Origin of the sequence: Methylorubrum sp. Q1 (assembly GCF_004683995.1) — a bacterium.
Lineage (GTDB): Bacteria > Pseudomonadota > Alphaproteobacteria > Rhizobiales > Beijerinckiaceae > Methylobacterium.
This window is the reverse complement of sequence record NZ_SRHQ01000001.1, coordinates 56,366-439,294: the sequence shown is the minus strand read 5'-3', so window position 1 is coordinate 439,294 and position 382,929 is coordinate 56,366. Positions and strand designations below refer to the sequence as shown.

Sequence of the window (382,929 nt, the reverse complement as noted above, 5' to 3'; positions counted from 1 at the left end):
AACCGCAAGCATCATCGACAGGGGACGTAAGAGGGGCGGGCCCTCGCGCCCGCTCCTCAACGTTTCCGCCGAGGTCAGGTCATGAACGGTCAGAACATCCGCATTCGCCTTAAGGCGTTCGATCATCGCATCCTCGATGCGTCCACCAAGGAAATCGTCTCGACCGCGCGCCGGACCGGCGCGCAGATCCGGGGCCCGATCCCGCTGCCGACCCATATCGAGAAGTTCACGGTGAACCGTTCGCCGCACATCGATAAGAAGTCGCGCGAGCAGTTCGAGATGCGCACGCACAAGCGGGTGCTCGATATCGTCGACCCGACGCCGCAGACCGTGGACGCGCTGATGAAGCTCGACCTCGCCGCTGGCGTGGACGTGGAGATCAAGCTCTAAGTCCGCGTCGGATTTAGAGCTTACCGTTTCATCGCGCGAGGGAGAGACCTATGCGCTCAGGCGTCATCGCACGGAAGGTCGGCATGACCCGCGTCTTTACAGACGCTGGCGAGCATGTGCCCGTCACTGTGCTCCAGATTGATCAGTGCCAAGTCGTGGCACACCGCACGACCGAGAAGGATGGCTACGTCGCCCTCCAGGTCGGCGTCGGCAAGGCCAAGGTAAAGAACGTGTCGCAGGCCGAGCGCGGCCGCTTCGCGGTCGCCAAGGTCGAGCCCAAGAAGAAGCTCGCCGAGTTCCGCGTGTCCGAGGACGCGCTGATCCCGGTCGGTGCCGAGATCACGGCCGACCACTTCATCCCGGGCCAGTTCGTCGACGTGACGGGCACCAGCACGGGTAAGGGTTTCGCCGGCGGCATGAAGCGCTGGAACTTCGGCGGTCTGCGCGCCACCCACGGCGTGTCGATCTCCCACCGCTCGATCGGTTCGACCGGTGGCCGTCAGGATCCGGGCAAGACCTTCAAGAACAAGAAGATGCCGGGTCACATGGGCGTCGAGCGCGTGACCACGCAGAACCTCAAGGTCGTCCGCACCGATCCGGAGCGCGGCCTGATCCTCGTCGAAGGCGCCGTCCCCGGTGTCGCCGGCGGCTGGATCCAGGTTCGCGACTCGGTCAAGCGCAAGCTGCCGGCCGATGTGCCGCTGCCGGGCAAGTTCCGTGAGAACGGCTCTGCCGGCGCGTCCCAGGTCGAGGCGGCCCCCGAGGCTCCGGCGTCCGAGGAGAACGCGTGATGAAACTCGATATCACCACGCTCGACGGCGGCTCCGCCGGCTCGGTCGAGCTCAACGAGGCGATCTACGGCCTCGAGCCGCGCGCCGACATCCTGCAGCGGATGGTGCGCTACCAGCTCGCCAAGCGGCGCGCCGGCACGCACGCCGTCAAGAACCGCTCCGACGTCGATCGCACCTCGAAGAAGCTGTACAAGCAGAAGGGCACCGGCAACGCCCGTCACGGCGCTGCCTCCGCTCCTCAGTTTCGCGGCGGCGGCCGGGCCTTCGGTCCGGTGGTGCGCGACCACAGCCACGACCTTCCCAAGAAGGTCCGCGCTCTGGCGCTCAAGCACGCCCTCTCGGCCAAGGCCAAGGCTTCGACCCTGATCGTCGTCGACGACATCAAGGTCGACAACCACAAGACCAAGGCCATGATCGAGCGTTTCGAGAAGCTCGGTCTGTCGAGCGCGCTGATCATCGGCGGCTCTGAAGTGGACGAGAACTTCGGCCGCGCCGCCCGCGCCATTCCGAAGATCGATGTGCTGCCCGTCCAGGGCATCAACGTCTACGACATCCTGCGCCGCGACACGCTCGTGCTGACGCGCGCCGCCGTCGATGCGCTGGAGGAGCGTTTCAAATGAGTGCCGATCCGCGCCACTACGATATCATCGTCTCCCCCGTGATCACGGAGAAGGCGACGAACCTCACCGAGCAGAACAAGGTCGTCTTCCGGGTTGCCCCGAAGGCCACCAAGCCGCAGATCAAGGAAGCGGTCGAGCGTCTGTTCGACGTCAAGGTCACGGGCGTGAACACGCTCACGACCAAGGGCAAGAAGAAGTTCTTCCGCGGGCAGCGCGGGCAGCGTTCGGACGTGAAGAAGGCGATCGTGACCCTCGCCGAGGGTGATACGATCGACGTCACGACCGGCCTCTGAGACTTGAAGCGTTAGGATCAAGCCGATGGCCTTGAAGACATTCAAACCGGTCACGCCGAGCCTGCGCCAGCTCGTGCTCGTCGATCGCCGTGAGCTCTACAAGGGCAAGCCGGTGAAGGCGCTGACCGAGGGCAAGAGCTCCTCGGGCGGCCGCAACAACCTGGGCCGCATCACCGTCCGCTTCCGCGGCGGTGGCCACAAGCGGGTCCTGCGCAACGTCGACTTCAAGCGTCGCGAGAACCTCAACGTTCCCGCGACGGTGGAGCGGATCGAGTACGATCCGAACCGGACGGCGTTCATCGCGCTCATCACCTTCCCCGATGGGAAGCAGAGCTACATCATCGCCCCCCAGCGCCTGTCGCCGGGTGACAAGGTGATCGCCGGTGAGAGCGTCGACGTGAAGCCGGGCAATGCGGCTCCGATCGGCTCCATGCCGGTGGGCACCATCGTCCACAACGTCGAGCTGAAGATCGGCAAGGGCGGCGCGATCGCCCGCTCCGCCGGCAACTACGCTCAGATCGTCGGACGCGACCAGGGCTACGTCACGCTGCGCCTGAACTCGGGCGAGCAGCGCCTGGTGCACGGTCAGTGCTTCGCGACCGTGGGTGCGGTCTCGAACCCGGACCACATGAACATCTCGCTGGGCAAGGCCGGCCGTAACCGCTGGCTCGGCAAGCGCCCGCACGTTCGCGGCGTTGCCATGAACCCGGTGGACCACCCGCACGGCGGCGGCGAGGGTCGTACCTCGGGCGGCCGGAACCCGGTCACGCCCTGGGGCGTGCCCACCAAGGGGAAGAAGACCCGGTCCAACAAGCGGACCGACACCTTCATCCTGTCCAGCCGCCATAACCGCAAGAAGTAACAGCCATGGCACGTTCCCTCTGGAAAGGGCCGTTCGTCGACGGCTACCTCCTCAAGAAGGCCGACGCCGCCCGCGGCGGCAGCCGCAACGAGGTCGTCAAGATCTGGAGCCGTCGCTCCACGATCCTTCCGCAGTTCGTGGGCATCACCTTCGGTGTGCACAACGGACACAAGCATATCCCGGTCTACGTCACCGAGGAGATGGTCGGTCACAAGTTCGGCGAGTTCTCGCCGACCCGCACCTTCCCCGGTCACGCGGCCGACAAGAAGGCAAAGAGGCGCTGAGATGGGCAAGCCTGCCACCCCCCGCGCGCTCCCCGAGAACGAGGCGAAGGCCGTCGCGCGGATGCTCCGCGTGTCGCCCCAGAAGCTCAACCTCGTGGCGGCGCTGATCCGCGGCAAGAAGGTCGATACGGCCCTTGCCGATCTCGAATTCTCCCGCAAGCGCATCGCCCGCGATGTGAAGAAGTGCCTGGAGAGCGCGATCGCCAACGCCGAGAACAACCACGATCTCGACGTGGACGATCTCGTCGTCTCCCAGGCCTTCGTTGGCAAGGCGCTGGTGCTCAAGCGCTTCCACGCCCGTGCCCGCGGTCGCGGCGCGCGCATCCTGAAGCCCTTTGCGAACCTCACGATCGTGGTTCGCGAAGTGCGCGCTGAAGCGGCCTGAGGAGTTTACCGATGGGTCAGAAGATCAATCCGATCGGCCTGCGTCTCGGCATCAACCGGACCTGGGATTCCCGCTGGTTCGCCGAGAAGGGCGAGTACGCCAAGCTGATGCATGAGGACGTGGCCATCCGCGCCGCCCTCATGAAGCAGCTCAAGCAGGCCGCCGTCTCGAAGATCGTCATCGAGCGCCCGCACCGGAAGTGCCGCGTCACCATCCACTCGGGCCGTCCGGGCGTGGTGATCGGCAAGAAGGGCGCGGACATCGAGAAGCTGCGCAAGCTCGTCGGCACGATGACCAAGGCCGACGTGACCATCAACATCGTCGAGGTGCGCAAGCCCGAGATCGACGCGACGCTCGTCGCCGAGTCGATCGCGCAGCAGCTCGAGCGCCGTGTCGCCTTCCGTCGCGCCATGAAGCGCGCCGTGCAGTCGGCCATGCGTCTCGGCGCCGAGGGCATCCGCATCAACTGCGCCGGCCGTCTCGGTGGCGCGGAGATCGCCCGCACGGAGTGGTACCGCGAGGGCCGCGTGCCCCTGCATACGCTTCGCGCGGATGTCGATTACGGCACCGCCACCGCCTTCACGACCTACGGGACGTGCGGCATCAAGGTTTGGGTGTTCAAGGGCGAGATCCTCGAGCACGACCCGATGGCGCAGGACAAGAAGGCCCAGGAAGAGGGTGGCCGTTCCGGCGGGCGCCGCGAGCGTGACGGTGACGACCGGGGTGGCCGCGGCCGCCGCGAGCCGTCGCACGCCTGACGCTCGATCAAGCAGAAATCTTGAGAGGCTGCCATGCTGCAACCCAAGAAGACCAAATTTCGTAAGCAGTTCAAGGGTCGCATCAGTGGCGCGGCCAAGGGCGGCTTCGAGCTGAACTTCGGCCAATTCGGCCTCAAGTGCCTGGAGCCCGAGCGCATCACCGCGCGGCAGATCGAGGCGGCCCGCCGCGCGATCACCCGCGAGATGAAGCGTCAGGGCCGGGTGTGGATCCGGGTGTTCCCGGATCTGCCCGTCACCGCCAAGCCCACCGAGGTCCGCATGGGCTCCGGTAAGGGTGCGCCGGAATACTGGGCGGCCCGGGTTCACCCCGGCCGCATCATGTTCGAGGTGGATGGCGTTGCCGAGGACATCGCCCGCGAGGCCCTGCGCCTCGGAGCCGCGAAGCTGCCGGTGCGCACCCGCGTCATCCAGCGCATCGCTGATTGATAGGAAGAGATCATGAAGTCCGACCAGAGACTGTCTGATCTGCGCGCTCTGTCGGCGGATCAGCTTTCCGACGAGCTCATCAGCCTGAAGAAGGAGCAGTTCAACCTGCGCTTCCAGGGCGCGACGGGCCAACTTGAGAACGTCGCCCGGGTCCGTGAGGTCCGCCGCGACATCGCCCGTGTCCGCACGCTGCAGCGTCAGAAGACGCTGGACGCGGCCAAGGCCTGAGGAGATTCCACATGCCCAAGCGCGTCCTTCAAGGCGTCGTCGTCAGCGACAAGACCGATAAGACCATCGTCGTGAAGGTGGAGCGTCGCTTCACCCATCCGGTGATGAAGAAGACGGTTCGCCGTTCGAAGAACTACCATGCGCACGACGAGGCCAATACGGCCAAGATCGGCCAGACGGTGTTCATCGAGGAGTCCCGTCCCTATTCCAAGACCAAGACCTGGAAGCTGGTCGAGGACCAGGCTGCGGCGGCCGAAGCGGCCGGCACGGCAGCTTAGTAGCCTCCTCCATAAGAGTGACGGTGCGGGCGTGGAGCGAGAGCTCCGCGCCCGTTTTCGTTCGTCTGCGGGAAACGAGCGCTGCATGCCCGCGGCGTGCTGCCTCCGCCCGGCGGTCACGATGCCACGCCTGGCTAGGCTGTCGTTCTTGGTGAGCTGAGGCGCGGATCCGTCGGCCCTGCCGCATTGGTCGGCCGTAGACCTGTAGCAGGGGCGAGAGTCGCTGCCGTGCTCTCGATGCCGGCGCATTTACTGCGCGTTCGGCCGAGCAGGAATTTTCAAGTGCTGCCCGTGTGGAAGGACGCGCGCAGGCCTCGGAACGTGAGCCGGCAAGCACGCAAACGATAAGGGAGCACATCCAAGCATATCAAAAGATCGGTCGGGATCTTGAAGTATTGCACAGAGGCACTATATAACAAACAATATACAACAATTTGGTAGTTTTAGAGATCACTGTTTAAATCGAGTGCTTTTGTAAGCTGCTCACATTCTGGTTTTTGCCGTTCGATCGACAAGCTCCATGAAGGGCCCTGCGAAGATGCAGCGGCTCCTGAAGGAGCGCAGGAATGTCCGGTAACTTCGATCAAGCCTGGGAAGCCCTCGTCGACCATTTCGGTGCCGAGCAGATCAACGGCATCACGAGTTCACGCCGGCAGTTCGGCGACCATCTTTTGCCGGATGCCCAAATCGCGATCGCGGCGCAACTTGCGCCCCATAAGCCGACGCTGCTCGGGGTCCATCAGTTCCACGAACACATCGCTCTCACGATCTCCGGCCTTCTTGTTCGCAGCGGCGAGTATCGGATCTCGATTACGCCGCTCCAGTACCAGGACATGGATGTGGGGGAGGACGATCCGTTCGCGGCTCTGAACAATGGCCTTTGGCTGTTCCAGGTGGAGGGCCGCCCAGTCGCGATCCTGCTCTCCCGCTACATCGACTACTCGGTGCGATCGAGATTTTCGCAGGTCGAGATTGCCACGATGCCGGATCCGGCATCGCTCCAGTTCGCAGCCGGTTTCCTTTCGGAGATCGAGGCGGCAGGAGCACGGTCAACGCTCTACCGTGGCAAGGTTCTCTCCTTCGAGGCCGCGAGCGACAGTTCCGGCATGCGCGCACCGATGCAGGTTCACCGGTTGCCCCGCATCCCTCATGAGGCGGTCATCCTCGGAGCGGACGCGATGGAACGCCTCGACCGGCACGTCTTCGAGTTCGACCGGCACCGGGAGGATTTGAAGCGGCTCGGCCAATCCACCCGTAAGGGCATCCTCCTCTACGGTCCCCCGGGCACCGGCAAGACCCACATCGTCCGCTACATCGCTTCGAACCTGCCGACACGAACGGCGATCTTGATCACCGCCGAGCAGGTCAAGATGCTCGGCCGCTACATGTCGCTCGCACGCACCCTCCAGCCCAGCATCGTCGTGCTGGAGGATGTCGATCTGGTCGGCCGCTCCCGCGAGGGCATGAACAGCCCGAATACCGAGGTGCTCCTCAACCGTCTGCTCAACGAGATGGACGGCTTGCACGACGACGCCGATGTACTGTTCATCCTCACCACCAACCGTCCCGAGGAGATCGAGGAGGCTCTGGCCTCGCGCCCGGGACGCGTGGACGAGGCGATCGAGATCGCAAACCCCGACGCGGCCTGCCGCGCTCGGCTTGTCAGCCTCTATGGAGAGGCCCTCGATTTCGAGGAGAGGGCGATCGATGCCGTCGTCACCCGATCGGAGGGAGCGAGCGCTGCGTTCATCAAGGAGATGGTCCGTCGTCTCGCGCAAGCCACCATCGCCGCGGGGGCGGGCAACCGGATCACGGTCGCGACGGTCGAATCCGTCCTCGGTGAGGCCGTCGGCAGCCGCAACCGCATCGGTCGCCGCATCATCGGCCTGGCGTCCGGCGCGCCCGAGCGTGCGGGAAAGCAGGCGCCACCCTTCGACGGTTGTGGTGACGATCTCTAGATCGGCCGCTGAGTTAAGTCACCGACCAGCGAGCGGCATGGTGGGGTCGGCATCGTCGGCGCCGTTCCTGCAATGGCTGGACGGGGGCGTGAGACGCGCTTGCTCAACCGGCTGGTGCACCACGCCCCGCCCGCTCCAGGCGCCCCTGGGCGCCCCGACACAGCCGTGAGGGTGGGCGCAGCCCCCCGCTCAGCCTTTCCGCTTCGGATCGCGGTTTCCGGCGGCGCGGATCAGGCCGGCGAGACCGGCCTCGATCACCATGTCGGCCGCCTCGGAGGGGGTGAACCAGCGGGCATCGCGCTGGCCACGTTCGGGAAACTTCTTGAGCTGCTTGCGCACCTCCAGAGGAAACACCTTCACTTGGCAGAGAACCGCGTCGCGGTTCTTCAGGCGCTTCTCGTAGAGATAGAAACCGATCGGCCGCTTGCCGACGCGGCCGACGATGCCGGCCTCCTCATAGGCCTCCTGGGCAGCCGCTTCGAAGGGTTTGCGTCCCTTCATCGGCCAGCCCTTCGGGATGACCCAGCGGCGGGTCTCACGCGACGTGACGAGCAGAACCTCCGTGCCACCCTCCGGTGTCCGGCGCATCGGCAGCACGCCGACCTGGGGCCGCGCTTCGCGGCTGCTATCGATCGGGCCCGCCGTCATGCTGCTGAAACGCCCTGCGGCCGGCGCGGTTCGCGCTCAGCGTTTGCCGCCGGGTCTGCTCCGAGCGGGCGCAGACAAGGCCAAACTTCCTTGAAAGATTGATGACGGGAAGGCACGTCGCTGCGATCGGGGCTGCCGTCGCATCCAGACGATGAGCGACAGGGGTCACTAGCGGAATCGTGGGCAGCAACTCAATCGAAATTTACCCGGCAAAATGGACTGGGGACGAGGCGTGCCGGCTCGATCAGCACGCCGTCGAGAGGTTTTCGATGAGCGCATTCAGGTCGGCCCGCATGGCCTGGATCTCGGGCTCCGACATGTTGAGCTGACACATGACGGACTGGCGTACGGCGATCGCCTCCGAGCGGAGAGCACGGCCTTGATCGGTCAGCGCGATCTCGACCTCGCGCTCGTCGGATTGACGGCGATTGCGATTCAGCAATCCGCTCGTCTCCAGCCGTTTGAGCACCGGCGTGAGCGTGCCGGAATCGAGACGAAGGCGCCGGCCGATCTCGGAGACGGTCACGCCGTCGTTCTCCCAGAGCACGAGAAGCACCAGATATTGCGGGTAAGTCAGCCCCATCCGTTCCAGCATCGGCCGATAGGATTTCGTCATCCGGTGGGCCGCGGCGTAGAGCGCGTAGCAGAGCTGATTGTCCAGCAGCAGCGGGTCCCTCAGTACTTCTGCGCTCTCGTTGGGAGCATTCACGGTTCACATCCTGCCGTTCGACAACGCCTTCCGGCCTGCCGCACCGGGGAAGGGGCGCCGGCTTGCCGGTGATCCTCAACCCTGCCGCGCACCCGACGATAGCGGATGCAACACGGCAAGGCACATGCACAATTGTCCCAGTGGCGACGTCCCGGCGCTTTCTCCACCGCCGGTTCGGACACCCGCTTTTAGCGCGCCCGGTCGAACACGCAAAAAGGCGGCCGTATGGCCGCCTTTCGCTCCGATCATAATGTCACGCGTTGCCCCGCAATGCGCGGGACCCCACCTCAGGCGGCGTCGGCCGTCTCGACCGAGGTCGGGCCGGAATCCTTGCCGCGGGCGTCGACGTCACGATCCACGAACTCGATGACGGCCATGGGAGCGTTGTCGCCGTAGCGGAAGCCCGCCTTCATGATGCGGCAGTAGCCACCCGGACGCGACTGGTAGCGCGGGCCGAGGACCAAGAAGAGCTTCTTGACCATGTCCGCATCGCGGATCTGGGCCATGGCGAGGCGGCGGGCATGGATGCTGTCGGTACGGCCGAGCGAGATCAGCTTCTCGATGACCGGACGCAGATCCTTGGCCTTCGGCAGGGTGGTGACGATCTGCTCGTGCTTGATCAGCGCGGCCGACATGTTGGCGAACATCGCCTTACGATGCTCGGTGGTGCGATTGAAGCGGCGACCGCGATAGCCGTGACGCATGGTGGCTGGTCCTTCTCAGTCACGGCCGCCGTGCCACGGTACGGCCGAGTGCCCTAGGGGCTGTTTTCAGAAACTCCGCGTAACCCAGCGGCGGGATTTCTTTCGGGAGTGCCCGAGCCAGCGGCTCAGCACCGGGTCCGAGGCGGCCGAACAAACGACGCCGTGCAGCGCCGCTCAATCAGGCCAGGGGCGGCTTCGCCCCTCAGTAGTGTTCTTCGAAGCGCTTGGCGAGATCCTCGATGTTCTCCGGCGGCCAGCCGGGAACGTCCATGCCGAGGTGCAGGCCCATGCCGGCGAGCACTTCCTTGATCTCGTTGAGCGACTTGCGGCCGAAATTCGGGGTGCGCAGCATCTCGCCCTCCGACTTCTGGATGAGGTCGCCGATATAGACGATGTTGTCGTTCTTCAGGCAGTTCGCCGAACGGACCGACAGTTCGAGCTCGTCCACCTTCTTGAGCAGCGCCGGGTTGAAGGGGAGCTGCGGCGCGAGCGGCGCGGCCTCTTCCTTGCGGGGCTCCTCGAAGTTCACGAAGACCTGGAGCTGGTCCTGGATGATGCGGGCGGCGTAGGCCAGCGCATCCTCCGGCGACACGGCGCCGTTGGTCTCGAGCGTCATCGTCAGCTTGTCCTTGTCGAGATCCTGGCCCTCGCGGGTGGTCTCGACGCGGTAGCTGACCTTGGTCACCGGCGAGTACAGCGCATCGACCGGGATCAGGCCGATCGGCGCATCCTCGGGGCGATTGTGCTCGGCCGGGACGTAGCCCTTGCCGGTGGCGACCGTGAATTCCATGCGGATCTCGGCCCCGTCGTCCAGGGTGCAGATCACGAGGTCGGGGTTCAGGATCTGGATGTCGCCGACGGCGCCGATGTCGCCCGCGGTGACGAGGCCCGGGCCCGTCTTGCGCAGGGTCATGCGCTTGGGCTGATCCGTCTGCGAGCGGATGGCGATGGTCTTGATGTTGAGGACGATGTCGGTCACGTCCTCCCGCACGCCGGGGATGGACGAGAACTCGTGCAGCACGCCGTCGATCTGGACGGAGGTCACGGCGGCGCCCTGAAGCGAGGAGAGCAGCACGCGGCGCAGGCTGTTGCCGAGCGTCGTGCCGAAGCCGCGCTCGAGCGGCTCGGCCACGACGGTGGCGACCCGCTTGGGATCGTCGCCGGCCGTCACCTGCAGCTTGTTCGGCTTGATGAGCTCTTGCCAGTTCTTCTGAATGACCACGGTCCTACCTCTTGCCAAACCCGCGCCGCCGGCGTCCCGGAAAGCGCTACGGCCGGCCCTGGATTGCTCTGGGAGCATCCGGGCCGGTCCCCAAAAATCTAAGTCTTCTCGCCCGCCACCCAGAGCGCGGGAACGAAGCGGTAGCCCGCGCCGTCGCGGGCCACGTATCCCAGCGCCGGAAACTCGAGATGCGAGCCGGCGATGAGGGTTCTCTCCGTCGCCACCTCGTCGAGCACGCGCTTGCGAGTCGCCCGGGCCTGATCCCCGTCCACATCGAAGGCGACGCCCGCCTCCGGCTGCTTGAACTGGATCGCCGGCATATGCACCACGTCGGTCCACATCAGCAGGGACTTGTCCCCCGATACGATCCGCATGCCGCAATGGCCGGGCGTGTGGCCGGGCAGCGGAACGGCGGTGATGCCGGGAACCAGCTCACCACCCTCGTGCTTGCGCAGCCGCGCACCGTAGGGCGCCACCGCCTTGCGGGCGTTCTCGAAATACGGCTTGGCCTCGTCCGGCGCCCGCGACAGCGCCGCATCGGGAAGCCAGTGCGCGGCTTCCGTCGCATGCACGACGAGTTCCGCGTTCGGGTAGGCCGCGCTGCCATCCGCCTTCACCAGCCCGCCCGCATGATCGGGATGGAGATGGGTCAGGAGCACGGTCTCGATCTCCTCCGGCGCGACGCCGGCGAGCCCGAGGGCGGCGGGCACCCGGCCCATGGTGTCGGGGCCGAAATGGCCATACCCGGAATCGATCAGCACCGGCTTGCGGCCGGCGCCGGTGACGAGGAACGCGTTGAGCGTGACGACCGGAGCCTCCGGGCGGAAGCCGGCGCGCTGAAGAGCGCCGGCCTCGTCCTGAGGGATGCCCGTGACGAGATCGAGGGAGCCCTGAAACCAGCCGTCGTTGAGCGCGGTGACCGTGAGGTCGCCGAGGTTCCAACGCAGCGCGCCGGGTAGGGGCTTCGATCCGTCCGCCATGGGCTTCTCCGCTCGGGGATGCTCCGGTGTCGTGCGATCAGACGCGGCGGCGCTTGCGCGGCCGGCAGCCGTTATGCGGGATCGAGGTGACGTCGCGGATCGAGGTCACGGTGAAGCCCGCGGCCTGGAGCGCACGCAGAGCCGACTCACGGCCCGAACCGGGGCCGGAGACCTCGACCTCGAGGGTGCGCATGCCGTGCTCGGACGCCTTGCGGGCCGCGTCCTCGGCGGCAACCTGGGCCGCATACGGGGTCGACTTGCGCGAGCCCTTGAAGCCCATCGCGCCAGCCGACGACCACGAGATCGTGTTGCCCTGCGCGTCGGTGATGGTGATCATCGTGTTGTTGAACGAGGCGGCGACGTGCGCCACGCCCGAGACGATGTTCTTGCGTTCGCGCCGGCGGACGCGGGTCGGTTCCTTAGCCATCTTTTCGCTTTCGTCCTTCAATCACGCCCGTACTTCCAGGCGCTCGGGATTCTTTTGTCACTTGGGCGCGTCCGTCGTGCAGACCCGTCCCGCTCAATCGTCGACGGCCGGGGGGGCACCCAGCGCGACGGAAAGAAGGCCGAGCAAAGCACGGCCTTCCCATGCCAAAAATTACTTCTTCTTGCCGGCGATCGGCTTCGCCTTGCCCTTGCGGGTGCGGGCGTTGGTGTGGGTGCGCTGGCCGCGGACCGGGAGCTGCTTGCGGTGACGCAGGCCGCGGTAGCAGCCGAGATCCATCAGGCGCTTGATGTTCATCGAGACTTCGCGGCGCAGGTCGCCCTCGACGATGTAGTCGCGGTCGATGGCTTCGCGGATCTGAAGCACCTCGGCGTCGGTGAGCTGGTTCACCCGGCGCTCGGCCGGGATGCCGACCTTCTCGGTGATCTCCTCGGCCTTCTTCGGGCCGATGCCGTGGATGTACTGGAGCGCGATGACGACGCGCTTGGCGGTCGGGATGTTGACGCCGGCGATACGAGCCAAGATGTTCTCTCCATGTGGCGGGCACGATCGGCCACGCCTCGGCGGATGAAAGCGCGCGTCCGGTGGAGGCCGGCCCCTGCGCGCCGCCCAGAACGACAAATCGGCCCGAAAGCGCGCTCCGTGAGGCGCCCCGAACCACATCCCGCTTGGACGAAGGGGGTCCACCTAGCGCGGGCCGGATAACTTGTCAACGCTTTGAAAACCGGAATACGGTCCACAGCCGGTAAGACCGTCGCCGAGGCATGAAAAAGCCCGCCCCGTCGGAACGGGAGGCGGGCTTCGAGGTCTGCGCGGTGCCGAGGCTTCAGGAAGAGGCCGTCTCGCGGAAGCTGTCGAGGAGAGCGGTGACATCCCCGGTCACGGCATCGATCGGCTTCATGCCGTCGATCTTCCGCAGCAGACCGGTGCCGGCGTAATAGTCGGAAAGCGGAGCGGTCTGCTTCCTGTAGGCGTCGAGCCGGGTCTTGAAGACCTCCGGCGTGTCGTCCTTCCGCACCGGCTGGCCGCGGGCGGCGGTCTCCTCGGCGCGCTTGGCGATGCGGCCGACGAGGGCGGTCTCGTCGACGACGAATTCCACCACCGCATCGAGGGCGATGCCCTTCTCCGCCAGCATGGCGTCGAGGGCCTTGGCCTGTTCGACCGTGCGGGGGAAGCCGTCGAGGATGAAGCCGTTCTTGGCGTCGGCTTCCTCGATGCGGTCGGCAACGATGCCAACCACGATCGCGTCGGACACGAGGCCGCCGCTCTCCATGATCGCCTTCGCTTCCAGTCCGACCGGCGTCCTGGCGGCGACCGCCGCGCGCAGCATGTCGCCGGTCGAAAGCTGCGGAACGCGGTAGCGCTCCACGATACGCTCGGACTGCGTACCCTTCCCCGCACCCGGCGGTCCGAGCAGAATGATCCGCATAGCGTCTCCCCGTCCTCAAGGCCCGGCGCCGGGCTCGTTCTTCATGGGCGGCGCGCCCACCTTCCTGAGGCCGCGCCGTCGTCACAACGCTGTGATGCGCAATTCCGAACTGCGCGTCCACCAAACCTTTGTCGAAGGGTGCCTTTCGGGGCGCCTCAGCGGCGCCGCGTCGTAGAGGCGCCACGCAGCTTGGCCTTCTTCACGAGGCCCTCGTACTGATGCGCCATCAGGTGCCCGTGGATCTGAGCCACCGTGTCCATGGTGACCGAGACCACGATCAGCAGCGAGGTGCCGCCGAAGCCCAGCACCGCCGAGGTGTAGGAGGCGACGATCTCCGGCACGAGGCAGACGAAGGTGAGGTAGGCCGCGCCGATCACCGTGATGCGCGTCAGCACCTTGTCGATGAAGGCCGCGGTCCGCTCCCCCGGACGGATGCCGGGGATGAAGCCGCCCTGCTTCTTCAGGTTGTCGGCGGTCTCCTGCGGATTGAAGACGATCGCCGTGTAGAAGAACGTGAAGAAGATGATCAGGCCGGCATAGGCGACCATGTAGAGCGGCCTTCCGTGGCCGAGATAGGCCGTCAGCGTGCCGAGGATGCCGGTCGAGCCCTGGTTGGCCGAGAAGCTCGCCACCGTCGTCGGAAGCAGCAGCAGCGACGAGGCGAAGATCGGCGGGATCACGCCCGAGGTATTGAGCTTGAGCGGCAGGAACGAGGACTGGCCCTCGTACATGCGGTTGCCGACCTGGCGCTTGGGGTAGTTGATGAGGAGCCGGCGCTGGGCGCGCTCCATGAACACGATGAAGTAGATCAGCGCGACCGCCGCAAGGCCGGCGCCGAGCAGGATGGCGGGCGAGAGCGCGCCGGTGCGGGTGAGTTCGAGCGCGCCGAAGATCGAGGCCGGCAGGTGGGCGACGATACCGGCGAAGATGATGAGCGAGGAGCCGTTGCCGATGCCGCGCGAGGTGATCTGCTCGCCGATCCACATCAGGAACAGCGTGCCGCCGGTCAACGTCACGACGGTGGAGAGGATGAAGAACGGACCCGGCGTGATGACCGCGTTCGAGCCCTGCAGGCCGAAGGCGATGCCCCAGGACTGAACCAGTGCCAGTACCACCGTGAGGTAGCGGGTGTACTGGTTGATGACCTTGCGGCCCGACTCGCCCTCTTTCTTCAGCGCTTCCAGGGTCGGCACGACCGAGGTCAGAAGCTGAACGATGATGGAGGCCGAGATGTAGGGCATGATGTTGAGCGCGAAGACCGCCATGCGCTCGACGGCACCGCCGGAGAACATGTTGAACATGCCGAGCACGCCGCCGGCCTGGTTCTGGAAGTTCCGCGCGAACTGCTCCGGGTCGATGCCCGGAATCGGGATGTAGGTGCCGAGCCGGAAAACGATGAGCGCGCCCAGGGTGAACCAGATGCGCTTCTTAAGCTCGTCGGCCTTGGCGATGGCGCCGAAATTCAGGTTCGCGGCGAGCTGTTCGGCGGCTGAGGCCATGTCTCGTATCCCAGGAATTGCCGTCGGGACGCGTCTCGAACGGTCCCTGAAAGCGAAAGCGGCGGCCGCGTGCGAGCACGGGCCGCCGCTTCGGCGTTCGACTTAATCGCGGCGTCAGGCCGACGCAACCGCGCCTTCCGCCGCGCCGCGATGGGCGACGCCGGCGGCAAAGGTCGTGGTCACCGAGCCGCCAGCCTTCTCGACGGCCTCGATGGCCGACTTGGAGGCGCGGGTCACCTCGAAGCTGAGCTTCGACGTCAGCTCGCCGACACCGAGCAGCTTCACGCCGTCGCGGGCGCGGGCGATGATGCCGGCCTTGACCAGCGCATCGACCGTGATGGCGGCGTTCGCGTCGAGCTTGCCGGCATCCACGGCCTGCTGCACCCGGCCGAGATTCACCTCGTTCAGGTCATGGGCGTGGATGTTGTTGAAGCCGCGCTTGGGCAGGCGCCGATGCAGCGGCATCTGGCCGCCCTCGAAGCCCTTGATGGACACGCCGCTCCGGGCCTTCTGACCCTTCACGCCGCGGCCACCGGTCTTACCTTTGCCGGAGCCGATGCCCCGGCCGACGCGCATGCGGGCCTTGGTGGCCCCTTCGTTGTCGCGGATCTCGTTGAGCTTCATGGTGGAGCCCTCCTCACGCCGCGGCGTCGTCGAGGACGCGCACGAGGTGCGCGACCTTGCGGATCATTCCGCGGACCGAGGGAGTGTCCTCCAGCTCGGAAACGCGGTGCAGCTTGTTCAGCTTGAGGCCGACCAGCGTCGCACGCTGGGAGGCTTCGCGGCGGATCGGCGAGCCGATCTGCTCGATGCGGACAGTCTTGGTTGCCATGCTGCCCTCCCTTACGCGACGGCCGCTTCGGAGGTATCGGCCGGGTCGGCGTCACGGCGACGGGCCTGGAGGGCCGACACCTTGAGACCGCGACGGGCCGCGACCGAGCGCGGGCTGTCCTCGTTCTTGAGCGCGTCGAAGGTGGCGCGCACGAGGTTGTAGGGGTTGGACGAGCCGAGCGACTTGGCGACGACGTCCTGCATGCCGAGCGTCTCGAACACGGCGCGCATCGGACCACCCGCGATGATGCCGGTGCCCTGGGGCGCGGCGCGCAGGATGACCTTGCCGGCGCCGTGACGCCCGTTGACGTCGTGGTGCAGGGTGCGGCCTTCGCGCAGCGACACCCGGATCAGACCGCGCTTGGCGGCCTCGGTCGCCTTGCGGATCGCCTCCGGCACCTCACGGGCCTTGCCGTGGCCGAAGCCGACGCGGCCCTTCTGGTCGCCGACGACGACGAGCGCCGCGAAGCCGAAGCGACGGCCACCCTTCACCACTTTGGCGACGCGGTTGATGTGGACGAGCTTGTCCACGAACTCGCTGTCGCGCTCCTCGCGGTCGTCGCGGCGACGACCCTCGCGTTCACGTGCCATATCTGATTCCTGTTATCTCACTGACGCGGATCGGAACGACCCGCTCGCTCGATGGGTCCCCTCCCCACGAGGGGGAGGGAACGCGGCGTCTTAGAAGTCCAGGCCACCCTCACGGGCGGCGTCGGCGAGAGCCTTGACGCGACCGTGGAAGATGTAGCCCGAGCGGTCGAAGACGACCTTGGTGACGCCCGCAGCCTTGGCGCGCTCGGCGACGAGCTTGCCGACCGCCTCGGCCGCTGCCTTGTCGGCACCGGTCTTGAGGCTGGACTTCAGATCCTTGTCGAGGCTCGACGCGGCGGCGAGCGTGCGGCCCGCGGCGTCGTCGATGACCTGGACGTAGATCTGCTTGGACGAGCGGAACACCGACAACCGCGGACGGCCGTTGGCGGCAGCTCTGAGGGCCCGACGGACCCGCGCCTTGCGACGCAGGAGGGCTTCGTTCTTGTTCGACATGATCGCCCCCCTTACTTCTTCTTGCCTTCCTTGCGGAAGATGAATTCGCCAGCGTACTTCACGCCCTTGCCCTTATAGGGCTCGGGACCGCGATACTCGCGAATCTCCGCCGCGACCTGACCGACGCGCTGCCGATCAATGCCCGACACCACGATCTCCGTGGGCTTGGGCGTCACGATCGTGATGCCGGCCGGGATCTCGTATTCAATGTCGTGGCTGTAGCCGAGCGAGAGCTTGAGCGCCTTACCGGCCATCGCGGCGCGGTAGCCGACGCCTGTGATCTCCAGCTTCTTCTCGAAACCCTTGGAAACGCCCTCGACGAGGTTCGCCACCTGGGCGCGCGAGGTGCCCCACAGGGAGCGGGCCTGCTTCGACTGGTCCTTGGGCTGCACCGAGACGGCGCCGTCCTTGAACTCGACGACCACCTGGGACGGGACGACGAACTGGAGTTCGCCCTTCGAGCCCTTCACCTTTACCGTCTGACCCGTGACCGTGGCGGTGACGCCAGACGGGACGGGGACGGGCTTCTTGCCTACGCGAGACATGTCGCTGTCCTCCGGATCAGAACACCTTGCAGAGCACTTCACCGCCGACGTTGCGCTCGCGCGCAACGTGATCGGCCATGACGCCCTGCGGGGTCGAGATGATGGTGACGCCGAGGCCGTCGGCGACGCGCGGCAACTCGCCAACCGACGAGTAGACACGGCGGCCGGGCTTCGACACCCGCTTGATCTCCCGGATGACCGGGCGACCGTCGTAGTACTTGAGTTCGATCTGGAACTCCGTGCGGCCGTTGCCGAGGTCCTGCACCGCGTAATCGCGGATGTAGCCCTCGGACTTCAGGACGTCGAGAACCGAGGCGCGCAGGCGCGAGCCGGGGGTCTGGACGACGTTGCGGCGACGGCTCTGACCGTTGCGGATGCGGGTGAGCATGTCACCCACGGGATCGTTCACCATGGATGCCTCCCCTTACCAGCTGGACTTCACGAGGCCGGGGATGAGACCCCGGTTGCCGAGCTCGCGCAGAGCCACGCGTGAGATGCCGAGCTTGCGGTAGTAGGCCCGCGGACGGCCGGTCATCTCGCAACGGTTGCGGATGCGGGTGGCCGACGAGTTGCGCGGCAGTTCCGCGAGCTTCAGGCGCGCCTCGAAGCGCTCCTCCATCTCACGGGACTCGTCGTTGGCGATGGCGAGGAGGGCTTTGCGCTTCTCGGCGAAGCGCTTCACCAGATCCTTGCGGTGGTTGTTCTTCTCGACTGAGCTTTTCTTAGCCATGTCTTTCTCCAGTGTCCGCGTCTAAGCGACGTTGCTGCCGCTTACTGCCGGAACGGGAACTTGAAATGGGCGAGGAGAGCCTTGGCCTCTTCGTCCGTGGTGGCGCTCGTCTGGACGACGATGTCCATGCCCCAGGTCTGCTCCGCCTTGTCGTAGGAGATCTCCGGGAACACGAGGTGCTCCTTGAGGCCCATGGCGTAGTTGCCACGGCCGTCGAAGGAACGCGGGTTCAGGCCGCGGAAGTCGCGGACGCGCGGCAGCGCGATCGTGACGAGACGGTCCATGAACTCGTACATGCGAGCCTTGCGCAGGGTCACCTTGCAGCCGATCGGCATGCCTTCGCGGACCTTGAAGGTCGCGATCGCCTTGCGGGCGCGGGTGATGACCGGCTTCTGGCCGGCGATGAGCGCGAGGTCGCCCGCCGCAACGGTGGCCTTCTTCGAGTCCGCGGTGGACTCGCCGACGCCCATGTTGATGACGATCTTCTCGATCTGCGGGACCTGCATCGGGTTCGCGTACCCGAACTGCTCGATCAGCTTCTGCCGGACAACCTCGTCGTAGTGCTTGCGCAGACGCGGGATGTAGGCGTTCTTGTCGGCCTCAGCCATCGATCTGATCCCCCGTGGTCTTGGCGAACCGGACCTTGCGCCCGTCGTCGAGGATGCGGAACCCAACACGGGTCGGCTTGCCGTTGGCGTCGGCCACCGCGATGTTGGACAGTTGGATGGCAGCTTCCTTGGAGATGATGCCGCCTTCCTGGTTCTGGGTCTGGCGCTGGTGCTTCTTCACCAGGTTGACGCCGCGAACGAAGGCCTTGTCCTCCTTCGGCATGACCTGGATGACCTCGCCGGAGCGACCCGCGTCGCGACCGGTGAGAACGACGACCGTATCGCCCTTCTTGATCTTGGCGGCCATCACAGCACCTCAGGAGCGAGCGAGATGATCTTCATGTGGTTGCGCGCGCGCAGCTCACGCGGCACCGGTCCGAAGATACGGGTGCCGACCGGCTCCTTCTGATTGTTGATCAGAACGGCGGCGTTCTTGTCGAAGCGGATCACCGAACCATCGGCGCGCTTCACGTCCTTGGCGGTGCGCACGACGACCGCCTTCATGACGTCGCCCTTCTTCACGCGGCCGCGCGGGATCGCCTCCTTGACGGAGACGACGATGATGTCGCCGACGCCGGCATATTTGCGCTTCGACCCGCCGAGTACCTTGATGCACATCACGCGGCGCGCACCCGAATTGTCGGCGACGTCCAGATTCGTCTGCATCTGGATCACGGGAGTGACCTTTCCTTGTTTCAGGCGGGTTTCCGCACACGGACGGTATTGCCCGGCGGACGACGCCTGATGGGGATTTGATGTCCCCGGCTCATGTAAGAGACCGCGCTATCGGCGTTGGAATGCCGGCGCGGTCACCGCGTACGAAGGGATGCGAGCACCCCAAGGACTGTCGCGAAGGCGTGCCCGATACTACGGACGCGGGCTCTGTGCAAGTCTGGAGCCGGGTGAATTCGCGCGAGCCTGCTGCTGCCGGGAGGGCCACGCGGAGGATTTCCGGCAGGGTGCCGGCCATGGTTCCGGCGTTGGGGGAGCGGGGTCTGAGCGGCTCTGGTCTTCGTCCGCCGGGGCTCGGGCCGGGGCGGTCAGCAACCTTTGCAGATCGAGCCCATGGTCTTGTTCATCTTCGCGTCCCAAGCCTTGTCGCGCGCCTGCGCGGCGCGCTGGGCCTTGAGCATCTGCTCCTGGGAGACGGACGAGATGTCGCCCTGCGTCTGACCCGGGGCCGGCGGCTTGGTCTGGCCGGTCGCGGTGATGGTGCGGCCGGTCGGGGTGACCCGGATGTCACCCCCATCCTGAGCGAGGACAGGACCGGAGAGCACGAAGCCGGAAAGCAGGAGGGCGGAGACGGCGATCGGGCAACGCATGGCTTCTCATCACTCCCTGGCGCAGGCCGCCGGAACCAGCGGGCTTGAGGCCGCAGCGTCGCGCGGAGGACGAGTCCGGGGGATCGAGTCGGGGGCAACGCTGCGGTCACGTCCCCAGCCGCCCCGTCCGCGCGCCTGGAAGCCTCTACGTGGCACCTGACCGAGCCGGTCGCAAGCGCTGCGGCGACCGCGCGACCGCCGGCTCCGTGCCGATGCACACCGTTGTCGCCCGTGGATCGTTCCCGGCGCCTTGCCGAAGCCGTTCCGCCTTGGGGGTATGGCCCGACTCGCGGGCTCGTCAATGCGCCTCGGGCTGAGCGTCGGCCACCGTATTGGCCTTCGAGTAGCTCGTCCGGGGTCGTTCGGTCGGATCTTCGAAGGAGCCCGCCCACAGGCCGAGGCGCTTGCCCCAGGCCACCGTCTCGGCGCCGACATAGGCGGCGCGCTGGTTGCGCTCGGCCATGGCGAGGCCCTTCTCCGCCATCCAGGCGCTCAGGTCCTCCTTGTCCCGGTGGCAGACGGAGAGCGCACGGCCGTAGCTGTCCGTCTCGCGGATCTGGCAGGTGACGGTGGCATCCTTCAGGTGGGCAGCCAGCGCCTTGGCCGAGTGGGCACCGCAGGCATAGCCGTGGCCCTTGGCGTTCAGGCAGGTTTGCTTCAGGCCGGGCGCCGCCACGCCGTAGAGGCCGACGACGCGCCCGCCGACGACCAGCGTGTCGCCGCTCAGGATCCGCGGCCGACCGCTCACGCTTTCGCTGGCGTGGCCGTCGCCGACGGCACCGGCGCCAAATGCGGCGAGGACGATGACGATGGAGCATCGTCCTCGATAGAGGATCCAGGACGATGCTCTATCCTCTTGTTTTTGCATCATCCTTTTCCGAAAGCCGGCAACCACCTTTCGGGATGATGCTCTAAGGCCGAGAAATCCCGTTCGTCTCATCGAAACACCATGGGTTTCCGACGCTTTTCCTGAGGAGGTTTTCCCTGCGGAGGCGTCGGCAAATCGCTCTACCGAAGACTCTCACGTGTCTGTCGCTCACGTGATGGACGAAACGCCCGATCCCTTCCGCCCCAAAGGGCTTCGACAGGGGAGCGAGCGTCTGTCGGACAACCTAAAGCATGGCTTATGCCCTTTTCGTGGCCTGCGGCATGCCGCGGCGACATGCCGGTGCCGCGCCCCTCGCCGCAGGGTCCGCCTCGGATTCCTTAACCAAGAACTGGCGTTCCGCTGCGTCCGGTCGACAATCAAGCCGGTCGCCGCTGTCGGAACGGCGCATCCGCCCTATCCTTGGCGGCGCCGGTGGGTTCGCTCCCGGTCGCTTGCGCCCACCGGACGGTGATGCCCCCAAACCGTTCGGTGGGCGTGAGCGTAGAGGGCGGCCTCATCGGACCCTGTCTTACTGTCCGCCGCGCACCGGATGCCGGCACATGGAGAGGGCACGCGCTCCAGACTCAAGGCATCGGGATGTCGCCTGCATCCTCGCTTGCGAACGGGATCGCCGCTGCGGACGTTGGCGGGACAGGGTCGAGGCGTCGCGCCTGCCCGAAGGCGAGGAGGGTCGGACGGTGGCGGTGAGCTTGGCAGATCTCGTGCGTGGGGCGTCCGCCGAGGCACGGCGGCTCGCAGCCGCCTTCCCGGCGGACGGGCGGAAGGACGACTTCCCCTGGGCGGTCATCGCCGCCTTCGATGCCGACGTGCGGGGCCATGTCGAGCGCGACCGGCGAATCGAGGATGAGCGCGACCGTGTTCTGATCGCCTCCGTCACCTTGGCCGAGACCTCCGGCGATGCCGAGGCGGACGAGTGGGACCGGGCGCGCCGCCATCTCGTCAGGGCGGTCGACTACCTCGAGGAGACGGTCCTCCGCTTCGGAATCGTCAACCGGGCCGCGGCCCAGCGCGGCTACGGGGCGGCGGGCGATCCGGTCTCGACGTCGCCGGAAGGATAAAGCCGGATTCCTCTTGCCCTGGCTGACATTCGTCATTGAGCAACCGCGTTCCGGTACGCTAACGCTTGCGCAGCAGAGGCTTGACTTGGCGCATCGATGCTACAGCCGATCGAAGCCGGTCTGAGCCGCCCCTGGTACCGGCTCAAGTTTCCGGACGCGCTCGAAGCGCAGTACCGTGCCGAGACCGCCCGGCAGAGCGGTCGCTACGTGCAGTCCTGGCTCGCCGTCTTCACCCTGTTCAACCTCCTCTCCCTCGTCATGGACCGGGAGGTGTTCGGTCCCGAGGGGTTCGTCGTGCCCCTGGCGATGACGCTGGGCGTCTTCTGCCCGGTCGCGCTGGCGGCGATCGTGTCCCTGCGGGGACGGCCGACCATGGTGCGGATCTCCGCTGCCGTCCTCGCCACGGCGCTCGTCGATATCGTCGTCGTCCTCAACAGCGCCCGTCTCGCGCCCGCCCCGCATGCCGACGTCTACATCATCATCGCCACCATCGTTCCGCTGGTGGTGGGGTTGATCGCGCCGATGCCGTTCCGGCACTGCCTGTGGTTCTGCGGTGCCTCGTTCGCCCTCTATGGCGGCCTCGTTCTGGCGTTCGGCCTGTGCAACCCGGAGCGCAGCGGCCTGCCCCTGCTGGTCTCCGGGCTGATCCTGGTGCCGCTGAAGCTCTGCTACTCGCGGGAATGGGAGGCCCGGAAAACCTTCCTCATCGGCTTGCGGATGAAGCTCCAGGGCGAGGCGCTCGCCCGCGCCAATGCGCGCCTCACCGTGCTCTCCGAAACCGACTCGCTCACGGCCCTGTCCAACCGTCGCCACTTCTCGGAGCGCCTGGAGGCGGCATGGGATCTCGCCGGCGAGCGGGATGCGTGGCTCGGCGTCATCCTCATCGACCTCGATCATTTCAAGCTCCTGAACGACACCGCCGGGCACGCGGACGGGGACCTTTGCCTCGTGGCGGTGGCGGAGGCGCTGCAGGCCTCCGTCGCGGCCCATGGCGGTCTGGCCGCGCGCTACGGCGGCGAGGAGTTCGTAGCCCTGCTGCCGGACGCCGACCCGTCCGCGGCGCGGTCGGCCGGCGAGGCGATCCGCGCGGCCGTCACGGATCTCGCCATCCGTCATCCCGGCCTGCCTGCGGGGGCACTGGTGACCGTGAGCGTCGGCACCACCGCCGGGCGGGGGCGGACGCGTGATTTCGGCATCCAGGCCGCCGACCTGTTGAAGGCCGCCGACTTCGCGCTCTACGCAGCCAAGAATGAAGGCCGCAACCGGGTCGAGAGCTTCATGCCCGCTGCGAACGCCAACCGACAGGCCGGCGCCGAGACCCGCGCCGCCATCCCCTCCGCCTGAAAGGGCGGACCTTCCGAACAAAACGCGCGCTGCCGCGTCTTCCCGTCCGGGGGCGGCCGAATGGTGCGGGCCGGAAGGAGCGATCGACGGATGCTGCTCGACGAGGAACGCTGGGCCGGCTCACGCAAGGCTGACGCGCGGGCCGACACACCGTCCGACCTCTCGGGCGGCCCGCGTCTCCGACGGCTGAGTGCGGGCCTCGCGGCGCCCGGTCCCCGGCTCTGGGCCCTCCTCGGCGGCCTGATTCTGCTCGACGCCCTCTGGCTCGCGGTCGTCGGGATCGGCGTCGCCTCGACCGGTCTGTTCGCGGTGCTCGGTGCGGTGACGGTCCTGCTCGGGCTCGCCTTTCTGTTCAGCGCCGTCAAGCCGGAGCCCAAGCTGCGGGCCATGGCCTTGTCGAGCGCCTATCTGGCCGCCTTCACCACCGCGGCGGCTCTCCTGCATTATCTGGGAGCTACCCTGGCGATGCCCTTCGCCGATCCCGCCCTCGCGCGGGTCGAGGCGGCGATGGGCTTCGATTGGCGCGGCTGGGTCGGCGGCCTCGCCGCGCATCCGGACCTGTCCTGGTGGCTGGCGCTCGCCTACCATTCCAGCGGGCCTCAAGTCGGGCTCGTCGTCATCGCTCTGAGTGCGGTGTCGCGGGTCTCGCGCCTTTGGGCCTATGCCCGCCTGTTCAGCCTGGCGCTGCTCGCGTCCATCGCGGTCTCGGCCTTGTTTCCCGCAATCGGGCCCTACGCCTATTACGAGCCGCAGGCCTATCCGCAGGGGCATCTCGAAACGGTCGGCGCCCTCTGGCATCTCGACGCGCTGCATGCCCTGCGCGACGGAACGCTGCCGACGATCGCGCTCTCGGAGATTCGCGGCCTCGTCACCTTCCCCTCGTTCCACGCCTGCCTCGCGGTCCTCACCGCCTGGGCGCTCGCCCCGGTGCCGGTGATCGGGCCGCTGGCACTTCTCCTCAACGCCGCGGTCATCGTCGCCACGCTCGGCGCGGGTGGGCACTACGGGCCGGACGTGCTGGCCGGGGCGCTGATGGGGGTTGTTCTGGTGGCCGCTCACCGGCTCCGGCGGCCGTTCTCGCTCGCGGGCGCAGGGCCCTCGCGCAAAGCGCGGCCGGACAGGGGCGTCGGGCCGCTCCCGCGTCCGCAGACGACGGGTTGACGCTTCGCCCAGAAGGTCGGGCGGGCGAACCGGCCTCTCGAGCATCGTCCCGAAAGGGGGGGCCGGCTTTCGGGACGATGCTTCAGTGAATCTACGGGAGCGCGAGTGCCTCACCCCGCATCGGCGAACAGGTCGAGTTGGGTCGAGGCCGCGGCGCGGCGGCGAGGGCGGGGCGTGACGAAGTGTGGGAGTGATGTGCCGGGCTTGCCATAGAGGGCCGCGCCGACGACGCGGCTGCGGTCCCCATTCAACACGATCGACGCGGTGTGTGGACCGGACCGGGCGACTTCTTCGACGAGCGGTTCCGAGGCCGGAAGCTCGGCCAGCGCACTCAGCAGATCCGACAGGCCCGCGGCCTCGACGCCCATGACGCGAAAGTCGAAACCTCGGCCGGCCCAGGTGTTGCGCGCCGCAGCGGCGCGGGTCGCTGCGAACGGGTTTTCGATGATCTGAGTCGCTGGATCGCGCAGGAAGGCCGCGATGCGCTCACGCTCCGGCACGCGGTGCGCGCTGGCGAGCAACGCGGAAAGTTCGGGCTTGGTGATCGACACCGGGCGAGGCTCGCACGGCTTGACCGGCCGCGTCGAGCCTGGACCGGCCGAGCGCTGTGGAGAGCGCATCATCGTGCGGCTGCTCGACCCGGATGAGGCGGAGGCTCATCTACGCCCTCAGCGACAACGATGCGTTAGATCGCCGGGGTCCAGTATCGAGCAGCCTGCCCACACGCCTTCGCCCTCTGGGGAAGCATCATGGCGTGCGGATCGAAAATGTCTGGGGCCGATCAGCGGCCGGCGGATTTCACCGCTGCGGAGACGAGGTTCTTGGTGGAGGGCGCGGCCGCGATCACCTTCGCGGTCGACTTCTTCGGCTTCTTCGTCTCGCGATTGCCGCGTTTCTTCTCGATGGCCATGTCGATGGCTCCTTCGGGTTCACTTGCGCTAGAAAGGCGTGCTGCGGCTAGTTGAAGACCTTCACCGAGACCGCAATCGGAAGATTTCCCGGCCAGTAGCGAGCGATGAAGCGCATCCTGTCCCAAAGCTCGATGGGATGATCGTTGAGGAGCGCCAAGGCATGAGCCTTCGCTTCGGGGTCGGTTCTGGCGCGGATAAAGCGTCCGGGCCCTTCGGCGCCGGTGCTTCCGACATCATAGAGGCGATAGGACGACGATGCGCCGCCGTGTTCGCTCATTTGAATGATATTGGTCATGATCTCCACCTGTATAATCCAGGCGGGGACATAATTGCCCTCAGCCATCGGAGCCTGAGGGTTGCTCTTCCGATGGTGAGATCATCCTGCGCTTTTCGGAGGCATAAAGATAGTCCTGCGTGAGCCGCCGAGAAACTTAGCTGCAGCCCTGCTCTCCACGACAAAGCCGCTTCAAATGCCGGTCTCTCGCCGTGTCTCCCGGGCGTTCGATGCCGCCCGTCGAGGTCCGTTGCCGATCCGCCATCGTGACCACCGGAACGCATCGTCCCGCACCCTGTTCTCTCGCCGAGATCGCGCGCTCACAGCCGCGCTGATGCGAGGGCCGCCCCTGATGCCGGACAAGCTCAAGAGAACCCTGCTCGGCGCGGTCATCGCGGTGGCGCTCGCCGCGGCCGTCTCCTACGGGCTCATCAGCCAGCAGACCGCCGACAAGCTACAGACCGAGGCCAACCAAGCCCTCAACGAGGGACAGCCGGGAAACCCGCCGCCGCAGCAACCGGCGCCGTCTCCCGAGGCTCAGAATTCCGGCAATCCGCAGCCGGCCCCGCGAGAGCCCGCTCAGCCGAGCCCCGCTCCGGCCACCCGGTGAGACCTGTCGCCCGGTCGGCGCGACACGCGAGGATGCGACCCATCGTGCAGGGACGGGCCCCGCCGAAGCGCAATCCACCCTGCCGAACGGATGATGGGGAATGGGCATGGCGGCCCGGACGCATCCTCAGCGTGACCGTTTGACGTGGATGGGGCGGTTTGCTCTCATCGGCAGCCCGAAAAGTGCCAAGGATGGTTCGATGCCGCGTCTCCTGCCCGTGATCCTCGCTGCGGCGATGGCTCCCCTGGGCATCGCACACGCCGATGAACTCACCATCGAAGGCGTCGGGATCAGTCGCGATGTCGATTGTCACGGGAAGGATGTGGGGGTCTATGGCGCTGAGAATGAGATCGCGCTGACCGGACGATGCGGGGTCATCACCGTGCACGGGTCGAAGCACAAGGTGAGCTTCGAAGAGGGAAGGGCGCTCTTCGTGTCCGGCATGGACAACACGGTGAAGGGCGGCAGGGCCCAGGATGTGACCGTCAGCGTGACTCAGAACATCGTCACGGCGACGCTGGGAGGCGGCAGCGCCCCCGGTAAGCTGGATACGTCGGGTGCCAACAATCGCGTCTCGCTCCTCCTCGCCGGACCCACGCAGCTGCAGGTGAACGGCGCGGACCATGTCGTGGAGTGGACGCGCAGCGAGGGCGCCCCGAACCCCGATGTGACGGCATCCGGAGCCAAGAACGTCATCAAGCGGAAGCCGTAGGGCGCCTCTTTGCGGAAGCCGGAGAGTGGACGGATGATCCCGGCATTCGGCACCATCGCCCGGCTCGGAAGTTAGTCCTGTGAAGCGCGGCTTACCGCCGGCGCACCGATTCCAGGAGCCAACCCGATGAAGCGGCTATTGCTCGCCTCTGCCCTCGTTCTCTCCCCGCTCGCCCTGTCCGCGACGGCCCAGGCTCAGGGGACCCTTCGCGGCGCTGAACGCGGCGTGGAAGACGGCAACCGCGCCGCCGGCCCGGTCGGCGGCGTCGTGGGTGGTGCCGTCGGGGCCGCGACCGGCACGGTCGGCGGCGTGCTCGGGGTCGATCCCGATGCCCGCCGTGAGGATCGCATCGAGCGGCGCGAAGAGCGGACCGTCCGCGAGCGTCCGGCCCGGTAATCGAGGCTGAGAGAGCCGGGGGTGATGGCCGCTCCCGGCTCTTCCAAGAAGACCGCCCGGTGCTCTCGAAATCCTCTGGTGGCCTTCGATCGCAGGTGCAGCCGGCTGTTTAGGCCCCTTTCGCGAGCCCATGCGCTCTCCTCGGCGGAAAACGCAGGAAAATTACCTTCCTGCCCGCCTCTTGCCGGCAAGACTTGCTGGAAAGACTTGGAATTTCAGAAAATTGGTGCGGACGGCGGGACTCGAACCCGCACAGCCTTGCGGCCGCAAGATTTTAAGTCTCGTGCGTCTACCGGTTTCGCCACGTCCGCATCGGCGCAGCGGTAGCGGTCCGGTGAGGCCAGATCAAGCGGGTGGGTGCCAGCCGTAGACCCAGGCGTAGCGCGCGCTCATGCCTTCGGGGCCGGTGCGGCGCATCACCGTGTCCCGGGCGAAGCCGATCAGCCGGCCGGCATGGTAGAAGCGCCCGTTGCGGCGGGCGGCCCGCTGCACCGCCCGCACGCGGGATTGGCGCGCCGCGGCGTAGGCCGAAAGCGATTCGGGCACGCTCGCCCCGGCGGACAGGCTCGCCGCCAGCACCGCAGCATCCTCGATGGCGAGCGCCGCGCCCTGGGCCAGGAACGGCAGCACCGGATGGGCGGCGTCGCCCAGAAGCGCGATCCGGCCCCGCGCCATCGGCCGCACCGCCGGCCGGTCCACCAGCGACCACACCATCCAGCTATCGGGAAGGGTCAGCAACTCCGTCAGCGGCGGGGCCGCATCGGGAAAATGGTCGCGCAGGACCATCGGGTCGCCGATCCGGCCCCAATCCTCGTCGCCCTCGCGCTCGGGGACGATCGCCACCACGTTGAGCCGCTTGCCGCCATTGATCGGATAATGGACGACGTGCCGCCGGTGCCCGAGCCAGAGCCCCGTTTCGGCGCCCTGAAGCGCCTCGGGCGCGGCCTCGCGCGGGATCACCGCCCGCCACGCCGCTTGGCGGTGGAGCCGCAGCGGGCGCGTGTCGAAGTGCTGTCGCAGGCTCGAGCGCACGCCGTCGGCACCGATGACGAGGTCGGCGTCGAGGGTCTCGGTGCGGTCGCCGTCGATGCTGCGCATCGTCAGGCTGACGCCGTCCTCGGTCTCGCCCAGGCCCGACACCTCGCGCCCGACGCAGAGGCGGATGCCGGGGCGCCCGCGCACGGCATCGAGCAGGATCGTCTGCAGGTCGGCGCGATGCAGAACGTAGTAGGGTGCGCCGTGACGCTCGCGGATGCTGGCGCCCAAGCGGATGCCGCCGACGACGCGGCCGGTGGTCAGTGCGCGCACGGTGACGCCCGGCGGCTCGTCGCCCGCCCGGCGCAGGGCCGCGCCGAGCCCGAGGCCGATCAGCACCGCGCTGGCGTTCGGCGAGAGCTGGAGGCCGGCGCCGACCTCGGAGAACCCGGTGCGCCGCTCGATCAGCGTGACGGCGTGGCCGGCCCCGGCGAGCGCCAGCGCGGCGGTGAGCCCGCCGATCCCGGCGCCGACGATGACGATGGAGAGCGCCGCCACGGACGGCCCGGCCCGGTCAGGCGGCCTTGGACGTGTTGTCGGGCGTCTCGTCGTGCCACACGCACCCGGCCGGCTCCGCCGTGCCCGGCGTCAGCTTCGGGTCGTAGCGGAACAGGGTCGAGCAATACTGGCAGATGATCTCGGTGTCGCTGCCCATGTCGAGGAAGACGTGCGGATGATCGAACGGGGGCAGCGCCCCGATGCACATGAACTCCTTCGAGCCCACCGCGATCACGGTCACGCCGGCCTGATTGTGGAAGTGGGGAACCGCCTTGTCAGCCATCGCACGTCCCTGAAACCGAGGCCGTGGTCTAGCGCGTTCGCGGCCGCACGCCTAGGGTCCCGCTTCGATCTGCCGACGGTCTGAAGACGCACGCCTGCGAGGCCGCGGCCTTTCGCGGGAGGCGCCAGCCCGATGCGGTACTCTCTTGTTCGCGTCGCCGAACCGTCCGATCGGCAGGTCTACCATGCCATTCGTCGCTCCTCGTTGTGGGAGGAAAGGGGACGGGTTGGTTATGACGATGCCCGGCCTGAGGAGCTTTTCCCGAACCACCACGCCCTGCTCTTGAAGCGGGATGAAGCGGGCATCGGCACCACGCGCCTCGACGACCTCGGGAACGGGACAGGGATCGTCAGACTCGTGGCCATCACGGCCCCCCTTCGCAGGAGCGGGCATGGCCGCGTGCTCGACGCGATGGTGGCGGATTACGCGAGAGCGCTTGGCCTCGGCAGGCTGTTCGTCAGCGCGGCGTCGGATGCCGAAGGGTTCTATTCGTCGGCGGGATGGATACGACTGACGAGGGATGCGCCGGTCCTCCTCGGACAAGCCGAGGGCTTTGTGGCGATGACCAAACGCATCGTCCGACAAGGTGCGCTGATTTGATGTGACTCCCGATTGGCCGCCCCACTGGCCCGGTCCGGAACGAACCAAGGTGCGGTCGGTCCAATCGAACAGCGCGAAAGGCATTCATGCTCGGGCGCGCGCGGGTTGGCGCCGGCCCTGGGGCGGCGTAAGACGAGAGCGTCCGCCTCGAACGTCCCTCGCTAAGCGCCCGATCTCCCATGAGCCGTGAAGAGCAAGCCGTCGCCGAAGGCGGGCGCCGCGCCCCGGAGCCGCCGATCCACGGACCGGAGGGGTTCGAGGGCATGCGCCGCGCCGGCCGCCTCACCGCGGAGGCGCTCGACATGCTGGTCGAGGCCGCCCAGCCCGGCGTGACGACGGAGCATCTCGATCGGCTCGCCTTCGAGTTCGGCATGGATCACGGCGCCTATCCGGCCTCGCTGTTCTACCGCGGCTACCGCAAATCGATCTGCACCTCGATCAATCACGTCGTCTGCCACGGCATTCCCAACGACAAGCCCCTGCGCGAGGGCGACATCGTCAATCTCGATTGCTGCCTGATCCTCGACGGCTGGCACGGGGATTCGAGCCGCATGGCCTATATCGGCGAGGTGCCGCGCAAGGCGCAGCGCCTGTGCGAGATCACCTACGAGGCGCTGATGCGCGGCATTCGCGCGGTGAAGCCCGGCGGCTCCACCAACGATATCGGCCGTGCGATCCAGACCTACGCGGAATCCGAGCGCTGCTCGGTGGTGCGCGATTTCTGCGGCCACGGGCTCGGCCGCGTCTACCACGACGCGCCGACCATCCTGCACTACGTCGAGGCGAGCTACGATGTGCCGCTCAAAGCCGGCCAGTTCTTCACCATCGAGCCGATGATCAATCTCGGTCGGCCTGCGGTGAAGGTGCTCTCCGACGGATGGACCGCCGTGACCCGCGACCGGTCGCTGTCGGCGCAGTTCGAGCACACGGTGGCGGTGACCGAGGATGGCTACGAGATCTTCACGCTCTCGCCCAAAGGCCTCGATCAGCCCAAGCCGCATGGTCTCGAGGCGCACGGCGCGCAGGCCGACTGACGGCCCGACGGGGATGGCTCGCCGAACGGCCGAACCACCCGGCCCGCCGAGCCTCTCCGAGGCGGGGGCTCCGGCCCCCGCCGGGGAGGCCCGGCATTATCACGGCCACCGCGAGCGCCTGCGCACCCGCTTCGCCGATCACGGCGCCGAGGCACTGGCCGATTACGAACTGCTCGAACTCACCCTGTTCCGGGCAATCCCGCGGCGGGACGTCAAACCGCTCGCCAAGGCGCTGATCCACCGCTTCGGCTCGTTCGCCGAGGTGCTCAGCGCCGATCCCGCCCGGCTCGCGGAGGTCGAGGGGATCAGCGCCGGGGTCGTCGGCGACCTCAAGCTGATCGAGGCCGCGGGCCGGCGGCTCGCCCGCGGCGCCATCGTTGAGCGACCGCTGCTCTCCGCGTGGAGCGCGCTCCTCGAATATCTGCGCGCCACCATGGCGTTCTCGGGCCGCGAGGAGTTCCGCCTGCTGTTCCTCGACCGGCGCAACCACCTCATCGCCGACGAGGTGCAGGGGCGCGGCACCGTCGATCACACCCCGGTCTATCCCCGCGAGGTGGCGCGGCGGGCGCTCGAACTCTCCGCCACCGCGATCATCCTCGCCCACAACCACCCCTCCGGCGATCCGACGCCGTCGAACGCCGATATCCGCATGACCCGGGAGATCGTCTCGGTGCTCGGTCCGCTCGGCATCGTGGTGCACGACCACGTTATCCTGGGCCGCGACGGGCATGCGAGCCTCAAGGGCCTCAAGCTGATCTGAGCCGCAGACGTGCTCCCCGCCGAGCCTGCCAGCCGTGTCGGCAAAATTTTCCATGACTGGTTGTGCGATCCTGCAACGAAGCGTCGCTTCGAGGGATGGGATTGCGCGCGGCTTCCGCTACATCGATCGCAGGGCCGCGGGTGCGGCGTGCCGCGGCGGCGGCGGGGCACGGGGTTGCGGGGCCGGCGGAACGTCCGCCGCGTGGCCTGCCTCTTGCTCCGCTCGGACGACATCGCAGGGGGATTCGCGCGGATGGCGCAGACGGCGTTCGACGAGATGAACGGGACAGGAACGGGCCAGCCCGATCCGGTTGTCGTGCGGGAGGCCTACGACATCCTCAAGTCGTGGCTCGACAAGACGCCGCCGGAGCATTTCAACACCCGCCGCAGCCAGGCCGAGATGCTGTTCCGGCGCATCGGCATCACCTTCGCGGTCTACGGCGCCAACGAATCGACCGAGCGGCTGATCCCGTTCGACATCATCCCGCGGGTGCTGACCAAGCCCGAATGGGACTTCCTCGAGCGGGGCCTGAAGCAGCGGGTCACCGCGCTCAACGCCTTCATCAACGACATCTACGGCGCCGAGGAATGCATCAAGGCCGGTATCATCCCGGCCGACCTCGTCTACCGCAACCCGCATTACCGCATGGAGATGCGCGCCTTCGACGTGCCGCACGATCTCTACGTCCACATCGCCGGCATCGACATCGTGCGGACCGGCGAGAAGGACTTCTTCGTGCTGGAGGACAACGCCCGCACCCCATCCGGCGTCTCCTATATGCTGGAGAACCGCGAGGTGATGATGCGGCTCTTCCCCGAGCTGTTCTCCCGCCATCGCGTCGCGCCGGTCGAGAACTATCCCGACGCCCTGCTTGCGACCCTGCGCAGCCTCGCCCCGGCTTCCGCCACGCGGGACCCGACCGTCGTCCTGCTGACGCCCGGCCGCTACAACTCGGCCTTCTACGAGCACTCCTTCCTGGCCGACAAACTCGGCGTCGAACTGGTGGAGGCGGGCGACCTCTTCACCAAGGACGAGGTCGTCTACATGCGCACCACCGAGGGGCCGCGCCGGGTCGACGTGATCTACCGTCGCCTCGACGACGACTTCCTCGATCCGCTCGTCTTCCGGCCGGACTCGGTGCTTGGCGTGCCCGGGCTGATGAACGCCTACGAGCGGGGCAACGTCACCCTGTCGAACGCCGTCGGCACCGGTATCTCGGACGACAAGGCGGTCTACAGCTACATGCCGGAAATCGTGAAGTTCTTCACCGGTGAGGAGCCGATCCTGCACAACGTGCCGACCCATCGCTGCCGCGAGAAGGACGCCTTCTCCTACGTGATGGACAACCTCAAGGACCTCGTTGTGAAGGAGGTCAACGGCTCGGGCGGCTACGGCATGCTGGTGGGCCCGCACGCGACGCGGCGCGAGATCGACGAATTCGCGAAGAAGCTGCGCCACGCGCCCGACAACTTCATCGCCCAGCCGACGCTCTCGCTCTCCACCTGCCCGACCTTCGTCGCCTCGGGCGTCGCCCCGCGCCACGTCGATCTGCGCCCGTTCGTGCTGGCCGGCGCCGACGAGATCCGCATCGTGCCCGGCGGCCTGACCCGGGTTGCCCTGAAGGAAGGCTCGCTCGTGGTCAATTCGAGCCAGGGCGGCGGCACCAAGGATACCTGGGTGCTCGATGCCTGAGCGCTTCGCCCGATACTTTCGCAATCTTCAGGCGGGCCGGGCAGCGTCGGTGATGAAACACCGCGCATCTGCCGCCCTGGTCGCCAACGCGCCCGCGAGCTGACGCCATGCTGTCCCGGACTGCCGACAACCTCTACTGGCTCTCGCGCTACGCCGAGCGCGCGGATTTCCTGGCCCGCATCCTCGACGCGGCGCTGCGGCTGGCGGCCCTGCCGTCGAGCTACGGCGGACGCACCTCGAACGAGTGGGCCTCCGCCCTGTCCTCGGCGGGCGATCCCGAGCTGTTCAAGACGCTCTACGATTCGGTCAACGAGCACACGGTCTGCAACTTCCTCGCCTTCTCGCCCCACAACCCGTCCTCGATCCGCTCCTGCATCGCCACCGCGCGGGAGAACGCCCGCTCGATCCGCACGGCGCTCACCACCGAGATGTGGGACACGATCAACGGCGCCTATCTCGAACTACGGTCCTACGAGGGCCGCGACCTCTCGCGCGACGAGTTCACGCAGTTCCTCGACTGGGTGAAGCGCGTCTCGCTGACCTTCGACGGCTCGGCCTACCGGACGATGCTGCGCAACGACGCCTACTGGTTCACCCGCGCCGGCACGGCGATCGAGCGGGCGGACAACACCGCGCGCATCCTCGACGTGAAGTACCAGATCCTGCTGCCGGCCTCGGAGCGGGTCGGCGGCTCGCTCGACTACTTCCAGTGGACGACGATCCTGCGCGAGGTCTCGGCCTTCAACGCCTACCACTGGGTCTACCGCGAGAGCATCAAGCCGGTTCTCGTCGCCGACCTGCTGATCCTCAACCCCGAGATGCCGCGCTCGCTCGCGAGTTGCTACCGCATGCTGGTGGAGCATCTCGATCTGATCGCCGACGCCTACGGTCGCCGTGGCGAGAGCCAGCGGCTTGCGAGCAATCTGCGGGCGAAGCTTCGCAGCGCTGAAATCGAGCGCGTCTTCGCCTCCGGCCTCCACGAGTTCATCCAGGGCTTCATCGTCGAGAACAACAGTCTCGGCGCCGCCATCAGCGAGCAGTATCTGGTGTGAGAGAGGCTCCCTGATACGGCCTCCGTTTCGATTCAGCGGACGCCGTATCGGGGAGCCTGCGCTCTGCCCGAGCGAAGCCGAAATCCGCCCTCCCGAAAGGCACCGACCGGTTTCGGGAGAGGCGCTCGAAAGCTGGCCTGAGGGTGATCGTCGACAGGGTTCCGAGGCCGAGCGACCGCGCGGCGCCCCGCCATCGCGCGAAGACGCATGATACCTGTTCTCGGCGTGCAGGGCCAAAGATGGCGGCCGAGATTGCCGCGCCGCATATCGGGTTTGTCGAGTAAAGCACCCGAGCGGGCATAAAACTGGAAAAATGTGTCGGTTCACGGCAAGTTCGGCTCCGACACTCCATCAACATTGTTGCAGGTGGTCGCCTGAGCGGGCGCCCGGCACGGCTGCAAAGCATAAAAATAATCGACCGTGCATTTTGGGGAGACGATCGCCGGCCGTCCTCCGACTGACATCGACTCCCGTTCGACCGCTGCGGCGCTCGAAGAGCGGGCGGCGCATATGCGCGATGAATTTCCTGCCAAAACCTTGTTCCGCTCGGCCGGCCCTGTGAGGATCTGCAAACGATGCTGTCGATGCATGTTGATGCCGAGAAGGATTGGAAGGCCGCGGACTGTACCGTCACCGAGCCGTCGACGATCCGTCGCGCGATCTCGGCGGCTTCGATCGGGAATGTCGCCGAGTGGTATGATTTCGGCGTCTATGCGTTCTTCGAGCCGACGATCCAGAAGGTGTTCTTCTCGAATCTCTCCCACACGATGGGGGAGATCGCGACCTTCGGGCTGTTTGCCGTCGCCTTCCTGATCCGGCCGCTCGGCGGCATGTTCTTCGGCCCGCTGGCCGACCGGATCGGCCGCAACAAGGTTCTTGCGGCCACGATGATCCTGATGGCCGTCGGCACCTTCGCGATCGGCTGCATTCCCAGTCAGGACAGCATCGGCATCGCCGCGCCCCTTCTCCTTCTCGTCGCCCGTCTGATCCAGGGCTTCTCCACCGGCGGCGAGTACGGGAGCGCCATGACCTTCATCGCCGAGTACGCCCCCGACCGGCGGCGGGGCTATCTCGGGAGTTGGTTGGAGTTCGGCACCTTCACCGGCTACCTGCTGGGCGCGATCGTCGTGACCGTGGCGGGTCTCGCCCTGACCGAGCAGCAACTGCTCGATTGGGGCTGGCGTCTGCCCTTCTTTCTGGCCCTGCCGCTCGGCCTCGTCGGCGTCTACCTGCGTTCGCAGCTCGCCGAGACGCCGGCTTTCGCCGCGCTCGAGCAGGAGACGGAGGATCGCGAGAGACGTCTGCGCGCGGGACAGACCGCGAAGGATATTCTGGTCCTCTGGCCCTACGTCCTCGTCTGCATGGGGCTCGCACTGGCCTGGAACGTGCCGAACTACATGCTGACCTCCTACATGCCGACCTACGTCACGCAGACCTTGCCGATGATGCAGCAGGCCGGCGGCATCTCGCCGACGGAGTCTCGGGCTTTGCAGATTACGGTGATGGTGCTCGCGCTCCTGTCGATCCCGTTTATCGGCCGCCTGTCCGACCGCTTCGGACGCAAGCCCTTCGCTCTGATCGGGGCGGTCGGCCTCGTGGTCCTGGCCCTGCCGATGATCCTGCTGATCCGCAGTCAGAGCGAGGCCGCGGTCTTCCTCGGCCTGCTGATCATGGGGCTGCTGCTGATCTGCTTCAGCGCCACGATGCCCTCGACGCTGCCGGCCCTCTTCCCCACGAACCTGCGGGCGAGCGGTCTCTCGATCTCGTTCAACGTGTCCGTCTCGCTCTTCGCCGGAACGACGTCGGTCGTCGTCGGATCGCTCGTGGCGTATACCGGCGACCTCAATTGGCCCGCCTATTACCTGATGATCGCCGGCGTGATCGGCGTGGTCTCGATCCTCCTCATCCGCGAACCCAACGGCAAGCGCATGTGGGGCTCGCCGCCGGCCGCGGCGAGCGAGCAGGAGGCGCACGACCTCGTCCGGAGCGACAACCCAGGTTCGGTCGGCAGCGGACCGGGACTGCCGGGGCCGGGCAGGGCCGTGCGGGGCCAGATGGCCTGAACAGCGGATCCTGCCAGAACCCGTGCCGTCTTCATCGGGCACGGGCTTCTCGCACTCTCGCGTCGCTCAGGGTCGAATCTCGGAGCGCCCCGCTCGAAGCGAAGCGCCGTGCGGTCATTACGGCCAGTCGTATCGCCGCTCCTCGTTGTACCGGGAGCCGCGATACGACCGGCCGTAATGACCGCCGAAATCGTGCTTGCGCCGCCATCCATGGGCCGGGGCCGATCCATGACGGGGGCCGCCGAGAAAACGCGCTCTGCCAAAGCTTTGAGCAAGCTTCCCGATTTCCAAAGTGCCGTCCTTGCCCTAGCTTGCCGCAAGTCGTCCCGGCAGGATCAAGGCATGCGCATCCGGATCGTCCACGATACGGTCTATACCTACCAGCAGCCCGCGCGGGGCCTGATTCAGATCCTGCGGCTGACGCCCCGTGACCATGACGGTCAGCATGTGCGCGAGTGGCGGATCGAGCCCTCCGTCAACGGACGGCTCACCGCCCGCGAGGACGGGTTCGGCAATCTCGTCCACTGGTTCACCGCCGACGATCCCACCGACGCGCTCACCGTGCGGGTGACCGGCGAGATCGAAACCTTCGAGACCAGCGGTGTCGTGCGCGGCGCGGTGGAGCGCCTCCCCGATCTGTTCTACCTGCGCGACACCCCGCTGACCGAGGCGAGCCCGGAACTCAAGGCCTTCGCGGAGAGGGTCGCGGGCAAGGGGGAGCGTGATGCGCTGCCGATGCTGCACCGCTTGCTCGCCGCCGTCCACGACACCGTGACCTTCGAACCGGGCCCGACCAGCGCCAGCACCAGTGCCGCCCAATCCTTCGAGGTCGGGAAGGGCGTGTGCCAGGATCTCACCCACATCTTCCTCGCCGCTGCCCGGCATCTGGAGATCCCGTCGCGCTACGTCTCCGGCTATTTCCGCCGCGACGACGGCGCCGACGACCAGAAGGCGGGGCATGCCTGGGCGGAATCACTGGTGCCGGGCCTCGGCTGGATCGGATTCGACCCGGCCAACGGCATCTCCGCGACCGAGGCGCATGTGCGCGTCGCCGTCGGCCTCGACTATCTCGGCGCCGCGCCGATCCGCGGCAGCCGCGTCGGCGGAGGCACCGAAACCCTCGACGTGGCCCTGCGCGTCGAGCAGGTGCATTCCCAATCGCAGTCTCAGGGCCACGGTCAGCAGAGCCAGAGTCAAAGCTAAAGTCTTGGCCAGAGCTTGGGCCAAGGCCGAGCCGGCACCGGGCCTTGGGTCCGGCTTTTAAAAAAGTTGTCTTGCCGGGCCGGCTCGGAGCGTGCGATGCGAGCCGCCTGAACCTGCCCGGCGCACGGGCTTCTGCCTGAGGCGGCGACCGCCATGACCTACTGCGTCGGAGTGCTCGTCGAGGACGGGCTGGTGATGATCGCCGACACCCGCACCAATGCGGGGCTCGACAACATCTCGACCTTCCGCAAGCTGCACATGTTCAACACGCCGAATGAGCGCGTGATGATGCTGGCCTCGGCCGGCAACCTGTCCATGACGCAATCGGTGCTCAGCATGCTCCGCGAGGGCGTGGACGACATCGAGGGCGAGACGCCGGCCAAGCTCAAGGACGCGGCCACGATGTTCAAGGCGGCCCAGCTCGTCGGCCGGGCGATTCGCCGGGTACGCGAGATCGAGGCGGCCGGGTTCGAGGCGGCCAACCTGCGCATGGAGGTCTCGTTCCTGTTCGGTGGTCAGATCGGCACCGAGCCGATGCGGCTGTTCATGATCTACTCGGCCGGCAATTTCATCGAGTGCAGCCGCGAGGCGCCGTTCCTCCAGATCGGCGAGCACAAATACGGCAAGCCGATCCTCGACCGGGCCGTGACCTTCGAGACCGACCTCTACGACGCGCTGAAGGTGGGCCTCGTCTCGATGGATTCGACCATGCGCTCGAATCTCGGCGTCGGCCTGCCGATCGACATCGCCGTGCAGCGCCGCGGCGCCCTCGACCTCGAAGTGAGCCATCGCATCGAGGCCGGCGAGAGCTACTTTCACGATCTGCGCGAGCGCTGGTCGGCGGCGCTCCGCGCGGCGCACCGCGCGATTCCGCGCCCGCCCTATGGGCCGCAGCGCTAAAGCGCATCCCGACGAAGGGGACGCCTCTTCGGCGAAAGAAGGCGCGTCACAACAAGGGCCGAGAGGCGCCGGCCCGATGCAATGGGGTCGGGTACGGCTCTCGGCGCAGACGCATTAGGCGCCATTCAAGACCTCTTCGACGAAGGCCGGCACGGTTTCGCTCGCGCGCCCGAGCCGGGTCGCCTCGAACAAGCCGGCATTGTCGGCGGCCTCGAGCGTGAGGGCGAGCGTCGGGATGCCGAAGGCGCGGGACTGCGCCACGTAGCCCGCCGCCGGGTAGACCGCGCCGGAGGTGCCGATCGCCACGAACAGGTCGGCCTCGGCCAGCGCCTCGTCGATTGCTTCGAGGTGCTGGGGCATCTCGCCGAACCAAACCACGTCGGGCCGCATCCCGCCGCTATGACCGCAATGCGGGCAGGAGGTCTCGACGGTGAGATCCTCGTGCCAGACGGTGTCCGTCGTGCAGGCGGTGCAGCGGGCCTTCCGCAGCTCGCCGTGCATGTGCACCACGTGGCGCGAGCCGGCCCGCTCGTGCAGATCGTCGATGTTCTGCGTGCACAGGAACAGCCGGCCGCCGCGCTCCGCCAAGCCCGCTTCCAGCCGGGCCAGCGCCCCATGTGCAGGGTTCGGTGCGGCGGCGCGGGCGTCGCGGCGGCGATGATTGTAGAAGTCGTGGACCAGCACCGGATCGGCGGCGAAGCCTTCGGGCGTCGCGAGGCGCATCGGGTCGAACCGGGCCCACGCGCCGTCCGTGTCGCGGAACGTGCCGAGCCCACTTTCGGCGGAGATTCCGGCACCCGTCAGAACGAAGATGTTGGTCATCGAGCGCCTCAAGCGTCCGGCAGGCGCGTGGCGAGGACCTTGTCGATGCGCCGCCCGTCCATGTCGACGACCTCGATCCGCCAGCCCTGGGTCTCGATCGCATCGCCCTCCGTCGGGATGCGTCCGAGCTGGACGATGAAGAAGCCGGCGAGCGTGGAAAAGTCGTCCGAGCGCGGTCGCTCGGGAAAGCCGAGGCGATCGAATGCGTCGGTCGCCGATATCATGCCGTCGATGAGCAGAGAGCCGTCCTCGCGCTCGACCACCATCCGCTCCTCGCCGGGCTCGGGGATCTCGCCGGCCATCGCCTCCAGCAGGTCGGTCTGGGTGACGATGCCCTCCAGGCTGCCGTACTCGTCGACGACGATCGCCATGCGCACCGGCTTGGTCTGGAACATCTCCAGCACCTTGAGAATCGCCAGACCCTCGTGGACGACGATGGGCTCGCGGGTCGCTCCCCTCACATCCAGGGGCTTGCCGTCGAGGAACTGGTCGAGCAGATCCTGCTTGCGCAGCACGCCGACGACGTCGTCGATCTGCGCCCGGCTCACGACGAGCTGCTCGTGGCGGCAGGCGCGCACCGCCTCGATGATCTGCTCCTGGGAATCGTCGAGATCGACCCAGTCCACCTCGTTGCGCGGCGTCATGATCTCGCGGATGCGCCGCTCGCCGATGGCGAGGATGCGCGCCACCGCATCCTCCTGCGCCTCGTGCAGCAGGCCCGCCTCGTGGCTCGCGGTGACGAGCAGGCTGAGTTCTTTCGGGGAGGGAAGGTTTCCCTCGCCCTCGCCGGGCCTCAGGCCGAGGAGCCGCAGCACCCCGTTGCCGAGGCTGTTGAGGAGATGGATCGCCGGGCCGAAGACCAACAGGAACAGGGTCAGCGGCCGCACGATCACGAGTGCGGTGCGCTCGCTGCGCTGGAGTGCGAGGCTTTTCGGCGCCAGCTCGCCCAGCACGATGTGCAACGTGGTGATGACGGCAAAGGCCAGCGCCACGGCCAGCGTATGGGCGCTGAGGCCGGCGGCTTTCTCCGGCAGCCAGTAGAGCAGCGGTTCGATCAGGTGGGCCAGGGCCGGCTCGCCGACCCAGCCGAGCGCCAGCGAGGACAGCGTGATGCCGAGTTGCGTCGCGGCGAGATGCGCGTCGAGCCGGTCGGTGGCGCGCTGAAGCGCCTTGGCATTGAGCCGGCCCTCGTTGACCAGTTCGGCGACCCGGCTGCGCCGCACCGCGACGAGGGAGAATTCCGCCGCGACGAAGAAGCCGTTGGCTAAGACGAGCGCGATGACCGCGACGAGGCCAAGCGCCGAAGACCAGAGACCGTCCGAAATCGTGCCCTCCCGGGGCCAAGCCGCACTGCTGACCGCCCCTGAGGCGGCACCGATGCTGAGTGTCTCTCACAAAATTCCCGCTGCGCCGTCGCGCCCGGAAAACAACCGTCCGGTGATCGGGAGTGTTGTGAGGCACTCTTAGAGCCGAACCCCTCTATGGGGGAAGAGGTTCGGGCGCATTCTCGCGTGGGCGACCTCGCCTGCGTCACCCGATCGGCGCGCGCATCGTCATTTTCGTGGAAGCCGGCCGCTACCCTTCGGTACGATGCTATAGGGGAAGGATGTCGCCCCGGCCGCGCCACACTTCGTTTCCATGCATTTCGAAGGGCCGATCCCAGTGCGGGGCCCGGTCTTGGCGTTGTCGAGGAATGTGGCCGTGATCAAGCTGCCGAAGCTGTTTCGGCCCAAGCGCCGCGATGCCGCGGTGGCCGCCCCCTTCTTCGATCCCGCCTTCTACCGCTCGGCCTATCCCGACGTGGCTTCGGGCGGCGGCGACCCGCTTCGGCACTACCTCGACCATGGCTGGCTGGAGGGCCGCGACCCGTCCGCGGTGTTCTCGACGTTGTTCTACGCCGACTACCACCTCGCTGACCGGGCGTCGATCAATCCGCTTCTCCATTATGCGGGGCTCTCGCCGACCGAGCGGCTGCGGGTCGCGACGCAGCCGGGCCCGGATTTTACGGCGCTCCAGGCCGGCGTGGTCGAGCCCTATTTCGATGCGCCGTATTATGCCCGTCTCGCCGGTCTCGAGGCAGGCGAGGACCCGCTCACCCACTACCTGACCAAGGGCTGGCGGCGCGGGCTCGACCCGAACGACGCCTTCTCGGGTGATGCCTACCTCCAGCGCCACGCGCATATGCGGCGCCTCGGCGTCAGCCCGCTCTATCATTTTGCCGCGACGCGACGGCTCCAGGCCTCGAAGGCTGCAGCCCCGCCCGCGCGGCGCGCCAAGCCGCAGGCCGCAATGCTGCCCGCCGACCCGGCCGAAGCCTCCGACGCGCAGATCTACGAGACGGTGGCGGCGGCCTTCGACCGGGAGCACTACCTCGACACCAATCCCGACATCCGCCGCTCCGGCGTCGATCCGGTCCGCCATTTCCTCGATTTCGGCGCCCGCGAGGACCGCGACCCGAGCCCCGACTTTTCGGTGCGATTCTACCGGAAGCACTACCGGCGGGAGATCGGCGCCGGGGTGAACCCGTTCTTCCACTATCTCGCGGTGGGTCAGCCGCGCGGCTTCCGGCCGACACCGTTCGGTCTCGGCACCTGGCCCGCGCAGGTCGCGCCGACGCCGGCCGAGTGGGAGCAGGCCAAGCCCGCCGCCGACATCGCGGCGGCGCGGGTCGTGCTGATCATGCCCGTCTACAAGGGCTACGACGACACCCTGCGGGCGATCCACTCGGTGCTGAGTGCAGGGCAGGCCACCGCCTTCGCCCTCCTCGTCATCGACGATTGCAGCCCCGATCCGCGCCTGAGCGCGGCTCTGGCCGACCTCGGCGGCCGCGGCCTCTTCACTCACCTCGTCAACGAGGCGAATCTCGGCTTCGTACGGACCTGCAACCGCGGCCTCGAACTCGCCGCAGGCAAGGATGTCGTGCTCCTCAACGCCGACATCGTCGTCTACGGCGACTGGCTCGACCGCCTGCTCTGGCACCTCGACGCCGACCCCCGTGTCGCGACGGTCACGCCGTTCTCCAACAACGCCACGATCTGCAGCTATCCGCGGCCGAACGTCGACAACCAGGCCCGGCTCGAGATCACGCCCGCCGAGATCGACGCCTTCACCCGCGTCTGCAACGCCCGCACGAGTTCGCCGGTGCCGACCGGCGTCGGCTTCTGCATGGCGATGCGCCGGGAGGCGATCGCGGCGGTGGGGCTCCTCGACGCCGAGACCTTCGGGCGCGGCTACGGCGAAGAGAACGACTTCTGCATGCGCGCCCTCAAGGCGGGCTTCACCAATGTGTTGGCCCACGACATCTTCGTGTTCCATTCCGGCAGCGTCTCCTTCGGCGCCCTGCTGGCGACCAAGGGCGCGGACATCCTGCGTGCCCTCCTGACCAAGCACTCCGACTACCAGCGCCGGGTCCACAACCACATCGAGGTCGATCCCGCGCGCTTCGCCCGGCGCCGCCTCGACCTCTACCGCTTCGCCAAGCGCGCCACGGCCAGCGCCGGGCGCGGCATCGCCCTGATCGTGACCCACGATTTCGGCGGCGGGGTCGAGACCCATATCGAGGCGCTGAGCCTCCGGCTCGCCGAGGCCGGTCTCGCCGTCGTCTATCTGCGCACCGACGAGCCCGGTGGGTTCAGGCTCGGCCTGCCCGGATCGGGCGGGATCGACTTCCCCGTCTCGATCCTCGACCCGCTCTCCCTCGACCGGGATGCGGATCTCCTCGCCGAGCTGATCGGCTGGCTCAGTCCGGCAATGGTGCATGTCCACTCGCTGGCGGGGCTCGATGCCCCCTCGACTCGCGCGGCGATGCGGCTGGTCGAGGAGGCGGGCACCGGCTACGACGTGACGCTGCACGACTACGCCTCGGTCTGCCACCGCAACAACCTCGTGCGATCCGACGGCGTCTATTGCGGGTTGGCGGAGCCCTCCGCATGCCGCGACTGCATCCGCCTCGATCGTGACGCCGACGGGATCGTGTTGCCCGATCCCGCCGAGAGGCGGCGGGACTGGGCCGGGTTCCTCGACCGCGCCCGGACGGTGTATGTTCCCTCGGCCGATCTCGCGGATCGAATCGGCAGCACGCTGCACCTCGACTGCCTCGTGCTGCGCCCGCACGAGGAGATGCTTCCCGTGATCGAGCCGCGTCCGCGCCAGCGGAGGGATGGCCCGTTGAGGGTCGCGGTGATCGGATCGATCGGCCAGCAGAAGGGCTACGACGTCGTCCACAACCTCGCCCTCGATGCGAGACTGCGGCAACTGCCGATCGCGTTCACGATCATCGGCTACTCGGCCGAGCCGCGGGCGATGGAGGCGGCGGGCGTGCGCGAGACCGGTCCCTACGGTGGCGACGCGGCGGCGATGACCGAGATCGCCCGGCTCGATCCCGACCTCGTTCTGTTTCCCTCGATCTCGCCGGAGACCTACTGCTACACGCTCTCGCTGGCCCTGGCGGCCGGGGTGCCGCCGGTGGTGTTCGATCTCGGCGCCCAGGCCGAGCGGCTGCGCGCGAGCGGGGCGGGCCATCGCCTCGATCCCGCGCTGGCCGACGACCCGCAGCGGCTGAACGCGGCCCTGCTCGCGCTTCCCATCGACGCGCTCTGGGCCGCCCGCGAGCCGTTTCGGCCGACCGTCTACCCGCGGATCCTGGAAGATTATTATGGCCTCGACGCGGCCGCCCTCTCGAACATCGCGCCCGAGGCGGGGAGGGAAGGGGCCGCTTCGATCGATCACCGGGACGGGCTGCGCGCCGCGCGATCCCGCCACATGTCATAGACGGGGCTGCGACTCAGCGGCTACAACGGTCAAGCTAGGCGAGTCTCGCGCGGTCTCGCCTCGGCGTTCGTTGCAAGCCAAGGGGAAGCCCATGACCACGCAGAACCTCAACGTGACCGCCCGCGAACGCGACACGCTCCTGGCGGCGTTGCGCTACTATCAATTCTACCGGATGCAGGGACATCCGTTCGACCCGCGCAAGGACGACCTGATCGACACCATCGCCGCCAGCAGCGGCGAGGCCCTCGACGTGACCGAGATCGACGATCTCTGCGCGGGCCTGAACGGCAACCGCCACGCCCTGGCCAGCGTGGCCGCCTGAGAAGCCTCCGCGACGCCCGCCGGGGCCCGATCAAGTCACTCAGGTCAGAAGGGCATTGAGGAGAACGGCCGCTCCGAGGCCGAGCACGAACGCCGCCGCGAGCAGCGATGTGTCCGCGGCGGTCATCGGGAGGCTTCGCCCGCCGAGATGCCGACCAGAAGCGGCCGGCGGGTGACCACGACTTGCCCCGGAACCGGCGCTCCGTCGTCGATCCGGGCACTCACCGGAACCGTGCCACCCGCTTGCGGCAGGCGCTGGGTGAAGGCTTTGGCCGAGCCGGCCGGGCTCGGCACCGCTTCGACGAGGGACGGCGCGAGCAGGGCGTAGGCTGCCATCACCGTTCCGGCCGCCGCGATCTTGATCAGGTCCCGCATGATGTCCGCCCCTCCAGACCGGAGCCTTCGGCTCTCGTGTGGGGCGGTTCTACCGACCCCTGGTTGCCGGCGGATTTCCTCGTACGGTTACCGGATTGCGTCGCGCGTGATCGACGAAACATCGGAAACGGAACGTTTGGCCCGCCAGCCCAAGCGCGACCTTAGGGCCGGAACGCGCCCGTGGATGAGCGCCAGCGCACCCGGCATCGCTCGCTCCGCGCCCGCAGAGGCGGAGAGAGCGCTCGCCGAGGCGCCGAGGGAGGCGGTCGGGTGGAAGCCCGTGGGCCTACCCGCCGAACACCGAGGTCAGAACCTCGCCGCCACGGTTGATCGCGACTTCCCACAGGCCGAGATTGCGTTGCGTCACCCGCTCCAGATCCTTGGTCGAGGTGATCGGCATGCCGTTGATCGCCACGATCACGTCACCCTTGCGGAAGCCCGCCCGGCCGGCGAGCGAGCCGTCTTCGACGGTGGTCACCGCCACGCCCTCGTCCGGCAGATCCGCCTGAAGCTCCTCGCCCACCGCGGGCGAGGTGTTGACGAAGGTCGCGCCCGCGAACGGCGTGCGAGTGCGGACCTTGAGGCTGTCGCGGGGCCGCGTCTCCGGCGCCGGTCCGAGCTTGATCTGGATCGTCTGCCGCTTGGTGCCGCGCAGGATGCCGAAATCGGCCGTGCCGGAAATGCCCTTGAGGGCGTAGCGGTAGCCGAAGGCTTCCGGATCTTCGACGGTCTGTCCATCGACCGTGAGGATCACGTCGCCGCGCTTGAGGCCCGCTTCCTCGGCCGGGCTCTTGGCCTGCATGCTCGCCACCAGGACACCGGTCGGCCGGTCGAGCCCCACGCTCTCGGCGATATCCGGGGTCACACCCTGCACGCGTGCCCCGAGCCAGGGCCGGCGCACGAGGCTGCCGCCGCTCTTGGCGGTTTCCACCACGGCGCGGACCATGCTCGCGGGGATGGCGAAGCCGATGCCGTGGCTGCCGCCGGACTGCGAATAGATCGCGGTGTTGATGCCGACGAGATGCCCCTTGAGGTCCACGAGCGCGCCGCCGGAATTGCCTGGATTGATCGCCGCATCGGTCTGGATGAAGAACTGGTAGTCCGACGATCCGACCTGGGTGCGGGCGAGCGCCGAGACGATGCCCTGCGTCACCGTCTGACCGACACCGAAGGGGTTGCCGATCGCCATCACGAAGTCGCCGACCTCCAAGTGGTCGGAATCGCCGATCGGCATCGAGGCGATGTCGGCCGGGCCCTTGATCTTGAGCACGGCGAGATCGGTGCGGGGGTCGCGCAGCACGATCTGCGCCTCGAATTCGCGCTTGTCGGCGAGCGCCACCTTCACCTCGTTCATGTTCTCGATGACGTGGTTGTTGGTGATGACGAGGCCCGAGCCGTCGACGATCACGCCCGAGCCCAGGGAGCGCTGCGCCCGCTCGCCGGGCATGCCGCTGGGGCCGCGGCCCGGACGGTCCTCGCCGAAGAAGCGGCGCATGAACTCCTCCATGGCGTTGGAGCGCGCGGAGCGCTTCTCGACATGGGAGGCATAGACGTTGACCACGGAGGGTGCCGCCCGCTTCACCACGGGGGCGAAGGAGAGCTGGATCTCACCCTTCGAGAGCGGCACCGCCTTGTCCGGGGAGGCCTTCTCCGCGGCGGGCTTTCCGGGCGTGTTCGCCATCTGCGCGCTCGCGGGCGCGGTGGCGAGTAGCACGGATACGAGGCAGGCCGGCAGGAGCGGCGAGGAGGGCATGCGAGGTCTCCGGAGGTCGCTGGAGCGGTGGCGGGGTATGTAGACCCTGGGACCGCAGCGCGCGAGGGGCTGGCGCAGCGTCCGCGCATGCGGCATGGGCCGCCGATGCGATGCCGGCTGCGTGCGCCTTGCCGTCCTGCCCGACCCAAATGCCGGTGCCCGCCTCCGGGAAGGCCTTGTCCTCGGTCGGCTCCGGCTCTGCTCAGGCACAGCTGGAGCTCACGACGCGGGGGGCTTTTCACCGCCGGTTGGCCGCGCGGGGACTGACGAAAAAGGGGCAGCCGCCCGATGGCGACTGCCCCGATCTCATGCCTCGGCCGGTTCTGGTTTCAGTGCCGGCGGGCGGTGTCGTGCAGGCGGTTGGCGCTGCGGACGATCGCGCTGAAGCAGCTCAACGAGGCGTCGGCGGCGCGCTGCATCTCCGTGACCTGAAGGCGGATCGCCTCCGCCGGTGACTTGGCTTGGGCCAGAGCCTGGAAATGGGCGAGCACCGCTTCGCTCTCGCCGCGCGCGAAGGCGAACAGCTTGGCATTGATCTCGGTGAGCGGCGCGAGAGTGGGCGCGAAAGCGAAGTTCACGCCGATGCGGACGCTGTGCCTCTTGGGCCGGGCGTCGTCGGACGGCTTGGTCTCGGCCAGAGTCGTCGGCAGCAGCGCCGTCTGGGCGAGCGTCTCGGTCGCCGTCTCGACGGTTTCGACCGCCTCGGATGCAATGGTTGCCGGTTCGGCGGACAGGGCGGGCGCCTGCTCCGACGCAGCTGTGACCGTCTCCTCGGGAGACGTATCGGAAGACTTGTCCGGCTGCTCGTCCGCATCGGACTGCGGCTCGGCCGGGGCGGGCTCCCCGGACGCTTCGACGGCTTCGACCGCAGCATCGTCTGCGGGAGGCTCTGCCGCTTCCGCGGCCTGAACCTCGGCGGTCTCCGGCACGTCCGTCTCAGGCTCCGTGCCCTCGTCGGCCGGCGTCTCGGCCAACAGCGTGTCGGCCACCTCGGCCGGAGTTGCGGTGACGGTCGGCGGCTGGGTGGTGGCGGGCGCTCCGGGTGAGCGTCCCCTGCGGCGGCTCGACGACATGGGCCTTCTCCTCGTTCGAAACCCTCTGCCTCAGCGCGGATCCGAGCCGAGCCCGGAGCGCTGCGACGGAGCATAGCGTCGGAGCACGAGTGTGCCGAGCCCGCTCATCGCGGATTCGGCCTCTCATGCTCCCCGACGGGCCGGAGCCCGCAGCCGGACCGGATTAGCGGGCGGTGCTCTGAGCGAGGGCACCGTATTCCTTGGCCTGGGCCTGGAACGCGGCGAACTGGGTCTTCAGGAACTCGGACTGGATCTCGAAGGCCTCGCGCGGGTCCTTCGCGCGCACGACGCGCTGCACGTAGTCGAAGGTGGTGTCGGCGTTGGCCTTGACGTGGTCGAGGCTCTTGAGAACCGCCGCGTTCAGCGTCGACTGGACGGTCGAGGCCGAGTTCCGGAGCTGCTCGGAGGTCTTCACCGCACCGTTCAGGAAGGTGCCGAAGGCGTTGCGAGCCTGATCGACGCTCTTGTCGGCGAAGTCGCGGAACTCGGCGGGGATCTCGAAGCTCTGGGTGCTCATCTGTCTCTCCTGTCAGACGGACCGGGAGAATTTGGTGTCGGGGAGCGTACAGAGCATCCCCGCGGCTAACCGGCCCACACCTCATATGTTGCGGTGCAACATGAAAGTCAAGGACAGTTTCGAGCGATCGAACTGCAATGTCCGGCAGCGCCTCGAATCAAAGTAAGCTTTTGTTACAAATTATGATTCCACCGCGTGACAGTCCGAAGGGCCACCGCGGCAATTGGCACTATAATAGCGGAAAACGCCCTTTGCCAAGCGTGCTGCCTATGGAATGGACAACCACAGGCTCGGCGGCAGCCGGGGCCATATCGCACTGCCGCATTTTGTATTCGTCCCCGATCCGCCGATACAGCGCCAGCAGGGCACGAGCGTGGGCGGCGAGCGTCAGCGGCGCCTGCCAATATCTGTCATAGGCCTCCCGGCCGAGGCGGGCGGTCAGCGCGTCGCCCTTGAGCGCCTCGAAGGCGCCGGCCAGCGCTGCCACTTCCGGCTCGACGACGAAACCGGTCTCCCCGTCCGCCACCTTCTCCGCCGCGCCGGAGCGGCGCGACGCCACGACGGGAATCCCCTGGGCCAGTGCCTCGTAGACGGTGAGCGGCCCGGTCTCGACCCAGCGCGAGGGTGCGCAGAGCGCCCGCGCACGGCGGCGCAGGATTGCCTCGACCGCCTCCGGGCTTCTCCAGCCGAGCACCTCGGCGCCCTCCGCCCGCAGACGCGCTTCGAGCGGGCCGGCCCCGATGAACAGCGCGGGCAGTCCGGCCTGTCGCGCGGCCTCGGCGACGAGATCGGCGCCCTTCTCCGGAGTCAGGCGGCCGACATAGACGATCGCATCGCCCGAAGCCGGCATGGCCGGCGCCCGCTTCTCCACCCGCACCGGGTTGTCGATGCGGTGATGGCGCAGGCGCAGGGCCCCGGACCGTCCCGCCACCCGCGCCCGGCTGCCGTCGCAGACATGGATGACGTCAAGGTCAGACCCTCGCGCCGCGACCCGCAGGGCGGCGGCGCGACCGACCCGCACCAGCTTGTGCAGCCGGCTCTTCGGATCGCAGGCGGCCCCAAGGCAGGCGCCGGAGAGCGGGACGAGCGCGCAGGGCTCGGCCCGATCGAAGCGGTAATCGACACCGTTCGGACAGGTGAGGGCGTAATCGTGCAGCGTCAGCACCAGGGGAACGCCGCGGCCGAGCAGCACCGGCAGCACGGCGGGGGAGAGCGCGCGGGTCCACTGGTGGAGGTGAAGACAGTCGGGCGGCATCGGCAGGCCGTCGAGCGCGCTCGCGAGCCGCGCGGCGGCCTCGCCGTTCCAGATTCCCGAGGCCGCGCCGCGCCATGCCGGCAGCGACCACACATCCGGCAGGCCGAGGTCGATGCGGTGCAGGCGCGGATGGTCGAGCAGCGGATCGACGGGTCCGGTGATCGCCTGGATGTAGGTCACCACCGCGCCCGCCTCCGCGAGGCCGCGGGCGGATTCCACCGCAACCTTCTCGGCCCCCCCGCTCGCCGCGGCGAATTCGGCGAGAATCACGACGTGCATGGAAGCGCCCCGTCCGGAAGCGCGGGCACCGTCCCGAAAAGCGATTTTCCGGACGAAACGATGCTCTCGCGGTGAGGCCGCCCTGGCGCGGCGCGTGTCCGTTCAGGGTTTACGGGAGATCAACTGCCGGCTGGTAAACGTCGGCGAAACACCGATCCTCCGTGAGACACCGTGCATCGGGCGTGTCACGAGGTGGCGAGGGAGCGGGAATCGCCGTGCACGTCGTCCTCGTTCTCGACCATGCCCATATCAATGGCGGCCAAGCCAAGGTCGCTCTCGATTCCGCCGTGGGCCTGCGCCAGCGCGGCCACCGGGTCACGGTGTTCGCCGCGGTCGGCCCGGTCGATCCCCGGCTCGCCGAGAGCGGGGCGCGGGTGGTCTGCCTCGGGCAGGACGACATCGCCTCCACCACCAACAAGCTCGCTTTTGCCGCCCAGGCGATCTGGAACCGTAGCGCCACCGCCCGCCTCGCCGCGGAACTGACGCTGTGCGATCCCCGCGACACGCTGGTGCATGTCCACGCCTTCGCCAAGGCCCTCTCGCCCTCGATCGGTACGGCGATCCGGCGCTCGGGTCTCCCGTGCCTCTACACGATGCACGAGTTCTTCCTCGTCTGCCCCAATGGCGGCTTCTACGAATATCCGGCCGACCGGATCTGCCACCGCACCCCGATGTCGGCGGCCTGCCTCACCACGAATTGCGACGCGCGCTCCTACCCGCGCAAGCTCCTGCGGGTGGTGCGCCATCTCGGCCTGGAACACGTCGCCGGCCTGCCCAACCTGTTCCGCCATGTGGTCACGATCAGCGCGCTCCAAGAGCGGGTGATCGCGCCGCTCCTGCCTCCGCGCACGGTGTTCCACCGGATCGACAACCCGATCTCGGTCGAGCGGCAGCCGCCTGCGCACGAGGGACGCGGTGATGTCCTGTTCGTCGGCCGCATCTCGACGGAGAAGGGCGCGCCGGTCTTCGCCGAGGCGGCGCGGCGGGCCGGACTCCGCCCGGTTTTCGTCGGCGACGGTCCGAACGCGGCGGAACTGAAGGCGCGCTATCCCGAGGCGGTGATGCTCGGCTGGAAGACCGGGCCCGAGGTGCAGGCCCTGATGCGGTGCGCCCGCGCCCTGGTGTTCCCGAGCATCTGGTACGAGGGCCAGCCCCTCACGGTCTACGAAGCGCTCGCCTGCGGCTGCCCGGTCATCGTCTCCGATGCCTGCGCCGGGCGCGAGGCGGTGGAGGACGGCGAGAACGGGTTCTGGTTCCGCTCGGGCGATGCCGGCGCGCTCGCCGCCCATCTCACGCGGCTGTCGGACGACGCGCTCGCCGCCCGCATGGCCGAGCGCGCCTACGAGCGCTACTGGTCGGCGCCGCTCAGCGTCGATGCGCATCTCGACCGGCTGGAGCAGGTCTACGGCCTCGTGATGCGCGAGGCGCCTGCTTTTCGCCCAGTCGAGGGACCGGGCTTGCGCGGCGCGGCGTCCGCCGGCCTGTGAGCCGCGACGCAACAGGAACGCCCGCCTCGCGTTGGTGCGCATGAAGGCCGCGACACGCGGCGCGCCCGACAACGGAGACCGATCCCCATGTCCGAGACCACCAAGCAGCCGACCGACGAGACCAAGCCCAAAGGCTTCCAGCAGGACGGCCAGCGGGACGGCAAAGGCGACAAGTCACTGGCCGAGAACCAGAAGGACGAGAAGGACGAGCGCCTCGACGAGGCGTTGGAAGAGACCTTCCCGTCGAGCGATCCGGTCTCGGTGAAGATCACGAAGTAAGGGGCTGGGTGGGCGACCCGCCCGCCCTTCCGCCTCACGCTGCGACGTCCGGTTCCCGCCGAATCGGCCCGACGGCCTGCGGGCCGGGGCTTGGCCGATTCATGGGCCGACCGAACAAATAGCCCTGCACCTCCTCGCAGCCCTTGGCCCGCAAATGGGCGAACTGGGCTTCGGTCTCGACCCCCTCGGCCACGGTGACGATGCCGAGGCTTGCGCCGAGGCCGATCACCGCCTGCACGATCGCGGTCGAGTGCGGATCCTCGCCGAGTCGGCTTACGAACGAGCGGTCGATCTTGATCTTGTCGAAGGGAAACTTCTGCAAGTAGCTCAACGAGCAATAGCCCGTTCCGAAATCGTCCATCGCAATCCGGACGCCGAGATCCCGCAGGGCATGCAGCGTCGCGACGTTGGCCTCGCTCGCGGCCAGCAGCAGCGATTCGGTTACCTCCAGTTCGAGGCGATGTGGTGCGAGCCCGGAAAGGGCAAGCGCCTCGCGCACCGTCGCGACGAGGCCGGGATCGCGGAACTGCACCGGCGAGAGGTTCACCGCGATCCGAACCGGATCGGCCCACAGGCTCGCCTCGGCGCAGGCTTGCCGCAGGACCCAGGCGCCGATCGGGACGATCAGGCCCGCTTCCTCGGCGAGCGGCACGAATTCGGCCGGCGGGATCGCCCCCTCGACAGGATGGTGCCAGCGCAGCAGCGCCTCGAACCCGACGATCGCCCGCGAGCGGTTGGTAGGCGAGCGCGAGATCGCCCCGGGCGAAGGCCTCGTGCAGGTCGGCCTCCCGTCGGCGTCGGGACCGGTCCCAACTGTCCATCGCCGCCTCGAAACAATGGGCGATGCTGCCGCCATCCGCCTTTGCCCGGTAGAGAGCGAGGTCGGCGTGGCGCAGCAGGGTATCGGAATCGGTTCCGTGCTCGGGCAGGCCTGCGATGCCGATGCTCACGCCGATCTGGCACTCCCGGTCGCCGAGCCTGACCGGACGTGACAACGCCTCGATGATCCGGCCGGCGACGGCGGACACGGTCGCGGCGTCGGGGGTGCGCAGCAGCACCGCGAACTCGTCGCCGCCGAGGCGTGCGACCAGATCCTCCCCACGCAGGCACGCCGTGACCCGGTTCGCCACCGCGCGGAGCAGTGCGTCGCCCGCCGGGTGGCCGAGGGTGTCGTTGACGAGCTTGAACTTGTCGAGGTCGAGGCAGAGCAGGGCGGCGCCCGCGCCGGTGCGGGCCTGCTCGGCGATCACTTCCGCGAGGCGGGTCGTGAACAGCGCCCGGTTCGGCAGGCCCGTCAGCGCATCGTGGTGGGCCATGTGGGTGATGCGCGCCTCGGCGCGGCGCTGCTCGGTGACGTCGATGGCCGCGCCGAGCACCGCCGGCCGGCCCTCGAAGGCAAGGCTGCGCTCGAACAGCGTCACTTCGATCAACGAGCCGTCGGCCCGACGATGATGGTGCAGGCGGCCGTCGCGGGCGAATCCGCACGATCCGGCCTCCGACAGGTCCGGCAGGCCCCGGGCCAGGAAGGCTTCGCGGCTGTAGCCATAATGGGCGACCGCCGCCTCGTTCACGGCGACGAAACGGGCCGAATCCTGATCGACCAGCCACATCGGCAGCGGATTGCTCTCGAACAGGAAGCGAAACGAGGCCTCGCGCGCCTTGATGTCCCCGACATCGGTCATGGCGACGGCGACGAGATCGCCGATGGCCTGCGCCTCCACCTTCAGGTGCAGCGTCGTCCCGTCGGCGCGCGGCACGGCGAGTTCGAACGTCGCCCGATCGGTGCATCCCAGGACGCTCGACAGCCGTTGCGTCACACCGAGCCGCGCCGGGACGAGATCGCCCAGCCGCTGCCACTGCAGGCTCGCGACCGGCCGCCCGAGAATCTCTGCGGCGCCCTGATTGAGGGCGACGATCTTGAAGTCCGCGACCGCACCCGATGCCTCGCGGATCGCGCCGAGCGCCATCAGGCCCTGGCCCGTCGCGCCGAACATCGCCTGCATCAGCTCGGTGCGCACGCCCTCACCATCGACGTGGACGAGGAGGAGCGGCGTTCCGCTGCCGTTGGCGAGCGGGACGCCGACGAGATTCCAAGTGGTGACGACACCATCGGTGATGCGGTCGCATCGGGCCCCGGCGGGCTCGCCGGTGCGCAGGGCGGCGACCCCGATCTCCTCGATCGGCCGGCGGATCTCGTCGGGCATCTGCACGAGCGGCCGGTCGCGGATCTCGTCGTCGAACCAGTCGCGAAATCCCGGACCACCCCAGAGGATGCGCTCGGCCCGGCCCTCGCGGGTGGCGACCAGGGCGCAGCGGTCGGCCAGGCGGCCGAGCCTGCCCAGGACGACGGCATCGTAAGCCGGCATCGCTCCGGGACGGGGCCGGCAACTGCGCCAGTGCTGGACCAGCGCGGCGGCGTACGCGTCTGATATCGGGATGGGCAAGCGAAAGCCGTGCTCCGAGAGGATCGGATCACGGCCTAGCCATCATTCGTTGAGGGGGAGTATATGAGCCGGCTCTTCAGGCCGGATCGAAATGATGGGTCGCCCTCGACCAGTATAGTGCCGACCGAGGGCGCGTTGTGTCTTGATTATTGCTCCAGCAGGCGCCGGGCGATGACCTGGGCCTGGATCTCGGCGGCACCCTCGAAGATCGAGAGGATGCGCGCGTCGCAGAGCACGCGGCTGATCTTGTATTCCAGCGCGAAGCCGTTGCCGCCGTGGATCTGCAGGGCGTTGTCGGCCGCCGCCCAGGCGACGCGGGCGCCGAGCAGCTTGGCCATGCCGGCCTCGAGGTCGCAGCGCTTGCCCTCGTCCTTCTCGCGGGCGGAGAAGTAGGTGAGCTGGCGGGCGATGTTGATCTCCACCGCCATCATCGCGAGCTTGTCGGCCACGCGCGGGAACTCGACCAGCGCCTTGCCGAACTGCACCCGCTCCTCGGCGTAGCGCAGGCCGATATCGAGGGCCGACTGCGCCACGCCGATGGCGCGGGCCGCGGTCTGGATGCGGGCCGACTCGAAGGTCTGCATGAGCTGGGCGAACCCCTTGCCCTCGATCTCGCCGAGCAGGTTGTTGGCCGGCACCGCGAAATCCTCGAAGGAGAGTTCGTACTCCTTCATGCCGCGGTAGCCGAGCACCTCGATCTCGCCGCCCGACAGGCCCTCGACCGGGAAGGGCTCCTCGTCCGTGCCGCGGGGCTTCTCGGCGATGAGCATCGAGAGGCCGCGGTGGCCCTTCTCTTCGGGCTTGGTGCGCACGAGCACGGTCATGATGTCGGCGCGCACGGGGTGGGTGATCCAGGTCTTGTTGCCCGAGATCTTCCACTGGTCGCCGTCCTTGACGGCCTTGGTGCGCAAGCTCGCGAGGTCGGAGCCGGTGTTCGGCTCGGTGAAGACGGCGGTCGGCAGGATGTCGCCGCTGGCGATGCCCGGCAGGAAGCGCTGCTTCTGCTCCTCCGTGCCACCGCACAGGATCAGTTCGGCGGCGATCTCCGAGCGGGTGCCGAGCGAGCCGACGCCGATATAGGCGCGCGACAGCTCCTCCGAGACCACGCACATCGCGGCCTTGGGCATGCCCATGCCGCCGTATTCCTCCGGGATGGTGAGGCCGAACACGCCGAGTTCGGCCATCTTCTCGATGATCGACATCGGGATGTAGGCGTTCTCGAGGTGCCACTCATGGGCCTGTTCCACCACCTCGGCCTTGCCGAAGCGGCGCATCTCGGAGCGGATCGCCTCCATGTCCTCGTCGAGGCCCGAAGCGCCGATGGTCGCCGCACCCGCGCTCGTGGCCTCGCGGATCTTGGCCACCAGCGCGGCGCGGTTGGCGGGCGTGTTGCCCTCGGCCACCATGGCGTCGATCGCCGGCGTGCGCAGACCGGCGAGTTCGGCGGCGGTGAAGCCGAGCGCGGTCGGGCGGACCATCTCGCCCTGGCTCATCGGGATGCCGCCGAACATCTGGTCGAGATATTCGCCGATGCCGATCTTCACGAGCAGCGCCTCGGTCTCGCCGAAGCTGCCCTCGCCCTGAAGCCGCTCGGCGTAGTCGGCGAGTTCGCGCACCGCCTCGCCGTAGGTGGCGAGCCAGGAGAGGCCGTGGGCGGCGTGCTGCTCGCGCTCCAGCGCGCCCGCGTCGAGCTTGCCCTCGGGGCCCGTCACGCGCGCCTTCACGCGGGCGGTCGCCTCGGCGACGAGGGCCTTGGCGCCCGCGGCGGCGTCCTTGGCCAGGGCGACGAAATCGTTCGGGTCGTTGGCGGGCTGGACGGCGGGGGAAGCTGCCATGTGGGACTCTCTTCTCAAGCGCTCCGAGCCGAAGTGGATGGCATCACGGAGCGCGGTTCTCAGGAAAACGGTCAGATGCTTCCTTTATAGGTCGGATCGCCGGCACAATAGTGGTTTCTCATCGCCGCATCCCCTGTCTTTAGGCTGAATTCATCATACGGTTCACCGTGTTGCGCGAGTCTGAGGTCCGCTCGCCAAGCCGACGCCGGCGGCCGCCACCACCATGCCGGCGATCTGCACCGGGGTCAGCGCCTCGCCGAACATCACGTAGGCGATCGCCGCCGAAACCGGCGGCACGAGGAAGAGCAGCGAGGCGACGCCGGCCACCGCGCCGCGCCGGATCAGCGCCAGCAGCAGCAGGATGCCGCCGACGGAGTTGACGAGGACCGACCACGCCATGCCGAGGCCGAGCGGCAGGCTCGGGCTCAGATGCGTCTCGCCGGCGATCAGAGCGAGCGGGATCGCGAAGGCGGTGCCGCCGATGAATTGCAGGCAGGCATTGGTGACGAGGTCGGCGCCCGCGCCCTTGCGCTTCTGCCACAGCGTGCCCGCCGTCATGGCCAGCATCGCGGTGAGGCACACCGCGAGCGCGTCCGGCGGGATGCCGGCGGCATCGACCGCCCCGAGCTTCGGCGCGAGCACCAGCCCCGCGCCGAGGAAGCCGAGCCCGATGCCCGCCCAGCGTCGCGGCGCGACCCGCTCGCCGAGCAGCGGCTGCGAGGCGGCCGCGGTGAGGAGCGGCTGGAGGCTGCCGACCAGCGCGGCGATGCCGGCGGGCAGGCCGCGATGCACCGACCAGAACACCCCGGCGACATAGATACCCTGCATCAGCACGCCCGCGACCATCCCGTCGCGCCAGCCGGCGCCCTTGCGGGGCCATCGGGCGCGCAGGACGAAGGCGATGCCGGCCAGAACGAGCGCGACCAGGGCCAGCCGCAGGGCGACGAAGGCCAGCGGCTCGGCATAGGGCGCCACGTAGCGGGCGGCGACGAAACCGCTCGCCCAGATCAGCACGAAGGCGGCCGGGATCAGGCTGGAAAGAAGGCTCGACATGGCGCCCGGCAGGCAGCACGCAACCGACCTCATGGCAATCGGAGAAACCTGAGGGCGGCCATGCTCGGCCCGCGCCCGAGATTGACGCGCACCGCCCATTGGCCCGTATGGAGCGGCCCGCCTCGACTCAGCCGAAGAAGCCGTCTCCTCCCTTGAGCCGCCTAAAAAAGATTCTCGACGTGACGGGCATCGCCGCGCAGCGCTTCGTCGCCCATGACGGTTGGGCGATCGCCAGCCACATCGCGCTGTCGATGCTGACCTCGCTGTTCCCGTTCCTGATCCTGCTCGCGGCGCTCGCCGGCCTGATCGGCAGCAAGTCGCTGGCGGACGAGGCCGGCACGCTGATCTTCGACGCGGTGCCGCGGGAGGTCGCCAAACCCATCGTCGGCGAGGTCCACCGCCTGCTCACCGAGCAGCGCGGCGGCGTGCTGACGATCGGCGCGCTGCTGGCGCTCTACTTCTCGTCCTCCGGGGTCGAGTCGCTGCGGGTCGGTCTCAACCGCGCCTACGGCATCCGCGAGATGCGGCCGTGGTGGCTCACCCGGCTCGAATCGATTGCCTACGTCGTCTGCGGCGCCTTCGCGATGCTGGCCTTCGCGCTGCTCGTGGTGCTCGGGCCGTTGATCTGGCGCCAGCTCGTCTTCGTCGCGCCGGGGCTGGAGCCGCTGGCGCTCACCGTCGCCATCGGCCGCATCGGCGTCACCGCCTTCCTGATCGCGCTGGTGCTGGTGATCGCGCACAAATTCGTCGCGGCCGGGCGGCGGCCGGTGCTGGCGGTGCTGCCGGGCATCGCCGTGACGCTGGGCCTGTGGTTCCTCGCCGGCCTCGGCTTCGGCTACTATCTCGACCGCTTCTCGAACGCCTACGCCTCGACCTACGGGGGCCTCGCCACCGCGATGATCTTCCTCGTGTTCCTCTACTGGCTGGCGGCGATGTTCCTGTTCGGCGGCGAGGTGAACGGCACGGTCATCGCGGCGCGGCGTCAGCGGCTTCAGGGGCGGATGCGGGCGCGGCAGGCGGAAGCGGCGCGGGTGAGCGCGCATCCGCTGCCGTGATCTCGCCCATCAGCTTGCGCTCGCGGGCCAGTTCCGCGAGCCGCTCGATGCGGATGCCGTGGGGCGGCAGGTCGATCACGAAGCGCTCGGCCATCTCGCCGAGGACGAAATCGGGGCGGACGGCTTCGAGATAGTGCCAGTCGATCCCCGTCGACCATAGGAAATGCACTTCGCGGAAGGTGTCGGCCAAGAGCGCGGTGAGCGTCGCGACCGGGCTGTGGGTGGTGTGCTGCGCGTAGGAATCGCCGAAGATCACGAGGCGGCGCGGATCGGCCCCCGGATCGTCGTTGCGGAACACCGCGTGTGCGCCGAGATGGGCGTCGCCGCCGCGCCCGAGCGCCTCCATCTCCAGCAGCAGGGCATTGGCATGGATGCGCCGGGCCTCGCTCGCGATCGCGCTGCCTTCCGCCCATTCCGAGCGGTGGGGCATGAACTTCAGGCCGAGATCGCCCGTGAAGGGGAGGGCGATGCGCTCGCGCCGGGCCTCGATGTCGGCGCGCGCGGGCACGCCCATCCGCGCCAGGATCGTGCGGTAGGCCAGCGCGCAGCCTTGATGCGTCCAGTGGGTGTCGGTGCGCAGGTAGAGCGGCGGGCCGTCCTTCGCCGCGCGGAAGGCGCCCGTGAGATCGACCCAGGCGCGGGAACCCGGCGAGGCGGTGAGCCAGCGGGCGAGCCGGAGCGCGGGGGCGCGGGCCGGATCGAAGGCGAGCCCCTCGGCCCACTCGGGATAGACGGTGAGCTTTTCCGGGGCGAGGGCGTGGAGGTAGGTCGCGCCAAGCCGGGCGCAGCGCCGCATGCGGGTCTCGATGAGCCGCCGCCAGCGCCACAGCGTGGCGCGGGACACGCCCGGCCGGCCATATTGTTCCAGCACCCGGTTGTTGCCGCGGATCAGGAACAGCCAGCCGTCCCGGCCCTCGTACACGTCGGCGGCCGGGTCGGGGGTGGAGGTCATGCGCCGGTTTTAGCGGGTGGCCGAACTGCCGGCCAGGAAAACCCTCTCCCGCAGCGGGGAGGGGGTTTTCCGGTTCGGATTTTACCTGCCGAACAGCCGCTTGATTCCGGCGAGCAGGCCGCCGTTGCGGGCGGGCCCCTGCGTCGTCGTCTCAGACGGGGCCGGGGCGGATGCCCTGGTCGAGGCCACGACGGTCTGGACGAGGCCGAGCGCGGCCGTGTCGGTGGTCTCGCGGTCGATCAGGATCAGGCTGCCGGTGTCGCGGTTCTCGGCATAGGGATCGACGGCGATCTGCCGGTCGAGGGTCAGCGTCACGTCGCCGATATCGTTGACCGCGAGCTTGTCGGCGGGGCCGGCCTGTCCGGTCTCCGGATCGATCCGGCGGTGCACCGCCTTCACCACCGCGTTGACGGTCTGCGTGCCGACCTTCGCCCAGAGGTTGGCGCCGGGGGCAAGATCGGATTCGGCGGCCCAGAACAGGCGCACGTCGAGGCTGTCGGTCAGCGTCAGGGGCGCGTCCGAGGTCGCGATCACCGCGCCGCGCGAGGCATCGATTTCGTCGGCCAGCACCAGCGTGACCGACTGACCCTCGCTCGCCCGCTCCAGATCACCGTCGGCGGTGAAGATGCGGGCGATCGTCGAAGTCTTGCCGGAGGGCGCGACGGTGACGGCATCGCCCGGTGCGACGGAGCCCGAGGCGATCAGTCCCGAGAAGCCGCGGAAGTCCGAGTTCGGGCGGTTCACCCACTGCACCGGCATGCGGAAGGCGGCGGCGCGCTCCTCCGACTTCACCGGGACGTCCTCAAGGTAGCGCAGCAGCGGAACGTCCGTGTACCAAGTCGCGGCGGCACCCGGCAGCACGACGTTGTCGCCGTTCTTGGCCGAGAGCGGGATCGCCCGCACCTCGATGAAGTTCAGCGGCGCGGCAAAGGCCTGGAAGCCGGAGACGATCGCCTCGAACTTGTCTTGCGACCAGCCGACGAGATCCATCTTGTTGATGGCGAGCGCGACGCGGCGGATGCCAAGCAGCGAGACGAGCAGCGCGTGGCGCCGAGTCTGGCGGGTCAGCCCGTGGCGGGCATCGACCAGGATCACGGCGACGTCGGCGGTCGAGGCGCCGGTCGCCATGTTGCGGGTGTACTGCTCGTGGCCGGGGGTGTCGGCGACGATGAACGAGCGCCGGTCCGTCGAGAAGAAGCGGTAGGCCACATCGATGGTGATGCCCTGCTCGCGCTCGGCCTGGAGACCGTCGACCAGCAGCGCGAGATCGACCTCGCCCCCTTGCGTGCCATGCTTGCGCGAATCGCGTTGGAGCGCCGTCACCTGATCGTCGAAGATCTGCTTGGTGTCGTGCAGCAGCCGCCCGATCAAGGTGGACTTGCCGTCATCGACCGAGCCGCAGGTGATGAAGCGCAAGACTTCCTTGTTCTGGTGCTGGCGCAGGAAGGCGTCGTAGCCGAACGCTTCCGGAGACTGATGGATGGTCATCAGAAGTAGCCCTCCTGCTTCTTGCGCTCCATGGCGCCGGCGCCGTCCTTGTCGATGACCCGGCCCTGGCGCTCCGAGGTGCGGGCGGCCAGCGTCTCGCCGATGATCTCCGGCAGGGTCGCAGCCGGACTCTCGACCGCGCCGGTCAGCGGGTAGCAGCCGAGCGTACGGAACCGGACTTGTCGCAGCTCCGGGGTCTCGCCCGGTTCCAGCGGAAAGCGTTCGTCGTCGACCATGATGAGCTGGCCGTCGCGCTCGACGACCGGCCGCTCGGCAGCGAAGTAGAGCGGGACGATCGGAATGTTTTCCTGCTCGATGTAGAGCCAGATATCCAGTTCGGTCCAGTTGGACAGCGGGAACACGCGAAAACTCTCGCCGCGCCGCTTCTTGAAATTGTAGAGGTGCCACGGCTCGGCGCGCTGGCGCTTCGGGTCCCAGCGATGCTGGCCGTTGCGCAGGCTCACGATGCGCTCCTTGGCGCGGCTGGCCTCCTCGTCCCGGCGGGCGCCGCCGAAGGCCACGTCGTATTTGTACTTGTCGAGCGCCTGCCGCAGGGCCTGCGTCTTCATCACGTCGGTGTGCACTTCCGAGCCGTGGCTGACCGGGCCGATGCCCTTGGCGAGCCCGTCCTGATTCGTGTGCACGATGAGTTCGAGGCCGAGTTCCTTGGCGCGCCGATCGCGGAAGGCGATCATCTCGCGGAACTTCCAGGTCGTGTCGATGTGCATCAGGGGGAACGGCAGGCGCCCCGGCGCGAAGGCCTTCAGCGCCAGGTGCAGCAGCACCGACGAATCCTTGCCGATCGAGTAGAGCATCACCGGGTTCTCGGCCTCGGCGACCGCCTCCCGGAAGATGTGGATGCTCTCGGCCTCCAGACGCTGGAGATGCGTCAGGCGGGTGCGCGCGGGCGCGGCGACGGCAGCGCTCATCAGACCAGTTCCCTTCTGTGTTCGCGTGAGGTCGCGGCGCTCGCCGGTTCCTCGAAGGCCGCGGCCTCCTGTCCGGGCGCCACGTCACCGTCCGGCCTGTGCAGGTGCAGGCCGCACTCTTTCTTGGATTCCTGCTCCCACCACCAGCGGCCGGCCCGCTCATCCTCGCCGACCTTGACGGCGCGGGTGCAGGGCGCGCAGCCGATCGAGGGGAAGCCGCGATCGTGCAGCGTGTTGTAGGGAATGAAGTTGTCGCGCACGAAGCGATCGACGTCGGCGCGCGACCAGTCGGCCAGCGGGTTGACCTTGATCAGCCCGCGGCCCTCGTCTGCCTCCGCCAGCGGCGTGTCCGCGCGGTTGGCGGATTGCCCGGCGCGAAGTCCCGTGAACCACGCCGCCGCGCCGGTGAGCGCCCGGCCCAACGGCTCGACCTTGCGGAAGCCGCAGCAGGCCTGCCGCGCGGCGATCGAGTGGCGAAAGCCGTTGATGCCCTCGCGCGCGACGAACTCCTCCTCGGCCACCCGCTCCGGCGCATAGGCGCGGATGCGGATGCCGTAGGCAGCCTCCGTCTCGGTCCAGACGTCGTAGGTCTCGGGGTAGAGGCGGCCGGTATCGAGCGTGACGATCTCGGTGCGGCCCTTGTTCAGGGCGAGCGCGTGCGTGAGCGCCTGATCCTCGATGCCGAGGCTTGTGGTGAAGACGAGCCGGCCCGGGATGCGGTCCTCGACGAGGCGGATGCGCCCCCGGAGGTCCAGCCCCGCCATGGCTTCGGCGAGGTCCCCGGCCGCTCGGACGAGAGCAGCGGTCATGTGCGTAAAATCGGATTGCCTGCTTGTCGGAGCTCTGAAATGTTCGCTATAACGAACGCTGTCAAGGCGCCCGGACCCTTGCGGTGCTTTCGCGCACGCAATCCTCCGCTGCGTTGCGAACGAGCCTGCAACGGCCGCCGCGGCGGATCGTTGCCCAATTAGAAAAGAATCTTCTCAACGAGGCGCCCGATCGGGCTCGTCGCCCGGCGTTTCGGGCGGCGCCCTCTTGAGACCATCCTCGCCACCAATTCCGGAGAGGCCGACCTTGGACTCGATCGACCTGAAGATCCTCGCGCTTCTGCAGAAGGACGCCACGCTCTCCATCGCCGCCATCGGCGAGCAGGTCGGGCTGTCGCAGACCCCGTGCTGGAAGCGGATCCAGCGTCTCGAGGCCGACGGCGTGATCGACCGGCGCGTCGCCGTGCTCGATCCGGTGAAGCTCGGACTCGGCCTCACCGTCTTCGTTTCCATCGAAACAGCCGACCATTCCAAGGACTGGCTGGAGCAATTCGCCGATCGGATCGCGGCGATGCCGGAGGTGCTCGAATTCTACCGCATGGCCGGTGACGTCGATTACATGCTGCGCGTCGTCGTGGCCGACATGGCCGCCTACGACACGTTCTATAAGAACCTGATCGCGACCCTGCCTCTCAAGAACGTGACCTCGCGCTTCGCCATGGAAAAGGTGAAGTCGACGACCGCCCTGCCGTTGCCGGCGCCGCCCCCGCGGGGACGGGCCGAGCCGCGGCTGACAGTGGTCGGAGAATAAAATTCCTTTTTGCAGCGCAACAGCGAACAATCTCTTCTCTCTGCGGGGCGTTCTTTAAAACGGACGTTTCGACGTTGACAGCGGCGCTCCGGCGGACGACATGGCACCCACAATGTCCAGGCAAGCACTCCTCCCCCGTACGGCTCCCTTCGGAGATCAGGAGCGGGCCCATCTCGACGCGGCGCTCGGCGCGGCGACGCCGATTCAGCGCGCGTGGCTGACGGGCTTCCTCGCCGGTCTCGACGCGGCTGCCGGCCAGCCGGCTGCGGCGGCTCCGGCCCCCGCCGCACCCCCGAAGGCGGCCGAGCCGCTGACGATCCTGTTCGCGTCCGAATCGGGCAATTCCGAAAAGCTCGCGAGCGACGTGAGCAAGCTCGCGCGCAAGCAGGGCTTCAAGCCGAAGGTCGTGGATTTCGCCGATCTCGATCTGGCCACCCTGCCGAAGGCCGGCAAGGTCATCGCCATCGCCGCGACCTGGGGCGAGGGCGAGCCGCCCGCCCGCGCGGTGCGGGCCTATGGCGAGCTGATGTCCGATGCCGCGCCGCGCCTCGACGGCCTCGCGTTCGGCGTGCTGGCGCTGGGTGACACCAGCTACGCGGAGTTCTGTGCGATCGGGAAGGCGCTCGACGCGCGCTTCGAGGCGCTCGGCGCCAAGCGTGCCTACGACCGCGCGGATCTCGACCTCGATTTCGAGAAGCCGGCCGCCGAGTGGATCAAGGGGACGCTGAAGGCGCTGGCGCCGGCGGAAGTGCCGGCCGACAACGTGGTGGCCGTCGATTTCCGCGCCGGAGCCGAGGACGAGGACGGCGAAGTCAGCCGCGAGCCTGTGGTGGTCGAGGTGATCGACCACGTGAACCTCAACTCCTCGCGCTCCGACAAGGAGACGATCCACCTCGCCCTCGAATTCGAGGACGGGGCGCCGGCCTACGAGCCCGGCGATTCGCTGGAGATCTTCCCGGAGAACGACCCGCAGCTCGTGGACGAGATCCTGCGCGCGGCCGGGCTCTCGGGTGACGAGGCTCTGCGCAAGGCGCTGCTCGCCGAGCGCGACATCACCACGCTCTCGCCCACCACGGTCGAGCGCTTCGCCAAGGCGACCGGGCACGCCGACGCCCAAAAGTTCGTCGAGAGCGGCGAGGTGAAGGCCTGGATCGAGGGGCGGCACCTGATCGACCTGATCGAGCGCTTCCCCGCCGAACTGACCGCCGAACATCTCAACACCGTGACCCGGCCGCTGCCGCCGCGGGCCTATTCCATCGCCTCCTCGCGTAGGGAAGTCGGCGACGAGGTGCATCTCACCATCGCCGCCGTGCGCTACGAGACCCATGGCCGCGCCCGCTCCGGCGTCGCCTCGGTGCATGTCGCCGACCGGATCAAGAACGGTGCGAAGCTCCGGGTGCGGGTGAAGCCCAACAAGCATTTCCGCCTGCCCTCCGACCCGGCGACCGACATCATCATGGTTGGCCCCGGCACCGGCGTCGCCCCGTTCCGTGCCTTCGTGCAGGAGCGCCGCGCCACGGAGGCCCCCGGCCGCTCCTGGCTGTTCTTCGGCGACCGTCACTTCACCCACGACTTCCTGTACCAGCTCGAATGGCAGGACGCGCTGGAGGACGGCTCGCTGGCCAAGATCGACGTGGCCTTCTCCCGCGACCAGCCGGAGAAGATCTACGTGCAGGACCGGATCGACGCACAGGCCGCCGAGGTGGTGGAATGGCTCGATGGCGGCGCCCATTTCTACGTCTGCGGCGATGCCAAGAACATGGCCAAGGACGTGCGCGCCGCCGTGGTGCGCGCCTTCGAGAGCGTGAAGGGCCTCGGCAGCGCCGACGCCGAGGCGCATGTCGCCTCGCTGGAACGCGCCCGGCGCTACCAGCAGGACGTTTACTGAGGCACGACGTTGACTGAGGAAGGACGGCGTTCCTTCCCGATCTGGACCTCATCCTGAGAGGCTCGCGCCAGCGCGCTTCGCGGGAGGGCTCCAGGGATCGCCGCGAGATCCGGGGCCCTCCTTCGAGGTCTCCGCTTCGTCCGGCACCTCAGGATGAGGTGACGGGCGGGGATGAGCGGCCGAACGCGATCATTGCAGAGATCACCGCCATGGACGACCACAAGCCGATCGACACCCCTGACGGCCCCGCCGTGGACACGCCCGGCATCGGCGCGCGCCGCTACGAGACGCCGCCGACCGAGCTTCCGATCACGGAGGCGGAGGCCGCGCGGGCTGCCGGGCTCGCCCACAACGAGCACCTGAAGATCGCCAGCGGCTACCTGCGCGGCGGGCTCGCCGACGGGCTCCTCAAGCACGCCACCGGCGCGATTTCCGAGGATGACGGCCAGCTCGTCAAGTTCCACGGCATGTACATGCAGGACGACCGGGACATCCGGGCGGAACGCACCAGGAAGAAGCTCGAGAAGGCCTACAGCTTCATGATCCGCCTGCGCATCGCGGGCGGCGTCGTGACGCCCAAGCAGTGGCTGATCCTCGATAACATCGCCACGACCTATGCCGGCAGCGCCCTGCGGGCGACGACCCGGCAGACGTTCCAGTATCACGGCGTCATCAAGTCGAACCTCAAGCGCACGATGGCGGCGATCGACTCGGCGCTGCTCGACACCATCGCCGCCTGCGGCGACGTGAACCGCAACGTCATGGCCGCGACCAACCCGGCCCAGGCCGGCGCCCACAAGATCGCGCTCCAGCTCGCCAAGGACATTTCCGACACCCTGCTGCCGAAGACCGGCGCGTGGCGCGAGATCTGGCTCGACGGCGAGCGCGTGGTCGGCGGCGAGGATGCGGCCGAGGTCGAGCCGATCTACGGCAAGACCTACCTGCCGCGGAAGTTCAAGACCGTGGTCGCGGTGCCGCCCTCCAACGAGGTCGACATCTTCGCCCACGACCTCGGCTTCATCGCCATCCTCGACAAGAAGAACCGGGTCACGGGCTGGAACGTCACCGTCGGCGGCGGCATGGGCATGACCCACGGCGAGACCGACACGTTTCCGCGCACCGCCGACGTGCTCGGCTTCGTGAAGCCCGAGGATGCCTTGAAGGCGGCCGAGGCGGTGATGACGGTCCAGCGCGACTGGGGCAACCGCAAGAACCGTAAGAACGCCCGCCTCAAGTACACGATCGAGCGCTTCGGCCTCGACGCGTTCCGGGCCGAGGTCGAGAAGCGGATCGGCAAGCCGCTGGCTGAGCCGAAGCCTTTCACCTTCGACGGCAACGGCGACCGCTACGGCTGGGTCGAGGGCGATGACGGGCGCCACCACCTCACGCTCTACGTGCCGTCCGGCCGGATCAAGGACATCGAGGGTGGGCCGCAATTCCTCTCGGGCCTGCGTCGCATCGCCGAGGTGCACGAGGGCGATTTCCGGCTGACCGGCAACCAGAACGTCATCATCGCCAACGTGCCGGCGGGCAAGAAGGCCGAGATCGATGCGCTGGTCGACGAGTACGGCCTGACCCGGGGGGCTTCGGCGCTGCGCCGCAACTCCATGGCCTGCGTCGCCCTGCCGACCTGCGGCCTCGCGCTGGCCGAGAGCGAGCGCTACCTGCCCGACCTCCTCACCGAGCTGGAAGAGAGCCTCGCCCGCCACGGGCTGCAGGACGAGCCCATCACCATCCGCTCGACCGGCTGCCCCAATGGCTGCGCCCGGCCCTTCATCTCGGAAATCGGCCTCGTCGGCCGCGGCCCCGAGCGCTACCACCTCTATCTCGGCGCCGCCTTCGACGGCTCCCGGCTGAGCAAGCTCTACCGCGAGGACGTCACCGCCTCCGAGATCAAGGGCACCCTGGATCCGCTCTTCGCCGCCTATGCCAAGGACCGGCAGCCGGGCGAGCACTTCGGGGATTTCGTGATCCGCGCCGGGTACGTTGCCAAGACGAGCAACGGACCGGACTTCCACGAGCGGACGGGTCCCCTGCGGGCGGCCTGACGGCACGTCTCACGCTGATGGCCGGGGCGAACGCCCCGGCAGTCTACGGCCGTCATTCCGTAGGGGCCGCTTCAGGCCGGCACCACCGCCACGTTGTCGATGAGCCGCGTCCTGCCGAGATAGGCCGCCACCAGCACCCGCGCCTCCCGCTCGGCCCTGGCCACGGGGGCCAGCGTCTGCGCATCGCGCACTTCCAGATACTGCACCGGGCCGAAACCCGCCGCCTCCAGCGCCGCGATGCCCTCGCTCACCAGCGGGCCCGCCTCGGCGCCGCGCGCGAGGTGATCGGCGATCTCGGCGAGCACCGCGTGCAGGCGCGGCGCGACCGCCCGCTCATGCGGGTCGAGGTAGCGGTTGCGCGAGGAGAGGGCGAGGCCGTCCGTCTCGCGCAAGGTCGGAACGCCCTCGATCGTGACCGCGATGTCGAGGTCGCGGACGACCGAGCGGATCACCTGCAACTGCTGAAAATCCTTCTCGCCGAACAGGGCGATGTCGGGCCGCACCTGATGAATGAGCTTGGTCACGACGGTGGCGACGCCGGAGAAGTGGCCGGGCCGGACGCTGCCGCACAGACCCTCCGCCGCCGGGCCGGGCTCGATGCGCGTCGAAAAACCCGTCGGGTACATGGTCTCGACGGAGGGGAGCCAAGCGGCGTCGGCACCGGCTTCGGACAAAAGCGCGAGGTCGGCTTGCGTGTCCCGCGGGTAGCGGGAGAAATCCTCGTTCGGGCCGAACTGGGTCGGGTTCACGAAGATGCTGACGATGGCCCGCCGGCCGACCGCCTTGGCATGCGCCACCAGGGCGAGGTGGCCCGCATGCAGCGCGCCCATGGTCGGCACCAGCACGATCCGGTCGCCGCTCCTCCGCCACGCGTCGACCCGTGCACGGAGGGCCTCAAGGGTGTCGAAGCGAAGGGTCGTGTCGGACATCGGGCAGCTCGGAGCAGGGAAACGCGCCGCACAGGTAAGCGCCTGGGCCGCCGGATGCCAGCGGGGCGGCCCCGCATCACGGGCAATAGCGCAGGGGCCGGTCGAACGGGTCGTCGTAGCCGGGGCCGGGACGGAAGCCGTAATAGCTCGGCTTGCCCAGGCCGTATTCCGAGCCGACGTAGCTCGGGTCGTACGGCGCGTTGGTCGGCACCGGCGCGATGCGCGGGGCGCAGCCGACCAGACGACGGGGGAGGGGGCGGGCCGGCCTGTCGCCCTCGGCATCCCCATCCCCACGGGGGAAGAAGCGCGGCGCCGCGGAGGCCATGGGCGGGCCGGGCTCGAACATCGGCAGGTCGGCCGCTGATACGGAGCTGCCGTGGAGACCGGAAAGGGCGAGGAGAGCACCGAGCACCCGCTGCCGACCGGCCGTCATCACATCACTCTCCCGCTCCGCTGCACGATGCCTCGCAGCCTATGGTGAACGGATCGTTACCGCGTGGCGCGCTCACGCCCGCGGATAGACGATGACCGAGAGATAGGTCATCGGCGTCTTGATGAGCTTGGCCGGGCCGTGCAGGCCGTTCGAATCGAACATCAGCGCGTCGCCGGGCTCCAGATGATAGTCCTGGCCCGAATGGTGATACATCACCTCGCCGGTCAGCATGTAGATGAACTCCGTCCCGACATGGCGAAAGCTCGTATAGGCCTCGGCCTCGTCCTGGAGGGTGATGAGGTAGGGCTCCACCACCACGTCGCCGCGGATGCCGGCGCCCAGAAGCTCGTAGAGATGCCCGACTTTGGTGCCGCGCCGCTCGATCGGCACGCCGTGGCCGCGCTTCACGTGGCTGCAGTCACGGGTTTCCTCGAAGGCGGCGAAAAGGCCGGTGATCGGCACGTTGAGGGCCGAGGCGATCGCGTTGATCGAGGCGAGCGAGGGCGAGATCGCACCGTTCTCGATCTTGGAGATCATGCCGGGCGAGATGCCGGCCGCACTGCCGAGATCGGCCACCGACAGGTCGCGCTCCCTCCGAAGCAGGCGAACCTGATGGCCGAGCGCCTTTTCCAGGGGGCGCTCCTCCACGACGGGCGCGTTCGACGCTGTGTTCAGCATGGATCCCTGGCTGCTCCTTTCGCCGTTGCGGCACGAAAATATTATGGTGCAGGATTTCGACACCGCCACCGGGAACGGTCGTTGCGGAGCGCATTTGCCCAGCGGCAATGCCCATTTAACGATGCCGATCATCGGTACGCGGCGGCGAAGAAGTCTCTGTTCCGCCCCCGCATTTGCCCCCGACACCGAAATTTCCGGGGGGTAGTGCGAAGTGAGAGTGTTTCGGGTTCGTGCAGGCTGTCACGGCGATACGTGCCCGCATTCAAGGTTCGTGAAAACACCCTGCCACCAGCGGACGCTTCACTGTCCGATACGAAGAAAGGGCCGGCACTGTCCGCGCCGACCCTCCCCAAAAACGGTCCTCGCTTGAAATCCTAGAAACTGAAACCCCACTGTGCACAGCGACTGTGTGTGTTACTCGTTGTCGCTGCTCTCGGAATTCGGCGGAAGGTAGCTGCGACCGTCTACAAGCGGCACTGTTCTCGGATCAGACACAGGCTTAAGGCGTCGGTCAGCCCTACCTCGCGGCGCATGGAAAAAGGCAACTTTTCCACAGCTGAACTCAGCACATCGGTGCTGCCGACGAGAACCACGCGATCGATCGCTCGTGTGATGGCCGTGTAGATCAACGATCGATCGAGCAGCTTCGATGCGACGATCGGAACTACAACCGTGCCGAAACCGGAGCCCTGGGCCTTGTGAACGGTGATGGCGTAGGCGTGGTCGAGATCCTCGAGGTCGCGGCCCGACAGGTGCTGCTCTGACCCGTCGAAGTCCGCGAGGACGGATCCCTCCGCCTCGACAGCCATCACCTTGCCCAGGCTGCCATTGCGAAGGTCCCGGCGGTAGTCGTTTCGTAGGAAGACCACCGGCTCGCCGGCGACGAACCGGCCGAGCCCGGCTGCCCGGCGTCCCGACGACATGATCCGGTGGAAGTAGGCGTTCATGGCGACGGTGCCGCTGGGGCCTGCCTTCAGGGGCGAGAGGATCCGCACAGCCTCGACACCTCCGAGCTCGGCGACGGCGTCGACCACGCGCTCGGCCACCTCGTCCGGACGGCATTCGATCAAGGAGACGCCGCCGGCGTGCGGTTCGAAGGGGCCAAGGTTGGGAAGCCTGCCTTCGCGGACCGCGGCGGCCGCCACAGGGATACCGGAAGCCGCGGCCTGGCGCCTGATCGTCCGCAGCTCGACCTTCGGTACAGCCGCGACCTGCACGAGCGAGTGGAGCGTAAGGCCGAAGCCGATCGGCGGAAGCTGCGCTGGATCTCCCACCAGCAGGAGGCGCCCGCTCGACGGCATCGCCCGCAGGATCCGATAGAGGGTCGGAAGATCGAGCATCGAGCACTCGTCGACCACGACCAAGGCCTCGGGCCCGACGACGAGCTGATGCACTTCCACGGCCTTCAGAAACGCCGCGATCGTCGATGCCTTCCTGCCGGTCGCTTCGCTCATCCTGACTGCGGCGCGCCCGGCGAGCGCCATCAGGTGGACCGCGCGTCCGAAGTGCTCCGACGTGGCTACGACCGCCTTCAGGGCTGTCGTCTTGCCGACTCCCGCTCCGCCGACGACAAGTCCGAACCGGCTGGTCAGCGCAAGATGGACGGCTGCACGCTGGTCCTCTCCGAGTTCGACATCCGAGGCAGCCGCTGCCCGGTCGAGCCACACGTCCACATCTGCAGGCCTCACGTCTCGAGCTATCAGATCCTCGCTCCCCTGCCCTTCCATCATGGTGGCGACGGCGTCGGCCACGAACGCCTCCATCATGGCCGCACCGGCGGGCTGGAGACCGGCCCCGCTGACGACCGCTGCTCCCGACGCGATAGCGTTCGAGACGGCTTCGGCGGCCTGTCGGCTGGGGCACGAGAGGAGGCTCGCGACCCGCCTCTCGACTTCCTGCCGTCGCGTCCGGGTGTGGTGCTCGTCCAGGCGGCGGTACAGCACGGCCTCGACGGCGGCGACCGATCGGGTCTCCGCATCCAGCGGAAGGCCGAGTCTTCGAGCCGCCGCGTCAACCGCGGCGAAGTTCGCGACAGCCATCATCGGCCAGGGATCTTCGCGCAGACGAATGGCGGCGTCTGCGCCCCAGAGCGCGACGACCCTGCGGGCAAGCCTGCCTTCAAAGTCATTCTCGGCCAGCCAGACGACGATGTCGTTCTCGGCTTGGCGATCACGCCATGCCTCAACGAGAACTTCAGCCCGCTCTATGCCGATCACCTGAGCGAGGCGCGGCACGTCGCCCTCACCCAGGACACGCGAGAGATCGTCGCCCAGCGCCACCTGAAGGCGGCTCGCGGTCGCATAGCCTATACCAGGGAAGGTAGGATCTTCAGCTAGGTGGCGGACCAAGGCATTTTGGCGTTGAACAGACGGCATAAGATAGGGTCCGTCAGGTGCACGACCAACAAGTCGTCAGACGGCGAACGCATCCATCGTGCCCGATGCCGCACCAAAGTGACCGCCGCCCGACAATCAGGAAGACGAGCGACGCAGAGGTTCGTCTCAGAAGATCATGCCATGTTCGTAGATCCAGTTCCGACGGATTAGGGTGATCCACCGGATGCGTGTGCCATTCGCCAACAAAGGTGTCTGTCCCTTCGCTCCGCTCCCAGGCGCCTAGCGCTGCCGCCTGATGTCCAGCGTCCCGCCGGTCGAACAGATTGTTCCGTCGGCAGTCGCCGGGTAGGGGCGTCGTGCACGTGCCGACCACTACGTGCGGCCCACGATAATTGCCAATCAGAATCCCGCCCGCCTCAAGCAGGATTTCCTGTTCCGTCAGGAATATGCCGATCGCAGCTTCCACTTTGGGATCAATCTGGACGAAGCCTTCCGCCGTCCCCAGGATCACGATCTAACTCCGCAGGCAGGGCATGCGTTTAGATATGTTGGACTGCCGTTCTGCACCTGAAATGCCCGGCGACTATCGAGCGTAAGTGAGCGAAACCGGTTGCCGGCATTGCCGTTGACCCAGTCGATGGTGAGTTCGCAGGCCAGCGCTGCCGCCGCCACCGAACGCGACACTGGGAATGGGATGTACTCGGCGTCGCCGCAGCCCAGGTTGGAGATGGTTTCAAGGCTGCTACCTGGCCGTAGAGCCCTGTAGCGAGGAGGACCTGCGAGTTCGGGCTTGAGGCACTTCAGGCAAGCGCGCTCAGGCTCGCCAGTCATGAGGCACTGAGCGATCGCACCATTGCCCAACAACCAGACGAAAAGATGGGGCGGGGAGGAAGGGCGGCTTTGGACCGCGTGCTCATTCAGGGCAAGCGACAGAGCCTCCTCGCCCGTTGCGTCGATTACAAGATCATAGCGGTCCCAGGACAGCTTCTGCGTGAGCACATTGCCAGCATAGCTCTCTATGGCCAGGGGAGGGAGCTGCTCGAGTAGAAACTCCGCGCAGGCCTCCGCCTTATTCCGTCCGAGATAAGGCACTCCTAGGAGGTGCCTGCCGAGATTGCCCGTACTTAGAACGTCGGAATCGACAAGGGATAGATAACCTTGTCCCGCGCCGGCACCGCACTGCGCGAGTTGCTGCGCGAGGAAGCCTCCGATTGTGCCGCATCCGATCAGCAGGATCCGCTTGTCGGTGAGGTTGATCATGCTTCCGAGATTCCGGCTGAAAAGATAGCCTGCGTCGCTACGAACACCGACAAAGCGTTCCAACTGCGTGCTGGACGGGTTCCGTTCCATTACCTCCGGCAGCATCTTGCGCCTGGTCTTCAGGAACTCAGGTTTTTGGAGGTATTGTGGTACGAATGACCTGACCGGCTGGCTTTGGACCGGGCTGATTGAGAGGATCAGCCGGAACTGAAGGAGTCGGACATGCGGCGAGGTCAGAAGACGAGCGCGGAGCAGGTGGTGCTGAAGCTGCGCCAGATCGAGGTGCAGACAGCCCAGGGCAAGAGCTTGGCGCTGGCGTGCAAGGAGGCGGAGATCTCCGAGCAGAGCTATTACCGCTGGCGCAAGGAGTACGGCGGCCTGCAGGTCGATCAAGCCAGGAAGATGAAGGATCTTGAGCGCGAGAACGCTCGGTTGCGCCGGCTCGTGGCTGACCTATCCCTGGAGAAGCAGGTGCTGGCGGACGTCGCCTCGGGAAACTTGTAGCCCCCGAGCGACGCCGGCAGGCAGTGGACGGGATCCGGGAGAAGTATGGTCTGTCCGAGCGTCACGCCTGCCGGATCGTCGGCCAGCACCGCGGCACACAACGCTACGTGCCGACCGTGCCGGCCGACGAGGATGAGCTGACCCGCGCCATCGTTGCCCTGGCGTCTGAGTACGGGCGCTACGGCTACCGCCGTGTCACCGCGCTGCTGCAAGCAGACGGCTGGCAGGTCGGCAAGGATCGGGTTCAGCGCATCTGGCGTCGCGAGGGGCTGAAGGTCCCTAGCCGACAGAGACCCCGCAGCCGCTTGTGGCTGAACGACGGTTCGTGCGTGCGGCTACGACCGCTCCACCGCAATCACGTCTGGAGCTTCGACTTCGTGCGGGCCCAGACGCACGACGGGCGAAGCCTGCGCATTCTGACGCTGATCGACGAGCATAGCCGGACGTGCCTGGCGTTGAAGGTGGCGCGGCGCATCAACAGCCTTGGTGTGATCGAGGCGCTGGCCGACGCGATGTGCCTGCACGGCATCCCGGAGCATATCCGGTGCGACAATGGTCCTGAGATGATCGCCAAGGCACTCCGCAAATGGGTCGCCAAGACAGGCCCTCAGATCCAGTACATCGCCCCGGGCTCGCCGTGGGAGAACGGGTATTGCGAGAGCTTCAACGGCAAGCTGCGCGATGAGTGCCTACGCCAGGAGATCTTCTACTCGCTGAGAGAAGCACAGGTCGTAATTGGCCTATGGCAGAACACCTACAACCGTGTCCGGCCGCATTCGTCGCTGGGCTGCCGGCCGCCCGCGCCTGTCAGCTTCTCGGATCTGGCCTTCCGGCTACCCATGGCCAACACCATGCAGTAGCCTCGCAACTGGCCCGGTCCAAAATACCGGTCAGGTCAGTTCGGGCACAGACCCCTGGCTTCGGCGCACACCTCACGCTTCAGCGCTCTCGCCGCATAGCCATCGACTTTGCCAACAGTGTCCGAAGATTTATCATCCTCTGAAACTTGTAAGGTTTGCGTGCTTGCTAATTAAACGGTGGGGAGCGGACGAAGCTGCATGTGAGTACGGCGACGCCAATCGCTTGGGGTCGTACCCGTCCAGTGCAGGAAGGCCCGGCTGAAATGGGCCGCATCCGCATAGCCGAGTTCGAGTCCGATCCGACCAATCGACTGCGCTTCGTCTGACAGGAGCGCCTTCGCCCGTCGGATCAGCACGCTGCGCTGAAGGTCGGCATACCGCCTACCGGTCTCCTCCAGGCGGCGCTGCAGCGTCCTGCGTGAGAAGCCGAGACGGCCGGCAATGCCATCGATGGTGGGACGGCCCCCATCCACCCCGAGTTCGATCAGGTGTGCAACGCAGGCCGCAAAGTCCTCGCCGATCGGCTCGTCCTCACCCGCATGCGCCTGGGTCGGATCCAAGCGTTTCGGGTTCTCGGCATCGAGATGGTTGGCGGGAAAGACCAGGCCGGCCCGAGCCCCTAGAACTATCTCGCAGCCGAGCATTGCCTCGATCTCGGGACGTTCCGCCAAATGCGCGCCCGTCACTACGGCTCGCTCCGGCCGCCATGCGGGGCCGAGGAAATGGCGTACCGTGCCGAGCAGGTAGCCAAGCGCGAGGATCTCGTTCGCCTGACGCCCGCTGTCTATCCGCTCGGCCACGGCGTAGCCGTAGAACGCGCTCCGATCCTGTCGGCGCAGTCCTGTCCAGGTCGCGGTCTGAAGGAGGAGCGGGGTGACGATTTCGACTCGTGCGATGGCCGCCCCGAGCGTGTCGGCAGACTGAACCTGTTGGCCGATAGGTCCCAGTCCGGTGATCCCGGTGCGCATCGAGAGCTGGGCTGGGAGGGCCGGGTCGCCGATCTCTCGGATCGCCGCATCGACGAGCCGGAGTTGGTCACGCAGCAGGATCAGGCGGTCGGGCGTGTCGAGGAGCGTCAGCGGTATCTCAGCCCGGCCGAACACCCGCGCGACCGAGCCGCCCGCCGCGGTGATGGCCTCGGCGATCGGTCCCATGGTGCGTGCCCGGGTCAGGCCGTGTGCCGGCATAAGCGTCCCCCTACTGCAGGGTCGGTGTGTTGGCACCGAATGGCAAGGGCGTCCGCCGCGATCCGCGTAAGCCTGGATCTGCTCGCGGGGCACACTCGCGGTGGGACGTTCTCAGGCGTCCTGCGCGTCGGCAAGGACAGGACCCATCAGGAGCACGTCATGGCAACGCTCGCATTCGATGACCGCAACATCGTCTGGCGGACGGTCGAAGGCTTCGATCACGCCGCCTATCATATCCTGAGTGTCGATGAGGATGCCCGGATCGTTGACCTGCTGTTCAAGTTTGCGGCGAACGAGCGGATCGCGCTGCATCGACACGCGGCGTCTTACCGGACCCTCGTTCTCCAGGGCGAGTTGCGGATCTACCGGCCTGACGGGGAGCTGAAAGAGGTTCGACCGGTCGGGAGCTATGTCGCGGGTAAAGCCGGAGGCGAGCCCCATACGGAAGGCGGCGGCGACCAAGACGTGATCGTCTACTTCACGAACCGCGATATCGACGGCCCCGTCTACGAGATCCTCGACGAGCACCACCGGGTCGTAGCGACCTTCGGGATCCCGGAGTTCAAGGCGCTCTACGAGGCACAGTCATCATGTGCCGCCTGATCCCTGTGAATCGCCCGCGCCTGAACCCAATCGACAGCCGCGCGCAGATAAGGCCCATCGCGGAGGCTTGGGTCTCGAATGCGTGCCGATCTATGTGGGTCGGCGCGCTCGCGCTTCACCTGATGACACTCGGGCTGTGCCAGGCCGATGTGGCGGAAGCGCAGCCGGTCCGGTTGGCAGTTTTGCCGATCAAGCTCCTCGACACCTCGGGCGAGCCGACGGACCAGTCGAAGCAACATGCGGAACGGATGCAGCGCCTTGCCGAGGATCTGGCGTCCGACCTCACTCGCTCGGGACGATACCAAGCGACGCTGCTGCCCGCCGAACTCCTGCTGAAGGACTGCCCCACCGGTGACGCTCAATGCCTGCTGCGGGCGTCACGGGCGCAGGGAGCCGAGTTGGTTCTCGTCGGCGTCGTGCACAAGAGCAGTACGCTGATCCTGCAGCTCTGGGCCCGGCTGGTGGATGCCCGCACTGGCCGCGATGTCTTCTCGCGCGATCTCAACTTCCGCGGCGATACCGACGAGGCGTGGCGGCGGGCCGAGGCCTTCCTCATCGGCCAAATTCGTGACGGGACAGCAAAAATCCGCTGACTTACTCCTTGGACGTAGCTCACACTTATGGCTCAGCTCTGAAACCTGCGCCTAGTAAACCCGCACCGATCGCCAACCAGACTAGATGCGCGTCGTTTCTAGCTCCAAGCTTAGCCTTGATGCCGTAATGATAGTTCTGGACGGTCTTTGGGCTGAGATGGAGTGCCTTAGCGATAGCTTCCGTCGCCATGCCAGAGGCCACGAGGCGCAGGATCTCCATCTCACGAGGGGCAAGGTCGTCCAGCGGCGAGTTCTTGCCTGCGAGCCGCTCGGCCGCGAGCTCCTGGGCGATGTCGGCGCTGACCGCCTGCCGGCCTCGCGCCACCGCGGTCACCGCGGCGACGAGCTCAGAGGGCGCGCTGCTTTTCGTGACGTAGCCGGCGGCGCCCGCCTCGAACGCCTTGAGGGCGAAGGCCGACCCTTGGTGCATCGTGAAGACTAGGATGCGGGCCTGCCCGTCCCACTGCCGGATGTTGCGAATCGCCTCAAGCCCGCTGGGGCCGCCGAGGCTCAGATCCATGACGACGACGCTTGGTGCCGTCTCGCGAAAGAGGCGGTATGCTTCCGCGGCCGTCTCCGCCTCGGCGACCACCCGGAAGCCCGCCTGCCGTTCGAGGAGGCGGCGGTAGCCCTCGCGGACGACCGGGTGGTCGTCGACGAGCAGGATTGTGACCTCGCTCACGCCGCGACGCGCCCTAAGCTTAGGGAGGTTTCATCCCGGTCGACCGACGCCCGATGCGCCGGCAAGGCCGAGATCGGGACGGAACCGTCCAGGACATGCCTGGCGATGGGGATGACCGCCTCGATGCGAAGGCCGTTTCGGGCTGAGCCGATCCACAGCCGGCCCCCGAGGGCCTCGACGCGCTCGCGCATGCCGAGGAGGCCGTGCCCCTCCGCCCCGTCTGTGTCTGCCGGGACGCCGCCGCCATCGTCGCGCACGACGACGACGACCGCATCGGCGGAAACGCCGAGTTGCACGTTGATCTCCGTTGGTCGGCCGTGGCGCACCGCGTTCGTGAGGCACTCCTGGACGACGCGGTAGACGCTAAGCGCGACCGGCCCCGGCACGCCAGAGAGGTCGTCATCGACCGCGAGCCTGAAGGCGGGTGTCTCGCGTCGCTGCCATGTGGCGACGAGCCGTTGCAGGGCCCGCTGCAAACCGAACTCGTCAAGGTCCGGTGGTCGAAGGTGCGCCAAGGCCTCGCGCAGCGTCTGCATCATCTGCCGGGTGATGCGCGAGATAGCCTGGGCATCCTCGTGCAGGTCCGGCCGGTCCGCTGCTCCAGCCTGGATCGCAGCTGCGAGCGCGCCAGTCGCGGTCAGGCACTGCCCGAACTCGTCGTGCAGCTCGCGGGCGAGCGCCCGGCGCTCCTCCTCCTGGACCTGGAACAGGCGCTGGGTCAGGGCCTTGCGCTCCGCGGTGCTACGCTCAAGTCCGTGCCCGAGCGCGTTGACGGCTCCGGCGATCCGGTCAAATCCGCCGGAGCGGAGACGCGGCAGCCGTGCAGCAAGGTCACCATGCTCCAGCCTGGCCAGGACGCGTGTGATCAGCGCCGCCGGGCGCAGCGTCAGGCCGATCACCACCGTTGCCAGTAGCCCGATGCAGACCGCCATCGCGAAAGCGGTGCCGACCAGGACGCGCACCTGCCGCCAGACCTGGCGTACCATCGCGCCGGGGTCCGGCGTTGCGATGACGGTGCCGGCTTCCCTCCTGTTCAGGGTAATCGACCGTCGAACAGGCACGCTCTGTCCGAGTAGGCGCCGGTGCAGGGCCTCGAACCAGGCCGGGGACGGTCCGCCGGCGGTCTCAAGCCCGCTGCACTGGGTCTGTGTGGCCTCACCCTCCCAGGTCAGCGCTACGCAGTTGCCGGGACTGATGAAGCGGAGCGTGTGCGAGCTCCGCCAGTCCGGGAAGGCGTACTTGGCGTAGCGGCCGGCACTGCCGCGCCAGGTCAGCTCGCGCCAGGCCAGTTCCTGCGCCTCCCGCACCACCCGGTCGGCGGAGCCGACGGCCTCATCATGGATGCCCCGGTGGACTTCGAGCACCATCCAGGCTGTCGCGCCGGCCACGCACAGGGCGACGACGGCCATGACGCGCAGGACCAAACCGACTAACAGGCTCATCCGCGTTCCTCCCAGGGATAGCAGGCGCCGTTCTGTCGATACTGGCAAGGCATGGCCGCTCATCTCGGGCAAAATGCCCAGACCTACGCGGGGAATCTGCCCTACGCCGCCTCTTAGGATTTCCATAACTTCACGAGCGCCGATCCAACCCGACCCGCAGAGGGCACCAGGACGGCACGCGGAGGAAATCCATGCGACAGGCTCATCTCCTCGGTCTGATGCTCGCTTTGGGCACGACTGGGGCACTTGCCAACGAAGACGTTCTGAAGCGCATTCAGGACCCTAATCAGCAGGTGCTTCAAACGCTCGACTACGCCAACACGCGCTACTCGAAGCTCGACCAGATCAACGCATCGAACGTGAAGAACCTCCAGGTGGCCTGGACCTTCTCTACCGGCGTGCTGCGCGGCCACGAAGGCTCGCCGCTGGTCGTGGGTGACATCATGTACGTCCACACACCCTTCCCGAACATCGTCTACGCGCTCGACCTGAACAATGAGGCGAAGATCCTCTGGAAGTACGAGCCCAAGCAGGATCCGTCCGTGATCCCGGTGATGTGCTGCGACACGGTCAACCGTGGCCTGGCCTACGCCGACGGGGCGGTCATCCTGCACCAGGCCGACACCACCCTCGTCTCGCTCGACGCCAAGACTGGCAAGGTCAATTGGTCGGTGAAGAATGGCGACTCAAAGGTTGGCGAGACCAACACGGCCACCGTGCTTCCGGTGAAGGACAAGATCATCGTCGGCATCTCGGGAGCCGAGTACGGCATCCGTGGGCACATGACCGCCTACGATGCCAAGAGCGGCAAGCAGGTCTGGCGCGCCTACAGTGTTGGTCCTGACAACGAGATGCTGGTCGATCCCGAGAAAACCACCTCGCTCGGCAAGCCGATCGGCAAGGACTCCTCGCTGAAGACCTGGGAAGGCGATCAGTGGAAGACTGGTGGCGGGGCGACCTGGGGTTGGTACTCCTACGATCCCAAGCTGGACCTTTTTTACTACGGTACTGCCAATCCCTCGACCTGGAACCCGAAGCAACGCCCAGGCGACAACAAGTGGACGATGGCGATCTTCGCGCGTAACCCGGACACCGGGCAAGCGAAGTGGATCTACCAGATGACTCCGCACGACGAGTGGGACTACGACGGCATCAACGAAATGATCCTCACCGACCAAAAGGTCGACGGCAAGGACCGTCCGCTGCTGACGCACTTCGACCGCAACGGCTTCGCCTACACCCTCGACCGGGCGACCGGAGAGGTCCTGGTGGCTGAGAAGTTCGATCCGGTGGTGAACTGGGCCACCAAGGTTGACCTCGACAAGGGTTCGAAGAACTATGGCCGGCCGCTGGTCGTATCGAAATACTCGACCGACCAGAACGGCGAGGACGTGAACTCGAAAGGCATCTGCCCGGCCGCACTCGGCACCAAGGACCAGCAGCCGGCGGCTTTCTCGCCCAAGACGCAGCTGTTCTACGTGCCGACCAACCACGTCTGCATGGACTACGAGCCCTTCAAGGTGTCCTACACCCCGGGCCAGCCCTACGTCGGTGCGACCCTCTCGATGTATCCGGCTCCCGGTGGCCACGGCGGCATGGGCAACTTCATCGCCTGGGACAACATTTCGGGTAAGATCAAGTGGTCCAACCCCGAGCAGTTCTCGGTGTGGTCGGGTGCGCTCGCCACCGCCGGTGATGTGGTCTTTTACGGCACGCTGGAAGGTTACCTGAAGGCGGTCGACTCGAAGACCGGAAAGGAACTGTACAAGTTCAAGACCGCCTCGGGCGTCATCGGTAACGTGATGACCTACACGCACAAGGGTAAGCAGCACATCGCGGTGCTCTCGGGCGTGGGCGGCTGGGCGGGCATCGGCCTCGCGGCCGGTCTTACCGACCCGAACGCCGGCCTCGGCGCGGTGGGTGGCTACGCGGCCCTGTCCCAGTACACCAATCTTGGCGGCCAGTTGACCGTCTTCGCCCTGCCGAACTGACCGAATCCACCTGCGGCAGCCTAGCGCCGCAGGCGGTCCCCAGATGCAGGAGGCATGTTTGCGACAGACTTGATCCATGGTCCTGGTCGGCATCGAAAACGCTTCGATTCCTCCGGCCTCCTGTTTCTGGCCAGTCATGGATGCGGCCGCTCCTCATGGGGCGCGCCGCTTTTTTTCTTTTCTCCGCTGCCCTCCGATATAGAGAAAAGCCCCGGTCCGGCCGCGATAGGGCTTCGTCGGTTTCACCGATGCGGCAGAGTTCTCCCATGACCGCGGATCGAGTCCGTAGCGAACAGGCTTCGGGCGGGAGGACCTGATCCAGGCGCCCGGGCTCTCGTTCACGGTCTCCACCATCGCGCTCACCATCCCGCTGGCCTCGGGCGGCGTTCTGAGCGTCGGCGTCGCCTGGGTGTCGGCCCTGGCGCTCGTTCCCACGCTCCTCGGCATGAGGCTTGGCGGTTGGGTGCGCGGCCGGATCAGCGAGCCGGTCTTCCAGCGCTGTTTCTTCCTCGGGCTCGTGGGCCTCGGGCTGCATCTCGCCTCGCGGGCCCTGCTCCGACGTGGCAGACGCGTGAAGGTTCATTTCTCCTCGACGGTCTGGCCGTCCGCCTGGACACCGTGCTTCCGGTAAAGCGCATCCTCTGGCCCAGCCTGCCGGCAGGGATCCAGGGCGATGTCAAAGGCTGGCCCGGTATGGGGGCGGCCAGGCGCTGGTGGATACGAGAGCAAGAAACGGAGTGCCTCCGCGGTTCGACCGTGCTCTCCTTCCGCGAAACGGGAGATCTCCGATGCCGTCGATCCGAGTTGGCTGCTGCTTGGCCGCGTTGCTCGCGGGACCGGCCGTCGCGGCTGAACCCATCGTGCTGGAAGGGGGTGCCTACGAGGTCGAGGTGAAGCTCGAACTGCCCCATCTGGATGAGATAACCGGCAAGAAGGTGGCCCGGCTCTGCCTCACCCCGGAGGCCAACGGCAACAACCACGGCATCGCGGTACTGAGCGATAACAACCCGCTGGCCCGTTGCCCCGTCTCGAACGTCCACCAGGACGGGAACGAGCTCACCTTCGACACAGCTTGCGAGGGCAAGAACTCGGCGCACGCGAGCGTGCGCTACCTGCTGGCGCCGACCTCATTCCGCGGCCGCAACGCCATGCAGATGGGCGGCAAGAACATGACCATGACCGAGGTCCAGTCAGGATGTCAGCGCGGGCGCTTCAGCAGCCAGTCGTGGATCAGCTTGGTCTTGTGGGTGGCCGCGCCACCGGCCCCACTGAAGGCGGGCCGCAAGCCGGCGCGCTAATCGGTGTCGCGGCCGGCGTAGCGAACGCAATCTTCAACGCGACGGGGAAACACGTTCGGGATCTACCTATCACTCTGGACAAACTCCTGTAGGTTCGAGCGCACGTGGTGCTACACGGCGCCGCCCGCACCTGGCGCGAGCAGAGCAGCCAGCCCGGGCGCTACTCGAAGGCGGGCGTGGTCACGATCGATCTCGTGTCGCTGACCGCCTCGCAGCGTGACCTGACCGGCTGGCTTTGGACCGGGCTGATTGAGAGGATCAGCCAGGACCGAAGGAGTCGGACATGCGGCGAGGACAGAAGACGAGCGCGGAGCAGGTCGTTTTGAAGCTGCGCCAGATCGAGGTGCAGACAGCTCAGGGCAAGAGTTTGGCGTTGGCGTGCAAGGAGGCGGAGATCTCCGAGCAGAGCTATTACCGCTGGCGCAAGGAGTTCGGCGGCCTGCAGGTCGATCAAGCCAGGAAGATGAAGGACCTAGAGCGCGAGAACGCTCGCTTGCGGCGGCTTGTGGCTGACCTATCCCTGGAGAAGCAGGTGCTGGCGGACGTCGCCTCGGGAAACTTGTAGCCCCCGAGCGACGCCGGCAGGCGGTCGACGGCATTCGGGAGAAGTACGGCCTCTCGGAACGTCACGCTTGCCGGATCGTCGGCCAGCACCGCGGCACGCAACGCTACGTGCCGACCGTGCTGGCCGACGAGGATGATCTGACCCGCGCCGTCATTGCCCTGGCGTCCGAGTACGGACGCTATGGCTACCGCCGCGTCACCGCGCTGCTGCAGGCAGATGGCTGGCAGGTGGGCAAGGATCGGGTTCAGCGCATCTGGCGTCGCGAGGGGCTGAAGGTCCCCAGCCGACATAGACCCCGCAGCCGCCTCTGGCTGAACGACGGCTCGTGCGTGCGACTACGGCCGCTTCGCCGCAATCACGTCTGGAGCTTCGACTTCGTACAGGCCCAGACGCACGATGGGCGAAGCCTCCGCATCCTGACGCTGATCGATGAGCACAGCCGGGCATGCCTCGCGCTGAAGGTGGCGCGGCGCATCAACAGCCTCGGTGTGATCGAGGCGCTGGCCGACGCCATGTGCCTGCATGGCATCCCGGAGCACATCCGCTGCGACAATGGCCCTGAGATGATCTCGAAAGCACTGCGCAAATGGGTCGCCAAAGCTGGCTCGCAAATCCAGTACATCGCGCCGGGCTCGCCGTGGGAGAACGGGTACTGTGAGAGCTTCAACGGTAAGCTGCGGGACGAGTGCCTGCGCCAAGAAATCTTTTACTCGCTCAAGGAAGCCCAGGCCGTGATCGCCCTTTGGCAGAACACCTACAACCGCGTCCGGCCGCACTCGTCCCTGGGCTACCGGCCACCCGCGCCCGTCAGCTTCCCCCACCTGGCCTTCCGGCTACCCATGGCAGCGGCCATGCAGTAGCCTCTCACTCGGCTCGGTCCAAAATATCGGTCAGGTCATCGCTTGGAGGACGTTTCGGCCCTGCGGAGTGGAGCGCCAACGAGCGGTTGGTTTCCACAGTCTTCGGCGTGCAGCAGCAGCTAGTGGATTTCATGATGAAACATGAGTACTCTAATCAGTACTTCCGTATTGACGCAGAAACGTCGGCAGAGCACGCCATTGATCTAGGGCTTGATATTGCGGACAAAGAGCGCCGGGAGACGCTTCAGGGACTTGCAGAAGAAGCTTACCAGCGTGTCTGCACCAATCCTGCGATCTTGAAGGCTCTCGCACATCGTCCTGAGCCACCGGAGTTCGTCAAACAGATGGCACCGAGGGCGTAGTTGCAGTCCGAAGGGCCGCGGCGCTTTCTCGCGCTTGCGCCGCCATGACGATAGTGCCGGTGATTGCTGCGGCCATGCCAGGGGACCACCGTGCTCGTTCCGGCGAAGGGGCAAGCGCAAGCGTCGCTTCGCGACCCCTTCACCTCCACTGCGCGCGGTGGTCTCCGGAACCCAGGTCGGCTCCGAGGGACGGTCTCTTTTCGATCCCACCAAGGGACGGAATTTAGCTGCGCACGCCGCGCCCGGAGATCATAACGTCTTCGACGTGACGGTAGCGGGCGAGCTGCTCCCGCAGACCGCGCACCTCGGCTCTGAGGGCGGCGTTTTGCTGCTCAAGTTGCAGGATGCGGCGGTCCCGCCTGTCGGTCTGTGGCTTTGCCTCGGCTTCCTCGGCGGCCGGCTCGCCGGTTCCAAGGCGGCCGACGGCCTCTTCGAGGAGCGCCCTGGCGGCGGGGTTCTTGTAGAGGGTCTGCCGATCGAACCCGCAGGCGATCGCGATGGCCGAGAGGTTGATCCGACCATTTCGGGTCGGGAGTGGCTCTCCGGCAGCTTCGAGGCCATCGAGCCAGGCGCGGAGGGCCGCGACGTGCCGCTCCCCGATCTCGCGTCCGGATGCTCCGCTCATTTCTTCGTCGGCTGACGCGGCACGTGCTGGGGCATCGGGAGTCCCTTCTTCGCACGCAACTCGAGATCCGTCTGCCCCCTGTCTATCTCGTCCCAGGCCTCGTCGAGCATCTCGACCGTGATGTTCCGGGAATGGGCGCTCTTCTGCCAGACCCGCAGGCGTCGCGTGAGCTTCTCGTTCTCGGCCTGCAGGTCAGCGATGGTTGCAAGCAGCCTCGCGCGGGTGCGCTTCTCGTCGGCTCGTTCCGGATACCTGGGCATTCGGTTCCGTCCGGCGCTCAACTCCGCCGTGCGCTTGGCGAAGGCGGCCGCGATCTCGGGAATGCGTGCGAGGCCACTCCGGCTCCAAGTCCAATAATAGGTGGCGTACCCCTTCGCCACGACGTTCTCCCAGCTCAACGGGAGCTTCGGGTCGTCGGGCCAGACGGCGATCTCTGCCGCGAACCACTGGCGGAGTTCGGCCGTCAGCTGACGGCGCTGGCGAGGCGGCTGCTTCTTCGGGGCCGAGGGAAGACCCGCTTTCCGGCGCATGTTGCGAGGGCTCCCGGCGTACGGGATCAACCTCGGCGATTCCTTCTTTAGGAACGGTGCACACGGACGCACTTGTTCCTTCGGCGCCTGCGTCTGCATGACGTCGCTCCTTCCGAGTTGACGATGGAAGGGAGCCGCGGAGCGGCTAAGGGCGCATCACGATCGCGTCGTGGGCATGGAGGCCTCCTTCGCCGACCGCGTCGGCGATCTCGGGGAAGAGTGCGAGGTGTCCGCGCTCGAACGGTTCGGAGACGATGCCGGCAGCGACGCCGGCGACCGCGGCCGCCTGCTCCGCGAGCCGAGCCGCCGTAGGGTCGTCGGCGACATGGCGCGCCTCGACGGCGGCGAGGACGGCGAAAGCCCTGGGATCGAGTGCCGCTACGGGAGCCGGCGAGCCGTCCCGACCCACCGCCAGCAGCGGGACGGCTTCCGGGACCTCGACGGCCCATCGAAGGGCATTGATCTCGTCCTCTCCGACGCCGACGTGGCTCATGTGCCGAACCCAGCCATCGAGAACGTCCTCGGACAACATCCGCAGCACGATGCCACGTCCGAGTACGAGGCGGTCGCCGTCCGGCTCCACGGGTCCGAAGATCTTGCGGGAGGCGACCGCATCGAACAGCCGCTGGTCACGGACGAACAGCTCCGTCGGCAGCAGGTCGAAATCGGGTTCGTCCTCGGAGCCGACCGTGGGCATCCGAATGCGCGCGCGGACCCCGTAGGCGGCCAGGGCTGCTGCGCCGCCGATGCGGAAGTGGCCGGCGCCGAAGCCTTCGGCGTGGAGCTCGCGGAGGAACCGCGCAGTCAGGCTGGACAGGCGTCCGAGCCGCAGCACCTTGAGCACGCGCCCGTGGATCTCCAGGCGCTCTTGAACTCGAGCGAGCCGCTCGCGGGACCGATCACGACCCTCGCGGAACTCCGCCATCCGACGTTCCGTCTCTTCGGAGCGCGGCCCGAGCGAGCGCGTGCGCTGCCGGTTGCCCTCGTAGCGGAGGTTCACCGTGTGGACGAGGTAGTCCAGGCCGGCGTTGGTCTTCCAGCCGAGGCTCCCATCGTAGCGGGCGGCTTCGGCAGAGATCTTTTCGTAGGCGGACCAGAGCGTCTCGAGCCTGCCGAGCGCTTCACCCTCGTCGAGGCCGAACTCCTCAAGTTCCTGCATGGGTGTACCATATAAAATCTGCTGCCAGATTATTTATGGTAAAAGCGATTCGCAAGTGGCGCCGTCGGCCTACCGGCCTGCATGTCGGACGGACAAGGGGGCGACGCCGCGGCTCCTCATCCAGCAGGGCTGGCAGTTCCAGTTCCAGGATCGGAGAGCGTCGCGATTTCCGGCGTTCCGCCGAGAGAGCGGTGCCTCCGGTCTTCTCCGACATCGAGGAGCTTCTCCGGGCAACATTGCCGGCGTCGCAACGAGCTTAGAGCAACCCGGCGTGCAAGACAGCAAAGCGCCCGGGACGCTCGATGTCGGCTGCAAAGCGCCAGGACGCCTGGGAGACGGGGAGGTGGATATACTCCCGCTCAGGGTCCGGTAGCCGCCGGGCGTGAGGGCCGAAGCGACAGGTCGAACGGCTTCGCTCTGCGACGCCTACGAGAGGAGTTCGGCCTCCTCCAGCAGGCCCCGACGCGCGGGCTCGGGATCAATCTGTACCAGAGTGCCGTCCTCGATCGACGCGTCGTCGTGCGTGGCGAGCATCCGCCGGTAGCCGGCGGCCATCCGGCGATGGTGCTCGACGTAGTTGCTGGCGCCGTACGTCCCGTCGTCCATCTCGGCCGTGGCGCGCGCGATCAGAGTTACCTCGTCCTCGAGCAGTACCTCGATCCGCTCACGGTGGACTGGATCGCCCTTGATGATCGCGCAGTCCCGGCAATCCGCGCAGGCGCCGTGGTGCGGGCAAGGCGCGGTCGCCCAGTCGTGCACGCACAGCCCGATCTCGGTGGTGTGGATCGTGGCCAGATGCACCAGGGAGAAGGCCGAGCGCTCGACCGGTGGCAGTCCTGCGTAGGTGTCGGCGACCGGACCCTGCATCTTTCCTTGCGCGAGCAACGCCCTCGCCTTCTCGGCAAGCTTGTAGCCCGGTTCGTGGTCGTAGGCCGCGTTCGTCTGGATGTCGGTGCGCCCGGACCACTTCGCACGCTCGATTTCCCCGAGGCCACCCTCCGCGGCGACCGTGTTGACGAAGTGTCGAACCTGATGGGTCTTCAGGACGTAGTGTCGGCCGTCAGCATCCCGGAGGTCGAAGCGTTCGAACACCGACTGGACGCCGGGCCGGCTCTGCAGGAAGTCCGTGACGTGGCCGTAATCGACGACCTCGACGATCGAGGCGATCGTCTCCCTGGCGGAGCTGAAGCAGTTGCGCTGCACCAGGAGCAGGTACTCTGAGCGCTCCATGGGGGCGTCGCCCTGGATCGGCTGGTGCTGCCTGAGGAGCGCCGCCTCGACGTCGCCCACCCTGTACCGCCACTTCCGCTCCGTCGAGCAGGGCGAGCGCGGGATGCCGAAGCGGCGCGCGAGCGGCGCGACCAGCTTGACGGCTGGCAGGCCGAGGGCCTCGCGCAGCTCCTCGCGGTTCAGGACGCGGTCCGGAGAGAGGCGATAGGGCTCGGCGAGCCAGGCGCGGCCGGGATTGGCTTCCATCCATTTTGCGACCGTGCGCGCGTCGGCGGTCAGCTCCCGGATCTGCTTGATCGCCCGGCGGGCGACATCGACCATCGCCGTCGGGATCCACTTGATGTCGGCGACGAAGCCCTTGGAACCGCGGTAGCCGATGCCGTAGCGCACGACTTGGTTGCCGTCGGCGTCGAGGACGGGGCGGCCGTTCCGAGTGGCCGGCTCGAACACCTCGCAGTCGACGGGCAGCCGGAGGATGTCGTTGATCCGCCAGGGCGCGCAGGGGAGAAGTTCGACGATCCGCATGCGAAGGACGTCCTTGGGCGTCGTCACGAGCTGCGAGGCCTTCGCCAGCGCCGCCAGGGCGCCCTCTGCGGGCATCCGCCTGTCCTCACCGTCGTCGGAACGGACGTCCTGCGGGCGAGGCGCCGTGTTCCTGAAGTCGATCCTGTGCGGCGTGATGCCGGCATCGGTCATGATCTTCCCGAACTTCTGGAGGTTCACGCCGACCTCGTAGGGCGCGCCGGCCTCGGTCCGCCGCGTCCTGGAGATGTCCAGGGCGCGCTTGAAGGTGGAGGTCGAGAAGAGGCATGGATCGTGGCCGACGTCCGACGAGGCCTCGTGGAGCATGCGGGCGACGGCGATCGTGCGGCGGTGCTTGTTGATCTGCGAGGGCTTCTTCGCGTGATCGAGGCGGACCACGGTCTTGAGGAAGTCGCCGAACCGCTTGTCCAGCGCACGACCGCCCGGATCGATGGAGGTCGAGTGCACCGTAAAGGCGAGCTCGCCGACGGCGGAGCCGCCGGGCAGGTTCGTGCGGGTCGGGACCTTCCAGATCGTGTCGTCGAAAACGATGTCCCCGAACGCGTCGGACAGGCGTCCGGCCTCGACGAAGCGCTCGTAGTTCTGCCTGGGGGTCTGTCCGAGCGTCGCCATGACGGCGCTGCGGACGCGGGAGACGCGATGGCGGCGGACGGTGCGGATCATCGGGCGGCCTCCGGATCTGCGGCGTCGCGCGCACGCTTCGCGTCCTCGCAGAGGCGGACGACGTCGGCGACCGCGAGGATCGTGTTGTCGGTCATGGTGACGAGGCGGCCGTCGAGGCCGCGCTCGCGGCGCTCCTCGCGCTGGCGCAGGAGTCCGTCGAGGACCTGGGTGTGCGGACCTTCGACCCAGGGCTGGAAGCGGATGCAGGTGTAGCAGGCGACAGGCGCGGCGAGGCCGCAGAAGGAGAGGCTCCCGCAGGTGCCGAGCCCCTCCTCCTTGGACGGCCCGGCCCCGAAGATGCGGCTCGCCCGGGTGTCGCCGCGGACGGCCTCGGCCTCGGATCCGACGAGCATGCCCAGGAAGGCCTGGGCCATCGGCGCGAGTTCCATCGCCATGGCCGCGTCGAGCTTCTCGACGAGCTCGCCGCGGAGATTCAGGTACGCACGGATGGTCTGCAGGTCCTTGTGGTCGAGCAGATCCTTGACGACCTCGGCCGAGGCCCCCTCGCGCAGCAGGCGGGTCGCGAAGGTGTAGCGGAAGCGGCGGGGGCCCGCCTTCAGCGTCTCTCCGGTCCGAGGCGACCGGACGCCCAGGGCGACCACCGTCCTCATGACGAGACGGCTGATCAGGGCCGACGACCGGTGCATCGCGTAGGCGTGCTGCGGACGGCCGACGAGCCTCGCATCCGGCTTCGTCCGCGGGAAGAGGGCCTTGCCGTATCGATCGTCGTCCCACGGATGCGCCTTCCGCGCGGCGGCGTTCGCCGCGATCAGCTCCTCGACCAGCGTGGCCGAGGGCTCGTCGAGCTTGCGGGTCTTGAACTGGGTACGGCCGAAAGCATCCTTGCCCTTGATCCTCGGGACGGACAGCTCGGGATGCCTGCCGTCGACCCGGCGGAAGTCCTCCTCGCGCATCATCGAGAGCATGCGCGGGTTCGGCCCGAGTACGATGCAGAGCCAGACCGCGACGAGCCCCTGGATCGGCACGGCGCCCGCCTCGCGGGCGGCCGCCAGCGCCTGGAGCAAGGCCGTGGTCTCGGCATCGTCGAGCGGGCCGCCCTTGGGATCCCGGGTCAACACGGCGACGGCCTTCGGACCGCCGCCGATCGAGATCGCATCGACGATGCTTGCGCTCGTCCGGTTGACGCCCGAGCCCTCCCGCTTGGCGCAGAAGCGGTACCATCGCTGCAGATGGCTGAGCTCGCCGCGGGTGAACTTCGCGACGTCACGGGCCTCGTAGAAGAACGACTGGTTGAGGTCGGCCCTGTTCAAAGAGATCACAGGGTGCGACCACAGCCTAAACGCCCGCAGCGTCTTGAGGCGGGCGATGGCGTTGAAGTGGTTCGCCACGTTGCTGGCCGAGGTCGAGAGAAGATCGACGATGAAGTCCGCAGTGGCCTCGACCATCCCGCGATGGGAGAACTCCAGGGACGCCCAGTCCAGCCTGAGTTCGGGATGGGCGAAGTCGTTCAGCTGCCAGATCGGTCGGTCCAGGAAAACCTCCTTTCCATAGTAGTCGCCGGGATGCGTCTCCCGCGGCGCGGGCACCACGATGGGGATATGCCGCTTCGGCGGACCCTTCAGGGGGGCGTTCATGACCGGGCTGCTCCCTGGGCGCTGAGGTTCTGGAGCTTGAGCAGGAACTCGTGCGCCTTCGTCTGGACGAAGCGCTTCCTGTAGTGCTCGCCCTGATCGGAGGTCGGGCTCCAACCGTTGAGGAAGTTGCGCATCCGCGTCTCGACCGCCGGGCGCAGCAGGTCCTCCGGTAGACCGTCCATCATCTCGGAGAGGCGGTCGTTGAAGGTGTGGCGCAGCTTGTGCGCCGTCAGCCAGTCGGGGATCCCTTCGACCTGTCGCAGGGCGATGAAGATGGACTCGACCGTGTTGGCCGCGATGGGTCTGCCAAGTTCCGACACGAACACGTAGGGGTTCCGCTTCGCGCCGGGATAGAGCCCTGGCTTGTTCCGGTGTCCGGTCATCCAAGTCGAGAGGACGTGCGCGAGCGGTCCGGAAATCGGGAGGCGCCGCGCCTTCGTCTTGGACGCGGGCGGGCGGCTGCGCGTGTCGTCCGGATCGTTGTGGCGGCGATGGATCTCCACCGCAGGCGCTGGGCCGAGGGCGTGGAGGTCCCGTCCCTTGAGGCCGAGGATCTCGCCGTTGCGCGCTCCGATCTCGTAGAGGGTCAGGATCAGCGCGAAGTTCCTGTACTGGTGGCGCTCCTCGAACGGGTTGGTCTCGCTCCCGGGCGTGATCGCCTGCAGCAGCGCGGCGCGCTGTTCCTCGTCGAGCCCCATCACGTCCTGCTCGATGTCCCGTCCGATGCCCGAGAGCAGGGTCTCGCAGAAGCGATCGAGCCCATCGCCCGCCATCGCGTAGAGGTGCGCCGACGCGTCGGACGCGTCCGGCCTCGCGAGCCGCTGCATGGCTTCGCCAGCGCGCCATCGGACGTAGTCGCGTACGGCGCGGCAGCGGGCGTCCCAGTAGCCGTTGCCGACCGGGCGGCGGTGGCCGGTCGCCTCGCCGGAGGCGTCGTACCTGAGTCGGGCCTGAAGGTTCTTGGTCTCGGCGTAGGAGAAGAACTCGAAGGTCGCGATGCGCTCCTCTATGTCGATGCCCTTCTCCGCCGCCCAGTTGAAGGCGATGACGATGGCCGACATCGTCCGCTTCTGGGTCGCGTACGCTCTGCCTGCGTCCCGCACCTCGTAGGCGTGGAACAGGTTCGCCCACCAGACCGGCATGCCGACCCGGTCGACGACCGTGACGATCCTCTCGCCGGGCAGCATCTCGTGGGTCTTCAGGCGCCAGGGCCGAGGTTCGGAATAGGGCGTGGGCATCGGAGCGATCCGTCGTTCCGCAGAAGACTGACTCGCGGCAGCGGACGGAAACAAGCCATCGCCACAGTGGACGCCGGAACGGAAGAAGCACTGAACTAAGGTTATGATTTGGCAGAAGAATTTCGATGCAGTGGACGCGTAAGCGTTCTGGGCGTTCCGAAATCGAGACAAATCGGGAACTTACGGCACCCGAGCTGCGGACATCCGATGAAAATCGTTCGATAGCAGAGGCTTATGTCCGATAGTGGACACGGAACAGGCTGCGGGGATTCTGCCGTCGCGTAGCCCCCGAAAGCCGGGAAGCCATCAAATGCGGCAGCAGAGTGGATGGGGATGACCGTCAGCCGGACTCAAGTATCGGAAATGGAAAGTGAATCCCGTCGGAGTGGACGTTTGCGCCGGCGTATCCGGGATCGCAGCTCCTGAACTCGTCGCCGACGCGCTCCCGAAAGGAGCTCGTCCACTAAATACGATGCCGAAACAATGAGTTGACGGCGTTAGTAGACGGAGATGCGTTGATTGGGGTTTTGTTTTTGAAAATAGTGGACGCCGAAACGCAAGAGGCCAGCGCTAACGCACTGGCCTCGTTGGTGAATCCCGATGTAGTGGACGCCGATATGTTGACTGGGGTTCAGAACGGGATGTCGTCGTCGAGATCGTAGTTCGGCTTGGCGCCGCCGCTGCCCGAGGCCGGCCGGCGATCGCCGCCGCCGCCGCCGCCGGAGCGGCTCGAGCCGTAATCGTCGCGCCCGCCGCGGTCGCCGCCGCGATCACCCCCCCGGTCGCCGCCGCGGCTGATCTGGCCGCCGCCCTCGTCCTCGCCGGCGAAATCGCCGCCGCCGCCGCCCCGGCCGTCGAGAATCGTCATCTCGCCACGGAAGCGCTGAAGCACCACCTCGGTGGTGTACTTCTCCGCGCCCGACTGGTCGGTCCACTTGCGGGTCTGGAGCTGGCCCTCGATGTAGACCTTCGAGCCCTTGCGCAGATACTGCTCCGCAACGCGGGCGAGGTTGTCGTTGTAGATCACGACCGAGTGCCACTCGGTCTTCTCCTTACGCTCGCCCGACGCCTTGTCCTTCCAGGACTCCGACGTCGCGATGCGCAGGTTCACCACGGGATCGCCCGAGGACAGACGCCGGGTCTCGGGATCGCGCCCGAGATTGCCGACCAGAATCACCTTGTTGACGCTGCCCGCCATCTCATCTCTCCATCCGGTCCGATCTCACAGGGCATTCTACGGCACGCCCGCGATGGCCGCGACTCTTGAGCGTGCCGCCTCGTCTCGGCAAGCCGTCCGGGGCCTTTGTGCCCGCTAACCACCGCGTGCCGTCGCCGCCACGAATGTTCTATCTCTGTTCTTGTTGCGCGACAAGCGGCTTACGCGGCAAGCGGCGCCCGTCGAAGCTCGGTTTCGTTCAGGAGACCTTCACGACGAGCTTACCGAAATTGGCGCCCCGCAGCATCCCGGCGAAGGCGGCCGGCGCGTTTTCCAGGCCCTCGACCACGTCCTCGCGCGCCTTGACCCGCCCGGCGCGCAGCCAGCCGCCGACGTCGCGCACGAAATCGCCCTGCATCGCGGCAAAATCCCAGACGATGAAGCCGCGCAGCGTCAGCCGCTTGGTCAGGATGGCGCGCATCAGCACCGGCGAGCGGTCGGGGCCGGGGGGCAGTTCGCTCAGATTGTAGCCCGAGACGAGGCCGCAGACCGGCACCCGCGCGAAGTCGTTGAGAAGCGGCAGCACCGCGTCGAACACCGCCCCGCCGACATTCTCGAAATACACGTCGATCCCATCGGGGCAGGCGCGGGCCAGCGCGTCGGGGAAGTCGGCGGCGCGGTGGTCGACCGCCGCGTCGAAGCCGAGCGTCTCGGTCAGGTAGGCGCATTTCTCCGCGCCCCCGGCGATGCCGACGGCCCGCGCGCCCTTGATGCGGGCGATCTGGCCGACGAGGGAGCCGACCGGTCCCGCGGCGGCGGCCACCACCACGGTCTCCTTCGGCTGTGGCCGGCCAATCTCCAGAAGCCCGGTATAGGCGGTCATGCCGGGCATGCCGAGGATTCCGAGGAATTGGCTCGGCGGCCCGTCGGCGGGGTCGATGCGCTGCAGATTCTTTCCGTCCGAGACGGCGAATTCCTGCCAGCCGGCATTGGCCAGCACGAGATCGCCCTCGGCGAAGGCCGGATTCTCCGAGGCGACCACCTCGCTCACCGTCTGCCCGACCATGGTCTCGCCGATCTCGACGGGCTTGGCATAGGATTTCGCGGCACTCATCCGCCCGCGCATATAGGGGTCGAGGGAGAGCCAGCGGGTCCGAAGCAGCACCTCGCCCTGTTGCGGCGTGGGCGTGCGCCCCTCTTCCAGGCGAAAATGTTCGGGCTTCGGCTCGCCGTGTGGGCGCGCGGCCAGCACGATCCGACGGTTGACGACTGCCATGAAGCCCTCCGGGGTTTGTTCGGGGTGGAACCGGGCAGATGGGTCGCGCGCTGGTTCCGGCAATGCATGGCGGCACAACCGCGGAGGTTCGCGATGGCGTGGAAGACGGTGGCCGTGACGGCGGCGATGCTGGCGGTGGGGGGCGCCGCCGCAGCGGCGGGGGGCGATCCGCTCTCGGGCTATCGCTGGAAATCGCGGGTGCTGGTGCTGGCCGCGCCGGATGCCGATGACGCGCGGTTGCAGGCGCAGCGACAGGCGCTGGCATCGGCGCGGACGGGCGCGTCCGAGCGCGATCTCGTCACGCTCGAGGCGGTGGGGAAGGGTGCGGAGGCATCGGCCTTGCGCCGGCATCTCGGCCTTCCGGACAACGCGTTCCGGGCGGTGCTCGTCGGCAAGGACGGCGGCGCCAAGCTGACCTCGGAGGAGCCGATCCCGCCGCAGCGCCTGTTTTCCACCATCGATGCCATGCCGATGCGGCAGGACGAGGCGAAGCGGCGCTGACCCACACGAGAAGAAGGGGCCGCGAGCGACCCCTTCCTTGTCTTCGATGCGATCAGTAGCAGCGCTCGACCAGAACGCGGCGATAGCCGTAGGGCGTCCAGGTCAGGCGCGGGACGGTGTAGCAGCCACCACCGGCGAAATACGGGTCGTAGCCCACCGTCGTGTAGCCGTAGGGGCCACCCCAGCCGCCGTAACCACCCCAGCCACCATAGCCGCCGTAGAGGCCGCCCGCGGCGAGGCCCAGACCGAGCCCGAGACCGACGCCACCCAGGCCGATGCCACGCCGGTAGCCCCAGCCGCCGCCCCGCCAGCCGCCATATCCGCCGCGCCAGCCGCCGAAGCCGGCACCGCGATAGAAACCGCCCCGGCCGGCAAATCCGCCGCCGAAGCGCGGGCCGCCAAACCCACCACCGCGGAAACCGCCGCCGGCGAAGCCGCCGCGGAAGCCACCGCCGCCGAACCCACCACCGCGGAAGCCGCCGCCACCGAACCCGCCGCCGCGGAAGCCGCCGCCACCGAAGCCCGGACGGGCATCGGCGGTGGCCGGGATCATCATCAGCGCGCTTGCCATCACCGCCGATGCCAGAACAACCCGTTTCATCAGATCGTCTCCACCCGAGAGAGAAAGTGCTCCCCTGTTGGCTTTGAACGTGTGACGGGAAAAATCGGTCCCTGCGACCTCTGGTCCCAAACATCTTGTGATGACGCCGCGAACGACCCGGTCTGTCGTGCCGGCTGCTTGAATGCTGCCATGCTTTCGCGCGAGGAGGGCGGATACGGCCGTGCCTGCCCCGCAGGGGCCGCCTCTTCAGGAACCGCCCGTCCGTGATGCGCCGCCTCGCCGTTCCCGCTCTCGCCGCCGCCTTGGTCTCCGGCTTCGTTCTCGGGCCGCTCGCACCCGTGCCTGTCCGGGCGCAGCCGGCGCCCGTCGCCAAGGGGCCGTGCCAGGGGGTCGAGTTCGAAGGGCAGCCCTACACGGTCTGCACCGTCGATCTGCGGCGCGAGCGCGTGCGGCTGTTCTGGCTCGGAACCGACGGGTTGCCCTACGGTTCGCTGTCGAGCCTCGCCGAGCGCCAGGGCCCGCGCCTCAGCTTCGCGATGAACGCCGGCATGTACGACAAGGGGCAGGCCCCGGTCGGGCTCTACGTCGAGGACGGGCGCGAGTTGAAGGGCGCCTCCACCGCCAACGGGCCGGGCAACTTCCACCTCAAGCCGAACGGCGTCTTCTACGTGAAGGGCGACCGGGCTGGCGTGCTCGATACCGGACGCTACTTGCGCGCCAAGCCGGCGCCCGATTTCGCCACGCAATCGGGGCCGATGCTGGTGATCGAAGGCAAGATTCACCCGAAGATCTCGGCGGACGGCCCGAGCCAGAAGATCCGCAACGGCGTCGGCGTGCGCGACGGCGGACACGTCGCGGTGTTCGCGATCTCGGAGCGCCCGGTGACCTTCGGCGCCTTCGCCCGCCTGTTCAAGGACAGCTTCGGCTGCCGCAACGCCCTGTTCCTCGACGGCAGCGTCTCGAGCCTCTACGCACCGGGCCTCGGCCGCTCCGACCTCAGCCGGCCGCTCGGGCCGCTGGTGGGTGCGGTGGGGCGGTAGGACGCCGTCCTGCCACCCCGCGCCGGCCCTACCGCTGCCCGAAGGCCGAGCTCTTGAACAGATCCTTGTACTGGTGCGGCTGGCTGCGCCAGTACTGCTTGGGTGCCCGCACCTGCGCCCCGAGTTCGGCCGCGGCGTGCCAGGGCCAGCGGGGATCGTAGAGCATCGCGCGGGCGAGCGAGACCGCGTCGGCCTTGCCCTCCGCCAGGATGGCTTCCGCCTGGCGCGGCTCGGTGATGAGGCCGACCGCGATGGTGGTGAGCCCGGTCTCCGCCTTGATCCGCTCGGCGAAGGGCACCTGATAGCCCGGCCCGACCGGGATCTTCTGCGCCGTCGAGAGGCCGCCGGTGGAGACGTGGATGGCGGCTGCGCTGCGGCGCTTGAGGGCGCGGGCGAGTTCCACCGTCTCGTCGAGGGTCCAGCCCGCCTCGACCCAATCGGTCGCCGAGACCCGCATCCAGACCGGCTTGCCCGCGGGCACGACCTCGCGCACCGCCTCGAAGCATTCCAGCGGAAACCGCATCCGGTTCTCCAGGCTGCCGCCGTAGTGGTCGTCCCGCCGGTTGGAGAGCGGCGAGAGGAACTGGTGCAGCAGGTAGCCGTGGGCGCCGTGCAGTTCGACGGCGTCGATGCCGAGGCGCATGGCGCGCTTGGCCGTGGCGACGAAGCCGTCGCGCACCCGCTTCAACCCGCCCGCGTCGAGGGCGTGCGGCGGCACCTCGCCCTCCGCGTGGGGGACCGCCGAGGGTGCCTCGGTCCGCCAGCCGTCGGGGGCGTCCGGGGCGATTTGCGCGCCGCCTTCCCAAGGCGCGCGGCTCGACGCCTTGCGGCCGGCATGGTTGATCTGGATCGCCACCGGGATCGGCGCATAGCCGCGCACCGCGTCGAGCACGCGGGCCAGGGCCCGCTCGGTGGCGTCGTCGTAGAGGCCGAGATCGCCGGGTGAGATCCGCGCCTCGGGCGAGACCGCCGTCGCCTCCAGGGTCAGGAGCCCGGCGCCCGACTGCGCGAGCTGGCCGAGATGCATCAGGTGCCAGTCGGTCGCCGCGCCGGCCAGCGCCGAATACTGGCACATCGGCGCAATGAGGATGCGGTTCTCGAGCTCCAGGTCGTCCAGGCGCAGGGGCTCGAACAGGCGGGCTGACATCGGCAGGCTCCGGTCGCGGTGGCGGCGATTGGCGGCCTATCTGGGATACGCTGCCCCCGGCCGCCAGCCCGAAACCGCGCATGGGACGCCTGAGATCCTTGTTGCAGGCTTCCCCCGGCGGTGGACTCCTCCATCTCACCCGTTGCGTAACGCGGAAGGACCGTTCGGGATGGGATTGCTGGTCGAGGGCGCGTGGCACGACAAGGGCTACGACACTGCCAAGTCCGGCGGGCGCTTCGAGCGCTCGGCCGCCGCCTTCCGGAATTGGGTCACGCCCGATGGCACCCCCGGCCCGACGGGGGAGGGCGGGTTCATCGGCGAGGCGGAACGCTATCATCTCATCGTCGCGCTCGCCTGCCCCTGGGCGCACCGCACGCTGATCGTCCGCCGTCTGAAACGGTTGGAGGCCATCACCGTCTCGGTGGTCTCCCCGTACATGCGCGAGGAGGGCTGGGTCTTCCGGGCCGAGGAGGAGGGCGGGGTGCCGGGCTCGACCGCCGATCCGCTGTTCGGCGCCAAGCGGCTCTACGAGATCTATGTCCGGGCCAAGCCCGACTATTCCGGCCGCGTCACCGTGCCGGTGCTATGGGACAAAGAGCGCGAGACCATCGTCTCGAACGAGTCGGCCGAGATCATCCGCATGCTGAACGGCGCCTTCGGTGCGGGCGGGCCGGACCTCTACCCGGAGGCCCTTCGCAGTGCGATCGATGCCGTCAACGAACGCGTCTACGACCGGGTCAACAACGGCGTCTACAAGGCGGGTTTCGCGACAAAGCAGGACGCTTACGAGGACGCCTTCACCGCCCTGTTCTCGGAGCTCGACGCGCTCGAAGACCGGCTCGGCCGGCAGCGCTACCTCTGCGGATCGGTGCTCACCGAGGCCGATATCCGCCTGTTCACCACGCTGGTGCGGTTCGATGCGGTCTATGTCGGGCACTTCAAGTGCAACCGGCAGCGGATTGCCGACTACCCCAACCTCTCGAACTATCTCCGCGACATCTACGCCCTGCCGGGCGTGGCGGAGACGGTGAACCTCGATCAGATCAAGCGCCACTATTACGGCAGCCATCCCGGCATCAACCCGACCGGGATCGTGCCGCTCGGCCCCGAACTCGATTTCGCTGCGCCCAACGATCGCGCCCTGCGCTTCGGCGGTTGAACCCGAACCGACGCAGGAAATATTCCCAGCGACAACCGGCAGCGAATGCCGATCAGGAGGAACATCACGCCATGACGATCCGCTCGCGCGCACCCCTTCTCGCCCTTCTCGGCCTGATCGCCGCCGGTCCGGCCTCGGCCCAGCAGGGCGCCGAGGTGGCGATCACCGGCCGATGCGAGCGGCTGGTGATCGGCGGTCTCGACATCACGCAGAACTGCAAGGAACAGCTCGTCAACACGGTCTCGCGCGGGCGCACGACCTTCGACTTCGCCGCCTGGGACGGACAATCCCTGAGCTTCAGCGGCGCGGGCACGCAGCACGAGCAGACGGAGGAGACCGAGCAGCTCCAGCCGATCAGCCTCGTCGTGCCCGGCATGAAGAACAAGGAGGGCATCGTCCGCACCCCCGCGCCCGCGGTCGGCGCCTGCAAGTTCTCGAAGCCGGAACCCGGCAAGACCATGATCGCCTGCGAGGCGACCTCGCAGGGCAAGACCTATGCAGGCGTCTTCATCACCGAGACCAAAGCCGGCGCCGAACCGGGCAAGGAGGGCGCGAAGGACGGTTCGGCCAATTCGCCGAAGCCCTGAACCGCCGGTCTTGCCCGACGCGCGTGCCGGCCGTGCGGTGACCGGACACGCGGCGTCGTCCGCGTGACGACACGCGCTCTTTCGCCGAGCCGGCCCCGGTCCGGCGCAAGAGCGCTCCGGCGAGCGCGAAAACGTCTGGTCAGCCGCGCCGCCAAGCCCCATGTAACGGAACGATGCGCCGCACGAACCTGCGCTGCCCGCATCGACGTGCGTTCTGTGAATCTTCCGAGGGCTCCATGCTCGAAGCCAACGCCGCCGCCGGCGCCCCCGTCGACGGCCTCATCAAGGACACCACCACGGCGGGGTTCCGGCAGGATGTCATCGCCGAGTCGATGAACCAGCCGGTGATCGTCGATTTCTGGGCGCCGTGGTGCGGCCCGTGCAAGCAACTCACGCCGGTCCTCGAGAAGGTGGTGCGGGCGTCGGGCGGCCGGGTGAAGCTCGCCAAGCTCAACATCGACGAGCATCCCGGCGTCTGGCAGCAGATCGGCCAGCAGCTCGGCCTGCAATCGATCCCCGCCGTGATCGCGATCGACCGCGGCCGTCCGGTGGATGCCTTCATGGGCGCCGTGCCGGAATCCGAAGTGCGCGCCTTCGTCGATCGGCTCGCCGGCCCTTCCGAGATCGATCAAGTGCTGGAGGAGGCCGCCGCGGTCGCTTCCGCGGGCGATCTTCCCGCCGCCTCCGAACTCTACGCCGCGGTTCTGCGCGAGGAGCCGGAGAACCTGAAGGCCATCGCCGGGCTCGCCAAGACTCAGCTCGAACTCGGTGAGACCGAGGGCGCCAAGCAGGTTCTCGCCATGGCGCCGGCGGACAAGGCCGACGACCCGCTGTTCGCGGGTGTCCGCGCGGCCCTCGAACTCGCCGAACAGGCCGGGAGCCTGGGCGACCTCGCCGCGCTGCAGAAGCGCATCGAGGCCGACCCGAGCGACTTCCAGGCCCGTTTCGATCTCGCACTGGGCCTCAACGCGGCGGGCAAGCGCGAGGAGGCGGTCGATCAGCTCGTCGCCATCGCCCGCGCCGACCGGAGCTGGAACGAGGATGCGGCGCGCAAGCAACTGCTCCAGTTCTTCGAGGCGTGGGGCCTGATGGACCCCGCCGCGATCCGGGGACGCCGCCAGCTCTCGACGCTGCTGTTCTCGTGAGCCACTGCCTCCGCGAGAACGCCGGGGCGACCGAAGCGGCCGGATGCGGTGCTCCCCATCCGGTCCCACAGCAGGAAAGCCGCGCATGAGCCCGCAGCCGAGCTGCAAGTCGCCGGCGGATTGCCCCGCCGTCATCCCGATCTTCCCGCTGCCGGGGGCGCTGCTCCTGCCGCGGGGACAGATGCCGCTCAACATCTTCGAGCCGCGCTATCTCGCCATGGTGGACGACGCGCTGCGCTCCGAGCGGATCATCGGCATGATCCAGCCGGACGCCGACGGGGCCGGCTCGCCGCTCAGCCCCCGGCTCTACCGGGTCGGCTGCGCCGGCCGGATCAGCCAGTTCGCCGAGACCGGCGACGGCCGCTACCTGATCTCGCTCACCGGTGTCAGCCGCTTCCGGGTCGAGAACGAACTCGCCGTCACCACTGCCTACCGCCGCTGCCAAGTCTCCTACGACGCCTTCGCCCAGGATTTCGAGGCGCGGGCGGGGGAGGAGGCGGTCGATCGCGAGAGCGTGCTGCAGACCCTGCGCAACTTCGTCGATGCCAACGAGCTTCAGGTCGATTGGGCCGGCATCGACGAGGCGTCGAACGAGGCTCTGGTCAACGCGCTCTGCATGATGAGTCCGTTCGGCGTGCGCGAGAAACAGGCGATGCTGGAAGCGCCCGACCTGAAGACGCGGGCCGAGGTGCTCGTCGCCGTCACCGAAATGGAGCTGGTGCGCGCCAGCGGCTCCGAGCCGACGCTGCAGTAATATCAAGGGCTCCCGACCTTCTGGCGGTCGGGGAGCCCGCCCACCGGAAGCGAACATCATGGCCGATACGCCTACCCCCACCGTCGAAGCGACCCGGGTCGATCCCCGCCTGCTCGAACTTCTGGTCTGCCCGCTGACCAAGGAGTCGCTGGAATATGACGCCGCCCGCGAGGAGCTGATCAGCCGCTCCGCCAAGCTGGCCTACCCGATCCGCGACGGCATCCCGATCATGCTGCCGGAAGAGGCGCGTTCCCTGACGGAGTAAAGACGCTCGGTTTCCCCCTCTCCCCGCATGCGGGGAGAGGGGGAGCGTTCGGCGGCCCTGGTTTGATTCAACAATAGAGAAAGGGCGCCCGGCTTTCGCCGGACGCCCTTCTTCGTTGGTACGATCGGGACGGTTACCGTCCCTGCTGGATCGCCGAGAGCAGCCACGGGCCGCCGGGCTCGCGCACGAAGGTCCAGAACTCCTTGGCCTCCTGCGGTCCATTCTCGACATGGCGGTTGGAAGCCCGCTCGAACACCTCGTCGCGCAGCGAGAAGCGCATGGCGACGGTGGCGAACTCCACCGGGCCCTCCCGCCACGCCTCGGACAGGTCGCCCTGGAGAAGCTTCACGTCCGAGATCCGGTTGACCACGCCGCGGGCGGCGTTGGCGCGCAGATCTTCCTCGAAGTAGTTCACCATCTCCGGGGTCGCGAGACGGCGCAGGGCAGCCACGTCCTCACGGCCATAGGCACCCTGGATTTCCTGAAGGGAGCGCTCGAAGGCCTGGAAGTCGTCCGGCTGGACCTGGACCGGTTGGACGGGCTGCGGACGGCCGCCGCCACCCAAACCACCTGCGCCCAAGCCGCCGCCCATCGGATTCACACCGGGATTCATGCCGCCCTGCGGCGGCAGGCCGGAGCGGGCATGGGGCGCGTTGCCGGCCATGGCGGGCTGGCCCTCCTGACGGCGACGGAAGAAGCGCACCGCCATCATCACGAGGAAGGCGATCAGGCCGATCTGGAAGATCAGGCCGATGAACGAGCCGATGCCGCCGAGACCGCCGGAGAAGCCGGCACCCAGCAGGGCGCCGAGAAGGCCGGCGCCGAGCATGCCACCGAGAAAGCCGCCGCCGAAGCGCCGACCCTGGCTCGGGGCCGTCATGCCGGGATTGTTGAAGCCGGGGCTCGGGCTCGTCTGCGAGCGCTGGATCGGTCCCATTGCGCCCGGCGAGGTCGCGGTGGAGGGCGGTGCGCTGAAGGTCTTCGAGCCACGCGAGCCCATGCCGCCACCGCCGCCCGGCCGCGCATCGACGGCGGGCGCCGCGAGGGCGAGCGAAGCCGCAAGCGCAAGGAGGGTCACGACGCGCCGACGGCGCGCGGGGGAGGATGCCATGGGTCAAAACCTCGTGGTGAGCGTGAAGGGGAACAATTGCCCCTTTAAGATGGTGGCGTCCGAGCGGGATTTTTAGTCCCGATCCAGGGGTGAGTTTCGAACGGTTAAGAGTGTCTCACGAACCGCCACGCTCTGGCACGTGTCCGTTTTTCCAAAGCGAGCGTCGAGGCGTCCCGAGACGGGCGCCTGCGGGGTCGGGCGTCACCGGGCTGCCGGGAAAACCAGCCGTACGGTCGCGCCCTCGCCGGGCCGGCTCTCGATGGAGATCGTGCCGTTCTGGCGCTTCATCAGGCCGTGCACGATGGCGAGCCCCGCACCGCGGCCGGATTCGCGGGTGGTGGCGAAGGGAGCGAGCGCCCGCGACAGCATCTCCGGGGACAGGCCGTGCCCGGTATCCGCGACCGTGAGACCGACAGCCCCGGCCTCCGGGCGCTGGAGCGAGCGGTCGCCCGGCTCGATGGCGAACAGCGCGACGCGGATGCGGCCGTGACCGGACATCGCCTCGCAGGCATTGGCGAGGATGTGGCCCAGAGCCAGTTCGAGCTGGATCGGGTTGCACAGGGCCGGCGGCAGATCGTCCGGGATCGACAGGTCGAGCTGGATCCCGGCCGGCAGGATGGGGCGCAGCCGGTCGAGACCGAACCGCACCGCCGCGGCGAGATCGACCGGGCGCAGGTCGGGCGCGATCCGCCGGGAATGGGCGAGGAGCTGGCGGGTGAGCACGGCGGCCCGCTCGGACGCCTCGGTGGAGCGGATGATGGCCCGCTGGACGAAGGGCTCGGGCCGGTCGCCGAGGCGCCGCTTGAGCCCGTCGATGTAGCCGATCAGGATTTGCAGGAAGTTGTTGAACTCGTGCGCGACGCTGTTGGTGAGGAGGCCGAGCGCCTCGCGCTGCCGCGACAGGGCGAGGGCGTCCTCGGCATCCCGCCGCCGTGTCACGTCCACGATCTGGCCGAGAAAGCGGGGGGAGCCCTCGCCGGGGAGAACCGTGAGGTGGATCTCGCCCCAGAACGAGGCGCCGCCGTTGCGGCCGAACAGCAGCTCGGCGCTCTGTGCCTCGCCGCGGGCCAGGGCCTCGCGCAAGGGCGCCCAGCCCGCGTGATTGCCGTGGTGGCAGGTAAGCACCTCGATCCCGTGGCCGACCAAAGCAGCCTCGTCGAAGCCGGTCAGCGCCAGCAAGGCGGGGTTGACGCCCGCGATCGTCGGCCCGGCCTCCGATCCCGCCAGGATGAGCGCGGGCAGGGGGAGCAAGGCGAGGAAGCCCGTCTCGGCTCCCCCTTCCGGGGGGGGAGAGGCCGCGGCGCCGGACAACATCATGCGGCGGCGCCGACATGAGAGAGGGCGTTGGCAGGAGGCGACGAGGCCCGGCGGGCGATGGGACGTCTCATGGATGGTCCGGAGCGCGGCAGGGGCATGGCCGTCAACGCTCGAAAGTCGATCCGGATCAGCGGTTGGCGGTGGTGACGGGCGAGGTGCCGTTGTCGAGGCCGACCCAGGCCCGGCCGTCCTGTCCCTCGCGCTTGATGAAGCTGTAGCCGGTGCGCTGCCACGGCAGCACCGCGTTGGTCTTGTTGTCGAGGATCAGGTCGCCCCGGTCGGTGCGCACCATCAGCACCGCGTGGCCCTCGCCGATCTCGTCGATCACCACCGTCATGCGCAGCGCCCGACGCGGCAGGCGCCGCTCCACCAGCATCCGGCGCTTGAGGAGCTGGATGTCCTCGCAATCGCCGAAGCCGTCATCGGGAAAGTCCCAGCGGTCGACGACACCCCAATGGGCCATGTCGGTGATCGGCTTGATGCGGGCGTTGACCCGGCGGTTCACGGTCGTGAGCGTGTTCCACAAAGCGGGCGTCAGGGCGACGAGCGCCGGCTCGGCGGTATCGACCACACATTCCGACGGGTACCGGGCGCAGAAATCGTTCCAGGCGGCCACGGGCCGGGCCGGCGCGCCGGCATCGGCGGCGGTGCCCGCTTCGGGCAGGCTGGCGACGGTGCGGGCTTGGCTCGGCTGGACCGGCGCTGCGGCGCCGCCGAGCAGCAGCGTGGCGCCGACGAGGGACAGATGGGCCGCCCGGCGGAGGCGCCGCCTCACGTTCCCGCGGGGGAACGCCGATCCGTCGCCGACGCTCCGAAGCACCGCGTACCGCATGGCCGACCGTCCTGCCGCCCCTGTTTCCCAGCAAAGCTTGCACGGGCCGGCGCCCGGCTCAATACGAAAGTGACGGAAGGATGAAGGCGGATTGCCGCTTATCCGTGCCACCGTGAAACAACCCCGATCAGGCTGGCAATCCGGTCACACCCGCCCGCCCGATCGGCTTCAGCCGTGCGGGAGCGAGCCGCCGAGCCGGAAGCCGATCAGCGGTTCGCCGTGGTCACGGGCGAGCTGGCCCCGCCGAGCGAAACCCATGCCAGGGCGTCCTGCCCCTCGCGCTTGATGAAGACGTAGCCGGTCTCGTGCCAGGGCATCACGGCGTTGGTCTTGTTGTCGAGGATGTAATCGCCGCGATCGGTGACGAGGGTGAGCACGGCATGGCCCTCGCCCTTCTCGTCGATCACCACCGTCATCCGCATCGCCCGGCGCGGCAGGCCGGCCGCGGCGAGCATCCGGCGCTTGAGGAGCTGGAAGTCCTCGCAATCGCCCGCACCGTCCTCGGCGAGATCCCAGCGGTCGGGGCGGCCCCAATGATCCTGATCGGTGATGGGGTCGATCGTCCGGTTCACGCGGCGATTGACCGAGACGATGCTCGACCAGATGGCGGGGGTGAGGGTGATCCGGGCGGGCTCGTCCCGGTCGAAGGCGCATTCCGCCGGATAGGACTGGCAGAACTCGGTCCAGGCCAGGATCGGCTTGGCCGTGGCGCCGGGGGTGAGGCCGACGGTCGCCGCGGGCAGGGCAGCCATCTGCGAGGCCGTCTGTGCCTCGGCGGCGCCGATGAAGCCGACGCAGAGGGCCAGCAGCGTCAGCATCCCCATCCGGAGACCCGACTTGAAATGACCCGTCCCGGTGGTGCGCATCGTGGCGTTTCCTTCGAACGAGGCCAGGATGTCGCCGCATCTCCTCCGCCGCGCTGAAGCCGATCCGCGCAATTTTATCGATTCGCCCCGGCAACGATCCGCTCCTGCGGGAGGGCGAATTGCGGCTCACGGATCCGCGGCAAATGCCGGGGATCGCGTTAGGGTTCGGGAAACCCTGACTGCCGCCGTCCGACGTGACCGCGAGCGCGCCGGCCACCGCGCTCCGCGCTGGCACGACGAGGGGGGCATGCGGCAGGCTTCGCCGCTCTGCTGCGGACGAGGCGGACCTTGGGAAGATCCGGAAGAGGGGGCCGGCTTGGGAGAGCAGGATCAGCCGCACGCCTCGTTCCGGGTCCGGTCATCCCGCCGGACGACCGGGCACCGTCCCTTCGGGCCGGCGATCCTTCGTGTCCCTCACAACACTCCCGACACGCTGTCATCGCCAGAGCGAGAACGGCCAGGGACCGGGAGTTTTGTGAGGCACTCTTAAACCTCGGACCCGGCGTGGCGGAACGCTCCGTTCAGGAGCCGGCCTGCGGGATCGGGTTGTCGGTCGGGCAAGGGCTCCGATGGGGCGCCCCGTCACGTCAGAGCGTGATGCCCTCGTGGAAGCGGTCGGGCGAGATCGGCAGCATGAACTGGGCGCCGATGCCGCCCTCGAAGTAGCGCACCACCCGCCCGGGCGTGGAGCCGACCAGGATGTGCGTGCCGATCGGCGGCGACGAGGCGGTCGCGAGCGCTACGCCCGACATCGAGATGTCGATGATCCGGGCGGCGATGAACCGACCGCTCTCCAGGCGGAGGGTCACGCCGGGCTGGTTCGGCACAAGGCGCTCGTTGGTCCGGCCCTCCGGCAGGCCGAGGCTCTCGCGGTTGGCGAGCCACATGAGCTGGGACGCGATCTTGTCGCGCTTGCGCGGCGTCGCGTTGATCCGCATGGCAAAACCCCGCGGAGGGTGGCGGACGATCACCCCTTCGAGCCGGCCGATCTGTTCGAGATACAGCACCACGCGCTCGTTGAGCGCGCCGATCACGGCGCAGGTCAGACGGACGCCGCCGGGGGACATGTCCACCGTCTGGCACGGGTATTCGCGACGGTCCGCCAGCATGTAGCGACCGAGCAGAGTCGCGCGCACCCGCTGGTGCCGGCGCTGCTCGGCGGCGTAGTCGGACAGGGTGGGGGCCATCCCGGATCGGGAAAGCTCGGTCATGTCAGCTCGGCGGTCTCGGTGTTCCAGCCGAATCACTAGCCACGTTGCGGTTACAAAAGGCTTGCAGGCACGCCGAACTTGAATCGCGAACGGGTCACGAAAGCGGGATGTGGCAACGAAGACGGTCCGCACCGAGCGTGACGGATCCCGTTTCCTTCGTTGACGCAGACCGATCCACCGTGCGGGGCGACGCCCCGGCCGGCGCGGGGTCAGGCGTTGCCGCGCCCGCCCTCGTGGACCAGCAGATGGCCGAATCGGACGGGACGGGCATCGTTGGCGGGCTCGGGCAGGGCGTCCACGAAGGTTCGCATCGCCGCAGGCTCCGGCGCGACGGTCTCCAGCACCCGCAGGGAAACCGCCTCGAGCCGCAGGATCGGGCGGCTGCCGAGCCAGGTCGGGATGCAATGCGGGCTGAGGGAGCCGAGGATGCGGGCCTGGGTCTTGCCCCTGTGGCGCAGGGGCAGGAGCAGGAGTTCGAGATCGAGGGTCTCATCCCGCGCGGTGAAGCCGGTGAGCCCCGCCACCACGCCCACCGTATCGCCGGTGACGGTTTCGACGAGGTGCCACGGATCGGAGAAGGCCGGCTGCCGCTCGCCCCACAGATCGACGAAGGAGCTGCCGCGCAATTCGCGCCCGAACAGGGCGCACAGGCGCGTGCCGGCGAGGCGCACCGCGCTCGACCGCCGCGCCGGATCGGTTTCCAGAATGAAACTGTCGGCGAGCAGGTTGCGGATTTCGCCGGGCTCGATTTCACCGCGCTCGGGCGCGGACCGCTCTCCGCGCAGCCGGTCCCAGTAGAGGTGAAGCTGACGGCTGGTCGGATGCTTCATGGTGTTCCGCATCGGTACGGCCCGGTTCGAAACGGGCTCGGTTTTCGGTCGGCACGGGACGAAACGCGTCACCATGCGCCGTTCATGGTCCTCGTCCGCACACCCTATGCCGTCGCGTCCCGGCATGCTTGCGCAACCCATCCTTAACCTTAACGAGCAATTTACGAATTCGACGGCAATTGACCGACCCTGTGCCCGATTGGACCTTGCGGCGGCGCACCTCCCCCCGACATGGTGCGGCATGGATGCTTCTCCCGACCTGCCGCACCAGGGCCGCGTTCCCGTCTTCAACCTGCCGGGAGTCGTCACGGTCTCGATCGCGGTTCTGGCCGCGATCCACATCGTTCGCACCGTCCTGCCGGATGAACTCGACCTGTCGGTGCTCCTCAACCTCGCCTTCATCCCCGCCCGCTGGACCGCCGCGTTCGATCCGGCCTCCGCGGCCGAGATCGTCCGGGCGGCGGGGGAGGGGGCGGGTCGGCCCGATATCGCCGCGGCGCGCCAGGAATTCGCCCGCTACCTCGTCGCCGAGCCGTCGGCGATGCCCTGGACCGGCGCGACCTACGCCCTGCTGCACGGCTCGTGGGTGCATCTCATCTTCAACGCGGTGTGGCTCGCCGTCTTCGGCACCCCGGTCGCGCGTCGCTACGGGGTCCTGCGCTACGGCCTGCTGGCGCTCGCCGGCGTCGTGGTCGGTGCGCTCGTCCATCTCTTCGTCGATCCCTACAGCCTGATGCCGCTGGTCGGCGCCTCGGCCGGCATCTCGGCCCTCATGGCGGCGGCGGCCCGCTTCGTGTTCCAGCCCCCGCCGCCCTTCGTGGCCGGGGCGCCCTGGCAGTTGCCGCCGCAGCCGACGCTGCAGACGATTCCGGAATTGCTGCGCAACCGCCCGGCGGTGCTGTTCCTCGGGGTCTGGTTCGTCACCAACCTGCTGTTCGGCGTCCTGGCCCTACCGCTCGGGGGCAGCGAAGGGCCGATCGCCTGGGACGCGCATCTCGGCGGCTTTGCCGCAGGGTTCTTCCTCCTGCCACTGATGGAGCGAGGCGCTCGCCGCGTGCGGCATTAGACGCTTGAGACGCTTGTCGCGAACGCCCAAGACATCGTCGCCGTCAGAGAGGGAATCGAAGATAAAGCGAAGTCACGCCAAAGACTTGTAAGGTCAGCCAAGAAGCGTTGTGGCTTTGGCGCCACGGCGGGGGTTTTTGGACTTGAGGCGGCAATAAAACCGCCAGCTCGACCGTCGATAAAGTGAACGGAAGCGGATTAAAACGAAACTATCAAATGATCGCTTCGTTCCTGATGGAGAGTGGACCCCGGTGAAACATCGAGCAGCCGTCATTGCCCGCCTCGGGCTTGCCCTATCCGCCACCGCGTGGGGCCTCGGCGGCACAGCCGCCCATGCCGCCTCGGCCGCGCAGCCCGGCCAGACCATCGGCGTGCCGTTCGGTGCGCCGTTTCCGAAGGGCTTCTACGCCGTGAACCTTTCGAGCTTCGGCGTGCGCGAGACCGCGCCGCTCGACTCCGAGAGCAACGTCAACCTTCCGACTCTGCTGTGGGCGACGCCCTTCTCCGTTCTCGGTGGGCAGGTGCAGTTCATCTTCGTCGCGCCCATCGCCGCCTCCAGCGTGCGCGGCAACCCCTACAACAGCGGCTGGGGGCAGCCCCTGCTGGCGGGCCAGCTCGCCTGGGATCTCGGCGGTGGCGTCGGCGTCAGCTACCTTCTCGGCGGCTACCTCCCCTGGGACACCCGCTTCCTGACCCAGTCGCCCTCGCTGAGCCACCGCTTCGCGCTCACCTATGCCGCCAACGACTGGGCCATCACCGGTAACCTGCTCTACGGCCACATCCTGGAGCCGCGCTCGCCCAACGGCGTGCTCTATCCCGACTACCTCAACCTCGACGTCACCCTGACCAAGAAGTTCGGCAAGTGGCAGGTCGGCCCCGTGGCCTTCGGCTCGGTCGATCTCACGACCAACGTCGTCGGCTACCGGCAGCAGGGTCAGATCGCGGTCGGCGGCCTCGTCGGCTACAATTTCGGCTTCATGAACGTGCAGGGCTACGTCACCCGCGACGTGGCCGAGCGAAATTACGGCGGCAAGGAAACCCGCGGCTGGCTGCGCGTCATCGTCCCGTTCCTTCAGAACAAGGGTGAGGCCGAGCCGAACCGGACCCTGATCACCCGGCGTCAGGCCCAGGGGCGCTGAGAGACGCTTCACGCGCTGTTACGGCACGACCCGAAGCCGACCCCGATGGCGCTCCGCCATCGTGGTCGGCTTTTTCGTTGCGCGCTGACCCCGGCCGATGCGTCGGTGTCGTGCGATGCCTTGCGGATCCCACCGGCGCATCGGGGCCGGATCGAAACCGCTCCGCCGTCGAACCCCGACCGGCGGAACTGAATTTTTCTTCCGAATTTGTTCTTTCATGAACAATAGCGCCTCGTCCGGCGCTTGCCAGCACGACCAAGGCGCCACACACTCGCCCAGGTCAGAACCGGGGCCAACCCGGTCGTATCCGCTCCCGCACCGCGGGCTGACGGTGTGGGCACCCTTGGGAGGAGACTTCATGACCGTTGCGCGTATCCTGGCAGAGAAAGGCAGCTCAGTGGTCACGGTGCCGCCGCATCGCACCATCGACGAGGCGATCCATCTGCTGGCCGAAAAGAAGATCGGTGCCCTCGTGGTCGGCAATGCCGATGGCCGCGTGATCGGCATTCTGTCCGAGCGCGACGTGATGCGGGCGCTGGCCAGCGAAGGGGCCTCGGCCCTCGACCGCCCGGTCTCGCATCACATGACCACGAAGGTCGTGACCTGCACCCGGCGCGCCAGCATCGAAGACGTGATGGAGACGATGACGGAAGGCCGCTTCCGCCACTTGCCGGTCGTGGAGGACGGGCGTCTCGTCGGCGTCGTCTCGATCGGCGACGTGGTGAAGCGGCGCATCGCCACCGTCGAAGCCGAGCATCAGGCGATGCGCGACTACATCACGATGGCCTGATTTCGGGCCCGTATCGCCCGCGGCGGCTTCAACCGCGCGCCGCCGCACTCGCGATCATGCGCCGGATCTCGGGCAGGGCCGCCCGCACCGCCTGCCGGCCGAGGGCGATTCCATCGGCTGCCCGGTGGAACTCGAACTGCCCGAACTCGGCGAGAAGCGGCCGGATCGCCACGTCCGGCGGTTCGCTCGCCAGCCGTGCCCGTGAGATCCGATCCTGCGTGATGTTGAACGCGTCGAGTATGACACGGGCGACGCCGGGGCTCGGCCGGCCGACGGATGGCGGTGGTTCCGGTCTGCGGCGGCGGCCCATGAGGCGGCGGCTCGCGCCGCTGAGCAGGGCCCAACGGCCCCGGCGGCGCACGGTGGCCTCCAGCGTCTGCTCGATTGCCCGCTCGACCGGCTCCTCGGGAGCGTCGAACATGGGATCGTCCCGCTCGGGGCGGATCACCGTCGCGGGCGCGCGCATCTCGCAGGCGAGGTTCACGCAGATGACGAGGTCGGCGCCGAGTTCGCGGGCCAGGCGGACGGGCACCGGATTCACCAGCGTCCCGTCCATCAGCAGGCGCCCTTCGAGCGCGACGGGCGGGAAGATGCCGGGGATGGCGTAGGACGCCCGCACCGCCTCGACCAAGGGGCCGCGGGACAGCCACACCTCGTGGCCGGTGCCGAGTTCGGTCGCCACGCTGGCGAAGGCGAGGCGCAGATCCTCGATGCGGAAACCGTCGAGTTCGCGTGCGAGACGGCGGCGCAGGCGCTCGCCCGCGATCAGGCCGGATCCGGTGATGCGCGGGTCGAGCAGGCCGACCACCCGGCGCCGGGTGAGCGAGAGCGCGAACGCCTTGAGGGCACCGATGCGGCCCGCAGCGTAGGCCCCGCCGACGACGGCGCCGATGGAGCAGCCCGCGACCACTTCCGGGAAGATCCCGGCTTCCTCCAATCCCTCGATCACGCCGATATGCGACCAGCCGCGGGCCGAGCCGCCGCCGAGCGCGAGACCGATGCGGGGAGAGCGGAAACGCGGCACCACCGGTTCCACGGCCCCGTCCGGAAAATGGGGCACGGCGGAACGGGATGCCTCGAACATCATCGATCCGAGTCGGCCGGCGCGAGGGTGACGGCGCCGGTCGTAGGGTTGCGCTCGACCGCGCGGTAGAAGCAGGAGCGGCGGCCGGTATGGCAGCAGCCGCCGTCGCCGCCGACGTCCACCCGGATCAGGATCGCGTCCTGATCGCAATCGACCCGCATCTCCACGACCCGTTGGATCTGCCCCGAGGTCGCGCCCTTGTGCCAGAGTTCACCGCGGGAGCGCGACCAGTACCACGCCTCGCCGGTCTCCAGGGTGCGGGCGAGGGCCTCGGCGTTCATGTGCGCGAGCATCAGCACGCGCCCGTCATGGGCATCGACGGCGATGCAAGCCACGAGTCCGTCGGGGCCGAAGCGCGGCGTCAGCCTTGCGCCCTCCTCGACCTCGGCGCGGGTGCCGGGGGAAGCGAATCGTTCGGTCATGGCCGCAGGCCCGGGTGCCTGAGTGTCTCCCCCGAAACGCCCGCTCGCCGTTCTGCCTCGAGGGAAAAGCGGCGGTGGCCTGGGGTTTCGTGAGGCACTCCTAGCCCTTCTGGTTCCGAACGAAGGTCAGGAAGCGGACCTGCTCGGACGGATCGTTCTTGTAGACGCCGCGGAACTGCGTGGTGATGGTGGAGACGCCGGCCTTCTGCACGCCGCGCATCGCCATGCAGAGATGCTCGGCCTCGATCATCACGGCGCAGCCGCGGGGCTGAAGGATGCTCTCGATCGTGTCGGCGATCTGCGCCGTCATGGTTTCCTGCGTCTGCAGGCGTCGGGCGAAGGCATCGACCACGCGCGCCAGCTTGGAGAGGCCGACCACGCCCTTGGTGGGGTAATAGGCGATGTGGGCCAGCCCCATGAACGGCACCATGTGGTGCTCGCAATGGGAGTAGAATGGGATGTCGCGCACCAGAACGGCGTCGGAATAGCCCTCGACCTCCTCGAACACCCGCTCCAGCAGCGCGTCCGCGTCGGCGCGATAGCCGCCGAAGAGCTGCTCGTAGGCCTTCACCACGCGGGCGGGGGTCTCGATCAGCCCCTCTCGGGTCGGGTCGTCGCCGGCCCAGCGCAGGAGCGTGCGCACGGCGGCTTCCGCCTCCTGCCGGCTCGGACGGCCGAGCGCCACCTCGTTCGGCACCCGCTGGGCCGATTCGGGCAGGGGCGCGATGTCGGGCGTGAAGTCGGGACGGCCCGGATCGTTGGCGCCGCGCATTTCTTGCAGGCCGACGGCACTCATGCGTCGTTCGTCGTCGCTCATGCCGTAGGACAGGGATTTGAGAGCGGCATCCATGGCATCTCCGGCCTTCGCCACACGCGCCTTCAGGGTGGTGCTGTCGGGCTTGGCGTACATCGTCGATCCGTCCGGGCGTCTTAAACGTTCAAGTGCCGACGCCCTCGAACGATCCGAATCCTGGGCCAGGGCGTGACCGGGGTCGACGGTACCATTCTCGCGGAATGGCGGTGTCGCGCCTATATCGTCGCAATCGCGCCGTCGCGCAATGCATGGCATGCGTATCTGGCGCAACGAATCCTGCGACCTCACTCGAACAGGCGCCGCGAAAGGCGTGTCAGCGATGATCGACGACATCTATAACCGCCGCATCCTGGAACTGGCCGCCGACATTCCCCGCCTCGGCCGGCTGGCGGCACCGGATGCCACCGCCACGGCCCATTCCAAGTTGTGCGGTTCGACCGTCACCGTCGATCTCAGTCTGGAAGCGGACGGCGTCACGGTCGCCGACTTCGCCCACGACGTGAAGGCCTGTGCGCTCGGGCAGGCCTCCTCCTCGCTGATGGCCCGCCACGTCGTCGGCGCGACGGCCGAGGAATTGCGCGCCGTTCGCGCCCGGATGCGGGCGATGCTGAAGGAGAACGGCCCCGCGCCGGAGGGCGAATGGGCGGATCTCGCCGTGCTGGAGCCGGTGCGCGACTTTCGGGCCCGTCACGCCTCCACGCTCCTGACCTTCGACGCCGTTGTGGACGCCCTCGATCAGATCGCCGCCCGCAGGGATGCCGGCAAGAGTTCCGGCAAGGGGGCCGGGGCGCCCGAGGCGGCCTGAGCCTCGCCCCGGACGGTGGCTGCTTCTTTTTCGGACAAAGGATGATGCGACAACAGGAGCCCGGTCGCCGCGTGATTCGCCGGGCGGCGCACGGAGCGATCCGCGCCTACCAGCTCACGCTGTCCGGGCTGATCGGGCGCCAATGCCGGCACTGGCCGTCCTGCTCGGCCTATACCGACGAGGCGATCCAGCGGCACGGCCTCTGGGCCGGCGGATGGATCGGCTTTGCCCGCCTTTGCCGCTGCGGCCCGTTCGGTACGCACGGCATCGACCTCGTTCCCGAACACTTGCCGGAGTCGGCCGTATGGCACCGGCCCTGGTCCTATGGCCGCTGGCGCGGTGTCGAGGCGCCGCCACCCTTGGTGTGTGAGGCGGTGGAAGAGCGTTGCGCGGCCAGCGGGGCTGCGGGCCCGCCGGCCGGGTGACGGCGCACATGAAAAAGCCCCGACCTTTCGGCCGGGGCTTTTTCTCGTTTCGGATACTGCTTCGTCGCTTAGCGGCGGTCGCCGAGCAGCGAGAGCAGGAACTGGAACATGTTGATGAAGTCCAGGTACAGCGTCAGGGCGCCGTTGATGGACATCTTGGCCGCGCCCTCGGCATCGACGCCGCTGTAGAGGTACATCTCCTTGAGCTTCTGCGTGTCGTAGGCGGTCAGGCCGGCGAAGATGAGGACGCCGAGCACCGAGATCGCGAACTGAAGCGCGGAAGAGGCCAGGAAGAGGTTCACCAGCGAGGCGATGATGATGCCGATCAGGCCCATGATCAGGAACGAGCCCATTCCCGACAGGCTGCGCTTCGTGGTGTAGCCGTAGAGGCTCAGACCCGCGAAGGTCGCCGCCGTGATGAAGAACACCCGCACCACGCTGGCGCCCGTGAACACGAGCAGCAGGGTGGACATCGAGGCGCCCATCACCGCCGCGAACGCCCAGAACATCGTGCGTGCCGAGGAGGCCGACATGCGGTCCATCCGGAACGAGAACACGAAGATGAAGGCCAGCGGCGCCAGCATCAGCACCCACTTGAAGGGGCTGGTGTAGAGGAACTGCCCGAACGGGGTCAGGGCGACGCGGCCGGCGCCGGTCTGCGCGACGGCGGCCATGTTGAGGGCCAGTGCCACGAGACCGGAGATCCCGAGGCCGACGACCATGTTGTTGTAGACGCCCAGCATGAAGCTGCGCAGGCCCTGGTCGACTTCGACCTGAGAGCCAGCGTACCCCTGCGGCTGGGCGCCGGCACGGAACGGGCTGTTGTCGAATGCCATGAAAGTTTCCCTTGAAACCTCTCGGCGCGGAGTTGTGACGGGGTCCACGCGCGACCCCTGGCGCATCGGGCGCGCCTTACGCTCGAATATGTTCGCTTGAAGAACCATAAACAAGTGGGCCTTCAGCGCAGGGCCGCGTTTTCAACCCGGCTGGATAACGAAGTTTTTTGTAGTTCGAGCGGGATGAAAATCTTCGCTTAATCGTCGTGGTGCGTTTTCAGAACTGCCGCAGATAGGGGGCCGGCTTCTGTCCCAAGATGCGCCATGTGCCGGTCAGGCCTACGGCCACCGCGAAGACGACCGCGAAGGCGGCGACCGCGAGGGCGCCCATCGGGTCGGGTGCGAAATCGAGGCGCATCACCCGGGACACGATCACCCAGCCCGCGGCCGAGCCGGCCAGGATGCCGAACAGCGCGGTGATGAGCCCGAGGGCGCCGTATTCCAGGGCGTAGGCCGAGAGCAGGCGCATCCGCGTGGCGCCGAGCACCTTCAGCACCACCGCGTCGTAGAGCCGGGCGCGGTGACCGGCGGCGAGCGCGCCGGCCAGAACCAGCAGGCTCGCGAGCACCGCGACGACGCTGGCACCGCGGATCGCCAGGACCAGCTTGTGCACGAGGTCGTTGACCGCATCGAGCGCGTCCTTCACCCGCACGCTCGTCACCGAGGGGAAGGCTTTCGCGGCATCGCGAACCACCTCCGCCTCCAGCTTCGGGTCGGGCCCGTTGGGCAGCGTCAGGGTCGCGAGGTCGGCATGCGGCGCGCCGCGGAAGGTGCCGGGGGAGAACACCATCACGAAGTTGATGCCGAGCGAGCGCCACTCGATCTTGCGCAGGTTGGCGACCCGCGCGGTGATCGGGCGGCCGAGCACATTGACGGTCACGGTGCTGCCGACCTTCAGCCCGAGCGCGCGTGCCAGTTCGAGATCGAAGGAGACCAGCGGCGTGCGGCCCTCGTCCGCGCTCCACCACGCGCCCTCGACGATCGACGAGCCGTCGGGCGGGGTCTCGGCGTAGGTGATGCCCCGGTCGCCGTCGAGCACCCAGGCGGCGTCCTCCGGCGGCTTGATCTGCCCGGCCGGTACGCCGTTCAGCGCCGTGATCCGTCCGCGCATCATCGGCACCCGTTCGATCTTGGCGTCGGGCGCGCGGGCGCCGAGGAAGGCCGAGAAGGCCTCCGCGTCGCGCGAGGGCACGTCGAGGAAGAACAGGCTCGGGGCGCGGCCCGGCAGCGAGCTTTCGAGCGCGCGGGTGATGTTGCTGTCGATGGCGCTGAGCGTCACCAGCAGCGTCGTGCCAAGGCCGAGCGAGAGCACCACCGCCGGGGTCAGTGCGCCGGGGCGGTGGAGGTTGGCCAAAGCCATCCGTGGCACCATCCCCTTCGGCCGCGGCAGGCGCGCGGCCAGCGCCATCAGCCCCGCGGCGACGAGACGCAGGCCGCCGAAGGCGAGGCCGGCCGCCGCCATGAAGATCAGCGCGACCTTGCGGTCGAAGGCGGTGACGAGGGCAAGGCCCGCGAGCGCGAGCAGGGCGGCGGCGAGCACCGCGAGATAGCGCCAGCGCGGGCGGCGCGCGGCCGGATCGACAGCATCGCGGAACAGCCCGGCGACGGAGACGTCGTGGGCGCGGCCCAGCGGCAGGATCGCGAAGGCGAGCGCCGTCAGCAACCCGTAGGCGGCGGCGAGCGCGAGGCGGGCGGGGGCGATCTCGGGGTTGAGCGGCAGCGGAAGCTGGTCGCGGAGCGCAAGGTCGAGGAGGAACGGCAGGGCTGCACCGATGGCGAGACCCAGCACGGTGCTGACCGCGGCGATCAGCATCACCTGGATCAGGTAGAGCGCGACGACCTGCGAGCCCGGCGCGCCGACGCTCTTGAGGGTAGCGATGGACGCCTGCTTGCCATCGACGAAGGCGCGCGCGGCATTCGCCACGCCGACCCCGCCGACGATGAGCGCGGTGAGCCCGACGAGCGTCAGGAACTGCGTGAAGCGCTCGATGCCCTTGGCGAAGCGCGGGTCGGCGTTGTCGCGCGAACGCATCTCGAACCCGGCCTCGGGCAGCGCCGTCTGCACCGCCGTGTTGACCGCCGTCAGGCGCGCGTCGTCGGCACCGGGCATCTGGAGCCGGTAGGTGAAGCGGTTGAGGCTGCCGGGCTGGATCAGGCCGGTGGCGCGCAGCGCGGCGAGTGAGACGAGCAGGCGCGGCCCGAAGCCGATGCCCGAGCCGATCCGGTCGGGCTCCGAGACGAGGGCGGCGCGGATCTCGATGGGAAAGCCGCCGAGCGTCACCCGGTCGCCGGGTTTGAGCCCGAGCCGGGTCAGCAGGGCCGGATCGGCCGCCGCGCCGTAGATGCCGTCCCGTTCCGCGATGAGATCCTGCACCGGCATCTGCGGGTCCGTCTCGACCGTGCCGACCGCCGGATAGCTCGGATCGACCGCCTTCAGCTCGACCAGGGCCGCGCCGCCATCGCCCGCCACCGCCATGGCGCGCAGACTCACCACCTCCGAGACCGGCGCCCGCCCCTCCAGTACGGCGCGCTCGGCCGGCGTCGCCTCGCGGTTGATCAGGCTGTAGGTGATGTCGCCGCCGAGAATCCGCCGGCCCTCGCGCCCGAGCCCGCCCGAGAGCGAGGCGGCAATCGAGGTGACGCCGCTGATCGCCGCGACGCCGAGCGCGATACAGGCGATGAACACCCGGAAGCCGGCGAGCCCGCCGCGCAACTCGCGCAAGGCCAGCCGGAGGGTCAACGGCAGGCGGGAGGCGGGGGCCGGCTTCGAAGAATCCGGCTGGGACAACGTGCCGTGCATGCGGGCTCGAGCGTTTCGCCACCGGTCGGGCCGGCGGGGCCAATCTGGGCATTGACGCGGCGCACGCAACTGCTCGCGCCGCCGCATCGATCCTTGCGGATCAGAACGGCTTCACGACGCGGTCACGGGACAATCGATCGTCACCCCTGTCCCGACCCCCTCCTCGCTCGCGATGGCGATCTGCCCGCGCAGCGTCGAGACGACGAGATTGTAGACGATGTGCAGGCCGAGCCCGGTGCTGCCCTTGTCGCGTCCGGTGGTGAAGAACGGGTCGAAGATCCGCTGCAGGTTCTCCCGCGGGATGCCGCGTCCGTCGTCCCGCACCGTCATCCGGATCTGCGTCTCGCCGAGCCGGCTCACGTCGATGCGGAGCGTGCCGGAGCGGCCCTCGGGAAAGGCGTGCACGACGGCGTTCAGCGCGAGGTTGCTGACGATCTGCGCCAGCGCGCCCGGATAGGAATCGAGGAGGATCCCGTCGGGACAGGTGAGCCTGACCTCGTGGCCCTTGCGCCGCAGGATCGGATCGAGCGTGCTCATCAACTCGGCGAGCCAGGGGCGCATCTCGAAGCGGCGCCGGTCCTCCGTCGCCTGATCGACCGCGACCTGCTTGAAGTTGTGAACCAGATCGGCGGCGCGCGTCAGGTTGGCGAAGACCAAACCCGCGCCCTCGCTCAGCCGATCGACGCTCTGCGTCAGATCGGACCGGCGGATCTGCCCCGAGGCGACGGACCGGCGCAGCTGGGCAAGGTCGTGGTCGAACGCGGTCGCGGTCGTCAGCGCGAGGCCGATGGGCGTGTTGATCTCGTGCGCCACGCCCGCCACGAGCTGGCCGAGCGCGGCGAGCTTCTCGGCCTGAACCAGTTGCGCCTGGGCGGTGCGCAGTTCGGCCAGTGCCGCCTCCGAGCGCTCCTTCTCGACCTGCAACTCCCCCGTGGTCCGGAACTGGCGCCGTGCGCGAAACTCCCGCGCCCCGACCCCATAGAGCGAGAGCGCGTAGGCCGCGCCGATCTCGGCATTGTTCACGAGGGCCAGGCCGGGATTGTCGTGCGTCGCGATGGTCTCGAACAGGGCAAAGCAGGTCCAGGTCAGGACGGCGAACACCGCGAACGAGGGAACCCGCAGCGGCAGCAGCGTCGAGACGAACAGGATCACCACGATCAGGCCCGCCGCGCCGTGGTCGAAGCTCGGCCGCAGGAAGACATAGATCACGCTGAGCATGCAGCCGGGCACGACGCAGTAGACGAGGTAGATCCGTTCCGCGAAAGGCCGGGCGTCCGGCCGGCTGAGCAGGAGGGTCGCCGGCAGCAGGACCAGCACGGCGACGGCGAGCCGCAGCGCGGTGGCCACGGCCCAGGCGTCGGGACTGAGAATCCAGTCCATGGCCGAGAACGAGCAATAGACGAAAGCGCCCAGCACCATCGCGGCCTGCGTGCGGCCGAGATCGTCGAGCGTGAAGCTCCTTACGAACGACCGCTCCTCGTGGGGATCGTCGAAGCGAAGGCCGAGCTGAATCAGCAGCTTGTGCATCGCCTCAGAGCTACACGCCGGCACGGGTTCGGGCGACGTGAAACGCGATCCGTCCCGCGGCTTTCCCCAAACCTTCGACGCGTCGCCGCCGCCCGGCACCCTTCCAAGCACCGGCGCCAGCCGCTACACCGTCAGCCCTTCGATCCGTCGAGCATCGGAAAGCCAGCCGTGTCGTCCCTGCGCCTGGGCGTGAACATCGATCACGTCGCCACCGTCCGCAACGCCCGCGGCGGGATCGCACCCGATCCGGTGCGCGCCGCCCACGAGGCCGTGGCGGCGGGCGCCGACGGCATCACCGCGCATCTGCGCGAGGACCGCCGCCATATCCGCGACGCCGACATCGCGGCGCTGCGGAAGCTGCCGGTGCCGCTCAACCTCGAGATGGCGGCGACCGACGAGATGGTCGGCATCGCGCTCGCCACGCGGCCGCACGCCGCCTGCCTCGTGCCGGAGAAGCGCGAGGAACGCACCACCGAGGGCGGCCTCGATATCATCGCCGGCCGCGCGCATCTGGCCCCGCGCATCGCCACCCTGTCGGAAGCCGGCATCCGCGTCTCGCTGTTCGTCGAACCCGACGAGGCGGTGATGGAGGCTGCCCACGCCCTCCACGCGCCCGTGGTCGAGCTGCATACCGGCTCCTATTGCGAGGCGGTGATCGAGGGCGATCGAGGAAGGATCGCGCACGAACTCGGCCGCATCGTGCGGGCCAGCGCGCATGGCGCCGGCCTCGGCCTCGAGATCCATGCCGGCCACGGCCTCACCGTGGAGAGCGTCGGCCCCGTGGCGGGGCTGCCGCAGATCCGCGAGTTGAACATCGGCCACGCCCTGATCGCCGAGGCGATCTTCGTCGGCCTGCGGCAGGCGGTCCACGACATGCGCGCGGCGATGGACCGGGCGCGGCGGCAGGCCGAACCGTGATCCTCGGCATCGGCACCGATCTCTGCGACATCCGCCGGATCGAGTCCTCGCTCGAACGCTTCGGCGAGCGCTTCACCCACCGCGTCTTCACCGACGGCGAACGGACGAAATGCGACCGGCGCGCCGCGCGTGGGCCCTCCTACGCCCGGCGCTTCGCCGCCAAGGAGGCCTGCGCCAAGGCGCTCGGCACCGGTATGAGCCAGGGCGTGTTCTGGCGCGACATGGAGGTCGTCAACCTGCCCAGCGGCCAACCGACGCTCAACCTGACCGGGGGTGCGCGGGAACACCTCGCTCGCATGGTGCCGGCGGGGCACGAGGCGCGCCTTCACCTGACCCTCACGGACGAACCGCCCCTGGCACAAGCCTTCGTCATCATCGAGGCGGTGCCGGTCGGAGCGGCATCATAGGTTTGTATTCATTCGAGCGCCGCGTTGCGGGGCGGCGCGCCTTAGTCTAGACCCGCCGCCCAGCAGGACAGTCACCGCCACGTGGAACGTGGCTGCGGATCCTACGGCGGGGCCGGAGGCTGTTTCACTCATGAGCATGGGACGCGCGCGCTTGGATCGCGAGGGCAAGACGGAGATCCGGACGGCCGAGCCCGGAACCTGGGCGAGCATCCGGGAAACCGTGAAGGTTGGCGTCCAGGCGCTGCTGATCGCGCTGGTGGTGCGGACGCTGCTGTTCCAGCCGTTCAACATTCCATCGGGTTCGCTGATTCCGACGCTGCTGATCGGCGACTACCTGTTCGTCTCGAAATACACCTACGGCTACTCGAAATACTCCCTGCCGCTCTCCGAGTACCTGCCGTTCCAGGCGCATGGCCGGGTCTGGGCCGCCGAGCCGAAGCGCGGCGACATCGCCGTGTTCAAGCTGCCGAAGGACAACGCGACCGACTACATCAAGCGCGTGATCGGCCTGCCCGGCGACAAGATCCAGGTCATCGAGGGCGTGCTCAACATCAACGGCAAGCCGGTCAAGCGCGAGCGCATCGCCGATTACGAGACCCTGGACGCCTTCGACCAGACGGTGAAGGTCGCGCAGTACAACGAGACGCTGCCCGGCGGCGTGACCCACCGGGTGATCGAGCGCGACGGCGACCGCGGCTTCTGGGACAACACCGAGGTCTACACGGTGCCGCCCGGTCACTTCTTCATGATGGGCGACAACCGCGACAACTCCACCGATTCGCGCGACCTCGCCAGCGTCGGCTACGTGCCGTTCGAGAACTTCGTCGGCCGCGCCGAGATGATCTTCTTCTCCATCGACGAGCGCACCCCCGCTTGGCAGATCTGGCGCTGGCCGTCGGACGTGCGCTGGAGCCGCATCTTCTCGACGATTCACTGATCTTCTTACGAACGTGACAGCGACGGAACGATCCGCCGTTCTGCCTCGGGGCGGGCGGCGATGAGCGAGGACGGCGAAGGCGCCGCTCGCTCCAGCCGCGCCCGGCGTGCGCATCGCCCAAGGCCGAGCCTCGCGGTGCTGGAGGCGCGCATCGGCCATGTCTTCGCCGACCCCACGTTGCTGCCGCTGGCACTCACCCATGTGAGCAAGGCCGGCCAATCCGGCCGGGTCGGCAGCTACCAGCGCCTGGAATTCCTCGGCGACCGGGTGCTCGGGCTCGCGGTTGCCGAGACGCTGTACAAGGCGCTGCCCGGTGCGGAGGAGGGCGAGTTGTCGCGCCGTCTCGCCGGCCTCGTGCGGCGCGAGACCTGCGCCGTGGTGGCCGAGGCCTGGGAGGTTGGGCCGCATCTCAATCTCGGTCCCGGCGAGATCCAGACCGGCGGGCGGCGCAACCAGACCATTCTGGCCGATGTCTGCGAGGCGATCCTCGGCGCGATCTTCCTCGATGCCGGCTACGAGGCGACGCGGGCGATCGTGCAGCGCGCCTTCCGCCCCGGCGAGGAAACCGCCGCGCCGCGCGGGCGCGACGCGAAATCGGCCTTGCAGGAATGGGCGATGGCGCGCAGCCTCGCGATCCCGGTCTACGAGGTGGTGGAGCGCTCGGGGCCCGACCACGCCCCGGTCTTCCGGATCGCGGCGCGGGTCGAGGGCATCGAGCCCGGTTACGGTGAGGGCGCCTCGAAACGCGTCGCCGAGCAGGAGGCGGCCCGCGCCGTGCTTGCCCGCGAGGGCATCGGCGGGACGCAAGGGAAGGATGGATCGAGTGGTTGAGCTGCGGATGGTCGAATCGGATGTCTGAGCACGAGCCGGAACACGAGGCTGACGAAGACGGCGCCCCGCAGGAAAAGCGGCAGGACGCGCCGGACCAGCCGCGCGAAGAAACGCGTGCGGGCTTCGTCGCGCTGATCGGCGTGCCGAATGCGGGCAAGTCGACCCTGCTCAACGCCCTCGTCGGCGCCAAGGTCTCGATCGTTTCGCGAAAGGTCCAGACGACGCGGGCGCTGGTGCGCGGCATCGTCATGGAGGGCAATGCGCAGATCGTGCTGGTGGACACGCCCGGCATCTTCGCCCCGAAGCGCCGTCTCGACCGGGCGATGGTGCACTCCGCATGGAGCGGCGCGGCGGATGCCGACGCGATCTGTCTGCTGATCGATGCCCGGAAAGGCGCGGACGAGGAGGTCGAGACCATCCTGCGCCGCCTGCCCGAGGTGAAGCGCCCCAAGATCCTGATCCTCAACAAGATCGACCTGATCGCCCGCGAGCGCCTGCTCGAACTGGTGGCCAAGCTCAACGCGATGGTGCCATTCGAGGACACCTTCCTGATCTCGGCGCTGAAAGGCGACGGCGTCGCCGACCTGCGCAAGGCGCTGGCCGCACGGATGCCGCCGAGCCCGTGGCTCTACCCGGAGGATCAGATCTCCGACGCGCCGCTGCGCATGCTGGCCGCCGAGATCACCCGGGAAAAGATCTACGACCGCCTGCACGAGGAACTGCCCTACCGCTCCACCGTCGAGACCGACCAGTGGCAGGTGCGGCCCGACGGCTCGGTGCGGATCGAGCAGACGATCTTCGTCGAGCGCGAGAGCCAGCGCTCGATCGTGCTGGGCAAGAACGGCCAGACCATCAAGGCGATCGGGCAGGCGGCCCGCATCGAGATCACCGAGGTGGCCGAGGCGAAGGTGCACCTGTTCCTGCACGTGAAGGTCCGCGAGAACTGGGCCGACGATCCCGCGCGTTATCGCGAGATGGGCCTCGAATTCCCGACGGGCTGACCGATCTTACAGCCGACGGATTTCCACCCACCACCGCATCCCGAGGCGCCCGCGACAGCGGGCCCAAAAGGATCCTTCAGCCCGTTGCGCGATCCCTGAAGCATCCTTCGAGGCTTCGCCTGCGCGTCGCATCTCAGGATGAGGCGGAGTGTGGACCACGCATCCGGCGATCGCGCCGCTCTCAGGCCCAACCCCCATGCCCCCCACCGACTCCGATATCCGGGCCATCCATTACGGCCTCCCGCCGGCCGATCTGGCGGAGGTGCCCGAGGGCGCCGCCCAGGTTTCGCCGCTGATCCCCGGCTCGGCGCGGCTGGAGGACGTCGCCGAAGCGAGCCTCGATGCGGCCCTGCTGCTGGCCCCGCCCGGCACGGCGGAGCGGCGTTACGCCCTGGCGCTCGCGATCCGGGCCGTGAAGCCCGGCGGGCGGCTGGTGGCGATGGCGCCCAAGGACAAGGGCGGCACGCGGCTCGCCAAGGAGCTGCGCGGCTTCGGCTGCGCCGTCACCGACGAGCCGCGCCGCCACCACCGCATCTGCACGGCGACGCGTCCCGAGATGCCCGCCGGCATCGAGACCGCTCTGGCGGGTGGCGCACCGCGCCACATCGACAACCTCGCGCTCTGCACGCAGCCCGGTATCTTCTCCTGGGACCGGCTCGATCCCGGCAGTGCCCTGCTGCTGCGGCACCTGCCCGCTCTCTCGGGGCGCGGGGCCGATTTCGGCTGCGGCCTCGGCATCCTGGCCCGCGCGGTGCTGAAATCGCCGAAAGTCGCGTCGCTCACCCTGATCGACATCGACCGCCGCGCCATCGAGATGGCCCGGCGCAATGTCGAAGACGCGCGGGCCACAGCTCACTGGGCCGACCTGCGTGGGTCGGAGCCGGCGCTGTCGGGCCTCGATTTCGTCGTCACCAACCCGCCCTTCCACGATGGCGGCGCCGAGGATCAGGCGCTCGGCCAAGCCTTCATCACCCGCGCGGCGGCGGTGCTGCGGCCGAGCGGAACGCTCTATCTCGTCGCCAACACCCACCTGCCCTACGAGGCGCCCCTGCGCGCCGCCTTCCGAACCGTCACGACGCTGGCGACGGAGGGGGGCTACAAGCTGTTCGAGGCGCGCAAATGAAGGCGCTCCGCCTCGACCGATTGCTGGCCAATCTCGGCTACGGTTCGCGCCGCGAGGTCGAGGGGCTGGCCCGCGCCGGTCTCGTCCGGCTCGACGGGCAGGCCCTGCGGGACGCTTCGCAGCGCATCCCGCTCGAGCCCGACCTCTCGGCCCGGATGACGGTGCAGGGTGAGGCGCTCGATCCGCTGCCGGGCGTCTGCCTGATGCTGCACAAGCCGCTCGGCGTCACCTGCTCGCACAAGGAGGTCGGGCCGCTGGTCTACAGCCTGCTGCCTGAGCGCTGGCGGCGGCGCGATCCGGCGCTCTCCACGGTCGGGCGCCTCGACAAGGAGACCTCGGGCCTTCTGCTGATGACCGATGACGGCGCGCTCCTGCACCGGATCATCTCGCCGAAGGCCAAGGTCTCCAAGCGCTACCGGGTGACGCTGGCCCGCCCGCTCCAAGGCGACGAGACCGCGATCCTCGCCTCGGGCGAGATGATGCTGGAGGGCGAGGACAAGCCGCTCCTGCCGGTGGAGATGGAGACCGATGACCCGACGCATTGCACGGTGATCCTGCACGAGGGCCGCTACCATCAGGTCCGGCGGATGTTCGCCGCGCTCGGCAACCATGTCGATGCGCTCCACCGCGACCGCGTCGGCGGCCTCGCGCTCCCCGCCGACCTGCCGGCGGGGGAGTTCCGGATCCTGGGGCCGGGCGAGATCGCGACGACGTTCGAAGGGTAGGGCGCTTTCCGACGAACCGGACGCCGGTTCGCGATAAGAATGCGTGTCGACACAAAGATTTGGAGACGCCGGCCTGATGCAATCAGGTCGGATACGGCGCCAGCGGTCTAGCCGGCCACGGCCCTGCGCCGTGCGAGGCGCCGGTCGAGGAGCACCAGCGCCCATCCGACAGCGAGGAAGGCCGCCGCGATCGCCCCGGCATAGGCCGCGACCGGGCCCCAGCCGATCTTGCCCACATCGAGAAACGGGTAGGGATAGCGCGCATCGTAGGCGCCGCGCACGAGCGTGTAGCCGAGGTAGATCAGCGGGTAGCTCGCAAACAGCACGAGGTCGCGCCCTGCGAGGCGCCCCTTCGGCACGAAGGCGAGCCAGAACAGCGGCACCAGCACCGGCAGCGCTTGGTGGAGCAGGATGTCGCCGACGAGGTCGCCCCCGCGCAGCGTCCTGACGCGGTAGAGCAGCAGCCGCTGAACAAGGCCGACGAGCAGGGTCGCGAGCACCGTGGTGGCGACGAGCCGGGGCTGGGCCAGGGCCGGCACCCGCAGGGCGATCCCGCCGAACACCGCGAGGACGAGGAGTCCGGTGAGGTTCGTGAAATAGGCGGCCATGATCCAGGCCGCGAGCGGCACCGAGCCGGTTCGGCCGAACACGGCGGAGAAGCCGAATCCGACGCCGACGGCGGCGCAGAGCGCGATCAGGGCCGCGGCGAGGCGGGCGGTGCGGGAATTCATCGTTCGCGGCGTCGGCATCCGAGACGGGCTTCGTTCTGGCCGCGCTTCGCGACCCGGCGATGACGCGTGCTGATTCCGGTCGCGGCGCTGGGGTGATGAAGCGCCGAGACAAGGGAATTGGGATTCCGGGTCAAGTCGCGAGCGTTGAAATCCGGTTCCGGCAAAGGTGAGGGTCCGGGCGGCACGGCGCATCCTGCATTCTTCGCGCCGGTGCCGCCTTTTCGACCGAGGACACCCCGTCATGCTCGGGCGGATCGCGTCGTCGCGGGGCTGCTTTCTGCCCCACTCCCCGCCCTGGCCGTCGAGACCGCGCCGACCGAAGGCCAGGAACGACGCCGCCGCCAAGGGCTGGTACGAAAAGGCCGCCGCTCTCGGCAACACGGGGGCGATGCAGAAGATCGCCGCCCTCTACGAGAAGGGCACGGGCAAAGCAGGCGCCAAACGCTAGCGCGTCGTCCCGACGAGCGTGGCCGGCTTTCGGAAGAAGCCAATGCCTTCCGGGGATGCCTTGACAGGGGAGGGCGGCTGCCGGAGGCGGTTTCGCCGTGCTGCTCGATCTCCTCCATCTTCTCACCACGCCTGCGCCGCGGGCCCAGCGCCGGCTCGGCTATTTGCGCGATAGCATCTGGCTGATGTCGCGGGCGCGCCGCTGCCGCCGGGCCTGGGCGCCGCATTTGGAGGCGAGCCGGGCGGTGATGCGCGCGGCCATCGCCGCCACCGGGCGGCGCGACACCGCCGTGGTGCTGGGCTCCGGACTTCTGCTCGACGTGCCGCTGGCGGATCTCGCCGCGCGCTTCCGCCGGGTGGTGCTGGTCGATGCCGTGCATCTCACGCCCGCCCGGCGCGCGATCCGCGCCTTCACCAATGTCGAAACGCTGACGGCGGATCTGAGCGGCGCGATGGCACTGATGACCGGCACGGCGCGCGATCTCGATCCCCGCCTGCCATCGGTCTGCGCCGAGCCCGGCACCGGCCTCGTCATCTCGGCCAACCTCCTCTCGCAACTGCCGATCCGCCCGGTCGAGCGGTTGGAGTCATCGCGCCGCCCCTTTGGGCCCTGGACGCCGGAGGACGGCGACGGCTTCGGCCGGCGGATCGTAGAGGGCCATCTCGATGCCCTGGCCGGTCTCACGGCGCGGGTCTGCCTCGTCACCGACCTCGACGAGGCCGAAGAGGACCGAGAGGGACGGGTCCATGCGCGGCACGACCTGCTTTACGGCGTATCGCTTGGAAGCCCTGAACGGGCCTGGAACTGGGAACTCGCGCCGTTCGGGGAGACCGCGCGCCACCGGCGCCTGATGCATCGCGTCGCGGGGTTTTCGGATTGGAGGCCGTGAGCTGAGCGATCGTGCTCATCGCAGCGGGAACCGGTCGAACTCTCAGAGCAAAATAAGAAAAACCATCCGGGTATTCGGCTGTCTGGCCGTCCCCAAGTGTTTATCTGGCGACATCATCCGCTGCTTCCGTCTCGATTCTAGGATCGAAGCGGAGTGTTCGGAAGATTTGACCGGGAAAAACAGAAAAGACCTTCGGGAGGTTTTGGTACGATGCGCCGCTTCTCCGCCCTGTTCCTTGCCGCGACCCTCGTGCCCGGCGCCGCCAGCGCCCTGTCGATGACCGACACGCTGGAGGCCTGGAAGCAGAGCTCGACCATGGATCGCCTCCAGCTCGCGACCCGCTTCGGCAAGTCGTTCGTGTCGGTCAACGAAAGCTTCACCGCGGGCTACTTCGTCAAATGCATCGACGAGGTGGCGGGCTACGCCAACGCGCAGAAGGCCAAGATCGAGGATGCGGTACGCGAATGCGTCGCCTCGCAGCTCCGGATGACGGGCAAGGGACAGGCGGACGATTAGAGCATCATTCCGAAAGGCGGTCGCCGGCTTTTGGAAAAAGACGATGCTCTAGCCCCCTCAGATCTCGATCTCGGTGCCGATCTCGATCACCTGCCGCGCCGGCACGCAGAAATGGGCGCCGGTGTGCTCGGCGTTGTTCTGCATCACCGCGAAGACCGCCTCGCGCCAATCCGACATGCCGCGCTGGTCGGAGACGGGGATGATGGTCTCGTGGCCGACGAAGACGGTGAGATCCTCCGCGAACTCCTTCGGCAGGAGCCCGGCGCCGACGGCGCAATCCAGGCCCTCGGGGATCGAGGCCGATTGCATGAAGCCGTAATGCAGCACCACGCGGCGGATGTCGGGGGTGATCTCGGTGACGCGGGCGCGCTCTTCGCGCGGCACGGTCGGCGTTTCCTCGAACAGAGCGGTCACGATCAGCACGCGGGCGTGGAGCGCGCCCAGGCGCTCGACGAAGCGCATCATCGGCAGCGGGATGCCCTCGGTCGCCGAGGACAGGAAGGCGGCCGAGCCCGGCAGCGTCGTCGGCCGCCCATGGTGCAGGCTCTCGAGGAAGCGCGCCTCCGGCGGGCGCAATTCCACGCGCGCCCGTTCCAGGCAGAGATTGCCCTTGCGCCATGTCAGCATCAGGAAGGCGATGATGCCGGCCAGCAGCAGCGGAAACCAGCCGCCCTCGAACAGCTTCACGCTGTTGGCCGAGAGGAAGATCAGGTCGATCACGAGGAAAAAGCCGTTCACCGCCAGCACGAGGGGCAGGCCGAAGCCCCATTTGCGGGCGACGAGGCCGGCGAGCAGGGTGGTGATCGCCATCAGCAGCGACACGGCGATGCCGTAGGCCCCGGCCAGCGCATCGGAGGAGCGGAAGATCAGGACGGCCGAGAGCGTCGCGGCGGCGAGCATCCAGTTCACCAGAGGCACGTAGATCTGGCCGCTCTCGTCGGAGGCGGTGTGGACGATGCGCAGCGGCGGCAGGAAGCCGAGCTGGATCGATTGCCGGGTCAGGGAGAACACGCCCGAGATCACCGCCTGCGAGGCGATGACGGCGGCCAGCGTCGCCAGCCCGATCAGCGGATAATGCAGGACGCCCGGCGCGAGGCGGTAGAACGGGTTCTCGGCCGCCGACGGATCGACCAGCAGGATCGCGCCCTGCCCGAAATAGTGGATCACCAGCGCCGGCAGCACGAGCACGAACCACGCGACGCGGATCGCCCGCGCGCCGAAATGGCCGAGATCGGCATACATCGCCTCGCCGCCGGTGACCGCGAGGAAGGCCGCGCCCAGCATCGTGAAGCCGACATGCAGGCCGGCATGCGCCGTGAACTCGACCGCGCGCAGCGGATTGACCGCCGCGAGGATCTGCGGCGCCTGCACGATGCCACCGAGGCCGAGGGCGGCCAGCACGAGAAACCAGACCAGCATCACCGGCCCGAAGATCTTGCCGATGAAGGCCGCGCCCCGGCGCTGCACGAGGAACAGGCCGACGAGGATCACCAGCGTGATCGGCACGATGAAGCGGTCGAGGGCGGGGGCATCGACCCGCAGGCCCTCCACCGCCGAAAGCACCGAGATGGCCGGGGTGATCGCCCCGTCGCCGTAGAGCAGGGCGGCGCCGACGAGGCCGACGGTCAGCAGCAGTGCCTGTCGCGAGCCGGGTTGCGCGTGGCGGGCGCCGAGCAGCGCCAGCATCGCCACGATGCCGCCCTCGCCACGGTTGTCGGCCCGCAGGATCAGCACCGCGTATTTCAGCGAGACGACGAGGATCAGCGCCCACAGGATCAACGAGACGGCGCCGGTCACCGCGACCGGGCTCGGATCACCGCCCGGACTCGCGGCGCGCACCGCCTCCTTGAGGGCGTAGAGCGGGCTCGTGCCGATATCGCCGTAGACGACGCCGAGGGTGGCGACCAGCAGGCCCGCCCCGAGGCGGCGGCCCGGCCCGGGCTCCGATTGGCTCGCGTCGGAGGGCTGGGTGGCGGGCTGGCTCACGATTGTGCTCCGGAAAGCGGGGCCATCAGAGCGCTTTCCGACGGAGTGGATGCCGGTTCGGCCAAAGGAAGCGCGCTGAAACGAAAGACCGAGAGCCGTCTCCGGCCTGATGCGATCAGGCCGGAGACGGCTCTCGTGGCGGTTCACCTATGGAGCGGTGGAATAAAAGCCAGGGTCTCTCGTAACGTGCGCCGGGGTTGGTTACGGCTCGCGAGACGGGTGGGCATCCGGCCCGGTCTTGTCGGGGTTGGGGCGGCCGTCGCGCAGACGAGCGGCGGCGGCGGCGGCCTTCTCGCCGATCCGGCGGCGCAGGTCGTCGGACAGCTCGATATCGACGAGGCGCCAGCCCCAGTCGCGCAGGCGCAGGCGGATGCGGAACTGCTCGTGGCGGGGCCGGTCCGGCGGCACGGCGATCAGCACGGAGCGGAAGCCGCGCATGTCGGCGGCGAGATAGTAGCGCAGCAGCCGCTTGAGATCGGGGATGCGCAGGCCGTCGCGCCGCTCGTGCCGGCCGGCCGGCGCGGCGAGGTCGGCGCCCTGCGGCCAGCCATCGTCCAGGAGGTCGATCACCGCCTTCGGCGTCAGCGCCGATTCTATGATCGGGAGCGCGACGGCTGCCGCCGCATCGGCGATGCGCTGCCGTTCGCGTGGATCCAGGGCGTTGCTGTCGGCCTTGACGGCAGCGCTGATCTGCCGGGCGAGCGAGAGGCGCAGCGTGCGGAAGTTGACGCGCTGCTCCACCGCCGCCGCGTCGCCCGCCTGCACCGCCGCGGCGAAGCCGTAGAGCGACCAGAAGGGCGTCAGCGTGTAGGCGAACCAAGCCGCCACCGCGAGAAGGGGAATGAGCCACCACCGCATCGGATCAGCCGCGGATGCGCGGTTGGATCATGCCGGGCTGTCCCCGGTCACATTGTCCCCTGCGCCATGCCAGCCCGTCAAACCGGAGAAGGCCGCGACGACGCCTTCGTAGACCGGACGCTTGAAGGGGACGATGAGATCCGGCAGCGCCTCCAGCCGCTCCCAGCGCCACGCCTCGAATTCGGGCTTGTGGTGACCGCCGCCGGGGGCGTCCACATCGATCACCGATTCGTCGCCGGTGAGCCCGAAGGCGAACCATTTCTGGCGCTGGCCGCGGTAGCGGCCCTTCCAGGCCTGCTTCATCACCGCGGGCGGCAGGTCGTAGGCGAGCCAGTCGCGCGTCTCGCCGAGCAGCGTGACGGCGCTGGCCGGCACGTTGGTCTCCTCGTGGAGTTCGCGCAGGGCCGCAGCGAGAGGCTCTTCCCCCTCGTCGATCCCACCCTGGGGCATCTGCCACGCGCGATCGCCGTCGACATGCTCGGGGCCCGCCTCGCGCTTGCGCCGCCCGATGAAGACGCGGCCGTCACGGTGGAACAGGGCCACGCCCACGCAGGGGCGATAGGGCAGCGCGCTGCTCTCGGGCAGGCGCCGGAGGTCGTCGTCGGGGCGGGTCATGGCGGGCTCGTGCTGGCGGCGCGACCATAGGAGGCCGAACCGGTGCGGGCAACGCCGACCTAACCCGCATCTGAGGCCGTAAAACGAGCGTGGGCGCGGCCGAGGCCGCGCCCACGTCTTTCCCTGCAGTTCCCAAGGTGTGACTTAGGCCGCGCGCACGTTCGCGAGGAAGCGGCCGACTTCCGCCGAGAGATGGTCGGACTGGCGCGACAGCTCGGAGGAGGCGGCGAGCACTTCGGCGGCGGTCGCCCCCGCCTCCTCGGCGGCCTGCGCCACGCCCGTGATATTGTGCGTCACCTCGCCCGCACCCATCGCCGCCTGGGCGACGTTGCGCACGATCTCCTGCGTCGCCGCGCCCTGCTGCTCCACCGCCGCGGCGATCGAGGCCGCCACGGAGCTGATCTCCTCGATGCGCCCGGTGATGCTGCCGATGGCCGAGACCGCGTGGCCGGTGGTCTCCTGAATGCGGCCGATCTGGCCGGAGATTTCCTCGGTCGCCCGCGCGGTCTGGTTGGCGAGTTCCTTGACCTCGGCGGCGACCACCGCGAAGCCGCGGCCTGCGTCACCGGCGCGGGCCGCCTCGATGGTGGCGTTGAGGGCGAGCAGGTTGGTCTGCCCGGCGATCGTGGTGATCATGGTGACAACGTCGCCGATCTTGGAGACGGCTGCGCTGAGTGCCCGGACATGGGCCGCCGTCTGTGCTGCCTCTCCCACCGCCGCCTGGGCGAGCGTCGAGGAGCCGCTGACCTGCCGGCCGATCTCCTGCACCGAGGCGCCCAGTTCCTCGGCCGCCGCCGCCACGGTGTTGACGTTGGTCGCGGCCTCTTCCGCCGCCGCCGCCACGCTGACGGACTGGCCGGCGGTACGGGTCGCGGCACCGGTCATGCCGTGCGCCGAAGCCTGCAACTGGGATGCGGAGGAGGAGACGAGGCTGACGACGCCGCCGACCGCACCCTCGAACCGCTCGGCCATCTCGCGCATCGCCGCCTTGCGCTGCGCCTCCGCCTCGGTGCGGGCTGCGGCGCTCTCCTCCTCGAGATTGCGCATGCGGATCAGCCCCGCCTTGAAGATCTGAACCGCGTCGGCGATCGTCCCGATCTCGGTCCGCTGGCCCTGATGCGGGATCGTGACCGAAAGGTCGCCCGCGGCCAGCGCCTGCATCGGCCCGACCACGGAGGCGATGCCGCGGGTCACGCCGCGGGTCATCAGGACCGCGAGTAGGACCGAGAGGCCGAGCCCGAGGGCGAGGACGGCGAGGCCGATCGTCCGCACCTGCTGGAACACGGCCTCACCCGCCGCCATCGCGCGGGCGGCGCCCTCGTTGTTGAAGGCGACCAGCTTCTCCAGGGCATTCGACATCGCCCGGCGCGGCACAAGGCCCTTCGCCTCGTAATAGGAGAAGGCTTCCGCTTTCCGGCCCTGGCGCGAGAGATCCATGACGATCCGCCGTTCGGTCTCGAAGGCGGCGGCTTCCCGAGCATAGGTCTCGTAGAGCGCCCGCTCCTCGGCATTCGCGATGAGAGGTTCGTAGGCCGCCCGCTTGTCGTCGATCAGCTTGCCGAAACGCTCGAAATCCTTGTCCATGGGCGGGGTCATCTTCGGATCGGCTGCCTGAGTGTGGCGCAGCATCACGCCGTTCATCCGCGCCGCCGCCGTGTCGATCTCGCCGAGCAGGCGGACGCTGGGAAGCCAATTGCGCTCGATATCGAGCGCTTGGTCGCGCATCCTTTGCGTTCCGACGAGACCTAGAACCCCTAAGCTGACGAGGAGGATCGTCAGCACAGTGAATGAAGCGATGAGCTTGCTGCGAATAGGAAGTGTTTGGAGCGACACGGAGGACTCCGCCAGGAGAGGCTCGCGCGAATTCGTTGAGCGAGCGGCGGGAGCTTGGCCCGGAAACACTTACCGGATCACCAACTGTTCATCAGATTTCGCGCCGTGCGGCGGGATTAAAATGGATGTACGTTTCGCAACAAATTGAAGGCTGACTTGGATGATCTGACTGCAATCTGCGCGTGTCCTATACCCTCAACGGGTAGGGTAGGCGTGTCATCGCTGGCCGTCTGGCGGTTTGCCGGGTTCCAATGGCTCGTACGCCGATGAATTCGGCTGATTGCCCGGCTCCAGACCGTTGTCATCGGGGGATCGATTTCGGATCCCTGTCATCCCAACAGCGGCACCCCCCGATCGGGCGATGTCCTAAGGCGCCGCGCTCGACAGCTTGGAGACGCCGCCAGGGCGGCGCAGGATCGCGCTCACCGGCACGAGACGGATGCCGCGTGCCTCCAGATCGCGCGACCAGCGCGACAGGCGCTCGATCGTCAGCGGCGAGGCGCTGGAAGAGGCCAGCACGAGACCCTTCTGCCGGGCCAGGGTCTCCAGGCGGGCGAGTTCCGCGTCGATGGCATCGGGCCGTGCGACGGCGTCGATCACGATCTCGGCCCGCGCGGTCGGCAGCTTGGTCTTCGCCGCGACGGTCGCGACCTGGGTGCCGGGCGCCGCGCCGTCATCGACGAAGCCGAGCCCGCGGGCGGACAGGTCCTTCAGCACCGGTTCCAGGGCCCCGGCCTCGCTCATCAGCTTGGCGCCCATGAAGTTCACGGCCCCGACGAAGCCCGGAAACCGGCTCATCGCCCAGGCGGCCCGGTCGAGGTTCTCGCTGGGGCGGGCCGAGGCCAGGAGCGTCTGCGGACCGGGATCGCTGTCGGGATAGTCGAACGGCTCCATCGGCAATTGGAGCAGGATCTCGTGGCCGGCCTCGCGGGCGCGGGTCGCGGTCTTTTCGAGGTCGGTGCCATAGGGCGAGAGCGCAAGGCTCACCGCAGCGGGAAGCCGGGCGATGGCGCCGAGGGTGGCGTTTTCGCCGATGCCGAGACCGGAGACGAGGACGGCGATGCGCGGCCCGGTGCCGGGCTCGTCCGGGCGGGCATAGACGTCGAGCGGCCGCAGCCGCCCTTCGCCGATCCGGGGCAGGGGGCCGTGGCGCCCGCGCTCGGTCAGGCGTGCATCGGGGGCCGGCGCGAGCTTCACCTGGGCGGCGTTCGGGACGCGGATGATGACCGGCGCATCGGGGGCCGTCGAACCGTCGGGGCGGAACACGCTGACGCCGGACGCCTGCTCGACCTCGCTGGCGGACTGGGCCGGTCCTTTCGAGGGAGGCGGTGCGGCGTCTGCGATGCGGGGGACGGAGGCCGAGGCCTCGCGGATCTCGATGAACGCCTGCGCCCGAGGTTCGCCGCCGCGGGGATCGCCGGTGAGGGCGATGCCGCCGGCGAGCAGGGCCACGACCAGCGCGCCGACGCCCGCCGCCGCACCTGCGGACGGGCGCAGGGAAAAGCGCGGACGCGCCGCCTTGTCCGCGACTCCGAGAGGTTTCGTCAGGATGTCGTCGGCCGCGTCGCTCACCCGCCGTCCTGCCTGTTGGCCCATGCTCGGACGACCGGGCGCGGCCTTGAACGAGAAACGGCCCGCAATCCCGGTCTGAACCGGTATTGCGGGCCGCCATGGTTAATCTTTCCCTAACACCGCAGCGGATGCCCGCGGCGGCCCGGCACAATCAGTTCTGCGTGGCCGGCTTCGTCACGTTGGCCGCACCCTTCTGGATGCCGTGCAGGAAATCGACCGCGGCGATGAGCTGCTTGTCCTTGGCCGGATCCGGCGGGATGTAGGCCGAGGAACCACCGCGCTCCTCGGTATCCTTCTGCTTGAGGTGGCCCTTCAAGCCGGCCTCGCCCTTGGTCTCGTCCTTGCCCTTCAGATCGTCGGGCACCTCCTGCAGCACCTCCTGATCCGGCTCGATGCCCTTCGCCTGGATCGAGCGGCCGGACGGCGTGTAGTAGCGCGCGGTGGTGAGGCGCAGGGCGCCCTGGCCGCCGAGCGGGATGATCGACTGCACCGAGCCCTTGCCGAAGGAGCGCGTGCCCATGATGGTCGCGCGCTTGTGATCCTGCAGGGCGCCGGCCACGATCTCGGAAGCCGAGGCCGCGCCGCCGTTCACCAGCACCACGATCGGCTTGCCCTTGGCGAGGTCGCCGGCCTTGGCGGAGAAGCGCTGCGTCTCGTCCGGGTTGCGGCCGCGGGTCGAGACGATCTCGCCGCGGTCGAGGAAGGCGTCGGAGACCATCACCGCCTGATCGAGCAGGCCGCCGGGGTTGTTGCGCAGGTCGAGCACGTAGCCCTTCAGCTTGTCGCCGCCGATCTCGCTCTGGAGCTTGTCGATCGCCGTCTTGAGGCCGTCGTAGGTCTGCTCGTTGAACTGGGTCAGGCGGACATAGCCGACATCGCCGCTCTCGACCTTCGAGCGCACCGGGCGGATCTTGATCACGTCGCGCGTCAGCGAGACGTCGAGCGGCTCCTTGGCCTCCTTGCGGGAGATCTTCAGCTTCACCGTGGAGTTCACGGGGCCGCGCATCTTGTCGACGGCCTGGTTCAGGGTCAGGCCCTGGACCTGATCCTCGTCGATCTGGGTGATGATGTCGTTGGCGAGCAGGCCGGCCTTGGAGGCGGGCGTGTCGTCGATCGGCGAGACGACCTTGATCAGGCCGTCCTCCATGGTGACCTCGATGCCGAGGCCACCGAACTCGCCCTTCGTCGTCGTCTGCATGTCGCGGAAGGCTTTCGCGTCCATGTAGCTCGAATGCGGATCGAGCGATGTCAGCATGCCGTTGACGGCCGACTCGATCAGCTTCGATTCCTCGGGCTTCTCGACGTAGTCGGTCCGCACCTTCTCGAACACGTCGCCGAACAGGCTCAGTTGCCGGTAGGTTTCCGCCGAGGCCGCGATGGCGCTCGTACCGGACAGGAGCTGGGTCTGGGTCGACAGGGCCGAGGCGCCAATGCCGAGGGCCGCGCCGAGTAACACGAGGGACACTTTGCGCATTATCCGCGAACCTTCTCGCTGGAACTTCTCGCCCACCACGGCTCCGGATCGATAGAGCCGCCGTCTTTCCTGAATTCGACGTACAGGACGGGATCAATCCGATCATCGTCCTTCTGTGACGCAGCCTGCGTCACGTTCGACGGCGTGCTTGCCGGGGTGCCGTTGCCCTCGCCCATCACGGCCACCGGTTCGCCCGCCAGTACGAACTGGCCGACCTCGACGTTGATCTGATCCATCCCCGCGAGCAACAGATAGTAGCCGTCGCCCGCATTGATGATCAAGAGACGCCCGTAGGAGCGAAAGGGTCCGGCGAAGGAAACCCATCCGTCCGCGGGCGAGGAGACCACCGCCTTCGGCCGCGCCCGCAGCGAGATGCCGCGGGTGGTGCCGCCCTGGCCGTCGGGCTGGTTGAAGCCGCGCAGCAGGGGGCCGCTCACCGGCCTGGGCAGATCGCCGCGGGCCTCGGCGAACTTCACCTTGGGCGCGAGCCGCGCCGGATCGCGGGCGCCGGCGGCTGCGAACTTATCCTGGATCGCCCGCTGCTCGCGTTCGGCGGCGGCGCGGACCTCGTCGGCGGCGCGGCGGGCGCTCGACAGCTCGCCCTCCATCCGGTCCACGAGTTCCTTGAGCGATTTGGCCTGCGTGCCGAGTTCGGCGCTCTTGCGGCGCTCGGCGGTGAGGCTGGACTCGACCTCCGCCTGCCGGCTGCGGCGGGCGGCGATCAGCGCGTCGAGGCGCTGGCGCTCGGCGGCCCAGCCCGCGAGATCTTTCTTGAGCGCCTCGCGGTCGGCGGCGATGAGGCCACGCACGCGTACCAGTTCGGTGAGGTCGCCGGCCAGCGTATCGGCCTCGCCGCGCAACTCCGGCACCACCGCGCCGAGCATCATCGAGGTTCGGATCGCCGCCAGCACATCCTCGGGGCGCACCAGAACGGCGGGCGGGGGGCGCCGGCCCATGCGCTGGAGCGCGGCCAGGATCTCGGCGATGACCGCGCGGCGCGCCTCCAGCGACTTGCGGATCGCCGCGTCGCTGTCGGTCAGCGCGCGCAGGCGCTCCTCCAGCCGATTCATCCGGTCCTCGGTCGCCTGGGCTTGGCGTCCGGCATCGAGCAGGGCGGTGCTGAGCTTGGTCCGGTCGGAGCCGATCGCGGCGATCTCGGACTCCAACGCCGCCCGGTTGCCGCTGCTGGCCGCCAGCGCGTCCTCGATCTGCTTGAGGCTCTGGGCGCGGCGGTCCCGCTCCTCCTGCGTGCGCCGCATCGCCTCCGGGTCGGGCGTCGTCTGCGCGCGCACGGGCAGGGCGAGGCCGCCCGCGAGGCAGGCGAGGGCCGTCAGCGCCAGAGCGGACTTGGCCGTCAGGATCTTGGCCGCCAGGATCTTGGCCGCCAGGATCGTCGCCGACCGGGAGTGAGCCGTCACCTTGGATCTCATGCCTCGGGATCGCCCCGGTGATAGGGGTGTCCGGCCAGGATGGTCAGCGCCCGGTAGACCTGCTCGAGGGCGAGCACGCGCACCAAGCCGTGCGGCAGTGTCGCCGCCCCGAAGGCGAGAATATGGTCCGCGCGTCCGCGCACCGTCTCGTGAAGGCCATCCGCACCGCCGATGACGAGGACGAGCGTGCTGCGCCCCGCATCGCGCCACGCCCCGATCTTGTCCGCGATGCGCTCGCTCGGCCAGTCGGAGCGGCCGCGCTCGTCGCAGGCGATCACCGCCGCGTCCGCGGGTACGAGAGCCAGGATCGCCGCCGCCTCCTCGGCGATGCGGTCGGCGCCCCGGCGCGCGCGCGATTCGGGAATCTCGGCGAGATCGCAGGCGGTGACGCCCAGGCCCTTGCCAAGCGCGACCGCGCGCTCGCGGTAGCGGGCGGCGAGATCCCGCTCCGGCCCGTTCTTCAGGCGTCCGATGGCGACGACGAGCAGGCGCAAGGGGGTTGAACGATCCCGGGAGCGAGCGAGGTGTTGGGGCGCGATAGCACGATCACGCCAGGAACGGGGAGCCGATCGCGCGGGAAAACGTCGCCGGCCAGGCAGCCACGGACGGCCCGAGCGCCGAGAGGGTGGGGCCATGAGTGCCGGGATGCGACTCGTCCGGGGTGGCGGCACGGCGGCGGCGACCTACCTGCCGCCCTCACCGACGCCTTCGACCCGGAGCCGGCCTCCCGCCGCGCCTCGATCACCCGGGATCTCACGACAGGATCACGATGCACTCGCCCGCAAGCGCCGCACCGACGCGCCTCGACCGCAAGGCCGTGGGAGCGGTCGTGCTCGGCAACGCCCTCGAATTCTACGATTTCACGATCTACGCCTTCTTCGCCAAGTCGATCGGCGCGACCTTCTTCCCCTCGGACAGCCCGACCGACAGCCTGCTCGCGTCGCTCGCCCTGTTCGGGATCGGCTACGTGATGCGCCCCGTGGGCGGCGTGCTGATCGGTGCCTTCGCCGACCGGGCCGGGCGCAAGCCCGCGATGCTCATCACCATCGCGCTGATGGCGGTGGGCATGCTGATGCTGGCGGCCTGTCCCGGCACGGCGGTCCTCGGCGTCTGGGCACAGGTGATCGTGATTGCCGGGCGGCTGATCCAGGGGCTGGCGCTCGGCGGCGAGGTCGGACCCTCCACCGCCTTCCTGATCGAGGCGGCCCCGGCGCGGCACCGCGGCTTCGTCGCGAGTTGGCAGATCGCGAGCCAGGGCTGCGCCGCCCTGTTCGCCGGCCTGTTCGCCACCGTGCTGACCCTGGTGCTCGGCGATGCGGCCATGGCCAATTGGGGCTGGCGGCTGATGTTCGGCCTCGGACTTCTCGTCGTGCCGGTCGGCCTCGTGATCCGCAGCCATCTGCCGGAGACGGCGGGCGAAGGGCACGATCCCGCCGCCGCCGATTCGACGGGTGCGGTGCTCGGCCGCCTGTTGCGCCAGCACGGCCGGATGCTCGGGCTGACTTTCCTCGTCATCGCCGCCTCGACCGTCTCGAACGCGGTGGGCACCAACATGCCGGTCTATGCGGGGGCGACGCTCGGGCTCTCGGAGATGGCGGCCAACGCCGTGCCGATCGCCCTGGGGCTGGCCTCCGTGATCTTTCCGCTCCTCGGCGGATGGCTCGCCGACCGGTTCGGGCGCAAGCCGGTGATGATCTGGCCGCGCGCGCTGATCCTCGTGCTCGCCGTGCCGGCCTTCCTGTGGATGCTGCAGGTGCCGAGCGCGTTCAGCGTCTACGCCGTGACCTTCCTGCTCTCGGCCCTGTCCTCGATCAACGCGGCGGCGATCATCGTCGCCATCCCCGAAGCCCTGCCGCGGGCAGTGCGCAGTGCCGGGCTGTCGATCGTCTACGCGCTCTCCGTCTCGATCTTCGGCGGCAGCACGAATTACGTCGTGAACTGGCTGATCGCCGCGACCGGCGACCGGATGGCGCCGGCCTACTACCTCGCCGCCTTCAGCCTCGTCGGAACGGTCGCCGCACTGCTGCTGCCGGAGACGCGGGGGCGGGACATCCATGTCGACACGGCCACGCGGAGGTGAAGTCCGGCGGCGCGGACATCGTCGACGGGCAGGCTCTCACGGACCGGAGAGGACCAAATCGAGTCCGGACATCCCGGATGATCGGCGAGAGCACTCTCTCGCCGATCTCGTCGGGCTCGAAGACTGAGTATTTCGATGCAATGAATTATTAGGAAAAATGAGACCTAGTGCATCTCTGGCATAGGGCGCACGACGACCTGTCAATGGCCCGGTGTCCGGTAAGACGAGAATGAAATTCTTTCACGGCCGCCGAGAGCTTCTGAGCGGTATCGTACCGAGCTATACGGACCCGCAAGCCTGCATTCGCCAACTCGCGGAGTTGCGGAAGCAGATCCCGTCACTCTATGCGCTTCTCTCCGTCAACGCCTGCGCCCTCGCTTTCACCCATTACCCTTTTGCGCCAGCTTGGCTGACCGTCGGGCTCCCCGGCGCGATGATCGTCCTGTGTGCGGTACGGGCCGTGCACTGGTGGCATATCCAGCCGCTGGTGCTGTCCGGAGACGAGGCCGTCAAACGGCTGCGCGGCACCAGCCTCCTCACCGTCCTGTTCTCGGCCCTCTTCGTCGGCTGGGCGATGAAGCTTAACGCCTTTGGCGGGTCGTTCGAGCAGGGCCACGTCGCGATCTTCATCGCGATCACCGTCATCGCCTGCATCTTCTGCCTGACGCACCTGCCGGCCGCGGCGCTCCTCGTGACCGTCATCGTCATGGGCAGCTTCCTGATTCACTGCTTCACGAGCGGCAACAGCGTCTTCATCGCGATTGCGCTCAACACGGCCTTCGTCACCGTGGTGATGGTGCGCATCCTCATCAACAATTTCCTGGCCTTCCTCCAACTGGTCGAGTCCAAGGCCGAAGAGCAGCGGCTCGGCGAGGAGAACGAGCGCCTGGCGCATACCGACAGCCTGACCGGGTTGCCCAATCGACGCTATTTCTTCCAGCGCCTCGATGCGCTGATCGCCGCCTCGGCCGACGGAAACGCCGCCTTCGCCCTGGCGATCTTCGACCTCGACCGGTTCAAGCCGATCAACGACACGTTCGGCCACACCGCCGGAGACCGGGTGCTGGAGGAAACCGGGCGTCGTCTCGGCGCCTTCGCCGCGGACGGCGTGACGGTCGCGCGCCTCGGCGGCGACGAGTTCGGCGTGCTGATCCACGCGGCCGACTGTACGGCCGACGCGGTCGAGCTTTGCAGTCGCATCGGTGCGGCGCTGCACGCGCCGATTTCGCTCGGCGAGACCCAGGTCGTGCCGGGATGCTCGGGCGGCTTGGCGCTGTATCCCAGCGCCGGACGGGCCGCGGATGCGCTGTTCGACCGGGCCGACTATGCGCTCTACCACTCCAAGGAGCGAAAGCGCGGGACCACGACGCTGTTTTCGCAGGAGCATGAGGACGCGATCCGGGCCGAGCGCGCGGTGGAGACCGCCCTCCAGAGCGCGGATCTCGCCGCCGAGATGGAGATGCACTACCAGCCGATCCTCGACACGGTGACGGATCGCATCACCACGGTCGAGGCGCTGGCGCGCTGGACGAGCCCGAAGCTCGGGCGTGTGCCGCCCGACCGCTTCATTGCCGTGGCGGAGCGCTGCGGCATGATCCACTCGGTGACGCTGCTTCTCCTGAGCAAGGCGCTCGCCGACGCCGCCCGGCTCCCGCCCGAGATCGGCCTGTCGTTCAACCTCTCCTCGCACGACCTTGCCTCTCCCGAGACGGTCATCGCGATCCTCGCCGCGGTCCGGCAGAGCGGGCTCGATCCCCGGCGAATCACGCTGGAGTTGACGGAAACCGCGCTGATGCGCGACTTCGAGGGGGCGCAGAACGCGATCACGCTCCTGCGCGCACTCGGCATCAAGATCGCGCTGGATGATTTCGGAACGGGGTATTCGAGCCTGAACTACGTCCACCGCCTGCCGCTGGATCGGATCAAGATCGACCGCGGCTTCATGGCCGATGTCGAATCCGACCTGGGGCGCAGCGTCGTGATCACCATCCTCGATCTCTGCCAGAATCTCGGCCTGGACGGCATCGCCGAGGGGATCGAGACCGCGGAGCAACTGAGTGCGGTGCGCCGTCACGGCTGCCGCTACGTTCAAGGCTACCTGATCGGCATGCCGCAGCCGATGACGGAACTGCTGGACGACCTCAGGATGACGGCCCCAGCCGAGAAAATTTCGGTTTGAGAAGCCTCTCCAACTGGGGGTGTTGGTTTCATCACTTTATGTGTGTAAATTGATCATTTCGCTCTACGCTATTTGAGGCCAATCTAATGTTGGCCAAAAGGGTCGGAGCCTAGAGCGTGTTATGAACTGATAGGCAGGATTGGCGTTTTGGATCATGCCTTCTGATCGCCGCTCCTATCCGTCCGACGTGTCTGATGAAGAATGGGCACTGGTAGCGCCCTACCTCGCGCTGCTGCGGGAGGACTCGGCTCAGCGCGACCACGAGTTGCGCGAGGTGTTTAACGGGCTGCGCTACATCGTGAAGACGGGGGCGCCCTGGCGGTTCATGCCGCACGATCTGCCGCCTTGGGCGGCCGTGTATCAGCAGACGCAGCGTTGGCTGTCGGCCGACAGTTTCGCGGACGTGGCCGGCGACCTGCGGGCGGTGCTGCGGATGGCGGCGGAGCGGGAGCCGGAGCCCTCGGCGGTGATCCTCGATAGCCTGACGCTGCGCTCCTCGCCCGAGAGCGGCGAGCGGGCCGGCTATGACGGGGCCAAGCGCAAGCGGGGTGCGAAGCTGCATCTGGCCGTTGACACGCCGGGCCATGTCGTGGCGCTGCACGTGACGCCCGCCGATGTCGACGACCGGGCCGAGGTCGGCCGGCTGGCCGCCGAGGTGCAGGCGGAGACGGCCGACAGCGTCGAGTTGGCCTTTGTCGACCAGGGCTATTCCGGGCCTAAGCCCGCCGCCGCCGCGAGCGCGCACGGCATCGACTTGGAAGTGGTGAAGGCGCCTGAGGCCAAGCGCGGCTTTGTCCTGCTGCCGCGCCGATGGGTGGTGGAGCGCTCGTTTGCCTGGGCCACCCGCTGTCGGCGGCTGGTCAAAGATTACGAGCGCTACGCCAGCACGTTGGCTGGCCTGCACATGGTCGCCTTCGTCTGCCTCATGCTCCGACAAGCTGAAAAGCTTATGACAAGTGCATAACAGGCTCTAAAATTTGCTGCAATTCTCGTGGTAATCAATGTGTTCCACATGATAATATTCGACTAGATCAAAAAATTGCTCTCAGCAGCCTCCGCCTGACCCTCGCATGTCTGTAGAGGGAATTCACCCACTGTAACTATCGATCCAGGCCGGACGACCGTAAATTCGATAAAAATGAATAGCGCTGTCTTTTAGAGTTTTGTGCAGTAAATCTAGACCGTGTCGAATGCAGTATAAATGCAGAAAATTTACAAAACACTGGCGCTACCATGCCGCATCAAATTTTTCTCAATACTTTGCCGTACTCTATCAAAACCACGTTGGGATGGTTTGAGAACATGCAATGGCATCGGGTGCAAGCACCCGATGCCATTGCATGTAAAGCCCAATGCGATAATTTAAATAACTCGGATATTCATATTTCTTATATTTATAAAATGCTCGATATCAATCTTGTCATATGACAGTAAGTGCCCTTCGATTCTGTGTAGATCATCTGAAGAAAATATTGAATTTATTGAGCCAGATGAATTCAAGCTTTGAATCAATATACTAAGCTTGACTCGCCACTCTTCTGTAGGGAGACAATATCTTCTGGTCTCTGTTCCTGTCAATTTATCAATGCAGCTAAATAGCAAGATATTTCCTGCCTCTACATGCTGGCTGAAGCATGCGTCGCCAACATCTTCTGCTGACATGCCTGGCTCGGCAGAAAAAAGGGCAAAAGGCTTTCTTCCGCATAGCATCAACTCTAACTCTATGCCGCGGTGGGGGGCAATTTTTCCGGAAGAAATTGAAGACAGGCTTGTTTCCTTTTCTGAGTTCGATGAAGAATCCTAAGAACGTCCTCAGCATTGCTGGTGCCGTGCGGATCTACTTCCTTGGGCGTCGCTACCAAGTTTGAGTGTCCTCGGCCTCTACAATAATATATCGCCAAGCAAAGCGACGTCCGAAGAAATTCACCGAAGCCCGTCCGGCCGGTCTCCGGCGGCCCAGGCGAGCGCCTGCTCCAGGCGGTCGTTGCCCCAGAACAGCTCGCCGTCCCCGGTGAGGAAGCTCGGCGCGCCGTAGATGCCGCGGGAGCGGGCCTCCTCGCCGGCCACCTTCAGGCGGCCCTTGTTGCCCTCGGAGGCCGCCGCCTTGAGGATCTGGGTGCCGTCGAGCCCGAGCGCATCGAGGATGCGCCCCACCGCCGCCGGCTCGGCGATGGAGCCGCCCTTGGCAAAGCTCGTCTCGAACACCGACTTCGAGAACGGCACCAGCCAGTCCTGGTCGGCGCCGTAGGTCGCCACGCGCACTGCGCTGAGCGAATTCTGCGGAAAAGGGTTCGGGCGCGTGACCGGCGGGAGCCCGAGCCGGGCGGCCTCGCGGTCGAGGTCGCGCCACATGTTGCGGCCCTTGGCCGGGTAGAGGTTGAAGGGCGAATTGGTCCACCCCTGCGTCGCGAAGATCGGCCCGAGCAGGAATGGTCGCCAGCGCAGCTCGACGTCGGCGGCCTTGGCCAGCGCTTCGATGCGCATGGCCGAGAGGTAGGAGTAGGTCGAGGCGAACTCGTACCAGAATTCCAGGGTCGCTCGCCGCGGCATTCGTCGATTCTCCGGGTCATCTGGTCCGTCCTGCCGGTGACCCTACCACGTCTGCGATGACGCGCCGGGGCCGGCTGGATCGGAAACGAGGCAACTTGCATCCCGCCCCGGCGGTTGCGCGCCGCGCGCCTCCGCTGTTAATCCGCCTTCACCCTGTTGCCCGAGCCCAACACCATGTCCGACGCCCCTCCGAACAAATCCGTCAAGAAGGTCGTTCTCGCCTATTCCGGCGGACTCGACACCTCGATCATCCTCAAGTGGCTTCAGACCACCTATGGCTGCGAGGTCGTGACGTTCACCGCCGATCTCGGCCAGGGCGAGGAGCTGGAGCCGGCGCGCCGCAAGGCGGAGCTTCTCGGCATCAAGCCGGAAAACATCTTCATCGAAGACCTGCGCGAGGAATTCGTCCGCGACTACGTCTTCCCGATGTTCCGCGCCAACGCGGTCTACGAGGGGATCTATCTCCTCGGCACGTCGATCGCCCGGCCGCTGATCGCCAAGAAGCAGATCGAGATCGCCGAACGCGTCGGCGCCGACGCGGTGTGCCACGGCGCCACCGGCAAGGGGAACGACCAAGTCCGGTTCGAACTCGGCTACTACGCGCTCAAGCCCGACGTGACGGTGATCGCGCCGTGGCGCGAGTGGGACCTGCGCTCGCGCGAGCAGCTCATCGCGTTCGCCGAGCAGCACCAGATCCCGATCGCCAAGGACAAGCGCGGCGAGAGCCCGTTCTCGGTCGATGCCAACCTCCTGCACGCCTCCTCCGAGGGCAAGGTCCTGGAGGACCCGGCGGTCGAGGTGCCGGATTACGTCTATTCGCGCACCCTCTCGCCGGAAGAGGCGCCGGACACGCCCACGATCGTCACCATCGGCTTCGAGCGGGGGGACGCCGTCTCCATCGACGGCGAGGCGCTCTCGCCCGCCACGCTGCTGGCCAAGCTGAACGAGCTTGGCCGCGCCAACGGCATCGGCCGGCTCGATCTCGTCGAGAACCGCTTCGTCGGCATGAAGAGCCGCGGCATGTACGAGACGCCCGGTGGCACGATCCTGCTGCCGGCCCACCGCGCCATCGAGTCGATCACGCTGGATCGCGGCGCGGCCCATCTCAAGGATCAGCTGATGCCGCAATACGCGGAGCTGATCTACAACGGCTTCTGGTTCTCGCCCGAGCGCGAGATGCTGCAGGCGCTGATCGACAAGAGTCAGGAGAAGGTGACCGGCGAGGTGCGGCTCAAGCTCTACAAGGGCGGCGTCCACGTCATCGGCCGGACGAGCCCGCACTCGCTCTACGATCAGGATCTCGTCACCTTCGAGGAGGGCGCCGTCGCCTACGATCACCGCGACGCGGCCGGCTTCATCAAGCTCAACGCCCTGCGCCTGCGCACCCTGGCACAGCGCAAGAAGCGCGAGGGCTGAACGCCCCGCGTCTCAGCGATCCCCCAGGAAGGCGGGATCGTTCGAGACGAGGAGCACGCGCAGGTCGGAATCCGGGACGTAGTCGCGGGCTTCCCAGACGAAAGTGGTCGGACCCGTCTTGCGCACGCCCTGCCGGCAGAAGCTGACCAGGGCGTCCGCGCGGCCCTTGTCCACTGTCAGGGTGAAGCGGCCGATGCGCCCGGCCCAGTTGCGGGCCGTGGTCACGATGTAGGGCACCTCGAAGGCGCGGGTGTAGCCCTCGGGCTTTGCCGCGGCGAGGCGCCGGATGCCGGCCAAACCGGCCTCGTCGAGGCAGTAGCGCGCACGGAACTCGCGCGCCGCGGCGTCCTTGGGCGAGAGGAACTGATTGCCGGTCACGGGCACGTAGCTGTGGGAGAGGCGCAGCTCTGCGTCGGCCGGAAAGACCTGCTCCCAGTGGAACTTGGCCTCGCTGCGCCACTGCGCGCCGGCGTCGAACGTCGCATCGGACAACAGGTCGGCCTTGTGCAGGGCCTGGAGGTCGGCCGGTGAGAGCCGCTTGAGCGCCGTCTCCAAGTCCTCGCGCCGCAGAGGATTGAGCGGCAGCCCGTGGCGGGTGAGACGCTCGGTGACCTCCTGCGTACCGTGGAAGGCGCGCTCCTCCAGGGCCGGCTCGATCGTTTGGCCGTCCGCCTTGACCGTGAAGCCGACGAAGTTGGCGCTCCCCCGAACCGGCAGCGAGAGGGCGCTGAACGAGAGTTCGGCCCCGTCGATGGGCGGGAGCGGGAAGGCGAGGCGCAGGGTGCGCGGCGCCTTCGAGCGGTTGCGGAAGACGTAATCGACGCCGATGCGGTCGATGGCGATGCGAAGGTCCTCGCTCGCCAGCTCGATCTCGGCATCGCGCACCAGAACGAGGCCGCCCGCGTCGAGGGTGGCCGCGCTGTCGTTCGCCCGGGCGGGTGAGAACGACGATGCCAGGGCCAGGATGAGCGCGCCCGGCACCGTTCCCGCGATCCATCCCCGCTTCATCCGGCCTCTCCCCTTCGGAACCGCTGCACGGCCCGACCGCTGATAGGCGGCCGGCGCAGCGATTCGCAAAGGGGGAGCGGATGCGCTCAGGCCGGCTCCCAGGCGATCGTGCCCTCGGGCTGCCGGAATGGTCCCGGCCCGAGATCGCCGTAGCGCAGGAAGATCTGCATCGCCGGCTGCATCTCGCGGTGCAGGCGCTCCAGGCGGGCCTCCTGTTCGTCGGTCAGGATGGCGCGTCCGTCCGCGTCCTTCTCGGGCGGCTCGCCGAGATGGACTGCCATCTCCACCGTGTACCACGTCATGTGGCCGTAGGGCCGCTTCGGATCGACGCTCGGCACGTCGTATTCCTCGTCCCATTCGAGGCTGAACGCCCGCAGCAGCCGAAGGTGCTCGTCGGTGACTTCGAAGGTGATGTGCTCGGGCGTCTCGCCGGTGGCCTCGTCGCGGAACACGTCGAAGACATCCCCCGGCGCGAGCTTGGCGAGCGGGTTGTGGTACTGGTAGCGGCCGGGCTTCAGCGTCGCGTTCTGCAGGAACACGGCGAGCGCATCGCCCATCGCCCGGTGCTCCTCGTCCGCGCCCTCGTCGTCCCCGGTGACGTTGAAGATGTCGCCGTCGCGGTCGGTGCTGCCGTAGGGCGCATCCGGATGGATCATCGGCGCGCCGGCCTCGGCTCCGTTCCAGGCCACGACCATCCGCCGGATCAGCGCGATGCGCTCCAGCGTCAGGTCGAAGGTGTCCGTCTCGCTCATGTCGCCGGTCTGCCTCTCGCGCCCCTCGGGGCGGTTGAAAGCCCCGTCGCAACGCTCAGTGGCCCAGCGCCCGCGCGGGTGCAAGCCGTGCGATGTCTCGTCAGGCGGCCGGTTTCACGGTCTCGCGGGCGAGGAGGGCGCCGACCGCGTCGGGCAGGGCGTCGAAATGCTCGATGACCCAGTCGGGCGCCAGCTCGCGCATCGGCACGGGGGTGTAGCCGAAGGTCACGCCGACGACCGGGATGCCGGCCGCCTTGGCCGCGGCGACGTCGGCCTTCGAATCACCCACCATCACGGCGCGGTGGAGATCGCCCCCGGCGCGCTCGATGGTCGCGGTGATGTGGCGCGGGTCCGGCTTCGAGAACGCGAAGGTCTCCTTGCCGACGATCGTCCGGAAGCGGTGGCCGATGCCCAGCGCATCGAGCAGCGCCACGGCGTGCGCCTCGACCTTGTTGGTGCAAATCGCGAGGCGGAAGCCCGCCGCTTCCAGCCGGTCCAGCGCCTCGACCACGCCGGGGAAGAGGTGCGAATTGTCGGTGAGATGCGCGCCGTAATAGGAGAGGAAGTCCTGGAACAGCGTCTCCAGCCGTTCCGGCGTCAGGCTTGCGCCCGCGACCGTGAAGCCGCGCTGGATCAGCGCGCGCGCGCCCGCGCCGAGTAGGTCGCGAGCCTGTTCGAGGGGAAGCGGCGCGTGGCCGTTCCGGGCGAGGATGACGTTGAGGGTGCCGATGAGGTCGCCCGCGGTCTCGGCGAGGGTCCCGTCGAGATCGAACACGACGATCGGGGAGCTGTGCGGGTTCATCGGCATCCCGGTGCGTTTCATTGTCAAGCTGGCTAGCGGTCGTCTCTCCTACGATCAACCCTAGCGGTTGATACCCGGTTAGCGCGGACACTCAGTGTTGCCTCTCTGCCCAAGCTCCGCCACGGAGCGGGTGCTTGATCGCGCCGCCGATGATTCGCCGTTTCGCTCTTTCGCAACAAGACGATGTCCCGCCCCATGCGTGTCCCTTCGCGTCTTTCTCTTCCCCGGTTGACCGCCGGCCTGCTCGTCGCGGCCCTGGCCGGATTGCCGTCGGCAGCCGAGGCTGCCGGGCCCTACGAGTTCGTGGCTGCGCCCGCGGTCGATCTGAACCGGATTTACCGGATCGACCGCGCCAACGGCGAGGTCACCTCCTGCCAGTACGGCCTGCGCGACGACAGCGTCGGCGTCACCTTGTGCTTTGCCGCCGGAGAGGGCGCCGGCCCGCAGACGCCGGGCGAGTACGGCCTGATCGCCTCGCGCCACGCCCGCGAGTCGGGGATCTACCGGGTCAACTACCGCACGGGCGAAACCAGCGCCTGCTACGTGCAGATCCGTCAGGAACTCGTCGTCTGCACCGAGCAGGCCGGCCCGCCGCCCGCCGGCACCGCCAGCGGGGCGGGCGCCGCCGCGACCGGTCCGGCCCCCGGCCGCGCCGGCCCGAGCGCCACGCCGCCGCAGGGAACGCGGCCCTGACCGCCGACGCAGCGCCGGACGCCCTCGGGAAGCATCCGTGCTTCTCCGCGTCCGTCTTTTGCGGCGGCGGGGAGGCGTGCTAGGGCCTGCCTCCCCAATCGTCCCAGATTCGCCGCCCCAGCTTCGATGGTCCGAGTGCCCCCGATGAATTCGCTTCCCGAGGACGTTTCGTGAGCGCGCCGGATCTGAAGCGGGCGGCGGCCGAGCGCGCGATCCCCCTGGTCGAGGACGGGATGCGCCTCGGCATCGGCACGGGCAGCACGGCCGCCGCTTTCATCAAGCTGCTGGGCGAACGCGTGCGCGCGGGCCTCACCGTCACCGGGGTGCCGACCTCGGAGGCGACCCGCATCGCTTGCGAGCGCGAGGGCATCCCGCTCGCGACGCTCGAAGACCTGCCCGAACTCGATCTCACCATCGACGGGGCCGACGAGGTCGATGGCAGCTTGCGCCTCATCAAGGGCGGCGGTGCCGCTCTGCTGCGCGAGAAGATCGTCGCGGTCGCAAGCCGCCGCATGGTGGTGATCGCCGACGCCGGAAAGCACGTCGAGACCCTGGGTGCCTTTCCGCTGCCGGTGGAGGTGAACCTGTTCGGCATCGGTGCCACCACCCGCGCCGTCGAGGCGGCGGTGGCACGGGCCGGCTGCGCGGGCGAGATCGTGCGCCGCCACGACGCGTCCGGTGCTCCCCTCCTCACCGATGGCGGCCACGCCATCCTCGATCTTCGGCTCGGCCGCATTCCCGATCCGGAGGCTTTGTCCGCCGGGCTCTGGGCGGTGCCCGGCGTGGTCGAGCACGGCCTGTTCCTCGGCATCGCCGACGCGGCCATCCTCGCCGCGGCCGAAGGCGACGCGGCCGAAGGCGACGCGGCCGTCGTCAGCGTTCTCGGCCGCCTCTGACGCCCGGTCGCCGCTTTTTCCTTTTTCGGAGCTTCTCCCGCATGGTTCTCCGTCTCGCTGCCCTGGGCGGCCCCTTCCTCGCGGCCCTGCTGTCGCAGGCCGTCCTCGTTCCGGCAGCGCAGGCGCAGCAGCCGGCCGCCAAGCCCCCCGCCGCCTCCCCGAAGCCGACGGTGAAGCCCGGCGCGGCCCCGCCGCCGGCCGCCGCGCCGGAGCCGGACCTCAGTGCCGCCCACCTCGCCCTCGCCCGCGAGGTCATGCTGAGTTCCGGCATCGCCCGCTCCTTCGACTCGATCATCCCGACCATGGCCGAGCAGATCCGCAAGAACGCGGTGACGCGGCCCGATCTCGCCAAGGATCTGGACGACGTGCTCAAGGGTCTCGATCCCGAGATGGAGCTGCAGAAGCAGCGGCTGATCACCATCGCCGCGCGGATCTATGCCAAGCGCCTGAACGAGGCCGAGCTGAAGGACATCGTCACTTTCTTCCGCTCGCCCGCGGGCAAGCGCTACGTTGAGACTCAGCCGCAGATCCTCGATGACATGGTCGGCGCCATGCAGGATTGGACGCAAGAAGTCTCGGAATACATCATGGTCCGCACCCGCGCCGAAATGGGCAAGCGCGGCCACCAGCTCCAGTGATCGCCGGCCCTGGCGCGGCGCAGCGGCTCTACGCCGCCGGCGCCGTCGCCCTGGCGCTGGTGGCGCCGATGATGGCGCTCGCCAATCGGTCGAGCCCGCTCGTCCTCGGCATCGCGGCCCTGCTGTTTCTCGCGGGCGCCGTCGCCGAGCATGGCGGGCGCGCTGTCTCGCTCCTGATGGGGCCGCTGCGCTCCCCGCTCGGTCTCGCCGCGCTGGCCTTCCTCGGCTGGTGCCTCGTCTCGCTGGCCTGGAGCCCGTTTCCCGCGCTCTGGGGCCGTGTGCTGTCCGAATTCCTGCCGACGCTCGCCGCCGCGGCGATCCTGGCCCGGCTCGCGCCGGCCCGGCTGCCACCCTGGGCGCTGCCCCTCGGCGCCGGAATGCTCGCTGCCGCCTGCCTTTACATCGCGGGAAGCCTCGCCCTCGGGCTGGCGCCGCAGGCTTGGCTCGGGCAGCGCGTGGCCCTGTTCATGTTCAACCGCCCGCTGCTGACGGTGCTGCTTCTCGCCGGGCCCATCGCCGCCTTCCTCGCCCTGCGCGGCCATCGCCTTGCCGCCGTGATCCTGCTCGCGGTGGCGGCGCTGGCGATCCTGCGCTCGATCAGCGGCGCGGCCATCCTCGGGCTGCTCGCGGGTGCCGCGATGTTCGGGGTCGGGCGCTTGGCTCCCCGATCCATGGCCCTTGCACTCGCGGCGCTGACCCTCGGGCTCGCCTTTGCCCTTGCGCCGGTCGAAGGCGACATCCTCCACCGGCTGATGCCGGAGGCGGCGCACGAGCGGCTGACGCAGAGTTCGTCGCGGGCGCGGGTCGCCATCGCCCAGAGCTTCGGCGCCGCTTTGGCCCAGGCCCCGTGGATCGGCTCCGGCTACGGCATGGGCCTGCGCTTCGCCGAGGTGCCGGCGGCGGCGGCGCTCGAACCGGAGATGCGGGCGATGCTGGCCGTCGGCCACCCGCATAACAGCTTCCTCCAGATTTGGGCCGAACTCGGCCTCGTCGGGGCGGTGCTGGCGGCGCTGGTCGCCTTCCTGGCCCTGCGGGCGGCGGCGGCCCTGCCGCAGCTCCTGTTCGCCACGGCGCTCGGCGTGCTGGGCGCGGCGGTGGCGGTGATGTTCGTCGAGCACGGCGCGTGGCAGGGATGGTGGACGGCGGGCCTCGGGGCCGCCATCACATGGCTGCGGGCGGCGGCTTGCGCCAAGCCCCCATACGAGCCCGCACATGAGAGTGAAGACGCGCGCGCATGAGCAAGACCGAGATGAGTGAGTCCTTCGACGTCGACCTGTTCGTGATCGGCGGCGGTTCGGGCGGGGTGCGGGCGGCCCGCATCGCCGCCGGCCACGGCGCGCGGGTGATGCTGGCCGAGGAGTACCGCGTCGGCGGCACCTGCGTGATCCGCGGCTGCGTCCCGAAGAAGCTGATGGTCTATGCCGGCCGCTTCACCGACGAGTTCGAGGACGCTGCCGGTTTCGGCTGGCACATCGAGACGCCGCGCTTCGACTGGGCCGTGCTGAAGCGCGCCCGCGACGCGGAAGTCGCGCGGCTGGAGGGCATCTACGGCCGTAACCTTGCGGGCGCCGGCGTCGAGGTCGTGGCCGACCGCGCGGTGATCGAGGACCCACACACCGTGCGCCTCGTCGGCGCGGATCGCACGGTCCGGGCCCGCTTCATCCTGATCGCGACCGGCGCGACGCCGGTGCGCGAGCCACTGATCCCCGGTGCGGAACTCGCCATCGATTCGAACGGCGTGTTCGAGCTGGAGCACCAGCCCGAGCGCATCCTCGTGGTCGGCGGCGGCTACATCGCCGTGGAGTTCGCCGGCGTCTTCGCCAGCCTCGGCTCGAAGACGACGCTGCTCCATCGCGGAAAGAGCCTGCTGCGCGGCTTCGATCCCGAGATCGCCGACGCGCTCGGCGAGGCCTATGCCAAGCGGATGGATCTGCGCCTGGAGCAGACCGTCGAGCGCCTGGAGCGCGACGGCTCGGCGATCCGCGCCATCCTGAACGGGGGCGAGAGCCTCACCGTCGATTGCGTGCTGGTGGCCACCGGCCGGCGCCCGAACGTCGCCGGGCTCGGGCTGGAACGGGTCGGGATCGACCTCGACGAACGCGGTGCGATCCCGGTCGAGGCGGATTCGCGCACCAAGGTTCCGTCGATCTACGCCGTCGGCGACGTGAATGGCCGCGCGGCGCTGACGCCGGTCGCGATCCGCGAGGGCCACGCCTTCGCCGACACGGTGTTCGGCGACAAGCCCTGGTGCGTCGATCATCGCCTGATCGCCACCGCCGTATTCTCGACGCCGGAGATCGGCGTGATCGGCCACAACGAGGACGTAGCCCGGCGCTGCTACGGGGACATCGACGTCTACAAGGCGAGCTTCCGCCCGATGAAGGCGACGCTCTCGGGCCGCGACGAGCGGGTGATCATGAAGGTTCTAGTGGACCGTGCCAGCGACCGGGTGGTCGGCGTCCACGTGCTCGGGACGGATGCCGGCGAGATCATCCAGGCCATCGGCATCGCCGTCACCATGGGCGCGACCAAGGCCAATTTCGACCGCACCATCGCCGTGCACCCGACGCTCGGCGAGGAACTGGTGACGATGCGGACGCCGTTCGTGGTGAAGCATCCCGTCGGCGTGGGCTAGAGCCGGCTCGTTCCGGGAGCCGGCAGCGGCCTTTCGGGACGCGGCGCGCCTATTCTGCGGCCGGCAGGCTCAGCGATAACAACCGCGCGGTGCGCGATCGGCTGCCGTTGCTCGGATCGGCGCTGGGTTCGAAGGAGCGGCGGCCATCGTCGAGGGCGCCGTTCACCGCGTCGATGGCGAGGATCAGCGCGCTGATCATCCGCGTATCGATGCTGCGCTCGCGGGCTTGACGCACCACGTCGGCGATCAGCGCATCGGTCTCGCGGGTGAGCGCGCCGAGCGCGGCCGCCGATTGCGCCTCGCGGGCCTCGGCCAGGATGTCGAGCAGGCGGTCGAGGACGATGTCGATCCGCTCGCGCCGCTTGCGGGCGAGCCGCTGGCCGAGCCACGCGACGCCCGAGCCGAGCGTGCCGCCGAAGAAGGCGAACAGGTAGATCCAGTCCTCGTAGCGATCGAGGAAGGTCTGCTGCTCACGCTCGAAATAGTCCACCGCGCCGGGATGGTTGGGAAGCTGCGCACTCGTGGCGGTGACGGTGGTGTCGTAGTCCGGCGGCTTCATCTGGTGGGCGATCGGGGCGGAGGCCGCGAGCCGCGAGCGCCACTCGAACAGGTGCTGCACCACGGAGGCGACGGCGACGCGGCTCACCGCGCCGCGGGCCATCAGCCGGTAGGAGACGCCCACCGTCTCGACATCCTCTTCCGGGCGCTTCGGCCGCCCGCCGAAGGTACCCGCCGAGAGGGTGACGGCCTGGAGCGTCGGCATGCGCTGCACGATCGCCTTGCCGTCCGGCACGCTGACGAGGGTGACCTTGCGCTCCGGCGCCGCCGCCTCGACCGCCCGCAGCATCGCCTGCGCCGGTTTGGCGGTGGGAGCGGCGATGATCGCCACCGCATCGACGCGCTTGCCCTCCAGCGCCGCGGTGATCTCGGAGGCCTTGAGCGGTACGAGGCCGATGCGTCCCACCGCGAGGGGTTCGCTGCCGAGCGCCTCGGCTTCCGGGGCCGCCTTGAAGTCGTAGAAGTCGAGCAGGCTCGTCAGAACCGGCAAGTCGGCCTCATGGCGCGTGACGACGCCGAGGCGCCGGGTCGAGAGATCCGAAAAGCTCTCGATCTCGCCGGCTTCGGGGGCGGCGATGATCAGCGCCTCGTCGTGGAGGATGGCCAGAGTCAGGCCGTTATCCGGCAGCTTCACATCGGGCCGCACCACGGCGAGGTCGGCGCGGCCCTTCTCCAGGGCGGCGGCGCTGTCGCGCACGTCGTCGAAGGGCGCGACCTTCAGGCGCACGTCCTCGTGATTGCGGGTCAGCGCCCGCGCATAGGTCTCGATCAGCCCCGCTTCGACCCCGTCGCGCGGGCCGACCGCCACCGTGAGCAGCGTGGGACGTGATAGGGTGACGACGAGGCCGGCCACGGCCGCGAACCCGAGGGCCAGCAGCACGTAGAGCCATTCGCGCCTCATGAGCGTGGCCACCATGCGGCGGCGGAGCCCTCGAAATCGCGTGCGATCCATCCGAGATTCATGAATCGAAAACCTGTCCGGATCGTGAAGAACGAATGATTGCGCGAACCGTTTCAAACCGACGTGATGGCTCAACAGATGGGCGACATGATGGGCGACCCGAAGCAAGGGCCGAGCCGCCGGTCACGCCTGCGTGGCTGGAACGGGTGACGACGCATTATCTCGACCGCTACGGCGCCTCGTCCGAGATGCTGCGCCGGGTGCTCGCCCGGCGCATCGAGCGCCGCTGCCGCTCCCGAGACGAGGATGCGAGCGCGCATGCCGGGCTGATCGAGGAGACGGTCGCCCGCGCGCAGAAGGCCGGGCTCGTGGACGATGCGCGCTTTGCCGCCGCCCGCCTGCGGGGCTTGAGGCGGCGCGGCACTTCGACCCGGCAGGCGCAGGCGCGGCTCGCCGCCAAGGGGATCGACCGGGAGACGATCGCGGCGACCCTCGCCGAGGAGGACGAGGCGGCCGGGACGCAAGAGGGCGAGGCCGACACCGAGGAGCGGGCGGCCCTCGCCTATGCCCGCCGCCGCCGCCTCGGCCCCTATCGCCGGCCGGAAACCCGCGAGGCCAACCGCGAGCGCGATCTCGCCGCCATGGCGCGGGCCGGTTTCTCCTACGCGCTCGCCAAGGCCGTGCTCGCCGGCGAAGCGCAGGAGCACGAGAACGCGGACGAGACATCCGTCGACCAAGAGTAAGGGCTGCCCCTCGACATGCCCGCCCACCGCTCCACGTCGAAGGCGACGCGGATCGCTTCCGCTTGAAGACGACGAGGACGACAGCATGACCGACCGCCACGCGAGCGCCCACTGGGAAGGCGACGGCAAGACCGGCAAGGGCAAGATCACGACGCAATCCGGCGTGCTCTCGGACAATCCCTACGGTTTCAACACACGCTTCGAGAACGAGCCCGGCACCAACCCGGAAGAGTTGATCGCTGCGGCGCATGCGAGCTGCTTCACCATGGCGCTCGCCTTCCAGCTCCAATCGGCCGGCCTCAAGGCAACCTCCCTCGATACCAAGGCGGTCGTCACGCTCGTGCAGGACGGCGACGGGTTCAAGGTCACGAAGTCGGCCCTCACCCTCAAGGCGGTGATCCCCGGGATCGATGGGGCGAAGTTCGACGAACTCGCCGGCAATGCCGAGAAGGGCTGCCCGATCTCGAAGCTGCTCAACGCCGAGATCACCCTCGACAAAACGCTGAGCCCGAGCTGAGCCTGAGCTGAGTGTTGCCGGCCCTCCCGTCGCGCTGCGCGGCGGGAGGGCGTTTTTCCGGTGCGCGGGCCAACGCGCCGCATTGATCCGGGCGCGTACGCGTTCATCTTCCGTTCGATGGACGAGAAGCTCGCGCGCAAGCTGCGCATCCTCGCGGATGCCGCCAAATACGATGCCTCCTGCTCCTCGTCGGGGGCGCCGAAGCGCAGGGCCGGCGCGGGGGAACTCGGCTCGACCACCGGGGCGGGGATCTGCCACGCCTACACCCCGGACGGGCGTTGCGTCTCGCTGCTGAAGATCCTGCTGACGAATTACTGCCTGTTCGACTGCGCCTATTGCGTGAACCGGCGCTCCTCGAATGTCGCCCGTGCCCGCTTCTCGGTCGAGGAGGTGGTGACGCTGACGATCGAGTTTTACAAGCGCAACTACATCGAGGGTCTGTTTCTCTCGTCGGGCATCATCCGCTCGCCCGACTACACGATGGAGATGCTGACCCGCGTCGCCAAGAAGCTTCGGCGCGAGCACGGCTTTCGCGGCTACATCCACCTGAAGTCGATCCCCGAGGCGAGCCCCTGGCTGATCGAGGAGGCGGGGCTCTACGCCGACCGGCTCTCGATCAATCTCGAACTGCCGACGGAAGCGAGCCTCAACCGCCTCGCGCCGGAGAAGGACGGCGCGGCGATCGAGAGCGCGATGGGCCAGATCGGCGAGCGCATCGTCCAGGCCAAGGAGGAGCGCCGCCGCTTCTCGCCGGCCGGGCAATCGACGCAGGTGATCGTCGGGGCCGATGCCACCACCGACGAGGCGATGATCCGCAAATCCGCGCTGCTCTACGGCACCTACGGCCTCAAGCGCGTCTACTACTCCGCCTTCAGCCCGATCCCCGATGCCTCCGCGGCCCTGCCGCTGCAGGCGCCGCCGCTGCGGCGCGAGCACCGGCTGTATCAGGCCGATTGGCTGATCCGTTATTACGAGTTCTCCCCCGACGACGTGGCCGGGGCGTCCGAGGACGGTATGCTCGCCCTCGACATCGACCCCAAGCTCGCCTGGGCTTTGAAGAACCGGCACCGCTTTCCCGTCGATGTGAACCGCGCCGACCGCGAGATGCTGCTGCGGGTGCCGGGGCTCGGGGCGCGGGCGGTCGATGCCATCATCAAGGCGCGCCGCCACGGCCGCCTGCGCCTCGACGACGTCGCCCGGCTGAGTTCGGGGCTGAAGCGGGCGCGGCCCTTCCTCATCGCCGAGGATTTTCGCCCGACGACGCTGACCGACCGGCTCGATCTGCGGGCGAAGCTCGCGGAGCCGGCCGAGCAGTTGAGTCTGTTCTGATGGGCGAGCCGTCGCGTGACCTTCCCCCCACGGAGCGGGCAGGGGATTTCGGCGGCATCCACGTCGTCAGCCTCGCCCCCGGTGCGGATCTGTCAGGGTTTCGCACCGCGGCGCGCCGCCTGATCGCGGCCGGGATCCCGCCGAAAAACATCGTCTGGCAGACCGAGGCGCCGAGCCTGTTCGGCACCGAGTCCGGCTCCGCGGACGGCCCGCCGTTGCAGCTTCCCCGCGCGGTGACCGAACTGATCCCGATGGTGGTGCCCCACCGCGATCCCGAGCGCTACGGCCTCCTCTACGCCCTGCTCTGGCGCGTCCTGCACGGTGAGCGGGCGTTGATGGATGTCCTGAGCGACCCGCTCGTCCACCGCCTCCACCGGATGCGCAAGGCGATCGGCCGCGACCTGCACAAGATGCACGCCTTCCTGCGCTTCCGCCGTGTGTCGGGGGAGGGGCCTGAGCGCTTCGTGGCGTGGTTCGAGCCCGACCACCACATCCTGGGGGCCGCCGCGCCCTTCTTCGTCGATCGCTTCCGCGCACTGACATGGTCGATCCTGACGCCGGAAGGGTCGGCGCATTGGGACGGCACGCTCCGCTTCGGCCCGCCCGGCCGCCGCGAGGACGTGCCCGACGGCGACGGCTTCGAGGCGGGCTGGCGCGACTACTACGAAAACACCTTCAATCCGGCCCGGCTCAACCTCGATGCCATGCGCGCCGAGATGCCCCGCAAATACTGGCGAAACATGCCGGAGACGGCGGCGATTCCCGCTCTCGTCCGGGCCGCGAGCGCACGCGCGCAGGCGATGATCGAGAAGGAGCCGACGATGCCGGTCAAGCGTGACCCCGTCCGCGCCGTGGCGAAGATGGCCCGGGACGAGCCGGACTCGCTGGAAGCCCTCAACGCGATCATCGCCCGCTCCGAACCGCTGGTGCCCGGCGCCACCCAGGCCGTGCTCGGCCAAGGGCCGGTTGGAGCGCGGATCGCCTTCGTCGGCGAGCAACCGGGCGATCAGGAGGACCGCCAGGGCCGGCCCTTCGTCGGACCGGCGGGGCAGCTTCTCTCCCGCGCGCTGGAAGAGGCGGGGATCGACCGGGGGGAGGCCTACCTCACGAACGCGGTCAAGCACTTCAAGTTCACGCTGCGCGGCAAGCGCCGCATCCACGAGAAGCCGACGGCGGGCGAGGTGAGCCATTACCGCTGGTGGCTCGAGAAGGAGTTGGACTTCGTTGCCCCCAAACTCGTCGTGGCGCTGGGGGCCACCGCGGTGCTGTCGCTGACGGGCAAGCCGATCCCGATCACCCGCGCCCGCGGCCCCGCCGCGTTCGGGCGGCCGTTCGCGGGCTTCATCACGGTCCACCCGTCCTACCTGCTGCGCCTGCCCGACGAGGCAGCGAAGGCGGCGGCCTATCAGGCCTTCGTCGATGACCTGCGGCGGGCCAATGCCCTCGCGGCCTGAAGCGAGCGCGTGTCCCAGAGCGCTTTTCGACGAAGTGGCACCGGTCCGGCGCGAGAAAGCCCGTTGATACAAAGACCAAGCGACGCCGGCCTGAGGCCATCAGGCCAGATACGTTTCTAAGAGGCGCCGGGAAGCTGAAAAACGATCAATTGTAAGCAGCTCCAAACATCATCGATCAAGATCGAAACAAAACCCGCTATCCCGTGGATATACAGGCAGCGTGCGCAAGCATTCGCGCGTGTCCGAAAATAATCCTTGGGAGAGATCCGATGAGAGCCCTCGTCTGGCACGGCACCCAGGACATCCGCTGCGATACGGTTCCCGATCCCGAAATCGAAGACGATCGCGACGCGATCATCAAGGTCACCGCCTGCGCCATCTGCGGCTCGGACCTCCATCTCTACAACCACTTCATCCCGGCGATGAAGAAGGGCGATATCCTCGGCCACGAGTTCATGGGCGAGGTGGTCGAGACCGGCCGCGGCCTGAACGGCGCGCTGAAGAAGGGTGACCGGGTCGTCATCCCGTTCACGATCATCTGCGGCGAGTGCGACCAGTGCAAGCGCGGCTTCTTCTCGGTCTGCGAGCGCTCGAACCGCAACCGGGATCTCGCTGCCAAGGTGTTCGGCCACACCACGGCGGGCCTGTTCGGCTACTCGCACCTCACCGGCGGCTATCCCGGCGGGCAGGCGGAATATGTGCGGGTGCCGTTCGCCGACAAGACGCATATCAAGGTGCCGGATTCGCTCACCGACGAGCAGGTGCTGTTCCTCGGCGACATCTTCCCCACCGGCTGGCAGGCGGCGGTGCAGGCCGACATTCAGCCGCACGACACCGTGGCGATCTGGGGCGCGGGCCCGGTCGGGCAGATGGCGATCCGCTCGGCGATCCTGCTCGGCGCCAAGCAGGTGGTGTGCATCGACAGCGTGCCGGAGCGCCTCGACATGGCGCGGGCGGGTGGTGCGATCGTCATCGACAACAGCCGCGAGAGCGTGGTCGAGCGCTTGAACGAGCTGACCCACGGCAAGGGCCCGGAGAAGTGCATCGACGCGGTCGGCATGGAGGCGCATTCGCCCCGCGCCGTCGAGCAGGTCTATGACCGGGTGAAGCAGGCGATGATGCTGGAGAGCGATCGCGCCTCGGTGCTGCGGGAGATGATCTATGTCTGCCGCCCCGCCGGCATCCTCTCGATTCCCGGCGTCTATGGCGGCCTCGTCGACAAGATGCCGATGGGCGCGTTGATGAACAAGGGCCTGACGATCCGCGCCGGACAGACCCACGTGAACCGCTGGACCGACGACCTCGTGCGGCGGATCGAGGAGGGCCAGATCGATCCCTCCTTCGTCGTCACCCACCGGGCCGGGCTGGAACAGGGCCCTGAGCTGTACCGGACGTTCCGGGACAAGAAGGACAACTGCATCAAGGTCGTGCTGCGGCCCTGACGGGCAAACCGATTCAATCTCGAAAGCGGAGGTGTCATGGCCCGCGACAACGACAGATCGAACGGCGGCGCGCTCGCTCGGATCGCGCCCGATTCCCGACGACGGCCCGATCCGGCGACGGAAGGGCTGGCCCAGGGACTCGGCTGGTTCTCTCTCGGTCTCGGCGCGGCCGAGATCGTCGGCGGCGCGGCGATCGCCCGCTGGCTCGGCAAGCCCGAGCTGACTCCCGTCATCCACGCCTACGGCGTGCGCGAGATCGTCACCGGCGTCGGCATCCTCGGCACGCAGGATCCCACGCCCTGGATCTGGGGGCGGGTCGGGGGTGATGCCGTCGATATCGCCACGGTGCTGCCGGCCCTGGAGGAGACCAACCCGAAACGGGGCAACGCGATGATCGCGCTCATGGCCCTGGCCGGCGTCACCGCCCTCGATGTGGTCTGCGCCCACAACCTGTCGGAGGCGCCGCTCCGTCCCTCACGCCGGGTTCGCAGCGATTATGGGCGCCGCAGCGGCTTCCCGGAATCGCCCGAGGCGATGCGCGGCCGGGCCAGCGATTTCGAGCCGCCGCTCGACATCGTCGGGCCGCAGGCGATGCGGCCTTGGACGTCGGCCGAGGTGTAGGGCGCCGAGGCGGCGTACAAGCCGTCTCCGCGTTAAGGCCGGCTCAGGCGGCGAGGCGCTCCCGGTCCGCGCGGTAGCTGAGGATCAGGTGCTCCGGGATCATGCCGGCGGCCACCGCCACGGCGATCGCGCGCGGGCGTGCGATGCGCTTGGGCGCGACCAAGATCTCGGGCAACGGTTCCGGAACGATCGCCGTCAGCGGCTCCGGCGAGGGCGCGGCGATCAGGGCCGGGATCGGCGCCGAGGCCGCGGCACGGTCGGCCATGAACTGCGCGATGATTGCGTCGGCGAGGCCGGCGAGCACGATCTCGGCCGAATCCGGCACGATCGCCGCGTCCGGCCCGGCCGAGACCACGGTCGCACCGATCCGGTCTTCCGGCCGCGGCGCCAGCGGCCACGCGGTCGAGGCGTCGGGCATGTTCGGCTCCAACGTGGCGGAGGCCGGGGACAGGACGAGGATCTCGGAGGGCGCGGTTGCGGCGACGACCTCCACCGGCGCCGGTGCGGTGAGCAGGATGGCGGCCTCGACCGTTTCCCGCGCCTGCGCCTCGGCCTGTTCGTGCGCCAGGATGCGGGCCTCGTCCCGGGCCGCCTCGGCCTCGAAGCGGGCGAGCAGCGCCATCAGGCCGCGCGCCTCGGCGAAGGGCAGGGTCTCGCAGGCGGTCAGCGCCGCCTCGATCATCGAGCGGGCGAGACGCGGCCCGTCGATGCCGTTGCGGCCGTCGTTGGAATCGCGCCACACGGTCAGCGCGGCGCGCACCGCCGGCAGCAGCAGCTCGGGCAGTCCGGCGCGGCGATGCAGGGCGGAAAAGCCCGCTCCGTGCGGCTCGCGCATCAGCCCGGCGACGCGGGCGCGGCTCAGTCCGCTCAACTCGGCCAGCGCCATCTCCGCGAAGGGCAGGCGCAGGGAGAGAACCGCCCGCAGCATCAGCCCGGCGGTGAGCTGTTCCTGCACCCGCAGATGCGCGACGAGCCGGGCGAGCCCGGCTTCCCCGGCCTCGTCGCTGAGCGCCAGCGCCGCGGCGTCGCGGGCCTCGCGGGCGGTGCGGGCGCCGCGCTCGGAGCTGATCCAGCCGGCATCCTGGCCGAAGCGCGAGAGCTGCTCGGCGATCAGGGTGACGATGGCATGGCGGACCTCGATGGCGAGATCGGTGCGCGCGAGCAGGGCTTGGCGCAGGGTCGCGTCGTCGCCGTGCCGCTCGACCATCCGCAGCAGCGCGGGGGTGCCGATCGCGGCGAAGGGATTCTGTGCCAGGGCGATGAGCGAGGGGGCGCCGCCCACCTCCGCCAGGGCGGCGGCGACCGGTTTCGACAGGTCGAGCCGCCCGGCCACCGCGGTGCGGGTTTCCTCGCAGCCCATCGCGACGCAATCGACGAGGTCGGCATCCATCAGCACGGGTGAGCGCGCCAGGACGAGGCAGGCGATGTCCGGCTGGTCGGAGGCGAGCGCCACGATCAGCGGGCGCGGTGCCTGATCCGAGTCGGCGCAGGCCTGCGCCAGGGCCCGGCGCACCGCCGCGGCGGGGTCGTCGAGCAGGGCGAGCAGGGCCGTCTTGGCTTCCCAAGCCGCCTCCGGGCCCAGCGTGCCCTGGAGGTAGCTGCGCGTCAGCGCGCCCGCGGCCTCGGCGCGCCGCTCGGGGGATGCGTTCTGGGTGAGGGTGAGGAACTGGCGGAGGATCATGAGCCGCTCCTGAGCCGGAAGGCGGAGGGATCGAACAGCGAGTTTTTCGCAGGTGTGGCGGCCGGCCGGTCCGTCGTCGGGCCAGCCATGAAGGTGGTGGTCGTCGCAGCTATCGCCGTCAGTCCGGCGGGCCGGCGCGGCGGCAGCGGCACGACGATGGCCTCCGAGGCGGCGGCGGTTTCCGCCACGGCCGTGCCCACGCTCGCGGCGGAAACCGCCGCCGTGCTCTCGGCCTCGTTCCAGGCGTCGGAGCGCGGGAAGTAGGTCGGGCCGGTGCGCTCCGCATTGCTCGCGGCGGCGCGGTTCTGCCAGAGCTTGGCCACCCCTTCCGAGACCGCGCCCTGGCGCCGGTCGGTCTGGAACAGCGAGCGCAGGCCGCCCTCCAGCGAGGCGTAGGACGTCGGAGGGTTCGCGTCGGCCGCGGCGGTCGCGACCGGGGTCGCCACGCCGGAGGTGGTCTGGCTCAACAATCCGTAGAGTTCGGAGGCGCTGCGCGGGCGCCCGGCGCGGTCGTAGAACAGGCTGCGGTTGGCGGCGGCCGCTTCCGGCATGTCGAGGGCGGCGGGACGGGACGGGTTCGCCTGCGCCGACGCGATCAAGGCGCTCGCACCCTTCGCCCCGAGGACGTGAGCCGCGTAGAGGTCGCCCGCATTCGGCTCACGCCCGAGCGCCGCGCTCAACGCCTCGCCGTTGCGTTGCGTCAGCGCGCCCGCCATCGCCGCCGAGACCTTGGGATCGCGGCGCAGATCGAGGATCGCCTGCCGCGCCGCCGGATCCGCCACGGTGTAGCGGCCATCCGCACCTGAGGAGATCGCGTCGGCGTAGGTGGAGAGGCCGAGCTTGGGCCCGGCATTCTTCATGACGCCGAGCCAGGTCTGCTCGATGAACTGGAACAGGCCGGTCGCCGTGGAGGTGCTCGCCTTGGCCGAGGGGTTGAGGCTCGATTCCCGCTGGGCCGTGGCGAGCAGGTAATCGAAGCCGACGCCGCTCGTCTGCGCCCCTTCGCGGATCGCATCGACGACCTCACCACTCGCCGCGGCGGCACGCGCCGGGGCGGCGGTCTCGCGGGTGGCGACGGGAGAATTGGTGAACAGGAACATGACGTGTCCCGCCGGGACCGTCACTCGGCCCCGCGAGACCCGACTTTCCTGCACATATGGTAAAGGAAGCTTGAATGAGGCCGCTTCCGACCTGTCGCGTCATAAGAAAGCGTAGGTTTTCCGCCCGCTTGGACGGAGGAGGCGCCGTTCTGAATCCGCTCCGATCCATCGAAGGACGCATGCGCCCCGCCTCGCCCCCTTCCGAGCCTGACGCGCTGCGCCGCGCCGTCGCCATCGTGGATGCGGCATCGGCCGCTGCGGCTCTGGCGGCGGGAGCCGATGCGCTGGTGTTCGAAGCGGCGCTGCCTCCGGAGCTCGTGGCGGATCTGCGGGCGCGCCGGCCGGAGCTGACGCTCTACGCCGCGCTCGACGGTCCCGACGATTCCGGCCTCGATGCACTCATGGCGCAAGGGCCGGACGGCGTGCTGCTGCGCGATGCGCGCTCCGGCCGGGACGTGGCCGCCCTCGGGGGCCGGCTCGCCGTCTGCGAGGCGCAGGCCGGCCTGCCCGACGGCGCGACCGTGATCCTCGCCGTGATCGGCCATCCCCTCGGCGTGCTCGACGCCCACAGCTTTGCCGGAGCGAGCCCGCGGCTGACCGGCCTCGGCCTCGACGCGACGGCGCTTGCGGCCGTCCTGGGAGAGGCGGGCGCGCTCGCCCAGGCCCGCAGCCTCGTCCGCCTCGCCGCGGCGGCGGCCGGGGTGGCCGCCTTCGACATGGTGACAGAGGGCGAGGATTGCTCACCCGAACGGCTTGCGGCGGCGCGGCAGGACGGCTTCGAGTGTGTCGTGGTGCGGGCCCCGGCGCGCGTTGCGGCCCGGCCGCGCGACGGCGCCGGATGAGGCCGCCCTCGGCCGCAAGCGAAACAGAAGAGGTCGTCATGTTCACCGTCTACGGCGACCGCAAGTCGGGCAATTGTCTGAAGGTGGCCTGGGTCGCGGCGCATCTCGGGACCGACCTCGACTGGCGCGAGCTCGACATCCTGAAGGGTGAGACGCGCACCCCCGAGTTCCTCGCCCTCAACCCGGACGGGCGCGTGCCGACCCTGGTGCTGGAGGACGGGCGCAGCCTTGCCGAATCGAACGCGATCATCGGCTATCTCGCCCGCGATTCCGCGCTGATCCCGGCGGACGCCTTCGCGCAGGCGAAGATGCGGCAATGGCTGTTCTGGGAGCAGTACAGCCACGAGCCGTACATCGCCGTGCGCCGCTTCCAGCTCCTCTATCTCGGCCGGTCGGAGGCCGAGCTGGAACCGAAGCTGTTCGAGCGGGGCCACGCCGCGCTCGCGCTGATGGAGGGCGCGCTGGCGGAGCGGCCCTTCCTCGTCGGCTCTGGCCTGAGCCTCGCCGACGTGGCCCTCGTGGCCTACACCCGTCTTGCCCACGAGGGCGGCTTCGATCTCACGCCCTATCCGGCTCTGCGGTCCTGGATCGAACGTGTTGAGACCGGGCTCGGGATCGACGCGGCGGGCCTGTCGGCATGAGGTCGTGACCGGCGCTTGCTTCGGATTGAAACCGTTCCATTTCGCGTGGGCCGCCCCATCTCCCATGTCGCGACATGCGCCGAGAGGAATGAATGGTGGTTTCACGATACGGACGTGCGCTGGCTGCGGGTGTCGCGCTGGCTCTCCTCGGCGGCCTTCCGGCCCGAGCGCAAGACAGCTCGACGGCCGAGCAGACCATCGATGTCATGAACACCCTGTTCGGCAAGCATCCCGGAAAGCGCGCCAACCACGCCAAGGGCGTGGTCGCCGAGGGCAGCTTCACCCCCTCCGACGACGCGGCGAAGATCAGCAAAGCGTCCCTGTTCGCGGGGCCGGCCGTGCCGGTGACGATCCGCTTCTCGGATGCGACCGGTGTTCCGACGATCGCGGACGGCGCCGCCAACGCCAATCCCCACGGCATGTCGCTCAAGTTCAAGCTCGGCGACGGCTCGGATATGGACGTCGTCCTGAACGCGCTCGCCTATTTCCCTGTCGCCACCGGCGAGGAATTCCGCGACCTGCTGAAGGCGGTGTCCGAGAGTGGGCCGGACGCGAAGAAGCCGACCGCACTGGAACGCTTCGTCGCCACGCACCCCGCTGCGGCCACCGCCGGCGCCACGGCCAAGACCCCGTCGAGCCTCGCCCGGCAGACCTATAACGGCGTCAACGCCTTCGTGTTCGTCGACAAGGACGGCAAGCGGCAGCCGTTCCGCTTCCGGTTCGTCCCGGTCCAGGGCGAGGAGATTCTGTCTCCCGAGGAGGCGGCCAAGCGGGAGCCGAACTACCTCATGGACGAGATCGGCCCACGCATCGCCAAGGAGCCGGCGAAGTTCCGGGTGCTGGCGCAACTCGCCGAGGCAGGCGATCCCACCAACGACGCCACGAAGCCGTGGCCGGAGAGCCGGAAGACCCTCGACCTCGGCACGCTGACGGTCACCAAGGTCGTGCCGGACAGCGCCGAGGCCGAGAAGGCGCTGCTGTTCATGCCGAACGCGCTCACCGACGGCATCGAGGTATCGGACGATCCGCTCATCGATGCGCGCGTTCAGGCCTACGCGGTGTCGTTCGGCCGGCGCGCGCAGTAGAGGGTCGTCGTGGCCGGGATCGCTCCGTCTAACGGGCGGTCCCGGCGGCCGGAGCCGCGGATCCGGCGGGGCGGGGCGTGTCCGAAGCGCCGGTGCGCGCCCCGTCCTTCGTGGCGCCCGAGCCGGTCAGTCCACCCGCGCCCACGCTGCCCGTGGAGGGGGCGGCCTCGTTCCGGTCTTTCGCCGGGGAGGGGGAGGCAGCCCGTTTGTCCTCAGCCGCCGCGGCGCTCCCGGCGAGACCGGTGAATAGCGCGACACCGAGGAGAATACCGCGTCCAGACAGTCCCATCATGCGTTCGCTCCCGAGTGCGGCAGGTCATGCTGCCGTCCTGCGTGACCAACCGCAGGCCCTCGGCCGTGTTCCGGGGCGCCGTGACGGAGTTCCGCAGACCGAACAGTGATCACGCGGATCGGGATTTCACTTCCCGCGCTCAAGCACCCTTCGGCCGCCGCAGCTCGAACCGGTTCTCGGACTCGGTGGTGAAGTAGTCGAAATAGCCGCCGCGCAGGATCGGGCGCATGGCGCCGGTATCGACCCGGCCGTCCTTCACGAAGCGGTCGTCCACGTAGATCGAGACCACCTGCCCGATCACCATGAAATTCGCCGGCTCGCCGCCGCCGAGCGGCACCAGCGGCACGGTCTGGAGCCACTTGCACTCGATTGCCGCGGGCGATTCCGCGACGCGGGGCGGGCGCACGCGGCGCGAAGGTGCGGGGGTCAAACCGGCAAAGCCGAACTCGCTCTCGCCCCGTGCCAGCGGCGCCGAGGTGGCGTTGACCGCCTCGCGCAGGTCGAAGGTGGCGAGGCTGCACACGAACTCGCCGCCCTCTTCCGCGAAGGTCATCGCGTCCTTGCGGCCCGACGAGGAGAACATCACCATGTCGGGCTCGCCGCCGACCGCGTTGAAGAACGAGTACGGCGCAAGGTTCACCCGCCCCGCCCGGTCCATGGCGCTGATCCAGCCGATCGGGCGCGGGGCGACGATGGCCTTCAGCGGGTTGTGCGGCAGGCTGGGAGCCTCTGCCTCGTAATGCATGGGGCGTCCCTCAGAGCTTGGTGACGATCTGGGCGAGGTCCGGCCGCGGCCGGTCCGACGGCACCTCGCGGGCGCGGCCGATATGGATGAAGCCGGCGATCCGTTCGGCTGGGTCGAGGCCGAGGGCATCGAGCACCCGGCGGTCATAGGCGAACCACTCGGTGAGCCACGAGGTCGCGAAGCCCGCGGCGTTGGCAGCGACCACGAGGTTCATGCAGACGGCGCCGGCCGAGAGCACCTGCTCCCATTCGGGGATTTTGACGTGCGGCCCGGCGCGGGAGACGACACCCACCACCGTCGGCGCGTGGGTGAGGCGCTGCCGCTCCTGCGCACGCCGCTTCTCGTCGGCTTGCGGATAGTCGGCGAGGAAGGTCCGCTCGATGATCGCGCCGACGCGCTCGCGCGCCTCGCCCTCGATCACGAGGAAGCGCCAGGGGCTCAGCTTGCCGTGGTCGGGCACCCGCGCCGCGATCGCGAGCCAGGCGTCGAGCTCCTCCGCCGTGGGGCCAGGCCCGTCGAGCAGCATCGGCGGCACCGAGCGGCGGGTGCGCAGCAGGTCGAGGGTGCCGGCCTGCGCGGCGTCTCGAATCTCGGTCATGGACAATCCGCGTGCGGTGGCTGAAGGATGGGTGAGACTCGGTTCCCGACCGCCATGCCGCCGCCACGGTCGGGTTTCAAGAGCGCGCGGGTGCATCGAGGGCCAAGATGGCCCCGGACGGCGCAGGCAGAAGGATCGAGGGACGATGGGACGCGGGTCCGCAGGCTGCAGAATCGTCGCCTCGGTCGTCGTCTTGGTCGGTGCCTTGGCCGCTCTCCTCACGATTCCGCCCGCCGCCGCGCAAGCGCCGGCGCCGTTCGGGCCGGGCCTGCCCTCGCCGGGCGTCACCGGGCCGGTGCTGCCGCCGCCCGCGGCGGAGGGCGAGGCGGATCTCACCCTCTCGGCGGTTTTCGTCGGCGCGAACGGGCCGATCCGCTCCGGCCTGACCTGGCGCGTCTATGGCGAGAACGGGGACGGCGCCCGCCCGGCCATCGTCGCCCGCTCGAACGATCCCGCCCCGACCTTCAAGCTCGCGGCCGGCGCCTACGTCGCCACCGTCACCTACGGCTATGCCAGCGCCTCGAAGCGGATCACCATGGCGGGCACCGCCAGCACGGATCAGCTCCGCGTGGCCGCGGGCGCCCTCAAGCTGTCGGGGGCGGTCGGCGACCAGAAGATTCCGGGCAACCAGCTCGGCTTCTCGGTCTACGTGCCGATCGGGACGAATTCGGAAGGGCGCCTCGTGCGCAGCGGCATCAAGGCCGGCGAGATCGTGCGGCTGCCCGAGGGCACCTACCACGTCGTGTCGAGCTACGGCGATTCGAACGCGATCCAGCGCGCCGACCTCCGGGTCGAGAACGGCAAGGTCACCGACGCGACCATGAACCACCGCGCCGCGACCGTGACCCTGAAGCTCGTGGCCGCCCCCGGCTCCGAGGCCTTCGCCGGCACCGCCTTCAGCGTACTGACGCCGGGCGGCGACACGATCCGCGAGGCGATCGGCGCCTTCCCGTCCGTCACCCTGGCGGAAGGCGACTACGTGCTCATCGCCCGCCATGACGGGCAGGTCTTCACCCGCGAGTTCAAGGTGGAGAGCGGCATGGACCGCGACATCGAAGTGGTGGCGAAAGGAAGCTGAGTCCGATGCGCCTGCGCAAGACCGCCCTCGCGGCCCTCCTGATTCTGTCCGGCGCGGGTGCGGCGGGGGCTCAGACCGTCGTGGACGGCTCGGAGGCCGGCGTCGGGGCGGAGGCGGCGCGGACCGCGCTGAGCCTGATCGAGCGGCAGATGCGCGACCCCGAGGCGAAGGTGGCCGGTCTGCGGATCGGCCGGGCGGGGGCTTTATGCGGCACGGTCGATCTGCGCAACCGCATGGGCGCCTACACGGGCCCCCGGCCGTTCGTAGCCGACCTGTCCGAACCCTTCCTCGGGCGTCTGCCCGAGGGGCCGGAACTGCGCAGCCCAGGTTCCATGGCGGCGTTCCGGGCCATGGAGCGGGCCAAAGCGCTGTTCGAGGCGAACTGCACCGCCGGCTGATCGCGCAGAGCCGAATCCGGCCCGATCGCGTCAGCCCGGCGTCTCAAGCTCCTTGCTTTCGCATCGTCGCTTTCCGAAAGCCGGCGACCGCCTTTCGGGGCGATGCCCTAGGCGAACGGCACGATCAGCGGCAGGGCGAGCAAGCCGCCGGCGGCCAGGACGATGGCATCGCGCAGGCGCCGGCCGATCCAGGCGCGGGCGTCGGGATGCTGTGCGTGGGTGTCTTCAAAAAACGTCATGGTCTGTCTCCTATCGGGTTCGATGGCACCGATATGACGGCGCCGCCGCTTTCCCGACAGGGACGGTTGCGGTACGATTTCGAAGAACTGTCCGGGACGAGCGCCGGTACAGTTCGAAGGGACAGCCATGACGGTGACGGTCGCGGAACCGGTCCTCTCGCGGGTCGAGACGGTGATGCGCGCCATCGAGGCGCGCATAGAGGGCCGGGCGCTCGGCCCCGGTGCCCGCTTGCCCTCGGTGCGGGGCCTCGCCGACAGCATGCAGGTCTCGAAATCGACCGTGGTCGAGGCCTATGACCGGCTGGCCGCCCGCGGCGCCATCGTCTCGCGGCCGGGCTCCGGCTTCTTCGTCTCCGCCCGCCCGGAGCCGCTCTGCCTCACCGCGATCGGGCCGCGGCTCGACCGGGCGGTCGATCCGATCTGGATCACCCGCCAGTCGCTCGAGGCGCGGCCGGATTCCCTGAGGCCCGGCTGTGGCTGGCTTCCGCCGGATTGGTTGCCGGAGGCGGAGCTGCGCCGGGCCCTGCGCCAGGTCGCCCGCCAGAGCGACGCGGTGATGTTCTACGACACGCCGCAGGGTCATGCGCCCTTGCGACAGCACCTCGCGCTGCGGCTGACCGAGCGCGGCATCCGCGCCCATCCCGATCAGCTCGTGCTGACCGATTCGGTCACCCACGCGCTCGACCTGATCATCCGCTTCCTCGCCGAGCCCGGCGATACGGTGCTGCTCGACGATCCCTGTTACTTCTCGTTCCAGGCGCTCGCCCGCGCCCATCGCCTCAACATGGTCGGCGTGCCGTTCGGGCCGGACGGGCCGGATCTCGCTGCGTTCGAGGGGGCGCTGATCGAGCATCGCCCCCGCTTCTACATCACCAATTCCGCCCTTCAGAACCCGACGGGCGCCACGTTGAGCCCGGTCGCCGTCCACCGCATCCTGCGGCTCGCCGAGATGCACGGCACGCTCATCGTCGAGGACGACGCCTATGCCGATTTCGAGGCGGAGCCGGGACCGCGGCTCGCCGGCTTCGATGGGCTCGACCGGGTGATCCATGTCGGCGGCTTCTCGAAGACGATCTCGACCGGGGCCCGCGTCGGCGCGATCGCGATCCGCGACGACTGGGTCGAGCGCCTCGTCGATCTCAAGCTCGCGGTCTCCTTGAGCGACAACCACCTCACCGCGGCCACCGTCCACCGCTTCCTCGCCGAGGGCAGCTACCGCCACCATGTCGATGCCATGCGCACCCGGCTGGCGGAGGCACGCGGCACGGTCGTGCGGCGGCTCGCGGAGGTCGGCGTCACCGTGCCCTTCGTGCCGAAGGGGGGCATGTTCCTCTGGGCGCGCCTGCCGGACGGCCTCGACGCGGCCGAGATTTCCCGCCGGGCGCTGGCCCGCGGCGTGGTGCTGGCGCCGGGCAACGTGTTCTCGCTGAGCCAGGGCGCCGCCGGCTCCATGCGTTTCAACGTGGCGCAATGCGCCGACCCGCGGGTTTTTTCCGAACTGGCGCGGGCGATGGAGGGCTGAGCCTCACGCTCTGCAATCCAACTTTAAAACTTTGGCGTGCACTCTGATCGGAGGGGTTGAGTTCGGGGGCATAGGATGGCGTTCATCGGCGCATCGCGGGGAGCGGCGCAGGGCAGATCGGCCTCCGCACTGGCGGCGCGGCTCGGCTTCCGCATCGGGCTCGTCGGCCTCTTCTCCGGAACGCTTCTTCTTGCGGCCCTGCTGCTGTTCAGCCTCCAGCCGATGTTCACCAAGCGCGTGCTGCCGATCCTCGGCGGAACGCCCGCGGTTTGGTCCGTGGCGATGGTGGTGTTTCAGGCGCTCCTGCTCGCCGGGTATGCCTACGCCCACGCCCTGACGCGCTGGCTGCAGCCTCGGGCGGCGCTCGCCACGCACGTCCTCGTGCTGCTCGCCGGGGTCGTTTTCCTGCCCGTGGGGATGGCCAAAGGGTTCGGCGCGCCCCCGGCGGAAGGCGAAGCCCTCTGGTTGATCGGTCTGTTCCTCGCCTCGATCGGCCTGCCGTTCTTCGCCCTCTCCGCGAGCGCGCCCCTTCTCCAGGCATGGTTCGCCCGCTCGGGGGACGCGCGCAGCGCCGATCCGTACTTCCTCTACCGCGCCTCAAATATCGGCTCCTTCGCGGCGCTTCTCGCCTACCCGCTTCTGATCGAGCCGCTGCTCGGCCTCGACGCACAGGCGCGCCTCTGGTCGCTGGGTTACGCTGCGATGACCTGCGCCGTGGTGGCGTGCGGGCTGCGCCTGCGCAACGCCGCACCGGTGGCCGCGCCGGTCGAGGCCGAGCTGACGGTCGAAGCCAGCCCCCGCCGTCGTCTCGCCTGGATCGGCCTGTCCGCGGTGCCCTCCGCGCTGCTCGTCGCGGCGACCGCACACATCTCGACCGATGTCGCGGCGATTCCGCTGATCTGGGTCGTGCCGCTCGCGCTCTATCTCGTGAGCTTCATCCTGGCCTTTCGCCCCGCACAACCGGGTCCGGATCGAACGGGTCGCCTGCTCTCCGGCCTCCAGATCGCCGGGACCGGCTGCGCCTTCGCCGTGGTGGTGTTCAAGCAGACGCCGTTCCTGCTCGATCTCGGGCTCACGCTTGGCCTGCTTTTCGTGAACGCCCTGATGGCGCACCGCGCCGTCTACGCCCTCCGGCCCCCCGCGGCGCGGCTCACGGAATTCTATCTCTGCACCTCGTTCGGCGGCATGTGTGGCGGGATCTTCGCCGCCCTCGTGGCGCCGCACCTCTTCTCCGGCGTCTACGAGTATCCGCTGCTCCTCGCCGCCGCCCTCCTGTGCCGGCCCGGTGTCACCGCCGGCGGTCTGCCGGCCGTCCTGCGAGAGGCGCGTCGCTCGGCGGTCCCTCTGATCGGTGCGTTCCTCGCGGCGCTGCTCGCCCTCGTGGCGAGGGGACCGCAATTGGGGATCGAGGTCCTGATGGTCTGTCTCGTGCTCACGCTGGCGGCCGACTGGCGCTCGCCGGCACGGGCGTCGCTGGTGGGGATCGCGATCGGTGTCGCTTGCCTCGCGCTGCAGGCCGCGGTGATGGCGGAGGGCGGCAACCACCGGAGCTTCTTCGGCGTCCACCGCGTGTACACCAGCCCGGACGGTCAGTTTCGCCTGCTGGTGCACGGCACCACGATCCACGGGGCCATGCGCCTGCGCGACGACGAGGGTCGGGCAAGCACCGGGCGTCCCGTCCCCGCGACCTATTTCGCACCGGGCGGTCCGCTCTCGGACGTGTTCGAGATCAGCCGTCGGGTGAACGGGGCGATTCCGGCGGTATCCGTGGTCGGGCTCGGCGCCGGCAGCCTCGCTTGCCATGCGCGAGTGGGGGAGGCCTGGACCTTCTACGAGATCGATCCCGTGGTGATTCGCCTCGCACAGGACGCGAACACCTTCCACTTCCTCTCGGAATGCGCACCGGATGCCCGCGTCGTCCAGGGCGATGCACGTCTGACGCTGTCGGGCCGAACCGAACAGGCGCGGGTGCTCGTCGTCGATGCCTTCTCGTCGGATGCGATCCCGATCCACTTGCTGACCCGCGAGGCGCTCGCCATCGACTTTGCCCATCTCGATGCGCAGGGCCTGCTCGCCTTCCACATCAGCAACCGGGATTTCAGCCTGAGCCACGTGCTGGCGCGGTTGGCCGCCGAGCGGGACCTGACGCTGTTGCAGCGCCTCGATCCGCCGCGGCAGCCATCCGTCGGATTCGCGCACTCGCCCTCCGAGGTCGTCCTGATGAGTCGCGATCCGGCGGTCGTCCGCGAGGCGAAGGCGATGGGCTGGCGGGCGGTGACGCCCGACCTTTCCCGCCGGCCCTGGAGCGACGACTACGCCAACGCCCTGGAGGCGATGCGCGACCGCTGGCGCGAACTGCTTACGTCGGCACGTTGACGATCAGGGCGCCGGAAGCTCGACGTGCTGGCCGTCGAGCACCGCATCGGTGCTCGGATGGCTCTCCGCGGCGGTGTCCGCCCGGCGTCGATCCGGGGAGGTCGCCTCCTCGATGAAGGCGGCGAGCGCGGCATCGAGCGCCATCGTGGTGGTCTTCTGGCTTCCCATGCGGCGCACCGAGACCGTGCGCTCCTCCGCCTCGCGGCGGCCGAGCGCCAGCAGCACCGGCACCTTGGCCAGCGAGTGCTCGCGGACCTTGTAGTTGATCTTTTCGTTGCGCAGGTCGGCCTCGACCCGGAGCCCAGCGCGCTCCAGGACGCGGACCACCTCGCGGGCGTAGGGGTCGGCATCGCTGGTGATCGTCGCCACCACGATCTGCACCGGCGCGAGCCAGAGCGGGAAATGCCCCGCAAAGTGCTCGATCAGGATGCCGGTGAAGCGCTCCATCGAGCCGCAGATGGCGCGGTGGATCATCACCGGCGGCTTCTTCTGGCTGTCGGCGTCGATGTAGCTCGCGTCGAACCGCTCCGGCAGGTTGAAGTCCACCTGCGTGGTGCCGCACTGCCAGTCGCGGCCGATGGCATCGCGCAGCACATACTCGAATTTCGGCCCGTAGAACGCGCCCTCGCCGGGATTGACCGCGGTCTTGATCCGGCCGCCCGACTGCTCCTCGATCTGCGCCAGCACCTGCGTCATCACCGCTTCGGCGTGGTCCCACAGGGCGTCGGAGCCGACGCGCTTCTCGGGCCGCGTCGAGAGCTTCACCAGGATCTGGTCGAAGCCGAAATCGGCGTAGGTCGAGAGGATCAGGTCGTTGATCTTCAGGCACTCGGCGGCGAGCTGGTCCTCGGTGCAGAAGATATGCGCGTCATCCTGGGTGAAGCCGCGCACCCGCATCAGGCCGTGCATCGCGCCGGACGGCTCGTAGCGGTGGACGACGCCGAACTCGGCCATGCGCAGGGGCAGGTCGCGGTAGGATTTCAGCCCGTGCTTGAAGATCTGCACGTGGCCGGGGCAGTTCATCGGCTTCAAGGCGAACCAGCGCTTATCCTCGGCCTCTTCGCCGGCGGATTGGGCCGCGAACATGTTCTCGCGGTACCAGCCCCAGTGGCCGGAGGTCTCCCACAGCGACTTGTCGAGGATCTGCGGGGCGTTCACCTCGGCGTAGTCGCCCTTCAGGCGGCGGCGCATATAGGCGATCAGCTCCTGGAAGATCGTCCAGCCCTTGGCGTGCCAGAACACGACGCCGGGCCCCTCCTCCTGGAAGTGGAAGAGGTCCATCTCCTTGCCGAGCCGCCGGTGGTCGCGGCGCTCCGCCTCCTCCAGCCGGTGCAGGTAGGCGTCGAGATCCTCCTTCGTCGCCCAGGCGGTCCCGTAGATGCGCGTCAGCATCGGGTTGTTGGAATCGCCCCGCCAGTAGGCGCCCGCGACCTTCATCAGTTTGAAGGCGGAGCCCACCTTGCCCGTCGAGGTCATGTGCGGGCCGCGGCAGAGGTCGAACCACTCGCCCTGGCGGTAGATCTTCAGATCCTCGCCCGGCGGAATCGCATCGACCAGCTCGACCTTGTAGCTCTCGCCCTTCTCGGCGAAGAGCGCCTTCACGTCGTCGCGCTTCCAGACTTCCTTCGTGAACGGAGCATCGCGCGAAATGATCTCGCGCATCTTCGCCTCGATCTTCGGGAAGTCCTCCGGCGTGAACGGCTCGTCCTTGGCGAAGTCGTAGTAGAAGCCGTTCTCGATGACGGGGCCGATCGTCACCTGCGTGCCGGGCCAGAGCGCCTGCACGGCTTCCGCCAGCACGTGCGCGCAGTCGTGGCGGATCAGTTCGAGCGCGCGGGCATCATCGCGCGAGATGAACTCGATCGCGGCGTCGCGCGCGATCATGTCGTCGAGGTCGCAGACCGTGCCGTCGAGCGCCATGGCGACCGTGCGCTTGGCGAGCGACTTGGCGATGCCCTCCACCACGGTCCGACCGGTCACCGCGGCGTCGTACGCGCGGGTGTTGCCGTCGGGGAAGGTCAGGATGGGCATGATGGGACCGTGTTTTTCGTCAATGACGCCCCGCGGAGGGGACGGCGGGTTTTCGGAAGGCGGGCGGGTGAAGTCAATGCTGACTCACCACACCAAGAGACAACAGCAGCCGACAGAGCCCGTTTGACGGCGCGCGTTTGGCATCCCGCCGCTGCTCAGGCGCCGCGCAGCGGCGCGAAGCACGCCGCTACGCTGATCCCGCAGACGTGTCCCTTAGGATCGACCGTTCCGGGTTGCTTCGAGGCCGAGCTTTCGCTCGGCGCCTCAGCATGAGGAGCGGGGCGTTTGCCAGACATCCGATCAGACGGGCGCTCTCACAGATCGTCCGGACCCCAGCCGAGGCGCGCAGCGATCGCGCTGGCTTCGGCGTCATCGAGGAACAGAACGAGCCCCGCCCCGCCATCGGCGGCGACCCGGAAGCGCCGCGTCTCGCCCGCCGGACGGCTCGCGTCGAGCCGTTCGAGCAGGCTCCAGTCGAAGTTCTTGTCGGCCGGGAAGGTGAGGGGCGGGATCGGCGGCTGCGTCTCGAACGCGACGCGGAAGCCGTGCCCGTAGGGCCCGAGTCCCGGCACGCGGGAGACGGTGACGCCGCGGCCGGTCCAGACCCCGGCGAGATCGATCAGCCGGGCGAACAGCGCACGATAGGTCTCTTCGTCGGCCCCGTCATAGCCGTGATCTTCGAAGATTGCCGCGTTGGTGAATTCGTCCTCGATCGCGTCGGCGAGGGCGCGGTAACTCCACAGGATGTCGATCGACAGCGCCTCCGGGCTGTGCTCGGTCAGCGGCCGGGTCGCGTTGTCGTCGCCGACCGCGAATTCGGGATGCTCCGCCATCGCTCGCGCGACCGCGCGCCGGTCCATCCCTTCGTAATGGGGCCCGAGCCGGAGGCCCGCCGCGATCAAGCCGTTCAGGGCCGCCGCGACGGCGTCGATCTCCGCCTCGCTGCGGCGTTGCGGCGGCTGCGGTTTCGGCTCCCAGGCCGGCACGGGCGGCGGGGGCGGTCCCGGTTTCCAGGCCGGCACGGGGTGCGGGGGTGGGCGGTCCTGGCCGAGCAGGCGGCGGAGCCAGCCGATCATGTCGTCTCCCACAGCCACGCCGCGCCGCGCACGCCCGAAGCGTCGCCGTGCCGGCTCGCCCGCAGCGGCGTGTCGAAGCGGTCGGAGAAGACGTGCGGTGCGATTGTCTCCGGCAAGGCGGCGACGAGGCCCTCGACCCGCGAGAGGCCGCCGCCGAGCACGATCACGTCGGGGTCGAGGATGTTGACCACCTGGGCGATGGCGCGGCCGAGCCGGTCGCGGTAGCGCGCCATCGCCGCGGCGGCCTCCGCATCCCCGGCCTGCGCCCGGGCGACGATTGCCTCGCCGGTCAGCGTCTGACCCGTACACCGGGAAAAGTCCGCGGTGAGGCCGGGGCCGGAGAGCCAGGTCTCGATGCAACTGTTGCGGCCGCAATAGCAGGCGGGGCCGGGGCGTTCGTCGTCGCGGGGCTGGGGAAGCGGGTTGTGGCCCCATTCCCCGGCGATGGCGTTGCGGCCCGTCAGCGCCTGTCCTCGGACCGCGATGCCTGAACCGACGCCGGTGCCGAGGATGATCGCCCAGACGAGGGTCTCGCCCGCGCCGGCTCCGTCCACCGCCTCCGAGACGGCGAGGCAGTTGGCGTCGTTCTCGACCCGCACCGGGCGGCCAAGCCGGGCGGTAAGATCCGCCGCGAACGGGCGGCCGTTCAGCCAGACCGAGTTGGCGTTCTTGATCAGGCCGGTGGCGCGGGAGACCGCGCCGGGCATGCCGACCCCGACGCTCGCCTCCGTCGCGCCGGCCTGTTGCTCCAAAGCGGCGACGACACCGGCGATGGCGTCGAGGGTTCCGGCATAATCGCCCCGCGGGGTCGGCACGCGGGTCTCCGCCCGCGTCGCCCCGGCGGCGTCGAGCGCGATCCCGGCGATCTTGGTGCCGCCGAGATCGATCCCGATCCGCAACCGGTCGGAGGCCAAAGCGGGCTTACTGCGCCGCCACGACCTTCGGAGCGGGGGTCGGCTCATCCTCGCCGGGGCCTTCCGGCGCCTCGTCGGAGATCTCGGTACCGATCGAGACCGGATGCGCCATCACTTCGGCGAGCTTCTTCCTGTCGAGCTCGCCCTCCCAGCGGGAGACGACGATCGTGGCCACACCGTTGCCGATGAGGTTGGTCAGCGCGCGGCACTCGGACATGAACTTGTCGACGCCGAGCACCAGGGTCATCGCCGCCACCGGCACCGGCGCGCCGGGGATGGCGGCCAGCGTCGCGGCGAGGGTTATGAAGCCCGCGCCGGTGACGCCCGAGGCACCCTTCGAGGTCAGCATCGCGACGAGGAAGATCGTCGCGTACTGCCCGACCGTGAGATCGGCGCCCACTGCCTGCGCCAGGAACAGCGTGGTGAGCGTCATGTAGATGTTGGTGCCGTCGAGGTTGAACGAGTAGCCCGTCGGGATCACGAGGCCGACGACCGAGTCCGAGGCGCCCAGGCGCTTCATCTTGGTCATCATGTGCGGCAGCACGGTCTCCGAGGAGGAGGTGCCGAGCACGATCAGCAGCTCGTCCTTGATGTAGGCGAGGAACTTGATGATCGAGAAGCCGGCAAAGGCCGCGATGCCGCCGAGCACGACGAAGATGAACAGCAGCGAGGTGGTGTAGAACGTGCCCACCAGCCAAGCGAGGTCGATGACCTTGCCGATGCCGTACTGGCCCACCGTGAAGGCCATGGCGCCGAAGGCGCCGAGGGGCGCGAGTTTCACGATGAGGCCGATGATGCGGAAGAAGACCTGACCCGCCGCGTCGATGCCGTGGGTGATGCTCTCGCCCTTCTTGCCCATGCCGGTGAGCACGACGCCGGTCAGCACCGAGATCAGCAGCACCTGCAGCAGGTCGCCCGTGGCGAAGGCGTCGAAGAAGCTCTTGGGAATGATGCCGAGGAGGTGGGCGACGGTCGAATCCGCCGCCGCCTTGCTGGCGTAGCCCTCGACCGCCTTGGCATCGAGCTTCGACACGTCGGCGCCGAAGCCGGCGCCCGGCTGGACCACCTCGCCGACGACGATGCCGATGAGGAGCGCGAGGGAGGAGACGACCTCGAAGTAGATCAGGGCTTTGAGGCCGACGCGGCCGACCTTCTTCAGGTCGCCGATCGAGGCGATGCCGTGGACGATGGTGCAGAAGATGATCGGCGCGATCAGCATCTTGATCAGCGCGATGAAGCCGTCGCCGAGCCATTTGAGCGACTTGCCCCATTCCGGAGAGAGCCAGCCGAGCAGCACGCCGAGCACGATGGCGATCAGCACCTGGATGTAGAGCACCCGGTACCAGGGGGTGTGCGCGCCGGACGTGCCGGGGGCGCCCACATCATGGGTTGCTGAATGGGCCATGTTTCCTCACCGATACCGTGTTGCGCGGCCTCGCCCGGGCGGCTTTGGGCGGACGCTATTCCGTTTGATCCTGGTGCTCAATCGCACCTCGGTAGTCGGCGCGGCGTTTGTAACCGATGGGTCTTTCGACTTGGCCGGGTATCGTGGCGAGCCATCTGTCCGCATAGCGCGGCGAAGTCTCGCGTCACGGCCGCCGTGGCGACGTTCGGGCCGGGCTGATGCCAAGGCGGCGAGGCCGGTGCAAGCCGTCTTCCGTCCGCTGCCGACCCGCGGCGCCCGGACCGTCCCTCCGCTTTGTCCTCCGTCCCCGCGACGAAGCGGCTTCCCCTTGGCGGGCGGGCGCTCTAGAAGCGCTCCATGTTCGGCCTCATGCACATTCCGCTGCGAATTACGGGCCCGGCCTCCGCGTAGGCGCCGCGTTCAGCGGCCGCGCCGGATGCCGGGTGAAGCGCGTCCGCCCGTTTTCCTTCGACCGTCCCCGCGACGAGAGCCCTGCCGAACCCCGCCATGAGCGACCAGACCGACGCCGCCCCCGTGGCCGCCCGCGACTATTCGCGGACCCTGTTCCTGCCGAAGACCGATTTTCCGATGCGCGCGGGGCTACCCACCCGCGAGCCGCTCCTGCTGGAGCGCTGGAAAGACATCGGCCTGTACGAAAAGATCCGCGCCGCCGCGAAGGGCCGCCCGCGCTTCGTGCTGCATGATGGTCCGCCCTACGCCAACGGCAACATCCATATCGGGCACGCGCTCAACAAGATCCTGAAGGACGTCGTCGTCCGCTCGCAGGGCGCGCTCGGCCGCGATGCGAACTACGTTCCGGGCTGGGACTGCCACGGCCTGCCGATCGAGTGGAAGATCGAGGAGCAGTACCGCGCCAAGGGCAAGAACAAGGACGAGGTGCCGGTGCTGGAATTCCGCCAGCAATGCCGGGCATTTGCCGCGGAGTGGCTCGACATCCAGCGTGAGGAGTTCAAGCGCCTCGGCGTCACCGGCGATTGGGATCATCCCTACTCGACCATGGCCTATCCGGCCGAGGCGCGGATCGCAGCGGAGCTGATGAAGTTCGCCGCCTCCGGCCAGCTCTACCGCGGTTCGAAGCCGGTGATGTGGTCGGTGGTGGAGAAGACCGCGCTCGCCGAGGCCGAGGTCGAGTACGAGGAGCATGTCAGCGACACGGTGTTCGTGGCATTCCCGATCCGCGACGGGGCTCCGGCGGACTTGGCCGGCGCCCGCGTCGTGATCTGGACGACCACGCCCTGGACGCTGCCGGCCAACCGCGCCGTCGCCTATTCGAAGCGCGTCGCCTACGGGCTCTACCGCGTCACGCAAGCGGCCGAGGACAACTGGGCGAAGGTCGGCGATACCTATTTGCTCGCCGATGCGCTCGCCGAGGGCGTGTTCAAGGCCGCCCGCGTCGAGGCGTTCGAGCGCGTGGCCGACGTGCCGTCGGCGAGCCTTGCCGGCCTCACCCTCTCGCATCCGCTGAGCACCTTCGATTCCGGCTACGGATTCCCCGTGCCGATGCTGGAGGGCGAGCACGTCACCGACGAGGCCGGTACCGGCTTCGTCCACACGGCGCCGAGCCACGGCCGCGAGGACTTCGAGGTCTGGATGGCCAATGGCCGCCGCCTCACGGAAGCGGGCATCGATACCCGCATCCCCTACACCGTCGATGCCGACGGCCGGCTGACGGAGGAAGCGCCGGGCTTTACCGGCCGCTTCGTCTTCACCGCCAAGGGCGACAAGGGCGACGCCAACAAGGCGCTCATCGCAGCATTGACCGAAGTCGGCGCGCTGGTCGCCCGCGGGGTTCTGCGCCACCAGTACCCGCATTCCTGGCGCTCGAAGAAGCCGGTCCTGTTCCGCAACACGCCGCAATGGTTCATCGCCATGGACCGGACGGTGGATTCGCTCGGCAACCGCACCCTGCGCGAGACGGCGCTCCACGCCATCGAGCAGACGCAGTGGGTGCCGCCGCAAGGAAAAAACCGCATCAACGGCATGGTCGCGGGCCGGCCCGACTGGGTGGTCTCGCGCCAGCGCGCCTGGGGCGTGCCGATCACGGTCTTCGTCGAGCGTGAGACCGGGAAGGTGCTGCGCGATGCGGCGGTGAATGCCCGCATCGCCGAAGCGTTTGCGCAGGACGGCGCGGATGCGTGGTTTGCGGACGGCGCCACCGAGCGCTTCCTTGCGCCCGATCACGATCCGGCGAATTACGAGAAGGTGACCGACGTCCTCGACGTCTGGTTCGATTCCGGCTCGACCCACGCCTTCGTGCTGGACGACGCGCAAGCCTTCCCCGGCCTCGCCGGCATCCGCCGGGCAGTGGACGGCGGCTCCGACACGGTGATGTATCTCGAAGGCTCCGACCAGCATCGCGGCTGGTTCCAGTCCTCGCTGCTCGAATCCTGCGGCACGCGGGGGCACGCACCCTACGACGTGGTGCTGACCCACGGCTTCGTCCTCGATGCCAAGGGCGAGAAGATGTCGAAGTCGCGCGGCAACGTCGTCGCGCCGCAGAACGTCATCAAGGAATCGGGCGCCGACATCCTCCGCCTCTGGGTCGCGGCGGCCGATTACTCCGACGATCTGCGCATCGGCCCGGAGATCGTCAAAACCTTCGCCGAGACCTACCGCAAGCTGCGCAATTCGCTCCGCTGGATGCTCGGCTCGCTCGCCCACCGGGTGCCCGGCGACGACGTGCCGTTCACCGAGATGCCGGAGCTGGAGCGCTTCATCCTGCATCGTCTGGCGCAACTCGACGGCGAGATCCGCGACGCCTACGCGGCGTTCGACACCAAGCGAATCGTCGCGCTGCTCAACGGCTTCATGACCGGCGACCTCTCGGCCTTCTACTTCGATGTGCGCAAGGACGCGCTCTACTGCGATCCGATCTCCTCGGTGACGCGCCGCGCCGCGCTTCAGGTCATCGACGAGGCCTTCCGCCGGGTCGTCATCTGGCTCGCCCCCGTCCTCGCCTTCACGGCGGAGGAGGCGTGGCTCGACCGCTACCCGTCGCAGGACGGCTCGGTGCATCTCCAGACCCTGCCCGAGACGCCCGCCGAATGGCGCGACGAGGCGCTCGCCGCCCGCTGGCAGAAGATCCGCAAGGTCCGTCGCGTCGTTACCGGCGCGCTCGAGATCGAGCGCGCGGCCAAGCGCATCGGCGCCAGCCTCGAGGCGGCGCCGGCCGTCTACGTGTCGGATTCCGATCTGCTCGGCGCGCTCGACGGCGTGGACTTTGCCGATACCTGCATCACCTCGGCGATTACCGTCCGTGCCGGCGAGGGCCCGGCCGACGCCTTCCGCCTCGACGAGGTGAAGGGCGTGGCCGTGGTGCCCGAGCGGGCCGAGGGTATCAAATGCGCCCGCTCTTGGCGGGTCACGCCCGAGGTCGGCAGCGATCCCGACTATCCCGAGGTGACGCCGCGCGACGCCCGGGCCCTGCGGGAGTGGGACGCGGCCCATCCGGAGGCGGCGTGACCGCCTTCCGCTCCGGCCTGATCGCGCTGCTGGCCACGCTGGTCCTCGATCAGGCCTCCAAGCTCTGGCTCTATTTCGGCACCGACCTCGTGATGACGCAGCCCTGGCGGCTGGCGCCGTTCGCGGACTTCGTCGTGGTGTGGAATCGGGGCGTGTCCTACGGCCTGTTCCAGCAGGAGGGCGGGTTCGGGCGCTGGCTGCTCGTGGCCGTCTCGCTCGCCGCCGCCCTCGGCCTGTCGGTGTGGATGTATCGGGCCGGCTCGCGGCTGCTCGCGGTGGCCCTCGGCCTCATCGTCGGCGGCGCGCTCGGCAACGCCATCGACCGGGCGGCCTACGGGGCCGTGTTCGACTTCGTCCACCTGCACGCGGGAACATGGTCCTGGTACGTGTTCAACGTGGCGGATGCGGCCATCGTCGCGGGCGTGATCGGGTTGATCCTCGACAGCCTGCGGCCGACCCAGCGCTCTTCTCCGTCCACGGACGTCGCGGGGAACGGCGGTCGTCCCCAGGCTTGAGGCGCGGCGCATCCGTCCGCGTCAGGGTGCCATACCTTCGCCCGAAACCCGGCTCACCTCGGTTTGCGTGGGCTCGACGCGCGATTCACGATGAAACGCCGTCCGGCTGACCGCCCCGGATCAAAAGCGGGCGGGGCCGGTCCGTAGCCTTGGGGAAATCGGCATGAACGGGCGGCGCAGCGTCACGCGGGCTTTCGGATCGATCCGTCCTCTGGCTTTGAGAACGGCATTGGGCGCGGCCCTGCTGCCCGGCCTCGCCGTCGGCGCGGCCCGCGCCGAGGGCGAATTCATGCGCGACACGCTGAGCAATCTCGGCCTGATCGAGCCGGACCGTCCCGCCATCACCTATCGCGAGCGCGCACCGCTCGCGATGCCGCCCAAGCTCGGCGGCCGGGAGGATCTGACCGCCGGCCTGCCCCCGCCCCGGACCCGCCAGGCCGATCCGGCCTGGCCGAAGGATCCGGAGGTTGTCCAGCGCGAGCGGGCCGCCATCGAGGCGAAGAAGCCGATCGTGCGCGGTGCGCAGGGCCGCATGAACGACAACAACGAGACGCTCTCGGTCTACGAGATGGAGGCCGGCCGCCGCGCGGGCGCCGGGGCGCTCACCGGGCCGGCGAACGCACCCGGCCAGGGCGACACCCGCGATTCGACCTGGCTCAACCCGTTCGAACTGCTCAAGGGCACGCCTGACAGGACCGAGCCGTCGCTGGTCGAGCCCGACCGCGATACGCTGACCGATCCGCCCACCGGCTATCGCAAGGCGCCGATCAAGGTCGCCAAACCGCAGGGCGGCCCTGTCGGTGGTCCGATCAGCGACCGTGAAGAGGCCGACCCGCGTGCCTATATGAGAAATTCGTCCGGGCGCTGAGAGCCGGCCTCCGCCCGGTTCCGTCGATCTCGGCGGGTCGGCGAAGGCGCCCAGCATCCGGATGGACCGTCACCGCGCGGACACGCCGCGCGGTATGGGATTTGCCACCGGCGACCGATCACGGGACAATGCCGGGATTCTTGGGACGGAAAGCGCGGAGGGCGGAAGAGCCCCCGCATAAGGAAAGTGGGATGCACCTCTACCGGAAGGCCATCGCGCCCGTGGGACCGCAGCGAGGCCTGAATCACGCCGGCCGTGTGGACGCCGCCCCGTTCGGGCGCTCCGAGGCCGGCGGCCCGGAGGTCTCCGCCTTCGTGCTCGATAACGGGCTCGACGTGGTGGTGGTGCCCGATCACCGGGCGCCGGTCGCCACGCACATGGTCTGGTACCGTAACGGCTCGGCCGACGATCCGATCGGCCAGTCCGGTATCGCCCACTTCCTCGAACACCTGATGTTCAAGGGCACCGATCGGCACCCGGCCGGCGCCTTCTCGAAGGCGGTCTCGTCGCTCGGCGGCCAGGAGAACGCCTTCACCAGCTACGACTACACCGCCTATTTCCAGCGCGTCGCCCGCGATCACCTCTCGACGATGATGGCCTTCGAGGCCGATCGGATGAGCGGCCTCGTCCTCGACGACGCCGTGGTGGCGCCCGAGCGCGACGTGGTGCTGGAGGAGCGCCGGATGCGGGTCGAGACCGATCCGTCGGCGCAGCTTTCCGAGGCGATGGCCGCCTCGCTGTTCGTGCACCATCCCTACGGCATCCCGATCATCGGCTGGATGCACGAGATCGAGGAGCTGAACCGCACTCACGCCATCGACTACTACAGGCGCTTCTACACCCCCGAGAACGCGATCCTCGTGGTGGCCGGCGACGTGACGCCGGACGAGGTGCGGCGTCTGGCCGAGGAGACCTACGGCCGGGTGACGCCGCAGGGCGCGCGGCCGCTGCGCACCCGCCCGCGCGAGCCGGAGCCGCGGGCGATGCGTCGGATCGCGGTGGCCGACCCGAAGGTCGAGCAGCCGACCCTGCAGCGCCTCTACCTCACCCCCTCCTGCATGACGGCCCGCGACGGCGAGGGCTACGCGCTCGAACTGCTCGCCGAGGTCATCGGCGGCGGCGCGACCTCGTTCCTCTACCGCAAGCTGGTGCTGGAGATGGGCGTCGCGGTGAATGCCGGCGCTTGGTACATGGGCTCGGCGATGGATGACACGCGCTTTGCCGTCTACGCCGTGCCGGCCGAGTGCGTGACCCTGGAAGCTCTGGAAGAGCATATCGATCGCGTGCTGCGCCGCGTCCCCGAGGCGCTCGGCGCGGAGGCGATCGAGCGGGCCAAGATCCGGCTCGTAGCCGAGACGGTCTATTCCTCCGATTCGCAGAGTTCGCTCGCGCGGATCTATGGCTCGGCGCTCGCCATCGGCGAGACCGTCGAGGAGGTACGCCGCTGGCCGGTCGAGATCGAAGCGGTCACCCATGAACGGCTCGTCGCGGTTGCCGCCCGCTATCTCGTGCCAGCCCGCTCGGTGACCGGCTACCTTACGAAGGCGCACGACCCGGACGTGGCGATCGCCTGAGAGTGCCTCGCAAAACTCCCGGTCTCCGACCGTTCTCGTTCTGGCGATGACAGCACAGCGGGAGTTTTGTGAGAGACACGAGGACGACTCTGATTCTTCGCGCCGCCCCCGGTGGCGGCGCCGTTTGCGAAAAGACGCTTTGAGGAACTCCCGATGAATCTCGCCGAGACCGGCACCCGCACCGCGACGTCGCCGACCCAGGCGTTGCCGCTCGCGGCCGCCCCCGGCATCGAGGCTTGGCACGTCGCCTCGCCGGTGGTGCCGATGATCGCGCTCTCCTTCACCTTCGAGGGCGGCGCGGCGCAGGATGCGGAGGGCAAGGCAGGCACCGCGCAGATGATGGCGCGGCTGCTCGACGAGGGCGCGGGCGACCTCGACTCGGATGCCTTCCAGGAGGCGCTCGCGGCCCGCGCGATCGAGCTGAGCTTCCACACCGGCCCCGATTCCATCGGCGGCTCGCTCAAGACGCTGCTCACGCATGCCGACGAGGCGATCCGTCTGCTGGCCCTTTCCCTGGCCGAGCCGCGCTTCGATCAGCCCGCGATCGAGCGCGTCCGGGCGCAGATGATCGCCAGCCTGCGCTACCAGCAGAACGATCCCGGTGTGCTGGCCTCCCGCCGCTACTTCCGCGAGGCCTTCCCCGGTCACGCCTACGGCCGCTCCTCGGCGGGCACCATCGAGACCCTGTCGGCGATCACCCGCGACGACCTCGTGGCCCTGCACCGCGCCGTGATCGGCCGCGGCGGCCTGAAGGTCGCGGCGGTCGGCGCCTTCGACGAGGCGACGATCACCGGCATGATCGCCCGCGCCTTCGGCGCTCTGCCCGAGGCCGGCCCGCTCAAGCCGGTGCCGCCGACCGCGATCAACGAACTCGGCCGCCGCATCGTCGTCGATCTCGATGTGCCGCAATCGGTGATCCGCTTCGGCATGCCGGGCGTGGCGTGGCGCGACCCCGACTTCATCCCGGCCTATGTGCTGAATCACATCCTGGGCGGCGGCGCCTTCACCTCGCGCCTGTTCCAGGAAGTGCGCGAGAAGCGCGGCCTGGCCTACTCGGTCGGCACCTCGCTGACCTCGCATCGCGCGGTCGCCATGACCTGGGGCTACACCGCCACCAAGAACGAGCGCGTGGTCGAGGCGCTCGACGTGATCGGCGACGAGATCCAGCGCCTCATCACCGAAGGCCCCTCGGACGAGGAGTTGCAGAAGGCCAAGGACTACCTCACCGGTTCCTACGCGCTCGGCTTCGACACCTCGACCAAGATCGCCAACCAATTGGTGCAGATCGCCTTCGAGGGTCTCGGTATGGACTACATCGCCCGCCGCAACGACCTCGTGGCGAGCGTCACCCAGGCCGACATCCGCCGGGCCGGCGCCCGCACCCTCGGCGACGGCAAGATGCTGGTGGTCGCCGCAGGGCGGCCCACGGGACTGTAGGCGCCCTTCACCAATTCCACTCACGGCCGGGGCCGGCACGCGGAGACGCGTCGCCGGCCTTTTTCATGTTCGAAATCCCTATTTTTGCTTGTGTATTCTTGTGTAAGAAGCTTGTATCGGTAAGCCGATAACGATAGGAGTTCAGAATGCAGGGCGAGTAGCGACTTCGCGAAGTCGCGAGGCAGGGGGGCCTGGCGGAGACCTCTCGTGTCGAATCGCAACAAGGAAACGCGCGGTCTCATAGCCCGATTGCGCGATGATGGTTGGATCGTTGCCCGGAAGGGGCCGGGTGACCATGTCCAGTACAAGCATCCCGCGAAGCCGGGCCGCGTGACGCTGGATACCGGGCGCCGCGAGCAGGCGTTGGGTACTCTCCGCAGCATCTTCCGGCAGGCGGGTTGGGAATGGTGAGAGCGGGGTTGTTTCGAAGAACACGAGAGAGAAGCCGATGACGCGGGTCGTCATGCTAATTCACGGTGAGGCCGGCAATTACGGCGCGTCTTTCCCGGATTTTCCCGGCGCGACGACGGGCGCCGACGATCTCGACGAGCTCTACCGGAAGGCTGCCGAGATGCTGGCCTTCCATGTCGGCGGCTTGATCGAGGATGGCGAACCGGTGCCGCGGGCCCGTTCGCTCGAAGAACTGCGCGGCGACCCCGTCTTCGTCGAAGACGGCCGGGACGCGATGATTGGCTTGATCGAAGTCGATCTCCCAGGACGGGCTGTGCGGGTGAACATCTCGGTCGAGGAGAGCCTGCTCAAGCGGATCGACCGCGCAGCCGAGGCCGTCGGCGAGAGCCGATCCGGCTTCCTCGCGCGGGCCGCGAAGGCGCGATTGACCTCCACGATGGCCTGATCCGCGCCGCCAACGGCTTGGGCTTGCGCCCGAACCTCCTATCTGGTGGAGGCCGAACCCGCTCCCCGCGCGAGGCCTCAAGCGATGCAGCTCACCGGACTCCACCACGTCACCGCCATCACGGCGCAGGCGGCCGACAACCTCGCCTTCTACACCCGCGTGCTGGGGCTCCGGCTCGTGAAGAAGACCGTCAACCAGGACGACGTCTCGGCCTACCACCTGTTCTACGCCGACGGTCGCGCCTCGCCGGGCACCGACATCACCTTCTTCGATTGGCCAGCACCCGCCGAGCGGCGCGGCACCGACAGCATCTCGCGCACGCTGCTGCGCGTCGGCGGCGCGGGAAGCCTCGACTGGTGGCGCGAGCATCTTGCCCGCCAGGGCGTGAGCCACCATCCGGCGATCGAGCGGGACGGGCGCCTCACCCTCGACTTCGAGGACGGCGAGGGCCAGCGCCTCAGCCTCGTGGACGATGGCGGCGTGGGGCCGGCGCATCCCTGGGAGGGCAGCCCGGTGCCGCCCGAGCACCAGATCCGGGGCCTTGGGCCGATCCGCCTCACGGTCTCGCAGCCCGAGCGCACCGAAGCGGTGCTGACGCAGGTCCTCGGTTTCCGCCGCGCCCGGACCTTCGAACTGCCCGAGGGCGAGGTGACGGTTTTCGAGACCGGCGAGGGCGGTCCCGCCGCGGAGGTCCAGCTTCTTGAAGGTACGGGCGCACCGGCTCGCCAGGGCGCGGGCGCCGTCCACCACGTCGCCTTCCGCATCCCGGACGCCGATTACGAGGCCTGGGCCGACCGCCTCAAGCAGCGCCGCGTCCCGTCCAGCGGTCCCGTGGATCGCTACTACTTCCGCAGCCTGTATTTCCGCGAGCCGAACGGCATCCTGTTCGAGATCGCCACCGACGGGCCGGGCTTCGCCACCGACGAGACGATGGAATCGCTCGGCGAGCGTCTTGCGCTGCCGCCCTTCCTCGAACCGCGCCGGGCGGAGATCGAAGCGGGGCTGAAGCCGTTGTAAGCCCCGTCGGCGATGCGCTCCTGCGGGGTCAGGCATGCGCCGGATTCAAGAACAGTTCCAGGCAAAGTCACATTCCAACCGCTGTGGCAGCGCTGCGTCTTGACGCGGATGCTGCGACTGCGAGAAGAGCCCCGTTTCGACGCTTCCAGAATCGGGAAACCCGCGGCCGATGAGCAAGTACAACGAGGAGCGCGTCCTCTCCGTCCACCACTGGACCGACACGCTCTTCTCCTTCCGCACGACGCGCGATCCCTCGTTCCGCTTCCGCAACGGCGAGTTCACGATGATCGGCATCGAGGTCGAGGGCCGGCCGCTGCTGCGCGCGTACTCGGTGGTCTCGGCCAATTACGAGGAGGAACTGGAGTTCTTCTCGATCAAGGTGCCGAACGGCCCGCTCACGAGCAAGCTGCAGCACCTCAAGGTCGGCGATCCGATCATGATCGGCAAGAAGCCGACCGGCACGCTGGTGCTCGACAACCTCCTGCCCGGCAAGAACCTCTACCTGCTCGGCACCGGCACGGGGCTCGCTCCCTTCCTGTCGATCATCAAGGACCCGGAGACCTACGACCGCTTCGAGAAGGTCGTGCTCGTCCATGGCTGCCGTCAGGTGCAGGAACTGGCCTATGGCGAGACCATCACCGAGACCCTGCCCAAGCACGAGTTCCTCGGCGAGATGATCGCCAACCAGCTGATCTACTACCCGACGGTCACCCGCGAGCCGTTCCGCAACCGCGGCCGGATCACCGACCTGATGACCTCGGGCAAGCTGTTCGAGGATATCGGCCTGCCGAACATGTCGATCGAGAACGACCGCTTCATGCTCTGCGGCTCGCCGGAGATGATCAAGGACACCCGCGAGATGCTGACGAGCCTCGGCTACGAGGAGGGCAACCACGGTGAGGCGGCCCATTACGTGATCGAGAAGGCCTTCGTCGAGAAGTAGCGCCAGCGGAGCGACCGGCCCCGGTCGCTCCGACTCACGCCCTCATCCCGAGGTGCTGCGAAGCAGCCTCGAAGGGCGTTCCAGACATCGCGCGGGAACTGGGCGGTCCTTCGAGGCCCGCTGTCGCGGGCGCCTCAGGATCAGGGCGCAGGGGGACAACGCCGTTTTCGTAACGGAGCGATCCGCACGCCATGTCCCTGCCTGCCATGTCCCTGCCCGCCCTGTTCATCGTCGGCGCCGGTACCGAGATCGGCAAGACCTACACCACCGCCGCCCTCGTCCGCCGGCTGCGCGGTCAGGGCCGGAGGGTGCGGGCTCTGAAACCGCTCGCGAGCGGCGTCCCCCCGCTCGACCACCCGGATTTCGCGGAGAGTGACACCGGGCGCCTGCTCGCGGCCCAGGGGCTCGCTGTCACGCCCGAAACGGTTGCCGCCTGCTCGCCCTGGCGCTTTGCCGCGCCGCTCGCGCCCGACCTCGCCGCCGCCCGCGAAGGGCGCAGCCTCGCGCTGCCTGAGCTTGTCGCGTGGTGCGGCGCGCGTCTGGCCGAGGCCGGTGACGGTGAGACCGTGGTGATCGAGGGCGTCGGCGGCCTGATGAGCCCGATCACCGAGGCCGCGACCGGCCTCGACTGGCTGAAATCTCAAGCGATCCCGGCGCTGCTCGTGTCCGGCAGCTATCTCGGCGCGATCAGCCACGCGCTGACGGCGGTCGAGACGCTGCGGGCGCACGCCATCCCGCTCGCCGGAATCGTGGTCAGCGAGAGCGAGGGCGCGCCGGTCCCGGTCGAGACGGTGGCCGGCCAGATCGCGCGGCACGCGCGCGTGCCGGTCGGCTGCCTATGCCGGGGAGGGGATTTTCCGGGAAACCTTCGCGGGGTTGTCTGAGGCCGTTACCGGCCGGAGCCGCTGCGCTCCTTCGGCGCCTTCGGCTCGCGGGATTCCTGGATCTCCTCGGCCTTCTCCTCGTCTGTGTCGCTGCTGCGCTTGATCGTGTCGTCGGGCTTGGCGGCCAGATCCTTCACGATGGCGACGAGGCGCTTGCACTCGTCCGGGAAGCCGTAGGATTCGAGGACGATCGCGGCGTCGCGCAGGGTGCGCAGGTCGCGCACGATCTGGGCGTTCTTGGTTTCCTGAAGCTCTTTCTTCGCCGCGATCGTCGGTTCGAGCCCGGTATCCTCGACATTGCATTCGGCTCGGGCGGCCGGCATCGCGGCGAGCATCAGGAAGGCGCAGGCGATCAGGCGACGCATGGTCACGTCTCGTATGGGTTGAGGGCGGGGAAACTCAGCCGCGGTGGCGCAGCAGGTCGTTGGTCACGGCCACGAGCTGAGCGGCGCGGTAGGGCTTGGGCATGAACACCGATTCGTTCACGGCCTCGGCGGCGGAGAGGCCGTCGCGGCCGCCTGAGGTGTAGACCACCGGCAGGCGCGGCAGGCTGCGCCGGGCGCTGCGGGCGAGGGCGATGCCGTTCGTGTTGCGGGCCAGATCGATATCGGTGAAGAGCAGGTCCACATGCTCGCTCGACAGGATCGCCTCCGCCTCCTCCGCATCGGCGGCGGTCAGCACCCGGTAGCCTTCGTCGAGCAGCGCCTCGACGGCCAGCTCGCAGACGAAGGACTCGTCCTCGACCACGAGGATCGTGTCGGCGTGGCGCGCCAGGGAGAAAGGCGGCAGGGCAGCGGGGATGCAGGCGAAGGGGATCATGGCAGAACTCCAACTCACCCGTGCTCGGACAACAGCCGAGCTTGCGGATCGCCGGACCAACGGGGCCGTGAAGGGCCTCGTTCACCGTGATTGCTTCGATTTGCGCGCATTTGGTAACCGATCAGTTAACCTTGACGGTACGGTGCAGGAACTGTTTTCAGTCGCGCCTGACGTGGTGGCACGCCTAACCCTTTGTCGGATGAGGCCGTCTTTCGCCCCCGCGCCCGCCTGCTTTTCGAAGGACGCCTTAACGATCGTGCCTGCCCCGTGACCCGACCCTTCCAGATCGGCTTCGGCATCGTGCTCACGGCGCTCGCCGGATTCGTGGACGCGCTCGGCTTCATCCGGCTCGGCGGCCTCTACACCTCGCTCATGAGCGGGAACACGACGCAGCTTGCCGTCTCGCTGGGCCATGGCGAGCCGCTCGGCGCCGTGCTGCCGGCGCTGCTGATCGGCGCCTTCCTCGTCGGCGCGGTCTCGGGGGGCGCCATCGCCGCCCTGTGCCCGCCGCGCTGGGTCACGCCCGCGGTGCTCGGCCTGGAAGCCGTCGCCCTGACCGCGGCGGTCGCCCTGGCCGCCGAGCACGCCCATGTCGGCGTGGCCTCGCTGTTCCTGGCGCTCGCCATGGGCGGGCAGAACGCGGTGCTCGCCCATGTTCAGGGCTTTCGCGCCGGTACCACCTTCGTCACGGGCGCGCTGTTCGCGTTCGGGCAGAAGGCGGCGCTGGCGCTTGCCGGGAGGGGACCGCGGCTGGGCTGGGTCGGCGACGGCTCGGTCTGGCTCTCGCTCCTCGTCGGGGCGGTTGCGGGCACGCTCGCCCATTCGCATCTCGGAATCGCAGCCCTGGCGATTCCCGCCGGCGTGGCGGCCGGGCTATGCCTTGCCGCGACCCTGTTCACTCTGGCGTACCGGCGCTCGCCGGTGGCGCTGACCAAGATCTGAAGGAAGACCCCTCCGGCATGAGCGCCTCCGCTCCCTCCCTTACCGACCACGTCGCGGATATCGCGGCCGGCGCCCACGTCACCGCCGCTCACTGGCTCAAGGGGACATTGGCGCTGGCGCTCGCCGATGGCGGTGTGCTGCTGGCCCGCGACGGTGCGACCGAGACCGTTCCCGCCCACCCGGACAGCAGCATCCTCGTGGCGGCCAGCGACGGCGCCCGGCTCGTGAGCGGGGGCGACGACGGCCGCGTGGTCGCGACGGGGGCGGACGGCCGGTCGAGCGAGCTGGCGCAGGCCAAGGGCGGCGGCTGGATCGACGCGCTGGCGCTCCACGGCGACGGCTCGTTCGCCTTCGCCTCGGGACGTGCGGTCACCGCCCGCGACGCCAAGGGCCGCGAAAAGACCTTCACGGCGCCCACCACGGGCCGCGGCCTCGCCTTCGCGCCGAAGGGCTACCGGCTGGCGGTGGCCCACTACAACGGCGTCAGCCTCTGGTATCCGAACCTCGAGACGCCGCCCGAATTCATCGAGTGGAAGGGCTCGCATCTCGACGTGACGTGGTCGCCCGACGGCCGCTTCGTCGTCTCGACCATGCAGGAGAACGCACTGCATGGCTGGCGCCTCCAGCCCGATCGCGGCCACATGCGGATGTCGGGCTATCCCGCCAAGGTGCGTTCGCTCTCGTGGTCGGCGGATGGCAAGTGGCTCGCCACCAGCGGCGCCGAGGCGGCCATCGTCTGGCCGTTCGACTCGAAGGAGGGCCCCACCGGCAAGGCGCCGCGGGAATGCGGCGTGCGGCCGGCGCGGGTCTCGCAGGTCGCCTTCCACCCGAAGGCGCCGGTTCTGGCGATCGGCTACGAGGATGGCTGCGTGCTGCTGGTGCGCTTCTCCGACGCCTCGGAGCTGCTGGTGCGCCCGGCGGTGAAGGGCAGCGCGATCTCGGCCCTCGCCTGGGACCCGGCCGGCGCCCGCCTCGCCTTCGGCTGCGCCGACGGGCAGGCCGGCCTGCTCACCCTGCCGGCCTGACGCCCGCGCCGTGGCCCTGTTCGGACGCGCTCCGAAGCCGGACGCCGCCGCCCGGCGGCGGGTGGAGGCGTGGCTGCGGAAGGCGGGCGGCTACGGCCCGGAAACGGCGATGAGCGTGAGCGAGATCGTCTGCACCGATCCGGCCTGTCCCGGCACCGAGACCGTGGTCCTGCTGTTCCCGCCCGGCGAGAAGACGCGGGCGGTGAAGATCGCCGGGGCGCTCGACGCCCTGAGCGAGGCGGATGTGGCGGCCGCCCTCGGCCAAGATTGAACCGCGACCCTCCCCGGCGCCGCGGATTGCCCTACAAACCGAGTGGCCCCCGCGAAGGAAGTTTTGATGTTCCGTGTCGTCCGAACGCTCGGCCTTGCCTTCGGACTGCTCGCGGCGGTCATCGCCGCGCAGGCGCCGGAATTCGCCCAGCAATACACCCAGCGCCTCGGCGGGGCCCTGGACGAGCTGCGCCGCTCTATCGCCTCCCTCGATGCCGACGCCCAGGCCACGGGCCGCAGCCGGGACGAGGCGCTGGCGCTGCTACGGACCAACCCGGACGCCTTCATCGCCCGGCGCGGCGAATCGGCCCGGAGCGATGTCGAGCGGCTGAAGCGGCTGGAGGCGCAGAAGCTCGCCCTCGACACGGCGGCGAGCCCGCTCGGACGCCTCAGCGTGATGGCCCGTGATCTCGACATGAGCATCGCCCGCGCCGCCTATCGCGACTATCAGCCGGCGGTGCCGACCACGGCGGACGGCCTCGTCGCCGGGCTGCTCGGCTTCCTCGCCGCCTGGGGCGGCTGGCGCGTCACCAGCGATGTCGGCCGCCACCTCGCCCGCCGTCGGCGGCGCCCGCGGCCGCAAACCACGCCGGTTTGAGGCAAATCGCGCGCTGATCCCGAAGCTCCTGCTTCGGCCCTGCTTCTTGCATCATCTTTTTCTCAAAAGCCGCCAACCACCTTTCGGGATGATGCTCTGGGTGTTGCAGCGCCTCTACAGCCCGGCCCACCCGCCTGCACTAGGTGTAGGCTAAGCGCCCGCACTCCGCAGGGGCGCCGGATCCGGTCCCCCCTGATCATGCCGCGTCCCCCGACCACGACCGTCGATCCCGCCCTCGACGCGGCGGCCCTGCTGCGCCGTATCGGCTTCTTCGGCCTGTTCGTGGTGCTGCCGGTGGCCGCGCAGGTCTCGCGCCGCGCCACCGTGGTGCTGGCACCCATCGCCGTCGTCCTGTTGATCACCGCGAGCGCCATCGACCAGCATCAGCGTGCCATCGGTCCGGCCCTGAAACGGCTGCTGACCGCGCCGTCCTTCCTGGCCGGCATGCTGGTGCTGTTCTGGTCGGCGCTGTCGCTGGTCTGGACACCGTTTCCCGCGCCCGCGAGCGAGCGGCTGGCCAACCTCGTTGCCATCGTCGTGATGACGCTTCTGGCCTATCTCGCGCTCCCTGACCGGATGCGCTCGGCCAACCTCTACCTGCTGCCGCTGGGCGTCGGCGCGGCGGCCATCGTCGCGATTCTGATCAACCTCCTCGGCGACGCGATGCTCAAGGACAACCCGGACGGCGACAGCGCCCTGGAGCGCGGCGCAGTGCTGCTGGCGCTGCTCGCCTGGCCCGCCGTGGCGTGGCTGCGCTCGCGCCGCCGCGACATGGGCTCGCTCGTCGTGGTCGTGCTGGTCGCAGGCGCGCTGCTGCTGGCGCCGGGCGTGACGGCGCTGTTCGCGCTGGCGATCGGGGCGCTCGCCTTCGCGCTGACGCATTGGCGCCTGTCGCTCGGCGTGCGCGTCACCGCGCTCACCGCCGCCGGCCTGCTGGTGGTCGCGCCGCTGCTGCCGTTCCTCGCGCGCCCCATCGGTGTCGCCCTGTTCGGGCCCGTCGCGCCGGGCGTGCTGGCGCTCAAGGCGTGGCAGAAGGTCGTCACCCTGGAGCCGGTGCGCCTCGTCACCGGCCACGGCCTCGAGACGGCCCTGCGCGGAAAGATCTTCGGCATCCTGCCGATCAATGCGCCGACCACGATGCTGTTCGAGTTCTGGTACGAACTCGGCGTCGTCGGCGCCTTCGCCGCGGCCTTCGCCCTCTACGGCGCGATTCACCGCGCGGGCCGCGACGCCACGGTGCTGGCGCCCTGCGCCATGGCGGCCTTCGCCACGGCGTTTGCCATCGGCTGCGTCGGCGTCGGCCTCACCACGATCTGGTGGCTCACCACGCTCGCGCTGGCGATCCTCACCTTCGTGGCGATCGAGCGCGGGCAGTTCCGCTCCCGGCGGCCCAAGGTCGGGCTGATCCCGCGCCTGCCCGCGCGGGGCTGAAGCCTCAGGCGTCCGACGTCTCGGTCGCGTCCGCCGCCGCTTCGATGCCGGCCATGTCGTCGTCGGAGAGGCCGAAATGGTGGCCGATCTCGTGGACGAGGACGTGGGTGACGAGATGGCCCAGCGTCTCGTCGTGCTCGGCCCAGTAATCGAGCAGCGGCCGGCGATAGAGCCAGACCGCGTTGGGCATCTGCCCCGTGGCGACCTCGCCCGCCTGCGCCAGCCCGATGCCGCGGAACAGGCCGAGCAGGTCGAACGCCGACTCGCAACCCATCTCGGTCAGGGTCTCGTCGTCGGGGAAGTCGTCGACGTGGATGCGCACGCCCGCGCAGAGCGCCCGGAATTCCTCCGGCAGGCCGGCGAAGGCGGTCTCGGCCAGCGCCTCGATCTCGGCCAGACTCGGGGCCTTGATCTCGGCCCAGTGGCCCGCGGGTGCATCGCTCACGGCGCGGCGGGCTCGGGTGGGACGACCGGCAGCACGCAGCGCACGAGGAAGGCCGCCAGATTGCTGGTGATGTGGTCGATATGCGGTTCCTGCACCGCTTCCTGCTCGAAGAGCTCGCGGAACGGATCGGGTGTCGGCGGCACCACCAGAACGGTCGCCATGCCGAGGTCGTGCGGCACCACGAGGTTGCGGGCGATATCCTCGAACAGGGCCGAGCGACGGGGATCGACCCCGTGGCGCAGAAGGAAGCGCTCGTAGGTGCCGCGGTCGGGCTTGGGGATGAAGTCGGCGTCGGCGATGTCGAACACGTCCTCGAAATGGTCGAGGATGCCGAGCTTGTCCGCGACCCGTTCCGCGTGGCGGCGCGAGCCGTTGGTGAGGATCAGCTTGCGCCCCGGCAGATGCTCGATCGCCGTGCCGAGCGCTTCGTCGAGCTTGATCGTCGAGTGGTCGATGTCGTGGGCGAAGTCGAGGAAGTCGTGCGGATCGACCCCTTCCTCCACCATCAGCGCCTTCAGGGTGGTGCCGTAGCGGTGGTAGAAATGCTTCTGAAGGGCTCGCGCCGACATCGCGTCGAGCCCGTAGAGCCGCATGACGTAGAGCGTGATCCGCTCGTCCACCTGCGGCCAGACCCGCGCGTCGCTCGGGTAGAGCGTGTTGTCGAGATCGAACACCCAGGTATCGACGTGGGAGAACCCGCGGGCGTCGGAGGTGGTGAAGTGGCTCTCGCCGGGAAGGAGCAAGGGGAAGGTTACGCTTGAAAGGAGAAACGGGACGGGGATGCCCGTCCCGCATGTAGGGAGTTGCAAGCCGCTGGGAAGCGCTGCCGTCAGGTGCGCCGGATCAGGGTGCCCGCACCGAAATCGGTGAACAGCTCGAGCAGCGCCGCGTGCGGGACCTTGCCGTTGAGGATGACCACCGCCTCGACGCCCTGTTCGAGGGCGTAGATGCAGGTCTCGACCTTCGGGATCATGCCGCCGGTGATGGTGCCGTCGGCGATCAGGCGGCGGCAATCCTCGATCGTGAGCTCCTGGATCAGGTTCTTGTCCTTGTCGAGCACGCCGGGCACGTCGGTGAGCAGCAGGAGACGCTTGGCCCGCAGCGCCCCGGCGATGGCGCCGGCGAAGGTGTCGGCGTTGACGTTGTAGGTCTTGCCGTCCTCGCCGTAGGCCACGGGGGCGAGGACCGGGATCAGCTCGGCCTTCAGCACCGCATCGAGCACGCCGCGCTCGACATGCTCCGGCTCGCCGACGAGGCCGAGGTCGATCGCCTGCTCGATGTTGCTGTCCGGGTCCTTGACCGTCCGCATCGCCCGCTTGGCACGGACCATGTTGCCGTCCTTGCCGCACAGGCCGATGGCCCGGCCGCCCTCGGCGGCGATCCAGCCGACGATCTGCTTGTTGATCGAGCCGGCCAGAACCATCTCGACCACCTCGACGGTCGCCTCGTCGGTGACGCGCAACCCGCCGCGGAACTCCGATTCGATGCCGAGCCGGGCCAGCATCTTGCCGATCTGCGGCCCGCCGCCGTGCACGACGATCGGCTTCAGGCCGGATTGCTCCAGCAGCACGATATCCTCGGCGAAGTCCTCCGCCGCCGCCGGGTCGCCCATGGCGTGGCCGCCGTACTTGATGACGACGATCTCCTGATCGTAGCGCTGCATGTGCGGCAGCGCCTGGGTCAGGATCTCGGCGCGCACATGCACGTTCGGCAGCGGATCGGTCATCGCGGTCGTCCTGGCTCTCTCGAGGCGGAGGCGGATTCGGCAGGGCTTCTAGCGCAGGCTTCGTGCCGAGCGAAGAGTCCGCGTGCTCGCGATCCCGCGATGCGTGCCAAGCGAAGAGCGTTGTCAGGGCATCCGATCGGCGCCGGCACGTCGGACGCCGGTGGCCGCCCCATCGAACGATGCTTGAGGCTCTTGTTTTCGCATCATCTTTTTTCCGAAAGCCGGCAACCACCTTTCGGGACGATGCTCTGGCGACGCTTCGTCTCGCTCACAGAACTCCCGCCGCGCTGTCATCGCCGGAGCGAGAACCGCCAGAGACCGGGAGTTTGTGAGGCGCTCTTAAACGACGGTTAACCATCGCGATCAATCATCCCCTGATTGAACCAAGGGGGCGACCATGCTGAATGCCGATCTGGCGATGCCGCGTCCGAGTCTCACGCATCCCGGCCTGCTTGCCCGCATCGTCGAGCGCCTCGGCCAGGGCGCAGGCTCCTCCGCCGACATCTGGCGCCAGCTCACCGAGAACTACGCGGTCGATCTCGATGCCGTGGCCGCGCTCCTGCCATGCGCCGAGCCGGAGCCGCTCTGGCTCACGGCCCGCGCCCAGGCTCGCAAGCGCTGAGTTCGCAAGCGCTGATCCCGCGTCAGCCGATCACCCGCAGGCCGTCGCCCGTCCGCAGCACGCCGCCGGCCAGAACCTCGGCGTAGACGCCGCAATCGGTGTGGCCGACACCCTGCATGAGCGTCTTCGGGATCGACAGATCGCGCTGGCCCGTCTGCGGATCGACATTGGTGGCCGCGCACCGCTGGGTCCGGCTCGTGATCTTCAGCCGGACGTCGCCCGCTTCCAGCACCCGGCCGACCATGTCGAGTTCGGCCCAAGGGGCGAGCCCGTCGAGATAGAGGTTGCCGCGAAAGCGCAGGGGATCGACGGGGGCGCCGACGAGATCCTCGGTCGCCGCCACGCTCGCGCGGTTGATGAGCGAGACGTAGCCGGCCGGCGAATCGGTGAAGCGGTAGCCGGGCGGCGCCGTCAGCACCCGCGCCGCGCCGCGCAATTCCTGCGGTAGGAACCCCTTCATGAACGCGGCGAGCGCCGCGCGCCCCTCCGCCGTGCTCAGGTCCGCATCCACCGCCTGCACCCCGTTCTCCTCGACCGTCAGGCGGTGCGTGGCGTCGTCGAACCGGGTGCGTAGCCGGGCCAGCGCCTCGTTGCGCATCAGCATCAGGTAGGCGACCTTCGGCAGGTGGCGCGGCACGGTCTCGTTGAAGCCGGAGGGGCCGTTCTCGATGGCGTAGAGCCGGTCGCCCGGGAAGTAGCCGCTGGTTTCCAGCTCGGCCGTCTCCAATGCCTCGGGCGAGAGGCCTTTGACCGGATAGCGGTAGAGGGCGGCGATGCGGAGGGCGGGGCTCTGGCTCATCCCCTCTCGCTAAGGCCGGACGCGCCCAGTTTGCAACCGGGCCGGTGGGCCCTGCGCCGTCTACGGAGAATTCCGCATGGTCCGACGCGCCGGTCTCGGTCAGCCTGCCGCCTCGCGTCAGGAGGATGAGGAAAGATGGCCGAGGTTACCGCGCTCTATCGCTATCCGGTCAAGGGCCTCTCGGCCGAGCCGCTTCCGGCACTGACGCTGGCTCGCGCGTCCGGCCTCGCCTTCGACCGCGAATACGCCCTCGCGCTCGGCACCACGGCCTTCGATCCGCAGAATCCGGAGCCGCTCGACAAGGGCTACTTCCTGATGCTGCGCAGCAACGAGGTGCTGGCGGCGCTCGCGACGCGGTTCGATCCCGAGACCGGTCAGCTCACGATCACGCGCGACGGCGCGACGATGCTCAGCGAGGATTTGACCCTGCCTGAGGGCCGCGAGGCGGTCGAGCTTTTCTTCGAGGCCTATGTCGGTCCGGCGGCCAAGGGGCGGCCGCGCCTCGTGCGGGCGGCCGACCACAAGTTCACCGACGGCAGCGTGATCTCGCCGGCCTTCATGCGCGCGGTCTCCCTCATCAACCTCGCTTCGGTCCGCGCCCTGGAAGAGCGGACCGGCGGAGCGGTCCATCCCTTGCGATTCCGCGCCAACATCTACGTCGATGGGCTGGAGCCGTGGGCGGAGATGGATTGGGTCGGCCGGGAGGTGACGGTCGGGCGCTTGCGTCTGCGTGGGCTCGCCCGCACGCCGCGCTGCGCCGCCGTCGATGTGAATCCGGAAACGGCCCGGCGCGACACCAACCTGCCGAAGGCGCTCAAGCGCAACTTTGGCCATGTCGATCTCGGCATCTACCTCGAAGTGCTCAGCGACGGCGCCGTGGCGGTCGGCGACCGGCTCAACGTGATGCCCCAAGCCGAAGACGCCGCCTGAACGGCCACGCATCGGTCGCGCAGGCTTGGTCCGAATGCCCGCCTGGGATGCGTTTTGGGCGCCCTCTCCCTCTTGTGTCACGTATAGGCAACACCAGATCATCCCTACCGGCGGCTCTCGTTAAAGCGCCGGTGTCCCGGTGGGGCTCACCCCGCGGGACAACGCATCGGAGGCTCCGTGCCGCGAAAAGCGGGCGGAAGATCTTCGATCCGGGGAAGGGCAACACGCATGAATTTCGAGAAATACACCGAGCGCGCCCGTGGCTTCGTCCAGGCCGCTCAGAATCTCGCCGTCCGCGAGGGCAACCCGCAACTCGCGCCCGGCCATCTCCTCAAGGTCCTGCTCGACGATCCCGAAGGACTCTGCGCCGGTCTCATTGACCGGGCCGGTGGCCAGTCGCGGGTCGCCCACGCGCAGGTCGAGCAGTGGCTGGCCAAGCAGCCGAAGGTCTCGGGCAATGCCGCGCAGCCGCAAGCGACGCGCGAACTCGTACGCCTGTTCGACACCGCCGAGCAGGCCGCCGAGAAGGCGGGCGATTCCTACGTCACCGTCGAGCGCCTGCTCCTCGCCTTCGCCGTCGAGAAGGACGGGGAGGCCGGCCGCATCCTGACCGCGGCGGGCGTAACCGCGGCCTCGCTCAACGCGGCGATCAACGCGCTGCGCAAGGGCCGCACCGCCGACAATGCCTCGGCCGAGAACGCCTACGACGCGCTGAAGAAATACGCCCGCGACCTCACCGAGGCCGCCCGCGAGGGCAAGCTCGATCCGGTGATCGGCCGCGACGAGGAGATCCGCCGCACGATCCAGGTTCTGTCGCGCCGCACCAAGAACAATCCCGTGCTGATCGGCGAGCCCGGCGTCGGCAAGACCGCCATCGTCGAGGGGCTGGCCCTGCGCATCGTCAACGGCGACGTGCCGGAATCCCTCAAGGAGAAGAGCCTGCTGGCGCTGGACATGGGCGCCCTGATCGCCGGCGCGAAGTATCGCGGCGAGTTCGAGGAGCGTTTGAAGGGCGTGCTCTCGGAGGTGACCGCCGCGGAAGGCCAGATCATCCTGTTCATCGACGAGATGCACACGCTGGTCGGGGCCGGAAAGGCGGATGGGGCGATGGACGCCTCGAACCTGCTGAAGCCCGCGCTGGCCCGCGGCGAGCTGCACTGCGTCGGCGCGACCACGCTCGACGAGTACCGCAAGCATGTCGAGAAGGACGCCGCGCTGGCGCGGCGCTTCCAGCCCGTCTTCGTGTCCGAGCCCACCGTCGAGGACACGGTCTCGATCCTGCGCGGCATCAAGGAGAAGTACGAGCAGCACCACGGCGTCCGTATTCAGGACTCCGCCCTCGTCGCGGCGGCGACCCTGTCGAACCGCTACATCACCGACCGCTTCCTGCCCGACAAGGCCATCGACCTCGTGGACGAGGCCGGCTCGCGCCTGCGCATGCAGGTCGATTCGAAGCCGGAAGAACTCGACAACGTCGACCGTGAGATCGTGCGGCTGAAGATCGAGGGCGAGGCGCTGAAGAAGGAGACGGATTCCGCCTCCCGCGACCGGCTCCAGCGCCTGGAGAAGGAGCTGGCCGATCTCGAGGAGCAGTCCGCCACCATCACGGCGCGCTGGAAGGCCGAGAAGGACAAGCTGGGCGCCGCCGCCGAGCTGAAGAAGAAGCTCGACGAGGCGCGCAACGAACTCGCCTCGGCGCAGCGCCAGGGCCAGTATCAGCGCGCGGGCGAGCTCGCCTACGGCGTGATCCCCGGCCTGGAGAAGCAGCTCTCCGAGATCGAAGCCGCGGCCGAGAACGCGGTCGCCCGCGACGGCATGGTCGAGGAGGCGGTGACGCCGGCCCATATCGCGGGCGTCGTCTCGCGCTGGACCGGCGTGCCGGTGGACAAGATGCTGGAGGGCGAGCGCGAAAAGCTGCTCGCGATGGAAGAGGCGCTCGCCAAGCGCGTCGTCGGCCAGCGCGAGGCGGTGGAGGCGGTCTCGACCGCGGTCCGCCGGGCGCGGGCCGGCCTGCAGGACCCGAACCGGCCGATCGGTTCCTTCATGTTCCTGGGGCCGACGGGCGTCGGCAAGACCGAGCTGACCAAGGCGCTGGCCGGCTTCCTGTTCGACGACGACACCGCGCTCGTGCGCATCGACATGTCCGAGTACATGGAGAAGCACGCGGTCGCCCGCCTCATCGGCGCGCCTCCCGGCTATGTCGGCTACGAGGAGGGCGGTGCGCTGACCGAGGCCGTGCGGCGCCGGCCCTATCAGGTCGTGCTGTTCGACGAGGTGGAGAAGGCCCATCCGGACGTGTTCAACGTCCTGCTGCAGGTGCTCGACGACGGGCGCCTGACGGACGGGCAGGGCCGGACGGTCGACTTCCGCAACACGCTGCTCATCATGACCTCGAACCTCGGCTCGGAGTATCTGGTGAACCAGCCGGCCGGACAGGACACCGACGTGGTGCGTGACGAGGTGATGGGCGTGGTGCGTGGCCACTTCCGACCCGAATTCCTGAACCGGGTGGACGAGATCATCCTGTTCCACCGCCTCGCGCGTTCGGAGATGGGGGCGATCGTCGACATCCAGCTCGGGCGCCTCGCCAAGCTCCTGGAGGATCGCAAGATCACCCTCGACGTGGATGACGAGGCCCGCATTTGGCTCGCCGACAAGGGCTACGATCCGGCCTACGGCGCGCGGCCGCTGAAGCGGGTGATCCAGAAGAACGTGCAGGATCCGCTCGCCGAAGCGATCCTCTCCGGGGTGATCCACGACGGTGAGACGGTGCCGGTCCGCGTCGGCCCGGCCGGGCTGATGATCGGCGACGTCGCCGCCGAGCGACGGCCGGCGGGCGTGCTGCTGAACTGATCCGGTCCACGACAGGCCCTGGTGCGGGAGACCGCGCCGGGGCCGATCCGGAGCGATCCGAAGCGCCCGCGTCGACCGGCCGGCAAGGAGTCTCGATGAGGCGGATCGCTGTCGCGCTCACGCTCTGGACCGCATCGGCGCAGGCGGGCTCCGCCGACGATCCGGCCGCCTTGCGGTCGATCGCCGCCGAGGCCGCGCGCATCACCGCGCTCAAGAACCGTTGCCCGGCGCATGTCGGCATCGATGTCGGCGTCACCGAAACGCTGCAGGGTACCGTTTTGATGGACGGCATCCGGCAGGCGGGAAAGGAGCCCTTCATGCGGATCGTGAAGGCCGAGCAGGCCCGGATCCGCACCGAGATCGAGACGACGGGGGTCGCCGCGTGGTGCCGCGGTCAGAAGTCGCTTCTCGAACGCCCGTATCCGGACGTGTTCCGCCCCTGACAATCGGGGCAGGACGCCCTCGTCTTGCGTTGCAGCGAATTCCCATCGACAACGAGCGGATGACCGCCGAGACGATCACCTACGCCATCGGCGACATCCACGGCTGCGCCGACCTGCTCGACCGCCTGCTCGAACGCATCGAGGCCCATGCGTCGGGGCGAGCCAGGAAGCTCGTCTTCCTCGGCGACTACATCGATCGCGGTCCCGACAGCGCACGCGTGATCGAGACCCTGCGCCGCCTGCAATGGCGCGAGCCGGAGGACGTGATCTGCCTGATGGGCAACCACGAGGAGATGCTGCTCAAAAGCCTGCGCGAGCCCGGCGCCCTCGACCACTGGGTCTATAACGGCGGGGCCGAGACGCTGGCCTCGTTCGACGTTTCGGGGCCCGAGGAGCTGTCCGGCGAGGTGCTCGACTGGATCGAGGCCCTGCCGACCCTGCACGAGGATGCGCAGCGCTGGTACGTCCATGCCGGCTTCCGCCCGGAATCCGCGGTGCCTGACCCCGACCCGCACAACCGGCTCTGGATCCGCGAGCCGTTCCTCTCCGAGGACCACGATTTCGGCCGCCACGTCGTCCACGGCCACACACCGCAGACCCGCGGCGGGCCGGACTGCCGCCGGTTCCGCACCAATCTCGATACCGGGGCGGTCTTCGGCAACGCGCTGACGGCGGGGGTGTTTTCGGACGGGCAGGGGCCGGCGGTGGAATTCCTGCGGGTGCCGGCCCAGGCTTGACCGTCGGAACCGACTCGCCCTAGCTTCGCGTCGTTGGCCCCGTGCGGCCCGCCGCTCGCACCCCTCGGGGAACGGTGAACGCACGGCCGATTCTCGGATCGACCCCTTGTTTGGGCCGCCTGTCAGCAACGCGAGCACTGACGCCGAACGCGCCCAAGCGAAGGCTCGACCATGCTCGATATAGCGAACGCCAAATCGATGGCCAGGACGCTACGGACCTCCCTGTCCGAGCGCCGCATCGACCTACCCCACAGTGCCTGCCTCGAACTGGTCGCCCGCCAATTCGGATTTTCGGACTGGAACGTCCTGTCCGCTCGTCTGGAGAAGCCAGTGGGGCCGGGAAAGGCGCCGCTGACGCTGCCGAAGGATTGGTATGTCGTCGGCTCCGTCAGCGACACCACGCACCGCCTCGGCCTCGATCCCGATCGGCCCGGCGCCGCTTTGATCGAGAGCATCGTCGCGCGCGGCCAGGGCTATGATCTGACCGGGCTGATCGCCGTGCTCATGCAGAGCATCGGCGCGCAGGACTTCCTCGGCCAGCGCCTGAGACTGACGGCTGAGCTGAAAGTCGAAGACGCCGATGGTGCCACGTTGTGGATGCGCGTCGATGGATACGAGCGGCGCGGGCTCAGTTTCGACAACATGATGGAGCGGCAGACCGACGGGCCGCTCAAGGGAACGACGGACTGGACGCGCCGCAGCATCGTCCTCGACGTGACGGAACAGGCCGCCAGTCTCCATTACGGGTTCTTCCTCAAGGGCTACGGGCGAGCTTGGGTGCGGAAGGTCCGGATTGAGACGGTCGGGAAGGAGATTCCGCTGACGACGACCCGGCTCGGTGAGACCCGGAACGTGAACGAGATGCCCCGACGTCCGGCCAATCTCGATTTCTGTGAGCGCTGAGGTTTCGTCACCGGACCGGCTTGAACCCGGCGTCGGCTCCCTCTCTAACAGGGCCTAACCGCGGCCGTTCGCGCCGCGGATGAGGAGCCGACGCCGATGGATGCGCCCGCAGAGCCCCGCAAGCGGACCGAGGAGCGGGCCATGGCCCGCCTCGCACTCCGCTTCACCGATTGGGCGGAGAAGTGGTTTCCCGACGCCTTCGTGTTCGTGGCCCTCGCCGTCGTCATCGTGGCGTCGGCGGCGCTCATCAACGGCGCGCCGGTCCAGGCGGTGTCGAAGAGCTTCGGCGACGGGTTCTGGACCCTGATTCCCTTCACCATGCAAATGGTCTTCGTCACCATCGGCGGCTACGTGGTGGCGACCTCCGCCCCGATGCAGGCCCTGATCGACCGGATGGCGCTGGTGCCCAAGACCGGCCGCGGCGCCATCGGATACGTGGCGCTCGCCACCATGCTCTCCTCGCTCCTGAGCTGGGGGCTCAGCCTGATCTTCGGCGGCCTGCTCGCCCGCGCGCTCGCCCGCCGCACCGACTTGCGGATGGATTACCGCGCGGCGGGCGCCGCTGCCTATCTCGGCCTCGGCGCGACCTGGGCGATGGGCCTGTCCTCGTCTGCGGCGCAGCTTCAGGCCAACCCGAAAAGCCTGCCGCCGGGCCTCTTGCCGATCACCGGCGTGATCCCGTTCAGCGAGACGATCTTCCTGTGGCAGTCGATCCTGATCGCCGCCATCCTCGTGGCGATGTCGGCCATCATCGCGTTCGCCTCCGCGCCGGGCCGTGAGACGGCGGTGACGGCGCAGGATCTCGGCGTCGATGTCTCCAAGCAGGAGGACAGCGTCGCCCCGCCCAAGCAGCCCGGCGAGTGGCTGGAGCACGCGCCCGTCCTGACGATCCTCATCGGCCTGCTGGCGGCGGGCTGGTTGATCCAGGAGTTCGCGCGCCAGGATTGGATGATCGCGATCTCCAACCTCAATACCTACAACTTCCTGTTCCTGATGGCCGGCCTCGTGCTGCACTGGCGGCCCAGGCACTTCCTGGCCGCACTCTCCAAGGCAGTCCCGGCCACCGCCGGCATCCTGATCCAGTTCCCGTTCTACGCCGCCATCGCCGCGATCCTGACGGGCGCCAAGAACGCCGCCGGCCACAGCCTTTCGGACGTCATCGCCCACGCCTTCGTGGCGATGAACACGCAAGGCTCGTTCCCGCTCGCCATGGGCGTCTACTCGGCCCTGCTCGGCTTCTTCATCCCCTCGGGCGGCGGCAAATGGCTTCTTGAAGCCCCCTACGTGATGCAGGCGGCCAACGAGCTGAAGGTGCATCTCGGCTGGGCGGTGCAGGTCTACAATGCGGCCGAGGCCCTGCCGAACCTCATCAATCCGTTCTTCATGCTGCCGCTGCTCGGCATCCTCGGCCTGAAGGCCCGCGACATCGTCGGCTTCAGCTTCCTCCAGCTCATCGTCCACCTGCCGGTGGTGCTGTTCCTGCTCTGGGCGCTGGCCTTCACGCTGGAATATCACCCGCCGGTCCTGCCGGGGTGATGCGGGCTCCGGGCGGTCCCGCTATGGGCCGCCCGTCACGACCGGGGCGTAGCCCCGGGCGCTGACAGGCAGGCGTAATACGGGGTCCGGTCGATCGGCCCGGTTCCCCCCGTCTCGCGAGCCACCGCGAAGCGAATCAGGGCTCCGCCCTGTTCGGAGAGGTCGCGCCCTGGATCGCTGACGCCTCGCCTCGCGATGACGGAGAAGGGCACGAGACCGGAGCGAACGACCGGATGCCGTATGAGACGCCGACGGGGCGAACTCTCAGCGCCGCGCAGGCACCAGCATCGCGACCGCCGCGAGCAGCCAGCCGGCCATCAGCACGACGCCGCCGCTGGGTGCTGCCATCGGAAAGAGCGGTGTGCCCGTCAGCGCCCGCAGGGCGAGATCGCCCGAGAACAGCGCGAGGCCGATGAGCAGCGCCGCCGCCGCGAGGCGGACGAGGCCGCCGCGGACGAAGCCGGTCGCGGCGAGGACCGTGAGTGCCAGCACGGCGGGGGCGTGGAACATCAGGAATTGTGCGGCGGTCTTCAGCGTCTCGCCGCCGCTGGTATGCGCTGCGGCGGCACTCGCCGCGACGCCGAGCCCGCCGGCCAGCGCCGCGAGCGCGGCAAGAAGGCGGTCGAGGCCGGTCACGCGCCGCGCTCCTGCAGCAGCCGGGCGATGCTGGCGCGCAGTTCCGCCACGCCGCGGTCGTCGCGGCTCGAGGTCAGCAGCACTTCGGGATAGGCCGCCGGGCGCTTGGCCAGCGCGGCATGGATGCCGGCGATGCGCCGGTCGATCTCGGCCTTTTTCAGCGCGTCGCCCTTCGTCAGCACGATCTGATAGGAGACCGCAGCCTTGTCGAGCCCGTCGAGCAGATCGGTGTCGATCTCTTTGAGGCCGTGCCGGGAATCGATCAGCAGGTAGACGCGCGCGAGGTTCGACCGGCCCTTGAGGTAGGCGTGAATCAGCTTGGTCCAGGCCTCGACCTTGGCTTTTTCCACCGCTGCGTAACCGTAGCCCGGCATGTCGACGAGGGTCAGGCGCTCGCCGATCCGGAAGAAGTTGAGCTGCTGGGTGCGCCCCGGCGTGTGCGAGGTCCGCGCGAGGGTGTTGCGCCCGGTCAGGGCGTTGACGAGGCTCGACTTGCCGACATTGGAGCGGCCGGCAAAGGCAATCTCGACACCCTCCATCGGCGGCAACGCACCGAGGGCCGGGGCGGCGGTGGCGAAGTCCGCGCTACCGGCAAACAGCAGGCGGCCGGCTTCGAGCAGCTCGGGGGAGGGGGCGTCTGTGGCGTCGTCGGTCATGAGGCTGCGCGCTTCTTCCCCCCTTGCGGGCAAGGGGAGGGATGGGGGGATGCCGGCCGATGCTCGGCGGCGCATTCCGCACCACCCCGCCGCCGACCTCCTCCCCGCTAGAGCATCGTCCCGAAAGGAGGTGGTCGGCTTTCGGATGAAGATGATGCAAAACAATAGTTTAGGGCATCGTCTCGGATCAAGCGTCCAGGACGATGCCCTTGGGGGAGGTCGGCGCTCGGCGGTCGAGCGTCAGCCTTCGATATCAGCCCTTGGCCGCGGCGCTCTTGTTGCCGCGTTTGAACATGCCCTTGAGGTTGTCCCACAACTCCACCTTCACGCCGTTGCGGCGCATGATGACGTATTGCTGGATGACCGAGAGGGTGTTGTTCCAGGCCCAGTAGATCACGAGGCCGGCGGGGAACGAGCCGAGCATGAAGGTGAACACGATCGGCATGAAGGCGAAGACCTGCGCCTGGACCGGGTCCGGCGGCGCGGGATTCATCTTCATCTGGATGAACATCGTGATGCCCATGATGATCGGCCACACGCCCAGATGGATCGGGATATACTCGGGCGGCGTGAACGGAAGCAGGCCGAACAGGTTGACGATGCTCGTCGGATCGGGCGCGGCGAGGTCCTGAATCCATCCGAAGAACGGCGCGTGCCGCATCTCGATGGTGATGAACAGCACCTTGTAGAGCGCGAAGAAGACCGGGATCTGGATCAGCACCGGCCAGCAGCCGGCGACCGGATTGATCTTCTCCTTCTTGTACAGCTCCATCATCGCCTGCTGCTGCTTCGTCCGGTCGTCCTTGTAGCGCTCCCGGATGGAGGTCATCTCCGGCTGCACGGCCTTCATCTTGGCCATGGAGACGTAGGAGCGGTTGGCGATCGGCAGGAAGAACAGCTTCAGGATCAGCGTCACGAGCAGGATCGAGACACCGAAATTGCCAATGAGGTGGAAGAAGAAGTCGAGCGCCCGGAACATCGGCTTGGTCAGGAACCAGAACCAGCCCCAGTCGATCATCAGGTCGAATTGCTTGATGCCGAACTCGCGTTCGTAGGCGTTGATCTGGTTGACCTCCTTGGCGCCCGCGAACAGGCGCTGCGTCGTCACGGACGACGCGTTCGGCGCCACGGTGACGGCGTCGCCGCGCGCGGAGGTCTGGTAGATCTTGGTCGCGCCGTCGGTGCGCTCGGTGAAGGCGCCGGTGAAGGGCTTGTCCTGCTCCGGGATCGCGGCGGCGGCCCAGTACTTGTCGGTGATGCCGACCCAGCCGCCGGTCACGTTCGTCCAGGCCTTGCCCAGCGTGGCGGCTCCGCCATAGGCCGGCTCCTTGCCGACCTTGTCGTAAGTGTATTCCTGCAGGCCGTCGTTGCCGAGCACGCCGATCAGGCCTTCGTGCAGGACGTAATAGCCCTGGGTCTGCGGCTTACCCCAGCGCGAGACGAGGCTGTAGGGATAGAGCGTCACCGGGTTGGCCGAGGTGTTCTCCACCTCGTCGCGCACGGTGAACATGAACTTGTCGTCCACGGCGACGATGCGCTTGAAGACGAGTCCCTGACCGTTCTCCCAGGTCAGCGCCAGCGGCCGGCCGGGCGCCAGCAACTCGCCGTCCGCCTTCCAGAGGGTGTCGGCGTTGGGAAGCGGGCCCGCATTGGCGCCGACCCAGCCGAACTCGGCATAGTACGGGTTGGCGCTGCCGGTGGGCGAGAGCAGCACGATGCGCGGGCTCTCGTCGCTGACGGTCTCGTGGTAGTTCTTCAGGCTCACGTCGTCGATGCGCGCACCCTTGAGGCCGATCGAGCCGTAGAGGGCCGGCGTGTCGATGCGAACGCGCGCGGAACGGGCCAGCGCGTCCTCGCGGGACACGGGCCCCTGCGCCGCGGCACCCGGCAGGGTGCCGGGAGCGGGCGCGTTGGGGCTGCCCTCGCGCGGACTCGGCGACGGGATGCCATCGGCCGTCTGCGGTGCGCCCGTCTGAGCGGTCTGGCTCTGCGCCGCCTGTCGCTGCCGCTCGCTGGCCGGCCCGGTGACGAAGTAATGCCAGCCAAGCAGGACCACCAGCGACAAGGCGATGGCGACGAACATGTTCGTCTTGTCGTTACCCATCGGTCGATCCGTCAGGCGCTTTCGATGTGGGGGGAAGAGGCGGAGGGCCGCCAGTCGACGCACCGCGCCCGGCGCGGGAGCCGCCGCGCCGGGGTGGGGTCGGCCGGGCGGAGTCGCTGGAGCGCGGCGTGGCCGGGCGCGTCACCGCATGGAGCGCGCGGCGCAGATCCGCGACGAGGCTGTCGAACGCGGCGTCGAGGGCGGGGCGCCGGGCGATCACCACGACATCCGCTCCGATCGCAGGCGCATCCGCCGCCACGGCGGCAACGGCGCTGCGCAGGCGTCGCCGTATCCGGTTGCGTTCGGTCGCATGCCCTACGCGCTTGGTGATGGTGAAGCCGAGGAAGAGACCCTCGGCGGTCGCGCCGTCGCGCGTCTCGCCCGGATCGCGCAGGCGCCCTTGGGCGCTCATGCGTTCCGTATGAAAACGCCGGCCCTGGGCGGCTGCCAGGAAATCCGGGCGCCGCCGGAGACGTCCGATCGTCGGCACGGGCGCTCCGATCCCGATTCGCGGGCTCGTGTTGCAAAAGGCGGCGTCGCGCGAAGGGCGTCGCCGCGGGACGTATCAGGCCGAGAGGCGCTTGTCAGGCCGAGAGGCGCTTGCGGCCGTGTGCGCGGCGGGCCGCGATGACCTTGCGGCCGCCGGCGGTGGCCATGCGGGCGCGGAAGCCGTGACGGCGCTTCCGAACGAGCTTGCTGGGCTGATAGGTTCTCTTCATGGTCGGTCTCCGGCGGCCGAGGTATCGGCCCGGCGGCGCTGCCGATGAGCGCGCGGACCGTGCGTAAGCCTCGAAATGGGATCTGCAAACGCGAAGGGCGCCCGGAACGGGGCGCCGCTTCGCAATGGCGCGGCTTATGGCGGAGGGGGCGCCGCAAGTCAATGACGGCGCCCGGCCCATGACGGCACCGCCCGCCGCGGCGCCGCCTTAAGCGATTCCGAGACCGGTTCGGCCGGCAGCGGTGGCTATCGGACCGTAATGTTGCGGTCGGTCGAGTCCTGATTAGGGTCTTCGCGGGCGTGTGCCGCCGAAATCCACGGCCCGCTCCTTAACCGAGCGTTAACCTTTCCGTTCTATCAAGAAGCACATCCAGATTGTCTGGATCCTGATTGGGATCTCTTTCCAGTCTGATTGATGCCTCCCTGTAAGACTCACGAAAGCCGCTCCTCCTGGGGGCGGCTTCTTTTTTTGCCGCACGCCAAGTTTGCCGCACGCCAAGCGCTGCGCTCCCCGCCTGGTGCCGGCCGCTGCCATTAACGTTAAAAAGACCTGAACCTCCTCCCGGCTCGCGTTCGGCGCTACACTTGCCCCACTGGCCGCATTCGCACCGGCATCGTCCCGCTCCGGGGCAGATGGTTCGCTGGCGGTACAGGAGGCAGGATGACCGAGTTCGACGTCACGTTCCGGGACGATCGCGAGTGGGTGAGCTTCGGCGAGTCCTACGTGACCTCGGAAGGCTTCAAGACCCTGTTCCGCGAGGGCATGCTGCTGGTCGAGGAGACGGCGGCTTATCTCGACGGGGAAGGGCGCTCCGAATCGCGGCTGATCTCCCGCGATGCCACGCTCGCCTATGCCAGCGAGAGCATGCGCCTCACGACCCGGCTGATGCAGATCGCCTCGTGGCTGCTGGTGCAGCGCGCGGTCTCCGAGGGTGAGATCTCGCTGGTTCAGGCGCAGGAGGAGAAGACCCGCGTCAAGCTCGCCGAGCCGGAGCGCGCGTTGCCCGAGGCCGGCGATGCCTTCACTGTCCTGCCGCTGCGGCTGCAGGATCTCGTGCGCCGTTCGCGCCGGCTTCACACGCGCATCCTCCACCTCGATGCGCTCATCAGCGAGGATCGCCCCGCTCCGGTGCCGCGGGAAAGCCCGGTGACTGCCCAGTTCGGCCGTCTGCGCGCCGCGTTCGGCGGAGAGTGATTTCGGCCGTCCTTGCCCCGATCCGGCCCGCATTCCGGGCTGGATCCGGAGCGCGCGACACGCTCGGACTGCCCGCGGTCGGTCTCGCGGGCTGACGCCCCGGCCCGGATTATCCCGGCTGAATCGCCTTGCCGTTCGGCTGGCCACGGCAGCGCAGGCCGACGGCCGCGCCCCGCGGCCCGATTGTGCCGATGCGGTTCAGAGTGCCTCGCAAAACTCCCGATCTCTGACCGTTCTCCCTTTGGCGAGGACGGCGCAGCGGGCGTTTTATGAGAGGCACTCAGCCTGCAGCCTGGTCCGCAGACGTCGCACGTGCGGGGCTCGCCGTCAGATCGTCCGCGCAAACGAAAACGGCGCCGCGAGCGGCGCCGTCTGGTCGATTCGGGCTTGCGCCCAAATCCGAACAATCACTTCTTGCCGAAGCCGAGGCCGCCGAAGCGCGAGTTGAAGCGCGAGACGCGCCCGCCGCGATCGAGCATCTTCTGCTCGCCGCCCGTCCAGGCCGGGTGGGTGGACGGGTCGATGTCCAAGTTGAGGACGTCGCCTTCCTTGCCGTAGGTCGAGCGGGTCTTGTAGTCGGAGCCATCGGTCATCACGACCTTGATGAAGTGGTAGTCGGGGTGCTCGGTCCCCTTGGCCTTGGCGGCCTCGTTCTTTGCCATGACGAATTCCTGAGGTAGCACGCCGACCGACCCCGCCACTCAGGGGAGGAGCCAGGGGCAAAACATCGCGCGCATTCCGATGAAGGCGCGCCTATACCTCAGCCTCGGACGAGGAACAAGAGAGCGCGGGCGCATCGGCGGTTTTCCGCGAACCGATGCCATGGATATCGGCCGCGATCTGCCCGCCGGTCCGGCACGAACTGGAAATCCTGGCGGTCGCTGCGTATGCGATGATCCCAGGCAAAGACGACACGACAGAAACGGCACGGAACGGGACGAAACGATGTCGAGGAATGATGGCCCGCAAGCGTGATGCGTCGTCCGGCGCAGGAGACGATCCGCAGGCGGCTCTCCGGGGGCGGGCGCCGCTCGGAGCACTCAAACCGCTGATTCCCTTCGCCAGCCGCTACCGGGGCCGCATCCTCGCGGCGCTGATCTCTTTGATCGCGGCGTCGGGCGCGACGCTCGTCGTGCCGATCGCGATTCGCCGGGTGATCGACCACGGCTTCTCGCCGGAGGGGCAGGCGCTCATCAATTCCTACTTCCTGGCGCTGCTCGTGGTGGTGGCGGTGCTCGCGGTGTCGAGTGCGGGCCGCTACTATTCGGTGGTGACGCTGGGCGAGCGTGTCGTCGCGGATCTGCGCTCGGCCGTGTTCGCGCGGCTGACGAGCCTCGACCCGACCTTCTTCGACAAGTCGCAATCCGGCGAGATCGTCTCGCGGCTCACGGCGGATGCCACGCAGGTCAAGGCGGTGTTCGGGGTCTCGATCTCGATCCTGCTGCGCAACCTGTTCCTTTTCGTCGGTGCCGTGGCGATGATGGTCTGGACGAGCCCCGGCCTGTCGATCCTGGTTCTCGCCGCGATTCCGCTCATCGTGTTTCCGCTGATCCTGTCGGGCCGCGGCGTGCGGCGGCGCTCGCGTGCGGCGCAGGACCGGCTCGCCGACGCCTCGGCCTACGCGGCGGAAGCCGTCGGGGCCGTGCGCACCATGCAGGCCTTCGGCATGGGCCGCGCCACCGCCGAGCGCTTCGCGGAAGCCTCGGAGAACGCCTACCGGGCGGCGCGCGTCTCGATCACGGCCCGCGCCCTGCTCACCGGCGTGGCGATCTTCCTGATCTCGGCCTCGGTCGTCGGCGTGATGTGGTACGGCGCCAAGGGCGTGCTCGCGGGCACCACCAGCGCCGGCCAGCTCTCGCAATTCGTGCTCTATGCCGTGTTCGGCGCCAGCGCCCTCGGCCAGCTCTCCGAGGTCTACGGCGAACTCGCCCAGGCCGCGGGCGCCGCCGAGCGGCTCGGCGAGATCCTGGCCGCCGAGCCGGCGATCAAGTCCCCCGAGCATCCGGTCGCGCTGCCGAGCCCGGCCCGTGGCGCGGTCGCGTTCGAGGCGGTGCGCTTCCGCTACCCGACCCGGCCCGAACACGCGGCGCTGGACGGTATCTCCTTCACGGCGGCGCCCGGCGAGCGGATCGCCCTCGTCGGCCCGTCGGGAGCCGGTAAGACCACGGTGCTGCAATTGCTGCTGCGCTTCTACGACCCCGACGAGGGGCGCGTGACGATCGACGGCGTGCCGCTGCCGCAGGCCGATCTCGACGCCCTGCGCGCTCGCCTCTCCCTGGTGCCGCAGGATCCGGTGGTGTTCTCCGGGACGGTTCTGGAAAACATCCGCTACGGCCGCCCCGGCGCCAGCGAGACGGAGGTCGAGGAGGCGGCGCGCCTCGCCAACGCCGACGGCTTCGTTCGCGCCCTGCCGCAGGGCTACGCAACAATGCTCGGCGAGCGCGGCACCACGCTCTCGGGCGGGCAGCGCCAGCGCATCGCCATCGCCCGCGCCATCCTCAAGGATGCGCCGGTCCTTCTCCTCGACGAGGCGACCTCGGCGCTCGATGCCGAGAGCGAGCGCGCGGTGCAGAACGCCCTCGACCGGCTGATGCAGGGCCGCACCACGCTGGTGATCGCCCACCGGCTCGCGACCATCCGTGCGGCCGACCGCATCCTCGTCTTCGACGGCGGAAGGATCGTCGAGGAGGGCACGCATGAGAGCCTGCTCGCCCGCGGCGCCCTCTATGCGCAGCTCGCGAGCCTGCAATTCGCCGACAGTTTCGACGACAGCGCCCGGGCGCGCGACCCGCGCCCGAAACACGCGGCGGAATAGAGCATCATCCCGAAAGGCGGCCGCCGGCTTTCGGACAAAGATGATGCGCTAACGCAGACGAAGGCGATCGATGGATCTCACCCGCTTCCCCCGTGTCGCACTCACCGATGGGCCGACGCCGATCCGCTCCCTCGACCGTCTCTCGACCCATCTCGGGCCCGAGCTGAACGGCGTCCGCCTGTTCGTGAAACGCGACGACATCGGCCCCGTGGGCCTGGGCGGCAACAAGCTGCGCAAGCTCGAATTCCTGCTCGGGCAGGCGCTGGCGGAGCGGGCGGATACGGTGATCACTGTCGGCGCGCTGCAATCGAACCACGCCCGGCTCACCGCCGCCTCCGCTGCGCGGATGGGGCTGGCCTGCGAGCTGTTCCTCACCCGCAGCGTTCCGCGGGAGGACGCCGATTATACCGCCAACGGCAACCGGCTGTTGCAGGACCTTTTCGGTGCCCGTGTCCATCTGCTGCCGGGCGAGGCGGATTCGCTGCCGCAGGCCGAGGCGCGGGCGGAGGCGTTGAGGGCGGAGGGGCGGCGCGTCTACGTCTTCCCCTCCGGCGGGTCGAGCCCGCTCGGCTGCCTCGGCTACGCGGCTTGCGCCGCCGAGATCCTGGAGCAGGCGGCCAATCTCGGCCTCGCCTTCGCCCGCATCGTCGCGCCGAACGGCAGTTCGGGCACCCATGCGGGGCTCGCCGCCGGCCTCGCTGCCGCCGGCCGCGACCCTCATCTCGCCCAATCCTACACGGTTCTCGCCCCCGAGCCCGAGGCGACGGCCGCGACGCTGGCCAGGGCCCGCGACACCCTGGCGCTGATCGACGGCAGCCAGACGCTCTCCGATGACGCCATTCTCGTGGACGGCGCCCATCGCGGGCCGGGCTACGGCATCCCGACCGAGGGCATGCGCGAGGCGGTGCGGCTGATGGCCCGCACGGAGGGGCTGCTGCTCGATCCCGTCTACAGCGGCAAGGCGTTCGCGGGGCTGCTCCACGACGTGCGCGCCGGCCTGTACGAGCGCGGCGCGGCGGTGCTGTTCGTGATGACCGGCGGCGTGCCGGGGTTGTTCGCCTATCGGAGCGAGTTTTAGCGCATCGCCCCGAAGGGTAATCACCGGCTTTCGGAAAAGGCGCCGCAAAAACAGGCGCTTAGCGACGCTCCTTCAAGGGCACGGCCGTCACGAAATGAGCTGTGTCGTCGGGCAGAAGGCGCCAAACCGTCCGCACGAAGGGCGAGCGGCCATTCGGCGCCTGAAGCGGGCCCTCGTAGATGAGCTTGACGTCACCGAGGGGCGTCAGTCCCTCATTCGCCAAGTGCTCCGGCTTGGCGTGGGCGAGGAGTGCTTGCGCCAGAATCTCGGGTGCATCGCCGGAGAATCCGAAAACCGCCAGGAAGCGGGCCTTCGATCCACCGTCGGGATGCGCTGGGTTCAAGAGATAGCCGCCGATCTTCTCTGAACTGATGGCAAAGGCTGTCGGCGATCGAGTTGGCCTGCTCAAGGCTTCGGGGCCAGGGCGCTCGGCAGTACCGTTGCCAGCCCGGCGACAGGTGTCGTGAATTCCACTTCGTAGGCCGCGCCGTCGCGCCACACGCCGACGATCGTTCCCTCGGAGCCGGCGGCGACCGTGTCGCCGTCATCGGTCGTCACGTCGGCCGTCAGTACGACCCGGTCGAGATCCTTGAAAGCGGATCGCGGTGCCTGTCGGCGCAGGATGTAGAGTGCCTCGACCGTCATGGCCGAAGATTAGGCCGTATGGTGATTTCCGCAAGCCATCGTGCCGCGCCATCACCGCTCCGTCAGCTTCATCTCGATCCGGCGATTTCTGGAATAGGCCTCCTCGCTCGTTCCCGAATCGAGCGGCTGGAACTCGCCGAAGGCGCCGGCCAGGAGGCGCTGCGGCGGCAGGCCCTTGCTCCGCAGATACTGCACCACGGCGATGGCACGCGACGCCGACAGCGCCCAGTTCGAGGGGAATTGCGCCGACTGGATCGGGCGGGCGTCGGTGTGGCCATCCACGCGCAGCACCCAGGGGATGTCGGCGGGGATTTCCCGCGCGATGTCGAGGATCGCCCCGGCGATCCGGTCGAGTTCCGGTCCGGCCTCGGGCTTCAGCGCGGCGGAGCCGGCGGCGAACAGAACCTCGGATTGCAGCACGAAGCGGTCGCCGACGATGCGGACATCGGTACGGGTGCCGATGACCTGACGCAGCCGCCCGAAGAAGTCGGAGCGGTACCGGGCGAGTTCCTGCACCCGCTGGGCGAGCGCCACGTTGAGGCGGCTGCCGAGTTCGGCGATGCGGGCTTGGCTCTCCCGGTCGCGGGATTCGGAGGCCGCCAGCGCGTCTTCGAGCGCCGCGAGCTGTCGGCGCAGGGCACGGATCTGCTCGTTCAGAAGCTCGACCTGATTCTGGGCCCGCTGGGTCGCGCCGCGCTCGGCCGCGAGCTGGGCATCGACGTCGGCGCTCTTGCCCTGGGCCGCCTCGCTGGCATCGGCGAGCGCCCGGAGCCGGTCGCGCTCGGCTTCCGTGGCGGTCAGGGTGTTGCGCAGGCCGGACGCCGCCTCTTCCTGGGCGCGGCGGCCGGACCGCTCCAGCGCCAGCAGGTCGGTCAGGTCGGCGATCTGCCGGTTGAGGCGGGTCAGGACCGCATCGCGTCCCGTCAGCTCCTGCGAGAGGAAGAACTGCCCCACCACGAAGACGGTGAGCAGGAAGACGACGGCGAGCAGGAGCGTTGCCAGCGCATCGACATAGCCCGGCCAGACGTTGAGGCTGCGCTGCGCGCGCGCGCGGATCGACGCCATGCTCTCAGTTGACCTTCTCGCGCGCCAGCCGTTCGAGCACCTGCTTCAGCTCCCGCTCTCGGGCAGCCTGGGCCTCGACCCAGTCGCGGATCATCTGCTGCTCGGCGCGCATGTGCTGCACGAGCCCCTGGATGCCCTCGGCGAGGTTGGTCATGGCCTGGGTCGCACCTCGGCCCCCGGCCCCCTCGGCGATGACGCCGCTCAGGCGGTCCACCGCCGCCTGCAACTCGCGGGCGACGGCGGGGTCGTGCTCCGGCGCCGGGCGTGCCGCGACGGTGGCCGTGGCGACTGCCTGCTCCTCGCCGGAGACGAGCCAATCCTCCAGCTCGTTGTGGAAGCGCGAATGGGCCTGACCTGCCTGAAGGTCGAGGAAGCCGACGATCAGGGAGGAGGCGAGGCCGAACAGCGAGGCGGAGAAGGCGAGGCCGATGCCGGAGAGCGGCACGGCGAGTCCGCTCTTGAGTTCGTCGAACATCACAGCCGCGTCGCCGCCGCCGCGCATGCCGCCGATCACCGAGCCCACCGCCGAGAGCGTCTCGATCAGGCCCCAGAAGGTGCCGAGCAGGCCGAGTAGGATCAGGATGCCGGCGATGTAGCGCAGGATTTCGCGGCCCTCGTCGAGCCGCACGGCGGTGGTGTCGAGATGCGCCCGCGTGCTCGACAGCGTCATCCCCTCGCGCCGCGCCGCGATGGCGGGCAGCAGCGGCCCGAGCAGGGCCGGCCGGTCCTTCGGGTTCTGCCCGGCGGCGACCGCGTTGACGTAGCGCACCTCGCCAAACAGCCGCGTCACCTGCCCGAAGGCAAGCAGCACCGCGATCAGCAGCACGCCAAGGATCAGCCCGTTCAGGCCCGGATTGGCGAGGAAGGCCGGGGTGATCTGCTTGTAGAGGACGAAGGCGAGAAAGCCCGCGAGCGCCAGGAACACCAGCATCCGCACCAGCGTCATGCCGGGCTTGGCGAGGGGAGGCATGTCGAGGGACGCGGAACGGGCCGCCATCGGGTCCATACTCGTGTTGGGCCTGACGCCGGGACCGGCGGCACCGCTGTGTCGAAACCGGCGGCACTGTGGCGGCTCGGCCTGCCGCGATCAAGTCGCGGCCGATCGGGTAATCGGGCCAACGGCAGCCTTCCCTGGTCGCGAATCGTGGCAAGCCGTCCGATCTGTCGAGATCCGCCCGTGACCGATCATCCGGGAGCGGGCTCATGCGCCGTCGATGCGGACGGTGCACTCGCCCGCAAAGCCAGGCTTGCAAGCTAGGCAGAGACGTTAGACAGAAGCCGTGAGCCGTGTGGGTACAAGTGAGATCACGATGAAGAGGTTGGGTTGCCTTCCGATCGTCCTGATCACGGGCGCCTCGTTATGGCTAATTCTTCAGATCTACACGTCTGTTTGGCCTGTGGAGGAAGCTGTCGTGCCTCTTCCAATGGGTAATGCTGTTGCCCGCTTCCAAACGTGGGGAGGTGGATGGGGAACACTGCCTTTTGTTCTGCGTGTAGACACTCCACGCGGAACGATATCGACGAAGCTATGGGCGGATTGGGGGCCGGCTGGCGAAATCAATTTGTATCAAACATCCGAGAATTGGCTTGTTGGCATAGGTGGCGGCGGTGAAACTATCGTTATCGACGTCATGAGTGCGTCGGGGCCGAGGGTTGTGATTGGCGAGGAGCAGAAAACAACAAACGACGAGAATTGGAAATATCTAGGAATTGCTTTTAGAAGTGTTTTTGCTACCCCCGAGTCAGTGCCCGAATGTATAGCATTGCTTGGAGCTGGGTATACACCGTATAGGAAAAAGTTCCAAGTCGATCATTCCTGCTCATGGCCGATTCGTAAGGATTCGTAGAGCCGTCATTGAAGGATCTCTCGAACGACATTTGAGTAAAGGGCCGGATTCCAATGGTATTTTTTTGAGAGCTTCGAGGAGTAGCTCTCTGGACATACGATAGGCGCGGCCTCAATCCCACTCGCGCGGCCAGGTCTCTTCCAGATGCGGTCCGAGGCGCACGGCCCAGACCCGCTTGGCCAGCCCCGTCGCGTCGTCAGTCTCGACCGCGATGCCGCACAAGGTGCCCTCGCCGGTGGCCGCCTCGAGCCGTGAGCCCGGCGTCTTCTGAAGGAAGCGGCGCACCGGCTCGTCCTTCTGCATGCCGAGCACGGAATCGTAGTCGCCGCACATCCCGGCATCCGACAGGTAGGCGGTGCCGCCCGGCAGGATGCGGTGATCGGCGGTCGGCGCATGGGTGTGGGTGCCGACGACGAGGCTCGCGCGGCCGTCGAGGAAATGCCCCATGGCCTGCTTCTCGCTGGTGGCCTCGGCGTGCATGTCGACGATCACCGCATCCGCCGCCGCACCGAGCGGGCAGGCATCGAGTTCCCGGTCGGCCGCGGCGAAGGGGTCGTCGAGCGGGTCGAGATAGATCCGGCCCATCACGTTGACGACGAGGACACGCCCCCCGCGGGGCGTCTCGATCACGGCGGCACCCCGGCCCGGCGTGCCGGGCGGGTAGTTCGCCGGGCGGATCAGACGCGGCTGGCGGGCGATGAAGACGAGCGCCTCGCGCTGGTCGAACGAGTGGTTGCCGAGGGTCACCGCGTCGGCGCCGGCCTGGAGGATCTCGTCGCAGATCGATTCGGTGATGCCGAAACCGCCGGCCGCGTTCTCGCCGTTGATGACGACGCAATCGAGACGCCAGCGCTCGCGTAAGGACGGAAGACGTTCGGTGACGGCGTAGCGGCCGGGACGTCCGACGATGTCGCCGAGGAAGAGGATGCGCATGCAGCATCGGCCCGAAAGATGGTCGCCGGCGTCTCGGAAGAGCCGATGCGAGCGAAATGAAAGGTCTAGCTTTCCCGGAGCGGCACGGGACCGGCCTCGGTCACGAGATGGTCGAGCGGGCGGTCATGCGGTTCGGCCGGGACCTGCGCAATCTCCTGAACGGAGAAGGCGATGCCGACGGTCAGCACCGGGCCGTTCTTCGAGAGCCGCTCGATCGCCTGATCGTAATAGCCCGCGCCGTAGCCGATGCGCTGGCCCGCGCGGTCGAAAGCGGCGAGCGGCACGATCAGGGCGGTGGGGTCGAGCGGGGGCAGGTCGTCGCGGGGCTCGCTGAGGCCGAAGCCGCCGGTCACCAGTTCCTCGCCCGCGCGCCATTCGCGGAAGACGAGGCCCTGCTTGGTGACCTTCGGCAGCGCGACCCGCTGGCCGCGGGCGAACAGGCGCTCGATCAGAGGGCGCGGGTCGATCTCGGAGCGGATCGGCCAGAAGGCGCCGACCAGCGGCGCCCCGGCCAGCTCGGGAATGGCCGCGATGGTCTCGGCGGCGCGCAGCGAGCCGGCCTTGCGGATCTCGGGCGAGAGCGCGTCGCGGCGGCTGAGTGCCTCGGCGCGGAGGCTCGCCTTCAGGGAGCGTTCGGGAGAAGAGTGCGGAGCCACTTGAGCCGTTGGAGTGTCGATCCCGGGAAACCTACAGTGTAGGTGGGCGCCGTGTTGGCCAAGTCCACGGACGAGGCCAGTGACAGCTCCCTGGGGAGTCGATAAGGCCCCGGGGAAAGTTCTCCTGACGAACTCTGCAGCCCCGCCCGCCAGAGATAGACGCGCTCGCGTCCCGGCGCCAGGGGCGATCGCGTCACGCCTCAGATAATTCGAAGCTGGCGCGACGATCCAGCCATCCTCGGGAGGTCCGCGCCCCGGTCATCCGCCGCGCTCGGCCTCGCCCTTGCCACCGGAGGGGCCGCCCGGCTGACCCGCCAGCGCCCGCGCCAGCCGGTCGATCCGCTCGGCGGCGATGCCGACACCGCTCGCGAGCCGGGCCTGATCCGCCACGCCCTGGGCCGCGTGCTGCTCCAGGTCGGCGATGCGGCGGCGCGCTTCGAGCAACTCGTCGGCCAGCGTCAGCGAGGCCATGACGTGCAGGCGCATGTCGCCGATCTCGCCGAAGGTGCCGCGCATCTCGGTGACACGGTCGTCGAGGCTCTTGGCCAGGGCCGCGAGATGGTCCTCCTCGCCGGGGCCGCAGGCCATCCGGTAGCTCTTGCCCGCGATGGTGACGTTGACGTGCGGCATCCGCGTTTGAACCTGACTCGAACTCAGCGCCCGGACGGGCCGGACAGCACGTCTTCCACCGTCTCGATGGCGCGATCGAGGCGGCGGTTGACCTCGCCGGTGGTCGAATTCATCCGGGCGAGCCGCGCGCCCGCCGCATCGAGTTCGGCGGCGAGCCGCACCCGATCCTCCTCCAGCAGGGCGAACTCCGTCTCCCGGTCGCCGCGGCTGCGCTCGGCTTCGAGCTTGCGGGCCACCGCCGTCTCGAGCAGCGCCAGCGCCGTGTCGAGCCGGTGCAGCGCCTCTTCCAGCCCGACGCCGTCCTGCCGTCTGCCCTGCGCAGCCTTCGTATCCGCTCGCGCCATATCTCGCGCCATCTCCACCCGTCGGTTGCCACTCCATCGGAGCCGGCCACGAAACGCGTCCCGCACCGCGACGGCCAGAACGCAAACGGCCGGCGGCGGAAGGACTTTCGCGGTACTCCGAACCCGCGCTGCGAACAGGTTTCAGCCAAGCGCATTCGAAATTCCAGACAATTCACAGGCTTGCCCCCGATCTTTGACAGCCTCGGGCGCCATGTTAGAGAGCCGGCGCCCGGCTCCGATCCCCCGGCGCGGGGCCGCCCTACGGATTCTCAAGACCGTGACTTTCTCCGGCTCCCCGCTCAGACCGTCCGCCGACCGGACGTCTGCGGGCCGCCTCACGGTTCATCCCCCGTTCAGTGCCGCCCCGCTTGGAGCGGTCTCGCCTTCATCGGGCACCGCGCGCGGAAGCCGCCGGCTGGCCCGACCGTTGTCCCATCGGCGCGCGGGTGCGCCCCATTTCGAAGGAGTCACGCCGTGACCGTCAAGGTTGCCATCAACGGGTTCGGGCGCATCGGCCGTAACGTGCTGCGCGCCATCATCGAAGCCGGCCGCACCGATATCGAGGTCGTCGCGATCAACGATCTCGGCCCGGTCGAGACCAATGCCCACTTGCTGCGCTACGATTCCGTGCATGGCCGCTTCCCGGCCGAGGTCGCGGTCGAGGGCGACGACATCGTCATCAACGGCAAGCGCATCCGCGTCACCGCCGTGCGCAACCCGGCCGAGCTGCCCCACCGCGATCTGGGCGTCGACATCGCGCTGGAATGCACCGGCATCTTCACCTCGAAGGACAAGGCGAAGGCCCATCTCGACGCCGGCGCCAAGCGCGTGCTCGTCTCGGCGCCCGCCGACGGCGCCGACCTCACGGTCGTCTACGGCGTGAACCACGACAAGCTCACGGGCGAGCATCTCGTCGTGTCCAACGCCTCCTGCACCACGAACTGCCTCGCGCCGGTGGCACAGGTGCTGAACGATACGGTGGGGATCGAGCGCGGTTTCATGACCACGATCCACTCCTACACCAACGACCAGCCCTCGCTCGACCAGATGCACAAGGATCTCTACCGCGCCCGCGCCGCGGCGCTCTCGATGATCCCGACCTCGACGGGTGCGGCCAAGGCCGTCGGCCTCGTCCTGCCGGAGCTGAAGGGCAAGCTCGACGGCACCGCGATCCGCGTGCCGACCCCGAACGTCTCGGCGGTCGATCTCGTGTTCACGGCCAAGCGCGCGACCTCGGTCCAGGAGATCAACGACGCGATCAAGGCAGCGGCCGCCGGCCCGCTCAAGGGCGTGCTCGGCGTGACCGACCGGCCGAACGTGTCGATCGACTTCAACCACGATCCGCACTCGTCCACCTTCCACCTCGACCAGACCAAGGTCATGGACGGCACCTTCGTGCGCATCCTGTCCTGGTACGACAACGAGTGGGGCTTCTCGAACCGCATGGCCGACACCGCCGTGGCCATGGCCAAGCTGATCTGACGCACTAGCTACGCCTGACGAGGGGCGGCCGGCCGTTCGGGCCGGCCGCCCCGATTGTCTTCGAGTTCCCATAGAGTACCTCACGAAACTCCCGCTGACCGACCGCCTCTCGCCTGCCGTGACGGTGAAGCGAGAGTTTCGTGAGAGACACTCAGGCGAGCCCGGCTCGCCGAAGCTTCAAGGTGCGTACGCGATGACCGAAACCTCGCCGGCCAAGCCTTCCGGGACCGATTTCATCCCCGCCCCCTCTTCCTCCTCCGCGCCGCCCGCCGCCGTGACGCCCGCCGCCGCGCCGCCGACCGTCGGCAAGGCCGAGCTGTCTGCCGCCGGCGCCGTCAACCACGCCGACCAGCTCGCCCGCATCGAGGACAAGACCGCGCGCATCGAGGACAAGTACGCCCGCTCCGAGGCGCTGCTCTCGCGCGTCGAGGAAAAGGTCGAGACGGCCTCGACCCGGATGAACGACGCCGCCCGGCAGGTCGACCTCTCGTCCCTGCGCAGCGAAGTCCGCACCCTGTCCGACCGGGTCGGCCGCCTGCCCGGCACCGGTGCCCTCGTTCTCACCGCCATCATCACCGCCGTGCTCACGGTCGCGCTGATGGTCGCCGTGCAGCGGCTGAACCTCGACCGGATGCTGCCGCACAGCCTCGACGGCAAGAGCCAGACCCAGAGCCAGACGACGCCCGCCAATCCTCCTGCCTCCAACCCGTAGAAATCAGACGCCGCCATGACGGATTTCCGCACCCTCGACGATGCCGGCCCGCTCCCCGGCAAGCGCGTGCTGCTGCGCGTCGATCTCAACGTGCCGATGGAGGGCGGACGCGTCACCGACGCGACCCGGATCGAGCGAGTGGTGCCGACGATCCGCGAGATCGCCGATGCGGGCGGGCGGGTGATCCTGCTGGCGCATTTCGGCCGCCCCAAGGGCAAGCCTGACCCGAAGGACTCGCTCAAGCCCATCCTCTCGACGCTTTCGGAGAAGCTCGGGCGGCCGGTGGCGTTCGGTGAGGATTGCGTCGGCGCGGCCGCCGCTTCCGCCGTCGCGTCGCTCAAGGACGGCGATGTGCTCCTCCTCGAAAACACCCGCTATCACGCGGGCGAGGAGAAGAACGATCCCGACTTCGCCAAGGCGCTCGCCCGGAACGGCGACATCTACGTCAACGAGGCGTTCTCCGCCGCCCACCGCGCGCATGCCTCGACGGAAGGGCTCGCCCGCCTGCTGCCGGCCTATGCCGGCCGCCTGATGCAGGCCGAACTCGATGCCCTGACCAAGGGGCTCGAGGCTCCGGCCCGCCCGGTCATCGCCATCGTCGGCGGCGCCAAGGTCTCCACCAAGATCGACCTGCTCGAAAACCTCGTCGCCAAGGTCGACATGCTGGTGATCGGCGGCGGCATGGCTAACACCTTCCTGCACGCGCAGGGCAAGGATGTCGGCAAGTCGCTCTGCGAGAAGGATCTCGCCGAGACCGCCAAGCGCATCCTGGCCGCGGCCAAGGAGAAGAACTGCACCATCATCCTGCCGGTCGATGCGCTGGTGGCCCGCGAGTTCAAGGCCAATGCCGAGAACGAGACCGTACCGGTCGATGCCGTGCCCTCCGACGCGATGATCCTCGATGTCGGCGCCTCCTCGATCGCCACGATCGACGGCGCCATCGAGGAAGCCCGGACGCTGGTCTGGAACGGCCCGCTCGGCGCCTTCGAGCTGACGCCGTTCGACACGGGCACGGTCGCGGTCGCCCAGCACGCCGCCCGGCGGACCAGGGCCGGCCAGCTCGTCAGCGTCGCCGGCGGCGGCGACACGGTGGCGGCCCTCAACCATGCGGGCGTGGGCGAGGACTTCTCCTACGTCTCGACGGCGGGCGGCGCCTTCCTCGAATGGCTGGAGGGCAAGGCGCTGCCCGGCGTCGAGGCGCTGCGCACGCAGGGCTGAGGCCGGATCGGCCGCACCGCGACGCGGGCGGCGGCGACAAACCCGCGCATATTTCAGCGCCGGGCCGCAGGCTGGCGGCACCGGCGCACCTATATAGGCCGCAGCAAGGGACAGGCCCGGCTGAGGCCGCATCGCACGAGGATCGAACCATGGCACGCATCACCCTCCGGCAGCTCCTCGATCACGCCGCCGAGCACGGCTACGGCGTGCCCGCGTTCAACCTGAACAACATGGAGCAGGGGCTCGCCATCATGGCGGCGGCGGATGCCACCGACTCGCCGGTGATCCTCCAGGCGAGCCGGGGTGCCCGCGCCTATGCCAACGACGTGGTGCTGGCCAAGCTCATCGACGGCCTCGTCGAGATCTATCCGCACATCCCCGTCTGCATGCACCTCGATCACGGCAACAACGAAGCCACCTGCGCCACCGCGATCCAGTACGGCTTCACCTCGGTGATGATGGACGGTTCGCTGAAAGCCGACGGCAAGACCCCGGCGGACTACGATTACAACGTCGAGATCACCCGCAACGTCACGAAGATGGCCCACTGGGCCGGCGTCTCGGTCGAGGGCGAGCTCGGGGTGCTCGGCTCGCTGGAGAGCGGCCAGGGCGAGGCCGAGGATGGTCACGGCGCGGAAGGCGTGCTCTCCCACGACCAGCTCCTGACCGACCCTGACGAGGCGGTGAAGTTCGTGGCCGCCACCAAGGTCGATGCGCTGGCGGTGGCCATGGGCACCAGCCACGGTGCCTACAAGTTCACGCGCAAGCCCGACGGCGACGTGCTCGCCATGGGCGTGATCGAGGAGATCCACCGCCGCCTGCCGACGACCCACCTCGTCATGCACGGCTCCTCCTCGGTGCCGCAGGATCTTCAGGACATCATCAACCAGTATGGCGGCGAGATGAAGCCGACCTGGGGCGTGCCGGTGGAGGAGATCCAGCGCGGCATCAAGCACGGCGTGCGCAAGATCAACATCGACACCGACAACCGCATGGCGATGACCGGTCAGATCCGTAAGGTGCTGTCCGAAAACCCCTCCGAATTCGATCCGCGCAAGTACCTGAAGCCCGCCATGGAGGCGATGACCAAGCTGTGCCGCCAGCGCTTCGAGGAGTTCAACACCGCCGGTCAGGGCTCGAAGATCCGCCCGATCTCGGTGGCCGAGATGGCGAAGCGCTACGCCAACGGCTCGCTCGACCCGAAGATCGACGCGTGATCCGTCATGGCTGAATCAGAGTCGGCCGCGGTCCGGCCCCGCCTCGCCCTCCTCACCCCCTACGGCCTCGGCACGTCCGAGGCCGAGGCGACGGCGCGGGCGCTCGATGCCGCCTGCGCTGCGGGGGATGTCGCGGCGGTGATCCTGCGTCTGGCGGCGTCCGACGAGCGCAGCCTCGTCGCCCTCGTCAAGCGGCTGGCCCCCCCGGCGCAGGAGCGCGGTGCGGCGGTGCTCGTCTGCGTGCCGGGCTTTACCGGCGATATCGTCTCCGTCGCGGCCCGCGGCGGGGCCGACGGGGTGCATCTCGACCGCGCCGACGAAGACGCTCTGCGCGATCTGCGCGGGCGCCTGCGTGATGGGCGCATCCTCGGGACAGGCGGCGTGCTCGGCTCGCGCAACGCGGCGATGGTCGCGGGCGAGACCGGCGTCGATTACCTGATGGTCGGCGGCCTCTTCCCCGACGGCGTCGCCCCCGATGCCGAGGACGTGCGCGAGCGTGCGGCGTGGTGGGCCGAAATCTTCGAGACGCCCTGCATCGCGGTGGCGACCTCCCCAGACGACGTCGCGGCGCTCGTGCTGACGGGTTCCGAGTTCGTCGGGCTGGAAAGCGCCCTGTGGCTCGACGATCCCGAAGGGGTTCGGGCCGCACAGGCGCAGCTCGACCGGGCGCGATGATTTTTTTCGAGGAAAGGACCGTGGCGGTGCCCTTCGAAGCCCTTTCCCCTCTGCGGAGGAAGGGAAGGGCGCGTGGGCGCACGGGGACGGCCGCACTCCGAGCGGGAACCCTGTCCCTCGCGGTCTTAGGCGCCTGTGCCGTCCTCGCGCTCGACATCGGCGCTCTGCACGCGGCCCCGAAGCAGCCGGCCACGAAGGAGCCTGTCGCGCAGACGCCGGCCAAGCCGAACCTGCTCAACCTCAAGCGTGAGCTGCCCTCGCCCTACTCGGCCAATGTCCAGGGGGCGCAGCCCACGACGGCGAACCCGAATGCCGACGCCGCCTACGGCGCCTATCAGCGCGGTCGCTACGTCACCGCCTTCCGCGAGGCGACCAAGCGGATCGAAGCGAACCCCAAGGACGCCGCGGCGATGACGCTGCTCGGCGAACTCTACAATCAGGGCCTCGGGGTCAAGCCGGATCCCAAACGCGCGCACGAATGGTACCGGCTGGCGGCCGTGCAGAACGATCCCAACGCCATGGCCTCCCTCGGTCTGATGGCGATGGACGGGCGCGGACAGCCCAAGGACGAGAAGGCCGGCCGGGCTTGGCTCGAACAAGCGGCCCGCAAGGGACAGCCCACCGCCTGCTACAATCTCGCTCTGATCCAGCTCGCGAGCGACAAGCCGGCGGATCTGGCCGCCGCCCTGGCCAATTTCCGGGCGGCGGCCGAGGCCGAGATCCCAGCCGCGCAATATGCGCTCGGCGTGCTCTACCTCCAGGGCAAGGGGGTCTCCAAGGACACGACGCAGGCCGCGCAATGGTTCCGCCGCGCCGCCGACAACGGCGACCTCGGCGCCGAGGTCGAGTTCGCGATCCGGCTGTTCAACGGCGACGGCGTCCCCAAGGACGAGCCGCGCGCCGCCCGCTACTTCCTGCACGCGGCCCAGCGCGGCAACGCCATCGCCCAGAACCGGATCGCCAAGCTCTACGTCGCCGGCCGCGGCGTGCCCAAGAACCTGATCGAGGCGGCGGCCTGGAACCTCACCGCGGCCTCGCAGGGCCGCGCCGACCCCGGCCTCGATCAGGCGACGGCCGGCCTCAACCCGGACGAGCGCAAGCGCGCCGAGGCGCTGGCGGCGGACCGGGTGAACCTCGCGCCCTAACGTCCGGGATACCCGATCCGGAACGATGCTCCGAGCCGTCGCGCCGGCATCGTCTTTTTCCGAGAGCCCGCAACCCCTTTCGGGACGATGCCCGCAACGATTGCCGAATTGTCGGCGCGTTTGAAACGAAGAAGCGGGGTCGCGGGCTGGCACATCCGGCCGCGCTTGCGCGAGGATGTGACGGTCACGCTGCCATGCGCTCTCGTACAACCGCGTGACAGGAGCCCGAATGACCTCCAGCCTTCTTCGCCGCAAGCCCTTGCATCTGGAGCACGGTGAAGAGCGTCGGCTGGCACGAACGCTCGGCTGGCCGCACCTCATGGCCCTCGGTGTCGGCGCGATCGTCGGAACCGGCATCCTCACGCTCATCGGCGTCGGGGCGGCCAAGGCCGGGCCTGCGGTGATCCTGTCCTTCGCCATCGCCGGCGCCATCTGCGCCTGTGCGGCCCTCGCCTATGCCGAGATGGCGACGATGATCCCGGTCTCGGGCAGCGCCTACACCTACAGCTACGTCGTGCTCGGCGAGATCCTTGCCTGGATCATCGGCTGGAGCCTGATCCTCGAATACTCGCTCGTCGTCAGCGCGGTGGCGGTCGGCTGGTCCGGCTACGCCGCGCCGCTGCTCGAGAACCTGTTCGGGTTTCCCAAGGCGCTGATGCAGGGCCCGGATGCGGGCGGGATCGTCAACCTCCCCGCGGTCGCGATCATCGTCGTCGTCGCCGTGCTGCTCCTGCGCGGCACGCGCGAGAGCGCCACGGTCAACGCCGCGCTGGTGCTGGTGAAGATCGCCGCGCTGATCGTCTTCGTGGTCTTCGCGCTGCCGGCCTTCGACGCCGGCCATCTCGAACCGTTCAACCCGTTCGGCTTCGTGAAGAGCGTGAGCGCCGACGGGGTCGAGCGCGGCATCATGGCGGCGGCGGCGATCATCTTCTTTGCCTTCTACGGATTCGACGCCATCGCCACCGCGGCCGAGGAGACGCGCAACCCAGGGCGCGACCTGATCATCGGCATCGTCGGATCGATGGCGGCCTGCGTCCTGATCTACGTCGCGGTCGCGGTCGCTGCGGTGGGGGCCGTGTCCTACACGCGCTTTGCCGATAGCCCGGAGCCGCTGGCGCTGATCCTACGCGAACTCGGCCGGCCGGTGGTGGCGCAGTATCTCGCGGCCTCGGCGGTGATCGCGTTGCCCACCGTCATCCTCGCCTTCTTCTACGGCCAGAGCCGGATTTTCTTCACCATGGCCCGCGACGGGATGCTGCCGCAGAGCCTGGCAAGACTCTCCTCCGCCGGAACGCCGGTTCGGATCACCCTCTTCACCGCGGCCGTGGTGACCGTGCTCGCCGGGCTCGTCCCGCTGGGCGAACTCGCCGCACTCGCCAATGCCGGGACGCTCGCGGCCTTCGTCGCCGTGGCGGCCTGCATGCTGGTGATGCGCGTCCGTGCGCCGGATGCCGCCCGCACCTTCCGCGCCCCGGCCCCATGGCTCATCGGAGCGATCACGATTCTGGGCTGCGGGTATCTGTTCTTCAGCCTGCCTGCGACCACCCAACTCTGGTTCGCGGTCTGGAACATCCTCGGATTGGTGTTCTACGGGCTCTATGGCCGCAGGAACGCGGTGGTTGCGGGCTGACCGCCTCGGGCGGCGACCGTCAGGCGCGATCGGCGAGGTCGCGCAGAACCGCGGGGATCATCTCCGGCAGATCCTCGGAGATCAGCCCCGGCCCGAACCGCAGGCCCGCATCGCCGTGCAGCCACACGGCGGCGCAGGCCGCCTCGAACGGGTCCAATCCCTGCGCCAGCAACCCGGCGACGAGGCCGCCGAGCACGTCGCCGGAGCCGGCGGTGCCGAGATGCGGCGTGCCGTGGTCGTTGATCGACGCGCGTCCGTCCGGGGCTGCGATCACCGTGTCGGCGCCCTTCAGCACCACGACCGCCCCGGCGATGTCTGCCGCCCGCGCGGCCCGCTCGACTTTCGTCAGCCCCTCCGCCATGGCCTCCGTGCCGGAGAACAGCCGCGCGAACTCGCCCTGGTGCGGCGTGAGCACGGCCCGTGCTTCGCCGTCGCGGATGTGGCGGGCGAGGGTGCGCACCTCGCTGCGAAAGCTCGTGAGCGCGTCGGCGTCGAGCACCAGGGTGCGCCCGGCATTGGCCGCCACCGCGACGAGGTCGCAGGTCGCCGGGCCGGTCCCGAGGCCGGGGCCGAGCAGCAGCGCGTTCAGCCGCTCGTCGGCGAGCATGTCATCGAGGTCGTCGGAGTTCTCGCAAGGGCGCAGCATGATCGCGGTGAGCTGAGCCGCATTCTCCGCCAGCGCCGAAGCGGGTGAAGCCATGGTGACGAGCCCTGCGCCGACCCGCAGCGCTCCGCGGGCGGCGAGCCGGGCCGCACCCGTGCGGTAGGCCGGGCCCGAGAGCACCAGGGCATGGCCGCGGGTGTATTTGTGGCTGCCGGCGGTGAGCCGCGGCAGCGCCCACAGGCCGGGCGCATTGCGATACAGTGCGCGGGTCTCTCCGGCGATCCCGGCGGCGAAAGCGGCCTCGCCCGTGCCGATGTCGGCGACGTGCAGAGCGCCGCAATGGGTCCGGCCGGGCTGGAGCAGGTGGCCGGGCTTCAGCGCGACGAAGGTCACCGTCTCGGTTGCCTCCACCGCGACCCCGCGCACCGCGCCGCGATCGCCGTCGATGCCGCTCGGTACATCCACGGCGAGCACGGGGATGCCCGACCGGTTCACCGCCTCCACGAGGGCGCGGGCCGCCCCTTCCAGATCGCGGCAGAGGCCGGCGCCGAACACGGCGTCGATGATGAGATCGGCCGCCGGAATCCCGGCCTCTACGGCGCCCACCGGGCCGGTCCAGGCCTCGGCGGCGAGCGCGGCATCGCCCTTGAGCACGTCGCGCTCACCGAGCAGACGCAGATCGACGCGGTAGCCGGCCTCATTCAGCAGGCGGGCAGCCACGAACCCATCGCCGCCATTGTTGCCGGGGCCGCACAGCACGAGCATCCGGCCACTTTCCGGGACCAAGGCGCGGGCACGCGCGGCGACGGCGGCGCCCGCCGCCTCCATCAGCGTCAGGCCCGGTGTGCCACCGGCGATCGCTGCGGCATCGACCCGGCGCATCGCCTCAACGGTGAGCAGCCGATGCGAGGCTTGGGGGGATTTCACCGGCTCATGCATGCAACTGGCTCAGCCTATGCCTGTAAATTGATCGTTTTCAGCGAAATTGCCTACACATTCTGCTTTGTTTGCACATTCCGCGAGCAACTTCCCGGCCCCGTCATCCAAATCGCCGTGGCGGTCGCGCGACGGCGATGGTACATAAAAGGCTGACTAAGGGACCAGGCGGATCAGGCTTTTCCGGATGAAGAAGATCGAGGCGATCATCAAGCCGTTCAAGCTCGACGAGGTGAAGGAAGCCCTCCAAGAGGTCGGTCTTCAGGGCATCACCGTGATCGAGGCGAAGGGCTTCGGCCGGCAGAAGGGCCACACCGAACTCTACCGCGGCGCGGAGTACGTCGTGGATTTCCTGCCCAAGGTGAAGCTGGAGATCGTCCTCTCGGACGCCCTTGTCGAGGGTGCCGTGGAAGCGATCCGCAAGTCGGCCCAGACCGGCCGCATCGGCGACGGCAAGATCTTCGTCTCGACGATCGAGGAAGCCATCCGCATCCGCACCGGCGAGACCGGCACCGACGCGATCTGATCCGGGCGCCCCCGCTGCCCTGGCCCGCCTCGTGAAGGGCCGGCCTCGTCCGCGCTTGCCGTGAAGCGCCGTAGCCGAGCGACGCCGTGCCCGATCTCGACAGTATCGTCAAAGACATCGCCGCTGAGATGCGGGCGCGGCCCGATCGCGGCGCGGTGGCGAGCTACATTCCCGAACTGGCTCGCGTCGACGCTCAAGGCTTCGGCCTCGTCGTGATCGACGGTGACGGGCGGGTCGCGGCCGGGGGGGATGCCGACACCCCCTTCTCGATCCAGAGCATCTCCAAGGTCTTCACCCTGACGCTGGCGCTCGGCATGGTCGGCGACAGGCTATGGCGCCGGGTCGGCCGCGAGCCCTCGGGCAGCCCGTTCAACTCCATCGTGCAGTTGGAGCGGGAAAACGGTATCCCGCGCAATCCCTTCATCAATGCCGGCGCCATCGCCGTCACCGACGTGATCCTCTCGGGCCACCAGCCGCGGGAGGCGTTGGGCGAGATCCTGCGCTTCATGCAGTTCGTGGCGCAGGACGACAGCATCACGATCGACGAGCGCGTGGCGGCCTCCGAGAAACGGACGGGCTTCCGCAACGCGGCGCTCGCCAACTACATGCGCTCCTTCGACGTGATCGAGAACCCGGTCGATTACACGTTGGGCGTCTACTTCCATCATTGCGCCATCGCGATGACCTGCCGCCAACTCGCCACTGCCGGGCTGTTCCTGGCCTATTCCGGGCATCACCCGCTGGCCGGCCACTCGGTGATCTCGGCCGAGCGGGCCCGGCGCATCAACGCCATCATGCTCACCTGCGGCCATTACGACGGCTCGGGCGATTTCGCCTACCGCGTCGGCCTACCGGGCAAGAGCGGCGTCGGCGGCGGTATTCTGGCCGTTGCGCCGGGCAAGGCTTCGATCTGCGTCTGGTCGCCGGGGCTGGATGCGGCCGGCAATTCCCATCTCGGGCGCATCGCCCTGGAGATGCTGGTGAAACGGACCGGGTGGTCGATTTTCGGGGCGTGAAGCGCGCCGGCTGCCCTAAGCGTACCGATCCCCGCATCCTTGCCCTCCATCCTGAGGTGGCCGCGTCAGCGGCCCTCGAAGGATTCTCCAGGGATCGCACGGCTACTGAAGGATCCTTCGAGGCCTCCGCTTCGCTGCGGCACCTCAGGATGACGGCGAGGCCGGGATAAGCAAAAACCGCCCCCGCCTTGCGGCGGGAGCGGCTGTCTCAAGCCACGATGTCCGGCCTCGAAAGTCTTACGCGACGGCCCTCTGCGCGGCTTCGCCCGGGAGCGGAACCTCGGAGATCGTCTTCAGAACCTGCGAGGCGATCTGGTAGGGGTCGCCCATGGAGTTCGGGCGGCGATCCTCAAGGTAGCCCTTGTAGCCGTTGTTGACGAAGGAGTGGGGCACGCGCACCGAGGCGCCGCGGTCGGCCACGCCGTAGGAGAATTTGTTCCACGGCGCCGTCTCGTGCTTGCCGGTCAGGCGCATGTGGTTGTCAGGGCCGTAGACGGCGATGTGGTCGTCGAGGTTCTTCTCGAAGCCGGCCATCATCGCTTCGAAATACTCTTTGCCGCCGGTCTCGCGCATGAACGTCGTCGAGAAGTTGCAGTGCATGCCCGAGCCGTTCCAGTCGGTGTCGCCGAGCGGCTTGCAATGGTACTCGATGTCGATCTCGTAGGTCTCGCACAGGCGCTGGAGCAGGTAGCGGGCCATCCACATCTCGTCGGCGGCCTTCTTGGAGCCCTTGCCGAAGATCTGGAATTCCCACTGGCCCTTGGCCACTTCGGCGTTGATGCCTTCGTGGTTGATGCCCGCGGCAAGACAGAGGTCGAGATGCTCCTCGACGATCTTGCGGGCCACGGCGCCGACATTCGATGAGCCGACGCCGCAATAGTACGGGCCCTGCGGGGCCGGGTAGCCGGTCTCGGGGAAGCCGAGCGGGCGGCCGTTCTTGTAGAGGAAGTACTCCTGCTCGAAGCCGAACCACGCGCCGGCGTCGTCGAGCACGGTCGCGCGCTTGTTCGACGGGTGCGGGGTCTTGCCGTCCGGCATCATCACTTCGCACAGCACGAGCACACCGTCGGTGCGGGCCGGGTCGGGGAAGTGGCGCACGGGCTTCAGCACGCAGTCGGAGGAGGAACCCTCGGCCTGCTGCGTCGAGCTGCCGTCGAAGCCCCAGAGCGGGAGCTGCTCGAAGGTCGGGAAGCTGTCGTACTCTTTGATCTGCGTCTTGCCGCGCAGGTTCGGTGTGGGCGTGTAGCCGTCGAGCCAGATGTACTCGAGCTTAAACTTGGTCATTCGCAGTCTCTCGTACCTTGAGGATCCGTGTCCTGACGAAACCTTTGCGGAACCGGCGTCGTTGAGAATCTGCCCGACCGTTGGATCGCGGCGTCCGGCGGGTGACGTCCCCGCCGCATCCGAGACGCCGATCCACCGGCGAGCAGGGCGACAGCCCGACCCCCGAGCGCCCACTGTGCGGGCGGACGCTCCGGTTTCCGCCCAAGCATGTCGCGTGCCAGTCGCCTTGGCTGCGATGCGGTGGACGGTGCGGCCAATATGGCCGTCCGAGGGCCCGTCTTGCAGACGAAACACCCCGAACGTCCCGCGATTGCGCGGTTTTTTGCCTGCCGACGGGTGGCAACGGCGAAGCGCGGACGATATCGTCCCCGCGGCCGGCGAGACCGGCCGGGGACGCGAGAGGGGGCCGGACCCGGATCAGGAGCGACGCCGCGGGCGTGAAGCCGCCCCGTCGAGACGCGCCGCTTTCCCGATCAGCCCATCGCGCCCCAGGAACGGACCGGCTCGGACCGCGCCCGGACGCGGCCGGTGGTTCGCCGCCCCGCTTACAGAATTTGCCGAGGAGACGCACAGCATGAATACGGCCGCCGATGTGCTGAAGGCCATCAAGGACAATGACGTCAAGTACGTCGACTTCCGCTTCACTGACCCGCGCGGCAAGTGGCAGCATGTGACCTTCGACGTCTCCCTGATCGACGAGGAGATGTTCACGGACGGCACCATGTTCGACGGCTCGTCGATCGCCGGCTGGAAGGCGATCAACGAGTCCGACATGCTGCTGATGCCGGACCCGGTCACGGCCTGCATGGACCCGTTCTTCTCCGCCTCCACGATGTCGATCGTCTGCGACGTGCTGGAGCCCTCGACCGGCGAGCCCTATGCCCGCGATCCGCGCTCGACCGCCAAGCTCGCCGAGGCGTATCTGCGCTCCACCGGCATCGGCGACACGATCTATGTCGGCCCAGAGGCCGAGTTCTTCGTGTTCGACGACGTGAAGTTCGGCGCCGACCCCTACCATACCGGCTTCCAGCTCGACTCGACCGAGCTGCCGACCAACGGCTTCACCGATTACGAGGGCGGCAACCTCGGCCACCGGGTGCAGACCAAGGGCGGCTACTTCCCCGTCCCGCCGCAGGATTCGGCCCAGGACATGCGCGGCGAGATGCTGGCCGCGATGCAGTCGATGGGCGTGAAGGTCGAGAAGCACCACCACGAGGTGGCGAGCGCCCAGCACGAACTCGGCATGAAGTTCGACACGCTGACCCTGCTCGCCGACCACATGCAGATCTACAAGTACTGCATCCACAACGTCGCGCAGAGCTACGGCAAGTCGGCGACGTTCATGCCCAAGCCCGTCTACGGCGACAACGGCTCCGGCATGCACGTGCACCAGTCGATCTGGAAGGACGGCAAGCCGCTGTTCGCCGGCGACAAGTACGCCGACCTCTCCCAGGAATGCCTGTGGTACATCGGCGGCATCATCAAGCACGCCAAGGCGCTCAACGCCTTCACCAACCCGTCCACGAACTCCTACAAGCGCCTGGTGCCGGGCTACGAGGCCCCCGTGCTGCTGGCCTACTCGGCCCGCAACCGCTCGGCCTCCTGCCGTATCCCGTGGACGACGAACCCGAAGGCCAAGCGCGTCGAGGTCCGCTTCCCCGATCCGATGGCCAACCCGTATCTCGCCTTCTCGGCGCTGCTGATGGCCGGCCTCGACGGCATCCTCAACAAGATCGATCCGGGCCCGGCGATGGACAAGGATCTCTACGACCTGCCGCCGCGCGAGCTGAAGAAGATCCCGACCGTCTGCGGCTCGCTTCGCGAGGCGCTGCAGAACCTCGACAAGGACCGCGCCTTCCTCAAGGCCGGCGGCGTGTTCTCGGACGACCAGATCGACTCGTTCATCGAGCTGAAGATGACCGAGGTGCTGCGCTACGAGATGACCCCGCACCCGATCGAGTTCGTGAACTACTACTCGTTGTAACGGTCGCGCCGACGGGCGAGGCGGCGTACGCCCGCAGGACGCGGACGCCGTCTCACGAAGCCCGCGCGGTCCCTGGCCCGAGGCGGTCTCCACCGTCCCGAGGGGACCGGGCGGATGCCCTGCGACGTGAGGGGGCCGGAGCGATCCGGCCCCTTTTTATTGGGTCGCTTACGGTTCGGAACGCTTCTAAACGCTCAACCTTTATTAACGCGTCAGTTGTATCATATGATATAGATCGTACGCTCGCTCCGAGAGGCCGCAATGGCCCTGACCAGGCTCCACGCCTTCATCAATACGTTCTCGGCCCGACCAGACGATGCGACCTATACGATTGCTCAGTACCGGGCGCTCAACCGCCAAGTGCTGGTCTTGTATACGACCATCGGTAGCAATGCTCTCGGCCTCGCCTACACTTATTACGGCGCGGCCCCGGACTGGATGACCATCTGGCCGCTGGCGGCCCTTCTTCTGCTCTGCCTCGTGCGCAGCCGTCTCTGGCTGCAATCCCTCGTCTCGCTGCCCGACCTCGAGACCATCGCCAAGCGCCTGAACGCGACCACCTATCTCGCCATCGTCCTGTCGATCATCCTCCCGGTCTGGGCGCTGTCGCTGATGCAGTATGGCGAGCTGCCCGAGAGTATGATCGTGATCTTCTCGCTGACGATCATTATGATCGTCAGCGTGCAGTGTCTGATCCAGCATCCCACGGCCGCCGTCAGCATCTTCATCATCACGCTTCCGCCGGCGGTCTACCTGATCCTGCGCGGCGATACGCTGCTGCACATCATGGCGCTGAACTACGTCATCCTCGTCGGGGGGATGGTGGTGGTGCAGTACTTCTCCTACGGCGATTTCCGCCGCGTCGTCGGCCTGATCGAGGAGAACCGGCGCCTCGCCCTGACCGACTACCTGACGGAGCTGCCCAATCGCCGCGCGTTCTCCGCCGAGATCGAGCGGCGGATCCAACGCCCGGACAGCGTGCCGTTCCATGTCGGCCTGATCGATCTCGACGGCTTCAAGCCGGTCAACGACAGCTTCGGCCACCGGGCCGGCGATGCCGTGCTGCGCGAGGTCGCCCAGCGGCTGAAGGCCAAGAATCTGGGATGGATCGGCCGGCTCGGCGGCGACGAGTTCGGGCTCATCGTCGAGGACGGGGCCGATCTCGCCCGCATCGGGCAGCGGGTCTGCGAAGGACTGGCGCGGCCGTTCCCGTTGCGCGAGGGGATCGCGCAGATCGGCGCGTCGATCGGGTTTGCGCGCTATCCCGATGCCGCCACATCGCCCGAATCGCTGATGGAGCGGGCGGACTTCGCCCTCTACCACGCCAAGAGCCATCAGCGCGGCGCCGCCGTCACCTTCGCGCCGGAGCACGAGGAGCGGCTTCGCGCCCTCGCGGTGATCGAACAGGCGCTGCGGCGGGCCGACCTCGCGGCGGAGTTCGAACTCTACTATCAGCCGATCATCGATATCGTGGAGAACCGGATCGAGGCCTACGAGGCGCTGGCGCGCTGGAACAGCCCGGTCCTCGGACGCGTCGCGCCCGGCGAGTTCATCATCGTCGCCGAGCGGACCGGGCTGATCCGGGATCTCACCCCGGTGCTGTTCGGCAAGGCGCTGACGGCGATGCGGGCGTGGCCGGAGGAGGTGCGCCTGTCGTTCAACCTGTCGGCCCAGGACATCACCTCGCGCGACAGCATCGCGCGGCTCGCCGAACTCGTCGTCGCGAGCGGCATCGATCCGGGCCGGATCGCCTTCGAGGTGACCGAGACGGGGCTGATGCGCGACCTCGGCGATGCCCACCGCTCGCTCATCGCTCTGAAGGCGCTCGGCACGGCGATCGCCCTCGACGATTTCGGAACCGGCTATTCGAGCTTCAGCCATGTCCACCAGCTGCCGCTCGACCGGCTGAAGATCGACCGCAGCTTCGTTCTCGCGCTCGGCGGGGACGCGACCTCCCTCAGCATCATCCGCTCGATCGTCGATATGAGCCGCAACCTCAGCCTCCATTGCGTCGTCGAGGGGGTCGAGACCATCGATCAGATGCTGCTGCTGCGCTCCGCCGGCTGCCGCTCGATGCAGGGCTACCTGTTCGGCAAGCCGATGCCGGAGGCCGCCGTCTCCGGCTTCGATCTCGTCGTGCCGGCGACGGCTCTGGCCTCCTGACGCAGCCGTCGCCGCGCCGATGCCCTATCTTGGCAGGCGTCCTGGCACGAAGGAGGCTACCCGATGACCCTCACCGTCCCCGTAATCCTCGGTTCCGTGCGCGCGGATCGCGCCGGCATCCGCGCCGCCCGTTTCCTGACCGCGCAGCTCGAAGCCCGCGGCCACGCGGCTCCGCTGGTCGATCCCGCCGAGCTGAAGCTCCCGCTCCTCGACCGGATGTACAAGGAATATCCCAAGGGCGAGGCCCCCGAACCGCTGGAGCGGCTGGCGACGCTGTTTCGCGGGGCCGATGCCTTCGTCGTGGTCTCGGCGGAGTACAACCACTCGATCCCGCCCGCGCTCTCCAACACCCTCGACCACTTCCTGGAGGAGTATTTCTGGCGGCCCTCCGCCATCTGCTGCTACTCGGCGGGGCAGTATGGCGGCGTGCGCGCGGCGATGCAGTTGCGGGCGATGCTGGGCGAACTCGGCACGCCGAGCATTCCCTCGCTCCTGCCGATCCCGCGCATCCAGAAGGCGCTGAGCGAGGCGGGCGAGCCGGCCGAGGATTGGCTCGGCCGGGCCGCGAAGAAGTTTCTCGACGAACTGACTTGGTACGCCGAGGCCCTGAAGGCGAAGCGGGCCGGGGGCACGCCGTACTGAACCTTGCGCGCGGCACTCCGTTTGCACCCCTCGCGGCACGGGCGGACGAGGAAAGCGGGCGCATGAACGCGAGTGTCGACAGAGTGAGGGACGCGCTGGCCGAATTGATCAAGGCGGCGCTCGTTTCCGATGACGGCCTGAGCCTCGCCTTCCGGCAGGCAGCGGCGGACAAGATCGCCGCGCTCGCGGCCGATCCGCCGCCGGCGGACGCGGTGCGGATCGATGGCGCCTGGACCCTGGCGATCCGCGCGGCCGAGGCGCCGGAGCTTCAGCCGGAGGAAGGACAGGTGAACCTGACTCTGCCGCGGAGCGCGCCCTTTACCCTCGAAGAGCTGTCGCGGGCCGATTTCGACGTGGATCGGGCCGTGGAGACGATCCGCAAATCGGCTTCCACGGGCTGAGGATCGGACCGAACCTGTTCACGGCCGGTATCGCGGCGTTGTTCTGAGGCGTCCGAGCGCCCATCTTGAAGATGTGCCGGGATCGTCAATGGTCTCCCCAATCAACGAAAAACCGAACGCGCCACGCCTTCCCGGACCGGCGCGGAGAGCCTTGCTCCTTGGCCAGACGCATCAATCCGAAGGCGGGCACCCCCGTTCTTCCCTCCCGCGAGCAGATCCTCGCCTTTGTCGCCGAGACGCCCGGAAAGGTCGGCAAGCGCGAAATCGCCAAGGCCTTCGGCATCTCGGGCGCCGACAAGATCGGCCTCAAGGCGATCCTGAAGGAGATCGAGGCCGAGGGCGCGCTCGAGCGCGACCGCGGCGGCTTGCGGAAGGTCGGCAGCCTGCCGCCGGTCGTGCTGGCCGACATCGTGTCGCGCGACCGCGACGGCGACCTGATCGCCCGCCCGGCGCAGTGGGACGGTGAGGGAGAGGCGCCCCGGATCGCCGTCGAGACCCCGCGTGCCGGCCGAAAGGGCAACCGCCCCGCCCCCGGCATCGGCGACCGGGCACTGGTCCGCGTCGCACCGGACCCGGAAGCGCCCGGCCGCTACACCGGCCGCGTCATCAAGGTGATCGGCAAGAACCGCTCCGAGGTGATCGGCGTCTACCGCGCCGGCCGCGACGGCGGGCGCCTGCTTCCTGTCGAGAAGAAGTCGCAGGGTAAGGAAATCGCGATCCCGCCGGGCGAGGAAGGCGAGGCCCGGGATGGCGACCTCGTCAGCGTCGCGGTGGAGCGCGAGACCCGCTTCGGCCTGCCCCGCGGGCGCGTCACCGAGCGGCTCGGTGCGCTCGGCTCCGAGAAGGCGGTGAGCCTGATCGCGCTGCACATCCACAACATCCCGCACGTCTTCCCCGCCGCCGTGCTGGCGGAGGCGGATGCGGCCAAGCGTGCGACCAAGCGCGGCCGCGAGGATTGGCGCGAGGCGCCGCTGGTCACCATCGACCCGCCCGACGCCAAGGACCACGACGACGCGGTGATGGCCGAGGCCGATCCCGATCCGGCCAACGAGGGCGGCTTCCTCGTCACGGTCGCGATCGCGGATGTGGCCGCCTATATCCGGCCGGATTCGGCCCTCGACCGCGAGGCGCTGCTGCGGGGCAACTCGGTCTACTTCCCCGACCGGGTGGTGCCGATGCTGCCCGAGCGCATCTCGAACGACCTCTGCTCGCTGCGCGAGGGCGAGGACCGTCCGGCGCTCGCCGTGCGGATGACCATCGGCGCCGACGGGGTGAAGCGCAGCCACAGCTTCCACCGCATCCTGATGCGCTCGCACGCCAAGCTCGCCTATGCCCAAGCGCAGGCCGCCATCGACGGCCGGCCGGACGAGAAATCGGGACCGGTGCTGGAGACCGCGCTCCGCCCGCTCTACGCGGCCTATGAGGCGATGAAGCGGGCCCGCGACGCCCGCGGCCCGCTTGCTCTCGACCTGCCCGAGCGCAAGGTGCTGCTCGACGCGGAAGGCGGCGTTGATCGGGTGATCGTGCCGGAGCGGCTGGAGGCGCACCGGCTGATCGAGGAGTTCATGATCCAGGCCAACGTCGCGGCGGCCGAGACCCTGGAGAAGGCGGGCTCGCCGCTGATCTACCGGGTCCACGATGAACCGGCCCTGGAGAAGATGCGCGCCCTTGGCGAGGTGCTCGCCTCGGTCGGCGTCAAGATGACCAAGGGCGGCGTGCTGCGTCCGGACCTGTTCAACCGCGTCCTCGCCCAGGTGGCCGAGAGCGAGCACGCTCCGTTCATCAACGAGGTGGTGCTGCGTTCGCAGGCACAGGCGGTCTACGCTGCACAGAATCTGGGCCATTTCGGCCTCAACCTGCGCCGCTACGCCCACTTCACGTCGCCCATCCGGCGCTACGCGGATCTCATCGTCCACCGTGCTCTCGTGCGTGCCTGCGGATTGGGCAAGGACGGCCTGCCGGTCGACACCACGCCGGGCATGCTCGACGCGGTCTCCGAGCAAATCTCGGCGGCCGAGCGCCGGGCGATGGCAGCCGAGCGCGAGACCATCGACCGGCTCATCGCCGGCTACCTCGCCGACCGGGTCGGCGCGACCTTCTCGGGCCGGATCTCCGGGGTGACGCGCTCGGGGCTGTTCGTGAAGCTCGCCGAGACCGGGGCCGACGGGTTCGTGCCCGTCTCCACCATCGGCCACGAATATTACCGCCACGACGAGGCCCTGCACGCGCTCGTCGGCGACCGCAGCGGCGAGACCTACCGCCTCGGCGACACGGTCGAGGTCCGCCTCGTCGAGGCGGCGGCGGTCGCCGGCGCGCTGCGCTTCGAGATCCTGTCGGAGGGCCGCAGCCGCTCCGGTGCCAAAGGCGGCGGGATCAAGCGCAGCGGGTCCAAGGCAAGTTCGGGCAAGGCGAATCCAGGCAAGGCGAATCCAGGCAAGGCGAAGTTCGGTGCAAAGGCGTCGAAGGGCAAGCCGCGCCCCGGCAAGGCGGCGGCGTCCGAGAGCGATGCGGCGCGGCGCCATCGCGGCTCGCGTCGCTGAGCGGAAGGGGCTAAAGTCGCCTCTATGGAAACCTACGTCTCCCCTCCGGCCTCGGCTCCCCAGGAGCGGACGCGGCTGCTTCCGGCCATGGCCAGCGGCTTCCTCAACCGCTGCCCGCATTGCGGGGAGGGCCACGTCTTCGGCCGGTTCCTCAAGGTGCGGCCCGCCTGCGAGGCCTGCGGCCTCGAGATGGAGGGCCACCGGGCCGACGACCTGCCGCCCTATATCGTGATCTTCCTCGTGGGCCACATCGTCGGCTACCTCGTTCTCGAGATCGAGATGGGCTACGACGTGCCGCTCTGGATCTCGATGACGGTGTGGCCCTTGCTCACGCTCGTCCTGGCGCTCGGGCTGTTGCAGCCGGTCAAGGGCGCGGTGATCGGCCTGCAATACACGTTCGGCATGCACGGTTTCGGCAAGCTGCCCCCCGCGCGCGGCGGGACCGGCACGGGGGAGAGACGCGGCGGTGAGGCAGGAAGCAGAGCGGGCGACGCCCCGGAGCTTGGATCGGCCTGACTCGGATCGGCCTGATCCGCCTGCTGCCCCGCCCCGCCCGGTGCTCTTGCGCCCGCGCGATGCCGCGACGCTGATCATTCTCGACCGGTCACGAAAGAAACTGAAGCTGCTGATGGGCCGGCGCCATGCCGGTCTCGCCTTCATGGGCGGCAAGTTCGTGTTTCCCGGCGGGCGGATCGAGCCGTCCGATCGGATGATGCCGGTGGCCGGCGCCCTGTCGCAGCGAGCCGACGACGCCTTGCGCGCCAAGCTGCCGCGCGCACCCCACCATCTCGGCCGATCCCTCGCGCTCGCCGCGATCCGCGAGACCTACGAGGAGACCGGACTTCTCATCGGCACCCGCGATTATGGCCCACCGGAGACGGCGCCTGAGGGTGCGTGGCAGGCTTTTGCCGACGAAGGGGTGATGCCCGACCTCGAAGCCCTGCATCTGGTGGCGCGGGCGATCACGCCGCCGAGGCGCCCCCGCCGCTTCGATACCCGCTTCTTCGCCATCGATCGCAAGGCGGTGGTCGCCGAGCGGCCCGGTATCGTCGGGCCGGATGCGGAATTGACCGAACTCGCCTGGGTCGATCTCGACGCCGCGCGCAAGCTCGACCTGCCGCGCATCACCCGCGTGATCCTCGACGATCTGGAAGCGGCGGCCGACGCCGGCTTCCCGCCCTACCGGCCGATCCCGTTCTACTTCGAGCGCCGCGGCAAAGGGGTGCGGGAGGAGATCTGAGCGGGACGGTCGCTGCCCTTCAGCGCGGCGAGATGCGCCACCTCACGTTCACCGTGGCGTTGAAAGAATTTGATCTTATTAAACAATTAGATCATTCCAATATAATCAAATTATCCCATCCCGCCTTCAAATTCATAGACGTCAACATGTCCGTCAAATCTGTCCACGTACAAGAGCTGATTTCGGTTTCATTGTTCCACGCTGCGTCGCATTCGTCGCAAACAAATATTTTATTTCCTGTGCAGCGTATTATGGCTTTAATGATTATTCCTTGTCCGTCACAGCGAGGGCATATCATCATATTCACCTGATGGTGTAGGATAGGCATTTATAATATGTGTTGTCCCAGGCGGTTGCGGCGCGTTGCCCGCCGGGTAGGTGTCGCTGCCCACGGCCCCGGTATGGTCTCCGGCGGCACGATTTGGATGCGGCGGAGCGATCGCGGCATGTCGGCCTCTCCCACTTCGGAAGGGCTGGCTTCTCCGTCTGTGATCGCATTGATCTCGACGAGCGTGACGTCGGCCGCCTCCGCGTAGACCTTGGCTTGTTGGCGGGCATCAAGCATGGCCGCACGGCGCGCTTCGAGCAACGCGGCCCGCTCATTCTCGACATTGAACCTCACCGACTGAACCCGAAGCAGGCCCGTTTCCGCAATCCGACTCATGGTTGCGTTCAACTGATCGATCCCGTTGGCCTTCAAAATGAAGGTGGTCGTTGCGGTGAACGGAGTGGTCGATTTCTTGGGTGGCGGCGGCGGATGTCCGGGATCTTGTGGTGGCTGATAACCGCCGGATCGATCCTCATCGAGTCGGAAGCGACTTCTCTCGATTTTCACGCCGGCTTGCTCGAACCGACGCAGGACCTCTATCGCCGAGCCCGCTCGCTCTTCATGCGCCGAGACGGTTGCCTCCAACGTCTTGTCCTGCGTGACCAGACTGACCTCGAAGCGCCCGTAATCGGGCTTCTGTTCGAACGAGCCCGCGCCGCGGACGGTCAGAACGGATCCGCGTGATGGCGGAGAACTCTCGTTCGAAGACTGCGCTGCGGCTGACCCAAGCAGAAGGGTGGCCATGAAGGCGGCCAAGGCTGGAGCCTTGAACGGCAGGGGATGGATCATGAGAGCCATTCGAACAGATTGCTGATGTCCGATGGACGGACCGTCGGACGGAGGGATCACAATCTCCGGTCGAGTTGATGCCTGCATGCGCCCAGGAAGATGGCTGAAGTTTGACCGCTTGCGGAAGCCTGCCCAGTCCGCACGGACAGAAATGCATCCTTCGATCCCACAAAGGAGATTCTTAAGCGGCATCGGCCATCCTGGGACGGCAAGTGGAGCCGAAATCACCGATGCTCTCCATCCTTCGTCGCTCCGATGCCGCGTCCATCTTCGACGCGCTCAACCGCTCCCAGGCGGTCATCACCTTCGCCGTCGATGGTACGGTGCTCGACGCTAACGACAATTTTCTCTCACTGATGGGCTACACCCTCGGTGAGGTGCGCGGGCGTCATCATCGCCTGTTCGTGGACCCGAAGGAGGCGGAGAGTGCGGAGTACGAGGCGTTCTGGCAGGGTCTGCGCCGCGGCGCGTTTCAGACCGCGGCCTATGGGCGTCTCGCTAAGGACGGACGCAAGGTCTGGATTCGGGCGAGTTACAATCCGGTCCTCGACGCCGCCGGCCGCGTTCGGAAGATCGTCAAATTCGCCCTCGACGTGACGACCGAGCGGCTTGTCGCCGCCGAGACGGCGGGCCAGATCGCCGCGATCAGCCGGTCGCAGGCGGTGATCCAGTTCGACCTCGACGGGACGGTGCTCAGCGCCAACGCCAACTTCCTCGAAGCCCTCGGCTACGCGCCGCACGAGGTGGAGGGCCGCCACCACAGCCAGTTCGTGCGGCCGGAAGAGGCGGCATCCGCGGAGTACCGCGCCTTCTGGGAGGCGCTCGCCCGCGGCGAGTACCGGGCCGGCGAGTTCCTGCGCGTCGGCAAGGACGGGCGCGAGGTCTGGATCCAGGCGACCTACAACCCGATCCTCGATCCGTCCGGGCGCCCGTTCAAGGTCGTCAAATACGCCTCCGACATCACGGCGGCCAAGCGCGTCGCCGCGGACATGGCCGGGAAGGTCGAGGCCGCCCGCCGCTCGCAGGCGGTGATCGAGTTCGACTTGGATGGCTCCGTCCTCGACGCCAACGACAACTTCCTGAACGCCCTGGGCTATACCCTTCCCGAGGTACGGGGCCGAAATCACCGGATGTTCGTGACGCCCGATTACGCCGCGAGCCCGGCTTATGCCGCGTTCTGGGCGACGCTGCGGGCGGGGCAGTTTACCTCCGCCGTCTACCAGCGGGTGGCCAAGGACGGCCACGATGTCTGGATTCAGGCCTCCTACAACCCGGTTCTCGACGCGGCCGGGCGCCCGTTCAAGATCGTGAAGTACGCCTTCGACATCAGCCAGAGCATGGCGGTGCGCGCCGGCGCCCTCGCCATGGCCGAGCAGACGCTGGGCCGGGTGCGGGCGGTGGCCGGCGCGTCCAAGGAGATGCACCGGATCTCGGAATCGATCGCCGAGCAGATGAACCGCTCGCACGATGCGGTCGGCGAGATTCAGGCCCGTATGAACGCCGCCGGCATCCTCTCGGCAAAGCTCGACGACGCGGCCGCCGCGATGACCGGCGTGGTCGAGGTCATCACAGGCATCGCCGAGCAGATCAACCTGCTCGCCCTCAACGCCACGATCGAGGCCGCCCGCGCCGGTGCGGCCGGCCGCGGCTTCGCCGTCGTCGCCACCGAAGTGAAGAGCCTCGCCGAGCAGGCGCGCTCCGCCACCGCGCGCATCACCGGCGAGATCGGCGCCATGCAGGCGGTCTCGCGGGATGTCGGCGCGGCGCTGGTCTCGACCGCGGCGGTGGTCGACACCGTGCAGGGTTTCATCGCGCAGACGACGGAGGACAGCACGCGGCAGCGCGCGACCACCGGTCAGGTCAACACCGACATGCAGGCCACCGCCGCGAGCGTGGCGGAATTCGAGAGCCGTCTCGACGCCTGGAAGGTCGGGCTGGAGGATCGGCGGAGCGAGGAGCGCCACCGTTCCTCGCTTGCCGGCCATGTCGCGTTCGTGCCGGAGCGTGGGCGGAAGGCGGGGGAGCCGCAGAGCCGGCCCTGCACCGTTCTCACCATCTCGGAGGGCGGCGCCAAGCTGGCACTCGAGGCCGCGGACCTGCCGGAGGTCGTCACGCTTCACATCGACGGTGAGCCGTCCCGACGCTGCCGCGTCATACGGCGTGCCGCCGACGGGATCGGCGTTCGGTTCGTCTGATCCCGAGCCTCGTCCCGAACATGCGTGGCCAGCTCTCGGGAGGCTGCGCGACGGGACGCCTACCGGCCTGCGTCGGAGACCAGCGCGGCCAACCCTTCGCGATAGGTCGGGAAGGCAAGCTGTACGCCCAGTTCCTCGCGGATCAAGCGGTTACGCACCCGCTTGTTCTCGCCGTAGAAGCTGCGCGCCATCGGGCTGAGATCGGCGGTCTCGAAATCGATTTCCGGCGGCAGGGGCAGTCCGGTGAGCGCTGCGGCGTGCTCGGTCACCGTCTGCGGCGGGGCGGGCTCGTCGTCGGTGACGTTGTAGACCGCGCCCCCCCGCGGGTGCTCGATCGAGGCGGCCAGCGTCGCGGCGATGTCGGCGACGTGGATGCGGTTGAACACCTGCCCGGGCTTGACGATGCGCTGGGTGCGGCCGTCGCGCAGCTTCACGATCGGGTTGCGGCCGGGGCCGTAGATGCCCGAGAGGCGAAACACCTGCACCGCCTTGCCGGTCTCAGCGCCCAGCGCGAGCCACGCATTCTCGACGGCGAGGCGGTCGCGCGAGCGGGCGCTCTTCGGGGTGGCGGGCGTCGTCTCGTCGATCCAGTCACCCCCTTGGTCGCCGTAGACGCCGATGGTCGAGAGATAGCCGATCCAACCGATGCGGCTTTTCGCGATGGCGTCGCGGTAGCGGGCGAGCACGGTGTCGCCGTCCCGGCCCGGCGGGGCGGAGATCAGCAGGACATCGGTGTCGGCAAGGTCGCCGGCGATACGGGGATCGTCCGTGTCCGGCCCGAACGAACGCAGGGTGAACCCGGTCTCGGCGGCGAGGTTTCGGGCCCGCTCGGGCTCGGTCACCGTCGCCCGCACAGCGTTGAAGCGCGCCCGTTCACGCTCGGCAAAATGCCGGGCGGAGAAGCCGAGGCCGAAGACGAACAGGTTCATGCGATGTCAGGTCTCCCGTAGGCCGTCCGCTTCCATAGGGAGGGCGGCGGCCTCACGCCATTCCTCCCTCACATGCGCCTCCGTTTCCCCGTGTCCATGGGCGGCGAAGAGTTCGTGCAGCCGCTCCCGCGGCAGCAACCGTCCGCAGGCCCAGACGGCGGCACCGCGCACCACCGGATCCGGCTCGGCGAGGCAGGCCACCGCCTCCGCGGCAAGCGTGACGTCGCCGGAATTGCCGATGGCGATCAGCACGTTGCGCAGGAAGCGGTCTCGCCCGGTCCGCTTGATCGGCGTGCCGGCAAAGCGGGCGCGAAACCCCGCATCGTCGAGGCGGGCGAGTTCGGCGAGCGGCGGCGCGGCGAGATCGTCGCGGGCGGCCATGCGGGTCTCCCGCGCCGCAACCGCGAACTTGTTCCAGGGGCAGACCGCGAGGCAGTCGTCGCAGCCGAACACCCGGTTGCCGATCTGTTCGCGATATTCGGCGGGGATCGGGCCCTGATGCTCGATGGTGAGGTAGGCGATGCAGCGGCGCGCATCGAGCTGGTAAGGGGCCGGGAACGCATCCGTCGGGCAGATGTCGAGGCAGCGGCGGCAGGAGCCGCAATGGTCGGTCTCGGGCGCGTCGGGCTCGAGTTCGGCACGGGCGAAGATCGCTCCGAGCATCAGCCAGTTGCCGTGCTCGCGCGAGATCAGCACCGTGTGCTTGCCCTGCCAGCCGAGCCCTGCGGCCTGGGCCAGCGGCTTCTCCATGACCGGCGCGGTATCGACGAAGACTTTTACCGGCTGGCCGGAGCGGGCGGAGAGGAAGCCGCCGAGTTCCTTCAGCTTGCCCTTGATGACGTCGTGATAGTCGCGCCGTTGCGCGTAGGCGGCGATGGCGGCGCGATCCTTCAGCCGCACGAGTTCGAGGGGGTCGCGCTCCGGGCCCGCATTCATGCCGAGCATGACGATGCTGCGGGTCTCGGCCCAAAGGGCGGAGGGCGCGGCGCGCTGGTCGGCCCGCTCCTCCATCCAGTCCATCGTGCCGTGATGGCCCGCCGCGAGCCATGCCGGCAAGCGCTCACGCAAGTCCGGCACGGCATCGGGGCGGGTGACGCGGAACGCCCCGAAGCCGAGACGGCGCGCGCGCGCCTCGATGGTCTCGCGCAGGGCGCGGCCCGTGAGAACGGCCTTTTCGGGCTTCAGAAATCCAGATCCGTGTAGTGGGCGGCCGCCGGCATCCCCGGTGCCCGGTCGGCCAGCAGCGCGCGGAAGGACGGGCGGGATTTCACCCGCGCGTACCAGTCCTTCGCCATCTCGTCCTCGTCCCATGGCACGTCGCCGAGATAGTCCACGCAGGAAAGGTGGGCCGCCGCCGCGAGGTCGGCATAGGTCAGGTCGTTGCCCGCCAGCCAGCGGCGCTGCCCGATCAGGTAGCCGACATATTGGAGGTGATAGCGCACGTTGGTGCGCGCCGCACGAATGGCGTTCATGTCCGGCGGGCCGCCTCCGGCGGCGGAGGGCATGAAGCGCTTGTCGATCTTCTCGGTGACGAGATACTCGGTCACCTCGTTGTTGAACTTGACGAGGAACCAGTCGAGCAGGCGCCGCACCTCCACCCGCGCCTGGGTGGTGTCGGGCAAAAGCCGCCGTCCGGCGAGGCCGAGCCCCCGCGTCTCGTCGAGATATTCCGCGATCACGCCCGCGCCGGGAATGGCGAGCCCGGTCTGCTCCACCAGCACCGGCGTGGTGCCGGCCGGGTTGACGATGAGGAAGTCGCGGCGGCGCTCCCAGGCCCGTTCCTCGACGAGGGTCGGCTCCATCCCCATCTCGGCCAGGACGAGGCGGATGAAGCGCGAGTTCGGGCAGAACGGGGAGTGATAGAGCGTCGCCATCGAGGCCGTGGTTCAGCGGAAAGAAGGCAGAGCCCTGGGGCAGACCGTGTCGCACGGGCGAAATTGGGGCGACACGCCAGGATTATTTCTCCAACGTTGCCACCTCATTAACAAACGCGCTGCAACCCGGTAACCGCCCGTCAACCCTGCCGCCGCAAAGCTGCCGCATCGCCGTCGTCTGCCGCGCCCTGTTGTCGGCACATCGGCGTGGGGAATGGCAGGCTTATGGATCTCGTCCTGATCGCGAAGGCGCTCGTGCTCGCCGTGGTGGAAGGCGCCACCGAGTTCATCCCGGTCTCCTCGACCGGGCATCAGCTCCTCATTGGCCACTTCATCGGCTTCCACTCGCCCAACAACACCTTCGAGGTGCTGATCCAACTCGGCGCGATCCTGGCGATCCTGTTCGTCTATTTCGGCCGGCTGTGGAACATTGCCACCGCACTGCCGAACGATCCGCGGGCGCGCCGCTTCGTGCTCGCCATCCTCATCGCCTTCCTGCCCGCCGCGATCGTCGGCGGCCTGTTCTCGAAATACATCAAACTTTATCTGTTCAACCCGTGGATCGTCTGCGCCACGCTGGTGGCCGGCGGCATCGTGCTGCTCGTCATCGACGACACGGTCGGCGAGCCGAAGACCGCCCCCGGCGACGGGCCGACCGAGCATCCGCGCAAGACCGACGTGTTCGAGTTCAGCCTGCCGATGGCGCTCAAGATCGGCCTGTTCCAGTGCATCGCGATGATTCCCGGCGTGTCGCGCTCCGGTGCCACCATCGTCGGCGCGATGCTGATGGGGGCAAGCAAGCGCTCGGCCACCGAGTTCTCGTTCTACCTCGCCATGCCGACCATGGCCGGGGCCTTCGCCAAGGACCTTCTCGACAACTACAAGAACCTTTCCTCGAACGACGCGCTGCTGATCGTCATCGGCTTCGTCGCGGCCTTCATCTCGGCCTTGATCGTGGTGCGCACGGTGCTCGACTACGTCTCCCGCCACGGCTTCTGGCTGTTCGCGTGGTGGCGCATCATCGTCGGCTCGCTCGGCTTTGCCGGACTGATTCTTTTTAGCTGACCCTTCAGGATTTTGAACGAGGCGGGGGCGGCAACCTGGACTAAAGTCGGTTGTCGCCTGCCCGCACCCCGTGCGAGGGCTTGCGGCCAAGTCGCCGCTCTCTCAAGAAGCGGTCGGGAAACGCCGAATCGTCAAGGTCTCGCCCAAGATGGAAGATCGTCCGCTCGCCGAATTGTTCGAGCCCGCCACCCGCGAGCGCTGGCGCCAAGCGGTCGAGGCCGCATTGAAGGGAGCCGACTTCGAGAAGCGCCTCGTTGCGAAGACCGCCGACGGCCTGCGCATCGAGCCCTTCTACGAGCCGGCCTCTGCGGTGGCCCAGCCGGTGCGGTCGCCCGGCCCCTGGCGTCTGGCGCAGCGCATCGACCATCCCGACGCCGAGAAGGCCGGGACACAGGCACTGGCCGACCTCGAAGGTGGTGCCGATGCGCTGGTCCTCGTCCACCGCGACGCCCCCGCCGCCCGCGGCTTCGGCCTCGATCTCTCGTCCGTCGATACGCTGGACGCGGCACTGAAGGGCGTGATGCTGCCGCTCATCGCCCTGCGGCTCGATGCCGGTCCGGCCGGATTCGAGACGGCGGCGCTTCTCAAACAGCTGATCGAGCGCCGCGGCGACGACCCGTCCGCGCTCGACCTCGATCTCGGCCTCGACCCGATCGGCACCCGCGCCGCCACCGGCCGGCTCGACCAGGGATGGGAGGCGCGCCTCTCCGAGACCGTCACCGCCTTCGCCGGCATGCGCGGGCGCGCGGCCTTGGCCGATGCCCGGCCCTATCATGAGGCGGGGGCGAGCGAGGTGCAGGAACTGGCCGCCGTGCTCGCGACGGCAGTCGCCTATCTGCGGGCGCTGGAGGCCGGCGGCCACGATCTGGCGCTCGCGCGCGACCAGATCGCGGTCCTCCTCGTGGCGGATGCCGATGAATTCCTGACCATCGCCAAGTTCCGGGCGATCCGGCGGCTCTGGGCCCGGGTCGAGCAGGCCTGCGGCCTCGAGCCGAAGCCGCTTCGGGTCCTGGCCGAGACCGCGTGGCGGATGATGAGCCGCCGCGACCCCTTCGTGAACATCCTGCGCACCACCATGGCCTCGGCCTCCGCCGGCCTCGGCGGGGCGGATTCGGTGACCGCGCTGCCCTACACCCTGGCGCTCGGCCTGCCCGACGCCTTTGCCCGGCGGGTGGTGCGCAACAGCCAGATCGTGCTGATCGAGGAATCGAACCTCGCCAAGGTCTCCGATCCGGCGGCCGGCGCGGGCGGCTTCGAGGCGCTGACCGCCGAACTGACCGAGAAGGCCTGGGCGGCCTTCCAGGAGATCGAGCGGGAGGGCGGGATTGCCGCGAGCCTGGAGGCCGGCGCCTTCGCAGGTCGGATCGCGGCGGTGGCCCAGGCGCGGGCACGGGCGGTCGCGACCCGCAAGGAGCCGTTGACCGGCGCCAGCGAGTTCCCCTTCCTCGCCGAGAAGCCGGTGACGGTGCTCGATATGGCGCCGAACCCCGCCGCTTGCCCGGAGGGGGCCTTGCCCTCGCAACGCCTCGCCGAACCCTACGAGGCTCTGCGCGACGCCTCCGACGCCGTCCTCGCGCAGACGGGCAGGCGTCCGGCGGTCTTCCTGGCCAATCTCGGTCCCGTGGCGGTCCACAATGCCCGCTCGACCTTCGCCGCCAACGCCTTCGCCGCGGGCGGCATCGAGGCCATCGGCAATGACGGCTTCTCCGACAGGCAGGCCCTGGCCGATGCCTTCAAGGCGTCGGGCGCGCGGATCGCCTGCCTATGCTCGTCCGACACCGTCTACCAGACCGAGGCCGGGCCCGTGGCCGAGGCGCTGAAGGCGGCCGGCGCCGGTACGATCTACCTCGCCGGCAAACCCGCCGAGGCGGAGGCTCTGCGCCAAGCGGGCGTGGGAGGCTTCCTGTTCGCCGGTTGCGATCTTTTGGCGCTCCTGCGGGAGGCGGCCGAGCGCGCGAGGGGCTGACGCTCAAGGCCTCGTGAGCAACCTTGACACTGCGGGACGCAAGACGATCTTCCGACTGAAACGGGCCGACACGGCCCCATTCCCTCAGTCGGACTTTATCCCCATGCGCCTTCCGATCCTTGCCGTCGCCACCTTCGCCGTCGCCATGGGGAGCGCCGGGACATCGGAGGCGGCCAAGCGCAAGGTGCAGGTGCCGCACCGCTACGATGGCCGCTGGAGCATCGAGGTCGTGACCCTCGAAGGACCCTGTGACCGGGCCTATCGCTACGGTATCCAGATTCAACGGGGCGAGGCCGTCTACGGCGGCGGCGAGGTCGGGATCAGCGGGCGCGTCGCGACGAACGGGACGGTGCGCGGCACCATCTCCCGCGGCAGCAACGCCGCGCAGGTGTTCGGACGGTTGTCGTCCGATGGGACCGGCACCGGCCGCTGGTCGACCCTCGGCGACGGCCCGATCAGTTGCAGCGGCAGTTGGAACGCGATGCGGCGCGGATGAACTCGCCGTTCAGGCTGCGTCGGTGCGGAGGGGGTCGCATGGGTCGCCCTGTGGCGGTCCGGCGACAGGTTCGGATTTGTTCCGCGCTGCGGCATGGGCGACCGGTTTTCGCCCTAGATCCGGCATGATCTTCGGCGAACACTGGTGGCGTTCCATACGCGTTCGAGGCGCCCCATGAGAGCCGTGATGAGAGCCGTGCCGTTCGTTGGTCTTGCCTTCGTCCTGCTCGGCCCCGCGGCCGAGGCGCGTCCGGCCCGGCAGCATGTGGCCGGCTCCGAGCACACGGTGCTGGCACCGCTCGAGGAAGCGGCGACGGCGTGCTTCGCCGAAACCGTGATCTCCAATCCGAAGGCGATGCGGCTCGCACGGGACGGGCGTTGGTACGAGGCGGCCGGAGTGACCGGCTTCCTGTGCCGCCCGGAGGTCGATCGCATGGCGGTCGCCCACGACCGGATCTACGGCCGCGGCACCGGCGCCCGCTACTTCAAGGGAGCCTACGCCCGCCACCTCGACAAGCAGCTCGCCGCCCGCCTGCAGCACCTTCTGGAGACGAAGGCCATGGCGAGCGCCGAGCCGCCGGCCGAGAAGGCCGCGCTCGTCGATGGTGCGATGGACTCCGCGCCCGGAAGCGCGGATCACTGAGCCGGGGAAGCGGGGTTTCGCTTACCGGACCCGCCGCCAGGTTTGGCGCTTGCACAGAACGCTGAGCACGCAGCCCGCCACCTCGATGGTGTCGGGCCCCTTCGGCGTCACGCTGCCCGAATAGGTCTTGCCGTCCTTCGGATTATAGAGGCTGCCCTCGAAGCCGTCGCCGCTCGGGGTTCCGGCCTGCATGATCTGCACGCCGACGAGCTTGCGCGAGCGCAGCGCCGGATCGGGGTTCTGCGCGTCGAGGCCGGCCCCGGCGGTCGAGGCGATCACGCCACAATAGCCGCCGCCGCAACGGGCGATGCGCACGGTCGAGCCCGCCGTCTCCGTCTGCCAGATGCCGGAGAGGTCCGAGGCCTTTTGCGCCAGAGCGCCTGTGCCGGACACGGCGAGCAGCAGCGCCGCGGCGAAGACATGCGTCGGGCGATGGCGTGAACGGTTGGCACGCGGCGTCGTCATTCGAGCTTCCCTCCTCGCCGGACAGTGACCGCCGGCCGGGGCGAGCGGTAGTCAGGCCGCCGGGGTTACGCAAGGAGCGGGGTATGAGGCCGCATGACGATGCAGCCTTGACTTCGCCGCCTTCACGCGGCCTACGCCCACGGCGAGCCGGTACGGACGCGTCAGGAGCGGCGGATGCAGGTCATCGATACGGACATTCCGGCGGTCAAGCGGGTGATCCCGAAGCGCCACGGCGACGATCGCGGCTGGTTCTCCGAAGTCTACCGCGCCGACATCCTGTCGGAGCACGGGATCGCCAACGCCTTCGTGCAGGACAACCAATCCTTCTCCGCGCCCGCGGGCACGATCCGGGGCCTGCACTTCCAGGTCGCGCCCAACGCCCAGGCCAAGCTGATCCGGGTGCTGGCCGGGGCGATCCTCGATGTCGCCGTCGATCTGCGCTCCGACTCCCCGAGCTACGGCCGCCACGTCGCCGTGCGGCTCGATGCAACGGGCGGTGAGCAGCTCTTCGTGCCCGCCGGCTTTGCCCACGGCTTCTGCACCCTGGAGCCGGACACCATGGTCGCCTACAAGGTCGACGCCTATTACAGTCCGGCCGACGACCGGAACCTGCGCTGGAACGATCCGGCGATCGGCATCGCGTGGCCGGTCGCGGAAGCGGATGCGATCCTCTCGGGCAAGGACAAGGCCGCGCCGCTTCTGGCCGATCTCGGGCGGGTGTTCTGATTCAAGGTATCGAGATCGTTCGATCGAGTGGATTGAGCTCGACCTCAGGTTGGCGTAGGCGCGGCCAGGCATGGCCCTTGCCCATCCCGCGGATGCCGACCCCGCGGACAGGAATTGGACGGAGTTGGGATCGATGCGCATTCTGGTAACGGGCGGCTGCGGCTTCATCGGCTCCGCCCTGGTGCTGCATCTGGTGCAGGATCTCGGCCACGAGGTGCTGACCCTCGATGCCATGACCTACGCCGCCAACCCGATCTCGCTTCAGCCGCTGGCGGACGACCCGCGTCATCGCCTGGAGCAGGCCGACATCTGTGACCCGGCCCGCGTCCACGCGCTCTACGCCGAGTTCAGGCCTGAGGCGGTGATGCATCTGGCCGCCGAGAGCCATGTCGATCGCTCGATCACCGATCCGGGCGCCTTCGTGCGCACCAACGTGATCGGCACCCAGGTGATGCTCGACGGCGCCCGCACCCACTGGGAGAGCCTCTCCGGTGAGGCGAAGGCGACGTTCCGCTTCCTCCACGTCTCGACCGACGAGGTCTACGGCTCGCTGCCGCCGGACGCGTTCTTCACCGAGGAGAGCCGCTACGATCCGCGCTCGCCCTACTCGGCATCAAAAGCGGCCTCCGACCATCTCGCCCGGGCCTGGCACGAGACCTACGGCCTGCCGGTGCTCGTCACCAACTGCTCGAACAATTACGGCCCGCGCCACTTCCCCGAGAAGCTGATCCCGCTGATGATTCTGGCCGCCCTCGAGGGCAAGCCGCTCCCGGTCTACGGCGACGGGCTGAACGAGCGCGACTGGATCCATGTCGAGGACCATGCCCGCGGCCTCGTCGCGGTGCTGGAGCGCGGCCGGCTCGGCGAGACCTACCTGCTGGGCGGGCGCTCGGTGCGCAACAACCTCGCCGTGGTGAAGGCCCTCTGCGCCGCCTTCGACCAACTCAAGCCCGAGAACGGCCCGCACGAGCGCCTGATCACCTTCGTCGCCGACCGGCCCGGCCATGACCGCCGCTACGCGATCGACCCGTCGAAAGCCGAACGTGAAGTCGGCTGGCAGCCGACCAAGGTGTTCGAGGAGGCGCTGACGGAGACCGTGCGCTGGTACCTCGACAACGAGGCGTGGTGGCGCCCGATCCGCGAGGGCCGCTATTCCGGCGAGCGCCTCGGCCTCGCGCCCAAGAGCGCCTGAACATGGACATCCTGATCCTCGGCGGCGCCGGCCAGGTCGGCACGGAGCTTCAGGCCTTGTCCTGGCCGGACGGCATGCAGGTCCACGCACCCGACCGCCAGAGCCTCGACATCACCGACGAGGCCGCCATGGCCGCCGCGCTCGATGCGCGCGCCTATGCGGCGGTGATCAACACGGCCGCCTACACCGCCGTCGACAAGGCCGAGAGCGAGGTCGCGGCCGCATGGCGCCTCAACGCGCTGGCCCCGGCCATCCTCGCGGCCGAGACGAAGCGGCGGGCCATCCCGCTCGTCCACGTCTCGACCGACTACGTGTTCGATGGGGCGGGCGAGGGCTTCTACGCCCCCGATGCGCCGGTGAACCCGAGAAGCGTCTACGGCGCCAGCAAGGCTGCCGGCGAGATGGCGGTGCGAAGCGCCAATCCGCGCCATGCCATCGTCCGCACCGCCTGGGTGGTGAGCCCGCACCGGGGCAACTTCGTGAAGACGATGCTGCGGCTCTCGGGCGAGCGGGACAAACTCGCCGTTGTCGATGACCAGCACGGCTGCCCGACCTCCGCGGCCGATCTCGCGCACGCGCTCGCCACGATCGCCCTGCGGCTGGCGGGCGACGAGGCCGCGCCGACCGGCACTTTTCACTGCGTCAACGACGGCGCGACGACGTGGTGCGACTTCGCCCGCGCGATCGTTGCGGGGTCGGCCCGGCGCGGCGGTCGCTCGGTGCCGGTCGAGGGCATCCCGAGTTCGGCCTACCCGACGCCGGCCCGGCGTCCGGTGAACTCGCGCCTCTCCACCCAGAGCCTGACCGACGCCTACGGACTCGCGCCGCGCTCGTGGGAGCAGGCGCTCGACGACATCCTCGACCGGCTGGTCGGGCCGGCTCGCTCCCACTGATCAGGACGTATTTCGCATGAAGGGCATCGTGCTCGCCGGCGGCTCCGGCACAAGGCTCCACCCGGCCACGCTGGCGATCAACAAGCAGCTGCTGCCGGTCTACGACAAGCCGATGATCTACTACCCGATCTCGGTGCTGATGCTGGCCGGCATCCGCGAGATCCTGATCATTTCCTCGCCTGAGCACCTCGGCAACTACCAACGCCTGCTCGGCACCGGCGAGCAATTCGGCCTGACCTTCTCCTACGCGGTGCAGCCGCGGCCCGAGGGGCTGGCCCAGGCCTTCATCATCGGCCGCGATTTCGTCGGCACCGACGACGTGGCGCTGGTGCTCGGCGACAACCTGTTCTTCGGCAACGGCATGAGCGACCTGCTCGCCAAGGCCCGCACCCGCAAGAGCGGGGCGACGGTGTTCGCCTACCACGTCGATCATCCGGAGGCCTACGGCGTCGTCACCCTCGACGAGTCCGGCCGGCCCTTGCGGCTGGTGGAGAAGCCCAAGACCCCCGAAAGCCCCTGGGCGGTGACGGGGCTGTACTTCTACGACAACCAAGTGCTCGACATCGCCGCGGAGGTGAAGCCCTCCGACCGGGGCGAACTCGAGATCACATCCGTCAATCAGGCCTATCTCGAACGCGGCCAGCTCCATGTCGAGCGGATGAGCCGCGGCTACGCGTGGCTCGACACCGGCACGCATGACAGCTTGCTGGAAGCGGGCGAGTTCGTGCGCGTGCTGCAGCGTCGGCAGGGCCTTCAGGTCGCCTGCCTCGAAGAGATCGCCTACCTCCAGGGCTTCATCGGCCGCGAGCAGTTGCAGGCCCGCGGCGAGCTGTTCGCCAAGACCAGCTATGGCCAGAACCTGCTGCGCCTCGCCCGCGAGGGCCGCCGGGCCGATCAGGACTTTTGACCAACGAACCTTGATCCCGTCACTGCGAGGCAAAGCCGTCCAACGCACCGATCTCTCCGGAACGGTCGCGGTTCCGGATCACTTCGCGTCCGCGCGATGACGGATGGGACAAACCGGGATCCAAAGCATCGTCCTGGATACCTGATCCAGGACGATGCTTGAGGCTCCTGTTTTCGCATCATCTTTTTTTCGAAAGCCGGCACCCACCTTTCGGGACGATGCTCCAGCCGGGCGTCGCGTCAGCGCTCGCCCTGAATGAGCACGGCTCCGGTATAGGTCTCGGCGACTTCGCAGAATGGCACGCCGCCCGCCGTCAGCACCGCCTCGACGGAAAACAGCGGCTCACCGGGCCCCGGCACGCCGCCGGATTCGGGCCGCCACAGCATCGTCAGCGACCGGTTGCGCCGGCTTGGACCCAGCGGGCGCACGACGTGGCCGAAGGGAGCCTGCGTGCCGTCCAGCGCCGCGTTCATCGCGGGCGTCAGGCGGTTCGGAACATACCAGTTGTCGGCCTCGGACAGGACATGGGTGCCGCAGGTGAGCCGCACCCGGCGGTAGCGCACGGGCTCGTCCGGGCCAACGGCCAGCCGCTCGCGCCGGGCCGCGCCGGGGGGCTTGTCCGGGCCGGGGACGCGCACGGCGACGATCCGCGGATCGGGGCTGAGCCCGCGCTCCGCGCACCACGCTTCGAGAACGGCGGTGGCGCTCGGCGCGGCGAGAAGGCGGGCGCTCAGCGTTTCGATCAAGGCGCGTGCCTCGGACCCATCCTGGGCCTCCCGGCCTGTCTCGGCGGTTCCGGCCGCTTGCGCCCGCGCGCTGCCCGCGTCGGCGGGCGGCACGGCGGCGCCAAGCGCCGCGAGTCCCACCGTCAGCATCCGTGTCGCCGTCCGCTCCATCGTGCAGCGCAATACGTCGATGGCGGGCAAAGGTCCATCGCGTCGGGCAACCGGTCCCCGATTCGCGGCCTACTTGGTGTCGGGGGGCAGGGCGGTCGCGAGCGGGCCGGCGGGGGGAAGCGGGAAGGCGACCTTGCAGCGCTGGCCGCCGGGCAGCTTGAAGTCCGGGTTCGGCAGTTCGAGGCGCACGCCGAAGGTGCCGCTCGCCGCGTCGAAGACTTGGTCGACCACGCTGACCTTGGCCTCGTAGGCGCCGCCGATCGGCTGATCGAGCACGACGGTCGCCGGCATGCCGAGCGCGATCTCCTTCCAGCGGGAGACCGGCAGGTAGGCCTCGACGTAGAGCGGATCGAGTTGGACCAGGGTGAAGATAGCACTGTCCTGGCGCACGAACTCGCCCGCCGACATCAGCCGCTCGGTGACGATGCCGCGGATCGGGCTGCGGATCATCCGCAATTCGAGCTGCGCCTCGGCGCGCTTGAGTTCGATGCCGTTGAGCTTGTGCTTGAGAATCTCGGTCTGGAGGTCGCGCCGGCCGATCTCGTAATCGGCCTCGACCTGATCGAGCTTCTCCTGAGTGACGATCCCCTTCGAAAGCTGGTTCTGGCGTTCGAGGCGGCGCTTGTAGAGCTCGACGCGGGTCTGTTGCGCCTCGATGCCGGCGGTCGATTCCGCCTGCGCCCGCGACAGGGCGACGTTGGCCTCTTCCACGCTCGAATCGAGCTGGGCGATGATGTCGCCGGCCTTGACCGCCGCGCCCCGGTTGACCGGCACGCTCTTGAGGATGCCGAGCGTGGCCGAACCGATCTTCAATTTCTGCGCCGGCTCCACCACGCAATCGACGCGGGTGTCCTGGGCGCTCGCTGCGCAGGCGGAGAGGAAGAGGGCGGCGAGCGCCGCGCAGATCCGGGCTTGCCGCGTTCCAGCCTGAAGGGTCATCGCGAAACAGTCCTCACTCGGCATGGCCGGCAAAAGCCAGAATACGGTCCTGCATCTGGTCGGATTGCAGCAGGTCGGCGCGCATGCGCCCGTGCAGCCGCTCGGTGCGCCACTGCGCGTGGCGCAGCAGGCGCGCGCCGAAGACCCGGCCCCGCTCGGGGCCGAGCAGCGCCATGATGCGGCGGGCGAGCCCGCGGCTGATGACGCTGCCATCCAGCAGCGGATCGTCGAGGGAGAGGATCGCCTGGAAACAGCCCGGCTCGCCCTGGCGCCCGCTGCGGCCGGCGAGTTGGTCGTCGATGCGCTGCGCGTCCTGCCGTTCGACCATGATGACGTGCAGGCCGCCGCTTTCGGCCACGCCAGGGCCGAGCTTGATGTCGGTGCCGCGCCCGGCCATGTTCGTCGCCACCGTGATGCGGCCGCGCTGCCCGGCCTGCGCCACGATGGCCGCCTCCTGCCCATCCTGGGCGGCGCTGAGCACCGTGTGCGGCAGTCCGGCTTCCGTGAGATATGCGCTCGCCCGCACGGAGGCCCCCACCGAGCGGGTGCCGACCAGAACGGGGCAGCCCTTCGCATGGAGTTTGGCGATGCGCGCCGTCACCCGTCGCCATTTCGCCGCCTCGTCGGGAAGCACCTCGTCGGGCAGGTGGCGCCGCTGCACCGGCCGGTGCGTCGGGATGCGCACCACCGGCAGCCGATAGACCGTCCAGAATTCGGCGGCGACGCCGCGGGTCGTGCCGGTCATACCCGCGAGCCGGGGATACCGGCGGAAGAAGCGCTGGTAGGTCATGCGGGCCAGCGTCGAGCGGGCGCCGGAGAGTTCGCAGCCCTCCTTGTGCTCGACCATCTGGTGCAGGCCGTCGCTCCAGCTCCGGTCCGGCATCACCCGGCCGGTATTGGCATCGACGATCACCACCTTGCCGTCGCGCAGGATGTAGTGCTCGTCCCGGTGGAACAGGTGCAGGGCCGAGAGCGCTTGGCGCACCAGCCCCTCGCGTGTGACGCGCCCGCGCCAGGCCGAGGCCTCGCTGCGCCCGTCGCTCGTGGCGAGACCCGTGATCCGCTCGCGGCCGGCATCGGTGAGGATGATCCGGTGCTCGGCCGCCTCGATCCCGTAATCCTCGGGGTTCTTCAACTCCGCGGCGATCTCCATGGCGCGGGCGAGCACCTCCGTGCCGAACTGCGAGCCGGCCGGGGCCGAGATGATGAGCGGCGTGCGCGCCTCGTCGATCAGCACGCTGTCGGCCTCGTCGACGATGGCGAAGTGCAGTCCGCGCAGGCGGAGCTGGGCGAGCCGGCTCGCACTCGCGTGAAGGCTTTCGAGCTTGAGGCGTACGTCGCTGGCGCGCTGGCCCAGTGCGATGCGGTCGCGCAGGTAGTCGAAGGCGAGGTCCTTGTTGGTGCAGTAGGTGATGTGGCAGCCGTAGGCCTGCGCCCGCTCCGGCTGCTCCTGCTTCTCCTTGATGACGCCGACCGTCAGACCCAGCGCGGCGTAGAGCGGACGCATCTCCTCGGCGTCGCGCTCGGCGAGGTAGTCGTTGACCGTGACGACGTGGACCGGAAGGCCGGCCAGCGCCGCCGCGCCTGCGGCCAGCGTCGCCGTGAGGGTCTTGCCCTCGCCGGTGGCCATCTGGGCGACGCGCCCGTCGAGGATGGCGGCAGCACCCATCATCTGCACGCCGTAATGGCGCTGCCCCTTCACCCGTCCCGACATCTCGCGGATCAGCGCGAAGGCCTCCGCGATGTCGGCGTCGCGAAAGGTTTTCCGGGCGCGCAGAGTGCCGGTGATCGCCCGAATGCGGAAGTGCAGCGCCTCTTCGGACAGCTCGGCGATGTCCTCGGCCTGCGCCAGGGCGGCGCGGGCGATCCGCGCGTAGCGGCGGGCGGCCCAGCCGGCGAGCCCGACGCGCACGCGGCCGATCACCCGCGCGGCGGCCTGATCGAGCCGGCTCGCCTTGAGCGGTCTGCGCTCGGAATAGGCGCGGGCCGGCGGCACGCGGAAGGCGGTTCCGGGCGCCGAGCCGGCGGAAAGGGCGAGGGGGTCAGACACGGAACTGGCTCAGGAACACCTGCCGCAGGCTGCGCAGCGCGCGCCACGCGATCGGCTCCGCCCCGTGATCGAACCGGATATAGACCCGTTCGCCGAGCACGTTGAAGGGGAGGCCGCCAGCGAGCTGGACGTCGAAGACGAAGATGCTCTGGAGCGCCACCGGCTTCTGCGGGTTGCTGGCGTCCACGGCGATGATGCCGCCGCCCTGCGTCGCGAGGGCGAGACTCGGGATCTCCTGCTGCGCGCCGGGCACCTCGCGCAGGATCGAGCCGGCGCGCACTTCCTCGGGCTTCTCGGCCAGCCGCGCGGCGACGCCCTGCGTCCGGCTGCGGATCAGGTCCACATCCGTCTGCGGCACCACCACCCGCACCACGGGGTCGTCGGCGGTGAGCACGTAGCCGATGCGTTCGCCCCGGCGCAGATACCGCCCCGGCAGATCGACGGCACCCGGCACGATCAGCCGGCCGGCCTGGGACGCCCGCACGATGAGGCCGGCCTGCCGCTCGCGGTAGACCCGCAGGATCTCCTGCGTGCTGGCGATCTGCTCCTGGAGGATCTGCGCCTGCACCCGGTCGCCGAGCCGGGCGGCGTCGTAGCGCAGGCGCAGTTCGGCGAGCTGCGCCTCCAGCACCGCGACGCGGCTGTCGAGGCTCGGGTCTTCGAGCGTCGCCAGGGCCTCGCCGGCCTGCGCGTCGCGGCCGGGCTCCACCAGCAGCGTGGTCAGGATGCCGTCGGTCTTGGTGCGGATCTGCGTGTCGTCGGGCGCCCAGACGACGCCCTGGGCCATTGTCGTATAGGGCAGGGGCACCACGAACAGCAGGGCAAGGATCGCACCCGTGGCGACGCTCGTGAGGGTCACGGCGCGGCTCCGGCGCCGGTTCAGCTTCGGATCCGTGAGGATGAACTTGAGCCCCTTCACGAGGGGCGAGACGACGGTGCCGAACAGGGCGAGCCCGGCCAGCAGCACGCCGAAGACGAAGTACTGCGTCGCGATGAAGCTGGCGATCGCGATCGAGACGGTGGTGCGGTAGACGAAGGCGGCCACCGCGTAGACGAACAGCCAGGGCCGCTCGCCGTCCGCCGTCACCGGACTCTTCGCGCCCTCGATCTTCAGCGCGTAGCGCTCGATCAGGTAGAAGACGTAGCGGTTGGCCCGCGAGCCGAGATTCGGGATCTCGATGAGGTCGGCGAAGATGTAGTAGCCGTCGAAGCGCAGCAGCGGGTTGCCGTTGAACAGCAGCGTCGAGACGCTGCCGATCACCATCACGTTGAAGGCCGCCGCGCGCACGAGGCCCGGCTCGGCCGTGGCCCAGACGATGGCGGCGAGGCCCGCCAGGAACAGCTCGACGAAGATGCCGCCTGCCGCCACCATCATCCGCTGCCACTTGCTGGGGAAGGCGGCGGAGGTCGAGGCATCGACGTAGGGCGCCGGGAACATCACGAGCAGCATGATGCCGACCTCGTGCACCTCGCCGCCCCAGGCCTTGGCGGCGCAGGCATGCCCCGCTTCGTGCAGGGCCTTGATGACCGGGTACAGGCACATCATCAGCGCGACGTTCTGCGCCGAGAGCATCTGGCCCGCGACGTCGCCCGTCAGCTCCCCCGCGTGCAGTCCGGCCACGACGAGGCCGGAGATCACCACTGCGAGCCAGACCGCGAGCCCCCAGACCGAGAAGAGCGGCCGGAAGTAAGGCGCGAGCCGGTCGAGCAACGGATCGGGGTCGAAGAGCGGGAAGCGCAGGGCCAGCGGGTTCTTCACCCGGGCGATCAGGGTGCGGCGCGCGGTCGATTCCGAGCGCTCGGCGAGTTCGGCGAGATCGGGAGGCAGGTCGCCCTGGAGCAGGTCCGAGCCGTGGAGCTGCGAGATCAGGCGGATCGTGTCGTCCTGGGTCGGCGGGTCATCCTCGTTGCGGCGCGCGGCCGCCTCCCATACCTCGTGCAGGGTGCGGCGCCCGTCCATCATGCAGAGGATCAGGTTGGCGGCCGGCGAGAGGCGGTGGAAGCGCCCGGTCTGGTGATCCTGAAGGACGTACCAGACCTCGCCGCGAAAGCTCTGCCGGTGGATCTCGGCGTGGCGGCGCAGGCGCGGGCGCAGGGCCGCCACGCGGTACCACGATTGGCTGAACAGGGACTGGGACATGCCTCAACCCCTCACGGCCACCAGTGCCAGAGGGCGAGGCGCACCCAATCGACGATCGGCCGGGCCCAGACCCAGGCGAGCAGCCGCCGGTCGACATCGACCTTGGCGATGCCCTCCATGCCCGGCCGCAGCCGTGTGGCGCCGTCCTCGATCCGGCCCTCGACCCGGAACAGGTTGCGGCCGTTCTTGGCCTCGGCCACGGGGGTGATGGTCTGGATCGTCAGCACCTGCGGCTGGTCGGGCAGGGAGGTCGCGAGCACGTGCCCGGTCTGGCCCTCGCGCAGGTCGGCGATCAGGCGCTCGTCCACGCTGAGGACGACGCGGTAGCTGTCGAGCGGGGCGATCTCGAACAGCACCTGTCCGCGGCTGATGGCGCCGCCGATGGATTGCGAGAGATCGCCGGAGACGATCAAGCCGTCGAAGGGCGCGGTGAATTTCGAGCGGGCGATCTGCTCGTCGAGCAGGCGGATCTGCGCGTCGGCCTGGTCGATCTGGCTCTTCACCACGTTGATCGTGGCGGGCTGCCGGGTGGCGAGCGCCTTGTCGTACTCGTAGGTGCGCTGCTGGCGTTCGGTGACCCAGCGCAGGCGCTCCAGGGCGAGATCGCGGTCTTCCAGGGCGGCGAGGAGATCGCCCTTGCGCACCGTGTCGCCGGCGCGGTGCCCCGCGGTCTTGAGATAGCCGTCGTAGGAGGCGACGACGGAACGGCGCACGAGGCCCTCGACGCGGGCATCGGCGGTCACGCGGTAATCGATCTTGATCACCGAGAGCGCCAGGACCACCGCCAGCGTCGCGGCGAGGCCGAGCTTGAGCCCGGTATGGTTCGGGCCGAAGATCAGCCGCGCGCCGTTCATCACCGCGTCGGTGGCCTTCAGCACCAGCCAGCGGTCGTTCTGCCGCTTGTCTTCCAGAACCGGGCCGATGGCGGCGGCGCAGGCGCCGACCTGCTCCACGGTCTCCAGGCTGAACGGCTGGTCGGCGGGCCGCTCCAGAGTGATGGCACCGACGAAGCGGTCGTCGACGAGCATCGGCACGGTCAGCACCCGGCCGCCATATTGCAGGCGGGCGAGGTCGGCATGCGCCGTCGTGACGGTGGCTTCGTTCTCGGGCGGCGGGAATAGGATCAGGCTGCGCTGGTCGATCGCCTCGTTCATGCAGGCGCCGAGGCGGCGCACGAGGTTCATCTCGCGGCCGAACTGCGCCGAGTGCGAGATCGCCGTGATCCGGGCGCTGCCGCGCCGCACGAAGCCGATCGCCGCGCGCTGGCAGGAAAAGGCGATGGCGAGGTCCGTCACCGCGGCGGTGCAGGCGGCGGAGAAGCGCGATTGCTCGAGCACCCCGGCGAGCAGGTCGAGAACGGAGCGCGAGCGGGCCAGCGTCCGGCGCTCGCCCCGCCCAACCAGCTCGGCCTGCTTGGCGACGAGCCACGCACTGCCCCACTGCACCTGACGGATCGCGGCGCGCAGCTCGTCCTTGTCGAGGCTGTCGAGGGCGAAGGCGGTGACGGCGAAGCACGCGTCGTCCAGAACCAGCGGCAGCGCGATCCACGCCCCCGGCCCCTGCGGCGCGGCACCCGGATGCGGCCCGGCCTCCGCCATCGCCTGTACGACCGGGCGGTTCTCGCGAAAGGCGGCCTCAGCGGTCTCGCGCAGGCCGGCTTCGCACTCGGACTGAGCCGGGAACACGGCGAGCGGGGCGAGCCCCACCGACGTGCCGGGAAGCAGGACGCAGGCCCTCGGGGCGCCGAGCATCGGCGCCTGGAGCGTGAGCCACGCTTCCGCCGCCGTCTGAAGCGTGTGGGAGGTCCGGAGCACCTGCCACAGGGCCGGCTCCAGCAGTGAGAGGCGCGCGGCCGCGCCCGCTGCGGACACACCCGCCGCGGACGAGCCCTCCACCGCCAAACGCTCGCTCATGGCCCCCGGATTCCTTGAATGACGGCGCTCAGGGTCTTGTTAGGGAAAGGGCTGCACCGCCACGCCGTTCGGCGCGGCGGCGGAGCCGGATGGTCAGGCGTCGAGGTCGAGGCGCCCGTGCCGGTTCTCGTACTCGGTCAGCACGCCGCCGAGGACGGAGTGGAGACGCTTGGCCGCGAGCGGCGTGAGGATCACGCGGTTCGAGAGATCGACCACCACGCTCTCGGTCTCGGCGAGGTTCCAGGTCCGGTTGGTGCCGAAGAACAGATCCACCTGCTCGCGGGTGCCCTGCACGTTCACGACGTTGGCGAACTGCGTCGACATGCTGTCTTCACGCCATTCGATCGCACGCACCTGATCGGCGGCACCGGGCTTGCTGCTCTCGCTCACGACTGCTCCCTCATCTGCGCGCATCACCGCGCGACGTTTCCTCGGGCTCCTCGACATCACCGCCGGGCTGGTGCCAGGCTGGATCGCGAAGCCTAAGTCCTCGTCAAGACATTGCACGAATAAAGCCGTCGTTGAACGACGGCTTGCCTTGCCAACCCAGCGAAACCAAGTCGCCTTGCATTTATGGCACACAGGGCGATAGGAGCTATTGCACGGTTTGTGCGATTCGATCACGAATGGAATGTGGCGGCGGCAATGGCCACGAAGAAAAATGCGTTGATCCAGCGTCTCAATTCAAAGCCTCCTTCATTCCAGAGGTTTGACCGGGTCTCGCGCCGCAGCCTGAGCTTGGCGTCACGCTGATGCCGGATGGGGGAGGGCGCGGGACGTCGGAGCCGGAAGTGCCGGGCCCGGAATTTCCGCGCGTGGACCGCTTCCTCGAAAGCGAGGCCGCCGCGCACGCCCTCAGCTTCGCCTTCACATCCGGGCTGATCGACCGGCTCGCCCGCCGCTCGGACATTGTAGCGGCCGGATTGACCGACGAGTTTCGGCTCGAGGGGCCGCAACTTGCCTGCCTGACCGGCCTCCTTGTCGGCGCCGGGATCGCCGCCGAGCCCGCGCCGGGCCGGATCGGGCTGAGCGAGGCGTTCCGCGCCGTGCTGCCCTGCCGCGACCTCATCGAGGCGAAGCTCGCCTTCGCCGCCGCCGCGTCCGAGGATCTGCGCCGGCATTTTCCCGCCTTCGTCGCCGACCTGCCGGCCTTCATGGCGGCCTCGCGCACCTTCGAGCTGTTCCGCTACGACCGCTGCTTCGAGATCACGCCGGACAACCTCGACGCGACCCGGCGCTGGGTCGCCTACACCACCTGCCTGACGCGCTATGAGGCCGGGCCGGGCCTCGACCGGATCGAGCCCGGTCTGCATCGGCGTCTGCTCGATCTCGGCGGCAACAGCGGCGAGTTCGCCGCCCAGGCCTGCCGCCGCGCCCCGAACCTGACCGCCACGGTGTTCGATCTGCCCGTCGTCTCCGCGCTCGGCCGCGAGAACCTCGCGGACCGGCCGGAAGGCGCCCGCGTCACGTTCCAGGCCGGCGACATGCGGCGCGATCCCCTGCCCGAGGGGCACGACCTCGTGACCTTCAAGTCGGTCCTGCACGATTGGCCGGCCGAGGAGGCCCGTGCCCTGCTCGAACGCGCGGCGCGCGCGCTCGCCCCCGGCGGGCGTCTCGTGATCTATGAGCGGGCACCCATGGCTCTGCGCGAGCGCCCCCTCGGCTACGTCCAATCCGCCGACCTCGTGTTCCAGCCCTTCTTCCGGGATGCGGACCTCTATACCGAGACGCTGGCTGCTCTCGGCTTCGTCGATTGCACCGTCCGCCGCCTCGCGCTCGAAACGCCGTTCCACCTGATCGAGGCGCGCAAGCCCGGCGGTGCGCTGTGAGCGCGCCCTTCGTCCTCGCCGTCAGCGGACCGCCGGGCAGCGGCAAGACCACGCTGTCCCACGCTCTGTCGGAGCGCTTCGGCGGCGCACCGGTGCTCGCCTACGACGCCTACGAGGAAATCACCGGTTGGCCGCCGGAACGGGTGGCGGCGTGGCTCGCGGGCGGCGCGCCCCTCGACGCGGTGCCCGTACCGGGGCTCACCGAGGATCTGGCCCGGCTGCGGCGCGGTGAGCCGGTGCCGGACCGGGAGCGCGGCGGCACGCTGCGCCTGTCGCGGCGCGCGCCGCGGCCCGTGATCGTTCTCGACACCCTGCTCGGCCGGGCCCATCCCGGAACGGGGGCACAGATCGACCATCTGGTCTGGCTCGATCTGCCCCTGGACGTCGCGCTGGCGCGCAAGCTGCGCAGCTTCACCGCGGCGGCACGGCGCGATCCGACGGCCGCCCCCGGGCTTCTCGAAGCGCTCGATGCCTATCTCGGACGCTACGACGCCCTGCTGCACCCGACCTACGCGCTGCAGCGCGAACGGGTCCGGCCGGCGGCCGACCAGATCCTCGGTGCGGGCACGCTCGCCGGGCACCTCGCCGCCATTCAGTCCGAAATCCAATCCACTCTCCACGCCACCCTTACGGCCGTCCCGACGCCGACGGCGTGAGGGGCGACGCTCGCGGAGCCGACAACTCGATGTTCAGGTCCGAACGCTCCGCGCCTCCGCGCTTGGTCGTTGCCGGCGGCGGTCCCGCCGGCTGGATGGCCGCGCTCTATCTGAAACGCGTCCTGCGCCGGGCGGGCTGGACGGTCACCCTCGTCGGGTCGGCCCCGGCCGCGGGGGCCTCCGCCGCCCTGGCGACGCGCCCGGCCTTCACCCGCTTCCTCACGGGTATCGGCATCGACGAGGCGATCTTCATGCGCCGCTGCGCGGCGACCTATCGGCTCGCCAGCCGCTACGACGACTGGTTCGCCGAGGGCCAGGGCCACTGGCATCCCTTCGGTGCCTGCGGCCCGCGGATCGCCGGCCGCGACCTGTTCCACTACTGGATGAAGCTTCGCCAAGAGAGCACCGAAGAGGGCGCCGAGGTCGAGGCCGGGAGCTACGCCGATTATGCACCCCAGGCGCTGATGGCGGCCGCAGGGCGCGGGCCCCGTCCCATGGCAGACCGGTCCTCGCTCACCGAATCCGGCGATTACGGCTATCACCTCGACCGGACCGCCCTCGTCCGTTTCCTGCGCGATTTGGCCCTCTCCGAAGGCGTGCGCGGGGTAGCCGGGCGGGTCCGCGAGATCGAGCGCGACCTGTACGGTGATGTCGGCGCCGTCGTCCTCGACGGAGGGCAGAAGGTCGAGGGCGACATCTTCCTCGATTGTACCGGTGCCACCGGGCAGCTCATCGGCACCGCGCTCGGCGAGGCCTGGGTCGCGGGCAGCGGCCCCGGAAACCGCATGGCCCGCCTGTCCTTGCCGCAATCGCCGGAGGTGCCGCCCTTCACCGCCTATCGCGGCCGGGCGGAGGGCTGGACGGCATCGCTGCCGCTGGCCGACCGCACGGAGCACCTCTACGTCTACGATAGCCGGACCACGCCGCCGGATGCGGCGGCGGCCACCCTGCGATGCGCCTTCGATAGCGAGGCGGGCATCGTCGATGCGGAACTAAGGCACGGTCGCCGCGCCTCACCGTGGCAGCGCAACGTCGTCGCCCTCGGCGCGGCGGCCGGAGCGGTCGAGCCGCTCCTCGGCTTCGATCTCGATCTCGTCCTGGCCGGACTCGAGACCTTCCTCGCCACCCTGCCGCGCCAGGGGGACGGCGGTGACGTGCTGCGCCGTGCCTATGCCGCGCGCCTGAACCGCTTCCACGACGACGCGGCCGAGGCGGTGGCCGCGCATTACGTTCTCGGCCGCCGGTCGGAACCGTTCTGGGCGGCGGCCCGCGCGGTGACGATCCCCGACCGGCTCGCCGACCGCCTCGACCTCTACGAGTTGGCCGGACATGTCGCGTTGAGCGAGGAGGCGCCGTTCAGCGAGGGCGATCACTACCTCCTGTTCTCCGGCGCCGATTTCCTGCCGCGCCGGCCCTTCGCTCCGGTCGATGTCGCCGACGGCCGCGAGATCGCCCGACTGCTCGCCAGCATCCGTGCGCAGTCGGCCCAGATCGCCGAGGCGATGGCGCCGCATGGCCGCCTGATGGACGCGTTGCACGGTAAGGTACCCGTCGCCGGGCCTTCGGTACGCATCGCGGCGGCTTCGGCGCCGGTCGGCCCGGCGGGTCTACGCCGGACGCCGGAGGGCGCGCGTCTCGCCGATCTGGTGGCGGGGCTCGGCCAGCCCTTCGGCTACGAGCGCTCGGTGAAAGCCTCCCCGGCGGGACTGCAGACCGACCGCTTCCTCATGAGCCTTCACCGCGCGAGCCTCGGCCTTACGCCCGAGACGACGCTCGACCGGCTGGCCGCCGGGCTCGGATTGCCGGAGCGGGAGCGCGCGGAGGCCGCCGGCCTGATCGGCGGGGCGGACATCCTCCATCTCGGCTACGAGGACGGCCCGCCGGGCGCGCTCTACAAGCTCTATGTCGAATGGTCGTCGCGCACCGACGCCGCCTGGACCGGAGCGGACGAGGCGGGCGCGGAGCCGATGCTTGTCCATCGCGCCTATAAGTGGACGCCTGGGGGAACGCATCCGCCCGTCGTCACCCTCTACCACTGGCCACGGGTGCGCGGCCCCGAGGAGATCGGGGCGCGGCTGAACCGGATGGCCGGCGAGTGGGGTGCGGCTGGCGCGCCCGCGCGCGACACCGCCCATGCGATCCTGCGGCTGGCGCAGGAGAGGGGGCGCGGTGCGGTCCACTATCTCGAAGCCCGCGAGGAGCCGGGACGGCGCCTGTCCTACGACCTCAACCTCTATGCCTGCGGCCTGACCGTGGCCGATGCGGAGCCGCTGCTCGGCCAAGCCTTCGTCAATCTCGGCGTGCCGCGCGAGGCGGCCGCAAGGGTCCTGAGAGAGAGGCTTCAGGAGACCCTAGGCCATGTCGCCGGCGGCGTCGGGCGGGACGGCCAGCCCTTCATCACCGTATATTCCGGCGTCGCCGGCGGATGACCGGCCTTGACCCCGCCCGCCTGGAGCTGTCCGCGCCGGGTGACCGCTACGCCGATTACTGTCTGTGGGACTACGAGCCCGTCGGGCCGACGGCGGGACGCCTGCGGCAGGCGAGCCTGCTCTGGCACTCGCTGGCCTGCGCGGGCGCGGATCCGAAGCTGTTCGCGATCTGCGACGCGCTGCGCGACAGCCTCGGCCCCGGCCGCAGTGTCTGGGGCGCCAAGCTCCGGGACGGCGTCACCACCTGGGAGTTCTATTTCTACGACTACGGCCGGCTCGAGCGCACGGTCTCGATCGAGCGCGTGCTGGCGATCCTGGCGCCGTTCGCGCCCTGCGATCTGCGCTATGCGGGCGCGCGGCCCTACTTCATGTTCTCGCTCGACCTCGACGACGCCCTGGCCCGGGGCGAGCGGAGCTTTGACCGCCTCAACATCTATGTCGGCAATCCCGGCAGCAGCGTCTCGTCCGGTCTCAGCTACGGGCTCACTGCCGACGGCCTCGTCTTCGACAACCTCTACAGCTTCTTCGACGCGGCCCGCGAGCGCGACGCGATTGCGGCCAAGGCCGCCTGTTCGGCCCATTTCGATCTGCCCGGCCTCGATCTCGACGCGATCCTGTGGCCCGAACTGATGCGCTGCGGCGTCGTGGTCGTGGCCAACAAGCGCCTGTGCGACGGCGTCTATTTCTCGCGGGTGGGCATCGACGGCCTCGTCGCCTTCCTCGACCGGCTCGCCTATCCGCCCACGATCCGCGACTTCGTGCGTTCGGAGCGGCGGCGCCTGTCGCACCTGCTATTCGATGTCGGGATCGACTACGCGGTGATCGACGGCAGGCTGACCGTGACGAAGAGCGCGTATTACGGTCTGCTCTGAAGGGCTGAGACGACGCCATGGGACGCTACGACCACGCCGCCTACGTCTCCCTGACGATGGAGTTTCGCTGCAACCTCAAATGCGTCCACTGCATGATCGAGGGCACGATGGATCGGCTCGCGCCGGAATCGGACGCGCATTTCGAGGAGATCCTCGCCCTCAACGCCCGCGAGCGGCGCTGGAGCGGCCTGATCCTGACCGGGTCCGAGATCACCCTGCGGCGCGACCTGCCCGAATTGGCGCGCCGGGCGCGGGCGAGCGGCTTTGCGCATGTCCGCATTCAGACCCACGGCATGCATCTCGGCCAGCCGAGCTACTGCCGCCGGCTGGTCGAGGCCGGCGTCGACGAGTTCTTCGTCTCCATCGCCGGCAGCGATGCGGCGAGCCACGACGCGCTGACCCTGGTGCCGGGCTCGTTCGAGCGCGCCCTGCGCGGCTTGGAGACCCTCGACGCGATGGAGGGCGTCGAGACCCTTACCAACACCGTGGTCACCGAGCGGAGCTACCGCCTGCTGCCCGATCTCGTCACGCGGCTCGGCCATCTCCAGCGCCTGACCCAGATGGAGTTCTGGGTCTACTTCCCGATGTCCGAGCGCGACGAGAAGGGCCTCGTCGCCCGCCACGCCGACGTCCTGCCTCATCTGCGCGAGGCGGTCCTGCGTGCCCGCGCGCTCGGACGCGCCGTCGAGGTGAAGAACTTCCCCGAATGCCTGCTCGGCGATCTCGGCGATGCCCTCGTCAACGGCCAGCCCGAACTGCACATCGACCCGGATTTCTGGCGGGAATTCGAGCGCAACGGCTTCTATCAATGCGCCCACCGAGAGGCCTGCAGCTCTCGTGAATGCCTCGGCTTGAACACGGCCTACGTCGCGAAATTCGGGCTCGAAGCCGACCTTGTTCACCCGTTGCCCGCGCCCCGGCGGCAGGCCTGGAGCCGGGCTTCGGGTTGATCCGGCAGTGCCGCGTCTCCGGCACGCTTTTTTGAGGAGAGAGGCCGGTTCGCCGGCAAAGGACGCGTCGAAAACAAGGACTCTTCGGGACGATGCCCTATCGGTTCCCGAGCCGGGGCCACCAGTCGTACAGGACGTCGAGATCGGCCCGCGCATCCCTCTGGGCGAGGGCCACCTGCTCGGCCCTGAACTCGCTCGCGGTAATGCCGAACTGGGCGCGGAAGCTGCGGCTGAAATGGACCTTGCCGCGAAACCCGAAATCGGTCGCGAGCCGGGAGAGGCGGCGGGTCTCCAGCGGGTCGCTGAGGGCGGCCCGGACCGCCAGGAGCCGCCGTTCCTGGACCGAGCGCATGATGCCGCCATAGGGGGCGAACATCCGGTAGAGGGTCGCGCGCGACACGCCGATCTCGTTGGCGATCATCTCCGGCGATAGGTCCGGCGAGGCGAGGTGGGTGCGGATCGTCTGCTCGGCGAGCGTGAGGTGACAGGTGGCGAGCGTCGGCGTCGCGGCGGTCTCCTCGGCGCGGGCGGGATCGAGCAGAGCGCGCAGGAAGTCGAGCGTCTGCGTCACGACCTCCTCGGCATCCGGTTCTTCGATGAGCGTGCTGCGTTCACGCAGCGCGATCAGATGGGCGGCCAGAAGCCGGTTGCGCCCCGCATCGAGCCGTGGCGGCAGCGGGTTCTCGGCCAGGCCCGGCAGCAAGGCCCGCGGGACGACGAGCGCGACCGTGTCCGACGAGGCCGCGAGCGTGTCGACCTCCTGGGCGAGGTCGATGATCGCGACCTGCGACGACCAGATCGTGGTTTGCTGCCCGTTGATGAAGCCGCTGAAACCGCCGACGTTGTAGAGATGGAAGAGGATGTGATCCGGCGTGCGGGCGATGAGATCCCGGTCGCGGCGGTAGCTCTGCGCCCCGAACACCACCCGTGCCACCATGATGTCGCCGATGACGGCACCGCTCGCCGAGCCGGTGGGGCTTTGCTGACCGGGATGGAAGGCCCGCGGCTCGAACAGGGGGCCGACGACGCCTTTCCAGATTTCGGCCGCGGTCTCGTGGGGCATCCCGGTCGTGAGGTAATCCAGCCGCTGGAGTGAGGTCACGGGACAATCGACTTCCAAGAAAACGATCGGGATGCTTTCCCCATTCCGGCAATGCTCGCCGAAAGTCGCGGAAAAGGGGGTGACTGTGTGATCACGCCGTTCCTGAACGAAGTTTATCAACAATGATACGATTGATATTACTCAATATCCCGGCACAGATCGCGAATCCTCGCCCGCATCCTTGCCAAAATATCCTGGATTGGCTGCCGCCACCGAAGACGCGTACAGCTAAAGTCGCCCATTCAGGTTTCAAGAGCTGATGTGCTCATCAGTGATCGCTCGGACGATCGAAGGGGGCATTCGTTGATGGCAACTTTCTGGTTTAAATTCGCTCGTTGAAATTACATCTTCTTTTTAATTCGCCAAAAACGAATTATAGAATTCGAAATTTGGCGTCTCTTCGAAGTGATCGCACGAAATTTGAAAAAATTTGACTGTTTTTCATGATTGGCGAATTTTAAGTGATGCTGCTTGTGTCGGTCACCGACAAGTATCGCGCGCGCCGTTCGGTGAGGCCTGTCGATCGCGAAGCTTGGCTTTAGTGAGCCGCTGGTTTGTTGGAACGCAAGGCCCGGCTTCGGCACCGTGTCGAGCCGGGTACAGCCCTGTGACTCTTTTTTCGACGACCCCGATCGCGATTGCTTCCGAGCCCTGTGCCCCTGAGAATGGATGGCCAGGATTGATCCTCTCGAATGACGCCGTCGCGACCGCGCTGGCGAGGTTGCATCTGAGACGCTGGATCAATCGAAAAAATGGAACCATCCCTCCGCAGCGAGGGGCTGTCCTGATATGCAGCAGCAGGCGAAGATGCGGGAATCGCACGAGCGCCGCAACGTGGGGTCGGAATGAGTAAGCAGCTTCTCATCTACGAGCGTGCCGTGCCGGTCACCCGGCAGCGTCACGGATCATGGTCCGTGAAGGCCGGTGCGTCGTTCGACTTCGCGCGCGGCGTCAATTCGGTGCCGCTCATGGTCGCCGAGTTTCCGAATTCGGCGGCCGAATATGCCATCGTGTTCGGCGGCGCTGCCGACGAGATCATTCCGGTGGCGCTCCTCGGCATTCGCGACAACGAGAACCTGTACGTATCCGAATCAGGTTCGTGGTCTGGTTCGTATGTCCCGGCCTTCCTGCGCCGCTACCCGTTCGTGTTTTCCAGCGACAACGCGAACGACGCCGATGCCACCTTCACGCTCTGCGTCGATGAGGATTTCTCGGGTTGCAACGACGAGGGCCGCGGCGAGCGCCTGTTCGACGCCGACGGCGAGCGGACACAGTATCTGCAGAACGTCCTGGGCTTCCTTCAGGCCTACCAGGTGCAGTTCCAGCGCACGAAGCTGTTCGTGAAACGCCTGCAGGAGTTCGGCCTTCTGGAGCCGATGCAGGCGCAGTTCACGCTTCGCAGCGGTCAGCGCTCGACGCTGTCCGGCTTCAGCGTGGTCAGCCGTGATCGCCTGAAGGCTCTGTCGGCCGAGCAGCTCGCCGAGCTGATGCAGGCGGACGAGATGGAGCTGATCTACCTGCATCTCGCTTCGCTGCGGAACCTTGCGCCGATTGCCGAGCGCATCGGTGCCCCGGCCGAGACGGCGCAGGCGGACGAGACCGCCCCGGCTTCTCCGGCCGACTTCGAGACCTCGGGCAACGCCTGATCCCGAAGGGCTCCCGGTCGAGGCCGGGAGCCATGGGCCGATGCGCAGCCGCTGAGCGCCGGCCGAAATCTGAAAATCGCGGTGACGATGATCCCGGCGGCCCTCTTGCCTGCCGGGACGCTGTGTCTTTGCGCGCCAGGTCAGGCCGCGCAGGTTCCGGTTGGAGAGAGCGGCAATGGCTTTTCCGTTCAAGTCGGAAGGCTTCTGGGGTCCCCTGTTCCGCCGCCGCGATCGTGCGCGCATGGCCGTGGAGACACCGCGCCCGTCGCGTCCGTCGAAGCGTCAGCTCGTCCTTCATCTGAAGACGAAGGCCGGAAAGCTCTTCAACCGCGATCGATTGATTTTCGATCCGTTGGAGCCGCGCGTTCTTCTCAACTCCGACATCACCTATCAGATCGGGGCACCGTCCGACGCTGCGACCGTCGAGCATCAGCTTCTCGTCAAGCTGATCCAGCAGGACGAGACCATCAACAGCACCACGAAGACGGTGCAGCGTATTCAAGTATTTGATTACACGAATGGAACGCAGGGCGCGAACCCGCTCCATACGTTCGGCATCATCGATGCGAGTTCAAACCAAGCTTACACGCTTCAAGGGTCGGGCGGCAAAGAGATCATTACGGTCGATGCCGATTCCTTCAAGCTTCTCGGCAATACTCAGAAGCCGATCCTCGCGTTCACCGATCCGACCAATACCGGGGTGAATCCGAACAACAATCTCGACAACACGATTGCCCTCCTGAACACGCCGACCGGGTCCGCGCTATCGGGCGCCGAGTTCAAGCTGACGGGCGCCAATGCCGGTGAGATCGCATCCGGCAAGTTCGCGGGAAGCTTCTCGAACGTCGCCAACCTCGTCGGTGCCGCTGCGGCCGACGACAAGCTGACGATCGGTGCCAACGGCAGCCTCAGCGGAACGTTCGGCGGCGGCAAGAAGAGCCTGCAACTCGACATCTCGTCGATCGTGGCTGGAAGCATCGACGCGACGCTGTCCGGCGGCGGAAGCAGCTACACGCTGGCCAGGACCAGCGGCTCCTCGGCGGCGACCTTCGGCAGCCTCGCCTTCACCGCGCCGACCACGAGCCTCGGTGTGATCCTGGGCAGCGGCGACGACACGCTCCACTTGGCCAGCCTGCCGCCCGCACCCTCCTTCTCGGTCAGCGGCGGCGCGGGCGCGGACCGAATCGTCTTCGACACCGATCTCAACGCAGCATCCGGAAATCTCGCCGTCACCTTCGAAGGCGGCGCGGGCGACGATAGCATCGCCGTATCGGCCAACCTGAGCGCGCTGGCGGGCGATCTCGGCATCGTCTTCAAGGGCGGTGAGGGGGCCAACACCCTGAGCGTCGCATCGGGCAAGACGCTGTCTGCCAGCGGACAAGTCACGATCGCGGCCGACGCGACCGTGACGCCCGTCCTCACCACATCCGGATTCGATCGTTCCGGCGGCGCGACGGCGCAGATGGCCGTCACCGTCAACGACGGGGCCGTCATCCGCGGAACCGGCGTGAAGGTTGCCGTCCGCAGCGACATCACGATCGCCGACACGGCGCCGGCCGACACCTCGATCATCAGCGTCACCGCCAACGGGCTCGCCGGAATCACCCTCGCCGGTACGGTCGATGCGGGGACGGGCGACGCTGTCCTGACGACAGATGTCAACAACGCCGTCACGCTGACCTCGACCCTGACCTCGCAGCTCAAGAGCGTCACGCCGAGGCAGACCAACAGCTCCACGATCGCTGTCGGCGCCAAGGGGGCGGTGAACGGCGGGACCGTGAAGATCGCCGCCAACACGGTGGCCAAGGTCGACGTGAAGGCCATCGGGCTCGTTCTGCCCGGCCTCCTGACGGTGACCGACGCCGCGGCCGGCACCTTCGACAAGGTCAAGAGCGCGATCAAGGGCGAGGGCAGCTTCAGCGACATCTTCACGCCCGCCGAACTGGCCGCCAAGGCCCTCATCAAATCGGCCGAGACGACGATCAACAACACGACGCAGGTGACGGTCGCTCCGAGTGCGGTGATCACGGACCCGCGGATCGTTCAGACCGGCGCCGGTACCCTTGCCGGCAGCGATCCTGCCCTCGCGCTCCAGATCTCGGCCGACGACAAGACCGACTCGACGATCACGCTCGTCGCACGGGATGCCACGTCGGTGCCGGGCTTCCAGTTCGATGACCCGGCGCTGGACGCTGCGGCGAGCGCGGCCGCGAAGGCCGCTGCCGCCATCAACATCCTCAACCTGTTCGGCCTGACCGGCACGCAGAACGTCACGCGCCTCACCAGCGTCGATCTCGGCGTGCCGGCCGCGGGAAGCCTTCCCGCCGGAGCGCCCGCCGCGAACGATCTCGCCCTCGTGTCGGCGCAGGGCGCCGCCGGGATCCATGCCGCCAACGCCGGCACCCTGGCCGTGCGCATCCGCGCCGCCACCGACGCGACCGATCCGGCCAACCCGGAGACGGGCCTCGTCGCGGGCGACGGCGAGACCGACAATTCGCTGCCCGCGCCGATGAAGGCGGGTGCGGCCCAGATCAATGTGAACGACACCGTGCGGGTCGCCGTGCGCGGCGTCTCCGTCGCCGCCGCGTCCCTCGCCGTCGCGGCCACCAACGACACCACGATCGAGTCGCGCGCCGTCCAGGCCCGCAACCTGCTGACCGGCTCCACCAAGGCCCTCGTCGAGACGGCGCGCCTGACCGCCACCGGCGGCGGCATCTCCGTCGTCGCGATGGATGCGACCAAGGCGCAGGCCATCGTCGAGCCGATCCGGACCGACACCCTCGAGGATGAGAGCGATGCCGAGGAGGCGAAGCGCGAGCTGATCGGGATCGCCCGCAGTTCCGCCGTCAACACGGTCGAGCGCGACATCACGGCGACCGTCGCGGATTCGGTGGTCACGGGCGCGCAGGGCGTCGCGCTGACCGCGCAGAACGCCCTCGATCTGACCACCAACGCGAAGGCCGTCGTCGCGGCGAGCAAGCTCGGTGTGGCCGGCTCCTACGCCGTCAACATCGTGCTCGGCAGCACCACGGCGACCGTCCGGGGCGGAAGCATGAGCGCCGCGACCGGCGACATCTCCGTCAACGCGTCCGACGTGACCAACATCGATTCGCGAGTGCAGACCTCGGTCGGGGGTGAGAGCAAGTCCGGCGGCACCGCCATCGGCGGTGCGGCGGCCTTCAACATCGTCGGCTACCGGCCGGACGGCCTGACCGGCAGCGACAAGCTCGCCGACAAGGTCGTGGGGATGGCCCTCGACGCCATTCTCGGCAGCGGGTTCTTCACCTTTGCCGCCACCCAGGCGACCCGTGCACGGATCGAGGCGGCCACCGTCACGGCCACGGCTGGCGGCGTCGGCGTGAAGGCGATCAGCGCCGGCACGGTGAACGCCACGGTCAGCAACACCGTGACCGTTTCGACCCCGGAGCAGTCGCGTCTCGACGAAGCGAAGGCGCAGGCGACGCGCACGGCGATCAACAAGGCCCGGACCTTCCTCGGCAAGGCGACGCTGAGCAGCGAGCCGGGCGCGGTGACGAGCGCGGGCTCGCGCAGCATCGGCGGCCTCATCGCGACCAACCGCATGAATCGTTCGGCCACCGCCGAAGTGATCAGCGGCGCGACCATCACCAGCGGGGGGGAACTCGGCGTCCGTGCGACGGACATGTCGACGATCAACGCCAACGTGAAGCTCGTGGCCTCGAGCCAGGCTGCCAGCGACGGCGGCCTGCCGACGAAACAGCCGCAGATCAAGTCCGACTACAAGCTGAGCGAAAGCCAGCCGGTGGCGATCACCCTCGGCCAGCGCGTGGCCGTCGATTTCTCGACCCTGCTCGGCGAGCAGGCGATCAAGACGGTCAACACCCTCGACGCGATCAAGTCGAACCTGCCGTCGACGACGAAGCAGGCCCAGAGCGGTACGACGCCGGGCAAGGCTCCGACGCTGAAGGCGGTCAAGACGGGCGATGTCGTCCTCGTGAGCCCCGGCCATCCGGCCGGCAGCGGCGAGGTCGGCTCCTATTACCGCTACATCAAGACGCCGACCGCACCGGCGACGTCGGATTCGATCGACCTGTCGAAAGAGAATTTCACCGGCCCGAGCTGGGAACTGATCGGCGCGAAGGGTGACGTTTACGCCTATATGGGCGCGGATCGCACCGCCGCGAACAAGCTCGACCTCAAGACGGTCAAGTTCACGGATCGAGACCTCTGGCGCCGGGTCAGCGAGACCGAGGCCGCGCCGGCCAAGACGACCGGATCCGGCGGGACCTCGGCCGGCGGCATCGTCGTGCGCAACGAGATCAAGGGCGGCGTTACGGCCGCGATCAGCAATTCCTCCGCCACGACGATGGTGAATGGCGGCGTCGTGGTCTCGGCCGAGCGCGGCGCGACGATCACGTCGAAGGCCGATGCCACCGTCGAGGCGATCGCCACGATCCGTGAGCAGACCGGCGAGACGGCCGAAGGCACGGCCGGCAGCGGGACGGCGAGCACGGTTCCGGGCCAGACCTCGGCCTTCGACAAGTCCAGCACGTCGAATTCGAGCGCGCTCGCGATCAACGCGGTGATCGCGACCAACACCATCCTGTCGGCCGCCGACGCCTCCATCACCGACGCCGAGGTCGCGACTGCCGGCGACGATGGCGCGGTCACGGTCGAGGCGAAGACGACCGGCTCGATCGAGGCCGAAGTTCAGGCGCAGATCACCGCGCTGTCGAGCGGCCCCTCCGGTACCGAAGACGCCGCCGCCGACCCCGCCGCCGGCGGCTCGACCGGTGGCACCACGACGCCGACGACGGGCACCACCACGCCGACGACGGGGTCGGGGCAAACGACCGCGCCGACGACCACGGCACGGGCGGGCGGCATCCAGCTCGCCTTCAACGCGATCGGCTACGAGAGCAGCAATCTCGGCTTCGACACCCTCAACGCCCTGGTCGGGACCAATCTCGGCAACCCGGCGACGGCGCAGGCGAGCGCGCGCATTACCAACACCCGGGTCACGGCTACGGGTGCGGTCAGCGCGACGGCCGAATCGTCCGGCACGATCGCCTCGACCCTGAGCAACGAGGTCACCGCCGCGGCCAAGGCCGCGAGCGTGAACTCCCTGGCGGTCTCCGGTCTCGTTGCGATGAACCGCGTCAGCGGCGCCGCCGAGGCGGTGATCGATGCGCGGACCAAGACGGTCTCGGGCACGGATGTCACGGTCTCCGCCACCGATACGGTCGGCATCGAGGCGGAGACCGCCGTGGCGGCCTCGGCTTCGGCCGAGAAGACCGGCTCGGTCAGCGGCCTCGGCAAGAACGCCGAGGCGCTGCTCGGCGACTACACCTACACCACCGCGTCCGGCAGCCGGCAGGTGAAGTTCGGCGAGAAGATCCGCCTCAGCGATACCTGGGCCGGCAAGGGCGAGAAGGGCGCCGTGTACCAGTACATGGGCGCGGACTTCACCGCCGCCGAGGATCTCGGCAACACGGCGCGGGACTTTGCCGACTTCGCGCTCTGGAAGAAGCTCGACGCCACCAATGTCGTGCCGGGTGCGACCGGCGGCTCGGCCGCTCCGACCGGAAAGATCACGGCGGCGAAATCCTCGGCCACCGCGCTGGGCGGCATCTTCGCCCGCAACGACGTGTCGGGTCAAGCCACGGCCCGGATCGTCAACACCACCGTTCAGGCCAGCGGCGACGTCAGCGTCAGCGCGAAGTCGGAGGCGTCCATCAACGCCACCGACGAGAGCGAGGTCGAGGCCGAGGGCGGTTCGGCCGCCAACGGCGTGCTCGTCTCCAACAACGTGCAGAACGGCGCGCTCGCCTACATCAAGGACAGCACCGTCACGAGTGACGACGGAGGCGTGAGCGTCTCCGCCGAGAACACATCGACGATCGAGGCGAGTGCGGCCGGGTCCGTTGCCGGCGAAACGACGGCGGTCGGCTTTACGCTCGCCTTCAACACGGTCGGATTCCGGCAGCAGAACCCGCTCTTCAACGCCGTCGATACGATCGTCGGCGATCCGCTCATCGCCACCGCCACCAACGGCGAAAACCCGGCCGGCGCAAAGGCCTACATCACCGGCTCCACCGTCACGGCCAAGCGCGACGTCTCCGTCACCGCCGACAGCCAGGCCAAGATCACCGCCGAGGCCGGCAACAAGGCCGAGCAGGCGGATTCCGAGGAAACCGTCCACAAGGCGGAAACCGGCGCGCGCGGAATCTCCGCGGGTGCGGTGCTCGCCATGAACAAGGTCAGCGCCCGCGCCGAGGCATTCATCGGCGCGGAAACCGTCGCCGCTCAGGCCCCGGCTCAGACCGCCGCCACCGTCGCCTCGACCGATGGCGGCGTGACCGTTTCGGCAAAGAATCAGGCCGGCATCGAATCGACCAGCACGATGATCGGTGCGTCGTCGGTCTCCGGCAGCGTCGCCGAACTGGCCAAGAAGGCGGTCGCCACTGCCCTCAACATCTACGATTACACCTCGAAATCCGGCACCAAGGCGCTGAAGGCCGGTGACCGCGTGCGGCTGGCTGCCGATTTCGCCACCCCGGCCGGATCGAGCTCGAACACCGACGCCAAGCGGACCGAAGAGCCCGCTCTGAAGGGCCGGGTGTTCATCTTCGTCGCTGCGTCCGACGCCTCGGTCAACCTCGCGACCGAGGATTACACCAACGCCGCCCGTTGGTTCGCGGTCGATGACGGGGCCATCGTGTCCACCAAGCCGACGGCGGCCGGCACGACGCCCGGCACCACGACCGGCGACACGCTGGACAAAGACACGACGACCATCAAGACCGCGGAAGGCACCACGACGATCACGCGCCAGAAGGCGCGCTACACGTCGAACGGCGGCTTCCAGTACATGATGGCCGGCCAGGGCGTACTGCTCTCGAAGACCGATACGCTCTCGAAGGGCGAGCCGGGCACGATCTACATCTGGCGCGGGGCGGACAACACGAAGGTCACGCTCCACGGCGAGGATTACACCAGCGCGAACTGGATTCCCGCGGCGGCCAAGACGGTCATGCCGAAGCTCGATACGGTGGCCAACCCGCCGGCGGCCCCGGCGCCCGCCGCGGGCTCGACGGATCCGACCCCGACCGCCCGCACGCCCGGCTCGTCGTCCAAGGCCTTCGGCGGCCTGATCGTGTTCAACGAGGTGACCGGCGGCGCGGGCGCTCGCATCACCGATGCCACGGTGACGTCCGCTCTCGACCTGACGGTCCACGCCGCGGATGCCGCCGACATCTCGGCCACCCTCCTCAGCACCGTGACGTCGTCCGGCGGCACCTCCTTCCAGTCGAAGACCGGCGCGGCCGGCACCGGTGGCGGCACGCTCATCGCGGCCAACGGCATCGCGGCGACCAACGTCGTGCGCGGCGGCGCCGATGCCAGCGTCCTGCGTTCGACGGTGGAATCCACGACCGGCAATCTCGAAGTCAGCGCCGAGAACGAGTCCGGCGTCGATGCGCGTATCCGGGCTTCATCGACCACGTCGGGTGGCGAGGGCGTTTCCGGCGCGGTGACGCTCGCCTTCAACTCGGTGGGTTACGAGACCCAGAACCTGCTCTTCAACACCATCGACACGCTGATCGGGCAGTCGGCCATCTCGAAGGCCTTCGGCGGCGAGGTCGGCGCGGGCGCAAAGGCGACGATCGTCCAATCCTCGGCGAAGGCCGGCGGCGACCTCATCGTCACGGCGACCTCGGCGGCCAAGATCAACGCGACCGTCAGCAATGCCGCGACCTCCTCGGCCGATGTCGCGATGGTCTCGGGCGGCGCCGGCACCGGCTTCGGTGTCGTTCTCGCGTCGAACAAGGTGAGCGGCAGCGCCGTCGCCCTCATCGACAACACCGGCGTGACCCGGGACATCACGGCCGGCGGCGCTCTGGCGGTCACGGCGACGGATGCGGCCGGCATCACCTCGAACGTCCAGATCGTGACGAGCTCGACCGTCACGAAGAGCGACGGCGGCGCCGTCACCAATCAGTCGAAGCTCAACAAGTACCTCCCGTCGGACTTCTCGACCAACCCGAACGAAGTTCAGTCGGCTACGATTCAATCGAACATCATCAAGAACCGCGCCGATTGGGCGCCGGCCGAATTGCTGGCCTTCGAGGAGAAGGTCACCGCGCAGATCACCCGCGTGAAGGGACTGATCGAGGAGCTTCAGGCCGGTCCTGCGACGCTGCTCAAGCAGGTCGAGACGAAGCTGCTCGAACTCAGGGCAGGCAAGGTCACGACCGAGTATCTGCTCAAGATCAACCAGACCCTCGTCGACGCTCTCAACGGAATCGATCTCTCCAAGATCCCGAGCACCGATCAGACCGGTCTCGCGACGCGAATCGGGGATGCGGCCGACGCGCTGTCGGGGCACCTGACGTCGGCCTCGATCAACACGGCCGGTGCCGACGAGGCGCGGCTCGAGGCGCTGAAGGTCGCCGCCGAGGCAGCGCGCCTCGGCTATCTCGACGAGGCCGTCCTGCGCAACAGTTCCGATCCGGCCGAAAAGAGCGTCGGTCAGTTGATCCGCCTGCAGGTCGCCGTCGACCGCGCGGTCATCGAAACCGCCGGCAAGATCCTGGAGCTGAAGGATGGGCTCAACAACTTCCTGAAGCCGTTCGGCCTCAGCACCGACAGCATCGGCGCCGTCGACCTCTCGGCCTACGGCCAGCTTCCGAAGACCGCGAACGCGCAGGACGTCACCTTCGGCACGCGGGTGCGGATCGCGGACGGCTATGCCAAGCCGACCTACAAGGCCGGACAGGGCGAGATCACGGTCAAGACCGGCGAAACGATCGAAGATCTCTCGGGCAAGATCTATAAGTATGTCGGTGCCGACATCCTGGTCGAGATCAACGCGCTCGATCCAGATTTCACGGACGGGGCGAAGTGGAAGCTGATCGCCGACAAGTCCAGCGCCTACAAGGCTGGCGACATCTTCATTTACATGGGCGGCAACGCGACAATCGATCTCGCAGCCACCGACTACACCAATAAGCTCCTCTGGAAGCGGGCCCTCGAGTCCAACTTCATCCCGGACGGCCTGAAGCTGCCGACCACCGGTTCCGGAACGGGGACGGGCACCGCGACGCCGGCCCCGGCCACGTCTTCGACCGAGACGGTGGCACCCACGGGCGACCCGTCGGCCAACAACGCCGCCAAGACCGGCACGGTCGCGGCGCAGCCTTCCGCCTCGCTGGCGATCGGCGGGCTGGTCGTGCTCAACAGCGTCCATGCGGACGCCGTCGCGCGCATCACCGGCGTCACCGCCACGGCGGGCGGCACGGTCACGGTGCAGGCGAACGAGACCGCCACGATCAAGGCGACCGCCGACAGCGCCGCCAACGTCAAGTCCGCCGCCTCCTACAAGCCGACGACCGACGTCAGCACCCCGGCCCCGTCCACGCCGAGCGATCCGTCCACGGACCGGACCCTCGGCACGAAGAGCCAGCCGACGAGCCTCGCGCTCGGCGGCATCATCGCCACCAACGCCGTCCTCGGCACGGCGCGGGCCGAGATCGTCGACAGCACCGTCACCGGCGGCGGGATCAAGGTCGATGCGGCCAACACCGCCACCATCGACGCCACGGCCAAGACCGCGACCTCCAGCGACCAGGGCGCGGTGTCGATCACGCTCGCCTTCAACACCATCGGCTGGAAGGAGCAGAACATCCTGTTCCGCGCCGCCGACACGATCACGGGTCAGCCGCTGATCGCCGCCGGCAGCGGGAACGACGCCGACCCGTCGGGGGCGCGCGCGCAGATCCTGCGCAGCAATGTCACGACGACGGACGCCAAGGATGCGCTCGCCGTGACCGCGCGTTCGGACGCATCGATCAACGCCCAGCTCACCAACAAGGCCAGCGCCTCGCAGGCGGTGCTCAAGGATGCGAGCGCCTACGCGATCGGCTTCGCGCTCTCCGGCAACCTCGTGAATTCCGAGGCGGTGGCGCGGATCGACAGCAGCAACGCGGCCGGCACCGCCATCGACCCGACGAAGACGCTCGACGCCGCCGGGGCGGTGACGATCTCGGCGACCAGCAACGGCAGCATCACCTCGCTGAACAACCTCTCGGCGATCGCCAGCCTGACCAAGCCGAGCGTGCTGGAGGACTTCGCCAATAAGATCCTCGGCAATTATACCTACACCACCGAGTCGGGCTCGAAGACCGTTACGTTCGGCGACATCGTGTTCGCGAAGGTCGGTGGTGTCGAGAAGCTCTACGTCTATTTCGGCGATACCAAGCTCGTCTCCGACCTGAAGACGGAGGCCTACACGGAGCCCAATGGCTGGCGGGAGAACAATCTCCGCGAATTCGTGAAGTTCCTGCCGCCGGGTGTGCTCAACCTCGGCGACAGCAAGGATGTCGCCGGCTCGGCGACGCCGCCGGCCGGCAACACGAACACCACCAGCGGCCAGACCCCGTCGAAGCCCTACGCCGTCGCCGTCAGCGGCATCCTCGTGACCAACGACGTGCGCAGCACCGCCACGGCGACGCTCACCGGCATGACCGTCGCCAAGGCCGGCGACATCAGCGTCCAGGCGGAGCAGAGCGGGACGATCACCGCGACGGTGAACAGCAAGGTCGAGTCGAAGCTGAAGCCGGGCACCAAGGCCGGCGACAAGCAGTCCATCGCGGCCCAGGCGGTGATCGCCTCGAACGTCGTGATGGGCGCGAGCACCGCCACGATCGACCGCAGCCCGCTCGGCGACGCGAACGCGACCGTCGGCAATGTCGCGGTGGGCGCCCGCAACACCGGCGCGATCACCGCCACGATCGACAGCACGGTCGATTCGAGCGAGACCGCCGTCGGCATCACCGCCGCCTTCAACAAGATCGGCAGCCCGAGCACCAACGCGGTGTTCGACCTCGCCGAGTTGCTGGCCGGGATCGATCTCGACAGCCAGATGACCAAGGGCGGCCAGTTCGCCGCGACCGCCTCGATCTCGGGCCAGCCGATCAACGCCACCGGCAAGGTTTCGGTGGAGGCGCGATCCGAGGCCAAGATCAAGGCCACCATCGAGAACGCCGTCACCTCGATCGGCTCGGCCGCGACCACCGTCGGCGCCGTCGCCGGCCTGAACTTCGTGCGTGTCGGCACCTCGGCCACCATTGCCGACGTGACGAGCCTCAAGGCGGCGGGCGGCGTGGCCGTCAACGCCCGGAGTGCGTCCACCATCGAGGCCGTGGTCAAGGCCCCCGTCACGGCGGTGGTCTACAACATGCCCGACACGAGCGGCACCTCGGGCGGCACCAACACCTCCGGTAACACCGGCAATACGGGCAACACCGGCGGGACCGGCACCCCGACGACCACGCGCTCGATCTCCGTCGCCGCCAGCTTCGCCCGCAACACCATCCTCGACGTCGTGCTCGAAGCCGGCCTCGACCGGATCGGCGACCTCACGGCGAGCGCCGGCGACGTCAGCGTCACCGCTGCCAACACCGCCACCATCACCGCGAAGGTCGCGGCCACCGCCATTGCCGTGCTGCTGAGCACCGAGGACGGCAAGAATCTCGGCGTCTCCGGCAGCGGCGCCTTCGGCGTCAACACGATCCTCGGCGGCGTCGAGGCGCGGATCGCCGACAGCCGGATCACCGCGTCCGGAAGCCAGGCTCCGAGCGTCACTGACGGAACCGGCGGCCAGGGCAACATCACCGTCTCCGCCAAGAGCGCTGCCACCATCACGGCCTCGGTCGAGGCCGCCGCGGCGGCCGTCATCGTCGGCAAGGGCACAGCCCAGGCGGTGGCGATCGGCGTCTCGCTCGCCTTCAACATGATCGGCTACAACCTCAGCCTGATCCCGGTCGATGGCACCAGCAGCCTCGCGGCCGACAAGGCGCGCTCCCTCGACGTCAAGGCGAACGTCACCAAGTCGCGGCTGAGCGCCGGGCGTCGGGTGTCGGTCGAGGCCGAGTCGGGCGGCCGGATCGAGGCCCGGACGCTGGCCACCGCCATGGCGGTCGGCGTTTCGACGGGTGGCAGCTCCGGCGGCTCCAGCACCGACGGCAACGTCGCGCTGTCCGGCGGCGGCCTATTCGTGCGCAACAAGGTCGTGACCTCGGCCTCCGCCGTCATCGACGGCACCGGCAGCAGCGACGACGCGGTCACCTCCGGCACGGGCGGGATCAACGTCTCGGCCAAGGACACCGCCGTCATCCGGGCGACCTCCGTCGCCCTCGGCCTCTCGGCCAACCTGAGCGCGGATGCGAGCAACACCGCCTCGAAGTCGACCCTCGCCATCGCCCTGTCGCTCGCCGACAATTCGATCACCAGCGAGGTGGCCGCGCGGATCACGCAGGTCGCCAATCTCGCGACCCTCGGCGACGTCACCGTGGCCGCGAACCGCAGCGCCGACATCTTCGCGCAGACCTACGCCGCCGCCGTCGGCGCGCAGATCTCCTCGAAGGGCGACGGCGCCTCGGTGAGCGGCGGCGGCGCGCTCTCGATCAACACGGTCAAGGGATCGACGATCGCCGAGATCACCGATTCCAAGGTCGGGGACAGCGCCAATGGCGGCGCCAAGGTCGGCAGCCTCTCCGTCTCGGCCACGGACAGCGCCAAGATCGCTGCGCTCACCGGCGCGGCCGCGATCACCCTCGCCGGTACGGCCGAGGGCAAGGCCACGGGCGTCGCCTTTGGTGTCTCCGCCGCACAGAACGTCATCGGCGGTTCGGGCACGGCGGTTCGGGCGACGGTGGCCGGCACGCCGGTGCGGTCCACCGGCGCCGTCGGCGTGCGCGCCGAGTCCAAGGCCGATATCGATGCGACGACCGTGACGGTCTCGGTCGGCGTCTCGGGCAGCGGGACCGGTGACGCGCGTACGGCGAGCCTCGGCGGCTCGGGCGCGCGCAACGCCGTCAACGTCGCCACCACGGCGGAGCTTTACGCGGCGGATGGCGCGTCGGTCGCGATCGAGGCCGGTAGCCTCGCGGTGACCGCCAAGAACACTTCGACCATTTCGTCGGATGTCGGCGCGGCCTCGGTGGCCGGCTCGTTCGGCCAGGGCAAGTCGGTTGCGGTCGCACTCGCGGCCAGCGTCGCGATCAACGAGATCGGCGGCAACGTCACGGCGACCGTGAAGAACGCCGATGTCACCACCCTCACCGGCGGCGTGACCATCGACGCGTCGCGGCAGGGCACCATCGAGACGCGCGCCGCAGCGGCCAGCGTTGCGGTGAGCGCAAGCGCCGACAAGAGCATCGCCGTCTCCGGTGCCGGCGTCGCCGCGGTCAACAAGATCAACAGCAGCACCACGGCGACGGGCCAGAACGCGTCGATCGACGCGAAGGGCGATGTCACCGTCTCGGCGAGCAGCAGCGCCACGATCAAGTCCCTGGTCGTCGGCGCCGCGGCATCCATCGGCGGCGGGGCCGGCGATGGCGGCGCGGGCGCGCTCGGCGTCTCCATCGCCTATAACGAGATCGGTGCCTGGACCGCCTATGACGAGACGGCCCACACGCTGAGCGAGGCGCCGTCGCTCGGAAGCCGCGCCAACGTCTCGGCCACGCTGGTGGGCAGCCCTGTTACGACGACGGGAGCGCTCTCCGTCGCGGCGAGCGCCAACAACACCATCACGACCGACATCGTCGCGATCGCGGCCGGCGTCACCGTCGCCGGCGGCAAGGCCGGCGCGGTCAGCGTCGGCGGCACCTTCGCGATGAGCAATATCGGTCTCGCGGTCGCGGCTTCGATCGATGGCGACAAGACCGGCGCGACGCCCGGATTCCAGGCCGCGAGCGCCACCGTTTCGGCCCAGGACATCTCGACCATCACGACGCGGGCGCTCTCGGCGAGCCTCTCGCTCGCCGCCGCGTCCGGCAACGCCGTCTCGATCGCCGTCGGCGGCAGCATCGCCCTCAACGCCATCGCCAACGATGTCTCGGCGACGGTGAGGAACCTCGATCGCGGTCTGCAGACCGTCGGCGCGATCCTCATCTCCGCGAAATCGGCGGGCACCATCACGGCGAACGCCGCCTCGGCCGCGATCGCCGTGGCCGCATCCGGTTCGAACGCCGTTCCCGTCAGCGCGGCGGTGACCTATGCGCGCAACGTCATCACCACCAGCACCCGTGCGCAGGCGAGCGAGAGCAAGCTGGCCACGACCGGCGCGAGCGGTAACATCAGCGTCAAGGCCGAGGCCTCGGCCGCGATCAACGCCGCGATCCTGGCGGCTTCGCTGGCCGCCGGCGTCGGTGGCAGCAATGCCGCGGGCGTCGGGCTCGGCGCCGCCATCGCCGAAAACCGCATCGGCGTCTGGTCCTCCTCGGGCACCGATGCCACCACCAGCTATGCCCTGGCCACGAACGGCGGCACCGTCGTCGAGGCGTCCCTGACCCGCGTCGGCGTCGATGCGAAGGGCGCTCTGGCGGTCGAGGCGACGTCGAAGAACGTCATCAAGGCGAACATCGCGGCGATCTCGGCCGGCCTCGCGGGCGGCGGCTCCAACGCCGTCGGCGTCAGCGGCGGCGCCACGGCCGTCATCAACGCCATCGGTGTCACCACGCAGGCCTTCATCGAGGGCAACGGCGTGGGTGGTAGCGCGATCGCGAGCAACGCGATCAAGGCCGGCGCCGTCACCGTGAAGGCGGCCGATACCTCGAGCATCACCGCCAACGCGCTCACCGCCGCGGTCAGCGCCGCCTTCGGCGGCTCGAACGGCGTCGCGGTCTCGATCGGCTTCGCGCTTGCGCTCAACACCATCAACGCGGCCACCCGGGCCAGCGTGAACAATGTCGGCGACGGGATCGACGCCGGCACCGGTGCGGTCCTGGTCGATGCCCTCAGCAACGCGACCATCACGGGGACGACAACGGCGGCCGCCGTCAGCATCGGCGGCGGCGGCTCGGGCGGAATCGCCATCGCCGGTGGCGGTGCGCTCGCCTTCAACACCATCCGCCCCGTCACCCGGGCCGTGATGGCCGCCAGCACGATCACGCAGAGCGGCACCATCACCGTGACCGCCGCGGCCACGTCGAAGATCTCGGCTCTCGTCGCGGCCGCCTCCCTCGCCGTCGGTGTCGGCGGTTCGGCCGGCGTCGGCGTGGCGATCGGTGTGTCCGTCGCAGCCAACCAGATCGGCGACTGGACGTCGTCCGGCGAGGGGCGCAACCGCGTCGATACCGCGGCCGCGACCCAGGGCTCCGTCGTCGAGGCGCTTCTCACGGGCAGCAGCGTCAAGACGAGCGGCGCGCTGACGGTCGGGGCCAGCTCGGCTCAGGCGATCGCGGCGCAGGTGGCCGCTGCGGCGGCCTCCATCGGCGGCGGCGGTTCGGCCGGCGTCGGCGTCTCGGCGGCCGGCGTCTCGGTCACGAACGCCATCGCGGTGGCAACCCGCGCCGTCATCGACGGCGACGGTGCGACCGGTATCGAGGCCGGCAGCGTCTCGGTCCGCGCCTCCGACATCTCCACGATCGACGCCTTCGCCGGGTCCGCCTCACTCGCGGGCTCGGGCGGTGGCGCGGCCGGCGTCTCCGTGGCGGTCGGCTTCACGCTGGCGCTCAACAGCATCGCCGGCAACGTCGAAGCGGCGATCAAGAACGCCGACACCCTCCTGCGCACGACCGGACCGCTCGGCGTCTCGGTCAGCGCCTCGCGCGCCGGCCGCATCAACGCGGCGGCCGCGGCGGCGGCGATCAGCATCGCGGGCGGCGGCTCGGCCGGCGTCGGCGTGTCCGGCGGCGGTGCCTTCGCCTCGAACCGGATCCTCGGCTCGGTCAGCGCGATGGTGGATGCGAGCCGCATCACCACGACCGGCAGTGGCGGCCTCACGGTGACGGCGGCCGGTTCGTCCGAAATCACGGCGATCATCTCGGCATTGGCCGCGTCCGGCGGCGGCGGCGGTGCAGCCGGCGTCGGCGTCGCGTTGGGCGTCAGCGGTGCCGAGAACCGCATCGGCGAATGGTCCAGCACGGGCCAGAATGCCGAGCGCGTGGACACGCTCGGCAGCGGCGGTGCCACGGCCGTCCAGGCCTCGGTCAGGAACTCTCCCCTCGACATCGCTGCGGCCCTGACGGTTCAGGCGACGGCGAGCCAGAAGATCACAGCGACCGTCGTGGCGGCATCCGCCGCGATCCAGGGCGGCGGCGCGGCCGGTGTCGCGGGCGCTGCAGCCGGTTCGGTGGCTGCCAACGCCATCGGGGTCGAAACCTCGGCCACGATCGACGGTGACGGCGCCGGCACGGACGGCATCAAGGCGGGCAGCGTGACCGTCTCGGCCGCCAACACGGCCCAGATCACCGCCGTCACCGGCGCCGCGTCGCTCTCCGGGGCGGGCGGCGGCGCAGCCGGCGTCGGCGTGGCGATCGGCTTCGCGCTCGCCATCAACAGCATCGCGGGCGGCATCCAGGCGTCGATCTCGAACGTCGATGCCGGCCTGACCACCCGCAGCGGCGGCGTTTCGGTCGGCGCGCGTAACGATGCGCGCATCCGGGCCAGCTCCGCGGCGGCAGCCGTCTCGATCGGCGGCGGTGGTGCCGCGGGCGTCTCGGTGAGCGGCGGCGGCGCCGGGGCGTCGAACGTCATCACGGTGCGCACGAACGCCTTCGTCGCCAACAGCGCGCTGATTGTGCGCGGCGGCAAGTCCACGGTGTCGGCCGTCTCGAACGCCGACATCCAGGCCCTGATCGTCGCGGCGGCTGCGGCCGCCGGCGGCGGTGGCGCGGCGGGCGTCGGTGTCTCGGTCGGCGTCGGTGCGGCGGCCAACACCATCGGTGCCGGCAACCAGATCCAGGCCTATCTCAGCAATGCGAGCGTCGATTCCGACAACGCGCTCGACGTGACGGCGGTCTCGAACCAGACGATCCGGGCGGATGTCGGGGCGGTCTCGGCCTCGATCCAGGGCGGCGGCGCAGCGGCCGTCAGCGTGGCGGGCTCCGGCACCGGCGCCTCCAACACCATCGCCGTCGCGACGCGCGCCTATATCGACGGCGACGGCGCGACCGGCATCACGGCGACGCAGATCGCGGTGTCCGCCAAGGACACCTCCGCGATCACGGCCTCCGTCAGTTCGGCGGGCATTGCGGGCGGCGGCGCCGGAGCGGCCAGCGTCGGCGTTACGGTCTCGGTCTCGATGGCGACCAACCGCATCGGCAACACGGTCGAGGCGCTCATCCGCAACGCCGATACCGGCGTCACCACGACTTCCGGCGACATCGCGGTCGAGGCCGAGAGCAGCGGGTCGATCCAGGCGATCGCCACGGCGGCCTCCGTCAGCGTCGGCGGTGCCGGCGGCGTCAGCGTGCAGGTGGCCGGCGGCGGCGCGGGCGCCCTCAACGTCATCACCACGAGCACCCGCGCGGCGATCGAGCGGGCGGCCGGGCAATCGTCCCTCAACCGCGTCACGAGCGCTGCGGGCCTGCGGGTCGGCGCCAAGAGCAGCCAGGACATCGACGCCAAGGTGGTCGCGCTCTCCGCGGCCGGCGGCGGCGCGGGTCTCGCCAGCGTTCCGGTGGCGATCGGGCTTTCGGGCGCCCAGAACATCATCGGAAGCTGGAAGACCACCGACGCGAACGGCAACCGGCTCGATCAGCCGACGCTCGACACCGATGGCGGCGCCAGGGTCGAGGCTCTGATCGCCGACACGGTCGCGGCGGTGCAGGGATCGCTCGCGGTCACCGCGACCTCTTCGAGCACCATCGACGCGACCGTCGCGGCGGCCTCGGCCGTCGCCACGGGGGGAACCGTCGCGGTCGGCGTCGCCGGCTCGGGCAGCTACTCGGGCAACGCGATCAGCTTTGCCACCAACGCGGCGATCACCGGCGCTTCGACGAGCGTCACGGCCGGCGACGTCACGGTCCGCGCCAAGGATCAGGCCACGATCAACGTCGATGTCGGCGCAGCCGCCATCGCAGCCGCGGGCGGCGCCGTCGGCGTGGCGCCGGCGATCGGCGTCGCCGTGGCCCTGAACGTGATCAACAATGCCGTGACCGCAATCGTCGACGGGGCCACCGTCACGACGCGCACAGGCGGAATCCGCGTCGAAGCCACGGTTCCGTCCGACAATGGCGGGTCCAGCATCAATGCGCGCGTCGCCGCGGCGGCCGTGGCGCTCTCGGGCGGCGGCGTCGCCGTCTCGGTGGCTGGCGGCGGTGCCATCGCCACCAACATGATCGGCGGCTCGACCCGCGCGCGGGTCAGCAACGCCCGCCTGAATGCCGCCGGTGACGTGGCGGTCGCTGCCGCGAACAACAGCCGGATCGTGGCGGAGGTCGCCGCACTCGCGGCCGGCGTCAGCATCGGCGGTGTCGCGGTCGGGGCCAGCATCGGCACCGGCGTGGCCACCAACCTGATCGGCAGCGAGATCACGCAGCGGGTCAACGGCCAGAACAAGACGACGAAGTCAGCCGCACTCCTCATCGAGGCTCTATCGCAGAACACGACGATCGAGGCGGGCGGCAACCTGTCCGTCACCGCCAATTCCGGCCAGACGATCCGGGCGACGGTCGCGGCCGGCTCCGTGGCGATCTCCGGCGGTGCCGTCGCCGTCAGCGCCGCGGGCGCCGGCGCGGGCACCCATAACCGGATCGGCGCGATCGTGAGCGCGGCGATCGACGGCGACGGAGCCGGCGACAAGATCACCGCCGGCACCGTGACCGTCTCGGCGCGCGACACGTCCAGCCTCAGCGTCGACACCGGCGCGGCCTCGGTGGCCGCCTCGTTCGGCGTCTTCGGCAGCGGCTCGTTCGCCCTCGCCGTCGCGGCGGCGGACAATGTGATCGCCAACAACGTCACGGCCGCGATCCGCAACCTCGGCACGACCGGCGGTCTCATCACCCGTGGCTCCGTCGCGGTCACGGCGACTGAGAGCGCGACCCTGACGAGCCGCGCGCGTGCCGCGGCCATGTCCGGCAGCGTTTCGGCCTTCAGCGTCTCCGTCTCGGGCGGCGGCGCGGGCACCGGCGACACCGTCACGAGCACGACGAGCGCCAGCATCACCAACAGCCGCGTCACGTCCGCGGGCGATGTCGCCGTCAGCGCCAGCGACACCACGACGATCGACTCGCAGGTGCTCGGCATTTCGGTCGCCGGCGGGCTGCTCGCCCTCGCGGCCGGCGGCTCCGTCGCCAAGGTCGAGGCGCGCCCGACGGTCACCGCCGCCATCGAGGGCGGTTCGGTCTCCGCCGCGAATGTGAGCGTGGTCGCGACCGCCCTTCCGTCCGTCAATGCCGTGGCTCATGGCATCAATGCCGGCACCGCCGCCATCGGTGCCTCGGTGGCCGAGGCCAAGGTCGCCGCCACGGTCGGAGCCTCGACGAAGAACGTCTCGATCACGGCCGGAAGCCTCTCGGTGCTCGGCAACCTCGCCCGTCAGGCGGGCCGCGACTCCGCGACGGCAACCGCCTCCGGCTCCGTCGGCGGCCTGATCGGCCTGAACTCGACGGTGACCCTGGCTGAGAACAGCAGCACGGTCAGCGGCCTGCTCGATGTCGGCACGGTGCTGGCCGTCAGCGGCGCGGTCGCCGTCAGCGCGACGAGCAGCACGCGGCAGACCTCGACCGCCAGCAGCGCCAGCATCGGCCTCGTCGCGGCCGGTGCGACCGTCTCGTCGGCGAATTCGGCAACCGTGACCAGCGCCCGCGTCGTGTCCCTCGGCGCGCTCAATGCCGGCTCGATGACCGTCACCGCCTCCGGCATCGACGACAACTTCGCCAAGGGCATTTCCGGCAGCGGCGGCCTCGTCTCGGGCACCGCCGCCAGCGCCGGCACCAGCATGGGCGGCAGCACGCGGGCCGAACTCGGCACGGGCGTCACCATCGACCTGACGAAGAGCGGCGACAGCACCGGTCTGTTCTATCTCTCCGCCGATCACGTCGGCACGATGAACGGCCAGATCATCACCGACAGCTACGGCGCCCTCGCCGGAGCGGGCGCCGTCGTGAACAACACGATCACGCACGCGGTGATCGCCGCATTCGGGATCAATTCCCGCGTCACGGCCCGCGACATCCTCGCCACCGCAACGAACACCGTGAACAAGCCGCAGCTCGGACAGGCCAACATCGTCGGCTCGACCGGCGGTCTGGCCAGCGGCGCGGCGGCGTACAGCACGACGGTTCTCGACATCACCACGCGGGTCGATGTCGGCAGCAACGCCGACCTGATCACCGTCGCCCGTGCCGGAACCGCAGGCGGAATCCGTCTGGCCGCGAACAACAGCATCAACATCTACGACAAGGTTTCGCTGACCACCGGCGGCGCGCTGTCGGGCGCCGGCGCCTATTCCAGCATCGAGACCCGGAACTTCGTCGCGCAGGTCAATATCGGCGCCAACGCGACTCTGTTCACGCTCGGAAACCTGACCCTTTCGGCCAATGGCGGCGGCAATGCCTATGCGGTCTCGAACTCCGAGACCTACGGTGCGGCCACCGTCGCCAGCGGCAGCACCACCGTCATCATCCGGCCGAACAACGCGGTGAACATCGGCGCGGGTGCCGACATCACCGCCTATGGCGATGCGGATCTCCTGGTCGGCACCAACAAGAAGGCTTACGACGACGCCTACGACGCGTCGGCGACGACCGACAATTTCGCCGGCAGCGCGATCCCGATCACCTCGCTGGCGGCCAAGATCCGCGTCGAGGAGATCAACACGATCAAGATCGATGGCGGCGCCACGATCAAGACCGCGGGCAACGCCAACCTGTTCACGAACCGCCAGGGCAATTCCAATGCCGTGGCCCGCATGAAGGGCACGAACTGGACGACCGCCGTCGCCGGCGCCATCGACAGCCTGCTCGGCGGCTCGGCCATCACCCCGGTCGGCGATACGCAGACGGGCTCGATCGGCACCGTGATCGTCGACGGCACGGTCGTCACCGGCATCACCCGCAACATCTCCATCGTCATCGACGACATGACGCGGGCGCCGGGCAACGGCGCCGCGACCCTGATCACGGGAACCGTCAAGCTCAACGGCCAGAAGTACGATGCCGCCGGCAACCCGATCGCGGATTCGGACAACACCAAGAGCTTCACGATCACCCTGCCGGATGGTGCGACCTCGGCTTCGGCGACGCTGCCGAAGCTGCCCATCACCATCAGCCTCGGCTTCGCCAACGCCCAGTCGAACCTGATCAAGGCCTACGAGGAAGCGACGAAGGGCCTGTCGACCTACAAGGACAACGCCACGCTCCAGGCCTACTACCAGGGCGAGGTGAACCGGATCAAAGCCGAGCTTCTGGCCGACGGGCTCGCGGAGTTCCAGACGACCTACGACGGCAAGCAGGTCCTCATCCCGATCTACAAGCAGGTCCAGGCCATCACGGTCAGCCCGTTCTCGGCGGGTGCCGGCGGCATCATCGTGCGCGCCGACGCCCTGCTCGGCTCGGGCAAGCTCGATGCCGCCTCCGACACGAAGGTCGAGATCACCAACAACTCGGTGGCGAGCCTCGTCATCGCCGGCATCACGATGCCGGAATCGAATGGCGGCACCTTCTTCAACGACGCACAGATCCCGGTGACGTCGAGCGACGACTTCAACACCCGTCGCCAAGCGATCATCACGAAGAACGCGGCGAGCCCGGATGCCGCCGCCGCAAAGGCGATCGCCGGTGGCCGTGACGTCAACTTCCAGGTTCTGACCGCCGGCGGTGTCGTCACGAAGGACAGCAAGAGCGACATCTCACTCAAGAACACCACAGGCGCGCGCAACGGCAATTCTGCGCCGGCCATTCTCATCGTCGGCGACATCTACGCGCCGACGGCGATCCTCAATGTGGCGACGGCCGCGGGCGGTGACCTCACCATCACGGCCAAGACCACGATCAAGGAGCTGAAGACCGATGTCGGCGGCGCCGTCGCGATCGGCCTGACCGAGGATCTGCGCACCTACTCCGTCGGCGGCGACCCCTACGGCCAGATCAAGGGGGTGCTCGAAGCGGGCTCCGGTCCGATGACCGGCAAGTCCGCCTCCGACATCGCTCGGGCGCTGTCCGGCTCGCAGTCGAGCGTCATCGCCAGCGGTGCGGTGACGATCAAGGCGCAGTACCTGAACCTCAACGGCCTCGTGCAGAGCGGACGTGACCTCTACAGAATCGTCATCGATCAGTCGGTCGAGAACGAGATTCAGGAGATCATCCGCAATCCCTATCGCACCGCGAACCTGAGCACGCTGACCCGCGACGGCTACTCCGCCAGCTACAACCGGCAGACCGGCGCCATCGAGATCGACGAGGTCGTCTCGACCGGCGGCCAGATCAACCTGACCGGCATCATGCTCAACACCAATGCGGGCGTCGGCGAGCTGCGGGCGCTGGGCGGTTACGCCAAGGTCGAGGTCGTCAATCAGCTCAACCGTGACGTCGTCCTCAACCGCATCGACCTCTCACGGCGCGGCATCGGCACGATCGATATCAAGGATCTCGCCTACAAGACCGACGTGAACGGCAACGGCATCGCCGATGCCAACGACATCGCCTTCCGCCAAACCCTGATCCGGCAGGACGCCGACGGCGTCGTCACGCGCTACAGCGCCGATCTGAACAGCACCGGCGCCGAGATCACCAAGTATAACGGCAGCAGCACGACACAGTACGATCCGAAGACCGGATACCGCTACGCTTTCACCATCGGCCAGGGCGCCAAGAACACCTACACGCTGACGAGGGGCACATCGGCTTGGCTCGGTATTGATGCCTTCGCCAAGGATCCGCCCCCCCTGAGCGACTTCAACAAGGAGATCACCGAGCCGGCCGCTCTGCAGCCCGAATCGGCCTATTACTATATCGATACCAGCAAGTCGGGCTACGCCTTCCTGGGCGCACCCGAATATACGCGCTCGGCCGAGAAGCCGAAGGAAGTCGCGAGCTGGACGACGAGCACTTGGTACGGAAAGAAGACCTATTACACCAAGTTGCAGGCGATCGATTATACCGAGAAACAGGCGACTCATAGCCTGCAGGCCGATTACGGCATCAAGATCAATTTCACCGGCGACCGCACCGGCACCGTCAGCATCGACTCGCAGGGTTCCGGCCGCGTGCTGATCGCCGGCGGCATCAAGAACGACAACGGCACCACGACGATCACCTCTGGCGGGACGATCCAGCATCTCAGCTCGACCGCGGCCATCACCGGATCGCGCGTCACGTTGCAGGCGGCGCGCGGCATCGGGGTCGGCAATGGCAGCAACGTCACCGATCAGGCGCTCAACGTCACGACCATCGGGGCCGGCAACACGCTCAAGGCCACGACCACCGCGGGCAACATCAACCTCAACGTCCGGACCGTCGACAACGAACTCGGGATCGACACGATCGCGGCGGGTGGCGGCTTCGACGTGAAGCTCGTGTCCACGAGCGGCGTCACCATAGCCGGCGAAGGTGTGGTTTCGGGCGGCTCCATCAAGGTGATCGCGGGCGGTCGCTTCGGCTCCGAGGCGGCCCCGATCAAGCTCGACGGCGGCACCACCGCCCGCGACAAGACCGACATCACGGCGGCCCGTTCGGTCGGCATCCGTGAACTCTCGGGCGACCTGCGCCTGAACAGCCTGACGGCCAACGGCGACGTCTACATCAAGGTCGACGCCGGGAATCTGCTCAACGTCAACAACGTCGTCGTGCGCGACGACCGCGTGGCGTCCCAGCTCATCAACGGCGTGTGGAAGGATCTCGCCCTCACCACCGAGGATGCGAAGCTGAAGTTCGAGCGCACGCTCAGCGCCTACGAGAGCACCCGTGAGCGCGATTACAACGCTTACTGGGGGTATCGGAACCAGCAGGCCGACCCCTCCCGCTACGACAGCCGCTTCGAGGTTACCCTCAGCGAGAAGACCGGCGAGCGCGCCTACTATACCGCCTTGTTCACGAGCCAGGCGAATGATGCGGGCATCACCGAAGCCGGCGCGGTGAAGACCTACGTCGACAACGCGGTCAAGACGCTCGAAACCAACCGGACGCTGCAGTACCGGGTGCTGCACGCCCAGTACGGCCAGTACGGCGACGTCTATCACGCCGACCTCTCGGGTGATTACGCCACCTATTGGGCGATCCGCGGCACGCAGCCGAACAGCGGCAGCTTCGATTCGGCCTACACGGTTCAGGCGACCGCGTCGGCGCTCGCCAAGATGCAGGCCGCGACGCGTGCCGCCCCGATTTCCGGCGATGCGCTGATCGCGCGCGTCACGGCCCAGATCACGCAGCTCGAGACCGATCAGGGCACCCGTCTGACCGAGGCCCAGATCGGGCAGCTCTACACCACGGCCATCGAGGCCGAGGCGCGCGGAACCAAGCTTTCGGGGACCGTGCTGACGGATTACGTCACCGCGCAGATCAAGCAGATCAGCGACTCGCGGACCATCGATTTCAACAACTTGAAGCTGGTCTTCGACGGGTTCGACGCTACGAAGGTCTCGAACTTCAGCGCCCAGTACGACCAGTATTGGCAGATGCGTGAGGCGGGTGACGCGACGACGCTGCAATCGCAGGCCTACACGGATCTCGATGCCGTCTTCGCAGGCTTCGGCAATCACTACGTGGTGAAGCTCGGCGCGGCCTACGACCTCTACAGCACCTATCTCGCGAACGGGTCGAGCCGGATCAGCGGCGCCGAGCTGACCGCCCTGACCGCGCAATTCACCGAGGAGGCGCTTTCGCAGACCCTCGGCGAGGCAGCCCTGCGTCTGGCCACTTCCGGCAAGGTGGCGGCGGCGGAAGCCGCGCTCAAGGCGACCTATGCGGCGCTTCATCTCCGCTTCGGCGGGCTGGGCGACAGCTACGACGCCTCGACGGTCGCGGCCGAGACGACGGCCGTGCAGGCCGATTACGAAGCCTACTGGAGCTACCGCAACCAGCAGGTCGATCCGAGCGTCTACAACGCCGCCTTCGCGCCGCGCCTCGCCGGTCAGGCGCTCATCGACGCCGTGGCCGCGGCCCGCACCGCGGCGGAGACGGAGAACCTCAGCTCAGCCGCCATCGACGCGGCCCGCACCGCGGCGCAGGGTCTGCGGTCGGCGGCGCTCACGGCGCAGTACCGCTCGCTCAACGCCTTCTTCAACAGCCTGCCGGGCTCCTACAACACGGCCGACACGCCCAATACGAACAAGCTGACCGCCGCGAAGCAGACGGCCCCCGCCTTCTTCATCGACAAGGCGACGGCCGATGCCATCGACGCCGGCATCAAGCGCTGGACGCAGGACGAATTGCTGAGCGCCGTCGGCCAGGGGCTGCTCAAGGAGACGACCAGCACGATCGTCGACAAGCAGGACCCGATCATCAAGGGCGCCAACATCAGAATCGTCACCTCGGGCAATGTCGGTTCCGTGAGCGGAACCAGCCTGATCGATATCGGCCCCGGTGCCGCGCCGCTCACCCCGGATCAGCAGATCGATCTCGGCGCCGCCGAGCGGAGCGACCTCGTCTTCCTGACGAAGGCTCCGATCACCACCAACGTCATCTTCGGCCAGTCCGGTAACAACGGCACCGTGACCCGCCAGGACGGCGCGAACTGGGATACGAGCGTCTTCTTCGACAAGAACGGCAAGCTCTACGACGGCACGCTCTACATCGGGGGCGTGACGCCGAATGCATCGGCCGAGAGCTCGGTCGGCTACAAGATCATCAGCGTCGTCGGGAACGTCATCACCGTCGACAAGGTCTTCGGCAGCCAGGGCGTCGCCCGCAACATCGATATCGGGGTCAGTATCGCCGTCACCGGCGAGGCGCCGCGCGTGACCGCCGAAGTCGCCTTCGACCTGCTCAAGGCGGCCCCGACCACCCTGACCGTCAACTTCAGCAACGATACGGCGACCAACCAGGGTGTTCTGACCCGCACCGACGGCACGGCGTGGGACAGCACCTACACGGTCGGCAGCACGCTCTACATCGCCGGCGGCACCGCCAACACCAGCGCGGCCTCCACGAGCGTCTACCGCATCGCGTCCGTCAACGGCTCCGTGATCCGGCTCGAGGCGACGCAGCTCTTCGTGGCCGAGACCGGCGTCACCGTGAATGTGGGTGTGCGTTCCACCGACGGGACCGGTGTGTCCGTCATCACCCGCGCGTCGGGCAATTTCCTCGGCGACGGCTTCAAGGACGGCATGCTGATCGGCGTCGCCGGCACCTTCGGCGTGACGTCGGGTAACGCGACCACCAAGGACACCAGCTTCACCATCAAGCAGGCGAGCGCTTCGACGCTCATCCTCGAGAGCGCAAGCACGTTCAAGACGGAGAGCGCCCGCAGCGTCGTGCTGTTCCAGTCGGCCAAGGATGCCGGCAATCCGTTCAATCAGATCACCAAGCTGCTCATTCAGAAGCGCAAGGCGGTCGTCATCGAGGGCACCGGTGCCCTCGATGTGACGGCGAACACCCAGATCTTCATCAATACCGCCGCCGTGCTGACCGTGGGCCGCGTGGAATCGGTCTCCGGCAAGGAGATCCGCCTGAAGTCCTCCACGGGCCTTCTCAACGGCGGCGCGGCGGATGCGGTGAACATCAAGGGCGGCGACACCGTCCTCGAAGGCGGGGACGGCAGCGTCGGCACCGCGACGCGGGTGATCGGCATCGATCTGACGACGGGCTCGACCCTGGCGGTCCGTGCGGCGCGCGACATCTTCGTCACCGCCCGCAACGGCGATCTGAACCTGGAATCCGCCTTCTCGCAGGGCGGCAACGTCACCTTCGTCTCGGATAAGGGCAGCATCCTCGACGGTGTCCACACGGACACCAACAAGATCGTCGCGGCCAACGTCTACCTGAAGGCCGCCGGCTCGATCGGCGCCAAGGGCGACGCCATCGAGATGAAGCTGACCGGCACCGTCCGGGCCGGCGCCACGGGCGACATCGTTCTGACCGAGACGGAAACCAGCATGAAGGTGCTGGCCGTCACCACCAAGGGTGACGTGGTTCTGGCGGCCAAGGCCTCGATCCTCGACGCGGGCGATCTCTCCGACCCGCGCGACATCGACTCCGCACCGGTGGCCGGTTCGGGCCGTGCCAATGTGAGCGGCCACTCGATCACGCTCACCGCCCTCGACGGCATCGGCGTCGCCGGCGACGAGTTCGAGATCGACAGCAACGTCGATCGCACGACCGACGGCGTCGTCACGCTTCAGAGCGGCCTGAGCAACCTCTACGTGCTGGAGAGTGCGGGCGATCTCTACCTCGCCAGCGTCGGCACCGACGCGCAGCGCACGGCCTTCGTCACGGCGGTGGCCGGCAGCATCCTCAACGGATCGACCAACTACAACGAGACCACCGGCGGCAGCTCCAACCTCCGTTCCGGCAAGGCCTATCTCGTCGCCTCCGGCAGCATCGGCTCGGAAACCAAGCGCATCGTCGCCAACATGCGCAGCCTCGACGGCGATCAGTATGGTGGTCTCGAAGCCCGCTCGATCAACGGCGATATCTGGCTGTGGAACATCGGCGGCCTGCGTGTCGGCGGCGTCACCAGCGAAACCACCGGTCTGCAGGCGGCTCGGGGCCGGATCGGCATCCGCACGTCGAGCCCGCTGACGATCGACAAGGACATCATCTCGTCCGGCGACATCATCGAGCAGGCCGGTGAAACGGGTTCGTCCGGCGACGACCTGACCGTCAAGGCCGGCGTCACGATCTTCTCGACCGGCGGCTCGGTGACGCTGAACGCCGGCGACAACCTCGTGGTCGAGGCCGGCGCGGTCGTGAAGGCGAAGGGCACCATCACCCTGCGCTCGGACTTCAGCGCGAGCGGCACGCCCGACAACACGGCCTCCCAGATTACGCTGTCCGGCACCTTCGTCGGTTCCTCGATCCTGATCGAGTCCGGGGGCAACGGCGACGAGATCGTGCTGGACGGCACCTTCACGACGGGGCAGCGCACGATCGGCGGTGGGGCGACGGCCGCGACGGTCACGGAAGGCGCGATCACGCGCAGCGGCACCATCGAGTTGCGCGCCGGCGAGGGCGACAACAAGATCACGATGGTGGGCGCCTACTCCACCGGCGCGCTGATCATCGGCGCCGGTTCGGGCAGCGACACGCTCGCCGACACGCAGGTGACCGGCGGCATCACGCACAAGGCCGAGGTCGGCGCGGATTCGGTGACGATCGCGCTCGGGGCGGGCGCGAACACGGTCGGGCTCGGCGGCACCTATGTCGTGACCAATGCCGTGCAGCTCACGACGCTGGGCGGCGCCGACATCATCGGTCTGACGGGCAACGTCGATGCCGGAAGCGTCACCCTCGACGCGGGCGAGGGGGATAACCGTCTCACGCTCTCCGGTGTCTACAAGGCGCGGAACGCCCTCACGATCCGCACCGGCGCGGGCAACGACCGGATCGACCTTCAGGGCAGCTACACGGCCGGCTCGATGGAAATCTCCGCCGGGACTGGGGCCGGCAGGAACGACCTGACGCTGGATGGCACCTATCGGATCACTGGCGCCCTCACGATCGTGGGCGGGTCGGGCATCGACACCCTGTCCGACACGCTCACGACCGACATCACGGCCGGCTCGCTGTCGATCAACCTCGGCGACGGCGTCAACACGGCCGATCTCGTCGGCGGCTACGACATCGCGGGGGCGATGGCGTTCATCACCGGCAGCGCCGACGACGTCATCACCCTCAACGGCGGGATCAAGGCCGCCAGCTACACCCTCGATGCGGGCGCCGGGAACAACAGGATCACCCTGGCCGGCACCTACACGGTCACGAACGCGCTCACGATCAGGACCGGTGCGGGCAACGACATCATCGACCTGAAGGGCAACTACAGGGCCGGTTCGATGTCCGTGGATGCGGGCGCGGGCGACAACGCGCTGACGTTGACCGGCACCTACAAGATCGACGACGCCTTCACGATCACCGCCGCGGGCGGCACCGATACGCTGACCGACCTGCGGGTCGCGAATGGCGCGGTGGAGAAGGCCAGCGTCGAGGCGAAGTCGCTCGCGATCGACCTCGGCGACGGTGCCAATACGGTCACCCTCGCCGGTATCTACCGCATCGCCGCCGCCTTCCGTCTCACCACCGGTTCGGGCCTCGACATCGTCAGCGATTACCGCAAGGTCGGCCAAACGGTCACGGATGCGCTCGACCTGACGGCCGGCACCATCACGATCGCGCTCGGCGACGGAAATAACGAGATCGCACTCGCCGGCACGCTTGCCGCCGCGGACAGCTTCAGCCTGGTCTCCGGCTCGGGCAACGACACCGTGGTCGATGCGGCGCTCGACGGCACGACACCGCTCCGGACCGCGACGATCACGGGCAAGACCATCGATGTGCATCTCGGCGCGGGGAACAACACCCTCACGCTGCTCGGCACCACGATCGCCACTTCGACCCTGGCGCTGACCAGCCTCAGCGGCCAGGACCGGTTCGCCCTGCGCGGCCGGGTCCGCGCTGCGGCCACGGCCATTCGCCTCGGTTCTGGCGACGACAGGCTCGACCTCGCCGTCAGCGAGATCGCCGGCAACACGAAGGTCTTCGGTGAGGACGGCGCCGACACGATCAACGTCGATCGCCTGCCCTCGCTCACCAGCAAGACCGGTAGCGCCACCGATACGCTCGACATCGACGGCGGCCAGGACACGGACACGATCCGCATCCAGGTGGCCGGCGCCTCGTCCTACCGCATCAACGTGACGGATTCCGGCAATCCCGACCGTGGTGTCGACACCCTGACGATCCTCGGCACCGATGCCGCCGACCAGTTCCTGATGCGCCGGAACTTCGTCGCGCTCGTCCATCCGAATGCCGACGGCACCTACCCGGTGAACGCCGTCGTCGAGCGGATCAACTACGACATGAGCATCAACGGGCGCATTATCGTCGAAGGCGGCAAGGGTAACGACCGCTTCGCGATGGACGACAACGCCGCGCTGATGACCATCGATGGCGGCGAGGGCAACGACTTCTTCCAAGTGGGCCAGGTCTTCGCGACGCCGCGCGACGTCCCCAACGGGCTGCTCGTGGAGGACGCCTTCGAGACGACGAAACTGTCCTTCGGCGGCTACCTGTCCCGCGGCATCTCGATCCCGACGGTGATCTACGGCGGTGTCGGCGACGACACCTTCCAGATCTACTCGAACAAGGCCGATCTGCGTCTCGAGGGCGAGGACGGCGACGACGTCTTCATCGTGCGCGCCTTCGCCACCGCATCCGAGAACAAGATCAAGCTCAATGCCGGTGCCGGCAACGACCGGATCGAGTACAACATCAACGCGCCGCTCGACATCGATGGCGGCTCCGGCTTCAATAAGATCGTCGCGCTCGGCACCGAGTTCGCCGACACCTTCGTGGTGACGCGCGACGGCATCTTCGGTGCCGGCCTGTCGATCCGCTTCACCAACATCCAAGCGGTCGAGGTCGACGGCCTGGAGGGCGACGACACCTTCTACGTGCTCTCCACCCCGGCGGGCGTCGTCACCACGCTGATCGGCGGCCTGGGCAGCGACACCTTCCACGTCGCCGGCGACGTCAGCGGCGAGGTCGTCGCCCGCGACGCCAAGGGCAACGCGGCGGTCATCAATCACACCATCAGCAGCACCGACCCGGCCTTCAACGGCCTGTTCGTGCCCGGCATCAACGCGTCGGTCTCGGCGGCCGATGCGGGCTCCGTCAGCGACGGCGGCGGGCTGACCCTGCGCGAGGATTCCGGCAATACGACCCCCGATGCCACCGGCAGCAGTGTCGGTACCTACAAGATCGCACCGCCCGCGCCGAAGACGACTGCCCTGACCAGCACCGATTGGGCCGTGGTCACGGTCTCGGCCGCGCAATCCTCGGCGCAGATGCGCGCATTGGCCGGCAACGCGGGCACTGTCGAGATCTCGACGGACGGCATCAATTGGGCGGATGCGCTGACGCTGCGCTTCACCGCCGTCTTCGACAACGCCAGCAACACCTACGTCTGGACGGCCGACCGGACGGTCTTCGTCCGTGCCAAGTCGGACACGGCGCTCGAGGGCGACCAGAACGTGGCGATCGGCCACTCGGTGATCAGCTCCAACGCGGAGGTGAACGGCACCTTTGTCCGCAACACGCTGGTCAAGGTCATCGACAACGACAAGCCTGGGCTGATCATCACCGAGAGCGGCGGCGCGACGTCGGTCATCGAGGGCAACGGCAACAAGCCCCAGAACAGGGACAGCTACACCGTCGTCCTCAACAATGCCCCGCTGGTCGGCGAGGAGGTGCGCGTCACGCTCAACGTGTCGAGCACGGAAGTCGTCTTCTCCGACGGCAACGGCAACCTGCTGCCGCGGGACGGCAACGGTCGCGCCTATCTCATCTTCACCCTGGCCAACTGGAACCAGCCGCAGACGGTGCTGGTCTCCTCCCCGGCAGACCTGAAGCCCGAGAACCGCTTCGTCGCGGAGATTACCCACACCGTCACCAGCACCATGAACGGCGGAGCCACGGAGGGCTTCTTCAAGGCGGCGCTCGTCGGCCAGCCAGTGGTGCGGGTGCAGGTGACCGACGGCAACACCGCCGGCGTGGTGGTGACGCCCAAGGAGGGCGGCGTCGTCGTGACGCCCAACCAGACGTCCTACTACGACGTCGTCCTGACCATGCCGCCGAAGGCGCCGGTGACGATCACGCTGGCCGGAGACGGCCAGACGATCACGTCGAGCGCGGACAGCCGGTTCAAGGCGGCCGACGGCACCAACCCGGCCACCATCACCTTCACCGCGACGGATTGGGACCAGGCCGTTCGGGTCACCGTGGCGCGCGATCCCAACGGCGCGCGGACGACCTCGGACCTCAAGACCTTCTCGCGTCAGCCGCACGAGCTCAGCGGCATCGAGGGACCGCTGGTTCTGGAGGGCGGTGTCGGCCCCGAGAGCCGTTCGCTGACCCCGGCCATCGTCCTGCCGGGCGAGAACAATCCGGTCGTCGACCGCAACATCGTCGATGACGGGCTGCCCGACTTCGACAAGGTGACGCTCTACAACGACTCCACGACGGCGGGCGTCTCCGGCACGGTGAGTGCCACGCATATCGACGGCTTCGGCATGTCGACGAACGACGTCACCACGGCCACGAGCAGCAACAACACCGTGCGCACCTTCGAGGGCGGCGTGACCTATAGCGGCATGCGGTCGGTCGAGCTGCTGCTCGGCTCCGGCGCCGACACGGTCACGGTGACCGGCACGGCCGTCGGCACCCTCACCGCCATCCATGGCGGCGGCGGCGCTGATACGATCACGGTGACCGGCTCGCAGGGCACGCTCGCCCTGTTCGGCGATACCACCGCCGACGGCAGCCGCTACGACTCCACCTTCGAGAAGCAGACCGGACGCGGCTACGGCTTCCGCGATGAGGGGACCCTGGATCGCGACAACACGGTCGTCAGCCTCAACGACATCATCGATGCCTCGGGCGCGACCGGCCTCGTCATCATCGACGGCGGCGCCGGCAACGACACGATCACCGGCGGCAAGGGGCGCAACATCATCGCCGGCGGCACCGGCAACGACACGATCGTCGGCGGACCGGCTGCGGACACCATCCTCGGCGATTCCAGCCTCAACCTCGACGACGTCCGCCGCATCGTGACGATCGCCGATCCCTTCATCGATCAGGCGCGGGCCGCGGGCACCGACACGATCGACGCCAAGGGCGGCGACAACGTCATCGTCGGCGATCACGGCCAGATCTACCAGGACGGCTCGGCCACCGCGGGCATCGCGCTCGAGGGAACCCACGTCGTCAGCCGGATCGTCTCGACCCATACCGGCATCGGCGGCGGCGACCTGATCACCGCGACCGACGGCAACAACATCATCATCGGCGGCTTCGGAGCCGACACGATCACCGCGGGCGCGGGCAACCACGTCATCCTCGGCGACAACGGCGAGGCGGTGTTCGACAGCGGCGTCCTGACCAGCCTGCGCAGCACCGCCGGGACGACCGGCGGCGCCGACACGATCAAGGCGAGCGACGGCGACACCACGATCATCGGCGGCGCCGGCAAGGACGGCATCACCGTCGGCAAGGGCACGCATGTCATCCTCGGCGATACCGGCGAGGCGCGCTTCGTCCCGGGCACGCGGATCATCAACGGCGTGACCGTGCCGGTTCCGGTCCTGACCAGCATCAAGACCACGGACGACGAAGCGGCCGTCGGTGACGACGACAGCATCGAGACCGGCGACGGCAACGTCACCGTCATCGGCGGCGCGGGCGCGGACACGATCACGCTCGGCAAGGGCACGCAGGTCGTGCTCGGCGACAGCGGTTCGGCCACCTTCACGAACGGCAAGATCGCGGCCATCACCTCGGTGGCGACCGAGGTCGGCGGCAACGACACGATCAAGGCGTCCGATGGCGACACCACGATCATCGGCGGCGCAGGCGCCGACACGATCGATGTCGGCGCGGGCAACCACGTCATCCTCGGCGACAACGGTCGGGCCGTGTTCACCGCGGGCGCACTGGTCTCGATCGAGAGCATCGATCCCGAAACCGGCGACAACGACACCGTGTCGGCCAAGGACGGCAACGCCACGGTGATCGGCGGCGTGGGCGCGGACCGGATCACGCTCGGCAAGGGCACGCAGGTCGTGCTCGGCGATAGCGGTTCGGCCACCTTCGTCGACGGCAAGATCGCGACCGTCACCTCGATCGCGACCGCGATCGGCGGCAGCGACACGATCACCGCATCCGACGGTGACACGACCATCATCGGCGGCGCGGGTGCCGACACGATCGATGTCGGCGCGGGCAACCACGTGATCCTCGGCGACAACGGCAAGGCCGTGTTCACCGCGGGCGCGCTGGTCTCGATCGAGAGCATCGATCCCGGCATCGGCGGCAACGACGTCATTACCGCCAAGGACGGCAACGTCACGGCGCTCGGCGGCGCCGGTGCGGACCGGATCACGCTCGGCAAGGGCACGCAGGTCGTGCTCGGCGACAGCGGCTCGGCCACCTTCGCGAACGGCAAGATCCAGGACATCACCTCGATCGCGACCGAGATCGGCGGCAACGACACGATCACGGCGGCCGACGGCGACACCACCATCATCGGCGGTGCCGGCTCGGACGGCATCGATGTGGGGGCGGGCAACCACGTCATCCTCGGCGACAGCGGCAAGGCCCGCTTCGCCGCGGGCGCGCTGGTCTCGATCGAGAGCATCGATCCCGGCATCGGCGGCGACGACACCGTCACCGCCAAGGACGGCAACGTCACGGTCATCGGCGGCGCCGGCGCGGACCGGATCACGCTCGGCAAGGGCACGCAGGTCGTGCTCGGCGACAGCGGCTCGGCCACCTTCGTTGATGGCATCATCGCGACGGTGACCTCGACGGCGACCGAGATCGGCGGCAACGACACGATCGAGGCCACCGAGGGCGACACCACGATCCTCGGCGGTGCGGGCGCGGACACGATCAAGGTCGGCGCGGGCAACCACGTGATCCTGGGCGACAGCGGCAAGGCGGTGTTCCGCAACGGCCGTGCCCAGCGCATCGAATCGATCACGCCCGAGGTCGGCGGTGCCGACATCATCACGGCTGAGGACGGCGCCTCGCGGATCATCGGCGGCGCGGGTGGCGACACCATCACCACCGGCGCGGGCAACCACGTCATCCTCGGTGACAGCGGCGAGGCCGACTTCACCGTGACGGTGACGGACGGGTTCACGACCAGCGTGCTGGCGCGGATCGCCACCACCGCGCCCTCCATCGGCGGCGGCGACACGATCACCTTCGGCGCGGGCAACAACGTCGTGCTCGGCGGCATGGGTGGCGATACGATCAAGGGCGGCGACAGGGGCGCGGTCATCCTGGGCGACAACGGCATCGTCACCTTCGATGCCCTCGGCCGGATCCAGCGGGCGCTCTCCTTCGACACCGCGATCGGCGGTGACGACACGATCACCATCGGCGACGGTAACAACGTCGTGCTCGGCGGTACGGGCCGCGACACGATCACGATCGGCGACGGCAACAACGTCGTGCTCGGCGACAGCGGTCAGGCCGATTTCGAGGCCGGCATCATCGTCGAGATCGCCAGCATCAGCCCGGAGGTCGGCGACACGGACACGATCGCTTTCGGCAGCGGACGCAACACCGTCGTCGGCGGTGCCGGCGGCGACAGCATCACCGCGGGCATCCGCAACGGCGTGAAGCTCGGCACCGGCACCAACGTCATCCTCGGCGATGCCGGCCATGCCCGGCTCACGACCGCCGGCCTGCCGATCGTGGTCGAGACGACCTACGACAACGTCGGCGGTGACGACACGATCACCGTGGGTGACGGCGTGGCCGTGATCCTCGGCGGCTCGGGCAGCGACATCATCTCGGCCGGCGACGGCCGCAGCACGGTGCTCGGCGACAACGGTCAGGCGACCTTCGACGCGCAGGGCCGCGTGCTCCAGGCGGCGACCACCGCCGCCACGGCCGGCGCACGCGACGAGATCACCCTCGGCGATGGCGGCAGCGTCGTCATCGGCGGCGTCGGGGCCGACAAGATCCAGACGGGATCGGGCGCGGACGTGATCCTCGGCGATAACGGCAGCGCCGTGTTCCTGAACGGGGTCCTGGTCTCGATCGAGACGATGGAATCCACCTTCGGCGGTGGCGACGCCATCGTGGCGGGCGAGGGCGACAACGTGGTGTTCGGCGGCGTCGGCGCCGACGACATCACCACGGGGGCCGGTCTCGACATCATCCTCGGCGACGACGGTGCGGCGACCTTCGCGCAGGGCAGGCTGGTGCGTGTCTCGACCAAGAACGAGAGCGTGGCGGGCGACGACACGATTCGCGCGGGCAACGGCGACAACGTCGTGCTCGGTGGCTCGGGCAGCGACACCATCACCACCGGCATCGGCGCCGACCTCGTGTTCGGCGACAACGGCGTCGTCGACTTCGTGGACGGCGTCCTGCGCGAGGCTCTCAGCGAGCGCGCCGGCGGCGGCGGTCGCGACATCATCGTCACCGGCGCGGGGGCCGACCTCGTCATCGGCGGCCTCGGCGGCGACACGATCGATGCCGGCAAGGACGATACGGACGCTGACATCGTCTTCGGCGACAACGGCCACATCACCTTCGATGCCCTCGGCCGCGTCTCGCTCGCCGAGACCGTCGATCCGACGCTCGGCGGCGACGACGAAATCCTGGGCGGCGCGGGTGCCAACCTGATCCTCGGCGGCGCGGGCTCGGACACGATCACCACGGGGGCCGGCGCGGATATCGTGCTGGGCGACAACGGCAGTGTGATCTTCGCAGGCGGAATCCGCTTCGAGGCCAAGAGCGACCTGTCGGGCGGCGCGCGCGACACCATCGTCACCGGTGCCGGCGCCGACCTCGTCATCGGCGGTCTCGGTGGCGACACGATCGATGCCGGCAAGCTCGATGCCGACGACGACATCGTCATCGGCGACAGCGGCCACATCACGTTCGACGGCCTCGGCCGCGTGATCCGCGCGGAGGCGACCGATCCGACAGCCGGCGGCGACGACAGCATCGACGTCGGTGGCGGCAGCAACATCGTCATCGGCGGCGCGGGCTCCGACACGATCACCGCAGGCGGTGGCGCGGATGTGGTCCTGGGCGACAACGGCTTCGTGACGTTCACAGGCGGAATCCGCCTGGAGGCCAAGAGCGATCCGGCCGGCGGCGCACGCGATACGATCCGGACCGGTGCCGGCGCCGACCTCGTCATCGGTGGCCTGGGCGGCGACATGATCGATGCCGGCCAAGACGATGCGGACGACGACATCGTCTTCGGTGACAACGGCCACGTCACCTTCGACGAGCTGGGGCGCGTCAAGCTCGCTCAGAGCGTTGATCCGACCAGCGGCGGCGACGACAGCATCGAGGCCGGCTCCGGCAACAACATCATCCTCGGTGGCGCCGGTTCCGACACCATCACCACGGGTTCGGGTGACGATGTCGTGCTGGGCGACAACGGTGCGGTGACCTTCTCAGGTGGAATCCGCCTCGAACTGACGAGCGGCCGTGACGGCGGTGCTGCCGACACCATCATCACCGGAGCCGGCGCGGACCTCGTCCTCGGCGGTCTGGGCGCCGACACGATCGATGCCGGAAAGAATGATGCCGACGCCGACATCGTCTTCGGCGACAACGGCCACGTCACCTTCGACGGCCAGGGCCGCGTGAAGCGCGCCGAGAGCCTGGATTTCGGCCTCGGTGACGACGACAGCATCGATGTCGGCGGCGGCGACAACATCGTCGTCGGCGGCACCGGTGCCGACCGGATCACGGCGCTCGGCGGTAACGACGTGGTGCTCGGCGACGACGGTCGCGCCACCTTCGAGACCAGCGGTCGCGTGAAGCGGGCCGAGAGCTTCGACCTCGGCTTCGGCGGCAACGACACGATCGATGTCGGAGCCGGCGACAACGTGGTCATCGCCGGAGCCGGCAGCGACGTCGTGACCGCACGCGGCGGCAACGACGCGGTGATCGGCGATGGCGGCTACGCCGAGTTCGAGGCCGGCGTACGCGTGGTCTTCGTCTCGGCCGATGCCACGGGCGCCGGCAACGACCGGATCGAGGTCGGCGACGGCGACAACGTCGTGCTGGGTGGCTCGGGCACCGACACCATTACGACCGGCGCGGGCGCCGACGTCGTGCTGGGCGACAACGGCACGATCCGCTTTGCAGGCGGAATCCGTCTGGAGATCGTCAGCGACCGGATCGGTGGTGCCTCCGACACGATCACCACCGGAGCCGGCGCGGATCTCGTGCTCGGCGGCCTCGGTGGCGACACGATCGATGCCGGCCAGGCCGACACCGACGCCGACATCGTGTTCGGCGATAACGGCCACGTCACCTTCGACGCGACCGGTGGCGTGATCCGTGCCGAGAGCTTCGATGCCGGCTTCGGCGGAAACGACGAGATCAAGGTCGGCGGCGGCGACAACCTCGTCATCGGCGGCACCGGGGCCGACACGGTCACGGCGCTCGGCGGCGGCGACATCGTCATCGGCGACAACGGCTACGCGGTGTTCGAGGCCGGCGTGCGGATCGAGTTCGCCTCGACCGAGACCGCCGACGGCGGCAACGACCGGATCGAGGCCGGTGACGGCGACAACGTCGTGATCGGCGGCTCGGGCAGCGACACCGTCACCACGGGCGCGGGCGGCGACATCGTTCTCGGCGACAACGGTCTCGTCGCCTACGAGCTCGGCATCCGGGCGCGGGTGGTCAGCGACCGCAACGGCGGGGCGCGCGACCTCATCGCCACGGGTGCGGGCGCCGACGTGGTGCTCGGCGGCCTGGGCGCCGACACGATCGATGCGGGCCGGCTGGATACGGATGCCGATGTCGTGTTCGGCGACGACGGCCACGTGACCTTCGATGGTCAGGGCCGCGTGAAGCGGGCCGAGAGCCTCGATCCGGGCTTTGGCGGCGACGACACCATCGACGTCGGCGGCGGCGACAACCTCGTCATCGGCGGCGCGGGCAATGATGTCGTCACGGCTTTGGGCGGCAACGACGTCGTCATCGGCGACCATGGCTACGCCGTGTTCGAGGCCGGCGTGCGCGTCGCGTTCGCCTCGACCGACACGACGGATGCCGGCAACGACCGGATCGAGGCCGGCGACGGCGAGAACATCGTGCTCGGCGGTTCGGGCAGCGACACGGTCGTCACGGGCATCGGCGGCGACATCGTGCTCGGCGATAACGGCCTCGTCCGGTTCGAACTCGGGATCCGTGCTGTCGTCCAGAGCAGCCGCGATGGCGGAACGCGAGACGTCCTCAGGTCCGGTGCGGGCGCCGACGTGGTGCTCGGCGGCCTCGGCGCCGACACGATCGATGCCGGCCGGGACGATTCCGATGCCGACATCGTGCTGGGCGATGACGGCCGCCTCACCTTCGACGCTCAGGGCCGCCTGACGCGCGCCGAGAGCCTCGACCCGACCTTCGGTGACGACGACGTGATCGAGGCGGGCGGTGGCGACAACGTCGTTATCGGTGGCACGGGCACGGACACGATCACCACGCTCGGCGGCAACGACGTGATCCTCGGCGACAACGGTTATGCGCTGTTCGAGCAGGGCGTGCGCGTGGCGTTCGCCTCGACCGATCCGGATGACGGCGCCCGCGACGTGATCAAGGGCGGCGACGGCAACAACATCGTGATCGGCTCCGCCGGCTCGGACGACATCACCACAGGCTCGGGCGCCGATCTCGTACTCGGCGACATGGGCGTCGTGACCTTCGAGAACGGTCTCGTCCGCGAGATCTACACCACCGATGAGCGCCGCGGCGCAGGCGACGTCATCCGCGGCGGCGACGGCGACAACATCGTCTTCGGCGGCGCGGGCCGTGACGAGATCACCACCGGCACGGGTGCGGATCTCATCCTCGGCGACTTCGGCGAGGCAAGCTTCACCGGCGGGCGTCTCGTGCGCGTGGCCACGCTGAACCCGAACCGCGGCGACGACGACACGATCGTGGCGGGCGACGGCGACAACGTCATCCTCGGCGGCTTCGGCAGTGACACCATCACCGCCGGCTCCGGCGCGGACGTGGTGCTCGGCGACAACGGCCTTGCCACCTTCCGCACCGACGGCAAGCGGATCCTCGTTCGTACGACGGATGTGGAGATCGGCGCGACCGACACGATCGCAGCGGGCGACGGCGACAACCTCGTTATCGGCGGCACGGATGCCGACACGATCGCCACCGGCAAGGGCGCCGACGTGATCCTCGGCGACTTCGGTTCGGTCAGCTACGACGCGGCCGGGCTGCTCGCGCAGATCCTGTCCAGCGATACGGGTCTGGGCGGCAACGACACGATCACGGCGGGCGACGGCAGCGATACGATCCTCGGCGGCTTCGGCTCCGATACGATCACCGCGGCCGACGGCAGCAAGACCGTGCTCGGCGACAGCGGCCAGCTCGACTACGCGGCGGGCGTGCCGACCCTGGTGCAGAGCCTGACCCCGGCTCTCGGCGCGGCCGATACGATCAAGCTCGGCAACGGCCGCAAGCTCGTCATCGGCGGCGCCGGCGGCGACCTCATCGACGGCGGGTCCGGCGATGCGGTGATGCTCGGCGATGCTGGCTTGGTGCGGCTCGCCGATGGCAGCCCGGATCGGGTCGAGAGCACGGATGTCGCCGTGTCCGGCGACGACACCGTCACGCTCGGCGCCGGCAACGGCGTGGTGCTCGGCGGCTCGGGTGCCGACAAGCTGACGCTCGGCGCGGGCCGCTCGGCGGTGCTCGGCGACAACGGCAGCGTCGATCTCGACGCGTCCGCGCGGCCGGTGGAGATCACCTCGACGGCGCCGGAGGTCGGCGGCCGCGACGTGATCGTGGTCGGCGATGGCGGCTCGGTGGTGATCGGCGGCGTCGGCGCCGACACGATCAGCACGGGCTCGGGCTCGGACGTGATCCTCGGCGACAACGGGGCGGTGACGCTCTCGACCCTCATTCCGGTCTTCGTGCGCACGACGAATGCGGGTGTGGGCGATGCGGACGAGATCCGGGCGGGCGAGGGCGACAACGTCGTGCTCGGCGGCGCCGGTGGCGATACGATCGTGACGGGTTCGGGCCGCGACACGGTGTTCGGCGATGCCGGACAGGTCCGCTTCGACGCGAAGGGCCTGGTCGAGCGGGCCGAGAGCCTGGACACGGCCATCGGCGGTGACGACACCATCGAGGCGGGCGCGGGCGACAACCTCGTCCTCGGCGGCTTCGGCTCCGACACGATCACGACGCTTGGCGGCAACGATGCTGTGCTCGGCGACAACGGTGTGGCGGTCTTCGCGGGCGGCGTGCGGGTGAGCCTTGCCAGCACGGCTCCGACCGAGGGCGGCAAGGATACGCTCCTCCTCGGCGACGGCGACAACCTCGTTATCGGCGGCACGGATGCCGACACGATCGCCACCGGCAAGGGCGCCGACGTGATCCTCGGCGACTTCGGTTCGGTCAGCTACGACGCGGCCGGGCTGCTCGCGCAGATCCTGTCCAGCGATACGGGTCTGGGCGGCAACGACACGATCACGGCGGGCGACGGCAGCGATACGATCCTCGGCGGCTTCGGCTCCGATACGATCACCGCGGCCGACGGCAGCAAGACCGTGCTCGGCGACAGCGGCCAGCTCGACTACGCGGCGGGCGTGCCGACCCTGGTGCAGAGCCTGACCCCGGCTCTCGGCGCGGCCGATACGATCAAGCTCGGCAACGGCCGCAAGCTCGTCATCGGCGGCGCCGGCGGCGACCTCATCGACGGCGGGTCCGGCGATGCGGTGATGCTCGGCGATGCTGGCTTGGTGCGGCTCGCCGATGGCAGCCCGGATCGGGTCGAGAGCACGGATGTCGCCGTGTCCGGCGACGACACCGTCACGCTCGGCGCCGGCAACGGCGTGGTGCTCGGCGGCTCGGGTGCCGACAAGCTGACGCTCGGCGCGGGCCGCTCGGCGGTGCTCGGCGACAACGGCAGCGTCGATCTCGACGCGTCCGCGCGGCCGGTGGAGATCACCTCGACGGCGCCGGAGGTCGGCGGCCGCGACGTGATCGTGGTCGGCGATGGCGGCTCGGTGGTGATCGGCGGCGTCGGCGCCGACACGATCAGCACGGGCTCGGGCTCGGACGTGATCCTCGGCGACAACGGGGCGGTGACGCTCTCGACCCTCATTCCGGTCTTCGTGCGCACGACGAATGCGGGTGTGGGCGATGCGGACGAGATCCGGGCGGGCGAGGGCGACAACGTCGTGCTCGGCGGCGCCGGTGGCGATACGATCGTGACGGGTTCGGGCCGCGACACGGTGTTCGGCGATGCCGGACAGGTCCGCTTCGATGCGAAGGGCCTGGTCGAGCGGGCCGAGAGCCTGGACACGGCCATCGGCGGCGACGACACCATCGAGGCGGGCGCGGGCGACAACCTCGTCCTCGGCGGCGCAGGCGCCGACACGATCACGACCGAAATCGGTGCGGACGTCATCCTCGGCGACAGCGGCGAGGTGCTCTACGCGGGCGGCCGTCTCGTCCAGGCGCGCAGCCTGGATGCCGGGATCGGCGGCCGGGATGCGATCAAGGCGGGTGAGGGTGTCAACATCGTCATCGGCGGCATGGATGCCGACGTGATCGAGACCGGCTCCGGCCGCGACGTGATCCTGGGCGACAGCGGCCTCGTGCGCCGCGACGCCGACGGCCTCGCGCAGGCGGTCTCGACCGACACCGCTCTGGGTGGCGACGACACGATCCGGGCGGGCGAGGGCGACAACCTCGTCCTCGGTGGTGTCGGCGCGGACACGATCGACACCGGAGCCGGCGCGGACATCGTGCTGGGCGACAGCGGTGACGCTCGGTTTGAGCTCGGTGTGATCACCTCGGTGACGACACTCGACGCGCTCAACGGCGCGGGCGACACGATCCGGGCGGGCGAGGGCGACAACCTCGTCCTCGGCGGTCTGGGCGGTGACGCGATCGCCACCGGCACGGGCAACGACACCATCGTCGGCGACCAGGGCCGGGCCGGCTTCTCCGGCGGCGTCATGGTCGTGCTCGAAACGATCGACCCGAGCGCGGGCGGCGACGACCAGATCGTGGCGGGCAACGGCGACAATCTCGTCCTGGGCGGTGTCGGTGCGGACCGCATCATCACCGGCACGGGCGCCGACATGATCCTCGGCGACAACGGCCGGGCGGATCTCGCCCTGGCCGCGGGTCGCGCGGTGATCCGGCGTGTGGCCTCCACCGATCCGCTCGCGGGCGGCGACGACCGCATCGAAGCCGGCGACGGCAACGACTTCGTGGCCGGCGGCACCGGGGCCGACGTGATCCTCGGCGGCGGCGGACACGACGTACTGTTCGGCGATCACATGCTGTACGACCGGGCGCTGCCGGTGAACCAGCGCGCGGTCTCGATCTTTGCCGCTGCGACCGATGGCGGGGGCAACGACACGATCGAGGGCGGCGCCGGCGACGACTTCCTCTACGGCCAGCAGGGCGACGATACGCTCCGCGGCGGCGAGGGGGACGACGACATCACCGGCGGTCACAACGTGCTCGGCGGGGCCGACGGCGACGACCTCATCAACGGCGGCGTCGGCGCGGATGTGATCCTTGGCGACAACGGCGTCATCACCCGCAACGTGCTCGTAGACGACGTGAAGTCGGTCACGTGGCAGCGCAATCCCGGCACCTTCGCCGACACGGTGATGCGCGACGTGCTGCGCTTCGACCTCATCGACTTCGTCGGCGGCAACGACGCGATTGCCGGCGGCGCGGGGGATGACCGGATCTTCGGTCAGATGGGCGACGACCTCATCTACGGTGAGGAAGGATCCGACGAGATCGTGGGCGGCCTCGGCCGCGACAGGATCGATGGCGGCACCGATGTCGACTATCTCCTCGGTGACGAAGGCCGGATCGTCCGCGCCTTCACCAAGGACGGCGCGGCGGTCCTCAACAGCGACGGCACTTGGCACCGCGACGTGGTGCTGGAGGAGATCGGCACCGTCACCGCTGCCATCGCCACCGACGCGCAGTCGGCCGCCGCACGCACGGCCGACCTCGCCGAGAAGCTGGCGCAGGCGGACCTCGTCCTCGCAGTGGGCGCCCGTGACGGGTCGGGCACGCGCCTGACCGCGGCGGGGGGAGCCTGGGCGACCTCCGCACTGACCGTCTCGCTGGCCAGGGCCGACGACGACATCATCGCGGGCGGCGACGGCAACGACGTGCTGTTCGGCCAGCGCGGCAACGACACCCTGATGGGCGGGGCCGGCGACGACCTGATCTACGGCGACCGCGCCTCGAACCTGTCGGAGATCGCCTCCGACAAGCCGACCATCGTCAACGCCATCCGGCTGATCGGTGCCGCGGCCGAGACCGGCCTCGTTCTGCCGCTCGGCGGCGAGGTCGTGGTGCCGGCCCTCAACCTCCTGCCCGGCGCGTTCGGCGCCGGGGCTCCGCGCATCGAGGTGTATCCCTCGATGGCGGGCGTGGTCTCCGACATCGCCGGGTCCGATCCGATCCGGCGCGGTGATGGCGCGCTGCTCACCGTCACTGCCTCGCTGGTTCCGAGCCTCTACGGCACCAACAATGTGCTGGCGGGCAACGACATCATCGAGGGCGGCGCGGGCAACGACACGATCTACGGGGACAGCAGCGAGACCTACACACTCGACGTGACGGCCTACGCCGCGCTCAACGGCCAGATCGACAAGGTGTCGGCCTCGGTCTCCGATCTGCTCGGCGTCTTCGCCACGCTCAGCCGCGGTGTCGACCTCCTGCACGGCGGCCCGAGCCGGACGATCGCCTATGGCAACGACACCATCACCGGTGGCGAGGGCGACGACTTCATCGTCGGCGATGCCGCCCGCACCATCGTGCAGGGATCGGGGCCGCTGCGCAGCCTGTCCATCGACGCGGCCCTCGCGCTCAGCGATGCCCTTTCCGACATGCGCTCGGTCATCACCGACCTCGCCATGACGGGCCGGGTCGCGCAGGCTGCGGTGACGGTGAAGCTGGAGGCGATGGCGCAACTGCCGCTGAACCAGATCCTCGCCTACGGCCTGCCGGAGGGCATGGGCACGAACCACGTGGTGTCGATCGGCAACGACAGCATCGATGGCGGCGCGGGCGACGACCTCGTGGTCGGCGACACCCTCGTCATGTTCCAGCCCGGCGTGGCGCGCGGCCTCGCCGTCCACGATCCCGCGACCGCGTCCGCTGCGGCCCAGGTCGAGGCGGCCGTGTTCACGCGCGCCGCCGAGCGGTTCTCCGCGATGCAGCAGCACCTCGCGGCGGACTTCCCGGTCGATCTGAAGTCGGTCGCCCTCCACTGGATCGTCTCCATCGCCTCGCGCGGCGACAGCTTCCTGAGCGGGAACGACCGGATCGACGGCGGCGACGGCAACGATCTGCTGATCGGCGATACCGGCTTCATCCAGTTGCCGGCCGCCAATGCGGCGCAGAGCCAGCGCGTGACGGCCGCGACCCTCGCCGAGGATCGTGCCCAGGTCGAAGCCCGCGTGCTCGGCGCCGGTGCGACCGGCCTCGAGGGGGATCTCGATGCCTGGAACCGCTCGGCGTGGGACGCCTTGGCGGGGAGCGTCGTCAGCTGGCGCAACCCGCTCTACGGCGGCCTCGCCTGGAGGAGCCCGTTCGGCTTCGGCGGCCAGCAGAATCTGACTGCGGGCTACCGCGGCTGGATCGCGGCTCCGAGGGATGCCCGGTTCGACCTGCAGAGCGTGCTGTTCGATATCCGCTTCATCCTGGGCGTGCCGGACCTCGCGCAGCCGGCCTCCGGCGTCTATGCCGGCGCGATCAAGGCGGGTGAGGACATCATCGCGGGCGGTGCGGGCAGCAACCGGATCTTCGGTGCGAAGGCGACGCTCGTGCCGACGGTCGATGCCGACGGCCGGATGGTCGGGCCGAACGCCTTCACGGTGCTGCTGCCCACCAACCTCGGGATGCTGCAGGGGAGCTTCACGCCTCTGATGTTCCCGAACAGCATCGGCGTGATCAACACGGCCGGCGTCGGAACGCAGTTCCTCAACTTCCACTACGGCGTTGCCGTCGCCGGGAAATGGGGTGCCTCGTCGCTGGCGACCTACGCTCAGACCTACGGCGCTTCCGCTGCCAACCCGCTCGGGCTCAACGTTGCAGCACCGCAATACGGGGTTCCGCAGGGTTCGCAGACCGGAGCGGATCAGGTCAGCGAAGGCGACAGCGGCATCAAGGTCATCGGCTTCCACAAGAAGCGGGCGATCTGGTCGTTCGATGCCGGGGTGACCCTGCCGTCCTTCTCGGTGACGGCGGCCAACACCCTGACGCCGACCTCGGTCGCCGGTCGCCCGGCCACGATCGAGGCGATCGCCCACAAGCCGCTGCTGGCCAACGAGGTGATCCGTTCCATCGAGGGCGGCGACATCGTCCTGCGCGGCGCCAGCCGGCCGGTCTCCAACCCGTCGAAGTACGACACGTGGTTCTTCGACGAGGCCAAGGGCAGCTTGGTGGAGCAGGCGAAGAGCGAGGACGACATCCTCTTCCTCGCCAAGCGCTTCGGTGATCCGACGCTGCCGATGAAGTGATCGCGGCCCACAAGGCCGTCAGCGAAACCTCGAAGCCGCCGTCCGACTTTGATCGGGCGGCGGCTTCGATCATGGTCGCGGATGCAACGCGGACGGTTCGGCCACCGCGACCGCCGCCGAAACCGGTCTTAGGAGTGCCTTGCAAAACTCCCGATCACCGATCGTTTCCGTTCCGGGCATGGCGGCGCAGCGGGAGTTTTGTGAGAGACACCAGAGCGCATTCCGACGAAGTGGCCACCGGTTCGTCGAAAGAATGCGCGTCAAAACAATGCGCCAGAGACGCCCGCCTGATGCAATGGGGTCGGATACGGCTCTAAGGGTCGAGGAACGCCGGAATCCGGGCGAGGGGATGGGGCGATGCCGTTTCTGCAAACGATCTCGATCGACGCCGCCGAGGCCTCGGCCCATGCCGACGCGCTGACACGGCTGCGGGAGGATGCGCTTCAGGCCGTCGTCATCCGCAACGTCCTGACGCCCGCCGAATGCGCGTCGATCGTCGCGGACCTCGCGGCCAACCGGCAGGGCTTTCCCACGACCTCGTTCCCCGCGCCGTTCCGGTCGCATTTCTACGGGATGAACCTGAACCTCGCGGATCCGGATCTGCGCGCCTACTTCGACATGGCGCCCGGCTTCACGCGCAGCCTCGGGGAACTGATGGCGCCATGGGGCGGATTCGAGACCCGCATCCTCTCACTGCTCTCGCGCCTGGATGGCGATCGGCCCTACAGCCCACCCGCCCTGCATGACGGGCGGACATACATGGCCACGACCCTGCGCTCGCATCACGAGGGCGGCTACATCCCCCCGCATTTCGACAACGAGCAGAAGAATCGTCCGAGTTACCGCCACCTCGAAAGTGTGGTCCAGGGTGACATCTTCTCCTTCGTGCTGACCCTGTCCAAGGCCGAGCGCGGCGGGATGCTCGAAGTGTTCGACGCCAAGGCGGAGGCGTGGTCGGGCCGGTTCCAGAATCGCGATCGCCCGATAGAAAAGCCCGACCTCGCGCGGTTTGCTCGCCACGCCTTCGACGTCGAGGCGGGGACCATCGTGCTCCTGCGCTCGGGCCGCTTCCTCCATCAGGTCACGCCGGTGGAGGGCGCCCGCCTGCGCTGGACCGCCTGCTCCTTCATGGCCCGATCCCGCACCGGTGACGCCGTCCATTGCTGGGGTTAGGCGGGTGGCGCGGATTCCGGCCTATTTCGACGCGTTCCTCGCGGCGGTCGCGGAGGGTGCCGCGATCGATCATGTCCATCTCGGACACTGGGACGAGCCGGGGGCGATCGGTCCGGCCCGGGCGCGGGCGGGTTTCGCGCAGGCGCAGGAACGGTTGAGTGCGGCGCTCGTCGCGTGGCTCGACCTCGCACCGGGCCACAATGTGCTCGATGTCGGCTGCGGCTTCGGCGGGACCCTGCGGGCGATCCGGCGGAGCGATCCCAAGGTGGAGGTGATCGGGCTCAACCTCGATCCGCGCCAACTCGCGGTCGGACTTCGCCATGACGACCGGCCGCATAACGCCGCCTGGGTCGCGGGCGATGCCTGCCGCCTGCCTTTCGCGGAAGCCGCGTTCGATCGGCTCCTTTGCGTCGAAGCGGCGTTCCACTTCGCCTCCCGGCGCGCCTTCTTCGGCGAGGCGCACCGCGTCCTGACCCGAAAGGGCGTTCTCGTGATGAGCGACATCGTCCTCACCCGGCCACCGCTGCCGCCGGAGCGGGTCGCGCTGTTCGCGGACGGGCTCGAGGCCGCCTTCGGCCCCTGGCCCGACAAATGGGCGGGTCTCGACGCGATCCGCCGCGATGCGGAGGCCGCCGGCTTCACCCTGCGGGTGACCGACGCCACCGCGAACATCGAGCCGAGCTATCACACCATCGCCTCGGATCGACGCGGCCAGCCGACCGGGGGTGGCGTCCTGCGGGAACTGCACCGCCTCGGCTGCCTGCACTACCTCTATTGTCGCCTCGACAAACGATGACGCGGATCCGGCTGCCGCAGCCTCAAGACGATGAGAGGGCGCGACGCGTCGATTGGATCTCCCAAGTTCTGCTGAGGCCTTAAATTCGCTTCCCTCACGCCTGATCGCATCGGGCGTCCCTCCGGTCATCGCGAAACCATGCTTGAGCCGTCCTCCCCCACGCATCGGCGCATCGCCCTCGTCTGCATGACGCCGCGCCCCGATGCGCAGGAACTCGGCGAGCTGCTGCTGCCGAGCTACGGCATCCGGCGCATCCACGCGGCCTTGCTCGGCGATCCCGGTCTCGCCGACGCGTCCGTGCGGCTGTTCGACCGGCGCACCGCCGATATCGAGGCTTACGTCGCGGAGATTCTGGATTTCGAGCCCGATCTTGTCGGCTTCTCGATCTATGTCTGGTCGGCGCCGGCCATGATCGCGGTGGCGCGGGCCCTGCGCGCGCGCCGCCCCTCGCTCGCCATCGTCTTCGGCGGTCCCTCGGCGCGATCCGCCTTCTTCGATCTCGAACCCTACCGCCCGGCTCATGCCTATCTCGACGCCGTGGTCGAGGGCGACGGCGAGGAGATCATCTGCGAGATCGCGCGGCTGCCGCAGCGCGACCGGGCCGCGTGGGAGCGGGTGCGCGGGCTGACGCTGCCGACCGCAACCGGCTGGCTGCGGACCGAGCGGCGCCCGCCCATCGCCGCCCTCGACCGGATCGCCTCGCCCTATGCCCACGGGCTGATGCCCCAGGGTGGCGTGGCCTATCTCGAGAGCTTCCGCGGCTGTCCGCTCTCCTGCCGCTTCTGCGAGTGGGGCACGAAGGAGAACAGCAAGGCCTCTTTCTCGGCCGATTACATCGCTCGCGAGCTCGACGCCTTTCGCACCCTGGAGGCGCCGGCGGTGTTCCTGCTCGATGCCGGCCTCAACCTGAACATCGGCGCCTTCCGCAATCTTCGGCTCGCCAACCAGCGCTCGGGCTTCCTCAAGGAAACCCTGCTCTGGGCGGAGATCTATCCGTCGATCGTGCGCGACGAGCACCTCGCCTTCATCGAGGAGATCGGCACCGCCTATCTCGGCGTCGGGATGCAGTCGATGGACCCGGCGGTGCTGCGCCTGCACGACCGCCCCTCGGATTCGCCCCGCTTCGAGGCGGCGGTGCGGGCGCTGGCCCGCGTCACCAATATCGAGTTGCAGATCATCGCGGTTCTGCCCGGCGATACGCCGGAGGGCTTCTTCCGCACCCTGGATTACGCCCTGTCTCTGCCCGCGAGCGTCCGGGTCTATCACTGCCTCGTCCTGCCCGACGCGCTGCTGACCCGCAGCCGGCCCGAATGGAACGTCCGCTTCGACCCGCACACGCTGACGATGCGCTCCTGCGAGGGATGGAACGAGGACGCGGTGGCGCGCACCCGCGCGGAACTGCGCCGCCGGGCGCTCGCCGCCGGCGGCAAGGCTGGTGAGTTCTGGTGGGCGTTCCCGCGCCAGCCCGAGCGCGTCACCCAAGCCCGCGCCTCGTGGCGGCAGGCCGCCGCGCGATGAAAGCGGCCCGCTCCGGCCTGCACATCGCGCTGGTGGCGCAGTACCCGGAGCGCGATCCGGCGATGCCGAGCTTCGTGCCCAATCTCGGCCTGCGCATGGTCGAGGCCACCCTGCGCGCCGCCGCCCTTCCCGGCTTCGTCTGCCGGGTCTGGGATCTGACCGGTGGCGACCCCGAGCGGGTCGCCCGCGAGATCACCGCCTTTGACCCCGACATCGTCGGCTTCTCGGCCTATCTCTGGTCGCTGCCCTTCCTTTGCCGCGTCGCCGTGCTCATCAAGCAAGACGACCCCACGCGGCTCGTCGTCTTCGGCGGCCCCTCCGCGCGGCCGGTCATGTTCGCGCGTCCGCCGTTCTCGAAAGCGGCGGACGACATCGACGTCCTCGTCATCAACGAGGGCGAGGAGACCTTCCTCGAGATCGTCTCGCTTGAACAGCGCACGCCGGCCGCGCTCGGCACCCTGCGCGGCGTTGCCGTCCGGGACGGCGCGGGCTGGCGCGAGACCCCGGCACGCCCGCTCGCCAACCTCGACAGCCTCGCCTCACCCTACGCGCTGAACCTCGTGCAGCACGGCGGCCTCGGCGTGCTCCAGACTTACCGGGGCTGCCCCTTCACCTGCTCGTTCTGCGAGTGGGGCACGATGGAATCACCCAAACGCGTGCGCGCGGTCGATCATCTGACCCAGGAGTTCGAGGCCATCGCCGGCCACGATGTCTACGCGGCGCTCCTCGTCGATGCCGGGTTGAACCTCAACCGCAATGCCTTCCTCAATCTCCGGCGCGCTGCCGAGGAGAGCGGCTTCTTCGAGCGTCATGGGCTGATCTGCGAGGTCTATCCGGCGGCGGTGCGGCAGGAGCACCTCGATTTCCTCGCCACCGTCAGCAACGCCTATGTCGGCATCGGCCTGCAGAGCTTCGACAATGCGGTGCTGGCCCATGTCGATCGCACTTACGACGAACGGCGCTTCGACGAGACCTTCGCCAAGCTCGATGCGGTGGCGAGCCTCGCCGTGGAGATCATCCTGGGATTGCCCGGCGACAATCCCGAAACCTTTCGCCGCAACTTCGAGCGCGCCCGCCGGCTGCCCTGCGCGCTGCGAGTCTATCACTGCGTGGTGCTGCCCTCGGGCCTGATGGTGCGCTCTCCCCCCGAGCATCGCCTCGACTACGACCCGGTCTCCCTGAAGATGCTGTCCTGCACCGGCTGGAGCGAGGCCGCCCTCGCGGCGGAGTGCCGCTTCCTCACCCGGCAGGCCTCGCTCCAGGGCGGACGCTCGGGCGAGTTCTTCTGGACGTTTCCGCCGCCCCGGTGAGAACGTTCAACTCACCTCGAAGCTCGTCCACAGCCCGGTGTCGAACCGCTCCAGCACGGTCGCGCTGAGCAGCCAGCGGCCGGGATTGTCCGCGACGAAGGCGATCTGGGCGCTGCGCCCTTCCGGGATCTGCACGGTGTCGAGCCAGTAGGGCTCCCAGCCGTCATCGAGCTGATGCAGCAGGCGGAAGACGTGGCCGTGCAGGTGCAGGCTCTGGATGAAGCCGGTATCGTTGCGGATCGACAGCACCACGACCCCACCGCGCTTGACCGAGAACAGGGGCGCTGCCCCCGGCGCCCCGCTTGCGCCGTTGATCTGCCAGATCTTGGCGGGATCGCCGGAATAGGGCGTCTCGGCGCCGGGCTTCGTCTTGTCGGGCCGCACGCCGCCCGTCAGCACGAGTTCGCGGCGAAGCGCGCTTTGCAGCCGGATCTCGGCCGGCAGGCGCTTGTTCTCGGGGATCGAGCCGATCACGGCGCGGCCGGATTGCGCCACGGGCTCGCCGGAGGCGGTCAGCGTCGCCAGCGGCAGGCCTTGCCCGACCAGCGCGGTGATCGTGCCGGCCGGTCCCGCCTGCGCGGGGAGATCGAGGAGCAGGTCGTAGCGCGTGCCCGGCGCGAAGGGGAGCGTCGCCTTCAGCGGCTCGAAGGTGTCGGTCGGCTGCCCGTCCACCGCCGCGACATAAGCCTTCAGCCCGTCGAAGCGGATGCGCAGGCTACGCGCGTTGCAGGCATTGGCGAGCCGCAAGCGCAGGCGGCTGCCGGGCCGCGCGTCGAGTGCGAGCGGGATCGGCCGCCCGTTGAGCGTCACGACACTGCCGAGCCGCCCGGCCGCGGCGGCGAAGGCGACCTGCCCGAAGGGTTGGAGCGCGCCGGCCTCATCGAGCCGCCAATCCTGAACGAGCAGGGCAAGATCCCCGTCGACCGGGGGCGGGGAGGGCTCCTCGACGATCAGCATGCCGGCGATGCCCCGGCCCGACGGCTCGCTCGATCCGCCGACGACGAGCGGGCGGATCAGAAAGCTGCCGGCATCCGGGGGCGTGAAGTCGTAGGTGAAGCGCGCGCCCGGCTTGATCGGCTCCTGGGTGACGCCGCCGACGCCGTCCATGGCGTTGACGATCCGCACCCCGTGCCAGTGCAGCGAGAGCGGCTTGTCGGTCCCGTTCTCGACGCGCAGGCGGACCGCCTCGCCGAGCTTGATCCGCAGGATCGGTGCTTCCGCTTCGCCAAGACGCCATACGGCCGTCTCGGGCGCGGGCTCGGGCTTCAGGCGCAGCTTGGCCGGTGCCGCCTTGATGGATTTCGGCTCCGAGGGCGGGGCCTTTCCGGCCGGCGCTTGCGCCGAGGCCGTCCACGGCATCAGGGTGAGGGCGGCGCTGCCCGCGAGCAGATCGCGCCGTGAGAGCGATCCCGGCGCGGGCTGGGCCGTCGGGTCGGGATTTCGCATGGCGTCTCGCGTCGTCGTCCGGTCGGGCTCGCGTTGTAGACAGGCTTCGTCCGAGCCGCCACCGCACGCGGTGCCTCGCAAGTTTTTTGCTGCGGGCTCGGGTGCGCGTGCTATAGACGCGCGCTTCGACGGCCCGGTATCCGGGCTCGTGTCGATGGCGCTCGCGGGCGTGGCGGAACTGGTAGACGCGCTGGATTTAGGTTCCAGTGTCGCAAGACGTGGGGGTTCGAGCCCCTCCGCCCGCACCATGTCCGTATCGGCGTCAGGAACCCGAGCGGTTCCCGCCGGAGCTTCCGCATGGGGGCTTCCCTGGCGCAGCGACACGCGAAGACGAGATTGCGGTTTTAGAAAACAGCGGACGAACGACGATGCAGGTGACCGAGACGACCTCCGAGGGGCTGAAGCGCGAGTTTCAGGTGCTCCTCCCCGCGACCGAGCTTGAGGATCGCCTCAACACCGAGCTCTCGAACATCAAGGGCAAGGTCCAGATCAAGGGCTTCCGCCCCGGCAAGGTGCCGGTTGCGCATCTGCGCAAGGTCTACGGCAAGTCGGTGATGGCCGACGTGCTGCAGAACGCCGTCAACGAGGCCAACCAGCAGATCGTCGCCGACAAGGGCCTGCGCCTCGCGCTCGAGCCGCAGATCGAGTTCCCGAAGGACGAGGAGCAGACCATCATCGAGCGCGCGCTCGATGCCAAGGGCGACCTCGCCTTCAAGGTGAAGCTCGAGGTGCTGCCGAGCTTCGAGCTGGCCGACCTCTCCGACGTGTCGATCAAGAAGCTCGTGCTCAAGCCCTCCGACGAGGAGGTCAACGAGACGCTCGAGCGTATGGCCAAGGACAGCCGCTCCTTCGAGCCGCGCGAGGAGGGGGCCGAGGCCCAATCCGGCGATCGCGTCACCATCGACTTCGTGGGCCGCATCGACGGCACCGAGTTCGAGGGCGGCAAGGGCGAGGACGTCGATCTGGAGCTCGGCTCCAACACCTTCATTCCCGGCTTCGAGGACCAGCTCGTCGGTGCCAAGGTCGGCGACAGCCGTGTCGTGAAGGTGGCCTTCCCGGCCGATTACCAGGCCGAGCAGCTCGCCGGTAAGGACGCCGAGTTCGACGTGACCGTGAAGGCCGTCGCCGCTCCCGGCGAGACCAAGATCGACGACGAGCTCGCCAAGCGCTTCGGCATGGACGACCTCGAGAAGCTGAAGGAGGCCGTCTCCAAGGCCGTCGGCTCCGATTACGAGGCCCAGTCCCGGCGCAAGCTCAAGAAGGAGTTGCTCGACGCGCTCGACGGCAAGTACGCCTTCGACCTGCCCCCGAGCCTCGTCCACCAGGAGTTCGCCGCCGTGTGGGCGCAGGTCGAGCAGGACCTGAAGACCCGCGGCAAGACCTTCGAGGACGAGGGCACCACCGAGGAGGCTTCGCAGGCGGAGTACCGCAAGATCGCCGAGCGCCGCGTGCGGCTCGGTCTGGTGCTTGCGCAAGTCGGCGAGACCGCCGATATCAAGGTCTCGGATGACGAGGTCAATCAGGCCCTGTTCGCCCGGATCCGGCAGTTCCCGGGCCAGGAGAAGCAGGTCTACGACTTCTACCGCAACAATCCGCAGGCGCTCGCCGAGCTTCGCGCGCCGCTGTTCGAGGAGAAGGTCGTCGACCATGTCCTCGGTCAGGTCCAGGTCGTCGAGGAACCCGTCTCCAAGGAGGCGCTCTTCGCCGAAGACGACGAGGCCGACGCCGTGACCGGCGGGGCCGCGACGGACGAGAAGCCGAGCGAGTCCAACAACGAGGCGGCGGCCGACAAGGCTGCCGGCTGATCGCCGACCCACCGGCTCCGCGGCGGGCGGCGATCTTTGAGATCAGGCGGCGTTAACGCTTGCCGTGTTCGCTGTAACCATCCGGCCTCGGGCGATTCGCCCCGGGGCCGGACCCGGAGCCGAGGGCTGAAATGAGAGATCCGGTCGATTACTTCCACAACTCGCTCGTGCCCATGGTGGTCGAGCAGTCGAGCCGCGGCGAACGCGCCTTCGACATCTACTCGCGGCTTCTGCGCGAGCGGATCATCTTCCTCACCGGTCCCGTCGAGGACCAGGGCGCGTCGCTGATCGTCGCCCAGCTTCTGTTCCTGGAAGCCGAGAACCCGAAGAAGGAAATCTCCTTCTACATCAACTCGCCCGGTGGCGTGGTGACCTCGGGCCTGTCGATCTACGACACGATGCAGTTCATCCGCTGCCCCGTCACGACGCTCTGCGTCGGCCAGGCCGCGTCGATGGGCTCGCTCCTGCTGGCCGCGGGTGAGGCCGGCCACCGCTTCGCCCTGCCGAACGCCCGGATCATGGTGCACCAGCCCTCCGGCGGCTTCCAGGGTCAGGCCACCGACATCCTGATCCACGCCCGCGAGATCGAAGCGCTCAAGAAGCGCCTGAACGAGATCTACGTGAAGCATACCGGCCGCGAGTACGAGACGATCCATCAGGCGCTCGAGCGGGACAACTTCATGACCGCCGACGCGGCCAAGGAGTTCGGCCTGATCGACGACATCCTGCACAAGCGTCCCGAGCCGGCCGCCGCCTGAGTAGGACCAGAAACCTGAGGCGCCCCGGGGCCGCTGACCCGACCATGTCGGGTCATGCGTCCTTTGGGCGCCCGCCCCAGCCCATAGGCCGGTTGATCCCGAGCCGGCTGCATGATTGCATCGGGATGACAGTGCCTCAATCCCGACGCATCCGCCCTGTGTGACTGTTTCTTTAGGCGGATGCGCTTACATCGTATGAACGACGCGCGTGTCCTCCTGGCTGGGGCCGCGCCCGCGAACCGGAGACCGACATGAGCAAGACAGGCGGCAACGACTCGAAGAGCACGCTGTACTGCTCGTTCTGCGGCAAGAGCCAGCACGAGGTTCGCAAGCTGATTGCGGGCCCGACGGTGTTCATCTGCGACGAGTGCGTCGAGCTGTGCATGGACATCATCCGCGAGGAATCGAAGTCCTCGCTGGTGAAGTCCCGCGACGGGGTGCCGACCCCCAAGGAGATCCGGCGCGTCCTCGACGACTACGTCATCGGCCAGGACTTCGCCAAGAAGGTTCTCTCGGTCGCCGTGCACAACCACTACAAGCGGCTGGCCCACGCGACGAAGCACAACGACGTCGAACTGGCCAAGTCCAACATCATGCTGATCGGGCCGACGGGCTCGGGCAAGACGCTGCTCGCGCAGACGCTCGCCCGCATCCTCGACGTGCCCTTCACCATGGCCGACGCCACCACGCTGACCGAAGCGGGCTATGTCGGTGAGGACGTCGAGAACATCATCCTCAAGCTGCTCCAGGCCTCCGACTACAACGTCGAGCGGGCGCAGCGCGGCATCGTCTACATCGACGAGATCGACAAGATCTCCCGCAAGTCCGACAACCCCTCGATCACCCGCGACGTCTCGGGCGAGGGCGTGCAGCAGGCGCTCCTGAAGATCATGGAAGGCACCGTCGCCTCCGTGCCTCCGCAGGGCGGCCGCAAGCACCCGCAGCAGGAGTTCCTGCAGGTCGACACCACGAACATCCTGTTCATCTGCGGCGGCGCCTTCGCGGGCCTTGAGCGCATCATCTCCCAGCGCGGCAAGGGAACCTCGATCGGCTTCGGCGCCAGCGTCCAGGCGCCCGACGATCGCCGCACCGGTGAGGTGTTCCGCTCGGTCGAACCCGAGGATCTGCTGAAGTTCGGCTTGATCCCGGAATTCGTCGGCCGTCTGCCGGTTCTGGCGACGCTGGAGGATCTCGATGAGGAGGCCCTCAAGAAGATCCTGCAGGAGCCCAAGAACGCGCTGGTCAAGCAGTACCAGCGGCTGTTCGAGATGGAGAATGTCGAGCTGACCTTCCAGGACGAGGCGCTCAGCCTCGTCGCCCGCAAGGCCATCGAGCGCAAGACCGGCGCCCGCGGCCTGCGCTCGATCCTGGAGACCATCCTCCTCGATACGATGTACGACCTGCCGGGCCTCGATTCCGTCGAGCAGGTGGTCATCGGGCCGGAGGTGGTGGAGGGCAAATCCAGGCCGCTCTTCATCCATGGCGACCGCAACAAGGAAGCCCCGGCCAGCGTCAGCGCCTGACCGGCAAATATCCGGGGCCGCACGGTTTTTGAGCCGGCGGCCCTTTTTCGTTCCGGGGGGTGCCCGCGCTTGAAAGCGCCCGCCGCAACGACCATTTCAGGCTCAACGCAGGGCTCCACGCTTTATCCCCCGAAAGGTCGGGCCCGCGCCACCAGCTGCAAACTGATTATCCGCTTCCGACCCTTCGCGGCCCGGTCGGCACCTGGCAGGATGCTTGCTCGCCGTTGAGGAGCGACTGCCCGGCGTCAACACATAAGGGAAGAACCCATGACCCAGTCGAAATCGCGCCAGCCGGTCGTTCCCGGTTCGACGGGCTCCTACGCCGTCCTGCCGCTGCGCGACATCGTCGTCTTTCCGCACATGATCGTGCCCCTGTTCGTGGGCCGCGAGAAGTCGATCCGCGCGCTCGAAGAGGCCGTGCGCTCGGACCGTCACATCCTGCTCGCGACCCAGATCAACGCCAGCGACGACGATCCGGCCACCGACGCGATCTACACGATCGGTACGCTCGCCTCCGTGCTACAGCTCCTCAAGCTGCCCGACGGCACCGTGAAGGTGCTGGTCGAGGGCGCCGGCCGTGCGCAGATCGAGTCCTTCGTGCGCTCGGACGAGTATTACGAGGCGCAGGCTCTCACGCTCACCGATGACCTCGGCGACCGCGTCGAGGCCGAGGCGCTCGCCCGCTCGGTGATCTCCGAGTTCGAGAACTACGTAAAGCTCAACAAGAAGATCTCCCCCGAGGTCGTCTCCGCCGTCACGCAGATCGACGAGCCGTCCAAGCTCGCCGACACCGTCGGCTCGCACCTCGCGGTCAAGATCGCCGACAAGCAGGCGATCCTCGAAATCCCCACGGTGGCGCAGCGCCTCGAGCGCGTGCTGTCGCTGATGGAGAGCGAGATCTCCGTGTTGCAGGTGGAGAAGCGCATCCGCACCCGCGTCAAGCGGCAGATGGAGAAGACCCAGCGCGAGTACTACCTCAACGAGCAGATGAAGGCGATCCAGAAGGAACTCGGCGACGAGGATGGTCGCGACGAGCTGGCCGAGCTGGAAGACAAGATCGAGAAGACAAAGCTGACGAAGGAGGCCCGCGAGAAGGCCACCGCCGAGCTGAAGAAGCTGCGGCAGATGTCGCCGATGTCGGCCGAGGCCACGGTCGTGCGCAACTACCTCGACTGGATGCTCGGCATCCCGTGGGGCAAGCGCTCGAAGATCAAGAAGGACCTGCTCGGGGCCCAACAGGTCCTCGACTCGGATCACTTCGGCCTCGACAAGGTCAAGGACCGGATCGTCGAGTACCTCGCCGTGCAGCAGCGGGCGAACAAGCTCACCGGCCCGATCCTCTGCCTCGTCGGCCCGCCCGGCGTCGGCAAGACCTCGCTCGGCAAGTCGATCGCCAAGGCCACGGGCCGCGAATTCGTCCGGATGTCGCTCGGCGGCGTGCGTGACGAGGCCGAGATCCGCGGTCACCGTCGGACCTATATCGGTTCGATGCCCGGCAAGATCGTTCAGTCGATGCGCAAGGCCAAGACCTCGAACCCGCTCATCCTGCTCGACGAGATCGACAAGATGGGCATGGACTTCCGCGGCGATCCGTCCGCGGCGCTCCTCGAGGTTCTCGATCCGGAGCAGAACGCGACCTTCAACGACCATTACCTCGAGGTCGATTACGACCTGTCGAACGTGATGTTCGTGACGACGGCGAACACGCTCAACATCCCCGGCCCGCTCATGGACCGGATGGAGGTGATCCGTATCGCCGGCTACACCGAGGAGGAGAAGCTCCAGATCGCCCGCCGCCACTTGATCCCCGAGGCGGTCAAGAAGCACGGGCTCACCCCCGACGAGTGGTCGATCACCGATGACGGCCTGATGATGCTCATCCGCCGCTACACGCGGGAGGCGGGCGTCCGCAACCTGGAGCGCGAGATCTCCAACTTGATCCGTAAGGCGGTGAAGGAGATCCTGATCACCAAGGTGAAGCAGGTCGAGGCCAACCCCGAGACGCTGCCGGAATTCTTGGGGCCCCCGAAGTTCCGCTACGGCGAGATCGACGCGGACGATCAGGTCGGCGTGGTCACGGGTCTGGCCTGGACCGAGGTGGGCGGCGAGTTGCTGACCATCGAGGGCGTCATGATGCCCGGCAAGGGCAAGATGACGGTCACGGGCAACCTGCGCGACGTGATGAAGGAATCGATCTCGGCGGCGGCGTCCTACGTCCGCTCGCGGGCCATCGATTTCGGCATTGAGCCGCCGCTGTTCGAGCGCCGGGACATCCACGTCCACGTTCCGGAGGGGGCGACCCCGAAGGACGGTCCGTCGGCCGGCATCGCCATGGCCACCGCGATCATCTCGACGCTCACCGGCATCCCGGTGCGCCGCGATGTGGCGATGACCGGCGAGGTGACCCTGCGCGGTCGCGTCCTGCCGATCGGCGGCCTGAAGGAGAAGCTGCTCGCCGCACTCCGCGGCGGCATCAAGACGGTGATGATCCCGGAAGAGAACGCCAAGGACATCGCCGAGGTGCCCGACAGCGTGAAGAACGGTCTGGAGATCATCCCCGTCTCGCGGATGGATCAGGTGCTGCAGCACGCCCTCGTGCGCCAGCCCGAGCCCATCGAGTGGGACGAACCCCTCCCGGCCAAAACGCCGAAGCGGGATGAGGACGGCGCGGCGGTCCTCGCCCACTGATCCTCTCGCCCGTATCGAACGGACGAAGCCCCCGGAGCGCCGCTCCGGGGGCTTTTTCGTGCGCCAGTCAGGGGAAGAGCGCGAGCCCGGCCTTGCGCAGCCGCAATCCCTTCCGTAACGCTTCGCGGCGCCGGTTCGGGCGGTTAGCTCAGTTGGTAGAGCGTCTCCTTTACACGGAGAGGGTCGGGGGTTCGAGTCCCTCACCGCCCACCATGCCGTCCCCAACCTATTGCCAGTGCCTAACCTTTTGCACCAAAACGCTTTCCCAGGCGCGTCTGTGACACAGGGCTGTTACACATGACGGATGGGACTGTGGCGCATCAACCGAACCTGACCGAGCGGAACGGGACGTTTTATCTTCGAATGCGCGTGCCGCTCGACGTGGTAGAGGCCGTTGGCCGTACTCACGTCGTTGTGAGCTTAAAAACGAAGGAGCGCCGCGTCGCCCTGACACGATTTCGGCTGGAGCAGGCCAGGGTCGAGCGACAGTTCGAGGCAGCGCGCCAGCAGGCCACGGATACCGCTGCGCTACGACGTTCCCTGGCCTCCGGCCGCTTGGAGAAGCTGGCGCCGGGGGAAGTTGAGGGGCTTGCGCTTCGCTGGTTCGAACATGCCGTGCAACGCGTTGCACGCACTTCGCGTAACACGTTCCAAACCGGCTCCGCGGATTGGGACGCTGTTCTCGCGGAGTTGAAGGCTGAGGGGGACGTTCTCACAAGCCCAGATCCACAAGATTTCGAGCCGACGGTGCGCCACACGGTCGATCATCTCTTACTCGCTGCCGGCGCCCCGCCGGAGCCTATCCGGGGGCGCATTCAGCGGCGTGTCCGGCGGCCTCAGGTTGATGAGGATACGGCCCAGTACCAGCAGTTAGCTGCCCTCGTTCGCCGAGGGCTTGTCGCGCTCAACCGGGATCGGTTGGCCCAGCTCACTGGCGCGGGGGAGGGGGCAATCGCAGTCTCGTCCGGCGGCCTGGAGGTATTGGGTGTCCGGCCACGACGCTCCCTAGACGAACTCATTCGCGCCTTCACAAGCGATCCAGGCCGCGGGAGCCGTACCGCGAAGACCGAAACCGATTACCGCATGGTGTTCGCGGCACTGCGCGAGGTGATCGGGGGCGAAACCGACGTCAGCCGGATCACACGCGATCACATGCGGCGTCTCCGGGACCTGTTCCGGACCCTACCACCCAACGCCACCAAGCGCTTTCGTGGTCGAACGCTAACACAGGCGGCTGAGGTCGCTGTCAGTGAAGGCCTGCCCGCCCTCAGCACGAAGACCGTAAACGGCCACCTGACCATGGTCTCGACCCTGTTCAACTGGGCGGTCAGGGAGGAGTGGGTCGAGAGGAGCCCGGCGAGCGGGCTCACAATCGAGGCTGGGCAGAAAATCACACGGGAGCCGTTCTCGTCGGGGCACCTCAAGGCAATATTTGCTGCGCCCCTCTTCGTGGGATGCCAGAACGACGGATCAGGGTATGCCCAGCCGGGCCCAAATCAACCGCGTGGGGCGCGCTTTTGGGTGCCACTCATAGCGCTGTTTCATGGTCTCAGGCTCAACGAGGCCTGTCAGCTCCGGCCAGACGACATCGCCGAGCGCGACGGCTTCCCGGTGATCCACGTGCGTGCTGCCGATGCCAGTCAGAAAGTTAAAAGCCGAGCTGGCACGCGCATAGTCCCCCTCCACCCGGAGATCATCGCTTGCGGCTTCCTTGGCTTTGTCGCCGAAGCTCGGCACCAGGGACACGCGCGGTTGTTCCACGAGCTTAGCGCGGACGCCCGCGGCTACTTCTCGGATGCGTTCCAGAAGTGGTTTTCTCGCTTCCTCGCTAGCCGGGGCATCGCCCAGCGCGGTGCCAGCTTCCACTCCTTCCGTCATGGCTGGGCGGATCGACTTCGGGAGGCGGGCGTCCCGGAGGATCGACGCCGGGCTCTTGGTGGCTGGGCTGATACTGGCGTTGATGGAAGTTATGGCCGGGGCTTTCCGACTAAGATGCTGGCCGAAGACGTCGGGAAAGTGGAGTATCCGGGGCTGGATCTGAAGTTTTTGCATATCCAATCGTTTGTCAATACTTAGTATGCATGCGGTTTTCTATTGACAATTAGAAAATATGAGATCTCATGGGCTATATTTTGTGCCCTGAGATCAAGTCATGCCCTCCAATCGCGAAATCGTTTACCGCATCAGCGTGAGAAATTTGGCCCGCGAGGCCGTGCGCCAGCTCCACGCGGATCTGGCCGCGATGGGCTCGTCGTTGAAACAAGTTGCACGCCAGCTCCAAGACGTGCAGCAGCAGACTGCGCGCATGGGGCAGGCCGCGACCCAGGCCGACCGCTCGCTGTCCCGGCTGGCCGCCTCCGCTAAGAGCCTCGGGCAGGCGGCGAAGGACGTGGCGTCCTTCGCCAAGGCCATCGCCCAGGCCTCCGGCAGCACCAATGGCTTCCAGGCCATCGAGAAGGCCGTCAACGGCCTCGACAGGGCCTTCCGGACCTCCGGAGGCCTTGGTGTCTATCGTGCCCGTCTCCTGAGCCTCCAGAGCGTCCTGGCGGCCTTGCCGGCCCAGTTCGCGGCTGCCGCGGCGGCTGCGGCCGGTCTGTCCGGCGCAGCCCCGCCCCGCGCGCCCCGCGGCAACGGTTCGGCCGGCGCTCCCCCGCCGAGCAACGGCCCGCCCGGTGGCGGCAACGCGAACAACCAGAACGCCTTCAACAGCTCGCTCGCGACCACCCGGTCGAAGATCGACGAGATCCATTCTCGGCTCAGGCAGGTTGCCGCCCTCACCGTGACGGCCTTCGGCGCCCGGCAGGTGCTCGCCCTGGCCGACGCCTATACGCAGGTGATCGGCCAGCTCAAGCTCGTCACCGACGGCACACTCAACCTGCGGCAGACCTACGACGCGCTCCTCCAGTCGTCGCAGGCCAACTACACCTCGATCGAGGGATCGGCCCAGCTCTACTCCCGCTTCGCCAAGGCGACGAACACGCTCGGCGTGTCGCAGCGCGAGGTGGTCGACGTCACCGATGCGGTCAACAAGTCCATCTCGATCTTTGGCGGCAACGCCCAGTCCGCCGAGGCCGCGCTTGTGCAGTTCGCCCAGGGCCTCGGGGCCGGCGCTCTCCGCGGCGAGGAGCTGAACTCGGTGCTGGAGCAAGCGCCCCGCCTTGCCCAAGCCATCGCCGACGGCCTCAAGAACGACGCCGGCACCATCGGTATCCCGATCGCCGCACTCCGAACCTACGCCGAGCAAGGCAAGCTCACGACCGAAGTCATCTTCCGCGCCCTCCAGAACCAGCGCGGCAAGCTGGAGGAGGAGGCGCAGACGATGGGCCTGACGGTGGGCAAGGCCTTCATCTACGCCCAGACCGCGATGACCGATTTCGTCGGTAAGGCCGACGAGAGCACGGGCGCGTCCCGCAAGGTCGCCCAGGCCATCATCTCGGCCATGGACGCCTTGAAGACGCCGGCCGCGATCTCCGCCGCACAGGGCGCGCTCAGCGCCTTCTCCGGCGTCGTGACGACGGCGGCTTCCGTGCTCCGGGCGATGGTCGACAACCTCCAGCTCGTCGTGACGGCAGCCGTTGCGGTGAAGGCGCTCTCTCTGGCGACGACGTTCGCGGCCATGGGCTCTGCGGCCGGCGCCGCGGCCGGGTCCATGGCCGTCTACAGCGTTGCCACGCGCGGCGTCGCGATCGGCGCCACGGCGGCCAACATCGCGGTCAACGGCCTGAACGCCGCGATGCGGATGCTGGGCGGCCCGGTCGGCATCGCCATGACGCTGGCGGCCACCGCACTCGCCTACTGGGCCACCTCGACCAAGACGTCCGTCGAGGCCGGTACGGATCTCGCAGGTGTCACCGAACGCCTCAAGAAGAACTACGACGAGGCCACCAAGTCCGTGCAGAACCTCACGGAGGCTGAGCGTGCTCGTGATCGCCTCCGCGCAGAGGGGGCGGCCAAGAGCTTCGCCGACGAAGTGGCGTCGCAGACGAAGGCCCTCAACAACGCCCTGGCACCCGGCCTGTTCGAGGGCACGGACGGCTCGCGTCTTGCCCAGCGCTTCATGCCGTTCCGGGAGGAGGTGGAGGCCTTCCGCAAGAGCGTGCGAGATGGCAAAGCCGATTTCGACGGGCTCCAGAAGGCTGTGTCGGTCCGAGCCCGTGGAGACAGCTCCCTCGGCCCGGCAGCGCGCGAGCTGGTGGAGGCCGCTGAGGCGGGTCGGAAGGCTCAGGGAAGCCTCTCCCAAGCGGAGGCGACGCTTCGTGTTCTCGACGGTACGGCAGCCGCGGCCGACGCCTCCGTTGCCGGCCTCACCGACACGCTGGCGGAGACGGCCAAGATCGACGGCAACAAGGCGCTGACGGGCTTCATCGAGAACCTGAAGCAGATCGCGGCCAACGTCCCGCAGCTCGCCGCCGCGGCGGAGGCCCAGGACAAGATCGGCAAGGCGCAGGGCATCTCCGAACAGGCTGTCCGGAACCTGACCGCGGCGTACAAGGCCGGCACGATTTCCCAGGCCGAGTTCGAGAGCAAGGCGGGGGAGCTGGAGCGCACGATGCAGCGCGCCAAGGACGCCATCACTGGAGTTGCCCAGGCGCAGCGAGACATCCGAGATGCCCAGAGGGATCTGGGGCTGGACGGTCTCGTCGATCGGGAGCGGGCCATCGAGAGCATCAACATTAAGTACGATCGCCAGATCAGGACGATCCGCGAGAGCGCCATCGCGCAGGCCGACATGAACCGGCTTGTCGATGAGCAGAACCGGCTTCGCCAGCAGGAAATCGGCAACCTCGATGTCCGCTTTCGCAACAACGATCTCCGGGACCGTGTCCTCTCCCTCCAAACGGAAGCCCGGCTGCTCGACCTGACGGGGGAGGCTCGCGAGCGTGCGAGCAAGCTTCTCGAAGTGGAAGCCGCCGCGCGCCGGGCCGGCGTGTCTAATGTTCAGGGCATGGTCGACGCCTACGGCAAGGAATACGACGCGCTGAAGCGTGCAGAGCAAGCCCGCCAGACCGTCGGCAACGGCTTCCAGCGCGCCGTGACCTCCTACGTCGAAGGCGCGGCCAAGGTGGCCGACGAGAGCGAGCGCATGTTCGGCTCGATGTTCAACACCCTCTCCGACGGGTTCGCAGACACGTTCCGGACCGGCACCAACGGCTTCAAGTCGATGCTGGACAGCCTTGCGTCCGACCTTCTGCGCTTCGCCTCCCGGCAGCTCTTCCGCACCCTCCTGTCGTCGGTGTTCGGCGACGGGCAGGGCGGCATGGGCGGCGAGGGCACCGGCTTCGGCGCGCAGATCATGTCGGCGCTCGGCATGGGCGCGACCAAGGCCGTGGCCGGCACGGGCGTTGGCGGTTCGATCGGCGCCGTGTCGAGCGGCGTCGGCACTGCGCTCAACACCGCGGCCGGCACGGCGGCGAGCGGCGTCGTGCAGCTCTCCTCCGCGGCGACGGAGGCAGCCGGCAGCTTTGGGGACATCCCGTCGAAGATCTCCACCATGCTCAAAGGGCTAGGGGCGACCGATGCGGGCGTGGCCGGTTTCCTCGGCAACATCCAGGCGGAGAGCGGGTTCAAGCCGGGCGTGGTCAACTCTTCCTCCGGCGCCTACGGCCTGATCCAGGCGCTTGGCCCGCGTAAGGCCGAGCTGTTCAAGCAGTACGGCTCCAGCCCGACCTCCGACCAGCAGATCGAGTTCATCCGCAACGAGCTACTGACGACGGAGAAAGCGTCGCTCAACATGCTGCGCAACTCCAGCACGTTGGCCGACGGCGTGAAGGCGGGCATCCGGTTCGAGCGGCCTGAGGGCTACGTTGACGCGCTAAGGGCCGGAGACCTGTCCCAGGTGCCGGATTTCGGCAAGCGCATGGGCTTCGCCGAGCGCTTCGGCGCTACCTCCTCGGGCGTCCCGAGCGTGCCGGACCTAGATGGGGCCACCCTTTCGGACGGCACGATCCAGAAGCTCAACTCCCAGTTCGACGACATCAGCAGCGGCGCCTCCCAGGTGAACACGTCGTTCTCCCGTATGGGTAATGCGCTCGACCAGTCGAACCTCTCGATCGTCAGCAGCGCCAACGGCGTCTCGACCACGCTCTCGAACAGCGGGACGCAGGTGGGCAACGCCCTCTCCCAGGTCTCGACCGACGTCTCGAAGTCGGGCAACGACCTGTTCAATGCCCTATCGGAGGCCGCGAGCCAGCTCGGCGGCTCGGTGACGAAGGGGCTCGGCGGCCTGATCGACATCGGCAAGGGCTGGGCCGGCGACGGCTTCGACCTTGGTGCCGGCAAGCTGTCCGACTGGATGCACACGGGCGGTGTCATCGGCCGCGGGGCGGGCGTGTCGCGGCAGGCCGATACCTCGCTCTGGGACAACGCCCCGAAGTTCCATACGGGCGGCATCGTCGGCGGGCTGAAGAGCCGGGAGCGGGCCATCATCGCCAAGGACGAGGAAGCCATCTTCCCGACGGTCCGGATGTCGGATGGCAACTTCGGCATCCGTGCAACGGGTTTCAACGAAGGCGGCGGAGGCGGCAACACCGTCTCCATCGGCGACATCAACATCACCACCCAGGGCTCTTCCGGGAACTCCGAGCAAGACGCCGAGCACGCCAAGATGATGGCGCGCGAGGTCCGGGCTCAGGTCGAAGATCTCGTGAACGCCGCCCTGATCAAGCAGTCCCGCAGCGGCGGCATGCTTCGAAGAATGTGATCGGGCCCGTGCAACAAGTTGCACGAATTAAACCTAAGTATACCCCATGCACGATCCTTCGTCAGCGATTAATTAATTCCTGAAGAGCGCTGCTAAAAATGCTTGATCCATCACCCATTGCTGTACCATATTAGGGCACTGCTTGCGTTGGTCGCGTGAGTAGTGTCCTCCGCGGGGCCTGGAACAGGAAGCCGGGCCCCGCACAAGACACGGATCGAGCATGAGCAATTCACGCATCGTGAGGCTTCATGCGCCAATCCCGCTTCTCGAAAAAATCGACGCGGTCGCGGCGCAGATGACTTCGCAAAACCTTGGCGGACGCGTCACTCGTTCGGAGGTGATCCGAGCCGCCTGCCTGGAATACGTCGCACGCCGTGCAACGCGTTGCACGGTCTCAGAAGGAACAAGGTCATGAGCACTTCAGATTTGGGCGTAGCTGCCCATCAATTTCGCCAGAGGGGTGCCCAGCCCGGCACCCGCGGGCCGCACCTGAACTTGTTCTCAGGGGGTGCCGTCACGAAGAAGGCCGCTGCGCCGGAACTGACGGTTGCTCAGCGCGTCGGAAAGTTCGCGGAAGCCCGCAAGCTCAAGGACGACACCACGCGGGTCCTGACGCTCGTCATCGAGCACCACGAGCGCAACGGCACGCCGATGCCGATCGACGCGTTCGACATCGCGCAGAAGGCGGATGTCAGTTTCGATCGCGCTTGCGTCATCCGCAGCGAACTGATGCGGGCGAACGCTGTTCGGATCTCCTCCGGCGTGTGGGGCGACGATGGCCTCCTCCCCGGTGACGCTTGGGATTTCCAAAACGGCCGGCGATGATGAACTCCTGCGCACTCGTCATCGTCGAGCGGATGTTTGCGGGGCGCCCGACCTTCGACATCGTCGCAAGCGCTCGTACTCTCGCAAGAGGGCACGCTGCGCACGCCCTGGCACTTCGGCAACTGCCTGAAACCCGCAGGCAGACTTCGCGGAGAAAGAGGGCTGAACACCTCGCAGCGTTCTGGGACGCGGTTGGTCTCCACTATGGCGTACTCGATCTGGTCGAGGAACACGCGGCACTACCTCCCGTGCTCCGGATCAGCCTTGAACGCTACGCTGGACGACAGGGGCGGGACGTCGCGGATCCTCCCGGTCTCGACTACCCATCATTCGACCCGGCCCACCTGCTGCCTCCGGCAGATCAGCTCCCGACAGCCTTACCGGCTGCCCTCATCATGGCCTTCGGCGCGCACCTCCGCCCGGACAACATCCAAGATCGGAACGAAACATGAACGAAAAATCGCCCTATGAGCGGATTGCTGAGTTGCCCTCGGAACAGGCGTTCCGTGGCCGCTTCGTGATCGAGCGCCTTCTCTCCGGGGACAGCCTGCTTGAGGCGGCTGAGGCCGTCGGCATCAGTCCGGACCTGTCGGCAATATTCGCCTCGCACGCGGCATCGGCTGTCGTGGATGCCCTTCAGCCCTTCGTCGATCCCGACGCCGCCAAGCCGCAACCCATGCCGCGCCGATCCAGGCCGGCGAGTTGGCCGCACGGGCTTTGAGCCATTCCCCCCCCTTACTCAAACAGGAGGCCACCGTGGCCCGGAAACAAACTCTCCCGAAAACCCGCCGCGATGCTGGCTCCACCGTCTCGCCCGCTGCCCTTAACGCGATGACGCCGCCGGATCTCACGCGCTCACTTGGCGACACGCTTTCTGCCATCACAGGCGCCGTGCTGATCGACTTGCTGATGGGGCAGGGGAAAACGCTCGACGAAGCGTCCGTACTCACGGGCATCCCCAGGAGCCGCCTCTACGCCGACGGTATCTCCTTCGCGACGGCCTTCATGGCCAAGCTAGACCCGATATTCGGCGCGGCAATGTCCGCTACCCCGGAGGAGAACGCCCGAATGGAGGCCGATGTCCTCGCGCAAATCGCGGCGAACGGTCCGGATGCCCAGTACGTGCCGGGCGCACATTGAGGAGCACCCCATGTCCCCCCAAACCTCCCGCCCTATCAATGCCGGCGCCCGGCCGGATCTCCTGAACGACTTCGGTGTGACCGTAGCTGCTATGCTGTTCCGGGACGGCCTCAGCCTCGACGAGATCGCCAAACGCGGCGGCCTCGAAGTCGTGACTGTCGCTCGCATCGCCGGCCTGTTCATCGCGCGCTTCCAGGCTGCGGTCTTGCCGACACTCATCGCCGCAGAGGAGGCCCGAGGGGAGACCGATCTTTCCGGGGCCGACGATCTCCTAGGCTACGTCAACGCGATCGAGGCGGGCACCAGGGCGCTGGTCTCCTACTGTGCCGACGCGGCAGGCGGCTCTGCCTGACAGCCTTCCGTTCCGGAACGACCCGGAACGCGTTCCGGAACGGGAGATGGAAATGCCGGCCCCATGCTCGATATGCAGTCACCCCCAGCGCGCCGAGATCGACGAGGCCTTACGCGCTGGGGCTTCACTCGCCGCGGTCGCCGCACAATTCGGCCTTCCCTCGCGTACGAGCCTCCATCGGCATCGGACCGGCCACCTCGGTCGCGCGGTTACGTTCATTCTCCCTGCCACCGCAACTCCCCTCCCTGGCGCTGCGCATGCCGTAGGCTCTGCACCGCTAGACGCATCCGCCGAACTCGACCGGCTGTTCGCGCGCGCCGCTGGCAACAGCCGGTCGCTTCAGGAGCACGCCGCGCTCGTCACTGACGGCCTTGCTCACGTCTACGCCGCGGCTGCTTCGGCGGGCGACTGGTCATCCGCCGTTCGGGCGCTGCGGGAGCTGCGGGGTATCCTTCAGTTCCATGCGCTCGTGGCACCGGACAAGCTCCGTCAGCACCCAGGATGGAGGGAGGAGGAGGTGCCTCGCGATCCGGTCTTTGCCCTGGAGCGATTATTACTCGCGCAGATCACGGGCGATCACACAGAGATCGAGGCCGCACGCGCGGAGCTTGAGCTGGTTCGCGCAGGGCTTGGGACCATCACCAACCTTCCCGACGATCCGACTGCGTTCCATTAGATCCTGGGCTAGTGGATCGTTCCACACAGGCGCTTTTCTGGTTCCACAAAAATCGGTTTGCATTTTGGAACGGGTCATGACTCTATGTTCCGGAACCTATTGGAACGGAAGCGTCATGCTGATCGGCTACGCTCGCACCTCAACCCTGGAGCAAGTCGCCGGCTTCGACGCCCAGCTTCGCGACCTTGTGCAACTCGGGTGCGAGAAGGTGTTCCGCGAACAGGTCTCATCGAAGGGGACCCGGCCGCAGCTCGAAGCCGCCCTGGAGTTCGTCCGCCAGGGCGATACCCTCGTGGTCACGAAGCTCGACCGGCTAGCCCGTAGCGTCGTCCACCTCGGCACGATCATCGAGACGCTGGAGGCTAAGGGCGTGGCCCTGCGTATCCTGAACCTCGGCGTGGACACCGCGACGCCCACGGGCAAGCTCATGCTTAACGTGCTGGGCGGCGTCGCTCAGTTCGAACGGGAGATGATGCTGGAGCGGCAGCGGGAGGGCATCGCGAAGGCAAAGGCCGAGGGCGCATACAAGGGCCGTAAGCCGACCGCTCGCGCCAAGACGGCTGAGATCAAGGCCCTGGCGTCCGAGGGGCTGTCCATGGCCGCCATCGCGGCAAAGCTCGGGATCGGCAAAGGCAGCGTACACCGCGCCCTCAACCCGAAGCCATAAACACCCTCGTGCAACGCGTTGCACGGCGCCTGTGTCGAGCGGTGCGCCTCGACTTTCCCAGACAACCGTTATCCAATCGACGGATCGTGCGGATGTTCGTTCCCGACGGCTCTTGCCCGGCTGGCGACAGCCGCGTGTTCACAGCCGGGATATTCGCCTCGGCTGCCGACTATGAGTATCACGCCGGGAGCTACGGCCGCCTTGGGGATGACGTGGCCGGCAGGTGCAGCCAAGTGGTGCGCCCACAGCTACAAGAAACACTAAGCGCTCGGATCCAAAATCGGGCCGCCTGCCCGCGCACCTCAGCCCCATCCAAGATGGGGTTGACGCTCGGACTTAAAGCTTCGGATATAGTTCGGCTGTCGAGGATGGAAATATGTCAGACGAACCCAGCAACATCAAGGCGTTCGAAGTCATTGTCGGGCATGCTCTTTCGCAATTATATCTTAAATTCCCGGAGCCTGTTGAGATAGACGGATCGCCAATCGCCCAAGATCTTGGTGTTGAGGTTGTAGAAAGAGACTTAGGCCTCGGCCGTATCCATTATGAATATGGTCCGCTTTCGGATGGCAGGAGTTTTTTCAGCCTGTGGCAGGCCAGCTTACTTTGGCTCAGAGATGAAGGGTTCATCAGATCTGGTGGGCGAGATTTCGTAACAACTGCCGTGCTGACAAAAGAAGCGCTGATTGTGATGAATAAATTTCCGGAAGGCCTTTCGCATCAGAAAACTATCGGTACTCAAATTACCGAAGCTGCCAAGGGCTCGGGGAAAGCTGCCGGTACGACTGTGATGGGTGAGCTGGTTGGCCAAATCATAGGCGGCGTTACGAAGAGCTTCCTTGGGTGATGCAAACCGATCTGGACCCGGATCAGGCCGTCGGCCACATCCTTGGCGACTGCCGCCCGGTTATCTTGCTGGGCCTCAGTCATCACGCGTCATCCATCTTGAAGGTCACGGCCTGCACGATACCGAAGCCGGTGCCGGCCTCGTCGGCCGGGGGCTGGATCCGGGGCGGCACGTACGGTGCGTTCTCCGCGGCGCGCGGGTGGGGGTTCGCGGCAGTGAAACGCTTTGCACGCCGGGCGTTATCGGCCGCGATTTCGGCAACACGACGGTCGCGCTGGGTATCGGCGCGGATCTTCTCCAGCTTGGTGCGCTCCGCGTCGTTGCGCTGAGCGGCAATCACCTGGGCGAGCGCCACGTCCTCGGACACGCCCTTCGAGCGCATCAGGAACAGGACCGACTGCCGGGTGCCCGGAAGGGTGCCGCGCCAGCGCAGCTCTTCCTTGTCGGCCCAGGCCTCCTGAAACGACGAGATGAACCGGGCCAGGAACTCGATGTCGGGCTGGGTCGGGGAGGGGGTCTTGAGCCGGGCCAGCTTCGTGAGGCGGATGGCGTCCCAGTTGCGGACCGACCAGTCGAGGAAGTCGTGCACGCTGCCGAGCGCCTTCTCCGGCCAGCGGGCGACGGCCTTCTTGAGCATGCCGGCCGATTTCTTCGTCCAGGCGACGCAGGGGCGGCCCTCGTAGGCGTCGGCCCAGGCCGCGGCCCAGGTGCGCTCGAAGGCGTGGGCGTCCTTGCGCTGCCGGAGCGCCTGAAGCCGGGCAACCCGGTCCCCCTGCACCCGGTGGATCGCCTCCTCGACGGTCTCGGCCGGAGGGGGGGCCGCGCAACGGGGGGAGGCTTCAACCTTTCCGAAACCGGAACGTGCCAGAACTGGCACCGGAGACGCTACGGCGCCGGAAGGGCGGCGACGGATGCGAATGCCGGCAATCGTCGCGACCGGCCGCGAAGCGGTCGTGTCGGGTTCTTCGTTTGTAGGTGATGGGTTAGAAGAGGGTCTGTTAGATGGGGGGCAAATTCTGCCGCCCCCTACCGGCAAATTCTGCCGGTCATCACCGGCAAATTCTGCCGGTGCCCCCGCGTCCCACTCTCCATCTTCCGCCGCCTGCATGTGAACGGTCGGCTGGGTTTGAGCGCGCCGAGCGCGCGGCAGGTTCAAAGCCACGACATTGCTCTCTTCGGCTTGCCCGGTTTCCGGGCTCCATGTGGTGATGACGGTGAAGCGTGTGCTCCACTCCCCCGGCTCGGTATGAAGCAGGCCCATGTCCCGGAGACTTTTGACCGCGTCGCGCACGATGCGCTCGGACAAGCCGGTGCCCTCCGCCCACATACCCCCGTTGCGGGAGCGGACACCGGAACAGATCTGGACCTGGGAGTATTCGCCGGAGCGGTGGCCGCGCAGGACGGTGTTACAGATCAGCCAGTGGACGATCTTGAACTCGGATGCCGAGAGGTGCCGCATCCACACAAGCCCGAGGCGGCGTGTGATCTCGACCTGCTCAGGGTACTTGAAATCGTACTTCTCTGGGCGTGCGCCGTCGTACGGCAAACCATGTGCCGGCTCCATCTCGCTCTTGCTCCGGGCAGGCTCGCCTCTTGTGGGGAGATTTTCGGCGTACAACATGGGGCGCCCCGAGATTTATGGGTCTAAAGCCCAAATGCCGAGAGCCTTATAGGCAGTTAATAGCCGGGGCGCAAGCCGCATATACTTGCCAAATCGTTTGTCAACTGCGTTGGCTCGTGTCTGTAAGTTCGGGTTGCCGCCGTGCAACTTGTTGCACTGGCATCCTCGGGGTCGAGGGCGCGCGCGCCTGCCTCGCGAGGTTCTGCCTGCCAAGCGTGATAGCGGACGCTTTCTAGCATGTTCGGTCTGCGCTTGGCTTGGCTCTCGAAGAAGCAACGTCTCTAATAATTCGAATTACGGCGACATGTTGCCTACAAATCGACAGGTTTATTATTGCAGTGGACTGGGCTCTTATGTGCTGATAATATGGCCGGTATCAGTTGGAGCCGTCACATGAGCACGCGCATCTTTGCCATTTCTGCCCCTGAAGAGTTTCTCAAGGAGGTTGACTGCGTGGTCGCCGAGTACAATTCGATCGCTGGCGTATCGACAACTCGGTCGGCCTACATCCGTGCTGTGTTAGAACAGCGCATTCGCCAAGAGCCAGAAATCCTGAGCCGCATGCGAGCGGCTGCCGCGCTGACGCAGCCGCCCCTGGAGCCATTCCGCATCAACGATGCCGCGTGAGCGCCATGGGCAACCTCTTGTCCGATGCTGAACAGGCAGGGCGAGCCGTGCAACAAGTTTCACCGATCGCCACCTTTGAAGCTCTGGTAGGTGCAATCATTGCCCTCAGCCGAACGCCCTTGGGCGTGGATGGATTAGTTTTGCTCGCCGAAATCGACCGGCTCAACCGGAAGGGCGTACATCCCGATCTCGAAATGCTTCGGCGGATCGTCGGTGAGCCGAAAACGAAGTTATGGCTTCTGCTGCACGACATTGAGGGCCAGAAGCTCGTGAAGACGCGCCATTCCCGACGCACTCAACGCCTCGTTCTCGGGATCACCCCTGCGGGGCGGCAAGCTCTCGCCTCCGCGGCACATGAACTGACACAGGGTGATGCGAGTGAGCGAATTGATCAACCGCACCACCCTGTAATTGTTTCTCCTTCCCGGCAAAATTCGCCGGTTACTCAAAGCACAACTCCGTCTCAGCCAGTGGACGCTGTAAGACAGCGTCGTCGTCTGGCCGCTGTGCGTTAAGACGACATGTGAGAAACGCCTATTCGTCTATCAATACTCGTTATTGGCTCGATGGTATTGGGCGCAATTGCATTCGCGATCGGTGTTTTTATTGGTCTCAGGATTTAGAGCGCCTAACAAAACGGGTTATGGCGCGTTGGGGAGGATGGCCAAACCGATTCTCCCCGACGATCTCTGGCAGGAGATCGCCCCGCTTTTTCCTGCCGCGAAGCCTCGTCCACAAGGCGGTCGTCCTCCTCTGGAGAACCGAGCTGCTCTGACTGGCATCCTGTTCGTTCTGCGCACGGGCATTCCGTGGGAGTGGCTGCCGGTCGAGATGAAGTGCGGCTCGGGCATGAGCTGCTGGCGGCGGCTGCGGGACTGGCAAGAGGCCGGCGTGTGGGCTCGGCTGCATCAGGTTCTCCTGAAGCGCCTTCACACAGCCGGCGAGATCGACTGGAGCCGAGCGAGCCTGGACAGCGCCTCCGTCCCGGCGAAAAAAGGGGCTCTGCCACTGGCCCGAACCCGACGGACCGGGGCAAGCCGGGCACGAAACGCCACCTCGTCACCGATGCCCGCGGCACGCCGCTCGGCCTCCTCCTGACGGGCGCCAATCGGCACGACAGCCCACAGATGGCGCCCACCCTCGATGCCATTCCGCCGTTGGGCACGGGTCGGCGCGGCCGGCCGCGGCACCGGCCGGACAAGCTGCACGCCGATAAAGCTTACGACGGGAGGATCCGGCGACAGGAGTGTCGTGCACGCGGCATCGTCCCGCGCATCGCCCGCAAGGGTGTCGAGAGCAGAGAGAAACTCGGCCGTCACCGCTGGGTCGTCGAGCGGACCCACGCTTGGTTCAACCGCTTCCGCCGCCTGCCCGTGCGCTACGAACGCCGACACCACATCTACGAGGCCTTCACGACCCTCGCTGCAAGCCTCATCACCCTGAACCAGATCAGGCGGTTCTGTTAGGCGCTCTTAGCATTTTGCGGGTATTTCGTGGAGCTTTGCCTGCCATGCGAGCGACGTCCACAGTGGTGCCACTCGGAACGAAAGCCCGGCTCGCCCTCGCGCCCGTAGCAGAGATCCCGACTGGCTAGCTGGGAGCTGACGCGCTCGCGGCGCTCACACGCCAGCCACGTGGAGGCCTCGTCCCCTCTGCCGCCGCGGCATGCTCCGTTCTCGACGGCCCAGGCTTGTAGTAGCGCTTCGGCGGAGATCGCTGCCGGTGTGCGTGTTTGTGCGATGGCTCCAGCGAGGGGGGGCGCACACGGCTACGGTAGCGAGAAGTCGGATCATCGAACCCGGAGCCGGAGAATGCCCTGTGCCAAGCCGTAGAAGGCGAGGCACGCCGGCCACAACACGATGAAGAGCCCCTTCACGGTGAGGAAGGCAAGGGCCTCTGCCGTCGATCGGGCGCCATTCAGCTCACACGCGAACAGCGGATCATCGGCGGCAGATCCAACGACCGCGGTCTCCCATAGGGCAAACCCTAGCAGCGTGTAGAAGCCGACGAGCGGAAGCGTGGTAATGAACATGGCGCCTCGCAAGCGTGCGCGGACAGCCGATCACCGGCTGCGCAAGGGGATGTGGAGGGTGGAGAGGCCTTCCGGCGGCTCAGTGCGCGATGCGGGCGCGGATAGTCTGCGCCGCCTGCCAAGCGGCCTTCAGCGAAACCGACATCGCGACGGCCCAGGTAGAGCCGTAGGTAAGCTGGTGGGCCTTCGCAGCAGCGGCGGCGGCGGTCATGATGCCAGCGCGGTCGAAGCTGCCATCGGCCTTGACCAGAACGACCTTGCGAAACCGCACCATGGCCTCAATCCGTCCACGTGCGCCCAGGAAGCCGGCCGGCACTTGCGCTCGATCGTTCCGCATGTCGCGGACTGCGGAGGACCATGAAAGAGAACGGCGAGCAGCCATGGCGTCCATTAGCAACGAATATCGATGCAGATAACGATAATCGTTGCGTATGGCTTCGTCAAACGATTTTCGTTATGGTGGACGAAACAAGACAGGGTGCCCACAGATGCTGACCGCCTCGCAATGCCGTGCTGCCAGGGGGCTTCTAGACTGGTCGCAAGCCGATCTCGCGCAAGCAGCATCCGTCGGCCTGAGCACGGTCCGGAACTTCGAGAAGGGGCGTTCCGCTCCAATTGGAAACAACCTCACTGCCATCGTGCGCGCACTTGAGGCGGCGGGTGTGCAGCTTGTTGGCGACGGCCAAGGTCTCATCGGTGTGCAGATGCGCGAGCCGCGGACGCTGACGACCTGATGTATGGCGGGCGGTGCAACAAGTTTCACCGGATTCTAGAGCGGCATCCGGTCAGGTTGCGCTCACCGAGGTGCTTGCGCTGGAGCCGGTGGACCAGCGGCGGGTGCTGGCGAGCTACGCGGCGCTCGGGCCGGGCGCCTTCCACATCCGGTCGAGCGGATCCGGCAGCAGGTGGACGATGCGGTGAACGATCGCCGCCGCTTCTACCAGGGCGACCCAGCGGACTTGCAGCCTGTCAGCCTACCGCGATCGAGTGAATTGACTCGTATCGATACGCGACACATATATCGCGTGTCAGCCGGCAGAGGGTTTGGGCCACTGAGCCCCAGCGCACCGCAAGGTGACGCGCCGGTTGACCGCCTCAGGTCGGATAGGTCTTGCTGACCACCGTGAGCGCTTGGATCTTCCTCCCAATCTCGTCGACGGATTTCCGCTTCGCGGTCAGTCGCGAAGCGATGTGGTCCTGATAGGCGGGCTTAGGTTCGGGTAGCGCCATGAAAGTGTCGAACGTTTCGACATTCTGGCGGTAGAACTTAAGCGCGAAGTATGCCACCAGATCGACGCACTGAATCAGCAGATTGTTTTTAGACTGAACAAAGTGGATTGAGTCGACAATTTGCTTGATCGGGGTCGGCCTCCAACCCCAGCCAGTGTTCGATTTTTTATACTGCCGAAGATTCTCGATCAGCCGATCCTCAACCTCTTTGCACTCGTCCGCAATGAGCAGGCCGCGTGCCTCTTGCGACCGCAGATAATCCTCAACGCGCTCGACGAGGAACAGGAACGCGAGCTGATGCGGATGCCACGATGAGCGCATCCGAATTTTATCGACAGATGCCCAGACCACCTTCGCGCCAGTCCCTGCGAGTACATCGAGGGTGTCGTGAATCGCCGCGATCCGGTCGATAGGCGGCACGCCTCTGAAGGCGCCATTCCCGCTGTAAAGATCCGCCCCATGCAGCTCGAAGTCGGGCGAGGTGGCCTGCACGGCGAAATGCTTGCGCATGATTCCATCGACCGCATCCTCGATGTTTCGGATGTCCTCCTCCGGTACGATCAGCCCGGCGATGAGGTGATGGGGCTGGTCGGGATCCTTCCGCGTGCCGGTGTTGCCCGACTCGTCGATGTAGATGAGGTGCATGCGCCTGAGGGATGGGTGCGAGAAACTTAAGGTAGCGATCTACTGCCGCCGCCCGTTGGGCAAGGCGCAGCGGTGAGCAGAACCAAATTGCTTCGTGGTGTGTCGCCGCCGCCCGTGCGCTTCTGGTAGTTCGACACTCAGGCGTCCTCGGGCGCATCTGCATCCGGCTGCTTCGGGCCCTCCAGGCGAAGCGGCGGCGGCGTCAGCAGCGGCGTTACGACATCTAGGGCGTCGACCATCCAGCCTCGGTACGTCGAGTAGGCCTGCGAGACGTTCGGCGCCGCGGCGAACACGTCGACCGCCAGTGCGAGCGCGACGCACAGTTTGATGAGACCGGCACGGCGACCGCCCGACGCATTGGCGGCGGCGATTGCGTGATTGGCCGTTGCCAAAAGGGTGAGCAGGCGGCTGACGGCCTCATCATGACCGAAGAGAACAAAGTTCTCCAGCACGAAGAGCAAGTCGCTAATGCCGCTACTTAGAGGCATTGCAGCCCAGAGTGGGATATCCTTGCTTTCAACAATCTCCAGAGACGCTTCGGTCAGTTGTGCAATCAGGGCCTCGATCTCGCTACATTGGACAACCGGCAGCGGGTAATGCCTCGACATGATCGGAGACAGGAATGTTAGCGCCAAAAGGTGTTCTTTCGGCAGGCATTCGATGACTACAGAGTTCCAGTCTTTATGATAAAATTCTGGGCTGAATAGTTTGCCCATTGCAAAAACCGCATTGAGGCCCGCATTTCTGGTGTCATCGTCAATGTCGTGGTCGTCTATCTCAGAGATTTTCGAAGCCAAGTCTTCTACGCGCTTGTTGCCAAATCCATAAATGCGGAGAACTGCACCCCCGTGCTTGTCCCCGTTGATGGCGCCTTGAACCATCTTGTACGCAGCAGCGTGAGGATTGCCCTCTAGCTTTAAAAGGAACTGCGCCAACCGCGCGAACTCGCGGGCCGGGTCGGTGCTGTGTCGCGGTTTGGATGTCACGGCGTTTCCTTAGGCGTTCGCGTCCCTAACCTAGGCGCGACGCCTGACGAGCCGCGACAGGACGCACGCAGCACGAAACCCCGACGCTTTGCCGGGCGCGGTGTGTTCGTGTCATGCTGTCGATGGAGCCTGGGAACTTCCGAGCCGGACCCTACCAGGGGTTGGCGGCTCGGCCTTTGACGGAAGCCCAACACCTTGCCGGGTGATCGGCCCCGATATGAAGGTGCTCACCTCCCAGTAAGCGCGGCCGGCTCACTATGCTGGGAGTGAGGCGATACGGTCAAGCGGAAACACTCGGCCGGGATGCAACGTCCCTTCGGAGTAGAGATCGCCCCACACGTTCTCACAGGCGTGTTCTCAGCCTCCCGGCGCCAGCGCCGTTCGCTGGCACGGCCGAAAGCCCCGGAGAAGGCCCGAATCCTCGGCCCTGAGAAGCCGGTCCGAACCTATAGGCGAGGGGCGAACGCTCGATTTCGACCGATCACGGCTCCACAGTGCATCACAGATGTGTTACACATCCACTCGTCACAGATCTACCAAGCATCTGTTTTAACTGCAATATTTTATGACTGGTTCCCGTCCCTCACCGCCCACCAATCCGGAAGCAGGATGGTCCAGAGGCGGCCGTGATGATGCGTGCCGGCCCGGATGGGTGTCTCCCGCCGGAACATCCTTGTCGAGAAGTTCGTCCGCGATGGATGCGGGCATGCTCCTTGGCTGAACATTCCGCTCAGGAATCATGCGGACGAACCGCATTATCCGGTGCAGGCGAACACTGAGTGTCTCTCAAAAAACTCCCGCCGCGCTGTCATCGCCAGAACGAGTACGGTCAGAGACCCGGCGTTTCGTGAGGCACTCTGAAACCAGAGGCCCCCTCCGCGTTCCTCGTTCAGACATGAGCGGGAAGCGACATGGAAGGTGGGCTGACTGGCTCGGTCTCATCGCCGGCATCCTGGGGTTGAGCGGCGTCGGCTATCTGTTTGCGGCCTGGGCGAAGGCGCGGAGGGAGCCGCTCTGAAACCTGTCGCACCGTAGGGGAGGGGCCCTGGACCCTGCCGCGCGGTTCACCGCGAAGCGAGCGACGCCTGCCGATGGCGCGGGTCGTAGCGGTTCGACGGATCCCGCGCTGCCGCATTGTCATTGTCGCCGGGCTGAAGGCTCGTGTTTCCGGTCCGGTTAGTCTTCGCTTTCCCGCGCAGCAACAGCGGCACGATGCGCGTCGAGCGTCGGTGGATCCAGGCCTCATGCCGGCGGCGCAGGGGACGTCCGTACTGGACGGTTTCTCTTCCACACATAGTCATTCTTCACGGTGACATCTGACTGACGGGCCCCGGACGCTAACCGCGAACTGTCGAGACGCATTGACTGGGCGTCCCAAAATTCGCGCCGCAGCGCTTTGCCGCACGGTCGCGACGCGGTTGCAACGCGATCAAGGCCTGGTCTGATCGGCTGCGGCACCCGCATCGGCGATGAAACGCCTTCATTCGACGCAGATTTTTTGCACTGCCGAAGCGCCGATGCGGATGAATTGCCCCGGCTGAGCCGCTCAACCCTTTGGTGCAGAAGAAGGCGCATGTCGGCGCCCGCTGCGTTGCGCCGGTTGGACAAGAGGGTATCGGCGCGCCGGAATGACGGATTTCCTGTTCGTTCACGACCACTTCCCAGGGCCGTTCGGCTTTCTTGCCGAGGCGCTGATGGATCGAGGACATCGCTGCGCGGCGATCGCCGGAGAGGCGGCACCGGGCTTGGCTGGCTTGCCGATCCTGCGGTGGCGTCCGGGGCGGAAGGTGACGCCGGGCCTGTTCCCGCTGGCCCATCCGACCGAATCGGCGTTTATCAACGCCACCGCCGCCCTGCGATGCGCCCTCGAATTGCGCAAGCACGGCTTCGATCCGGGCGTCATCGTCGGGCATCCGGGGCGCGGGGAATCGCTGCTGCTCAACCAAGTGTTCCCCCGCGCGCGTCGGCTCGCCTATGCGCCGTATTACCGGGCGGACGGGGATGCGCTCGGCTTCGACTCCGAGTGGACGCGCCCCCCCAACCTCGAAGACCGCGTACGCGACCGCGCCGGGAACGCGGCGCTGGCCATGGCCTATGCCGAGGCCGAACGGCTGGTCTGCCCGACGGAGTTCCAGCGCAGCCTGCTGCCGGCGGGCTTGCGGGCGCAGGCCAGCGTGATTCACGAAGGCATCGATACGGACGAGGTCCGTTACGACCCCCATGCCGTCGTGCAACTGCCGAACGGGCGCAAGCTGACCAAGGCCTGGCCGGTCATCACCTTCATCGCCCGGCAATTGGAGCCGCTGCGCGGTTTCCCGACCTTCATGCGCGCTCTGCCAGCGCTGCTCGAAGCCGTGCCCCAGGCCGAGATTCTGGTGGTCGGGAGCGACGGGCGCCGTGATGCTGCGGCAAAGGGGGCCCAACCGCAGACGTGGAAGGAGCGCCTGCTGGCCGAGCTGGACGGCCGGCTCGATCGCGATCGCCTCCACTTCCTCCCCCGCCTCACGCATGAGGAAATGGTGGCCGCCCTCTCCGTGGCTACGGCGCATGTCGCCTACACCTATCCCTTTTCGCTCTCGCGGGTCTTCCTGAAGGCGATGGCATGCGAATGCCTCGTGATCGCCTCGGACACCGCGCCGGTGCGGGAGGTGGTGCGGGACGGCGTGAACGGGATCGTCCGCGATTTCTTCGATGCCGACGCGCTGGCGGAGGCGCTCATCGACGCCTGCCGCGCGCCCGAACGGTGGCGGCCCCTGCGGGAGGCGGCCCGGCGAACGGTGATCGAGCGCTACGACCGGCGGCGTCACTGCTTGCCGACCTGGCTCGCGCTCCTGAGCTACCTTGCCGACGCGCCGGCCCGTGCCTGAGCGCCGCGGGCTATGGCGCCTGGAACAGGTGAAGGCTGAAGCCGCTATCCTCGTCGACCCAGAGGCGAACCGGCTCCCAGCCCTGCGCCGAGGCCAGGGCCCGAAAGGTGTCCGGCGCGTATTTATGGGAGGTGTCGGTGCGGATGCTCTCGCCGGCCGCGAAGCGGATCGTCCGGTCGCCGAGCCGGTAGGCGCCGGTCCGGGTTGCCACGAGATGGGCTTCCACCCGGAACGGGTCGTCGGCAAGCCGTGCCTCGTGACGGAAATTCCCCCGGTCGAAATCGCTACCGAGTTCCCGGTTCATCCGTTCGATCAGGTTGAGGTGCAGCGCGGCCATCAGGCCACCCGCCGCCCCATAGGCGCGGCGCAGGCGGGCCGGGTCGTGCGTCGGATCGGCCCCGACCAGGAAGTGGCTCGGCCCCAGCGTCTCCCGCGCCCGCGCCAGGAAGCCCTCCGCCTGTTCCGGCGTGAAGTTGCCGATGCTGGTGCCGGGAAAGAAGCCGAGGACCGGCGGCACAGCGGCTCCCTGCGGCAGGCGGATCGGCTTGGAGTAATCGGCGCAGACCGGAAGCATCGGCACGTCCGGATAATCCGGGGCGAGGCGCGCGATCGCCGCTTCGAGATAGGCCCCGGAAATGTCGAGGGCGAGGTAGGCGGCCGGCGCCTCCAGGGCGTCGAGCAGGGTGCGGATCTTGCGGCTCGCGCCGCTGCCGAATTCCACGACGCTGACGCCCGGGCCGACCAGCGCTGCCACCTCTGTCGCGACCCGCGGCAGAAGCGCCATTTCCCGCTTCGTCGGGTAGTAGTCCGGATGCGCGCAGATTCGGTCGAACAGATCCGAACCGCTCTCGTCCCAGAGGTATTTTCCGGGCAGGGTCTTCACCGCGCCCGAGAGGCCGGCGAGGGCGTCCCGAAGGAACTCGGCGCGCTCGCTGGCCGCTGCCTCCGCCGCGCTCATCGCGGACCGGTCGGGCGGGTAGCCGTGAGAACGACGAGCGCGATGCGCTCGGCGGCCGCGTAGCCCGGATCGTCGAGTTCCTCGCCGTACGCGTCCGGATCGAACTCGCGGTACGAGACGTCGAGACCGGCCCGTGCGCAGATCGCGCTCGCCTCCTCTCGGAAGCCGTCATGGCCTTCGACGATGGCCGAGCCGGTGAACAGGACAAGGCTGCCACCCGGCGCCAGTCGCTCGGTCGCCGCCTCGACCACGCGCAGCGACAGCCCGGCCCCGAGCGGCCCACCGCCATGCCGGTAGGCCCGACCACCGGGATCCACCATGAAGGGCGGGTTCGAGACGATGAGATCGAACGATCCCTCGACGTCGCTCAGCATGTCGCCGTGAACGGAGCGCACGTTGCTTACGCCCGCGAGCCGGGCATTGATGCGCGCGGCGCGAAGGGCGGCCGGGTTGATGTCGACGAGAACGACCTTAGCCTCCGGCAACCGCTTGGCGACGAGGATGCCCGCCGCGCCCGAGCCGCAGCCGATATCGGCCGCCCGCCGCGGCGCCGGGTGTCCGGCCCTGGCCCGCTCTTCGAGATGAGCGAGGACAGCCTCGGCGAAGCGCATGGTGTCGGGGCCGAAGAACACGGTATCGGCCGCGAGCGGCGGGTAGGCCGCGTGCAGAAACAACGTATCGTCGAGGCTCGACAGCCGAATCCCCGCCTTCATGAGAGAACCGTCCGGCCCTTCCCAGCGGTCCAGCACGCCCGCCCGCTCCATCAGGCCGGTCAGTTCCGCCGGGATCAGCCCGTCGCGAAACGGGCGGCTCCAGCCCAGCACATCCCGTAGTGATCGCGCCAGGGCGTTCTCGGGCCGGGCGTTCACCCGGGCATGGGTGGCGGGCGTGACGGTGGTGAACCGGTAGCCGGTGTCCCGCACAGCACGAGCGAGGGCGAGGAGCGCGCCCTCGCTGCCTATGTCCAGTTCCTGGGAGGCCGAGGGATGCGTTGCAGCATCGGCCACCGTCATCCTCAACCCTCCATCTGTCCGGCGAGAAAGGCACCGGAGCGCAGATCCGCCGCGACCTGCTGCGCATCCCATGCCACCGCCCCCTCCTGGCGGTGGTAGGGGCAGACCCAATCGTCCGGCACGGCCCGCCCGCTGAATTGCCGCGCGGCAGAGCGCTCGCCATGCTGCGCAAGCATCGGGTTGGCGGACCCGGCCCAGGCCACGTCCCGCTCGACGATCGAATCGCGCAGCCGGTCGTAGCGCCCCTCGGCCCGCAGGCGCTCGAACTGGTCGTGCAGATTGAACACCAGCACCGGGTGCTCGAAGCGGCGCGCCTTGCGGCTCGCGCCGGGATGCAGCCCGACAATGAAGAAGCCTTCGCCGCCGAGGCTCATCGAGAAATGCGTGTCGTCCGGGTTGGCCGACACGCGCGGATCCTGGGCATGACCCAGCTCGCTGTCGCGGTCGGACAGCGACTGCATCCGCCGCCAGAGTGCGGCCTCGAACGCCTCCTCCGAGAGGTGGTGTGGGCCTTCGAACACGACGGCGAAGCTCTGGAACTGGTCGCGCCGGGCGCGATAGCGGCAGATGAAGGCCAGGAGCGCCGGGTAGATCCGTGCGTCGTCGCTCTCGGAGGCGACGTCTCGGGCGACCAGAACCTTGAGTTGGCCGCGGGACAGAGCGGATTTGGCGCCGACGCAAGGGAAGGGCTGTTGGCGAATGAAATGCCGGAACCGCTCAGCGAGCGGATGGCCGGTGTCGTCGGTAGGCAGCAGCATGACACCTCGTGGAACGCAGACAAACGAACGACGCGACCGAGCCTGTCGGCCCGGCACGGTGAAGATCGTGGGAGAGAAGGCGACCGCGATGCAGTCCGCCGACCCTCGGAGAAGGTGGACTGCGCGGAGGAACCTCGGTCTGTGCCCATTGTTCCGCCGGGTCTGGGGATAACCAGCGAGCTACGAAGCCGGCTTCATCTATGTATTGTCTTGAGCTGCCGCGGCATCGTAGCGCAGTATTCTACCCGCTGATGACCATGTCTTTGCGGCGAAGCCTCAAGATTCGATCTCGTAATGGATCGGCTTGAAAGAGAAGTTGTTCGACTGCAGGGCCGAGCAGGCTGTCAGGCCGACGACGAGGTCGGTCTCGGCCACGAAACTCACCCGGTCGCCGGCCCGGCTGAGCGGCGGGCGCACCGCGATCTCGCCGCTCTGCCCATCGACGGTGACGTGCATGAACACGTTGAAGGCGACCGGGATGCGGTCCGGCTCGATCCCGTAGGGTGCCAGCGCTGCGGCGAGATTGCCGAAGCAACCCCGGTGGGGGTGTTCGTCGCCGTAGATGATGCGGAAGGTGTCGGCCGAGCAGGGCGTGAGCAGGAAGTCGTGCCGGCCCACCGTGTCCTCGAAGATGCGCAGGAGCACGTTGGAGCGGTTGGAGTAGATCGGGTCGCCCGTCGTCAGGAAAATGCGCGAGGCGTAGTCGATGGTACGGCCCGAGGAGATCACCTCATCGAGGTCGTCTCTGCGGAAGGCCACGAGGTCGGCCACCTGCTCGCCCCGAGGGTCGATCACGGTGAGGCGCTGGCCGCGATCCAGCGTGAAGGCCGCCCCCGAGCGCGGCGGGATCTCATGGCGCACCGGTCGGCTCATCCGTCGTTCTCTCCTTGCAGCGGGTGAAGCCCGCGGGTTCGTGCGCCGATTCGCGGCGGCTCCAAGCTTGGGCGCTGCCGCGTCGCCACGGGGGATCGGACGAGGGGCCCGTTGGGTTCCCGACAAATGTCGACGTCCCGAGCCGCGGGGCGGCACCGGAGGCGCCTGCCCGTGGACGCACGATCCGACGAACGCTGCCCCGCAAATGGCGATGTCGGCGGGAATCACCCTCGCCATGCCGCCGAGCTTACCTTGCGAGGGCTTCTGCTCGGGGCGGTGATCACCGTCGTGTTCATGACCGCCAACCTCTATATGGGGCTGAAGACGGGCGTGACCTTCTCGACCTCGATTCCCGCGGCGATGCTATCGATGGGAGTGCTGCGGCTGTTCGGCGGGTCCGGCATCCTCGAGAACAACATCGTTCAGACCCAAGGGTCGGCAGCCGGCACGCTCTGCAACGTCATCCTCGTCTTGCCGGGTCTCGTGCTGATCGGCCACTGGCACGGTTTCCCGTTCTGGCAGACGACGGCCGTCTGCCTCGTCGGTGGTCTGATCGGCCTCGTCTACTCGATCCCCCTGCGCCGCGCCCTGGTGATGGGCGCCGGGCTTCCGTATCCCGAGGGTACCGCCGCCGCCGAAGTGCTGCATGCGGGTGAGGCCGGCGACCGGGATGGTCTGCGCATCCTGCTGGGTGCGGCGGGAGCGGGCGGGCTGATTGGGTTCGCCACCACCGGCTTGCGCCTTCTCGCCGACGGCCTCCAAACCACCCTTGCCGCGGGGCCGGCCCTGTTCCGGCTCGCCACGGGCTTCTCCCCCGCCCTGGTTGGGGTGGGTTATCTCGTCGGGCTCGGCGCCTGCCTCGCCCTTCTGGCGGGCGTCGCCCTGGCCTGGGGCGCCGCGGTGCCGCTGCTCACGGCCTTCGGTGACGGGGCCGGCTCGGCGGAGGCAACAGCGAGGGCGGTCTGGTCGGAGAAGGTCCGTCTCATTGGCGCCGGCATCATCGCCGTCGGCGCTATCTGGACGGTCGCCTCCCTCGGCCGCTCGATCCTGGGAAGCATCCGTTCCGCCTTCGCTGCGGCGCAGGGCGGCGGGAAGGCTCTGCGCCAGTTGCCACGCCAGGAGCGCGACCTGCCGATCACCTGGGTTGCGGGCACCTCGCTCCTGCTTGCATTGCCCCTGGCCTGGCTGTTCTTCCATTTCAGCGCGGAGGCCGAACTGGGGGGGCTGCGCTTCGCGCTGGTCGCGGTCGCCACCGTCTTCACGGTCGGCTTCGGCTTCCTGATGGCGGCCGCCTGCGGCTATCTCGCGGGCCTTCTCGGCTCGTCCTCCAGCCCGATCTCCGGCATCGGAATCCTGACGACGCTCCTCGCGGCTCTGCTGCTCCCGCTGCTGCTCGGCCGCTCCGCCGGGCCGGAGGGCGAGCGTTTCGTCGTCGCCGCCGTCCTGCTCCTGTCGGCCATCGTCGTCACCACCGCCTCGATCGCCAACGACAACCTTCAGGATCTCAAGACCGGCCAACTCGTCGATGCCACCCCCTGGCGCCAGCAGGTGGCGCTGGCGGCGGGCGTCGCGGTGGGCGCCCTGGTGATCGCCCCACTGCTCGACCTTCTCTACAACGCCTACGGTTTCGTCGGTGCCCTGCCGCGCGAGGGCATGGACGAGGCCGCCGCCCTTCCTGCCCCCCAGGCCGCGCTGATGACGCAGATCGCCGGCGGCATCGTACGCAACGAATTGCCCTGGTCGATGGTGGCGACGGGGGCCGGCCTCGGGGCGATCCTCGTTGCGGCGGAGGCGCGTCTGCGCCGCAGCGGCCGTTCTTTTCCGGCACTCACCGTCGGGATCGGCATGTACCTGCCGCTCGAGGTGGTGGTGACGATCGCCTTCGGCGGCCTCGTCGCCCGCCTCGCCGAGCGTCGGCTGCGCGAGGCGGGCGCCGCGGCGCGGGCCGGAGGACGCCGCCGCGGCGTCCTGCTGGCCTCGGGCTTCCTCGTGGGCGAGAGCGTCGTCGGCGTCCTACTCGCCGCCGCCGACACGCTGAGCGGACGCGGCGGTTCCCTCGCCTTCGCGGCCGAGGCGCTGGGCGGAGCAGGGCCGTGGCTCGGCCTGATCGTCTTCCTGCTGGTGCTGACCGCCTTCTACCGCATCGCTTCGCGCACGGACGAGGCGGGCCGCCGCGGCGACACCTGACCCGTCCTCGATTTCGTCGCGATTGCAAGCGAGCATAACGGCGCGACCGCCCCGTTGCGACGGATACCATGAACGCCCACGCCTCGTCCCTGCCGCGCCGTCAGAGCCATCTCGACGTCTACCTGCGCGTCCTCAGCGCCCTGATGCTGCGCGACATGCGCAGCCGCTTCGGCGGAAACTACTGGGGCTACCTGGTACAGGTGCTCTGGCCCTGCGTGCATCTCGGGATCATCGTCGGCGCCATGACATTCCGCGGAATCAAGTCGCCCATGGGTGACGATCCGATGGTCTTCGTCGCCTCGGGCGCATTGCCGGCCCTCGCCTTCCAGTACATCTCCCGCGAGGTGATGAAGGGCTACATGGTTCACAAGCCGCTGACTTATTTCCCGCAAGTAAAGCGCTTCGATACCGTCGTCGCACGCATCCTTGTCGAGATCGTCAGCAGCTTCCTGGGCGTCTGTATCGTGTGTGTCGTCCTTGTCTGCTTCGGTGCCGACCCCGTTCCGGTCGACATGACGATGGCCATCACTGGCTATCTGACGGCGATTGCGCTCGGGATCGGTGTTGGGACGATCAATGTCGGGATATGTTCGGTCTTTCCTGGATGGGCTCTTGGTTATATATTGGTGACGCTCACATTGTATTTGACGAGCGGTGTGTATTTTATGGCATGTTATATGCCAGACGAAATTTACTACTATATGAAATGGAATCCGATCACGCAGCTCATCGAATGGGTTCGCTTGGGATACGACCCCACGATCCCCGTTCAGATCGATTACCTCTATCTCTTCGGTTGGGTCTTCGGCAGCCTCACCATCGGACTTCTCATGGAGCGCTACATCGTCCGGGCTCAGCAGTAGCCGGACAAAGAGCGCCTCACAAAACTCCCGATCACCGAGCGTCCCCGTTCTGGGCACGGCGGCGCAGCGGGAGTTTTGTGGGAGACACATAGCCAGGATCGGCGTTCCGGCCCGGTCTCGGCGCTTCCAAGGAAGCTCCGCCGTCGGGGCGAGGCTGGTCGCCGACGTTCTGTGCCGGGACTGAGCGGAGATCAGGAGGCGGCTCAAAAATTCGGCCCTGCCTCGAAAAAGGGGGTTGAGTCCCGCCAATCCTCCCCGTATAGAACCGCCCATCGCCGACGCACTCAGCGCCGCCGGCGAGGCCAGAGACCGGAAGCGGTTACGGCAACAATGATGGGGCCTTAGCTCAGCTGGGAGAGCGCTTCCATGGCATGGAAGAGGTCATCGGTTCGATCCCGTTAGGCTCCACCATCATACTTTCCCGAGAATAGCAGAGCGATAGAGCGGTTCGGGCAACAACGCCGACCGCCGCAGTGCGGTTTGAATGATCGCTCGGATGAAGTGCTTGGGCACGACCTTCAGCACTCATCCCATCGCCCCCTCCACCATCGCACATGGTCCGTCGCACGAGACTCGAAGGTTCTGCTCGGCAGGCCCCTCTCGGGCTGGGGTCAACCATTCTTTGGCCGCCGCTTGATGCCCGACCGGGTCTCGTCGCGACCCCCGGACCCTAAAGCATCGTCCTAGATTTGATTTCCAGCACGAGGCCTAGCGGGCGATCTGCCAGGGGCTGATGATGCGGGTGGGTTTCGGGCCGGTCTCGGCGCGAGCCTGTCGGGTCAGGGGCTCGATGACCTCCTGCGGGGCCAGGCGGCGGGCGTTGGCAAGCGTCTTGCGCGCCTCCTCGGCGGGCATGGCGCCGTGCGGCAACATCATCGCCATGAGTTGGCGACGCGTTCTCGCATTGATCGTGCGCGAGTGCTTGACATCCTCGAAGTCGCTCATCCGGTGGCGGGCCGCCTTGGCGCCGCGGCCGCGATCGTCATGGCCCTTGAAGACCTTCGGGCCGGCCGGCATGACCACGATGTCGCCGGGACGTAGGGTCTCGTCGCGTAGCAGCGCCGCGGTCGGATTGGCGGCGATGGCTTTCGAATCGACCGGCTGCTTGCCGCTGATCCCGGCGCCGTCATCCTTCGGCAGGGCGGCGTAACGCACCTTCGGCCGGCTCCGATCCGCCGTACTGCGATGCCGGCGCCAGCGATAACGCTGGTTGACCTCGCCGCCGCCGTAAACCTGAATCGGGGCGACGACTGGAGCGGGCGCCGACCGCTGCGGGGAAAAGAGTTGCTGAAACAGGCCGCCGAGCCCGCCCTCCTGAGCATGAACGCCGGCCGCGGTGGAAAGGATGAAAGCAGAAGAAGCCAGGACGAGCGCGAGGCGTCGTCCGGAGCGGCGCGGGGTCGAAGGCATCGACGGCTCCTGAAGCGAGGCGGTCGCGTTCGACCGATGCGCTGTCAACTGGAGCCGACCTTAACGGTTCCGGCGAGAACTTGGCGCGAATGTGAATTTTTCATGAGTACGCCGATCGAATACGCAGCGGCGAACGGCTGCCGCCGGCATAGTCACGTCACTGTGAACCGAAGCTCGGGCCGGACGGTTGCCGAACAGCGCAGCCTCTTCTTCGCGCGCTGGACGGAGCCAATCCCGCGATGCCTACACCCGATCGCGTCGTTCCCGACGCCGCTGCCGCGGCGGACAACCCCCGCTACCCGGCCTTGTGGACCATGGCACTGGCGACGGCGCTGCTCGGGATTGTCGCTCTCCCACGCCGGTCGGGACGGCCCGCGGATCGTGATGCGAACCGTGACGGGGATCGTGCGCGCGGCTCGTCGGGCGGCGATGCGGCACGCAAGGAATCGCCCTCCCACGAGGGCGCCGACGCCCATCGTGTTGCACGGACCGAGCCGGACCGTGGCCGCTCCGCCGACAAGCCGACGGAGGTGCCGGTCGAAGGGTGGAAGGACATCCTGAAGCGGACTTACCGGGATATCGGCGAGAATCGCCTGACCCTGGTATCGGCGGGTGTGACCTTCTTCGTCCTCCTCGCCATCTTCCCCGCCATTGCCGCACTCGTATCCGTCTATGGCCTGATCGCCGACGTTTCGACCATCAACCACCAGATCGAGGCGTTGCGCGGCGTCCTTCCCTCCGGCGGTGTCGACATCGTCGCCGAGCAGGTGAAGCGTGTGACGGAGAAGGGCGATACGACCTTGGGGCTGACCGCCCTCATCGGCATCGCCCTTTCAGTCTGGAGCGCCAATGGCGGCGTGAAACACGTCTTCGATGCGCTCAACCTCGTCTACAACGAGCGTGAGCGACGCGGCTTCTTCAAGCTCAACCTCGTCTCGCTGGCCTTCACCGCGGGCGCGCTGCTCTTCATCGTGCTGGCGCTCGCCGGTATTGTCGCGGTGCCGGTGGCGATTCAGTTTCTGGGTCTGTCGGGCGACGCGTGGTGGCTGGCTCTGCTGCGCTGGCCGGTCCTGTTCGCAATCGTCCTCCTGATGCTCGCCATGCTCTACCGCTACGGGCCCAGTCGGGACGCGCCGCGTTGGCGTTGGGTGACGCCGGGCGGCATGGTCGCCGCCTTCCTGTGGCTGGCCGGCTCGCTGCTGTTCTCGTGGTACGTCTCGAATTTCGGCAGCTACGATAAGACTTACGGCTCGCTCGGCGCCGCCATCGGATTCATGACCTGGATCTGGATCTCCACCACGATCGTGCTGCTCGGCGCGCAGCTCAACGCCGAACTCGAACACCAGACCGCCAAGGACACCACCGTTGGCGCGCCGAGACCGCTCGGCACGCGTGACGCCCGCATGGCGGACACGGTGGGAGCCGCTGCCTGACGGCGGCCCCTCTTCATCCGTTCTTCGCGTTGCTCGGGTCGCCGGTCGGATTCGGGGTGTTCATGCCGAACGGCGCGCTTCCGTTGATTGAGAGCATCGTCCCGAACGGTGGTTGCCGGCTTTCGGAAAAAGGGATTATGCGAAAACAAGAGCCTCAAGCATCGTCCGGGATCAGGTATCCAGGACGATACTTTAGAGGGCGTGCGGCTTGTTCTCGGGCAGGAACACGAAGCTGCTCGGTGCCTTGATCCGGTCGATCGTGGTGCCGTGCTGGTGAGGGATCGAGCCCGATAGGATCGTCGGCGTCTCGGCCTTCGGGAAACTTGTCCCTGCGCCCTTTCGCGCCCTTCCTATGGCTCGTGCGCAAAGAGAACGGCGGGGCTCGCGCCCCGCCGTCTCGTCGTACTTCAGGAGGAGTTTAGGCTCAGTAGGCGGGGCGGCCGTAGGCGGCGGCGCGATCGACCGGCTGAGCGCCGTCGGTGGCATAACCCGCCGGGCGGCGGACCGAACCCGTGACGATGCTGTCAGCCGCATTGGCCGTACCGCCCACGACACCGCCGACCACGTTGCCGGCCGCATCCACGGTTCCGCCGACGATGTTGCCCGCCGCGCCGAGCGTGCCGCCGACGACATTGCCGACACCGCCGAGGAGGCCGCCGCGCTCACGCACCGGGTCGATATGCGCGCCCCATACGTTGAGGGTGCCATCACGGTTGTAGCTGGCGCTGTCGGAAGCGATGCCCTGAGCGAGGCTCGGGGTCGCGGCGAGGCCGAGGGCCAGAGCGAGGGCCGCGGTGATCTTGGTGCGATGGGTCATGATCAATCCTTTATCCCTTCATGCGGGCGCCGATCACTTAGCCCGATCTTTTGAAGGATCAGGATAGGCCGTCGCCCGTCTTCGATGAACGGGATTTGGGGTCAATCTCTTGGCAGACAATAGCCTGTTTGTCGCACTGCAGCATCGATATATTTCGGATTTGCCGATCGCGCGCGAACTTTCATGCAGCGACATTGCGCGCAGCAAAAAAAGCTCATGGTTGGGAGGGTGTTGCCGCTGACGCTGCGACTCGATTCTGCCCGGTGCACGAACGCACATGGGCTCCGTGTCCGACAGCTTTTTGGGCGTTTCGCCTCTCGCGCGGCGCAGATGCTCGCGCGATGGACAAGACCGGCCCGCCGCCATGCCGGCCGTCGTGGGCCAGAGAACCGGGGACCTGCGGCATTTCCCGGCGCTGGGGCGATGTTCTGAAGCGGCGAAAATGCTCTATGGAACGGCGGCCCCGCCCTTGGGCTTCCCTTCGCCGATGGCTGTTCGACCGATGACCGAAGAGACGCAACTGCAACCGGCCAAGCCCGTCTGCGCCGACGACCGGGTGATCCTCGTTGACGGCTCGTCCTTCATCTTCCGGGCGTACTTCCAGTCGATCAATCAGGACCAGAAGTACAACACGCGGCCCTCCGACGGTCTGCCGACCGGCGCGGTGCGCCTGTTCTGCACCAAGATCGCCCAATTCCTTCAGGAGGGTGCGGCGGGGGTGAAGCCGACCCATCTCGGCATCGTCTTCGACAAGTCCGAGGGCTCGTTCCGCAAGGAGCTGTTCCCCGACTACAAGGGCCACCGCCCCGACGCGCCGGACGACCTCAAGCGCCAGATGCCGCTGATGCGCGACGCGGTTCGCGCCTTCGGGCTGCATGCGGTGGAACTGATGCGCTACGAGGCCGACGACCTGATCGCGACCTACGCGCGGCAGGCCGAGGCGCGCGGCGCCGAGGTCATCATCGTGTCCTCCGACAAGGACCTGATGCAGCTCGTCTCGGATAAGATCCGGTTCTACGATTTCGAGTCGGGCGCCAAGGGCAAGCCCGGCTACCGGCCCGAGCGCAACCTCGACCGCGAGGCGATCATCGCCAAGTGGGAGGGCCTCACGCCCGAGCAGATCGGCGACGCCCTGGCGCTGATCGGCGACACCTCCGACAACGTGCCGGGCGTGCCGGGCATCGGCCTGAAGACGGCGGCCGCGCTCATCAAGGAGTACGGCAGCCTCGAACAGCTCCTAGACCGTGCTGCCGAGATCAAGCAACCCAAGCGCCGGGAGATGCTGCTCGCCAACATCGATCAGGCCAAGCTCTCGCGCCGCCTCGTCGCGCTCGAAGAGAATGTGCCGGTGCCGGTGCCGCTCGACGAACTCGGCGTGCCGCAGCCCGATCCGCAAAAGCTCGTCGGCTTCCTGAAAGCCATGGAGTTCAACACCCTGACCCGGCGCATCGCGCAGATGCTCCATGTCGATCCCGAGGCGGTGAAGCCCGATCCGGCGCTGCTGCCGGGGGCACAGCCCCACGCCTACACCAACGCGGCCGGCGGCAGCGACGCGGTGCCGTTCTTCGGCGACGACGTCCCGGTCGATCCCGAGACCGCCGCCGCCCCCGAGCGGACGGACGGCGCGGCCCCGCCGGAGGCCGGCGAGGCCGACCCGTTCGCCGATCTCGACCTGCCGGATCAGGCGCCGAAGAAGCGCGGTCCCGGCGAGCCGACGCCTTCGACGCTGGTCGCCGCCCGCGCGGCGGAGGCCGTGAAGCCGTTTGACACGTCGGCCTACGAAACCATCGCCACCGTGGAGCAGCTCAAGGCGTGGATCGCCGAGAGCTACGAGGCCGGCGTGATCGCGGTCGATACCGAGACCGACGCGCTCGACGCGGCCAAGGCGGGACTCGTCGGTGTCTCGCTCGCGACCGCGCCGGGGCGGGCCGCCTATATCCCACTCGCCCACGTGAAGCCCGAGGTGAAGGGCGGCGACCTGTTCGGCGAGAGCGGGGCAGGGGCCGATGCCTCCGACCGGCAGCCCGGCCAGATCGATTTCGATACCGCCCTGAAGCTGCTCAAGCCGCTGCTTGAGGATGCCGGCACGCTCAAGGTCGGTCAGAACCTGAAATACGACCTCTCGGTGCTGCACCGCTACGGCATCGACGTGACGCCCTTCGACGACACGATGCTGATCTCCTACGTGCTCGATGCCGGCAAGGGCGGGCACGGCATGGACGAACTCGCCCGGCGCCATCTCGGCCACCAGGCGATCACCTTCGCGGATGTGGCCGGCACCGGCCGCAACAAGGTCACCTTCGACCGCGTGGCGATCGACAAGGCCACGGCCTACGCGGCGGAGGACGCCGACGTCACCTTACGCCTGTGGCGGATGATGAAGCCGCGCCTCGTCGCCGAGCATCGGGTGACCGTCTACGAGACGCTGGAGCGCCCGCTGGTGCCGGTGCTGGCGCGGATGGAGCGGGCCGGCATCGCCATCGACCGCAACATGCTGAGCCGCCTCTCCGGCGACTTCTCGCAGATCCTGGCGCGGCTGGAGGAGGAAATCCAGGACGACGCGGGCGAGCGGTTTCAGGTCTCGTCGCCCAAGCAGATCGGCGACGTGCTGTTCGGCAAGATGGGCCTGCCCGGCGCGAAGAAGACGCCATCCGGCCAGTGGGCCACGCCCGCGACGCTTCTCGAAGAACTGGCCCAGGCCGGCCACGATCTGCCGAAGAAGATCCTCAACTGGCGCCAGCTCTCCAAGCTGAAATCGACCTACACCGATTCGCTGCAGCAGCACGCCGACCGGGGGACCAACCGCGTCCACACCTCGTTCGCGCTCGCGGCGACGACGACCGGCCGGCTTTCCTCCTCGGACCCGAACCTTCAGAACATCCCGATCCGTACGGAGGAGGGGCGGCGCATCCGCCGCGCCTTCGTCGCGCCCGAGGGTAAGAAGCTGATCTCGGCCGATTACAGCCAGATCGAGCTGCGCCTGCTCGCCCACATTGCCGACATTCCGCAACTGCGCGAAGCGTTCGAGCAGGGGATCGACATCCACGCGGCCACGGCCTCCGCCATGTTCGGCGTCGCCCTCGACCAGATGACCGGCGATCTGCGGCGGCGGGCCAAGACGATCAATTTCGGCATCATCTACGGCATCTCGGCCTTCGGTCTCGCCGACCGGCTCGGCATCGGCCGCGAAGAGGCTTCAGCCTTCATCAAGCAGTATTTCGAGCGCTTTCCCGGCATCCGCGACTACATCGACACCACCAAGCGCTCGTGCCGCGAGAAGGGCTACGTGACGACCCTGTTCGGCCGCGTCTGCCACTACCCGCAGATCCGCTCGAACAACCCGTCCGAGCGGGCGAGCGTGGAGCGCCAAGCCATCAACGCCCCCATCCAGGGCACCGCCGCCGACATCATCCGTCGCGCCATGACGCGGATGGAGGATGCGCTGGAGTCCAAGAGGCTCACCGCGCGGATGCTGCTGCAGGTGCACGACGAACTCGTGTTCGAGGTGCCCGACGACGAGGTGGAGGCGACGATTCCCGTGATCGCCGGGGTGATGGAAGAGGCGCCCGCGCCGGCCCTGACGCTGAGGGTGCCGCTGGTGGTCGAGGCGCGGGCGGCGGCCAACTGGGAAGAGGCGCACTGACCTCTTTGCGTCCTTACTTCAGAAGTCGCCCGCCGCCTTGTGCGCGAGGCGGATCGGCTCCGGCAGGCGGTATTTCGGCGAGCAGGCCAGCACGAGTTCGACCGCGCTCGGGATGTCGTCGCGATGGCCCGGCGAGATGAACAGCGGAAGTCTGGCGTTACGCGTGCGGACCACGGCACCGATGGTCTCGCCCCGATCGATCAGGGGGACGTGCGCGCCCTTCTCTTCCGGCAGCGGTGCGTTGGTGCCGACGAGCCGCGTCTTGCCGACGCCGATGGTCGGTCGCTCCAACCACAGGCCCATATGGCTGGCGATGCCGATGCGGCGCGGATGGGCGATGCCCATGCCGTCGAACAGAAAGACGTCCGGCTCCGCACGCAGGCGCCCGAAGGCTTCCTCGAGCACCGGCCCTTCGCGAAAACTCAGGAGGCCGGGAATGTAGGGGAAGGGCGTCGGCCGCTCGGCGAAGGCCGTCTCGACGAGGAGAAAACCCGGAAAGGTCACGACGACGACGGCGGCGCGGGAGCGCTCGTTCTTCACGCTGACATCGACCCCGGCCACCAGCCGCACCGCAGCGAGATCGATGGCCCGGTCGGCCACGATCTCGCTGCGGAGCCGGCGCTGGAGTGCGACCGCCTCGGCCGGCGTCAGGTCCCAGGCATGGCGCGGGTGAAGCTCCATGCCCGGCGCCCGGTCAGTTGGCGAAGCGGAAGTGCAGCACGTCGCCGTCCTGCACCACGTATTCCTTGCCCTCCAGCCGCAGCTTGCCGGCGTCGCGCGCACCCGCCTCGCCGTTCAGAGCGGTGTAGTCCTTGAACGCGATGGTCTCGGCGCGGATGAAGCCCTTCTCGAAGTCGGTATGGATCACGCCGGCCGCCGCCGGGGCGCGGGTGCCCCGGGTGATCGTCCAGGCGCGAGCCTCCTTCGGGCCGACGGTGAAGTAGGTGACGAGACCGAGCAGGTCGTAGCCGGCGCGGATCACCCGGTTCAGGCCGGGCTCGGTCAAGCCGACCGCCTCGAGGAAATCGGCCTGGTCGGCCTCGGGCATCACCGCGATCTCGCTCTCGATCTTGGCCGAGACGACCACGGCGACCGCGCCCTCGGCCTTCGCCCGGTCGAACACTGCCTGAGACTTGGCATTGCCCTTGTCGGCGTCGCTCTCGTCGACGTTGCAGACGTAGAGCACGGGCTTGGCCGTCATCAGGCCGAGCTGCTGGAACAGCCGCTCCTCGTCGGCCTTGCGCTCCACCAGCCGGGCCGGCTTGCCCTCGCGCAGGAGCGGCAGGGCCCGGTTGACGAGGTCGAGGAACTCCTTGGCCTCCTTGTCGGAGCCCTTGGCCCGCTTCTCCAGGGCGACGACGCGCTTCTCGAGGCTGTCGAGGTCGGCCAGCATCAGCTCGGTCTCGATGGTCTCGATGTCGGCGATCGGATCGACCTTGCCCTCGACATGGGTGACGTCGCCGTCCTCGAAGCAGCGCACCACGTGGGCGATGGCATCGACCTCGCGGATATTGGCCAGGAACTGGTTGCCGAGACCCTCGCCTTTCGATGCGCCGCGCACGAGGCCGGCGATGTCGACGAAGGTCAGCCGCGTCGGGATGATCTCCTTCGACGAGGCGATCCGGGCGAGGTCATCGAGGCGCGGATCGGGCACCGCGACCTCGCCCACGTTCGGCTCGATGGTGCAGAACGGGTAGTTCGCGGCCTGGGCCGCGGCGGTCTGCGTGAGCGCGTTGAAGAGGGTCGACTTGCCGACGTTCGGCAGGCCGACGATGCCGCATTTGAAGCCCATGGCTGGTCCTAGAAATCCGTTGTGATCGGTCGGGAGCCGCGCCCGGAAGCAGGCTCCATCGGGGTCCGGCGGCTTCGTGTCAATTCGCGTCGCGCGCTTTGGCCTTGCCGGCCTCGACAGGCGTCTTCACCGTCTCCCAGCCGCGGCCGGCCATGGCGAGATGCACCTTGTTCTGGAAGCTCGCATCCTCGCCGGCCGCCAGCAACGGCGCGTGGTCGGCGGTGGCGCGGCAGAGATCCTCGACCCAAGGCTCCTCCGCCTTGGCGAAGTCGTTGAGGACGTAGGCGTGCACCAGCGCCTTGTCGCCGGGGTGCCCGATGCCGAGGCGGACGCGGCGGTAATCGTTGCCGCACTGCGCCGTGATCGAGCGCAGGCCGTTATGCCCGGCATTGCCGCCGCCGAGCTTCACCCGCAGCTTGGCCGGCGCGAGGTCGAGTTCGTCGTGCAGCACGATCACGTCAGCGAGCGGAATCTTGAAGAAGCGCTGAGCCTCGCCGACCGAGCGGCCGGATTCGTTCATGAAGGTCTGGGGCTTGAGCAGGATCGCACGCTCGGAGCCGAGCATCACCTCGGCCGCCTCGCCCTGGAAGCGGCGGCGGAAGGGGGCCGCCCGGTGGACGCGGGCGATCTCGTCCACGGCCATGAAGCCGATGTTGTGGCGGTTGCGCGCGTAGCGCGCGCCGGGATTTCCCAATCCGACGATGAGCCGCATATGCGCTCCCGATCTCAGCCCCGACAAATGCAAATGCCCCGGCCGGGTGGCCGGGGCATCGCGTGTTTCGCAGAGCGGGCGCTCGCGGCGCCCGCTGCGGCTTACGCCTCGCTCTCGTTCTTCTCGTCGGTGGCCTCGGCCTCGGCTTCCGCCTTCTCCTCGGCGGACTCGGCCGACTGCGCCTCGGCGATCGCGGCTTCCTCGGCCTCGACCTCGGCGCCGAGCACCGTCGGCGGCAGGAGGTTGGCGACCGTGTCGGTCGGCTCGCCCGTGTAGGTGCCGGCCGGCAGGCGCAGGTCGGAGGCGTGGATCACGTCACCGATCTCGCGGCCGGTGAGATCGACCTCGATCGCGTCGGGGATCTGGTCGGGCGCGACCTCGAGGGACACGGTGTGCAGCGCGATGTTGAGGGTGCCGCCCTTCTGCTTGATACCCGGCGCCTGATCCTCGTTCACGAAGTGGACGGGGACATCCACCGTGACGGTCTGGCCGGCGACGATACGCAGGAAATCGACGTGCAGCGGCACGCCGCTGACCGGATCGAGCTGGTAGTCGCGCGGGATCGCGCGGGTCTTCTTGCCGCCCGCATCGATCTCGAACACGGTGGTCTTGAAGCCGCCGGCGTAGATCAGGGTGCGGGCGCGGATGAGGTCGATGGCGATGGCCTGCGGGGCCTGGTTGCCGCCGTAGATGACGGCGGGAATCTGGCCCTGGCGACGAACGGCCCGGGCGGCCCCCTTGCCGACCCGGTCGCGTGCCACGGCCTCAAGCGTCTTGGTGGCGCTCATGGCGTGATCCTTTTGTAAAATATGGAGCCGGGCCAACGACAAAGGCCGCCCAAAGCGGACGGCCCGACCGTTCCCCAGCGCGCCCGTGCCTCCAAGGGTGTCTCAAGGGCGCGGGCGGGCCATACACGCAATGGGGCCTCGTGGCAACGGCGGAAGGCCGGCTCTTATTTTGACGCGCCTTCTTTCGACGAAAGGGTGGCCACTTCGTCGGAATGCGCTCTACCGGTTCTGGGTCGCCATGGTGCGGCGCTGCTCGGCCTGCTTGCTGGTATCGTCGAAATACTTGGCGGCGTCGCCGAGCTGTACCGAGGGCTGGCAGTTCGGGGTGCAGGAATAGGATTCCCGATCCAGGCCGCGCTGCACGGTGATGATCGACGCCTGCGGCGCCTGCACGCTGATGGTCGATTCGGCGAGCATCGCCCCCCTGCCGTCGAGGGCGATCAGGTTGGTCGTACCGAAGCTCTTGCCCGTCAGCACCACGACGCCGTTCTTCTGCAGGGTGATGTCGGCGATCATCGGGTTGCCCACCACGACGGTCTGGGTCTTCTCCGGCAGGCGGATCACCTTCGCGTTGTCGACCTGCACCGAGACGGTGCCCTGCGGCACCGGCTCGTTCGCGCGGACGGGCGCGGCGAGCGCGAGCAGAACCAGGACGGCCGGGCCGGCGCGGAGCGGGAAGGGGTGAGGGCGCAGGCGGGGCATGAAGGGTCGGTCCGATCGCGCGTAGGGCAGCGCTCTCCGCCGAAGGCTGTGCCGTGTCCGCGGCACGAATCCGGAGCGAAGGCGTCTCTCGTCGCGTGAACGGAACAGGAAACTGATGAAGGAAGCGCTAACCCTGTCCGAATGCCCCGCGTTCACGAGCCTGGGACGGCGCCGACGGGTCATTCGATCGATTGCTGAAACGCATCATTAACTGCCGTTCGCGAACGACCGGCCCGCCGCTTGGTTAGGGCGTCGATTTAACCCAAACGCAACGCGTCGGGATTACCACTCGACCTGTCGCCGATCGGGGCCTCTGCAGACTTCCGACGGACGCCCATCGGATCTAATCAAGTGGAGATCATCGTGAAGAATATCGCCAAGCGCTTCATCTCTGACGAGTCTGGCGCGACTGCCATCGAATACGGCATGGTTGCTGCCATGGTCGGCGTTGCCATCGTCGGCATCTTCTCCACCTTCGGCACCAAGCTGAAGACGGCGTTCACGACGCTCGGCGACGGCCTCAACACGCAGACCACGAAGCTCGGCGCCACGAACTAATTTTTCGGCCAAGCGGCGACACCGTTTTTCCAAGGCATGGCGGACCTCTTTCGCCATGCCTCGTAAACGGTGATCAGCCGCGATGGCCGTCTGTCGCGAGCGCCAGTCCCATGGGGAACCGGCTCTAGCAAGATCGTACGCGCCCGGTCAGATCAAAGCTGACGGGGCTTGAGACCCGAACGAACCGACCGATAGGCCGAGATAGAGAGCAGTTTCGTGTCGAGCATGGCGGCCTACCTCCTCCTGTGCATCGTCTTTCCCTTTCTCATGGCCTATGCCGCCGCGAGCGATCTGCTGACAATGCGGATTTCCAACCGCGTGACCGGCCTCGTCTTCGCGGGTTTTATGGTCTACGCGCTCGCGTCCGGCATGGCTTGGGCCGACCTGGTCTGGCACCTCGCGGCTGGCGCGCTGACCCTCGTGATCACCTTCCTCATGTTCGCGCGGGGATGGATCGGCGGAGGCGACGCCAAGCTGGCGGCAAGCACGGCGCTGTGGATCGGCCTTGCCCATCTGCCGGATTATCTCATCCTGGCCTCGCTGCTCGGCGGACCTCTGACGCTCGCGATTCTGTCGGCTCGATCGCTTCCGCTGCCGAAGCTGGCGCTCAAATTTCCTTTCGCGGTGCACCTCCACGACACGAAGACCGGAATTCCCTACGGCATCGCTCTCGCCGCCGCCGCGCTGGTCGTGGTGCCGAGTGCCTTCGGCTTCGACCAACTCGCTCTGCCCTGATCGATCGTCCTGGACGGGTTCGAGGAGGCCGCTTGGCAAAGGCGGCTTTTTCGAGTTGAGGAACTGTGAGCGGGACAGCGGCAGACTGACAATGGTCACGCTCGGTTAACCCTAACTTGACGAATCCCGGGCAAGTCTCGGGACCAGACGGCGACGGAGCCGTCGTCACGGTCCCGCGCCTGCCATGAAACCAGCCCGTCTCGCCGTCTTGGGGATCGCACTCGTTGCCGGCTGCGGCGCCGCCCTGCTGATGCAGGGGGAGGAAAAGGCGCCCGAGCCCACGCCCGTCGCCAAGGCCGAGCCCGTCGCGCCGGTTGCGATGAGCGAGGTCCTCGTCGCCGCCGCCGAACTACCCATGGGGCAGACCCTCAAGCCCGAGGATCTGCGCTGGATAGCCTGGCCCGAACAGGCAATTTCGCCCGGACTGATCGAGCGCCGCGCGGCCCCGAAAGGACTCGAGGACTCCGTCGGCGCGATCATCCGCACCGGCTTCTCGGCCAACGAGCCGATCCGGCCCGAACGCCTGGTCAAAGCCGGCAGCGGCTTCATGTCGGCGATTCTGCCGCCCGGCATGCGGGCGGTCGCGATCACCACGGACACGCGCGGATCGAGTTCGGCGGGCGGCTTCGTCCTGCCGAACGATCATGTCGATGTCATCAAGACCAGCAACGAAGGCACCGAACAGTTCGCCGAAACGCTGCTGACCGACGTGCGCGTGCTCGCCGTCGGGCAGATCGTGCAGGAGAAGAACGGCGCCAACGTCGTGACGGCGGAGACGGCCACCTTGGCCCTCACCCCGGCTCAAGCCGAAACCGTCACGCTGGCGCAGAAGGTCGGACAGCTCTCCCTCGCGCTGCGCAGCATCCAGGATTCCGCCCGAACCGCCGCCCTCTCCGAGGAGGCCGACATGCCGCCCGAGGGACCCATGACCGTGGTGCGATTCGGCGTCGCCAAGCAGCAGCGCCGGTGAGGACAGGACCGATGACGACCGCCCCTCGCTTCCGCGGACTTGCCCTTCTCCTGCTCTCCGGCGCCTGCCTCGCGTCGGCGATGCTGTCCGGCCCGGCCTCGGCTCAAGCCGGCCTTCCCGGTGCCTCCCCCGTCCTGACGATCGGGGCCAACGAGGCGGCGGTGTCCCGGCGGGTCGAGTTGAGCAAGGGCCGCTCGCTCATCGTCGATCTGCCGCGCGACGCCAAGGAGGTCTTCGTCGCCAACCCGGCGGTCGCGAACGCGGTCGTCCGCTCCAGCCGCAAGCTCTTCCTGATCGGCATCGACAACGGCGCCACCTCGATCTTCGTGATGGATGGTGAGGGACGCCAGATCGCGGCGCTCGACGTCACCATCGCCCGCGATATCAACGTCCTGCGGCAGTCGCTGCAGCAGAGCCTGCCCGGCGGTCGGTTCGACGTGAAGGCGGTCGGGGATTCGCTGGTTCTCTCCGGCAGCGTGAACTCGACCTCGGAGGCGCAGCAGGCGCTCGACATCGCCAATGCCTTCGTCGGCATCGCGGCCGGCGGCGGTGTCGCGACCCGCGGCGCCGTCATCAACAACCTGACGATCCGCAACAAGGATCAGGTGATGATCCGCGTCACCGTGGTCGAGGTGGCGCGCACCGTTCTGAAGCAGTTCGGTATCAGCACGAGCGGCAATTGGTCGGCTCTGAACCCGCTGGGCGGCAACTTCCTGACGAACAATACGGGTTTTCCGCTGACCGGATCACGGAGCCCGGACGCCAACGCTCTGACGGCATCCGTTCAGACGGGCGGATTCTCCTTCAAGGCCACCTTGCGCGCCTTCGAACAGGCCGGCGTGTCCCGCATTCTGGCCGAGCCGACGCTGACCGCGATTTCCGGCGAGTCGGCAAAATTCACGGCGGGCGGCGAAATTCCGGTGCCGCTGAGCTGTTCGGCCGCCTCGACCGTCTCGATCGGCACCTCGATCAGCCAGGGCTGCGTCGTCGCGCTGACCTACAAGCCCTACGGCGTGAGCCTGTCGTTCACCCCCGTCGTCATGGCCGAGAACCGCATTTCGGTCCGGATCGCCACCGACGTGGTCGATCTCGATCCCCAGAACAGCTTCACCTACTACCTCAACGACCGTCCGACCCCTGTGCCTGGCACGACGAAGCGCAGCTCCGAGACGACGGTCGAGCTCGCCTCCGGCGCGACGATGATGACCGCCGGCCTGATCCAGCAGAAGAACCGGGCGGCGATCTCCGGTCTGCCCGGGCTGATGAACCTTCCGATCCTCGGCGCCCTGTTCCGCTCCCGCGACTACCAGCGCGACGAGACCGAGCTGATGATCATGGTCACCCCCTACATCGCGCAGCCGATGGAAGCGCGGCAGGTGCAGCGGCCGGACGATGGTTTCGTCGATGCACCGGACGGGCAGGCGGTGCTGCTCGGACGCCTGAACAAGATCTACGGCACGGTCGGCGGCGGCACCCTCGGGCCGGCCTATCGCGGCCGGGTCGGCTTCATCGCCGACTGACCCCGTCCATCAGGATCGAATCACGATGTCCTCCCCCGCCCGCACCCCCGTCTCCCGCGCCTGGCCGGTCGCCGCCGCCGTGCTTCTTGCCGCCGGCCTTGGCGCCTGCCGCGCGGACCGGGTCGCGACCACCGGCTCGACCTACCCGATCGACGTGCGCACCCGCCACCCGATCGTGCTCGCCGATGCCGACCGCAGCCTCGATGTGTTTCCCACGGGAATCGGCCATATCGATCCGCGCCAGCGCGCCGACATCGAGGCCTTCCTCGTCGAGTACCGGCGCTACGGCCGCGGCATCCTCCTCGTCGAGCTGCCGCGCGGCGTATCGCCGGGTTTGGCCGGGCCCGTCGAGCGCACCGGCGCATCGATCCGGCGCCTCGCGGCGGAGATGGGCGTGCCGGCCGGCGGCGTGCGGGTGGCCGGCTACCCGATCGCCAACCCCACATTGGCCTCGCCCCTGCGCCTGAGCTTCCAGCGGATGCAGGCCAAGGTCGCCGACAAGTGCGGGCTCTGGCCGAGAGACCTCGGCGCCAGCGACCTGCGGTCCAACTGGTCGAACGAGCCGACATGGAATCTCGGCTGTGCGATGCAGTCCAATGTCGCCGCCCAAGTCGCCGATCCGATCGACTTCGTGCGCGGCCGGCCCGAGGGCCGTATCGATACGGTCCTGCGCACCAAGGATCTCGGCCAGCTCCGCGAGGGCAAGGATCCGTCAACGCAATGGCGTCAGGATGGGCAGACGAATGTCGGCAGCGAAGTGAAGAGCCAGTAGCCTCGCCGGCCTCTCGCGCGCCGCCTCGAACCCCTGTCGATCACCGGCCGCGCCACTCGGCACAAGAACCGGAAACCACGCATCATGCCGGACACCCACGAGGCTTCAGAGCGGACCATCGCCCCGGTGCCGCGGATCACGATCCAGGCTTTTTGCGACACGCCGGAGACGGCTGCGATGATCGAGGGCATCGCCGCCGAACGCCGGATGCAGAAGGCTCACGTCAAGGTGCAGATGGGCGGGGGGGCGGCAGCTCTGGAGGCTTACCGGCACGCGCCCACGCCCAACGTGATCGTGCTCGAATTCCTGAATCTCAAGTCCCGGCCGCTCGAATGCCTCGACCAGCTCGCCGAGGTCTGCGACGAGGGCACGAAGGTGCTGGTGATCGGCCACGTCAACGACGTGTTGCTCTACCGGCAGTTCATCCAGCGGGGGGTGAGCGAGTACCTGATGGCGCCGGTCGAGCCGGTCGCGATGATCGCCGCGGTCTCCGATCTGTTCGCGGCGCCGGGCGCGAAGCCGGTGGGGCGTACGGTCGCCGTCTACGGCGCGCGCGGCGGCGTCGGCAGCTCGACGGTGGCTCAGAATCTCGCCTGGACGGTGGCCCGCGAGCACGGCACCGCGACGGTGATCGCCGACCTCGACGTCGCCTTCGGCACGGCGAGCCTCAACTTCAACCAGGATCCGCCCCAGGGCATCGCCGAGGCGGTGTTCGCGCCCGAGCGTCTCGATGCCAACCTGCTCGACCGCCTGCTCTCGAAATGCGCCGACAATCTGAGCCTGCTCTCGGCGCCCGCAACCCTCGACCGCACCGTCGACCTGACCGAGCCCGCCTTCGATGCGCTGACCGACCTGCTGCGGGCAGCGGTGCCCTGCATCGTCCTCGACGTGCCGCATCAATGGTCGGCCTGGACCCGCCGCGTGCTGATCAGCGCCGACGAGATCCTGATCGTCGCCCCGCCGGACCTGGCGGGTTTGCGCAACGTCAAGAACCTGCTCGCCCTGCTGCACCAGCAGCGTCCCAACGATGCGCGGGCGCGGATCGTCCTCAACGGCGTCGGCGTGCCCAAGCGGCCCGAGATCGCGGCGGCCGAGTTCTCCAAGGCGCTCGACGTCCCGCTCCAGGCGGTCATCCCCTTCGATCCGGCCCTGTTCGGCACCGCCGCCAATAACGGCCAGATGATCGCCGAGGTCCAGGCCGGCTCCAAGCCGGCGGAGATCTTCTCCGACCTCGCCGCGGCGGTGACCGGCCGGGTCGAGATCCGCCGGGCCCGGGCCAATCTCCTGGAACCGCTTTTCGCCCGGCTGACCCGCAAGAAGGCGTCCTGACGTTGCCCTGCGCTCTTTCCTCCCAAGACTGCTGAAGGCGCGGCGCCATGTTCGGTCGACGCTCCAATACCGCCGCGGCTCCCGCCCCGGCCACTCCCGCAGCCGGACCGGCGAACGTCACCCCGCCGGTCCTGCAGCAGGAGGCGGTGCGCGCGCGTCCCGAGGCGCCGAGCGCCCCGGCGCCGCAGGTGCAGCAGCCGAAATCCGAGGATTACTTCCGCACGAAGAGCATGATCTTCGGCGCGCTGATCGAGGCCATCGACCTCGCCCAGCTCGCACGGCTCGAAGGCGAGGCGGCACGCGAGGAAATCCGCGACATCGTCTCCGAGATCATCGGTCTCAAGAACATCGTGCTGTCGATCGCCGAGCAGGAAGAGCTGCTCGACGACATCTGCAACGACGTGCTCGGCTACGGTCCGCTGGAGCCGCTGCTCGCCCGCGACGACATCGCCGACGTGATGGTCAACGGCGCCGACCGGACCTTCATCGAGGTCGGCGGCAAGATTCAGCTCACCTCCGTGCGCTTCCGCGACAACCAGCAACTGATGAACATCTGCCAGCGGATCGTCAGCCAGGTCGGCCGCCGCGTGGACGAGTCCTCGCCGATCTGCGACGCGCGCCTGCCCGACGGCTCGCGCGTCAACGTCATCGCTCCGCCGCTCGCCATCGACGGGCCGGCGCTGACCATCCGTAAGTTCAAGAAGGACAAGCTCACCCTCGATCAGCTCGTGCGCTTCGGGGCGATCTCGCCGGAGGGCGCCAAGATCCTGCAGATCATCGGCAAGGTCCGCTGCAACGTCGTGATCTCGGGCGGCACCGGATCGGGCAAGACGACCCTGCTCAACTGCCTCACCGCCTTCATCGAGCACGACGAGCGCGTCATCACCTGCGAAGACGCGGCCGAACTTCAACTCCAGCAGCCGCACGTGGTGCGGTTGGAGACCCGGCCTCCGAACCTGGAGGGCCAGGGGCAGGTCACCATGCGCGACTTGGTCAAGAACTGCCTGCGCATGCGCCCCGAGCGCATCATCGTCGGCGAGGTGCGCGGACCGGAAGCCTTCGATCTGCTGCAGGCGATGAACACCGGCCACGACGGCTCGATGGGCACGCTGCACGCCAACTCCCCGCGCGAGTGCCTCGCGCGTATCGAATCGATGATCACGATGGGCGGCTTCTCGCTCCCCTCGCGCACGCTGCGCGAGATGATCACCGGCTCGATCGACGTGATCATCCAGGCCATGCGCATGCGCGACGGCTCCCGGCGCATCACCCACATCACCGAGGTGATGGGGATGGAGGGTGAGGTCATCATCACCCAGGATCTGTTCGTCTACGACGTGCTCGGCGAGGACGCGAACGGGCGCCTGATCGGCCGCCACCGCTCCACCGGAATCGGCCGTCCGCGCTTCTGGGAGCGGGCGCGCTACTACGGCGAGGAGCGGGCGCTGGCCGCCGCCCTCGACGCCGCCGTGACCGAAGGGGAAGCGGCATCGTGAGTGCGTTCAACGCCCCTCTGGCGGTCGGGCTCGTGGCGGTGGCCGCCGGTTCGCTCGCCTACGTGTTCCTGATGCCCGCCCTTTCGGGCGAGCGGCGGGCCGAGCAGCGTCGCAAGGCGCTGGGTCAGCCCCAGGCCCTGCTCGCGGAGCGCGGCGCGGCCGCCAGCCGCCGCGAGCAGGTCGCCAAGAGCCTCAAGGAACTGGAAGCCAAGAAGGACAAGACCAAGGTCACCCTCGAACTGCGCCTCGCCCGCGCCGGCCTCGATTGGAGCCGCCAGAAGTATCAGATCGTCTCGGCGATCTCCGCCGTCGTTCTCGCGCTGGCCGCCTTCTTCGTCTCGCACAATGTGATCGTCGCCGGGCTTGCCCTGTTCGTGGGCGCGCTCGGCCTGCCCGCGTGGTGGCTCAAGCGGCGGCAGAAGCGGCGGGTTGCGGCCTTCATCGAGGAATTGCCCAATGCCATGGATGTGGTGGTGCGCGGTCTGCGCTCCGGCATTCCCCTGGGCGACTGCCTGCGCATGATCGCACGCGAGGCGAAGGAGCCTCTGCGCAGCGAGTTCCGGGTGACGATGGAATCCCAGGCGCTCGGCCTGTCGATGTCCGACGCGATCCTGCGCATGTACGAGCGCGTGCCCGTCACCGAGGTGAATTTCTTCTCCATCGTGATCGGCATTCAGCAGAAGGCCGGCGGCAATCTCTCGGAGGCCTTGGGAAACCTGTCGCGGGTGCTGCGCGAGCGCAAGAAGATGGCCGGCAAGATCCAGGCGATGAGCATGGAGGCCAAGGCATCGGCCGCCATCATCGGTGCCCTGCCGTTCGTGGTCGGCGGGGGGACCTATCTGTCGAGTCCCGATTACACCGCGCTCCTGTGGACCACCTCGGTCGGCAAGATCGCCCTCGTGATCTCGGGTCTGTGGATGTTGGCCGGCATCTTCGTGATGAAGAAGATGATCAATTTCGACATCTGAGTCGCGCGCCGGAAGGCGACGTGAAGGGGCGGTTCGAGCCGCTCCGCAAGGGACGAACTGGGCCGGACACCGATGCTGGATGACTTCGTCAACACCGCGTTCGCGCCCCGCACCATCGCTGCGGTGCTGGCTGGCATCGCCGCGGCGGCCACGGCCTTCACCCTGGTGCAGCCACTGATCGAGAGTGATCCGCTCGCCAAGCGCATGAAGCTCGTGAGCGACGAGCGCGAGCAGATCCGTCAGCGCGAACGCGAGCGGCTGAACAGCCGCGGTACGCTGCGCGTGGAGCCGAAGGCCTACATGAAGCGGGTCGTCGAGCAGTTCAACCTCAGCCGCTGGCTCGGGACGGAGACCGCCAAAGCCAAGTTGGTCCGGGCCGGGTATCGCGGCGCCGGGGCGGAAACCGCGTTCCTCTTCTTCCGCCTCGTGATGCCGATCACCCTCACGGCCGTCGCGCTGTTCTACCTGTTCGTGCTGGAGGTGCTCGACCAGCCGTTCGCCGTTCGCCTCGGCCTCCTGTGCGGCGCCGGCTTCTTCGGCCTCAAGCTGCCGGAGGTGTACCTGTCGAACGTCACCTCCAAGCGGCAAGCGGAGATCCGCCGCGCCTGGCCCGACGCCCTCGACCTGTGCCTGATCTGCGTCGAGTCGGGGATGTCGGTCGAGAATGCCTTCCGTCGGGTCAGCCTGGAGATCGCGAGCCAATCGGTCGTGCTCGCCGAGGAACTGGCACTCCTGACCGCCGAGCTGTCCTTCTTGCCCGAGCGGCGCGTGGCCTACGAGAATCTCGCCCTGCGCACGGGGCTGGAGATCGTCAAGTCGCTGACCACGGCGTTGATGCAGGCCGAGCGCTACGGCACGCCGGTGGGGCAGGCTCTGCGCGTGCTGGCACAGGAGAGCCGGGACCACCGCATGACCGAGGCCGAGAAGAAGGCCGCCTCGCTTCCGCCGAAGCTGACCGTGCCGATGATCCTGTTCTTTCTTCCGGTGCTGTTCGTGGTTCTCCTGACGCCTGCGGGCATCCAGGTCTACGAACTGATGAAGTGAGCAGGTTGGGGCCGGCCGCCCTCTCGGCCCGATCCCCGGATGCACTCGGCCGTTCGATGCTGTAGCCACGCGCGGATCTCCACCGCGACGCGGCACCCCATGGCTCTGCTTTCCCTCGACGATCTCGCACCCGGTCAGGAATACGCCGCCGGGCCGATCACCGTCAGCCGTGACGAACTGATCGCCTTCGCCCGGGCCTACGATCCGCAGCCCTTCCACCTCGATGAGGCGGCCGCGAAGGAGACCTTCGTCGGCACCCTGATCGGCTCGGGCTGGCAGACGGCGGCGCTGGGCATGCGCCTGTTCGCGCAGGCGTTGGTTTCGCAGTCCACCTCAATGGGATCGCCCGGCATCACCGCCCTGCGCTGGCTGAGGCCCGTCCTGCCGGGTGATGCGCTAAGCGCGGTGATCCGTGTCGAGGAAGTCCGCCCGTCATCCTCGAAGCCTGACCGTGGCATGGCGCGGCTCTCGATGACGCTGACGAACGGGCGCGGCGAGGCGGTGATGACCCAGGCCTTCGCGGTGCTGTTCGCGCGCGCCGGCGCCGTGCCCGCACCGCGTCCGGTCGAACTCTCGACGGAGACGGGCCCCGTGGCGGAGCCGGACGACGCGGTGCCGCTGCCCTACCTTGCGCAGGCGGAGCTTGGTGTCACCCGCGGACTCGGCGCCCACCGCTTCGAGGCGGACGACATCATCGCCTTCGCGCGGGCCTACGATCCGCAGATCTTCCATCTCGATGCGGAGGCCGCGCGGGCCACGCATTTCGGCGCGCTCTGCGCCTCGGGCTGGCAGACCGCAGCGGTCTGGATGAAGCGGCTCAACGCGACCTTCGCCCGGGATATCGCGCTCACGGCCCGCTCCGGCCCGGTGCCGCAGCTCGGCCCTTCGCCGGGCTTCAAGGATCTGAAATGGCTGCGGCCGGTCTATGCCGGTGACACGATCCGCTATGCCAGCACGCTCATCGACCGGCGCGCCTCCCGCTCGCGGCCCGGCTGGGGCATCGCCACGCATCACAACACGGCCGAGAATCAACGCGGTGAGCCGGTCTTCGCGTTCACCGGTACGGTGTTCTGGCAGTGGGAGCCTGCGACCGCATGAGCGCTCCGTCCGCCCGCCGGATCCTCGTCGCCAGCTTCGTCGGCACCGCGATCGAGTTCTACGACTTCTACATCTACGCCACCGCCGCCGCTCTGGTGATCGGGCCGATCTTCTTCCCCCATGGCGAGCCCGGCGTGCAGACGCTCCAGGCGTTTGCGACCTTCGCCATCGCGTTCCTTGCCCGGCCGATCGG

At 68.3% G+C, this 382,929-nt stretch carries 324 protein-coding genes, 4 tRNA genes, 1 other RNA gene and 2 pseudogenes (1 of these 331 running past the window's edge); 184 read left to right on the top strand and 147 right to left on the bottom strand.

Going from position 1 to position 382,929, the window contains the following annotated elements; all coding sequences use genetic code 11:
- Nucleotides 1-81: 81 nt before the first annotated feature.
- The 12 genes from rpsJ to E4V01_RS01870 all read left to right on the top strand — a co-directional run bounded on the left by rpsJ (nucleotide 82) and on the right by E4V01_RS01870 (nucleotide 7,294).
- Nucleotides 82-390 (top strand): 30S ribosomal protein S10, encoded by a 309-nt coding sequence (gene rpsJ / locus E4V01_RS01925; protein WP_003597088.1) that lies wholly within the window; start codon nucleotides 82-84, stop codon nucleotides 388-390.
- Between the two features lie 50 nt (nucleotides 391-440).
- Entirely contained in the window at nucleotides 441-1,181 is a 741-nt protein-coding gene (gene rplC, locus E4V01_RS01920; RefSeq protein ID WP_060769712.1) for a 50S ribosomal protein L3, read from the top strand.
- Nucleotides 1,181-1,801, top strand: coding sequence for a 50S ribosomal protein L4 (rplD, locus tag E4V01_RS01915; RefSeq protein ID WP_003597092.1), 621 nt, complete (start codon nucleotides 1,181-1,183; stop codon nucleotides 1,799-1,801). The genes rplC and rplD overlap by 1 nt, the downstream gene beginning before the upstream one ends.
- The gene (locus tag E4V01_RS01910; RefSeq protein ID WP_003597094.1) at nucleotides 1,798-2,094 is read left to right on the top strand and encodes a 50S ribosomal protein L23; all 297 of its coding nucleotides are present in this window, start codon (nucleotides 1,798-1,800) and stop codon (nucleotides 2,092-2,094) included. Before rplD ends, E4V01_RS01910 begins: the two co-directional genes overlap by 4 nt.
- 25 nt (nucleotides 2,095-2,119) lie before the next feature.
- Nucleotides 2,120-2,956: a 50S ribosomal protein L2 gene (gene rplB / locus E4V01_RS01905; RefSeq protein ID WP_060769713.1), complete on the top strand. Its 837-nt coding sequence runs from the start codon at nucleotides 2,120-2,122 to the stop codon at nucleotides 2,954-2,956.
- A 5-nt stretch (nucleotides 2,957-2,961) separates the two neighbouring features.
- Nucleotides 2,962-3,240, top strand: a complete 279-nt coding sequence (gene rpsS, locus E4V01_RS01900; protein WP_003597098.1) for a 30S ribosomal protein S19 — start codon at nucleotides 2,962-2,964, stop codon at nucleotides 3,238-3,240.
- A 1-nt stretch (nucleotide 3,241) separates the two neighbouring features.
- Nucleotides 3,242-3,625 carry a 50S ribosomal protein L22 gene (rplV, locus tag E4V01_RS01895; protein WP_003597100.1) on the top strand — a complete coding sequence of 128 codons (384 nt, stop codon included), beginning with the start codon at nucleotides 3,242-3,244 and terminating at the stop codon, nucleotides 3,623-3,625.
- A gap of 11 nt (nucleotides 3,626-3,636) precedes the next feature.
- The gene (gene rpsC / locus E4V01_RS01890; protein WP_003597102.1) at nucleotides 3,637-4,383 is read left to right on the top strand and encodes a 30S ribosomal protein S3; all 747 of its coding nucleotides are present in this window, start codon (nucleotides 3,637-3,639) and stop codon (nucleotides 4,381-4,383) included.
- Between the two features lie 33 nt (nucleotides 4,384-4,416).
- On the top strand, nucleotides 4,417-4,830 hold the full coding sequence (gene rplP / locus E4V01_RS01885) for a 50S ribosomal protein L16 (protein ID WP_003597105.1): 414 nt from the start codon (nucleotides 4,417-4,419) through the stop codon (nucleotides 4,828-4,830).
- A 12-nt stretch (nucleotides 4,831-4,842) separates the two neighbouring features.
- A complete protein-coding gene (rpmC, locus tag E4V01_RS01880) occupies nucleotides 4,843-5,058 on the top strand; it encodes a 50S ribosomal protein L29 (protein WP_003597107.1) in 216 nt (71 codons plus the stop codon).
- An 11-nt stretch (nucleotides 5,059-5,069) separates the two neighbouring features.
- Complete coding sequence (gene rpsQ, locus E4V01_RS01875; RefSeq protein ID WP_060769714.1) at nucleotides 5,070-5,336, top strand: 30S ribosomal protein S17; 267 nt, start codon at nucleotides 5,070-5,072, stop codon at nucleotides 5,334-5,336.
- Between the two features lie 566 nt (nucleotides 5,337-5,902).
- Nucleotides 5,903-7,294 carry an ATP-binding protein gene (locus E4V01_RS01870; RefSeq protein WP_135297189.1) on the top strand — a complete coding sequence of 464 codons (1,392 nt, stop codon included), beginning with the start codon at nucleotides 5,903-5,905 and terminating at the stop codon, nucleotides 7,292-7,294.
- A gap of 189 nt (nucleotides 7,295-7,483) precedes the next feature.
- On the opposite strand, the gene E4V01_RS01865 is transcribed toward E4V01_RS01870, so the two are convergent.
- The 21 genes from E4V01_RS01865 to E4V01_RS01765 form a co-directional block, all read right to left on the bottom strand.
- Nucleotides 7,484-7,942, bottom strand: coding sequence for an NUDIX hydrolase (locus tag E4V01_RS01865; protein WP_060769716.1), 459 nt, complete (start codon nucleotides 7,940-7,942; stop codon nucleotides 7,484-7,486).
- 244 nt (nucleotides 7,943-8,186) lie between these two features.
- Nucleotides 8,187-8,651, bottom strand: coding sequence for a MarR family winged helix-turn-helix transcriptional regulator (locus E4V01_RS01860; RefSeq protein WP_060769717.1), 465 nt, complete (start codon nucleotides 8,649-8,651; stop codon nucleotides 8,187-8,189).
- Nucleotides 8,652-8,938: 287 nt separating this feature from the next.
- Nucleotides 8,939-9,355: a 50S ribosomal protein L17 gene (gene rplQ, locus E4V01_RS01855; RefSeq protein ID WP_060769718.1), complete on the bottom strand. Its 417-nt coding sequence runs from the start codon at nucleotides 9,353-9,355 to the stop codon at nucleotides 8,939-8,941.
- A gap of 202 nt (nucleotides 9,356-9,557) precedes the next feature.
- The gene (locus E4V01_RS01850) at nucleotides 9,558-10,577 is read right to left on the bottom strand and encodes a DNA-directed RNA polymerase subunit alpha (RefSeq protein ID WP_056198883.1); all 1,020 of its coding nucleotides are present in this window, start codon (nucleotides 10,575-10,577) and stop codon (nucleotides 9,558-9,560) included.
- Between the two features lie 98 nt (nucleotides 10,578-10,675).
- Nucleotides 10,676-11,557 (bottom strand): MBL fold metallo-hydrolase, encoded by an 882-nt coding sequence (locus tag E4V01_RS01845; protein ID WP_135297188.1) that lies wholly within the window; start codon nucleotides 11,555-11,557, stop codon nucleotides 10,676-10,678.
- A 37-nt stretch (nucleotides 11,558-11,594) separates the two neighbouring features.
- Nucleotides 11,595-11,984 carry a 30S ribosomal protein S11 gene (gene rpsK / locus E4V01_RS01840; protein ID WP_003597118.1) on the bottom strand — a complete coding sequence of 130 codons (390 nt, stop codon included), beginning with the start codon at nucleotides 11,982-11,984 and terminating at the stop codon, nucleotides 11,595-11,597.
- A 171-nt stretch (nucleotides 11,985-12,155) separates the two neighbouring features.
- A complete protein-coding gene (rpsM, locus tag E4V01_RS01835) occupies nucleotides 12,156-12,524 on the bottom strand; it encodes a 30S ribosomal protein S13 (RefSeq protein WP_003597120.1) in 369 nt (122 codons plus the stop codon).
- A gap of 304 nt (nucleotides 12,525-12,828) precedes the next feature.
- Complete coding sequence (locus tag E4V01_RS01830; RefSeq protein ID WP_060769720.1) at nucleotides 12,829-13,431, bottom strand: adenylate kinase; 603 nt, start codon at nucleotides 13,429-13,431, stop codon at nucleotides 12,829-12,831.
- Between the two features lie 155 nt (nucleotides 13,432-13,586).
- Nucleotides 13,587-14,930: a preprotein translocase subunit SecY gene (gene secY, locus E4V01_RS01825; RefSeq protein ID WP_135297187.1), complete on the bottom strand. Its 1,344-nt coding sequence runs from the start codon at nucleotides 14,928-14,930 to the stop codon at nucleotides 13,587-13,589.
- Between the two features lie 114 nt (nucleotides 14,931-15,044).
- Entirely contained in the window at nucleotides 15,045-15,554 is a 510-nt protein-coding gene (gene rplO, locus E4V01_RS01820) for a 50S ribosomal protein L15 (RefSeq protein ID WP_056198870.1), read from the bottom strand.
- Between the two features lie 13 nt (nucleotides 15,555-15,567).
- On the bottom strand, nucleotides 15,568-15,762 hold the full coding sequence (gene rpmD / locus E4V01_RS01815; RefSeq protein ID WP_012253651.1) for a 50S ribosomal protein L30: 195 nt from the start codon (nucleotides 15,760-15,762) through the stop codon (nucleotides 15,568-15,570).
- Between the two features lie 11 nt (nucleotides 15,763-15,773).
- Entirely contained in the window at nucleotides 15,774-16,352 is a 579-nt protein-coding gene (gene rpsE / locus E4V01_RS01810; RefSeq protein WP_012253652.1) for a 30S ribosomal protein S5, read from the bottom strand.
- A gap of 90 nt (nucleotides 16,353-16,442) precedes the next feature.
- Nucleotides 16,443-16,805, bottom strand: a complete 363-nt coding sequence (gene rplR, locus E4V01_RS01805) for a 50S ribosomal protein L18 (RefSeq protein WP_003597133.1) — start codon at nucleotides 16,803-16,805, stop codon at nucleotides 16,443-16,445.
- A gap of 11 nt (nucleotides 16,806-16,816) precedes the next feature.
- Entirely contained in the window at nucleotides 16,817-17,350 is a 534-nt protein-coding gene (gene rplF / locus E4V01_RS01800; protein ID WP_012253653.1) for a 50S ribosomal protein L6, read from the bottom strand.
- Between the two features lie 16 nt (nucleotides 17,351-17,366).
- Entirely contained in the window at nucleotides 17,367-17,762 is a 396-nt protein-coding gene (gene rpsH / locus E4V01_RS01795) for a 30S ribosomal protein S8 (protein ID WP_003597138.1), read from the bottom strand.
- A 12-nt stretch (nucleotides 17,763-17,774) separates the two neighbouring features.
- Nucleotides 17,775-18,080 (bottom strand): 30S ribosomal protein S14, encoded by a 306-nt coding sequence (gene rpsN / locus E4V01_RS01790; protein WP_003597141.1) that lies wholly within the window; start codon nucleotides 18,078-18,080, stop codon nucleotides 17,775-17,777.
- A gap of 41 nt (nucleotides 18,081-18,121) precedes the next feature.
- Nucleotides 18,122-18,688, bottom strand: a complete 567-nt coding sequence (rplE, locus tag E4V01_RS01785) for a 50S ribosomal protein L5 (RefSeq protein WP_003597142.1) — start codon at nucleotides 18,686-18,688, stop codon at nucleotides 18,122-18,124.
- A complete protein-coding gene (gene rplX / locus E4V01_RS01780) occupies nucleotides 18,681-18,995 on the bottom strand; it encodes a 50S ribosomal protein L24 (protein WP_003597143.1) in 315 nt (104 codons plus the stop codon). The genes rplE and rplX overlap by 8 nt, the downstream gene beginning before the upstream one ends.
- The gene (gene rplN / locus E4V01_RS01775; RefSeq protein WP_012253654.1) at nucleotides 18,995-19,363 is read right to left on the bottom strand and encodes a 50S ribosomal protein L14; all 369 of its coding nucleotides are present in this window, start codon (nucleotides 19,361-19,363) and stop codon (nucleotides 18,995-18,997) included. The genes rplX and rplN overlap by 1 nt, the downstream gene beginning before the upstream one ends.
- A 365-nt stretch (nucleotides 19,364-19,728) precedes the next feature.
- On the bottom strand, nucleotides 19,729-20,010 hold the full coding sequence (locus E4V01_RS01770) for a hypothetical protein (protein ID WP_135297186.1): 282 nt from the start codon (nucleotides 20,008-20,010) through the stop codon (nucleotides 19,729-19,731).
- Nucleotides 20,011-20,308: 298 nt separating this feature from the next.
- Nucleotides 20,309-20,758 carry a thermonuclease family protein gene (locus E4V01_RS01765; protein WP_245517387.1) on the bottom strand — a complete coding sequence of 150 codons (450 nt, stop codon included), beginning with the start codon at nucleotides 20,756-20,758 and terminating at the stop codon, nucleotides 20,309-20,311.
- Nucleotides 20,759-21,576: 818 nt separating this feature from the next.
- Here E4V01_RS01765 and E4V01_RS01760 point away from each other — a divergent pair.
- The 3 genes from E4V01_RS01760 (at nucleotide 21,577) to E4V01_RS01750 (ending at nucleotide 24,462) form a co-directional block, all read left to right on the top strand.
- Nucleotides 21,577-21,957 carry a hypothetical protein gene (locus E4V01_RS01760; protein ID WP_135297184.1) on the top strand — a complete coding sequence of 127 codons (381 nt, stop codon included), beginning with the start codon at nucleotides 21,577-21,579 and terminating at the stop codon, nucleotides 21,955-21,957.
- A gap of 96 nt (nucleotides 21,958-22,053) precedes the next feature.
- Nucleotides 22,054-23,301 (top strand): diguanylate cyclase, encoded by a 1,248-nt coding sequence (locus tag E4V01_RS01755; RefSeq protein ID WP_135297183.1) that lies wholly within the window; start codon nucleotides 22,054-22,056, stop codon nucleotides 23,299-23,301.
- A 90-nt stretch (nucleotides 23,302-23,391) separates the two neighbouring features.
- Nucleotides 23,392-24,462, top strand: coding sequence for a phosphatase PAP2 family protein (locus E4V01_RS01750; protein ID WP_135297182.1), 1,071 nt, complete (start codon nucleotides 23,392-23,394; stop codon nucleotides 24,460-24,462).
- 110 nt (nucleotides 24,463-24,572) lie between these two features.
- Here the strand turns inward: E4V01_RS01750 and E4V01_RS01745 are convergent, their stop codons facing one another.
- From E4V01_RS01745 to E4V01_RS01740, 3 genes are all read right to left on the bottom strand, one after another.
- The gene (locus E4V01_RS01745; RefSeq protein WP_135297181.1) at nucleotides 24,573-25,013 is read right to left on the bottom strand and encodes a hypothetical protein; all 441 of its coding nucleotides are present in this window, start codon (nucleotides 25,011-25,013) and stop codon (nucleotides 24,573-24,575) included.
- Nucleotides 25,014-25,243: 230 nt separating this feature from the next.
- Complete coding sequence (locus E4V01_RS26485; RefSeq protein WP_256371235.1) at nucleotides 25,244-25,372, bottom strand: hypothetical protein; 129 nt, start codon at nucleotides 25,370-25,372, stop codon at nucleotides 25,244-25,246.
- 47 nt (nucleotides 25,373-25,419) lie between these two features.
- Nucleotides 25,420-25,668 (bottom strand): hypothetical protein, encoded by a 249-nt coding sequence (locus E4V01_RS01740; protein ID WP_245517386.1) that lies wholly within the window; start codon nucleotides 25,666-25,668, stop codon nucleotides 25,420-25,422.
- Between the two features lie 331 nt (nucleotides 25,669-25,999).
- Here E4V01_RS01740 and E4V01_RS01735 point away from each other — a divergent pair, with 331 nt between their 5' ends.
- The 3 genes from E4V01_RS01735 (at nucleotide 26,000) to E4V01_RS01725 (ending at nucleotide 27,365) form a co-directional block, all read left to right on the top strand.
- Nucleotides 26,000-26,257 carry a hypothetical protein gene (locus E4V01_RS01735; RefSeq protein ID WP_135297180.1) on the top strand — a complete coding sequence of 86 codons (258 nt, stop codon included), beginning with the start codon at nucleotides 26,000-26,002 and terminating at the stop codon, nucleotides 26,255-26,257.
- A gap of 100 nt (nucleotides 26,258-26,357) precedes the next feature.
- The gene (locus E4V01_RS01730; RefSeq protein ID WP_245517385.1) at nucleotides 26,358-26,969 is read left to right on the top strand and encodes a DUF3060 domain-containing protein; all 612 of its coding nucleotides are present in this window, start codon (nucleotides 26,358-26,360) and stop codon (nucleotides 26,967-26,969) included.
- A gap of 126 nt (nucleotides 26,970-27,095) precedes the next feature.
- Complete coding sequence (locus tag E4V01_RS01725) at nucleotides 27,096-27,365, top strand: hypothetical protein (protein ID WP_135297178.1); 270 nt, start codon at nucleotides 27,096-27,098, stop codon at nucleotides 27,363-27,365.
- Between the two features lie 224 nt (nucleotides 27,366-27,589).
- Here E4V01_RS01725 and E4V01_RS01720 read toward each other — a convergent pair.
- The 3 genes from E4V01_RS01720 to E4V01_RS01710 all read right to left on the bottom strand — a co-directional run bounded on the left by E4V01_RS01720 (nucleotide 27,590) and on the right by E4V01_RS01710 (nucleotide 29,181).
- A tRNA-Leu gene (locus tag E4V01_RS01720) sits at nucleotides 27,590-27,676 on the bottom strand.
- Between the two features lie 34 nt (nucleotides 27,677-27,710).
- Complete coding sequence (locus E4V01_RS01715) at nucleotides 27,711-28,898, bottom strand: FAD-dependent monooxygenase (protein WP_135297177.1); 1,188 nt, start codon at nucleotides 28,896-28,898, stop codon at nucleotides 27,711-27,713.
- A 16-nt stretch (nucleotides 28,899-28,914) separates the two neighbouring features.
- Nucleotides 28,915-29,181, bottom strand: coding sequence for a zinc-finger domain-containing protein (locus E4V01_RS01710; RefSeq protein WP_135297176.1), 267 nt, complete (start codon nucleotides 29,179-29,181; stop codon nucleotides 28,915-28,917).
- Between the two features lie 132 nt (nucleotides 29,182-29,313).
- Between E4V01_RS01710 and E4V01_RS01705 the strand changes: the two genes are divergently transcribed.
- The 8 genes from E4V01_RS01705 to E4V01_RS01670 all read left to right on the top strand — a co-directional run bounded on the left by E4V01_RS01705 (nucleotide 29,314) and on the right by E4V01_RS01670 (nucleotide 38,485).
- Nucleotides 29,314-29,781, top strand: coding sequence for a GNAT family N-acetyltransferase (locus E4V01_RS01705; protein WP_060769734.1), 468 nt, complete (start codon nucleotides 29,314-29,316; stop codon nucleotides 29,779-29,781).
- Nucleotides 29,782-29,960: 179 nt separating this feature from the next.
- Nucleotides 29,961-30,815 carry a type I methionyl aminopeptidase gene (gene map / locus E4V01_RS01700; protein WP_135297175.1) on the top strand — a complete coding sequence of 285 codons (855 nt, stop codon included), beginning with the start codon at nucleotides 29,961-29,963 and terminating at the stop codon, nucleotides 30,813-30,815.
- A gap of 13 nt (nucleotides 30,816-30,828) precedes the next feature.
- Nucleotides 30,829-31,575, top strand: a complete 747-nt coding sequence (gene radC, locus E4V01_RS01695; RefSeq protein ID WP_135297174.1) for a DNA repair protein RadC — start codon at nucleotides 30,829-30,831, stop codon at nucleotides 31,573-31,575.
- A gap of 252 nt (nucleotides 31,576-31,827) precedes the next feature.
- Nucleotides 31,828-33,267: a circularly permuted type 2 ATP-grasp protein gene (locus E4V01_RS01690; RefSeq protein WP_060772240.1), complete on the top strand. Its 1,440-nt coding sequence runs from the start codon at nucleotides 31,828-31,830 to the stop codon at nucleotides 33,265-33,267.
- Between the two features lie 107 nt (nucleotides 33,268-33,374).
- A complete protein-coding gene (locus E4V01_RS01685; protein ID WP_060769737.1) occupies nucleotides 33,375-34,319 on the top strand; it encodes an alpha-E domain-containing protein in 945 nt (314 codons plus the stop codon).
- A 575-nt stretch (nucleotides 34,320-34,894) separates the two neighbouring features.
- Complete coding sequence (locus tag E4V01_RS01680) at nucleotides 34,895-36,382, top strand: MFS transporter (RefSeq protein WP_245517384.1); 1,488 nt, start codon at nucleotides 34,895-34,897, stop codon at nucleotides 36,380-36,382.
- 342 nt (nucleotides 36,383-36,724) lie between these two features.
- Nucleotides 36,725-37,585, top strand: coding sequence for a transglutaminase family protein (locus E4V01_RS01675; protein WP_060769738.1), 861 nt, complete (start codon nucleotides 36,725-36,727; stop codon nucleotides 37,583-37,585).
- A 153-nt stretch (nucleotides 37,586-37,738) separates the two neighbouring features.
- The gene (locus E4V01_RS01670) at nucleotides 37,739-38,485 is read left to right on the top strand and encodes a peptidase (RefSeq protein WP_012253671.1); all 747 of its coding nucleotides are present in this window, start codon (nucleotides 37,739-37,741) and stop codon (nucleotides 38,483-38,485) included.
- Nucleotides 38,486-38,599: 114 nt separating this feature from the next.
- Here the strand turns inward: E4V01_RS01670 and E4V01_RS01665 are convergent, their stop codons facing one another.
- The gene (locus E4V01_RS01665; RefSeq protein WP_135297173.1) at nucleotides 38,600-39,307 is read right to left on the bottom strand and encodes an NAD-dependent deacylase; all 708 of its coding nucleotides are present in this window, start codon (nucleotides 39,305-39,307) and stop codon (nucleotides 38,600-38,602) included.
- Nucleotides 39,308-39,315: 8 nt separating this feature from the next.
- Nucleotides 39,316-40,587 (bottom strand): hemolysin family protein, encoded by a 1,272-nt coding sequence (locus tag E4V01_RS01660; protein WP_135297172.1) that lies wholly within the window; start codon nucleotides 40,585-40,587, stop codon nucleotides 39,316-39,318.
- 421 nt (nucleotides 40,588-41,008) lie between these two features.
- Here E4V01_RS01660 and E4V01_RS01655 point away from each other — a divergent pair, with 421 nt between their 5' ends.
- A complete protein-coding gene (locus E4V01_RS01655) occupies nucleotides 41,009-44,077 on the top strand; it encodes a glycosyltransferase (protein ID WP_135297171.1) in 3,069 nt (1,022 codons plus the stop codon).
- 91 nt (nucleotides 44,078-44,168) lie between these two features.
- Nucleotides 44,169-44,399, top strand: coding sequence for a hypothetical protein (locus E4V01_RS01650; RefSeq protein WP_003597189.1), 231 nt, complete (start codon nucleotides 44,169-44,171; stop codon nucleotides 44,397-44,399).
- Between the two features lie 122 nt (nucleotides 44,400-44,521).
- On the opposite strand, the gene E4V01_RS01645 is transcribed toward E4V01_RS01650, so the two are convergent.
- The 5 genes from E4V01_RS01645 to E4V01_RS01625 form a co-directional block, all read right to left on the bottom strand.
- Complete coding sequence (locus tag E4V01_RS01645; RefSeq protein WP_060769741.1) at nucleotides 44,522-44,773, bottom strand: hypothetical protein; 252 nt, start codon at nucleotides 44,771-44,773, stop codon at nucleotides 44,522-44,524.
- A 286-nt stretch (nucleotides 44,774-45,059) separates the two neighbouring features.
- Nucleotides 45,060-46,526, bottom strand: a complete 1,467-nt coding sequence (locus E4V01_RS01640) for a DegQ family serine endoprotease (protein ID WP_060769742.1) — start codon at nucleotides 46,524-46,526, stop codon at nucleotides 45,060-45,062.
- 329 nt (nucleotides 46,527-46,855) lie between these two features.
- Nucleotides 46,856-47,599: a phasin family protein gene (locus E4V01_RS01635; protein WP_135297170.1), complete on the bottom strand. Its 744-nt coding sequence runs from the start codon at nucleotides 47,597-47,599 to the stop codon at nucleotides 46,856-46,858.
- A gap of 163 nt (nucleotides 47,600-47,762) precedes the next feature.
- A complete protein-coding gene (locus E4V01_RS01630; protein WP_060769744.1) occupies nucleotides 47,763-48,116 on the bottom strand; it encodes a phasin in 354 nt (117 codons plus the stop codon).
- A gap of 229 nt (nucleotides 48,117-48,345) precedes the next feature.
- Nucleotides 48,346-49,650, bottom strand: coding sequence for a glycosyltransferase (locus tag E4V01_RS01625; RefSeq protein ID WP_135297169.1), 1,305 nt, complete (start codon nucleotides 49,648-49,650; stop codon nucleotides 48,346-48,348).
- Nucleotides 49,651-49,865: 215 nt separating this feature from the next.
- Between E4V01_RS01625 and E4V01_RS01620 the strand changes: the two genes are divergently transcribed.
- The gene (locus E4V01_RS01620) at nucleotides 49,866-51,137 is read left to right on the top strand and encodes a glycosyltransferase family 4 protein (RefSeq protein WP_135297168.1); all 1,272 of its coding nucleotides are present in this window, start codon (nucleotides 49,866-49,868) and stop codon (nucleotides 51,135-51,137) included.
- Between the two features lie 87 nt (nucleotides 51,138-51,224).
- The gene (locus tag E4V01_RS01615) at nucleotides 51,225-51,416 is read left to right on the top strand and encodes a hypothetical protein (RefSeq protein WP_060769747.1); all 192 of its coding nucleotides are present in this window, start codon (nucleotides 51,225-51,227) and stop codon (nucleotides 51,414-51,416) included.
- A 34-nt stretch (nucleotides 51,417-51,450) separates the two neighbouring features.
- Here the strand turns inward: E4V01_RS01615 and E4V01_RS01610 are convergent.
- From E4V01_RS01610 to E4V01_RS01600, 3 genes and pseudogenes are all read right to left on the bottom strand, one after another.
- Nucleotides 51,451-53,860, bottom strand: a pseudogene (locus E4V01_RS01610) (putative bifunctional diguanylate cyclase/phosphodiesterase).
- Nucleotides 53,861-54,006: 146 nt separating this feature from the next.
- Nucleotides 54,007-55,695 (bottom strand): acyl-CoA dehydrogenase family protein, encoded by a 1,689-nt coding sequence (locus E4V01_RS01605; protein ID WP_060769749.1) that lies wholly within the window; start codon nucleotides 55,693-55,695, stop codon nucleotides 54,007-54,009.
- A gap of 162 nt (nucleotides 55,696-55,857) precedes the next feature.
- Nucleotides 55,858-56,748: a DMT family transporter gene (locus E4V01_RS01600; protein WP_060769750.1), complete on the bottom strand. Its 891-nt coding sequence runs from the start codon at nucleotides 56,746-56,748 to the stop codon at nucleotides 55,858-55,860.
- Nucleotides 56,749-56,855: 107 nt separating this feature from the next.
- Between E4V01_RS01600 and E4V01_RS01595 the strand changes: the two genes are divergently transcribed.
- Nucleotides 56,856-57,803, top strand: coding sequence for a YihY/virulence factor BrkB family protein (locus E4V01_RS01595; protein WP_060769751.1), 948 nt, complete (start codon nucleotides 56,856-56,858; stop codon nucleotides 57,801-57,803).
- On the opposite strand, the gene E4V01_RS01590 is transcribed toward E4V01_RS01595, so the two are convergent.
- The 4 genes from E4V01_RS01590 to E4V01_RS01575 all read right to left on the bottom strand — a co-directional run bounded on the left by E4V01_RS01590 (nucleotide 57,715) and on the right by E4V01_RS01575 (nucleotide 61,981).
- A complete protein-coding gene (locus E4V01_RS01590) occupies nucleotides 57,715-58,755 on the bottom strand; it encodes a hypothetical protein (RefSeq protein WP_135297167.1) in 1,041 nt (346 codons plus the stop codon). The genes E4V01_RS01595 and E4V01_RS01590 overlap by 89 nt on opposite strands.
- A gap of 81 nt (nucleotides 58,756-58,836) precedes the next feature.
- Nucleotides 58,837-60,243, bottom strand: coding sequence for a sulfate adenylyltransferase subunit CysN (gene cysN, locus E4V01_RS01585; RefSeq protein WP_135297166.1), 1,407 nt, complete (start codon nucleotides 60,241-60,243; stop codon nucleotides 58,837-58,839).
- The gene (gene cysD / locus E4V01_RS01580; protein WP_060769754.1) at nucleotides 60,243-61,172 is read right to left on the bottom strand and encodes a sulfate adenylyltransferase subunit CysD; all 930 of its coding nucleotides are present in this window, start codon (nucleotides 61,170-61,172) and stop codon (nucleotides 60,243-60,245) included. Before cysD ends, cysN begins: the two co-directional genes overlap by 1 nt.
- Nucleotides 61,172-61,981 (bottom strand): phosphoadenylyl-sulfate reductase, encoded by an 810-nt coding sequence (locus E4V01_RS01575; RefSeq protein WP_060769755.1) that lies wholly within the window; start codon nucleotides 61,979-61,981, stop codon nucleotides 61,172-61,174. Before E4V01_RS01575 ends, cysD begins: the two co-directional genes overlap by 1 nt.
- A gap of 265 nt (nucleotides 61,982-62,246) precedes the next feature.
- On the opposite strand from E4V01_RS01575, the gene E4V01_RS01570 reads away from it, so the two are divergent.
- The 3 genes from E4V01_RS01570 (at nucleotide 62,247) to E4V01_RS01560 (ending at nucleotide 66,686) form a co-directional block, all read left to right on the top strand.
- Nucleotides 62,247-62,750: an Lrp/AsnC family transcriptional regulator gene (locus tag E4V01_RS01570; protein WP_135297165.1), complete on the top strand. Its 504-nt coding sequence runs from the start codon at nucleotides 62,247-62,249 to the stop codon at nucleotides 62,748-62,750.
- Nucleotides 62,751-62,862: 112 nt separating this feature from the next.
- Complete coding sequence (locus E4V01_RS01565) at nucleotides 62,863-64,638, top strand: sulfite reductase flavoprotein subunit alpha (protein WP_060769757.1); 1,776 nt, start codon at nucleotides 62,863-62,865, stop codon at nucleotides 64,636-64,638.
- A gap of 209 nt (nucleotides 64,639-64,847) precedes the next feature.
- Nucleotides 64,848-66,686: an NADPH-dependent assimilatory sulfite reductase hemoprotein subunit gene (locus E4V01_RS01560; protein WP_135297211.1), complete on the top strand. Its 1,839-nt coding sequence runs from the start codon at nucleotides 64,848-64,850 to the stop codon at nucleotides 66,684-66,686.
- Between the two features lie 71 nt (nucleotides 66,687-66,757).
- Here E4V01_RS01560 and panC read toward each other — a convergent pair whose 3' ends face one another.
- From panC to E4V01_RS01525, 6 genes are all read right to left on the bottom strand, one after another.
- Nucleotides 66,758-67,615, bottom strand: a complete 858-nt coding sequence (gene panC / locus E4V01_RS01555; RefSeq protein ID WP_135297164.1) for a pantoate--beta-alanine ligase — start codon at nucleotides 67,613-67,615, stop codon at nucleotides 66,758-66,760.
- Between the two features lie 76 nt (nucleotides 67,616-67,691).
- Entirely contained in the window at nucleotides 67,692-68,048 is a 357-nt protein-coding gene (locus E4V01_RS01550; protein WP_135297163.1) for a hypothetical protein, read from the bottom strand.
- A 72-nt stretch (nucleotides 68,049-68,120) separates the two neighbouring features.
- On the bottom strand, nucleotides 68,121-68,726 hold the full coding sequence (locus E4V01_RS01545) for an XRE family transcriptional regulator (RefSeq protein ID WP_060769760.1): 606 nt from the start codon (nucleotides 68,724-68,726) through the stop codon (nucleotides 68,121-68,123).
- Nucleotides 68,727-69,190: 464 nt separating this feature from the next.
- The gene (locus tag E4V01_RS01535) at nucleotides 69,191-71,005 is read right to left on the bottom strand and encodes an AAA family ATPase (RefSeq protein ID WP_193763124.1); all 1,815 of its coding nucleotides are present in this window, start codon (nucleotides 71,003-71,005) and stop codon (nucleotides 69,191-69,193) included.
- Nucleotides 71,006-71,114: 109 nt separating this feature from the next.
- Nucleotides 71,115-71,573, bottom strand: coding sequence for a Mov34/MPN/PAD-1 family protein (locus E4V01_RS01530; RefSeq protein ID WP_193763123.1), 459 nt, complete (start codon nucleotides 71,571-71,573; stop codon nucleotides 71,115-71,117).
- A complete protein-coding gene (locus E4V01_RS01525) occupies nucleotides 71,570-72,427 on the bottom strand; it encodes a ThiF family adenylyltransferase (RefSeq protein WP_135297160.1) in 858 nt (285 codons plus the stop codon). The genes E4V01_RS01530 and E4V01_RS01525 overlap by 4 nt, the downstream gene beginning before the upstream one ends.
- 117 nt (nucleotides 72,428-72,544) lie before the next feature.
- Here E4V01_RS01525 and E4V01_RS01520 point away from each other — a divergent pair.
- Nucleotides 72,545-73,686 (top strand): IS3 family transposase gene (locus E4V01_RS01520; protein WP_135297159.1). Its coding sequence is split into 2 segments (ribosomal slippage): nucleotides 72,545-72,812 and nucleotides 72,812-73,686, totalling 1,143 coding nucleotides; the frame shifts between segments, so codons are not numbered across the junction.
- A 170-nt stretch (nucleotides 73,687-73,856) separates the two neighbouring features.
- On the opposite strand, the gene E4V01_RS01515 is transcribed toward E4V01_RS01520, so the two are convergent.
- Entirely contained in the window at nucleotides 73,857-74,873 is a 1,017-nt protein-coding gene (locus E4V01_RS01515) for an AraC family transcriptional regulator (protein ID WP_135297158.1), read from the bottom strand.
- Nucleotides 74,874-75,032: 159 nt separating this feature from the next.
- Between E4V01_RS01515 and E4V01_RS01510 the strand changes: the two genes are divergently transcribed.
- Nucleotides 75,033-75,476: a regulator gene (locus E4V01_RS01510; RefSeq protein ID WP_135297157.1), complete on the top strand. Its 444-nt coding sequence runs from the start codon at nucleotides 75,033-75,035 to the stop codon at nucleotides 75,474-75,476.
- Nucleotides 75,464-76,069 (top strand): DUF2380 domain-containing protein, encoded by a 606-nt coding sequence (locus E4V01_RS01505; protein ID WP_245517382.1) that lies wholly within the window; start codon nucleotides 75,464-75,466, stop codon nucleotides 76,067-76,069. Before E4V01_RS01510 ends, E4V01_RS01505 begins: the two co-directional genes overlap by 13 nt.
- A gap of 25 nt (nucleotides 76,070-76,094) precedes the next feature.
- Here the strand turns inward: E4V01_RS01505 and E4V01_RS01500 are convergent, their stop codons facing one another.
- Both E4V01_RS01500 and E4V01_RS01495 read right to left on the bottom strand, forming a co-directional pair.
- Nucleotides 76,095-76,751 carry a response regulator transcription factor gene (locus E4V01_RS01500; RefSeq protein WP_135297156.1) on the bottom strand — a complete coding sequence of 219 codons (657 nt, stop codon included), beginning with the start codon at nucleotides 76,749-76,751 and terminating at the stop codon, nucleotides 76,095-76,097.
- Complete coding sequence (locus E4V01_RS01495) at nucleotides 76,748-78,193, bottom strand: sensor histidine kinase (RefSeq protein WP_135297155.1); 1,446 nt, start codon at nucleotides 78,191-78,193, stop codon at nucleotides 76,748-76,750. The genes E4V01_RS01500 and E4V01_RS01495 overlap by 4 nt, the downstream gene beginning before the upstream one ends.
- Before the next feature lie 191 nt (nucleotides 78,194-78,384).
- On the opposite strand from E4V01_RS01495, the gene E4V01_RS01490 reads away from it, so the two are divergent.
- The 5 genes and pseudogenes from E4V01_RS01490 (at nucleotide 78,385) to E4V01_RS01465 (ending at nucleotide 83,269) form a co-directional block, all read left to right on the top strand.
- A complete protein-coding gene (locus E4V01_RS01490; RefSeq protein ID WP_135297154.1) occupies nucleotides 78,385-80,184 on the top strand; it encodes a methanol/ethanol family PQQ-dependent dehydrogenase in 1,800 nt (599 codons plus the stop codon).
- An 815-nt stretch (nucleotides 80,185-80,999) separates the two neighbouring features.
- On the top strand, nucleotides 81,000-81,482 hold the full coding sequence (locus E4V01_RS01480) for a DUF3617 domain-containing protein (protein WP_371688502.1): 483 nt from the start codon (nucleotides 81,000-81,002) through the stop codon (nucleotides 81,480-81,482).
- Nucleotides 81,479-81,574: pseudogene (locus E4V01_RS26050) on the top strand (aldehyde oxidase); the annotation flags it as partial. The gene E4V01_RS01480 and the pseudogene E4V01_RS26050, both read left to right, overlap by 4 nt.
- 191 nt (nucleotides 81,575-81,765) lie before the next feature.
- Nucleotides 81,766-82,907 (top strand): IS3 family transposase gene (locus tag E4V01_RS01470; RefSeq protein WP_085985057.1). Its coding sequence is split into 2 segments (ribosomal slippage): nucleotides 81,766-82,033 and nucleotides 82,033-82,907, totalling 1,143 coding nucleotides; the frame shifts between segments, so codons are not numbered across the junction.
- An 86-nt stretch (nucleotides 82,908-82,993) separates the two neighbouring features.
- Entirely contained in the window at nucleotides 82,994-83,269 is a 276-nt protein-coding gene (locus E4V01_RS01465) for a hypothetical protein (RefSeq protein WP_135297151.1), read from the top strand.
- Between the two features lie 223 nt (nucleotides 83,270-83,492).
- Here the strand turns inward: E4V01_RS01465 and E4V01_RS01460 are convergent, their stop codons facing one another.
- From E4V01_RS01460 to E4V01_RS01415, 8 genes are all read right to left on the bottom strand, one after another.
- A complete protein-coding gene (locus E4V01_RS01460) occupies nucleotides 83,493-83,894 on the bottom strand; it encodes a DUF6262 family protein (protein WP_135297150.1) in 402 nt (133 codons plus the stop codon).
- The gene (locus tag E4V01_RS01455; protein ID WP_133091132.1) at nucleotides 83,891-84,523 is read right to left on the bottom strand and encodes a hypothetical protein; all 633 of its coding nucleotides are present in this window, start codon (nucleotides 84,521-84,523) and stop codon (nucleotides 83,891-83,893) included. Before E4V01_RS01455 ends, E4V01_RS01460 begins: the two co-directional genes overlap by 4 nt.
- A 46-nt stretch (nucleotides 84,524-84,569) precedes the next feature.
- Complete coding sequence (locus tag E4V01_RS01450; protein WP_135297149.1) at nucleotides 84,570-85,583, bottom strand: GSU2403 family nucleotidyltransferase fold protein; 1,014 nt, start codon at nucleotides 85,581-85,583, stop codon at nucleotides 84,570-84,572.
- Between the two features lie 426 nt (nucleotides 85,584-86,009).
- Nucleotides 86,010-88,019 carry a hypothetical protein gene (locus tag E4V01_RS26045; protein ID WP_245517381.1) on the bottom strand — a complete coding sequence of 670 codons (2,010 nt, stop codon included), beginning with the start codon at nucleotides 88,017-88,019 and terminating at the stop codon, nucleotides 86,010-86,012.
- Nucleotides 88,016-89,614, bottom strand: coding sequence for a tyrosine-type recombinase/integrase (locus E4V01_RS01435; protein WP_245517380.1), 1,599 nt, complete (start codon nucleotides 89,612-89,614; stop codon nucleotides 88,016-88,018). The genes E4V01_RS26045 and E4V01_RS01435 overlap by 4 nt, the downstream gene beginning before the upstream one ends.
- Entirely contained in the window at nucleotides 89,611-90,852 is a 1,242-nt protein-coding gene (locus tag E4V01_RS01425) for a site-specific integrase (RefSeq protein WP_135297145.1), read from the bottom strand. The genes E4V01_RS01435 and E4V01_RS01425 overlap by 4 nt, the downstream gene beginning before the upstream one ends.
- A gap of 631 nt (nucleotides 90,853-91,483) precedes the next feature.
- Nucleotides 91,484-92,050, bottom strand: coding sequence for a single-stranded DNA-binding protein (ssb, locus tag E4V01_RS01420; RefSeq protein ID WP_135297144.1), 567 nt, complete (start codon nucleotides 92,048-92,050; stop codon nucleotides 91,484-91,486).
- Between the two features lie 217 nt (nucleotides 92,051-92,267).
- Nucleotides 92,268-93,284 carry an NADP-dependent oxidoreductase gene (locus tag E4V01_RS01415; RefSeq protein WP_060769762.1) on the bottom strand — a complete coding sequence of 339 codons (1,017 nt, stop codon included), beginning with the start codon at nucleotides 93,282-93,284 and terminating at the stop codon, nucleotides 92,268-92,270.
- Between the two features lie 93 nt (nucleotides 93,285-93,377).
- Here E4V01_RS01415 and E4V01_RS01410 point away from each other — a divergent pair, with 93 nt between their 5' ends.
- Entirely contained in the window at nucleotides 93,378-93,785 is a 408-nt protein-coding gene (locus tag E4V01_RS01410; protein ID WP_135297143.1) for a DUF4174 domain-containing protein, read from the top strand.
- Between the two features lie 52 nt (nucleotides 93,786-93,837).
- Here the strand turns inward: E4V01_RS01410 and E4V01_RS01405 are convergent, their stop codons facing one another.
- Nucleotides 93,838-94,386: a hypothetical protein gene (locus E4V01_RS01405; RefSeq protein ID WP_135297142.1), complete on the bottom strand. Its 549-nt coding sequence runs from the start codon at nucleotides 94,384-94,386 to the stop codon at nucleotides 93,838-93,840.
- A gap of 227 nt (nucleotides 94,387-94,613) precedes the next feature.
- On the opposite strand from E4V01_RS01405, the gene E4V01_RS01400 reads away from it, so the two are divergent.
- The gene (locus tag E4V01_RS01400; protein WP_135297141.1) at nucleotides 94,614-95,387 is read left to right on the top strand and encodes a phosphodiester glycosidase family protein; all 774 of its coding nucleotides are present in this window, start codon (nucleotides 94,614-94,616) and stop codon (nucleotides 95,385-95,387) included.
- A gap of 28 nt (nucleotides 95,388-95,415) precedes the next feature.
- Here E4V01_RS01400 and E4V01_RS01395 read toward each other — a convergent pair whose 3' ends face one another.
- A complete protein-coding gene (locus E4V01_RS01395; RefSeq protein WP_135297140.1) occupies nucleotides 95,416-96,534 on the bottom strand; it encodes an NADH:flavin oxidoreductase/NADH oxidase in 1,119 nt (372 codons plus the stop codon).
- Nucleotides 96,535-96,703: 169 nt separating this feature from the next.
- Between E4V01_RS01395 and E4V01_RS01390 the strand changes: the two genes are divergently transcribed.
- From E4V01_RS01390 to E4V01_RS01370, 5 genes are all read left to right on the top strand, one after another.
- Nucleotides 96,704-97,693 carry a glutathione S-transferase family protein gene (locus E4V01_RS01390; RefSeq protein ID WP_135297139.1) on the top strand — a complete coding sequence of 330 codons (990 nt, stop codon included), beginning with the start codon at nucleotides 96,704-96,706 and terminating at the stop codon, nucleotides 97,691-97,693.
- Between the two features lie 71 nt (nucleotides 97,694-97,764).
- Entirely contained in the window at nucleotides 97,765-98,280 is a 516-nt protein-coding gene (locus E4V01_RS01385) for a hypothetical protein (RefSeq protein ID WP_135297138.1), read from the top strand.
- A 236-nt stretch (nucleotides 98,281-98,516) separates the two neighbouring features.
- Complete coding sequence (locus E4V01_RS01380; protein ID WP_060769769.1) at nucleotides 98,517-99,425, top strand: co-chaperone YbbN; 909 nt, start codon at nucleotides 98,517-98,519, stop codon at nucleotides 99,423-99,425.
- An 85-nt stretch (nucleotides 99,426-99,510) separates the two neighbouring features.
- Complete coding sequence (locus E4V01_RS01375; RefSeq protein WP_135297137.1) at nucleotides 99,511-100,179, top strand: LON peptidase substrate-binding domain-containing protein; 669 nt, start codon at nucleotides 99,511-99,513, stop codon at nucleotides 100,177-100,179.
- 58 nt (nucleotides 100,180-100,237) lie between these two features.
- Entirely contained in the window at nucleotides 100,238-100,444 is a 207-nt protein-coding gene (locus tag E4V01_RS01370) for a Trm112 family protein (RefSeq protein ID WP_060769771.1), read from the top strand.
- Nucleotides 100,445-100,577: 133 nt separating this feature from the next.
- Here E4V01_RS01370 and E4V01_RS01365 read toward each other — a convergent pair whose 3' ends face one another.
- The 6 genes from E4V01_RS01365 to E4V01_RS01340 all read right to left on the bottom strand — a co-directional run bounded on the left by E4V01_RS01365 (nucleotide 100,578) and on the right by E4V01_RS01340 (nucleotide 106,611).
- Complete coding sequence (locus E4V01_RS01365) at nucleotides 100,578-101,555, bottom strand: TIM44-like domain-containing protein (RefSeq protein ID WP_135297136.1); 978 nt, start codon at nucleotides 101,553-101,555, stop codon at nucleotides 100,578-100,580.
- Nucleotides 101,556-101,756: 201 nt separating this feature from the next.
- On the bottom strand, nucleotides 101,757-102,872 hold the full coding sequence (locus E4V01_RS01360) for an ATP-binding protein (RefSeq protein WP_135297135.1): 1,116 nt from the start codon (nucleotides 102,870-102,872) through the stop codon (nucleotides 101,757-101,759).
- A gap of 127 nt (nucleotides 102,873-102,999) precedes the next feature.
- Nucleotides 103,000-103,704 (bottom strand): transglutaminase-like cysteine peptidase, encoded by a 705-nt coding sequence (locus tag E4V01_RS01355; protein WP_060769774.1) that lies wholly within the window; start codon nucleotides 103,702-103,704, stop codon nucleotides 103,000-103,002.
- Nucleotides 103,705-103,910: 206 nt separating this feature from the next.
- Nucleotides 103,911-104,570 carry a transglutaminase-like cysteine peptidase gene (locus E4V01_RS01350; protein WP_060769775.1) on the bottom strand — a complete coding sequence of 220 codons (660 nt, stop codon included), beginning with the start codon at nucleotides 104,568-104,570 and terminating at the stop codon, nucleotides 103,911-103,913.
- 587 nt (nucleotides 104,571-105,157) lie between these two features.
- On the bottom strand, nucleotides 105,158-105,781 hold the full coding sequence (locus tag E4V01_RS01345; protein ID WP_056192118.1) for a PilZ domain-containing protein: 624 nt from the start codon (nucleotides 105,779-105,781) through the stop codon (nucleotides 105,158-105,160).
- A gap of 209 nt (nucleotides 105,782-105,990) precedes the next feature.
- Nucleotides 105,991-106,611 (bottom strand): PAS domain-containing protein, encoded by a 621-nt coding sequence (locus E4V01_RS01340; protein ID WP_135297208.1) that lies wholly within the window; start codon nucleotides 106,609-106,611, stop codon nucleotides 105,991-105,993.
- Nucleotides 106,612-106,852: 241 nt separating this feature from the next.
- On the opposite strand from E4V01_RS01340, the gene E4V01_RS01335 reads away from it, so the two are divergent.
- The 3 genes from E4V01_RS01335 to E4V01_RS01325 all read left to right on the top strand — a co-directional run bounded on the left by E4V01_RS01335 (nucleotide 106,853) and on the right by E4V01_RS01325 (nucleotide 109,605).
- A complete protein-coding gene (locus E4V01_RS01335) occupies nucleotides 106,853-107,677 on the top strand; it encodes a rhomboid family intramembrane serine protease (protein ID WP_135297134.1) in 825 nt (274 codons plus the stop codon).
- A gap of 250 nt (nucleotides 107,678-107,927) precedes the next feature.
- Nucleotides 107,928-108,815, top strand: coding sequence for a transporter (locus E4V01_RS01330; RefSeq protein WP_135297133.1), 888 nt, complete (start codon nucleotides 107,928-107,930; stop codon nucleotides 108,813-108,815).
- Between the two features lie 358 nt (nucleotides 108,816-109,173).
- On the top strand, nucleotides 109,174-109,605 hold the full coding sequence (locus E4V01_RS01325; protein ID WP_060769778.1) for a CBS domain-containing protein: 432 nt from the start codon (nucleotides 109,174-109,176) through the stop codon (nucleotides 109,603-109,605).
- A gap of 28 nt (nucleotides 109,606-109,633) precedes the next feature.
- Here the strand turns inward: E4V01_RS01325 and E4V01_RS01320 are convergent, their stop codons facing one another.
- The 3 genes from E4V01_RS01320 to folE form a co-directional block, all read right to left on the bottom strand.
- The gene (locus tag E4V01_RS01320; protein ID WP_060769779.1) at nucleotides 109,634-110,692 is read right to left on the bottom strand and encodes a patatin-like phospholipase family protein; all 1,059 of its coding nucleotides are present in this window, start codon (nucleotides 110,690-110,692) and stop codon (nucleotides 109,634-109,636) included.
- A complete protein-coding gene (gene hisI / locus E4V01_RS01315; protein ID WP_135297132.1) occupies nucleotides 110,689-111,111 on the bottom strand; it encodes a phosphoribosyl-AMP cyclohydrolase in 423 nt (140 codons plus the stop codon). The genes E4V01_RS01320 and hisI overlap by 4 nt, the downstream gene beginning before the upstream one ends.
- A gap of 100 nt (nucleotides 111,112-111,211) precedes the next feature.
- Nucleotides 111,212-112,021 (bottom strand): GTP cyclohydrolase I FolE, encoded by an 810-nt coding sequence (folE, locus tag E4V01_RS01310; protein WP_060769781.1) that lies wholly within the window; start codon nucleotides 112,019-112,021, stop codon nucleotides 111,212-111,214.
- A gap of 223 nt (nucleotides 112,022-112,244) precedes the next feature.
- On the opposite strand from folE, the gene E4V01_RS01305 reads away from it, so the two are divergent.
- Nucleotides 112,245-112,730: an iron-sulfur cluster assembly scaffold protein gene (locus E4V01_RS01305; protein ID WP_135297131.1), complete on the top strand. Its 486-nt coding sequence runs from the start codon at nucleotides 112,245-112,247 to the stop codon at nucleotides 112,728-112,730.
- 44 nt (nucleotides 112,731-112,774) lie between these two features.
- On the top strand, nucleotides 112,775-113,155 hold the full coding sequence (gene yidD, locus E4V01_RS01300) for a membrane protein insertion efficiency factor YidD (RefSeq protein ID WP_135297207.1): 381 nt from the start codon (nucleotides 112,775-112,777) through the stop codon (nucleotides 113,153-113,155).
- A 68-nt stretch (nucleotides 113,156-113,223) separates the two neighbouring features.
- Here yidD and E4V01_RS01295 read toward each other — a convergent pair whose 3' ends face one another.
- From E4V01_RS01295 to E4V01_RS01285, 3 genes are all read right to left on the bottom strand, one after another.
- Entirely contained in the window at nucleotides 113,224-113,991 is a 768-nt protein-coding gene (locus E4V01_RS01295) for a Bax inhibitor-1/YccA family protein (RefSeq protein ID WP_135297130.1), read from the bottom strand.
- A gap of 217 nt (nucleotides 113,992-114,208) precedes the next feature.
- Complete coding sequence (locus E4V01_RS01290) at nucleotides 114,209-116,791, bottom strand: ABC transporter permease (protein WP_135297129.1); 2,583 nt, start codon at nucleotides 116,789-116,791, stop codon at nucleotides 114,209-114,211.
- A gap of 111 nt (nucleotides 116,792-116,902) precedes the next feature.
- A complete protein-coding gene (locus tag E4V01_RS01285) occupies nucleotides 116,903-118,318 on the bottom strand; it encodes a sensor histidine kinase (protein ID WP_060769785.1) in 1,416 nt (471 codons plus the stop codon).
- Between the two features lie 168 nt (nucleotides 118,319-118,486).
- On the opposite strand from E4V01_RS01285, the gene E4V01_RS01280 reads away from it, so the two are divergent.
- From E4V01_RS01280 to E4V01_RS01250, 7 genes are all read left to right on the top strand, one after another.
- On the top strand, nucleotides 118,487-119,236 hold the full coding sequence (locus E4V01_RS01280) for a pyridoxine 5'-phosphate synthase (RefSeq protein ID WP_135297128.1): 750 nt from the start codon (nucleotides 118,487-118,489) through the stop codon (nucleotides 119,234-119,236).
- Complete coding sequence (gene acpS, locus E4V01_RS01275) at nucleotides 119,233-119,643, top strand: holo-ACP synthase (protein ID WP_060769787.1); 411 nt, start codon at nucleotides 119,233-119,235, stop codon at nucleotides 119,641-119,643. The genes E4V01_RS01280 and acpS overlap by 4 nt, the downstream gene beginning before the upstream one ends.
- A 130-nt stretch (nucleotides 119,644-119,773) precedes the next feature.
- Nucleotides 119,774-120,580: a signal peptidase I gene (lepB, locus tag E4V01_RS01270; RefSeq protein ID WP_083530829.1), complete on the top strand. Its 807-nt coding sequence runs from the start codon at nucleotides 119,774-119,776 to the stop codon at nucleotides 120,578-120,580.
- Nucleotides 120,581-120,640: 60 nt separating this feature from the next.
- Nucleotides 120,641-121,411 (top strand): ribonuclease III, encoded by a 771-nt coding sequence (gene rnc, locus E4V01_RS01265; RefSeq protein ID WP_060769788.1) that lies wholly within the window; start codon nucleotides 120,641-120,643, stop codon nucleotides 121,409-121,411.
- A gap of 20 nt (nucleotides 121,412-121,431) precedes the next feature.
- On the top strand, nucleotides 121,432-122,412 hold the full coding sequence (gene era / locus E4V01_RS01260; RefSeq protein WP_135297127.1) for a GTPase Era: 981 nt from the start codon (nucleotides 121,432-121,434) through the stop codon (nucleotides 122,410-122,412).
- A 196-nt stretch (nucleotides 122,413-122,608) separates the two neighbouring features.
- Nucleotides 122,609-123,535, top strand: coding sequence for a class I SAM-dependent methyltransferase (locus tag E4V01_RS01255; protein ID WP_135297126.1), 927 nt, complete (start codon nucleotides 122,609-122,611; stop codon nucleotides 123,533-123,535).
- Complete coding sequence (locus tag E4V01_RS01250; protein WP_135297125.1) at nucleotides 123,532-124,260, top strand: pseudouridine synthase; 729 nt, start codon at nucleotides 123,532-123,534, stop codon at nucleotides 124,258-124,260. The genes E4V01_RS01255 and E4V01_RS01250 overlap by 4 nt, the downstream gene beginning before the upstream one ends.
- Before the next feature lie 107 nt (nucleotides 124,261-124,367).
- Here the strand turns inward: E4V01_RS01250 and E4V01_RS01245 are convergent, their stop codons facing one another.
- The gene (locus E4V01_RS01245) at nucleotides 124,368-124,991 is read right to left on the bottom strand and encodes a Pr6Pr family membrane protein (protein WP_135297124.1); all 624 of its coding nucleotides are present in this window, start codon (nucleotides 124,989-124,991) and stop codon (nucleotides 124,368-124,370) included.
- A gap of 241 nt (nucleotides 124,992-125,232) precedes the next feature.
- Between E4V01_RS01245 and E4V01_RS01240 the strand changes: the two genes are divergently transcribed.
- The 3 genes from E4V01_RS01240 to E4V01_RS01230 all read left to right on the top strand — a co-directional run bounded on the left by E4V01_RS01240 (nucleotide 125,233) and on the right by E4V01_RS01230 (nucleotide 126,844).
- A complete protein-coding gene (locus E4V01_RS01240) occupies nucleotides 125,233-125,439 on the top strand; it encodes a hypothetical protein (RefSeq protein ID WP_245517379.1) in 207 nt (68 codons plus the stop codon).
- A 97-nt stretch (nucleotides 125,440-125,536) separates the two neighbouring features.
- Nucleotides 125,537-126,328 carry a hypothetical protein gene (locus E4V01_RS01235; RefSeq protein ID WP_135297123.1) on the top strand — a complete coding sequence of 264 codons (792 nt, stop codon included), beginning with the start codon at nucleotides 125,537-125,539 and terminating at the stop codon, nucleotides 126,326-126,328.
- 210 nt (nucleotides 126,329-126,538) lie between these two features.
- Nucleotides 126,539-126,844, top strand: a complete 306-nt coding sequence (locus E4V01_RS01230; RefSeq protein WP_135297122.1) for a hypothetical protein — start codon at nucleotides 126,539-126,541, stop codon at nucleotides 126,842-126,844.
- A 57-nt stretch (nucleotides 126,845-126,901) separates the two neighbouring features.
- Here the strand turns inward: E4V01_RS01230 and E4V01_RS01225 are convergent, their stop codons facing one another.
- From E4V01_RS01225 to rlmH, 8 genes are all read right to left on the bottom strand, one after another.
- Entirely contained in the window at nucleotides 126,902-128,830 is a 1,929-nt protein-coding gene (locus tag E4V01_RS01225; protein ID WP_060769797.1) for a potassium transporter Kup, read from the bottom strand.
- A 201-nt stretch (nucleotides 128,831-129,031) separates the two neighbouring features.
- Complete coding sequence (locus E4V01_RS01220) at nucleotides 129,032-129,688, bottom strand: DUF2939 domain-containing protein (protein WP_135297121.1); 657 nt, start codon at nucleotides 129,686-129,688, stop codon at nucleotides 129,032-129,034.
- 27 nt (nucleotides 129,689-129,715) lie between these two features.
- Nucleotides 129,716-130,303 (bottom strand): RNA pyrophosphohydrolase, encoded by a 588-nt coding sequence (locus E4V01_RS01215; RefSeq protein WP_135297120.1) that lies wholly within the window; start codon nucleotides 130,301-130,303, stop codon nucleotides 129,716-129,718.
- Between the two features lie 144 nt (nucleotides 130,304-130,447).
- Nucleotides 130,448-132,136, bottom strand: a complete 1,689-nt coding sequence (locus E4V01_RS01210; RefSeq protein WP_135297119.1) for a methyl-accepting chemotaxis protein — start codon at nucleotides 132,134-132,136, stop codon at nucleotides 130,448-130,450.
- 366 nt (nucleotides 132,137-132,502) lie between these two features.
- Nucleotides 132,503-133,708 (bottom strand): divergent polysaccharide deacetylase family protein, encoded by a 1,206-nt coding sequence (locus tag E4V01_RS01205; protein WP_135297118.1) that lies wholly within the window; start codon nucleotides 133,706-133,708, stop codon nucleotides 132,503-132,505.
- Between the two features lie 151 nt (nucleotides 133,709-133,859).
- Nucleotides 133,860-135,182, bottom strand: coding sequence for a S41 family peptidase (locus E4V01_RS01200; RefSeq protein ID WP_060769802.1), 1,323 nt, complete (start codon nucleotides 135,180-135,182; stop codon nucleotides 133,860-133,862).
- Nucleotides 135,182-136,612, bottom strand: coding sequence for a murein hydrolase activator EnvC (locus tag E4V01_RS01195; protein WP_135297117.1), 1,431 nt, complete (start codon nucleotides 136,610-136,612; stop codon nucleotides 135,182-135,184). The genes E4V01_RS01200 and E4V01_RS01195 overlap by 1 nt, the downstream gene beginning before the upstream one ends.
- Nucleotides 136,609-137,106, bottom strand: a complete 498-nt coding sequence (rlmH, locus tag E4V01_RS01190; RefSeq protein ID WP_135297116.1) for a 23S rRNA (pseudouridine(1915)-N(3))-methyltransferase RlmH — start codon at nucleotides 137,104-137,106, stop codon at nucleotides 136,609-136,611. Before rlmH ends, E4V01_RS01195 begins: the two co-directional genes overlap by 4 nt.
- Nucleotides 137,107-137,381: 275 nt before the next feature.
- Between rlmH and E4V01_RS01185 the strand changes: the two genes are divergently transcribed.
- The 3 genes from E4V01_RS01185 to E4V01_RS01175 all read left to right on the top strand — a co-directional run bounded on the left by E4V01_RS01185 (nucleotide 137,382) and on the right by E4V01_RS01175 (nucleotide 141,835).
- Nucleotides 137,382-138,692 (top strand): MFS transporter, encoded by a 1,311-nt coding sequence (locus E4V01_RS01185; RefSeq protein ID WP_135297115.1) that lies wholly within the window; start codon nucleotides 137,382-137,384, stop codon nucleotides 138,690-138,692.
- A gap of 229 nt (nucleotides 138,693-138,921) precedes the next feature.
- Nucleotides 138,922-140,871 carry a bifunctional diguanylate cyclase/phosphodiesterase gene (locus tag E4V01_RS01180; protein ID WP_135297114.1) on the top strand — a complete coding sequence of 650 codons (1,950 nt, stop codon included), beginning with the start codon at nucleotides 138,922-138,924 and terminating at the stop codon, nucleotides 140,869-140,871.
- A 154-nt stretch (nucleotides 140,872-141,025) separates the two neighbouring features.
- Nucleotides 141,026-141,835, top strand: a complete 810-nt coding sequence (locus E4V01_RS01175) for an IS5 family transposase (protein ID WP_135297206.1) — start codon at nucleotides 141,026-141,028, stop codon at nucleotides 141,833-141,835.
- Nucleotides 141,836-142,794: 959 nt separating this feature from the next.
- On the opposite strand, the gene E4V01_RS01165 is transcribed toward E4V01_RS01175, so the two are convergent.
- Complete coding sequence (locus E4V01_RS01165) at nucleotides 142,795-143,421, bottom strand: 2-hydroxychromene-2-carboxylate isomerase (RefSeq protein ID WP_060769807.1); 627 nt, start codon at nucleotides 143,419-143,421, stop codon at nucleotides 142,795-142,797.
- A gap of 174 nt (nucleotides 143,422-143,595) precedes the next feature.
- On the opposite strand from E4V01_RS01165, the gene E4V01_RS01160 reads away from it, so the two are divergent.
- Nucleotides 143,596-144,837: an argininosuccinate synthase gene (locus tag E4V01_RS01160; protein ID WP_060769808.1), complete on the top strand. Its 1,242-nt coding sequence runs from the start codon at nucleotides 143,596-143,598 to the stop codon at nucleotides 144,835-144,837.
- Between the two features lie 12 nt (nucleotides 144,838-144,849).
- Here E4V01_RS01160 and E4V01_RS01155 read toward each other — a convergent pair whose 3' ends face one another.
- The 3 genes from E4V01_RS01155 to gph form a co-directional block, all read right to left on the bottom strand.
- Nucleotides 144,850-145,845: a DUF4424 family protein gene (locus tag E4V01_RS01155; protein ID WP_245517378.1), complete on the bottom strand. Its 996-nt coding sequence runs from the start codon at nucleotides 145,843-145,845 to the stop codon at nucleotides 144,850-144,852.
- Nucleotides 145,846-145,931: 86 nt separating this feature from the next.
- Nucleotides 145,932-146,597, bottom strand: a complete 666-nt coding sequence (locus E4V01_RS01150) for a hypothetical protein (RefSeq protein ID WP_060769809.1) — start codon at nucleotides 146,595-146,597, stop codon at nucleotides 145,932-145,934.
- A gap of 100 nt (nucleotides 146,598-146,697) precedes the next feature.
- The gene (gph, locus tag E4V01_RS01145) at nucleotides 146,698-147,399 is read right to left on the bottom strand and encodes a phosphoglycolate phosphatase (RefSeq protein ID WP_135297113.1); all 702 of its coding nucleotides are present in this window, start codon (nucleotides 147,397-147,399) and stop codon (nucleotides 146,698-146,700) included.
- 183 nt (nucleotides 147,400-147,582) lie between these two features.
- Here gph and E4V01_RS01140 point away from each other — a divergent pair, with 183 nt between their 5' ends.
- The 5 genes from E4V01_RS01140 to gorA all read left to right on the top strand — a co-directional run bounded on the left by E4V01_RS01140 (nucleotide 147,583) and on the right by gorA (nucleotide 152,261).
- Nucleotides 147,583-148,092, top strand: coding sequence for a hypothetical protein (locus E4V01_RS01140; protein ID WP_135297112.1), 510 nt, complete (start codon nucleotides 147,583-147,585; stop codon nucleotides 148,090-148,092).
- 170 nt (nucleotides 148,093-148,262) lie between these two features.
- Nucleotides 148,263-148,988 carry a ribose-5-phosphate isomerase RpiA gene (gene rpiA, locus E4V01_RS01135; protein ID WP_135297111.1) on the top strand — a complete coding sequence of 242 codons (726 nt, stop codon included), beginning with the start codon at nucleotides 148,263-148,265 and terminating at the stop codon, nucleotides 148,986-148,988.
- A gap of 41 nt (nucleotides 148,989-149,029) precedes the next feature.
- Entirely contained in the window at nucleotides 149,030-149,626 is a 597-nt protein-coding gene (locus tag E4V01_RS01130; protein WP_135297110.1) for a DUF2059 domain-containing protein, read from the top strand.
- Nucleotides 149,627-149,694: 68 nt separating this feature from the next.
- Nucleotides 149,695-150,864: an O-antigen ligase family protein gene (locus tag E4V01_RS01125; RefSeq protein WP_135297203.1), complete on the top strand. Its 1,170-nt coding sequence runs from the start codon at nucleotides 149,695-149,697 to the stop codon at nucleotides 150,862-150,864.
- Complete coding sequence (gorA, locus tag E4V01_RS01120) at nucleotides 150,861-152,261, top strand: glutathione-disulfide reductase (RefSeq protein WP_135297109.1); 1,401 nt, start codon at nucleotides 150,861-150,863, stop codon at nucleotides 152,259-152,261. The genes E4V01_RS01125 and gorA overlap by 4 nt, the downstream gene beginning before the upstream one ends.
- A 49-nt stretch (nucleotides 152,262-152,310) precedes the next feature.
- On the opposite strand, the gene E4V01_RS01115 is transcribed toward gorA, so the two are convergent.
- Nucleotides 152,311-153,720 carry a TAXI family TRAP transporter solute-binding subunit gene (locus E4V01_RS01115; protein WP_135297202.1) on the bottom strand — a complete coding sequence of 470 codons (1,410 nt, stop codon included), beginning with the start codon at nucleotides 153,718-153,720 and terminating at the stop codon, nucleotides 152,311-152,313.
- A gap of 95 nt (nucleotides 153,721-153,815) precedes the next feature.
- Here E4V01_RS01115 and E4V01_RS01110 point away from each other — a divergent pair, with 95 nt between their 5' ends.
- From E4V01_RS01110 to E4V01_RS01085, 6 genes are all read left to right on the top strand, one after another.
- Nucleotides 153,816-154,463, top strand: coding sequence for a RecX family transcriptional regulator (locus E4V01_RS01110; protein WP_245517377.1), 648 nt, complete (start codon nucleotides 153,816-153,818; stop codon nucleotides 154,461-154,463).
- Between the two features lie 85 nt (nucleotides 154,464-154,548).
- Nucleotides 154,549-154,980: an OsmC family protein gene (locus E4V01_RS01105; protein WP_012253743.1), complete on the top strand. Its 432-nt coding sequence runs from the start codon at nucleotides 154,549-154,551 to the stop codon at nucleotides 154,978-154,980.
- 117 nt (nucleotides 154,981-155,097) lie between these two features.
- Complete coding sequence (locus tag E4V01_RS01100; RefSeq protein WP_060769815.1) at nucleotides 155,098-156,309, top strand: putative DNA modification/repair radical SAM protein; 1,212 nt, start codon at nucleotides 155,098-155,100, stop codon at nucleotides 156,307-156,309.
- The gene (locus E4V01_RS01095) at nucleotides 156,309-157,763 is read left to right on the top strand and encodes a UdgX family uracil-DNA binding protein (RefSeq protein ID WP_135297108.1); all 1,455 of its coding nucleotides are present in this window, start codon (nucleotides 156,309-156,311) and stop codon (nucleotides 157,761-157,763) included. The genes E4V01_RS01100 and E4V01_RS01095 overlap by 1 nt, the downstream gene beginning before the upstream one ends.
- Nucleotides 157,764-158,032: 269 nt before the next feature.
- Entirely contained in the window at nucleotides 158,033-159,205 is a 1,173-nt protein-coding gene (locus E4V01_RS01090; protein WP_135297107.1) for a zinc-dependent alcohol dehydrogenase, read from the top strand.
- A 36-nt stretch (nucleotides 159,206-159,241) separates the two neighbouring features.
- The gene (locus tag E4V01_RS01085; protein WP_060769818.1) at nucleotides 159,242-159,826 is read left to right on the top strand and encodes a hypothetical protein; all 585 of its coding nucleotides are present in this window, start codon (nucleotides 159,242-159,244) and stop codon (nucleotides 159,824-159,826) included.
- Nucleotides 159,827-159,869: 43 nt separating this feature from the next.
- Here the strand turns inward: E4V01_RS01085 and E4V01_RS01080 are convergent, their stop codons facing one another.
- Nucleotides 159,870-161,507, bottom strand: a complete 1,638-nt coding sequence (locus E4V01_RS01080) for a DUF2336 domain-containing protein (RefSeq protein WP_135297106.1) — start codon at nucleotides 161,505-161,507, stop codon at nucleotides 159,870-159,872.
- Nucleotides 161,504-162,607: a transglycosylase SLT domain-containing protein gene (locus E4V01_RS01075; protein ID WP_135297105.1), complete on the bottom strand. Its 1,104-nt coding sequence runs from the start codon at nucleotides 162,605-162,607 to the stop codon at nucleotides 161,504-161,506. Before E4V01_RS01075 ends, E4V01_RS01080 begins: the two co-directional genes overlap by 4 nt.
- Nucleotides 162,608-162,786: 179 nt before the next feature.
- Between E4V01_RS01075 and E4V01_RS01070 the strand changes: the two genes are divergently transcribed.
- The 3 genes from E4V01_RS01070 to E4V01_RS01060 all read left to right on the top strand — a co-directional run bounded on the left by E4V01_RS01070 (nucleotide 162,787) and on the right by E4V01_RS01060 (nucleotide 165,175).
- Nucleotides 162,787-163,449 carry an aldolase/citrate lyase family protein gene (locus E4V01_RS01070; protein WP_135297104.1) on the top strand — a complete coding sequence of 221 codons (663 nt, stop codon included), beginning with the start codon at nucleotides 162,787-162,789 and terminating at the stop codon, nucleotides 163,447-163,449.
- Between the two features lie 38 nt (nucleotides 163,450-163,487).
- Nucleotides 163,488-164,090, top strand: coding sequence for a glutathione S-transferase family protein (locus tag E4V01_RS01065; protein WP_135297103.1), 603 nt, complete (start codon nucleotides 163,488-163,490; stop codon nucleotides 164,088-164,090).
- 92 nt (nucleotides 164,091-164,182) lie between these two features.
- Nucleotides 164,183-165,175 (top strand): catalase family peroxidase, encoded by a 993-nt coding sequence (locus E4V01_RS01060; RefSeq protein WP_135297102.1) that lies wholly within the window; start codon nucleotides 164,183-164,185, stop codon nucleotides 165,173-165,175.
- 431 nt (nucleotides 165,176-165,606) lie between these two features.
- Here the strand turns inward: E4V01_RS01060 and E4V01_RS01050 are convergent, their stop codons facing one another.
- Together E4V01_RS01050 and E4V01_RS01045 are read right to left on the bottom strand one after the other, a co-directional pair.
- Entirely contained in the window at nucleotides 165,607-166,212 is a 606-nt protein-coding gene (locus E4V01_RS01050; protein WP_060769823.1) for a flavin reductase family protein, read from the bottom strand.
- Nucleotides 166,213-166,222: 10 nt separating this feature from the next.
- The gene (locus E4V01_RS01045; RefSeq protein WP_135297100.1) at nucleotides 166,223-166,810 is read right to left on the bottom strand and encodes a nitroreductase; all 588 of its coding nucleotides are present in this window, start codon (nucleotides 166,808-166,810) and stop codon (nucleotides 166,223-166,225) included.
- 145 nt (nucleotides 166,811-166,955) lie between these two features.
- Here E4V01_RS01045 and E4V01_RS01040 point away from each other — a divergent pair, with 145 nt between their 5' ends.
- Nucleotides 166,956-167,888, top strand: a complete 933-nt coding sequence (locus E4V01_RS01040) for a hypothetical protein (RefSeq protein ID WP_060769825.1) — start codon at nucleotides 166,956-166,958, stop codon at nucleotides 167,886-167,888.
- Between the two features lie 5 nt (nucleotides 167,889-167,893).
- Complete coding sequence (locus tag E4V01_RS01035; protein ID WP_135297099.1) at nucleotides 167,894-168,286, top strand: hypothetical protein; 393 nt, start codon at nucleotides 167,894-167,896, stop codon at nucleotides 168,284-168,286.
- A 107-nt stretch (nucleotides 168,287-168,393) separates the two neighbouring features.
- Here the strand turns inward: E4V01_RS01035 and E4V01_RS26480 are convergent, their stop codons facing one another.
- Nucleotides 168,394-168,525 carry a hypothetical protein gene (locus E4V01_RS26480; RefSeq protein WP_256371234.1) on the bottom strand — a complete coding sequence of 44 codons (132 nt, stop codon included), beginning with the start codon at nucleotides 168,523-168,525 and terminating at the stop codon, nucleotides 168,394-168,396.
- A gap of 127 nt (nucleotides 168,526-168,652) precedes the next feature.
- Between E4V01_RS26480 and E4V01_RS01030 the strand changes: the two genes are divergently transcribed.
- Together E4V01_RS01030 and E4V01_RS01025 are read left to right on the top strand one after the other, a co-directional pair.
- Complete coding sequence (locus E4V01_RS01030) at nucleotides 168,653-170,047, top strand: PLP-dependent aminotransferase family protein (protein ID WP_135297098.1); 1,395 nt, start codon at nucleotides 168,653-168,655, stop codon at nucleotides 170,045-170,047.
- A gap of 75 nt (nucleotides 170,048-170,122) precedes the next feature.
- Nucleotides 170,123-172,423: a hypothetical protein gene (locus E4V01_RS01025; protein ID WP_135297097.1), complete on the top strand. Its 2,301-nt coding sequence runs from the start codon at nucleotides 170,123-170,125 to the stop codon at nucleotides 172,421-172,423.
- Between the two features lie 3 nt (nucleotides 172,424-172,426).
- Here E4V01_RS01025 and thrS read toward each other — a convergent pair whose 3' ends face one another.
- The 4 genes from thrS to E4V01_RS01005 all read right to left on the bottom strand — a co-directional run bounded on the left by thrS (nucleotide 172,427) and on the right by E4V01_RS01005 (nucleotide 177,849).
- Nucleotides 172,427-174,454 (bottom strand): threonine--tRNA ligase, encoded by a 2,028-nt coding sequence (gene thrS / locus E4V01_RS01020; protein ID WP_135297096.1) that lies wholly within the window; start codon nucleotides 174,452-174,454, stop codon nucleotides 172,427-172,429.
- A gap of 314 nt (nucleotides 174,455-174,768) precedes the next feature.
- Nucleotides 174,769-175,530: a hypothetical protein gene (locus tag E4V01_RS01015; protein WP_135297095.1), complete on the bottom strand. Its 762-nt coding sequence runs from the start codon at nucleotides 175,528-175,530 to the stop codon at nucleotides 174,769-174,771.
- Entirely contained in the window at nucleotides 175,527-176,492 is a 966-nt protein-coding gene (locus E4V01_RS01010) for an ROK family protein (RefSeq protein ID WP_193763121.1), read from the bottom strand. Before E4V01_RS01010 ends, E4V01_RS01015 begins: the two co-directional genes overlap by 4 nt.
- Nucleotides 176,452-177,849 carry a dicarboxylate/amino acid:cation symporter gene (locus E4V01_RS01005; protein WP_135297093.1) on the bottom strand — a complete coding sequence of 466 codons (1,398 nt, stop codon included), beginning with the start codon at nucleotides 177,847-177,849 and terminating at the stop codon, nucleotides 176,452-176,454. The genes E4V01_RS01010 and E4V01_RS01005 overlap by 41 nt, the downstream gene beginning before the upstream one ends.
- Nucleotides 177,850-178,356: 507 nt before the next feature.
- Here E4V01_RS01005 and ileS point away from each other — a divergent pair.
- From ileS to bioD, 10 genes are all read left to right on the top strand, one after another.
- Nucleotides 178,357-181,332, top strand: coding sequence for an isoleucine--tRNA ligase (gene ileS, locus E4V01_RS01000; RefSeq protein ID WP_135297092.1), 2,976 nt, complete (start codon nucleotides 178,357-178,359; stop codon nucleotides 181,330-181,332).
- On the top strand, nucleotides 181,329-181,847 hold the full coding sequence (gene lspA, locus E4V01_RS00995; protein WP_135297091.1) for a signal peptidase II: 519 nt from the start codon (nucleotides 181,329-181,331) through the stop codon (nucleotides 181,845-181,847). The genes ileS and lspA overlap by 4 nt, the downstream gene beginning before the upstream one ends.
- 163 nt (nucleotides 181,848-182,010) lie before the next feature.
- Nucleotides 182,011-182,715, top strand: a complete 705-nt coding sequence (locus tag E4V01_RS00990; protein ID WP_135297090.1) for a hypothetical protein — start codon at nucleotides 182,011-182,013, stop codon at nucleotides 182,713-182,715.
- Between the two features lie 191 nt (nucleotides 182,716-182,906).
- Nucleotides 182,907-184,289, top strand: coding sequence for a pitrilysin family protein (locus E4V01_RS00985; RefSeq protein WP_135297089.1), 1,383 nt, complete (start codon nucleotides 182,907-182,909; stop codon nucleotides 184,287-184,289).
- A gap of 153 nt (nucleotides 184,290-184,442) precedes the next feature.
- Entirely contained in the window at nucleotides 184,443-185,726 is a 1,284-nt protein-coding gene (locus tag E4V01_RS00980) for a pitrilysin family protein (protein ID WP_060769837.1), read from the top strand.
- 207 nt (nucleotides 185,727-185,933) lie between these two features.
- Entirely contained in the window at nucleotides 185,934-186,137 is a 204-nt protein-coding gene (locus tag E4V01_RS00975; RefSeq protein WP_135297088.1) for a type II toxin-antitoxin system HicA family toxin, read from the top strand.
- A 37-nt stretch (nucleotides 186,138-186,174) separates the two neighbouring features.
- Nucleotides 186,175-186,582: a type II toxin-antitoxin system HicB family antitoxin gene (locus E4V01_RS00970; RefSeq protein WP_135297087.1), complete on the top strand. Its 408-nt coding sequence runs from the start codon at nucleotides 186,175-186,177 to the stop codon at nucleotides 186,580-186,582.
- An 84-nt stretch (nucleotides 186,583-186,666) separates the two neighbouring features.
- On the top strand, nucleotides 186,667-187,599 hold the full coding sequence (locus tag E4V01_RS00965) for a ring-cleaving dioxygenase (RefSeq protein WP_135297086.1): 933 nt from the start codon (nucleotides 186,667-186,669) through the stop codon (nucleotides 187,597-187,599).
- Nucleotides 187,600-187,768: 169 nt separating this feature from the next.
- On the top strand, nucleotides 187,769-188,542 hold the full coding sequence (locus tag E4V01_RS00960) for a ferredoxin--NADP reductase (RefSeq protein WP_012253769.1): 774 nt from the start codon (nucleotides 187,769-187,771) through the stop codon (nucleotides 188,540-188,542).
- A 206-nt stretch (nucleotides 188,543-188,748) separates the two neighbouring features.
- Nucleotides 188,749-189,426: a dethiobiotin synthase gene (gene bioD / locus E4V01_RS00955; protein ID WP_135297200.1), complete on the top strand. Its 678-nt coding sequence runs from the start codon at nucleotides 188,749-188,751 to the stop codon at nucleotides 189,424-189,426.
- A gap of 5 nt (nucleotides 189,427-189,431) precedes the next feature.
- Here bioD and E4V01_RS00950 read toward each other — a convergent pair whose 3' ends face one another.
- Nucleotides 189,432-189,791, bottom strand: a complete 360-nt coding sequence (locus tag E4V01_RS00950) for a hypothetical protein (protein WP_060769842.1) — start codon at nucleotides 189,789-189,791, stop codon at nucleotides 189,432-189,434.
- A 34-nt stretch (nucleotides 189,792-189,825) separates the two neighbouring features.
- The gene (locus E4V01_RS00945; protein WP_060769843.1) at nucleotides 189,826-190,245 is read right to left on the bottom strand and encodes a response regulator; all 420 of its coding nucleotides are present in this window, start codon (nucleotides 190,243-190,245) and stop codon (nucleotides 189,826-189,828) included.
- A gap of 267 nt (nucleotides 190,246-190,512) precedes the next feature.
- Here E4V01_RS00945 and E4V01_RS00940 point away from each other — a divergent pair, with 267 nt between their 5' ends.
- The 5 genes from E4V01_RS00940 (at nucleotide 190,513) to E4V01_RS00920 (ending at nucleotide 194,511) form a co-directional block, all read left to right on the top strand.
- Nucleotides 190,513-191,187 carry a YoaK family protein gene (locus E4V01_RS00940; RefSeq protein ID WP_060769844.1) on the top strand — a complete coding sequence of 225 codons (675 nt, stop codon included), beginning with the start codon at nucleotides 190,513-190,515 and terminating at the stop codon, nucleotides 191,185-191,187.
- Between the two features lie 17 nt (nucleotides 191,188-191,204).
- On the top strand, nucleotides 191,205-192,212 hold the full coding sequence (locus E4V01_RS00935; protein WP_135297085.1) for a WD40 repeat domain-containing protein: 1,008 nt from the start codon (nucleotides 191,205-191,207) through the stop codon (nucleotides 192,210-192,212).
- A gap of 10 nt (nucleotides 192,213-192,222) precedes the next feature.
- Nucleotides 192,223-192,483, top strand: a complete 261-nt coding sequence (locus E4V01_RS00930) for a hypothetical protein (protein WP_060769846.1) — start codon at nucleotides 192,223-192,225, stop codon at nucleotides 192,481-192,483.
- Nucleotides 192,484-192,549: 66 nt separating this feature from the next.
- Nucleotides 192,550-193,080, top strand: coding sequence for a DUF2937 family protein (locus tag E4V01_RS00925; RefSeq protein ID WP_135297084.1), 531 nt, complete (start codon nucleotides 192,550-192,552; stop codon nucleotides 193,078-193,080).
- A gap of 198 nt (nucleotides 193,081-193,278) precedes the next feature.
- Nucleotides 193,279-194,511 (top strand): peptide ABC transporter permease, encoded by a 1,233-nt coding sequence (locus E4V01_RS00920; protein WP_135297083.1) that lies wholly within the window; start codon nucleotides 193,279-193,281, stop codon nucleotides 194,509-194,511.
- A 4-nt stretch (nucleotides 194,512-194,515) separates the two neighbouring features.
- Here the strand turns inward: E4V01_RS00920 and E4V01_RS00915 are convergent, their stop codons facing one another.
- The 3 genes from E4V01_RS00915 to argB form a co-directional block, all read right to left on the bottom strand.
- Nucleotides 194,516-194,956 carry a metallopeptidase family protein gene (locus E4V01_RS00915; RefSeq protein WP_135297082.1) on the bottom strand — a complete coding sequence of 147 codons (441 nt, stop codon included), beginning with the start codon at nucleotides 194,954-194,956 and terminating at the stop codon, nucleotides 194,516-194,518.
- Nucleotides 194,953-195,699 (bottom strand): pyrimidine 5'-nucleotidase, encoded by a 747-nt coding sequence (locus E4V01_RS00910; protein ID WP_135297081.1) that lies wholly within the window; start codon nucleotides 195,697-195,699, stop codon nucleotides 194,953-194,955. Before E4V01_RS00910 ends, E4V01_RS00915 begins: the two co-directional genes overlap by 4 nt.
- Before the next feature lie 86 nt (nucleotides 195,700-195,785).
- Nucleotides 195,786-196,682 (bottom strand): acetylglutamate kinase, encoded by an 897-nt coding sequence (gene argB, locus E4V01_RS00905; protein ID WP_060769851.1) that lies wholly within the window; start codon nucleotides 196,680-196,682, stop codon nucleotides 195,786-195,788.
- A gap of 397 nt (nucleotides 196,683-197,079) precedes the next feature.
- Here argB and E4V01_RS00900 point away from each other — a divergent pair, with 397 nt between their 5' ends.
- Entirely contained in the window at nucleotides 197,080-197,304 is a 225-nt protein-coding gene (locus E4V01_RS00900) for a hypothetical protein (protein ID WP_060769852.1), read from the top strand.
- 22 nt (nucleotides 197,305-197,326) lie between these two features.
- Here E4V01_RS00900 and E4V01_RS00895 read toward each other — a convergent pair whose 3' ends face one another.
- The gene (locus E4V01_RS00895; protein ID WP_135297080.1) at nucleotides 197,327-198,103 is read right to left on the bottom strand and encodes an MOSC domain-containing protein; all 777 of its coding nucleotides are present in this window, start codon (nucleotides 198,101-198,103) and stop codon (nucleotides 197,327-197,329) included.
- Nucleotides 198,104-198,238: 135 nt separating this feature from the next.
- Between E4V01_RS00895 and E4V01_RS00890 the strand changes: the two genes are divergently transcribed.
- The 6 genes from E4V01_RS00890 to E4V01_RS00865 all read left to right on the top strand — a co-directional run bounded on the left by E4V01_RS00890 (nucleotide 198,239) and on the right by E4V01_RS00865 (nucleotide 205,505).
- Nucleotides 198,239-199,033, top strand: a complete 795-nt coding sequence (locus E4V01_RS00890) for an MOSC domain-containing protein (RefSeq protein ID WP_060769854.1) — start codon at nucleotides 198,239-198,241, stop codon at nucleotides 199,031-199,033.
- Between the two features lie 228 nt (nucleotides 199,034-199,261).
- Nucleotides 199,262-201,886, top strand: coding sequence for an ATP-dependent chaperone ClpB (gene clpB / locus E4V01_RS00885; RefSeq protein ID WP_060769855.1), 2,625 nt, complete (start codon nucleotides 199,262-199,264; stop codon nucleotides 201,884-201,886).
- Between the two features lie 95 nt (nucleotides 201,887-201,981).
- Nucleotides 201,982-202,329 carry a hypothetical protein gene (locus E4V01_RS00880; protein ID WP_135297079.1) on the top strand — a complete coding sequence of 116 codons (348 nt, stop codon included), beginning with the start codon at nucleotides 201,982-201,984 and terminating at the stop codon, nucleotides 202,327-202,329.
- Between the two features lie 59 nt (nucleotides 202,330-202,388).
- Nucleotides 202,389-203,066, top strand: coding sequence for a metallophosphoesterase family protein (locus E4V01_RS00875; protein WP_135297199.1), 678 nt, complete (start codon nucleotides 202,389-202,391; stop codon nucleotides 203,064-203,066).
- Nucleotides 203,067-203,237: 171 nt separating this feature from the next.
- Nucleotides 203,238-203,969 carry a glyoxalase superfamily protein gene (locus E4V01_RS00870; RefSeq protein WP_135297078.1) on the top strand — a complete coding sequence of 244 codons (732 nt, stop codon included), beginning with the start codon at nucleotides 203,238-203,240 and terminating at the stop codon, nucleotides 203,967-203,969.
- A gap of 96 nt (nucleotides 203,970-204,065) precedes the next feature.
- Entirely contained in the window at nucleotides 204,066-205,505 is a 1,440-nt protein-coding gene (locus E4V01_RS00865; RefSeq protein WP_060769859.1) for a short-chain fatty acid transporter, read from the top strand.
- A gap of 264 nt (nucleotides 205,506-205,769) precedes the next feature.
- Here E4V01_RS00865 and E4V01_RS00860 read toward each other — a convergent pair whose 3' ends face one another.
- The 5 genes from E4V01_RS00860 to rpmH all read right to left on the bottom strand — a co-directional run bounded on the left by E4V01_RS00860 (nucleotide 205,770) and on the right by rpmH (nucleotide 209,620).
- Entirely contained in the window at nucleotides 205,770-206,141 is a 372-nt protein-coding gene (locus E4V01_RS00860; protein WP_135297077.1) for a DUF423 domain-containing protein, read from the bottom strand.
- A complete protein-coding gene (gene yihA, locus E4V01_RS00855) occupies nucleotides 206,138-206,797 on the bottom strand; it encodes a ribosome biogenesis GTP-binding protein YihA/YsxC (protein ID WP_060769861.1) in 660 nt (219 codons plus the stop codon). The genes E4V01_RS00860 and yihA overlap by 4 nt, the downstream gene beginning before the upstream one ends.
- Before the next feature lie 253 nt (nucleotides 206,798-207,050).
- On the bottom strand, nucleotides 207,051-208,901 hold the full coding sequence (gene yidC, locus E4V01_RS00850) for a membrane protein insertase YidC (protein WP_135297076.1): 1,851 nt from the start codon (nucleotides 208,899-208,901) through the stop codon (nucleotides 207,051-207,053).
- Nucleotides 208,894-209,391 (bottom strand): ribonuclease P protein component, encoded by a 498-nt coding sequence (gene rnpA / locus E4V01_RS00845; RefSeq protein ID WP_135297075.1) that lies wholly within the window; start codon nucleotides 209,389-209,391, stop codon nucleotides 208,894-208,896. Before rnpA ends, yidC begins: the two co-directional genes overlap by 8 nt.
- A 94-nt stretch (nucleotides 209,392-209,485) precedes the next feature.
- Nucleotides 209,486-209,620 carry a 50S ribosomal protein L34 gene (gene rpmH, locus E4V01_RS00840; protein WP_012253788.1) on the bottom strand — a complete coding sequence of 45 codons (135 nt, stop codon included), beginning with the start codon at nucleotides 209,618-209,620 and terminating at the stop codon, nucleotides 209,486-209,488.
- 660 nt (nucleotides 209,621-210,280) lie between these two features.
- Here rpmH and E4V01_RS00835 point away from each other — a divergent pair.
- Nucleotides 210,281-210,814 carry a DUF1465 family protein gene (locus tag E4V01_RS00835; protein ID WP_060769864.1) on the top strand — a complete coding sequence of 178 codons (534 nt, stop codon included), beginning with the start codon at nucleotides 210,281-210,283 and terminating at the stop codon, nucleotides 210,812-210,814.
- Nucleotides 210,815-211,221: 407 nt separating this feature from the next.
- On the opposite strand, the gene rpmE is transcribed toward E4V01_RS00835, so the two are convergent.
- Nucleotides 211,222-211,476, bottom strand: coding sequence for a 50S ribosomal protein L31 (gene rpmE / locus E4V01_RS00830; protein WP_056192368.1), 255 nt, complete (start codon nucleotides 211,474-211,476; stop codon nucleotides 211,222-211,224).
- Between the two features lie 296 nt (nucleotides 211,477-211,772).
- Between rpmE and E4V01_RS00825 the strand changes: the two genes are divergently transcribed.
- Both E4V01_RS00825 and E4V01_RS00820 read left to right on the top strand, forming a co-directional pair.
- Nucleotides 211,773-213,629, top strand: coding sequence for an ABC transporter transmembrane domain-containing protein (locus E4V01_RS00825; protein WP_060772254.1), 1,857 nt, complete (start codon nucleotides 211,773-211,775; stop codon nucleotides 213,627-213,629).
- A 70-nt stretch (nucleotides 213,630-213,699) separates the two neighbouring features.
- Nucleotides 213,700-214,707: a D-cysteine desulfhydrase family protein gene (locus tag E4V01_RS00820; protein ID WP_135297074.1), complete on the top strand. Its 1,008-nt coding sequence runs from the start codon at nucleotides 213,700-213,702 to the stop codon at nucleotides 214,705-214,707.
- Nucleotides 214,708-214,765: 58 nt separating this feature from the next.
- On the opposite strand, the gene E4V01_RS26645 is transcribed toward E4V01_RS00820, so the two are convergent.
- The 9 genes from E4V01_RS26645 to E4V01_RS00775 form a co-directional block, all read right to left on the bottom strand.
- Nucleotides 214,766-215,206 (bottom strand): DUF6883 domain-containing protein, encoded by a 441-nt coding sequence (locus E4V01_RS26645; protein WP_371688501.1) that lies wholly within the window; start codon nucleotides 215,204-215,206, stop codon nucleotides 214,766-214,768.
- A complete protein-coding gene (locus tag E4V01_RS00810; protein ID WP_135297073.1) occupies nucleotides 215,113-215,352 on the bottom strand; it encodes a DUF4926 domain-containing protein in 240 nt (79 codons plus the stop codon). Before E4V01_RS00810 ends, E4V01_RS26645 begins: the two co-directional genes overlap by 94 nt.
- A 51-nt stretch (nucleotides 215,353-215,403) precedes the next feature.
- Nucleotides 215,404-216,417 (bottom strand): peptidoglycan -binding protein, encoded by a 1,014-nt coding sequence (locus E4V01_RS00805; RefSeq protein WP_135297072.1) that lies wholly within the window; start codon nucleotides 216,415-216,417, stop codon nucleotides 215,404-215,406.
- A 4-nt stretch (nucleotides 216,418-216,421) separates the two neighbouring features.
- Nucleotides 216,422-217,414: a MotA/TolQ/ExbB proton channel family protein gene (locus E4V01_RS00800; RefSeq protein ID WP_135297071.1), complete on the bottom strand. Its 993-nt coding sequence runs from the start codon at nucleotides 217,412-217,414 to the stop codon at nucleotides 216,422-216,424.
- Between the two features lie 961 nt (nucleotides 217,415-218,375).
- On the bottom strand, nucleotides 218,376-219,197 hold the full coding sequence (locus E4V01_RS00795; RefSeq protein ID WP_135297070.1) for a TIGR00282 family metallophosphoesterase: 822 nt from the start codon (nucleotides 219,195-219,197) through the stop codon (nucleotides 218,376-218,378).
- Nucleotides 219,198-219,262: 65 nt separating this feature from the next.
- Complete coding sequence (locus E4V01_RS00790; protein WP_135297069.1) at nucleotides 219,263-219,853, bottom strand: 5-formyltetrahydrofolate cyclo-ligase; 591 nt, start codon at nucleotides 219,851-219,853, stop codon at nucleotides 219,263-219,265.
- Nucleotides 219,843-219,999, bottom strand: a non-coding RNA gene (ssrS, locus tag E4V01_RS00785) — 6S RNA. Before ssrS ends, E4V01_RS00790 begins: the two co-directional genes overlap by 11 nt.
- A gap of 112 nt (nucleotides 220,000-220,111) precedes the next feature.
- Nucleotides 220,112-220,483, bottom strand: coding sequence for a cell division protein ZapA (locus E4V01_RS00780; RefSeq protein ID WP_135297068.1), 372 nt, complete (start codon nucleotides 220,481-220,483; stop codon nucleotides 220,112-220,114).
- A gap of 23 nt (nucleotides 220,484-220,506) precedes the next feature.
- Complete coding sequence (locus tag E4V01_RS00775) at nucleotides 220,507-220,827, bottom strand: DUF4164 family protein (RefSeq protein WP_003602920.1); 321 nt, start codon at nucleotides 220,825-220,827, stop codon at nucleotides 220,507-220,509.
- A 474-nt stretch (nucleotides 220,828-221,301) separates the two neighbouring features.
- Here E4V01_RS00775 and gap point away from each other — a divergent pair, with 474 nt between their 5' ends.
- The 7 genes from gap to E4V01_RS00740 all read left to right on the top strand — a co-directional run bounded on the left by gap (nucleotide 221,302) and on the right by E4V01_RS00740 (nucleotide 228,906).
- Nucleotides 221,302-222,309, top strand: a complete 1,008-nt coding sequence (gap, locus tag E4V01_RS00770) for a type I glyceraldehyde-3-phosphate dehydrogenase (protein WP_060769871.1) — start codon at nucleotides 221,302-221,304, stop codon at nucleotides 222,307-222,309.
- Between the two features lie 193 nt (nucleotides 222,310-222,502).
- Entirely contained in the window at nucleotides 222,503-223,021 is a 519-nt protein-coding gene (locus E4V01_RS00765; RefSeq protein ID WP_135297067.1) for a hypothetical protein, read from the top strand.
- Between the two features lie 15 nt (nucleotides 223,022-223,036).
- Complete coding sequence (gene pgk, locus E4V01_RS00760) at nucleotides 223,037-224,239, top strand: phosphoglycerate kinase (RefSeq protein ID WP_135297066.1); 1,203 nt, start codon at nucleotides 223,037-223,039, stop codon at nucleotides 224,237-224,239.
- A gap of 149 nt (nucleotides 224,240-224,388) precedes the next feature.
- Nucleotides 224,389-225,456: a class II fructose-bisphosphate aldolase gene (gene fba / locus E4V01_RS00755; protein ID WP_135297065.1), complete on the top strand. Its 1,068-nt coding sequence runs from the start codon at nucleotides 224,389-224,391 to the stop codon at nucleotides 225,454-225,456.
- A gap of 6 nt (nucleotides 225,457-225,462) precedes the next feature.
- On the top strand, nucleotides 225,463-226,131 hold the full coding sequence (locus E4V01_RS00750) for a thiamine phosphate synthase (RefSeq protein ID WP_135297064.1): 669 nt from the start codon (nucleotides 225,463-225,465) through the stop codon (nucleotides 226,129-226,131).
- Entirely contained in the window at nucleotides 226,128-227,276 is a 1,149-nt protein-coding gene (locus E4V01_RS00745) for a tetratricopeptide repeat protein (RefSeq protein WP_193763119.1), read from the top strand. The genes E4V01_RS00750 and E4V01_RS00745 overlap by 4 nt, the downstream gene beginning before the upstream one ends.
- 229 nt (nucleotides 227,277-227,505) lie before the next feature.
- On the top strand, nucleotides 227,506-228,906 hold the full coding sequence (locus E4V01_RS00740) for an amino acid permease (protein WP_135297063.1): 1,401 nt from the start codon (nucleotides 227,506-227,508) through the stop codon (nucleotides 228,904-228,906).
- Nucleotides 228,907-228,925: 19 nt separating this feature from the next.
- Here the strand turns inward: E4V01_RS00740 and E4V01_RS00735 are convergent, their stop codons facing one another.
- Nucleotides 228,926-230,449, bottom strand: a complete 1,524-nt coding sequence (locus E4V01_RS00735) for an NAD(P)H-hydrate dehydratase (RefSeq protein ID WP_135297062.1) — start codon at nucleotides 230,447-230,449, stop codon at nucleotides 228,926-228,928.
- Nucleotides 230,450-230,633: 184 nt separating this feature from the next.
- Here E4V01_RS00735 and E4V01_RS00730 point away from each other — a divergent pair, with 184 nt between their 5' ends.
- On the top strand, nucleotides 230,634-230,972 hold the full coding sequence (locus tag E4V01_RS00730; protein ID WP_003600526.1) for a P-II family nitrogen regulator: 339 nt from the start codon (nucleotides 230,634-230,636) through the stop codon (nucleotides 230,970-230,972).
- Between the two features lie 86 nt (nucleotides 230,973-231,058).
- A complete protein-coding gene (locus E4V01_RS00725) occupies nucleotides 231,059-231,988 on the top strand; it encodes a glutaminase (protein ID WP_060769878.1) in 930 nt (309 codons plus the stop codon).
- A gap of 237 nt (nucleotides 231,989-232,225) precedes the next feature.
- On the opposite strand, the gene E4V01_RS00720 is transcribed toward E4V01_RS00725, so the two are convergent.
- Complete coding sequence (locus E4V01_RS00720) at nucleotides 232,226-233,272, bottom strand: glutamine synthetase beta-grasp domain-containing protein (protein WP_060769879.1); 1,047 nt, start codon at nucleotides 233,270-233,272, stop codon at nucleotides 232,226-232,228.
- Between the two features lie 574 nt (nucleotides 233,273-233,846).
- Here E4V01_RS00720 and glnA point away from each other — a divergent pair.
- From glnA to E4V01_RS00685, 7 genes are all read left to right on the top strand, one after another.
- Nucleotides 233,847-235,256: a type I glutamate--ammonia ligase gene (gene glnA / locus E4V01_RS00715; RefSeq protein WP_060769880.1), complete on the top strand. Its 1,410-nt coding sequence runs from the start codon at nucleotides 233,847-233,849 to the stop codon at nucleotides 235,254-235,256.
- A gap of 261 nt (nucleotides 235,257-235,517) precedes the next feature.
- Entirely contained in the window at nucleotides 235,518-237,419 is a 1,902-nt protein-coding gene (locus tag E4V01_RS00710) for a bifunctional diguanylate cyclase/phosphodiesterase (protein WP_135297061.1), read from the top strand.
- 63 nt (nucleotides 237,420-237,482) lie between these two features.
- Nucleotides 237,483-238,061, top strand: coding sequence for an NADPH-dependent FMN reductase (locus E4V01_RS00705; protein ID WP_135297060.1), 579 nt, complete (start codon nucleotides 237,483-237,485; stop codon nucleotides 238,059-238,061).
- Between the two features lie 62 nt (nucleotides 238,062-238,123).
- On the top strand, nucleotides 238,124-238,462 hold the full coding sequence (locus E4V01_RS00700; protein ID WP_060769883.1) for a hypothetical protein: 339 nt from the start codon (nucleotides 238,124-238,126) through the stop codon (nucleotides 238,460-238,462).
- Nucleotides 238,463-238,620: 158 nt separating this feature from the next.
- Nucleotides 238,621-241,002: a ribonuclease R gene (gene rnr / locus E4V01_RS00695; RefSeq protein ID WP_135297059.1), complete on the top strand. Its 2,382-nt coding sequence runs from the start codon at nucleotides 238,621-238,623 to the stop codon at nucleotides 241,000-241,002.
- Between the two features lie 24 nt (nucleotides 241,003-241,026).
- Nucleotides 241,027-241,518, top strand: coding sequence for a DUF983 domain-containing protein (locus E4V01_RS00690; RefSeq protein WP_060769885.1), 492 nt, complete (start codon nucleotides 241,027-241,029; stop codon nucleotides 241,516-241,518).
- Nucleotides 241,469-242,242 carry an NUDIX domain-containing protein gene (locus tag E4V01_RS00685; RefSeq protein WP_135297058.1) on the top strand — a complete coding sequence of 258 codons (774 nt, stop codon included), beginning with the start codon at nucleotides 241,469-241,471 and terminating at the stop codon, nucleotides 242,240-242,242. Before E4V01_RS00690 ends, E4V01_RS00685 begins: the two co-directional genes overlap by 50 nt.
- Before the next feature lie 328 nt (nucleotides 242,243-242,570).
- Here E4V01_RS00685 and E4V01_RS00680 read toward each other — a convergent pair whose 3' ends face one another.
- Nucleotides 242,571-243,359, bottom strand: a complete 789-nt coding sequence (locus E4V01_RS00680; RefSeq protein WP_193763118.1) for an SIMPL domain-containing protein — start codon at nucleotides 243,357-243,359, stop codon at nucleotides 242,571-242,573.
- Between the two features lie 230 nt (nucleotides 243,360-243,589).
- Here E4V01_RS00680 and E4V01_RS00675 point away from each other — a divergent pair, with 230 nt between their 5' ends.
- Nucleotides 243,590-245,554 (top strand): PAS domain-containing protein, encoded by a 1,965-nt coding sequence (locus E4V01_RS00675; protein WP_135297056.1) that lies wholly within the window; start codon nucleotides 243,590-243,592, stop codon nucleotides 245,552-245,554.
- Nucleotides 245,555-245,613: 59 nt separating this feature from the next.
- Here the strand turns inward: E4V01_RS00675 and E4V01_RS00670 are convergent, their stop codons facing one another.
- From E4V01_RS00670 to E4V01_RS00660, 3 genes are read right to left on the bottom strand one after another with little or no spacing between them, the layout of a single operon-like run.
- The gene (locus E4V01_RS00670) at nucleotides 245,614-246,483 is read right to left on the bottom strand and encodes an SDR family oxidoreductase (RefSeq protein WP_135297055.1); all 870 of its coding nucleotides are present in this window, start codon (nucleotides 246,481-246,483) and stop codon (nucleotides 245,614-245,616) included.
- Nucleotides 246,484-246,489: 6 nt separating this feature from the next.
- Nucleotides 246,490-247,620, bottom strand: coding sequence for a tRNA epoxyqueuosine(34) reductase QueG (gene queG, locus E4V01_RS00665; RefSeq protein WP_135297197.1), 1,131 nt, complete (start codon nucleotides 247,618-247,620; stop codon nucleotides 246,490-246,492).
- Nucleotides 247,621-247,664: 44 nt separating this feature from the next.
- Nucleotides 247,665-248,357 (bottom strand): glutathione S-transferase family protein, encoded by a 693-nt coding sequence (locus E4V01_RS00660; RefSeq protein ID WP_060769891.1) that lies wholly within the window; start codon nucleotides 248,355-248,357, stop codon nucleotides 247,665-247,667.
- Between the two features lie 225 nt (nucleotides 248,358-248,582).
- Between E4V01_RS00660 and E4V01_RS00655 the strand changes: the two genes are divergently transcribed.
- The 4 genes from E4V01_RS00655 (at nucleotide 248,583) to E4V01_RS00640 (ending at nucleotide 252,526) form a co-directional block, all read left to right on the top strand.
- Complete coding sequence (locus E4V01_RS00655) at nucleotides 248,583-249,422, top strand: undecaprenyl-diphosphate phosphatase (RefSeq protein WP_135297054.1); 840 nt, start codon at nucleotides 248,583-248,585, stop codon at nucleotides 249,420-249,422.
- A gap of 148 nt (nucleotides 249,423-249,570) precedes the next feature.
- Nucleotides 249,571-251,388 (top strand): methylmalonyl-CoA mutase family protein, encoded by a 1,818-nt coding sequence (locus E4V01_RS00650; RefSeq protein WP_135297053.1) that lies wholly within the window; start codon nucleotides 249,571-249,573, stop codon nucleotides 251,386-251,388.
- 103 nt (nucleotides 251,389-251,491) lie between these two features.
- The gene (locus tag E4V01_RS00645) at nucleotides 251,492-251,884 is read left to right on the top strand and encodes a hypothetical protein (RefSeq protein WP_060769894.1); all 393 of its coding nucleotides are present in this window, start codon (nucleotides 251,492-251,494) and stop codon (nucleotides 251,882-251,884) included.
- A 174-nt stretch (nucleotides 251,885-252,058) separates the two neighbouring features.
- Nucleotides 252,059-252,526, top strand: coding sequence for a hypothetical protein (locus tag E4V01_RS00640; protein ID WP_135297052.1), 468 nt, complete (start codon nucleotides 252,059-252,061; stop codon nucleotides 252,524-252,526).
- A gap of 21 nt (nucleotides 252,527-252,547) precedes the next feature.
- On the opposite strand, the gene E4V01_RS00635 is transcribed toward E4V01_RS00640, so the two are convergent.
- Nucleotides 252,548-252,991, bottom strand: coding sequence for a DUF2147 domain-containing protein (locus E4V01_RS00635; RefSeq protein WP_060769896.1), 444 nt, complete (start codon nucleotides 252,989-252,991; stop codon nucleotides 252,548-252,550).
- Nucleotides 252,992-253,165: 174 nt separating this feature from the next.
- Here E4V01_RS00635 and rfbC point away from each other — a divergent pair, with 174 nt between their 5' ends.
- From rfbC to rfbA, 4 genes are all read left to right on the top strand, one after another.
- Complete coding sequence (gene rfbC, locus E4V01_RS00630; RefSeq protein WP_135297051.1) at nucleotides 253,166-253,717, top strand: dTDP-4-dehydrorhamnose 3,5-epimerase; 552 nt, start codon at nucleotides 253,166-253,168, stop codon at nucleotides 253,715-253,717.
- A gap of 133 nt (nucleotides 253,718-253,850) precedes the next feature.
- On the top strand, nucleotides 253,851-254,909 hold the full coding sequence (rfbB, locus tag E4V01_RS00625; RefSeq protein ID WP_135297050.1) for a dTDP-glucose 4,6-dehydratase: 1,059 nt from the start codon (nucleotides 253,851-253,853) through the stop codon (nucleotides 254,907-254,909).
- 2 nt (nucleotides 254,910-254,911) lie between these two features.
- The gene (rfbD, locus tag E4V01_RS00620; protein WP_135297049.1) at nucleotides 254,912-255,802 is read left to right on the top strand and encodes a dTDP-4-dehydrorhamnose reductase; all 891 of its coding nucleotides are present in this window, start codon (nucleotides 254,912-254,914) and stop codon (nucleotides 255,800-255,802) included.
- 16 nt (nucleotides 255,803-255,818) lie between these two features.
- Nucleotides 255,819-256,709 carry a glucose-1-phosphate thymidylyltransferase RfbA gene (rfbA, locus tag E4V01_RS00615; protein WP_060769900.1) on the top strand — a complete coding sequence of 297 codons (891 nt, stop codon included), beginning with the start codon at nucleotides 255,819-255,821 and terminating at the stop codon, nucleotides 256,707-256,709.
- 239 nt (nucleotides 256,710-256,948) lie between these two features.
- Here the strand turns inward: rfbA and E4V01_RS00610 are convergent, their stop codons facing one another.
- The 6 genes from E4V01_RS00610 to E4V01_RS00585 form a co-directional block, all read right to left on the bottom strand.
- Nucleotides 256,949-257,605, bottom strand: a complete 657-nt coding sequence (locus tag E4V01_RS00610; protein WP_193763126.1) for a hypothetical protein — start codon at nucleotides 257,603-257,605, stop codon at nucleotides 256,949-256,951.
- 69 nt (nucleotides 257,606-257,674) lie between these two features.
- Nucleotides 257,675-258,544 carry an efflux RND transporter periplasmic adaptor subunit gene (locus tag E4V01_RS00605; RefSeq protein WP_060769902.1) on the bottom strand — a complete coding sequence of 290 codons (870 nt, stop codon included), beginning with the start codon at nucleotides 258,542-258,544 and terminating at the stop codon, nucleotides 257,675-257,677.
- 13 nt (nucleotides 258,545-258,557) lie between these two features.
- A complete protein-coding gene (locus E4V01_RS00600; protein WP_135297048.1) occupies nucleotides 258,558-260,594 on the bottom strand; it encodes a preprotein translocase subunit SecA in 2,037 nt (678 codons plus the stop codon).
- The gene (locus tag E4V01_RS00595; RefSeq protein WP_135297047.1) at nucleotides 260,587-262,734 is read right to left on the bottom strand and encodes a PqqD family peptide modification chaperone; all 2,148 of its coding nucleotides are present in this window, start codon (nucleotides 262,732-262,734) and stop codon (nucleotides 260,587-260,589) included. The genes E4V01_RS00600 and E4V01_RS00595 overlap by 8 nt, the downstream gene beginning before the upstream one ends.
- Nucleotides 262,735-262,745: 11 nt before the next feature.
- A complete protein-coding gene (locus tag E4V01_RS00590) occupies nucleotides 262,746-264,647 on the bottom strand; it encodes an efflux RND transporter periplasmic adaptor subunit (protein ID WP_135297046.1) in 1,902 nt (633 codons plus the stop codon).
- 93 nt (nucleotides 264,648-264,740) lie between these two features.
- Nucleotides 264,741-265,037, bottom strand: coding sequence for a DUF3467 domain-containing protein (locus tag E4V01_RS00585; RefSeq protein WP_003606160.1), 297 nt, complete (start codon nucleotides 265,035-265,037; stop codon nucleotides 264,741-264,743).
- 425 nt (nucleotides 265,038-265,462) lie between these two features.
- Here E4V01_RS00585 and E4V01_RS00580 point away from each other — a divergent pair, with 425 nt between their 5' ends.
- From E4V01_RS00580 to E4V01_RS00560, 5 genes are read left to right on the top strand one after another with little or no spacing between them, the layout of a single operon-like run.
- On the top strand, nucleotides 265,463-266,476 hold the full coding sequence (locus tag E4V01_RS00580) for a methyltransferase (RefSeq protein ID WP_245517375.1): 1,014 nt from the start codon (nucleotides 265,463-265,465) through the stop codon (nucleotides 266,474-266,476).
- Complete coding sequence (locus tag E4V01_RS00575; protein ID WP_135297044.1) at nucleotides 266,473-267,132, top strand: uridine kinase; 660 nt, start codon at nucleotides 266,473-266,475, stop codon at nucleotides 267,130-267,132. Before E4V01_RS00580 ends, E4V01_RS00575 begins: the two co-directional genes overlap by 4 nt.
- 29 nt (nucleotides 267,133-267,161) lie before the next feature.
- Nucleotides 267,162-269,561, top strand: coding sequence for a tryptophan 7-halogenase (locus E4V01_RS00570; protein ID WP_135297043.1), 2,400 nt, complete (start codon nucleotides 267,162-267,164; stop codon nucleotides 269,559-269,561).
- Entirely contained in the window at nucleotides 269,558-270,433 is an 876-nt protein-coding gene (locus E4V01_RS00565) for a hypothetical protein (RefSeq protein WP_135297042.1), read from the top strand. The genes E4V01_RS00570 and E4V01_RS00565 overlap by 4 nt, the downstream gene beginning before the upstream one ends.
- A gap of 17 nt (nucleotides 270,434-270,450) precedes the next feature.
- Nucleotides 270,451-271,383: a radical SAM protein gene (locus tag E4V01_RS00560; RefSeq protein WP_135297041.1), complete on the top strand. Its 933-nt coding sequence runs from the start codon at nucleotides 270,451-270,453 to the stop codon at nucleotides 271,381-271,383.
- 97 nt (nucleotides 271,384-271,480) lie between these two features.
- Here the strand turns inward: E4V01_RS00560 and E4V01_RS00555 are convergent, their stop codons facing one another.
- On the bottom strand, nucleotides 271,481-272,485 hold the full coding sequence (locus tag E4V01_RS00555) for a helix-turn-helix domain-containing protein (RefSeq protein WP_245517373.1): 1,005 nt from the start codon (nucleotides 272,483-272,485) through the stop codon (nucleotides 271,481-271,483).
- A gap of 845 nt (nucleotides 272,486-273,330) precedes the next feature.
- On the opposite strand from E4V01_RS00555, the gene E4V01_RS00550 reads away from it, so the two are divergent.
- The 6 genes from E4V01_RS00550 to E4V01_RS00525 all read left to right on the top strand — a co-directional run bounded on the left by E4V01_RS00550 (nucleotide 273,331) and on the right by E4V01_RS00525 (nucleotide 324,862).
- A complete protein-coding gene (locus E4V01_RS00550; RefSeq protein ID WP_060769911.1) occupies nucleotides 273,331-274,131 on the top strand; it encodes a SapC family protein in 801 nt (266 codons plus the stop codon).
- Between the two features lie 175 nt (nucleotides 274,132-274,306).
- Complete coding sequence (locus E4V01_RS00545) at nucleotides 274,307-320,065, top strand: LEPR-XLL domain-containing protein (protein ID WP_135297040.1); 45,759 nt, start codon at nucleotides 274,307-274,309, stop codon at nucleotides 320,063-320,065.
- A gap of 357 nt (nucleotides 320,066-320,422) precedes the next feature.
- Nucleotides 320,423-321,238, top strand: a complete 816-nt coding sequence (locus tag E4V01_RS00540; protein ID WP_135297039.1) for a 2OG-Fe(II) oxygenase — start codon at nucleotides 320,423-320,425, stop codon at nucleotides 321,236-321,238.
- A 4-nt stretch (nucleotides 321,239-321,242) separates the two neighbouring features.
- The gene (locus tag E4V01_RS00535; protein WP_135297038.1) at nucleotides 321,243-322,034 is read left to right on the top strand and encodes a class I SAM-dependent methyltransferase; all 792 of its coding nucleotides are present in this window, start codon (nucleotides 321,243-321,245) and stop codon (nucleotides 322,032-322,034) included.
- A gap of 138 nt (nucleotides 322,035-322,172) precedes the next feature.
- Nucleotides 322,173-323,552: a B12-binding domain-containing radical SAM protein gene (locus E4V01_RS00530; RefSeq protein WP_135297037.1), complete on the top strand. Its 1,380-nt coding sequence runs from the start codon at nucleotides 322,173-322,175 to the stop codon at nucleotides 323,550-323,552.
- Entirely contained in the window at nucleotides 323,549-324,862 is a 1,314-nt protein-coding gene (locus tag E4V01_RS00525; protein ID WP_135297036.1) for a B12-binding domain-containing radical SAM protein, read from the top strand. Before E4V01_RS00530 ends, E4V01_RS00525 begins: the two co-directional genes overlap by 4 nt.
- 6 nt (nucleotides 324,863-324,868) lie before the next feature.
- Here E4V01_RS00525 and E4V01_RS00520 read toward each other — a convergent pair whose 3' ends face one another.
- Nucleotides 324,869-326,308 (bottom strand): multicopper oxidase family protein, encoded by a 1,440-nt coding sequence (locus E4V01_RS00520; RefSeq protein ID WP_135297035.1) that lies wholly within the window; start codon nucleotides 326,306-326,308, stop codon nucleotides 324,869-324,871.
- Nucleotides 326,309-326,471: 163 nt separating this feature from the next.
- On the opposite strand from E4V01_RS00520, the gene E4V01_RS00515 reads away from it, so the two are divergent.
- The 15 genes from E4V01_RS00515 (at nucleotide 326,472) to E4V01_RS00445 (ending at nucleotide 344,289) form a co-directional block, all read left to right on the top strand.
- Nucleotides 326,472-326,556: transfer RNA gene (locus tag E4V01_RS00515), tRNA-Leu, on the top strand.
- A 120-nt stretch (nucleotides 326,557-326,676) separates the two neighbouring features.
- A complete protein-coding gene (tig, locus tag E4V01_RS00510; protein ID WP_060769917.1) occupies nucleotides 326,677-328,113 on the top strand; it encodes a trigger factor in 1,437 nt (478 codons plus the stop codon).
- A gap of 131 nt (nucleotides 328,114-328,244) precedes the next feature.
- Nucleotides 328,245-328,871: an ATP-dependent Clp protease proteolytic subunit gene (locus E4V01_RS00505; RefSeq protein ID WP_003600395.1), complete on the top strand. Its 627-nt coding sequence runs from the start codon at nucleotides 328,245-328,247 to the stop codon at nucleotides 328,869-328,871.
- 251 nt (nucleotides 328,872-329,122) lie between these two features.
- Entirely contained in the window at nucleotides 329,123-330,394 is a 1,272-nt protein-coding gene (clpX, locus tag E4V01_RS00500; RefSeq protein ID WP_060769918.1) for an ATP-dependent Clp protease ATP-binding subunit ClpX, read from the top strand.
- A gap of 267 nt (nucleotides 330,395-330,661) precedes the next feature.
- Nucleotides 330,662-333,082: an endopeptidase La gene (lon, locus tag E4V01_RS00495; protein ID WP_060769919.1), complete on the top strand. Its 2,421-nt coding sequence runs from the start codon at nucleotides 330,662-330,664 to the stop codon at nucleotides 333,080-333,082.
- Nucleotides 333,083-333,219: 137 nt separating this feature from the next.
- A tRNA-Val gene (locus E4V01_RS00490) sits at nucleotides 333,220-333,295 on the top strand.
- Between the two features lie 99 nt (nucleotides 333,296-333,394).
- A complete protein-coding gene (locus E4V01_RS00485) occupies nucleotides 333,395-335,158 on the top strand; it encodes a site-specific integrase (protein WP_193763117.1) in 1,764 nt (587 codons plus the stop codon).
- Nucleotides 335,159-335,234: 76 nt separating this feature from the next.
- Nucleotides 335,235-339,782, top strand: a complete 4,548-nt coding sequence (locus tag E4V01_RS00480; protein ID WP_135297033.1) for a phage tail tip lysozyme — start codon at nucleotides 335,235-335,237, stop codon at nucleotides 339,780-339,782.
- Nucleotides 339,783-340,193: 411 nt separating this feature from the next.
- On the top strand, nucleotides 340,194-340,607 hold the full coding sequence (locus E4V01_RS00475) for a hypothetical protein (protein ID WP_135297032.1): 414 nt from the start codon (nucleotides 340,194-340,196) through the stop codon (nucleotides 340,605-340,607).
- Nucleotides 340,608-341,055: 448 nt separating this feature from the next.
- On the top strand, nucleotides 341,056-341,328 hold the full coding sequence (locus E4V01_RS00470; RefSeq protein WP_135297031.1) for a hypothetical protein: 273 nt from the start codon (nucleotides 341,056-341,058) through the stop codon (nucleotides 341,326-341,328).
- A gap of 35 nt (nucleotides 341,329-341,363) precedes the next feature.
- Nucleotides 341,364-341,747: a hypothetical protein gene (locus E4V01_RS00465; protein ID WP_135297030.1), complete on the top strand. Its 384-nt coding sequence runs from the start codon at nucleotides 341,364-341,366 to the stop codon at nucleotides 341,745-341,747.
- A gap of 10 nt (nucleotides 341,748-341,757) precedes the next feature.
- Nucleotides 341,758-342,099: a hypothetical protein gene (locus tag E4V01_RS00460; RefSeq protein ID WP_135297029.1), complete on the top strand. Its 342-nt coding sequence runs from the start codon at nucleotides 341,758-341,760 to the stop codon at nucleotides 342,097-342,099.
- A 46-nt stretch (nucleotides 342,100-342,145) separates the two neighbouring features.
- Entirely contained in the window at nucleotides 342,146-342,775 is a 630-nt protein-coding gene (locus E4V01_RS00455; RefSeq protein ID WP_135297028.1) for a hypothetical protein, read from the top strand.
- 115 nt (nucleotides 342,776-342,890) lie between these two features.
- The gene (locus E4V01_RS00450; RefSeq protein WP_135297027.1) at nucleotides 342,891-343,442 is read left to right on the top strand and encodes a recombinase family protein; all 552 of its coding nucleotides are present in this window, start codon (nucleotides 342,891-342,893) and stop codon (nucleotides 343,440-343,442) included.
- 376 nt (nucleotides 343,443-343,818) lie between these two features.
- Nucleotides 343,819-344,289, top strand: coding sequence for a hypothetical protein (locus E4V01_RS00445; RefSeq protein WP_135297026.1), 471 nt, complete (start codon nucleotides 343,819-343,821; stop codon nucleotides 344,287-344,289).
- 82 nt (nucleotides 344,290-344,371) lie between these two features.
- On the opposite strand, the gene E4V01_RS00440 is transcribed toward E4V01_RS00445, so the two are convergent.
- Nucleotides 344,372-345,853 (bottom strand): hypothetical protein, encoded by a 1,482-nt coding sequence (locus E4V01_RS00440; protein ID WP_135297025.1) that lies wholly within the window; start codon nucleotides 345,851-345,853, stop codon nucleotides 344,372-344,374.
- 450 nt (nucleotides 345,854-346,303) lie between these two features.
- On the opposite strand from E4V01_RS00440, the gene E4V01_RS00435 reads away from it, so the two are divergent.
- The 3 genes from E4V01_RS00435 to E4V01_RS00425 all read left to right on the top strand — a co-directional run bounded on the left by E4V01_RS00435 (nucleotide 346,304) and on the right by E4V01_RS00425 (nucleotide 348,003).
- Nucleotides 346,304-346,537: a hypothetical protein gene (locus E4V01_RS00435; protein ID WP_135297024.1), complete on the top strand. Its 234-nt coding sequence runs from the start codon at nucleotides 346,304-346,306 to the stop codon at nucleotides 346,535-346,537.
- On the top strand, nucleotides 346,534-347,052 hold the full coding sequence (locus E4V01_RS00430) for a hypothetical protein (RefSeq protein WP_135297023.1): 519 nt from the start codon (nucleotides 346,534-346,536) through the stop codon (nucleotides 347,050-347,052). Before E4V01_RS00435 ends, E4V01_RS00430 begins: the two co-directional genes overlap by 4 nt.
- 145 nt (nucleotides 347,053-347,197) lie before the next feature.
- Nucleotides 347,198-348,003 (top strand): IS5 family transposase gene (locus E4V01_RS00425; RefSeq protein WP_135297022.1). Its coding sequence is split into 2 segments (ribosomal slippage): nucleotides 347,198-347,540 and nucleotides 347,540-348,003, totalling 807 coding nucleotides; the frame shifts between segments, so codons are not numbered across the junction.
- A 323-nt stretch (nucleotides 348,004-348,326) separates the two neighbouring features.
- Here E4V01_RS00425 and E4V01_RS00420 read toward each other — a convergent pair.
- Complete coding sequence (locus E4V01_RS00420) at nucleotides 348,327-348,569, bottom strand: hypothetical protein (RefSeq protein ID WP_135297021.1); 243 nt, start codon at nucleotides 348,567-348,569, stop codon at nucleotides 348,327-348,329.
- Between the two features lie 79 nt (nucleotides 348,570-348,648).
- On the bottom strand, nucleotides 348,649-348,843 hold the full coding sequence (locus E4V01_RS26040) for a hypothetical protein (protein ID WP_245517372.1): 195 nt from the start codon (nucleotides 348,841-348,843) through the stop codon (nucleotides 348,649-348,651).
- 214 nt (nucleotides 348,844-349,057) lie between these two features.
- On the opposite strand from E4V01_RS26040, the gene E4V01_RS00410 reads away from it, so the two are divergent.
- Complete coding sequence (locus E4V01_RS00410; RefSeq protein WP_135297020.1) at nucleotides 349,058-349,303, top strand: helix-turn-helix transcriptional regulator; 246 nt, start codon at nucleotides 349,058-349,060, stop codon at nucleotides 349,301-349,303.
- Between the two features lie 13 nt (nucleotides 349,304-349,316).
- Nucleotides 349,317-349,490: a hypothetical protein gene (locus E4V01_RS25525; RefSeq protein ID WP_193763115.1), complete on the top strand. Its 174-nt coding sequence runs from the start codon at nucleotides 349,317-349,319 to the stop codon at nucleotides 349,488-349,490.
- A gap of 174 nt (nucleotides 349,491-349,664) precedes the next feature.
- On the opposite strand, the gene E4V01_RS00405 is transcribed toward E4V01_RS25525, so the two are convergent.
- Both E4V01_RS00405 and E4V01_RS00400 read right to left on the bottom strand, forming a co-directional pair.
- A complete protein-coding gene (locus E4V01_RS00405) occupies nucleotides 349,665-350,444 on the bottom strand; it encodes a DUF3800 domain-containing protein (protein WP_135297019.1) in 780 nt (259 codons plus the stop codon).
- A 137-nt stretch (nucleotides 350,445-350,581) separates the two neighbouring features.
- Nucleotides 350,582-351,430: a hypothetical protein gene (locus E4V01_RS00400; protein WP_135297018.1), complete on the bottom strand. Its 849-nt coding sequence runs from the start codon at nucleotides 351,428-351,430 to the stop codon at nucleotides 350,582-350,584.
- 1,628 nt (nucleotides 351,431-353,058) lie between these two features.
- Here E4V01_RS00400 and E4V01_RS00390 point away from each other — a divergent pair.
- Nucleotides 353,059-354,297, top strand: a complete 1,239-nt coding sequence (locus tag E4V01_RS00390; RefSeq protein ID WP_135297016.1) for a glycosyltransferase — start codon at nucleotides 353,059-353,061, stop codon at nucleotides 354,295-354,297.
- A gap of 10 nt (nucleotides 354,298-354,307) precedes the next feature.
- On the opposite strand, the gene egtD is transcribed toward E4V01_RS00390, so the two are convergent.
- From egtD to E4V01_RS00370, 4 genes are all read right to left on the bottom strand, one after another.
- Nucleotides 354,308-355,255 carry an L-histidine N(alpha)-methyltransferase gene (gene egtD, locus E4V01_RS00385; RefSeq protein ID WP_135297015.1) on the bottom strand — a complete coding sequence of 316 codons (948 nt, stop codon included), beginning with the start codon at nucleotides 355,253-355,255 and terminating at the stop codon, nucleotides 354,308-354,310.
- Nucleotides 355,252-356,268 carry a class I SAM-dependent methyltransferase gene (locus tag E4V01_RS00380; RefSeq protein ID WP_135297014.1) on the bottom strand — a complete coding sequence of 339 codons (1,017 nt, stop codon included), beginning with the start codon at nucleotides 356,266-356,268 and terminating at the stop codon, nucleotides 355,252-355,254. Before E4V01_RS00380 ends, egtD begins: the two co-directional genes overlap by 4 nt.
- A gap of 2 nt (nucleotides 356,269-356,270) precedes the next feature.
- Nucleotides 356,271-357,026: a guanitoxin biosynthesis heme-dependent pre-guanitoxin N-hydroxylase GntA gene (gntA, locus tag E4V01_RS00375; protein ID WP_135297013.1), complete on the bottom strand. Its 756-nt coding sequence runs from the start codon at nucleotides 357,024-357,026 to the stop codon at nucleotides 356,271-356,273.
- A 276-nt stretch (nucleotides 357,027-357,302) separates the two neighbouring features.
- Nucleotides 357,303-357,899 (bottom strand): DUF1989 domain-containing protein, encoded by a 597-nt coding sequence (locus E4V01_RS00370; RefSeq protein ID WP_135297012.1) that lies wholly within the window; start codon nucleotides 357,897-357,899, stop codon nucleotides 357,303-357,305.
- Nucleotides 357,900-358,070: 171 nt separating this feature from the next.
- Between E4V01_RS00370 and E4V01_RS00365 the strand changes: the two genes are divergently transcribed.
- From E4V01_RS00365 to E4V01_RS00355, 3 genes are all read left to right on the top strand, one after another.
- Nucleotides 358,071-360,086: an OPT family oligopeptide transporter gene (locus E4V01_RS00365; RefSeq protein ID WP_135297011.1), complete on the top strand. Its 2,016-nt coding sequence runs from the start codon at nucleotides 358,071-358,073 to the stop codon at nucleotides 360,084-360,086.
- A 68-nt stretch (nucleotides 360,087-360,154) separates the two neighbouring features.
- On the top strand, nucleotides 360,155-360,949 hold the full coding sequence (locus E4V01_RS00360; RefSeq protein ID WP_135297010.1) for an ABC transporter permease: 795 nt from the start codon (nucleotides 360,155-360,157) through the stop codon (nucleotides 360,947-360,949).
- 335 nt (nucleotides 360,950-361,284) lie between these two features.
- Nucleotides 361,285-361,360, top strand: a tRNA-Ala gene (locus tag E4V01_RS00355).
- Between the two features lie 297 nt (nucleotides 361,361-361,657).
- On the opposite strand, the gene E4V01_RS00350 is transcribed toward E4V01_RS00355, so the two are convergent.
- Complete coding sequence (locus tag E4V01_RS00350; protein ID WP_135297009.1) at nucleotides 361,658-362,359, bottom strand: hypothetical protein; 702 nt, start codon at nucleotides 362,357-362,359, stop codon at nucleotides 361,658-361,660.
- Between the two features lie 239 nt (nucleotides 362,360-362,598).
- Between E4V01_RS00350 and E4V01_RS00345 the strand changes: the two genes are divergently transcribed.
- Complete coding sequence (locus E4V01_RS00345) at nucleotides 362,599-363,792, top strand: YihY/virulence factor BrkB family protein (protein ID WP_135297008.1); 1,194 nt, start codon at nucleotides 362,599-362,601, stop codon at nucleotides 363,790-363,792.
- A gap of 424 nt (nucleotides 363,793-364,216) precedes the next feature.
- Here the strand turns inward: E4V01_RS00345 and E4V01_RS00340 are convergent, their stop codons facing one another.
- Complete coding sequence (locus E4V01_RS00340; RefSeq protein ID WP_135297007.1) at nucleotides 364,217-364,609, bottom strand: hypothetical protein; 393 nt, start codon at nucleotides 364,607-364,609, stop codon at nucleotides 364,217-364,219.
- 502 nt (nucleotides 364,610-365,111) lie between these two features.
- Between E4V01_RS00340 and polA the strand changes: the two genes are divergently transcribed.
- On the top strand, nucleotides 365,112-368,252 hold the full coding sequence (gene polA / locus E4V01_RS00335) for a DNA polymerase I (protein WP_135297006.1): 3,141 nt from the start codon (nucleotides 365,112-365,114) through the stop codon (nucleotides 368,250-368,252).
- Between the two features lie 18 nt (nucleotides 368,253-368,270).
- Here polA and nfi read toward each other — a convergent pair whose 3' ends face one another.
- The 5 genes from nfi to E4V01_RS00310 form a co-directional block, all read right to left on the bottom strand.
- Nucleotides 368,271-368,933 carry a deoxyribonuclease V gene (nfi, locus tag E4V01_RS00330; protein WP_135297005.1) on the bottom strand — a complete coding sequence of 221 codons (663 nt, stop codon included), beginning with the start codon at nucleotides 368,931-368,933 and terminating at the stop codon, nucleotides 368,271-368,273.
- A 13-nt stretch (nucleotides 368,934-368,946) separates the two neighbouring features.
- Nucleotides 368,947-370,044: a redox-regulated ATPase YchF gene (gene ychF, locus E4V01_RS00325; protein ID WP_135297004.1), complete on the bottom strand. Its 1,098-nt coding sequence runs from the start codon at nucleotides 370,042-370,044 to the stop codon at nucleotides 368,947-368,949.
- A 79-nt stretch (nucleotides 370,045-370,123) separates the two neighbouring features.
- Nucleotides 370,124-370,756, bottom strand: a complete 633-nt coding sequence (gene pth, locus E4V01_RS00320) for an aminoacyl-tRNA hydrolase (protein ID WP_060769932.1) — start codon at nucleotides 370,754-370,756, stop codon at nucleotides 370,124-370,126.
- A gap of 101 nt (nucleotides 370,757-370,857) precedes the next feature.
- Entirely contained in the window at nucleotides 370,858-371,544 is a 687-nt protein-coding gene (locus E4V01_RS00315) for a 50S ribosomal protein L25/general stress protein Ctc (RefSeq protein ID WP_060769933.1), read from the bottom strand.
- 219 nt (nucleotides 371,545-371,763) lie between these two features.
- Nucleotides 371,764-372,246, bottom strand: coding sequence for a pilus assembly protein N-terminal domain-containing protein (locus E4V01_RS00310; protein WP_060769934.1), 483 nt, complete (start codon nucleotides 372,244-372,246; stop codon nucleotides 371,764-371,766).
- Between the two features lie 351 nt (nucleotides 372,247-372,597).
- Here E4V01_RS00310 and E4V01_RS00305 point away from each other — a divergent pair, with 351 nt between their 5' ends.
- From E4V01_RS00305 to E4V01_RS00255, 11 genes are all read left to right on the top strand, one after another.
- A complete protein-coding gene (locus tag E4V01_RS00305; protein WP_245517371.1) occupies nucleotides 372,598-372,804 on the top strand; it encodes a Flp family type IVb pilin in 207 nt (68 codons plus the stop codon).
- 225 nt (nucleotides 372,805-373,029) lie between these two features.
- Nucleotides 373,030-373,539: a prepilin peptidase gene (locus E4V01_RS00300; RefSeq protein WP_135297003.1), complete on the top strand. Its 510-nt coding sequence runs from the start codon at nucleotides 373,030-373,032 to the stop codon at nucleotides 373,537-373,539.
- Nucleotides 373,540-373,723: 184 nt separating this feature from the next.
- Complete coding sequence (gene cpaB / locus E4V01_RS00295) at nucleotides 373,724-374,509, top strand: Flp pilus assembly protein CpaB (protein ID WP_135297002.1); 786 nt, start codon at nucleotides 373,724-373,726, stop codon at nucleotides 374,507-374,509.
- A gap of 11 nt (nucleotides 374,510-374,520) precedes the next feature.
- Nucleotides 374,521-376,029, top strand: coding sequence for a type II and III secretion system protein family protein (locus tag E4V01_RS00290; protein WP_135297001.1), 1,509 nt, complete (start codon nucleotides 374,521-374,523; stop codon nucleotides 376,027-376,029).
- A 25-nt stretch (nucleotides 376,030-376,054) separates the two neighbouring features.
- The gene (locus E4V01_RS00285) at nucleotides 376,055-376,801 is read left to right on the top strand and encodes a CpaD family pilus assembly protein (RefSeq protein ID WP_135297000.1); all 747 of its coding nucleotides are present in this window, start codon (nucleotides 376,055-376,057) and stop codon (nucleotides 376,799-376,801) included.
- Between the two features lie 84 nt (nucleotides 376,802-376,885).
- Entirely contained in the window at nucleotides 376,886-378,130 is a 1,245-nt protein-coding gene (locus E4V01_RS00280; protein WP_135296999.1) for an AAA family ATPase, read from the top strand.
- 47 nt (nucleotides 378,131-378,177) lie between these two features.
- Nucleotides 378,178-379,626, top strand: a complete 1,449-nt coding sequence (locus E4V01_RS00275; protein ID WP_135296998.1) for a CpaF family protein — start codon at nucleotides 378,178-378,180, stop codon at nucleotides 379,624-379,626.
- A complete protein-coding gene (locus E4V01_RS00270) occupies nucleotides 379,623-380,594 on the top strand; it encodes a type II secretion system F family protein (RefSeq protein ID WP_135296997.1) in 972 nt (323 codons plus the stop codon). The genes E4V01_RS00275 and E4V01_RS00270 overlap by 4 nt, the downstream gene beginning before the upstream one ends.
- A gap of 72 nt (nucleotides 380,595-380,666) precedes the next feature.
- Nucleotides 380,667-381,638 carry a type II secretion system F family protein gene (locus tag E4V01_RS00265; protein WP_135296996.1) on the top strand — a complete coding sequence of 324 codons (972 nt, stop codon included), beginning with the start codon at nucleotides 380,667-380,669 and terminating at the stop codon, nucleotides 381,636-381,638.
- A 99-nt stretch (nucleotides 381,639-381,737) separates the two neighbouring features.
- Nucleotides 381,738-382,736, top strand: a complete 999-nt coding sequence (locus E4V01_RS00260; RefSeq protein ID WP_135296995.1) for a MaoC family dehydratase — start codon at nucleotides 381,738-381,740, stop codon at nucleotides 382,734-382,736.
- Nucleotides 382,733-382,929: the start of an MFS transporter gene (locus E4V01_RS00255; RefSeq protein WP_135296994.1), read on the top strand. 1,066 nt of this gene lie beyond the right edge of the window; 197 of the gene's 1,263 nt are visible here — the first part of the coding sequence; the start codon lies at nucleotides 382,733-382,735; its stop codon lies beyond the right edge, outside the window. Before E4V01_RS00260 ends, E4V01_RS00255 begins: the two co-directional genes overlap by 4 nt.

Bases quoted from the DNA above. Each gene is read 5' to 3' on its own strand.
- rpsJ (WP_003597088.1), top strand. From the start codon at position 82: ATGAACGGTCAGAACATCCGCATTCGCCTTAAGGCGTTCGATCATCGC.
- rplC (WP_060769712.1), top strand. From the start codon at position 441: ATGCGCTCAGGCGTCATCGCACGGAAGGTCGGCATGACCCGCGTCTTT.
- rplD (WP_003597092.1), top strand. From the start codon at position 1,181: ATGAAACTCGATATCACCACGCTCGACGGCGGCTCCGCCGGCTCGGTC.
- E4V01_RS01910 (WP_003597094.1), top strand. From the start codon at position 1,798: ATGAGTGCCGATCCGCGCCACTACGATATCATCGTCTCCCCCGTGATC.
- rplB (WP_060769713.1), top strand. From the start codon at position 2,120: ATGGCCTTGAAGACATTCAAACCGGTCACGCCGAGCCTGCGCCAGCTC.
- rpsS (WP_003597098.1), top strand. From the start codon at position 2,962: ATGGCACGTTCCCTCTGGAAAGGGCCGTTCGTCGACGGCTACCTCCTC.
- rplV (WP_003597100.1), top strand. From the start codon at position 3,242: ATGGGCAAGCCTGCCACCCCCCGCGCGCTCCCCGAGAACGAGGCGAAG.
- rpsC (WP_003597102.1), top strand. From the start codon at position 3,637: ATGGGTCAGAAGATCAATCCGATCGGCCTGCGTCTCGGCATCAACCGG.
- rplP (WP_003597105.1), top strand. From the start codon at position 4,417: ATGCTGCAACCCAAGAAGACCAAATTTCGTAAGCAGTTCAAGGGTCGC.
- rpmC (WP_003597107.1), top strand. From the start codon at position 4,843: ATGAAGTCCGACCAGAGACTGTCTGATCTGCGCGCTCTGTCGGCGGAT.
- rpsQ (WP_060769714.1), top strand. From the start codon at position 5,070: ATGCCCAAGCGCGTCCTTCAAGGCGTCGTCGTCAGCGACAAGACCGAT.
- E4V01_RS01870 (WP_135297189.1), top strand. From the start codon at position 5,903: ATGTCCGGTAACTTCGATCAAGCCTGGGAAGCCCTCGTCGACCATTTC.
- E4V01_RS01865 (WP_060769716.1), bottom strand. From the start codon at position 7,942: ATGACGGCGGGCCCGATCGATAGCAGCCGCGAAGCGCGGCCCCAGGTC.
- rplQ (WP_060769718.1), bottom strand. From the start codon at position 9,355: ATGCGTCACGGCTATCGCGGTCGCCGCTTCAATCGCACCACCGAGCAT.
- E4V01_RS01845 (WP_135297188.1), bottom strand. From the start codon at position 11,557: ATGGCGGACGGATCGAAGCCCCTACCCGGCGCGCTGCGTTGGAACCTC.
- rpsK (WP_003597118.1), bottom strand. From the start codon at position 11,984: ATGGCTAAGGAACCGACCCGCGTCCGCCGGCGCGAACGCAAGAACATC.
- E4V01_RS01830 (WP_060769720.1), bottom strand. From the start codon at position 13,431: ATGCGGATCATTCTGCTCGGACCGCCGGGTGCGGGGAAGGGTACGCAG.
- secY (WP_135297187.1), bottom strand. From the start codon at position 14,930: ATGGCCTCAGCCGCCGAACAGCTCGCCGCGAACCTGAATTTCGGCGCC.
- rplO (WP_056198870.1), bottom strand. From the start codon at position 15,554: ATGAAGCTCAACGAGATCCGCGACAACGAAGGGGCCACCAAGGCCCGC.
- rpmD (WP_012253651.1), bottom strand. From the start codon at position 15,762: ATGGCAACCAAGACTGTCCGCATCGAGCAGATCGGCTCGCCGATCCGC.
- rpsE (WP_012253652.1), bottom strand. From the start codon at position 16,352: ATGGCACGTGAACGCGAGGGTCGTCGCCGCGACGACCGCGAGGAGCGC.
- rplR (WP_003597133.1), bottom strand. From the start codon at position 16,805: ATGTCGAACAAGAACGAAGCCCTCCTGCGTCGCAAGGCGCGGGTCCGT.
- rplF (WP_012253653.1), bottom strand. From the start codon at position 17,350: ATGTCTCGCGTAGGCAAGAAGCCCGTCCCCGTCCCGTCTGGCGTCACC.
- rpsH (WP_003597138.1), bottom strand. From the start codon at position 17,762: ATGGTGAACGATCCCGTGGGTGACATGCTCACCCGCATCCGCAACGGT.
- rpsN (WP_003597141.1), bottom strand. From the start codon at position 18,080: ATGGCTAAGAAAAGCTCAGTCGAGAAGAACAACCACCGCAAGGATCTG.
- rplE (WP_003597142.1), bottom strand. From the start codon at position 18,688: ATGGCTGAGGCCGACAAGAACGCCTACATCCCGCGTCTGCGCAAGCAC.
- rplX (WP_003597143.1), bottom strand. From the start codon at position 18,995: ATGGCCGCCAAGATCAAGAAGGGCGATACGGTCGTCGTTCTCACCGGT.
- E4V01_RS01770 (WP_135297186.1), bottom strand. From the start codon at position 20,010: ATGCGTTGCCCGATCGCCGTCTCCGCCCTCCTGCTTTCCGGCTTCGTG.
- E4V01_RS01755 (WP_135297183.1), top strand. From the start codon at position 22,054: ATGCTACAGCCGATCGAAGCCGGTCTGAGCCGCCCCTGGTACCGGCTC.
- E4V01_RS01750 (WP_135297182.1), top strand. From the start codon at position 23,392: ATGCTGCTCGACGAGGAACGCTGGGCCGGCTCACGCAAGGCTGACGCG.
- E4V01_RS26485 (WP_256371235.1), bottom strand. From the start codon at position 25,372: ATGGCCATCGAGAAGAAACGCGGCAATCGCGAGACGAAGAAGCCGAAG.
- E4V01_RS01740 (WP_245517386.1), bottom strand. From the start codon at position 25,668: ATGACCAATATCATTCAAATGAGCGAACACGGCGGCGCATCGTCGTCC.
- E4V01_RS01735 (WP_135297180.1), top strand. From the start codon at position 26,000: ATGCCGGACAAGCTCAAGAGAACCCTGCTCGGCGCGGTCATCGCGGTG.
- E4V01_RS01730 (WP_245517385.1), top strand. From the start codon at position 26,358: ATGGGCATGGCGGCCCGGACGCATCCTCAGCGTGACCGTTTGACGTGG.
- E4V01_RS01725 (WP_135297178.1), top strand. From the start codon at position 27,096: ATGAAGCGGCTATTGCTCGCCTCTGCCCTCGTTCTCTCCCCGCTCGCC.
- E4V01_RS01710 (WP_135297176.1), bottom strand. From the start codon at position 29,181: ATGGCTGACAAGGCGGTTCCCCACTTCCACAATCAGGCCGGCGTGACC.
- E4V01_RS01705 (WP_060769734.1), top strand. From the start codon at position 29,314: ATGCGGTACTCTCTTGTTCGCGTCGCCGAACCGTCCGATCGGCAGGTC.
- map (WP_135297175.1), top strand. From the start codon at position 29,961: ATGAGCCGTGAAGAGCAAGCCGTCGCCGAAGGCGGGCGCCGCGCCCCG.
- radC (WP_135297174.1), top strand. From the start codon at position 30,829: ATGGCTCGCCGAACGGCCGAACCACCCGGCCCGCCGAGCCTCTCCGAG.
- E4V01_RS01690 (WP_060772240.1), top strand. From the start codon at position 31,828: ATGGCGCAGACGGCGTTCGACGAGATGAACGGGACAGGAACGGGCCAG.
- E4V01_RS01685 (WP_060769737.1), top strand. From the start codon at position 33,375: ATGCTGTCCCGGACTGCCGACAACCTCTACTGGCTCTCGCGCTACGCC.
- E4V01_RS01680 (WP_245517384.1), top strand. From the start codon at position 34,895: ATGCTGTCGATGCATGTTGATGCCGAGAAGGATTGGAAGGCCGCGGAC.
- E4V01_RS01675 (WP_060769738.1), top strand. From the start codon at position 36,725: ATGCGCATCCGGATCGTCCACGATACGGTCTATACCTACCAGCAGCCC.
- E4V01_RS01670 (WP_012253671.1), top strand. From the start codon at position 37,739: ATGACCTACTGCGTCGGAGTGCTCGTCGAGGACGGGCTGGTGATGATC.
- E4V01_RS01665 (WP_135297173.1), bottom strand. From the start codon at position 39,307: ATGACCAACATCTTCGTTCTGACGGGTGCCGGAATCTCCGCCGAAAGT.
- E4V01_RS01650 (WP_003597189.1), top strand. From the start codon at position 44,169: ATGACCACGCAGAACCTCAACGTGACCGCCCGCGAACGCGACACGCTC.
- E4V01_RS01645 (WP_060769741.1), bottom strand. From the start codon at position 44,773: ATGCGGGACCTGATCAAGATCGCGGCGGCCGGAACGGTGATGGCAGCC.
- E4V01_RS01640 (WP_060769742.1), bottom strand. From the start codon at position 46,526: ATGCCCTCCTCGCCGCTCCTGCCGGCCTGCCTCGTATCCGTGCTACTC.
- E4V01_RS01635 (WP_135297170.1), bottom strand. From the start codon at position 47,599: ATGTCGTCGAGCCGCCGCAGGGGACGCTCACCCGGAGCGCCCGCCACC.
- E4V01_RS01630 (WP_060769744.1), bottom strand. From the start codon at position 48,116: ATGAGCACCCAGAGCTTCGAGATCCCCGCCGAGTTCCGCGACTTCGCC.
- E4V01_RS01625 (WP_135297169.1), bottom strand. From the start codon at position 49,650: ATGCACGTCGTGATTCTCGCCGAATTCGCCGCGGCGAGCGGGGGGGCC.
- E4V01_RS01615 (WP_060769747.1), top strand. From the start codon at position 51,225: ATGTCCGAGACCACCAAGCAGCCGACCGACGAGACCAAGCCCAAAGGC.
- E4V01_RS01605 (WP_060769749.1), bottom strand. From the start codon at position 55,695: ATGGCAGCTTCCCCCGCCGTCCAGCCCGCCAACGACCCGAACGATTTC.
- E4V01_RS01600 (WP_060769750.1), bottom strand. From the start codon at position 56,748: ATGTCGAGCCTTCTTTCCAGCCTGATCCCGGCCGCCTTCGTGCTGATC.
- E4V01_RS01595 (WP_060769751.1), top strand. From the start codon at position 56,856: ATGGAGCGGCCCGCCTCGACTCAGCCGAAGAAGCCGTCTCCTCCCTTG.
- E4V01_RS01590 (WP_135297167.1), bottom strand. From the start codon at position 58,755: ATGACCTCCACCCCCGACCCGGCCGCCGACGTGTACGAGGGCCGGGAC.
- cysN (WP_135297166.1), bottom strand. From the start codon at position 60,243: ATGACCATCCATCAGTCTCCGGAAGCGTTCGGCTACGACGCCTTCCTG.
- cysD (WP_060769754.1), bottom strand. From the start codon at position 61,172: ATGAGCGCTGCCGTCGCCGCGCCCGCGCGCACCCGCCTGACGCATCTC.
- E4V01_RS01575 (WP_060769755.1), bottom strand. From the start codon at position 61,981: ATGACCGCTGCTCTCGTCCGAGCGGCCGGGGACCTCGCCGAAGCCATG.
- E4V01_RS01565 (WP_060769757.1), top strand. From the start codon at position 62,863: ATGTCCAGGCAAGCACTCCTCCCCCGTACGGCTCCCTTCGGAGATCAG.
- E4V01_RS01560 (WP_135297211.1), top strand. From the start codon at position 64,848: ATGGACGACCACAAGCCGATCGACACCCCTGACGGCCCCGCCGTGGAC.
- panC (WP_135297164.1), bottom strand. From the start codon at position 67,615: ATGTCCGACACGACCCTTCGCTTCGACACCCTTGAGGCCCTCCGTGCA.
- E4V01_RS01550 (WP_135297163.1), bottom strand. From the start codon at position 68,048: ATGACGGCCGGTCGGCAGCGGGTGCTCGGTGCTCTCCTCGCCCTTTCC.
- E4V01_RS01545 (WP_060769760.1), bottom strand. From the start codon at position 68,726: ATGCTGAACACAGCGTCGAACGCGCCCGTCGTGGAGGAGCGCCCCCTG.
- E4V01_RS01525 (WP_135297160.1), bottom strand. From the start codon at position 72,427: ATGCTGCCGGAGGTAATGGAACGGAACCCGTCCAGCACGCAGTTGGAA.
- E4V01_RS01515 (WP_135297158.1), bottom strand. From the start codon at position 74,873: ATGCCGGCACACGGCCTGACCCGGGCACGCACCATGGGACCGATCGCC.
- E4V01_RS01510 (WP_135297157.1), top strand. From the start codon at position 75,033: ATGGCAACGCTCGCATTCGATGACCGCAACATCGTCTGGCGGACGGTC.
- E4V01_RS01505 (WP_245517382.1), top strand. From the start codon at position 75,464: ATGTGCCGCCTGATCCCTGTGAATCGCCCGCGCCTGAACCCAATCGAC.
- E4V01_RS01495 (WP_135297155.1), bottom strand. From the start codon at position 78,193: ATGAGCCTGTTAGTCGGTTTGGTCCTGCGCGTCATGGCCGTCGTCGCC.
- E4V01_RS01490 (WP_135297154.1), top strand. From the start codon at position 78,385: ATGCGACAGGCTCATCTCCTCGGTCTGATGCTCGCTTTGGGCACGACT.
- E4V01_RS01460 (WP_135297150.1), bottom strand. From the start codon at position 83,894: ATGAGCGGAGCATCCGGACGCGAGATCGGGGAGCGGCACGTCGCGGCC.
- E4V01_RS01455 (WP_133091132.1), bottom strand. From the start codon at position 84,523: ATGCAGACGCAGGCGCCGAAGGAACAAGTGCGTCCGTGTGCACCGTTC.
- E4V01_RS01450 (WP_135297149.1), bottom strand. From the start codon at position 85,583: ATGCAGGAACTTGAGGAGTTCGGCCTCGACGAGGGTGAAGCGCTCGGC.
- E4V01_RS26045 (WP_245517381.1), bottom strand. From the start codon at position 88,019: ATGATCCGCACCGTCCGCCGCCATCGCGTCTCCCGCGTCCGCAGCGCC.
- E4V01_RS01435 (WP_245517380.1), bottom strand. From the start codon at position 89,614: ATGAACGCCCCCCTGAAGGGTCCGCCGAAGCGGCATATCCCCATCGTG.
- E4V01_RS01425 (WP_135297145.1), bottom strand. From the start codon at position 90,852: ATGCCCACGCCCTATTCCGAACCTCGGCCCTGGCGCCTGAAGACCCAC.
- ssb (WP_135297144.1), bottom strand. From the start codon at position 92,050: ATGGCGGGCAGCGTCAACAAGGTGATTCTGGTCGGCAATCTCGGGCGC.
- E4V01_RS01415 (WP_060769762.1), bottom strand. From the start codon at position 93,284: ATGGCAGTCGTCAACCGTCGGATCGTGCTGGCCGCGCGCCCACACGGC.
- E4V01_RS01410 (WP_135297143.1), top strand. From the start codon at position 93,378: ATGGCGTGGAAGACGGTGGCCGTGACGGCGGCGATGCTGGCGGTGGGG.
- E4V01_RS01405 (WP_135297142.1), bottom strand. From the start codon at position 94,386: ATGAAACGGGTTGTTCTGGCATCGGCGGTGATGGCAAGCGCGCTGATG.
- E4V01_RS01400 (WP_135297141.1), top strand. From the start codon at position 94,614: ATGCGCCGCCTCGCCGTTCCCGCTCTCGCCGCCGCCTTGGTCTCCGGC.
- E4V01_RS01395 (WP_135297140.1), bottom strand. From the start codon at position 96,534: ATGTCAGCCCGCCTGTTCGAGCCCCTGCGCCTGGACGACCTGGAGCTC.
- E4V01_RS01390 (WP_135297139.1), top strand. From the start codon at position 96,704: ATGGGATTGCTGGTCGAGGGCGCGTGGCACGACAAGGGCTACGACACT.
- E4V01_RS01385 (WP_135297138.1), top strand. From the start codon at position 97,765: ATGACGATCCGCTCGCGCGCACCCCTTCTCGCCCTTCTCGGCCTGATC.
- E4V01_RS01380 (WP_060769769.1), top strand. From the start codon at position 98,517: ATGCTCGAAGCCAACGCCGCCGCCGGCGCCCCCGTCGACGGCCTCATC.
- E4V01_RS01375 (WP_135297137.1), top strand. From the start codon at position 99,511: ATGAGCCCGCAGCCGAGCTGCAAGTCGCCGGCGGATTGCCCCGCCGTC.
- E4V01_RS01370 (WP_060769771.1), top strand. From the start codon at position 100,238: ATGGCCGATACGCCTACCCCCACCGTCGAAGCGACCCGGGTCGATCCC.
- E4V01_RS01365 (WP_135297136.1), bottom strand. From the start codon at position 101,555: ATGGCATCCTCCCCCGCGCGCCGTCGGCGCGTCGTGACCCTCCTTGCG.
- E4V01_RS01360 (WP_135297135.1), bottom strand. From the start codon at position 102,872: ATGATGTTGTCCGGCGCCGCGGCCTCTCCCCCCCCGGAAGGGGGAGCC.
- E4V01_RS01355 (WP_060769774.1), bottom strand. From the start codon at position 103,704: ATGCGGTACGCGGTGCTTCGGAGCGTCGGCGACGGATCGGCGTTCCCC.
- E4V01_RS01350 (WP_060769775.1), bottom strand. From the start codon at position 104,570: ATGCGCACCACCGGGACGGGTCATTTCAAGTCGGGTCTCCGGATGGGG.
- E4V01_RS01345 (WP_056192118.1), bottom strand. From the start codon at position 105,781: ATGACCGAGCTTTCCCGATCCGGGATGGCCCCCACCCTGTCCGACTAC.
- E4V01_RS01340 (WP_135297208.1), bottom strand. From the start codon at position 106,611: ATGAAGCATCCGACCAGCCGTCAGCTTCACCTCTACTGGGACCGGCTG.
- E4V01_RS01335 (WP_135297134.1), top strand. From the start codon at position 106,853: ATGGATGCTTCTCCCGACCTGCCGCACCAGGGCCGCGTTCCCGTCTTC.
- E4V01_RS01325 (WP_060769778.1), top strand. From the start codon at position 109,174: ATGACCGTTGCGCGTATCCTGGCAGAGAAAGGCAGCTCAGTGGTCACG.
- E4V01_RS01320 (WP_060769779.1), bottom strand. From the start codon at position 110,692: ATGATGTTCGAGGCATCCCGTTCCGCCGTGCCCCATTTTCCGGACGGG.
- hisI (WP_135297132.1), bottom strand. From the start codon at position 111,111: ATGACCGAACGATTCGCTTCCCCCGGCACCCGCGCCGAGGTCGAGGAG.
- folE (WP_060769781.1), bottom strand. From the start codon at position 112,021: ATGTACGCCAAGCCCGACAGCACCACCCTGAAGGCGCGTGTGGCGAAG.
- E4V01_RS01305 (WP_135297131.1), top strand. From the start codon at position 112,245: ATGATCGACGACATCTATAACCGCCGCATCCTGGAACTGGCCGCCGAC.
- yidD (WP_135297207.1), top strand. From the start codon at position 112,775: ATGCGACAACAGGAGCCCGGTCGCCGCGTGATTCGCCGGGCGGCGCAC.
- E4V01_RS01295 (WP_135297130.1), bottom strand. From the start codon at position 113,991: ATGGCATTCGACAACAGCCCGTTCCGTGCCGGCGCCCAGCCGCAGGGG.
- E4V01_RS01290 (WP_135297129.1), bottom strand. From the start codon at position 116,791: ATGCACGGCACGTTGTCCCAGCCGGATTCTTCGAAGCCGGCCCCCGCC.
- E4V01_RS01285 (WP_060769785.1), bottom strand. From the start codon at position 118,318: ATGCACAAGCTGCTGATTCAGCTCGGCCTTCGCTTCGACGATCCCCAC.
- lepB (WP_083530829.1), top strand. From the start codon at position 119,774: ATGAGCATGGGACGCGCGCGCTTGGATCGCGAGGGCAAGACGGAGATC.
- rnc (WP_060769788.1), top strand. From the start codon at position 120,641: ATGAGCGAGGACGGCGAAGGCGCCGCTCGCTCCAGCCGCGCCCGGCGT.
- era (WP_135297127.1), top strand. From the start codon at position 121,432: ATGTCTGAGCACGAGCCGGAACACGAGGCTGACGAAGACGGCGCCCCG.
- E4V01_RS01255 (WP_135297126.1), top strand. From the start codon at position 122,609: ATGCCCCCCACCGACTCCGATATCCGGGCCATCCATTACGGCCTCCCG.
- E4V01_RS01250 (WP_135297125.1), top strand. From the start codon at position 123,532: ATGAAGGCGCTCCGCCTCGACCGATTGCTGGCCAATCTCGGCTACGGT.
- E4V01_RS01245 (WP_135297124.1), bottom strand. From the start codon at position 124,991: ATGAATTCCCGCACCGCCCGCCTCGCCGCGGCCCTGATCGCGCTCTGC.
- E4V01_RS01240 (WP_245517379.1), top strand. From the start codon at position 125,233: ATGCTCGGGCGGATCGCGTCGTCGCGGGGCTGCTTTCTGCCCCACTCC.
- E4V01_RS01230 (WP_135297122.1), top strand. From the start codon at position 126,539: ATGCGCCGCTTCTCCGCCCTGTTCCTTGCCGCGACCCTCGTGCCCGGC.
- E4V01_RS01220 (WP_135297121.1), bottom strand. From the start codon at position 129,688: ATGCGGTGGTGGCTCATTCCCCTTCTCGCGGTGGCGGCTTGGTTCGCC.
- E4V01_RS01215 (WP_135297120.1), bottom strand. From the start codon at position 130,303: ATGACCCGCCCCGACGACGACCTCCGGCGCCTGCCCGAGAGCAGCGCG.
- E4V01_RS01200 (WP_060769802.1), bottom strand. From the start codon at position 135,182: ATGCGCAAAGTGTCCCTCGTGTTACTCGGCGCGGCCCTCGGCATTGGC.
- E4V01_RS01195 (WP_135297117.1), bottom strand. From the start codon at position 136,612: ATGAGATCCAAGGTGACGGCTCACTCCCGGTCGGCGACGATCCTGGCG.
- E4V01_RS01185 (WP_135297115.1), top strand. From the start codon at position 137,382: ATGCACTCGCCCGCAAGCGCCGCACCGACGCGCCTCGACCGCAAGGCC.
- E4V01_RS01180 (WP_135297114.1), top strand. From the start codon at position 138,922: ATGAAATTCTTTCACGGCCGCCGAGAGCTTCTGAGCGGTATCGTACCG.
- E4V01_RS01175 (WP_135297206.1), top strand. From the start codon at position 141,026: ATGCCTTCTGATCGCCGCTCCTATCCGTCCGACGTGTCTGATGAAGAA.
- E4V01_RS01165 (WP_060769807.1), bottom strand. From the start codon at position 143,421: ATGCCGCGGCGAGCGACCCTGGAATTCTGGTACGAGTTCGCCTCGACC.
- E4V01_RS01160 (WP_060769808.1), top strand. From the start codon at position 143,596: ATGTCCGACGCCCCTCCGAACAAATCCGTCAAGAAGGTCGTTCTCGCC.
- E4V01_RS01155 (WP_245517378.1), bottom strand. From the start codon at position 145,845: ATGAAGCGGGGATGGATCGCGGGAACGGTGCCGGGCGCGCTCATCCTG.
- E4V01_RS01150 (WP_060769809.1), bottom strand. From the start codon at position 146,597: ATGAGCGAGACGGACACCTTCGACCTGACGCTGGAGCGCATCGCGCTG.
- gph (WP_135297113.1), bottom strand. From the start codon at position 147,399: ATGAACCCGCACAGCTCCCCGATCGTCGTGTTCGATCTCGACGGGACC.
- E4V01_RS01140 (WP_135297112.1), top strand. From the start codon at position 147,583: ATGTCCCGCCCCATGCGTGTCCCTTCGCGTCTTTCTCTTCCCCGGTTG.
- E4V01_RS01130 (WP_135297110.1), top strand. From the start codon at position 149,030: ATGGTTCTCCGTCTCGCTGCCCTGGGCGGCCCCTTCCTCGCGGCCCTG.
- E4V01_RS01125 (WP_135297203.1), top strand. From the start codon at position 149,695: ATGATGGCGCTCGCCAATCGGTCGAGCCCGCTCGTCCTCGGCATCGCG.
- gorA (WP_135297109.1), top strand. From the start codon at position 150,861: ATGAGCAAGACCGAGATGAGTGAGTCCTTCGACGTCGACCTGTTCGTG.
- E4V01_RS01115 (WP_135297202.1), bottom strand. From the start codon at position 153,720: ATGAGGCGCGAATGGCTCTACGTGCTGCTGGCCCTCGGGTTCGCGGCC.
- E4V01_RS01110 (WP_245517377.1), top strand. From the start codon at position 153,816: ATGATTGCGCGAACCGTTTCAAACCGACGTGATGGCTCAACAGATGGG.
- E4V01_RS01105 (WP_012253743.1), top strand. From the start codon at position 154,549: ATGACCGACCGCCACGCGAGCGCCCACTGGGAAGGCGACGGCAAGACC.
- E4V01_RS01100 (WP_060769815.1), top strand. From the start codon at position 155,098: ATGGACGAGAAGCTCGCGCGCAAGCTGCGCATCCTCGCGGATGCCGCC.
- E4V01_RS01095 (WP_135297108.1), top strand. From the start codon at position 156,309: ATGGGCGAGCCGTCGCGTGACCTTCCCCCCACGGAGCGGGCAGGGGAT.
- E4V01_RS01090 (WP_135297107.1), top strand. From the start codon at position 158,033: ATGAGAGCCCTCGTCTGGCACGGCACCCAGGACATCCGCTGCGATACG.
- E4V01_RS01085 (WP_060769818.1), top strand. From the start codon at position 159,242: ATGGCCCGCGACAACGACAGATCGAACGGCGGCGCGCTCGCTCGGATC.
- E4V01_RS01080 (WP_135297106.1), bottom strand. From the start codon at position 161,507: ATGATCCTCCGCCAGTTCCTCACCCTCACCCAGAACGCATCCCCCGAG.
- E4V01_RS01075 (WP_135297105.1), bottom strand. From the start codon at position 162,607: ATGTTCCTGTTCACCAATTCTCCCGTCGCCACCCGCGAGACCGCCGCC.
- E4V01_RS01070 (WP_135297104.1), top strand. From the start codon at position 162,787: ATGCGCCCCGCCTCGCCCCCTTCCGAGCCTGACGCGCTGCGCCGCGCC.
- E4V01_RS01065 (WP_135297103.1), top strand. From the start codon at position 163,488: ATGTTCACCGTCTACGGCGACCGCAAGTCGGGCAATTGTCTGAAGGTG.
- E4V01_RS01060 (WP_135297102.1), top strand. From the start codon at position 164,183: ATGGTGGTTTCACGATACGGACGTGCGCTGGCTGCGGGTGTCGCGCTG.
- E4V01_RS01050 (WP_060769823.1), bottom strand. From the start codon at position 166,212: ATGCATTACGAGGCAGAGGCTCCCAGCCTGCCGCACAACCCGCTGAAG.
- E4V01_RS01045 (WP_135297100.1), bottom strand. From the start codon at position 166,810: ATGACCGAGATTCGAGACGCCGCGCAGGCCGGCACCCTCGACCTGCTG.
- E4V01_RS01040 (WP_060769825.1), top strand. From the start codon at position 166,956: ATGGGACGCGGGTCCGCAGGCTGCAGAATCGTCGCCTCGGTCGTCGTC.
- E4V01_RS01035 (WP_135297099.1), top strand. From the start codon at position 167,894: ATGCGCCTGCGCAAGACCGCCCTCGCGGCCCTCCTGATTCTGTCCGGC.
- E4V01_RS26480 (WP_256371234.1), bottom strand. From the start codon at position 168,525: ATGACGTTTTTTGAAGACACCCACGCACAGCATCCCGACGCCCGCGCC.
- E4V01_RS01030 (WP_135297098.1), top strand. From the start codon at position 168,653: ATGACGGTGACGGTCGCGGAACCGGTCCTCTCGCGGGTCGAGACGGTG.
- E4V01_RS01025 (WP_135297097.1), top strand. From the start codon at position 170,123: ATGGCGTTCATCGGCGCATCGCGGGGAGCGGCGCAGGGCAGATCGGCC.
- thrS (WP_135297096.1), bottom strand. From the start codon at position 174,454: ATGCCCATCCTGACCTTCCCCGACGGCAACACCCGCGCGTACGACGCC.
- E4V01_RS01015 (WP_135297095.1), bottom strand. From the start codon at position 175,530: ATGATCGGCTGGCTCCGCCGCCTGCTCGGCCAGGACCGCCCACCCCCG.
- E4V01_RS01010 (WP_193763121.1), bottom strand. From the start codon at position 176,492: ATGAGCCGACCCCCGCTCCGAAGGTCGTGGCGGCGCAGTAAGCCCGCT.
- E4V01_RS01005 (WP_135297093.1), bottom strand. From the start codon at position 177,849: ATGGCCCATTCAGCAACCCATGATGTGGGCGCCCCCGGCACGTCCGGC.
- ileS (WP_135297092.1), top strand. From the start codon at position 178,357: ATGAGCGACCAGACCGACGCCGCCCCCGTGGCCGCCCGCGACTATTCG.
- E4V01_RS00990 (WP_135297090.1), top strand. From the start codon at position 182,011: ATGAACGGGCGGCGCAGCGTCACGCGGGCTTTCGGATCGATCCGTCCT.
- E4V01_RS00985 (WP_135297089.1), top strand. From the start codon at position 182,907: ATGCACCTCTACCGGAAGGCCATCGCGCCCGTGGGACCGCAGCGAGGC.
- E4V01_RS00980 (WP_060769837.1), top strand. From the start codon at position 184,443: ATGAATCTCGCCGAGACCGGCACCCGCACCGCGACGTCGCCGACCCAG.
- E4V01_RS00970 (WP_135297087.1), top strand. From the start codon at position 186,175: ATGACGCGGGTCGTCATGCTAATTCACGGTGAGGCCGGCAATTACGGC.
- E4V01_RS00965 (WP_135297086.1), top strand. From the start codon at position 186,667: ATGCAGCTCACCGGACTCCACCACGTCACCGCCATCACGGCGCAGGCG.
- E4V01_RS00960 (WP_012253769.1), top strand. From the start codon at position 187,769: ATGAGCAAGTACAACGAGGAGCGCGTCCTCTCCGTCCACCACTGGACC.
- bioD (WP_135297200.1), top strand. From the start codon at position 188,749: ATGTCCCTGCCCGCCCTGTTCATCGTCGGCGCCGGTACCGAGATCGGC.
- E4V01_RS00950 (WP_060769842.1), bottom strand. From the start codon at position 189,791: ATGCGTCGCCTGATCGCCTGCGCCTTCCTGATGCTCGCCGCGATGCCG.
- E4V01_RS00945 (WP_060769843.1), bottom strand. From the start codon at position 190,245: ATGATCCCCTTCGCCTGCATCCCCGCTGCCCTGCCGCCTTTCTCCCTG.
- E4V01_RS00935 (WP_135297085.1), top strand. From the start codon at position 191,205: ATGAGCGCCTCCGCTCCCTCCCTTACCGACCACGTCGCGGATATCGCG.
- E4V01_RS00925 (WP_135297084.1), top strand. From the start codon at position 192,550: ATGTTCCGTGTCGTCCGAACGCTCGGCCTTGCCTTCGGACTGCTCGCG.
- E4V01_RS00920 (WP_135297083.1), top strand. From the start codon at position 193,279: ATGCCGCGTCCCCCGACCACGACCGTCGATCCCGCCCTCGACGCGGCG.
- argB (WP_060769851.1), bottom strand. From the start codon at position 196,682: ATGACCGATCCGCTGCCGAACGTGCATGTGCGCGCCGAGATCCTGACC.
- E4V01_RS00900 (WP_060769852.1), top strand. From the start codon at position 197,080: ATGCTGAATGCCGATCTGGCGATGCCGCGTCCGAGTCTCACGCATCCC.
- E4V01_RS00895 (WP_135297080.1), bottom strand. From the start codon at position 198,103: ATGAGCCAGAGCCCCGCCCTCCGCATCGCCGCCCTCTACCGCTATCCG.
- E4V01_RS00890 (WP_060769854.1), top strand. From the start codon at position 198,239: ATGGCCGAGGTTACCGCGCTCTATCGCTATCCGGTCAAGGGCCTCTCG.
- clpB (WP_060769855.1), top strand. From the start codon at position 199,262: ATGAATTTCGAGAAATACACCGAGCGCGCCCGTGGCTTCGTCCAGGCC.
- E4V01_RS00880 (WP_135297079.1), top strand. From the start codon at position 201,982: ATGAGGCGGATCGCTGTCGCGCTCACGCTCTGGACCGCATCGGCGCAG.
- E4V01_RS00875 (WP_135297199.1), top strand. From the start codon at position 202,389: ATGACCGCCGAGACGATCACCTACGCCATCGGCGACATCCACGGCTGC.
- E4V01_RS00870 (WP_135297078.1), top strand. From the start codon at position 203,238: ATGCTCGATATAGCGAACGCCAAATCGATGGCCAGGACGCTACGGACC.
- E4V01_RS00865 (WP_060769859.1), top strand. From the start codon at position 204,066: ATGGATGCGCCCGCAGAGCCCCGCAAGCGGACCGAGGAGCGGGCCATG.
- yihA (WP_060769861.1), bottom strand. From the start codon at position 206,797: ATGACCGACGACGCCACAGACGCCCCCTCCCCCGAGCTGCTCGAAGCC.
- yidC (WP_135297076.1), bottom strand. From the start codon at position 208,901: ATGGGTAACGACAAGACGAACATGTTCGTCGCCATCGCCTTGTCGCTG.
- rpmH (WP_012253788.1), bottom strand. From the start codon at position 209,620: ATGAAGAGAACCTATCAGCCCAGCAAGCTCGTTCGGAAGCGCCGTCAC.
- E4V01_RS00835 (WP_060769864.1), top strand. From the start codon at position 210,281: ATGACCGAGTTCGACGTCACGTTCCGGGACGATCGCGAGTGGGTGAGC.
- rpmE (WP_056192368.1), bottom strand. From the start codon at position 211,476: ATGGCAAAGAACGAGGCCGCCAAGGCCAAGGGGACCGAGCACCCCGAC.
- E4V01_RS00825 (WP_060772254.1), top strand. From the start codon at position 211,773: ATGGCCCGCAAGCGTGATGCGTCGTCCGGCGCAGGAGACGATCCGCAG.
- E4V01_RS00820 (WP_135297074.1), top strand. From the start codon at position 213,700: ATGGATCTCACCCGCTTCCCCCGTGTCGCACTCACCGATGGGCCGACG.
- E4V01_RS00810 (WP_135297073.1), bottom strand. From the start codon at position 215,352: ATGACGGTCGAGGCACTCTACATCCTGCGCCGACAGGCACCGCGATCC.
- E4V01_RS00805 (WP_135297072.1), bottom strand. From the start codon at position 216,417: ATGGCGTCGATCCGCGCGCGCGCGCAGCGCAGCCTCAACGTCTGGCCG.
- E4V01_RS00800 (WP_135297071.1), bottom strand. From the start codon at position 217,414: ATGGCGGCCCGTTCCGCGTCCCTCGACATGCCTCCCCTCGCCAAGCCC.
- E4V01_RS00795 (WP_135297070.1), bottom strand. From the start codon at position 219,197: ATGCGCATCCTCTTCCTCGGCGACATCGTCGGACGTCCCGGCCGCTAC.
- E4V01_RS00780 (WP_135297068.1), bottom strand. From the start codon at position 220,483: ATGCCGCACGTCAACGTCACCATCGCGGGCAAGAGCTACCGGATGGCC.
- E4V01_RS00775 (WP_003602920.1), bottom strand. From the start codon at position 220,827: ATGGCGCGAGCGGATACGAAGGCTGCGCAGGGCAGACGGCAGGACGGC.
- E4V01_RS00765 (WP_135297067.1), top strand. From the start codon at position 222,503: ATGACCGAAACCTCGCCGGCCAAGCCTTCCGGGACCGATTTCATCCCC.
- pgk (WP_135297066.1), top strand. From the start codon at position 223,037: ATGACGGATTTCCGCACCCTCGACGATGCCGGCCCGCTCCCCGGCAAG.
- fba (WP_135297065.1), top strand. From the start codon at position 224,389: ATGGCACGCATCACCCTCCGGCAGCTCCTCGATCACGCCGCCGAGCAC.
- E4V01_RS00750 (WP_135297064.1), top strand. From the start codon at position 225,463: ATGGCTGAATCAGAGTCGGCCGCGGTCCGGCCCCGCCTCGCCCTCCTC.
- E4V01_RS00745 (WP_193763119.1), top strand. From the start codon at position 226,128: ATGATTTTTTTCGAGGAAAGGACCGTGGCGGTGCCCTTCGAAGCCCTT.
- E4V01_RS00740 (WP_135297063.1), top strand. From the start codon at position 227,506: ATGACCTCCAGCCTTCTTCGCCGCAAGCCCTTGCATCTGGAGCACGGT.
- E4V01_RS00735 (WP_135297062.1), bottom strand. From the start codon at position 230,449: ATGCATGAGCCGGTGAAATCCCCCCAAGCCTCGCATCGGCTGCTCACC.
- E4V01_RS00730 (WP_003600526.1), top strand. From the start codon at position 230,634: ATGAAGAAGATCGAGGCGATCATCAAGCCGTTCAAGCTCGACGAGGTG.
- E4V01_RS00720 (WP_060769879.1), bottom strand. From the start codon at position 233,272: ATGACCAAGTTTAAGCTCGAGTACATCTGGCTCGACGGCTACACGCCC.
- glnA (WP_060769880.1), top strand. From the start codon at position 233,847: ATGAATACGGCCGCCGATGTGCTGAAGGCCATCAAGGACAATGACGTC.
- E4V01_RS00710 (WP_135297061.1), top strand. From the start codon at position 235,518: ATGGCCCTGACCAGGCTCCACGCCTTCATCAATACGTTCTCGGCCCGA.
- E4V01_RS00705 (WP_135297060.1), top strand. From the start codon at position 237,483: ATGACCCTCACCGTCCCCGTAATCCTCGGTTCCGTGCGCGCGGATCGC.
- E4V01_RS00700 (WP_060769883.1), top strand. From the start codon at position 238,124: ATGAACGCGAGTGTCGACAGAGTGAGGGACGCGCTGGCCGAATTGATC.
- E4V01_RS00690 (WP_060769885.1), top strand. From the start codon at position 241,027: ATGGAAACCTACGTCTCCCCTCCGGCCTCGGCTCCCCAGGAGCGGACG.
- E4V01_RS00680 (WP_193763118.1), bottom strand. From the start codon at position 243,359: ATGATCCATCCCCTGCCGTTCAAGGCTCCAGCCTTGGCCGCCTTCATG.
- E4V01_RS00675 (WP_135297056.1), top strand. From the start codon at position 243,590: ATGCTCTCCATCCTTCGTCGCTCCGATGCCGCGTCCATCTTCGACGCG.
- E4V01_RS00670 (WP_135297055.1), bottom strand. From the start codon at position 246,483: ATGAACCTGTTCGTCTTCGGCCTCGGCTTCTCCGCCCGGCATTTTGCC.
- E4V01_RS00660 (WP_060769891.1), bottom strand. From the start codon at position 248,357: ATGGCGACGCTCTATCACTCCCCGTTCTGCCCGAACTCGCGCTTCATC.
- E4V01_RS00655 (WP_135297054.1), top strand. From the start codon at position 248,583: ATGGATCTCGTCCTGATCGCGAAGGCGCTCGTGCTCGCCGTGGTGGAA.
- E4V01_RS00650 (WP_135297053.1), top strand. From the start codon at position 249,571: ATGGAAGATCGTCCGCTCGCCGAATTGTTCGAGCCCGCCACCCGCGAG.
- E4V01_RS00645 (WP_060769894.1), top strand. From the start codon at position 251,492: ATGCGCCTTCCGATCCTTGCCGTCGCCACCTTCGCCGTCGCCATGGGG.
- E4V01_RS00640 (WP_135297052.1), top strand. From the start codon at position 252,059: ATGAGAGCCGTGATGAGAGCCGTGCCGTTCGTTGGTCTTGCCTTCGTC.
- E4V01_RS00635 (WP_060769896.1), bottom strand. From the start codon at position 252,991: ATGACGACGCCGCGTGCCAACCGTTCACGCCATCGCCCGACGCATGTC.
- rfbC (WP_135297051.1), top strand. From the start codon at position 253,166: ATGCAGGTCATCGATACGGACATTCCGGCGGTCAAGCGGGTGATCCCG.
- rfbB (WP_135297050.1), top strand. From the start codon at position 253,851: ATGCGCATTCTGGTAACGGGCGGCTGCGGCTTCATCGGCTCCGCCCTG.
- rfbD (WP_135297049.1), top strand. From the start codon at position 254,912: ATGGACATCCTGATCCTCGGCGGCGCCGGCCAGGTCGGCACGGAGCTT.
- rfbA (WP_060769900.1), top strand. From the start codon at position 255,819: ATGAAGGGCATCGTGCTCGCCGGCGGCTCCGGCACAAGGCTCCACCCG.
- E4V01_RS00610 (WP_193763126.1), bottom strand. From the start codon at position 257,605: ATGGAGCGGACGGCGACACGGATGCTGACGGTGGGACTCGCGGCGCTT.
- E4V01_RS00605 (WP_060769902.1), bottom strand. From the start codon at position 258,544: ATGACCCTTCAGGCTGGAACGCGGCAAGCCCGGATCTGCGCGGCGCTC.
- E4V01_RS00595 (WP_135297047.1), bottom strand. From the start codon at position 262,734: ATGTCCCAGTCCCTGTTCAGCCAATCGTGGTACCGCGTGGCGGCCCTG.
- E4V01_RS00590 (WP_135297046.1), bottom strand. From the start codon at position 264,647: ATGAGCGAGCGTTTGGCGGTGGAGGGCTCGTCCGCGGCGGGTGTGTCC.
- E4V01_RS00570 (WP_135297043.1), top strand. From the start codon at position 267,162: ATGTTCAGGTCCGAACGCTCCGCGCCTCCGCGCTTGGTCGTTGCCGGC.
- E4V01_RS00565 (WP_135297042.1), top strand. From the start codon at position 269,558: ATGACCGGCCTTGACCCCGCCCGCCTGGAGCTGTCCGCGCCGGGTGAC.
- E4V01_RS00560 (WP_135297041.1), top strand. From the start codon at position 270,451: ATGGGACGCTACGACCACGCCGCCTACGTCTCCCTGACGATGGAGTTT.
- E4V01_RS00550 (WP_060769911.1), top strand. From the start codon at position 273,331: ATGAGTAAGCAGCTTCTCATCTACGAGCGTGCCGTGCCGGTCACCCGG.
- E4V01_RS00545 (WP_135297040.1), top strand. From the start codon at position 274,307: ATGGCTTTTCCGTTCAAGTCGGAAGGCTTCTGGGGTCCCCTGTTCCGC.
- E4V01_RS00540 (WP_135297039.1), top strand. From the start codon at position 320,423: ATGCCGTTTCTGCAAACGATCTCGATCGACGCCGCCGAGGCCTCGGCC.
- E4V01_RS00530 (WP_135297037.1), top strand. From the start codon at position 322,173: ATGCTTGAGCCGTCCTCCCCCACGCATCGGCGCATCGCCCTCGTCTGC.
- E4V01_RS00525 (WP_135297036.1), top strand. From the start codon at position 323,549: ATGAAAGCGGCCCGCTCCGGCCTGCACATCGCGCTGGTGGCGCAGTAC.
- E4V01_RS00520 (WP_135297035.1), bottom strand. From the start codon at position 326,308: ATGCGAAATCCCGACCCGACGGCCCAGCCCGCGCCGGGATCGCTCTCA.
- tig (WP_060769917.1), top strand. From the start codon at position 326,677: ATGCAGGTGACCGAGACGACCTCCGAGGGGCTGAAGCGCGAGTTTCAG.
- E4V01_RS00505 (WP_003600395.1), top strand. From the start codon at position 328,245: ATGAGAGATCCGGTCGATTACTTCCACAACTCGCTCGTGCCCATGGTG.
- clpX (WP_060769918.1), top strand. From the start codon at position 329,123: ATGAGCAAGACAGGCGGCAACGACTCGAAGAGCACGCTGTACTGCTCG.
- lon (WP_060769919.1), top strand. From the start codon at position 330,662: ATGACCCAGTCGAAATCGCGCCAGCCGGTCGTTCCCGGTTCGACGGGC.
- E4V01_RS00480 (WP_135297033.1), top strand. From the start codon at position 335,235: ATGCCCTCCAATCGCGAAATCGTTTACCGCATCAGCGTGAGAAATTTG.
- E4V01_RS00475 (WP_135297032.1), top strand. From the start codon at position 340,194: ATGAGCACTTCAGATTTGGGCGTAGCTGCCCATCAATTTCGCCAGAGG.
- E4V01_RS00470 (WP_135297031.1), top strand. From the start codon at position 341,056: ATGAACGAAAAATCGCCCTATGAGCGGATTGCTGAGTTGCCCTCGGAA.
- E4V01_RS00460 (WP_135297029.1), top strand. From the start codon at position 341,758: ATGTCCCCCCAAACCTCCCGCCCTATCAATGCCGGCGCCCGGCCGGAT.
- E4V01_RS00455 (WP_135297028.1), top strand. From the start codon at position 342,146: ATGGAAATGCCGGCCCCATGCTCGATATGCAGTCACCCCCAGCGCGCC.
- E4V01_RS00450 (WP_135297027.1), top strand. From the start codon at position 342,891: ATGCTGATCGGCTACGCTCGCACCTCAACCCTGGAGCAAGTCGCCGGC.
- E4V01_RS00445 (WP_135297026.1), top strand. From the start codon at position 343,819: ATGTCAGACGAACCCAGCAACATCAAGGCGTTCGAAGTCATTGTCGGG.
- E4V01_RS00440 (WP_135297025.1), bottom strand. From the start codon at position 345,853: ATGGAGCCGGCACATGGTTTGCCGTACGACGGCGCACGCCCAGAGAAG.
- E4V01_RS00435 (WP_135297024.1), top strand. From the start codon at position 346,304: ATGAGCACGCGCATCTTTGCCATTTCTGCCCCTGAAGAGTTTCTCAAG.
- E4V01_RS00420 (WP_135297021.1), bottom strand. From the start codon at position 348,569: ATGTTCATTACCACGCTTCCGCTCGTCGGCTTCTACACGCTGCTAGGG.
- E4V01_RS26040 (WP_245517372.1), bottom strand. From the start codon at position 348,843: ATGGTGCGGTTTCGCAAGGTCGTTCTGGTCAAGGCCGATGGCAGCTTC.
- E4V01_RS00410 (WP_135297020.1), top strand. From the start codon at position 349,058: ATGCTGACCGCCTCGCAATGCCGTGCTGCCAGGGGGCTTCTAGACTGG.
- E4V01_RS00405 (WP_135297019.1), bottom strand. From the start codon at position 350,444: ATGCACCTCATCTACATCGACGAGTCGGGCAACACCGGCACGCGGAAG.
- E4V01_RS00390 (WP_135297016.1), top strand. From the start codon at position 353,059: ATGACGGATTTCCTGTTCGTTCACGACCACTTCCCAGGGCCGTTCGGC.
- egtD (WP_135297015.1), bottom strand. From the start codon at position 355,255: ATGAGCGCGGCGGAGGCAGCGGCCAGCGAGCGCGCCGAGTTCCTTCGG.
- E4V01_RS00380 (WP_135297014.1), bottom strand. From the start codon at position 356,268: ATGACGGTGGCCGATGCTGCAACGCATCCCTCGGCCTCCCAGGAACTG.
- gntA (WP_135297013.1), bottom strand. From the start codon at position 357,026: ATGCTGCTGCCTACCGACGACACCGGCCATCCGCTCGCTGAGCGGTTC.
- E4V01_RS00370 (WP_135297012.1), bottom strand. From the start codon at position 357,899: ATGAGCCGACCGGTGCGCCATGAGATCCCGCCGCGCTCGGGGGCGGCC.
- E4V01_RS00360 (WP_135297010.1), top strand. From the start codon at position 360,155: ATGAACGCCCACGCCTCGTCCCTGCCGCGCCGTCAGAGCCATCTCGAC.
- E4V01_RS00350 (WP_135297009.1), bottom strand. From the start codon at position 362,359: ATGCCTTCGACCCCGCGCCGCTCCGGACGACGCCTCGCGCTCGTCCTG.
- E4V01_RS00345 (WP_135297008.1), top strand. From the start codon at position 362,599: ATGCCTACACCCGATCGCGTCGTTCCCGACGCCGCTGCCGCGGCGGAC.
- E4V01_RS00340 (WP_135297007.1), bottom strand. From the start codon at position 364,609: ATGACCCATCGCACCAAGATCACCGCGGCCCTCGCTCTGGCCCTCGGC.
- polA (WP_135297006.1), top strand. From the start codon at position 365,112: ATGACCGAAGAGACGCAACTGCAACCGGCCAAGCCCGTCTGCGCCGAC.
- nfi (WP_135297005.1), bottom strand. From the start codon at position 368,933: ATGGAGCTTCACCCGCGCCATGCCTGGGACCTGACGCCGGCCGAGGCG.
- ychF (WP_135297004.1), bottom strand. From the start codon at position 370,044: ATGGGCTTCAAATGCGGCATCGTCGGCCTGCCGAACGTCGGCAAGTCG.
- pth (WP_060769932.1), bottom strand. From the start codon at position 370,756: ATGCGGCTCATCGTCGGATTGGGAAATCCCGGCGCGCGCTACGCGCGC.
- E4V01_RS00315 (WP_060769933.1), bottom strand. From the start codon at position 371,544: ATGAGCGCCACCAAGACGCTTGAGGCCGTGGCACGCGACCGGGTCGGC.
- E4V01_RS00310 (WP_060769934.1), bottom strand. From the start codon at position 372,246: ATGCCCCGCCTGCGCCCTCACCCCTTCCCGCTCCGCGCCGGCCCGGCC.
- E4V01_RS00300 (WP_135297003.1), top strand. From the start codon at position 373,030: ATGGCGGCCTACCTCCTCCTGTGCATCGTCTTTCCCTTTCTCATGGCC.
- cpaB (WP_135297002.1), top strand. From the start codon at position 373,724: ATGAAACCAGCCCGTCTCGCCGTCTTGGGGATCGCACTCGTTGCCGGC.
- E4V01_RS00290 (WP_135297001.1), top strand. From the start codon at position 374,521: ATGACGACCGCCCCTCGCTTCCGCGGACTTGCCCTTCTCCTGCTCTCC.
- E4V01_RS00285 (WP_135297000.1), top strand. From the start codon at position 376,055: ATGTCCTCCCCCGCCCGCACCCCCGTCTCCCGCGCCTGGCCGGTCGCC.
- E4V01_RS00280 (WP_135296999.1), top strand. From the start codon at position 376,886: ATGCCGGACACCCACGAGGCTTCAGAGCGGACCATCGCCCCGGTGCCG.
- E4V01_RS00275 (WP_135296998.1), top strand. From the start codon at position 378,178: ATGTTCGGTCGACGCTCCAATACCGCCGCGGCTCCCGCCCCGGCCACT.
- E4V01_RS00265 (WP_135296996.1), top strand. From the start codon at position 380,667: ATGCTGGATGACTTCGTCAACACCGCGTTCGCGCCCCGCACCATCGCT.
- E4V01_RS00260 (WP_135296995.1), top strand. From the start codon at position 381,738: ATGGCTCTGCTTTCCCTCGACGATCTCGCACCCGGTCAGGAATACGCC.